Here is a 455826-nt window from a genome sequence, read left to right as displayed (position 1 = left end):
GGGCGCTCGGCGCGCATCGAGGTCGATGGCGTGGACATCGGTTTCATCGGCGAACTGCACCCGCGCTGGCGCCAAGCCTACGAACTGCCTCAAGCCCCGATCGTGTTCGAGCTGGATGCCGCCGCGGCCAAGCAAAGCGTCGTGCCGGTCTTCGGTGGGCTGCAGCGCCAGCAGTCCGTGTGGCGCGACATCGCAGTCATCGCCGGTGAACAGGTCACCCACGAAGCGCTGATCGACACCATCCGCGCGGCCGACACCACCCTCGTGCGCTCGGCCCGGCTCTTCGACGTCTACAAGCCGGCGCAACCGACGGCCGACCTCGGGGCCGACGAGCGCAGCCTGGCCGTGCGCCTGGAACTGCTGGACGACAGCACACCGCTCACCGACGAGCGCACCGAAGCCGTGGTCTCGAACGTGCTTGAAGCACTGAAGGTGCGCCTTGGTGTGCGCCTGCGTGGTTGAAACAAGACACTCACCGCCATGACATCACCCGAGCCAAAAAACGACGAGCAGGCGCCCGACGAGCGAGAACCGGCGACGCCCGTGCTCTTGCCCACGTTGGAGACGCCGACGCTGACCAAGGCCGAGTTGGCGGAGCTGCTGTTTGAGCGGCTGGGCCTCAACAAGCGCGAGTCGAAGGACATGGTCGAGGCCTTCTTCGACATCATCCATTCGACGCTGGTGGCGGGCGAAGACGTGAAGATGTCGGGTTTCGGCAACTTTCACATCCGCCGCAAGGCGCCGCGCCCGGGGCGCAACCCGCGCACGGGCGAATCCATCCCGATCAAGGCGCGCAACGTCGTCACATTTCACGCGAGCCACAAACTCAAGGGGGTTGTGCAAGGTGACATCCCCGCGGGAGACGACTTCGAGTAGAGTCTAGCTTTCTCTCCCCATCTCATTGATTTCAATGGAGAAAGCGCTTCCCGCCATTCCCGCCAAACGCTACTTCACCATTGGGGAAGTGAGCGATCTTTGCGGCGTGAAGCCTTACGTGCTGCGGTACTGGGAGCAGGAATTCACGCAGCTCAAGCCGATGAAGCGACGCGGCAACCGCCGCTACTACCAGCACCACGAGGTGCTGCTCATCCGGCGCATCCGCGAGCTGCTGTACGAACAAGGGTTCACGATCAGCGGGGCACGCAACCGCCTGTCCGAGCTGGTTCATTCGTCGCGCACCGAAAGCGCGGCCGATGGTCACGACACCCACGTCGAATCGCCGATTGACGACATGCCGGTCGAGCCCGTCGAGGTGGTGGTGCTGTCCGAGCCGTCGTCGCTGAGCGAAGAGGTTTCGCTCGGACAGATGAGGCAAGAACTTCTTTCTATTCGTGGTCTGCTGACTGTTTAAATCACAAGTTTCGATGCTATAGTTGCGGGCTTACGTCGGGGTGTAGCGCAGCCTGGTAGCGCACTTGCATGGGGTGCAAGGGGTCGCGAGTTCGAATCCCGCCACCCCGACCAAGAAAGACGAGGCCCAGCAGGTGAGTACCTGCTGGGCCTTTTGTCTTTCTGGACGTGTTGGGGAACACTCCCGGGAACACCTTAAAAAGGCGGCAAGATTGTTGGGGGTTGACACCGACTTGGTCGTACCGCCGCGCAATGGCAGGTCAGAGCTGGCGAGATACTTCTTCGCATGGCGGCTGTCCACTCCGCCAACGTTTCGAGCAAAACGGGCCTTCGTGGCCCGTTTTGCTTTTCTACCCCGTATCTACCAACGCGTGTCATGGAGCTTTTGTCCAACGCACTGACGGTCCTCCATTGAAGCCGTTGAAGTCCGTTTAGGCTGAGCCTTCGTTGACGTGCCGTGTAAGCACGCTGTAGCGCTTGCACCGGAAGTGCACCAGCGCCGTGGCCGGACACCCGCACGGCTTGCTCGACGCAGTCGTCGAAGGGCCGGGGCACCGTCATCAGCCGCATCTGTTCGTCTTGCAGCACATCGGCCACGGCGAGCCGAGGCCACTCGGGATGTGCGGTCTCAGCCCAACACGCCCGGCAGCTCTCGGCGAGCCACGCGTTCAGGCTGTCCAAGTCGGGCCAGCGTCGCTCGGCGGCTTCTCGATACACGTGGCAGCGGCGATCCTGCATGCTCTTCTCCACGATGCCCTTCTCCAGCTCGAGGCCGGCTTGCAGAACTTGGGCTCGAGCAGGTGGTGCGAGCACATGGCCTGGAAGCGCGCGTTGACCGCGCGGCTCTTGCCCACGCCAACCCTTGTCGACCGCGGTCTTCATGTTGTCGTACAGGCCGCGCCGCGGCACGCCGCCCAGCGCCTCGAACGCGCGGGCGCGCGCATCGAACAGCGTTCAAGGTTCTGCGCAGGGTAGGCCGTCTGCCAGAACCCGCGCGAAGCAGCGGGGGCGCACGGCCGAGCCGGGCAGCAGTTCTCACCACTGCTTGAGAGCTGGGCGGGCAGGGAAACTTCGCGCCGCTCTCTTCGGTGAGATACCTACAGCAGTTGCCCCGCCGCCCACGTGTACAGCGGTATGCCGATAAGTATGTTCAGGGGGAACGTGACGCCCAGCGACATGCCGATGTAGAGGGCCGGATTTGCCTCTGGGATCGCCTGGCGTATGACGGCAGGAACGGCAATGTAAGAAGCGCTGGCAGCCAACACCATCAGCAGCGCCGCGTCCCCAGCGGGCATTCGAGTCACCGAGGCCAGCGCGCCCGCAACCAAGGCATGCACGGGAGGCGCCAACAGCGCGTACGCGACCAAAGCGCGGGGCTTGCCTTTCAGTCCGCCCAGGTGACGCGCGGCTTGCAGGCCCATGTCGAGCAAGAAAAAGCAGAGCAGGCCCTTGAACAGATCGTTGACGAAGGGTTGCATCGCGGTCGAGCCCGCTTCGCCGGTGATGAGGCCGATGCACATTGCTCCTAGCAGCAACAACTGCGCGCCGTCAGTGAGCGCTTCGCGTAGGACATGGCCAAGAGGCGCCGCTTGCACGCCGGCCGAGGTGTGGCCCTCTTTGCGGCGTACCGCGTTCGCCATGACGACCGCGAACAGAATCGCGGGCGACTCCATCAGTGCCATGGCGGCAGCCATGTGACCGCCATGAGCAATGCCCTGGTTGTCCAGGTGCTGAACGGCGGTGATGAACGTGACAGCGCTCACTGACCCGTAGGTCGCCGCTACGGCGGCCGCGTCGAAACCGGAAAGCATCGGCCGCAGAACCACATAGCCGGCGATTGGGACGACGATCGCAAGCACGACGGCATTCGACAACCCAACCGCCACCTCTGCCGTGAAGCCGGTACGGGCGAGCGCAAAGCCGCCCTTGAGACCCAAAGCCATCAGCAGGTAGAGCGACAGGAACCGGGAAATCGCCGGAGGAATCTCGAGGTTCGACCGCGCCGCGCCTGCGAGCAGCCCGAAGACGAAGAAGAGGATGGCCGGGTCAAGAAGGCTGTGCATACGAACCGATGTAGCGGAGAAGCTTCAGGACTGCGTGGTTCTCGGCACAGGGAAGCCGAGCGGCTCCCTCCCTGCCGATGACCCCTTCTACGGCCCCTGGTGGGTGGAGTCGCTTGGCGAATCGAGTTTCAGCGGGCGCTCAAGAGTTGCCAGGTGCAATACCTGGAACAGGCTTGGCACCTGGCTGGGCCCGCGTCTTCCAGAGCGATACGACCACGCCACCAGCGATCAGCGCAGCGGTGACGCTCAGGCTGATGACGGCCGGGATCTTCCCGGTGATGTTGACGAGGAAGATCTTGCTGCCGATGAACATCAGCACCAGGGCCAACGCGTACTTCAGATACGCGAAGCGATGGATCATCGCGGCGAGCGCAAAGTACAGCGCGCGCAGGCCGAGGATGGCGAAGATGTTGCTCGTGTAGACGATGAACGTGTCGTCGGTGATCGCGAGAATCGCGGGCACTGAGTCCACTGCGAAGATGAGATCGGCGAACTCCACCATGCACAACGCGAGGAACAGCGGGGTCGCCCAGGCGACCTGCTTGCCGGTGGCCGGATCGGGTTCTCTTACGAAGAAGGCGTTGCCTCGCACCTGCGGCGTCACACGCATCACCTTGCGCAGCCACTTCAAGAGGACGTTGTGCTCAAGGTTCGGCTGGTGGTCGGCCATCCACAGCATCTTGATGCCCGTGAGCACGAGGAACGCGCCGAAGATGTAGAGAATCCAGGCAAACTGGCCGATGAGCGCAGCGCCCAGGCCGATCATGAGGGCGCGCAAGACGATGACGCCGAGGATGCCCCAGAACAGCACGCGATGCTGGTATTGCCGGGGGATCGAGAAGAAGGTGAAGATCATCGCGATGACGAACACGTTGTCCATCGAGAGCGTCTTCTCGATGATGTATCCGGTGAAGTACTCGATGCCTCTTTGAGATCCGAGGTGCCACCAGAGCCAGGCGCCGAAAATCGCCGCCACGGCGATGTAGCCGCTTGAAAGCCACAGGCTTTCCTTGACGCCGATCTCCCTGTCCGCCTTGTGCAACACGCCAAGGTCAAACGCGAGCAAGGTCACAACGATCGAGATGAAGGCCAACCATAGCCAGACGGCCTGCCCGAGAAAGTCGGCATGAAGGAAGTCGGTCACGTCAAATCCTGGTCAGTGAGAAAAGTGTGAGGGCCACGCCACTCATGGCGCCGCCGACGAGGGCGAGCAGGCGGATGTCCCGCTTGTCATTGCCGACGTGGTGCGTGGCGATGGCCGCAATGAGGCTGGCTCCTCCGATGCCACCGAACAAGATGGGCAAGGCGTGCTCGCTCATCGATTGCTCCTACGACCCGTCGACGAGGAGCGACTCGAAGCGGGCGCCAGCGAAAAGCTGTGGTGCGACACCGATGCCGGCCGCACCGGCAGTTGCAGCCTGAGCCAGTTGACAGCAGCCCTCCAGGCGCGCTGGACGGCACGCCGCAAGGCAGATCCCAAGCGCCGCTGGCGCTCCTCGACATACTCGACGTGCCCGTCTGCCATGTGCACCTCGACGCTGCAGTTGCGAGCCGCATGACGCTTCTCTGCTTGGGTGGACACGACCACGAGGACGGACGTGATGCGCTGCACGAACTCGGAGAAGGTCGTGCGCACCGTAGCGACCAGCGCGTGAGCCTGGGCGGGGCTGAGGCCTTCGCCTCGGACAACGACTTTCATACCGTTCCTTTCTGATCGAGTGGGGTGGGAGTGGGGAGGCGCCACAGCGAGCTTGCAAGTTGCAGCACCGCCTGTTCACCGTCGGACACATGGCTGTCGGCTTCGGCGACTTCGCAACAGATCTCATAGATCTCGGAGCGCATCTCGGGATTCGTGACGTCGTCGAGCACGCACTGGACGACAAGCGGGTGCAGACCGCCCGTCTGGTCCCATGCCGGTACGCCGAACTCATACAGGTCGCGGGCAAAGTCCTCGAGCACGGTCTGCATCGCCTCGTGGTCCAAGCCGAGGCGTTGGTACATCTCGAAGCGCGCGAGCGAACTGAGTTCGCCTCTGGAGACCGTGCCGTCGGCCAGGAGGGTCAGTGCGACCACGCGTGCGGCTGCTTGTGGCGAATTGGTGGGATAGCGGCGCATGGTTGCCCCTTCAGTCGAAGATTTCCGAGAGCCAGCTCTTGCGCCGCTCTCGCCGACCGGGGCTGCGGTGGTAGCCCGGGCTCTTGCCTCCAGCGAGAGGATCAAAACGGGCTTGGTCCGGATTGGCGGCCCTGTCGAGCAGCTTCTCCAGTTCGCCTCGGTCCAGCCAAACGCCGCGGCAATGGGGGCAGTAGTCGACCTCGACCTTTTGGCGCTGCGTCTGAACGAGACGGGTGGTGGCGCAGGTTGGGCAGTACATGAGTCGCTCCTTGTTGCTGGGTGCCACTTTACGAATCACATACGCTTCTGAATAATCGAAATTTCTGACAAATCATTCGAAAAAAAAGGATCGTTGTGAACTACAAGCACTTGCACTACTTCTGGACCGTTGTCCGTGCAGGCGGGGTGTTGCGGGCCAGTGAAGAGCTTCACCTCTCGCCGCAGACGCTCAGCGGTCAGATCAACCTGCTGGAGGAGCGCTTGGGCAGGCCTTTACTCAAGAAGGTGGGGCGCAACGTGGAACCCACGGAAACCGGGCGCATGGTGATGCAGTACGCCGACGAGATATTCACCTTGGGCCAGGAAATGGAAGATGCCCTGCGCGGTGGAAAAGAAGCGCCGCGTGCGCCGCTGCTGAAGGTCGGGTTCGTCGACTCGGTGCCCAAGCTGATCGCTTATCACGTGCTCGAGCCAGCACTTCGCCTGGAACCGACTCCGCGCTTGCAGTGTCCCGAGGGCAAGTTGCCCGCACTGATGGCCGACTTGGCCATGCGTCGGTTGGACTTGGTGATCTCCGACGTGCCGTTGCCCGGGAATCTGGGCATCAAGGCGTTCACGCATCTGCTGGGTGGCAGCGGGATCGCATTCTTCGCGTCTGAGAAGGCGCTTCAGAAGCACGGCACCAATGTGCGTCAGGTGCGTGCGAAGTTCCCGCAGTCGCTTCAGCGGCTGCCCATGCTTCTGCCGGCCACGGACTCCGCGCTGCGGCCGCGACTGAATGCTTGGCTGCGCCAGCATGGGGTCGCCCCGACCATCGTGGCTGAGTTCGAGGACACTGCGTTGATGAAGGCGTTCGGAAGAGAAGGCCTGGGCGTGTTCCCCGCACCGGCTGTGCTTGCCAAGGAGATCTCCCGCCAGTTCGAGGTGGAGCGACTCGGAGCGCCAGACGATTTGGTGGAGGAGTTCTATGCGATCTCTATTGAGCGTCGCATCTCCCACCCGGGTGTTGCAGCCATCACAGAAGCGGCACGCAGCGAGCTCTTTGCTGTGGCGTGATCTCTGGGCCTTTTGTCTTTGGATCTCGCTCGTCGTTGCGCAACGGTTGCCCAGTCGGCGCCGGCGCCGCCTTCGGGCCTGGGTTCCGCGCGAGCGGTGCGTGCCCGCATCAGGCATTCCGGGTGGCCACCCCTTCAAGCAAAACGCCGTCCCTCGGGACGGCGTTTTGCGTTGTGCAGCACCTCTGCTGGTGGAGGCCCGTCGGGCGTGGACGGTGCCGGCGAAGGTGCGTTGCTCAGCGGGTCGATCGATCAGCTTGCGCGCGACGCAGCAAGACCCCACCGAGCCCCAGCGCGAGCAAGGCCCAGGTCGTGGGTTCGGGCACGGCGGTGACGGGCGGAATGGCGCGGGTGTAGGTCAGGTTGTCCATCACGAAGCTGCCGTCGGCGATGCCGAAGCTGTAGATGTCGGCGGTGCTGCGCTGGATGCCGAGGAACTGGCCTTCGTTGTAGCCCGTCGCAGCGGTGTCGATGCTGTGGCTGTAGGTTTCGAGTGCGAGGCCGTCGAAGCCGTAGGCGATCAGCGTGAGGCTGTTGGCGCGGGTGCCCTGGAACTGGTTGAACAGCGCGCCGACCGAGGACACGGCGGTCTCGAAGTTGAAGGTCAGGGTGCCGCGCGGCGCGATGAAGTCGCTGGCGACGAACCGTGCACCCGCACCCCACGCGCCGTTGTTGCCGAGGTCGCGCTCGTAGGCGCCGATTTCGGCGAAAGGCGACGAAGTGAAGTTCACCACGTCACCGATCTCGGCCCCGACGTTCTCGGGCCCCACGGTGAGGAAGCCGTCGTAGTTGTCGAAGCTGATGACCTGTCGGCCGGTGCTGATGCCGGCGTCGTCGGTGATCAGGATGGCGTGTGCCGGCGCGTGCGCCAGCACGGCCGTCAGGGCCCAGGCGAGCAGTCCGGTCTTGCGGTTGTGCATGAAATTACCTCCCAGTGGCAGTGGGCGAGCCGGGCCCGCAGGCCGGCGTCGCCCCGGTGGATCAGCGTTGTAGCTTGCGGCGGCGGGTCATGCCGACGACGCCCAGGCCGGCGAGCATGAGCGCGACGGTGGTGGGCTCGGGCACGGGGGCCGTGTAGGTCAGGTTGTCGAGCACGAAGCTGCCGTCGGCAACGCCGAAGCCGTAGATGTCGGCCGTGCTGCGCTGGATGCCGAGGAAGCGGCCTTCGTTGTAGCCGTCCGCGGCGGTGTCCACGGCGAAGGTGTGCGTCTCGAGCGTGTTGCCGTCGATGTCGTAGGCGATCAGCGTCAGCGGCCCGAGCGTGCCGCTGCTGCGCTGGAACTGGTTCATGAACGCGCCCACGGCGGACACGCCGGTGGTGAACGAGAAGCCGAGTTCGCCGGCGTTGCCCGAGAACTCGCTGGCCACGAAGCGCTCGCCCACGCCCCAGAGGCCGTTCTGGCCGAGGTCGCGTTCGTAGGCGCCGAGTTCGGCGAAGGGGGTGGACGTGAAGATGACGGTGTCGCCGACTTCAGCACCGACGTTGACCGGGCCATAGGTCGAGAGGCCGTCGTAGCCGTCGAAGGTGATGACCTGGCGCGGGCCGCCGATGGCGTCTGCATCGGTGACGAGCGCGGCGTGCGCGGGCAACTGCGCCAGCACAGCGGCCAGCGCCGTCATGGCCATCCAGGACTTGCGTGGGAACATGGGGAATCTCCTGCGGTGTCGGGCCGCCTGCGTGAACAGGCGGCCACTGAAGTGGGGGCGGTGTGCGCTCAGCTGCCGATGACGCCGCCGTCGTCCTTGGTGATGACCACCACCGACGAACGCGGACGGCCCGCGGGCAGCGGCGTGACGCCGTCGGCCTGGGTCGCCCACTGGCTGGCGGGCCAGCGCGAGAAGGCTTCGGGGTTGGCCGCGGTCGAGTCTTCGCCCGGGTGCTGGATGCCGACGAACATCGTGCGGCCGTCCGGCGTCATGGTCACGCCGGTCACTTCGGCGTTGGGCGGCGCGGTCAGGAAGCGGCGGGCCTCGCGGGTGTTGGGGTCGGCGCAGACCATGCAGTTGGCACCGATGTGGACCCAGTCGCCCGCGGCGTTGCCGGCCTGGTCGGTCTGCACCCAGAGGCGGCCGAACGGGTCGAACCAAAGGCCATCGGGGGCCCCGAAATCGGCGCTGCCGTTGGGCACATCGACGATGTTGCCGACGTAGCGCTCGGCCGGCGACTTGGTGGTGGCGGTGTCGCCGCACTGCATGAACAGGTCCCACGTGAACGTGGTGGCGAGCACGCTGTCGCCGTCTTCTTGCCAGCGGATGATGTGGCCGTAGACGTTGTCGGCGCGCGGGTTGGCCGCGTCAACGGCCGGGCGGGCGCTGGCGGCGGTGGTCGAGCCGTCGGGGTTGTTCGACGAAGGCGTGGCCGACGAGCCGCGGCGGTTGTTGTTGGTGAGCGTGCAGTAGAGCTCGATCTTGCTGAAGCCGCCGATGCGCGGGCGCACGCCGGTCCATTCGGGGCGGTCCATCATCGTCGCGCCCACGGCGTCGGCGGCCATGCGGGTCTTGATGAGGATCTTGGCCTGCACCTCGGCGTCGTTCGCGCCGCTGAAGTTGGGGTTGTCGCGCAGCGCGACGCCGTTCAAACCCACGGTGCCGGGCAGCAGCGGCAGCCACGTGCCGGTGCTGTCGGCGTTGAAGCGGGCGACGTACAGCACGCCGGTGTCGAGCAGGTCGCGGTTGGCGGCGCGGTTGCTGGGGTTGTAGGCGCCGGCGCAGACGAACTTGTAGATGTACTCGTTGCGCTCGTCGTCGCCTTGGTAGAAGGCGATGCGGTTGGCGCTGTCCACCACGTACTGCGCGCTTTCGTGCTTGAAGCGGCCGAGCGCGGTGCGCTTGACCGGCACGCTGCGCGGGTCGTACGGGTCGATCTCGACCACCCAGCCGAAGAGATTGGCCTCGTTCGGGTTCACGCTCAGGTCGAAGCGCGGGTCCACGGTGTGCCAGCGGTAGCCGAAGCCCGATGCGGTGACGCCATAGCGGTTGAACAGCTTGCCGGCTTCACCCGACGGGGCGCTGGGCAGCGGGGCGGTCGCGCCGAAGTTGCCATTCCAGTTTTCTTCGCAGGTCAGGAAGGTGCCCCAGGGCGTGATGCCGTGGGCGCAGTTGTTGATGGTGCCCAGCGCCGTGCGGCCGCTGGTGGTGTTGCCGGTGGGCGTGCTGCCGCTGTCGGTGACGCTGTATTCATTGGCCTGCAGCAGCGGGTGGCCAGCGGCCGGGCCCGACACGCGCATCGGCGTGTTGGCGGTGATGCGGCGGCCGTAGGGTGAGCTCTTCATCACCGTCCAGTTGCCGTTGACGCGGCGGGCTTCGGCGATGGACACGCCGTGTGCGGCCTGCGACTTGCGGCACTTGGCGATCGAGTACCCCGAGGCGCCGACCTGGCCGTCCGGGAAAAGGATCTCTTCGTGCGTGTACTCGTTGTTGACGGCCAGCAGGCCACGGTCGGCCGAGGGCACGCCGCCGGCGCCGGTGAACGGGAAGAAGTGCATGCCGTCGTTGTGCTCGCCGAACTGGCGCAGCTGTTGGGCGGCGGTGTTGCTCGCGTCGGCGGCGAAGGGCACGCCGCCCGGCATGATGGGGTCGCCCCACGACACGAACGAACGCACCGTGTAGCCGGCGGGCACGCGCACGGCGTCGGCCACCGGCGCCAGGCTGGCGGGGATGCTCTCGAAGCCGATGCCGGGGAAGCCCGCGCTCGGCGGGATCGGCGCCGCCTGCACCGTGCCCACCAGGCCGGTCAGCGTCACGCCACCGGCGGCGGCCAGCGCGGCGGCGCCGGTCGAGCCCTTCACGAAGCGGCGGCGGCTCTCGTTGACCTGGTCGATGACGTCGTGGATCGACGGGTTGCCCGACGGGTTGAGCGTCTGGTCGTTCTTGGGGTGTCTGCTGCCCTTCATGCAAGGCTCCTGGCGAATGGCGGGGGATGGCGGGGTGGGTGTTCGTGCGGCAACCCGGGCAGGCCCGTGGGTGCATGCTCAATGTGCCCATCAAGAGCGACAGTTCCGTGATGCGCGGGGTGGGGTGATAGGCCGTTCGGCCTGAATCGCCGCCCTTTGCACGGCCGAATGAGCCGTTCGGCGCACGGCGGGCGTGGCAAAAAAAAGAGCGCGGCCGAAGCCGCACTCAAAGGTCGCAATGTGGTGAAGCGTCCGGCCTCGGGGCCGGCGTGTTCAGCCCGCGCGGCCGCTGCGGCGGCGTGCCGCGAAGCCCACGCCCACCAGGCCGGCCAGCATCAGCGCATAGGTGCCCGGCTCGGGCACTGCGGCGGTGATGGTGATCAGGTCGCCGGCGCGCAGGCCGTTGGTGTTGATCGTCCAGTCGACCTGGCTGCCCAGGCCCGTCGAGGCGCCGAGGGCCACGTCCAGGTACTCGGGGCTGCTGAAGCCGACGTAGGCGGTCTGGCCGCTCGCGTCGAGCGAGGTGCTGGCGGTGCCACCGAAGGTGCGCGTCACGCTGCCCAGCGAGCCGAAGCTCGTGCCGTTGAGGCTGAAGCTCAGCGCGTCGAGCCCGGTGCCGGTGTAGTTGCGGATCACCGCGTTGAAGGCGAGCGGGCCGGCCAGGTCGGCCGACGACAGCGCGAAGGTCATCGTGGTGCCGAGCAGGCTGCCCATGTCGAGGTCGAAGGACAGCAGGCCGTCGGTGCTGAAGTCGGTGACGAGGCTGCCCGGGGCGGCATCGACGTGGACCAGCGTGACCGCGCTCGCGGGGGCGACCAGCGCGGCGCACAGGGCGGCCGCGGCCAGCAGGGAGTGGTGGATCTTGCTCATGGCGGTCTTTCTCACAGGTTGCCGTTGGCCCAGGGGCCGGTGATCGCAAAGGTGACGCCGGGCGTCTGGATGTTCACGAAGAGGGTGCGGCCCGACGGGTCGAAGCAGGCGCCCGCGAATTCGTTGCCCATCGCGTTGCCGGTGCCGCCTTGCAGGTTCTTGCCCACAGCGGCGTACTGCGCGGCGGTGAAGTTCATGTTGTTCTTGGCGAACAGGTAGGGCTGGCCGTCGATGCCCAGGCCGAACATGCGCGAGCCGTTGCCGAGCGTGCCGTCGTTGCTGTTGCCGCCGTCTTCGCAGCACAGGATGCCGCCACGCGGGCTGACGGTGATGTTGTCCACGTTGTTGCCGGCCAGTTGGGTCTGGCTCACGTAGATGGCCTTGATGCGCTGGGTGGCGAGCGTCAGTTCCCACACGCAGCCTTCGGCGCCGGCGGCGGTGTCCACGACATAGATCTTGCCGGCGTGGTACCAGACGCCTTCGCCGCGCAGCATGCGGGCGCAGCCCTGGGCCCAGCCTTGCGCGAAGGGGCCGCTGACGTTGCGCGTGGTGCCCATGACGCTGGCGGTGGTGGGGTCGGCGTCGGGGTTGGTGAGCTCGACCCATTCGAGTTCGTACTCGTCGCCGAGGTAGGGCGCGCCGAAGCCGGTCTGGTTGGCTTCTTCGACCGTGGCGTAGCACGACGAGACGATGGCGCGGATGCGCGCGGCCTTGAGCACGCCGCCGTCGGCGTAGCTGTTGACGCCGCCGCTGGTGTTGTCGGGCTCGAAGCGGTACAGCAGCGACACGGGGTTCGCGTCTTCGGTCTCGTAGGCGAAGTTGGTTGTCGGGTCGATGGCCACGGCCTCGTGGCTGAAGCGACCCATCTCGACGATCGGCTGGGCCGTCGTCTCGCCCGGGTTCGGGCTCACCTCGAACACGTAGCCGTGCTTGCGGCCACCCACGCTGGTGCGGTTGCTGGTGGTCTCTTCGCAGGTCAGCCAGGTTTCCCAGGGCGTGACGCCGCCGGCGCAGTTGGTCAGCGTGCCGGCGAGGCCGGGGCGCACGTCCACCAGGTGGCCGTCGCGCACGGTGAGGATCGACACACCGCCCGAGGGCAGGTTGCCGGTGCCCGAGTGGTCGTACACCGGCGCGTTGAACAGGCGCAGGCTGGCCGGCGCCGTGGTGCCCAGCTCGTGGTTGCGGATCAGCGTGAGCTCGGTGCTGCGGCCGACGCGGCGCGAGCGCACCACGCCCATGCCGTCATGCCCGGCCGGGCTCAGGCGGCCGTCGGACATCATGTCGTCGCGCCAGCCCATCGAGCGGTAGCTGAAGCCCGGCGGCAGTTGCAGCAGCGACAGGCCGGTGGTGAGGTCGGCCACCGGGGCCACGGTGCCATAGGGGCTGGCGACCATGCTGCTGCGGCGTGCGCAGCCGGCCACCTGGGCCTGCGCCTGGTGCGCAGCCATCAGGCCGAAGGTGGTGACGAAAGGCGCGGCGGCCAGGCCGGCACCGGTCTTGAGAAGGCTGCGGCGCGAGGCTTTTGCCGTGGTGTCTGTCATGGATGTCTCCGAGGGAAGTCAGCCTGCGATGCTTGCCTGCGGGGGTGTCATGGTCATGGCGCGAAGCGGCGACCCTTGAGCCGTTTGGCCTGTGCGGCTCAGCGTTCGTGGGTTTTCACGGGGGCGTGCAGCGGTGCGGTGGATGCGAGGCCGAGGCCGCGGTACACCTGCCCGAGTTGCCGCGCGACCGTCGCCAGGCTGAAGCGCTCGCGCACGGCCTCGTGCGCTGCGAGGCCGGCGCGCTGCCGGGCCTGCGGGTCGGCCAACCAGGCGCTGATGGCCTTGGCCAGTTGCGCGGGCTGGCCCGGGGCCACCAGTTGGCCGGTCACGCCGTCTTCGACCAGATCGGGAATGCCGCCGATCGCGGTGGCCACCACGGGCCGCCCGTGGCTCATGGCTTCGAGGATGCTGACCGGCATGCCTTCCATGTAAGACGGCAGCACGAGCAGGGCGCATTGCGAGAGCAGCTCGTCCTTGCGCGCGCCGTGCACCCAGCCATGCAGGTGCACCCGCTCGCCGAGGCCGAGCGCGCAGGCCCGCGCACGCAGTTCGTCCGCCAGCCCGACGCCGGCGAAGTCGAGCGTCGCTTCCGGGTGTGTTTGGCTCACCTGGGCGAAAGCTTCCAGCAGGTCGAACACGCCTTTCTCGCGCAGCAGGTGGCCCATGAAGAGCACGCGCGGGGCTGCTGCAGCGGTGGCGGTCGCTGCGGCAGGGCCGGGTTCAGGCGCCGGGTTGACGATGCAGGCCACGGGTCGGCCGCTAAGATCGGACAGCCGGCGCGCCCAGCTCGGCGACAGTGCCACCACCGTGTGCGCGCGGCGCAGGCACAGGTCGATGGCCCTGCGCACGGGGCCGCTGGCGTCGCGGTGAAAGCCGATGAAGTTGCCGCCATGCACGTGCATGACCAGGGGGCGACCCGCCGCGAACGCCATCAGAAAGAGCGGCAGCTTGCGAACGAAGCTGGCGCTCGACGACACATGCACATGCAGCGCCGCGACCTGGCCGCTCACCAGCAGGGCCGCCAGGCGGGCACATGCCGCGAGCGCGAGGCCGGCCTTGTGCCAGCGCCCGGCAGACCGGTGCGTCGGGATGAACTCCACGCCCCATGCGTCGAGCAGGCCGGCGTCGCGCCAGGCGCTGAGCACCGCCGACACGCCGCCCTGCTGGCCAAAGTCGGTGCCCATCATCACGATGCGCCGGCGCGCGGCCATGGCGGGTTCGTTCACACCTTCTCAGCCCCGGCTGGCGAGCGCCCGGCCGCGCCAGCGGTCGGCCATGGCCAGGGCCAGCAGCCAGAAGAAGCCCATGTCGTCGATGAAGTAGCGGCGGAACATGCGCCGTGGCTCTTGCAGGAAGCGGTAGAACCACTCGAAGCCGCTGCGCTGCATCCAGACCGGGGCGCGCTTGGTGAGCCCGGCCATCACGTCGAAGGTGCCGCCCACGCCCATGGCGAAAGGCACCCGCATCTGCTGCTGGTAGCGCGCCAGGAATTCTTCTTTGCGCGGCGAGTTGATGGCCACGAAAAGGATGTGCGGCTGGGTCGCGGTGATCGCATCGACGACGCCTTGTTCTTCTTCGGGCGTCCAGTAGCCGTTGCGGTGGCCGGCGATCTGCAAGCCGGGGTGGCGCTGCCGGGCGCGGCTGACGACTTCGCTGACCACCTCTTCGCGTGCGCCCAGAAAGTAGATGCGCCAGCCCCGGGCCTCGGCGCGTTCGAGCAAGGCGAAGAACAGGTCCACGCCCGTGACGCGTTCCTTCAGCGGCGCGCCGAGCAGCCGCGAGGCCCAGACCACGGGCATGCCGTCGGCGTTGATGAGGTCGCAGCGCGAAATGATGCGGGCCAGGGCCGGGTCGCGCGCGGCCTTGACGACCTTGTCGGCATTGATGACCACGTGCTGGTGCGGGCGGCCGGTGGCGATGAGTTCACCGACGCGGTCGAGCGTCTCGTGCATGGACAGGTTATCGACCTCACAGCCGAGAATCGTCTGACGCATGGCTTTCCCCTGGGTGGTTGATGTCGATGCGGGTCACGAAGCTCGTGCTCCCGTGGATGGCGCCGCGCCACACGAGCGTTGGCGCGGGCACGCGAAGGCCGAATGAGGGCGAATGCCAGCCCAGCATCGAGTCGGCGTCGCCGTGGTGCAGCGTCCACGTGCCGGGCACCGGGCTGTCTTGCAGGCGCAGCCGCAGCGTCACGTCGCCGGCCCGCACGTGGGCGGCGTCGCCCTGAAGCACGACCTGGCAGGACGGATCGAAATGCCAGGCGATGGCGATGTCGTGGCGCCCGTTGCCCACCAGCGCGTCGGTCACGATGAAGTGGCGCGAGGCGCCGAGCCAGTCGATCCGGCGGCGGTGGATGAGGCCGTGCGGCAGGTCGAGGTAGCCGTCGTGCGAGGCGTCCAGGTGCCCGGCGCCGTCGAGACTGGCGAACGAGGCGACCTGGCAGCGCGCCTTGCGCAGCCACAGGAACGGACCGCCGTATTCCGACTGGTCGCAGCCATCGACGCAGACGGTGTTGTGGGCCAGCGTGCCGCGGAAGAAGCGCCGCCACGCCGGCTCGGTGTTGTAGACGCAGGTGCCGCGGTCCACCAGCACCGGCTGGCCCGCGACCGACAGGCGCAGCGACAACGCATCGGCATGCCCGTGCGCGGCGATGCCCAGGTAGCCCAGCGGGCCGGCATCCACCGTCATCAGCACTTCGTCGGCTTCGCCGAAGCGGCTGCCGAGCAGGTAGTAGCCACCGTCTGGAAACGCGTGCGGCAGCGCGGCGCGGGCCTCGGCACGTTGCGCGGCGCGGTACGGCGGCCACGCATCGGCGGGGCGTCCCAGCAGCCAGGCCGCGGTGTCGCTCGGGCGGTGGATCAGCGGGCGCAGCGCGGGGGCGATGTCCAGCGCGACGGCCAGGGTCAGCAGGCGGTCGAGCGCGTCGTCGTCGCGGAAGCCGAGTGCCAGCGCATGTGCGCCGTCGGCGTCGCCGTGGTGCGATGTGCGGTCGTGGCGGTCGCGCAAGGCCGCCGCGAAGCGGGCCATCGCGCCCATGCGCCGCAGCACCCGCTCATCGACCCCATGGCCCTGCGCGCGCTCGATGTGCACGAAGAGCGCCAGCAGCTCGAACACGAAGCCCTGGTACCAGGAGGCCTGCTCTGCGCCCGTGCCGTCGGCGTGCACCTGGCGCATCGCCTCGACGCACACCGCGCGGCGTGCGGCCACGCCCCAGCGCACGACCTCGGGCCACAAGGGCCACGTGGCCTGCGCCACGACCAGGCCGAGCAGCTCGCCCATCAGGTGGTTGTTGGCCGACGAGTAGCGCGACTTGTTCTGCCGGATGAAGCGTGCGTGCAGGTAGACGCTGGCGACCCAGCGCCTGCGCAGCGCCTCGGGCACCACGCCCCCGATGCGGTGCCCGTCGAGCAGTTGCCAGGTGATCGACCAGTTGATCAGGCGCAGCGCCACGTCGAGCGCCGAGGCCCAGGCCACGCCCTGGGGGAAGGGGCACTGGTCGAGCCAGCTGTCCAGGTGCCGCAGCGCAGCGGCCAGGTGGCGCTCGTCGCCTTTCAGGCGCCAGGCCTGGGCCAGGCGGACCAGGTGGCCGTGGCGGTGCAGCTCCATCGCATGGCGCACGTCGTCGGCCGGGCTGCGCGCTGCGCGCTGCCACTGGGGCGCGGCGCCCAGCTCAACGGGCTGGCCTTGCAGGTCTGTCAGCACGCCGAGCGCGAGCGCATCGGCCTCGCGCAGGTAGCGCTCGGCGTCCACCGCGGGCGTCGTCTCGGCGAGCCACGAGGCCGGGGGCTGCGAGCGCAGGCGCGGCTCGGGGGTCAGCGCGCCGACGCGGGCCAGCGTGCGGTCCGCGCAGTTGCCGAGGGCGGTGGCGGCGCGGTAGGGCAGTTCAAGCGTTTCCATGACTCGCAACCGGTTCCAGTACCAGCGGATCGATCCACGCGGCGGCGCCGCGGTGGGGCATGCGGGAGATGTCACGGTGCGCATGGCGGTGAACCGGGTCCGGTGAATCGGTGGTGCGGCATGCCGTGCCGCGTCGGTGGCCAGGCCGCGCCTGCGTCGGCGGTACACGCCGGGAAGTCCTCCGTCCCCATGGCTTTTCGTGTGGATGCACACGTTTGTTGTTGGAAGAAAAATGATCCGCCGGGGGGATGACAGTGCAGTTACTCGACTGCATCCGTTCGGACCATGGCACCCCGGCGCGGCGGGGTCGGTGGCGTTGGGCGGTGGCCATGAGCCGAACGGCTCATGGGTGGGCCGGCATCCCGCGAATGCGCGGTGCGGCGTCGAGCACGGCCACCCGTTTGACACGGATTCTTCATTGGCGCTCGATATGGTCGCGGCTTCTCCAATTGCTTGAATCGCCTCGCCATGTCTTCTTCATTGCGCTTTTCTGTCGCCCTGCTGGGTGTGGCCTTGCTGACTGCCTGTTCGGGTGCCGACAAGGAAAAGAAGACCGCGTCGCAGGTGGCCGTGAAGGTCAACGACGGCGAGCTGTCGGTGCACCAGGTGAACGGGCAGCTGCAGCGCATGCAGGGCGTGGCCCCCGAGCAGATCGACCAGGCACGCAAGCAGATCGTCGAAGGCCTGATCGACCAGAAGCTGCTGATGCAGCAGGCCATGGAGAAGAAGCTCGACCGCGACCCCGACGTGCTGGCGGCGATGGAAGAGAACCGCACGCAGATCCTCGCGCAGGCCTACCTGCAGAAGACGCTGACGGCGCAGGCGCGGCCCAGCGAAGAAGAGGTCAAGAAGTACTACGCCGAGAACCCGGCCCTGTTTGCCCAGCGCCGCGTTTACCGCCTGCAAGAGCTGGCGACCGACATCACGGCCGACCGCGTCGAAGAGTTGAAGACCTTCGTCAAGTCCACGAAGAACATGAACGACGTGGCCGCCTGGCTGCGCACGAACAAGTTCCAGGCGGCCGCCAACTCGGCCGTGCGTGGCGCCGAGCAGCTGCCGCTGGACCACGTGGCGCGCATCAGCACGCTGAAAGACGGTGAGATCGAAGTCTTCGCCAGCAATGGCAAGGCCACGGTGCTGCAGGTGCTGGCGTCTCAGGCGCAGCCGATCGACGAGGCCAAGGCCGCGCCGCTGATCGAGCAGTACCTGGGCACGCGCAAGCGCGACGAGCTGGCGCGCGCCGAACTCAAGCGCCTGCGCGACACGGCCAAGATCGAATACGTGGGCGAATTCGCCAAGCTGGCCGCGCTGAAGACCGGGCCCGCCGCGGCTGCAGACTCGGCCTCGGCCCCCGTGGCCGCCGCACCGGCCAACAGCAGTGGCTCGGGCCCCGACGCTGCGACACCCGCGCTGGACAAGGGCGTGGCGGGCCTGCGCTGAGCGCAGCGCAGGGGCACCCATGAAGAACCGATTGCTGCGTGCCTTGCACGCATGGCTGCTGCTGCTCTGCCTGGCGACCGGCTGGCCGGTGGGGGCCGCACAGCCGCAACTGCCGGTGGCCGGCAAGACCCTGACGCTCGGCGCCGGCGATCAACTGCGGATCAGCGTGTTCCAGAACGCCGAGCTGCAGCTGGAAACCCGCGTCGATGGCCAGGGCCGCATCACCTACCCCTTCCTCGGCGAGATGGCCGTGGGCGGTCGCACGACGGCTGAGGTCGAGCAGATGATCGCGCAGGGGCTCGAACAGAAGAACGTGCTGCGCCGCCCGCAGGTGAGCGTGTCGCTGATGAGCTTTCGCAGCCAGCAGGTGGCGGTGCTGGGGCACGTCAACCGCCCCGGGCAGTACGTGCTGGACATGGCCTACACCGTGAGCGGTGCCTTGGCGCAGGCCGGGGGCGTGGGCGCCGGGGGGGCCGAGACGGCGGTGCTCAGCCGCATCGAGAACGGCGCGGTGCGCAACATCGAGGTCGATCTGGTGCAGATGTTTCGCCCCGGCGCTTCGCGTGCCCAGGACGTGGCGGTGCAACCCGGCGACGTGCTCTTCGTGCATCGAGCGCCGGCCTTCTACATCTACGGCGAGGTGCAGCGCCCCGGCATGCAGCGGCTGGAGCGTGACATGACGGTGATGCAGGCGCTGTCGGCCAGCGGCGGGCTGACGCCGCGCGGCACCGAGCGCGGCGTGCGCATCACGCGCCGTGGCACCGACGGCGCGCTGGTCACGCTCGACGCCGAACTCGCGACGCGGCTCGAACCCGACGACGTGGTGCAGGTCCGCGCCAGCCTGTTTTGAGCAACCAAGGAAACCCGACGTGAACGTTCAACAGCTCATGCGGATCATGATCGCCCGCTGGTGGGTGGTCGTGCTGGTGTGCGGTGCGATGGTGTCTGCCACCGCGCTGGTCATGGCCCTGCTGCCGCGGCAGTACACCGCCAGCACGACGATGGTGATCGAGCCGCGCATGACCGATGTGCTCGGCGCCGCGAACGTCAACTCGCAAGTGGCGTCGATGACCTACATGGCCACGCAGGTCGATGTGCTGCAGAGCGAGCGCGTGGCGCGCGCCGTGGTGCGCACGCTCGGCATCGAGCGCAGCCCGCTCGCGCGCCAGCAGTGGCAAGAGGCGACCCAGGGCGTCGGCACGGTCGAAGACTATTTCGCGGGCCTGCTGACCAAGAACCTCGAAGTCAAGCCGGCCCGTGAAAGCTCGGTCGTCACCCTCAGCTTCACCGGCAGCGAGCCGCGCTTCGCGGCCCAGGTCGTCGATGCCTTCGCGACGGCCTACATCGCCACCAACCTCGAATTGCGCAACCAGCCGTCCAAGCTGTACGCGAGCTGGTTCGACGAACAGCTCAAGAGCCTGCGGGCCGACGCCGAGCAGGCGCAGGCCAAGGTATCGGCCTACCAGCAGCGCAACGGCATCGTCGCCAGCGACGAGCGGCTCGACATCGAAAGCGCGCGGCTGGCCGAGCTGTCGCAGCAGCTCTCGGTGGCGCAATCGCAGGCGGTGGACGCCCGCACGCGCTCGCAGGTCGGCCAGCCCGACGTGCGCAGCCTGCCCGAGATCGGATCGACCCCGGTCGTGCAGAACCTGCGCACCGAACTGCTGCGCGCCGAAACGCGCTTGCAGCAGGCCTCGGAACACATGGGCGCGGCCCACCCGACGCGTGAGCGGCTCGAAGCCGAGGTCGCCAGCCTGCGCGAGCGGCTCGATGCCGAGCTGCGCAACGCCAACGGCAGCGTCAACAGCATCTCGAACGGGCAGGAGCGGCGTGTGGCCGAGCTGCGCCGCGTGATGCTCGCGCAAAAAGAGCGTGTGCTCGAAATCAAGGCGCAGCGCGACGAGATGCACACGCTGATGCGTGAGGCCGAAAACGCGCAACGCGTGTTCGAGGTGGCGCTTCAGCGCCTGGCGCAGAACCGGCTCGAAAGCCAGAACACGCAGGCCAACGCCTATGTGCTGAACGCGGCCGCCGTGCCCGCCGTGCCGTCGAGCCCGAAGGTGCGTCGCAACATCCTGCTCAGTGCCATCGTCGGCCTGCTGCTGGGGCTGGGCGCTGCGTTGCTGGTCGAGCTGGTGGACCGCCGCATCCGTTCGGCGCAAGACCTCGAGGCCGGCCTGAAGCTGATGGTGCTGGGCTCGCTGCCGCGTTCGCGGCCACCCCGCACGAAGGCGCTGGGGTGGACGGCCGCCGAGCCTGTCACCGTGCAGGGGGCGTGATCACATGGCACGCAGTTTGAAGATCGCGCCGGCCGCCGGCGAAGAGCCGGTGGTGGCGATGCCCCGCGCGGGTGGCGAGGGGCACGAGGCCGATGCGATGTCCGTGGCCCAGGGGCACCGGCTGGGCAGCATCCTCGTGGAGCTGGGGCGCCTGGACAACCGGCACGTCGAGCACGTGCTGGCCCAGCAGTCGCAGGCCGCGCCGCGCCGCTTCGGCGAGGTGGCGGTGGCCCTCGGCCTCGTGGCGCGGGCCGACATCGACCTTGCGCTGGCGCACCAGTTCGACGTGGACTTCGTGCCCGCCATCGACGACGCCGCGGCTGAACTGGCGCCCCCCGGGCGCCCGCGCGACGCGCAGGGCGAGGTGCTGCGCGCGGTGCGCTCGCAACTGATGTTGCGCTGGTTCGGCGGCGAGCCCGAGCAGCGCACGCTGGCGGTCGTCAGCCACGGCGAAGGGGAAGGGCGGACCCACGTCTGCGCGAACCTCGGGGTGCTGCTGTCGCAGATGGACGAAGACACCCTCGTCATCGACGCCGACCTGCGCAAGCCCTCGATGCACAGCGTCTTCGGTGTCGAGAACCACACCGGCTTGAGCAGCTACCTCTCGCAGCAGGTGTCGCGCGCGCCCATCCGGGCGGTGCGGGGCAACCCGAGGCTGCACGTGCTACCGGCCGGACCGGTGCACGCCGACGGGGTGGCGCTGCTGGAGCGCCGGGCCTTCGGCCTGCTGCTGGGCAAGCTGGTGCAGCGCTATGCCTTCGTGCTGATCGACACGCCGCCCGCGGCGCAGTTCAGCGAAGCCATCACCGCCGCGGTGCGTGCCAGCGGCTGCCTGCTGGTGACGCGCCGCAACCGCACGCGCCTGGCGGATGTGCAGCGTCTCGCCGAGCAACTGGGTCGCCACAGCGTCGAAGTGCTGGGCGCGGTCATCAACGAGCGCTGAGGGGCTGAGCGTCTCAGCGCCGCGTTCAACCAGAAAGTCCATCCATGTCCGCAGTTCTCGATTCGGTGCCCGTGCAGGGCCCACCGCCGCGCCTCCAGGCCTGGATTCCGGTGGCGCTGGGGCTGGCGGCCCTCTTGGTGCCGACGTATGTGCGGTTGCACGACACCTTGTGGAACGACGAGGCCTACGAGCACGGCATCGTCGTCGTGGCGGTGTTCTGGTGGCTGGTGTGGCGCGCCAAGGACGCACTCGCGGCACTGCCCGCGGCACCGGCTGTCGCGGCGGGCAGCGCGAGCCTCGGCCTCGGGCTGTTTCTCTACTTCGTCGGCCGGGCGCAGAACCTGCCGCTGTTCGAGGTCAGCGGGCACATGCCCATCATCGCCGGGGCGCTGTTGCTGACCTGGGGCCCGGCGGCGGTGCGGCTGCTGTGGTTTCCGCTCTTCTTCCTGGTGTTCATGGTGCCGCTGCCGGGCTTCGTGATCGTCGCGCTCACGTCGAACCTGAAGCAGTACGTGTCGGTCGCGGCCGAGCTGATGCTCTATCACGCGGGCTACCCGATCGCGCGCGACGGCGTGGTCATCTCGATCGGCGTCTACCGCATGCTGGTGGCCGACGCGTGCTCGGGCCTGAACTCGATCTATTCGCTGGCGGCGCTGGGCCTGCTGTACATGCACCTGACCTTCAAGCCGGGCTGGGCACGCAACCTCGCGCTGCTGCTGGCCATCGTGCCCATCGCGATCGCGGCCAACATCGTGCGGGTGATGGTGCTGATCCTGCTGACCTACCACTTCGGCGACGACGTGGGGCAGGGCTTTCTGCACAACGCCTCGGGCGTGCTGCTGTTCGTCTTCGGGCTGGTCGCGCTGATCACGCTCGACTGGCTGTTGCTGCGCCTGTTCGGGCGCGGCGCTTCGGTCTCTACCCCATGAAAGAAACCTCCATGCTGCGCAAAGCCGTTCCGTGGGTCGCCGGGGCGGCGATGCTGGGCTGTGCCCTGCTGTCGCACTCGATGCGGCCGGTGGCGACGCCCGACCCGAGCTTCCAGCTCAATGGGCTGATCCCTTCGCAATTCGGTGACTGGCGCATCGACCCCGAGGTCGTGCCCATCGCCCCCACGCCCGACGTGCAGGCCAACCTCGACAAGATCTACGACCAGATCGTGTCGCGGGCCTACGTCAACCAGGCCGGCCAGCGCGTGATGCTGGTCATCGCCTATGGCGGCGACCAGTCGGACAGCCTCAAGGCGCACCGCCAGGAGGTCTGCTACGCGGCGCAGGGCTTCGCCATCCGCAACGTGCGCACCGATGCCTTGTCGTACCGCGGCACCAGCGTCGATCTCGTCCGCGTCCACGCGCAGAAGGGCCGCCGCTCGGAGCCCATCTCGTACTGGTTCACGATGGGCCAGCACGTGGCCACCGGCCGCGCCGAGCGCTTGGTGGCGCAGATCGGCTACGGGCTCACGGGCCGCATCCCCGACGGCATGCTGGTGCGGGTGTCGAGCGTGACGCCCGATGCGGCGTCGAGCTACGCGGTGCACGACGGCTTCGTCAAGTCGCTGCTCGAAGCGGTGTCGCCCGACGTGCGTGCGCGGCTCGCCGGGGTGAAGACCGCGGCAGCGTCTTGAGACGGCTGCGCGGCGGCGCAAACCTCAACGCCGGAACAGGTGCGCCCGGTAAAGGCGCCGGGCCTGCGGCGTCAGCAAGGCCAGCAGCGCATACACGGCGCTGAACACCAGCCCGTGCGCCAGGGCCCGCGTGGCGGCCGAGCCCTGCAGCGCCGCCGGCAAGGGCAGCGCACCCGCCAGCGCCGTGGCCACGGCTGCCAGCGCGGCCAGCCCCCCGAGTTCACGCCACGGTTGCAGGGCCGCCACCGGCAGGCCCGTGCACCGGGCGACGTGCGCCAGGTTGAGCGCGGTGCCCGTCCACAAGGCCAGCGCACTGCCGGCGGTCACCCCCGCGATGCCGGCGAGGCTGCCGCCCAGCCATGACGTGCCTGCGCTGAGCAGCAGCAGCGCCGCGTTCGAACGCAGCACGAAGCGGCCGTGGCCCAGCGACTGAACCACCGGCGTCAGTTCGAGCACGCAGGCGGCGAGTGCCACCGCGTACAGGCGCGCGGGCAGCGCGGCGTCGGCGAAAGCCGCCGTGTAGACCCACGCGATGGCATCGGGCGCCGCCAGCACGAAGGCCCCGACGAACGGAAACAGCAGCAGCGCCGCGCCCAGGTTGGCCTTGCTGTTGAGCGCCAGCGCGCTGCCCGGGTCGCCCTGCGCGACGAGCTGCGCCACCCGCGACACGCTGGCCTGGGTGAACGACTGCTTCAACGCGCCGATGACCGGCCCAACGGTCACCGCGATGGCGAAGGTCGCCACGCCGACGGGGTTGAACAGGGCCGCAGTGATCCAAATGTCGGTCTGGCTGCGCAGCACGAAGAGGCTGGAACCGATGCCGAAGCCCAGGCCGTGCTGCAGTTGCGAGCGGGCGAGGGCGAGGTTCACGCCGACCGCCGGGAAGAACCCGCTGCGGTGCACGTACACGGCAGCCACGGCCACGCGCAGGGCGGCCAGCGCGACCATCGCGAGGGCCAGCGCGGCCAGGTCGCGCGCCCACCACGCGGTGGCGCCCAGCAGCGCCATGCGCACCAGCGACTGCCCGGCGAAGAACAAGGCCTGCGTCTTCGGCCGCCCGGCCACCAGTGCGATGGTGTCGAAGGGCAGCGAGACCATCCACAGCGCGGCGAACAGCCCCAGCAACCATGGCGCCACCGCATGGCCGCGCGCCGGGTCTTGCAGGTGGTGGCCCAGGCTGCCCGCCAGCAGCGCGGCCAGCGCCCCGGCGGCCGCCAGGTAGGCGAACACGTTGCCGGCCAGCCGGCCCCGGTCTTCATGCCGGTGACGGGGCGCCACGTACAGCAGGTTGAGCGCCATGTTGAGCGACAGCACGGTCGCCGACGTTTGCGCCACCAGCCACAGCAGGCGGTAGCCGCCGAACTCGTCGGGGCTGAGCGAGCGCACCAGCAGCGCCGGCAGGGCGAGCTGCGTGGCGAACTCGGCCGCGTTCGCCAGGCCGAGCCACAACGTGGCGCGCCGGCTCACGCGGGGTGGCCTGCGGTGCGGCGGGCCGGTGGCGCATGTGCCGCCAGGTCGCCGACGATGCGAATGAACTTCTCGTTCATCGCGCGCGCGTCGAAACGCGACTGCACGGTGTGCAAGGCCCGCGCACCGAGGGCCGCGCGCAGGTCGGCGTCGTCGCACAGGCGGGCCAGCGCGCGGGCCAGTGCGGCCTCGTCGCCCTTGGGCGTGACGAAACCATCGACCCCGTCGGTGATCTGCTCGGCCACGGCGCCCGCGTCGGTGGCGACGACCGGTTGGCCCAGGGCCATGCTTTCGAGGATGGCGATGGAGAACGCCTCGTAGTCGGACACCAGGGCCATGGCATCGGCGGCCGCGATGCAGGGGATGACATCTTGCTGGTAGCCGGTGATGGTGACGCGGCGCTCAATGCCGAGTTGGGCCGCCTGCGCCTCGATGCGCGCGCGCTCGGGGCCGTCGCCGATCAGCAGCGCATGCACGTGGCGGCCTTCGCGGTTCAGCCGGGCGACGGCACCGAGCAGCAGGTCGTGCCGCTTTTCTGGCCGCAGCACGGCGCAGAGGCCGACCACGAAAGCGTCGTCAGGCAAGCCGAAGCGCTGCCGCGCGCCGCTTCGCACGGCGAGGCCGGCCGGCTGAAAGCGCGTGAGGTCCACCCCGGTGTGCACGCAGTGGTCGGGCCGTGCCTGGACGCCGCGCTGCCGCCAGTGCTGGCGCTGCAGTTCGCACACGTAGGCAATGGCCGCCGGCCGGCGCAGCAGGCGGGGGTAGAGCGCGCGCTTCACCGCGTTGTCGCCGTGAGGCAACTCGATGGTGTGCATGACCTGCAGGATCGGCGCGCGCAAGCCCCAGGGCGTCGCCGCCACGACGAAGGCCAGCGGGTACTGGTTGACGGTCAGCGTGACGTGCGGCGGGTCGGCGCGCACCAGACGGCGGAAGGCCCCCAGCGCGCGCGCATCGAAGGGCCCGCGGCGGTCGATCTCGATGGCCTCGGCGAGCACGCCGGGCGAGGCGGGTCGCGCGGGGCTCGGTGCCTTCGACAGCGCGACCAAGCGCACCGCGAAGCCATGCACCGAAAGCGCCTGGGCCAGCGCGATGGTGTGGCGCTCGGCGCCGCCGATGCCGAGCGAATTCAGCACCACGTCGACCCGTGTGTCGGTGGTCTTCATCGCGCGTTCTGCCCCGCGCTGGCCACATCGTGGAAGGCCTTGACGTACGGCGACAGCAGGCGCTCGTGCGCATAGTGCTGCCGCATGAAGGCGCCGCAGGCCTGCGCGGCCTGTGCCAGCCGCGCGGGCGTTTCGTGCAGCTGGCGAATGCCCTCGACCAGCGCGTCGAGCGAACCGACGTGAAGCCCCAGGCCATGCCGCGACACGAGCCCGTCGGGGTCGAAGAACGAGACCGACGGCACCTCGCGCGCCCAGGCTTGCAAGAAGGTGTTCGGAAAGCCTTCGATGAGCGAGGTGCTGACGAACAGGCGTGCGCGGTCGAAGAGCGCCAGCGTGTCGCGGTAGCCCTGGCGGCCATGCAGCGTCAGGTTCGGGATGCCCTGCGCCTGCGCGGCGAGGGCGCGATGCACGTGCATCTCTTTGTCCATGGCGCCGCCCACCAGGTGAAAGCGGTACTGCGGCAGGCGGCGTGCGGCTTCGGCAAACAGCTCGGGGCGTTTCAGCGCGCGAAGGTTGGCGACCCACAGCACGTCGATGTCGCGGCCGGGGTGGGGCAGGGGCGGCGAGGGCACCTGCAGCAGCATTGGCGCCAGTTGCGAGTCGATGCCGTAGTTCTGCTGCAGCAGGGTTTGCTGGGCTTCGGTCTGCGCCAGCACGGCATCGGCGCGTCGCAGGCCGTAGTGGTAGAGCCAGCGGTCGCGCGCGGTGGGCACCAGCAGGCGAGCCGGGTCGCAGTCGGTGTCTGACGCCACGCGAAACACGACGCGGCGACCGTGGCGCTGTGCGAACCAGCCTACCCACCCGACCAGCGCCCCCGCGCACGACACGTAGTACACGTCGGCGTCGGCACGGCGCAGCGCGGCGTGCAGGCCTGTCCAGCGTGGGTGCACGAAACGCACGACCGGCACGCCGGCCGAGGCCTTGAAGCCGGCGAAGACCCGCACGCCCGCGACCCGCTGGCCGTCGGTCTGGCCGAAGTCGCTGGTGACGAGGCTGACGTCGAAGCCCTGGGCCGCGAGCAGGGTGGACAGCAGGCTGTGCTGGACCTCCTCGCCCCCGATGTGGTGCTGCTCGAAGCCCGGCACCAGGGCCGGGTAGGCGTTGAGGTTCACGAAGCACAGCCGGGGGGCGGGCTTGAAGGGATCGGGGGCGTTCATGGGTGCGGTGCGCGCGGCGCGGCGACGGGCTCGGCATCGCTCGCCCGCTGCTGCAAGAACCTGCGGTACCCCAGGGCCGCGCCGATGCCGAACCACATGAACATCTGCGTCGTGGTGGGGGTGAAGCGGTCGTCGCTGATGCCCTGCGCGAAGAGCAGCGGAATGGTCACCGAGGCACCGGCGAAGAAGTGCTTGTAGAAGGGCGTGTGCGCGTCGTGGCTGGCCTGGCGCATCTGCCGCCAGGCCCAGAAGAAGAACGCCATCAGCGCCATGGCGCCGAGCAGGCCGAAGTCGAGCGCGAGGCCGAGGTAGGCGTTGTGCGGCTGCGCGACCGATATCTGCCCGCTGCGCGCGGGTGCCGACCACAGCATCGACATCAGCCCCCCGCCCACCAGCGGCGACTCGAAGACCACCGGGATCAGCTGCGGCCAGATGATGTCGGCGCGGCCGGCCGAGATGGCGCTGCGGTCACCGACCGCGACGCCGTGGCTGGCGCGCTCGACCACCGCCGAAGGCAGCAAGGCCACCACCAGGGCGGCCAGGGCGACCGCGGCGACGGCCGAGCGCGGGCTGTTGGCATTCAGCAGAAAGCTCACCAGGATCACCGTGAGCCCCAGCAGGCCGCCGCGCGAGAACGTCAGCATCACGCCGCAGACGAAGACCGCGCTGCAGGCCAGCAAGGCGATGCGGGCCAGGCCGGTGGCCCCGCGCATGCCGAACAGCGACAACGCGAGCGCGCAGTTGAGCATCAGGCCGATCTCGTTGGCGTGCATGCCTGACACCGACAGCACGCCCCGGGCGCTCGACGAGGCCAGCGCCGTCAGGCTCAAGCCCGACGTGGCGATCACGAACACTTCGAGCGCGCACATCACCAGGCCCGCGATCATGGCCGGCACGATGTAGATGTGGGCCTTGTCGGCGGCCCGGAACACCGTGCCCACCATCAGGCTGAAGAGCACCAGGATCATCGGCCGCATGTACACGTCGCGCAGGTAGCTCGGCACGCTGTCGAACGAGATCGCGCGGATGTCGTGGAAGTAGGCCGGGATCAGATGCATCGACATTGCCCCGTGCGCGGCTGCCAGGCCGATCGGCACCACGTAGAGCCACAGCATCGGCTTCGGCAGAAAGAGGCCTTGGAAAGGCCGGTGCTGCAGGCGCGCCCCGACCCAGGCCAGCAGCAGCGAGCCGACGGTGGCCAGCGTGATCAGGTTGACGGGGTTCAGGCCCGTGATGCCCATGACCTGGCGCGGCACGAGCACGGTCTGCGACAGCGGGAACAGCAGGCACATCCACCAGATGCCGAAGCGGTGCAGCATGAAGACGATCACCGACACGATCGCCAGCAGGCCGACCAGCAGGGCCAGTTCACCCGACAGCGCCGCCAGTGCGCCCAGCACCCCGGCGGTCCCGAGTGCCGCCGCGAGGACCGCCGCGACGGGCCACTGCCGCTGGACCATTGAAAGTGCTTGCACAAGCGCGCCGGCCGCGCGGGCCAGCCCCATGGAGAAGTTCAAGCGCGGCACTCTAGACAGGCTCTGTGGCAGACGCGTGAATCGCCGGTGGCCCCTGCGTGACGCGGCTGCCGGCGCGGGGCCGATGTCACTGCGCCGACATCGCCCGCACCTAGGCTCGGCGGGTTCCGCCCACGTCCGGCTCCGAGTCCCCCACCACCCCGCGTCCCCATGAAGCAAGTGACCCATACCCTCAAGGACGGCCGCATCGCCGTCGCCGATGTGCCCGTTCCGACGCTGCAGGACAAGTTCGTGCTCGTGCGCACCCGGGCCTCGGTCATCAGCGCCGGCACCGAGAAGACCAAGATCGACATGGGCAAGAAAGGCCTGCTGCAAAAGGCGCGGGCGCGGCCCGACCTGGTGCGGCAGGTCATCAAGAAGCTGCAGACCGAGGGCTTCGCCAAGACCTTCGGCACCGTGAACACGCGGCTCGGTGCGGCCAATGCGCTGGGCTACAGCTCGGCGGGCGTGGCGGTGGCCGTGGGCGGCCTGGTCGAAGGCCTTCGACCCGGCGACCGGGTGGCCTGCGGCGGCGTGGGCTACGCCAACCATGCCGAGTTCGCCGTGGTGCCGAAGAACCTGGTCGTCAAGGTGCCGGCCCATGTGTCCGACGAAGAGGCGGCGTTCACCACGCTGGCTTCGATCGCGCTGCAAGGCATCCGGCTGGCCGACCCGAAGCTCGGAGAGACGGTGCTGGTGCTGGGCCTCGGCCTGCTGGGCCAGTTGACGGTGCAGATGCTGCGGGCCAATGGCTGCCGTGTGCTCGCGATGGACCTCGACCCTTCGCTCGTGACGCTGGCGCAGCGCTGGGACGCCATCGGTGTGGACGCCTCGAACGCCGAGGTGGCCTGCCGCGAACTCACCGCCGGCCTGGGGGTGGACGCGGTGCTCGTCTGCGCCGGCACCTCGTCGAACCAGCCGATCGAGCTGTGCGGGCGCATCACCCGCGAAAAGGGCCGCGTGGTGGTGGTCGGCGCGGTGCGGATGGACATTCCCCGCGAGGACTACTTCAAGAAAGAGATCAGCGTCGTCATCTCGCGCTCGTACGGCCCCGGCCGCTACGACCCGGTGTACGAAGAGGGCGGCAACGACTACCCGGCGGGCTATGTGCGCTTCACCGAGCAGCGCAACATGCAGACGGTGATCGACCTGATGGCCGCAGGCCGCCTCGACGTGAAGGCGCTGATCACGCACCGCTTCGCGGTCGATGAGGCGGTGGCCGCGTATGCGCTGATCGAAGGCCGCAAGACCGAGCCTTACCTCGGCATCGTGCTGGGGTACGAGGCCCCCGTGGATGGGCCCGTGCCAGACGTCCCGAAGGCCCGCGCGCCGGGCCCGGCGCTCGACAAGGCGCGCATCGGCGTGTCTTTCGTCGGCGCCGGCAATTACGCGACGGCCAGCCTCTTGCCGCCTTTGCGTGAAGACGCGGCCGTCGAGCTTCGCCACCTGATGACGGCCAGCGGCCGCACGGCCGACAGCGTGGCGCGGCAGTTCGGCTTTCGCGCCTGCACGGCCACGCTCGATGGCGTGCTCGACGCCGACACCGACGCGGTCGTCATCGCCACGCGTCACGACACGCACGCCGACTATGTGTGCCGCGCGCTGAGGGCCAGCAAGCACGTGTTCGTCGAAAAGCCGCTTGCCTTGACGATGGACGAGCTGCGCGCGGTCGAGGCCGCCCTGGCGCAGGCCCCGTCGGCGCAACTGCTGGTCGGGTTCAACCGTCGTTTCGCGCCCTTGACGCAGCAGGTGCTCGCGCATTTCGAGCCCGTGCGCTCGCCGCGCGTGATCACGCTGCGTGTGAACGCGGGGTTCATCCCGCCGGGGCATTGGATTCAAGACCCGGCCAGCGGCGGCGGCCGCATGGTCGGCGAAGGCTGCCACTTCGTGGACCTGGCCTGCGTGCTGGCCGCGTCGGTGCCGGTCGAGGTGCACGCGGTGGGGGTGCAGAAGCCCGGCGTGGCGCCGCTGCTGAACGACAACCTGTGCCTGAGCCTGCAGTTCGCCAACGGCAGCGTGGCCAGCATCGTCTACACCGCCGACGGGTCCAAGGCCCAGTCGAAAGAGCGCGTCGAGGTGTTCGGGGGCGGCCGTTCGGCCGTCATCGACGACTGGCGCGTCGCCGAGCTGTTCGACGGGGACAGCGGGGCCCGCAGCATCAAGGCTTCGCAGGACAAGGGCCAGCGCAACATGCTGGCCGCCTGGGTGAACGCCATGCGCACCGGTCACGCCGCCGTGTCGCCGCACGAGCTGTTGATGGTGAGTGCCGCCACGATCGCGGCGGTCGAGTCGCTGACGGTGGGCATGGCCGTGCCCGTGGGGGCCGCCTCGTGGCGAGCGGCGACCGACGAGAGGGCCGATGAGCTTGCCGACCAGCCGCCGCTCGCCCCGGCCGCCTCAGCGCAAGGCCTGGCCGTAGATCGCCAGCAGCCGCTCGATGACCGCGTGGACGCTGCTGTCGTGGGCGACGCGCTCGCGTGCGGCCTGGGCGAGGCGCTGCCTGAGTTGCGCTGACTGCGCCAGCCGGGTCAGGCGGTCGGCGATGCCGGCCACGTCGCCCGGTTGCATCCACAGGCCGTGCACGCCGTCTTCCATGATGTCGGGCACACCGCCGACCGGTGTGGTCGCCACCGCCACGCCGTAGGCCATGGCTTCGAGCACCGACACCGGCATGCCCTCGGCGTACGAAGGCAGCACCAGCACGTCGGCCTGGCGCAGTTGCGCGTCTTTCTCGTCACCGCTGACCCAGCCGAGGAAGTCGATGTCGTCGCGCACGCCCAGGCGTTGGGCCTCGGCCAGGAAGCGCTCGACCTCGCCCTTGCCCCCCACCGCCAGCCGCCACCCCGGGCACGCGGCGCGAAACAGCACCCACGCCTGCAGCAGGTCGTAGACGCCCTTGAAGTCGTAGATCCAGCCAAGAAACAGCACGCGCCCGCCACCGCCGTGCGACGCGCGGCCTTCGGCCGGCGGCAGGGCCTCGGGCAGCACCACCGGGTTGCCCAGCACGGCCACGCGCGCGGCGGGTGCGAAGCTGCGCACCCAGTCGGCCCAGGTGCGGGTGAGCACGACGACCTGGTCGCTTCGCAGCAGCGTGTGGCGTATCCACCAGCGGCGCAGGCCGAGTCGGTCGTCGTCCACCCACTTCGCGAAACCGCTGCTGTGCAGGTGGAAGGCGGTCGGAACGCCCCGCGCGCGGGCCAGCGCCAGCAGCAGCGACTTGCGGCTGAAGCTGGCGCGCGACGACACATGCGCGTGCACCAGCGCCACGCGGCCCGAGGCCAGCGCCTGGCACAGGGTGCCGGTGGCGCGCACGAAGCGGCCCAGCTTGCGCAGGCTCGACCCGTCTTCATGCGTGGCGACGTGCACGAGCGGCAGGCGCTCGAAGAGGCCCCCGGCCCGGTAGGTCGCAATCACCGCCGCGATGCCGCCGCGCGTGCGCTGGTCGGTACCGAGCATCAGCACGAACTGCCGGTCGCGCAGCGGCGGTGCGGCGGGCGAGGGTGGGGCGCTGGGGGCCGGTGGCCGCCCGTCGCGCTCAGGGGCGACGGGCGGCGGGAAGCGGGCCGCGGTGTTCATCGTGGCGCCAAGGTAGCGGTCGATCGACAGGTGCTGCAGCAGCAGGCGCTGCTTGCCGCGCGGCGTCTTGGGGATGGCGTCCACCTGCTCGACGCGCACGCGGCAGCCGCCCTGCGTCTTGCGGGCCACGGCGGCCTCGATCTCGCGGCAGGTGGCCGCATCGAGCCGTTCGGTCGAGACCACGCGCAGCACCAGCTCGCCTGGTTCGTGCTGCTCGTACTGGATGCGCAGGCAGCGGCCCAGCGGCTCGAAGTGCGCCGCGCCGAGCGTGGTCACGGTCACCAGCCGGTGGTCGCGGCACACCACGAATTCCTGCAGCCGGCCGTCGATGCGGTCGAGCACCCGAAAGCCCGCCGCGCTCGGGTGGGGCGCGTCACCGACCACCGCATAGTCGCCGGTGCGGTAGCGCACGAAAGGCATCACGAGGTTGTCGAAGCCGGTGCCGACGATCTCGCCCGACTGGCCCGGTGTCGTCATCCGCCGCCCCTGCGCATCGACCACTTCGAGATGGCCGTACTGGGGCCAGAAGTGATAGCGGCCATCGCCGGGCAGGGTGTTGGCCAGCAGCACCCGTTCCGAGTGACCGTAGGTCACGACCACCGGGCAGGTGAAGAACGACTTGAAGGCCTGCAACTGCGCGTCGAAGACCGACTCCGACGTCAGCACCACGCAGCTCACCTGCGACAACAGCGCTTCGCGGCCCTGTTCGCGCAGCCACACCAGCAGCGGGTACAGCGCCGAAGGGAAGGCGTGGATGTAGCGCGGCCGCCAGCGTTTCAGCGCCGCCTCGTACTGCGGCATGAAGCGGGGTTCGAGGTGGTCGCTGCTGAGGATGAGCTGGCGCTTGATGGGCTCGTACATCCAGATGCGGCCCGTGTTGGCCGTGGGCACGGTGCGCCCGCGCAGCGCCAGCATCGTGCCGGGCCCTTCTGTGCCGAAGCGCCGGCCCATCGCTTCGAAGGCGGCCCATTCCTTGGCCCGGCTCACGCCCCGGTGCACATGAAAGGCCATCGGCACGTCGGTAGACCCGCCGGTGAACATCTGCAAGCGCTGCTCGGGCCCGTGGCGTGTGCTCAGAAAGGCCGCCGCGTCGCGCTTGATGTCTTCCTTGCGAACCAGCGGCAGCTCGCGCAGCACGCCTTCGGGGTCGTCTTCGAGCGAGCGCCGCAAGTGGCGCTGCGACGCGTAGGCGGGCACCGAGGCCAAGGCCGTGTCCAGCGTTTCGACGAGCCGCTGCCTCGCGTACACGGCCGCGGTGTCAGGCGCCTCGAAAGCCCGCAGGAAGCGGTCGAACGACGCGCCGTGGCGGTGGCGCATCGGGATGAGCGCATAGGCACGGCCGACCACCGTCTTCACCCATTGCGGCGACGCCTCGTAGCGCGATGACAGGGCGTGCAGTTGGTCGTCGATCGGCATACGTCGGGCAATGGAAGCGTGGCATTGCAAGGGTCGAGGGCGTCCGCCAGTCTGCGGCAGTTGTGTGACGCCTTGACGCAAGCCACGCAGTTTCGTCATGCGACCGACACGCTCGCTGCGTAAGGTCGCCCGTGTGGCGTCTTCGGGCGCTGCATGCCCCGCAGACCCCGAGGAACGACGTGATGAACAACGCGCGGCCCGCCTTCCGGCGGCGTGACGCCCTGCTGGCCTTCGCCGCGCTGGCGAGCGGCTGCGGCGGTGGCGGCGAACCCGAAGCCGTCACGCCGGCACCCGAACCGGCCCCACCGCCCGGCCCGGTGCCGCCACCGCCGGCCCCGACCCGTGCGTGGTACGTCGATCCCGAGTCGGGCGACGACGGCGCCACCGGCCGACAGCCCGACCAGGCGCGCCGCAGCCTGCCCAGCCTGTCGCCTGGCGACACCGTCTATCTGCGGCGCGGCACCACCTTGCGCATGCCCGGGGGCTACGACCCGCGCACCGCCGACGTGGGCTTCGATGCGTACACGCACCCGTCTGACCCGGCCGGCCTGCCGCGCCCCGTGTGGACGCTGACCGCCGCGATCACCTACGTGGTGTGGGCGCGCAATGCCGAGGGGCTGTCGTTTCGCAACATCCGCTTCGAGGTGCAGGCGGGCCAAACCGGCCGCCCCGCCTTTCGCTACACCGTGCAGGTGCCGACCGAGCGCGCGCTGGTGCTCGAAGACTGCGAGTTCGTCGGCGACGACGGCGCGTTCTTCGCCGACCTCACCAGCGGCTGCAAAGGCTTGACGGTGCGCCGCTGCAGCTTCAGCTGCGCGCGGGGCGAGAGCTACAGCGCGGGCCGCTCGGGCTGCGTGTTCATGATCGCCAGCGGCGCGCCAGCGCCCTTCGAAGTCACCGACATGCTGTGGGAAGACAACCGCATCACCAACCCGCAAGGCCGGGGCATGACGGTCTACTCGGGCACGCCGCCCGACGACAACCTCGCGCTCTTTTCCGGCCGCTTCGTGAACGCGACCTTCCGCCGCAACCGCTGGCACGACTGCGGCACCTCGGGCGTGTTCTTGACCTGCGGCTTTCACGACGCGGCGCGCATCGAAGGCGCCGAGCGCCACTACGGCTGGGACGGCATCCTGTTCGAAGACAACGTGGTCGAGAACAACGGCGGCTCGGGCATGTCGCTCGGTCCGAACGTGCAGGACACGCACCGCCCCACCGTCGTGCAGCGCAACCGCGTCGTCAACAACGGCCACCGCAACGGCACGACCGGCGGCATGCAGTTGAATGGATTGCGCGGCGCGCTGGTGCAAGACAACGTGTGCCGCGACAACTGGACCACCGGCGTGTTCGACGGGGTCAACCTGTTCATGGACATCTGGGACCAGACCAACGACGAACTCGCCACCCATGGCGCGGCGGGCTGCGTCGTGCGGCGCAACCACTGCACGGGGGCGCGGGGCGCGGGCGGGGCCAACTACGCCGAGTGGCTGGCCAGCCAGCGCGGGGTGGCCGACAGCTCGAACGCGCCCAGCTCGGGCATCCGCCTCTACTTCTCGCGCAACAACCACGTGTACGCGAACCTGCTCGAAGACAACGGATCGGGCATCGCCTGCGACAAGAGCGCCGACAACTGGATCTACAACAACACCGCCGTCGATTGCACGATGGCCTGGTACGACGGCGTGGGCTTCGGCACCCGGGGCAACCGCTTCTTCAACAACGTCAGCGCCCGCTGCGACTGGGATTTCTACGGCCTGGCCGTGGACCAGTGGATGCCGGCCACGCCCACCAGCACCGCGGTACTGCTTTCGGCCACCGCAGGCTCGGCCGTGACCTTCGCAGGTGCGGCCCAGTTCGCCCGCGTGTATTACGGCGACCCCGGTCGCAACTTCTTCATTCGTGAGCGTGTCGACCCCACCGCAGCACGTGGCCTCGCGGTGATCTCGGGCAAGCGCGACGACGGCACCGTGACCGCGCACGTGCTGCGCCCCTTCAGCGCGCAGCACTTCGCTGCGGGCGAGTTGCTGCTCGGGTCGATGGAGCCTTACCTGGCGCCCGGCGACACCGCGAACGCCCGCTTCGGCGCACGTTTCGGCTCGCTCAGAGAGATTCCGCCCGGCCGGGGCGACGTGCTGGCCGACCCCTTGCTCGACGCCCGCCACCGACCGGGCACCGGCTCGCCGCTGGTGGGCGCCGGGCTGCCTCTGCCCGAGGCCGCGTTCGGGCCACCCACCGACCACCTTGGCCGGCCCTGGGCCGCGCGGCCCACGCTCGGTGCGTTCGAGGTCGCATGAACCTCCGACCCGTCTTGTCTTTGACCCCTTCTCACGCGGTGGCGCCATGGTCTTGATTCGCATGCTTCGACGCGCACGGCGCGCTTTGCGGGGCGATCCCATCGAGCGCCTGCGCCGGCTGGGCATGGTCATCGGCAGCAACGTGAGCATCCAGCCCGGCGTCGTCATCGACGAAAGCCATGCGTGGCACATCACCATCGGCAATGACGTGACGCTCGCGCCGCGCGTCTACCTGCTGGCCCATGACGCCAGCACCAAGCGCGCGCTCGGCTACACCCGCGTGGGCAAGGTCAGCATCGGCGACCGCGTGTTCATCGGCGCCGGCAGCCTCGTGCTGCCCGGCGTGCGCATCGGCGACGACGTGGTGGTGGGGGCGGGCAGCGTGGTGGCGCGCGACGTCGAAGCCGGCATGGTGGTGGCCGGCAACCCGGCGCAGGTCGTCGGCGCCACACACGAGCTGCTCGCGAAGCGCCGTGCGCAACTGCAGCGCGGGCCGCGTTTCGGGGCGGCCTACACCGTCGCCGGGCAGGTGAGCGACGCACTCAAGCACGACATGAACGCGCAGATGCGCGAGCGCTACGGCTTCGTCGAATGACATGGCGCGGTGCGGGCAGCCGGTCGGACTACGCACGGGCCCCGCTTGTCATGCGGCTGCGATAGATCGGCGGGCCGCGGGTGCGCAACATGCGGCACGACATCCAACCCGACGTGAGTCGCACCCAGGAACCGCCATGCCTCGTCTCAAGCAACTTCTCACGGCGCTCGTGCTCTCGCTCGGCGCCATCGGCGCCAGCCAGGCGCAGACCACCGTCTCTCTGACCCCGGGCGAGTGGGTCGCTTTCGACGTGGACGCGCTGAGCGCCGCCTCGGGTGGCAACGAATGGATCGCTCTCGCGGACGGGGGCTCGTTGAGCTTCACGTTCACGCTCGATGCCCCCGCCTACCTGCGTGTCGTCGATGGTGGCTTTGCCGGCGACAGCTTCAGCGTGTCGCTCAACGGCAGCAGCTTTGCGACCAGCGCTGTGCTGCCGGGCGACGTGGCCACCAGCCCCAATCTCGGGCTCGACTTCGACGCCGCATGGGCCAGCGATGCCTTCAGCCGCGGTGCGTTCTACCTGTCGTCGCCGGGTTCGTACACGGTGACCGGCTCGCTGCTGCAGAGCGTCACGTTCGATGGCGAAGCGCTCAACGCCACCGTCGGCGCCGTGATGCTCGCGCCCGTGCCCGAGCCCTCGACCTACGCGCTGCTGCTGGCCGGCCTGGGCCTCGTCGCCGTGGCCGCGCGCCGTCGCGCCTGAACCCGCCCCCCTTTCTCGTTGCCCCGACCACGCCACGCCGGAGTCCGCATGAACCCCTCTTTGCGCCAGTTCACCCTCGCCGTCAGCGCCTTGCTGCTGGTGGCTGCCACCCCGCACGCCGACGCGCAGACCGCGCGCCCGCCCTTCAACGTCAAGATCATTGGCTTCAACGATTACCACGGCAACCTGCAGTCGCCGGGCACCTTCGGCGTCAACACCTCGGTGCCGGCCGCGCAGCGTCCGCCGGTGGGCGGGGCCGACTACCTGGCCGGCCACGTGGCCAAGCTCAAGTCGCAGAACCCGCTGAACGTGGTCGTGGGCGCGGGCGACTTCATCGGCGCCTCGCCGCTGGTGTCGGCGCTGTTCCATGACGAGCCCGCGGTCGAGACGCTCAACCGCATCGGCCTCGAATTCAACGCCGTCGGCAACCACGAATTCGACAAGGGCGCGGCCGAACTGCTGCGCCTGCAGAACGGCGGCTGCAAGACCGTCGAGGGCGCGCAAGACCCCAACACCTGCCGGGGCGCGCAGGTCGGCACACCGGTGCCTTTCGAAGGCGCGAAGTTCAAGTGGCTGTCGGCCAACGTGATCGCCACCGCGACGGGCAAGCCGCTGCTGCCGGCCTATGGCATCAAGACCTTCAACGGCGTGCGCGTGGCCTTCATCGGCATGACGCTGCGCGAGACGCCCACCATCGTCACCCCCAGCGGCGTGGCGGGGCTTGAATTCCGCGACGAGGCCGAGACCGTCAACGCCCTCGTGCCGCGCCTGCGCGCGCTGGGCGTCGAGGCCATCGTCGTGCTGGTGCACCAGGGCGGCTTCCAGACCGGCGCGCTGTCCGACATCAACGGCTGCGTGGGCAACCTCGCGGGCTCGCCCATCGCCAGCATCGTGAGCCGCCTCGACAACGCGGTGGACGTGGTCGTCAGCGGCCACACGCACGCGGCCTACAACTGCCAGCTGCCCAACGCGGCCGGCCGCCTCGTGCCGGTCAGCAGCAGCAGCGCCTTCGGCCGTGTGCTGACCGACATCGACGTGACCCTCAACCCCGCCACGCGCGACATCACGGCGGTCAACGTCGTGAACCGCCTGGTGGACCGCACCGATGCGAGCGTCACGCCCAACGCGCAGGTCGCCGGCATCGTCAATGGCTACAACGCGCTGGTCTCGCCGATTGCCAACACGGTGATCGGCAGCATCAGCACCGCCTTGCCCAACACCGCCATCGACAACGCCTGCAACATGCCCGCCGGTGACCTGATCGCCGACGCGCAGCTCGCGGCCACGGCGTCGGCACAGTTCGGCGGTGCGCAGATCGCCTTCATGAACCGCGGCGGCGTGCGCAACCCCGGCTTTACTTTCGCCAGCAGCGCGGCAGGCGAGGGCGATGGCAACGTCACCTACGGCGAAGCCTTCACCACCCAGCCCTTCGGCAACAGCCTGGTCACGATGACGCTGACCGCGCAGAACCTCAAGAACGTGCTCGAACAGCAGTTCGCCGGTTGCCTGGGCCAGTCGGCCACGGCCACGCGCATCATGGTGCCCTCGGCCGGCTTTCGCTACACCTGGGACGGCAGCGCTGCCTGCGGTGCACGCATCCGCAACGTGAGCCTGAGCACCTCGGCCGGCGTCGAGACCCTCGTCGATGCCAACGGCGTGTTGCCCGACCCGCTGAAGACCTACCGCGTCACCGTCAACAACTTCATGGCCACGGGCGGCGACGGCTACGGCGAGTTCACGCTCGGCACCCACCTGCTCGGTGGCGCGCAAGACATCGACGCCCTGGTGGCGCACATGGCGCAGTACCGCGCGCCGAACGCGCCCTACACCCCGGCCGCCACGCCGCGCCTGCAACGTGTGAATGCCCCGGCCGGTTCGACCGCCTGTCCGGGTGGGGCTGGCACCAACCCGTGAAGCGGCGCGCTTTCGTGCTGGCCGGGGCGGGCAGCGTGCTCGCCGCGCCCGTGCGTGCGCACGGGCCAAAGCACGCACCCGCGCGGGCCCTGCGGGCCGCTGAAGACCAGCGCTACCGCCGGCTCGTCGAGGCCGGAGAAGCGGCCTTGGGTGAAGGCCGTGCGGCCGACGCGGCCGAACTGTTCGAGCAGGCGGGCGGCATTCGCCACGAGGCCGAAGCCGAACTCGGCCTCACACGCGCCTGGATGCAGCAAGGCGAGTACCGCCGCGCGCTGGCCTTCGTCGCACATGCCGCAGGCGTGCACCGCGACTACCCGGCCGGCAGCGCCGTGTATGCGTGGCTGCTGCACGTCGGCGGTCAGACGGCCTTTGCCCAGCGCACGCTCGAAGCTGCCCTGCGGCTGAGCCCGGGCCACCCGGCGCTGCTGGCCTGCGCGCAGGCCCTCACGACGCCCGACCAGGCACTGCCCCCCGTGTTGATGACGGCCCCGGTGCGCCTGGCGCCGCCGGCCGTGGTGCGCGGCGGCACGGAACCGGGCACATCTGCCCGGGTGGTCGCGGCCGCGCTGCGGGTGAGCCGCACGCTGGCCATTGCCCCGCTCGCGGCCATTCCGCCCGGGGTGGCGGGCTTGTGGATTCGTGACGGCCGGGGCGAGAGCCATGCCGTGCGCATCGAGCGCCAAGACCGCGAGGCCGGGCTGGCGCTGCTGGCTTGCACGGCGACACCAGCCGCCGCCGTTGAGCCGGTGTGGCCGGCGCGCGAGGCTTTTCCGGGCAGCCCGGCGTTTGCGTTCGAGCACTGCGCCGGCCCCGACTGCAGCGCCCCGGCGTGGCCGACGCTGCGCCTGGGTTTTCTGGGCCGCTTCATCGACGGGCAGGGCCTGTCGCTGGGCCTGGCGATGGCCGGCGGCGGCCCGCTCGGTGCGCCGGTGCTCGATGCGCAGGGGCGCGTCATCGGGCTCGCGCTGCGCCGCGAGGGGCAGCCGATGCTGGTCGGCGTGACCGCCTTGCGCGTCTTCGCCGCTGGGGCGAGCTCGGGCCCTGCCGAGGCCCCACCCGCCGCGCCGCGCTTGCCGCAAGACGAACTCTACGAACGCGGCTGGGCGCTCACCGCGCAGTTGCTGGTGGCGACCTGACGGACTGCCGATGGGCCCGTGGCGTGAACTGCTGCGCGGCCGGGTTACGCAAACCCCGCTTGGCGGTGATGTGTGAATATCGTATAAACGATTTACACCATTGATGGAGGTCTGCCTTGACTCAACCGCTGCCGAAGAAACTCCCCTCGAAAGCGCTGGCAAGCGCCCCCGAAGCCGCCACGGCGCCGGGTCCGGTGAAGAAGTCTGCCCCGCCTGCCAAGAAGGCCGTGGCGCCCAAGAAGCCTGTGAAGGCGAAGTCGCCTCCCGTGGCGGCCCCGAAGGCGGTTGAGAAGAAAGCCGCTGAAAAGAAGGTGCCCGCCAAGAAGTCGGCGCCACCAGCCGCAGCGCCGGCGCCCGCGAAGGTCAAGCACAAGCTCGTGCGCGACAGCTTCACGATGCCCAAGCTCGACTTCGACCTGATCGCGGCGCTGAAAGAACGCGCCCTGGCCTTCAAGCGCCCCACGAAGAAGAGCGAACTGCTGCGTGCCGGCCTGCATGCGCTGGCGGCGTTGAGCGATGCACAGCTGGCCAAGGTGCTCAATGGGCTCGCACCGTTGAAGGCAGGTCGCCCCAAAAACGACGCCTGATGCGTTGATCCGACACGGGCGTGTGAGCCGTTCGGCCCGGGGTGGCCGAACGGACTACACCCGCCGCGAGTCCGTCACGCGCCTGTGCCGAGCGCTCGCTACAACGGGGCATGGGCTGCCCGGTGTGCTGTGCGCGGGGCAGCCGCCCGCGCGATGTGCGCCTTGACGGTCTTTGCCCATGCCTTTCTCGAAACTGTTGCGCAGGCTCGCTGCTGCGTTGTCCCTCGTTGCGCTGTCGGCTGCCCAGGCCTCGCCTTCGGGCGTGGTCATCAGCCAGGTCTATGGCGGCGGGGGCACGGCCTTCAACCGTGACTTTGTCGAGCTGTTCAACGCCGGTGCGGCACCGGTGTCGCTGGCCGGCTGGTCGGTGCAGTACGCGAGTGCCACAGGCACGGGCAACTTCTCGGGCAACAGCCCGGTGGTCTTGAGCGGCACGCTGCAGCCGGGCCAGTACCACCTCGTGGCACTCTCCAGTGCCACCGGCGGGGCCGCGCTGCCCACGCCCGATGCCTCGGCCACATCGCCCAACCTCAGCGGCACGGCCGGCAAGGTCGCGCTGGTGCGCAGCAGCACCGGCCTGGCCTGCAATGGCGGCTCGGCCGTGTGTTCGCCGGCCCAGTTGGCGCTGATCGAAGACCTGCTGGGTTATGGCAGCGCGAACTTCTTCGAGGGCGCGGCCGCGCCGGCGGCGACCAGCAGCCTCGCGGTGCTGCGTGGCTCGAACGGCTGCGCCGACACAGACCGCAACGGCGCCGACTTCGCCACCGCCACGCCCGCGCCGCGCAACTCGGCCACGCCGCTTGCGCCTTGCACGGGCGGCCAGGCCATCGTGCCGGTGTGCCCGGCCTCGGCGAACGTGGCGCTGGGGGCTTCGGTGTCGCTCGCGCTGTCGGCCAGCGATGCCGATGCGCTGGTGACGGCCGCGAGCTTCGTCTCGGGCCACGCCGCCGGCATGTCGCTCACGGGCTTTGCGGCCTCGGCCTCGACGGGGGCGCCGGCCTCGGTGAACCTCGACGTGGGCCCCGCAGTCGCGGCGGGCACGTACCCCGTCGTCGTGCGTTTCACCAACTCGACGGCCGACACCGCGCAGTGCACCGTCAACCTCACGGTGGGCGGTGGGGGCGGCGGCTTCACGCCGATCTTCTCGCTGCAGGGCAGCGGCGCGACCAGCCCCTTCGTGGGCCAGCCGGTGACCACGCGCGGTGTGGTCACCAAGCTCAACAACAACGGCTATTTCATGCAAGACGCGGCGGGCGACGGCAACCCGCTCACGTCGGACGGCCTCTTCGTCTTCACCAGCAGCGCGCCAACGGTGAGCGTCGGGCAGTTGGTCGAGGTGAGCGGCACGGTGGCCGAGTTCAACGTCGGCGCCGCAGGCAATGCGCTGACGGCGGCCCACACGGTGACCCAGTTGCTGCCCTCGGGCACGCCTTTGTTGCTGGGCAGCAGCAGCATCGCGCCGACCGTCATCACCCTGCCGGAGACCACGGCCGACGAGCTGGAGCACTACGAGGGCATGCTGGTCACGATCAACACGCCGCTCACGGTGTCGCAGAACTACTTCCAGGGCCGCTATGGGCAGGTCACGCTGTCGGCGCTGGGGCGACTGGTCAAGCCGACGCAGGTGCACCGCCCGGGCACGCCCGCGGCGCTGGCGCTGCAAGACCAGAACCAGCGCGCGAGCATCCTGCTCGACGATGGCAGCAGCACGCAGAACCCCAACCCCATTCCGTACATTGGGGCCGACAACACGCTGCGTGCCGGCGACACGCTGCCCGGCGTCACGGGCGTGATCGACTACGGCCTCGCGACCGCGTCGAACGAAGGCCTGGCCGACTGGCGCATCCACCCGACGGTGGCGCCGGCCATCACGCGCTCGCACCCGCGCTCTGCCACGCCGGCGGCGGTGGGCGGCAACCTGAAGGTGGCGAGCTTCAACGTGCTCAACTACTTCAGCACCTTCACCAACGGGCAGACGGCCAGCGGCCAGAGCGGGCAGGGCTGTGCGCCGTCGAACACGACCAGCGATTGCCGCGGCGCGGACAACCTCGCCGAGTTCCAGCGCCAGCAGGCCAAGATCGTGGCTGCGCTGCTCGCGCTCGATGCCGACGTGGTGGGGCTGATGGAGATCCAGAACAACGGCAACACCGCCGCGCAGCACCTGGTCGATGCGCTCAACGCGGTGGCCGGTGCGGGCACCTATGCCGTCACGCCGCTGCCGCCGACCACGGGCACCGACGCCATTCGCGTGGCGATGATCCACAAGCCGGCGCGCGTGGCGACGCAGGGTGCGGCGATGGCCGACGCCGATGCCATCCACAACCGCCCGCCGCTGGCGCAGACCTTCCGCCTGCTGCCGAACAACGAGCGCTTCAGCGTGGTGGTGAACCACTTCAAGAGCAAGGGCTGCGGCAGCGCGAGCGGGGCCGACGCCGACCAGGGAGACGGCCAGGGTTGCTACAACCACCGGCGCACGCTGCAGGCGCAGCGCCTGCTGGCCTTCATCGGCAGCGTGCAAGTCGCCTCGGGCGACGACGACGTGCTGGTGCTCGGTGACATCAACGCCTACGGGCAGGAAGACCCGGTGTTCACGCTCACGCAAGGCGGCCTGGTGGACCAGGGCCTGCGCTTCGAGAACCCGGCCTACTCGTACGTGTTCGACGGCGAGATCGGCACGCTCGACCATGCACTGGCCACGCCGTCGCTGTCGGCGCGCATCACGGGCAGCACGCACTGGCACATCAACGCCGACGAGCCCTCGGTGATCGACTACAACACCGAGTTCAAGCCGCAAGACCTGTACAGCGCCACACCCTATCGATCGTCTGACCACGACCCGGTGGTGGTGGGCATCCACCTCGCGCCGCCGCAGGCGCAGACGATCGGGTTTGCTGCTTTGCCCGACCGCGTGCTGGGCGACACGGGGTTGCTGCTGTCGGCGTCGTCGAGTTCGGGGCTGGTGGTCAGCTTCTCGTCGCTGACGCCGGCGGTGTGCACGGTCACTGGCAATGCCTTGCAACTGCTGGCCACGGGCACCTGCAGCATCGCGGCCGACCAGGCCGGCAATGCGCTGTACCTGCCCGCTGCGCAGGTGGTGCGGGGCTTCGTCGTGCGTCAGGCGCAGTCGATCAGCTTCGCGCCGCTGCCAACGCGCGATGTGTCGCAGGGCAGCCTGGTGCTGGCGGCCACGGCCTCGTCGGGCCTGCCGGTGAGCTATGCGTCGATCACGCCGGCGGTGTGCGCCGTTTCGGGTGCCACCGTGAACCTGCTCGCGGCCGGGCAGTGCAGCATCACCGCCAACCAGGCGGGCGATGGGCTGTGGGCCAGCGCGCTGGCGGTGACGCAAACCTTCACCGTCACCACCGCCGCCGGTGGGCCGGTCGATGGCGAAGTGCCGCTGCCGCTGTGGGCCCTGGCCTTGCTCGGGGCGGGGCTGGCGGGCGGTGTGCGGGCCGGGGCGCGCCGCCGGGCTTGAGCGGCGCTCGCCGATGCGGCGCCGCAGGCTGCGGCGCCGTATTTCGATCAGCGGATGGGTTGCTTCATGCGCATGACCCAGCCCGTGTGGATGGGCACGGGCTCGATCAGTGCCAGCTCGGCGAGCCGCAGCACCGATGGGGCCAGGTCGGCATCGGGAAAGCAGGTCTCGATCAGCGCGCCGAGCGGCGTGTAGCCATTGACCAGCAGCAGGAGCTGGGTGGCCTGTTCGTCGAGCCCACGTTGGGGTGCGAGCACCTCGCGCTGCCCTGCGACGGTGCGGCGAAGCACCACGTCGTCGTTCAGGAGGTCGGGGCGCAGTTCAGTGTCAACGGCTTCCATGGAGGCTCCTTGTCAGGTCAGGTTGCGAAACGCGGGGCCCCAGGCCCGTTGAACGCGATTCGCCAGGGTGGCCGCCGTGGCGCAGTGCCCCGGGACGGCCCGCACGACGTGCACGATCCATACCGTGGATCGGCGCAAGGTCATGCCCGCGAGCCCCGTCGCCAGGCCCCGAGGGCCGACGCGAGCAAGCCCAGCAGCGAGGCGATGGCCCAGCCGGGCAGGGGCACGTCGGCGGTGGCGTCGGGGTCGGGCAGGCTGCCTTCGGTCTGCACCGTGAGCCAGGCGATGAAACGCGGGTCGCTCAGCAGCATGCCGCCACCAACGGTGCCGAAGCGGTAGTCGATGGTGGTGCTGCCGGGCGCCGGGGCGACCAGGGTGCTCAGGCCCACGAGCCGGCGCCTGCCGTCGATGTCGGCATACACCGGGCTGCCCGAGTCGCCGCTGGCCAGACCCACCTCGACGGCGTTGCCGAGCGTCGGCCCACCCATGGCGCCGTTGCCCGTGGGGCCGTCGAAGTCGAGCAGGTAGAAGAGGCTGCTGCGGCCCGAGGCATCGACGGTGGTGCTGATCGAGTCGATCGTGTTGCGCCCGCTGCGCTTGACCTGTGCGCTGGCACCGACCGACGCGCCGGCGTTGCCGGGGCCCGAAGCGCCGTAGCCCACGAGGGTGATGTCCGTCGGCCCCGCGAGCGCGTGGCGGTGGATGGGCACGATGGCCACATCGGCGGGCACCGGGCTTTGCAGCGTCACCACGGCCAGATCGTCGTACGGAAAGCTCGCGCTCGGAAAGCGCTGCACCGACGCGGCACCGATGAGCACCGGCATGGCCTGCGTGTTCACCTGCACCGTGATGGCCGCCGACGCGGCGGTGCCCACCACGTGCGCAGCGGTCAGCACGTGTCGCGGCGCGATGACCACGCCCGAGAACGGTGAGCCGTTCACGCGAACCGAGACCGCCGAGGTCCACGCCGAATCGGGCGTGTTCGCATCGACGTGCGCGGCCGGGGTGTCGGGCGCCGCGCCGACCATCAGCGCCTGGATGGGCGGGGCCCAAGCCAGGCTGCAGGCGATGCACAGGGCGCGAAGGGCGAGCGGGTTCATCGCCTGATCATGCCGGCGTGGCCGCAGCGGGTGGCGCAGGCGGCGTGGGCAAGGCGAACCAGCGCTGCCACGCGAGGTAGAGCACGAACACCGCCGCCACCAGCAGCAAGGGCCACCACAGGCCGTGCGCGTCGCCGAACCAGTCGCGCTGCGTGCGGTGCAGGTCGAACAGGCTGATGAGCCGCAACTGGTTGAAGAGGTAGACGAGGCTGGTGCCCAGCGTCCAGCCGAGCAGGCGGCCGGCCCAGGTGAAGGGGCCCGCGGCCACGGCGGCGATCCACAGGCCCAGCACGTCGAGCCCTTCGCAGCCGGGCAGCACGTGCAGGCCACCGCCCGCGGCGACGATGCGCGCGCCCTGGGCGGACACCGGCTCGCCGGCCCACCCCAGCAGGTTGAGCAGGCCCACGGTGGCCGGCACGGTGAGGGTTTCGATGAACCAGCGCTCGAAGCCGTCGATGCTGCCCAGCAGCGCATACAGCGCCACGAAGACGAGGGCGAAGACGACGAGGCGCGCACGAGCGCTCATGACTGCCCCTCGCGCGTGCCGTGCCACGCGCGATCCCCCCGGGGGACGCGGGCCGGCTCGGGAACGGCCCGGCGCTCGGCCCGGCGCTCGGCCCGCAGAGAGATGGATGCAGCGTGTCTCATGCCGCGAGCCTAGGCGCTGCGGGTGAAGCGCCTGTGTCAAAGGTCAATCAAATGCGAATCGGGTGCTCGGTCGGGCCGCTCAATCGAGCCCGGCCCACGTGCCCGGCCCGATCACCGAGCGCAGCCAGTCACGGTAGGGCGCGAGCACCTGGCCCCCGCCCAGCGCGCCGAAGCGAAAGCGGTCGGCCGGATCGCTGGGGCCGGTGGTGGTCACGAAGGTGTTGATGCCGAACACCGCCAGGTGGCCGTCTTCCTGCACGAAGGCGGGGCTGCCCGAGTCGCCGCTGGCCAGCCCGGCTTCGACGTGGTTGGGCAGCGCGCCCGGGCCGCCGAAGGTGAAGAGGTAGATCAGCGCCGGCCCCGCGCCCTGGCCCGCGCGCAGCAGGCGGTCGATGCGGTTGGCGCCCACGCGGCGCAGCGCGGCGTTCGCGGCCACCGTCAGGCCCAGGTCGCCGCGCCCCGAGGCGCCGTGGCCCACCAGCTCGATGCGCAGCCCCTCGCGGGCCTCGGTGCGTGCCAGCGGCGCAAAGCGCACGCCGCTGGGCACGGGGTCGGCCAGTTCGATCACCGCGAGGTCGGCCGTGGCGCGCTGCTCGGGGCCGAGCTGGCCGTAGGCCGGGTGACGCACGATGCGGCGCAGGCCCAGCCGGTGCGTGAGGTCGCCACCGAGGTTGAGGTACAGGCGCAGGTCCGACGCGTCTTGCACCACGTGCGCGGCCGTGAGCGCGAAGCGCGGCGCGATGCACACGGCGCTGTAGACGCCACCCCGGCCCATGACGCTGGCCACGCAGGCGTGCGGCGAGTCGGCGCGGTTGGGGTCGAGCCTGCGCACGGGCGAGTCGGGCGCGCGCCCGGCCACCAGCGCCTGCGCCGGCCACGGGCCGAGCGGGGCCACGCCCAGCAGCAGCCGCGCGAGGGCCCGGCGCCGCTCAGAAGCTGTACTGCACGCCCAGGTCGATGGCTTCATGCGTGTACGGGCGGGTGATGCCGGTCGAGTCTTGCCGGCCGCGCTGCACGGCGGCGTTGACCTGCCAGCGCCAATCGGGCGACCAGGTGAACCCGACGCGCGAGGTGGTGATGCGGTCGCGCGCGTCGAACGCGAACTCGGGCGGCAGGCCCAGCAGGCCGCCGGCATGGTCGGTGCGACGCTGCGACCAGGTCCAGTCGAGCTGCACGAGCGGGGTCAGCGCGAGCTGTGCGCCGGCCGTGCGCCGCGTGCCGATGGCGAAGGGGCGCTGAAAGCTGTCGCTGGCGTTGAGGTCGCGCGCGAGTTCGAGGTGCAGGGTCAGTTCGCGGATGGCGTCCCACCACACGGCGGCACGCCCCACCGGGCCGTCGTAGCTGCGCTCGGGAGGGTGGTTGTTGCGCCGCCGGCCGTGGCCCAGGCGCAGGTCGGCGCGCGTGCGCCCGCCGGGGCGCAGCGCGAGGCCGAAATCGGCGTCGGTCTGTTCGTAGCCCGGGCTGTGGCCCGAGGTGACAAGCCGCTGCGGGTAGCGGTTGTCGCTGCGGCGCACGCGCAGCGACCACTCGTTGCCCACGCCCGTGCGCCAGGCGCCTTCGAGCGCGTGCACGCGAGCGTCGTAGTCGAGCGTGGCGCGTGCGGGCACGTCGTTGCGGCCGCGGTAACGCTCGGTGGTCCAGGTGATACGGCGGTCGGGGCGTGGCCGCCAGCTGGCCTGGGCGAGCGCGTGCCGCACGGTCAGCACGTTGCGACGGCTGCCGATCAGGTCGCGCAGCTCGCTCGCGTTCTGGTCTTCGTCGGCGGCGAGTGCGCCCGACCAGTCGTTGCCCAGTTCCCATTGCCAGCGCAGGCCCACGCGGTGGGTGCGGGTGTCGAACTCGCTGTAGCGCGAGAGGTGGGTGTCGCGCTGGCTGAGGCTGGCGCTCAGGCGTTGGCGGCTGGCGACCAAGGCGAGTTCGAGCGCCGCGACGGTCGAGGTGAGGGTGTCGCCGCGCGGCTCGCCGCTCGCGTCGGCACGAAGGCCCACGTCCACCGGGCGCACGCCTTCGGGCAGTCGAAAGACGTTGCTGTCGTGCTGCACCGTGGTGCCGAGCGTGCCGTGCACGCCGCGGTCGGGCGATGTCTGCGCGCCGGCCACCGTGCAGGCACTGGCCAGCAGCACCCAGGCGCAGGCCGCGGTGCGCGTCACCAGAAGCTCCAGGCCCGCTGGTGCACCGCCCACACGCCCAGGGCCAGGTTGGCCACCGCATGCGCGAGCACGGCATGCCAGATGCGCCCGGTTCGGCGGTACAGCTCACCGAACACCAGGCCGGCGATCAGGCCCGCGAGCCATTGGTCGTGCGCCAGCGCGAACACGCACGAGCTGGCCACCAAGGCGTACAGGCTGACCTGGCCCGGCGCGTGGGCAAGAAAGTCGCGGCGGTCGATCCAGCGCATCACGAGCGAGCGCCAGAACAGCTCTTCCATCACCGGCACGACAAGCACGGCGCCGGCCAGGCGCACGGCGATCAGCGGCCACACCAGGTCGCCGTCGGCGTCGAGCGGCACGAAGCCGGCCACCGGTTCACCGAGCCGCATCCACGGCTCGGTGAGGCTGATCCACAGCCCGAACACCGCCAGCCCCGCGAGCACCGCGATGGCAGCCGCACCCAAGGCGTGCCGCACGGCGCGCTCGCGCAACTCGCCATAGCGGTGCCACAGCAGCGCCAGCACCAGGGCCGTGGACCCGGCCTGCACGGCGTACAGCCAACGCATCGGGCCGCTGTCGTCGAGGGCGCCGCGCGCCGCCAGCAGGGCGATGAAGACCCCGAAGGGCAGGGCACGGACCAACACATCGGGCGGTATCGCAAAGCGGCTCATGGCAGGCAGGTGGGTGAGGGGATCGACAGGTCGCAGCGGCGCGGGCCGCGCGCCACGACAAGCGCCGCACGATAGGCGCGGGCATTGACGGTTTGATGTCGCGCCGGGCAGGTGCCGGGCGGTGCACTGCGTGCCGCGAGAGCGTGCGCGGCGCGACTCCCCCCGTTCGCGGGGTGCGCCAATCGGCGCAACCTGAATGTCGCGCCAACCCGCATGTGGGCGTGACCCGGGTAGTCCGATCGGACTGCACCCGGCCCGCCCTTTACACGGAACCGTGATAGCTGCGTCCCGACCCGCTCCGTAGTCTTGCCGACCAGTCATTGGGCATTTGTGTGCCCGCGAAGGGTGTGTTGCGTCACCGCTTTGACACGCGCCTGAACGCCCGTTTGCCCACGCCTTCGTCGATCCGTCCCTGTCTTCTCAACGCTTCGGAGTCCCCATGAAAAAAGTTCTCGGTGCGATCGGCCTGGCGGCCGCGCTCGTCTCGCCCTGCGCCAGCGCGCAGAGCTTCTTCGACGTCATCAACGTCACCGCCTCGGGCCGCACCAACGGCTCGTCGAACTTCGCCAACGGCGTCGGTTCGATGGACTACGTGGTCGGCCGCCTGCGCCTGAACATGGCGCCCGCGGCGCAGGCCTCGCTGACCTTCACCTACGAAAGCGCCGAGCGCGGTGCCGGGGTGCAGAACCTGTTCTATGGCCCGTCCGCCCAGTCGATGATCGGCACGGGCGCGGCCGTCAACACGCTGCTCACCACCACGGTCACCTCGGGCCTGCTCGACTTCAGCTTCCACACGCTTGGGGGCTCGACCGCTAACCGCAGCAACTACGCCTGGAACGCATCGCGCGTGGGCATCAGCCTCGACGACAGCGGCCGCTCGGGCCGTCTGCTGTTCGAAGACGGCTCGCTCGGCAGCGGCGGCATGGACTACGACGACATGGTCGTGCGCTTCCAGCTCAACGTGACGCCTGTGCCCGAGGCCAGTTCGCTCGTGATGCTGGGGGCCGGTGCCGGGGTGCTGCTGCTCGTGGGTCGCCGCCGTCGCGCCGCGCGTGCGAATGAAGCCCGGGTGTGACACCCGCGTGTCCGCCCGGCCGGGCCGAGCGCTGCGTGTGTGCACGGTGTCTCGCGCACTTCAAGAACCCGTCACATGCCCCTGCTAGCTTCTCGACCTCTCGCCATGAACGTCATGCCTATGCCTTGCGCCGAACTGCTGTGCTCCACCCGCATGCCCCGTGCGCGGTTCTCGTCGGAGTCGTCCGGGCGGCGTGCCATGCGTGGCATGTCGTGGTTGGGCTGCGGCTCACAGCGGGCCATCAGCCATGCGCGCTGATGCCGTGCTGACCGACGTGCTGCCCCGCCCGGTGCCTGTCGTGCCCACCACTTTGCCCGAGCCGCATCCCATCCTCGATGGCCTGGACCAGGAGGCGCTGATGTCGGTGATGGCCGACGCGGTGATGGTGCGCCGCCGCTACGAGTTCTTCATGTGGGCGCAGGTGCGCCTGCAGGCGGTGCTGCCGCACGACGTGCTGGTGTGCGGCCTGCCGCGCAACCAGAGCGCCCGCATGCTGTTCGACTACTACTTCAGCGTGCCCATGGACCCGGAAGCGCTGGCCCGGCTGTGCCACCCGCGCGATGGCGTCGCCAACGACCTGGTGGACCGCTGGATCGGCGATGGCTACGAGCCCCTGGTCATCTCGCGCGATGCGCCCGACGAGGCCATTTCGCGCCTGGGCGACGAACTGGGCGCGCTCGGCTTCGGCGACTGCCTGGTGCACGGCATTCCGAAGGCGCAGGCGGCCGCGTCGGCGCATTGCTTCTTCGCGTTCGTGTCGCTCAAGAAGATGGACGGGCCGCTGCTGCTGCCACGCGCCCAGTTGCTGGTGCCGCAGATCTTCAGCGCCTACAGCCGCGCCCAGACCCGCGAGCGCCCGGTGGCCGAAATCGAAAACCCCGACAACCCCGACGCGTCGATCACGCACCGCGAGGTCGAGATCCTGCGCTGGATCCGCGAAGGCAAGAGCAACCTCGAGATCGGAATGATCCTCAGCATCAGCCCGCTCACGGTGAAGAACCACGTGCAGAAGATCCTGCGCAAGCTCAACGCCACCAACCGCGCCCAGGCCGTCTCGAAGGCCATCACGATGAAGCTGCTGGGCTCGGCCAGCATGCGCGACGCCCCCGCCTACCCCTCGACCGGCACCAACGGTTGATGACCCCTTCGTTGCCTGCATTGACCGACACGACCATGTGCAAGACCCGTCTGCAACGCGCCGGCGCGCGCGGCTTCACCCTGCTCGAACTGCTGGTGGTGCTGGTCATCATCGGCCTGCTCGCCGGCCTGGTCGGCCCCAAGTTCTTTGGCCAGATCGGCAAGAGCGAAACCAAGATCGCCCGCGCGCAGATCGACTCGCTTGAAAAAGCCCTCGACCAGTACCGCGTGGACACGGGCCGCTACCCCTCGCCCACGCAGGGCCTCACGGCGCTGGTGGCCAAACCCGACGACGAAGGCCGCTGGGCCGGGCCCTACCTCAAGGGCAACGTGCCCAACGACCCCTGGGGCCAGCCCTACGTGTACCGAACGCCCGGCGCCAAGGGCGACTTCGACCTGCTCAGCTACGGCCGCGACGGCCAGCCGGGCGGCGACGGCGATGCGCAAGACGTGCTGATCGAGCGCTGAGGCCCCGCCCCATGCAATTCCGCATCGTCGGCCTCGACGCGTCGGCCATCGAACGCCAGTTGGTGCTCGATGCGCCCGACGCGGCCTCGGCACGCCGCGCCGCGCAACGCAACGGGCTGTCGGTGGTGCAGCTCGATGCGCTGCGCAGCGGCGCGGTCGCGCGACGGGGCGCAATGGGTTCGGGCCGTGCGAGCTTCGCGCTCGACCTCTTCTGCCAAGAGCTGCTGGCCATGGTGCAGGCCGGGGTGACCGTGCGCGAAGCCTTGCAGACGCTCGCCGACAAAGAGCGTTCAGGCAGCGGCCGCCCGGGCAGCCGAGGCGTGATTGCCGCCCTGGTGCGCGCCATCGAAGAAGGCCAGCCCCTGTCGGCGGCGCTGGCGGCGCAGCCTGAGGTCTTTCCGGTGCTGCTGACCGAGTCGATGCGTGCGGCCGAGCGCACCAGCGACTACGCCCCCGCGCTGACGCGCTTCGTGGCCTACCGGCGGCTTGCGCAGCAGATGCGCGGCAAGCTCGTGTCGGCGGCGATCTACCCGGTGATCCTGCTCGGCGTGAGCCTGGCGGTGCTGCTCTTCCTCATCGGTTATGTGGTGCCGCGCTTCGCCCAGGTCTTCGAAGACATGGGCGACAAGATGCCCACCGCCTCGCGCGTGCTGATGACCCTGGGCCAGGCCATCGCGGCCCACCCCTGGGCCCTGGTCGCGGGCGTGGCCGCGATGGCGGCGGCACTCGCCGTGGCCTGGCGCTCGGGCGCGGGCCGGCGCGTGGCGATGGGCCTGGCGCAGGCGATGCCGCGCGTGCGCCGCCTGCTTGAAACGGCCGAGATGGCGCGCCTGTACCGAACGCTCGCCTTGTTGCTCGCAGGCGGCATGCCGCTCGTGCAGTCGCTCGAACTCGCGGCCGGTGTGCTGCCCGCCGGCACCGCGCAGCGCCTGTCGGCCGCGCGCCGCCGCATCAGCGAAGGCCAGCCCTTTTCTGACAGCCTCGCCTCGCAAGGGCTCACCACGCTGGTGGCCGACCGCTTCTTTCGCGTGGGCGAACGCACCGGCCGCCTGGCCGAGATGATCGACCGTGCGGCCGAGTTCCACGAAGAAGAGGTGAGTCGTGCGGCCGACTGGTTCGGCCGCGTGATCGGCCCCGTGATGATGCTGGTGATGGGCCTGGTGATCGGCTTCGTGGTCGTGCTGATGTACATGCCGATCTTCCAGCTCACCGAGGTGATGCAGTGAAGCCCGAGACCATCGTGCCCGTGCCCTCGGTGGCCTACTTCGCCGCGCACTCGGCCACTGCGCGCGCGGCCGGCCAGTCGCTGGCGGCGATGGCCGCGCAGGCGCTCGGCCTGACCGCTGAGCAGGCCGTGGCCGCCTGCGCCCAGGCCACCGGCCTGCCCTGCTTCGACGGGGCGCGCCTGCACGGGCTAATGCCCGCCTTCGAACTGCTGGCCTTCGCCGAATGCGAGCGCCGCCACTTGGTGCTGGCCCGCGAACGCGACGTGCTGTGGCTGGTCATCGACGACCCCTTCGACCAGGCCCGCAGCGACTGGATCGAGCACCGCGTGCCGCAGGCCTTTCGCCTGGCGCTGGCGGCCCCGGGTGAGATTCACGCCTGGCTCAAGCGCCACGAGACCTCGCAGCGCGCCACCGACGGGGCGCTGTCGCGGGTCAGCGCGCAAGGCGAGGGTGAAGCGCCTGATGCCTCGGGCCATGCCGGCGTCCTGCAAGACCTGTCGCTCGGGGGCATCGCCGCCGAGTCGAGCCCGGTGGTGCGGCTCGTCAGCTCGATGCTCTTCGACGCGCTCAAGGCCAGCGCAAGCGACCTGCACCTCGAAGGCGACGTCGAGGGCATGGCGATCAAGGTGCGGGTCGATGGCGTGCTCGATGCCGCCGGCCGCATCGACGGCCGCAGCACGGCCGAGCAGGTGATCTCGCGCATCAAGGTGCTGGCCGAGCTGGACATCGCCGAGCGCCGCCTGCCGCAGGATGGCCGCTTCCAGGTGCGGGTCGAGGGGCGCGACATCGACCTGCGCGTGTCGATCATTCCGGCGGTGTATGGCGAAGACGCGGTGATCCGCATCCTCGACCGCCAGCGCCTGGCCGACGACATGCGCGGCCTGAGCTTCGAGACGCTGGGCTTCGACGAGCACACCATCGCGCGCCTGCGCGAACTGGCGCAACTGCCCTACGGCCTGCTGCTCGTCACCGGCCCCACCGGCAGCGGCAAGACCACCACGCTCTACGCGGCCCTCAGCGAAATCAACCACGGCGACGAGAAGATCGTCACCATCGAAGACCCGGTCGAGTACCAGCTGCACGGCATCGTGCAGATCCCGGTCAACGAAAAGCGCGGGCTGACTTTTTCGCGCGGGCTGCGCTCGGTGCTGCGCCACGACCCCGACAAGATCATGGTGGGCGAGATCCGCGACAGCGAAACCGGCCAGATCGCTGTGCAGGCCGCGCTCACGGGCCACCTCGTCTTCACCACCGTGCACGCCAACAGCGTGTTCGACGTCATCGGCCGCATGCTGCACATCGGGGTCGATCCGCACAACCTCACGGCCGCCTTGAACGCCGTGGTGGCGCAGCGACTGGTGCGCGTCAACTGCACGCACTGCCTGCACGAGGTCGAAGTCGATCTGGGCGGGCGCCCGCCGGCCGAGCGCGCGCGATTGCAGGGCCTGCGCCTGATGGCCGGGCGCGGCTGCGGCCACTGCCGAGGCACGGGCTACAAGGGCCGGCGCGCGGTGGCCGAGATCCTCGTGCTCGACGACACGCTGCGTGACCTGATCGCCACGCGCGCGCCGCTGGCGAGCGTCAAGGCCGCAGCGCGGCGTGGTGGCACGCGCTCCATCCGCGCGGCGGCGCTCGAACTGGTGGCGCGTGGGCAGACCACGCTCACCGAACTCGACCGCGTGACCTTCGCCGACCCCGAGCTGCCCGACGACCCCGCCGAGGCCCCACGCCATGCGCCGCGCTGATCCGCTGGTGATCGACGTGCAGGCCGAGACCCTGTCGTGGCGGCGCGGCGAGGCCGTGCGCTGCGTGCCGTATCAAGCCACGCAGGCGGCCGGGGCGCTGCACGAGCTGCTGCACGACGCCCCGGCGGCGGCCCGGGTCGAGTTGCGTGTCAGCGCCTGCCAGGCGCGGCTGTTCATGCTGCCGTGGGCCGAGCTGCTGTACTCTGAAGCGCGCTGGCAGTCGCTGGCCGAGAGCCGCTTCGACGAACTCTTCGGTGAGGCCCCCGGGCGCTGGGCGCTGCGTGTCGTGCCCGAGCGCCCCGGCCGCGCGCGGCTGGCGGTGGCCCTGCCGCACGCGCTGATCGCCGGTTTTGCCGAGGCGCTGGGCCCGCGCCCGCACCAGCTGCGCGTTGCCGCGCTGATGCGGCTCGACGCGCTGCGCCTGTCGCACCCGCGTTTCACCGGGGCGCTGGTGGACGAAGGCGAGCACCACGCCCTCATCGCACTCTTGGTGAACGGCCAGTTGCAGCGTGTGCGACTGCGCCGCGCCGCGCCGCGTGACGACGAGTTGCGCGCGCTGCTGGCCGTCGAGTGGGCCGCGCTCGGCCGCGACGAGGCCTTGCCGGCGCTGGCCTGGGGCGGGGTGGGCGAGGGCCGACCCGACCCGGCCCACCGCCGCGACTGGGCCGACGACGTGATCGGCCTGCACTGACCTCGCGAATGGACATCGCTGATTGAGACCGCTGACTGAGACCGCCCTCCCGACCATGGCCCCCCCGACTCACTACGCCCTCGATTTCGCTGCAGGCCGGCCGCTGCCTGCCGCGCGCGGCCGCGTGCTGGCGCTGGTGGCGTGCGCAGTCTTCGTCGTGGCGGCGAGCCTTGCGCACGACGCCTGGACCGATCGCAAGGCCCAGGCCGAGCGCGTCGCTCACCTGCTGGCCGCGCAGTCTCGCCGGGGGCAGGCCCCGATGCGGCCGGTGGCAGCGCCGGCCCCCGCCGAGCAGCGCCTGCGCGCCGAACTGGCCAAGGTGGCTGGTGACCTGCACAAGCCCTGGCCGCAACTGCTCGACGCGCTCGAAGCCGCCAGCGCCCCGAAGGTGCAGGTGCAGCAGGTGTCCGTCGATGCCGGCTTCGCGCGGGCGCAGGTGCAGGTCGAGGCGGCCTCGTTCGCCGAGGTGCTGGCCTATGTGCGAGCGCTCGACGGGGCCGGCTGGCCGGCACGCGGCGCGCAACTGCTGTCGCACGAATGGACGGGCACCGAAGCTCCGGCCACGACCGGCGCACCGCGCCGCCTGCGCGCACGCGTGGTGGTGGCCCTGGCCGCGCAGGGCGAGGTGCATCCGCCGGCGGCGCGCGACGCGCAACTCGCCTGCGCCGGCCCGGCCTGCGGCCGAACGGGGGCTGCGCCATGAACCGCCCGCCGACGCTGCGCCTGCGCGCCTGGGCCGGCTACCTGGCGGTGCGGCTCGGGCCCCTCGGTCTGCTGGGCGTGGCGCTGCTGTGCGCGGCCGTGCTGCTGGGCGCGTGGGCGGCCGTGCTGGCCGCGCAGACCGGCCGCTTGGCGGCGCAGGCCGAGCGCGTGCGCATGTCGCTCGCCCAGGCGTCGCAGCGGGTGGCGGCACCGCCGCCGGGAGCCGACGCCTTTCTCACCCAACTGCCCGAGGCCGGCGACGCACCGCAGTTCATCGAGACCCTGCACCGCGAGGCCTCGCGTGCCGGCGTGCAGATCGACCGGGCCGAGTACCGCAACCCGACGCTCGCGAGCGGGCGCGTGCGCCGCACCGAAGTCGTGGTGCCGGTGCAGGGCCGCTATGCCGAGGTGGCACGCTGGCTCAACGCGGTGCTGTACGAACACCCCTCGGCCGCGATCGACCAGATTCACCTGCAGCGCGACGCTGCCGGCGGCCTGCGCCTGCAAGCGCGCGTGGTGCTCAGCCACTACAGCCGGGGGGCGCGATGAGCGAGCCCGCCGTGCACGCGTCGTCGTCATCGCCGGCCTCGCGCCGGCTGCTGTGGGGGGTGCTCGCCGCCACGCTGGTGGCATCGGCCTGGGCCTTGGTGGACGACGAAGGCGACCCGCGCGACACCCCGGTTCATGCCGCACGCGCTGGTGCCCAGGCCCCGGGCGGGGTGGGTGCGAAGCGCGTCGCGCAGCGCCCGGCCGAGGCGTCACCGCCGCTCGATGCGCCCTTGCGCCTGCCCGAGCGCTCGCTGCAACTCGTCGCCCGGCGCGACCTCTTCGTGGCGATCGAAACGGCGCCGCCGCCCGCACCGGTTGCGGCCGCGACGACGCCGGCGCCCCCGCCACCCCCGCCCGTGTTGCCCTTCACCTTCGGGGGCCGCCTCATCACCGAGCAGGGGCCGTCGGTGCTGCTGCACGAAGGGCCGCAGACCCACGTGCTCGCCCTGGGCGGCACCTTGGGGTCGTTTCGTCTCGATGCCGACACCGGCCCGCGCATCGAGTTCGTCCACCTGCCCACCGGCGAGCGCGTCGCGCTCACCCCGTCGCCTTGACCTTGTCTGCCACGAGCCCGCCCCGATGAATCGCCTGATTGGTTGCAAAACGATGAACCTGCTTCGACGCGGCGGGCTGGTCCTGGTGGCCGTGTTGATGGCGGCCTGCGCTGGCGCACCCGAGTTGAAACGCGGGCGCGAACTGGCGGCGGCCGGCCGCGACGAAGAGGCCCTTCGGGTGATGGACGAAGGCCTGCGCCGCAGCCCCGACGACCGCGAACTGCGCGCCGCCCTCGTGCGGCAGCGCGAGCTGTCGCTGTCGCAGTGGCTGGCGGCGGCCGAGAGCGCATCGCAAGCGCGGCGGGGCGACGAGGCGAGGGCCCTCTACGAACGCGTGCTTCGGGTCGATGCCGACAACCGCCGCGCGCAGGCGGGCCTGCGCGCCCTCGACGCCCGCGTGGGGCTCGACGCGCGCGTGGCGCAGGCCGAGGCCCTGGCCGCGCAGGGCAAGCTGCCCGAGGCCGAAGCCGCCTTGCGCCAGGTGCTGGCCCAAGACGCCGGCCACGGCCCGGCGCGCAAGGCACTGGCCCGCTTGCGCGAGCGGCAGATGAGCGCGGAGGCCCTGCCGCCCACGCTGAAGGGCGCGCTCAACAACCCCATCACGCTCGAACTGCGCGACACCCCGCTGCGCAACGCTTTCGACGTGATCGCGCGCACAGCGCCCATCAACTTCGTGTTCGACCGCGACGTGCGCGCCGACGCCCGCGTGACGCTCACCGTGCGCAACAGCCCGGTGCACGACGTGATCCGCCTGCTGCTCTTGACCCAGCAGCTCGACCGCAAGGTGCTCAACGACAACTCGCTGCTGATCTACCCCGCCACGCAGGCCAAGCAGCGCGAGTACCAGGACCTCACCGCGCGCGTGTTCTTTCTCTCGAACGCCGACGCCAAGCAGGCGCAGGGCCTCTTGCGCACCCTCGTGAAGACGAAGGAGGTGCACATCGACGAGAAGCTCAACATGGTCGCCATCCGCGACACGCCCGACGCGGTGCGCCTGGCCGAGCGCCTGATCGAGTCGATCGACATCGCCGAGCCCGAGGTCATGCTCGAAGTCGAGATTCTCGAAATCAGCCGCAGCCGCGCGCTCGACCTGGGCATTCAGTTCCCCGATGAGATCCGTGTCGAGTCGAACCCGGCGGCGCTGGTGGGCGGGCGCATCAACGTGCGCGACCGGTCGCTCATCGGCACCATCGCCAACCCGGCGCTGCGCATCAACCTCTTTTCGCAAGACACCGACGTGAACCTGCTCGCCAACCCGCGCATCCGCACGCGCAACCGCGAGAAGGCCAAGATCCTGATCGGCGAGAAGCTGCCGGTCTTCACCAGCACCTCGGTGCAGGGCGCGGGCGTGTCCTCGTCGGTGTCGTACCTCGACGTGGGCCTGAAGCTCGAAGTCGAACCCAACGTCTACCTCGACGACGAGGTGGGCATCAAGGTCACGCTCGAAGTCAACTCGAACCTCGAACGCATCACCGAAGGCAATTCGAGCGCCTTCCGCCTGGGCACGCGCACCGCGCAGACCTCGCTGCGCCTGCGCGACGGCGAGACCCAGGTGCTCGCCGGCCTCATCAACGACAACGAGCGCGAGACGCTGGCCAAGCTGCCGGGGCTGGGCGATATCCCCGGCCTGGGCCGCGCCTTCGGCAACACCACGCGCAACCGCGACAAGAGCGAGATCGTGCTGCTCATCACCCCGCGCGTGCTGCGCAACATCACGCCACCCGATGCCTCGGCGCTGATGCTCGCGGCGGGCACCGAGGCAGCCGCCGGCGCGCCGCCGCTGGTGATTGCGCCCACCGCGGCGCGGGCTTTGTCGATGCCGCCGAGCGGCGCCGGTGCGCGCCCGGCGGCAGCCGCACCCGCGAATGGCCGACCGGTGCGCGCGGCCGATGCCGAGCCACCCGAGGTGCCGGCCGTGCCGGCGCAGTTTGCGGCCGAGTTGCGCGCGCCGGCCGAGGTGTCGCTCGGCAAAGACTTCGGCGTGAGCGTCGAGATCGGCGACGCCGGCCCCGCGCAGCAGGGCGAGGTGGTCTTGCAGTTCGACGCTTCGCAGATCGGCGGCGGCAGCGGCGGGCGCGTGTCGGTGCAGTTGCTGCCCAGCGGCACGCCAGGGGTGCTGGCCGGCAGCATCAGCCTGCGGGCCGTGGCCGCCGGCGCCGGCACGGCCAGCCTGCAGGTCGTCGGTGGCAGCGTGCGGCTGCCCGACGGGCAGCAGCGGCCCGTGAGCGGCGGGTCGGCGCAGCTGCGCATCGGCTTGTGAGCGTGGCGCATGTCGGCTCTTGCTTCACCCCGACCCCGTGCAGCGCGCGCACGCGGCTTCACGCTGCTCGAAATCAGCATCGCCTTGGCCGTGCTGGCCGTGCTGGTCAGCATGGCCGCCCCGGTGCTCAAGCTGCAGGCCCAGCGCGCCCAAGAAACCGAGCTGCGGCAGGCCCTGCGCGAGATTCGCAGCGCCATCGACGCTTACCACCGCGCCGCGAAAGAAGGCCGCGTCAAGCTGCCGGCCGATGCCTCGGGCTACCCGGCCGCGCTCGACCTGCTGGTCGAAGGTGTCACCGACGCGAGCAAGCCCGACGGCCGCAAGCTCCGGTTTCTGCGCCGCCTGCCGCGCGACCCGATGAACCCCGACGCGCAATTGCCGCCTCAAGAGACCTGGGGCCTGCGCAGCCACGACAGCCCGCCCGATGCGCCCGCGCCGGGTGAGGACGTGTTCGACGTGCATTCATTGTCCGAACGCACCGGCCTGAACGGCGTGCCTTACCGGGATTGGTGAGCATGATGGCCCCTCGTCCAACGCGTACATCGGCCGATCCCCCGAGGGGATGCGGTTCGGCTTGGGATCGGCCCGCCGCACTTCGTGCACCGGGTGGTCGGCGGTCGGGCTTCACCCTGATCGAGCTGCTGGTCGTGCTGGCGCTCGTGGGCCTGCTGCTGAGCATCGTCGCGCCGCGCACGGTGGACCACATCGAGCGGGCCCGCGAGACCACGCTCAAGGCCTCGCTCAAAGAGATGCGCCACGCGCTCGACCAGTTCGAGGCCGACAAGGGTCGTGCCGCGACCAGCCTCGACGAACTCATCACGCACCGCTACCTGCGCGAGCTGCCCATCGACCCCATCACCGACAAGCGCGACACCTGGGTCGCGCTGAGCCCGGTCGAAGCGCGGCCGAGCGAGGCGGCGGCCGCCAGCTCTGCCGACGCCCCCAGCGAAGGCGTGGCCGACGTGCGAAGCGGCGCCGAGGGCCTGGGCCGCGACGGAACGCCCTATGCCAGTTGGTGAGGCCCAGCGCGGCGTGGCCCTGCTGATCGTCATGGTGGCCGTGGCGTTGCTGGCGCTGGCCACCACCGTGCCCTTGCGGGTGCAGCAGACGCAGATGCAGCGCGAGCGCGAACGCGAGCTGCTGTTCATCGGCCGACAGTTCCGCGAGGCCATCGCGGCCTACCGCGCGGCCAGCCCAGGCGGGGTGCCGCAGTACCCCAGATCGCTCGACGAATTGCTGCTCGACAAGCGCTTTCCCATGCCGCGCCGCCACCTGCGCAAGCTCTATCGCGACCCGTTCACCGGCTCGGCGGACTGGACGCTCATCCGCGAGCAAGGCGCCATCGTCGGCATCGCGAGCCGCAGCGAGAAGGCCCCACTGCTGAAGTCCGGCTTCGGCGTCGGCGAAGACGGCTTCAGCGAAGCCTTGCAGGTGGCGCAATGGCACTTCATCGCGCGTGCCGATGGCACGGCTGGTGCGCGTTCGCCTGGCACGCCGTCGCCACCCGATCCGTCGCCGTCGCCCGCGCCTGAAACCCCGACGCGCCCGCCGGGTGATGCCGATGCCGACGCGCGGCGCCGCGCGCAATGCCTGGCGGCCTTCTCGCAGGCCTTGGGCCCGTGCTGGCGCCTGCCCTCGGCGGCCGAGCAGGCGCAGTGCCGCCAGCAGGCGCGCGCCGCCCTCGTGGGGTGCCAGCGTGGCTGAGCCTCTTCACCCGTCGCCTGTTGTTCGGCGCTGGCGAGCCGCAGCCTTGCGCACGCTGCTCGTCCTGGGGGCCTTGCTCGCGCTCGGCACCTGGGCGCAGGGCCCGCTGGTGCAACAACTCGCCCCGGCGTGGACGCACACCACCCCCTGGTTCGACGGCGACTTTCGCCTCGCGGCGGTCGATGTCGGCGAAGCGCGCGGCGAACGCAGCCTGCAGGCGAGCTTCGAGCTGGCGCGCTACATGGTGGTGGGCACCCGCGTGTACGACCCGGCCGGCGGCAACCGCGCCACGGCGACCATTCCGCTGGGCACGGTCTGGGCCACGGTGTGCCTCTTCGTGGCCGCGCTGGTGGCATGGCCGCTGCCAGGGCACGCGGGCGGTGTGGCGGTGTCAGCCGCCGTCGCGCGCCTGCTGCTGGGCGTGCCGCTGCTGGCCCTGCTGCTGGGCACGCTGGCCCCCATCGAGTGGCTGGGCCATGTGCGCGCGATGGTGCTGAGCGATGCCGGCCACGACGCCTGGAGCGCCCTGCACGCGAGCGCCCGGTTCCTGGCCGGTGGCGGGCGCGTGCTGCTGCCGGTGATGGCGGCGTCGCTGTGCTGTTTCGTGGCCGATGCGTGGGCCGCGCGGTTGCTGAATCGAGCGCCGCGCCAAACGGACTAGGGAGAAGTTCCCTCGCCGTAGTCCCATCGGCACATGGCGGCTGTTGTTTCGATCACGGCACGTCACAGACGCTCGAAATACTTCGCTTCCAGCACGCACAGGGTTGGCCCGGGCTCGTCACGCCGGCAAGCGGACCCCAGCGCGCCGCAGGTTTTTCCATCTGCAAGCCACACATACCAACCGAGACCCCAAGGGTCTTCAAGGAGAGATACACATGAAATTCCAACTGAAAGCCCTGGTAGTCGCCTCGATGGTGGCCGCTTCGGGTCTGGCTTCTGCGGCCATCGATCTGTCGGCCACCGGCGGTTCGCGCCCGACGAGCGAAATGGTGTTCGTGGCCTACGACGCGGCCAACAACATCACCTACTCGCGTGACCTGGGCACGATGATCAGCGAGTTCGATTTCGGCACCTACGGCACGCGCGTGGCTTCGGTCCTGACGGGCTGGGACACCTTCCTGGGCACCGCCGGTCTGGTGCTCGACAACGTGCGTTGGGGTCTCTTCGCCAACGACCAAGTCAGCCCCAGCGCCACCTACGTCTCGACCCCGGGTTCGGCTGGCAACAACCCGAGCGCCTCGCGCATGGGCGCGATCAACACGGCCATGGCCACGCTGATCAACGTCCACAATGCCAACGGCACGCACACCACCGAAGCCGATGGCTGGGCCGTCCTGACCTCGACGCAAGTGGGCGCGCAAGCCAGCGGCATGTACACGATCTTCAATGCCCAACAACTCGGCGGTGCCAACGCCACGCTGGCGCAGTCGCAGAACTTCCTGGGGTACACGAACGCGACGACGCTTAACTCGACCCGCACGACCTTCGGCAACACCCTGGGTGCCGGTCTCTTCTCGGTCAGCAACGGCAACCTGATGTACGCCACCGCCCCGATCCCCGAGCCGGGCACCTACGCGCTGATGCTCGCCGGCCTGCTGACGCTGGGCGCCGTGGCCCGCCGCCGCTCGTCGAAGTAATTCTTCCGGCGCCGACTGGCGCCGGTGGGTTCATGTCGCATGGGGTTCACCCATGCGACCGGGGCGGAGCTTTGCCTGGCCGTCCTGCGCTTCTGATTCGTCCTACGAGGAACACTCCATGAAGATCAAGTCTCTCGCCCTGGCTGTGGCGACCCTGTGCGCCGCAGGCGGCGTGTCGGCCCAAACGCTGACCATCACCGCTGGCGGCGCTTCGGCCACCCGTGCCACCATCACCAACGCCATGGTCTCGGCCGGCTGCGGTGGCTCGGGCATCACGGTGTACCAGCAGGGCACCAACGTGACCCGCATCACCTGCCCGATCAATGCGACGCTGGCGGCCAGCCTGCCCAGCACCTTCACCAACCTCGACTTCAGCTACGACAACACCACCGGTTCGTACCTGGGCGTCGGCCCCGTGTCGGGCAACGGACAGAACGTGCTGCGCCTCAACATCGGCGCCGGCACCACCTGCTCGGCCGGCACCACCGTCACCCTCGGTGGCAAGTCGGTGCTGAACCGCACTGGCTGCGGCACCGAAGCCTCGGGCGTGCGCCCCTTCATCGGCAACGCCGACGTCGAGCCCGACATGTTCACCGGCCCGCTGGCCGGTGCTGGCGTGGGTGCCTTCAACCCCGATGGCATCCAGAGCGTGACCGGCCAGTTCGGCATCGTCTTCGGCATCGCCACCTCGCTGCCGCTGTACCGCGCCCTGCAGGCCGAACAAGGCCTGACGCAGAACGACGACCCGGTCAACGCGCCGTCGCTGAGCACCAGCCAGGTCGTGTCGCTGACCAACTTCAATGGCGGCCCGGCCAACGCGAGCTGGGAAGTGCTGTTCCCGAACACCGCCGCCACCAACCCCAACGACACGCAGACCGTGCGCTTTGTGCGCCGCGTGGCCGGTTCGGGTTCGCACGCCACCTTCGCTTCGCAAATCCTCGCGACGAACTGCTCGCCCAAGGGCCTGATTCCGGCGGGCAACGACGACAGCACCGGCGGCCGCAATGACCCGGGTGCCTACCACGTGATGGAGTACGGCGCGACGGGCAACCAGCTCTCCGCCATCGACTCGGTGGCCCCGTTCCCGACCGTGACCGCCGCCCAAGGCAGCGCCAACTCGGTCGCCGCCAGCGGCCAAGCCAAGCCCGCGAACTACTACGCGATCGGCTATGCCAGCCTCGAAAACGCCCCGGCGGCTTCGGGCAACGGCAGCGGCTGGCGCTTCGTCAAGCTCGACGGCCAGTACCCCAGCAAGGCCAACGCCGCCAACGGTCGCTACAACTGGATGGCCGAGCAAGTGCTGACCCTGGCCAACCCGGCGGTGGGCCCGACGAACTTCGGCATGAACGCGGCCAGCCAAGCGGCTGCCCCTGCGTTCTTCAGCTTCCTGGCCTCGGCCACGGGTTCGGCCAACGTGATCAACAGCTTTGCAGTGCCCGCCCGCAACGGCGTGCTGGCTCTGCCTGGCGTGGCCGATCCGTCGGAAACCTTCTACCCGGATCACCGTACCCGCTTCCGCACCGTCGGCAACAGCTGCGTGCGCCCGTTCGCGGTGGAGTGATGACCCCCAGGGCGTTCGCGTGAACGCTCCGTTGAACGGGCTCTGCGCGGTCTGACCGCCAAGGCCTGTTCCCCCCCGCCCCGCATGCCCTTGGCATGCGGGGCTTCTCTCGTGTGTGCGCCGCGCAGCGTGGCCCCGGTTCAGGGGTGCGCGCGTCACTCGCGCATCACACCGGTGTCATGGCGGCTGCGTCCAATGCGCTCTTTTGCCCGGCGCGGTGTGGCGCCGTCGTGGCGCGAACGCTCGCGCTCTTCTTGTTCTTGCAGCCCGATCTTCTTCATGCCTTCGTCTCACCTGCGTGTCGGCGCCTCGCCGAATTTCTTTGTGCGCTCGACCCGCACCCCTGTGCGGCAGGCGGTGCTGGGGGCGCTCTGCCTGGCGATCTGGAGCGGGCCGAGCGGGGCACAAACCCCGGCGCAGGCCGCGCAGGCCGAGGCCGACCCGCGCTTTGACATCCTCGAATACGTGGTCGAGGGCAACACCGTGCTGCCCGTGCTCGAGATCGAGCGCGCCGTGCTGTCCCACCTGGGCGAAAAGCGCACGATCGGCGACGTCGAGAACGCGCGCAAGTCGCTCGAAGACGCCTACCAGCGCCTGGGTTACCAGACGGTCTTCGTCGATGTGCCCGAGCAGAAGGTCGATGGCGGCGTGGTGCGCCTGCGCGTGCTCGAAGGCCGCGTCGAGCGCCTGCGCATCACTGGCAACCGCTACTTCACGCAGGGCGAGATCCGCCAGCGCGTGAGCGACTTCGCCCCCGGCGCGGTGCCTGATTTCAACGCGGTGCAGGCCCAGCTGGGCGCACTCAACCGCACCGGCGACCGGCAGGTCACGCCCGTGCTGCGGCCGGGCCGCACGCCCGGCACGGTCGAGGTCGAGCTGCTGGTGAAAGACACGCTGCCCCTGCATGGCGAGGTCGAGCTGAACAACCGCAGCTCGGCCTTCACCAGCGAGTCGCGCCTGAGCGCGGGCCTGCGCTGGGACAACCTCTGGCAGCGCCAGCACAGCGCCGGCCTGTCGGTGCAGCTGTCGCCGCAAAAGACCGACGAGGTGCGCGTGCTGGTGGGCAACTACCTCTGGCGCATGGACGACCGCCCCGACGTGCTGGCGCTCTATGCCGTGAAGTCGGACTCGCGCGTGGCGCTGGTCGGGGCCTCGACCGTGATCGGCGAAGCCACGCTGGCTGGTGCGCGCTGGGTCAAGCCGCTGCCCCCCGGGGCCATGCAGGGCGCGGCCTTCCACAGCATCACCTTCGGGCTCGACTACAAGAACTTCGCGCAGACCGACATCGCGGTGGGCAGCGAAGACCAGCCCATCCAGGGCTCGATCGCCTATGCGCCGCTGTCGCTGGCGTATGGCGCGACGCTGGCCCAGCCCGGGCGCAGCACGCAGTTTTCGCTGACGGCCCTGACCGCGCCGCGCGGCATCTTCGGCAACCAGGACTCCGAGTTCCAGGGCCGACGCCAACTGGCGCGCGCCGGCTGGTCGGCACTCAAGTTCGATGTGACGCACGAGCGCGCCTTCGGGGCCCGCCTGGGCCTGTGGGGCCGCATCGACGGCCAATGGACCGCTTCACCGCTGATTGCCAACGAGCAGATGAGCGTGGGCGGTGCCGAGAGCGTGCGCGGCTACCGCGAGTCCGAGCTGTCGGGCGACCGCGGCGGGCGCGCCAGCCTCGAACTTCGCTGGTGGCCCTGGCGCCTGAGCGCCGAAGAGCTGCAACAGCGCGCGCTCGATGCCGCCAAGAGCGCGGCCGCGAATGCCGTGCCCACGGCGGCCCCGGGTTCGCCGCTGCCCGTGGCGCCGCTGCCATCGGCCGGCGCCGATTGGCGCGCGTCGTTGCAGTTCTATGGCCTGTTCGACCTGGGTGCGGTCGAGGTGGCGCAACCCGCCGGCCCGCAGTTCAGCCGCCGTTGGATCGGCGGCCTGGGCGCCGGCCTGCGCTTCACCCCCGCCGGCGGCTGGCGCGTGCAGCTCGAAGGCGCGCGCGCGCTCAACCCGGGCGCCACCGGCCTGGGCCAGTACATCACCGACAAGGGCGACTGGCGCTGGCATGCGCGCCTGGGCCTCGACTTCTGAGCAGCACCCGCGCCTGCACCCGTCACCTGATTCGCTTGCCGAGCCATCCACCCCGAGCCCGACCATGAAGACCTCCCGCGTGTTGCTGCTGCTTCGTCGTAACGCCCTTCGCAAGGCGCGCCTGTGCCACACCGCGCGCGCGGCCATCACCGCGATGGGGCCGAGGCGCGCAGGGCGCCGCACGCCGTACGAATGGTCGTTGCACGCCATCTCGCTGGCCTTGCTGGGCGTGGTGACCTGGCACGACGTGCTCGCCCAGGTGTCGCCCGCGCCGGCCGTGCCGGGCAACGCGGTGCCGGTCGCTTGTGGCGCCGCCGCCTGCGGTGCGAGCGACACCCCCGGCACGCGCGTGGTGACCCAGGGTGCGCAGGTGACCGTGACGCACGGAGCCACCAGCTCGCTGCTCAACTGGCAGAGCTTCAACGTCGGCGCCGACGCGACGGTGCGCTTCACGCACACCAACCCGGCGCAGGCCTTCACGTCGATCAACCGCATCCACGACAGCACGCTGTCCACCATCGACGGGCGCATCACCGCGCCGATGGGGCAGATCTACCTGATCAACCCGAACGGCCTCTTGTTCGGCAACAACGCGCGGGTCGATGTGGCGAGCCTGATCGCCTCCACCCTCGACCTCAACGAGGTGCGCGCGCAGCGCGGCCTGCTCAATGGCGACCCCAGCGCCGCGGCCTTCGCTGTCCAGCCGAATGACCCGCAGGCCCTGGCCGCGCGGGTGGACATCGCGCCGAACGCGGTCATCCAGGCCGGCAACGTGTACGTGTTTGCGCCGAACGTCGAGAACGCCGGGGCCATTCAGGTAAAGCCGGGCGGACAGGTGGTGCTGGGTGCGGGCCAGCGGGTCTTCCTCACCAGCTCGGACAGTGCCACCCTGCGTGGCCTGCTGGTCGAGGTGGGGCAGGGCGGCACCGTCACCAACAGCGGCCGCATCGAAACCCCACGCGGCAACACCACGCTGGTGGGCATGGCGGTCAACCAGTCGGGGTCGATCACCGCGACCTCGGCGCTGTACGACAACGGCTCGATCTACCTGCGCGCACGCGAGGTGGCCTCGGGCAGCGACTCGGGCGCCGCCCCCGTCGGGGGTGGGGCGGGCGGCTTCACGGCCACGCCCTTCGACGTCAAAGCCACCGGTGACGTGACCCTGCGCGCCGGCTCGACCACCCAGGTGCTGCTCGACGCCACCGACACCGCGACGGCGGCACTCAGCGACGCCGGGGCCAAGGCCGCGCGCTCGACCATCGTGGTGGACGGCCGCACCGTCGCCGTGGGCGCCGGCGACCCCGGCCGCGCCACGTTGCTGCGCGCCAAAGGCGGCGACATCACCCTCAGCGCGCGGGGCACAGGTGCGCAGATCGGGCGCTCGGGCGCGGTGCTCGCGGCCGAAGACGCTGGCGCGACGCTCACCGTGGCCGACAACGTCACCCTCGACGCCTCGGGCGAGCGCGATGTGCGGGTGGACGGCGCCCGCAACTACGTCTACATCGACCGCCTCACGTCCAACGACCTGCGCGACGCGCCGGGCCAGCGCGAAGGTTTCTTGCGCGGGCAGGGCGTGCACGTCAACGTGGCGCAAGACCATGCCTTCATCGACCTGAGCGCGCGGCGCGATGCCGTGGCCGGCACGCAGGCCGAACGCAATGCCACGGCGGGCACCATCGCGCTGCGCGCCGAAGGCCGCGTGGACGTGGCGCGCGGCGCCGTGCTCGACGTGTCGGGCGGCAGCACGCAGACCACCGCCGCCAGCGGCCGCACCTCGCAACTGCTCACGCGCGACGGCCGCGTCGTCGATGTGATGCAGGCCCGCGCCACCGACGAGTACGTGGGCTTCGCCGACCGCGTGACGGTGGCCGTGAGCGCGCCGCGCGAAGGCATCGACACCCGCACCACCTACGAAGCACCGCGCATCAGTGCGGTCGGGGGCTTCACCGAGGGCAAGGGCGCGGGCACGGTGGAAATCATCGCGCCCCGCGGAAGCCTGGCCGGTCGCATCGATGCCCACGTGACGCGCAGCGAGCGCCAGCGCACCGACGCAGGCCTGCTCGGCGGCACGCTGCGCATCGGCAGCACCGGGGCCGAGGCCCTGACCGGGGTGAACCGCATCCCGCTGAACCAGCAGGTCGAGATCGAGCGCGCCAGCGTCTTGTTCACCGACCACCCGGCCGCCGCCGCCGGCCAGGGGCAAGACCGCCAGATGGTCATCGACACCCGCATGCTGCGCGCAAGCGGTGTGCAACGCCTGAGCGTCACCAGCGACGGCAGCGTCAACGTGGCCGCCGGCTCGGCCATCGACGTGGGCGCGCGCGGCAGTCTCGCGATCAAGGCCAACGCGGTGGGCATCGATGCCGACCTCAGCGCCCGGGGCGGCCGCATCGACATCGGCGAGATCAACCACGAAGGCCGCCAGGCCCGCATTGGCGACATGCGCGTGGGGGCCGGGGTCACGCTCGACGTCAGCGGCACATTTGTCAACGACTTCGGCCATGCCCAGGCGGCGAGCCGCAACACGCCCATCGTGCTCGACGGGGGCGCGGTCAGCATCACCGGCCGCGATGTGGACGTGTCGCAGGTGGCGGCCATTCGCCTCGATGCCGGTGCGCATGTCAACGCCAGCGGCGTGGCCACCGGCGGGCGGGGGGGGCAGCTCACGCTCGGCGCTTCGCGTGCCGACGAGGTGGACCCGACGCAGGCCGACCCGGGCCGCCTGGCCCTGGGCGAGCGCTTCGCCTCGCGCGTGTCGGCCTTCGGCGTGACCCAAGGGGGCGGACTGTCGCTGAGCGCCCCGCGCATCACCCTGGGTGCCGAAAGCCGCGACACCGCCGTGCAGGTGGACACGCCCCTCTTCGGCCGCGGCTTCGAACGCTACAGCTTCGTTGCCGCAGACGGGCTCACGGTGCAGGGCGGCACGCGCATCGCGCCCCGGGTCGATCGCTGGGTGGCCGATGCCACGCTGCGCCGTGTGGCCGATGGTGCCCGCCTGGGTGATGCCCTGTTGCCACAAGCGCCCCTGCCGATGCAGGAGCGGCCGGTCGAGATGAACCTCACCGCTGGGCGTGCACTGGCCGACGTGGTGGTCGAAACCGGCGCGGTGCTCGACGCCGGGGCCGGGGGCCGGCTGACCATCGAAGCCGGCCGCGCGGGCTTGATCGACGGCACCCTGCGCGCTGCGGGGGGCTCGGTGACGGCCTCGCTCGCCCCCCGCAAGGCATCGTCTGGCAACTACCTCGATGCCTGGTCGCCCGAGTTCGCCGCCCAGCACGCGCTGCAACTCGGTAGCAACGCCCGCATCGACGTCAGCGGCGAAGCGCGCATCGTGGCCGACCTGAACGGCCGCCGCAGCGGCCAGGTGCTCGAAGGCGGCACCGTGCGGCTCGACGCGGCCGATGGCCACCTCGCGGTGGCAGCCGGCGCGCGTGTTCACGCCGACGGCGCACGCGGCGAGGTCGATCTGGTGCGCAACGGCCAACCCGTTCGCACCGAGGTGGCCTCGCGCGGCGGTGCCGTCAGTCTGCGCGCCATGCAGAGCCTGAACGTCAACGGGCAGCTGACGGCGCACGCGGGCGCTGCCGGTGTCGAGGGGGGGCGCCTGTCGGTGCGTCTCGATGCGCTGGACAAGAGCGGCCACGACGGCCACGTGACGGCGACCACGCCGTCCCCGGTGTTCGACGCTTCGTTCCGGCAAGAACGCGTGCTGCACATCGCCGAGGCCCGCGCACTGCCTGCCCTCGGCGCGGGCTTCTCTGCCGAGGCGCATGCCGGGCAGGGCCGCATCGGCACTGCGCTGGTCAACGACTCGGGCTTCGACACCGTGTGGCTCGCCAGTGCCCAGACGCTGGCGGTCGATGCTGCGGTGCCGGGGGCGCCGGCCACCGTGACGCTCACGCCCCGTGGCTCGCTGACGCTCGACGCGCAGGCCCTGCGCGTAGCGGCCGACACCACGCTCGACATCCGCACCGCCGGCACGGCGGTGCTGGGCTACCAGCAGAACGCGGCCACATTCGCGCCCACCCAGCAGGGCACCGCATCGGGCGGCAGCGGCCGCCTGGTGGTCGATGCGCGCCATGTCGATGTGGTGGGCCACAGCGTCTTGCAAGGCGTGGGCGATGCCCGCATCAACGCCCGCGACGACGTGCGCCTGCGCGGCAACGACGAAACGCAAAACCGCTACAACGGCTCGCTCAAGACCGGCGGTGACCTCACCGTCACCGCAGCGCAGCTCACGCCGGCCACGCAGACCGACTTCCGCCTCGAAGCCACGGGTGACGCGGGCCGCATCGCCATCGCCCCGGCCGCAGGCCGCACACCGCTCGAACCCTTGTCGGCGGCCGGCACGGTGAGCCTGCGCGCCGCCGAGATCGACATCACCGGCCGCATCAGCGCACCGCACGGCGGCATCGACCTCGACGCGACGCAGTCGCTGCGCGTGGGCCCGCAGGCCGTGCTGTCGGTGGCCGGCACGCAGGCTGTGCCCTACGGTGCGGTGTTCAACAACGGCGCGCAGTGGACCTACAGCGACAGCGCCTACGACCCCACGGCCAGCACCACCGAAGACCGCCGCATCGCCTCGGGCGAGGGCACGCGCGTCGAGGCCAAGCGCATCCGCCTGAACGGGCCCTCGGTCGATGTCGATCCGCAGGCGCGGCTCGACGTGCGCGGCGGGGGCGACCTGGTGGCGCAAGAGTTCACACCCGGCCCCGGCGGCTCGCGCGACGTGCGCCTCAACTGCGTGGGCGAGCCCTGCGATGGCAGCGGCGACGTGCGCAACACGCTCTTCGCGCTGATGCCCTCGCGCGGTGACCACGCCGCGCCTTTCGACCCGATGATCCAGCGCGACCTCACGCAGAACGCGGCCTTGGGTGGCTCGCAGCTCATGCGCGTCGGCCAGACCATCACCATCGCCGAAGGCAGCGGACTGCCCGCCGGCACCTACACGCTGATGCCGGCCCGCTATGCGGTGCTGCCCGGCGCCTATGCGGTGCAGGCCGTCGCTGGCACCGCCGACATGCAGCCCGGTGCGCGCGTGGCCGAAGCCGGTGGCACCACCGTCGTGGCCGCACGCCTGGGCATCGACGGGGCCGGCGCCAGCACCACACGCTGGAGCGGCTACCGCGTCTACAACGACCAGCAGTTCCGCAAGCTCGCCGAGCTGCGCGACCACTCGGCGAACGCCTACTTCCCGCTGGCCGCGTCGATTGCCGGTGAGCTGGCGCCTCGCACGCCGCTCGATGCGGGCGCGCTGTCGGTGTCGGCCAGCGAGTCGCTGCGCCTGTCCACCGGGTCGATCCAGGCGGGCGCTGCCACCGCGCGGGTTGATGGCGCGCCGCGCACCGGCCGCGGGGCCGAGGTCGCGCTGACCGCACCGCGTGTGACGGTCAACGACTTCCCGGCCGACTTGCAGACGCCCTCCACGCCCTCGGCCCACCTCACGCTCAGCGGCCAGGCGTTGACCCAGTTGAACGCCGAAACCCTGGTGCTCGGCGCCGCCGTGTCGCATGGCGATGGCAGCGCGGCACAGCGCGGCACGCTGACGCTCGGCGAGGTCGCCGGCTCGGTCACGCTGGCCGGCACGCAGGCCGTGCAGGCCGGCGAGGTGCTGCTGGCCGCGCGCGACGCGGTGCGCGTGCAGCGCGTCGCCTCGGTGGTCGGTGCGGCCTCACAAGCGCCGCGCAGCGATCGCATCGAGGCCACCGGCGACGGCGCCGCGCTGTTCGTCAGCCAGGCCGATGCGCTGCCTACCGTGGCCCGCAGCGGCCAGAGCGGCACGCAGGGTGAGCTGAGCGTGGCCGACGGCGTGCGCCTGTCGGGCCGCTCGGTGCGCTTCGACGCGAGCCGCACCCAGAGCTATTCGCCGAGCCTGCTGCTCAACGCGGCGAACGTGGGCCTGTCGGCCGCCAGCGTGCACCTCGGCGATGCGCCGCTCGACGCGACCGGCTTGCGCCTCGACAACGCGCTGCTCGCGCAACTGGCCCCCATCCAGCGCCTCTGGCTGACCAGCGGCGAGGCCTTCCACGTGCACGGTAACGCGCAGCTCGGCGGGGCGCAGATGCGCGGTCTCACGCTCGACGGCGACGGCCTGCGGGCCGCCACGGCCACCGCCTCGGCCACCCTCACCGCCGGTGACGTGACCCTGCGCCGCAGCGCCAGCACCCCGGCCCCGACCCTCACCGCCGACGCCGGCAGCGGCACGCTCACCGTGCGCGCGGTGGGCGGCGAAGGTGCGCACGGCACGGTCGAATTCGCCGGTGGCCGCTTTGCGATGCAAGGCTTCGCCCGCCAGCAGGTCACCGCCACCGGCCAGCCCGACAGCGGGGGCAGCGCCAGCCGCGCAGGCACCGGGCAGATCCGCTTCAGCGGCACCGGCAGCCTTCACGCGCAAGGCGACCTCACGATGTCGGCCGCCCGCATCGGCGCCGGTCGTGCCGCCCACCACAGCGTGGTGGCCGAAGGCGTTCTGCGCACCGAAGCCAGCTCGCCGGCATCGCCCGAAACCTCGGCCGAACTCGGCGCCACGCTCGCCCTGAGCGGCCGGCAGGTGCAGCACGGCGGGCGCATCGAGTTGCCCTCGGGCCGCGTCACGCTGCAGGCCACCGGCAGCGGTGCGCAAGACGACGTGACCCTGCTCGCCGGCTCGCGCCTCAGCGTGGCCGGCAGCACGCAGCAGTTCGCCAACCAGCGCGCCGACGCCTCGGCGGGCCAGGCCACGCTGAGCGCGGCCGCCGGCTCGGTGCGCACGCGCATGGGCAGCGAGATCGACCTCTCGGGCGCCGGCGCCGATGGTGACGCGGGCGCCCTCACGCTCGCCGCCGCGCAAGGCACGTTGCAACTCGACGGGCGCATCCGCACCGAGGTCAACACCGCGGCCGACAGCGTCGCGCTGCGCGCCGACATCAGCGCCGACGCCCGCACGCTGCCCGACCTGGGCACGCTGGCGCGCGCGCTCGACGGCGGCCCCGGCCTGCAGACGCTCGACGTGCGAGTGCGTGAAGGCGACGCCACGCTCTCGGCCGGCGACACGCTCAAGGCCAAGACGCTGCGCATCGCGGTCGATGGCGCACGCACCGAAACCCCGGCGGCGACCACCCGCGACGGCCACCTGCGCATCGCCGGCCGGCTCGACGCCAGCGGCGCACGCGGTGGCCGCATCGAGCTGCACGCGGCCGAAAGCGCCACGCTGACCAGCACCGCGCGGGTGGACGCGCATTCGAGCGCGGCCGGCCACGAAGGCGGCACGGTGCTCGTGTCTTCGCGCATTCGCACCGGCCTCACGAGCACCACCCCGCGCGATGCCATCCGCATCGAGCAGGGCGCCCAGGTCGATGTGAGCGGCTTGAACGGCGGCCCGGCCACCGGCTTGTCGAATGCCGAAGAAGCCGCACGTAACGCCGACTGGGGCGGCACCGTGACGCTGCGCGCACCACGGGTCGGCAACGACGTGGCGATCCGTGGCGTGGGCGCGGTGGGCGAGGCCTTGCCGGGCAGCTACCTCCAAGGCGCACGACAAGAGATCATCGAAGCCACCGTCGTGAGCGACCAGGGCAGCGCCAACGTCACGCTCAACCCGACGGCGACCACTGGCACGCTGGCCACCGAGCGCCAGGCGCTGCAAACCTACATGAGCACCGCCAACCGCACGGCCATGAGCACGCGGCTCGGGCGCAGCGGCGCGGCCCACGCAGCCACCTTCCAGCTGCGCCCGGGGCTCGAAGTGCGCACCACGGGCAACATCACCGTGAGCGGCGTGCTCGACTTCACCAGCCGCACCGGCAGCACCTACAACTGGCGCTACGGCGGCAGCACGCTCGACAGCAGCCAGCCCGGTGCGCTGACCCTGCGGGCTGGCGGCAACCTCACCGTCACCGGCGGCCTGCAAGACGGCTTCACGCTCACCGGCCAGCTCAGCACCGTCACCGGCCGCCTGCTGCCTTTCGAGCGCGCCGACAGCTGGCGCTACCAGCTCACCGGCGGGGCCGACCTGAGCGGTGCGTCGGCAGCGGCCGTGCGGCCCTTGTCCACGCTGACTGCGGCCAGCGGCAACGTGGTGTTCAATCAGCAGGGCTCGGCCGTGGCGCAGACGCGCACAGGCACCGGGCGCATCGATGTGGCGGCGGGGCGAGACATCCAGATGGTCGGCCCGACCTCGGGCAGCACCGGCGTGGGCGTGTCGGTGTTCACCGGGGGCACGTCCTCGATCCAAGGGCCGGTGTTCGCCAGCACGCGGGTGCGCAGCCTGAACCCGACGTTCACGCGACACGGGGGCGACGTGAGCTTCACCGCCGGCCAGGACATCACGGTGAACGCCATGCCGCGCCAGCTCGTGAACAACTGGCTCTGGCGCGTGGGCGAAACCGTCGAGGGGGGCTTCGACGACCCGGCAGCCGTGCCAACGGCGTGGTGGGTCAACGCCGCGACCTTCACCGAAGGCGTGGGCGCGCTGGGCGGAGGCGACATGAACGTCAAAGCGGGCCGCGACGTCACCAGCCTCAACGTGGCGGTGCCGAGCAATGCGTTCCTCGACCTCGGCGGTAACACAGGGCCGGCTCTGGTCGAGCGCAACCGGGGCGACGTCTCGGTGCTGGCCGGCGGCGTGGTGGCCGGTGGCCTGGTGTACGGACAGGCCGGAGAAATCAACCTGCGTGCCGCGGGTCTGGCGGCCCCCTCGGGCGCGAACGCGGGCGCCAACGTGGTGTTCGTCGCCCAGGGCAACAACGAAGCGCGTGTGCAGACGCTCGGCGATGCCGCCCTGTTTGGCGCGTTCAACCCGACCTGGGCCGCGACGCTGTCTCGCCTCGAAGGCGACAGCCCCGCGTTCTCGACCTACGGCGAGCGCAGTGCCTTCACGGTACGCAGCCTCAACGGCGACGTGTCGGTGGGCAAGATCTCGAACCTGCAAGACCGCACCGGCTCGGGCAACAACCAGAACGTGCTGCTCTCGGCGGGCAATGCCAACAGAACGCTCGCGTTCTCGATCCTGCCGTCGCATGCCGACCTCGTCAGCTTCGGCGGCGACGTGTCGGCCACCAAGAGCCGCCTGGCGCCGGCTGCCGACGGGCAACTGCGCTTGCTGGCGCACGGCAACGTCACGGGCGAAAAGATCGTGATGATGGACCTCGATCCGGGGCTCGACAGCGGCGGTCCGCAGACCTTGATCCCGAGCGCGTTCGCGCCGATTCCGCTGGCGACCTTGCAGACCCGCGCGGGTGCCGGCCAGCCGTACTCGGGCGAGAACCTCAGCGCCGTCAATCGGCACGAGGCGGTGAACGGCCGCGCGCTGCATGCGGACGACCGCGACCCCGTGGCCATCGTGGCGCGCACCGGCGACCTGCTTGGCTTGAGCATCGACGTGCCGAAGCCCATCGAGGTCATCGTGGCCGGCGACATCAAGGGGACGACGCTGATCAGCGCGCAAAACGTGTCCGACGCCAGCGTCTCGCGCATCCATGCCGGTGGGCGCATCGACGCGGCCGCGGTGCCTGAGGGCAGCCCCCTTGTGCAAATCAGCGGCCCCGGCGTTGCCGAGGTGCTGGCCGGCAGCGACATCGACCTCGCCAAGAGCGGCGGCATCGTCACCCGTGGCAACCTTTTCAACCCCGCCTTGCCCGAAGCCGGGGCCTCGCTGGTCGTGGCCGCCGGGGTGGGCAAGGGCGACGACGGCTTCGCCCGCCGGCCCGACTACGACGGCGTGCTGAACGGCTTCTTGCAGCGTGACGCCTTCGCATCGACCGGCGCGGCCTCGGCCGGGCTCAACGGCGCGGTGCTGGGCGAGTCGCAGTGGCTCAAGGTGCTGGCCGGGGGCGACACGGCCCACGTGCTCGACCGCGCCCGGCTGCGCGCGCTCATCCCGAGCGGTGTGCTAAGCGACGCGGCCCTCGACGCCCTGGTGGACCCGTCCGCGCCCAATCCCGAGGCACGTGCCGCGCAGGCCGCGCAACTGGTGTGGCACCAGGCGCTGCGCCAGCGCGCGGCCGGTGACGAGGGCGCGGCCGAGGCGGCCGGGGCCTGGGCCCAGGGCCTGGGCGAAGCCACGCGCATGCGTCTGGGGCTCGAACTCGCGCAACGTGTGCAGGCCGTCAGCAACCAGCGTTTCGTGGCCACGGCCAACACCGAGAGCTTCGCGCCGGGTTACGCGGTGATGCGCGACCTCTTCCCGACCCTGTCGTCCGACGCGCAGGCGGTACGCCACTTCGTGGCCCACAACCCGTTTGCGGCGGCCGACAACGCCGCCGCCTTGCGCCAGCAGGTGCTCGACGGCCTGCCGCCCGCGCTCGCCGAACTGCTGGCGCTGGGCATGGCCCAGCCGGCGCAAATCGACGACCCGGCCTCGGCCTTCAACCGGGGGCTGGCGGCGCTCGACGCGGCGACCCTGCGCGACGGCGGCACGCAACTGCTCGCCCAGACGCAGCGCGTCGCGGGCCAGGCGCTCGACGCGCTGCGTGCGCGCAAGCGGGTGGGCGAGGGCGTCGGCACGCCCTTCGCGGCCGGGCTCGATGCCCTGGCCCGTGCGTACGCCCCGGCCGGCCCCACGGGCCAGAACGGCATCTCGCTCACGCAGAGCCAGGTGCGCACCGAGCAGTCGGGCGACATGGCCTTGCTCGCGCCGCGCGGCGGTGTGCTGCTGGGCCTGACGGCGGCCACCGGCGCCGGCGGCAAGACCGACGACCAGCTGGGGCTCTTGAGCTTCGGCGGCGGCTCGATCGTTGGCATGGTGCGAGACAACTTCGACGTCAACAAGTCGCGTGTCTTCACCGTCGCCGGTGGCGACGTGCACCTGTGGGCCTCGCAAGGCAACGTCGATGCCGGCCGCGGCCCGCGCGACGCCGTCGTGGCCCCGCCGCCGCGCCTGAAGGTCGATCGCACGACGGGCGAGGTCTTGGTGGACGTGAGCGCGAGCGTGAGCGGCTCGGGCATCGGCGCGCTCAAGACGCGCCCCGACCAGCCGGCGAGCGACATCCGCCTGATCGCACCCAACGGCTACATCGATGCGGGCGAGGCAGGCATCCGGGCCGAGTCGGGCTCGGTGACGCTGGGCACGAACCTCGTGCTCAACGCCGGCAACATCAGCGCCGGCGGCAGCGTGGCCGGCGGTGCCGTGGCCGTGGCCCCGCCCGCACCGCTGCCGCAAGCAGCCACCAGTGCCGGCGGCGGCGAGAAGGCTGTCGAGAAGGCGCAGAAAGAGTTGACCGCCGACCAGAAGGAAGCCGAAGACCGCGCCAAGAAAGAACGCCGCAAACGCGTCACCGGTGAGTTCATCGGGTTCGGTGACGACTGACATCGGCATCGCCATCAGCAAGTCAGTGAGAAGGCCGCCTCGGGGGGGCTTCTCACTGGGCGGCGCCGTCTTTCAACGCAAAGACGCAAAGACGCAAAGAAACGACGCCAAGCACGCCCAGAAACGACTTGGCGACCTTTGCAATTCTTCTTTGCGCCTTTGCGATTGAAAGAACCGGCCGAGCGCACCACCCCCCAAACGCAAGGCGCTCGGCCCACCCGAGCCATAGACCGTTCGGACCAGGCACCGGACCGCGTCATGGCCTCGACACATCGGACTTCGACACTGCCGGGCTTTGCTGCCCTTCGCGGCATCTCCCTGGTCCCCATGCGCACGACGATGAAACGCCTTCTCGCCCTGTTGAGCCTCTTGCTCTTGCTGCCGGTCTCGGCCCACGCCTGGTGGAACGCCGACTGGAAGTTCCGAAAGAAGATCACGCTCGATGCGAACGCGCTCGTGGCCGACGCGGCGACGACCGCCGAAAACGTGCCGGTGGCCGTGCGCCTGCACACGGGCAACTTCCTGTTCACCGACGCCAAGCCCGATGGCAGCGACATCCGCTTCATCGCGGCTGACGACAAGACGCCGCTGAAGCACCACGTCGAGATGTTCGACGCCGCAAACCAGCTGGCGATCGTCTGGGTGCAGGTGCCTCGTGTGGTGTCGAAGGCGCCGAACGAGGCCTTCTGGCTGTACTCGGGCAACGAGAAGGTCGGCGCCGCCGAAGACGCCAAGGGCGTGTACAGCCCGGCCCAGCGCCTGCGGCTGAACTTCGGTGAGGCCGACGCCGCGTTCAAGGACGCGAGCCCCTACGCCAATGCCGTGGCCGCGCCCGGCGTCACGCGCAGCGAAGCCGGCCTCGCGGGCGGCTCGGCGGTGTTCACTGGCCAGCCCCTGAAGGTGGCGATGGGCGACGCGTCGCGCATTCAGCCGGTGGCGGGGGCGGGGCTTGCGTTCTCGGCCTGGGTCAAGCCGTCGGCGGCGGGTGCGGCGCAGTTGCTGCAGTGGGGCGCGCTGACGGTGGGGTTCAGCGATGCGCAGTTGTCGGCCCGGCTGGGCGGCATGCAGATCGCGGGACCGGCGCTCAAGGTGGGCGAGTGGCAGCACGTCGGCGTGTCGCTGTCGGACCGCCTCGTGCTCTTTGTCAACGGCCGCGAGGTCGCTGCGCAACCGGTCGAAATGCAGGCCTTCGCCGGTGAGTTGGTGATCGGCCAGGGCTTCAACGGCGAGCTCGACGTGGTCGAGTTGTCGGCCGAGCCGCGCAACGCGCTGTGGCACGAGCTGCAGACCGCGCAGGGCGAGCAGGGCCGCCTGGTGGTGTACGGCGAGCCCGAGCAGGGCGAGGCCGGCGAAGACCACGGTGGCTACATCACGGTGCTGATGAACAGCCTCACGCTCGACGCCAAGATCGTGATCGTGATCCTGGCGGTGATGTTCGTGGTCGCCCTCTGGGTGATGGTCGGCAAGGCGGTGCTGGTGTCGCGCCTGGACCGCAACAACGCGCGCTTCATCGACGCGTTCGAAGAGCAGCCCCATGTCTACCTCGACCCGCACAGCGAAGAGTCGAAACTGCTGCGCGAGGGCGACCCCGACAAGGACGGATCGCTCGCCCGCATGTACGCCACCGGCATGCGCGAGCTGGACCGCCGCGTCAACAACGGCCGGCAGATCACCTCGCTGTCGGCCGAGTCGGTGGCCGCCATCAAGGCCAGCATCGACTCGACGCTGATCCGCGAGAACCAGAAGCTCAACCGCCTGATGGTGCTGCTGACCATCGCGATCTCGGGCGGGCCCTTCCTCGGCCTCCTGGGGACGGTGGTGGGCGTGATGATCACCTTCGCGGCCATCGCGGCAGCGGGCGACGTGAACATCAACGCCATCGCCCCCGGCATCGCCGCGGCGCTGCTGGCCACGGTGGCGGGCCTGGGCGTCGCGATCCCGGCGCTGTTTGGCTACAACTACCTGCTCACGCGCATCAAGAACATCACGGCCGACATGCAGGCGTTCTCTGACGAGTTCATCACCCGCATGGCCGAGGCCCACAACCAGTGAGGGCACGGATGAACCTGCCGCGCGTGCCGACGCTGACCGGCTCGCTGCGGTTCGTTCGCGCCCTCTGAGGAACCGCGATGCAAGTCCAAGAAGACAAGGCCTACGACGACATCAACGTCACGCCGATGCTCGACCTGTCGTACGTGCTGTTGATCATCTTCATCATCATGACGACGGCCTCGGTGCAGGGCATCAAGGTCAACCTGCCCAAGGCCAGCAACACGCCGAGCCTGGCCAAGCCTCAGACGAAGGCGATCACCGTCACCGAGACGGGCCAGATCTTCCTCGACACCTACCCGGTGACCATGCCCGAGCTGGAGCAGCGCCTGCGTGACCTGAAGGCCGTGAGCCCGGACTTTCCGGTGGTCATCAAGGGCGATGCGCGGGTGCACTACGAGAAGGTGATCGATGTGCTCGACCTGATGGGCCGGCTGGAAATCACCCAGCTCGGCCTCGTCACGCAGCGCCTGGTGAAGTGACCCGCCATGGCGCGTGACCCCGTGAAGGCTCGCCGTGGCGGCCAGCCGTTGCCGCCCACGGTGCTGTGGGTGCTGGGCCTGGTGGCCCTGGCGCTCGCGCTGTGGGGGCTGGTGAAGTTCTTCTCGCTGAAGAACGAGGCCGAGCCGCAACGCAAGGTGCAGCAGATCGCCGTGCTGCGGCCGCCGCCGCCCCCGCCCCCGAAGCCGCCCGAGAAGCCCCCCGAGCCGCAGAAGATCAAGGAAGAGGTCAAGCTCGACGAGCCCAAGCCAGTGGACGAACCCAAGCCCGCCGAGCAGCCGCCCGAGCAGCCGCAATCGAACCCGCTGACCGGTGCACAGCCCGGCAACGGCCCGGGCGATGGCTTCGGCATGAGCGGCGGCGTCAACCGCGCGCCCACGCTCGGCGGCGGGGGCGGGGGGCTGTCGCAGACCCTGTTCGCCAACGGCGTGGCACGCCACATCGCGCAAGAGCTGGCCCGGCTCGGTGGCTTGCGCAGCATCGAGTACCGCGTGGACGTGCGCGTCTGGCTCTCGCGCGACGGCCGCATCGAGCGCAGCGAAATCACGCGCGGCAGCGGCGACCCCGACATCGACCGTCTGGTGGCAGAAGGGCTCACGCGCATCGGCGCGCTGAAGCAGCCTCCACCCGAGGGCATGGCGCAGCCGCTGCGCATCCGCGTCACCTCGGCCGACGCCTGAACTTCATCCGATCGACTCACCTTGCGGGCCGACGCCCGAGCAACCCCTGACCACCATGAGCAAGACCTCACACGGCACGCGCCTGCGCACCACCGCCCTCGCGCTGGCCCTCGCCACCGGCCTGCCCGCCCTCGCACAAGACGCGGTGCAGGACGCGCAGCAGATCCGCAACTCGCTGCTCACCCTCGTGCGCGCCCTGGTGGACCAGAACACCCTCACCGTCACCAAGGCGCGCGAGATGCTGCGCCAGGCCGGCATCGACCCCGCCTTGCTCGACGCGCCCGCGGCGGCGCCCGCACCGGCCCCGGCGGCCACCCCGGCGCCTGCGGTGGTGCGCGTGCCCTACGTGCCCGAGGCCGTGAAACGCGAGCTGCGTGAAGAGATCCGCCAAGAGGTGCTGGCCACCGCACGCGCCGAGCGCTGGGGCGTGCCCGAGGCCCTGCCGTCGTGGTTGTCGCGCTTCAGCTTCAGCGGCGACATCCGCCTGCGTTACCAGCTCGACGACTTCGCCGACGAGAACGGCGGCGCCGACCCGGTCAACGCGCCCAACAACGTGGACTTCTTCTACCAACTGCCGGTCAACGGCACCGGCAACCTGACCGAAGACCGCACCCGCCTGCGCTGGCGCGGCCGCCTGATGGTGAATGCGCGTGTGGCCGACGACGTGCAGGCCGGCATGCGCCTGGTCACCAACCGCGGCGGCGACGACAACGACCCCGCCTCCACCAACGCCGACGCGGGCCAGTTCAACCGCCGCTTCGGCACCGGCTTCGACCTGGCCTACCTGCAGTGGGCGGCAGGGCCCTACGGTGCCACCGGTGGCCGCATGGCCAACCCCTACCGCACGACCGACCTGCTGTGGTCGAACGACCTCACGATGGACGGCGCCGCCTTGCGCTACAGCCCGCAGCTCGGCTACGAGTGGTCGGCCTATGCGACGGTGGGTGTGCACCCGCTGCGCGAGGTCAACAACTCGCCACGCAAGCAGGCCCGCGACAGCTGGCTCGTCGGCATGCAGGCCGGTGGCGAGTGGCGTTCGGGCACGGGCTGGGCGGTGCGCGGCGGGCTGGGCCTGTTCGACTTCCGCCGCATCGAAGGCCGGCTCAACCCCGCCGACCCCGCCGGCAACACCCTCTACAACGACAGCCAGCCCCTGGTGCGAACGCGCGGCAACACGATGTTCAACGTCGCGGCCCAAAGCAGCCCGGGTGGCACCGAAGTCTTCGGCCTCGCGTCGAAGTTCCGCGTGCTCGACCTCAACCTCGGCGGCGAATACACCACGCCCGAGCTGTGGCGCTTCGGGGCCTCGGCCAACGTGCTCAACAACATCGGCTGGGACGCCGACGAGATGGCTGCCCGCGTGGGCGCAGCGGCGAGCACCTTGCCCGCCGCGCGCGACTGCGCCGCCGGCGCGGCGCGCCTGGCCTGCCGCCGCACGCAGGGCTACCGCGTCGAGTTCACGCTCGGGCGCGGCCCGACCGACGAGCAGGGCAGCTGGCTGCTCAACGCCGGCGTGCGTCAACTCGAACGCGACGCCGTGCCCGACGGCTTCACGCCCGGCGACTACCGCCTGGGCGGCACCGACGTGAAAGCGAGCTTCTTCGGCGGCAGCTTCACCGTGGCGCGCAACACGCAGGCCGGGCTGCGGCTGATCCAGGCCGAGAGCATCGACCTGCCGGTGCCGTTTCGGGTCAACACCTGGATGCTCGAACTCAATGCGCGCTTCTGAAGGGGCCGTGCGATGAAACGTCTTTTTCTCTCTCGTGCGTGCCTGGCGGCCGTGGCCTCGGCGGTGCTCTTGGCGGTGTCGGCGCCGGCGGCGGCGCAGTCCGACCGCGATCGCCAGCAGTTGATGCAGCTGCAGCAGCAACTGCAAAAGCTGCGGCAAGAGAACGCGCAACTGCAGCAGGGCAAGGCGCAAGAAATCGACAAGGTGCGCAGCGAAGCCTCGCGTGCCCAGCAAGAAGCCGCCAAGCTGCGCGCCGCCTCGGGCGGCAGTTCGCGCGAGGCCAAGCGCCTGGCCGCCGAGCTGGCCGAGGCCCGCGAGGCGCTGGCCAAGAGCCAGGCCGAAGGCGAGGCCTTGAAGGCCGAACTCGCCAAGTGCGACACCGCGCTGGCACAGGCCACGCAGCAGGTGGCCAACGACCGGCGCCTGGCCGAGACCGAGCGCCACACGCTCGCGCAGCGCCTGAAGCACAACACCCAGCGCGCCGAGCTGTGCGAAAGCAAGCACGCGGCCGCACTGACGGCGGGCGAAGACTTGCTCAAGCGCTACGAAGAACGGCAACTGCGCGCCTGCGAGCCCTTCACCGGGCTGTGGCGCGTGCGCGAAGAGGCGCGTATCCAGGCCTTGCGTGACCAGCTCTTCGAGGCGCGGCTCGAGGTGCTGCCCAGCGAGCCGACGGCGGCCGGCCCGAAGTGACCGGCGCGGCGCGCGGCGTCAGGGGCTGATCGCCATCAGCGCGCGATGCGCTGGTCGATCAGCGCCACCAGTTCGGCATAGCCCATCTGCTCGGCCCAGCGGCGCGGTGTGTAGCCCTGCGACAGCAGGTGCAGGTTGGTGCCCCGGTGGCGAATGATGGCCTCGGCCACGGCCGTGTGCTGCTCGAACAGCGCCACGAAGAGGGCCGAGCGCCCGTCGCGGTCCAGCCCGTTCGCATCGGCCCCGGCGGCCAGCAGGGCCTGGGCGATTGGCGTGAGGCCGCGCTCGGCGGCCGCGTGCAGCGGGGTCACGCCCATCGCGTCGGCCCGGGTCGGGTCGGCGCCGGCCTTCAACAGCATCTGCACCAGGTCGGACCGGCCCAGGCGCACCGCCGAGGCCAGCGGGGTCAGGCCCTGGCTGTCGGGCGCATCGACACGCGCGCCGGCGTCGATGAGGCGCTGGGCCCAGTCGGCCCGGCCGCGCACAACCGCGATGGAGAGCGGCGCGAGCCCGAGGTCACCGCGCGCGTTGGGGTTCACGCCGAGCGCCAGCAACTCGCGCAGCATGGCTTCGCTGTCGCCATAGGCGGCCATCACGAGCGCGTTGTTGCCGCTGGCGTCGCGCGCATGGGGCGAGGCGCCGAGCTTGAGCATCTCGCGCCACAGGCCGAGGTTGCCCTGGCGCGCGGCGGCCAGCGCCATCTCGTTCTCGGGAACAGGGGGTTCGTGCGGGGCGGCCTGCGCCGCATGCAGGCACAGGGCGAGCACCAGCGGCGAAACCGAGCGAAACGCAGACGGGCGAGTCATGGGTGAGTGTCAAAACGCCAAAACCCGCGAGTGGACCAGCGCGCCATGTCACTGCCGTGACGCCAGCGCGCGTTCCTACCGCCGCAACCAGAAGTCGCGCCACTGCCGTTGCTGGTGGGCCCGCACGAGGCCGCGCATCTCGCCCAGCCATTCGAGCGCGCGTGCGGTGGTCAACGCGAACAGCGCGCCGATGCCGCTGGCCACCACGTCGGCCACGCTGACCGCTCGGCCCGGGTTGAACTGCTGCGCAAATTCGTCGAGCGAGGCGAAGGCGATGCACGCGAGCAGCGCCCACACGCTGCGCCGCAGGCCCACGCCGGCCAGCAGCAGCCAGCACAGCACGAAGTGCAGGGCGGCGTGGGCGAGCTTGTCCCAGCCCGCACGCACCGCGCCCACGGCATAGGGCTGCGCGCCATGCCACAGCACGGCGGCCACGAGCGCGAGTGCCGCGACGCAGGCCGCCACGCGCAGCCCCAGCGGGGGGCGGCGCAGGCCCTGCACGGCCCGTGCGATGCCCGCTTGCCAGGCCGAGGAAGGTGACGGGTGGGGGGCGGGTCGGTGCGAAACGGGGGGGCTCATGCGCGAGAGGGTAGCGGGTCGATGTGTCACTCAGACCCATGGCCGGCGCGCTTTCGCGGCCGGCATGAGCCGTACGGATCATCGCTCGCCAGCCCTGCTTTCGATTCACGGGGTCGTCATACGCGACTTCTACAACCCCGCTCCATCAACGAGGAGACCGACGTGTCGAAGGGTGTGGAGTTGGGGCAGCGATTGCCCGCGCTGGTGGTCATGTTCAGCGCTGTGCTGGCTGCGTGTGGTGGGGGCGGTGGCGACGGTGTGAGCGCGCCGCCCCCGGTGAGCAATCCGGCGCCCCCGGCCCCGCCGGAGGTCACGCTGCGCTGGGTGTCGAGCGCGGCCCAGTACGACTTCAACGGCGATGCCGACCCGGGCGTGCAAAGCCTCGAGAGCCAGCTTGTTGTGGCCGACCCGGCGAACCCCGGCACGGCGCCCCGGCTCACGCCCGCCGAGCTGGACAGCTTCTCGGTGCGCATCTTCGGCGGCACCGTCAGTGCCAACGGCGCGACGGTGAGCCATGTGGCGCCGCGCCATGTGGTGTTCGACGCCCGCGTCGGTGCGGGCACCCATGCGCTGGCCCTGCACCAGCTGACGCTGGGCGCTGCGGGCAGCGCGGCCCCGGCGGTGCAACGCATCTCGAATGCGGCGCTGATCTGCCCCGGCACGCTGACCGCGCCGCGCTTCAACGTGATCGGCCAGGACCTGAGCGGCGACAACGCCCTCATCACCTACAACGCGCCCGACGCGACGGGCAGTTGCGCCGCAGGCGGCGAGCCGCGCCTGGTGGCGCTCGACATGACCAGCACGCAGGCCCCGATCGAGCTGCCCGCGCAGCCCGGCGAGCGGCTCACGGCCATCGCCGCGTTGCACGGCGCGAATGGCGCGATGGGCGAGGTGCTCGCCTGGCGCAATGGCCGCCTGCTCACGCTGTCGCGCCTGCTCGACACGGCCACCGTGCGCGAGGTGGGCGATGCCCCGGCCCCGCTGTCGGCCGGTGGCGGCCACGTCACGGCCACGGGCGTCTTCATTCGCTCGGACGACGGCCTGCGCCGCTACGACAAGGCCAGCCGCAGCCTGTCGGCGCTGCTGCTGGCCGGGCACGTGGGCATGGGCCTGCCACGCCTGAACGCGATGCACGACGAGCAAGACCTGTACATCACCACGGTCGATTCAGTCGGCCGCGTGGACCTGCACCGCGTGTCGGACCAGCGCGTGTCGAACACCCGCAAGGTCAACGACAGCCGGCCCATCGTGGGCTTCTGGGTGCTGCGCTCGCACGTGCTGTACGCCCAGCTCGACGATGCGGGCGACACCGTCTACACCGCCTACCGCAAGTCTGATGGCCAGCGCAGCCCGGTGCTCGCCGGCAAGACCATCGAGCTGACGAGCACCCTGCATGACCGACTGTTCCATTCGACGCCGACCGCCGCCGGCCGCGTGCTGGCGAGCAGCGAGGTGACCGGTGCCAACGAGCGCAGCGTGGGTGTGGCGCAGCTGATCGGCGGCTCGGTGGCGACCGAGGTGCCCGCGCATGCGCGTTCGCTGCGTGGCAACGGGGCCTTCGGTCACGCGCTGGTGGCCACGCGTGCGACCGGTGCGGTGGGGCTGGCCGGGGGGCGCTTGCGGTGGCTGAGCTTCGGCGCCGGCAGCGAAGACGTCGATGCCGGCAGCTTTCCCGCGTCGGCCAGCGTCGGTGAGCGTGTGGACGGGCCGGGCGTGCTGGGCAGCGCGGCGCTGGTCGGCGTGGCGCCCGACAGCGGCATCGGCGCGCCCGCGCTCTTCGTGGTGCGGCGTGCGGCGAACTCGCTCGCCGCCGTCACCCGCTGAGCCCACGGCCATGAGCGCACGCGATCTGACGGCCGGCGTTCTTCCGGCCAGTGACCCGGCTTCGGCCGGCCGCCTCGGGCCCATCCTCGGGGTGGTCGGGGCACGACCCAACTACATGAAGATGGCCCCGCTGCTGCACGCCCTGCAGGCGATGCCCGAGGCGCCGCCCAGCGTGCTGGTGCACACCGGCCAGCACTACGACCCGGCGATGAAAGACCGCCTGTTCGACGACCTGCAACTGCGCCAACCCGACGAGAACCTCGACGTGCGCTCGGGTTCGCACGCGGTGCAGACGGCCGAGGTCATGAAGCGCTTCGAGCCGCTGATCGACCGCCACGCGCCTTCGTGCGTGGTCGTCGTGGGCGACGTGAACTCGACGCTCGCGTGCACCCTGGTGGCCGTCAAGCGCGGCGTGCCCGTGGTGCACGTCGAGGCCGGGCTGCGCAGCTTCGACCGGGCCATGCCCGAAGAGATCAACCGCGTGCTGGTCGACCAGGTCGCCGACCTGCTGTACACGACCGAACGCGAGGCCCACGCCAACCTGGCGCGCGAGGGGGTGCCTGCCGAGCGTGTGGTGTTCGCGGGCAACCTGATGATCGACTCGCTGTTCGCCGCGCAGCCCCGCGCCGTGGTGCCGCAGGTCACGCTGATCGACGCCGGCATCGAGCCGCTGCCTTTGCTCAATGCAGGCTTTGCGTTGGCCACGCTGCACCGGCCGTCGAACGTCGATTCGCCCGAGGTGCTGGCCGAGCTGGTCGAGCTGCTGCGCTCGGTGGCCGAACGCATGGCGGTGCTGTGGCCCATGCACCCGCGTGCCCGCGCCAACCTCGAACGCTTCGGGCTGCTGCACCGCCTGAGCCACCCGCGCATCGTGAGCCTGCCGCCGCAGGGCTACCTGCAGATGGTGGGCCTGATGCAGCACGCGCACGTGGTGCTCACCGACTCGGGCGGCGTGCAAGAAGAAACCACCGCGCTCGGCGTGCCCTGCATCACCTTGCGCGACAGCACCGAGCGCCCCGTCACCGTCACCCACGGCACCAACCGCCTGATGCCGCGCGACGTGGTGGCGCTGCATGCCGCGCTCGACGACCTCTCGACCACCCCGCAGCCGCGCAAGCCGCTGCCCGAGGGCTGGGACGGCCACAGCGCGCAGCGCATCGCTGCGCACCTGGTCGCCTGGCTCCACCAAAAACACCGGCTCGCCGCGGCGGCCACAGGGGATACACCATGACCGCAAGCTTGTTCTCAGGCCGCCTCGCCTTCGACCCCGGCATGCTGGGCCTCGTGCCCGCCATGCGGGGCGGTGCCCTGCGCCTGGCCGACGCCCAGGGCGACGAACCCGAAGCCGCCACGCTGACCATCGCCGTGGTGGGGCTGGGCTACGTGGGCCTGCCCTTGGCGGTGGAGTTCGGCAAGCGCTACCCCACCATCGGTCTCGACCTGTGCGCGAAGAAGGTGCGGGCCTACAACCAGCACATCGACCCCACCGGCGAGGTGAGCACCCGTGACCTCAAGGCCGCGCACCGCCTGATGGCCACCACTGAGGCCAGTGCCTTGCGCGACGCCGACGTCGTGATCGTCGCCGTGCCCACGCCGGTGGACGACTCGCGTGCCCCCGATCTGTCGCCCCTGATCTCGGCCAGCACCGCCGTGGCCCGCAACCTCAAGCGCGGCGCCACCGTGGTGTTCGAGTCCACCGTCTACCCGGGCGCGACCGAAGAGGTCTGCATTCCGGTGATCGAGCAGCACTCGGGCCTGAATTGGAAGCAGGATTTCTTCGTCGGCTACTCGCCCGAGCGCATCAACCCGGGCGACCGCGAACACACGCTGACGACCATCGTGAAGGTGGTGTCGGGCGACACGCCCAAGACGCTCGACCTCGTGGCCCGGGTCTACGGCAGCATCGTCAAGGCCGGTGTGCACCGGGCGACCAGCATCAAGGTGGCCGAAGCCGCGAAGGTGATCGAGAACACCCAGCGCGACCTCAACATCGCGCTTGTCAACGAGCTGGCGCTGATCTTCCACCGCCTGGGCATCGACACGCACGAGGTGCTGCAGGCGGCCGGCACGAAGTGGAACTTCCTGCCCTTCCGGCCGGGCCTGGTGGGGGGGCACTGCATCGGTGTCGATCCGTACTACCTCACGCACAAGGCCGAGATGGTGGGCCACCACCCGCAGGTCATCCTGGCCGGTCGGCGCATCAACGACGGCATGGGCAAGTACGTGGCCGAGCAGACGGTCAAGTCGATGATCCAGGCCGGCCTCACGGTCAAGGGCTCGCGCGTGCTGGTGCTGGGCATGACCTTCAAGGAAAACTGCCCCGACCTGCGCAACTCGAAGGTCATCGACGTGATCCACGAACTGCGCAGCTACGGCATCAACGTGACCGTGCACGACCCGGTGGCCTCGCCCGAAGATGCCGCCCACGAATACGGCGTGCAGCTCATCGAGTGGGACGACCTGCCGCCCGCGGCCGCCGTCATCAGCGCCGTCGCGCACGACGCGCTGGTGGCCCGCTCGACCGACGAACTGCTCGGCAAGATGCTGCCCGGCGCGGTGTTCGCCGATGTGAAATGCACCGCCGATGCGGTGGCGCTGCGTGAGCGCGGCATCCACGTGTGGCGTCTGTGAGGGGCGGCGCGGCGCTCAATGACATCCGCGAGCGACTGCGCTCGGCGCCCCGCCGCTGGCTGGTGACCGGCTGTGCGGGCTTCATCGGCTCGCACTTGGTTGAAGCCTTGCTCGCCGCGGGCCAGCCGGTGACAGGGCTCGACAACTTTGCGACCGGCTCGCGGCGCAACCTCGACGAGGTGCTCACGCGCTTCGGCCCGGGCGCCGACTGGCGCTTCATCGAGGGCGACATCCGCGACCCCGCGGCCTGTGCCCATGCCTGCGCGCAGGCCGACGTGGTGCTGCACCAGGCCGCCCTCGGCTCGGTGCCGCGTTCGGTGGCCGACCCGCTGGCCACGCACGAGGTCAACGCCACCGGGTTTCTCAACCTGCTCGTCGCCGCGCGCGATGCGGGCGTGACACGCGTTGTCTACGCCGCGTCGAGTGCGGTCTATGGCGACGCGCCCAGCCTGCCGAAGGTCGAAGACACGATCGGGCGGCCACTGTCGCCTTACGCCGCCACCAAGCACCTCAACGAGCTGTACGCGCAGTCGTTTGCGCGCTGCTACGGCCTGCGCAGCATCGGCCTGCGCTACTTCAACGTGTTCGGCCCCCGGCAAGACCCGAATGGGCCGTATGCGGCCGTGATCCCGCGCTGGATCGACGCCTTGCTCCAGGGCGAGCCCTGCACGGTGCATGGCGACGGCAGCGCGTCGCGCGACTTCTGCTTCATCGACAACGTGGTGCAGGCCAACCTGCTGGCCGCGCTGGTCGAGCGCGACGACGCGCTCGACGAGGTCTACAACGTCGCGGTTGGCCAGCGCCACACGCTGCTGGAGCTGCACGCCGCGATGACCGAGGCCCTGCAGGCCCGCGTGGCCGGCTTCGTCGCCACCGCACCGCGGCTGGGTGAGCCCCGGCCCGGCGACATCGCGCACTCGCTGGCCGACATCGGCAAGGCCCGCCTGCGGCTCGGCTACGCGCCTTCGCACACCTTGCGGGAAGGCCTGGCCTGCACGCTCGACTGGCGCCTGCGCGCGCGAGGCCGAACGGACTAGGGCCCGGCCCGATCCGTCATCGGCAGGCCACCTCGGCCCGCGATGCTGCGCGTTCAAGAGCGAGGGGAGGGCGCATGGCCTGGACAGCGGGAACGGCAGCATCGCGCGCCGCGTGGGGTGGGTTCGTGGCGCTGCTCATGGGGGCACCGGCGCTGGCCGCACCGCCCACGGCGGCGCAGATCAACGAAGCGCGCATCGCCGGGCTGGCGTGGCTGGTCTCGCACCAGCGCAGCGATGGCGCTTGGGCGCTCGCCGGGCAGGCGTCGGTGCAGTCCACCAGTGCTGCGCTCGATGCGCTGGCCCACGCGGGAATTCGCCGGGGCTTTCCGTACATGTCGGCCCTGGGCCACCTGCAAAACACCGAGGCCGGCAGCGTGGATGCGCTGGCCCGCCAGATGGCCAGCCTGCATGCCGCCGGCGTGGGCACGGCGCCGCTGGGCACGCGCCTCGCGCAGGCCCAGAACGGCCAGCGTGGCTGGGGTGCCTACCCTGGGTACGGCAGCAGCCTGCCCGACACGCCGCTCGCGTTGAACGCGCAATTGCGCACCGGCACGGCCAATGCGTCCACCGTGCCCAGCACGCTGTGCAACGCGATCTTCGCGGGGCTGAAGCCGGACCACAGCTTCGCCTACACCGCCGGCCCGGCCCCGAGCGGCCAGGTGCTGCCCACGGCCTATGCCGCGATGGCCATCCACAGTGTGCGCACCACGCTCGGCTACAGCAGCCTCAGTTGCCCGACCTCGCACGTGCTGTCCACCCGCGTGAGCAACGCCCTCACGTGGATGCTCGCGCGGCAGCACGCCACCACCGGCGGCTTCGGCGACGACGGCACCGGCGACGTGCTCTCGACCGCCATCGCCTACCTTGCCTTGCGCCATGTGCAGCCCAGCACCTATGCGGCGCCGATGGGCGAAGCGCAGCGCTACCTGGTCGAGCAGCAAGGGGCCGACGGCAGTTGGGCCGGCGGTGACGCCTTCGCCACGGCGCTGGCCTTGCAGGCCTTGCCCGCGCTGGCCAACGGCGCGCTGGCCGACACCAACCGAAACGGCGTGCCCGACCTCGTCGAAGCCCGCCTCGGGCTCGACCCGAACGCCCCGCAGCGAGCCCTGGCCGATGGCAACGGCCAGGCCGAAGCCGGTGTGTCGATCGCGCAGCACCTGGCCAGCGGCGTGCAGTACGTGGCGCTCAGCGTGGACCTGCCCGGCCCCACGCCACCGCTGGCATCGGCCACCTGGCGACTCGACGAGGGCCACGTGCCCGATGGTCTGACGCTCGACCCCGTGACCGGCCGCCTCTCTGGCACGCCGCTGGTCGCCGGCACCTTCAACTTCAACTACACGGTGGCCGCCGGCGGCCAGCCCGACCACGTGGTGCTGGCGCAGGTCGAGATCGCGGCCGCTGCGGCGGCCCCCGAAGGCGAGGTGCCATTGCCGCCGTGGGCGCTGCTGGTTCTGGGTGCCGCGCTGATGAGCCGATTCTTCGTTCGGAGGTCGCAATGAGCGCCGCTTGGTTTCACCGCTTGCACCGTGTCGCGCTGGGCCTGGCGACCTTCTGCGCCCTGGCGCCTTCGCACGCGCAGAGCCCCCGGCCCGAGACCGCCCCGCTGGCCGATGAGGTGATCCAACGCCTGGTGCGCGAACGCATCACCGCGCCCGACCCGCTGCCCCAGCTGCTGCGCCAGCGCTTCGACGAAACCGACGAACTGCTGCGCGGCATGGCCCAGCGTTCGGGCGTGGGCCGATCGGCCACGGCGGCATCGCCCGCCGCATCCCGCATGCTGGTCGAAGGCCAGTTGCAGCAGATTCGACAACTGCGCCACGAAGCCCGCCAGCGGCTCGACGCGATGCGCCAGAAGCTCGCGGCGCATGCCGGCACCGACCGCCTGGCCGAATGGGATGCCCTCGTGCAGCGTGTCGAGACCCGCTTCGACAGCGTCGAGCAGGCCTTGCGCGGCGTGGCGCGGGCCGATGCCAGTGGCTTGGCCGCAGCGGCGGCACGTGCGCGCGCATCGCTGCACGAGGTGCATGGCGCCATCACCGTGCGCGACCGCCCCGACATGCCGGTGCCGCGCCCCAACTGGCGCAGCCAGAGCGCGCAGCCCGCCTCGGCGGCGCGCCGTGCCGCCGAGGCGCCGCAATACCTGGGTGGGGCCGGCAGCGGCGACACGCAGTTGGCCCTGCGCAGCAGTGCCGCGATGGCGCTCGCCGCGCCTCCCGAACTGCCTAGCGGCGTGGCCCAGTGCGGCACGCCCGCCGACATCGCTGCCGCCCTGGGCGAGACGCCGGATGTGCGCCTCACGCCCGAGATCCGCGCGCTCGCGCAACAGCTCGGTTATTCGCCGGCCAAGATCCTGCAGCACGTGCACCGGCACATCGCCTTCGAGCCCTACTACGGTTCGTTGAAAGGGGCGGTGGGCACGCTGGTGTCGGGCGCGGGCGGGGCCACCGACCAGGCCTCGTTGCTGATCGCCCTGCTGCGCGCGTCGAACATTCCGGCGCGCTACGTCAAGGGCCAGGCGCGCATGACCGACGTGGCGCCCGATGCCCTGGGCGGTCGCTTCGGCCGCTGGGTCGGCGCGAAGTCGTACGCCGGGGCCGCCGCGATGCTGAGCCAGGGGCAGAACCCCTCGGTCATCACCATCAACAATGCGGGCGGGCAGGCCACCGGCGTCTCGTTCACCCACGTGTGGGTCGAAGCCTGCGTGCCGTATGCGCACTACCGCGGCCTGCCGCACAACGATTCGGGGGCACGCTGGGTGCCGCTCGATGGCAGCGTGAAAGACGCGAGCTACCAGGCCGGCATCGCCATCGACGTGCCGTTCGACTACGCGGGCTTTCTGCAGCGCCGCACCGACCTGTTGCCGCATGAGCACTTCGCACGCCAGGTCGAGCAGGCCGTGCGCACGGCCAACGCCAACGCGTCGCTGGGCGACGTGCCCTACCAAGGTCGCATCAACGACCTGCGCATCGACGTGTTGCCCGTCAGCACCCCGTTCGACGTGGACGAATTTCTCGCGTGGGACGGCAGCACCAGTGCCTCGGTGGCCGAGCTGCCCGACAGCCACCGCCAAAAGCTCAACATCACCGCGGCCGATGGCGCCGGCGCACCACTGCTGAGTGCCACCTTGTCGTTGCCGCAGACGGCCCTGAGCCGCGTGACGCTGTCTTTCCGCGGCGCGACCCCGGCCGACCAGGCCACGCTCAGCGGCTGGCAGAACGACGGCTCGCTGGCGACGCCGCTGCCGTGCACGGTCAACGTGGTGCCGGTGCTGCGTGGCCAGGTGGCCGGTGTCGAAGGCAGCGAGGTCGCGGCAGGCCCGGCGACGTCGCCGCTCGCGCTGTGCAGCACCAACAACCAGCTCACCATGAGCGTGACGATGGCCGAGTTGGCCAACCCCACGCTCAACAGCGTCGCCTACGACAACATCCACGCGGCCAATTACCACGCGCTGCAGGCCTATGCCTTCCAGGCGTCCGACCGGTTGTTGACCGAGCGTGCCGCGGGCCTGCTGGCCAACGTGCGCGCCGTGGCCTCGCCGCACCAGAACCTCGATGCGACCGAGGGCGAGTTCCTGCACTTCGCGGGGCTCAAGTACATGCGGCAGATCTCGGACGCCTCGCGCCGCATCGGCCAGCTCGACGGCGGTTCGGGCGACGTGGGCAACCACCTGGGGCTCACCGGCACGCAGATGAAGGTGCTGTACCTCTTCGACGTGCCCTTCGCGGTGGCGCGCACCGGCTTTCTGATCGATGTGCCGGGCGGGCGCTCGCGCAGCGTCGATCTGGTCACCGGCGACCTGGTCTGGAAAACCTTCTTGTTGAGCGGCTACAGCAGTTCGGCCTACGAATACTTCGTTTGGCAGGAAAACGTGCGCATGGACGCGGTCTCGACCACCCGCGGCATGCAGTTCGCCAGCGAAGCCGGCATCCCGCTGCTGACCACCGACAGCGCCAACTGGGCCATGCAGAGCGCGACCATCGCGACCAATCCGGGCTGCTCGCTGTCGATGAGCAACCTGAACTACCCGCAGTGCTGGCTCGATTCGATCCGCGCCAACTACATCGACCAGGGCTTCACAGTCACGCTGCCACGTTCGCTGATCCACTACGGCGGCTGGCGCGGCAGCGTGTTCGTCGGCGCGCTCGACAACACGCAAAGCGGTACCGGCCAAGAGAGCGTGGCCGCCTTCATCATCAATGGCGGCTCGGGGGGCTACACGGTGCAAGACGGCGCCGCCCCGCTGAACACGCACGACGCGGGCGCAGGCAGCGGGTACGCCACACCCAACCCGGCCTTGCCGTACCCGGTCAACGGCGCCGGCCTGAACAACGGCTTCGACGCACGGCACACCGTGATCGACGGCGACGTGAACGTGGCGACAGGCAACGTCTTTCGCAGTGAACGCGACCTCGCGGTCAGCGGGCGCGGCAACCTGCCGTTCGTCTTCGAGCGTGCCTACAACTCGCGCGACCCGCAACCCGGTCCGCTGGGCTTCGGGTGGACGCACAGCTTCAACCAGTTCCTGAGCTTCAACGACGACAACGGCAACGGCGCCACCGATGCCGGCGACAGCGACGGCCTGACCTCCACGGTCGGCTGGACCGACGGCACCGGCGGCCAGAAGCTCTTCGCCGTGGCCGGCAACGCCACGGGCGTGCCCATCGGCAGCAGCTTCGTGCGCCAACCGGGCAGCTTCGCGACGATGACGCGCGAGCCCGACGGCAGCTACGTCGTGCGCGAGAAAGACGGCCTGCGCTACCGCTTCGAGACGGTCGGGGGTACGGCGGGCCAGCGCGCCCGGCTCAGTTCGATCCAAGACCGCAACGGCAACACCCTCACGCTCAACTACGGTCCGGCCTGCGCGCAGCGCCTGTGCAGCGTGAGCGATGGCGCTGCACGCAGCCTCACGTTCAGCTACGACGGAAACGGCCGCATCACCCAGCTCAGCGACTGGTCTGGCCGGCAGTTCCGCTATGGGTACGACGCGGCCAGCGGCGACCTGGTCTCGTTCTCGAACCCACGCGCCATCGCAGGCCTGCAGGCGCCGATGCGCTACGAGTACTTCAGCGCCGCCGACGGGGCCAACCTCGCGCACCGCCTCAAGGCCTACACGCTGCCGCGTGGCAATGGGCTGCGTTACGAGTACTACGCCACCGGGCGCCTGTTCCGCCGCATCGACGGCATGGGCCATGCGCGGGTCTACAGCTACAACGACTTCCGCCGCGAAACGGTGCAGGCCAATGAACGCGGCCATCAGCGGCAGTACTTCTTCGACCGCCACGGCAACACCGTGCAGGTGGTCGAAGAGAACGGGGCCTCGACGCGCTTCGACTACGACTACGACACCACCTCGCCCGAGGTGGTGCACAACCGCATCGCCAAGCACGACCCGATGGGGCTCACCACCACCTATCAGTTCGACTCGCAGGGCAACGTCACGCAGTTGCAGCATCCCTCGGGCGCGCTCGAACGCTATTCGCACTTCAATGCCTTCAACCAGCCGGGCAAGGTGCGCGACGGCAACGGCCACACGGCGGTGCTGAAGTACGACGCGCAGGGCAACCTGCTGCAAGAGATCCGCCTGAGCCGCGCCTTCTGCGCGGCCAACGACTGCAACGCGCTCGACCCGGCCGGCTTCGTGCCCACGGCCGCTTCGCAGGTCGCGGCCTGGCGCGTGATGGGCTACGACGCACGCGGCAACCTCGCGTCGCGCAAGCATGTGCGCGACTTCGCCGCGCAGATCGCCTCCAACACCGCGCTCAGCCCCAGCGGCCCGATCGTGTCGGTCGCGTACGACGCCAATGGGCTGCACCCGGTGTCGGTGTCGCGCACCGGCCGCAAGAACGCCGAGACCGTGCCCACCACGCAGACAGCCACCGTCAGCTACGACGCGCTCGGCCGGGTGCGCAGCGGCATCGACGGCGATTGGCAGCGCCGCGAGTTCGAGTACGACAGTGGCGACCGCGTCGTGCGCCGCACCGACAGGACCGGCCGCTGGCGCAGCGTGCGCCATGACGACAACGACAACGTAGTCGGCGAACGCCTCGACGTCGAGGGCGTGCTGGTCGACAGCGCCTCGTCGAGCTTCGACCTCAACGACCGCCGCCTCTCGCGCACCGACGCCGGCGGCCATGTCACCCGTTTCGCGTACGACGCGGCCGGCAACCTGGTCGAGGTGACCAACCCCGATCGCCAGACCTACGCCTACGAGTACGACGCCGGCCAGCACTGGCTGCGCGGCATCGACGCCGAGGGCCAGGCCATCGAGCGCACGGTCGATGTGCAGGGGCGCCCGCGCAGCATCACCAACGCCAATGGCAGCGTCGCCCGCTACGAGTACCACGGCGCGCCACGCGATGGCCGCCTCGCCAGCACCGTGGACCCGGTCGGCCGCCGCGCCGAGTTCGACTACGACCCGGTGGGCAACGTGGTGCGCGTCACCACGCGCGGCAGCGACGGCACCACCACCCGCGTGACCGACACCGCCTACGACGAACTGAACCGCCCTGTGCGCACGGTGGGCCCGCAGGTCGTCGACGCCACGCTCGGAAACATCCGGCCCGTGGTGCGCTACCGCTATGACGCGCTCGGACGCCTGACCGCACTCGAAGCCGGCCACACCACCGACCTGAGCGGCGCCAGCACGGCCGCCGACGTGGTGAGCGTGCAAAACGCCATGGCCTACGACGACTTCGGCCGCAAGGTGCGCGACGCCGACGGCTTGGACCGGGCCTGGCTCTACACCTACGACGAGCACAACAACCCCGTGCAGTCCACCGACCCGCGCGGGCAGACGAGTACCTACACCTGGGCCTACGGCCACCAGCTCGAACGCGTGCGCGACCACGATGGGAACGAGTACCGCTACACGCGCAATGCGTTGGGGCAGGTGACCCGCGCGCAATCGCCCGCCGTCACCTACGACTATGCCTACGACGCCGCCCACCGCCTGCGCAGCGTGCGCGACAGCCGTGCCGGCAAGACGCTCACCTATCAGCGTAGCCCCGGCGGCCTGCTCAACGCGGTGATCGACAGCGACGGCAACCGCACCGACTACGACTACGACGCACGCGGCCGACTCGCCGGCCTGTGGGCGCCCAACGGCGACTACGCGGCCTTCGCCTACGACGCCGGGGGCCGCCTGACCGAGCGCTGGCTCGCCACCGCCAACGGCGCGCTGCTCAGCAGCCGCTACGCCTACAACGCCGACAACACGCTCGCGTCGCTCACCCACCGCGACGGCGCCACCATCGCCAGCAGCCACACCTACGGCTACGACCCGATGGGCAACCGCGGCTCACACGCCGAGCGCATCGGCGCGACCACGGTCAGCCACACCTACACCCACGACGCCTTGAACCGCCTCGTGGCCGTGGACAACGGCACACCGGCGCAGTTGCAGACCTTCGGCTACGACCCGCTCGGCAACCGCACGGTGCGCCAGGTGGGCAGCGGCACGGCCTTGCACTACCTGCACGACGCGGCCAACCAACTGGTCGAGATCCGCTCGGGCAGCACCGCGGGGCCGCTGCTCGCCGCGCTGGGCCACGACGCGGCCGGCAACCTCGTCTCGCGCAGCGACACCGGCCTCGCGCTCGCTTACGACGCACTCAACCGCCTGGTGCAGGCGACGCTGGGCGCGCAGGTGTCGCAGTACCTGTACGACGACCAGGGCCGCCGTGTGGCCAAGACCGTGTCGGGCTCGGCCACGAACTACCTGCACGACGGCCTGCATGTGCTGGCCGAGTACGGCGCCGCGTGGGGCACGCCCGCCGCGCAGCACGTGCATGGCGACACCATCGACAGCACGCTGATCCGCATCCCGTCCAGCGGCGCCAGCCAGTATCTGCACCAGGACGGCCTGATGAGCGTCGTGGCGGTGACGCAGGGCAGCGGCACCGTCACCGGCTCGCAGCGGTTCGACGCCTGGGGCGAACGCATCGCCGCCAGTGGCAGCGTGTCGCCCTATGGCTTCACCGGCCGAGAGGCCGACGAGACCGGCCTCGTCTACCACCGAGCACGCTACTACGACCCGACGCTCGGCCGCTTCACCCAGCGTGACCCGATCGGCCTCAACGGCGGCCTGCACGCCTATGCCTACGTCGGTAACGCCCCGGTCGATGCCATCGACCCCAGCGGCAACTCGCCCATGCACGTGGGCGCGGCCATCGTCGGCGGTCTGGGGGGGCTGATCGTGCAAGCCGGCATCGACCTGGCCCGCGGCCAGATGAGCTCGCTCGGCGACTACGCCGGTGCGCTGGTCGGCGGCGCGGTCGGGGGGGCCGCTGCCGTGACCTGCGGCCCGATGTGCGCCGGCGCGGCGGCCGGTGCCGCCGGCAATGCCACCACGCAGGCCATCAACGCGCTGCTCAACGGCGACAGCGTCAGCGCTTCGAGCCTGGTGGTGGACACGGCCCTCGGCGCGGTCGGAGGCAAGGTGGCCGACGCCGCCGTGCCCTACGTCTTCAAGGAGTTCGTCTCGACCGGCACCAAGGGCGAGATCGGCGAGATGCTCACCCGCCTCGGCCTCATCGCCACCGGCAAGGACTTCATCGAGCAGGCGCCGAACGGCGCGGGCAAGTCCACCTTCGACTTCCAGCTCGAGGGCTTCCGCAACTTCATCGAATCGAAGTTCGGCACCGCCGACCTCTCGAAGATGCAACGCCTGGCGCGCGACATCGCGGGCACAGACCTCACCGTGCACCGCTGGGACTACGACACCATCTCGGGCATCATCTCCGCGATGTTCGGTGGCGGCATCTCAGACGGCAGCGGCGGCTACACGGTCGGCGGTTTGCCCGGGCGTTCGGTGGCGCCCGTGGCGCCGTATGCCGGCTCGCAGTCCTATTGAAGGCCGACCTGGTTTGAGCCGCGACACCCGACAGCGTTTCGAGCGGTGGTGCCAATCGGCGCCACCGCGCACCGCGAAACTCGCCGCGATGGTGCTCGCTCAACTGGTGCCCATGCTCGAACGCGAAGGCTTCGAATGGGCCCGTACCGTGGCCGAGTTCGGCGACATGGCCGATGGTCGGCCCGACACCATCCCGCTGCTGCGGCGCATCGGCCCTGAATGGCCCGCGCTGGTGATCGCCTTCAGCCAGCGCAAGGCCCCGTGGTTTCAGATGCATTTCGGCGTGCTGCCCGAGGTGTGTCGCCAGGGCACACCCACGGGCTGGGTGCAGATTCCCCGTTCACGCGCGAGGGTCTTCAGCGGGCCGTGTTTTTTTGCCGTCGTGGGGCGCGAGCGCGGTGCGCTCGACACGGCCTTCGGCGCTAAGGGCCTCCCCGGCTTGCTCGCACCCACGTGGCTCATGCAACGCGAAATCGAGCGAGCCATCGAAAGCCTGTCCGACGTTCGTCGCATCTGCCATGAAGGCTTGCCACGCGAGTGGTTGACCGCGCCGTTGGGGCGAGTCAGCGAGCACCTTCATCTGCTGGAGTCCGATCATTGGCGCGATGCCGCAGCTCACGCGACAAAAGTTCAGCGCTGAGGTTCGTCATCGGAAGACTCCGTCGGTGTTTCCCTCGGGGCGGGCGCGCCAGGTCGCAATTCCAGTTCCAAAGCCCGCCCTGCACCGCCACGACTTTCCGCGGTACCAGGGCATCCGAGGCATTCGGAATCGTTGGGGAACAGTTGCCGCAACGGGGCGTACGGCGCGGCAGATTTGACTGTCGTGTGCCCGAAAGCGTGGCTGCGACCCCGGCATTGCGTTTGCCCATGGATCGGCCGGTGGCTGAAACCGGCGGCTCTTGCACGGAGGTGGCCCATGCCCAAGGTAGCAACTGCGCCGGTGAATGCGACGCGAGGTTTGGAACTGCTGGCCCGCAGCGGCTATGCCGCGCGTGGCGTCGTCTACGCCATCGTTGCGTTCTTCGCGGTCCAGGCGGCAAGTGGAAGCGGGGCCAACGTCAGCACCAAGGGCGCGGTGGAGCAGATCCTGGGTGAGCCTTACGGTCGGGCCCTGATGTGGGCCGTGGTCGTCGGCCTCATCGGCTACGCCATGTGGCGGATGATCCAGGCCCTGGCGGACACCGACAACCACGGTTCAGATCTGAAGGGGCTGGTCATTCGCGCGGCGCTGGTCGCGAGTGGCATCACCCACGTCCTGCTGGCCTTCTTTGCGCTGAGCCTCGTCAGTGCCTGGGACGTGGCGGCAGGCGGCGACGACGGCGCGGGCCAGGACCTGTTGTCACGTGTGCTGGGGTTCGAGAATTCGAACCTGCTGATCTATGCGATTGCGCTCGTTCCGCTGGGTGTCGGCGTCGCCCACCTGGTGAAGGGGTGGCGGGCCGGCTTTGAGCGCTACTTCCAATGCCCCGAGCACGTGATGCGCTGGGTGCGCCCGATCTCGCAAGTCGGCCTGGCCGCGCGAGGCGTCGTATTCCTGGTGATGGCCGCCCTGCTGTTCTTGGGTGGCGCGCGACACGACCCGACCGAACCGCCTGGACTGAAGGAGGCGCTCGACGCGTTGCAAGGCCTGCCGTTCGGCAGCCTGCTGTTGTCGATCATCGGCCTGGGTCTCGCCGCCTTCGCGGTTTACAGCTTTGCCGAGGCGCGCTGGCGCCGCATCGACCTGCGCGACGTCAGCACCCCACGCCGGCGTTCGTATGCTCGTAGCGGGGTTGTCCGGCCGATGTAAGACCTTGGACCCGAGGGCGTTCAAACGCGAAACCAAGGGCCGGATGAGCCCGCCGTGTCGCCGGGCGACGCCGCAGTGCCCCGCCGACCCTCACGAGGCCGTCACGGCAGCAGCACCTGCACGTCGACGTCGCTGCCCGTGGGGTGCTGCGACTCGCCCGATGCCGCCTCCTCGGATGTGGCGGCTGCCGCTGGCCCCGGGGGGGCTGCGTGCTGTTGCTCGGCGCCCGCCAGGGCCGTGCGCAGGGCCTCGACGTCGAGCGCTCCGAAGGGGTTTGGGCCGCTGGGCAGCGGCGCGGCGGTGGGTCGGCTCGTGCGCGGCTTGCGACGCGCCTTGGGCGGGCAGGGCGGCAGCGCGATGCTTTGCCAGTTGTCCCAGCGCGCTTGGCGGTCTTCTGCGGCGGGGGGCGACAACTCTTCCATCACATCGCCCGTGGCGTCGGTGATCAGCACTTTGTGCGATGCGGTGTTCGAGGCGACCGCGCGGCCGAACTTGCGCATGCGATTGAGGTCGGTGTGCCACACGCGGCCTTCCTTGCGCAGGCGGCCGTTGCCATCGCGCGTGACTTCCACCACGCGGTAGATCGGGGTCGCGTCGAATGAAGGCGGCGGCGCCACGGCACGGCGCGCGGGGGCAGGCGAGGGCGCCGGCGCTGGTGCCGGGTTCGCGGCGCCTCCCTTGTCGGGGGATGCGTCGGATGCCGGCTCGCTCGAAGGCTGCGGGCTGGGGGTCAGGTCGTCCACCGTGATCCTTTTTTTTCTTGCGTGCACGCAGATGCGGCCAAGCACTTGCCGCCTGCACGCCTGGTGATCGGCCACCGACGCCAGAACTTGAGTCCAAAGGCGTGAAACCGTGCCGGGTTCGTGTCGCATCGAGAAAAGGACGCGCGGCTATCATTTGCCCCGTCGGCCAGCCATCTGGCCGATGCGTCTTCAGGGCGGGGCGAAACTCCCCACCGGCGGTAGGTTGCGCAAGCAACGAGCCCGCGAGCGCCTGGGTGCCGTCATGGCATGCAGGGTCAGCAGATCTGGTGCGATGCCAGGGCCGACGGTCACAGTCCGGATGAAAGAAGACAGGCATTCGTGCGCGAACACGTGCGTGCAGCTGTGGCTGCCGCGTGCGTGTTGTTCACGTGTGCCAGCGGTGCCATGGGCGCCGGCGTGCATGCGCCGGCGGCCGCGGCATCGGTGCGCCCTGAAACGTTTTTCGCCCACTTCACGCGAGGAGCGTTTCACATGTCAATCACTTCCCCTTCTCCTGTTTTTTCACCCACGGCATTGCCTCTTCACGAGGCGGGCGACGCGCCTGCGCGCATCGAAGCCGCCTTGCAGGCCCTGCGCGAGGGCCGCGCCGTCGTGCTGCTCGATGATGACGACCGAGAGAACGAGGCCGACCTCATCGTCGCGGCCGAAGCCCTGAGCGTGCCGACGATGGCGATGCTGATCCGCGAATGCAGCGGCATCGTGTGCCTGTGCCTGCCCGACGAGCGCGTGCGTGCGCTCGACCTGGCGCCGATGGTGTCGCGCAACGAAAGCCGCTACGGCACGGCCTTCACCGTGTCGATCGAGGCGCGCGAGGGCATCAGCACCGGCGTGAGCGCGGCCGACCGCGTGACGACCATTCGCGCGGCGATTGCCGACGACGCGCAGCCGTCCGACCTGGTGCGGCCGGGTCATGTGTTTCCGCTGCGGGCCACGCCGGGCGGCGTGCTGGTGCGACGCGGGCACACCGAGGGCGCGGTCGATCTGGCCACGCTGGCGGGCCTCAAGCCGGCCGCAGTGCTGTGCGAGCTGATGAACGCCGATGGCACGATGATGCGCGGCGCACAAGTCGTGCGCTTTGCTCACCGGTACGGCTTCCCGATGCTGACGATTGCCGAACTGGTGGACCACCGCCGCGCGGCGCAGACCGCCACCGCCTGATGCGGCGGGGCGCAGGGGCCAGCCGCAACCGGCCCCTGCGCTCGTCGCCGCATCACGTCATCGACAAAACCAGAACAAAGGCGCGCCCGTGAAGGCCTTCCTGCAAAAGACCGCGCGGGCCACGCCGGCCGAACTCTCGGCCGTGCTGTGGTCGTTCGTGTACTTCTTCTCGCTGCTCGCGGGCTACTACGTGCTGCGGCCCATCCGCGATGAGATGGGCCTGCAGCTCGGCCCCTCGGTGCTGCACGAGTTGTTCAGCGCGGTGTTCGTGTCGATGCTGGTGCTGGTGCCCATCTTCGGCGCCTTGAACCGACGCTTCGCGCGGCGCCAGTTGCTGCCGTGGCTGTATGCCTTCTTCGCCTGCAACCTGGTCGGTTTCTTCTGGGTGTTCGACGCGGCCGGCGTGCAAGGGCCCTGGGTGGCGCGGGCGTTCTTCGTGTGGGCGGCGGTCTACAACCTGTTCGTGATCTCGGTGTTCTGGAGCTTCATGGCCGACCTTTTCAGCACCGGCCAGGCCCAGCGCCTGTACGGCTTCATCTCGGCCGGTGGCACGCTGGGTGCGCTGACGGGGCCGCTGATCACCACGCTGCTGGTCGGCCCACTGGGGGCGCGGGGCCTGCTGCTGGTGTCGGCGGGTTTTCTCTGCGTGGCCATCGCGGCGATCGTCGCGCTGCGGCGGCAGGCTGGGCTCATCGCCCCCGTGCACGGGCGCGCCGCCGACGATGGCGAACACGCGCCGCTGTCGGGCAGCGTCTGGAGCGGCCTCGTCGATGTGCTGCGCTCGCCCTACCTGCTGGGCATCTGCCTCTTTCTGTTTTGCTACGCGCTGCTGTCCACGTTTCTCTACTTCCTGAGCGCTGAGATGGTGCCCAAAGTCGTCACCGACACCACCGAGCGCACGCGCCTGCTGGCGCAGATCGACCTGGCCGTGAACGTGCTGACGCTGCTGCTGCAGGTGCTGGCGTTTCGCGGCCTGATCACCCGCATGGGCACGCGCTTCACCCTGGCGGTGTTGCCGGCGCTGAGCATCGCGGGCTTTGCGGCGCTCGCCGCCTACCCGCTGGTGGCGGTGCTGGTGGTCTTCGGCGTGCTGCGGCGCGCCGGTGAATACGCGCTCAGCAAGCCGGCGCGCGAGACGCTCTTCAACGTGCTGCCGCCCGAGCAGAAGTACAAGGCCAAGAACGTGATCGACACCCTGGTGCACCGCACCGGCGACACGGCGTCGGCGTGGGTCTTCACCGGCCTGCGCACGGTGGGCCTCGACGGCGGGCAGATCGCGTGGCTGTCGGTGCCGGTGGCGGCGGGTTGGTTGGCGGTGGCGCTGGGCCTCGGTCGCCGGGCCGAACGGCTTCAGGCCGACAGCCCCTCGGCCGGCATCAACGCGCGCACCTGACGCCACGCGTCGGCGTCGTGCGCGGCGATCAGCCCGCGCGTGGCGTCGGCCGGGCGATAGGGCCGACCGTCGAAGTGCGCGACATGCCCACCGGCCTCCGTCACCAGCAAGGCGCCGGGGGCGTGGTCCCAGGGCAGCAGGCGCCACAGCAGCATGAACTGCCAGCGGTCCAGCACCAACGCCGGGTAGTCGCAGCCCGTCGCGCCGGTGCCGTCGATGAACACGGCGCGTTCGGCCGGCACGCCTTGCGCGAAGGGCACGCGCATCGGCGGCGGCATGTAGCGCCACTTCGCAATGCCGCGCGGCGGACCGGCGGGGCGTTCGGGCACCCGCAGGCGCGAGCCGTCGCCGCGCCATGCGCCGGCCCCGAGCTGCGCCTGGATCATGTCGCCGCGAAAGGGCGCATACAGCCACGCAGCCACGGTTTCACCGCCTTGCATCAGGCTCACGAGCATGGCGAAGTCGTGGCGGCCCTTGACGAAATTCGAGGTGCCGTCGAGCGGGTCGAGCAGCCAGACCGCGCCCTCGTCCATGTGATCGAGCAACTGCGGGTGGGCCGCGGCGGCCTCTTCGCCCACCACGCGCGAGCCGGGCAGCAGCGCGGCCAGTCGCGGCGTCAACCAGGCTTCGGCCTCGTGGTCGGCCACGGTCACCAGCTCGCCCGGGGCCTTCTCTTGAACATCACCCTTCGCCAGGGCGCGAAAGCGCGGCAGCACGCTTTCGGCGGCGGCCTCGCGCATCAATGCGGACACGGCGTCCATCGACGGCGTGCGAACCATTCGACTTCTCTCAGGCAGGTGGGTGAGATGCCAGTGTGGCACGCCCGTGCGTTCCGACGGGCGCACTCGGGTGTGTGTTGCGGCGCAGAATCGCGGTCTTTCTCGACCCCGCCGACCTCATGCCACGCATCGGGCTCATCTCTGACACGCACGGGCTGGTGCGCCCCGAGGCGCTCGACGTCTTGCGCGGCTGCGACCACGTCGTGCATGCGGGCGACGTGGTCGGCGACTTCGTGCTCGATGCGCTGCGCGAGGTCGAGACGCTGCACATCGGCGAGCTGGCGCTGCTCGTCCTGCACGACCTGGCCGACCTGCCCAAGCTCAAGGGCTCGCACCAGCCGCGCGTCGTGGTTTCGGGCCATTCGCACCGACCGCGCATCGAAGAGCGCGACGGCGTGCTCTACGTGAACCCCGGCAGCGCCGGGCCGCGTCGCTTCAACCTGCCGATCTCGATGGGCGAGTTGCTGATCGACGGCGGCGCGGTCAGGGCGCGCACCTACGACATCGTGTGAGGCGAGCCCTGCCGATCACCGCAGGCGTTGAACGAGCCAGGCCACTGCGGGGTCGTGCCATGCGGGCTGGTCGGGGGCGGCATGTGCTTCGACCAGCCGCTGCAAGGTGGCGGCCTGTGGGGTGATGGGGCCAAAGAACAGCGGCACCTCGCCACGCGCGATCAACACGGTCGGGAAGTTCTCGACCTCGATGGGCTCGATGCGCGCGGCTTCGTCTTCGACATCGATCCAGGCGAAGCGAACGCCGGGCATGCGACGAGCGGTGGCGTCGAACACCGCGCGGTAGTCGCGGCACACGCCGCACCACGCGGCGCACAGGCAGGTCACAGTGAGGGCGTTGCGGTCAAGGGCCAGCGTCATGCCGCGATGATCGCAGCGGTGCCATCGCATGATCGAACTGCACCGATGCCGCCTCTGCGCAATCCCTTGCTGCGCGAGCGGGATGCCGGCTTGACGCCTCGGTGCATTGCTGAGCACACTGAACGCCCGGTTTCGGTGCATTGGTGGGATCGGCGCTCACGCTGGTCCGCCTGCCGGAACGTCGCAACGGAGGAGACGCGCGTGGCCAGTGAACCCCGTGAGCCCGAAGCGGCATCGACCCGACAAGAGGAGTTGCGAACCTTCCTCTTCCTGACCGTCGTGCTCGCCCCCTTGCTGGCCGTGATGGTCGTCGGTGGCTGGGGCTTCCTCGTGTGGATGTACCAGCTCGTCACCGGGGACCTGCCCGGATGAGGACCGACCGCCTCGCCCCCAAGCTGGCCGACGTGCCCGGCGAAGTGCACATCGCCGGCGTGCTGGTGCAGGCCCGGCCCGACAAGCTGACCGGCGTCATCACCGCCATCGCGTCGCTGCCCATCGCCGAGATTCAACAGTTCGCGCCTGACGGGCGCATCGTCGTCGTGCTCGAAGCCCCGTCGGGCCGCGAGGTCGTGCGTGGCGTCGATGCGCTGCGCGACTTGCCCGGCGTCCTGAACGTGGCGCTGGTCTACCAGCACGCCGAGCCCGAAGCCGCCCTGCAACAGGAGATGCCATCGTGACCACCCGCCGCGAGTTCATCCGTAACAGCGCCGCCTCGGCCACGGCGGCTGCGGCCGGCCTGCCCGCCGTGGCCGATGCCGCCAACGTCGTTACCGACGCGACCAAGACGCAACTGCAATGGTCGAAGGCGCCGTGCCGCTTCTGCGGTGTGGGCTGCGGCGTCAACGTGGCCGTGAAAGAAGGCCGCGTGGTCGCCACGCACGGCGACATCAACGCCGAGGTCAACCGCGGCATCAACTGCGTCAAGGGCTACTTCCTCTCGAAAATCATGTACGGCGAAGACCGGCTGACCCAGCCGTTGTTGCGCCAGAAGAATGGCCAGTACGACAAGAACGGCGAGTTCGAGCCCGTGTCGTGGGACCGCGCCTTCGACGTGATGGCCGAACAGTTCAAGAAAGCCTTGCGCGACAAGGGGCCCACCTCGGTGGGCATGTTCGGCTCGGGCCAGTGGACGATCTGGGAAGGCTACGCCGCGGCCAAGCTCTTCAAGGCCGGCTTCCGCTCGAACAACATCGACCCCAACGCGCGCCACTGCATGGCCTCGGCCGTGGCGGGCTTCATGCGCACCTTCGGCATGGACGAGCCCATGGGCTGCTACGACGACATCGAAAAGGCCGATGCCTTCGTGCTGTGGGGCTCGAACATGGCCGAGATGCACCCGATCTTGTGGACGCGCCTGACCGACCGCAAGCTCTCGGCGCCGCACGTGAAGGTGGCCGTGCTGTCGGTGTACGAACACCGCTGCTACGACCTGGCCGACCTGGCGATGACCTTCAAGCCGCAGACCGACCTGGCCACCCTCAACTACATCGCCAACTACATCATCCGCAACAAGCGCGTGAACCGCGAGTTCATCGACAAGCACACGCGCTTCGTCGTCGGCAACGCCGACATCGGCTACGGCCTGCGCCCTGAGCACCCGCTGCAAAAGCGCGCCAAGAACGCGGGCGACGTGGGCGGCAGCCGGCCGGCCAGCTTCGAAGAGTTCGCCAAGTTCGTGAGCAGCTACGACGTCGATTCGGTGTCCAAGCTCACTGGCGTGCCCAAAGACCGGCTCGAACGCCTGGCCCAGATGTACGCCGACCCGAAGGTGAAGGTGACATCGTTCTTCACCATGGGCTTCAACCAGCACACGCGCGGCACCTGGTGCAGCAACCTGCTCTACAACATCCACCTGCTGACGGGCAAGATTTCAGAGCCGGGCAACAGCCCGTTTTCGCTGACCGGCCAGCCCTCGGCCTGCGGCACCGCGCGCGAGGTGGGTACGTTCTCGCACCGACTGCCCGCCGACATGGTGGTGACCAACCCCAAGCACCGCGCCGAGGCCGAGCGCATCTGGAAGCTGCCGCCGGGGACCATTCCCGACAAGCCGGGCTACCACGCGGTGCTGCAGAACCGCATGCTGAAAGACGGCAAGCTGAACGCGTACTGGGTGATGGTCAACAACAACATGCAGGCCGCGCCCAACATCCTGCAAGAGGCGCTGCCGGGCTACCGCAACCCGCAGAACTTCATCGTCGTGTCTGACGCGTACCCGACCGTCACCACCATGGCGGCCGACCTGATCTTGCCGACCGCGATGTGGGTCGAGAAAGAGGGCGCCTACGGCAACGCCGAGCGGCGCACGCAGTTCTGGCACCAGCTCGTCAAGGCGCCGGGACAGTCGCACTCGGACCTGTGGCAGCTGATGGAGTTTTCGAAGCGCTTCAAGATGGAAGAGGTGTGGCCCAAAGAGCTGCTCGACCAGAAGCCCGAATACCGTGGCAAGACGCTCTACCAGATGCTCTTTCGCAACGGCGCGGTCGATGCCTTCCCACTGCAGCAGCTCGACCCGGCCTACGACAACGAAGAGGCCAAGGCGAACGGCTTCTATGTGCAGAAGGGCCTGTTCGAAGAGTACGCACAGTTCGGGCGCGGCCATGGCCACGACCTGGCGCCGTTCGACACCTACCACCGCGAGCGCGGCTTGCGCTGGCCGGTGGTCAACGGCAAAGAAACGCTGTGGCGCTACCGCGAGGGCTACGACCCCTATGTCAAGAAAGGCGAGGGCGTGCGCTTCTACGGCCACCCCGACGGCAAGGCCGTCATCTACGCCTTGCCCTACGAGCCCGCGGCCGAAGAGCCCGACAAAGAGTTTCCGTTCTGGCTGTGCACGGGCCGCGTGCTCGAACACTGGCACTCGGGCTCGATGACGCGGCGCGTGCCCGAGCTGTACCGGGCCTTTCCGAACGCGGTGTGCTACCTGCACCCCGAAGACGCCAAGGCCCTCAACCTGCGGCGTGGCGACACCATCGAGATCGCCTCGCGGCGCGGCTCGATGCAGTCGCGTGTCGAAACGCGCGGGCGCAACAAACCGCCACGCGGCCTGGTGTTCGTGCCTTGGTTCGACGCCAGCCAGCTCATCAACAAGGTGACGCTCGACGCCACCTGCCCGATCTCGTTGCAGACCGACTTCAAGAAGTGCGCGGTCGCGCTGCGCAAGGTGTGAGTGCGTGTCCAACGAAGGGAGCCCGGATGAAGCCCACCCTCAGACTGCTGCTGGCCAGCGCGGCCTTGCTGGCCGCCCCCGTGATGGCGGTGGACACGACCGACCGCATGCGTGGCGCGCCGATCACCACGACGACCAAGCCGCCGCCGATGGCCAACACCGACAACAGCGACATCCGCCGCGCCCGCAACTACGCGATGCAGCCGCCGGTGGTGCCGCACAAGATCGACGGCTACCAGCTCGACAAGAACGCCAACCGCTGCATGTTCTGCCACTCGCGCTCGCGCACGCAAGAGAGCCAGGCCCCGATGATCAGCGTCACGCACTTCATGGACCGGGACGGCAACTTCCTGGCCGAGCTGTCGCCGCGCCGCTACTTCTGCCTGCAGTGCCACGTGCCGCAGGCCGAGGTGAAGCCCTTGATCGAGAACCGCTTCATCGACGTGGACACCTTGCTCTACGCCCCGGCCGCCAGTGCCGCCAACCGCAAGCGCTGAGGCCGTCGCACCATGAAGCTGCCTTCGCTCGTTCGACGCTACTGGGTGGTGCTGTGGCGACCCAGCGCCTACTTCAGCCTCGGCTTCCTGACCATCGTCGCCTTCGTGGCGGGGGTCTTGTTCTGGGGCGGCTTCAACACCGCGCTCGAAGCCACCAACACCGAGAAGTTTTGCATCGGCTGCCACGAGATGCGCGAGAACGTCTACGTCGAATTGCAGGGCACCATCCACTTCACCAACCGCAGCGGGGTGCGCGCCAAGTGCTCGGACTGCCACGTGCCGCACGAGTGGACCGACAAGATGGCGCGCAAGATGCAGGCCTCGAAAGAAGTCTGGGGCAAGATCTTCGGCACCATCGACACGCCCGAGAAGTTCGCCGCCATGCGCCGCACCCTGGCCGAACACGAGTGGAAGCGCATGAAGGCCAACGACTCGCTCGAATGCCGCAACTGCCACCAGTTCGAGTACATGGACTTCACGCGCCAGAGCAAGCGTGCCTCCGATGCACATTCGACCTTCCTGGCCTCGGGCGAAAAGACCTGCATCGACTGTCACAAGGGCATCGCCCACCGCCTGCCCGACATGTCGGGCGTGCAATGACCCCGGCTTGACCCACTCCGCGGCGCGGCCATCCGCGTTTTGCGCATAAGCATCGGCCGATTCCTTCGTTCTTGAGAGAGCCTGCGCTGCCTAGCATCCGGCGCATCGCTTCTCTCATCCCGAAGGAAATCTCAATGTCCCTGCGTGCCCTGCGCCGTGCCGCCACCACCACCGTGGTCGCTTCTGCCCTTGCCACCGGCGCCACCGCCTGGGCCAAGGACGTGACCCTGCTCAACGTCTCGTACGACCCGACGCGCGAGCTGTACACCGAATACAACGCCGCTTTCGCCAAGCACTGGAAGGCCAAGACTGGCGACAACGTCATCGTCAAGCAGTCCCACGGCGGCTCGGGCAAGCAGGCCCGCTCGGTGATCGATGGCATCGAGTCCGACGTGGTCACGCTCGCGCTGGCCTACGACATCGACGAGATCGCCAACAAGGCCAAGCTGCTGCCCCCCGACTGGCAAAAGCGCCTGAAGCACAACAGCTCGCCATACACCTCGACGTACATCTTCCTCGTGCGACAGGGCAACCCCAAGGGCATCAAAGACTGGGGCGACCTCGTCAAACCGGGCGTGAGCGTCATCACCGCCAACCCCAAGACCTCGGGCGGCGCGCGCTGGGGCTACCTCGCTGCCTATGGCTGGGCGCTCAAGCAGCCCGGGGGCAACGACGCCAAGGCCCGGGACTACATCACCAAGCTCTTCAACAACGTGCCGGTGCTCGACTCGGGCGCCCGGGGTTCGACGGTGACCTTCGCCGAGCGCAACATCGGTGACGTGCTGCTGGCCTGGGAGAACGAGGCCCACTTGGCCATCAAGGAATTCGGCGAAGGCAAGTTCGACATCGTCTATCCGCCGAGCAGCATCCTGGCCGAGCCGCCGGTGACCGTGGTGGACAAGGTGGTGGACAAGCGCGGCACCCGTGCCGTGGCCACCGCCTACCTCGACTACCTTTACTCGACCGAGGGCCAGGAGATCGCCGCGAAGAACTACTACCGCCCGACCGACCCCAAGGTCGCTGCCAAGTACGCCAAGAACTTCCCGAAGGTCAGCCTCTTCACCCTCGACGAGACCTTTGGCGGCTGGACCAAGGCACAGAAGACGCACTTCTCGGACGGTGGCGTGTTCGACCAGATCTACAGCCGCAAGTAGGCCCGGCAGAAGTCAGGCGACAGTGGCGTCCCAGGAGGTGCTCGTGCCCCGAGACGCCCTTAATCCACTTTGCGAATAAGCAAAATCGAAATCCATGGTTTTGCGATGAAGAGCGCCCGCCTACGATCGCCCTCCCTTCGTTCGTTTCCGAGCACGTCATGGCCCTCTCATCCCCCGCCCGCCTCTCACGCCGCCTCACCCTGAAGCAACTGGCCATCAGCGCGGCGCTGCTGTGCGTCGGCGCGCCGACCTGGGCGCAGACCACGTTGCTCAACGTGAGCTATGACGTCTCGCGCGAGTTCTACAAGGACTACAACGCCGCGTTCATCCGCCACTGGAAGGTGACCACCAAAGAAGACCTCGTGGTCAACCAGTCGCACGGCGGGTCGAGCAAGCAGGCGCGCTCGGTGATCGACGGCCTGCAGGCCGATGTGGTCACGATGAACCAGTCGAGCGATATCGACGCCATCGCCGAACGCGGCAAGCTGCTGCCGGCCGACTGGGCCAAGCGCCTGCCGAACAACAGCGCGCCCACCACCAGCACCACGATCATCCTCGTGCGCAAGGGCAACCCCAAGGGCATCAAGGACTGGGCCGACCTCGCCAAGCCCGGCGTCAGCGTGGTCATCCCCAACCCCAAGATCACCGGCAACGGCCGCTACACCTACGTGGCCGCCTGGGGCGCGGCCGTGAAGGGCGGCGCGACGCCCGCCAAGGCGCGTGAGCTGCTGCAGAAGATCTTCGCCAACGTGCCGGTGTTCGACGGCGGCGGCCGTGCGGCGACCACCACCTTCGCGCAACGCAACATCGGTGACGCGCTCGCCACCTTCGAGAGCGAGATCAACCTGATCAAGCAAGAGTTCGGCGACAACTTCGACGTGGTCTACCCGAAGTGGAGCATCCTGGCCGAGAACCCGGTCGCGGTGATCGACAAGGTGGCCGACAAGAAGGGCACCCGCCGCCAGGCCGAGGCCTACCTCAAGCACCTGTGGTCGGACGAAGCGCAAGAGATCGCCGCCAAGCACCAGATGCGCCCGCGCTCCGCGGCCATCCTCGCCAAGTACGCGAAAGACTTTCCGAAGGTCAACACCTTCACCATCGACGAAGCCTTCGGCGGCTGGAGCAAGGCCCAGAAAGAGCACTTCGACGACGGCGCCACCTACGACCAGATCCTCCTCGCCATCCAGAAGAAGTGACGCGACTGAAGCGTCCTTGACATCATGATCTTCTCGCGTGCCCTGCTGAAGCGGCACAGCGTGCTGCCGGGCTTCGATCTTGCGCTCGGCTTCACGCTGCTGTACCTGAGCTTCATCGTTCTCATCCCGCTGTCGGCGGCCTTTCTCAAGACCTTCACGATGACCTGGCCAGCCTTCTGGGACGCGGTCTCGTCGCCGCGCGTGATGGCCTCGTACCGGCTGACCTTTGGCGCCTCGTTCTTCGCGGCCGTGGTCAACGCCTTCTTCGGACTGATCGTCGCTTGGGTGCTGGTGCGCTACGAGTTCCCGTTCAAGCGTCTGGTCGATGCGCTGGTGGACCTGCCTTTCGCGCTGCCCACGGCCGTGGCCGGCATCGCGCTCACGGCGCTGTACTCGGCCAACGGCTGGATCGGCCAATGGCTCACGCCGCGCGACATCGCATTCACGTTCCGCGGCCACGAGCTCTTCACGGTGCACAGCCCCATCGACCTGAAGGTGTCGTTCACGCCCATCGGCGTGTTCGTCGCGCTCACCTTCATCGGCCTGCCCTTCGTCGTGCGCACGCTGCAGCCGGTGCTCGAAGACCTGCACAAAGAGCTCGAAGAAGCCGCCGCCACGCTGGGCGCAAGCCGCTGGCAGACCTTCACGCGGGTGATCTTCCCGATCCTCACGCCGGCTTTGCTGACGGGCTTCGCGCTCGCTTTCGCGCGCGCCTTGGGTGAGTACGGCTCGGTGATCTTCATCGCCGGCAACATGCCCATGGTCAGCGAGATCACACCGCTCTTGATCATCACCAAGCTCGAACAGTACGACTACACCGGCGCCACGGCGATCGCCGTCGTCATGCTCGTGGCGGCCTTCGTGATGCTGCTGGCCATCAACCTCTTGCAAGCCTGGACGCGCAAGCGCCAGGGCCGTTGACCATGACGACGACTGCTGCGACCCTGCCCACGTCGGCCGCATCGCCCGGCGCCGCCCCCCGAGCCCGCAAGAGCGCCTTGGCCGCCACGGCCGAGCCGACCTGGGTGCGGGTGCTGTTGATCGGCGTGGCGCTGACCTTCCTGACCTTGTTTCTCTTCGTGCCGCTGGTGTCGGTGTTCGTCGAGGCCTTCAAGAAGGGCGTCGATGTCTACCTCGCTGCGATCACCGAGCCCGATGCACTCTCGGCCATCAAGCTCACGCTGATCGCCGCGGCCATCTCGGTGCCACTCAACCTGGTGTTTGGCGTGGCGGCGGCTTGGTGCATCGCCAAGTTCGACTTCCGCGGCAAGAACGTGCTGCTCACGCTGATCGACCTGCCGTTCTCGGTGTCACCGGTGATCGCCGGCCTGATTTACGTGCTGATCTTCGGCCTGCAGGGCTGGTTCGGCGAATGGCTGCGCGACCACGACATCCAGGCCATCGTCGCGGCCTGGGGTGAAGGCTTGTCGTGGTCGTGGCTGGGCGCGCTGGTGGTGGGCTTCAGCGAATGGCTGCCCAACAACATCAAGGTGATCTTCGCGCTGCCGGGCATCGTGCTGGCCACGGTGTTCGTGACCTTCCCGTTCGTGGCGCGTGAGTTGATTCCGTTGATGCAGGCGCAGGGGCAAGAGCAGGAAGAAGCCGCCCGCGTGCTGGGTGCGTCGGGCTGGCAGATGTTCTGGCGCGTGACGCTGCCCAACGTGAAATGGGCGCTGCTGTACGGCGTGATCTTGTGCAACGCGCGGGCGATGGGCGAGTTCGGCGCGGTGTCGGTGGTCTCGGGCCACATCCGCGGCATGACCAACACCATGCCGCTGCACATCGAGATTCTTTACAACGAATACCAGTTCGCGGCCGCTTTCGCGGTGGCCTCGCTGCTCGCGGGCCTGGCGCTCGTGACGCTGGTGCTGAAGTACATCGTCGAGCGCCGCGTGCGCCGCGAGATCAAACAGGCCTCCGAAGGGGTTGAAGAATGAGCATTGAAATCCGCAACCTCAACAAGCGCTTCGGCAAGACCGTCGTTTGCGACAACCTGAACCTCGACATCCCATCGGGTGAGCTGGTCGCGCTGCTGGGCCCGTCGGGCTCGGGCAAGACCTCGCTGCTGCGCATCATCGCGGGGCTCGAATCGCCCGACTCAGGCTCGGTGCTCTTCCATGGCGAAGACGCCACCCACCACGACGTGCGCGACCGCAACGTGGGCTTCGTGTTCCAGCATTACGCGCTGTTCGGCCACATGAGCATCTTCGAGAACGTGGCCTTCGGCCTGCGCGTGCGCCCGCGCGCCACGCGGCCGAGCGACGCGAAGATCCGCGAGAAGGTGATGGAGCTGCTCAAGCTCGTGCAGCTCGACTGGATCGCCGACCGCTACCCGCACCAGCTCTCGGGTGGCCAGCGCCAGCGCATCGCGCTTGCCCGTGCGCTCGCCGTCGAGCCCAAGGTGCTGCTGCTCGACGAGCCCTTCGGCGCGCTCGACGCCAAGGTGCGTAAAGAGCTGCGCCGCTGGCTGCGCCGCCTGCATGACGAGGTGCATGTCACCAGCGTGTTCGTCACCCACGACCAGGACGAAGCGATGGAGGTCGCCGACCGCGTGGTGGTGATGAACCAGGGCCGCATCGAACAAGACGGCCCGCCCGACGAGGTGTACGACCGCCCGGCGACGCCGTTCGTGCTGCAGTTCCTCGGCGACGTGAACCTGTTCCACGGCCGCTTCGGCCACGCCCCCGGCGGCGCCGACGCGTCGGAGGTGAGCTACGTGCGCCCGCACGAACTCGAGATCGTCGAGACCGCGCAAGAAGGCGCACTGGCCGTCACGCTGTCGCAGGCGCTGACGGTCGGCCCGCAGACGCGCATCGAGTTCAAGCGGCCCGACGACGGCAGCTATGTCGATGTCGAGATGCCTCGCACCGAGTACACGGCGCTGCGCGACCGTCTGGGTCTGCAGACAGGCAGCCAGGTCTTTCTGCGCCCGCGCCGAGTGACGCGTTTCGTGGCGGGCGAGAAGCTCGCTTCCACCGAACTGGTGGACCCGGCCGCGATGATCTGACCGAGGCCTTCGTTGGGCCTCGGCCAGTTGCGCGCCGAGTTGCAGCGCCGCCTGGACGAGTCGCCGACCGACTGCCCTTTGCGCCCGCGCGCCTGAGCGGCGCCGGGGTGGCCCAGGTCAGTCGGCGAGCCGTTCGCCGGGTGCGCCGGCCAGGGCCTGCGTCACCACCTCGCGCGTCAGTGGCGACGCAAAGGTCTCGATGAAGTCGTAGGCGTAGCTGCGCAGAAACGCCCCGCGCCGCACCGCGAGCTTGGTGAGGTTGACCTCGAACAGGTGCCCGGCGTCGATGGCGCGCAGGTTGCGGTCGCGCTCGTCGTCGAAGGCGATCGAGGCCACGATGCCCACACCCAGGCCGAGTTCGACGTAGGTCTTCACCACGTCGGCGTCCATGGCGGTCAGCACGAGGTTGAACTCGATGCCGGCCTTGCTGAAGGCTTCGTCGATGTGCATGCGGCCGGTGTAGCCGGCGCCGTAGGTGATGACCGGAAACTGCGCCAAGCGCTCCAGGGTGAGCGATTCGCCATCGAGCAGGGCATGCCCGGGCGGCACGACGACGCTGTGCGTCCAGCGGTAGCAGGGCAGGGCGACGAGGTGGTCGTACTGGCTGAGCGCTTCGGTGGCGATGCCGATGTCGGCCTCGCCCGACAGCAGCATCTCGGCCACCTGCTTGGGCGAGCCCTGGTGCAGGTTGAGCGTGACCTCGGGGTAGCGCTGGCGAAAGTCGCGCACCGCACCGGGCAGCGCGTAGCGCGCCTGCGAGTGCGTGGCTGCGATCGACAGGCGGCCCGAGGCCTGCTGGCTGAACTCTTCACCGGCGCGGCGCAGGTTCTCCGCGTCGTGGAGCATCTTCTCGACGATGGGCACGATGACTTCGCCCACCTCGGTGAGGGCAGTCAGCCGCTTGCCGGCGCGCACGAACAGGTCCACGCCGAGTTCTTCTTCGAGCTCGCGGATCTGCCGGCTCACGCCAGGCTGCGAGGTGTGCAGCACGCGGGCCACCTCGGTGAGGTTGAATTTGCAGCGAACGGCTTCGCGCACGGAGCGCAGTTGTTGAAAGTTCATCGGGTCTCAGGTGGGCGGCGCGCAGGGGGCAGGCCCTTCATCACAGGGCGAGGATCGAAAGACGCGGAGTATTCCGAAGCACCTCTTCACCGCAAACGATGGATAGCGCCTTACCTTATTCGTTTTGCGAATGCTGCGGTACGCAGGTCATGGGCGCGCGTCAGCGGCCGGCATCGCCCGGCGGGTGCTCGGCGAACCACTCCGCAATGCCGGGCATCGCGGGCTCGAAAACCCCAGGCGTCGAGAAGTTGAGCACCCCGGCGCGCACCGCGCCGCGGTTTTCGAAGTCGTGTGTCAGGCCGCCCGGGATCAGCACGAAGCTGCCGCGAGGGGCGTCCACCCAGCGCTCGCCGACGAGGATGCTCATCGTGCCTTCGAGCACGTAGAACAGGTCGTCCTCGGGGTGGGCGTGCGCGCCGGGGCCTTGCGTGTGCGGCTCCAGCCACCATTCCGACACCGAGTACTTCGAGTCGGTCTCGGCCTCGTCGGCCTTGAAGACGGCGTGGATTCGGCCCATGGGGTAGGCGCGGCCGGCGCCCGGGGCAAGAACGACGGGGGGACGTTTCGGGAGGTCGGGCGTGTTCATGGTGGTGGACTTGCAGCGAGCAGCGAGCACAGGGCCAAAGGTGTACCACGCGCAGATTCACCACGCCCGGCCAGGGCGCGGGCGAGGACTCGCCGCCCAGCAAAGAAAACGGGGCCCGAAGGCCCCGTGGGGAGGCTGTTGCAAAGCCAGCTCAGTTCGACGCGGGAGCCATCGGCGCGGCCGGGGTGCTGGCCGCCGGGGCGGTGACCGCCGGCGGCGTCGCCCCATGCGGCGCGGCCACTGGTGCGCTGCCCATCGGCAGCAGCGGCACGATCAGCAGCGCCACGATGTTGATGATCTTGATGAGCGGGTTGACGGCGGGGCCGGCGGTGTCCTTGTAGGGGTCGCCGACCGTGTCGCCGGTGACGGCCGCCTTGTGCGCCTCGGACCCCTTGCCGCCGTGGTGGCCGTCTTCGATGTACTTCTTGGCGTTGTCCCAGGCGCCGCCGCCGGTGCACATGCTGATGGCCACGAACAGGCCGGTGACGATGGTGCCCATCAGCAACCCGCCCAAGGCGGCCGGCCCGAGCAGCAGGCCCACGAGGATGGGCACGACCACCGGCAGCAGGCTGGGGATGATCATCTCTTTGATGGCGGCGGTGGTGAGCATGTCCACCGCGCGGCCGTACTCGGGCTTGCCGCTGCCGTCCATGATCCCCTTGATGTCGCGGAACTGCCGGCGCACCTCTTCGACCACAGCCCCCGCGGCGCGGCCCACGGCCTCCATCGCCATCGCGCCGAAGAGGTAGGGGATCAGCCCGCCGATGAACAGGCCCACGATCACCATGTGGTTCGACAGGTCGAAGCTCACCGTCATGCCGCGCGCTTCGAGCGCGTGCGTGTAGTCGGCGAACAGCACCAGCGCGGCCAGCCCGGCCGAGCCGATCGCGTAGCCCTTGGTCACGGCCTTGGTGGTGTTGCCCACCGCGTCGAGCGGGTCGGTGATGTCGCGCACCGACGAGGGCAGCTCGGCCATCTCGGCAATGCCGCCGGCGTTGTCGGTGATGGGGCCGTAGGCGTCGAGTGCGACCACGATGCCGGCCATGCTCAGCATCGAGGTGGCCGCGATGGCGATGCCGTACAGGCCCGCCAGCCAGAAGGCGACCAGGATGGCGATGCACACGAAGAGCACCGGCCAGGCCGTCGAGCGCATCGACACGCCCAGCCCCGCAATGATGTTGGTGCCATGGCCGGTGGTCGAGGCCTGGGCCACGTGCTGCACCGGCTTGTAGTTGGTGCCGGTGTAGTACTCGGTGATCCACACCATCGCGGCGGTCAGCACCAGCCCCACGGCGCAGGCGCCGAACAGGCGCATCTGCGTGCCGGCGCCAAGCGCGTCGTCGGGCATCGCGTACTTGGTGATGAAGAAGAAGCCGACCAGCGAGATGACGCCCGCGACGACCAGGCCCTTGTACAGCGCGGGCATCACGTTCTTCATGCCCGGGGTGGCCTTCACGACCGAGCAGCCGATGATGGACGCGATGATCGAGAAGCCGCCCAGCACCAGCGGGTACACCACGGCGGCCATCGTGGCCGTGGGCACCACCAGCGCGCCGAGCGCCATGGTGGCGATCAGCGTGACGGCGTAGGTCTCGAACAGGTCGGCCGCCATGCCGGCGCAGTCGCCGACGTTGTCGCCCACGTTGTCGGCAATCACGGCCGGGTTGCGCGGGTCGTCTTCGGGGATGCCCGCTTCGACCTTGCCCACCAGGTCGGCACCCACGTCGGCGCCCTTGGTGAAGATGCCGCCGCCCAGCCGCGCGAAGATCGAGATGAGCGATGCGCCGAACGCAAAGCCCAGCAGCGGCTTGAGCGTGCCCGACAGGTTGGTGGTCGTGCTGCCGTTGCCGGTGAGCACCATGAAGAAGATCGCCACGCCCAAAAGGCCCAGGCCGACCACCAGCATGCCGGTGATCGCGCCGCCCTTGAAGGCCACCGCCAGTGCCGGGGCCATGCCCTGCGTGGCAGCCTGCGCGGTGCGCACGTTGGCCTTGACCGACACGTTCATGCCGATGAAGCCACACGCGCCCGAGAGCACCGCGCCGAGCACGAAGCCGCCAGCGGTGACGAGGTCGAGAAAGACGCCGATGAGCACCGCGAGCACCACGCCCACGATCCCGATGGTCTTGTATTGCCGCGCCAGGTAGGCCGCCGCGCCCTGCTGGATCGCCGCAGCGATCTCTTGCATGCGCGGGTTGCCCGCGTCCTGGCTGAGGATCCAGCTTCGTTGGACGAAGCCGTACAGAACTGCGGCCACGCCGCAGGCCAGCGCAAAGTACAGCGCCACTTGGATCGACATCGGGGGCTCTCCTTCCTCGTTCGTTGACAGGAACAAACAGCGTCGCAGGAGCAACGCTGAGCAAGTTCCAGCCAGGCGGGCACGCATGCGGCGCCTCTCGGGAAGGGACTTCTTCGGCGTTGCCTGAGCCCCGTCTCTATCGACCCACCCCTGCAAGCAGGGGGTGGACGGGTTGCGGACCAATGTACGGAAAGCCCCCTGCCAAAGCAATGCAGCAACCCCAGTGTTTTCCAGTGGTTGCACCGGGCTTGCACGCAAGGAAATCGCAAGATGCGCTGGCTAGAATCCGGGTTTTCCCGCGTCCGTCCATTCCTCGAACTTTTCTTGAGACAACCATGAGCCTTCACAACGTGACCCCTGGCGCCAAGGCGCCTGAACAGTTCAACGTGATCATCGAGATCCCGATGAATGCCGACCCGATCAAGTACGAGGTGGACAAGGACAGCGGCGCGCTCTTCGTGGATCGCTTCATGACCACCGCCATGCACTACCCGTGCAACTACGGCTACGTGCCGCAGACGCTGGCCGACGACGGCGACCCGGTCGATGTGCTCGTCATCACCCCCTTTGCCCTGACGCCGGGCGTGGTCGTGACCTGCCGCCCCATCGGCGTGCTGCAGATGGACGACGAAGCCGGTGGCGACGCCAAGCTGCTGGCCGTGCCCATCGACAAGATCCTGCCGATCTACTCGCACTGGCAAAAGCCCGAAGACATCAACCAGATGCGTTTGAAGGCCATCCAGCACTTCTTCGAGCACTACAAAGACCTCGAAGCCGGCAAGTGGGTCAAGGTCAAGGGTTGGGAAGGCCCCGAGGCCGCCAAGAAAGAAATCACCAACGGCCTCGCCGCCTACGCCAAGGCGCAGTCGAAGTGACCCGCACCGCGCCAGCGCTGCCACGCTGGCACGCGATGTGAATCAGGGAGCCCACGGGCTCCCTTTTTCATGGCCGCTCGCTTACCCTTCGCGGCTTTGACGCGATCCACCCAACGGGGACTCTTTTCATGCAAGGTGCAATCGACTGGAGCCAAGAGGTCCTGAACAGCGCCATCTGGCTGGGCAAGGCATTCGGCATCACCGTGGTCGTCTTCTTCGTCGTGATGGCGCTGCTGGCGCGCTTCACGGTCTGGGGGCGGCAGTTCTGGGCGCTGAACGGCGCCTACTTCTCGATCAAGCGCAGCTGGAAGCCGATGCTGGGCGTGGCGCTGATGCTGCTGATCACGCTGGGGGCGGTGCGCCTCAACGTCTTGTTCTCGCACTGGTACCGTGGCTTCTACAACGCGCTGCAGGCGCTGGACGCGCCGGGGTTCTGGTTCCACATGGGCCTGTTTGCGATGCTGGCCACCATCCACGTCGCGCGGGCGTTGTTCAACGCGTATGTGCGCAGCGCGTTCTCCATCCACTGGCGGGTGTGGGTCAACAACAAGCTGGTGGGCGAGTGGCTGGGCAACCGGGCCTACTACCTGGGCCGCTTTGCCGAACCGCCGGTGGACAACCCCGAGCAGCGGATCCAGCAGGACGTGACCGTGATGTCCACCAACACGCTGGCCCTGGCGCTCGGCCTGGTGAGCGCGGTGGTGTCGATGTACGAGTTCACCGGCATCCTCTGGGGCCTGTCGGCCCCCATGACCGTGGCCGGCACCGAGGTGCCGCGCGCGATGGTGTTTCTCGTCTATTTCTATGTGCTGACCGCCACCGTGTTTGCGGTGTGGATCGGTCGCCCATTGATTGCGCTGAACTTCATCAACGAGCGCGTCAATGCGACCTACCGCTACCTGCTCATCCGCGTGCGCGAATACGGCGAGAGCGTGGCCCTGTACCGGGGCGAAAAGGTCGAGCACCGCAACCTCGACACCGGCTACCGCGCCGTCATCGGCAATGCGTGGGACACGCTCTTTCGGACCCTCAAGCTCGATGGCTACAACCTGTCGATCAGCCAGGTCGCGGTGGTCTTCCCGTTCCTCATCCAGGCCCCGCGCCTGTTTGCCGGGCAGATCAAGCTGGGCGACGTGATGCAGACCGGCCAGGCCTTCGGCCAGGTGCAGGACGCGCTGTCGTTCTTCCGCGAGTCGTACGACCAGTTCGCCGGCTACCGCGCGATCCTCGAGCGCCTGAGTGGCTTTGAGCAAAACATCGCAGGCTCAGCGGCCCTGGCGCTGCCCGACGTGAAGCCCAACGCGAAGGCCGTGCTCTTGCGCAAGCTCACGGTCAGCCGCCCCGACGGGCAGGTGCTGGTGCGCGAGGTGGACCTTGAACTCGCCCCCGGCCAGTCGCTGCTGATCCGTGGGCCGTCGGGCTCGGGCAAGACGACCCTGCTGCGCACGCTGGCCGGCCTGTGGCCGTTCTCGGCGGGGCAGGCCGAACGGCCCATCGGCGACGCGAGCCTGTTCCTGTCGCAAAAGCCGTATTTGCCGCTGGGTACGCTGCGCGCGGCGCTGGCCTACCCGGCCGAGACGATCGACGACGCCACCGCACGCGATGTGCTGAACAAGGTGCAGCTCGGCCAGCTGGCCGACCAGCTCGACCTGGAGCAGGACTGGTCGCAAGTGCTCTCGGGCGGCGAGCAGCAGCGCCTGGCCTTCGGCCGTGCGCTGGTCAACAAGCCGGCGGTGGTCTTCCTCGACGAGGCGACCTCGGCCACCGACGGCGGCCTGGAGCACAGCCTGTACAGCCTGCTGCGCAGCGAGCTGCCTCAGGCGATGCTGGTGAGCGTGGGCCACCGCGAGGCGTTGCTGGCCTTCCACGACCGCACGCTGACGCTCGACCGTGCCGGAGGCTGGAAGCTGGAGCCCGTGCCGCGCGCGTGATTCAACCGGCGGGCTTGAACGGCGAGCGCTCGCGCAGCTCGTCGACGTAGGCCGACATGCCCTCGCCCTCGCGTTCCAGGAAGTCGGCCACCGCGTGGGCGAAGCGCGCGTCCGACAGCCAGTGGGCCGACCACGTCTGCACCGGCAGCAGCCCGCGCGCCATCTTGTGCTCGCCCTGCGCACCGCCTTCGAAGCGGCGGTAGCCGTGGGCGATGCACCAGTCGAGCGGCTGGTAATAGCAGGCGTCGAAGTGCAGGCAGTTCACGTGCTCGGTCGCGCCCCAGTAGCGGCCGAAGGCATGCCCGCGCGCCGGGTCGATGCCGATCAGCGACGCAGCGATGCGCCGGCCATCCTTCCACGCGATGAAGAGCAGCCAGTTCTCGGGCATGGCTGTGGCCATGCGCGCGAAGAAGTCGCGCGTGAGGTAGGGCGTCGAGTGGTGCGCCTGGTAGGTGAGGGTGTAGCAGCGGTAAAAGAAGTCCCAGTCGTCGTCGGTGATCGCTGGGCCTTCGAGGGCACTGAACGTGACGCCCGCGTCGAGCACGCGGCGGCGCTCTTGCTGGATCTTCTTGCGCTTCTCGCGTTGCAGGCCGGCCAGAAAGTCGGCGAAGTCGGCGTAGGGTTCGGGCCTGCGGTTGAGCCAATGAAACTGCACCGTGCTGCGCAACATCCAGCCGGCGGTCTGGGCGGCGGCCTGGTCGGCCTCGTCCAAGAACAACAGGTGCGCGGACGAGAGCTTCGCGCTGCGGGCGATCTGCGTCATCGCATCGAGCAAGGCCAGCCGCGCGGCGGCGTCGCGTGCCAGCAGGCGAGGGCCGGGCACCGGCGTGAAGGGCACGGCGCCGAGCAGCTTGGGGTAGTAGCGCAGGCCGTGGCGCTGGTAGGCGTCGGCCCAGGCCCAGTCGAACACGTACTCGCCGTACGAATGGCTCTTGAGGTACAGCGGGCAGGCCGCGACCAGCGCGTCATCGAGGGTGGCGACGAGGAACTGCGGCATCCAGCCCGTCTCGCCCGTGGCGCTGGCCGAGGCGTGCAGCGCCAGCAGGTATTCGTGGCGCATGAAGGGCGTGGCCGAGGGCTGCGCGTCGAGCAGGGCATTCCATGCCGCCGCATCGATCAAGCCCGGGTCGTCGAGAACCCGAATGACATAATTTTTCGCTGAGTCTTCTTTCACACGTCTATGCCATCGCAATCAAGGGTTCAGGGTGCACGGGTCACCGTCGCGCTCGCGCAGTTCAACGCCACGGTGGGCGACCTCGCCGGCAACGTGCGCCAGATCGTCACGCTGGCTCGCAAGGCCCACGAGCAAGGTGCACGCCTGGTGCTCACGCCCGAGCTGGGGCTGTGCGGCTATCCACCCGAAGACCTGCTGCTGCGCCCCGCCTTCATGCAGGCCTGCGCCGACGCGCTGGCCGATTGTGCGCAACAACTGGCCGACCTGCCGGGGCTGCACGTGGTGGTGGGCCACCCGCACCAGGCCGAGGGCCAGGGCGACATCCGGACGCGTTCGCACCGTGTGCACCAGCGCTACAACGCGGCCTCGGTGCTGACCGCCGGGCGCGTGGCGGCCACGTACTGCAAGCGCGAGCTGCCCAACTACCAGGTGTTCGACGAGCGGCGCTACTTCGTCTCGGGGCGCGACGCGGGCTTCGGCCCGGTGGTGTTCGAGGTCGAGGGCCTGGCCTTCGGCCTGGGCATCTGCGAAGACGCGTGGTTCGACGAGCCGGGGCGCAGCGCCAAGGCCGCCGGGGCGCAGGTGCTGTGCGTGCTGAACGCCTCGCCCTTTCACCTGGGCAAGCTGACCGAGCGAGAGGCGCGCATGGCCTCCCGTGCACTCGACCTGAACATGCCGGTGCTGTACGCACACCTGACCGGCGGGCAAGACGAGGTCGTCTTCGACGGCGCATCGTTCGCGGTCGATGCGCGCGGCACGGTGAAGGCGCGGGCGCCGATGTTTGCCGACGCGCTGGCGCTGGTCGAGGTGGGGGCCGACGGCCAGGTGCAGGGTGCGCTGGTCGATGAGCCGTCGATCGAAGCCCAGGCCTGGGGCGCGCTCGTCACCGGCGTGCGCGACTACATCGGCAAGAACGGCTTTCCCGGTGCGCTCATCGGCCTGAGCGGCGGCATCGACTCGGCCCTGGTGCTGGCGGTCGCGGTGGATGCGCTCGGTGCCGACAAGGTGCGCACGGTGATGATGCCGTCGCCCTACACGGCCGACATCAGCTGGATCGACGCCCGCGACATGGCCGAACGCCTGGGCGTGCGCTACGACGAGATCTCGATCGTGCCCGAGTTCGACGCCTTCAAGCAAAGCCTCGCCGGTGAGTTCAAGGGCCTGAAAGAAGACGCGACCGAAGAGAACATCCAGGCGCGCATCCGTGGCACCTTGCTGATGGCCTTGTCGAACAAGTTCGGCTCCATCGTGCTGACCACCGGCAACAAGAGCGAAATGGCCACGGGCTACTGCACGCTTTATGGCGACATGGCCGGTGGCTTCGCCGTCATCAAGGACGTGGCCAAGACCCTGGTCTACCGCCTGGCGACGTGGCGCAACGAACAAGCCCTGCGGCAGGGTGGGCAAGCGGTCATCCCCGAACGCATCATCACGCGGCCGCCGTCGGCGGAGTTGCGCCCCGACCAGAAAGACCAGGACAGCCTGCCGCCCTACGAGGTGCTCGACGCGATCCTGCAGCGCTACATGGAAGAGGACGAAAGCATCGAGCAACTGTTGGCCGATGGTTTTGCGCCGGCCGACGTCGAGCGCGTCACGCGCCTCATCAAGATCAACGAATACAAGCGCCGGCAGGCTCCGGTGGGCATCCGCATCACGCACCGGGCCTTCGGTCGGGATTGGCGTTATCCCATCACCTCGAAGTTTCGCGCCTAAGTAAACTAGCGCTCAGTTTTCCCCTCTGGAGCACCACGCCATGAAACAGATCACCGCGATCGTGAAACCCTTCAAGCTCGAAGAAGTGCGCGAGGCGCTTGCCGAAGTGGGCGTGACCGGCCTTACCGTCACCGAGGTCAAGGGCTTCGGCCGCCAGAAGGGCCACACCGAGCTGTACCGTGGCGCTGAATACGTGGTCGACTTTTTGCCCAAGGTGAAAGTCGAGGTGGTGGTCAAGGACGGCGACGTGGACCGCTGCATCGAAGCCATCGTCAAGGCCGCCAAGACCGGCAAGATCGGCGACGGCAAGATCTTCGTCACCCCGGTCGAGCAGGTCGTGCGCATCCGCACCGGCGAGACCGACGAAGCCGCGGTCTGACGCATCCCCCGCACACGAACAAAAGCCCGCTGCTGCGGGCTTTTTTCATGGCCGAGGCTCGGGGCTCACGCGGCCGCCAGCGGTCCGAAACGATGCCACAGGGCGGCCAGCCACAGGCTGCCGCACAGCACCAGCGACAGGAAGACGGCTGCGCTGGCCAGGTCTTTCGCGCGCTTCGAGAGGTCGTGCATTTCGAACGACACGCGGTCGATGGCGGCCTCGATGCCCGAGTTGAGTAGCTCGACGATCATCACCAGCAGCACCGAGCCGGCCAACAGGCCGACCTCGACCCAGCTTTGCCCGAGCCAGAAGGCTGCCGGGATCAGGACCACGGCGAGGCAGGTTTCCTGGCGGAAGGCGCTCTCGCCCTTGAACGCGGTGCGCAGGCCCTCGAACGAGTAGCCGGTGGCGCGGATGACCCGGCCAATGCCGGTGCGCCCTTTGAGTGGATTGGTCATGGGCGGCGATTGTGCCGCGTGCCCACCTGCGTTCAGTCGCGGGTGCCGGTGAGTGTGGGGCGGTGCGTCACCAGGCGCGTGCCGCAGAGCGCGTCGTGCCAGAACTGGCGTTGCGGGTGCAAGAGCGCCAGCAGCGCATACGCCACGATGCCCACGAGCACGGCGCCCAGCGACTCCCATCGGGTCCAGCCATTGAGCGCCGACAGTGCCGCAGCTGGCGCAAACCACGCGCAGGCCGCGATGAAGCGCAGTGCCGAACGCGCCACCGAAGGCGTCTGGCCATCTGCGGCCACGAGCTTGATGTGCCAGGTCTGCATGGGCAGTGTCTGGCCGCGCTTCGACCAGAACCACACGAAGTAGGCGCCGTAGAAGAAGAAGGTGTAGACGCGCAGCGCCGCCTCGCTTTGCAGGGGGTGCTGCTGGCCGCTCCAGGCCACGAACAGGGCGCCGAGGGCTCCGGGGATCAGGCCCAGCCCGAAAAGAATCAGCGCCTCGTAAACCAGGCAGGCCATGCGACGGCGCAGGCTGGGCGTATCGACGGCGCCCGCCGTTTGCAAGAGGACGGCGCTCATGGCTGCTTGGGTTTCTGCTGCGCGCCGGCGCCTTGCGGGCCGCGCTTGGGCAGCAAGGTGCTGTTGTCAACGAAGCCGGGCGTGGCGGCGATCTTGGGCTGCCCGGCCTGCTGGTGCACCGGCGGCGTCGGCTTCTTGGAAATGGGATTGGTGGTCGCACCCGGCCGCGCTTGCGTCACAGCCGGCGCCACCGGCTTCGGCCGTGCGCCGTCGGGCACGCCGGGCACGATGCTCGATTTGGTGGTCGGCCGATCGCCTGGGGACCGATTGGCGTCGCGTTTCTTGTCACGCGGGCTGCCGGGTTGCGAGCCTTTCTCGGCGAGTTCCTGGCGGCGGTCGGCGGGCAGGGCGTTGTAGGCCTCCCAGCGGGCCTTGCGTTCCTCGGGCGAAAGCTGCTGTGCGTCCTGGTAGTTCTGCCGGGCGCGGCCGCGCTCGGTGGGCGTCATGCGCGCCCAGGTGGTCATGCGTTCTTTGATGCGGGCCTGCTCGGCGGCGGGCAGGCGCGGAAAGCGGTCGGCGATCTCGATCCACTTCACCTTGCGGGCCGGCTCGAGTTGGTTCCAGTCACGGGCCAGGGGGCTCAGCACCGACTTTTGCGCCGGCGTGAGTGACACCCACGCGGGGCCCTCGCTGTTTGCGGTGACATTGGCTTGGGCCGAGGCAGGTGTGGGGGCGATGACCAGCGACCCGCCCAGCAGCAGGGCCGCGCAGATCAGGGCGCTGAGGGTGAGGCGTTCACGCGGCGATGCAAGGGCAGGGCGCACCGTCAGTCCCGAGGTGTCTTGAGGAATTCGAGAAAACCAGGATCGCCGTAGGCGTCGGGTGGCAGGTCGTCGGCGAGCAGGGAGACATCGATCTCGGCGGCCGCTGAAATTTGGTTCCGGTCGTGCCAGTGCTGAATGAACAGGAGGCCGGCGATCAGCGCGAGCAGCGGCAACAGCACGGCGAGCTTGGTCCAGCGCGGCGCGTCATCGGGCCCCCCCAGGGTGAGCGTGGTGCCGCCTCGTTCGGACCCGTTGACCTTGCCGGCCCGGGCAGGCGCCGCCTGTTTGACCCGGGCCCGCGCGAGCGCCTGCTCGCGTGCATGGCGCAGGCGCTCGGAGATGTCCGGTGACAACTGGTCCGACTGCTCGGTCAGGCCGGCGGTCAGGCGCAGCGCAAAGCGCGCCTGGATCGCATCCTGGCGCGCCGTGGTCGTCGTGTCGTTCTTGTTCATAGCGATATTCCCCTTGCCTTCAGGACCGACGCCAAAGCCTGCACCGCGCGTGAGCAGTGCGTCTTGACGCTGCCTTCCGAGCAACCCATGACGGCGGCGGTTTCGGCGACGTCGAGTTCCTCCCAGTAACGCAGCAAAAAGGCCTCGCGTTGACGCGTAGGCAACTGAGCGACCGCCGAATCGATCTGAAGCAGTATCTGCGCCCGCGAAAACGAATCTGCCGCGCTTTCCGTGGCAGATGACTCGGATTGGGCGGTCAGAGTTTCCAGCAAGTCGAAATCGCCGTCCTCGTCCGAGCCTTCGTAGTCGGAAAAGTTGCGAACGACGGCGTTTTTGACCTTTTGCCGCCTGAACCAGTCCATCGTCGCGTTGGACAGGATGCGGTGGAAGATCAGTGCCAGCTCGGCCACGGGCCGGTCAGCGTATTTCTCGGCCAGGCGGATCATCGTGTCCTGCACGATGTCCAGCGCTGCTTCGTCGTCCCGAACGGCATAGAACGCACGCTTGAAGGCGCGCTTCTCGACACTTTTCAGGAAGTCGGAAAGTTCTTTTTCAGAAGCCAAAACGAGGGGGCCGCGGTCGGCCGATCCAAAGCGGGCGGGATTATGGCACCCGGGCTCGTGCGGCACCGCCGCATTTCTTGGTTCATCCGCCGAGCGATGCCATAATCCCGCCTCTTTGCAAAACACAGTGGGTCTTTGCGAGGACGGCCGACCTGGCCCCCTCGTCATCAGATCGCCGCAGGTACCACATCCGCCTCACGAGGGCGCGAAGAGGTGCACCAATGGATTTTCGTTAGAGAAATTCACAAAGGTTCAATATGGACATGTCTGCCGCGGAAATCAAACGCGCCGCCACGGCGCAGCCGCAATCCCCCCAAGCCTCCGACGAGCCGAACGGCTCCGAGATCCTCGTCCGCTGCCTCCAGGCTGAGAACGTCAAGTTCCTCTGGGGCTATCCCGGCGGTGCGGTCTTGTATATCTACGACGCGCTCTACAAGCAAAACACCATCGAGCACGTGCTCGTGCGCCACGAGCAGGCGGCCGTTCACGCGGCCGACGGTTATGCGCGCGCCACGGGCGACGTGGGCGTCGCTCTCGTCACCTCGGGCCCGGGTGTCACGAATGCCATCACCGGTATCGCGACCGCCTACATGGACTCGATCCCGATGGTGATCATCACCGGCCAGGTGCCCACGCCCGCCATCGGCCTCGATGCCTTCCAAGAGTGCGACACGGTCGGCATCACGCGTCCCATCGTGAAGCACAACTTCCTCGTGAAGGACGTGAAGGACCTGGCGCTGACGCTCAAGAAAGCCTTCCACATCGCCCGCACCGGCCGTCCCGGCCCGGTCGTGGTCGACATCCCGAAGGACGTTTCGCTCAACCGCACCGCGTTCCACTACCCCGAGACGGTGGAGATGCGCTCGTACAACCCCGTCCGCAAGGGCCACGGCGGGCAGATCCGCAAGGCCGTGCAGTTGCTGCTGCAAGCCAAGCGGCCGTACATCTACACGGGCGGCGGTGTCATCCTCGGCAACGCGTCGGCCGAGTTGCGCGAACTCGCCAACCTGCTGGGCTACCCCGTCACGAACACGCTGATGGGCTTGGGCGCGTTCCCGTCGAGCGATCCGAAGTTCCTGGGCATGCTGGGCATGCACGGCACGTACGAAGCCAACATGACGATGCAGAACTGCGACGTTCTGATCGCCGTGGGTGCGCGCTTCGACGACCGCGTGATCGGCAACCCGAAGCACTTCGCCTCGGTCGAACGCAAGATCATCCACGTGGACATCGACCCCTCGTCGATCTCGAAGCGCGTGAAGGTCGACATCCCCATCGTGGGCGACGTGAAGGACGTGCTGCAGGAGCTGATCGCGCAGATCAAGGAAGCGCAAGCCAAGCCCGACGCCAACGCTCTGTCGGCCTGGTGGAGCCAGATCAACGAATGGCGCAAGCGCGAGTGCCTGGTCTACAAGAACAGCTCCGAGGTCATCAAGCCGCAGTACGTGGTCGAGAAGCTCTGGGAAATGACCAAGGGCACCGACACTTACATCACGTCGGACGTGGGCCAGCACCAGATGTGGGCCGCGCAGTACTACCGCTTCGACGAACCGCGCCGTTGGATCAACTCTGGCGGCCTCGGCACGATGGGCGTGGGCCTGCCTTACGCGATGGGCATCAAGCTCGCCAAGCCTGACGCGGACGTGTTCTGCATCACCGGTGAGGGCTCGATCCAGATGTGCATCCAGGAGCTCTCGACCTGCTTCCAGTACAAGACGCCGGTCAAGATCATCTCGCTCAACAACCGCTACCTGGGCATGGTGCGCCAGTGGCAGCAGCTCGATTACGGCGGGCGCTACTCGCACAGCTACATGGACGCGCTGCCCGACTTCGTGAAGCTCGCCGAGGCCTATGGCCACGTCGGCCTGAAGATCGAGAGCCCGGCCGACGTCGAGCCGGCGCTGCGCGAAGCGATGAAGCTCAAGGACCGCACCGTCTTCCTGGACGTGCGCACCGACCCGACCGAGAACGTCTGGCCGATGGTGCAGGCGGGCAAGGGCATTTCCGAAATGCTGCTGGGGTCCGAAGACCTGTGACGCGCTGAACGTGGCGACGAGGTGGCGCGTTACCGTGCGCCGCTCACCCGCCACGGAATGCCCCGAACTGCTTCGGCCCATTCACTTCACCTGATTGAGCAGTGCCGCCAAGGGCCGCCGGTTACCGCCGTCGGCCTGAAGAACGCGCTGAAACCACCATGAAACACATCATTGCCCTGTTGCTCGAGAACGAGCCTGGCGCACTCTCTCGCGTGGTCGCCTTGTTCTCGGCCCGCGGCTACAACATCGAAAGCCTCACGGTCGCCACGACCGAAGACTCGTCGCTTTCGCGCATGACCATCGTGACCAGCGGCAGCGACGACGTGATCGAGCAAATCACCAAGCACCTGAACCGCCTGATCGAAGTCGTGAAGGTCGTCGACCTGACCGAAGGCAGCTACACCGAACGTGAGCTCATGCTCATCAAGGTGCGTGCCGTCGGCAAAGAGCGCGAAGAGATGAAGCGCATGGCCGACATCTTCCGTGGCCGCATCATCGACGTGACCGAGAAGAGCTACACGATTGAACTCACCGGCGACAGCGGCAAGCTGGACGCCTTCCTCGAAGCCATCGACCGCGCGGCCATCCTCGAGACCGTCCGCACCGGCGCCAGCGGCATCGGCCGTGGCGAGCGCATCCTGCGCGTCTGACCGATCCATCCACGACGCGCAACCCTTGCGCGACCGGCGAGCCTGCTCGCTGCCCGACCGACCCCCCGACAGATTTTTTTGGAGAGAACGATGAAGGTTTACTACGACAAGGACGCTGACCTCAGCCTGATCAAGGGCAAGAACGTCACGATCATCGGCTACGGCTCGCAAGGCCACGCCCACGCGCAAAACCTGAACGACAGCGGCGTGAAGGTCACCGTCGGCCTGCGCCGTGGCGGCGCTTCGTGGAGCAAGGCCGAGAACGCCGGCCTGAAGGTCGCCGAGATCGCCGATGCCGTGAAGTCGGCCGACGTGGTCATGATCCTGCTGCCCGACGAGCAGATCGCCAGCGTCTACAGCAAGGAAGTCGAGCCCAACATCAAGCAAGGCGCTTCGCTGGTGTTCGCCCACGGCTTCAACGTGCACTACGGCCAGGTCGTGCCGCGTGCCGACCTCGACGTCTGGATGGTCGCCCCCAAGGCCCCGGGCCACACCGTGCGAGGCACCTACGCCCAAGGCGGCGGCGTGCCGCACCTGATCGCCGTGCATGCCGACAAGACCGGCAAGGCGCGTGACCTGGCCCTGAGCTACGCGGCGGCCAACGGCGGCGGCAAGGCCGGCATCATCGAAACCAACTTCCGCGAAGAAACCGAAACCGACCTGTTCGGCGAACAAGCCGTGCTGTGCGGCGGTGCCGTCGAGCTGATCAAGGCCGGTTTCGAGACGCTGACCGAAGCTGGTTACGCGCCCGAGATGGCCTACTTCGAGTGCCTGCACGAGCTGAAGCTGATCGTCGACCTGATCTATGAAGGCGGCATCGCCAACATGAACTACTCGATCTCGAACAACGCCGAGTACGGCGAGTACGTCACCGGCCCGAAGGTCGTGACCGAGGCGACGAAGAACGCGATGCGCCAGTGCTTGAAGGACATCCAGACCGGCGAATACGCCAAGAGCTTCATCCTCGAGAACAAGGCCGGTGCGCCGACGCTGCTGTCGCGCCGCCGCCTGACGGCCGAACACCCCATCGAGCAAGTCGGCGAACAGCTGCGCGCGATGATGCCGTGGATCAAGAAGAACCGCCTGGTCGACCAGTCGAAGAACTGATCGGCGCTTGCGCTGTCAAAGGGCCGCCGGGGCAACCTCGCGGCCTTTTTTTCGGCCGTTGTTTCTTGGAGGCGTCCGTCCTCTTTTCCGTGGCGCGATCCGGGCTGGTTCCAGCCGTTTTGCCCTCCACCCCTGCGCTATCCTCGCCCGATGAACGAACCCCAGCCCCTCGTGCCTGTTCCCATCGACGACCTGCCCGACGCCGATCTCGACGACGCGCCGCGCCGCCCGCGACGCAAGGGCATCTACATCCTGCCCAACCTCTTCACGTTGGCGGCGCTGTTCGGCGGTTTCTACGGCATCGTGATGGCGATGAACGGCCGCTTCGAGCAGGCGGCCATCGGCATCTTCTGCGCCATGGTGCTCGACAGCCTCGATGGCCGCGTCGCGCGCATGACCAACACGCAGAGCACCTTCGGCGAACAGATGGACAGCCTGTCCGACATGGTGTCTTTTGGTGCTGCGCCGGCGCTCATTGTTTACGAATGGGCTTTGCGCGGGCTCGACAAGCTCGGTTGGATTGCCGCCTTCGTGTACTGCGCCTGTGCCGCGCTGCGCCTTGCGCGCTTCAACACCAATCTCGCCGTGGTGGACAAGCGGTTCTTCCAGGGCCTGCCCAGCCCGGCGGCGGCGGCACTGGTGATGGGCTTCATCTGGCTGATGGACGACTACGGCTACCGGGGTCGGGCCGAAGGCCCCTGGCTCGAATGGACGGCGTTCGCTTTCACGCTCTACGCCGGCCTCACGATGGTCACGAACATTCCGTTCTACAGCTTCAAGGATGTGAGCTTCAAGCGCTCGGTGCCCTTCATCGTGATCGTGGCGATTGCGCTGGCGATTGCGTTGATCACCCTGCACCCGCCGCTCGTGCTGTTTGCGCTGTTCTGCTTCTATGGCCTGTCGGGCTATGGCGTCTACGTCTGGAAGCGCATGAAGGGTCGCCCCGTCAGCGTGATCGCCACATCGATGGATGAGCCGGATGAAGAGGGCCTTCATCGCTGATTGCGCTGAAACCTGCGTGCTATATTCGCCGCCATGTATTCCGCGTCCACGATCACGCTAGCGCTACTGGGAGACCCACGGGCTCGCTGATCGTTCACGTCTACGCGTTTGCGCATCATCCAACGGCCCGTATGCAACCTGCAGCGGGCCGTTTGATTTTGGAATGCAGGTTGCGAACATGTCTCTGACGGAGTCATCATCATGTCGAAGCAACCCATCCTGAAAACAAGCGTCGCACGCACCGATCGCCGGCCAACCCCGGCGCGGCGCGACCGAGGCAACGATGGAGACATGGCCGAGCTAGGTCGTCTGCCGCGGCGTCTTTGACCCGCCCTGACGCCACACGACCACGACCTCTGCCCACGAACACAGGAGCCCCACCATGACCGACAAGCTCATCATCTTCGACACCACCTTGCGCGACGGCGAACAGTCGCCCGGCGCCTCCATGACCCGCGACGAAAAGCTGCGCATCGCGCGCCAGCTCGAACGCCTGAAGGTGGACGTGATCGAAGCGGGGTTTGCGGCCTCGTCCAACGGCGACTTCGAAGCCGTCAAGGCCATCGCCAACGCGATCAAGGACAGCACCGTCTGCTCGCTGGCCCGCGCCAACGACCGCGACATCTCGCGGGCGGCCGAGGCCCTGGCCGGCGGCAACTCGACGCGTATCCACTTCTTTCTTGCCACCAGCGCGTTGCACATGGAGAAGAAGCTGCGCATGACGCCCGACCAGGTCTTCGAGCAGGCGAGGCTCTCGGCGCGCTTCGCCCGCAACCTGATGGCCGACATCGAGTTCTCGCCCGAAGACGGCTACCGCTCGGACCCGGACTTCCTGTGCCGCGTGCTCGAAGCCGTCATTGCCGAGGGCGTCACCACGATCAACATCCCCGACACCGTCGGGTATGCGATCCCGGAGCTGTACGGCGACTTCATCCGCAACCTGCGCGAGCGCATTCCCAACTCCGACAAGGCCATCTGGTCGGTGCATTGCCACAACGACCTGGGCATGGCGGTCGCCAACTCGCTCGCGGGTGTGAAGATCGGTGGCGCACGCCAGGTCGAATGCACGATCAATGGCCTGGGCGAGCGTGCTGGCAACTGCTCGCTCGAAGAGGTGGTGATGGCCGTGCGCACGCGGCGCGACTACTTCGGGCTCGACGTGGGCATCGACACGACGCAGATCGTGCCGGCTTCGCGCCTCGTGTCGCAGACCACCGGCTTCGTGGTGCAGCCGAACAAGGCCGTGGTGGGCGCGAACGCCTTCGCGCACGCGTCCGGCATTCACCAGGACGGCGTGCTCAAGGCGCGCGACACCTATGAAATCATGCGTGCCGAAGACGTGGGCTGGGCGGCCAACAAGATCGTGCTGGGCAAGCTTTCCGGGCGCAACGCCTTCAAGCAGCGTCTGCAAGAACTCGGCATCGAACTCGAATCGGAAGGCGAAATCAACGCCGCCTTCGCCAAGTTCAAAGAGCTGGCCGACCGCAAGAGCGACATCTTCGACGAGGACATCCTCGCGCTGGTGATGGACGAGTCGGTGACCACCGAGCAAGAGCACTACCGCCTGCTGTCGCTCGCGCAGCGCTCTGAAACGGGCGAACGCCCCCATGCCAAGGTGGCGTTTGCGGCCGGCAGCGAAGAGCTGCACGCCGAGAGCGACGGCAACGGCCCGGTGGACGCGAGTCTGAAGGCCATCGAGTCGCGTGTGCAAAGTGGCGCGGAAATGCTGCTCTATTCGGTGAATGCCATTACCACGGGAAGCACAGAATCTCAAGGTGAGGTCACCGTTCGTCTGCAACATGGCGGTCGGGTGGTCAACGGCGTGGGGGCCGACCCGGACATCGTGGTCGCCTCGGCCAAGGCCTACCTCTCTGCACTGAACAAACTGCACAGCAAAAACGAGCGCGTGGCGGCCCAGGGCTGACCACTGAAAACCCCGCTCTCAACCTGGCACCCAGGTTGAGAAAAGGCGCGTAAGTTTTTGATCTTGCGCGCCTTTTTTCTTTGACCTACACTCGGCCGCACCGAGAGTTAGGGGGTTGTTGTGTCGTTTCTGAGCCACGTGTCTTCCGTGTTGCGCCTCCCGTCGCTGCTCGCCCTTGTTGTGGCGCTGGCCTTGCCCATGGCCGCCGGCGCGGCTGTCAGCAAGCAAAAATCCGCCAAGAAGCGGCCCGTGGCCACCAGCACCGTTCGTGCCTCGAAGAAGGCGGTGAAGCCGACCAAGGCGCTGCGGGCCTTGTCCCCCTCGAAGTCGGTCGTGTCCAAGCGTGTGGTGGTTCAGCGCGGCGGCCGCCGCGTGGTGCTGCGCACACGTGCCCCCGTTCACATCGACCCGCCGCGTCCGTCTTTTGGCCAGGCCTTCGGCTTGCACGAAACGGTGGACCCGCTCGAACTGAAGTCGAGCGTGGCCCTGGTGATCGACCAAGACACCAACGAAGTGCTGTTCAGCAAGAACCCGCAAGCGGTGCTGCCCATTGCCTCGCTGACCAAGCTGATGACGGCGTTGGTCGTGACTGAAGCCCAACTGCCGCTGCACGAAATGCTGACGGTCAGCCAAGACGACGTGGACACCGAAAAGGGCAGCAGCTCGCGCCTGCAGGTGGGCACGCAACTCACCCGCGAAGAGATGCTGCACCTCGCGCTGATGTCGTCCGAAAACCGCGCCGCACACGCACTAGGCCGTCATTACCCGGGCGGCTTGCCGGCTTTCGCTGCGGCGATGAATCAAAAGGCCGTCGAGCTGGGCATGCGCGACACGCGTTTTGTCGAGCCGACCGGTCTGTCGAGCCGCAACCAATCCAGCGCGCGTGACCTGGCCACGCTGGTCAACGCGGCCTATGCGCACCGCATCATCCGCGAGCTGTCCACCTCGCACGAATACCAAGTGGCCGTCGGCCAGCGGCAGCTGCAGTACCGCAACACCAACGGCCTGGTGCGCAGCCCCGAGTGGGACATCGGCCTGCAGAAGACGGGCTACATCTCGGAAGCCGGCCGTTGTCTCGTGATGCAGGCCCGCATGGCCGGCCGCAAGCTGATCATGGTGTTTCTGGATTCGACGGGGCGCTACTCGCGGATCGGTGACGCCGAACGCGTGCGCCGCTGGCTGAACGAGACCATGGTGGTGCCTTCGGTCGTGCCGACCCAGGTGCACGGCGGCGAGCCCAAGGTCACGTCCTGACGCGGGCCCCCCGGCCCACAAAGCAAGAAGCCCGGCATTGCCGGGCTTCTTGCTTTGTGGCGGGGCGCGACAGCCTCAGCCGCGGTGCCCGAGTGCGGCCGAGATCTGCGCGGCCGTGGACTTGAGGCGGTCCATCCACGCTTCTTCGAGCCGGTCGGCCGGTGCCGAGATCGACAAGCCGGCCACCAGCTTGCCCTGGTCGTCGAGGATGCTGGCCGCCATGCAGCGCACGCCGAGTTCGAGCTCTTCGTCGTCGCGCGCGATGCCCGATTGGGCGACGCGGCCCAGCTCGCGTTCGAGTGCGGCGAGCTCGGTGATGCTGTTCTTGGTGTGGCCGGCCAGCCCGGTGCGCGTGGCGTAGGCGCGCACGCGCTGCGGGTCGTCTTGCGCGAGAAAGAGCTTGCCGACCGAGGTGAGGTGCAAGGGCGCGCGGCCCCCGACGGCCCGAACCACCTGCATGCCCGAGCGTTCGCTGTAGGTGCGTTCGATGTAGACGATCTCATCGCCCTGGCGCATGGACAGGTTCACCGGCTGGTGGGTGATCTTGTGCAGCTCGCGCATCGGGCCGAGTGCTGCGTCGCGCACGTCGAGCCGCGCCTTCACGAGGTTGCCCAGCTCCAGCAGCCGCATGCCGAGGCGGTAGCTGCCGGCCTCGGGGCGGTCCACGTAGCGGCCGAGCGTCAGGTCGTTGAGGATGCGGTGGGCGGTGGACGGGTGCAGCCCCGCCTGTTCGCTGATGAGCTTGAGCGAGACCGGGTCCTGGTGCGAGGCCAGCAGGTCGAGCAGCGCGAACATGCGTTCGAGCACCTGGATGGCGGGGGTCTGGCTCTCTTTGCTCTTCATGGGACCGGATTTTCACTGAGTTCCACCAATTTTTGTATGGCGAAAACAGTTGGCGCATCCCGGGATCGCCCTTTTCGGTCTGCCGGCGCGGCGGGCGGGACGCGTCGATCCGCGCCGTTCAGCCGGCGGTCAAGGCCTCGATGGCCGCCGTGCCCGCCCGCATCGCGCCTTCGAGCGTGGCCGGGTAGGGCCCTGCGACGTGGTCACCCGCCGCAGCCAGGCCCGGCGCGATGCGGATCGGCGGACGGTCCAGCCCCGGCGTGCACAGGAAGGTCGCCCGCTTTTCGGTGATGACCCGCAGCACCTCGGGTGGTGCGGCCAGGTGCGGGGCGAGTGCGGCGCGGGCCTGCCGCAGCGTGGCGAGGCCGACGGCCTCGGCGCCTTGCGCCGACCAAGCGGCCGCGCCGCTGACGACGAAGGCCAGCGTGTCGGCCGGCCCGCCCAGCGCCGACAGGTCGAACACGAACTGCGCGGGCGATTCGCCATCGGCCCGCAGCGCGAGCATCGGCAGGGGCAGCCGCGTGCCGGCACTGCGCACGTACACGGTGACGATGGGCTCGTAGCGAAACGCCTGGGCCCGCGACGACCATGCCGGCGCATGGGGCGCCGCCAGCCGAGCGGCTTCGCTGGCCGAGCAGGCGAGCACGACACCATCGGCCTCTTCGCCATCGACCTGCCAGCCGTGCGCGCTGCGGGTGATGGCGTTGACGCGGCGTGTGAGGTGCAGCGTCGCGCCCTGCGCGGCGAGCCACTGCGCCGCCGGCTGCGGCCACAGCGCGCTGAGCCGCACGCGCGGCAGCAGCAGGTCGGCCGAGCCGGGGCCCGAGAAGAGGGCGTCTTTCAGCACGCGCAAGAACACGCGTGCGCTGGCCTGCGGGGCTGGCGTGTTGAGCGCGGCCACGCACAGCGGGTCGAGCAGTTCGTCGCGCACGCGGCGTGGCATCTTGTTGATCAGCGATTCGACCGTCCGCGAGGCCTCGCAGCGAAAGCCGCGCAGCGCCCAGCCGGTGGCAGCGCTCAGCAGGCCGAGCTTGTCGCGCCACGACCAGCCCCGGCTGCCCAGCACCGCGCGGGCGAAGGCGGGCAGGGGCGCGCCGGGCGGCAACTGCAGCCCGCTGCCATCGGGGTAGACCACGCGCAGCGGCATGCGCAGCAGCAGTTCGTCGGGCTTCGCGCCCACGTGGCGCATCAAGGCGAGCGTGTGCGTGTAGGCGCCGATCAGGATGTGCTGGCCGTTGTCGAGCGCCAGGCCGTCGCCATTGACTTCGCGGGCCCGGCCGCCGAGCTGGGGTGCCATCTCGTAGAGGGTGACGCGGTGACCGCGGCGCACCGCTTCGACCGCGGCGGCCAGCCCCGCCCAGCCGCCGCCGACCACGGCGATGTACCTGGCGCCGCCGGCCATCAACGGCCCCGGACGTGCGTGCGCAGGGCGATCCAGAGCTTGCGCAGCGGCGTGAGCGACACGCGCTGGTGCAGCACCTGAAAGCCGCCGGCTTCGATTTCGCGCAGCAGCGTGCGGTAGATGTTGGCCATCATCAGCCCGGGCTTTTGCGCCTGGCGGTCGGCCTCGGGCAGCAGCGCGAAGGCCTCGTCGTAGAGCGCGTGGGCGCGTTCGGCCTGAAAGCGCATCAGCGCCGTGAAGCGGCTGCTGTAGCCGAAGGGCTTGGTGCGTTTGAGCAACTCGTGCGCTTTCACCTCGAACTGCTGCAACTCGGCCACCGGCAGGTAGATGCGGCCGCGCCGCGCGTCGTCGCCCACGTCGCGAATGATGTTGGTGAGCTGCATCGCCAGGCCGAGCTTGTGCGCGTACTTCAGCGTGTTGTCGTGCGTGGCGCCGAAGATGCTGGCCGCCACCTCGCCGACCACGCCGGCCACCAGGTGGCAGTAGCGCGCCAGGCCCGGGAAGTCGAGGTAGCGCGACTGGTCGAGGTCCATCTGGCAGCCGTCGATCACGGCGTACAGGTGCTCGGCGCGGATGTTGTACGTGGCCACGTGCGGGCGCAGCGCGCGCATCACCGGGTGGCTGGGGTCGCCGGCGAAGGCGCTGGCGACTTCTTTGCGCCACCACGCGAGCTTGTTGGCGGCTACGCTCGGGTCGAGCATGTCATCGACGATGTCGTCCACCTCGCGGCAGAAGGCATAGAAGGCCGTGATCGCCGCACGGCGCGGCGGCGGCAGAAACAGGAACGCGTAGTAGAAGCTCGAACCGCTTTTCGCGGCCTTGTCTTGCACGTATTGCTCAGGCGTCATGGGCGGGCCTCGTGCAGCGTGGCGGCGGGTGCGCGGCGCATGCGCAGCGCGCGCCAGGCCATCGGGGCGAGGTCGAAGGCGTTCAGGGTCGGGCGTTGGCCCAGCGTGGCGAAGCCGAGTCGTTCGATGCGGTCGAGGATGCGCAGCCCGCCTTGCACCACGAAGCGAAGTTCCCAGCCGGCGCGGCCGGGCAGGGCGTGGACGAGCGGCGCGCCGCTGCGCATCAGTTCGCGCGTCCAGCCGACCAGCTCGGCCACCAGGGCGCGCAGCGCGGGCGAGTCTTGCCCGGCGAGCACGGCCTCGGGCGCGACCCCGGCGCGGGCGCAATCGGCCAGCGGGATGTACAGCCGGCCCCGGCGCGTGTCCACGCTCAGGTCTTGCCAGAAGTTGGCCAGTTGCAGCGCGGTGCAGATGGCGTCGGACTGGCGCAGCGCGTCGCTGCCCGTCACGCCGTACAGGTGCAGCAGCAGGCGCCCCACCGGGTTGGCCGAGCGCCGGCAGTAGTCGAGCAGCTCGGCGCGGTCGGTGTAGCGGTGCTGGGTGAGGTCTTGCAGAAACGCGTCGAGCAGGTCGTCGAGCAAGGGCACGGGCAGGCGGTGCTTCGCCAGGCTGCGCTGCAGGGGGCCGAAGACGGCGGCCCAGCGTGGCGCGGGCGCTTGCCCGGCGGCCACCGCGTGCAGTTCGGCGCGGTAGGCCAGCAGGTCGGCCCGGCGCTCGTCGGGCGAGGCCTCGCCCTCGTCGGCCAGGTCGTCGGCCGTGCGCGCGAAGCCGTAGATGGCCGCGACCGCCGGCCGCAGCGCGGGCGGGCACAAGACCGAAGCGACAGGGAAGTTCTCGTAGTGATCGACGCTCATGCGGCGCGGCGAGGCTCAAGCGGACAAGGCGCGCATTGTCGCTGCATGCGCCGTGCGCGAATTTGCTGCTGCGACGCGCAAAAGTGGTTTGACAAGGCATTTGGGCGACGAATACATTACTGACCGGTCAGTCAGTTGTGCCCGGCGCCCGGTTGGCGCGTCGGATCGAAAACGCCCTTGCTCCGAGAGAGCCCCATGCGCACACCCTTCATCCTCGCCCTGGTTTGTGCGGCCGCCTTGGCCGCGTGCTCACGTTCTGAACCCGCGCCCGAGCCCGTCCGCGCGGTGCGCGCGATGACCATCGCGCCCGAATCGGCCGGTGGCCGCTACGAGTACGCCGGCGAGGTGCGGGCCCGCACCGAATCGCGCCTGGGGTTTCGGGTGGGCGGCAAGCTCGTGCGTCGTTCGGCGGACCTGGGCGATGCGGTCAAGGCGGGCCAGGTGCTGGCGCAACTCGACCCGCAAGACCTGAAGCTCGGGCAAGACGCCGCGCGCGCCAGCCTCGGGGCGGCCCAGGCCAACTTCGACCAAGTCGCCGCTGACTTCAAGCGCTTCAAAGAGCTGCGTGACCAGGGCTTCATCAGCTCGGCCGAACTCGAACGCCGCGAGACCGCGCTCAAGTCGGCGCAAGCCCAGCTCGACCAGGCGCGTGCCCAGGCCAGCGTGCAGGGCAACCAGGCGGGTTACTCGACCCTGGTGGCTGACGCGAGCGGCGTCATCACCGGCATCGATGCCGAGCCGGGCATGGTGGTCGCATCCGGCGCGCCCGTGCTGCGCCTCGCGCACGACGGCCCGCGTGACGTGGTGTTCGCTGTGCCCGAGGACAAGGTCGGCCTGATCAAGGCCATCGCCACGCAGCCTGATCGCTTCAAGGTGCGGCTGTGGGGACAAGACGGCGCCACGCTGCCCGCGACCATCCGCGAGATCGCCGCGGCGGCCGACCCGGTGACGCGCACCTTCCTCGTCAAGGCCGACATCGGCAACGGCAAGACGGCCGCGCAAGTGCGCCTTGGGCAGACGGCCACGGTGCTGGTCGAGGCGCCCACCACGCAGGGCGTGACCAAGCTGCCGCTTTCGGCGCTGAAGGAAGAGCAGGGCCAGACCGTGGTGTGGGTGCTCGACAAGGCCAGCATGACCGTGCAGCCGCAGCGCGTGGACATCGCCGGCGGGCATGGCAATGACGTGGTGCTGCGCTCGGGCCTCACCGCCGGCCAGGTCATCGTGACCGCGGGCGTGCACGTGCTCACGCCGGGGCAGAAGGTCAAGCTCTACGCCGAGCCGGGCGCCAAGCCCACGCTGGCCAGCAGCACGCCGGTGGCCGTCAAGTGAGCGAGGCCGCCATGAACACCGCTGCCACCCCCGCAGCGCGCGACGGGGCGCGCTTCAATATCTCGCGCTGGGCACTCGAACACCCGGCGCTCACCCGCTACCTGCTGGTCGTGCTGATGCTGCTGGGCGCGGTGGCGTACTTCCAGCTGGGGCAGGACGAAGACCCGCCGTTCACCTTCCGCGCGATGGCGATCCGTGCCTACTGGCCGGGTGCCACGGCGCAGCAGATGGCCGACCAGGTCACCGACAAGATCGAGAAGACGCTGCAAGAGGTGCCTTACGCCGACAAGATCCGCAGCTACTCGAAGCCGGGCGAGACGCTCATCCTCTTTCAGGTGAAGGACTCGTCGCCGCCGAAAGAGATGCAGCAGATCTGGTACACGGTGCGCAAGAAGATGGGCGACGTGCGCGGCACGCTGCCGGGCGGCGTGGTCGGGCCCTTCTTCAACGACGAGTTCGGCGACGTGTACGGCTCGATCTTCGCGTTGAGCAGCGACGGCTTCAGCTACGAAGAGCTGAAGAGCCACGCCGACCGCGTGCGCCAGCAACTGCTGAAGGTGAAAGACGTCAACAAGGTCGAGATCTTCGGCGCGCAGGACGAGAAGGTCTACATCCACGTGTCGCCCAAGCGGCTGGCGCAACTCGGGCTCGACTTCAACCAGGTGCTCGCGCAGATCGGCCAGCAGAACGCGGTCGAATCGGCTGGCGTGCTGCGCTCGCCGACCGACTTCGTGCAGGTGCGCGTGGGCGGGCAGTTCAACACGGTCGATGAGCTGGCGAACTTCCGCATCCGCGCGGGCGGCAACAGCTTCAAGCTGGGTGACATCGCCGAGGTGAAGCGCGCCTATGTGGACCCACCGCAGGTGAAGGTGCGCCACCAGGGGCAAGAGGTTCTGGCGCTGGGTATTTCGATGGCCAAGGGCGGCGACATCGTCGAGCTGGGCAAGTCGTTGCAGTCCGCGACCACGAAGATCCGCGCCGACCTGCCCGTGGGCATCGAGCTGAAGCAGTTCCAGAACCAGTCGAGCGTGGTGCAACGCTCGGTGGGCGAGTTCATCGCGGTGCTGATCGAGGCGGTGCTCATCGTGCTGGTCGTGAGCTTTGTGGCGCTTGGGCTGCACAAGAAACCAGGCGGTGGCCGCTTCAGCTACACGCTCGACTGGCGTCCGGGGGCGGTGGTGGGCATCACCATTCCGCTGGTGCTGGCGATCACCTTCGTCACCATGTACTACTGGGGCGTCGGGCTGCACAAGATCTCGCTCGGCTCGCTGATCATCGCGCTCGGCCTGCTGGTGGACGACGCGATCATCGCCGTCGAGATGATGGTGCGAAAGCTCGAAGAGGGCTACGACAAGGTGCGCGCCGCGACCTTCGCGTACGAAGCCACCGCGATGCCCATGCTGACCGGCACGCTCATCACGGCGGTGGGTTTCCTGCCCATCGGCCTAGCGAAGTCGTCGGTGGGTGAGTACACCTACGCGATCTTTGCCGTCACGGCGGCGGCGCTGGTCATCTCGTGGCTGGTGTCGGTCTACTTCGTGCCTTACCTCGGCACCTTGCTGCTCAAGACCAAGCCGCATGCCGACGACCAGCCGCACGAGCTGTTCGACACGCCGTTCTACTCGCGCTTTCGCCGGGTGGTCGATTGGTGCGTGCAGCACCGCTGGATCACCATCGCGCTGACCATCGGCACGCTGCTGCTCGGCCTGTTCGGCATGGGCAAGGTGCAGAACCAGTTCTTCCCCGATTCGAGCCGCCTCGAAGTGCTGGTGAACGTTTGGTTCCCCGAAGGCTCATCGTTCGAGGCCAATGAGGCGGTGACGAAGCGTGTCGAGGCACGGTTGATGCAGCTCGAAGGTGTGGACAACGTCACCACCTGGGTGGGCAGCGGTGTGCCGCGCTTTGCCCTGGTGCTCGACCAGATCTTTCCGCAGAGCAACGTCAGTGAGCTGATCGTCATGCCCAAGGACATGGCAGCCCGCGAACGCCTGCGGCACCAGTTGCCCGAGCTGATGGCGACCGAGTTTCCCGAGGTGCGGGCGCGCGCCAAGCTGCTGCCCAACGGGCCGCCGGTGCCGTACCCGGTGCAGTTCCGCGTCGTCGGCACCGACCCGGCCCAGGTGCGCCTGTATGCCGACGAGGTGAAGGCGCTGATGCGCAACAACCCCAACATGCGTGGCGTCAACGACAACTGGAACGAGTCGGTCAAGGTGCTGCGCCTCGAAGTGGACCAGGACAAGGCGCGTGCGCTGGGCGTGTCGAGTCAGTCCATCGCGCAGGCTTCGCGCATCAACACGCTGGGCAGCACGGTCGGCCAGTACCGAGACGGCGACAAGCTGATCGACATCGTGCTGCGCGTGCCCCCCAATGAGCAAGACGCCATCACCGATCTGGCCAACGCTTACGTGCCCACGGCCAGCGGCCGCAGCGTGCCGCTGTCTCAGGTGGCGCGCGCGAGCTTCAGCTGGGAGCCGGGCGTGCTGTGGCGCGAGGGCCGCGACTACGCCGCCACGGTGCAGGGCGACATCGTCGAGGGCCTGCAGGGGGCGACGGTCTCGGCACAGCTCAACCCGCTGTTCGACCCCATCCGCGCCAAGATGCCGCCGGGCTACCGCATCGACGTGGCCGGCGCGGTCGAAGAAAGCAGCAAGGGGCAGGGCTCGATCGCGGTGGGTCTGCCGATCGCGCTGTTCATCATGTTCACGCTGCTGATGCTGCAACTGCACAGCTTCAGCCGCTCGGTGCTGGCCTTCATCACCGGCATCTGGGGCATCGCCGGCGTGGCGGGGGCCTTGCTGCTGCTGAACCGGCCGTTCGGCTTCGTGGCGCTGCTGGGCGTGATCGCGCTGCTGGGGATGATCATCCGCAACTCGGTGATCCTGCTCGACCAGATCGAGCAGGACCGCGAGCGTGGCGTGCCGACCTGGACGGCGGTGGTCGAGGCGGCCGTGCGGCGCTGCCGCCCGATCATCCTGACGGCGGCGGCGGCGGTGCTGGCGATGATCCCGCTGTCGCGCAGCGTGTTCTGGGGGCCGATGGCCGTGGCCATCATGGGCGGCCTGATCGTCGCCACCGTGCTCACGCTGCTGGCGCTGCCGGCCATGTATGCCGCGTGGTTCCGCGTGAAGCGTCCGGAAGACGAAGCCGCCTCAGCCGAGGGAAAAACAGGGGGCGTGCCGGCTGGAAGCCTGGCGACTAGCGGCTAAAATCTTGGGTTTACCGGATCGCCCCAGGGGGAAGCTTCGGCTTCCCCTTGTCATTGCAGGTTGCCCGCGCGGGTGGCGAAATTGGTAGACGCACCAGGTTTAGGTCCTGACGCCAGCGATGGTGTGGGGGTTCGAGTCCCCCCCCGCGCACCAGCAACACAAAACCAGAGAGTCCAAAGAATCATGGCTGTCACTGTTGAAACCCTCGAGAAGCTCGAACGCCGCATCACGCTGACGCTCGCCGCCGACACCATCAAGAACGAAGTCGAGTCGCGTCTGAAGCGTCTGGCCCGCACCGTGAAGGCCGACGGCTTCCGCCCGGGCAAGGTGCCCATGAGCGTGGTGTCGCAGCGCTATGGCTACTCGGTGCACTACGAAGTCATGAACGACAAGGTCGGCCAGGCCTTCGAGCAAGCCACCAGCGAAGCCAAGCTGCGTGTCGCTGGCGCCCCCCGTATCACCGAAAAAGAAGGCGCCCCGGAAGGCCAGGTCGCTTTTGACGCGGTCTTCGAGGTCTACCCCGAGGTCAAGCTCGGCGACCTGAGCACCGCCGAAGTCGAACGTGTCTCGACCGAGGTGACCGAAGAGGCCATCGACAAGACGCTCGACATCCTGCGCAAGCAGCGCCGCACCTTCGCGCAGCGGCCTGCGGCCGAAGCCGCCGCCGATGGCGACCGCGTCACCATCGACTTCGAAGGCAAGATCGACGGCGTGCCCTTCGAGGGCGGCAAGGCCGAAGGCTTCCAGTTCGTCCTCGGTGAAGGCCAGATGCTCGAGGCCTTCGAGAAGGCCGTGCGCGGCATGAAGACCGGCGAGTCGAAGACTTTCCCGCTGCAGTTTCCGGCCGACTACCACGGCAAAGACGTGGCCGGCAAAGAAGCCGACTTCCTGGTCACGCTGAACAAGATCGAAGCGCAGAACCTGCCCGAAGTGAACGAATCCTTCGCCAAGGGCCTGGGCATTCCCGACGGCACGGTCGAAGCACTGCGCGCCGACATCAAGCGCAACCTCGAACGCGAAGTGAAGTTCCGCGTGCTGGCCCGCAACAAGTCGGCCGTGATGGATGCGCTGGTCAAGTCGGCCGAACTCGATGTGCCGCAGGCGCTGGTCGAGGGCGAATGCGATCGCATGATCGAAAACGCCCGTGCCGACCTGAAGAAGCGCGGCATCAAGGACGCCGACAAGGCACCGATCCCGCGCGAAATCTTCAAAGAGCAAGCCGAGCGCCGCGTGCGCCTGGGCCTGGTGGTCGGTGAACTGGTTCGCGCCAACAACCTGAATGCCAAGCCCGAGCAGCTGCAAGCCCACATCGAAGAGATGTCGCAGAGCTACGAAAAGCCGGCTGAGGTGATGCGCTGGTACCTGAGCGACCGTTCGCGCATGGCCGAAGTCGAAGGCGTGGTGATCGAAAACAACGTCACCGACTTCGTGCTGGGCAAAGCCAAGGTTGTGGACAAGGCCCTGCCGTTCGACGAGCTGATGGCGGGCTGATCTTCCCGGCGTCGAGCCCCTGAGGGGCGCTGGTCGTCAGGCCGGCGCCCTTTGTCCTTTTTGCGGGCCTGTTCGACGTTTTGACCCTCTCTTGAAGCGACATAATCAGTCGCCACATCTACCGTTCATCTTTCCAAGGACAACCTTCATGAGCGCGCTGGAAACACAAGGTCTGGGCTTGGTGCCCATGGTGATCGAACAGTCGGGTCGCGGCGAACGCGCCTACGACATCTACAGCCGGCTGCTGCGCGAGCGCGTCATCTTCCTGGTCGGCCCGGTCAACGACCAGTCGGCCAACCTGGTCGTGGCGCAGCTCCTGTTCCTGGAGAGCGAAAACCCCGACAAGGACATTTCGCTCTACATCAATTCGCCAGGCGGCTCGGTGAGCGCAGGCATGTCGATCTACGACACGATGCAGTTCATCAAGCCCGACGTGTCCACGCTGTGCATGGGCATCGCGGCCAGCATGGGCTCGTTCCTGCTGATGGCCGGCGCCAAGGGCAAGCGCTTCGCGCTGCCGAATTCGCGCGTGATGATCCACCAGCCCTCGGGCGGTGCACAGGGCCAGGCGACGGACATCGAAATCCACGCCCGCGAGATTCTCAAAACGCGCGAGCAGCTCAACCGCATCTACGCCGAGCGCACCGGGCAACCCATCGAGAAGATCCGCTCCGACATGGAACGTGACTTTTTCATGGACCCCGAAGAATCAAAGGCCTACGGCCTGATCGACCAGGTGATCCACAAGCGTAGCCTTCCGGAGACAAAGTGAGTCGCCAAATCGGCATCTGATACCCGCGTAACTGCGACCGAAACGGGGCCTTTCTTGCGGACAAGGCCCCGTTTTCTTTTGCTCTATCATTGTTCGCACCCCCTTTTCCACGCTCTGCGCAGCTGCACCCATGGCCGAAAAAAAAGGCTCCTCCAGCGAGAAAATTCTTTACTGCTCTTTCTGCGGAAAGAGCCAACACGAGGTGAAGAAACTCATCGCCGGGCCGTCGGTCTTCATCTGTGATGAATGCATCGAGCTCTGTAACGACATCATCCGTGACGAGGTGCCTGCTGAAGGCGCCGAAGCACGCGCGACGAAGTCAGATCTGCCGGTGCCGAGCGAGATCAAGTCGAGCCTCGACCAGTACGTGATCGGCCAGGACGCCGCCAAGCGCACGCTCTCGGTGGCGGTCTACAACCACTACAAGCGCCTGAAGCACATGGGCGGCTCGAAGGACGAGATCGAGCTGTCCAAGAGCAACATCCTTTTGATCGGCCCCACGGGCTCGGGCAAGACCCTGCTGGCGCAAACGCTGGCCCGTCTGCTGAACGTGCCCTTCGTGATCGCCGACGCCACCACGCTGACCGAAGCGGGTTACGTGGGCGAAGACGTCGAGAACATCATTCAGAAGCTGCTGCAGAACTGCAACTACGACGTGGACAAGGCCCAGCGCGGCATCGTCTACATCGACGAGATCGACAAGATCTCGCGCAAGGCCGACAACCCCTCGATCACGCGCGACGTGTCGGGCGAAGGCGTACAACAGGCTTTGTTGAAGCTGGTCGAAGGCACGATGGCCTCGGTGCCGCCGCAAGGTGGGCGTAAGCACCCGAACCAGGACTTCTTGCAGATCGACACGACGAACATCCTGTTCATCTGCGGCGGCGCGTTCGACGGCCTCGAGAAGGTCATCCAGAACCGGTCCGAGAAGTCGGGCATCGGCTTCGGGGCGACCGTTCACACGAAGACCGAACGCCGCGTGTCGGAAGTCTTCCGCGAGGTCGAACCCGAGGACCTGATCAAGTTCGGCCTGATCCCCGAACTGGTCGGTCGCCTGCCCGTGGTCGCCACGCTGGGCGAACTGACCGAAGACGCGCTGGTGCAAATCCTCACCGAGCCGAAGAACGCGCTGCTCAAGCAGTACCAGAAGCTGTTCTCGATGGATGGCGTCGAGCTTGAGGTGCGCTCGTCGGCCCTGCTGGCCATCGCCCGCAAGGCGCTGGCGCGCAAGACCGGCGCCCGTGGCTTGCGTTCCATCATGGAGCAGGCGCTGATCGACACCATGTTCGAATTGCCGACGCTGGACGGGGTCGTCAAGGTCGTGCTCGACGAGCACACCATCGAAGAAGACGCAAAGCCGTTGCTGGTTTACAAGGAACAGGCGAAAGCCAGCGCCTGAGGGAGCGAATCGTCACACCGAAAACCGGGAATCCTGATCACCGTTGGCGCTGTTCTTGAGAGCGCCCGCTTCTTGCAATTGACCCCTCAGGCCCGACATGGGTCTTGAGAAAGAGAGGTTCCAATGTCTGGACATCCCGTTTTGCCCGCCGAACCCCTGACCATGCCGCTGCTTCCGCTGCGGGACGTGGTGGTGTTCCCCCACATGGTGATCCCGCTCTTCGTGGGACGCCCCAAGTCCATCAAGGCCCTCGAAGCCGCGATGGAAGCCGGCCGCCAGATCATGCTGGTCGCGCAACGTGCCGCCGGCAAAGACGAACCCAAGCCCGACGACATGTTCGAGGTGGGTTGCGTCTCCAGCATTCTGCAAATGCTCAAGCTGCCCGACGGCACCGTGAAGGTGCTGGTCGAAGGCATCCAGCGCGCCAACACGCGCGCCATCCGTGACAACGGTGAGCACTTCGTCGCCGACGTGACGCCGGTGCCACCCGAGCTCGAGACCAAACCCGAAATCGAGGCGCTGCGCCGCGCCGTCACGCAGCAGTTCGACCAATACGTCAAGCTCAACAAGAAGATCCCGCCGGAGATCCTGACCTCCATCGCGGGCATCGACGACGCTGGCCGACTGGCCGACACGATTGCAGCGCATCTGCCGCTGAAGCTCGAAAACAAGCAGGCCGTGCTCGACCTCTTCGCGGTCGACAAGCGGCTGGAGAAGCTGCTCGAACAACTCGAACACGAGGTGGATATCCTCCAGGTCGAGAAGCGCATCCGTGGGCGCGTGAAGCGCCAGATGGAAAAGAGCCAGCGCGAGTACTACCTGAATGAGCAGGTCAAGGCCATCCAGAAGGAGCTCGGCGACGGCGAAGACGGCGCCGACATGGAAGAGCTCGAGAAGAAGATCATCGCGGCGAAGATGCCGAAGGATGCTCGCAAGAAGGTCGATGCCGAGCTGAAGAAGCTCAAGCTGATGTCGCCGATGTCGGCCGAAGCGACCGTGGTGCGCAACTACATCGACACACTGATCAACCTGCCCTGGACCAAGAAGACCAAGATCAAGCACGACCTCTCGCACGCCGAAGAGGTGCTGAACGAAGACCACTACGGTCTGGAGAAGGTCAAGGACCGCATCCTCGAATACCTCGCAGTGCAACAGCGCGTGGACAAGGTCAAGGCGCCGATCCTGTGCTTGGTCGGCCCTCCGGGGGTCGGCAAGACCTCGCTCGGCCAAAGCGTGGCGCGCGCGACCGGACGCAAGTTCGTTCGCATGGCCCTGGGCGGCATGCGTGATGAGGCCGAGATCCGCGGGCACCGCCGTACCTACATCGGCTCGATGCCGGGCAAGGTGCTGCAAAGCCTCAGCAAGGTCGGCACGCGCAACCCGCTCTTCCTGCTCGACGAGATCGACAAGCTGGGCATGGACTTCCGGGGCGATCCGTCGTCGGCACTGCTGGAAGTGCTCGACCCCGAGCAGAACCACACCTTCAGCGATCACTACGTCGAGGTCGATTTCGACCTCTCGGATGTGATGTTCATTGCCACGTCCAACTCGATGAACATTCCGCCGGCCTTGCTGGACCGGATGGAAGTCATTCGCCTCTCGGGCTACACCGAAGACGAGAAGGTCAACATCGCGCAGCGCTACCTCTTGCCCAAGCAGTGCAAGAACAACGGCGTGAAAGACGAGGAGATGGAAGTCACCGAGTCGGCTGTGCGCGGGATCATCCGCTACTACACGCGGGAAGCCGGGGTGCGCTCGCTCGAACGCGAGGTGTCGAAGATCTGCCGCAAGGTGGTCAAGGGCATCCAGCTCAAGCAGTACACCGAGAAAGTGGTCGTCACCGACGAGAACCTGAACGACTTCCTGGGCGTGCGCAAGTTCGACTACGGCCGCGCCGAAAAGCGCAACCAGGTCGGCCAGGTCGTGGGTCTCGCGTGGACGGAAGTGGGCGGCGATCTGCTGACGATCGAAGCCGCGGTGATGCCGGGCAAGGGCAACATCATCCGCACCGGCTCTTTGGGCGACGTGATGAAGGAATCCGTCGAAGCCGCACGTTCGGTGGTGCGCAGCCGCGCCGCGCGCCTGGGCATCAAAGACGAGCTCTTCGAAAAGCGCGACATCCACATCCACGTGCCCGATGGCGCAACGCCCAAGGATGGACCGAGCGCGGGTATCGCCATGACGACGGCCTTCGTGTCGGCATTGACCAACATCCCGGTGCGTGCTGACGTGGCGATGACGGGTGAGATCACCTTGCGGGGTGAGGTGACGGCCATCGGCGGCTTGAAGGAAAAGCTGCTCGCGGCTCACCGGGGCGGCATCAAGACGGTGTTGATCCCGGAAGAGAACGTAAAGGACCTTCAGGACATTCCCGAGAACGTCAAGAATCACCTCGAGATCGTGCCGGTGAAGTGGATCGACCAAGTGCTGGAGGTGGCTCTCGAAGCCGCGCCTCAGCCCCTGGCCGAGGAAGAGGTCGCGAAGGTCGACGCGAAGGCAGAGGCTCCCGCCGCGGCTGCTCCGGGCACCAACGAAGTCATCAAGCACTGAGAGAAAAAGTGAGCTGAAGGTCTTGCAAGACCTTCAGCTTTCGACATATACTGCGAGCTTCGGTTGATACAGCAAACGCAGCAGCGAATGTTGAATAAATCGAAGGTCACCAAGAGGTTTTCTCAAGGTGTATGCGGGAATAGCTCAGTTGGTAGAGCGCAACCTTGCCAAGGTTGAGGTCGCGAGTTCGAGCCTCGTTTCCCGCTCCAAATTCAGAAAAGGGAAGCTTCGTGCTTCCCTTTTTGCCAAGATGGCAAGCCACCGAGCAAAGGGTGGTTCAGCAAGCATTAAGGCGCGGTAGCAAAGCGGTTATGCACCGGATTGCAAATCCGTGTAGGTCGGTTCGACTCCGGCCCGCGCCTCCAAACACTGGCTCGTCTTGAGCTGCAAACGCCTCGGATCCTCCGGGGCGTTTTTGTTTGTGGCTTCGTTGCGCAGAACGCTCAGGGCGCGTCGGGCAGCACGATGTCGGTGGTACCCGGCCGCACCCAGCGCGCGTGCTCACGAGACGTGTCGATGCAACCGCCTTCTGCATATACGCCTTTGGGATCGCGCAGGCGCGCCATGCGCTCCAGCACGCGCGGCAGTTCTTCGGGGTCGTTGAGTGTTTGCGCGACGCGCGCTCGCACGATGCTTTCGTCCATCTGCCATTCGCCCTGCTCATCGCGGTAGGCCCCGTGACGCCAGTGGTAGATCTCGATGCACTTGGCGTTCATCGAGAAGGGCTTGCGGCGTTCCCAGAAGTTGGTGAAGAGGCCGTTGCCGAGGTAGAACACCCAGGAGCCTTCGTAGCCGGTCACGTCGGACGACGGTTCGTCGGGATTGCGAAACCAGGTGCGGTCGCCAGGCACGAAATAGCGCGGTGGCAGCGGTGCATCCATCGAGCCGTATTCGCGCAAGAAGACGTCGTGGAACAGCCCCGACATCACCGCCTTCGTCTCGCTCTGGCGTTGCAGGCGAGCCAGCAGGTCCGGATTGCAGCGCGCCGCTTCTTGGGCGATGCCGAGCAGGATGACGTACTCGGTGGCGCGGTAGCACGAGAACGAATACAGCGTTTCGTTTTCACCCGGCTGCGTGGCCTTCAGCAGCGAATCGACCAAGGACTGGCCGGGCAGGATGGTGAAGCCCTTGCCCTGCGCGTAGGTCCAGCAATCGGCCGGGCGCTCGGCTTCGGTGGTGTGAAAGTCGAGGATGGTCTTGCGCGCCGCCTGCACGATGTTGCGGCGCACGTAGATGCCGCTCAGCAGTTCGTCGGCGCTCGGGAAGGGAAACGCCAGCGGGCTGGCCAGGAGGGCAATCAGGATCTCGCGTTCGAGGTCTTCGGCGCGAGCCTCGGTGTCCAGGCCGAGCGTCTCGCACAGGCGCAGCGTGTCGTGTCCGGGAGTCCAGGCCACTTGGGTGTCTGCGTTCAGCACGACCGCCAGTACGCGGCGGCCGTCGGTGTCGTGTGTGTCGGCAATCTGCACGCGGTCTGACAGTCCGTGCAGCCGCAGCACGGTTTGCAGGCCGTGCCGTGCGGCGTCGCGCTGCGCATCGGTTTCGGCCCAGATGTGGATGCCGCCCTGCACACGGGGCAAGGCTGTGCCGCTGGCGTGGGTCATGAGGCTCCTCGGGCTCAAGAAGCCGCTACGGCACTCACGAGCCGGGCGACGAGGGGGGTGAACTCGACCAGCCGATCGGCCTGGTTCTGTTCGATCGATTGCAGGATGAGTTCGTTGACCGCGCCGACGACGCCCATGGCCATGGCCGGCGGCATGGGTTGCGAGTGGCCTGCGGCCGGCGCATTGACCACTTGCAGCAGGAAGTTGGCGAGTTCTTCGTTCACCTGGCGCCGCGCTCGCAGGCCTTCGGCGCCGAGGTTCAGCACTTCAATGAAGAGGGTGCTCAAGAGCACAGGGTTGCTCGCCAGCTTCGAGAGGTAGGCGTTGAGCGCCGCTTCGAGCTGCTCGTGCCAGTCGCGCGTGGGGTCGATGGCTTCGACCAGCACCGACAGCGCCTGCCGGCTGGCTGCCTGGTACAAGGCGATGAGGCAGGCGGACTTGCTGTCGAAGTGCTCGTAGAACGTGCGACGCGACACGCGCGCGTGCGCCGCCAGGTCGGCGATGGTGGTGTCTGCGAAGCCTTTGCGAGCCACCGTCTCGGCCATGGCTTCGAGCAGGCGCCGGCGATGGTCGGAGTTGCTCACCGGTGCTGCCGGCACGGGTGAGGGGGGCGGCGTGTCGAGGACAGCGGTCATGGTTGTCGGGTCATCATTCGGTACTTGACGGTACCTGCAGGGATGGGCACATTGCGATGGATTGTCGTGCCCGCGGCCGGGTGCTTATTCTGGGAGTATCAACATGACCGACCTCGTCGTGCGTCGCCTCTTGATCGACCTCAAGCCTGCCATCGAGCGGCACTGGGCGGCGGGTGATGCGTTTCGCACCGCGCTGTTCAATGCATTGTCCATGAGCTTCCCGGTGGGGGAGCAGTTCTTCATCGACTCCGTGCGTGACGGCGTCAAGCAATTGCCCCCTGACCAGCGCGAGCGTTTCGCCACGGAGGTGCAAGGCTTCGTGGGCCAGGAGGCAACGCACCGCCGCATCCATGCGCTGTTCAACGGTCACCTCGAACAACAGGGCTACATGAACGCGTGGGAGACCCGCATCACGCGGCGCATCAAGAAGCTCGACGGCGTGGATGTGCGACACCGTGTTGCCGTGACGGCCGCGACCGAGCACTTCACGGCGATCCTTGCCGAGTGGATGCTGGCGCACCCCGAGGCGCTCGAAGGCAGCGAGCCGCGCCTGCAGACGATGTGGATGTGGCACGCGGCCGAAGAGTCGGAGCACCGCAGCACCGCCTTCGATGTCTACCGCGCGCTCGGTGGCAACCACGCGTGGCGGGTGCGGTGGTTCCGTGGGGTGACGCTGTTCTTCCTGACCGACGTGCTGCGCCAAACGGTGCGCAACCTGTGGCACGACGGCACGCTGCTCAAGGTCTCGACTTGGCGCAGTGGCTGGTCGTACCTGTTCGGCAAGACCGGGCTGATTCGCGAAACCTATCGTCCATGGCGCAGCTACCTGTCGCCCGATTTCCATCCTTCGCAGCAGGACGACCGCCGCTCGGCGGACTGGTTGCGAGACAACGCGTCGCAGTTCAAGCCGGTGGTTCCCAGCGCCACGCCGGCACCCCAGGAAGCCGCGGCGTGACCTGACGTCCGGCGCGTCCGCGTCTTGCACCCGGGGCGGGTCTCGCTGTTGCCCATGCCAACAACTTCATGGGCGGGCCGGGTGTATCGTCCCTTCGCCTGAACTGAGTGGTCAGTCGGGGCGCAAGGAGAACGGGTCGATGAAGCGCAAGTTGGCGGTGAGTGGTTGGATTGCACTGGGTCTGCTCAGTGCTTGCGGGGGTGGAGGTGGCGGCGGGGGCGAGGCGCCGGCACCCGCGCCAACGGTGCTCTCCGGCACCATTGCCGTGGCCGAAACGGCCATGGTCGACTCTGACACCAACGACATCAACCAGACCGTGGCCACTGGCCGCAGCCCCAACAATGGCATCAACGCCGCGCAGCCGATCACCTCGCCGCTGCTGCTGGTGGGCACAGTCAACGTCGCAGGCGTCGGGCCCGAGGGGGTGACGCAGGCGTCGGGCGACCCGGGTGACTACTTCAGCGTGCGGCTGTCTGCCGGCCAGGTGGTTGAACTGGAATTCGCCGCCAGCCCCGCCACCAACGACCTCGACCTGTACGTGCTGTCGTCCACCGGCACGCAGCTCGGCGCGTCAGACAGCGCCGATTCGCGCTCCGAGTGCATCGAGGTCACGGCCGATGGCACCTACACCGTGCTGGTGTCGGCTGTCGCGGGTGCCTCGATCTACAACATGCGCATCGGCGCGCCTGGCACCGCGGGCAGCTGCGCGCAACGCACGACCTCGGCCCGTTTCGATCCACAAGAGCTGCTGGCGCGCCCGCGTGCCGACGCACGCAGCCTGGCGGTTGCGCTGCAGCAGCAGACGGGCATCGAGACCCGCGGCCCCGCCGATGGCCCGCAACTGCTGCGTTTCTCGAACGAAGCCCTGCAGCGGGTGATGCGCATGCGCAGCAGCCCGAGCGGGCAGGGCAGTGGCATCAGCAAGTCGTTGCCGACCGCCACGGCGACCGAGGACGGCACCCCGGCGCCCTTGCGCGCCTTGATGGCGGCCAAAGCGCTGCGCGCGACCGGCCACTACGCGTACGCCCACCCGAACTGGATCATGGAGCGCCATGCGCTCACCGGCACCTACCCGCCCGAAGACCGCAACTACCCCTACCAGCGCTGGCACTACGAGCAGATCAATCTGCCTGACGCCATGGCGCGCATCGACGCGCTGCCCAACAAGGCCACGCTCTTGCAGCAGCGCCCCGTGGTCGCGGTGATCGACGATGGCGTGATGCGCAACCACCCCGATTTCAGCGGGCAGCTGCTGGCCGGTTGCCGCTTCGTGCGCAGCGAGGGCGCCGCGCAGTGTGGGGGGCAGGCCATCAACAACGGCGACAACACCGCCACGGCCGACCAGTCGCCGGTGTTCCACGGCACGCACGTCGCCGGCACCATCGCGGCCGCGACGGACTTCGCGGGCACCAGCGATGTCAACCCGGACGGTGGCGCCGGCGTGGCACCGATGGCGCAGATCATTCCGCTGCGGGTGTTTCCGGCGGCGTCGGGCGGAGCGAGCAGCTTCGACATCATCCAGGCCATGCGCTATGCCGCGCGCTTGAGCAACGATTCAGGCGCGTTGCCGACCCGCCGTGCCGATGTCATCAACATGAGCCTGGGCAGTGACTCCGCCTGTGCGACGGGCTACCAGCAAGCGATCGCCGAGGTGCGGGCGGCCGGCACCCTGGTTGTCGTGTCGGCGGGCAACTCGGGCCGCAACGACCTGGGCCAGCGCGTGGCCGTCGGCGCGCCGGCCAATTGCCCGGGCGCCATTGCCGTCAGTGCCACCGACGCGCGAAGCCGGCTGACGTATTACTCGAACACCGGCGCGGCGCTCGACGTGGCTGCACCGGGCGGCGACCTCGGCCAGTCGGCCAGCGGCACCGGCTCGCCCGACGGCGTGTACAGCGACATCGGCACGTTCAACGGCTCGACCCGGGTGCCGTCGTTCGGCGCGATGATGGGCACGTCGATGGCGGCGCCGCATGTGTCGGGCGTGCTCGCGCTGATGCGCTTCGTCAACCCCAATCTCACGCCCGCGCGTGTGGACGAACTGCTCGCTGCCGGCGCTCTGACCGACGACCTCGGCAGCGCGGACTTCGACAACGACTTCGGCAACGGTCTCATCAACGCGCGCAAAGCGGTCGATGCTGCGTTGACCGACGCCGGCAACCCGCCCCCACCGCCGCCGGTGCGCATCGTCGCGTCGCCCTCGACGCTCGACTTCGGCAGCTTCCAGAGCGAGGGCAGTTTCGAGTTGACGGCCGCGGACACGACCGCCGAGACGGTGGTTTCGGTGGTGTCAAACAACGCGGCCGTGACCGTGACGCCCGCGCTGCAACCGAACGGCGGACTGGGCCGCTACACGGTCACCGTGAACCGCAGCGCCTTGTCGGGCACGGGCAGCTTCTTCCCACGCATCACGGTCACGCTGAGCCCGGCGCGCAGCATCGTCATCCAGTTGAGCGTCACCAAGCCTGCCGTCGGCAGTGGTGCCCGCGTGGGCAGCTACGGCCCGATGTACGTGCTGCTGCTCGACCCCGATGCGAACGACATCATCACCGTGCTCGCCGAGGCCGGGCCGGCCGGCTACACCTGGCGCTACAGCGGCTACACCGGCCGGCGGGTGTCGATCATCGCGGGCAGCGATCTCGACAACGACAACTACATCTGCCAACGCGGCGAAGCCTGCGGCGGCTACCCGGTGCTGTCGCCCTCGAACGACCTGCCGGTCATCGACATCAGCGGCAGCCGCAGCGATCTGAGCTTCCAGGTGGCGCCCTTGAGCGGCATGGGGACGCAGTCTGCGGGCGCGGCGAGGCCGCTCGGCTGGCGGCGCACGCCCTTGGCTGGAGGGCAGCAATGAAGGGCGCGGTGGCGACCGTCGTGCTGGCCGGCGTGGTGTTGGCCGCTGCCGGGTGTGCGTCGGCGGGGCGCCCTGGCGCGGTGTCGTCCGTGCAAGCGCGCACCGTGCAGTCGATCACCCAATGCCCGTTTCTCTCGCCGAACGAGGCAACGCAGTTCGACATCTTCGACGACGGCGCACAGTGGTCCACGCGGCTGCGGGGCAAACCCAGCGACGTGCTGCAGCGCGAGGTGCGCTGGGCCGACGAGCGGGTGCTGTTGTTTTCGATCGGCCGCCAGCCCACGCTGGGCATTGGCGTCGGGCCCATCTCGAACCGGTTGGAGGTGCGCGGCGGCACGCTCGACCTGCGTGTGAAGGTCACACGCCCCGGGCCCGACCAAATGGTGGGCCAGGCCTTGACCTGGCCCTGCGTGCTGGTTGTCGTGCCCCGCAAGGGCTGGGACACGGCCGTCGTCACCGACGAGCAGGGCACCAAGCTCGCCGACCCGGTGCTGGTGCGCTGAGCGCTGTCAGCGCACCGGGTGGCCAGCCCTCAGCTCAGCCTTCGTACTCGCTGACCGGCACGCAGCTGCAGAAGAGGTTGCGGTCGCCGTAGACGTTGTCCACGCGGCCGACTGGCGACCAGTACTTGGCCTGGCGCAGGCTCTTCACCGGGAAGGCCGCGTCTTCACGCGTGTAGGCGTGCGGCCAGTCGGCCTTCATCAGCGCGGCGGCCGTGTGCGGTGCGGCCTTCAGCGGGTTGTCTTCGCGCGGCCACTGGCCTTGCTCGACACGCGCGATCTCTTGGCGGATGGCGATCATCGCGTCGCAGAAGCGGTCGAGCTCTTTCAGCGGCTCGCTCTCGGTCGGCTCGACCATCAGCGTGCCCGCCACCGGGAAGCTCAGCGTCGGCGCATGGAAGCCGTAGTCGATCAGGCGCTTGGCCACGTCTTCGGCACTGATGCCCGACGAGTCTTTCAGCGGGCGCAGGTCGAGGATGCACTCGTGCGCCACGCCGCCACCCTTCACGCCAGCTATGTTGCCGCTGTAGTGGATGTCGTAGTGGTCGGCCAGCCGCGCGGCGATGTAGTTCGCGCTCAGGATGGCCGTCTCGGTGGCCTGCTTCAGGCCGTCGGCGCCCATCATGCGCACGTACATCCAGCTGATCGGCAACACGGCCGCGTTGCCCAGCGGCGCGGCGCTCACGGCGCCCACGTTGGTCTCGCTGCCGAGGCCGGCCGAGCGATGCGCGGGCAGGTAGGGCACGAGGTCTTCGACCACGCACACCGGGCCCACGCCCGGGCCGCCACCGCCGTGCGGAATGCAGAAGGTCTTGTGCAGGTTCAGGTGGCTCACGTCGCCGCCGAACTCGCCCGGTGCGGCCACGCCGACCAGCGCGTTCATGTTGGCGCCGTCTACATAGACCCGGCCGCCGTGCTGGTGGATCAGCGCGCAGAGTTCTTTCACGCGCGTCTCGAACACGCCGTAGGTGCTGGGGTAGGTGATCATCACGCAGGCCAGTTGGGCGCTGTGCTTTTCGCACTTGGCCTTCAGGTCGTCGAGATCGACGTTGCCATCGGCGTCGCACTTGGTCACCACCACCTGCATGCCCACCATCTGCGCGCTGGCCGGGTTGGTGCCGTGCGCCGACTCGGGAATCAGGCAGATGTTGCGGTGGCCCTCGCCGCGCGCTTCGTGGAAGGCCTTGATCGCCAGCAGCCCGGCGTATTCGCCCTGCGAGCCGGCGTTCGGTTGCAGGCTGATGCCGGCGTACCCCGTGGCCTGGCACAGCCACGCACGCAGCTGCTCGTCGAGTTCGTTGTAGCCAGTCAATTGGTCTTGCGGCGCGAAGGGGTGCACGTTCGCAAACTCGGGCCAGGTGATGGGGATCATCTCGCTGGTCGCGTTGAGCTTCATCGTGCAGGAGCCCAGCGGGATCATCGTGCGGTCGAGCGCGAGGTCCTTGTCGGACAGGCTGCGGATGTAGCGCAGCATCTCGGTCTCGGAATGGTGCGTGTTGAACACCGGGTGCGACAGGTAGGGCGTCTTGCGCGCCAGCCCGGCCGGAATCAAGGACGCAATGCCCGCTTCGAAGCGGCTCCACACCGCATCGGCCTGGGCCGGCTGGCCGCTCAGCACCGCCACGAGCGCGTTCACGTCGTCGCGCGTGCTGGTCTCGTCGAGCGTGATGCCCACCGTGCCGGCCGAGTCGCGCCGCAGGTTGAAGCCGGCCTTGCGTGCGGCTTGCATCACCGCGTCGGTCTTGGCGCCGGTCTCGACCTGCAGCGTGTCGAAGGCCTCGGCGTGCGTGAGCGTGAGGCCCGCGGCCTTCAGCGCGGCGGCCAGCACGGCGGTGTACGAGGCCACGCGCTGGGCTATGCGCTTCAAGCCCGCCGGGCCGTGGTATACGGCGTACATGCTCGCCACCACCGCCGGCAGCACCTGCGCCGTGCAGATGTTCGAGGTGGCCTTCTCGCGGCGGATGTGCTGCTCGCGCGTTTGCAGCGCGAGGCGGTAGGCCGGGTTGCCGTGCGCATCGACGCTGACGCCGACCAGGCGCCCCGGCATCGAGCGCTTGAACTCGTCTTTCGTCGCCATGTAGGCGGCGTGCGGGCCGCCGTTGCCCATGGGCATGCCGAAGCGCTGCGTGGTGCCGACCGCGATGTCAGCGCCCATCTCGCCCGGGGGCGTCAGCAGCGTCAGCGCCAGCAGGTCGGCCGCGACGATGGCGAGGCCACCGGCCGCATGCAGCGCGTCGATCACCGGCGTGAGGTCTTGCACCACGCCGTTGACGCCCGGGTACTGGAAGAGGGCGGCGAACGCCCCGGCCGTGGCCGCCGCGTTGGCCGGGCCGGTGACCACCGTGATGCCCAGCGGCTTGGCGCGCGTCTGCACCACTTCGAGCGTCTGCGGCAGCACGTCGTCGGCGACGAAGAAGGTGGTGCTCTTGCTCTTGCCCACGCGCATGGCGAGCGTCATGGCCTCGGCGGCCGAGGTGGCCTCGTCGAGCATCGACGAGCCGGCGATCGCCAGGCCAGTGAGGTCGCACACCATGGTCTGGAAGTTCACCAGCGCTTCCATGCGGCCCTGAGAAATCTCGGCCTGATACGGCGTGTAGGCCGTGTACCAGGCGGGGTTTTCGAGGATGTTGCGCAGGATGACGCCCGGCGTGATCGTGCCGTGGTACCCCTGGCCGATGAAGCTCTTGAGCAGCTGGTTCTTCGACGCGATGCCTTTCAGCTCGGCCAGCGCCTGCGCTTCGGTCAGCGGCGCGGGCAGTTGCATCGGCTGCGGCCGGGCGATGGCGCGCGGCACGATGGCGTCGATCAGCGCCCGGCGCGAGGCCGCGCCGATGACCGACAGCATGTGGGCCTCGTCGTCTTCCCAGATGCCGATGTGGCGGGCTACAAATTCGCTCGCGTTTTCGAGCGCGTCAAGGGGCTTCAGGGCAGACATCAGCATCGGGTTTCCAGCAGAACAAAAACGGTGCCTTCAGGCCCCCGCGGGCCGTTCGCACTGAGTTTGCCGACGCGCCGCGAGGGGCTTCGACAGGCTCAGCCCGAACGGGGCGGGTGGTGAGGCGGGCATTGCAAAAAGGGCGCGAAGAAAGAAGCTCAGGCGTTCTTCACGAGTTCGTCGTAGGCGGTCGCGTCCATCAGGCCGTCGAGTTCCGACGTGTCCGACAGCTTGACCTTGAAGAACCAGCCCTTGCCCAGCGGGTCGCTGTTGGCCAGGGCCGGGTCGGTGCGCAGTTCTTCGTTGACCTCGACCACCTCGCCCGTGACGGGCATGTAGATGTCGGCGGCGGCTTTCACCGACTCGACCACGCCGGCGACTTCGCCCTTGGTGAAGCTGCGGCCGACCTCGGGCAGGTCCACGAACACCACGTCGCCCAGCGCGTCTTGCGCATGCACGGTGATGCCCACGACGGCGGCCGCGGTGTTGTCGATGTTGATCCACTCGTGCTCGGCGGTGAACTTGATGCTCATGGGACGTCCTTGAATGAAAGGGAAAAGGGGCGGTGATGAATAACGACAGCGGTTGACGCGCGGCGAATGCCGCACGCGGCTCAACCGCGGTGGTAGCGGTGCGGCGTGAAGGGCATGCCGTTCACGCGCATGGGGTAGCGCTTGCCGCGCACCTCGGCATACACCTCGCCCGCCGGGTGGGCGTGGTTGCTGGCGAGGTAGGCCATGGCGATGGGCTGGTTGACCGTGGGCGACAGCGTGCCGCTGGTCACGTGGCCGAGCGGGTGGCCGGTCGCATCGACCAGCTTGGCCCCTTCGCGCACCGGGATGCGCTCCAGCCCCAGCAGGCCCACGCGCTTGTTGGTGGTGCCGTTGGTCAACTGGCGGTCGATGTACTCGGCGCCGGGGTATCCGCCGGCGCGTGCGCCACCGGCGCGGCGCACCTTCTGGATCGCCCAGGTGAGGCCGGCTTCGACCGGCGTGGTGTTGCTGTCGATGTCGTGGCCGTAGAGGCACAGGCCGGCTTCGAGCCGCAGCGTGTCGCGCGCGCCCAGGCCGGCGGGCTTGACCTCGGGTTGCTGCAGCAGCGCGCGGGCCAGGGCCTCGGCGTGCTCGGCAGGCACCGAGATCTCGAAGCCGTCTTCACCGGTGTAGCCCGAGCGGGTGACGAAGCAGTCGGCGCCTGCGAGCCTGAAGCTCGCGCCCGTCATAAACACGAGCCCCGCCACGCCTTCGTTCAGGCGAGCCAGCGCCTTCACGGCCTGCGGGCCCTGCAGCGCGAGCAAGGCACGCTCGGGCATCGGGATGACTTGGCAGCGGTGGCCGATGTGCGTGGTGAGGTGGGCGATGTCGGCTATCTTGCAGGCCGCGTTGACGATCACCAGCAGGTCGCTCTCGCGGCGCGTGATCATCAGGTCGTCGAGGATGCCGCCGCTCTTGTTGGTGAAGAACCCGTAGCGCTGCTTGCCCACGCCCAGGCCGAGCACATCGACCGGCACCAGCGATTCGAGCGCCTTGTCGGCCTCGGCCCCCACCAGGCGCAACTGGCCCATGTGGGACACGTCGAACAGCGTCGCCGCTTCGCGCGTGTGCTTGTGCTCGGCGATGATGCCGCCCGGGTAGTTGACCGGCATGTCGTAGCCGGCAAAGGGCACCATCTTTGCGCCCAGTTCGAGGTGGAGCGCGTGCAGGGGGGTCTTGAGCAGTTCAGGGGCAGCAGACATGGCGGGCTCCGAGGGCATTCGATCGGTCGGCACCCTGCCATTTCGGGTGGGGTGCCGTGATGTGCCCTCGATGTCCGCTTTACCTGAGAGATTGGCGGTGACTGCATGCAATCACCACTTGCCCCTTCGGTGGACCCACTCGGGGTGGGCCTCTCTCCAGCGAGGAACGCCCCTCACCGAGAGGCGCTTGCCAGTCCTTTTGCCTGAGCGTTCGAACGCGTTTTCGATGCGTCCTGCGCCTTCGGCGGCCCCTCGTGAATGGTCACTCGGAAGCTCTCTCCTGACGGCCGGCAGTGTAGCCCACGCGCCTGCTTCAGCGAAGCGTTTTCGAGGCTTCAGCGAGGCGTTTTCACGGGGCCGGGTCCCACAGCAAGGCCAGCGACAGCGAGGCCGCCAACACCGCATCGCGCAAGGGCTCGGGCGCCCCCGCACGCAGGTGCACCACCGGTGCCGTCGAGTCGGTCAGATCGACCGCCGCCAGCGTTTGACCCTGCTGAGCGAAGAGGTAACCGGTGGGCGTGCCCAGGGGCAGGGGCGAGCCCTGCACGCGGTGGCTGGCCCGCACCTGAAGCGTCACGCCACCGAGCGTGAACTCGCCTTCACGCGGCGCCGGGCCGGCCTGTGCACTGCTGCGCGCTTCGCGCAGAACGAGGCGGCCACCCAGGCTGCCTGCGCTGTAGTTGCAGACGTAGGCCAGCGGCTGGGTTTCGAAGCGAATCACGCCCATCTCGCTGCTCGTGCGGCGCATGTCGCAGCGGCCTTGCAGGGGGGGCGAATCGCTGGCCAAGGGCAGGGTGAAGCTGGCCATCGCGCCGTCTTTGGCCAGTGCGTCGCCGAAGAGCGACAGGCGCGTCGCGCTGCGCTTGAACTCGCCCTGCAGGCCCGCCACGCGGAAGCTGCCTTGCCGCGATCCGCCCAGGCCCTCGATGCGCAGCGGCGCGGTGGCCAGCCCCTCGGGCAGGGCCATGCGCGCCGGTTGCACGAGGCTGCAGCCCGCGAGGCCAGCCGCCATCCACGTGCCGAGTGAAAGCGCGACCATCGAAAAGGCGGCCCGAAGGCCGCCCAGGCTGCGTGCTTGACGCGGGTTCATCGCGCGCCGCTCACATGCCGCTGTAGTTGGGGCCGCCGCCGCCTTCGGGCGTGACCCACACGATGTTCTGCGTCGGGTCCTTGATGTCGCAGGTCTTGCAGTGCACGCAGTTCTGCGCATTGATCTGCAGGCGTTCCTTGCCGGCATTGGCTTCGTCGGGCACGAACTCGTACACGCCGGCCGGGCAGTAGCGGGCCTCGGGGCCGGCGTACTTGGCGAGGTTGATCTTCACCGGCACGCTCGCGTCCTTGAGCGTCAAGTGCGCGGGCTGGTGCTCTTCGTGGTTGGTGTTGCTGATGAAGACGCTGCTCAGGCGGTCGAAGGTCAGCTTGCCGTCGGGCTTGGGGTAGGCGATCTGCTTGCACTCGGCCGCGGGCTTGAGGTATGCATGGTCGGGCTTGTCGCGGTGCAGCGACCACGGCGGCGACTTGATGCCCACCCAGGGCAGCACCAGGTGCTCGACGCCGACCATGAAGCCGCCGAAGAGGTTGCCGTACTTGAACCAGCTCTTGAAGTTGCGCGAGCCGTTGAGTTCTTCGCGCAGCCAGCTCTTGTCGAAGGCGGCCGGGTACTCGGCCAGTTCGTCGTGCTGGCGGCCCGCCGTGACGGCGTTGAACAGCGCGTCGGCGCAGAGCATGCCGCTCTTGATGGCCGCGTGGCTGCCCTTGATGCGCGCGCCGTTCAGGTAGCCGGCGTCGCAGCCCACGAGCGCGCCACCCGGGAAGACCGTCTTGGGCAGGCTCATCAGGCCGCCGGTGGTGATGGCGCGGGCACCATAGCTGATGCGCTTGCCGCCTTCGAGGAAGGCCTTGATGCGCGGGTGGGTCTTCCAGCGCTGCATCTCTTCGAACGGGCTCAGCCAGGGGTTGCTGTAGTTCAGGCCGGTGACCAGGCCCAGCGTGACCTTGTTGTCTTCGAGGTGGTACATGAAGCCGCCACCGTAGGTGTCGTTCTCCATCGGCCAGCCGGCGGTATGGATCACGAGGCCGGCCTTGTGCTTGGCGGGGTCGATTTCCCACAGCTCTTTCACGCCGATGGCGTAGGCCTGCGGGTCTTTGCCGGCGTCGAGCTTGAACTTGGCGATCAGCTGCTTGCCGAGGTGACCGCGCGAGCCTTCGGCGAAGACCGTGTACTTGCCGTGCAGCTCCATGCCGAGCTGGAAGCTGTCGTTCGGCTGGCCGTCCTTGCCAATGCCGAGGTTGCCGGTGGCGATGCCCTTGACGCTGCCGTCGTCGTTGTAGAGCACTTCAGCGGCCGCAAAGCCCGGGAAGATCTCGACGCCGAGTTCTTCGGCCTGCTGGCCGAGCCAGCGCACCACGTTGCCGAGGCCGACGATGTAGTTGCCTTCGTTGTGGAAGCAGTTGGGGATGAGGAACTGCGGCGTGTTGAAGGCGCCGCCTTCGGTCAGCCACAGCAGCTGGTCACCCGTGACGGGCTGGTTCAGCGGCGCGCCCTTTTCCTTCCAGTCGGGGATCAGCTCGGTCAGTGCCTTCGGGTCCATGACCGCGCCGCTCAGCGTGTGCGCGCCGGGCTCGGAGCCCTTTTCAAGCACGACCACCGAAACTTCCTTGTTTTGTGCCGCCGCCAGTTGCTTGATGCGGATGGCGGTGGACAGCCCGGCCGGGCCACCGCCGACGACGACAACGTCGTACTCCATGGCTTCTCGTGGACCGTACTGGGCAAGGATTTCGGCGGGCGTCATGCGGGCTCCTTCAATGGACAAAATCACCGCGCATTCTATGTGGGCTCGGCATCGAATCGAACGACCGTGCCGCGCGTGTTGACCGGTCCTTCGTGCAAACACTGCGTGCTAGTCTTCCCGGCCACCCCAGCCTTTCAAGCCTCTCTCAAGGAACAACGATGAGCTACAGCATCGACCTCTCGGGCCGCGTGGCCCTCGTCACCGGTGCCTCCAGTGGCCTCGGCACCCAGTTCGCCCGCACGCTGTCGCAGGCCGGTGCCGCCGTGGTGCTGGCTGGCCGCCGCGTCGAACGCCTCAAGGACTTGCGTGCCGAGATCGAAGCGGCCGGCGGCGACGCCCACGTGGTGCGTCTCGACGTCACCGACCACGACAGCATCAAGGCGGCCGTCGCGCATGCCGAGACCGAGATGGGCACGATCGACATCCTCGTCAACAACTCGGGCGTGAGCACCACGCAGAAGCTCACCGACGTGACGCCCGAGGACTACGACTACGTGATGGACACCAACACCAAGGGCGCCTTCTTCGTCGCGCAAGAGGTGGGCAAGCGCATGCTGGCGCGGGCCAAGGGCGCGGCGCCGGGCACGTTTACGGGCGGGCGCATCGTCAACATCGCTTCGATGGCCGGGCTGCGCGCGCTGGGGCAGATCGGCGTGTACTGCATGAGCAAGGCGGCGGTGATCCACATGACCCGCGCAATGGCGCTCGAATGGGGCAAGTACGGCATCAACGTGAACGCGATCTGCCCCGGCTACATCGACACCGAGATCAACCACCACCACTGGAAGACCGAGAACGGCCAAAAGCTCATCAACATGCTGCCGCGCAAGCGCGTGGGCGCGCCGCAAGACCTCGACGCGGTGCTGATCATGTTGTGTGCCAACGAGAGTCACTTCGTCAACGGCGCGGTCATCCAGGCCGACGATGGCTTCTCGGTCTGAGCGTTCATTGCACGCCATGCATCCGATGACGCCGAAGCAGATGGTGCCCGCGCCCCGCGGGGCGGCGGGTCGGGGTTGACGGCCATGCGCGCGCTGTCGCCCCTCGAAGCCCGCGTGGCCTGCGTGCTGGTCGAGAAATCGCTCACCGTGCCCGACAGCTACCCGCTGTCGCTGAACTCGCTGGTCTCGGGCTGCAATCAGAAGACCGCCCGCGACCCGGTGATGAACGCGAGCGACGCGCAGGTGCAAGAGGCCGTCGATTCGCTCAAGGCGCTGCACCTGGTGTTCGAGTCGAGCGGCTCGCGCGTGAGCCGCTACGAGCACAACATCGGCCGCGTGATGGGGCTGCCGTCGCAGTCGGTGGCCTTGCTGGCCACGCTGGTCCTGCGTGGGCCGCAGACCGGCTCGGAGCTGCGCACCAACAGCGAACGGCTGCACCGCTTCGCTGACCTCTCGTCGGTCGAAGGCTTTCTCGACGAGCTGGCGAGCCGCGCCGAAGACAAAGGCGGCCCACTGGTCGTGAAGCTGCCCCGAGCACCCGGCATGCGCGAGGCGCGCTGGGTGCACCTGCTGTGCGGCGAGGTCGAGGTGCCGGTGGCCGGCCCGGTGCAAGACGAAGATGGCGTGTCGCTGGGCGAACTGGCCGCGCTGCGCGCGCAGCAACGAGCCATGCAAGACGAACTCGACCGCTTGCGCGCGCTGGTCGAGCACCTCTATGCCGAGCTCGGAGTCAATCGCGGCGCGTGAGTGGCGGGGCTTGAGCGCGGTCATGTGGGGTTTGCGCTCAGAGAGTGCTTTGTGAGAGTCGTGCCCGGTGCGTGCGATACATTCGCCGCACCGCGGTCAGCCAAGGCATGGGGGCGACTCTGGGCACACGAACCTGGAAGCATCGAAGGGGCGGGACATCGAGCCATCGCCAAGCGGTGGGGGCTTGGCTGTCATGGCTGGTCAGCGCCGTGGTGTCCGCCGTTTTCGATTCGGCGATGCGCCTGCGGCGCTCGCTGCGCGTACCACTGAGCCTGGCGATGGCTTGCGCGCTGCTGGCGGCCGCCGAGGCCCCGGCGGCGGGCCCCACAGGCACGCATGCCGAGCCCATCGCCCCGTCGCTGGTGCGGCTCACCCCTGAAGAGAAGGCGTGGATCGCCGCCCATCCCGTGGTGCGGCTGGCCATGTCGCCGGGGCTGCCGCCCTATTACGAGTTCGACGCCGGAGCGGCCGCTCCGCACGGCTTCGTGGTCGAGGTGATGGCGCTGGTGGCCGAGCGCACCGGTCTGCGCTTCGAGTACCAGCGCGCCCAGAGCTTCACGGCCGCCGTCCAGGCGGTGCGCCGGGGCGACGCCGAGGTGCTGCCCTTTGTGTCCGAAACCGTGGCTGCGTACGAGGGGCTGCGGCCGGTGCAGGCCATGATCCCGGCGCAACTGGTGCTGCTGGTGCGGCGCGACATCCCTGACATCTCGCCGGCGTCGAACTTCGGTGGCTACCGCGTGGCCGTGCAAGAGGGCTCGGCGGGCGACGTGCTGATGCGTTCGCGCTTTGCGCATGCGCGCGTGCAGCGCTATGCCGATGCCGAAGAAGCCCTGCGTGCCGTGGCCTCGGGTGAGGCCGACCTGCACATCGGCTACCGCCACGTGGCGGTGCATCACATCGAAAAATCGCTGCTGGCCAACGTGCAGGTGCGCAGCCGGCTGGGGCCGGGCGTCACCAGCCTGGGCCCGGCCGTGCGGCGCGACCTGCCGGTGCTGCAGGGCATCCTCGACAAGGCGCTGGCCAGCGTCACCCAACGTGAACGCGCGCGCCTCGCTCTGAGCTGGTTGCCGCCCGGCGCGCTGGCCGACGAAGCGCCGCGCGTCGTGGCGCTCACCGAAGGCGAACGCGCCTGGCTCGACACGCACGGGCACATCCGTGTGGGCTACGACGCGGCCTTCGCGCCGGTCACCTTCCAGACCGACCTGACGCAAATGCGCGGCCTGGGGGCCGATTTCATGCGGCTCTCGGCCGAGAAGGTGGGCCTGTCGATCGTGGCTGAAAGCGGTGGCAGCTTCGCCGAGGTCTACCAGCGCGGTCTGCAAGGAACGATCGACGTGCTCGTGGGTGCCGCGCGCACCAGCGAACGCCGCGCCGATTACGACTTCGTCGGCCCTTTCCTGCGCGTGCCCACGGGCATCGTCACGCGCAGCAGCGACGGGCTGCTGGTGACCAAGCTCGACGAGGCCGGGCGCGGCCGCCTGGCCTTGCTCGACGACCACTTCCTGATTCCCAAGTTGCGCGTGCGCTATCCGACGCTGGAGCTGCGCACCTATCCCACCCAATCGGCGGTGCTCGAAGCGGTGGCCCAAGGCGAGGCCGACATCGCCATCGGCAACCTCAAGGTGGTCAACCAACTCATCAACGACCGCTTCACCGGTCGCGTGCGGGTGACCGGCACCGTGCCCGACGCCGACAGCGAGCTGTATTTCGCCGTGCGCCGCGACCTGCCCGAGCTGAGCGTGCTGCTGCGCAAGGGTCTCGACGCCATCAGCGAAACCGAGGCCGCCGAGATCGAGCGCCGCTGGCTCACCATCGAGGTCAACCCCGGCTTCAGCCGCGACCAAGCCCTGCGTGCGGCGGCGCTGGTGCTGCTGGTCATCGCCGTGCTGCTGACCTACCTGTACCTGCTGCGGCGCGGCAACCGGCGGCTTCGGCAGGCGCGGCAGATCGAGCGTGAAGCGCGGCAACTCGCCGAAGAGACGACCACCTCGCGCGGACGCTTCATCGGCTACCTCACGCACGAGTTGCGCGGCACCATCGGCGCCATTGCCTCGGGTGCGGGCATGCTGAAGCAGGCCGACGTGCCCGCGCCCAGGCGCGAAGCGCTGGCCGATGCCATCCAGGCCTCGGCCCAGGGCTTTCTGGCCCTGCTCGAATCGACCCTGCAGTACGAGCAGCAGCTCGAACGGCCGATGGAACTGCACCCCGAGCCCGTGGACCTGGCGCAGTTGTGGCCCCAGATGCTCGCTCCCTTCGAGTTGAGCGCCCAGGGCAAGGGCCTGGCGCTGAGCCATGCGCTCGACGTCGCCCCCGGTGTGTCCGCCCAGGTGCAGGTGGACGCCCAACGCCTGCGCCAGGTGATCAACAACCTCGTGGGCAACGCGATCAAGTTCACTGCCCAGGGCGGCGTGCGTGTGCAGGCCGCCGTGTGCGCCAGCGGGGATGGCCGGCGCTTCGAGCTGACCGTGAGCGACAGCGGCCCCGGGCTCAGTGGCGACAACGTGCAGCGCCTTTTTCAACCCTATGCGCAGGGCTCGCTCGGGCAGCGCACGGGGCAGGGCGCCGGGTTGGGGTTGGCCATCACGCGGCAGATCGTCGAGGCCATGCAGGGGCAGATCACCGCCGGGCCGTCGCCCGAAGGCGGTGCCTCGTTCGCGGTCAGCCTGCCGCTGGCCTGAGGTGCGGCGCGCTCACACCGACAGCAGCTTGTGCACCAAGTCGGGCGTGGTGGCCGCGCCGTATTTGCGCATCAGCCGCGCGCGGTACACATCCACGGTGCGCGGGCTGATGCCCAGCCGCTTGCCGATCAATTTGCTGGTCAGTCCGTCGATTAAGAGCGCCGCGATCTCGCGTTCACGCGGGGTGAGATCGGCCTTCACCTGGCGGTGCGCCGACAGGTCGTCGAACGACCAGATGCCCGCCAGGTGCGGCTGCTTCGGGTCGAGCGCGCGGCCCGCCACGTGGCACCAGAACAACTCACCGCTCACGCGCTTCATCACGCGCTCGTCGGCATAGCCGCCACGTTGGTCGAGGCTGGCCACGATGCGCGCGCCGGTGCGCTCGAATTCGTCGTGCGTCGGGTACAACACCTCGAACGACTGGCCCACGAGTTGCTCACGTGTGGCCTGGAACATGTCGAGAAAGCGCTGGTTGCAATCGGTCATCAACCGGTTGCGCGACAGCACCAGGCCGACCGGCGCGAGGTCGAAGGCGGTGCGGTAGTCGAGTGTGGAAGAAGTCATGCGCAGGCCGGGTGGGCTGGCCTGCGGGGCGGGCCTTAGGCGATAGCGTGTAACACGTTCCAAAGCTTGGTCGGGACGGCTTCCCGTTCCCCCTCGATGCCGGCCATAGCCACCCAGTCGCGTGTCTCGGCGGGTGTCATCCCGAGGTGCAGCGCGATTCGTCCGGCAATCCCGGGGCTCAAGTTTCCGCGCTGACGCGCCGTTGCCAGGGACGTTGCCCCTAGCCCCAGTCGGAGGCTTAGTTGGCGCTCCGATTCGCCGGGGTAGTGCTCGCGCAGCTTGTCAAGCAGATCAAGGCTTTTTCGTGTCATTTCGCACACTCCTTACATTCGTGAACGCGTGATGTGTTTGAACGCGTGGCGTGGTGATGGTAACTTTCAGGTTGAACGTGTCGCGCGTTCATGCCCGGCGCCCGTTAGGGCTACTGCCAGAAGCTGCCGGGTTTTCGGGCCTGTGAGTCGCCCACCCCACCACTACCAAAGGAGCCGTTATGGCCTTCACCTCCATCGTTCAAATCCTGAAACTCAACGAGGCCCGCAGCGGCAATAAAAACGGTCGTGACTGGCAGATGCAAGACGCTGAATGCATCCTGCTCAACGATGACGGCAGCGTGTCCGAAGTCGGGGTGCTGATGATCCCGAAAGACCTGATGGGCAAGGTCCAGGCCGGCACCTACACCGCCTCGTTTGCCCTGCGCACTGACAAGTCCAAAGAAGGTGGTCGCCGCATCGGCGCGGTCCTCACCGGCTTGATCCCCTTGGCTCCGCGCGCTTCCTCCGGCAAGGCGGCTTGATCGTGGTTGCCTGCATGGACGTGATGAGCCCGGCCGATTGGGCGGTGCTTGTGATGGTCTGCGCGTCCATCGCGGGCGCGTCGGTCTTCGTCTTTTGGTACCTCTACGCCAAAGCATGATGCGCAACCTCCCCGCAATCCTCTTGGGCTTGGCCGTCCTCACCGGCTGCACCACCAGCGCCCGCATCTGGCACGGCTGTGACGGCAAGGTGTGGCGCGGCTGGGAGTCCGACCGCGTGTGCGCGTCTCTTGGCCGTAACGCTGGGGGTGGCTGGTGATGTACCTCCGCAACCGCTTCCGGCTCCTACAGCGCGTTCTATCGCGCTTCACGCGCCTCGACTGGGTCAAGCTCTTTCTGGTCGCCTGCGTCCTCGCGCTGTGGCTGTTCGCGCCGCACGCACACGCCCAATCCACCTGCCGCCACTACAACAATCCGGCGCTGTCCTTCGACTTCGAAGGCACGCAGGCCGAGATGTGTGAAGCCGCGCGCCTCGCCTATCAAGCGGCGTATCCAACCCTCGCGCCCATGACCGTCACAGCGTGCGAGTCGTATCAGGTGCAACTCACACGCACGTCGAACGGCGTCACCTACAACATGGCGGTGTACGACGTGGGCGAGTGCCAGACCGAGCCCCCGGCCGATGACCTTGTGCCCATCGATTGGGCCAACTCCACCCACCTACAGCAAGCCATGTTCGTGCTGACGCTGTGCGTCCTCGTCGTCATGGGCTACCGCGCAGGGGACAAGCTGTGATCGACCTTGTATCCATGACCTTGATCCTCGGCCTTGGCATGAGCGCGTGGGCCGTTGGGTTCGGCATCGGCAAGTCCGTTGCATGGGTTCGCGCCATCACCTCGGCGGCGGGATAGGCAGGGTGTGCGTGTGCTGCGCGGCGTTGCGCGCACACCCTGCCCATTCGGCAGAGCCCACAAGGGCAACCGTCGCCGGCCCGGTTGGTCGGTTTTCCAAAGGAGTGTTTCTCATGAACAAGCGTTTCAACGTTGCCCAGGTGGGCAAGCTCGCCAAGCGTGCCGCCCTCGGTGCGCTGGCTCTCACCGCCTCGGCCGGTGTCTTCGCGCAGCAAGCCGCGTTCACGGCGGCGATGACCGAGGCGACCACCGATGTCGAGTCCTACGGTGGTTCGTTGGTGGCGATCGCCGCCGTTGGCGTCGTCTTCATGATCGCCATCAAGTACGTGAAGAAGATTCGCGGCGCCGCCTAAGCGAGCGCATGCGGTTGCCCATCTGTGCACGGGTGGGCCTCCGTATGCGCTCCCTCTACCTTTTTTTCGTCGCGGCCCTGCTCGGCCTTTCGTCGTCTCTTGCGTTCGCGTACCCCGCGACGCCTACGACGGAGGCCGTTCCGTCTGGCGGGTTCTGGCAACGTGTCGGTGTGTCATGCGGTTCGTACCCTGGCACGGGTTATGTGCATGACACGAAGGAGGCCGCAGCGGCCACCATCACGCAAGCCATGGCGGATGCGGCCGCGCAGATGGGGAGGGGGTCTGGCTGGTGTGGCAATGCGTCGGTTACGGGTGTCATCGCGGGCCTGGAGGGCGACGCTGGTGTGTATAACCAGCGAATCAATATCTTTCAGAACGGTACGGCTCAAGGCCACACGTTCATTTCGGTTAACCGTGGCGGCACCGGTTGCCCTTCAGGGTGGTCACTCAGTGGTGCCAATTGCACCCGCACAACGTACTCATGCCCGAACGGTGGTTCCCTCACCGGCGCGACTTGCACTTGTTCCACGCCGGCAGAAGATACGGGCACGTCTTGTCAGTCGAACGCATGCACGCCGCTTGCTGGTGTGCTGACTGAGTTCAATCGCACGGTTTGCTGGTCTCGCACCAGTAGCCTTGACTCGGACTGCGCCATACAGGTTGGGATGCCGCAGGGTGAGCAGTGTGTTAGCGGGTGTTCGGTTTCGTTGGGCGCTCCTGTTCGTGGTTGGCACTCGCAGGTTCCTTCTTCTAACGGTCTTCATCGCGTCAGCATCGATTTTGCTGGGACGTATACGGGGGCTCAGTGCACTCTGTCGTCGGGTGATCCTGCGAACCCCAATGGCCCCCCCGCGCCCTGTCCCGGGCAGCAAGGCGAGGTGAACGGCCGGCCTGTGTGTTTTGGGTCTTCGCCTACTTCGCCGTTGCCGAGTTCGCGGCCCCCTCCAGGCTCGCCCCCCTCAACGCCCGGCAATCCACCGGCAGGGCCGCGTCTTGAGTCCGGGCCCGGCTCGGCACCGAACGGTCCAGGTGCTACGCCGACTTCCGGCGATGGTGGGCAGGCCGGGGGGCCCAGTGGTGCCGCAACGCCCGGCGGTGGGTCCGAGGGTAATGGTCAGGTTGATCCCAGGGCTGGTGCTGATGGTCGTGTGCCGTCTAGTGGCACGGGCGTGCCTGGGTCTTCTGGTTCGGGTACGGGCGACCAAACCATCGAAGTTGAGGTGGAGACCTGCGGCCTCCCAGGCAAGCCCGCGTGTCGCATGGATGAGACCGGCACCCCAAACGGTGACGGTGCCTACAACGGCGCGCAAACCGCCCTCGGTCAAACGCAAACCTCCGCCCTCGATGGCGTGACAGGTGCGTCAAGCGCATCAGGCAAAAACACCGGTTGGTCATTCAGCTTTGCGCTGCCGTCGCACTGCTCCCCGTTGCCGCTCGGCGCCCTGTCCCAGTGGGTCGAGCCCATCGACGTGTGTGAGTGGCAGGGAATGATTCACGACCTGATGTCGCTCGTGTGGCTCGGTGCAACCGTGTGGTGTTGTATCGGGATGGTCGGTCGTACTGTCGGAGGGGGTTCCTAAATGCCTTTGCTTGGTGTTCTGCTCGGTTCGCTGTTCAGCGGCCTAGCCACGTTTCTCGTTCAGTTCCTCACGCGCAAAGTTGCGATTGCCGCTGCGGCCGTTGCTGCGCTCGGTGCCGTGACCGTCGTACTCCTCACCGTCTTTAACGGCCTCGTGTCGCCCTTGGTCGGACAGTTGTTCTCCACCAGCTACGGCCAAGTAATCGGCCTCGCGTTCCCGCCCATCGCTGGTACATGCTTGGCGGCCATCTCGTCATGCTGGGCTGCGTGCACGCTCTACAAGTGGCAGGTTGCCGCTATCAAGATTTCAGCGAGCGCCTGATATGCCCGTCTACAGCGTCGAAGGCAAGCTAGGCACCGGCAAAACGAAGTTCTGCGTTTGGCGCGCCAAGCAAGCCCTGTTCGAAGGCCGTCGCGTTGCTTCAAACGTCGATCTGCACTTGCAGCACCTGCTGCCGCGCAAGTCGTGCACCTATGTGCGCATCCCCGACAAGCCCACAGCATTCGACCTCGACGCCATCGGCCACGGTAACCCCGACAGCTACAACGAAGAACGCAACGGCGTGCTGTTGCTCGATGAGCTCGGTACGTGGCTCAACTCCAGAAGCTTCCAAGACAAAGAGCGCGCGCCCTTGATTGACTGGCTGATTCACGCGCGCAAGAAGGGTTGGGACGTGTACTTGATCGTTCAAGACGCCGGCATGATCGACCGTCAAGTGCGCGAAGCCCTGATCGAATACCAGGTGCGTTGCATCCGCATGGATAAGGTCAAGCTGCCCGTCATTGGCTGGCTCCTCGCTGAGATTGGCGACGCCTTCGGCTGGAAGCGCCTCGGCTACCTGCCACGCATGCACATCGCGGTTGCACGCGTAGGCGAAGGTCAAAACGCAGTCGTCGCCGACCGTTGGATGTACCGTGGCGACGATCTTCACAAGGCCTACGACACGCGCCAAGTGTTCAGTGCCACCTATCCCCACGGTCCCTATTCAACGCTCCTCACGCGCCCGCCTGAGGCCGTCCCGGGCCTGTTCGCACGCATCGTCAAGCCGGCACCCAGGCCGCGTCCGGTGCTCAAGCCGAAGCTGCCCGAAGTCGCGGCGGTTATGCGCCTACCACCGGACAAGCGTGTCCAGTGGGTCAAGCGCCTCGGCGTCGTCTGAGTCGTCGTGCTCCGCTGCTTCTCGCGTGGCCCCGATGCAGGCGCGCCACGGTCGGTGGATAGCGTCGCCCTGAGCGCAACCAAGCCCGACCACGCGCCAGCCGGTCCCCTGGGCGGCGGCGGCGCCGCCGAGGCGCGCGTAAGCACTGCATCCGAAGCGTTTCACGTTGGCCCGCGCCGGTCCGTCCAGTCTCTGTTTCTTCGCGCCCGTTGCGGTCGCCTAGCGGTCGGCTGTCCGGCTGCGCAGCGGTCGGGCGGCCGGCCGCAGGCCGGCCTAGATTTATCAAGGGGACACATACCGTATGCATCCCGCCGAGGGGTTTAAGCGCGGCTTCCCTTGTTCGTTTTGAAGCTCGGCCGCAAGGCCAAAAAAGAAGCCCCGGCGTTCCTGGCAGGGAACCCGAGGCAGTGACGTCAGGCAAAGGCTAGGAGGCCCAACGTGGCAAGCACTGTACGTGTTTTAGACAAGTCCGGGTGGGATCAGGCGAAGCTCGCGGCGTATGAGGCAAAGCTCGAGCGCTGGAAGCAGCAGGCGGCCCGCCGTCGTGCCTGGGATGCTTCGCCAGCTGGGCAGGCATACCGTGATGCGTTCAATGCGCACCCGCTCGTCAACGTGCTGGATCAGGTCACCGAGGCGAGCTTGGCTGAGTCCATGCGGCCACGTTGGCGGTTCAAGTCCCGGGACTTCGGAAACGGTCACCGTGAGGCTGTGGTGACTCGGGAGTGCCCCGACCCTAAGAAGCGCTTGGAACAGTCCATCAAGCGTGATCTGCGGGCCTTGGCGTACCGTGATGATGAGCGGTCAGAGGAGAACATTGAGCGCGCTGTGAGGCGTGCGAAGCAAGAGGTGCGGCTGAAGTGCAAGGCCATGGCCGTTAACTCGCTTTGGACCCTGACCTTTAAGCAAAACGTGCGTGATCGTGAGCGGGCATTGAAGTGCTTCGATGCGTTCAGGCGCCGCGTGGTCGCCTTGCTCGGGGAATGGCGCTACGTCGCTGTGTTGGAGCGGCAAGACCGTGGTGCATGGCATATCCACCTTGCGACGTATGCGCTTCCAAAGCGCCTCACGGAAGACGGCGTGAAGGTCAAAAGCTGGGACGTGATGCGCGCCATCTGGCGCAGTGCTGCCGGCGAGTTCGGCGGCAACTTTGACGAGGCGAAGCGTATCGGGCGGTTCTCTGGCAACTCGAAGCCGATCAAGGGTGGTGGTGCCATCGCAAGTTATATCGCCGGCTACGTCGCGAAAGACATGCTCGCGTCAGAGCTCGGGAAGAAGCGCTACAGCGCGAGCAAGGGCATCGACATTCCCGAGGCATACGTGGCGCTGTTTGAGGATGAGACGGCCGACATGCACGGCTTGATTGAACTGGCGTTCGCTGCTGTCGGTGAGCGCGTCACGTCGACGTGGTTCCACGCCGAGCGGAATGTGTTCTACGTTGAGTCTGACGACACCAAAACAGGGCCGCACTAGCGGTGTTTTTCTGGCCACCGATCAGTGCCCCAGGGCCTACGGTCGAAGGCTCAATAACTCAGGGAGTGAACGTGCTGATTGGCTATGCGCGAGTGTCCACCACAGAGCAAGACACGGCGTTGCAGGTGGCGGCCATGCGGGGGCTTGGCGTGCCCCTCTACTTTGAGGATCAAGCGAGTGGTGTGAAGGCGCGGCCTGAACTCGAACGCGTGCTGTCTTTGCTCCAGGCCGGCGATACCTTGGTCGTTTACAAGGTCGATAGGTTGGCCCGAAGTCTGCTAGACCTCATGCGAATTGCGCAGCGCTTGGAGGCGGTTGGTGCTGCGTTGCGCAGCGTGACGGAGCCGATTGAGACCGGAACGCCTGCCGGTCGGATGATCTTTCAGCTACTGGGCGTGCTGTCAGAGTTTGAGCGTTCGGTGATGCGCGAGCGGTGCGAGGCTGGCCGTCGTGCTGCGGCTGCTCGAGGTGTAACTTTCGGCCGGCGTCGTCGGCTCTGTTACGTCACTCTGGCGAGGCTCCGTGCGGAGGGCCTGACGTTTGACAAGATAGCAGGGCAAATGGGCTGTTCACAGAGCGCTGTCGTGAAGGCGCTTACGCCTCCGAAACGCACCCTGGGTAAGTTTGTAGTCAATTCTACGTAACGACTACGTAAAGCATTAGGTAGTAGCCTTCGCGCCTGTTTGTTGTGATCGCCCCCATCACCCTTCCAGGAGACCCCGGATGAACAAGGTGTACCCGAGCGCTGCCGAGGCGCTCAAAGGCATCGTCGAAGACGGCCAGTTGCTGGCCGTCGGCGGCTTTGGCCTGTGCGGCATCCCCGAGGCCTTGATCGCCGCGCTGCGCGACAGCGGCAAGAGGCAGCTCACCGTGATCTCGAACAACGCGGGTGTCGATGGCTTCGGCCTCGGCATGCTGCTGGAGACGCGGCAGATCAAGAAGATGATCTCCAGCTACGTCGGCGAGAACAAGGAGTTCGAGCGCCAGTACCTCGCCGGTGAACTCGAACTCGAATTCACGCCGCAGGGCACGCTGGCCGAGAAGCTGCGTGCGGGCGGCGCGGGCATCCCGGCCTTCTACACACGCACCGGTGTGGGCACGCTGGTGGCTGAGGGCAAAGAGACACGCGTCTTCGACGGCCACACCTACGTGATGGAACGCTCGCTCGTGCCCGACGTGGCCCTGGTCAAGGCCTGGAAGGCCGACAAGAGCGGCAACCTGATCTTCCGGCGCACCGCGCGCAACTTCAACCCGGCCTGCGCGATGGCCGGCAAGATCACCGTGGCCGAGGTCGAAGAGATCGTCGAGACTGGCAGCTTCGACCCCGATGCCGTGCACCTGCCGGGCATCTACATCCAGCGCCTGGTGCTGAACGCCACGCCCGAGAAGCGCATCGAAAAGCGCACGGTCACGCCGACCGCCACCGCCACCGACAAGACGGGAGCCTGACCATGGCCTGGACCCACGACCAGATGGCTGCGCGCGCAGCCCAAGAGTTGCAAGACGGCTTCTACGTCAACCTCGGCATCGGCCTGCCCACGCTGGTGGCCAACTTCGTGCCGAGCGACATCGAGGTCTGGCTGCAAAGCGAAAACGGCATGCTGGGCATCGGCCCGTTTCCGACCGAAGACGCGGTCGATGCCGACCTCATCAACGCCGGCAAGCAGACGGTGACGACCATCCCCGGCTCGTCGATCTTCGGCTCGCACGACAGCTTCGCCATGATCCGAGGCGGCAAGATCAACCTGAGCATCCTCGGCGCCATGCAGGTCAGCGCGAAGGGCGACCTCGCCAACTGGATGATCCCCGGCAAGATGGTCAAGGGCATGGGCGGGGCGATGGACCTGGTCGCCGGCGTCAAGAGCGTGGTCGTGCTGATGGAGCACGTCGCCAAAAAGAAAGACGGCGGCATCGACCTGAAGATCCTGCCGCAGTGCACGTTGCCGCTCACGGGCGTGGGCGTGGTGGACCGCATCATCACCGACCTCGCGGTGATGGACGTCACACCCCACGGTCTGAAGATCGTCGAGATCGCCCCCGGCGTGACGCACGAAGAGCTGCAAGAAAAGACCGGCGTGCCGTTGCGCTGATCTGACTGATCTGTCGGTCGTGACGCCTTGCGCAATAGGGCGCGGGCGTCACGTGGGCACGCCGTCAGTTGCCGCCTTGGCCCGGCTTCGCCGGCTCAGCCAACGCCACACCAGCACGGCCACGCCCAAGCCCGCAATCGCGCAACCGATGATCGCAACTTGCAGTGCTGCGGCTCCGAAAAGCACAAACGTGCCCAGGGCGAGAAAGATGTCGAACAAGTTGGATGGCTTGTCTTGCACGCCCGAGAAGTGCGCCACCAAGACCACGCCCACGTAGAGCAAGAGTTGGAAGGTCGCAGCCCCGGCCAACGCGCCCGCTGTCAGGGCCAGCAGCAGTCGCATGCCCCACGCGGGCCATGACGGCCCAGTGAGCCACTGCCCGAGCCTTCTCGTGAGCAAGGGCTTGGGCTCTTCATTCATCTGCTGTTCGCGGGCCTGCCTTGCTTGAGGCTGCGGGCGGCCTCGGTGACGAGCGGCGGGCCCTTGTAGATGAAGCCGGTGTAGACCTGCACCAGGTCGGCGCCGGCTTTCACCTTGGCCTGCGCGTCGGCCCCGCTCATCACGCCGCCCACGCCGATGATCGGGTAGGCGCTGCCGAGCGCGGCACGCAGCTGGGCGATCACGCGGTTCGAGGCTTCGAACACGGGCTTGCCGCTCAGGCCGCCGGTCTCGTTGCCGTGCGGCAGGTGCTTCACGGCGTCGCGCCCGATGGTGGTGTTGGTGGCGATCACGCCGTCGATGCCGTTCTTTTTCAGCGTCGCGGCGATCACGCCGACCTGGGCCTCGTCGAGGTCGGGGGCGATCTTCACGAACATCGGCACCGTGCGGCCATGCTGCGTGGCGAGCTGCTGCTTGCGCGCTTGCAGCGCTGAGAGCAGCCCGTCGAGCGCTTCATCGCTTTGCAGTTCACGCAGGTTCTTGGTGTTGGGCGACGAGATGTTGACCGTCACGTAGTCGGCATGCAGGTACACGCCGTCGAGGCCGATCAGGTAGTCGTCCACCGCGCGCTCGATGGGCGTGGCGGCGTTCTTGCCGATGTTCAGACCCAGGATGCCGCCACTCTTGCGAAAGCGGCTGCGCTTGACGTTGGCGATGAAGGTGTCGAGTCCGTCGTTGTTGAAGCCCAGGCGGTTGATCAGCGCTTCGGCCTGCGGCAGCCGAAACATGCGCGGCTTCGGGTTGCCGGGTTGTGCCTTCGGTGTCACCGTGCCCACCTCGATGAAGCCGAAGCCCATCGCGCCCAGGCCGTCGATGCAGCGGCCGTTCTTGTCGAGCCCGGCGGCCAGGCCGATGCGGTTCGGAAAGCGCAGGCCTGCCACCGTGACCGGGTCGTCGATGCGGGTCTGCGCCACGGCGCAGATCAGGGGCGTGTGCTGGATGCGCGCCAGCGTGCCAAGCGTCAGCTCGTGGGCGTGTTCGGGGTCGAGCCCGAAGAGAAATGGTCGGGTGAGGGCGTAGGGAACGAGGGCCATGGACGGGCGCCGGCAAGGGCGTCTTCGATAATGGCGCGCATTGTCTCAAAGGCGTGGGTTTCCAAAGGGTTGCAGCAATGACGCAAGACGAACTGAAGAAGCTGGTGGGCGAGGCCGCGTTGGCCTACGTGGTGCCGGGCACGGTGGTGGGGGTGGGCACGGGCTCGACGGTGAACTGCTTCATCGATGCGCTGGCCGGCATGAAGGACCGCATCGCGGGCGCCGTGTCGAGCAGTGAGAAGAGCACCGAGCGTCTTCGCGCGCACGGCATCGCGGTGCTCGACAGCAACACGGTCGAGAGCATCCCGGTCTACATCGACGGCGCCGACGAAATCGACCATGGCGGCCACATGATCAAGGGCGGTGGTGCGGCGCTCACGCGCGAGAAGATCGTCGCCGACATCGCCGAGCGCTTCGTGTGCATCGCCGACGAATCGAAGCTCGTGAAGACGCTGGGTCAGTTCCCGTTGCCGGTCGAGGTCATCCCGATGGCGGCAGCGCAAATCACGCGGCGCCTGGCCGCGCTGGGCGGCAAGGCCACGCTGCGCGCAGGGGTGGTGACCGACAACGGCAACCACATCCTCGATGTGCGTGGCCTCTCGATCACCGACCCCGCCGCGATGGAGCGCGAGATCAACCAGTGGCCTGGTGTGGTCACCGTGGGCATCTTCGCGCGCAACAAGGCCAAGGTCTGTTTGCTCGGCACTTCGCAAGGCGTGAAGACACTCGAGTTCTGAGACTGAATTTGCGGGCAAACGGCCCGCGCGCATCGCGGTGAACGCTCAAAAAGCGTACGCTTCGGGCTCACACAAGCAATAACCACAAACCAACAGGAAGGACGGGCCCATGGCGAAACCCAACTATTCGTTCGAGAAGCGGCAACGAGAACTCGCGAAGAAGAAAAAGAAGGAAGAGAAAGCCAAAGAAAAGGCTGGCCGCAAGACGGGCAGCGGCCCGGACGACGGCTCGAACGAAGGGGACCAGGGCAACGAAACCTCGCCGGCCGAAGGAACTGCCACCGAGCAAGGCGGCGCGACGCCCTGAAGGCTCGCCTGGACGGCTCGCGTCACCCTGACGCTGAAGCCCGCCGCACCGCGCGGCTGATGAAGCGTCCCGGGTCCACCGCGTCGAGCAGTGTGACCTCCACCGGGCTCGGCGCCCCAGTGATTTGAGATGCCAGCACCTGGGCGCCCAGCGCGCACCAGGTGATACCGCGCGAGCCCAGCGCCCCCAGCACATACAACCCCGGTACGCGCGGCACGAGGCGCGCCTGGTCGGGGCGACGGCGCGCCTGCGCGACCGCGGTCGCGTCGGGCACGGCGCCGATCAGCGGCAGGCGGTCGTCGGTGGACCAGCGCCAGCCGATGCGCCCGTGCAGCGCATCGATCGGGATCGCGTCTTGGGCTCGCCCCGTCAGTCGGGTCAGCACGCTCAGGTTGTGACGGTGGTCGGCCTCGCGCAGCGTCGGGTCGTCGTCGCCGCTGTGGCTGGTGGCGCCAAACACCGCGAGGCCCTGCGCCGAGGGCAGCAGGTAGCCGCCGCCGGCGATGGGGATCTGCGGCAGCCCACCGGCGACGGCGGAAGCGGGCAGGGTGCTGATCTGCCCCCGGATGCGTTCGGTCAACCAGCCATGGCCGGCGGGCGTCAACCGCAGCGCGTCGTGCGCGTTGGCGAGGACCACCACCTCAGCCTCTGCCAACACGGCGCCGTGGGCATCGAGCACGCGCCAAGCAGTGCCGTGGCGCTCGAGAGCTGTCACCACGGCCTCGGGGCGAAGGTCGACCGCGCCACCGGCCCGGGCGAGCAGGCTGCGCGCCAGACCACCAGGCGCGACCCAGCCGCCGCCGGGGAAAAACCACGCCGGCAGGTCGAGCGCCGCGCCCGAGAGGCGCGAAGCCTCGGTGGCGCTCAGGGCCTGGACGTAGTCGGGCGGCAGGCCCAGTCGGTCGAGCAGCGCCTGCATCTGCGCGGTGGTCTGCGCCGACGCTTCGAGCCGCAGCAATCCCTGCAACTCACCAGCCACGCCGTGCCCCGCGATGGCTTCGCGGATGACCCGCTGGGCTTCGAACGAAGCAGCACGGTTGAAGCGCGCATGGGTGCCGTCGTGGGCGTTGACGATCCCGTGAAACAGCCCGGCCGGGTTGCCCGAGGTTTCCATCGCAGGCTGCGCGCGGCGGTCGATCACGGTGCTGCGCCAGCCTTGTTCGGCCAGCGCCCAGGCGGTCGCACACCCCGCAAGGCCGGCGCCGATGACCACCGCGTGGCGCGAAGCCGAAGCGGGTTCACCCGCCGGCCGGCCGAGCGTACGGCGCGGCACGAAGCGCGGCGCATAGCGCGCCTGGGTGATGTGGTACTTGCCGCCGACGCCCGGCGCAGCGGTCACCTCGAAGCCGGCGCTGGTGAGGCCGTCGCGCACCGAGCGCGCGGCGCTCCAGGTGGCGGCGGTTGCGCTCGACGCTGCCAGCCGCGCCATGGCCTTGTAGAGCCGGGGTTGCCACATCTGCGCGTTCTTGGCAGGCGCAAAACCGTCTAGAAAGAAGGCATCGACGCGAAGGTCGAGTTCGGGCAGCCACTCGGCCACATCCCCCAGCGCGAGCAGGAGTTGCACGCGCCCGTCCTCGAAGCTCAGGCGGTGCAGGTTGGGCGTCAGGGGAGGCCAGGCATTCACCAACTGATCGGCCAACTCGGGCAGGGCCGAGGCGCGGTGCACGCTGTGCAGGTCATCGCGCCGCAAGGGGTGACGCTCGATCGACACGAAGTGCAGCTGCTCGCAGCGCTGCGGGTCTTGCCGCCAGGCGTTCCAGCAGGCGAGGAAGTTGTTGCCCAGGCCGAAGCCGGTTTCGAGCACGACGAAGCGCTCGCGGCCCTGCCAACGGCCGGGCAGGGCGTTGCCGTCGAGGAACACGTGCTGCGCCTGCTGAAAGGCGCCGGCGGCCGGGTGGTAGCTGTCGCCGTAGAGCAGCGAGCACGGCACGCCATCGGCCGTGAAGTCGATCTGCGCGGGCGTCAGGGGCGCGAAGGGCATGGGCGCTGCAAAACAAAAGGGCACCGAAGTGCCCTTGAGGTGCGTGCGTCGAACCGGAGGTTCAGACGCGCTTGCGGTATTCGTGCGTGCGGGTGTCGATTTCGATCTTGTCGCCGGTTTCAACGAACAGCGGCACGGCGATTTCAAAGCCCGTGGCAAGCTTGGCAGGCTTCAGGACCTTGCCCGAGGTGTCGCCCTTGACGGCCGGCTCGGTGTAGACCACTTCGCGCACCAGGCTGGTCGGCAGTTCGACCGAAATGGCCTTGCCGTCGTAGAACACCACTTCGACGGGCATCGCGTCTTCGAGGTACTGGATGGCATCGCCCATGTTCTCGGCTTCGACCTCGAACTGGTTGTACTCGGCGTCCATGAAGGCGTACATCGGGTCGGCGAAGTAGGAGTAGGTGCACTCCTTCTTGTCGAGGATGATCTGGTCCATCTTGTCGTCGGCCTTGAAGACGACTTCGGTGCCCGAGTTGTTCAGCAGGCTCTTGAGCTTCATGCGCACGGTGGCGGCGTTGCGGCCACCGCGGCTGTATTCGGTCTTGAGCACGACCATCGGGTCTTTGCCCTGCATGATGACGTTGCCGGCGCGGATTTCCTGGGCGATCTTCATAGCGATTTCCGTTGACTAGCGTTGGGGATGGGCGCGCGCCGGAAGTCCTCTCCCAAGATTCCCCAGGACGCGCAAAGCCGGCGATTTTACTCTGCTTCGCCCCGCCTTTCGGTGACGAATCTCAGCAGTTGGCCGGTCAGGTCGTCCTGTCTTGCCAGATCGGCCCGCCAGCGCGCGGTGTGCCCTTGCCAGGCGACGAGGTCGGGCAGCGCCATTTCGGCAGCTGACGCCAAGCCATTGAATTTCAAGAAGAGGTGGCGCACGTCGTCGGCCAGGGCCGGCTCAGCCAGCCGCAGGTGATGGCTCAGAAAAGCGTCGAGCTTGGCCGCGTGCGCACCGTCGTCTTGCGGATAAATCTGCCAGACGAAGGGCCGGCCGGCCCATTGGGCCCGCACGAAGGAGTCTTCGCCGCGCACGAAGTTGAGATCGCTGCAGTGCAGCAAGGTGTCGAACTCGGCTTGAGGCAGCAGGCCGATGTGCTGGGCACGCAAGGCCTTGCGTTGCATGCGTGGGCCGAGCGCCTGTTGGGCCTGCTGCTGGGCCGCACTGCCGGCCAGCAGCAACAGCGTCGGCTCGGTCGCCAACGCGTCGACCAAGGCAGGCAAGGCGGAATTGGCGTAGCAGAAGACAGTGACCACGCGCTCGTGCGGCTGGGCGTTGATGCCTTGCATGGCCAGCCAGCGCGCGCGATCCGTCGCGTCCAGTCGCTCGACAAGCCCTGGCTCGCGGATCAACCCACCTGTGGCCGGCGTGAAGCCCGGGTAGAAAAACCATTTGCGCAGCCCGCTGCGCTGCGGCGAGAGCAGGCCGTGGCTGCGCTCGACGTACGGTTCGGCGCTGAGGTATTCGAGGTTGATCCACACCGGCGCTTGCGCAGCCTGGGCCATGCGCTCGATGAAGGCCGCAGGCAGTTCGCAGCCGAAGGCCTCGATGACGACATCGCCCACCTGCGACGCGCCCGCGGCTTCATGCCATGCACGCACGCTGACGCCGGCGGCGCCGTGCGGCGCCATCCAGGTCAGGGCCGAGGCGTCGTCCACCCACAGGCGCACGGCCTGGCCGCGCGCGCCCAGGTCGGCCGCGAGCCGCCAGCACACGCCGATGTCGCCGAAGTTGTCGATGACCCGGCAGAAGACGTCCCACACCAAGGCTTGCATGGCGGCGGATTATCGAAGCCCTGCAAAATCCGCCGGATGAACGAACCGCCCGTTCCCGACCTCGCCCAGGCCACCAGCGCCGACGCGCCGACCGATGCTGCCCGCGATCGCCTGCTGGCCGAAGTGGCGGCGCTGCCTGGACTGCCGGGTGTGTATCGCTACTTCGACGCCAGCGACGCGGTGCTCTACGTGGGCAAGGCGCGCGACCTGAGGAAGCGGGTGTCGAGCTACTTTCAGAAGAACCACGGCGGCACCCGCATCGGCCACATGGTCACCAAGATCGCGCGCATGGAGACGACGGTCGTGCGCTCAGAGGCCGAGGCGCTGCTGCTCGAAAACAACCTCATCAAGGCGCTGAACCCCCGCTACAACATCCTCTTCCGCGACGACAAGAGTTACCCGTACCTCAAGCTCGTCACGCACGAGTTTCCCCGCGTCGCGTACTACCGCGGTTCGGTGGACAAGCGGCACCGCTACTTCGGCCCGTACCCGAGCGCATGGGCGGTGAAAGAGTCGATCCAGCTGCTGCAAAAGGTGTTCAAGCTGCGCACCTGCGAAGACACGGTGTTCGCCAACCGCACGCGGCCGTGCCTGCTGTACCAGATCAAACGCTGCTCGGGCCCGTGCGTGAAGCTGATCGCGCCCGACGACTACGCACGCGATGTGCGCAACGCCGAGCGCTTTCTGCTGGGCGAGCAGCAAGAGGTGATGGACACGCTGCAGGCGCAGATGATGTCGCACGCCGAGGCCTTGCAGTTCGAGCAGGCGGCCGAGATCCGCAACCAGCTCGGTGCCTTGTCGAAGGTGCTGCACCAGCAGTCGGTCGAAGACAACACCGGCGCGCGCAGCACCGACACCGACATCCTCGCGGTCAAGGTGCAGGGCGGTCGCGCCTGCGTCAACCTGGCCATGGTGCGTGGCGGGCGTCACCTGGGCGACCGGCCGTACTTTCCGACCCACGTCGAAGACGCCACCGCGATGGGCGAGACGGAGGACGAGCGAACACCCGCGCCGATCGAGGTGCAGGTGCTCGAAGCTTTCATCGCGCAGCATTACCTGCAGAGCGCGGTGCCGCCGCTGTTGGTGGTGAATCACGCGGTGGACAAGTCGCTGGCCGAGGCGCTCACGCTGCACAGCGGCGTGAAGGTGAGCATCCAGCACCAGCCGCGCGAGCCTCGCCGCGCTTGGCTCGACATGTGCATTCAGGGCGCCGAGATCAAGCTCGCGCGGCTGCTGTCCGAAGAGGGCTCGCAGCAGGCGCGCACACGGGCGCTGGTCGATGCACTTGACCTGGCGGTCGAGAACCTCGATACCTTCCGCATCGAATGTTTCGACATCAGCCACACCGCAGGCGAAGCCACTCAGGCATCGTGTGTCGTGTTCGAGAACCACAAGATGCAGAACGCGCAGTACCGCCGCTACAACATCGAAGGCATCACCGGCGGTGACGACTACGCCGCGATGCGGCAGGTGCTGACGCGGCGCTACAGCAAGCTCGCGGCCGCGCACGAGCGCGGTGAAGGGCGGCTGCCCGACCTCGTGCTGGTCGATGGCGGCAAGGGCCAGGTGGCGATGGCGCGTGAGGTGTTCGATGAACTCGGGCTCGACCTGGGGCTGATCGTGGGTGTCGAAAAGGGCGAGGGCCGCAAGGTCGGGCTCGAAGAGCTGGTCTTCGCCGACGGCCGCGAGAAGGTCTACCTCGGGCAAGACTCGGCGGCGCTGATGCTGGTTGCGCAGATCCGTGACGAGGCGCACCGCTTCGCCATCACCGGCATGCGCGCGCGACGTGCCAGCGTGCGCACCGGCGGCAGTCAGCTCGAAGACATCCCCGGTGTCGGCCCGAAGAAGCGCGCGAAACTGCTGCAACGATTTGGGGGCGCGCGTGGCGTGAGCCATGCGAGCGTGGAAGACCTGGCGACTGTCGAAGGCATCTCCAGGGACTTGGCGGAGGAGATCTACCGTGCGTTGCATTGATGACATCCCAGGGCTCGAGGTCGGGAAGCGCCTCTTCAAGCGGTTCGCTGCACACCGGCTCATGCGCTGGGCGGCGTTCGTGGGCGTGACGGCCTTGACCACCGCGTGCGGCAGCGTGCCCGGCTCGCGCTCGCAGGCGTCGTCGCCGACGTCACCCGAGACGCGGTCTGCATCGACCGCTTCGCCCACGCCGTCATCGACCGCGCCGGCGCGCGGCGGCAATGCCAGCCTGCCGCCACCCGATCGGGTGCGAACCTGGGACGATGTGCGACTGCAGGCCGCCAAGCGCCTCGTCGCCGCGCACCCGAATGGCACCTACATGGGCAAGCCGCCCGATGTGCTGCTGGCCATCCCGGTGATCGAGACTGAGTTGAATGCCGACGGCAGCATCAAGCGCATCCAGGTGCTGCGCTACCCGGGCCAAGCCAAGGACACCACGCAGATCGCCATCGATGCGATCAAGCGCGCGGCGCCTTACGGCGATGTTTCGCGCTTGCCGAAGCCATGGAAGTTCGTCGAGGTCTTTCTCTTCAACGACGAGCGTCGCTTCAAGCCGCGCACGCTCGACAACTGAAGCGCGAGGCAGGGCGGCGTGCGCTTCGCCGGCGCGCGGGCTGAAGTTCGGCACAATGCCTCGCATGTTCTTCAATCTTCCGACCCTGCTCACATGGGCGCGCATCGTGGCCATCCCGCTGATCGTCGGGGTGTTCTACCTCGAATGGAGTGAGCCCGTTCGCAACCTCACCGCGACGGTGCTCTTCATCGTGGTCGCGCTGACCGACTGGGCCGATGGCTACCTCGCACGCAAGATGAACATGACGTCGTCGTTCGGGGCCTTCCTCGATCCGGTGGCCGATAAGTTTCTTGTGTGTGCCGCGCTGCTGGTGCTGGTGCACTTGAACCGACTGCATGCCTTGGTGGCCTTGGTCATCATCGGGCGCGAGATCGCCATCTCGGCTCTGCGTGAGTGGATGGCGCAGATCGGTGCGTCTCGCAGCGTTGCGGTGCACATGCTCGGCAAGGTGAAGACAACGGTTCAGATGGTGGCGATCCCGTTCCTGCTGTATCACGGGCAGCTCCTGGGCTTCATCGACACGCATCTTTGGGGCACGGTGTTGATCTACGCATCGGCTGTGTTGACCATCTGGTCGATGGTCTATTACCTGCAAAAAGCGTTGCCTGAGATCCGCGCAAAGGCGCGCTGAGCGTGGGCATCGGCATGGCGTTTCAACACCACGCAGCAGGGCCGTGGCGCAGTGCACGTTTGAGTTGTCAAGCGAGGAAGCACGGCCCGCGCGAGCCGATAGATACAGGGGATTACGCATAGAATCGCCCTTCCGCGCTTGACACTGGAAAGTCCTGCGGCTGTAATCTTTTTTGGGCCATGAAGCGCCATTCCTGCCGGCCTGCCCAACATCCAGATTCCTTGTGAGACACCTTTTAGAGGGGGTACCTTCGTGAACAAATCCGAACTGATCGAGCACATTGCCAAGCAGGCTGACATCTCCAAGGCTGCTGCCACGCGTGCGCTGGAAGCCCTGATCGGCGGTGTCAAGTCAACGCTCAAGAAGAACAACAGCGTGTCGCTGGTTGGTTTTGGTACGTTCAGCGTCAGCAAGCGCGCAGCGCGCTCGGGTCGCAACCCCCGCACCGGCGCCACCATCAAGATCAAGGCCGCCAAGGTGCCGAAGTTCCGCCCGGGCAAGGCCCTGAAAGACGCAGTCAACTGAGATCGTGGTTCGCGGGTGCTTAGCTCAGTTGGTAGAGCGGCGCCCTTACAAGGCGTAGGTCGGGGGTTCGAGCCCCTCAGCACCCACCAAGCGAAACGTCACTGAAGGCCGGCTAAACAAACGACGCCACCGGGTTGAGTTTCCAAAGCGTGCCAACGATCAAGCCAAAGGCGAACTCCGGTTCGCCTTTGTTGCGTTTGGAACATCCCACCCGCTGCGCTCATCAAGAGACAACCGGCATCCCGTTCGAGGTTCACCATGTTTGAATTCATCCGCACACACACGCGCCTGCTGGCGCTCGTGCTGTTCCCGCTGATCGCGCTGTCGTTCGTGTTCGTGCAGGGGTACGAGAGCTTCACCGACACCCGCGGCCGCGCTGTGGCCACCGTCGACGGCAACAACATCACCCAGGCCGAATGGGACGCCGCGCATCAGTCGCAGGTCGAGAACCTGCGCCGCCAGATCCCCGACCTCGACCCGAAGCTGTTCGACACACCCGCAGCGCGCAACCAGGCGCTCGAGGGCCTGGTCAGCGAGCGCGTGATCCTGGCTGCGGCGCGCCACGCGAACTTCACCGCGACCGACGAGCAGATCATCCGCGCATATCGCCAAGATCCGCGCATGGCGAGCTTTCGCAACCCCGATGGCAGCATCAACCAGGACGCCCTGAAGAACGTGCTTGCGGCGCAGAACATGACGATCGCGCAGTTCGAGCAAGAGCTCCGGCAAGACCTCGCCGGTCGCCAGGTGACCGGTGCTCTGACCCTGTCGACGGTGGCGCCTGCAGCAGCCGCATCGAGCGCCATCGGTGCGATGTACCAGCAGCGCGAAATCCAGGTGCAGCGCTTCGACGCCAAGAGCTACGAGGCGAAGGTCAACCCCACGCCCGCCGAGGTCGAGGCGTACTACAAGAACCCGGTCAACGCGAGCCAGTTCCAGTCGCAAGAGACGGCTGATGTCGAGTACGTGGTGCTCGACCTCGACACGCTCAAGAAGAGCAGCAAAGAGCTGCCTGCCGACGAACTGCGCTCGTACTACCAGCAGAACATCGCGCGCTACACCGCCCCCGAAGAGCGCCGGGCCAGCCACATCCTGATCAAGGCATCACCCAGCACGCCCGAGGCAGACCGCGCGAAGGCCAAAGAAAAGGCGGCGGCGCTTCTGGCTGAAGTGCGCAAGAACCCGTCGTCCTTCGCTGAGGTCGCGCGCAAGAATTCGCAAGATGAGGGCTCGGCACCCGCCGGCGGTGACCTCGACTTCTTCCGCAAGGGTGCGATGACGCCGCCGTTCGAGCAGGCCGCCTTTGCGCTCAAGGCCGGCGAAATCAGCGACATCGTCACCACCGACTTCGGCTTCCACATCATCCAGCTCAACGCTGTGCGAGGCGGCGAAGCCAAGCCTTTCGAGGCGGTGCGCGCGGAGATCGAAGACGAACTGCGTCGTCAGCAGGCGCAGAAACGCTATTCGGAAGCGGCGCTCGAATTCACCAACTTGGTGTACGAGCAGTCCGAGAGCCTTCAGCCGGCCGCCGACAAACTGGGTCTGCAGGTCCAAAAGGCCAGTGGCGTGACCCGCGCGATGCCGCCGGGGACCAATGGTCCGCTGGGTTCGACCAAGGTGTTGACGGCTCTGTTCTCTGACGACGTGCTGAAGAACAAGCGCAACACCGAAGCCATCGAATTCGGCCCGAACCAATTGGTGTCGGCCCGCGTCGTCAAGCACAACGCGGCAGCGCCGCTGCCCCTGGCGCAGGTGAGTGATCAGATCCGCAAGACCCTGGTCGCGCGGCAGGCAGCTGACCTGGCTCGCAAGGACGGTGAGGCGCGCCTGGCCCAACTGCGCAAGGAAACGGCCACGAGCCTCGGCGAGTCGAAGACGATCTCGCGCAGCCAGACGCACGATTTCTCGTCGAACCTGATCGACGCCGCGCTGAAGGCTGCCCCCAACGCGCTGCCGGCTTTCGTGGGCGTCGATCTTGGTGACGAGGGCTACGCGATTGCCAAGGTGGTCAAGGTGCTGGGCCCCGATCCTGCCGCCACCGAGGCGCAGCGTGCCCGCTCGCAGTACTCGCAAGCCTGGGTGCAAGCCGAGTCGATGGCGTTCAACAAGTCACTGCGCGACCGCTTCAAGGTGAAGATCAAGGCCGACGCTGTCGCGGAAGCTGACGCAAAGAACAAATAAGCGCTTTGCCTGCGCTATACTTGCGGGCTCTGCGGTGGCTGTAGCTCAGTTGGTAGAGTCCCAGATTGTGATTCTGGTCGTCGTGGGTTCGAGTCCCATCAGCCACCCCAAGTAATACCGAACGCCGACAAGCACTTCGCTTGTCGGCGTTTTCGTTTTGGGGCTGGCGAACGGCCGGGTCTCAGGGTGTGCTGGGTCCCATCGCATGTGCCCGCTGGGTCAGTGCAGCGTTGTGCCGACCGGGCGTTGCGGTCATCAGGCGGTGAGACAAGGCGCTGTTCCGCGCGCGCAGGAAAGCCGTGAGGCGCTGTGGGTAGTCGATTGCCACGGCCTTGCGCACCGAGTCTCGTGCGGACAGCAGCGCGCGCCACCGCTGCAACTTTGGCAGTTCTTCGCCGAAGCGGAAGCCCTCGATGGCGTCGAAGGCATCGAAGTAGCGGAAGACCGGGCCAAACACTGCATCGACGATACTGAAGTCGCCGTCAAACCAAGGCCCCTCGCCCAGCGCGGCTTCGAGTTGCCGCAACTGTGAGCGGATCTTTTCGGCGTGGGCGGCGAGTGCCTGCTCGTCTGGTGCGCCGTAGAAAGAGCCAATCGCGGCCAGCAGTTGGGAGCCGAACTCCATCCATCCGCGATGCCGGGCCCGCCGCACGGCGTCCACGGGATGCAAGCGCGGTGGCGCGGTCTCATCGAGGTACTCGCAGATCACGGCCGATTCGAAGATCGGCGTATCACCGACGAGCAGCACGGGTGTTTTGCCAAGAGGCGAGAGGCGAAGAAACCAATCCGGCTTTGCTCGCAGGTCGATGTCTCGGCGCTCGAATGCCAAGCCCTTCTCGGCGAGCACGATGGCGGCGCGTTGGACGTATGGGCACAAGGCGTGCGAGACGAGGGTGAGCGGCGGGTGTCTGTCGTTGGGGAGTGGGTCGGGTGTCATGGGGGCTCCGGGGTGGGGTCGCGGTCGGCGGGCCCTTCGGTCAGCGCCGAAGTGGTGGAGGGGCCGCTTCGGGGCACACTGTAGGATTGCGATCACGCATCTGGAATTGGCGCAGATGAAAACTCTGATTGCAAAACCGCAATACCGATTGAGTGCTGGTGACCTGGAGGTCGTGCTGGCCTTGGCCCGCGGCGGCACGCTCGCCGCAGCCGGGGGGCGCCTCGGGGTGGATGGCTCGACGGTGTTTCGCAGCCTGCAGCGCATCGAGCGGGGTTTGGGGCAGTCGCTGTTCGAGCGCGCACGCACGGGCTATACGGCCAACGAGCTGGGTTCGCAACTGGCCGCTCAGGCCGAAGAGATCGAAGCCGTGCTCGAGGCGGCCCGTTCGGCGGCCCAGGCCTCGCCGGCGCAGGTTGCCGGCTCGGTGCGCCTTACCACCACCGACACGGTGCTGCACGGCCTGGTCGCGCCGGCCCTGCTCAGCCTGAAGTCCACACACCCCTTGCTCGACTTCGATCTGCACACAGGCAACGAACTGGCGAGCCTCACGCGCCGTGATGCCGACATCGCGGTGCGCGCCACCAAGAGGCCGCCGCAGCACCTGGTAGGCAAGGCGCTGGGGCCGATCCGCGTTGCGGTGTATGCAGCCAGGCAACGCCCCGCGCTGCGATGGGAAGACGTGGAAGCCGGGCAGGCCGATTGGGTTGCGCCCGACGAGGCCCTGCCTGAGCACCCGTCGGTGGTGTGGCGGCGGCGGCACTTTCCGAAGCTGGTGCCACGCTGGCGCGTCAACAGCATTCAGTCGGTGCTGGAACTCGTGGCCTTGGGCATGGGCGTGGGCATCGCGCCCCTGTTCCTGGCGGAAGGGCGCCGCGACGTGGTGCGCTTGAGTGAGCCCATTGCCGAGTGCGAAACCGAGTTGTGGTTGCTGACGCACCCCGAGTCGCGCCACCTGCGTCGGGTGTCGGTCACGTACGCGCACCTCGCCCAGCAGCTTGTGCTGCCCTGATGGGCCGTGGCGCGTCAGCTCGACTTTTCGGACAGTTTCGGAATGACCACGCGGCAGCGAATGCCGTGGGGCTCTACTTCTTCCCAGCGCACCTCGCCTCCGAGCTGCTTGACGCGCTTGCGCACGCCACCCAGGCCCAGGCCGTGGGCCCATGACTTGGGGGCGTGGCCGTGGCCGTCGTCGGTCAGCGTGAGTTCGACGCGGTCATTGGCGAGCTGGATTTGCGCCGACACGCGAGAGGCGCCGGAATGCGCGATCGCGTTGCTCACCAGCTCGCGCATCACACGTGTCAGGGCGGACCATTGCACGACGCTCAGCGACACGTCTTCGTCGTAGGTGCAGTCCCAGCTGAAGCCGATCTGGGCGGCGGCCAGGCGCTGGGTGAGGTCGGTCTTCCACTCGGCGGCCGCGTGTGAGAGGCGATGCTGTGCTGCGGCGAGACCGCGCGTCAGCGTCTTCAGGTCTTGCAGCGTGTGGCGAAGGTACTCCTCCATCTCGGGCGTCTTCGCCTGGTACATCAATGTCAGCAGCCGGGCGCCGATGTCGTCGTGCAGGTCTTGTGCGAGCCGCAGGCGCTCTTCGCTGCGGCCCTGCTCGACGGCCTTGTCATACGCCACGGCGCGGCTCAACTGGTCGAGGATGCGTCCGGTGAGGCGCGCGTCGTCGTCTGTGAAGAGGCGCCGACCGCGCCGTGCGAAGCGCATCGCGATGGACTGAGAGGGCGGCCCACCGCGCCCTGAAAGATCAGGCACCGGCACGAACAGCGTGGCACCGGCTTCGGCCACCTGCGGGCGGCGCAATGATTGGTCGATGACGACGATCTCGATCGGCTCGAACAGCGTGTGCAGCAGTTGCTGCAGCAGCGCCGGCAGCCGGTCGGGGTCGGCCTCGACGGCGCGGGCGACGCGGTAGAGCTTCTCGAACATGCGCTCGGTGGTGAGCACGCTGCTGCCCATCAACTGGTCGAGCAGCCACTGGCGCGCGCCGGTGTAGACGGCGAGAGAAAGAAACAGCGCGAGCGTGAGTGAGGTGAACTGCCCGAGTGAAAACACCGCCACGAACAGCAGATCGAGCGAGGTGGCCACGGTGCTGATCGCGGCCAACAGTGAGAACTCGCGCATCACCTGCTGCGGCCGCGAGAGGAAGGGGATCAGCAGCAGCAGCGACGCGAAGAAGACGTACCAGATCATCGGCCCGACGGCCGCGAACTGCTGCTGCATGGCGGGTGCGCGGTCCACCGCCGCGAGGGCGAGCGTCAGCAGCACCCAGGTGGCGGTGACCATGAGGCTGAAGCGGCGCACGACGAGCGCGAACGGGTGCGGTGCCTGCCGGTACGACCAAGCGAGCAGGCCGATGCCGACGAGGCTGAAGACAGTGACGCTGGCTTGGATCCACCACCACAGCGGGCTCAACAGGCCGCTGTGGCAGGCTGCGATGAGCGCGGCGGCGACTGTCCAGCTGACGAGGGCAATGAAGGTGGCGCCACGCACGCGAGACGGGTGGAGGCAGGCCGAATGCACGGCCGCCGCGGCGGTGATGAAGTCGAGCGTCAGGCGCACCGGCATGTCCAGCCGGGGGAAGGGCAGCGGCAGACTCAGGTCGAGCGTCGATTCGACGGCGATGAAGACGAGGTTGCCCGTCTGGCACAAGGCCATCAGCGAGTAGAGAAAGCTGCTGGGCGAGGGCTCGGCCAGTGCGACCACCATCGCCAGCATGTAGAGCACGAGCGCCAGCGCGCAGAGCAGCCAGAAGAGCAGGCCCAGGCTGTCGAGCCCGCGCGGGAAGAGCGTGATCGGTACGCGTTCGCCGGTCGAGAACGCCAGCAGCACCTCGCTGCGCGACAGCGCGCGCGACAGCTCGTTGTGCATCGCCAGGTGCGAGGCGCGTTCACGGTCGTCGGTGATCCAGCGCGATGAACGGTGCAGGGCCAGCGCGTCGAGCGTCACCGAGCCGTCTTCGTTGCTGACGATGGCCACAAGCGTCTTGCCGATGTGTGGCTCGAGTTCGGGGTTGCGCGTCGAAGCCAGTTCGACGCGCCCATCGCCGGTGGCGGTCCATGTCGCGTTGATGCGCGGCGGCTCGGCGAGCCAGCGCGCCAGCATCAGCAGCGCGATGCACCCGGCCAGAGCGGCCATGACCAGCAAACGCATGCGCCAGCCCATCCACGGCACGCGCGAGCGGCCGGTGCGAAGGTCGCCCGCGAGCAGGTCCAACTCGATGCGCGAGTCAGGCGATGAGGTCGGCGCTTGGGTGGGGTCGTCGCTGGCGAGCGGGTCAGGCGAGCGGGAAGCCGCCGGGGCTGCAGCCGCTGAACGCGGGTTCATGGGGCGCGTGTCAGGCGTCGGCGGCCGCAGTCTGCGGCGTCAGACCAAGCCTTGCTTGCTGGCGAGCACGGCCGCTTCGGCGCGGCTCGACACGTTGAGCTTCTTGTAGATCGACTTGATGTGGTCGTTGACCGTGAACCACTTGATGCTCATGAGGTTCGCGATCTCTTTGATCGTGAAGCCCTTGCTCAGGTACGTCAGCACCTCGCTCTCGCGCGGGGTGAGCCGTTCGTGGTCCATCGGGGCCGCGGTCAGTGTGCGGCCGAGCGGCACCGGCCGGCTGCTCTGGAAGCCCGAGGGTGCGGGCGGCTCCATCGCCGTGCCCATACCGCCGGGGCCCTGGCGGAAGTGCGTGAGCAGGCGCCGTGCGATGGCGGGTGACAGGGGCGGCTGGCCGCGCACGATCTTCTGCAGTTCTTCGACGAGCACCTCGAAGCGGTCTTCCTTCAGCAGGTAGCCGTCGGCACCACATTGGAGCGCGGGGAAGAGGTGGTCGTCGTCGGAATAGAGCGTGGTGACGATCTTGGTGGCCGGGTAGCGCGCCATCTCGGTCAGCAGTTCGAGGCCGTTGCCGTCGGGCAACTCCAGGTCGATCAGCGCGAGCTTGAACGGGTCGGCGGGAAGTTCGCCGCGTGGGCGTTCGGACTGGCCGATGAGCCGGCGCGCGGCTTCAAGGTCACCGGCTTCGGTGATGAGGATGGTGTCGCTGAAACTCTCACGGACCACGCGGCACAGAAAGCTGCGGGCCACCGGGTTGTCTTCAACGATCAATACCTTGACTGCCATACCGACGCTGCCTCCGTTGCGCGGGGGTGGATCGTAGCGCAGCCAAGTGACCCCACTGCCAATTCGTGACGCGATTGGCAGGAATGCATCAATGCGGGTGACCGAAGTCACCCGCGTGTGCGTGGTCAGTCGTTGACGAGTACGAGCTTGCCGCGCACTTGCCGGCTGCCCATGCGCACGAAGGCTTCTTTGAGCGATCGCATCGGCAGGCGCTGGTCGATGACGGGTTTGATCTTGCCCTGCTTGTACCAAGTGGCCAGTTCGGCCAGTGCCTGGGTGTTGTTCTGCGGTTCGCGGCGTGCGAACTCGCCCCAGAACACGCCGACGATCGACGCACCCTTGAGCAGCGCGAGGTTCAGCGGCAGCGCGGGGATGCCGCCTTGCGCGAAGCCGATCACCAGGTAGCGGCCACGCCAGCCGATCGAGCGGAACACCGGCTCGGCGAGGTCGCCGCCCACCGGGTCATAGACCACGTCGGGACCCTTGCCATCGGTGAGCGCCTTGATCTCGTCGCGCAGGTTGCCGGTGCTGTAGTTGATGGTGAGGTCGGCGCCCAGCTCTTTGCACAGCGCGCACTTCTCGTCGGTCGATGCGGCGGCGATGACCTTCGCGCCTGCCGCCTTAGCGATCTGGATCGCGGCCGTGCCCACACCGCCCGCGGCGCCGAGCACCAGCACCGTTTCGCCGGGCTTCAGTTGCGCGCGGTCGATCAGCGCGTGGTGGGTTGTGCCATAGGTGCACAAGAAGGCGGCTGCGTCGTCGAAGCTGAAACCTTCGGGCAGCTTGACGAGGCTCGATGCCTTGTTGACCACGTGCGTGCCGAAGCCGCCACCGCCACCGAAGGCAGCGACCGAGTCGCCGACCTTCACGTTCGTCACGCCTTCGCCGACGGCTTCGACCACGCCGGCGTATTCAGAGCCAGGCACGAAGGGCAGCGGCGGCTTGAACTGGTACTTGTTCTGGACGATCAGCAGGTCGGGAAAGTTCAAGCTTGCCGCGCGGATCGCGATGCGCGCCTCGCCGGCCTTGGGCTCGGGCGTGGGCAGCTCCTTCCAGGTGAGGGCTTCGGGGCCAACGGGGTTCTCGCAGAGCCAGGCGTGCATGGTGTCTCCTCGGGGTGAGTTAAGGTCGTCTTCGATCATAAACAGGCCCTGTTCCACGGCCGGTCCCGGAGGTGACGGGTCCTACAATCGCGCGATGCGCATCTTGATTGCCAATGACGATGGGTACCTCGCGCCAGGCCTCGCGGCACTGGTCAAGGCATGCGAAGGGCTCGGCGAGATCGACGTCGTGGCCCCTGAGCAAAACGCCAGCGGCACCTCGAATTCGCTGACGCTGCACCGGCCGCTCTCGGCTTTTACCGCAGCCAACGGCTTTCGGTATTTCAACGGCACACCGTCCGACTGCGTGCACGTCGCGCTCACCGGCCTCTTGCCGCATCGGCCCGACCTCGTGCTCTCTGGCATCAACAACGGCGCCAACATGGGCGACGACACCCTGTACTCGGGCACGGTTGCGGCGGCGATGGAAGGCTTTCTGTCCGGCATCCCGTCGATCGCGTTCTCGCAGTCCGAGAAAGGCTGGACACATCTCGACGCCGCAGCCCGCACCGCGCGCGAAATCGTCGAGCAGGTGCTGCGCGAGCCGCCTGCGCCGGGGCCGTGGCTGCTGAACGTGAACATCCCCAACCGCGCCGATGCGAACTCGCTGCCGCGAGAGGTAACGCGGCTGGGCCGTCGCCATGCCAGCGAGCCCGTGATCCAGCAGACCAACCCGCGCGGCGAGCCCATCTACTGGATCGGTCCCGCTGGCGACGCACGCGAGGCCGGCGAGGGCACCGACTTCTATGCGGTGGCGCAGGGCCGTGTGTCCATCACGCCCTTGCAGATCGACCTGACCGACCACGCGCGCCTGCCGCATTGGCGGCAATGGGCGGCGAGGCAAGGTCGCGCATGAACGCGCCGTCGCAACCGCGGCGAAAGTTTCCGCTGCAACTCGATGGGCTGGTGAAGCCGGGCAAGACCCTGGTGAGCCCGCCGTCGGCCAAGCCGGCCGCGCCTATCTCCGCAGCACCCGCTGCCAAACCCCGCACCACGGCGGCGCCGGTGGCGCGCGAGGTGCTGCGTCCGCAGCGGCCCTTGCATCAGGCGGCCACCGATGCGCAACGCCTCGCCGCCCCCTCGGGCTTGGGACTCGATTCGGCCGACGTGCGCCAGCGCATGGTGCGCAAGCTGCAAGCCGAGGGCCTGCGTGACGCGGCCGTGGCGCAAGCCCTGGCGCAGGTGCCCCGGCACCTGTTCGTCGATACGGCCTTGGTCAACCAGGCCTACGAAGACACCAGTCTGCCCATCGGCCATGGTCAGACGATCTCGAAGCCTTCGGTTGTGGCGCGCATGATCGAACTCTTGATGGCCGGTGAGGCCGCCAAGGCCAGCGGCTCGCTCGGCCGCACGCTCGAAGTCGGCACGGGTTGTGGCTATCAAGCGGCCGTGTTGTCGCAATTGGCGACGCAGGTCTTGTCCATCGAACGCCTGCGCCCCCTGCACGACAAGGCGCGCGAGCTGCTCGCGCCGCTGCGGCTGATGAACATCCGGCTGGTGTATGGTGACGGGATGCGTGGGCACCCGCCCAACGCGCCCTACACCAGCATCATCGTCGCCGCAGGCGGCGAGGCCCTGCCGCAGGCATGGCTCGAGCAACTGGCTGTCGGTGGTCGCCTCGTTGCCCCCGTGCACGACGGCCCGCGCCAAGTGCTGGTGGTGGTCGATCGCACCGAGGCCGGATACGTCCGTTCGGCCCACGAATCGGTGCATTTCGTCCCTCTAAAATCAGGTCTCAATTGATGGCTTTTGCACCCATGACAAACACGCAGAGCGGGGCTCTGCATGCCCGCCGTCACCGCATGGAGGCTGCAGCAACCCTTGTGTTCGCAGCCCTCGCCATGGCGGGCTGCGCGTCGCCCACGGCATTGAACCCCGCGCCGGTCGAGGCGCGTACCTTGCCCACCCGTCCCACCGGCGTGGTCGCCCAAGTAGCGCAGCCCGCCGCGGCAGACTCGGGCTCTGCTTCTGCTGCACCGGCTGCGCCGCGCGCACCCACGCTGAACGCCGAACATGCGGGCAAGCCTGGGTACTACACGGTGAAGCCGGGCGACACGCTGATCCGCATCGGCCTCGAAACCGGTCAGAACTGGAAAGACCTGATGCGGTGGAACAACTACGAGAACCCGAACATTCTCGAAGTTGGCCAGGTGTTGCGCGTGGTGCCGCCGGGTGCAGACCCCAACGCGGTCACCACGCGGCCGGTCACGGCTTCGAAGGTTGAGGCCCGCCCCCTCGACGCGCCCAAGGGCAGCGCGCCAGTGGCCACCACGGGAGCGGCCGTGTCGCCGGCGGGCGCTGCTGCCGCATCGTCCACCCCGGCTGCGGCGGCTGCGGCCACCAGCGCTGCGGCGGCGGCCGCCGCGGCGGCTACGCCGACCTCTTCGCCCAACCCGGTGCGCGAGGGCGACGACGCCATCAACTGGTTGTGGCCGGCCAAGGGCTCAGTGGTGGCTCAGTTCGACGAGTCGCGCACCAAGGGCCTCACGATTGCCGGCAAGGCGGGCGACCCGGTGATGGCTGCCGCAGACGGTCAAGTGGTTTATGCCGGGTCGGGCTTGCGCGGTTATGGCAACCTCGTGATCCTCAAGCACAACAACACCTACCTGACGGCGTATGCGCACAACCAGAAGCTGCTCGTCAAAGAGGACCAGGCCGTGAAGCGCGGACAGAAGATCGCCGAGATGGGGTCGAGCGACGCGGAGCGCGTGCAACTGCACTTCGAGATCCGCCGGCAGGGCAAGCCGGTGGACCCGGCCAAGTTGCTGCCCGCGCGCTGAAGACCTGCATCGCGTCAACGTCACAACCCACGAGGCGGCACATGACGAAACGGCGCGATGCGATCAACGGGCATGCGCCGAAGCACGCGGCCGACGACGGCGAGGGTGATGAGCGCGAGAGGGGCGATGTGGCCGCCTCCATGGGCGATGCCGAGCCATCGCAACTGCCGCTCGATGGCCTGAGCAACCGCTCACGTGAACTGGCCGCCGGCGAAGGCGAGGTTGGGAACACGCTGCAGGCCTACCTGCGCGAGATTCGCCGAGCGCCGCTGCTGACCCCCGAAGAAGAATTCGACACCGCGCAGCGCGCCCGTGCGGGCGACTTCTCGGCCCGCCAGGCCATGATCGAACGCAACCTGCGCCTGGTGGTCAGCATCGCCAAGAACTACCTGGGCCGGGGCCTGCCGATGACCGACCTCATCGAAGAGGGCAACCTTGGGCTGATGCATGCCATCAGCAAGTTCGAGCCGGAGAGGGGCTTTCGTTTTTCGACCTATTCGTCGTGGTGGATTCGCCAGAGCATCGAGCGGGCCATCATGCACCAGGCCCGTCTGGTGCGGCTGCCCGTGCACGTGGTGCGCGAGCTCAACCAGGTGCTCAAGGCCAGGCGAGCCCTCGAAGCGGAACTGGCGCATGGCCTCGAAGGCGACAAGCCTGTGCGCGTTGAAGACATTGCCGACCGCCTGGGGCGCCCCATTCAAGAGGTCAGCGAGTTGTTGAAGTTCGCCGAGCAGCCGGCGTCGCTCGATGCGCCGCTCGACCGCGAGAACTCCGAGTCGCTGCTCGACACGGTGGCCGACGACGGCAACAGCGACCCGATGAGCACCACGCTCACGCACGAGATCGACCTCTTGCTGCAGCACGGGCTCGACGAGTTGAGCGAGCGCGAGCGCGAGGTGCTGTCGGGCCGGTATGGTCTGCATGACCGCGAACCCGAGACGCTGGAGGTGCTGGCAGGCCGCCTCAACCTCACGCGCGAGCGCATCCGCCAGATCCAGCAAGAAGCGCTGGTGAAGCTCAAGCGCCGCATGCTGCGCAGCGGGGTGGACCGCGACTCGATCTTCTGAGTCGGCAGCGGTCGGGTGGGGCAGGGCGGCGAGGCTACAGCCTCGATAATCCCGCCCCATGACACAACGAGATGAATGGCTGAAGGTCGAGTCGCTCGACCTGGAGGCGCAAGGCGTGGCGCACAGCGCCGAAGGCAAGGTGGTCTTCATCGACGGGGCTTTGCCCGGTGAAGAGGTGCAGGTCAGCGTCGGCCGCAAGAAGAACAACTGGGAGCAGGCGACGATGACCGCGCTGCGCCGCGAAAGCGCGCAGCGTGTCACCCCGCGCTGCAAACACTTTGGCGTGTGCGGCGGCTGCAAGATGCAGCACTTCCACGTCGGCGCGCAGGTGGCCACCAAGCAGCGCGCACTAGAAGACGCGCTGTGGCACCTGGGCAAGGTGAAGGCCGAGCGCATGCTGCGCCCCATCGAAGGGCCGGCCTGGGGCTACCGCTACCGCGCGCGTCTGTCGGTGCGCTTCGTGGCCAAGAAGGGCAAGGTGCTTGTGGGCTTTCACGAGCGCAAGTCGAGCTACGTGGCCGACATGGACAGCTGCGAGGTGCTGCCTCCGCACCTGAGCCGCATGCTTGTCCCGCTGCGTGAACTCGTGGGTGCCATGGACCAGCGTGACCGCCTGCCGCAGATCGAGGTCGCCATCGGCTCGCAGGTCACGGCGCTCGTGCTGCGTCACCTGGAAGCTTTGACCGACGCCGACCTGGCGCGGCTGCGTGCCTTCGCGGCCGAGCACGGCGTGCAATGGTGGCTGCAACCCAAGGGCCCCGACACGGTGCACCGGCTCGACACCGACGGCCCGGCGCTGTCGTACGAACTGCCCGAGTTCGGCGTCACGATGCCCTTCAAGCCGACCGACTTCACTCAGGTGAATCACCAAATCAACCAGGTGCTGGTGGGGCGCGCGTTGCGCCTGCTGGACGCCCGCAGCGACGAACGCGTGATCGACTGGTTTTGCGGCCTGGGCAACTTCACGTTGCCGATCGCCACGCAGGCGCGCGAGGTGCTGGGCATCGAGGGCAGCGAGGCGCTCGTTGCGCGTTCACGCGAGAACGCCGGGGTCAACGGGCTGGCTGAAAAGACCCAGTTCGAGGCTCGCAACCTATTCGAGCTTGCGCCGGTCGATCTGGCCAAGTACGGCGCCGCCGACAAATGGCTGGTGGACCCGCCGCGCGAAGGCGCGTTCGCGCTGGCCAAGGCGCTCGCCGACGTCGAGGCCGACCCGAGCCTCGCCCCGGGCTACCAACCGCCGCGCCGCATCGTCTATGTGAGCTGCAACCCCGCGACGCTGGCGCGCGACGCTGGGCTCCTCGTGCACCAAGCCGGGTACCGTTGCGTGGCTGCCGGGGCGGTCAACATGTTCCCCCACACCGCACACGTCGAGAGCATGGCGGTTTTCGAGCGCGATTGATGCGGGGTTGAGCGCAGAAGAAAGCGCAGCCGGCAATAGAAAACGGGGCCCGAGGGCCCCGTTGTCGTTCGTCCGTGGGACGTGAGTCGGTCTTCTACGCTCAGTCGCGTTCGCCGCCGAAGATGCCCAGCAGCGCCAGCAGCGACTGGAACACGTTGTACAGGCTCAGGTACACGCCCAGCGTCGCGGTGATGTAGTTGGTTTCGTAGCCGTCACGCACCGCCTTCAGATCGTGCAGGATGAAGGCCGAGAAGATGCCGATGGCGATCACCGACAGCGTGATCATCAAGGCGCTCGACTGGATGAAGAAGTTGGCGATGCCCGCCACCAGCAGCATGATGCAGCCGATGAAGAGCCACTTGCCCATCGAGCTGAGGTCGCGCTTGATGAAGGTCGAGAGCGAGGCCATGCCGAAGAAGATCACGCCGGTGCCGGCGAAGGCCGTCATGATCAGGTCGCTGCCGTTGCGCAGGCCGAGCACCGTGCCGATCAGGCGCGAGAGCATCAGGCCCATGAAGAACGTGAAGGCCAGCAGCACCGGCACACCGGCGGCCGAGTTCTTCAGCTTTTCGATGGCAAACATGAACCCGAATGCGCCCACCAGGAACACGATGAGGCCGATGCCCGGCGTCATGGCGCGCGCCAAACCGGTGCTCACGCCGATCCAGGCGCCCAATACGGTCGGCACCATCGACAGGGCCAGGAGCCAGTACGTGTTGCGCAGGACGCGATCACGCTGTTCGACAGCGCCCGAACCGGCATAACCAGCGTAGGCAGTTTGCAGGTTGTTGTTCATGAAACCTCCGAGTGGATGAATTGGCGTGGGCTCAGACCCACTGCGAGCAATTCTAGTTCCCGACTTGGCGACGGTGCTCGGTGGTGCCCCGATGAGCCCGGGCAGGGGGGCGGCCGGTCGCGTGAAAGGCGGAGGTCGCCGGGCAGGAGGCCTCAGGCCGCGAGTTGAAGCGGTGCGGAGGCGGCACCCGTCTGGCATTGACCACGTACACGGGCCGTTTCAAAAACGCTTCGAGCACATTCGCCGCAACGGCCGCAGCACGACGACACGCCGCTGTCGATCTGAAGGTCGTCGAAGCTTGCGCAACCGTTGTGGACGTGACGCTCGATGTCTCGGTCGGAGACGCGCCGGCAGACGCAGACAATCATTTGAACCACTCCCAGCCCGATCCATGGGCTGACGGAGCGGATCATAAATAAGAATGATTCGCAGTTCAAGTGTGGGCGCAAAGCCGCCCCGCGCCTGAGGGTATGGCGGCCGAAGCGGGTCAGGAGGCGATGTCACCCATCTGCGACTGCAGGTAGTTCTGTAGGCCCACCTTGTCCACGAGGTCGATTTGCGTTTCGAGGAAGTCGATGTGCTCCTCGGTGTCTTCGAGGATGTCTTGCAGCAAGTCACGCGAAACGTAATCGCGCACGGACTCGCAATAGGCAATGCCTTCCTTGATGGTGCCCTGCGCTCCGCGTTCCGACTGCAGATCGCAGGTCAGGACTTCGACCGTGTCTTCGCCCACCAGCAGCTTGCCGAGGTCTTGCAGGTTGGGCAGGCCGTCGAGCGTGAAGATGCGGTCCATCAGGCGGTCGGCATGCTTCATTTCGCCGATCGACTCGGCGTATTCCTTGGCGGCCAGCTTGTCGAGGCCCCAGTGCTTGAGCATGCGGTAGTGCAGGAAGTACTGGTTGATCGCGGTGAGCTCGTTCTTGAGCTGGGCGTTCAGGTGCTCGATGACTTTGGGGTCGCCTTTCATGGCTGCTTCTCCGCGAAGTTCAAAAGGCCGATTATGGAAGGCTGTTTCGGAATTGCCAGGCCCAGGCCGGATGCGGGTTCCGCGCGCTGACTTCCCATGCGTCGGCCTCCGGCTGCGGGTGCTGAAAGCAGAAAGTGTCTGCGCCTCGGCTACAATTCGAAGGTTTACCCGCAACCCCCGCCCCAGCGAAACCGCCTGCCTCAGCGTTGTCGGATCGCGGCGAAAACTCCACCAGTTTTCCAGTCCGGACTCGCGCTCACCGAGCGGAGCTGGGTGCGCCCCAACGGAGATTCGTGTGCCTTTGCCCCTGCTGCCAATTCAAGATCAGGCCCTACTCGCACTCGCAGACGGAACGATCTTTCATGGCGTGTCGATCGGGGCAGCCGGCCACACGGTCGGTGAGGTCGTTTTCAACACCTCGTTGACCGGCTACCAAGAGATCCTGACGGACCCGAGCTACAGCCGGCAGATCGTCACGCTGACTTACCCGCACATCGGCAACTACGGCGTCAACGAGGAAGACGTCGAAGCCTCGAAGGTCTATGCCGCCGGGCTCATCATTAAAGACCTGCCGCTGCTCGAATCCAACTTCCGCAGCACCATCACGCTGTCGGGCTACCTCAAGCGCGAAGGCACGGTGGCGCTGGCCAACATCGACACCCGCAAGCTCACGCGCATCCTGCGCAGCAAGGGCGCGCAGAACGGTTGCATCCTGACGCTCGCAGCCGGTGAGTCGATCACCCCGGCGCATGAGCAGAAGGCCATCGAACTGGCGAAGGCCGCGCCGAGCATGTCGGGGCTGGATCTCGCCAAGGTCGTCAGTCAGAAAGACACCACCGCCTGGACCGAAGGCGAATGGGCGCTCGGCACTGGCTACAGTCAACCCCACGACGCCAAGTTCCACGTCGTCGCCTTCGACTACGGCGTCAAGCGCAACATCTTGCGCATGCTGACGAGCCGCGGCTGCAAGGTCACGCTGGTGCCGGCGCAAACGCCCGCGAGCGAGGTGCTCAAGCACAAGCCCGACGGTATCTTCTTGAGCAATGGCCCCGGTGACCCCGAGCCGTGCGACTACGCGATCCAGTCCACCAAGGAGCTGATCGACGCCGGCATCCCGACCTTCGGCATCTGCCTGGGCCACCAGATCATGGCGCTGGCCTCGGGCGCGAAGACCTTCAAGATGAAGTTCGGCCACCACGGCGCGAACCACCCGGTCAAAGACCTCGACAACGGCCGCGTCAGCATCACGAGCCAGAACCACGGCTTCGCGGTGGACGAGAAGACGCTGCCCGCGAACCTGCGTCCCACGCACGTGAGCTTGTTCGACGGCACGCTGCAGGGCCTGGCCCGCACCGACAAACCCGCTTTCTGTTTCCAGGGCCACCCCGAGGCCTCCCCCGGACCGCATGACATTGGCTATCTGTTCGACCGTTTCACCGCGCTGATGGGCAACCAGGAGAAGAACAATGCCTAAGCGCACCGACATCAAGTCCATCCTCATCATCGGCGCCGGCCCGATCATCATTGGCCAGGCGTGTGAGTTCGACTACTCCGGCGCGCAAGCCTGCAAGGCGCTGCGTGAAGAGGGCTACAAGGTCATCCTCGTCAACAGCAACCCGGCGACGATCATGACCGACCCCGAGATGGCCGATGTGACCTACATCGAGCCCATCACGTGGCAAGTGGTCGAGAAGATCATCGCGAAAGAGCGCCCCGACGCCGTGCTGCCCACCATGGGCGGACAGACCGCGCTGAACTGCGCGCTCGACCTGCACAAGCACGGCGTGCTCGACAAGTACAAGGTCGAGATGATCGGCGCGAACGAGAAGGCCATCGAGAAGGCCGAAGACCGCCTGAAGTTCAAGGACGCGATGACCGGCATCGGCCTGGGCTCGGCGCGTTCGGGCATTGCGCATTCGATGGAAGAAGCGCTCGCGGTGCAGCGGCGCATCATGCAAGAGATCGGCGGCAACGGCTTCCCGATGGTGATCCGCCCGAGCTTCACGCTGGGCGGCACGGGCGGCGGCATCGCCTACAACCCCGAAGAGTTCGAAGAGATCTGCAAGCGCGGCCTCGACCTCTCGCCGACCAAAGAGCTGCTCATCGAAGAGAGCCTGATCGGCTGGAAAGAGTACGAGATGGAAGTCGTGCGCGACCACGCCGACAACTGCATCATCGTCTGCTCGATCGAGAACCTCGACCCGATGGGCATCCACACCGGCGACTCGATCACGGTCGCCCCGGCACAGACGCTCACCGACAAGGAATACCAGCTGCTGCGAAATGCGTCGATCGCGATCCTGCGCGAGATCGGCGTGGACACCGGCGGCTCGAACGTGCAGTTCTCGATCAACCCGAAGGACGGCCGCATGGTCGTCATCGAAATGAACCCGCGCGTGTCGCGCTCGTCGGCGCTGGCCTCGAAGGCCACGGGCTTCCCCATCGCCAAGGTCGCAGCGAAGCTGGCCGTGGGTTACACGCTCGACGAGCTGAAGAACGACATCACCGGCGGCGCGACCCCGGCTTCGTTCGAACCCAGCATCGACTACGTGGTGACGAAGATCCCGCGTTTCGCGTTCGAAAAATTCCCCGCGGCCGACTCGCACCTCACGACGCAGATGAAGTCGGTGGGTGAGGTGATGGCCATGGGCCGCACCTTCCAAGAGAGCTTCCAGAAGGCGCTGCGCGGCCTCGAGACCGGCATCGACGGCCTGAGCGAGCGCTCGACCGACCGCGACGAGATCATCGAAGAGATCGGCGAACCAGGCCCCGAGCGCATCCTCTACGTGGGCGACGCGTTCCGCCTCGGCATGACGCTGGAAGAGGTGTTCGAAGAGACCGCCATCGACCCATGGTTCCTCGCGCAGATCCAGCAGCTCATCCAGACCGAGCAGGCGCTGGCGGGCCGCACGCTGGAGAGCCTCTCGACCGCCGAGCTGCGCTACCTCAAGCAGAAGGGCTTCTCGGACCGCCGCCTCGCCAAGCTGCTGGGCAGCAACCAGCACGCGGTGCGTGAAGCGCGCTGGGCGCAGAACGTGCGCCCGGTCTACAAGCGCGTGGACACCTGCGCGGCCGAGTTCGCTACGCAGACGGCCTACATGTACTCGACGTACGACGAAGAGTGCGAGGCCGAGCCTACGACCAAGAAGAAGATCATGGTGCTGGGCGGCGGGCCGAACCGCATCGGCCAGGGCATCGAGTTCGACTACTGCTGCGTGCACGCGGCCCTTGCCATGCGCGAGGACGGGTACGAGACCATCATGGTCAACTGCAACCCGGAAACCGTGTCCACCGACTACGACACCTCGGACCGTCTGTACTTCGAGCCGGTGACGCTGGAAGACGTGCTCGAGATCGTCGCGAAGGAAAAGCCGGTCGGCGTGATCGTGCAGTACGGCGGGCAAACGCCGTTGAAGCTTGCGCTCGACCTGGAGCGCGCCGGCGTGCCCATCGTCGGCACCACGCCTGACAGCATCGACATCGCTGAAGACCGTGAGCGCTTCCAGAAGCTGCTGCACGAACTCGGCCTCAAGCAGCCGCCCAACCGCACCGCGCGCACCGAAGAGCAGGCGCTGCAACTCGCGCAAGAGATCGGCTACCCGCTGGTCGTGCGCCCGAGCTATGTGCTCGGTGGCCGCGCGATGGAAATCGTGCACGGTGACAAGGACCTCGAGCGCTACATGCGCGAGGCTGTGAAGGTCAGCGAGAAGTCGCCGGTGCTGCTCGACCGCTTCCTCGACGATGCGATCGAGGTCGATGTGGACTGCATCAGCGATGGCGACGAATGCATGATCGGCGGGATCATGGAGCACGTCGAACAGGCGGGCATCCACTCGGGTGACTCGGCCTGCTCGCTGCCGCCGTACTCGCTGCCCAAGTCGCTGCAAGACGAATTGCGCCGCCAGACGGTCGCGATGGCCAAGGCGCTGAAGGTCAAGGGCTTGATGAATGTGCAGTTCGCCATCCAGGGCGAAGGCGCGGACGCGATCGTCTACGTGCTCGAAGTGAACCCGCGTGCCTCGCGCACCGTGCCCTTCGTGTCAAAGGCGACCGGCCAGCCGCTGGCGAAGATCGCCGCGCGCTGCATGGTCGGCCAGAAGCTGTCGGCGCAGACCGACGGCAAGGGTGGCAAGCCGCGCGAAGTGATCCCGCCGTACTTCTCGGTCAAGGAAGCGGTGTTCCCTTTCAACAAGTTCCCGGGCGTGGACCCGATCCTCGGCCCCGAGATGCGTTCGACGGGCGAGGTGATGGGCGCGGGCCGCACCTTCGGCGAAGCGATGCTCAAGAGCCAGCTCGGCGCTGGCTCGCGCCTCCCGACCAAGGGCACCGTCTGCATCACCGTGAAAGACAACGACAAGGCGCGGGCCGTGGCGGTGGCGCGTGATCTGGTGGCGTTGGGCTTCCAGGTCATTGCGACCAAGGGCACGGCGGCAGCCATTGCCGCGGCCGGCGTGCCGGTCAAGCCTGTCAACAAGGTGAAGGACGGCCGCCCGCACATCGTGGACATGGTCAAGGCGGGTGAGATCCAACTCGTCTTCACGACCGTGGACGAGACGCGCACGGCGATTGCCGATTCACGACACATCCGGCAGGCGGCACTGGCCAATCGGGTGACCTACTACACGAGCATGGCGGGCTGCGAAGCGGCCGTCGAAGGCATGAAGCACCAGGACGATCTGGTGGTCATGTCGCTGCAAGAGCTGCACGCGGAACTGCACTAAACTTTCTTCGTCAGTTCTGCCGGCCGCCGCCGAGCCTCCTGCGAAGGAGAAGGCGGCGGTTCCGTTTCAGGGCCCGGGTTGCACGTGATGGTGACCCGGCCCATTCCGAGCGCGCCGTCGGCGCGTTTTCATTTTCTGTGTCCCAGGGATAGCCATGGCAACCATTCCCCTCACCAAGCGCGGTGCCGAGAAGTTGAAGGAAGAGCTGCATCGGCTCAAGACCGTCGAGCGGCATGCCGTCATCCAGGCGATTGCCGAGGCGCGCGCGCAGGGTGATCTGTCCGAGAACGCCGAGTACGAAGCGGCCAAGGACAAGCAGGGCTTCATCGAAGGCCGCATCCTCGAAGTAGAAGGCAAGCTGGCGGCCGCGCAGATCATCGACCCGACCACGCTCAATGCGGGCGGGCGCGTGGTGTTCGGTGCCACCGTCGATCTCGAAGAAGAAGAGACCGGCACCGCCGTCACCTATCAGATCGTCGGTGAAGACGAAGCCGACCTGAAAGAAGGCCGCATCTCGATCGGTTCGCCGATCGCGCGTGCGCTGATCGGCAAAGAAGCCGGCGCCGTGGCCGAGGTGCAAGCCCCGGGCGGCGTGAAGAGCTACGAGATCGTGGACGTGCGCTACATCTGATCGGCAGCGCACCGATGACCATCACCCGCGTTTGCGCACTGCTGGCCGCACTGTGGGCGGGCGTGCTGCTGGCCATCGGCGCACTCGCCGCTCCGGCTGCTTTTGCGGTGGCCACGCCCGACGTGGCGGGCCGCATCGCCGGGCGCCTGTTTAGGCAAGAAGCCTACGCGGCGCTGGTGGTGTCGATGCTGCTGTTCATCATGCTGCGCCGGGTGGCACGCGACCGCGCTGAACAAGGGCAGGGCTCGGTGCTGAGCCCCGAGATGTTGCTGACCCTGGCCGCGCTGTTCGTCACGGTGCTGGGCTACTTTGGCTTGCAGCCGATGATGCAGGCGGCGCGGGCGGGGCAGGGCAGTTTGTCGTTCGGTGCGCTGCATGGCCTGTCGGCCGCAGCGTTTGGACTCAAGGGCCTGCTGGTGCTGGCCCTTGCGTGGCGCTTGTCGCGCCCGGTCAGTCTGCCGCCGTCTTCTTGATGCTGGTCTGACGGCGCTTGGCGCGCTTGACTTCACCGCCGGCCGCGATGCGCTGGTTACCCAGCACCTGGATCTTCTTGATCTGCGGGCGGTTGTTGCCGCTCTTCGAGAACTTCAGGATCTTCACGATCTTCGGTCCCGGCTTGCGGTCGTCGCGTTCGGCCTTTTCTTTCGGCGCGATCGGCCGCCACAGCACCAGCAACTTGCCAATGTGCTGGATGGGCGCGGCGCCCAGTTCGTCTGCCAGCTTGGCGAAGATCGTTTCGCGCGTGGCGCGTTCGTCGGAGAAGACACGCACCTTGATGAGCCCGTGGGCGTTCAAGGCGGCATCGGTTTCTTTCATCACGGCGGCGGTGAGGCCGTCACCCCCTATCAGGACCACGGGGTCCAGGTGATGGGCTTCGGCGCGTTTTTCCTTGCGCTGGGCAGGGCTGAGTTCAATGGCAGGCATGTGGCTATTATCGACGGCCCCCGAGTTCATTCATGAAGATCAAGACAAAGAGCAAGAAGGTCAACAAAGCGTGGTTGTCTGATCACATCAACGACCCGTACGTCCGGCTGGCACAGAAAGAGGGTTATCGCGCTCGGGCCGCCTACAAGCTGAAGGAAATCGACGAAGAACTGCACCTCATCCGGCCGGGGCAGTTGGTGGTCGATCTGGGGGCGACTCCCGGGGCCTGGAGCCAGTACCTGCGCCGAAAGTTCGCGCCCAAAGAGGCGGGGTCCGGCGGGGCGGCGGTGGGGGCCCTCAACGGCACCATCATTGCGCTGGACCTGCTGCCTTTCGAGCCGATCGAAGGCGTGCATTTCATTCAGGGCGATTTTTGCGAAGACGCCGTGCTGGCCCAGTTGCAGGCCGTGCTGGCCGGCCGGCCGGTGGACGTGGTGGTGTCCGACATGGCGCCGAACCTGTCGGGCATCGAGATATCGGACGCGGCGCGCATCGCCCACTTGGTCGAACTCGCGGTCGATTTTTCGCAAACCCACCTCACGCCGAGTGGGGCTTTGGTCGCCAAGGTTTTTCACGGCAGCGGTTACAGCCAACTCGTCGAAACCTTCAAAAAGACCTTTCGTGTCGTCAAAGCAATCAAACCCAAGGCCTCGCGCGACCGGTCTTCTGAAACCTTTTTGGTCGGCATCGGTCTGAAGAGCCCGAAATGAGTGCGTGGGCTCGTGTTTGACGCCGCACAGAAACGCACAAATACCCGCGCGGAGCGGGCCCAGTTCTCGCATATTGCCAACACTTGACTGAACTAGAATGACCCTCAACTACCGTGGATGCCAGGCGCAATCGTGCGCCTGTGCGGAAGATTGGAAGAAGGAGCCGCGGTGAACAATCAATGGTTCTCCAAAGTCGCAGTTTGGTTGGTGATCGCCCTGGTGCTTTTCACCGTCTTCAAACAATTCGATAAAGGTGCGACGCAGGGGACGCCGATCGGCTACTCCGACTTCCTCGAAGAAGTCCGCAGCAAACGCATTCGCACGGTGACGCTGCAAGAGGGCCCCGCCGGCACGGAAATCGCAGCCGTCACGTCCGATGACAAGCGCCTGCGCACCACCGCCACGTACCTCGACCGCGGCTTGGTGGGCGACCTCATCGCCAACGGCGTCAAGTTCGACGTCAAGCCGCGCGAAGAGCCTTCGGTGCTGATGAGCATCCTGGTCTCGTGGGGCCCGATGCTGCTGCTGATCGGCGTGTGGATCTACTTCATGCGTCAGATGCAGGGCGGCGGCAAGGGCGGGGCGTTCAGCTTTGGCAAGTCCAAGGCCCGCATGCTTGACGAGGCCAACAACACCACCACTTTCTCTGACGTCGCGGGTTGCGACGAAGCCAAGGAAGAAGTGCGTGAACTGGTCGATTTCTTGAAAGACCCGCAGCGCTTCCAGAAACTGGGCGGCCGCATTCCCCGCGGTGTGCTGCTGGTCGGCCCTCCGGGGACCGGCAAGACGCTCTTGGCCAAGGCCATCGCGGGCGAGGCCAAGGTGCCGTTCTTCAGCATCTCGGGTTCTGACTTCGTTGAAATGTTCGTCGGCGTGGGCGCGGCCCGCGTGCGCGACATGTTCGAGCAGGCCAAGAAGAGCGCGCCCTGCATCATCTTCGTGGACGAAATCGACGCGGTCGGCCGCCATCGTGGCGCTGGCCTCGGAGGTGGCAACGACGAACGCGAGCAGACGCTGAACCAGATGCTCGTCGAGATGGACGGCTTCGAAACCAACCTCGGCGTGATCGTGATGGCGGCGACCAACCGGCCCGACATCCTCGACCCCGCGCTGCTGCGCCCGGGCCGCTTCGACCGCCAGGTCTACGTGACCTTGCCCGACGTGCGTGGCCGCGAGCAGATCCTCACCGTGCACATGCGCAAGGTGCCGGTGGGACAAGACGTGCGTGCCGACATCCTCGCGCGCGGCACGCCGGGCTTCTCGGGTGCCGATCTGGCCAACCTGGTCAACGAGGCTGCCCTCTTCGCCGCCCGCCGCAACGGGCGTGTGGTCGAGATGGTGGACTTCGAGAAGGCCAAGGACAAGATCATGATGGGCCCCGAGCGCAAGTCCATGGTCATGCCCGAGGAAGAGCGCCGCAACACGGCCTACCACGAGGCCGGTCACGCGCTGGTGGCGCGCCTGATGCCCAAGACCGACCCGGTGCACAAGGTGACGGTCATTCCGCGCGGCCGCGCGCTGGGCGTGACGATGCAATTGCCCGAAGGCGACCGCTACAGCATGGACAAGGAGCGCATGCTCTCGACCATCTCGGTGCTGTTCGGTGGCCGCATCGCCGAAGAAGTGTTCATGAACCAGATGACCACCGGCGCGAGCAACGACTTCGAACGTGCCACCCAGATCGCCCGCGACATGGTCACGCGCTACGGCATGACCGATGAACTGGGCCCGATGGTGTACGCCGAGAACGAAGGCGAAGTCTTCCTGGGCCGTTCGGTCACCAAGACGACCAACATGTCTGAAGAGACGATGCGCACGGTCGATTCGGTCATCCGCCGCATCATTGATGAGCAGTACGCGATTGCGCGCAAGCTCATCGAAGACAACCAGGACAAGATGCACGCGATGGCCAAGGCGCTGCTCGAATGGGAAACCATCGACGCCGACCAGATCGACGACATCATGAACGGTCGCCCGCCGCGTCCGCCGAAAGACTGGACGCCGAGCGGCAGCAAGCCGACCGGCCCCACGCCGCCGGTGAGCACCGACGGCGCACCTGCGGCGGTCTGACCGCAAGCGGCTGTCGCTGCACACACCAACGGGGCTTCGGCCCCGTTTCCTTTTTGAGTCTTCGATCTCGTGAGCTTCGCGACGCGCCCATGACGACCCCGCACTGGCAGACCCGCCGCTTTCGCATCGACCTGAGCCGTCCGCGCGTGATGGGCATCGTCAACACCACGCCCGATTCGTTCTCGGACGGGGGGCGTCACGCGGAGGCCAGCGCCGCGCTGGCCCACTGCGAGCGGCTGCTGAAAGAAGGGGCCGACATGCTCGACATCGGCGGCGAATCGAGCCGCCCCGGCGCGCTGGCCCTGCCGCTGGCGGAAGAACTGCGCCGCGTCGTGCCCGTGTTGCGCGAAGCGGTGCGCCTGGGCGTGCCGGTGTCCATCGACACCTACAAGCTCGAGGTGATGCGCGAGGCGCTGGCGCTGGGCGCCGACATCGTGAACGACATCAACGCGCTGCGTGCGCCGGGTGCCTTGGACCTGGTCGCGGCCGACCCGGCCTGCGGCGTGTGCCTGATGCACATGCGCGGGGAGCCGAAGTCGATGCAGTCCGACCCGGTCTACACCGACGTCGTGACCGAGGTGGCGGAGTTTCTGCAGGCGCGTGCCCAAGACGTGATCACGGCCGGCGTGGCGGCGGACCGCATCGTGCTCGACCCCGGCATCGGGTTCGGCAAGACGCCTGCCCACAACCTGGCGCTGCTGCAGCGCCAACGCGAGTTGCTGAAACTGGGTTTCCCCTTGCTGGCGGGGTGGTCGCGCAAGAGCACCTTGGGCACACTCACGGGTCGCCCGGTGGACGAGCGGCTCGTGGCCAGCGTGGCCGCCGCGCTGGCCGCAGTGCAACTGGGCGCCCGGGTCGTGCGGGTGCACGATGTGGCCGCCACGGTCGATGCGTTGCAGGTGTGGCAGGCCGCCGGGCTCGCCCCCTGAGGCCCCAGCCCCTGCGGCACAATCCGCCCGCCGCGCAGACGGCACACCCAAGGAACAACCATGAGCAGAACCTATTTCGGCACGGACGGCATCCGCGGAACCGTCGGGGAGGCGCCGATCACGCCCGATTTCATGCTGCGACTCGGCCACGCCGTGGGCCAGGTGCTCAAGCGCAGCGTGGCGCGCCCCACGGTGCTCATCGGCAAGGACACGCGCATCTCGGGTTACATGATCGAGTCGGCCCTCGAAGCCGGTTTCGCCTCGGCGGGTGTCGATGTGCTGCTTAGCGGCCCGGTGCCCACCCCGGCCGTCGCCTACCTCACGCGGGCGCTGCGGCTCGACCTGGGCGTCGTGATCAGCGCCTCGCACAACCCCTTCCACGACAACGGCATCAAGTTCTTCTCGGACATGGGCGAGAAGCTGCCCGACGACTGGGAGCGGCAGGTCGAAGCCGCACTCGAATTGGCGCCGCAGTGGGTCGATTCGGCGCGCCTGGGCAAGGCTCGCCGGCTGGACGATGCCCAGGGCCGCTATGTCGAGTTCTGCAAGAGCACCTTCGCCAACGACATGTCCCTCAAGGGCTTGAAGATCGTGATCGACGCGGCGCATGGGGCGGGCTACCAGGTGGCGCCGGCCGTCTTCCATGAACTGGGCGCCGAGGTGTCGTGCATCGCCTGCTTGCCCGATGGCCTGAACATCAACGACGGCTGCGGCGCCACGGCGCCGGCAGCGCTGGTCGCGGCGGTGAAAGAGCGCGGCGCCGACTACGGCATCGCCCTCGACGGCGACGCCGACCGGCTGCAACTGGTGGACCGCGCCGGGCGTCTCTACAACGGCGACGAACTGCTGTACGTGATGGTCGCCGACCGCTTGGCGCAAGGCCAGCGTGTGCCGGGTGCCGTCGGCACGCTGATGACCAACCTGGCGGTCGAGACGGCCTTGAAGGCGCGCGATGTCGAGTTCGTGCGCGCCAAGGTCGGCGACCGCTACGTGCTCGAAGAACTGGCCGCGCGCGGCTGGGTCTTGGGCGGCGAGGGCTCGGGCCACCTGCTGGCGCTCGACCGCCACACCACGGGTGACGGCATCGTCAGCGCGCTGCAGGTGCTGCAGGCGGTCAAGCGCAGTGGACAGACGCTGGCCGAACTGCTGGCGCCGGTGCAGCTTTGCCCGCAGGTGCTCGTCAACGTGCGCTTGAAGCCCGGGCAGGACTGGAAAGCTGCCCCCGGTCTCGCCGAGATGCAGGCGACGGTTCAGCGTGAACTGGGTGCCAACGGCCGCCTGCTGATCCGCCCCTCGGGCACCGAACCGCTGGTGCGCGTGATGGTCGAGGCGCGCGATGGCGAGCAGGCGCGGCAATGCGCCGAGCGGCTGGCGGACGTGTTCCGCGCGGCCTGAGCGCGTCAGCTCCCATGAAAAACGGCACCCTGAGGGGTGCCGTTTTCGCTGGTGCCGGCGCGCGACATGTCGAGCGCCGGCGGCGTCTTACTTCTTCGGCGGCATCAGCACGCGGTCGATGATGTGCACGACGCCGTTGGCGGCCGGCACGTCGGCCGTCGTCACGACGGCGTCTTCCACGGTGACGAAAGTACCGGCTTGCGACACGGCGAGCGTGCTCCCGCCGAGGGTCTTCACGTTGCCGTTCTTCACGTCGGCGGCCAGCGTCTTGCCGGCGATCACGTGATGCTGCAGCACGGCGCTGAGCGCGGCCTTGTCGTGGCCCAGCGCTTCGAGGCTCTTGGCGGGCACGGCCTTGAAGGCTTCGTCACTGGGTGCGAACACGGTGTAGGGGCCGGCGCCCTTGAGCGTCTCGTCGAGCCCGGCCTGCTTCACCAGACGGGTGAAGGTGCTGAGCTGGGCATTTGCGGCGGCAGATTCAGGGATCGCGGCCGGGCCGGTGGCGCACCCGGCCAGGGCGAGGGCAAGGGTGGCGATGGCGAGGCCAAGGCGTGTGTTCATCGAAAGACTCCGTGTGAAGGTTTTGACATCTCGCGCCCCGAGGGCGGGCGACCCACGCAGCGTAGAAGTCACGCATGACAACGCCGTGACCGATTCGTGACGCTGTCACGCGCCCTGTCACGCGGGGCGAAGCGCTCGTGCGCAGATGACAGTCGTGTCACGTCTTTGTCATGGAGCCCCCCTAGAGTGCCGGCATCCCCTGCTTTTGCACTCAGAAAGGTGACTTTCATGACTCTTCCGACGATCCGTCTGGCCCTGGTGGCTGCCTCGCTCGCGCTGACCACGGGTGCCGCCCTGGCGCAGGACGTCACCGGTGCCGGCGCGACCTTTCCGGCGCCGCTGTATGCCAAGTGGGCCGATGCCTACAACAAGGCCACGGGTGCCCGCATCAACTACCAGTCGGTGGGCTCGGGCGCCGGCCTGCGCCAGATTCGCGGCAAGACGGTCGATTTCGGTGCTTCGGACATGCCGCTCAAGGACGACGAACTCACCAAGGACGGCCTGGTGCAGTTCCCCACCGTCATCGGTGGCGTGGTGCCGGTGGTCAACATCAAGGGCGTGGCCCCGGGCCAGCTCAAGTTCACCGGCCAGTTGCTGGGTGACATCTACCTGGGCAAGGTGACCAAGTGGAGCGACCCGGCCATCGCCGCGCTCAACCCCGGCGTCGCGTTGCCGGATGCGGCCATCTCGGTGGTGCGCCGTGCCGACGGCTCGGGCACCAGCTTCATCTGGACGAACTACCTCTCGAAGGTCAACGCCGACTGGAAGGCGAAGGTCGGTGAAGGCACCGCCGTCAACTGGCCGACCGGTGCCGGTGGCAAGGGCAACGAAGGCGTGGCTGCGTTCGTGGGCCGCCTGCCCAACTCGATCGGCTACGTCGAGTACGCCTACGTGAAGCAGAACAAGATGACCTACGCCCAGGTGCGCAACAAGGACGGCCAGTTCGTCTCGCCCGACGAAGACAACTTCAAGGCCGCCGCCGCCGGCGCCGACTGGGCCAAGTCGTTCTACCAGGTGCTGACCGACCAGCCCGGCCGTGCGTCGTGGCCCATCACCGGTGCCACCTTCATCATGATGCACAAGGCGCAGGACAAGCCGGTGCAGGCCTCGAACAGCCTGAAGTTCTTCGAGTGGGCCTTCGGCAACGGCGACAAGATGGCGTCGGATCTCGAATACGTGCCGCTGCCCGACTCGGTGAAGAACCTGGTCCGCAAGCAGTGGGGCGACATCAAAGACGCCTCGGGCAAGCCCGTCGCCTTTAAGTAAGCACCGATCGCGCGTGACCCGGACCCCCGCCGCAGAGCGGTGGCCGGGCACCCCTGGCGAGCACCCGGTGGGAGGCCGAGGCGGTCGCCAGACACACAGTTGGGAGGGGCCGTGGCCGCTACATTACCCGCAACTCACTACCAAGACGACGAGATGCCGCGGTCAGATCCGATGGGGCGTCCACCGGTGGCGCGCCGCAGCGCCCCCTGGGCGGACAGGTTGTTTTCGATGCTGGCGCATGGCGCGGCGATCCTGACCCTGATGCTGCTGGCCGGCATCATCGTCTCGCTGGTCATCGGCGCCGCACCGTCGATCAGGGAATACGGGCTGAGCTTCCTGTGGCGCAGCGAGTGGGACCCGGTGCAAGACCGCTACGGCGGCCTCGTGATGATCTACGGCACCGTGATGACCTCGCTCATCGCCCTGGTCATCGCCGTGCCCGTGAGCTTCGGCATTGCGATTTTCCTCACCGAGCTGTCGCCCAACTGGCTGCGCCGGCCGCTGGGCATCGCGATCGAGCTGCTCGCCGCGGTGCCGTCCATCGTCTACGGCATGTGGGGGCTGCTGGTGTTCAGCCCGGTGCTGTCCACCTACGTGCAGCAGCCGCTGCAGCAACTGTTTGGCGACACACCCGTGCTGAGCCAGCTGGTGTCGGGCGCGCCGGTGGGCATCGGCATCCTGTCGGCGGGGATCATCCTCGCGATCATGGTCATTCCCTTCATCGCTTCGGTGATGCGTGACGTGTTCGAGGTGACGCCGCCCATGCTGCGCGAGTCGGCCTACGCGCTCGGCTCGACCACCTGGGAGGTGGTCTTCAAGGTGGTGCTTCCCTTCACCAAGACCGGCGTGATCGGCGGCATCATGCTCGGCCTCGGCCGTGCGCTCGGTGAAACGATGGCCGTCACCTTCGTGATCGGCAACTTCAACCAGCTGAGCAGCCTGTCGCTCTTCGAGGCGGCCAACAGCATCTCGTCGGCGCTGGCCAATGAGTTCGCCGAAGCCAACGAAGGCCTGCACCAGGCCTCGCTGATCTACCTGGGGCTGGTGCTGTTCTTCATCACCTTCGTGGTGCTGTCGCTGTCGCGCCTGCTGCTGGCCCGTCTGAAGAAGAACGAAGGGGGCCGCACATGAGCACAGGCTTCATTCAAATGGATGGCACGCGCCTGGCCAAGCACCGCCGGCGCAAGCTGGTCAACACGGTGGCGCTCGCGCTGTCGCTCGGGGCCATGGCCTTCGGCCTGTTCTGGCTGGCGTGGATCCTTTTCGAAACGCTGCGCCTGGGCATCGGCGGCCTGAACCTCGCCGTGTTCACCGAAATGACGCCGCCGCCGATGGCCGAAACCGGTGGCCTCGCCAATGCGATCTTCGGCTCGCTGGTGATGGTCGGCCTGGCCACCTTCGTGGGCACGCCGATCGGCATCTTGGCCGGCATCTACCTGGCCGAGTACGGGCAGAAGACGTGGCTGGGCGCGACCACGCGCTTCATCAACGACATCCTGCTGTCGGCGCCGTCCATCGTGATCGGCCTGTTCATCTACACGGTCGTGGTGGCGCGCTTCAAGTCGTTCTCGGCCATCGCGGGCATCCTGGCGCTGTCGCTGATCGTCATTCCGGTGGTCATCCGCACCACCGAGAACATGCTCGCCCTGGTGCCCAACGCGCTGCGTGAAGCGGCCTATGCGCTGGGCACGCCGAAGTGGCGGGTCATCATGACCGTGACGCTGAAGGCGGCCCGCGCCGGTGTGATCACCGGGGTGCTGCTGGCGCTGGCGCGCATTGCCGGCGAAACGGCACCGCTGCTCTTCACGGCCTTGTCGAACCAGTTCTGGACCTCGAACCTCGGCGAGCCGATGGCGAGCCTGCCGGTGACGATCTTCAAGTTCGCGATGAGTCCGTACGAGAACTGGCAGAAGCTGGCCTGGGCGGGGGTCTTCCTGATCACCGTGGGCGTGCTGGCGCTCAACATCCTGGCGCGGGTGTTCTTCCGCAACAAGAACTGAATTCAAGGTGCAACCCATGGACACCAAAGTCGATACCGCCGTGGCCGAACGCGTCAAAGTGGCCGTGCGCGATCTCAACTTCTATTACGGCGCCTTCCACGCGCTCAAGCACATCAACCTCGACATTCCCGAAAAGAAGGTCACCGCCTTCATCGGGCCCTCGGGCTGCGGCAAATCGACGCTCTTGCGCACCTTCAACCGCATGTTCGAGCTGTACCCCGAGCAGCATGCCGAGGGCGAGATCATGGTCGATGGCGAGAACATCCTCACGTCCAAGCACGACGTGTCGCTCATCCGCGCCAAGATCGGCATGGTGTTCCAGAAGCCGACGCCGTTTCCGATGTCGATCTACGACAACATCGCCTTCGGCGTTCGCCTGTTCGAGACGTTGCCGCGCGTCGAGATGGACGAGCGCGTCGAGTGGGCCCTGAAGAAGGCCGCGCTCTGGAACGAGGTGAAAGACAAGCTCAACCAGAGCGGCTCGGGCCTCTCGGGCGGCCAGCAGCAACGGCTGTGCATCGCGCGCGGCATTGCGATCAAGCCCGAGGTGCTGTTGCTCGACGAGCCGTGCTCGGCGCTCGACCCGATCTCGACCGGCAAGATCGAAGAGCTGATCCACGAGCTGAAGAACGACTACACGGTCGTCATCGTCACGCACAACATGCAGCAGGCCGCGCGCTGCTCTGACTACACGGCCTTCATGTACCTGGGCGACCTGATCGAGTTCGGGCCGACCTCGGAGCTGTTCATGAAGCCGAAGAAGAAAGACACCGAGGACTACATCACGGGCCGATTCGGCTGAAAGGGAGCGGTGACATGGACAAGCATCTTTCCACGCAGTTCGACTCCGAACTCAGCGGCATCTCGACCCGCGTGCTCGAAATGGGCGGCCTGGTCGAGTCGCAGGTCGCGCAGGCGGTCTACGCCCTCACGCACTTCAGCGGCGACATCGCGACCGACGTGCTGCGCAACGAAGAGCGCGTCAACTCGATGGAAGTCGAGATCGACCGCGACCTCTCGACCATCATTGCGCGGCGCCAGCCCACGGCACGCGACCTGCGCCTGCTGATCGCCATCAGCAAGACCATCGCCAACCTCGAACGCGTGGGCGACGAGGCGGCGCGCATCGCACGCACCGTGCAGCGCCTGATCAACACCGGCGTGTCGAGCCGCCTGCGCTTGCCGGTCAACGACCTGGCCTTCGAAGCCGAACTCGCGGTGGCCCAGCTGCGCAAGGCGCTCGACGCGTTCGCGCGGCTCGACACGGCCAAGGCCCTCGAAGTGCTGAAGCAAGACGACCAGATCGACCAGGAGTTCGACGGCCTGCTGCGCAAGCTCATCACCTACATGATGGAAGACCCGCGCACCATCTCGTCGAGCATCGACCTCGTGTTCGTGGCCAAGGCCATCGAGCGGGTGGGCGACCACGCGAAGAACCTGGCCGAAGCCATCATCTACATCGTCGTCGGGGCGGACGTGCGGCACAACCCGCTCGCCACCATCGAATCGATGATGAAGTGATGCCCGAAGGCCGGACGGTGAACGACGTGACAACTGCAATGCAGCGGGGCGAGCGCATGCCGGGTCGGCAGCGCGGCCCCTTCAACGAGGTGCAAACATGAGCCAAGTGCTGGTGGTCGAAGACGAAGCGGCGATTGCCGAGTTGATGTCCCTCAACCTGCGCCACGCGGGCTACGAAGTGGTGGTCGCGTCGAATGCCGACGAGGCCATCGCCCAGGTGGACAAGGTGCTGCCCGACCTGGTGGTGCTCGACTGGATGCTGCCCGGCCAATCGGGCCTGGCGCTCGCCAAGCGCTGGCGCTCGCAGGCCCGCACACGCGAGCTGCCGATCATCATGTTGACGGCCCGCGCCGAAGAGTCCGACAAGATCTCGGGGCTCGACGCCGGTGCGGACGACTACCTGACCAAGCCCTTCTCGACGCACGAGCTGATGGCGCGCATACGCGCCGTGCTGCGTCGCAAGGCGCCCGAGGCGCTCGACGCGGCGGTCGAGATCGGCGCGCTGCGCCTCGACCCCGCCACGCGTCGCGTCTCGCGCGACCAGCAAGAGGTGCGCATCGGGCCGACCGAATTCCGCCTGCTGCACTTCTTCATGACGCACCCCGAGCGCGTGCACAGCCGATCGCAACTGCTCGACCGCGTGTGGGGCGACCACGTGTTCATTGAAGAGCGCACGGTCGATGTGCACGTGAAGCGGCTGCGTGAAGCGCTGCAACCCATCCAGTGCGCGCACATGATCGAGACCGTGCGCGGTGCCGGCTACCGACTGACGCAACAGGTGCAAAGCCTGTCCGCGTAGCGGATTCCCGGGAGTGGCATGAACTGGTTGTTGCCTCGCCTGACGGCCGCGGCGTTTGCTGCGTTCGTCGGCGGCCTGTTGGGCTATTTCATCGGCGAGCCCGTGCGCGCGCCGGTCACGAGTGTGCTGATCGGTGCGTCGCTGGGCGTGGCGGTGATGTCGATCATCGACACCTTGCGCGCCTTGCGGTTGACACGATGGCTGAGCGGCGGGCAAGAGCAGAACGCCCCGCGCGACAGCGGCTTCTGGGGTGAGCTTGGCTACCGCGTCGAGCGGGCGATCCGACTGCGCGAGCAGGGCGTGACGAACGAGCGCACGCGGTTGGCGCAGTTTTTGTCGGCCATCGAGGCCTCGCCCAACGGCGTGCTGCTGCTCGACGCCGGCGACCAGATCGAATGGTGCAACTCGGTGGCCGCGGCGCACTTCGGGCTCGACCCCGAGCGCGACCGCCGCCAGCGCATGACCAACCTTGTGCGCTCGCCCGCTTTCGTCGCCTACCTGCAAGCGGGCGAGTTCGCGCAGCCGGTGCTGCTGACGCACATGCTCGGGGGTGCCACGCTGTCTGTGCAGGTGCGCGTGTACGGCGAGGGCATGAAGCTCGTGCTGTCGCAGGACATCAGCGAGCGCGAGCGGTCGGAGGGCATGCGCCGCGACTTCGTGGCCAATGTGTCGCACGAGATCCGCACGCCGCTCACGGTGCTGTCGGGCTTCATCGAGACCATGAACAACCTGCCGCTCACCGAGGTCGAGCGGCGCCGCGTGCTCACGCTGATGGGGCAGCAGACGCAACGCATGCAGACGCTGGTGGCCGACCTTTTGACGCTGGCCCAGCTCGAAGGCAGCCCGCGTCCGCCGAGCGACCGCTGGGTGTCGGTGGCCAAGCTGCTGTCACAGGCGCAGGCCGATGGCTCGGCGCTGTCGATGGCGCGTCACCAACTGGTGTTTGCGCCGGTCGATGAGGGCGTGCAGCTCGCCGGCACCGAGACCGAGCTGATGAGCGCCGTGGCCAACCTCGTGACCAACGCCGTGCGCTACACGCCCGAGGGCGGGCAGATCAGGGTCCAGTGGCGCGTGCGTGACGACGGCGCCGGTGTGATCACCGTGAGCGACACGGGCCTGGGCATCGCGCGCGAACACATCCCCCGGCTGACCGAACGTTTCTACCGCGTGGACGGCAGCCGTTCGCGCGACACGGGCGGCACAGGCCTGGGCCTGTCGATCGTCAAGCACGTGGTGCAACGCCACGGCGGCGAGCTCGACGTGCAAAGCGAGTTGGGCAAGGGGTCGAGCTTCAGCCTGGTGTTTCCTGCGGCGCGGGTGCGCCGCGGCGAGGCCGTGGCAGAGCTGGCCGGGGCTGCCGCGCCCGGCGATGCCGGCGAGGCCGCGTCGAACGGCGCTCAGTCGCGGCGGTAGATCGCCGTCACGTCCTGGCCATCGGTCGGGCGGCGCTCGCGTGCGACGAGCGTCCACGGCGTCGTGGCCACAGTGGTCTTCGCCTGCTGGCGCGACTCGGTCAGCAGCAGGTATTTGCAGGTCGTGTCGGTGGCGGGTGTGACCGCATCGACGTGGTAGCCGCCGAGGTGTTCGAGCGCCACCACCAACGGGCGCGGCATGCCGGGCGCGGCGATGCACGAATCGTTGGGCAGGTGCTGCGAGATGCGCGTGATCAGCGGGCGGTAGCTGCGTGCGTAGTCGAGCAGCGGCAGCCACAGCGTCATCAACAGCAGCCAGCACAGGGCCACACCGCTGGCGGGCAGCACGAGGCTCTTCCACAGCGGGTGGCGGTTGCGCCCGGTGCGCCACTGCACGAGCCACAGCCAGGCGGCCGTCGCCAGCACCGCAGCCACGAAGGCGATCAGCGAAAAGCTCGGCACGAAGCCCGGAGCCAGGCGCGTCACGTTCGCGGCCGGCTTGGCGGGCATGCCGGTCTGCATGGCGATGTAGACCACCCAGATCACCAGCGCGCTGATGGTGAAGAAGAACACCGAGAACCAGTCGATCGCCGACGAGGTGCTGCGCTTCAAGGTCGGCAACGCGAAGGCGGCAAGCACCGCCAGCGGTGGCAGGGCCAGCATCAAGGCGCGGTCCGACCCGCCCATCAACGCGCCCGCGACGATGCTCACCAGCGCGCAGCTCAAGGGCACCGAGATGTGCCGGTGCAGCCAATGCGAGCGCCAGCGGTAGAGCGTCCACAGCGCCAGCGGCCACACCGGCCACATGAACCACAGCCACTGCCGCAGCAGCCCGGTGACGAGGCCGTCGCGCAGCGAACTGGCCAGGCGCAGGCCCCAGGCATCCATCGCGGTCGCCACCAGGGCGGCGAGCACACCCGAGGCGATGATCCAGCCGCTGAACTGGCGGGCCGGCGCATAGCTCGATCGGCCGCACACGATGGCGCCGGTGATGGCCAGCGCCACCGCGATGCTCGGCGCACCGCTCGCGGCCAGCGCGGGCAGGGCGGCCAGCACCGCCACACGACTCTGCGTGGCGCGAAACGGCACCACCGCGAGTGCAAACATGAAGAGGGCGACGCTGGCAAGCTGTGCGAGTTCGGGTGTGGTCTCATGCCCCAACTGCAGCAGCCCCAGCGTGGCGATGACGGCGAGCAGCGCGCCATCGGCAATCGCGCGGGCGTAGTCGGTCGGGTTGGCCTCGCCGCCAAACGCGAAGGGCAGCGGCTGCGCAGCCTCGGTGCGCGCCAGGTGGTAGGTGCTGTACCAGGTCAGCAGCAGCACCAGACCCAGCAAGATCGCGAAGGGAATCCGCGCCGCCAGCGCCGGCCCCATCAACGGACCGAGCAGCTTGATGAACGCCGCCCCCAGCCAGTAGGGCAGCAGCGCGGCATCGGCCGGCAGGCCGCCGACGGTGGGTGCGAGCCAGCCCGTCTTGCCCTGCGCGATGCTGAACATGTAGCCGAAGGCCGTGACATCGGCCGAGCGCCAGGGCTCGCGGCCGAACAGGCCCGGCAGCAGGTAGGCCGCGCAGAACAGCCACAAAGCGACGCGGGGCAGCCGCTGCGCGGCGCGCTGGGTGACGAGGGCGGGGTTGGGTGTGTTCAAGGCGTGCGGTGAATGGCAGCGGCGATGATGCAACAAGCGATGGCTTGGCGGCGATTCAGGCCGCAGCAACAAAAAAGGCAGCCGGAGCTGCCTTTGTTGCTGCGTGGTCTTGCGACCACGAGGAGATCACTTCTTGAGGTGCGCAAACTTGTTGCGGAACTTCTCGACGCGGCCGCCCAGCGAGTCCACGCTCTTTTGCGTGCCGGTGTAGAAGGGGTGCGATTCGCTGGTGGTTTCGAGCTTGAACAGCGGCACTTCGCGGCCGTCGTCGAGCTTGATGGTTTCTTTGGTCTGAGCGCACGAGCGCGTCACGAACTTGAAACCGTTGGACAGATCCACGAAGCAGACGTCGCGGTAGTTGGGGTGAATGCCTTCTTTCATCGGGAACCTCGCAGGGTAAGTGCCGGGAGCCACGCCGAACCCTTCGGCGCACTTTCCGGAATGCGGAAAACCGCGAATTATATCTATATCTGTGGAATCAATGGACTGGGCGACTTTCATGGCCCGGCGGCAGGTCAGCGCGGCGCGCCACCTGCCTGGATGCGTGCGGCAGCGATCAGCCGCCGCGACGCATCATGTCGAAGAAGTCCAGGTTGGTCTTCGTCGACTTCATCTTGTCGAGGATGAACTCCATCGCCTCGATCTCGTCCATGTTGTAGAGCAGTTTGCGCAGGATCCACGTCTTCTGGAGGATCTCGGGCTTCAGCAGCAGTTCTTCGCGGCGCGTGCCCGACTTGTTCAACAGGATCGACGGGTACACCCGCTTCTCGGCCATGCGGCGGTCGAGGTGGATTTCCGAGTTGCCGGTGCCCTTGAACTCTTCGTAGATCACTTCGTCCATGCGGCTGCCGGTATCGACCAGCGCCGTGCCGATGATGGTCAGCGAGCCGCCTTCTTCGATGTTGCGTGCGGCGCCGAAGAAGCGCTTCGGGCGTTGCAGCGCGTTGGCATCGACACCGCCCGTGAGCACCTTGCCCGACGAGGGCAGCACGTTGTTGTACGCGCGGGCCAGGCGGGTGATCGAGTCCAGCAGGATCACCACGTCCTTCTTCAGTTCGACCAGGCGCTTGGCGCGCTCGATCACCATTTCGGCCACTTGGACGTGGCGCTGCGGCGGTTCGTCGAAGGTCGAGCTGATGACCTCGCCGCGCACGGTGCGCTGCATTTCGGTCACTTCTTCGGGTCGCTCATCGACCAGCAACACCATCAGCACGGCGTCGGGGTGGTTGGCCGTGATGGCGTGGGCGATGTGGGTCATCATCACCGTCTTGCCGCTCTTGGGCGGTGCGACCAGCAACGCGCGCTGGCCTTTGCCCAGCGGCGCGATCAGGTCGATGATGCGGCCGACGATGTTCTCTTCGCCCTTCATGTCTCGCTCTAGCCTGAACTGCTCTTTCGGGAAGAGCGGCGTCAGGTTCTCGAACATGATCTTGTGCTTGCTCTCCTCGGGCGTCACGTTGTTGACGCGATCGACCTTCACCAGCGCGAAGTAGCGTTCGCCGTCCTTCGGGACGCGCACTTCGCCTTCGACCATGTCGCCGGTGTGCAGGTTGAAGCGGCGGATCTGGCTCGGCGACAGGTAGATGTCGTCGGTGGACGCCATGTAGCTCGCATCCGGTGCTCGCAGGAAGCCGAAGCCATCGGGCAGCACTTCGAGCACGCCGTCGCCGAAGACCTGCTCGCCACCCTTGGCGCGCTTTTTCATGATCGCAAACATCAATTCCTGTTTGCGCATGCGGCCGGCGTTGTCGATCTCCAGCGCCTCGCCCATTTTCAGAAGCTCGGAGACGTGAAGCGCTTTCAGTTCGGACAGATGCATGGGCGAAGACCCTGGGGTGAAAGACCGCGTGTGGCCCGCGCATGGGGCTTGCGGCGTTGTGGCTGCTGCGGCGAGCCGGTTCAGGATGAACCGAAGCACGCGCCGTGCGGCCGGGGAAAACTCAAACGCTGGGGTAGGGGGCCGAACTCATGCGCCTCGAACGGGCATGGTGGCTTGGAAATTCAGGTGGGGCGAGAAGAAACCCGTTTGGTCGGAGCTTCTCGCGCCCACGATTGCGGCGAATTATAGATTGCCGTCGATGAAGGCCGTCAACTGGGCCTTCGACAATGCGCCGACTTTGGTGGCGGCGAGTTGGCCGTTCTTGAAAAGCATCAAGGTCGGGATGCCGCGAATGCCGAACTTGGCGGGCACGTCGCGGTTCTCATCGACGTTCATCTTCGCGATTTGCAGGCGGCCGTCGTAGTCCTTCGACACCTCGTCGAGGATGGGGGCGATCATCTTGCAGGGGCCGCACCACTCGGCCCAGTAATCGACCAGCACGGGCTTGCCCGCCTGGATCACGTCGGCCTCGAACGAGGCGTCGGTGGTGTGTTTGATCAAGTCGCTGCTCATGGGATTTGTCCTTGGCGTCAGCCACCCGCCGCGGGTGACAAGGCAAAATGATTTTGACATATCGGCCCTGTCGCGGCCGGGACGCCCGCCCCCTGCCACGCTATGGCTTCGATAGCCCAGATTTCCCTCGGCCCGCCTTTTGAATCGCCTGGTGCGCAAAGCCCCGATTGGCTGCGCTTGATGGCGTGCGCCGCCGACCATCTGGCTGCGCAAGGCGTGTCGGTGCGTGACGCTGTCGTGCTGGTGCCTCTGGTGCAACACCTCTCGCTGGCCCGTCGTGCGTGGATGCGCCTGGGCGGCTGGATGCCACGCATCGAAACACCGCAGACGCTCGCACAAGCCATCGCGCCTCGGCCGCGCGCAGACGAGGGACAGATCAGTTTCGACGTCGGCGTGGACCGCCTCGCCGCAGCCGCGTTGCTGCGCGCGCAAAGCTGGGCCCGCGACTGGTCACGCCTCGACCCACGGCGCTTCGACGAAGCGGTGGCTGCCGTTGTCACCACCACCCATGCGCTGGCACGCGCGTCTGCTGCCGTGCCACCGGACGCGCGCCCGGCACACTGGCAACACGCACGCAGCCTCGTGCCGCTCTTGGCAGGGCCGGGCGGCACCGAGCGTGCCTTGGCGCGTGTGGCCATCGAATGGGCTGCCGCCTCGCCCGTGCCAGCCACCGACGCGCTGTTTGCATGGCGGCCCTCGGCGTGGATCGCCGTTCGCCTGGGCGGCGCCGATGCACTCACCGAGGCCGTGCTGGCCGCCGCACCGCCCGGGGTGACATGCGCCAGCATCGACGCCGAGGTCGATGTGGACACCGCCATGGCGCAGGCCGCGAACGTGACCCTCGCAGCCTGCGATGGTTTCGAGCACGAAGCCCAATGCGCGGCCGCGCAGGTGCTCGACGACGTCGCCGCTGGCCGCGTGCCCGTGGCCCTGGTGGCCGAAGACCGGGTGCTCGTGCGCCGCGCGCGTGCGCTGCTCGAACGCCACGGCGTGCCCTTGCTCGATGAGACGGGCTGGAAGCTTTCCACCACACGCGCCGGGGCGCAGCTGATGGGTCTGCTTGGGGCGGTGCCTGCCCAGGCGCCGACCAACGCCTTGCTCGACTGGCTCAAGGCCACGCCGGCGGATTGGCCCGGCCTCGGTGACACCCGACGGCCCCGCGCCGAGATCGAAGCGCTGTGCCGGCGCAAGGCCTGGCGCCAACGCGCGGCGGTCGATGTGTCCGAGCTGAGCGAAGCCGCAGGCCGCGTCTGGACGCAGACCAGCGAAGCGCTCGCCGCCATGGCCACCACCCGCCGCCAGCCGCTGCGTGCATGGATGTCGGCGATGAAGCTCGCCCTCGAAACCACGGGCAGTTGGGCCGCCATGCTCGCGGACGAAGCCGGCCAGCAGGTGCTCGCCGCCTTGCACTGGACGGACGAAGCCTGGAACGCTGGCGCCGTCGCGCAAACGCCGATGACGCTGGACGAACTGGTGGCCTGGGTGGGCGCGGTGCTCGAAGAGGCCTCGTTCGTGCCGCCCGCGCCGCGCGAAGAGGCGCCGGTCGTCATCACGCCCTTGGCGCGCTTGCCGCTGCGGCCTTTCGCCTCGGTCGTCATGCCCGGGGCCGACGAGCGCCACCTTGGCGCACCCACCGCCATGCACCCCTTGTTGAGCGATGCCCAGGCCGTGGCGCTCGGCCTGCCCGGCATGCAGCAGCGGCACGACACCGAGGCCCTGCACTTCGCACACGCCCTCGGCGCGCCGCGCGTGAGCCTGTTTTACCGGCGGCTGGACGGCGGCGAGCCCCTCGCCGCCAGCCCGCTGATCGAGCGTCTGCGCCTGTGGCAGGGGCGGGCAGGGCGCACGCTCGCGGCGTGGCACGACCCGCGCCCGCGCCGCGTCGTGCCGCTGCTGCCGGCGCGCATGCCGGCGCCCTCGGCCGCCGCGCTGCTGCCCACGCAGATGTCGGCCAGCGCGTGCGAAGCGCTGCGGGCCTGTCCGTATCGCTTCTACGCCTTGCATGCGCTGGCGCTGCGTGAGCCGGACGAACTCGACGCCGAAGCCGCCAAGCGCGACTACGGCAACTGGCTGCATGCCGTGCTGCACGCTTTTCACACCACGCGCGAGGCGCCCGCCGCGGCCGAGGTCGAACTGAATCGCCTGCTCGCCATCGCCACCGAGCAGCAGGCGCTCGCCGGGCTCGACGACGCCGACTTCCTGCCCTTCGCGGCCAGCTTCCACCAGCTCGCAGGCCGCTACATCACGTGGTTACATGCGCGCGACGCTGACGGCGCGCGGTGGTGGCAAGGCGAAGAAGACCGCCGTGTGTCGCCGCCCGAGCTGCAGGGCCTCACGCTGCGCGGCCGCATCGACCGCGCCGACCAGGTCGCCCAAGGCAGTGCGCGCGGCGTCGAGCTGATCGACTACAAGACCGGCAACGCCGAGGCGCTGAAGCGCCAGGTCAAGCAGCCCTTCGAAGACACCCAGCTCGCGTTCTATGCGCTGTTGATGCGCGAGCAGACCGAGCTGCCGCTGTCGGCCAGCTACCTCGCGCTCGATGGCGGCAAGGGCATCGAGGCCATCGCCCACGCCGACGTCGAGGCCAGCGCCGAGGCCTTGCTGGCCGGGCTGGCCCACGACATGGCGCGCCTGCGGCAGGGCGCCGGCATGCCGGCCCTGGGCGAAGGCCGGGTGTGCGACTTCTGCGAAGCGCGCGGCCTGTGCCGCAAAGACCACTGGGCCACCGACGCGGATCCCTTGCCATGAGCCCCACGCCCGCCTACCAGGCCAACAAGGCGCCGGTGTCGCGCGAGCGCTTCTATGCGCTGGCCTGTGACCCGCAACGCAGCGTGGTCGTCGAGGCTTGCGCGGGCGCGGGCAAGACCTGGATGCTCGTCTCGCGCATCTTGCGGGCGCTGCTTGAAGGCGCGCAGCCGCAAGAGGTGCTGGCCATCACGTTCACCCGCAAGGCCGCCGGCGAGATGCGCGAGCGGCTCAACGACTGGCTGCGCGAGTTCGCTGCCCCGCATTGCACCGACGCCCAGCGCGCCAAAGAACTGGTGATGCGGGGCATGGACGCGACCCGTGCCCAGGCCCTGGCCCCGCAGCTCGCCACGCTGCACGAGCGCCTGCTCGGCACGGGCCGCGCGGTGCAGATCAGCACCTTCCACGCGTGGTTCTCGCAACTGCTGCGCGCCGCGCCCATCGAGTTGCTGGCCGAGCTGGGACTGCAGTCGGGCATGGCCTTGATCGAAGCGCTCGACGACCACCGCGGCGAGGTCTTCCGGCGCTTCCACGCCGCGCTGCTGCGCGATGCGCCCCGGGCCGACGACTACCGCGCGCTCATCCAGCGCCGGGGGCGTTCGCAGGTGCGCAAGTGGCTCGAAGCGGCGCTCGCCAAGCGAATCGAGCTGGAGCTGGCCGACGCCGCCGGCACGCTCGAAGACAGCGTGCCGCCGCCCAAGGGCGAGCCGGGCGCGTCGCCCTGTGCCGAGCTGCTGAGCGAGACCTGGTGCACCACGCTGCGCGAGTTGGCCATCGAACTCGCGCGCGGCGGCGTGAAGGCGCAAGACGCCGCCACCGGCCTCGTGATGGCGCTCGAAGCGGCCCAGGCCGAGGCGCGCTTCGACCACGCGTGGTCGGCGCTCTTCACCGCCACGGGCACGCCGCGCAAGCAGCTGGGCAAGGTGGCGGCGCTGGTCGAGGTGCAGACGCAGCTCGAAGCCATCTCTGAACGCGTGCGGCAGGCCGAGGCCCACGACGAGCACCTGCGCATGGTGCGCCTGGCGCGCGTGCTGCTGGCCGAGTTCGCCAACTACAAGCGCTCACGCGGCCTGGCCGACATGGCCGACCTCGAACGCTGCGCGCTGCACCTGCTGCGCGACGGCAGCCTGGCCGGCTGGGTGCAAGAGCGGCTCGACACGCGCATCCGCCACCTGCTGATCGACGAGTTTCAAGACACCAGCCCGCTGCAGTGGCATTCGCTGCATGCGTGGCTGTCGGCCTATGCCGGCGCGGGTGGCGGCTTGAGCGGCCAGCGCCCGCCGGGGCTCTTCATCGTCGGCGACCCCAAGCAGAGCATCTACCGCTTTCGGGGCGCCGAGCCACGGGTGTTCGAGGCCGCGCGCAGCTTCATCACCGAAGGGCTGGGCGGCGATGAACTCGCTTGCGACCACACCCGGCGCAACGCGCCTGAGGTGCTGGCGGCACTCAACCCCGTGTTCGAACAGGCCGTGCGACTGGGCGACTACCTGGCCTTTCGCACCCACACCACCGAGGTCGGGCCGGTCGATGGGGCCGGCGCCTTTGCCTTGCCGCCGGTGCTGCGCGAAGCGGCCGACAAAACCGGTGCCGAGCCCGCGCCCGCGTGGCGCGACACCCTCACCACCCCGCGCCACGAGCCCGAAGAGGTGCTGCGCCAGCGCGAGGCCGAACGCGTGGCGCATGCCATTCACGCGCTCATCGCCAAAGAGGGCATGCGCCCGGGCGACATCTTCGTGCTGTGCCGCAGCCGCGCGCCGCTGCGCCTGGCCGCGCAGGCCTTGCAGGCGCTGCACGTGCCCTTTGCGGCGTCTGAAGAGTTCGCGCTGATGGACCGCATCGAGGCGCGCGACCTCGTCGCCGTGCTCGACGCCTTGGCCTCACCGCAGCACGACCTGTCGCTCGCGCAGGCCTTGCGCTGCCCGCTGTTCGGTGCGGGCGACGAGGCCCTGATGGCGCTGGCCCGCCACGCGAAAGCCGGCGGCGGCTGGTGGGCGGCGCTCACCACGCAGGCCCACGACGACCACCCCGAGCTGCAACGTGCCGCCCGCCTGCTGCCCGCCTGGCGCGAGGCGGCCGATGCGCTGCCGCCGCACGACCTGCTCGACCGCATCGTCAGCGAGGGCGACTACCGCGCGCGCGTCGCCGCCACCGTGCCGCCCGAGCAACGCCTGGCCGCGCTCAACGCCATCGACGCGCTGCTGGCCCAGGCGCTGATGCTCGATGGCGCCCGCTACGCCACGCCCTACAACTTCGTGCGTGCGCTCAAGCGCCGTGCGATCACGGTGGCCGCGCCCACCCAGCCCGACGCCGTGCAGCTGCTCACCGTGCACGGCGCCAAGGGGCTCGAAGCCCGGGTCGTGTTCGTGATGGACGCCGAGCCCCAGCCCGCCAACGCCGACAGCGCCACGCTGCTGATCGACTGGCCGGTGACCGACGACGCGCCCCGGCGCTGTGCGTTCATCTATTCAGAGTCGCGCTGCCCGCCCGCGCTGGCCGACGCCATGGCGAGCGAAAAGACCGCCCGCGAGCGCGAAGAGCTCAACGGCCTGTACGTGGCCATGTCGCGCGCCCGCGAGCGGCTGGTGTTCAGCCGCACCCAGCCCACCCGCACGGCGGGGCGCAGCTGGTGGTCGCGCGTCGAGCCGGTCGCCACGCCGTGGGAACCGCTGGACGACACCCAGGCGCCCCACGACGGCCCGCCCCCCGTGGCCGAGATCGCCGTGCTGCCGCCCTGGCAGCACCCGGTGCGCGAGGCGCCGCCGGTGGGCGCGGCCGATGCGGGCGACGCCGCCTCGCGCCTGGGCGAGGCCGTGCACCGCGTGCTCGAGTGGGCCAGCGGTTCACCCGGCGCGGCCGACGTGGACCTCCTCGCGCTGGCCGCCGCCGCTGCGCGGGACTTCGCCGCCCCGGTGGCCGAGGTCACCCGCATCGCCGACAGCATCTGGCGCAGCCCCGAATGCCGGCGCTTTTTCACCGGGCCACAACTGCGCTGGGCCGGCAACGAGGTGCCGGTGGCCGATGGCGCCGAGCTGCTGCGCATCGACCGCCTGGTCGCGCTCGACGAAGACGGCCGCCGCGTCTGGTGGGTGCTCGACTACAAGATCGCGCTCAACCCGGGCGCCGAGGCGGCGTACCACGCCCAATTGGGGCGCTACCGCGAGGTGATCCAGCGCCTGCAGCCTGGTGAGGCCGTGCGCTGTGCGCTGATCAGCGGGGCAGGGCGCTTGATCGAAGTCACTTGACGCACCGCGCAGGGCACGTGAAAGCGAAGCGCCGCGTGAAATAAGCGGCATTTGGGGGGCTGATCCCGCTATTGCGGCGCAGCGGGCGGTCGTCCAATAGGGTGACGCTGCATCCCCTCGCAACCCGACGCACTTCGACGCACCTCGACGGCCCGCCCATGCTCGCCCAGGAAACGCCCGCCACCCCCAAGGCCGCTGCCCCCACGCGGTCGTTCGGCCGTTTCGAACTGCGCCGCCTGCTCGGCAAGAGCGATCGCAGCATGTGCTGGCTGGTGCACGACCCGCGCGCCGGCCAAGAACTGATGCTCACGCTGCCCCGCGTGCAGCCGGCCGACGCCGCCGAACTCGAAGCCTGGATCAATGAAGCCAAGCTCGGCGCCCGGCTCAACCACCCGAACCTCGCGCACGTCGTCGAAGTCGGCGTGCAAGACAACTGGCCCTTCGTCTCGGTGGACCGCGCCCTCGGCGTGACCCTCGCCGAGCACCTGGCCACCCATCGTGGGCAGGGCCCAGGCATCGTCGTGGGCTGGATGGTCCAGGCGCTGCAAGGCCTGGCCTTCGCCCACGAAGCCAACGTGGCGCACGGCGATCTGCAACTGCACCACCTCATCGTCAGCGAACAGGGCGTGGTGCGCGTGATGGGCCTGGCCATTGCCCGTGAGCCTGTCAAATCGAACGGCCCGGTCTCGAACGACCGCGCCATGCCGATGGACCCGGGCGCCCTGCGCGCCGCCCGCAACGCGGCCGAGCGCGACGTGCTCACCGCTGGCCTGCTGCTGCACCACCTGCTGGCGGGCGCCCCGGCGCTCGACGAACCCGACACTTCGCGCGCGATCGACCGCCTGCCGCCGGTGGGCCGCGAGATCGTGCGCCTGCCCTGGAGCACGCCGCAGCCCATTCCCGAGGCGCTGCGTGCGATCGCCAACCGAGGCACCGACCGCCAGGAGCGCCAGCGCTACCACAGCGCCCGCACGCTGCTGCGCGCGCTCACCGGCTGGCAAGAGGCCGAGGCCAGCGACAACGGCGGCGCGCTCGCCTTGATGCTCGACCGGCTGCACACCGTCGGCCACCTGCCGGCCAGCCCCGGCGTGGGGGCGCGTGTGGGGCGTCTGGCGATGAGCGATTCGCAGCGCACCGACGAGATCGCCGAACAGATCCTTGAAGACATGGCGCTCAGCTTCGAGCTGCTGCGCAACGTCAATTCGGCCCAGGTGCAGACCACGCAGATGGCTGGCAGCGGTCCGGTGCTGACCATCCGCCGTGCCGTGGCGCTGGTGGGCCTGAAAGGCGTGCGCAACGCGGCCGCTGCGCTGCGTGCCTGGCCCGGGCCTTTGAACGACGCGCAAGCCGCCAACCTCAAGAAACTGATGGACCGCGTGCGCCTGGCCGGCCACCTGGCGCAACTGCTGCGACCGGCGGGCTACGACGCCGAGGTCATCTACCTGATCGCCGCCATGCAGAACCTCGGCCGCCTGATGGTGCAGTACCACTTCCCGGACGAAGCCGAGCAAATCAACCAATTGATGCAGTCGCTGCCGCCCGAAGAGCCCGGCGAGCCCGAACAACCGGGCATGACCGAAGAGGCGGCCTCGTACGCGGTGCTGGGCATCGACATCGAGGCCATGGGCGCGGCCGTGGCCCGCCACTGGGGCCTGAACGACGAGGTGCTGCACATGATCCGGCGCATGCCGGTGGGCACGGCCGTGCGCCATGCCGACAGCGATGTCGATGCGCTGCGCGTGGCGGCCAGTGCCGCCAACGAAGCGGTCGACGTCGTCTCGCGCACGCCCCCCACGCGGGTGGCGGCCGCGTTGACCCACGTGGCCGCGCGCTACGCCCGCTCGCTTGAAATCACGGCGAAAGACCTGGGCGACGCTTTGCAGGGCGCTCGTCAACTGGCCCAGGGTCATTCACCGGCAGCCGCCTTGCGCGAGCCGCAAAAGAATGCCTCGCACGCAACGTCGGCCGAGCCCCGCAGCGGCTTTGCGGCGCTGATGGCATCGCGCCACCACTGAGTTTTCAAGGCTCTTTCCTATGCCCAGCGCAGCCGTCGCCAGCGAAACGCAGACCACCCTCGGCCGTTTCGAGCTGCGACGCATGCTCGGCCGCGGCGCGCAATCGACGGTGTGGCTGGGCTACGACCCGCGCCTCGAACGCGAGGTGGCCGTCAAGATCATGAAGCCGCAGGCCGATTCGGCCTCGGTCGCGCAGTGGCTGCAAGAAGCGCGCAGCGTGAGCCGCCTCACGCACCCGAACATCGTGCCGGTCTTCGAGGCCGACATGCTCGACGGCAAGCCCTGCCTCGTCTTCGAATACGTGCCCGGGCGCACGCTCTCGGAACACCTGCGCGCACGCGGCGCCTTGCCCGCACGCGAGGCGGTCGAGCTGATGCTGGGGGTGCTGGACGCCCTGGCCGCCGCGCACGAGGCTGGCGTCATCCACCGTGACCTGAAGCCGTCGAATGTGCTGGTCGATGGCGCGGGCCGCGCCCGGGTGATGGACTTCGGCATCGCCGCGCGCGTGAAAGACGCCGCCAACCACGCCGAGGTCGTCGGCACGCCGGGCTACATGTCGCCCGAGGCCACGCACGGTCTCGCGCCCACGCCGGCGATGGACATCTTCTCGGCCGGCCTCGTGCTGGCCGAAGCCCTCAGCGGCCAAGCGCTCATTCACGAAAAAGACCCATACCGCGCCATGTACCGCGCGGCCCACGAAGACCTGCAGCTGCCCGCCGACCTGGCCACCGAGGTGGACGACGCCTTGCGCGCCATCGTGCTGCGCTGTCTGTCGCGCGATGCGTCGAAGCGCCACCCCGATGCCGCGGCGCTGCGCGCCGAACTGATCGCGTGGATGTCGCCGGCCGGCGGTGCCGCCGCATCGGGCGGCGGCAGCGGCACGCTCGAATTCCTGCTGCGGCGCATGCGCCACAAGAGCGACTTTCCGGCGCTGTCGGACTCGGTCGCGCGCATCCAGAAGGTCGCCAACTCCGAGAACGAGAGCCTGGCCAGCCTGTCGGGCGAAATCCTGAAAGACGTGGCGCTCACCAACAAGCTGCTGCGCCTGGTCAACACGGCCAACTACTCGCACGCCGGGGGCGGGGCGATCAGCACGGTGTCGCGCGCGGTGGCGCTCATCGGCTTTGCCGGCATCCGCAACATGGCGCTCAGCCTTGTGCTGCTGGAGCACATGCACGACAAGGCGCACGCGAACATCCTGAAAGAAGAGTTCGTGCGCTCGTTGATGGCGGGCTCGCTGGCCAGCGAGCTGTGCCCATCGCCGCGCGAGGGCGAAGAAGCTTTCATCGGCGCGATGTTCCAGAACCTCGGGCGCCTGCTGACGGAGTTCTACTTTCCCGAAGAAGCGCGCGCCATTCGCAACCTCGTCAAGCCCGCCGGGCCCCGCACGCCAGCGGCTGCGCCGCCCGATGAAACGGCGGCGTCGATCACCGTGCTGGGCCTGAGCTTCGAAGAACTGGGCCTGGGCGTGGCCAAGGCCTGGGGCCTGCCCGAAGGGCTGCAGCGCTGCATGCGCAAGCCGGTGGGCGAGCCACCGGCCCGTGCCAGCGACAAGGCCGACCGCCTGCGCTGGGTGACGTTGGCGGCCAATGAAGTGACCGATGCGCTCTTGCGCGCCGATCCCGGAAAAACCAGTGCCGCTGTCGCCGAGGTGGCCGAGCGCTTTGCCAAGGTGCTGGGCGTGACGCCGCGCGAAGTGCAGGCCGCCGCCATCGGCGCCCAGCAGCGCCTGGCCAATCTGGCACAGGCCATGAACCTGCAGGTGCAGCCCGGCTCGCGCCTGCGTCGCCTGCTCGAACGCCCGGGCAACGGCACGGCGCAAGAGGCCGTCATCGACACGCTGTCGCCGCACGAACTGCAGGCCACGCTGCCGGCGTCGGCCCAGGCGATGCCGGTGGGGACAGCGCGCCCCGCCGCGCACGACCCGCAAGCCGCGGCGGCCATGCTCGCCGCAGGCATCCAGGACATCACCAACACGATGGTCGAGGACTTCAAGCTCAACGAGGTGTTGCGCATGATCCTCGAGACCATGCTGCGCGCACTGGGCTTCAGGCGCGTGATCTTCTGCCTGCGTGACCCCAAGACCGAAGCGCTCACCGGCCGCTTCGGCCTGGGTGAGGGGGCCGAGGCCCTGGCGCCGAAGATCCGCGTGCCGCTGAAGCCCGCACCCGGCACCGCGCCCGACCTCTTTGCAGCCGTGTGCATCAAAGGGGCCGACACGCTGATCTCCGACGCCACGGCGGCCACCATCGCGCCGCGGCTGCCCGCCTGGTACAAGCAATCGGTCAACGCACCGGCTTTTCTGCTGCTGCCGCTGCTGATGAAGGGCGCGCCCTTTGCTCTCATCTACGCCGACAAGGCCGAGCCCGGCGGCATCGAGCTGGGCGAGAAAGAACTGTCGCTCGTGCGCACCCTGCGCAACCAGGCCGTGATGGCCTTCCGTCAGTCCACCTGATCGTTCTCGACGACCCCATGCACGGCCCGGCCGCCGTGCGAAATGCATCGCGCAGGGCCCCACGGTGAGCGGCGCGAAATGCCCGTGCATCGATGGCGTCCGAGGGGGCTTTGCATCGTGTGCAGCGCTGGGCACGAATGTGCGCACTTGTGCCGTGATTGGCGTCACGCAAAGCGCACGTATCGAAGATCCCTGGGGTCTCACCCTGTTGTAAGCGCTTGTGCGGGGGCGCAGCATCCGCCCCATCGATGACGAGAACGCAGCAAGTGCTTGCGAACGTCGTCAAAAATGAACACGGAGCGCACCCATGACCGACTTTCGCCTGACCCGACGCGACGCGCTGCAAACGGCGGCGGCCGCGGGTGCCGCCCTCTCGCTGCCTGCGTCGTTCGCTCAAGAGTCGGGCGAGATCAAGATCGGCCAGAGCACCCACCTGAGCGGGCCGCTGGCGCCCTCGTTCGTGCCGGTGCTCAAGGGCCAGGCCCTGGCCTTCGACGAGCTCAACCGCAAGGGCGGCATCGGTGGCCGGCCGGTCAAGCTTGTGCTGCTCGACGACGCCTACGACCCCAAGAAATGCGTCGAGAACACCGCCAAGCTCATCGACGATGAAAAGGTGGTCGGCCTCTTCGGCTACGCGAGCACCGCCAACGTCGCGGCCGTGCTGCCCATGCTGGCCGAGAAGAAGGTGCCGCTGATCGGTGCCTACGGCGGCTCGCCGCTGCTGCGGGCTCGCCACCACCCGTACTTCTTCACCAACCTCGCCAGCTACAAGGACGAGGTGGTGCAGATGATCCGCAACCTCGTGGCCACGCAAAAGACATCCATCGGCCTCATCTACCAGAACCACCCGTTTGGCCAGCAGATGCTGCCGGTGGTGGAAGAAGTCGCCAAGGAGTTCGGCGCCACCGTGGTGGCCAAGCACTCGCTCGAAGTCAATGGCTCGGACGCGATGGCCGCCGTGCAGGCTGTCGGGCAGGGCAAGCCGCAGGCGGTGCTGTTGATGGCCTTCGGGCCCTCGACGGTGGCGGCGATCAAGGCGATCCGCACCTACATCGGCGTGCCGATCTATGCCGTCTCCATCGCCAACGCCAAGCAATTGGTCGCCGCCCTGGGCGAAGACGGGCGCGGCATGGCCTACACGCAGGTCATTCCGTACCCCTGGCGCCAGACCACCGCGCTCACGCGCGATTTCGGCGCGGTCATGGGCAAGCAAGACATCCCGATCGACTACGACCATTTCATCGGCTACCTCAACGCTCGCGTGCTGATCGAAGGGCTCAAGCGTGCGGCCGGCAAGGGCAAGAAGGGGCTCACGCCCGCAGCGCTCACGGCAGGCATGGAGTCGATCGGCAAGTTCGACCTTGGCGGCTACCCGCTGAACTTCGGGCCCACGCGGCACCACGGGTCGAATTTCGTCGAGATCACCATCGTCGGCCCGAACGGCCGCTACATGCGCTGAGGCGCAAACCGTCAAAGTCAAGAGATCAAGAGAGAGTGGAGTGGAGACAAGCCGCGACCTCGCACCTGCCCAGCGCCATCGTCACGCCCGTGACACGGTGGGCGGGTGCGTCGTTCACGAGCAACAACAAAGCCGATCCAAGCGAACCCTCATGGTCATGCACCAAGGCGTCGCAATAATCAAAGGCTGGTCTTATCCCGGTACCGAGGGCTTGAACCCAAGGCATTCCGGCTCGTTGTCGTCGCTTCGAAGGAAATAACCATGAGCTACAAACCGACCCGCAGACAAGCAATCCAGACCGTTGCGGCCGCCTCCGGCGCAGCGCTTGGCTTGCCGGCCTTCTCGCAAGACTCCAAGGAAATCAAGATCGGCCAGAGCACCCACCTCTCGGGACCGCTGGCAGCTTCTTTCACGCCCGTCATCAAGGGCCAGCAAATGGCCATCGACGAGATCAACCGCAAGGGTGGCGTGGCCGGCCGCCAGATCAAGCTGATCACCCTCGACGACGCTTACGACCCCAAGAAGTGCGTTGAGAACACCAACAAGCTCATCGACGACGAAAAGGTCACCGGCCTGTTCGGCTACGCGAGCACTGCCAACGTCGCGGCCGTGCTGCCGCTGCTGGCAGAAAAGAAGGTGCCGCTGATCGGTGCCTACGGGGGCTCGCCCTCGCTGCGCGTGCGCCAGCACCCGTACTTCTTCACCAACTTCGCCAGCTACAAGGACGAGGTCGTGCAGATCGTGCGCAACCTCGTGGCCACCCAGAAGACGCAACTCGGCGTCATCTACCAGAACCACGCTTTCGGCCAGCTGATGCAGCCGGTGGTGGAAGAGGTGGCCAAAGAGTTCGGCGCCACCATCGTCGGCAAGCACCAGCTCGAAGTGAATGGCTCCGACGCCGTGCCTGCTGCACAGGCGGTGGGTGCCTCCAAGCCGCAAGCGATGTTGCTGGTGGCCTTCGGTCCCTCGACCGTGGCAGCCATCAAGGCGATCCGCAACTACATCGGCGTGCCGGTGTACGCACTGTCCATCGCCAACGCCAAGGCCCTGGTCGCTGCGCTGGGCGACGACGGTCGCGGCATGGCTTACACGCAGATCATTCCCTACCCGTGGCGCCAGACGACGGCCCTCACGCGCGACTTCAACGCCGCCGCGTTCAAAGAGAAGGTGCCCGTCGACTACGACCACTTCTTCGGCTACGTCAACACGCGCGTGCTGATCGAAGGCCTGAAGCGCGCGGCCGGCAAAGGCGGCGTGACGCCGGCCTCGCTGACCTCGGGCATGGAAGCCATCGGCAAGTTCGACATGGGCGGCTTCCCGCTCAACTTCGGCCCGACGCGCCACCACGGCTCCAACTTCGTCGAGATCACCATCGTCGGCCCGGGCGGCCGCTACATGCGCTGAGCGACCGTTGACCGGCGTGGCCTCAGGCCGCGCCTTCGCCACACACCGATGCCCGGAGGTCCGCCTCCGGGCATTTTTGTTTGCACGGCCCACAGTTGGCTGGCCCACGGTGTCGGCCACGTCCTACGGCCGTGCGCGCCCCGCGCCGCTTCGTGCGGTCGAAGGCCTCGCCTACGGTTGAACAACCGGGAGCACACGGCTCCCGAGCGCAACCGGAGAGACCATGAGCACATCCATCGGAAACCCGCCGCAAGCCCGCGACGCCTACGACCGCCGCAAGGGCGCCAGCGAAGAGGCAGAGAAAGACTTCGCCGAAGCCGCCCACATCGACGGCACGGCAGACGCCAACAAGCAAAGCACTACCCGCAGCACCGAGGGCCAAACGCCGCGCCCGCGCCTGCCGCATGAGCACGACGAGTCGTCGGACAGCCATCGCGAGGAGCCGCGGCCGATCATCGAACGCGCACATGCCGACCTCGAAGCCGGCCGTGTGGACACCGACCGTGGCACGCCCATGAACGAGGCCTACAAGAAGCAGCAATCGACCACCGGCCCCAAGTACCGCTGAGGCCTGCATGCGGCCGTGGCCGACGCATCGCGTGGGAGATTTCTCACAGGTGAATCGGCTTCCGGCCGCTGGGTGCGACGGGCCTTCGTTCCTAGCATCCCGTTCATCAGAAGAACGAAGGAATGCAACGAATGAACCGCAAGCACCAAGCCGAGTACCTGGTCCTGCTCGGCCCCGAAACCGCACCCCGCGCACTGCTCTTCAACGGCGAGCACCGCTACCTGGCCGAGATGATCGACGCCGATGGCCTGATGATGGATGACCTTCTTCGCGCCAGCAGCAAGCTTGGCGAACCGCCCCGCGGCCTGGCCCTCGACAAGGTGCTGCCGGCCGCCGAACTGCGGCGCGGCGTGCGCTGCTTCGCGCTCGGCGCTGCCGTGCAATGAGCACCACCCCGGCGTTGGCCGCGTACGCGGCTGCCGCGCTCAGCTTCGCGGCGCTTGATGCGATCTGGCTCAAGCTCATCGCCGCGTCGTGGTACCGCGCCGGCATGGGCCACCTGATGGCCGAGAACTTCAATGTGACGGCCGCGGGGCTCTTCTACGGGCTCTTTCCCGCAGCGCTCGTGTTCTTCGCGGTGCAGCCCGCGGCAGAGTCGGGGGTCTGGCGAGCAGTGGCGCTGGGTGCGCTGCTGGGTCTCACGGCCTATGCAACCTACGACCTCACCAACCTCGCCACGCTGAAAGACTGGCCCATCGGCCTGTCAATGATGGACATGGCCTGGGGCAGCTTCGCCAGCGCGGTCGCGGCACTGGCCGGCCACATGGCCTGGAATGCGCTGTCACGCTGACCGCGACGAAACGCCGCTGCGTTTCGGATGTGTAGGGGAGGGTTGACGAGCCTTACCCTCGGCACTGGTCACAACAGTTAGGGCTGCTTCGTTCCCGACCTGACCCGGTTGGCCGTGCTTCCATGCGAGGAGGCCCGTCAGCGACGCATTCTAGGCGAGCCCCCGAAGCACTCTGACTTCAAGGGCTGCTTTGCATCAACGCAGTTGCAGCGAGTCGTCACCGAATTCGATGTTCAAGGGCTCGATCAGCAGGCGTTTCGGGCCTGCTTCGATCTGCCCGGCCACCCAGGCCTGGATGCCTTGCGCCTGCGCGACCTGTACCGTGCGTGCGGCGTCTTCGGACTTCACGAAGATGGCGAAACCGGCGCCCATGTTGAGCGTGCTGTACGCCTCTTGGTCGTCTTGCTTGGCGTGCTGCTGGATGAACTTCAGCACCGGCGTGACGGGCGGCACGGTGTGGATGCGGTAGGTGTGCGCCGCCGGGTGGCGCAGCAGCTTGCGCCAGCCGTGGCCGGTGATGTTGGCGCAGTAGTGCGGCGTGATGCCGGCTTTGTAGAGCGCTTCGGTCACGGGCGAATACAGCACCGTCGGGGCGAGCAGGGCGTCGCCGTAGGTGGTGCCGTCGGGCAGCGGGGTGAGGTAGCCGTCGGGGAGGCGTTCGACCAGCTTGCGCGCAAGGCTCAGGCCGTTGGCGTGGATGCCGCTCGACGCGAGCAACACGATGGCATCGCCGACGCCGAGCTTGTCGCCGACCGACAGGCGCTCTTTCGGGTTGATGAGGCCGGTGCAGCTGGCGGCGAGGTCGATGCGGCCTTCGGCCACGATGCCGGCCAGCGCCGGGGTTTCACCGCCGCCCCAGGCGACCTGGCAGGTGTCGCAGGCCCGCTTCCAGCCTTCGACCAGGGCCTGCGCGCGTTGCGCATCGCCGAACCAGTCGGACCCACCGGCGGCCCAGTAGGCTTGCACGACGAGCGGCGTGGCGCCCACGGTGATGAGGTCGTTGATCGCCATCGCGATGGTGTCTTGCGCGATGCCGGCGTAGTAGCTCTTGCCGGTCAACGCCTTCATCTCGTCGGCGACCAGGGCCTTCGAGCCGAGGCATTCGACGATGCTGGCGATGTAGAACGGGCCCACGTCCACCACATAGGCCGATTCGCCGCGCGAGGCCTCGACCTCTTGGAACCCGTGCGACGCGAGGTGCGCGCCGGTGGCCTTGGCGGCGCGTTGGGCGGCCACTTTCAGCGGGTCGATGAGGTCGTAGTTGACGCCGGCCTGTTCGTAGCTGAGCGTGTCTTGCGCGGTGGGGTTCGGGGGCGTGGCGGTCATCGTGGGTCGGGCCAGGAGGGGCTGCAGAGCGAGGGCGCGATTATCCGGCACCGCGTCGGTGGCGCGGGCCGCCCGCCTAGAATCGCCGGATGTCCTACCTCGTGCTGGCCCGCAAGTACCGATCGCGCGACTTCGAGGCCCTGGTGGGCCAAGAGCATGTCGTGCAAGCGCTGAGCAACGCGCTCACGCAGCAACGCCTGCACCATGCGTACCTCTTCACCGGCACGCGCGGCGTGGGCAAGACCTCGGTCTCGCGCATCCTCGCCAAGGCACTCAATTGCACCGGGGCCGACGGGCAGGGCGGCATCACCGCCAAACCCTGTGGCGTGTGCGACGCCTGCCGCGACATCGACTCGGGCCGTTTCGTCGATTACGTCGAGTTGGACGCAGCCTCGAACCGCGGCGTCGAAGAGATCTCGCAACTGCTCGACCAGGCCGTCTACAAGCCGGTGGTGGGCCGCTTCAAGGTCTACATGATCGACGAAGTGCACATGCTCTCGAACACCGCCTTCAACGCGATGTTGAAGACGCTGGAAGAGCCCCCCGAATACCTGAAATTCGTGCTGGCCACGACCGACCCGCAGAAGGTGCCGCCGACGGTGCTGTCGCGCTGCCTGCAGTTCAACCTGCGGCCGATGGCGCCGCAGACCGTGCAGACGCACCTGGCGGCCGTGCTCGCGGCCGAGCAGATCGAGGCCGAGCCCGGCGCGCTGCGCCTCTTGGCGCGCGCGGCACGCGGCTCGATGCGCGATGCGCTGTCGCTCACCGACCAGGCCATTGCCTTCGGCGCTGGCGTGCTGGGCGAAGCGGGCGTGCGCCAGATGCTGGGTGCGGTGGACCGCAGCCATGCCGTGCGCCTCATCGAGGCGCTGGCCGCGTCGAACGGCGCCGAGGTCGTGGCCACGGTGGACGGCCTGCGTGCGCTGGGCCTGTCGGCCACCGGCACGCTCGACGAACTGGCGACGCTGCTGCAGCAGATGGCCGTGGTGCAGGTCGTGCCCGACGCGCTGGACGCCGACGACCCCGACGCGCCCGCCGTGAGCCGCCTGGCCGGGGCGTTGGCGCCTGACGAAACCCAACTGCTCTACAGCATCGTGCTGCATGGCCGCGCCGAGCTGGGCCTGGCGCCCGACGAATACAGCGGACTCGTGATGGTGTTGCTGCGCATGCTGGCCTTCCGGCCGGGTGCGGCGGGGGCGTCGGCGGGGGGCCCCAGCCCGGCGGCCCGTGATGCGGCCCCGGCGACACGCCCCGTCGCATCGCCCGCGGCACGCGAACCGGCACGACCGGCGGCCGTGGCGCCTGCGCCGGCCGTGCGGGTGCCGGTGCGCCCACCGGTCGCGCCCGCGGCCCCATCGCAGGCCTCGTCACCGGCACCTGCTGCCGCACCGGTCCGTCCTGCGCCGTCTGCGTCGAGCAGCGAGCCGCCGCCCTGGCTCGACATTCCGCCCGACGACGACCTGTCGGCACCGGTGACGATGGAGGCCCGCGAACCCTCACCGCCGCCCTTCGTGCCCACGCCCGCGCCGGTGCTGCCGAATTTCGAGCCCACGCCTCTGGGCGACCGCTGGAACGAAGTCGTCACCGGCATGGTGACGGCCGGCAGCATCAGCGCCATGGTGCGCGAGCTGGCGATGCAGTCGCAGTGCGTGGCCCTCGATGAAGCCGCCTCGCCGCCGGTCTGGACGCTGCACGTCGAACGCGAAACCCTGCGCGGGCCGACGCAATGCGACAAGCTGCAGGCCGCCTTGGCCGACCTGCTGCAGCACCCGGTGCGCTTGGTGGTGGAGTCGGGCCCCGCGACCGACACCCCCGCGCAGCGCGCCATGGCCGAGCGCAACCGGCGCCAGGCCGAGGCTGAACAGATCATCCACAACGACCCGCTCGTGCAGAGCCTGATGCAGCAGTTCAAGACGGCGCGCATCGTGCCCGGGTCGGTCAAGCCCCATTGAATCAGGCATCGAAAGGAAGCCCACCATGATGAAGAACCAACTCGCCGGTCTGATGAAGCAGGCCCAGGCGATGCAAGACAACCTGAAGAAGGCCCAGGACGAACTGGCGACGGTCGAGGTCGAAGGCCAGTCGGGTGCCGGCCTCGTGAAGGTCACGATGACCTGCAAGCACGACGTCAAGCGCGTGGCCATCGACCCCAGCCTGCTGGCCGACGACAAGGACATGCTCGAAGACCTGGTGGCTGCCGCCTTCAACGACGCGGTGCGCCGTGCCGAAGCCGTGTCGCAAGAAAAGATGGGCAAGCTGACCGCCGGCATGCCGCTGCCGCCCGGAATGAAGTTCCCGTTCTGAGCATGCTGACGCCCCGGCTTGCGGCTGCGCCGCTTCTCCAGCCCCCGAGGGGGCTCGCACGCCTTGGGGCGGCGCGGTGGCGGGCGGGCGGTTCGCCGGGGTCGCAGCGCTGACATGGCCGAGCAGCAAGCGCTCGACGCGCTGATCGAAGCCTTGCGGCGCCTGCCCGGTGTGGGGCAGAAGTCGGCGCAGCGCATGGCCTTTCACCTGCTGCAGCACGACCGCGAAGGGGCCGGGCAGATCGCCTCGGCCTTGCAGGGTGCCGTGGGCCGCATCCGCCACTGCGACCGCTGCCACACCTTCACCGAAGCGCCTGTGTGCAGCACCTGCCTCGACCCGGCGCGTGATGCGCGCCTGCTGTGCGTGGTCGAGACCCCGGCCGACCAGGCCGCGCTCGAACGCACCGGCAGCTACCGCGGCCTGTACTTCGTGCTGATGGGCAAGCTGAGCCCGCTCGATGGCGTTGGCGCCAAGGACATCGGCCTGGCCGAGTTGATGCGCCGTGCTGCCGAAGAGGGCGTCGAAGAGGTCATCGTCGCGACCAACTTCACCGCCGAGGGCGAAGCCACGGCCCACGCGATCGGCGAGGCGCTCAAGGCGCGCGGCATCCGCGTGACGCGGCTGGCGCGCGGCGTGCCGATCGGCAGCGAACTCGAATACGTGGACCTGGGCACCATCGCCCACGCCCTGAGCGACCGGCGCTGAGCGGCCCCGGCCGGGCGCGGTGGCCTCAGCGCTTCTTGCGCGTGGGCTTGACGCTGCGCTTGGGCGCGGTCTTTGCGGCGCCCTTGGCGCTGGATTTCACCGCCGCCTGCTTGCGTCCGGGCTTCGCACTGGCCGCGACGACCTTCTTGCCCGGAGCCGACGCGCGCACGGCCGCGGCCTTGCCGCTTGCCTTGTTGGGCACGAACACGATCACGCGCTCGCCCGGCTTGAAGATGTAGCGCGTGGTGGTGCGGTTCCAGTCGGCCACCTGGGCAGCGCTCACGCGGTAGCGCTTGGCGATCGAGGCCACGGTGTCGCGCTTGCCGGCGCGCAGCGCCACGCGGCGCAGCGGCGGCGCATCGGGGGCCAGCAGCATGGCCGCGTTGTCGGCCACGTGCAGCGACACGTCTTTCAGCACGTGCTGGCTGCGCGGCACGAGCAGCGTCGAGCCCGACTTCACCAGCATGCGCGCGGGGATCTTGTTGATCTCGCGCAGGTGGTCTTCGCTCATGCCGACCTCTTGCGCGGCGGCCTTCGGCGGCATCGTGCGTGGCACGACCCAGGCCGTCCAGCTGGCGAGCGGGCCGCGGTGCTCTTGCACGTTGCGCACGAACTGGCTCGCGTTGTCGTAGGGCAGCAGCACCTGCGGCGTGCCGGCGGCCAGGATGACCGGCTTGTTCATCTGCGGGTTCAGGCGCATGAACTCTTCGTTCGTCACGCCGGCCAGCTTGACCGCGAGCGCCACGTCGATGTCGCGCTCGATGGGCACGCTCAGGAAGTACGGGTGGTTTTCGAGCGGCGGCAGCTTCAGGCTGAACGCGTCAGGCCGCGCGACGATGTTCTTCACCGCCTGCAGCTTGGGCACGTAGTACTGCGTTTCGGCCGGCATGCGCAGGCTCAGGTAGTCGGTCGGCAGGCCCGCGCGGCGGTTCTTCGCAATGGCGCGCTGCACGCTGCCTTCGCCCCAGTTGTAGGCGGCCAGCGCCAGGTGCCAGTCGCCGAACATGCCGTGCAGCTTCTGCAGGTAGTCGAGCGCGGCGCGGGTCGATTCGAGCACGCTGCGGCGGTCGTCGCGGAAGACGTTCTGCCGCAGGTCGAAATATTTGCCGGTGGCGGGCATGAACTGCCACATGCCCGAGGCCTTGGCCGACGACACGGCCTGCGGGTTGAACGCGCTTTCGATGAAGGGCAGCAGGGCCAGTTCGGTGGGCATGCCGCGGCGCTCGACTTCGTCGACGATGTGAAAGAGGTAGCGGCTGCCACGCTCGGTCATGCGCTGCACGTAGTCGGGCCGGCTTGCGTACCACTGCTCGCGGTTGCGCACGAGGTCGGTGTCGAGGTCGGGCATGGCAAAGCCCTGGCGCACCCGCTGCCACAGGTCGGCCATCTTCGTCGGCGCGTCGAGGTTGACGGGCTCTTCGGGCCGCAGCGGGTCCACGGGGGCCGACACGGCCGGCGCGTCGGCCACGGCCTGTGACACCGGTTGCGACGCGGCGTTGGCGGGCACGACCACCGCGGCGGCCTTGGGGGCCGAGGCCGCTGGTGCGGGCAGGGCCGGTGCGGCGGCGAAGGCCGCGTCTTCAGAGGCAGCGCTGGGCTGCTGGGGGGAGGTGAGCGAAGCGCAGGCGCCGAGCCACAGGCTCAGCGGGGCCAGCACGGCGACGAGCCGGCGGCGAACGGGGGTGAAGGTCATCGGAACGTGTTCTTCCATTCGCGCAGCGCGGTGAAAACCTCGACCGGCTCGCGGGTGTGGGCGCCATGCGAAAGGGCGGCCTGGGCCACCGCGGCTTCGTCGCAGCGCAAGAAGGGGTTGATGCGTCGCTCCAGCGCAAGGGTGCTGGGCAGCGTGGGCTGGCCGCGTTTGCGCAGGGCTTGGCAGTGGGTCATGTGGTCGGCAAGGTCGGTGTTGCCGGGCTCGACGGCCAGGCCGAAGCGCAGGTTCGACAGCGTGTACTCGTGGGTGCAGCACACGCGTGTGTCGCCAGGCAGCGCGTTCAGTCGTGACAGTGAATCGTGCATCTGCGCCGGCGTGCCTTCGAAGAGCCGGCCGCAGCCGCCTGAGAACAAGGTGTCGCCACAAAAAAGCAGCGGGGTTTCGCCCGCCGGTTGGGTGAGGTAGGCGATGTGCCCGGCGGTGTGGCCCGGCACGTCGATGACCTCGAAGCGCAGGCCAAGCAGTTCGACCGCATCACCGTCACCCAGCGGCACGAAAGGCAGGGGGATGCGTTCGCGTGCCGGCCCGAAGACTTGGCCCCGCGTGGCGTGCAAGCGGGACCGCAAGGCCTCGATGCCGCCCACGTGGTCGCCATGGTGGTGCGTCACTAGAATGCCCGCCAGGGTCAGCGAGTGGGCATCGAGTGCCTGTTCAACGGGCGCCGACTCCCCCGGATCGACGACGAGTGCCTGCCGGCCATCGTGAAGCATCCAGATGTAGTTGTCGGTGAAGGCAGGCAGCGCTAGCAGGTTCATGGATCAATCGGGCGGAATTATAGGTTTGGCACCCTGGCTGAAGACCCCGCCGGGCCAGTACCTGCTCGCTTGGGAACAGGCCCAGCTCGATCAGCGCGTGGCCGACATCTTCGGCTTTCATGCTTTGCAGCTCGGCCTGCCTGAACTCGACTCGTTGCGGGCCAACCGCATGCCGCATCGCTGGGTCGCCGGAGGGCCGGTGGAGTGTGCCGGCAACGGCGAGGTTCCGCCGATGGCCGCCTTGGGCGATGGTGCGGCGGGTGGTGAGGGTACCGCCGCGGCCGTCGTGCTGCGCTGCGACTTCGACGCCTTGCCCTTCGACAGCCAGAGCCTCGACCTCGTCGTGCTGCCGCATTCGCTCGAACTTGCCCGCGATCCGCACCTCACGCTGCGCGAGGTCGAACGCGTGCTGCGGCCCGAAGGCCGCGCGGTGATCATCGGCTTCAACCCTGGCAGCCTCTGGGGTTTGCGTCAGCGCCTGGGTCGCATGGCGCAGGCGCTCGGGCGGCGCACGCCACTTTTTCTTCCTGAAACGAACGGCTTCATCGGCTACTGGCGCTTGCGCGACTGGCTGCGCCTCTTGAGCTTCGAGGTCGAGGCCGGGCGCTTCGGTTGCTATGGCTTGCCCTTGCGCTCGCCGCGCGGGCTGTCGCGCTTTGCCTGGATGGAGTCGGCCGGCGAACGCTGGTGGCCGGTGTTCGGTGCGGTCTACCTCGTGGTGGCGGTCAAGCGCGTGCGCGGCATGCGCCTCGTGGGCCTGGTGCGGTCGCAGCGGCAGGCGGCCAAAGGGGCGGCCGCCGTGGTCAGCCACCGCAGCGGCCACAACCACACTTCTTCCACAAATTGACATGAGCATCGAGACCACTGAACGCCCCGCCATCCGCCGCCCGCACGTGGTGATCTACACCGACGGCGCGTGCAAGGGCAACCCCGGCCGTGGCGGCTGGGGGGCCTGGCTGCAAATGGGGGAACACGAGAAGGAACTGTTCGGCGGCGAACCGCTCACCACCAACAACCGAATGGAGCTGACGGCGGTGATCGAAGCGCTGGCGGTGCTGAAACGCAGCTGCGAGGTGACGATCTACACCGACAGTGAATACGTTCGCAAGGGCATCACCGAGTGGATCCACGGCTGGAAGACACGCGGCTGGAAGACCGCCGACAAGAAGCCCGTGAAGAACGCCGAGTTGTGGCAGCGGCTCGACGCCCTGCGCAACCTGCACACGGTGGACTGGCGGTGGGTGAAGGGCCATGCGGGCGATCCGGGCAATGAACGCGCGGACGCTCTGGCGAACCGCGGCGTGGGTGCCGCGAGCGCCTGAGCGCCGCACACAGGTGAGGCAAGCGCGGCCGCAAACGCCGCGCGCAACAGAGGTCGAGACTTGAAAAAGCTTCACACGCTGGTGGCGGTGATCGGCATTGCCTTGGCGGGTGGTGCGGCCTGGTGGTACCAGCACAAGGGGGCGGGCACCTCGCCGGCGTCGGTCGAAGGTGCGGCACCGGTCGGGTCGGCCTCGGCCGCGGTGCGCCCGGGCGGGGCCGGTGGGCCGGTGCCGGTCGAAGTGGGCCGCGTCGAGGCCATGAACATCGAAGACGACGCGCAGGCCGTGGGCTCGTTGCGTTCGCGCCAGGGCGTGATGCTGCGGCCCGAGGTCAGCGGGCGCATCAAGACGCTGGGCTTTCGTGACGGACAACGCGTGCGCCGTGGCCAGGTGCTGGTGCAACTCGACGACACCCTGCAGGCCGCGCAGCTCAAGCAGGCGCTGGCGCAGGCGAGCATTGCGCGCACCAACCTGCAACGCAACCGCGAGCTGCAGGCGCAGAACTTCGTGAGCCCGGCCGCCGTGGACCAGACCGCCGCCGCACTCGAAGTGGCCGAGGCCCAGGTCGCGCTGGCCAGGGTGCAGGCCGAACGCATGCGCATCGTCGCGCCCTTCGACGGGGTGGCGGGCATTCGCAACGTCAATGTGGGCGACTACGTGAAAGACGGCGCCGACCTCGTCAACATCGAAGACAACGGCGCGATGTGGGTGGACTTTCGTCTGGCCGAACGCTACGTCGCGCGCCTGTCGCCGGGCCAACTCGTCGAGGTGAGCCTCGACGCGATGCCGGGCAAGGCCTTCAAGGGCCAGGTGGACGCCATCGACGCGCTGCTCGACGCCAACGGCCGTTCGCTGCTGGTGCGCGCGCGAGTGCCCAACACCAGCGGCGAGTTGCGCTCGGGCATGTTCGCGCGGGCACGGGTGGTGTTCGAGGTGCGCAAGAACGCCCTCGTCGTGCCCGAAGAGGCGCTGGTGCCGCAGGGCGGCAAGCAGTACCTGATCAAACTGGTCGAGGGGCCGAAGGGCGGGAAGGTGTCGCAGCGGCTCGAAGCGCGCATCGGCATGCGCCTGCCGGGCAAGGTCGAGATTCTTGAAGGCCTGGTCGCGGGCGACCTCGTCGTGCGCGCCGGCCAGTCGCGTCTGATGAAACCCGAGCCGGTGCCGGTGCGCGTGGTGGACATCGAGCGCCCGGCGGCCAAGCCCGGGGCGAAACCCGATGGCAAGGGCGCCCCCGCCAAGCCCGCCAGCGGTCCCGCCGCGGGCTGATCGCGTCGCGCCGAACGAAAGGACCGCCCCATGCGCCTGTCCGAAACCTCGATCCGCCGCCCCGTCTTTGCGACGGTGATGTCGCTGCTGCTGGTGCTGATCGGCCTGGTCGCATTTCGTGGCCTGCAGGTGCGCGAGTACCCGCGCATCGACGAGCCGGTGGTCACCGTCAACACGCGGCTCATCGGCGCTTCGTCGGAGGTGATCGAGTCGCAGGTCACCAAGCCGCTCGAAGACTCGATCGCCGGCATCGACGGGGTGGACATCCTCACCTCGATCTCGCGTGCCGAGCAAAGCCAGATCACGGTGCGCTTCAAGCTCGCCAAGAACCCCGACGATGCCGCCGCCGACGTGCGCGACCGCGTCTCGCGCGTGCGCAGCCGCCTGCCCGAGGCGTCGGACGAGCCCGTCATCTCGAAGGTCGAGGCCGACGCCACGCCGACCATCTGGCTCGCCTTCACCAGCGAGGCGCTGACGCCGCTGCAGGTGACCGACATCGCCACGCGCATCGTCAAGCCGCGCTTGCAAACGGTGGTCGGCGTGGCCGACGTGCGCATCAACGGCGACCGCACGTTCTCGATGCGCATCTGGCTCGACCCGGACAAGCTCGCCTCGTACCGGTTGACCGTGCAGGACGTCGAAGACGCATTGCGCAAGCAGAACCTCGAAGTGCCGGCCGGCCGCATCGAAAGCCAGCAGCGCGAGTTCAGCGTCACCTCGCGCACCGACCTCAACACGGCCGAGCAGTTCGGCAACGTGGCCCTGCGCACGGCCAACGGCTACACCGTGCGCCTGCGCGACGTGGCGCGAATCGAGCAGGGCCCGGCGAGCGAGCGTTCGAGCGTGCGCCTGAACGGCGTGCCGTCGATCTCGCTCGGCATCATCCGCAACGCCACCGCGAACCCGCTCGAAGTCGCCGAAGGCGTGCGCCAGGTGCTGCCGCAGATCCGCGACGACCTGCCGCCCGGCGTGAACGTGCAGGTGGCCAACGACAACTCGGTGTTCATCGACCGCTCGATCCAGTCGGTCTACACGACCATCGCCGAGGCCGTGGTGCTGGTGGCGCTGGTGGTGTTCGTGTTCTTGCGGCACCTGCGCGCGTCGGTCATTCCGCTGGTGACGATTCCCGTCAGCCTGATCGGCGCCTTTGCCTTGATGGCGGTGGCCGGCTTCACCATCAACACGCTCACGCTGCTGGCCCTGGTGCTGGCCATCGGCCTGGTGGTGGACGACGCCATCGTGGTGCTCGAAAACATCTTCCGCCACATCGAAGAGGGGCTCGATCCCTTCCAGGCCGCACTCAAGGGGGCCAAGGAAATCGGCTTCGCGGTGGTTGCCATGACGCTCACGCTGGCGGCGGTGTTCGCGCCACTGGCCTTCGCGCCGGGGCGCACCGGGCGGCTGTTCACCGAGTTCGCCTTGACGCTCGCCGGCGCGGTGATCGTCTCGGGCTTCATCGCGCTGACGCTCACGCCGATGATGTGCAGCAAGCTGCTCAAGCACGACCCCAACCCCACGCGCTTCGACCGCTGGATGGAGGCGCGCCTGAACGGCCTGAGCGCGGGCTACGGCCGCGCGCTGCGCTTCACGCTCGCGCACCGCTGGATCGTGCTGGTCGTGATGGCCGCATCGGCCGCCGGCAGCTGGTGGCTGTTCAGCACCGCCAAGAGCGAACTCGCGCCGATGGAAGACCGCGGTGTGGTGTTCGCCAACATCAACGCGCCCGACGGGGCCACGCTCGACTACACCGCGCGCTACCTGCGCGCCATCGAAGGCATCGGCCGCGAGTACCCCGAGTTCGACCGCGTGTTCGTGGTGGCCGGCAACCCGACCGTGTCGCAAGGCATCGCCTTCATGCGCACCACCGACTGGAAAGACCGCGAGAAGACCACGCAAGAGCTTGCGCGCGAATTGCTGCCGCGCTTCCAGGGGCTGCCGGGTGTGCAGGCTTTTCCGATCACGCCGCCAAGCCTGGGGCAGGGCTTTCGCGAGCGTTCGATCAACTACGTGATCGTCTCGAACGACAGCTACGACCAGCTCGCGCAGGTGTCGCAGAAGTTTCTGGCCGAGATGGCCAAGAACCCCGGCTTCGTGCAGCCCGACAGCGACCTGCGCCTGAACAAGCCCGAGATCTTTCTCGAAGTGGACCGCGACCGCGCCGCCGACGCCGGCGTGAGCGTCGATCAGGTCGCCCGCACCGTCGAGACCATGCTCGGCGGTCGCGCGGTGACGCGCTACAAGCGCGACGCCGACCAGTACGACGTGCTGGTGCAGACCGAACTGAGCGGCCGCACCACGCCCGAAGACATCGACAAGCTCTTCGTGCGCGGCCGCAACGACACCATGCTGCCGCTGTCGTCGCTGATGAAGGTGCGCGAAACCGTGAGCCCGCGCGAGCTGAACCACTTCAACCAGCGCCGCTCGGTGACCATCACCGCCAACCTCGCGCCCAACTACGCGCTGGGTGAAGCGCTGGGGCAGATGGACAGCATCGCCCGCGAGGTGCTGCCCAGCGGTTATGCGACCGAGCTCAACGGCGTGTCGCGCGAGTTCCGCTCATCGAGCGGGGCGCTGGGGCTGGTGTTCGTGCTGGCGCTGCTGTTCATCTTTCTGGTGCTGGCGGCGCAATTCGAAAGCTTCATCGACCCCTTTGTGATCTTGCTGTCGGTGCCTTTGTCGATGGTCGGCGCGCTGGCCGCGCTCAAGTGGAGCGGCGGCACGCTCAACGTGTATTCGCAGATTGGGCTGATCACGCTGGTGGGACTGATCACCAAGCACGGCATCCTGATCGTCGAGTTCAGCAACCAGTTGCGCCAGCAAGGCAAGGGCACGGTCGAAGCCGCGCTCGAAGCGGCCACGCTGCGCCTGCGGCCCATCTTGATGACCACCGGCGCGATGGTGCTGGGCGCCGTGCCCCTGGCGCTGGCCAGCGGCGCCGGTGCCGAAAGCCGCCAGCAGATCGGCTGGGTCATCGTCGGCGGCATGACGCTGGGCACGCTGCTGACCATCTTCGTCGTGCCCACGGTCTACACGCTGCTGGCCCGCAAGCAGGCACCCGGGGCCATCGAGACGCCCGAGAGCGACGTGGCGACGGCGCACGGGTGAGGGCGGCGTGACCGCCTCGCCGGCTCTGGCCGTTGGTGCGCAAGGCTTTGCGCTGAGCTTCGGGCTGATCGCCGCCATCGGCGCGCAAAACGCGTTCGTGCTGCGCCAGGGGTTGCGCCGCGAGCACGTGGGCAGCGTGGTGCTGTTCTGCGCGGTGGTCGATGCTTTGCTCATCACGGCTGGGGTGCTGGGCATGGCCCAGGCCCTCGCCGACCGCCCGGGTCTCGCGCTGGTGCTGGCGGTGGCCGGTGCGGTGTTTCTGGCGGTGTACGGCGTGCGGGCGCTGAACCGGGCGCGTCACGCGCATCAACTGAAGGCCGCTGAAGGCAACGAAGGCTTCAGCCGCTGGGCGGCCCTCGCGCAGGCGGCGGCTTTCACGCTGCTGAACCCGCACGTGTACCTCGACACGGTGCTGCTGGTGGGCAGCATCGGCGCGCAGCAGCCGCCGGCGTTTCGGGCCTGGTTCGTGGCCGGCGCCAGTTCGGCCAGCGTTCTCTGGTTTGGGCTGCTGGGCTTTGGGGCGCGCTGGCTGGCGCCGTGGTTCGCGCGGCCCAGGGCGTGGCAGGTGCTCGACGTGTTGGTGGGGGTCACCATGCTGTTGCTGTCAGCCTTGCTGGTGCGCCACGCTTGGCTGGGCTTTTGAGCTCGTCATGTACACCAGACCCGAAGAACATCAGCTCACCGTGCTGAACCGGCCCGCGAACACCCACCACGCGGCACACCCGGCGCCGTGGCGCGTGGACGATGCGCCCGCGTCGTTCATCGAGCAGTCTTGCAGCGCGGCCTGAATCCAGGTGGGGCGCCGGGAGGCGAGGGCACGCGTGGCGCTCGCGTTTGATTCGTGTCAACGCATCGAGCGACCTGCTTGACCTTCCAATGATGGGAGGGTCGAAAGTGCATGCATCAACACCGAAAGGAGCTCCCGATGCTTGCCTACCGAATCGACAACATGACCTGCGGCCATTGCGTGAGCACCATCGCCCGAGCCGTGCGTGAAGTTGACCCTGGCGCGAAGCTGGACGTGGATCTCGTTCAGCATCTGCTTCGCATCGAGCCGAGCAGTGCAGACGCCGGCGAGTTCAACGAGGCCATCACCGAAGCCGGTTACACGCCGGTGCTGGTGCCGGTGGCACCGCGCGAAGCCCCGCCCACGGGCCGAGGCGCTTGCTGTGGCTGCCGCAGTGCAAGTGCTTGAGCTTCTGTGGACAAGCTTGAAGCTGCCAACCCGCACCGGAGCACGCCATGCCAACCTCCATCCCCGATCGCCCAGATGCCACCCGGCATGAACATCACCATGCCGGCGCATCGCCCTTGCCAGCCACCCATGTCATGCCCGATGGCACGGTGATGCCGGGCGCTGCTTGCGATCACGCGCACGACCACGCGGGGCGCGGGCACCACCCTGTGGAAGCTCGGCCAAACGGCCCCGTGAAGGGCGACCCGACCGAGGTGGAGTTCACCTGCCCCATGCACCCGCAGGTGCGGCAGATGGGGCCTGGCAATTGCCCGATCTGCGGCATGGCGCTGGAGCCGGTGCTGGCAACTGCAGACGCGGGCGAAAGCCAGGAACTGCGCGACATGACCCGGCGGCTGTGGATCGGCGCTGCGTTGACGTTGCCGGTCTTCGCGTTGGAGATGGGCGGCCACCTCGTCGACATCCACCACCTCATCGCCGCGCAGACCTCGAACTGGGTCCAACTGCTGCTGGGCACGCCCGTCGTGTGGTGGGCAGGCTGGCCGTTCTTTGCCAGGGCGTTGGCCTCGGTGAAGCACCGCAGCTTGAACATGTTCACGCTCATCGCGTTGGGCACCGGGGCGGCATGGCTGTACAGCATCGTCGCGACGCTGGCGCCGGGGGCGTTTCCACCTGCGCTGCGAGGCGAGGGCGGGGCTGTGGCGGTCTATTTCGAAGCTGCCGCCGTCATCACGGTGCTGGTTCTGCTGGGCCAGGTGCTCGAACTGCGGGCACGCGAAAAAACCTCGGGTGCCATCAAGGCCTTGCTCGGCCTCGCGCCCAAGAGCGCCCTGAAGGTGCGGGCCGATGGCGGCGACGAGGCCGTGCAGGTCGATGCCATCCAAGTGGGCGACCTGCTGCGGGTGCGGCCCGGCGAGAAGGTGCCTGTCGATGGTGTGCTGACCGAGGGCAAGGGCAATGTCGATGAATCGATGGTCACGGGTGAGCCGATGCCCGTCAGCAAGACCGTTGGCTCGAAGCTCACCGCCGGCACGATGAACCAGACCGGCGGCTTCGTGATGCGGGCCGAGAAGGTCGGCGCCGACACCTTGCTGTCCCAGATCGTCCACATGGTGGCCGCGGCCCAGCGCAGCCGCGCGCCCATCCAGCGCATGGCCGACCAGGTCGCAGGCTGGTTCGTGCCGGTGGTCATCGGGGTCGCGTTGCTGACCTTCCTGGCGTGGCTCGCCTGGGGCCCGTCGCCCGCGTTCAGCTACGCGCTGGTCACGGCTGTCGCGGTGCTGATCATCGCGTGTCCGTGTGCGCTGGGCTTGGCCACGCCGATGTCCATCATGGTCGGCGTGGGCAAGGGCGCGCAGCACGGGGTGCTGATCCGCGATGCCCAAGCGCTCGAGAAGATGGAAAAAGTGGACACCTTGGTGCTCGATAAGACCGGCACCTTGACCGAAGGCCGGCCCCGGGTCGTCCACATCGAGCCGGCCGAGGGCTTCAGCCCGCACGACGTGCTGCACAAGCTGGCCAGCGTCGAGCGCGCCAGCGAGCATCCCTTGGCGATGGCCATCGTGATGGACGCGCAAGAGCGCCAGCTGGCACTGTCGCCGGTGCTTGATTTCGATTCACCGGTGGGCAAGGGTGTCGTGGGCACGGTCGATGGCGTGGCCGTCGTGTCGGGCAGCGCGAAGTTCCTGGCTGAGCATGGCATCGACGTGCAATCGCTTGAATCCGTCGCCGAGGCCCAGCGCGCGAACGCCGCCACCGTGATCTTCGTCGGCCTGGGCGGCCAGTTGGCGGGCTTGGTCGCCATCGCCGACCCGATCAAGCGGACCACGCCCCAGGCGATCAATGCGCTCAAGGCAGCGGGCATCCGCATCGTGATGCTCACGGGCGATGGCCAGACAACCGCCGAGGCTGTGGGTCGCCAACTGGGCATCGACGAAGTCGTCGCCGAGGTCTTTCCTGAAGACAAGGTCGCGGTCGTCAAACGGCTGGCCAGCGAAGGGCGCTCGGTGGCCATGGCCGGCGACGGCGTGAATGACTCACCGGCCTTGGCGGCCGCGCTGGTCGGCATCGCCATGGGGACTGGGACGGATGTCGCCATGGAAAGCGCGGGCATCACGCTGCTCCAGGGCGACCTGATGGGCATCGTGCGGGCGAGAACGCTGTCGCGCGCCACCATGCGCAACATCCGCGAGAACCTGGTGCTGAGTTTTGCCTACAACGTGGCCGGCATCCCACTGGCGGCGGGCGTGCTCTATCCGTTCTTCGGCGTGCTGCTGTCGCCCGAGGTGGCGGCAGCCGCCATGGCGCTGTCGTCGGTCAGCGTCATCGGCAACGCGCTGCGGCTGCGGTCGCTCAAGGTCGAATGAGCGCGGCGCCGGTGGCCGCGCTCGAACGAGACGCCCAGCCGACAGACGGCGCGCCGCGGCCGTCGCACACTCGCGTCATCGCATTTCTGGAAGCCCGCCATGACCCGCCTGCCTGAACCCGCCCAGACCTTGCTCACGACCCTGGGCATCGAGGTGACCGAAGCCAGCGCGCAGCGCGTGGTGGCGACCATGCCGGTGGGGCCGGCGGTGCACCAGCCCTTCGGCATCTTGCATGGCGGGGCGTCGGTGGCGCTGGCCGAGACGGTGGCATCCATCGGCGGCTGGCACAACGTCGATCAGGCCAGCGAACGCGCCGTGGGGCTGGAGATCAACGCCAACCACCTGCGCGCCAAGCGCGACGGCGTGGTGACGGCGACGGCGACGCCCCTGCACATCGGCCGCCGCACGCAGGTGTGGAACATCCAGATCGTGGACGAAGACCAGCGCCTGGTGTGCACCTCGCGGTGCACGCTGTCGGTCATTCCGGCTGTTTGAGGGGGGTCGTTCGCGCCTCGATCGCGCGCAGTTCGTCGGCGGTGTTGGCGTTGGCGAAGGCTGAGGCGTCGTCGAAGCGCACCACCACATGCCGTTGCTTCAGCACCCAGGCCTCGACCTGGCGTTCGCCGCTCGCCAGGTGCTGCGCCAGGTCGTCGCGCAAGGCGGTCTTGACGAGGCAAAAGACGGGTTCGGCGCGCCAGCCATCGGCGCCGTCGGGCGAGGCGGCCATCGCCACGTCGGCCCCGGCTTGCGTGGCGGCGTCGGCCAGGCGCCGGGCCAGGTCGGCCGGGAAGGCCGGGGTGTCGCAGGCCGCCGTCAGCAGCCAGGGCGTCGGCGCCTGTTGCAGGCCGGTGAGCAGGCCGGCCAGCGGGCCGGGCTGCCCGGTGACCGTGTCGGGCCAGACCTCGGCGCCGAAGAACTCGTATTCGAGCAGGTTGCGGTTGGCGTTGATCGCCACGTGCCCCACCTGCGGCATCAAGCGGCGCAGCGCGTGCAGCACCAGCGGTTGTTCGTGCAGCAACTGCAGGCCCTTGTCCGCGCCGCCCATGCGCTGGCCGCGGCCACCGGCAAGCACGAGGCCGGTGATGTCGCTGGCGGCAATGGTCGAGGGCAGGGCGCTCATCAGCCGCCGATGTAGTGCATCTCGACGCGGCGTTCGCCCGAGGCGGGCTCGGCGACGCCCGAGCCGCGCAGCTCGGAGTAGCGGTCGCTGCGCTGCGACCAGATGTCGCCGATGGCCCCGGCGATCTGCGCGTCGTCGCAGCCCGTGCGCAGCAGGTGGCGCAGGTCGTGGCCCTGGCTGGCAAACAGGCACAGGAAGAGCTTGCCTTCGGTCGAGAGCCGCGCCCGGTTGCAGTCGCGGCAGAAGGCCTGCGTGACGCTCGAGATGACGCCGACCTCGCCCTGCCCGTCGGCATAGGCCCAGCGCTCGGCGGTTTCGCCCGGTGCGGTGGCGTCGAGCGGACGCAGCGGGTGCTCGGCGTTCAGCCGCGCGATCACGTCGGCCGAGGGCAGCACCTGGTCCATGCGCCAGCCGTTGGTGGCGCCGACGTCCATGAATTCGATGAAGCGCAGCACCAGGCCGCTGCCGCGGAAGTGCCGCGCCATGGGCACGATCTGGTCGTCGTTGACGCCGCGCTGCACGACCATGTTGACCTTGATCGGCGCGAGGCCCACGCGCTGCGCCTCGGCAATGCCTTCGAGCACGTCGGCCACCGGGAAGTCGGCGTCGTTCATGCGGCGAAACACCGCGTCGTCCATCGCGTCGAGGCTGACGGTCACGCGCTGCAGGCCGGCGTCTTTCAGGGCCTGCGCCTTGCGCGCGAGCACCGAGCCGTTGGTGGTGAGGGTCAGGTCGAGCGACTGGCCGTCGGGCGTGCGCAGCGCGGCCAGCATCTCGATGAGCGATTCGATGTTCTTGCGCAGCAGCGGCTCGCCGCCGGTCAGGCGCAGCTTGCGCACGCCGTGCGCGACGAAGAGCCGCGCCAGGCGGGTGATTTCTTCGAAGCTCAGCAACTCGCCGTGCGGCAGAAAGCGGTGGTGCTTGTCGAACACCTCTTTCGGCATGCAGTAGCCGCAGCGGAAGTTGCAGCGATCGGTGACCGAGATGCGCAGGTCGTGCAGCGGACGGTTCAAGGCGTCGAGGCGCAAGCCGGTGGGGGCCTCGGGCGCCGTGCGCACGGTGGGCACCAGTGCCGCTTGACGCGGATCGACGATCGGAATGACGCGCTCGGACATGCGACGGATTGTCCCACCGGCGAAGCGCACGCTAGCGTGCCGCACTGATGGGGATCAGGGGAAAGTATTCGAACCGGTCTGGGCTGTGGGCGCGCAGGAGATTCGGGCAGAGATGGCCCCATGGCGAACGGGACCGACAGATCGAGCCTCGGCCCGATCAACCCACCGCCGACTCAGCGCGAGGCGCGCGGCCCTTGCGGGCGGGGCGGGGGCGAGGCTTGCGACATGTCGATCACCCCGGGCGGAAACATCTGGTCGGTGAACGCGGTGGCCGGCAGCGACGACGCGCTGGTCGTGCCGGCCTGCGACACCCCGGGCGCACGCCGAGCGCCGGTGAAGCGCTTGGACCAGTAGTCGAAACGCATGTCTTCGATGCGCACCTTGCCGCCCGCACGCGGCGAGTGAATGAACTTGCCTTCGCCGACGTAGATGCCGACGTGCGAGAACGTGCGCCGCAGCGTGTTGAAGAACACCAGGTCGCCCGGCTTCAACTCGTCGCGCTTGACTTCGAGCAGGCCGGGCGCGTGCGCCTGTTCGTCGGCCCGGCGGGGCAGCACCAGGCCGATGCTGTTTTCGAAGATGTGGCGTGTGAAGCCGCTGCAGTCGAAGCCGCCTTCGGCCGAGGTGCCGCCGCGCTTGTAGGGCACGCCGAGAAAGTTCATGGCGGTGAGCACCATGTCGGAGGCGGCTTCGCGCACCTGCGCGCGCAGGCCGGTGTCGGACGGGGCGGTGGTGTCTGGTGCGGTCGAAGCGGGGGCTTCGATCAGCCCGCGTTCCATCAGCAAGCGGGTGACGGGGTCACCGTCGGGCTCGGCCCAGGCCCCGGTGGCGACGACCGCGCAGGCCAGGAGCACGGCACACGCACGGGGTCGAAGGGATGGGGGCCAACGCATGGGATCGCAGCATAGCGGCGGCGTAAACGGATCGTCAACCGAAAAACTGTTTCGGGACGGCCACTTAGCGTTACTTCTTCAAGGGTTGGCCTGCTATTTGTGCCTTGATGTTGACCTGCTGCAAGCTAGGCAGTCCGGCGCTATCGTCGGCCTCCCCCTCAGGAGCTGTCGATGTTCAAAGCGCTGTTTCTCGAAAAAACCGACGCCGGGTTCTCGGCCGCCGTGAAGTCGCTCGACGACTCGCAACTGCCGGCCGCGCAAGACGGCGACGTGCTGGTCGCGCCGGCCTGGTCCACCCTCAACTTCAAAGATGGCCTGGCGATCACCAACAAGGGCCCGGTCGTGCGTCAGTGGCCGCTGGTCGCCGGCATCGATGGCGCCGGCACGGTGCTCGAGAGCCGCCACCCCGACTGGAAGGCCGGCGACGCGTTCATCCTCAACGGCTGGGGCGTGGGCGAGTTGCACTGGGGCTGCCTGGCCGAACGCGCCCGGCTCAAGGGCGACTGGCTGGTGCGCCTGCCGGCCGGCCTGAGTGCCCGTCAGGCCATGTGCATCGGCACCGCCGGCTACACGGCCATGCTGTGCGTGATGGCGCTCGAGCGCCAGGGCGTGAAGCCCGGTGACGGCGACGTGCTCGTCACCGGCGCGACCGGCGGCGTGGGCAGCTTCGCCGTCGCGCTGCTGGCCAAACGCGGCTACCGCGTCACCGCCTCGACCGGCAAGGCGGCCGAGTCGGCCTACCTGCAGTCGCTGGGCGCGGTGAACATCATCGACCGCGCCGAACTCACCGCGCCCGGCAAGCCGCTGCAAAAAGAGCGCTGGGCGGCGGTGGTCGATGCGGTCGGCAGCCACACCCTCGTCAACGCCTGCGCGCAGACGCGCTACGGCGGCGTGGTTGCCGCCTGCGGGCTGGCGCAGGGTGGCGACTTCCCAGGCACGGTGATGCCGTTCATCCTGCGCGCCGTCACGCTGGCCGGGGTGGACAGCGTGAACGTGCCGCGCCCGATCCGCCAGCAGGCCTGGGACCGGCTGGCGCAAGACCTCGACCCCGCGCTGATCGACTCGGTGGTGACCGAGGTGCCGCTCGAAGGCGCCATCGCCGCCGCCGCTGATCTGATGGCCAGCAAGGTTCGTGGAAGGTTGGTGGTCAGAATCGCCTGACGAACTCCCGCCCCGTGGGAGGAGGAGAGATGCCGATGAGCCCGACCGGGATGTCGTACGCCGCCTTCCACCAGCGCTCGCTGCAATCGCGCGACGCTTTCTGGGCCGAACAGGCGGCCCTGATCGGTTGGCACCGGCCCTTCGAGCAGGTCTGCGACTACAGCAACCCGCCGTTCGCGCGCTGGTTCGTCGGGGGGCAGACCAACCTGTGCCACAACGCCATCGACCGGCACCTCGCCGCGCGCGGTGACCAGGCCGCGCTGATCCACGTCTCGACCGAGACCGACGAAGAACGCACGCTCACCTACCGAGAGCTGCACGCCGAGGTGCAGCGCATGGCGGCCATCCTGCTGGCGCTGGGCGTGACGCGCGGCGACCGCGTGCTGGTCTACATGCCGATGATTCCCGAGGCGGTGTTCGCCATGCTCGCCTGCGCGCGCGTCGGCGCCATTCACTCGGTGGTGTTCGGCGGCTTCGCCAGCGGCAGCCTCGCCAGCCGCATCGACGACGCCCGGCCGAAGGTGGTGGTCAGCGCCGATGCGGGCAGCCGCGCCGGCAAGGTCGTGCCCTACAAGCCGCTGCTCGACGAGGCCATCCAGCTCGCCGCCCACAAGCCCGACAAGGTGCTGCTCGTCAACCGCAACCTCGCCCCCATGTCGCACGTGGCCGGCCGCGACGAAGACTACGGCCCCTGGCGCGAACGCTGCCTGCACGCCGAGGTGGCCTGCGCCTGGGTCGAGGCGACCGACCCGAGCTACACGCTCTACACCAGCGGCACCACCGGCAAGCCCAAGGGCGTGCAGCGCGACACCGGCGGCTACGCGGTCGCGCTCGCGGCCAGCATGAAGCACATCTACCAGGGCCGCCCGGGCGAGACCTTCTTCTGCGCCAGCGACATCGGCTGGGTCGTCGGGCACAGCTACATCGTCTACGGGCCGCTGATCGCCGGCATGGCGACCATCGTCTACGAAGGGCTGCCGGTGCTCACGGGCCGATCGGCCGGCACGACCGACGGCCCCGATGCGGGCGTGTGGTGGCGCCTGGTCGAGAAGTACAAGGTCTCGGTGATGTTCAGTTCGCCCACGGCCATCCGCGTGCTCAAGAAACACGACCCCGCGCACCTGAAACGCCACGACCTGGGCAGCCTGAAGGCGCTGTTTCTCGCCGGTGAGCCGCTCGACGAACCCACCGCGAACTGGATTGCCGAGGGCCTGGGCAAACCCATCATCGACAACTACTGGCAGACCGAAACCGGCTGGCCCATCCTGACCCTGGCCAATGGCGTGCAGCCGCAGAAAAGCAAGTTCGGCAGCCCCGGCCTGCCCATGTACGGCTACGACGTGAAGCTGATCGACGAGCAGACAGGCGAAGAGCTGGTCGAGCCGCACCGCAAGGGCGTGGTCGTCATCGAAGGGCCGTTGCCGCCCGGTTGCATGCAGACCGTGTGGGGCGACGACGCCCGCTTCGTCAACACCTACTGGAAGAGCGTGCCCGGCCGGATGATCTACAGCACCTTCGACTGGGGCGTGCGCGACGAAGACGGCTACTACTTCATCCTCGGCCGCACCGACGACGTGATCAACGTCGCCGGCCACCGCCTGGGCACCCGCGAGATCGAAGAGTGCATCTCGGGCCACCCGGGCGTGGCCGAAGTGGCCGTGGTCGGCGTGGCCGACGCGGTGAAAGGGCAGGTCGCCATGGCCTTCGTCGTGCCCAAGAGCGCGGGCGTGAACGCCGCGACCTTCGAGGCCGAAGTGATGAAGACCGTCGATGCGCAACTCGGTGCCGTCGCCCGGCCGGCGCGGGTGTTCGTGGTGTCGGTGCTGCCCAAGACGCGCTCGGGCAAGCTGCTGCGCCGGGCCATCCAGGCCGTGTGCGAAAAGCGCGACGCCGGCGACCTGACCACCATCGAAGACCCGACGGCGCTGGAGCAGATCAAGGCGCTGGTGGCGGGCTGAAAGCCGTCGCGTCACCGACAAGGCGGCGGGCGCAGGTTTTCACCGCCAAAGCGCAAAGGGCGCCAAGACCACCAAGGACATGTTTCTTTGCGTCCTTGGCGTTCTTGGTGCCCTTCGCCGTGAAAAAGACCCCGAACGGTCAGCCGTGGCTCAAAGCACCTCGGACGCGAAATCCGCCAGGCGCGAACGCTCGCCGCGCGCCAGCGTCACGTGGCCCGAATGCGGCCAGCCCTTGAAGCGGTCCACCGCGTACGTGAGGCCCGAGCTGCCCTCGGTGAGGTAGGGCGTGTCGATCTGCGCCAGGTTGCCCAGGCACACGATCTTCGTGCCCGGCCCGGCGCGGGTGATCAGCGTCTTCATCTGCTTGGGCGTCAGGTTCTGCGCCTCGTCGATGATCACGAACTTGTTCAGGAAGGTGCGCCCGCGCATGAAGTTCAAGCTCTTGATCTTGATCTTGCTGCGCACCAGGTCGTTGGTGGCGGCGCGGCCCCATTCGCCGGCGGCACCGTCGCTCTTCGACAGCACTTCGAGGTTGTCGTCGAGTGCGCCCATCCACGGCGACATCTTTTCTTCTTCGGTGCCGGGCAGAAAGCCGATGTCTTCGCCCACCGGCACCGTCACGCGCGTGACGATGATCTCGGTGTAGCGCCGGTCGTCCATCACCTGGCTCAGGCCTGCGGCCAGCGTCATCAGCGTCTTGCCGGTGCCTGCGGTGCCGGTGAGGGTGATGAAGTCGCAGTCGGCGTCCATCAGCAGGTTCAACGCGAAGTTCTGTTCGCGGTTGCGCGCGGTCACGCCCCAGACGGCGTTCTTCTGGTGGGTGTACTCGCGCAGCGTGCGCAGCACGGCCGTCTTGCCGGTGATTTCGGTCACCTTGGCGTACAGCGGCGCGGCGCCCGGCGCTTCGAGGTAGACGAACTGGTTGATCAGCAGCTGCGGCACCATCGGCCCGCTGATGCGGTAGTAGGTCAGGCCGCCCTGGTTCCAGCTCTCCATTGTCTTGCCGTGCTCTTCCCAGAAGTCGGAAGGCAGGGTTTGCACGCCGGTGTAGAGCAGGTCGCCGTCGTCCAGCGTCTTGTCGTTGAAATAGTCTTCAGCGGCCAAGCCCAGCGCGCGGGCCTTGATGCGCATGTTGATGTCTTTCGACACCAGCACGACCTCGCGCTGCGGCTGCTGCTCGCGCAGCGCCTGCACCACGCCCAGGATCTGGTTGTCGGCCTTGCCTTGCGGCAGGCCGGCCGGCAGGTTGACGTTCAGCAGCGTGGTCTGGAAGAACAGCCGCCCACCCGCCTCGCGGTGGCCGGTGCTGTCGAGCGCCAGGCCGGCGGCCATGTCGCCACCGTTCTGCGTGAGGCTGGCGGCCAGCGCGTCGAGGTCGCGGCTCACCTGGCGTGCGTTACGGGCGACTTCGGACATGCCCTTCTTGTGATCGTCCAGCTCTTCGAGCGTGATCATCGGCAGGTACACGTCGTGTTCGTCGAAGCGGAACACGCTGGTCGGGTCGTGCATCAGCACGTTGGTGTCGAGCACGAAGAGCTTGGCGGGGCCGGTGCTCTTGGGCCTGCGCGGCTTGGGCTCGGGCGCGGCGCGCTTGGCGCTCACCGGGGCCGGCGGCGGCAGCACGGGGGCGGCTTCGCGCGGGGGCTCCAGGTAGTCGAGCACGGCCGGCGACGCCGGCTCGGCTGTTGAATGTTTCTGGTGACGTTTGCCCGGTTTGGGCGCGGCCTGCGATTCAAAGTCGGCGGGGGTCAGGAGGGTGGCTCGTTTGGCAGGCGGCTTGGGCAGTGGCATAGGGCTTTATGTGGGCTGAGGATGAGTCGAATGCAGCAAACAAGAAAGCAAGTCAGCAGGCAATTTCCGGGCCGTGAAAACAAAAAAGCCGCACAGACGACTGTGCGGCTTTTGGCAGGTTTCGCAGGATTCGGGCATCACATGCATGAATCCATTATGCACACACGTTTTGGCGTGCGGCGATGACACCTGTCGCGTGTCAGGCGGCCTTTTTCAGCGCTTTCACTTCTTTCAGCACTTCATCGACGTGGCCCGCAACCTTCAGGCCGCGCCATTCGCCGCGAAGAATGCCTTCGCCGTCGATCAAGAAGGTGCTGCGCTCGATGCCCTTGACCTTCTTGCCGTACATGATCTTGTTCTTGACGACACCGAACATGTGGCAGAGCTTTTCTTCGGTGTCGGCGATCAGTTCGAAGGGCAGTTCGAGGTTCTGCTTGAACTTGTCGTGCGACGCCATGTTGTCGCGCGAGACGCCGAACACGACGGCACCGGCCTTCAAGAAATCCTTGTGCTTGTCGCGGAACTGCATCGCTTCGGTGGTGCAGCCGGGGGTGTTGTCCTTGGGGTAGAAGTACAGAACAACGATCTGCCCAGCGAAGGCCGCCGGCGTGAACTTCACGCCACCGGTTGCGAGCGCTTCAAATTCCGGAAGGGGTTTATTGAGGGCTGGCGTCATGAAGGATCGAGAGGAGTTGCGCCCTGGCGGCGTAGCCGGCAATTATAAAGCAGCGGCCCAATTCGCTTGATGATGATCGAGCGCTGAAGGGCTTGTCTGCGCGAACTCAAGGCGTCGCCGCCTGCGCCGGCGAAAGCAGCAGCGCGGCGATCACCGAACGGCCCTCGCCGGCGAGGATGTTGTAGGTGCGGCAGGCGGCAGCCGTGTCCATGGTTTCGATGCCGATGCGCCGCTCGATCAGGGGGCGTATCAGCGCGCCGGATGGAAAGCGCAAGCGCTGGCCGCTGCCGAAGATGACGAGTTCGGGGCCGCGTTCGGCCAGTTGGGCAAAGTGCTCGGCGGTGAGCTGTTCGAACTGCTCGGTGCCCCAGTCACCGACCTCGCCCTTCCAGGGTACGAGGATGCTGCGCTGGTGGGCGATGCCGTTGACCGACACCGTGGTCGGCGTCACCGATGAAATGGCGTTGATGCCCTCGAAGCGGTCGGCGTGGAGTTTCAAGGCGGAAGGGGGCTGGAAAAGCGGATGGATGGGCCGGCCGGGCGGCGCGCGTATGGTTAAATTCTAGGCTTTGCGCAGAATCGCCCGACGGTTCATTTCCATGCGCAGCCTGCGGCCACGCAGGGCCAGATTTCCCTCGGAGACTCCGTTGAAACCCATCGCCAAGTCCAGCAAGCTTGCCAACGTCGCCTACGACATCCGTGGCCCCGTGCTGGACAAGGCCCGGCAGATGGAGGAAGAGGGCCAGAAGATCATCAAGCTGAACATCGGCAACGTGGCCGCGTTCGGGCTGGAACCGCCCGACGAGATCGTGCAGGACATGATCCGCAACCTGCCGCACGCGGCGGGCTACACCGACAGCAAGGGCCTGTTCGCGCCGCGCAAGGCGGTGGTGCACTACACGCAAGAAAAGAACATCCGCGGCGTGACCGTCGATGACGTGTACCTCGGCAATGGGGCGTCCGAGCTGATCGCGATGAGCATGAACGCGCTGCTCGACAACGGCGATGAGATCCTCATCCCGGCGCCCGACTACCCGCTGCACACCGCGGTCGTCGGCCTGTCGGGCGGGACGCCGGTGCACTACATCTGCGACGAGCAATCCGACTGGATGCCCGACATCGAGGACATCAAGAAGAAGATCACGCCCCGCACGAAGGGCATCGTGGTCATCAACCCGAACAACCCGACCGGCGCGCTGTACCCCGAGAGCCTGCTGCTGCAGATCGTCGAGATCGCGCGCCAGCACCAGTTGATCGTCTTCGCCGACGAGATCTACGACAAGACGCTGTACGACGGCAACGTGCACACGAGCATCGCTTCGCTCGCTGACGACGTGCTGTTCGTCACGTTCAACGGCCTGAGCAAGAACTACCGATCGTGCGGCTACCGCGCCGGCTGGATGGTGGTCTCAGGCGAGAAGAAGCACGCGAAGGACTACATCGAAGGCCTGAACATGCTGGCCTCGATGCGCCTGTGCGCCAACACGCCGGGGCAACTCGCCATCCAGACGGCGCTCGGCGGCTACCAGAGCATCAAAGACCTGGTCGCGCCGACCGGCCGGCTGTGCAAGCAGCGCGACCTCGCGCACAAGCTGCTGACCGAGATCCCGGGCGTCACCTGCGTCAAGCCGAAGGCGGCGCTGTACATGTTCCCGCGCCTCGACCCCAAGCTGTACCCCATCGCCGACGACCAGCAATTCGCCTACGAGCTGCTGGCCGAAGAGAAGGTGCTGATCGTGCAGGGCACCGGCTTCAACTGGACCCACCCGGACCATTTCCGCCTGGTGTTCCTGCCCAACTCCGACGACCTGAGCGAGGCCATCGGGCGCATTGCGCGCTTCCTCGACCAGTACCGCCGTCGCCATTCCAGCTGAGCCCCGACTCGGCGTCACTGAGCTTCTGTTCCAGATATGAAACCCATCCAAGTCGGCCTGCTCGGCATCGGCACCGTCGGTCGCGGCACCTTCGAAGTGCTGCAACGCAACCAGGAAGAGATTCGCCGGCGCGCGGGCCGCGGCATTCAGATCACGATGGTGGCCGACCTCGACACGGCGCGCGCCAAGGCGGTGGTGGGCGACGCCGCCGAGGTCGTGGCCGATGCGCGCCAGGTCATCGCCAACCCGGCCATCGACATCGTGGTCGAGTTGATCGGCGGCTACGGCATCGCCAAGCAATTGGTGATGGAAGCCATCGCCGCCGGCAAGCATGTGGTCACCGCCAACAAGGCGCTGCTGGCCGTGCACGGCACCGAAATCTTCGCGGCGGCGCACGCCAAGGGCGTGATCGTGGCCTTCGAGGCGGCGGTGGCAGGCGGCATTCCGATCATCAAGGCGCTGCGCGAAGGCCTGACCGCCAACCGCATCGAGTGGATCGCCGGGATCATCAACGGCACCACGAACTTCATCTTGTCCGAGATGCGCGACAAGGGGCTGGACTTCGGCGTCGTGCTGAAAGAGGCCCAGCGCCTGGGCTATGCCGAGGCCGACCCCACCTTCGACATCGAAGGCATCGACGCCGGCCACAAGGTCACGCTGATGAGCGCCATCGCCTTCGGTGTGCCGGTGCAGTTCGACAAGGCCTACGTCGAGGGCATCACCAAGCTGCAAGCGGCCGACATCACTTACGCCGAGCAACTGGGCTACCGCATCAAGCTGCTGGGCATCACCAAGCGGCGCGACGACGTCGGCGGCATCGAGCTGCGCGTGCACCCGACGCTGGTGCCGACCAAGCGCCTGATCGCCAACGTCGAAGGCGCGATGAACGCCGTCGTCGTGCACGGCGACGCGGTGGGCACGACGCTGTACTACGGCAAGGGCGCGGGCTCGGAGCCCACCGCCTCGGCCGTGGTCGCCGACCTGGTGGACATCACCCGCCTGCACACCGCCGACCCCGACCACCGCGTGCCGCACCTGGCCTTCCAGCCGGGCGAACTGGCCAACACGCCGATCCTCGGCCAAGAGCAGGTCGTGACCTCGTTCTACCTGCGCCTGCGCGTGGCCGACCAGACCGGCGTGCTGGCGCGCATCACCGGCATCCTGGCCGAGCGCAACATCTCGATCGACGCGCTGCTGCAGCGCGAGTCGGCCGAAGGCGAAGCGCAGACGGACGTGATCATCCTGACGCACGACACGGTCGAAGGCGACATGAACCAGGCCATCGCGCAGATGCAGGCACTGCCGACCGTGCTGGCGCCGATCGTGCGCATCCGCAAAGAAGAGCTGAGCTGACATGAAGTACATCAGCACCCGCGCCTCGGCGAACGGCGAGCGCGAACAGCGCGGCTTTTCCGAGATCCTGCTCGAAGGCCTGGCGCCGGACGGCGGGCTGTACCTGCCCACGCACTACCCCATCGTCGGTCGCGCAACGCTCGCCCAATGGCGCGGCCTGCCGTACCACGAGCTGGCGTTCGAGATCCTGTCGCTGTACATCGACGACATCCCGGCGGCCGACCTGCGCGAGCTCACGGCGCGCACGTACACCGAGCAGGTCTTCGGCACGAAAGAGATCGTGCCGCTGAAGACGCTGCAGCCCGGCCTGCACCTCGAAGCCCTGTCGAACGGCCCGACGCTGGCGTTCAAGGACATGGCGATGCAGTTGCTCGGCAACCTGTTCGAGTACGAACTGGCACGTCGCGGCGAGACGCTCAACATCCTGGGTGCGACCTCGGGCGACACGGGCAGCGCGGCCGAATACGCGATGCGGGGCAAGAAGGGCGTTAACGTCTTCATGCTGTCGCCGCGTGGCCGCATGAGCCCCTTCCAGCAGGCGCAGATGTTCAGCCTGCAAGACCCGAACATCCACAACATCGCCGTCGAAGGCGTGTTCGACGACTGCCAGGACATCGTCAAGGCCGTCTCGAACGACCTCGACTTCAAGCGCAAATACAAGATCGGCACGGTCAACTCGATCAACTGGGCGCGTTTGCTGGCCCAGGTTGTCTACTACTTCGCGGGCTACTTCCAGGCGACCGAATCGAACGACGAGCGCGTGAGCTTCGCCGTGCCCTCGGGCAACTTCGGCAACATTTGCGCCGGCCATGTGGCGCGCATGATGGGCTTGCCGATCAAGCGCCTGGTGCTGGCCACCAACGAGAACCGCGTGCTGGACGAGTTCTTCCGCACCGGCACCTACCGTGTGCGCAGCAGCGCCGAGACGTACGAAACGTCGAGCCCGTCGATGGACATCTCGAAGGCCTCGAACTTCGAGCGCTTCGTGTTCGACCTGCTCGGCCGCGACGGCGACCGCACGCGCGAGCTCTTCAAGACGCAGGTCGAGCAGCAGGGCTTCTTCCGCCTCGACGGGGCCGAGTTCGACCGCATCGGCAACTACGGCTTCCTCTCAGGCTGCAGCTCGCACGCCGACCGGCTGGCGACCATCCGCGACACCTTCGAGCGCCATGGCGTGATGATCGACACCCACACGGCCGACGGCCTGAAGGTGGCGCGCGAGTACATCGAGCCCAACGTGCCGATGATCGTGCTCGAAACCGCGCTGCCGGTGAAGTTTGCCGACACCATCCGGGAGGCCCTGGGCCGCGAGCCCGAGCGGCCCGCCGCGCTCGAAGGCATCGAGGCCTTGCCCAAGCGCTTCGAGGTGATGGCGGCGGATGCGGCGAAAGTGAAGGACTTCATCGCGGCACACGCCTGACGGGTTCGACCGCACCCATGAACGTCATCGGCTTCAGCGGCTTCTCGGGCTCGGGCAAGACCACGCTGATCGAGCAGCTCATCGTGCGCTTTCGCCGCGCTGGGGTGCGGGTGTCGGTGGTCAAGCATGCGCACCACGCCTTCGACATCGACAAAGAGGGCAAAGACTCGTGGCGGCACCGCAAGGCGGGGGCCTTCGAGGTGGTGATCGCCTCCGACCACCGCTTCGCCAAGATGCGCGACTACGAATGGCCCAAGCAGCACTCGGTGCACGAGTTGCTGGCCGAACTGAGCGACTGCGACTGGGCCTTCGTCGAAGGTTTCAAGCACGCCGACATCCCGAAGATCGCCGTCTGGCATGGCGATTCGCAGCAGCCCTCCACCCACGCTGGCGACCCGCTGGTGATCGCGCTGGCGACTGACGCCCCCGATCGCCTGCCCGAAGCGGCCCACGTGCCCGTGCTCGACCTCAACAACGTCGATGCCGTGGCCGGGTTTCTGCTTGCCAACGCGGCGCGCTGTCACTACACCCGTCCCTCATGCTGACCCTCGACGACGCGCTTTCGCGCCTGCTTTCGGCCGTGCATCCGCTCACGGCGCACGAAGAGGTCTCGACCTTCGACGCGCTGCACCGCGTGCTGGCCGCCGACGTGCGCTCGCTGGTCGATGTGCCCCCGCTCGACAACAGCGCGATGGACGGCTACGCGATGCGTTGCGCCGACGTGCCGGCCGCAGGCACCGAACTCGCCATCAGCCAGCGCGTGCCCGCTGGCGCCATGCCCCAGCCGCTGCAGGCCGGCACGGCCGCACGCATCTTCACCGGCGCGCCGGTGCCCGAAGGGGCCGATGCCGTCGTGATGCAGGAGAACTGCGAGGCGCTCGATGGCGAGCGTGTGCGCATCAACACCGTGCCGCAGCCCGCGCAGGCGATTCGCCGGCGCGGCGAAGACGTGGTGCGCGACAGCGTGGTGCTGGCCGCCGGCACGCGGCTGTCGCCGCAAGCACTGGGCTTGGCGGCTTCGGTCGGCGCGGCGCACCTGAACGTGGTGCGCCGGCCGAGGGTCGCGCTGTTTTCGACCGGCGACGAACTCGTGATGCCCGGTGAGCCGCTGCGCCCCGGGGCGATCTACAACTCCAACCGCTTCACGCTGCGGGCGCTGCTGCAGGCCATGGGCTGCCTGTGCACCGACCTCGGCATCGTGCCGGACCGGCTCGACGCCACGCGCGAGGCCTTGCGCCGCGCGGCCGAGGGGCACGACCTCATCGTCACCAGCGGTGGCGTGTCGGTCGGCGAAGAAGACCACCTCAAGCCCGCCGTCGAGGCCGAAGGCCGGCTCGACCTGTGGCAGATGGCCATCAAGCCCGGCAAGCCGCTGGCCTTTGGCGACGTCAAGCGCGTCGATGGGGCGCCCACCTGGTTCATCGGCCTGCCGGGCAACCCGGTGTCGAGCTTCGTCACCTTTCTGCTCGCCGTGCGGCCGGTGCTGATGCGCCTGCAAGGCATGGACGCCGCGCTGCCCCCTGGCACTCCGATGCGGGCCGATTTCGACTGGCCGCGAGCCGACAAGCGCCGCGAGTTCTTGCGCGTGAAGCGCAACGCCGATGGCGGGATCGACCTGTTCAAGAACCAGGGCTCGGGCGTGCTCACCTCGGCCGTGTGGGGCGACGGCCTGGTGGACAACCCCGCCGGCCAGACCATCGCGCGCGGCGACCTCGTGCGCTTCATCTCATTCAACGAGTGGTTCGCGTGATGAAGGTGCAGGTTCGCTATTTCGCCTCTTTGCGCGAGGCGCTGGGCAGCGGCGAGGCGGTCGAGGTCGCCGAGGGCGGCACGCTGGCCGCGCTGCGTGAACAGCTCATCGCACGCGGTGGCGCGCATGCCCAGGCGCTGGCACGTGGCCGGGCCGTGCGCACCGCGCTCAACCAGACCCTGTGCGACGAGGCCACGCCGCTGCAAGACGGCGCCGAGGTGGCGTTCTTTCCGCCGGTGACGGGCGGCTGATCCTTCCGGGCCGCTGCCACAATCGACCGCATGCCCGCGCCCCGCGTCACTGTCCAGACCGAAGACTTCGACCTCTCGACCGAGGTGTCGGCCCTGCGTGCGGCCGACCCGGGCGTCGGTGCCGTGGTCAGCTTCGTGGGCACCGTGCGCGACCGCAACGACGGCCAGGGTGTCAGCACGATGGAACTCGAGCACTACCCGGGCATGACCGAGAAGGCCATCGAGGGCATGGTCGATGCGGCAATGCAGCGCTTCGACATCCGCGCCGCGCGGGTCATCCACCGCGTGGGGGCGCTGCAGCCGCTGGACCAGATCGTGTTCGTGGCGGTGACGTCCGCCCACCGGGGCCAGGCCTTCCAGGCCTGCGAGTTCTTGATGGACTACCTGAAGACCCAGGCTCCGTTCTGGAAGAAAGAGCACACGCCCGAAGGCGCCCGCTGGGTCGATGCGCGCAGCACCGACGACGACGCGCTGGCCCGCTGGGGCATCGCCAGCCAGAACGCCGGCTGAGCGCCTGTTCACACGCACTGCCGCATGAGCTTCCCCTGGACCCAGGCCCTGGCTGTTGCCTCAGGGGCTGCCGTCGGTGCCTTGCTGCGCTGGGGCGCGGGGCTTTGGCTCAACACCCCGGGCAGCAGCCTGCCGCTGGGCACCTTGCTGGTCAACTGCGTGGGCGGGTTGCTGATCGGGGCGCTGATGGTGCACTTCATGCGCGAGCCCAACGAGTGGTGGCGGCTCTTGCTGGTCACCGGCTTTCTGGGTGGCCTGACCACCTTCTCGGCCTTCTCGGCCGAATCGCTCGCGCTGCTGCACCGCGGCCTGTGGCTGCAGGCGCTAGGGCACACGCTGGCCCACGTGCTGGGCGCGCTGGGCGGCGCGGCCCTGGGCTTCCGCCTGGCGCGGTGGGTCTGGCCGGTCTGACGGGTCGGCCTCTCGGGCCGGCTTGACCGAGATCAGACCGGGCCGCCATGCTCTGCCTTGAAATCGTCGTGCACGCCCCCTAATCCAGAGCCATCGGAGGACACCACCCCATGCGACTCGACAAACTCACCACCAAGTTCCAGGAAGCCCTGGCCGACGCCCACAGCCTGGCTGTCACCCGCGACAACCCCTACATCGAGCCCGCCCACGTGCTGAGCGCGATGCTGTCGCAGGCCGATGGCCCCAAGGCGCTGCTGCAGCGCGCGGGCGTCAACACCGGTGCGCTCGCGGCCGCGGTCGAGGCTGAGCTGAAGAAGCTGCCGCAGGTGCAGGGCGGCGAGCAGGCGCAGGCCAGCCGCGACCTGGGCACGCTGCTGCAGCATGCCGAGAAAGAGGCCACCAAGCGCGGCGACCAGTTCATCGCGAGCGAGATGTTCTTGCTCGCACTGGCCGACAGCAAGACCAACCTCGGCCCGGTGGTCAAAGAACACGGGCTCACGCGCAAGTCGCTCGAAGCTGCCATCGACGCCGTGCGCGGTGGCCAGAAGATGGACAGCGCCGACGCCGAAGGCCAGCGCGAGGCGCTGAAGAAGTACACGCTCGACCTGACCGAGCGCGCCCGCCAGGGCAAGCTCGACCCGGTGATCGGCCGCGACGACGAGATCCGCCGCGCCATCCAGGTGCTGCAACGCCGCAGCAAGAACAACCCGGTGTTGATCGGCGAGCCCGGCGTGGGCAAGACGGCCATCGTCGAAGGCCTGGCGCAGCGCATCGTCTCGGGCGAGGTGCCCGAGTCGCTGAAAGAAAAGCGCGTGCTGGTGCTCGACATGGCCGGCCTGCTCGCGGGTGCCAAGTACCGGGGCGAGTTCGAAGAACGCCTGAAGAGCGTGCTCAAGGAAGTGGCGCACGACGAGGGCCGCATCATTCTCTTCATCGACGAGTTGCACACGATGGTGGGCGCGGGCAAGGCCGAAGGCGCCATCGATGCCGGCAACATGCTCAAGCCGGCGCTGGCGCGCGGCGAGCTGCACTGCATCGGCGCGACCACGCTCGACGAGTACCGCAAGTACATCGAGAAAGACGCCGCGCTCGAACGGCGCTTCCAGAAGGTGCTGGTCGATGAGCCGACCGTCGAAGCGACGATCGCCATCCTGCGTGGCCTGCAAGAGAAGTACGAGGTGCACCACGGCGTCGAGATCACCGACCCGGCCATCGTGGCCGCGGCCGAGCTGAGCAACCGCTACATCACCGACCGCTTCCTGCCCGACAAGGCCATCGACCTGATCGACGAGGCCGCGGCCAAGATCAAGATCGAGATCGACTCCAAGCCCGAGGCGATGGACAAGCTCGACCGCCGGCTCATCCAGCTCAAGATCGAGCGCGAAGCCGTGCGCAAAGAGAAAGACGAAGCCTCGCAAAAGCGCATGGGCCTGCTCGAAGAAGAGATCGCCAAGCTGGGCCGCGAGTACACCGACCTCGAAGAAATCTGGAAGGCCGAGAAGGCCACCGCCCAGGGCTCGGCCCATGTGAAGGAAGAGATCGACCGCATCCGCTTCCAGATCGAAGAGCTCAAGCGCAAGGGTGATTTCAACAAGGTCGCCGAGCTGCAATACGGCAAGCTGCCCGAGTTGGAGAAGCGCCTCAAGGAAGCACAGGCCAAGGAGTCGGCCAAGGGGCAGGGCGGGGTGCCGCAGCTGCTGCGCACGATGGTCGGCGCAGAAGAGATCGCCGAGGTGGTGTCGCGGGCGACGGGCATCCCGGTGTCCAAGCTCATGCAGGGCGAGCGCGACAAGCTCTTGCAGATGGAAGGCAAGCTGCACGAGCGCGTGGTGGGGCAAGACGAGGCCATCACCGCGGTGGCCGACGCCATCCGCCGCTCGCGTGCGGGCCTCTCTGACCCGAACCGGCCGCTGGGCTCCTTCCTCTTCCTTGGCCCCACGGGCGTCGGCAAGACCGAGCTGTGCAAGGCGCTGGCGACCTTCTTGTTCGACAGTGCCGACCACATGATCCGCATCGACATGAGCGAGTTCATGGAGAAGCACTCGGTCAGCCGCCTGATCGGTGCGCCCCCGGGCTATGTGGGCTACGACGAAGGCGGCTACCTGACCGAAGCCGTGCGTCGCAAGCCGTACAGCGTGCTGCTGCTCGACGAGGTCGAGAAGGCGCACCCGGATGTCTTCAACGTGCTCTTGCAGGTGCTCGACGATGGGCGCCTGACCGACGGCCAGGGCCGCACCGTCGATTTCAAGAACACCGTGATCGTGATGACCAGCAACCTGGGCTCGCACCTCATCATGCAGATGGCGGGGCAGGACAGCGAGTTGATCCGCGAGGCGGTGTGGGGCGAGGTGAAACAGCACTTCCGCCCGGAGTTCTTGAACCGCATCGACGAGACGGTGGTGTTCCACGCGCTCGACATGCAGCACATCGAGGCCATCGCGAAGATCCAGCTCAAGGGCCTGGAGCAACGCCTCGAGAAGATGGAGATGAAGCTCGACGTGTCGCCCGCCGCGCTGGTCGAGCTGGCCAAGGTCGGCTTCGACCCGGTGTTCGGGGCGCGGCCACTCAAGCGGGCCATCCAGAGCCGCATCGAGAACCCGGTGGCCAAGCTGATCCTCGAAGGCAAGTTCGGGCCGAAGGATGTGATTCCGGTGGTGGTGCAGGACGGCGAGTTCGTCTTCCACCGCGTGGTGCACTGAGCCGCAGGCCCCGCCCGGGGCCTTCAACGACAGGGGGCGCATGTGGCGACGCATGCGCCCCGATTCTTTTGTCGGCCCCGGCACGCATTTCGTCGTGCGGTGCTGCCGTTCGTCGCAGGCCGCGTGTGCGGCGTGGGTGTGTTGGGCATGCTGGCGCCTTCGGATCGGACATGGCCGACATGACCGAATCAACAACACCTGCAAGGGAGTGACTTCATGACGACGATGGCGAACGCAGGCCCGCTCAAGACGGGCCCAGGCAAGGCGACGACGGGGCGCGTGTGGCGCGTGTGGGGGCAGGTGGCCGTGCTGGCTGCCGCGAGTGCCGGCGCGCAGGCCCAGGTGGGCCTTGCCGACCTGAAGTTCGGCGAGCTGCCGGTGACCATGGTCTACCCGACGGCCGAAGTGGGCAAGGCCGAGACGCGGGGCCCCTTCGAGCTGCGCGTGGCCGTCGATGCCGCCCCCCGGCCCGAGGCGCGGCGGCTGGTGGTGATGTCGCATGGCACCGGCGGCAGCCCCTTGGCCGACCACTTGCTCGCCAGCATGCTGGCACGGGCCGGCTTCGTGGTGGCCCAGCCCCTGCACCGCGGCGATAACTTCAACGACACCTCGCGCGCCGGCCCCGAAGCGTGGAAGACTCGCCCAGCCGAGGTGATGCAGGTCGTCGAGGGCCTGGCCCAGCACCCGCGCTGGGGGGCGCAACTGCGGTTCGACCGCTTCGGCGTGCATGGCATGTCGGCCGGTGGCATGACGGTGCTCACGCTCGCAGGCGGCGAGTGGCGCACGCTGAACCTGGTGCGCCATTGCCTCGACAACACCGACGCCGATGCCGGCGTCTGCTTCCAGGGCCTCACCACGTCCGAGGCCCAGGCCGCGCGCCGCGCGAGCTACGAACGCGCGCGGGACGTGCCCGTGGCGTACCTGCCCGGCGAGTTGACGGCCGTGCAGCGCGTGACGCGCGACCCGCGCCTCGCTTCGGTCACCGTGGCTGTGCCACTGGTGGCCGCGCTCAGCGCCGAGAGTCTGGCGACCATCCAGGTGCCCGTGGGGGTGGTGCCGGCCGGGCGCGACGGCATGCTGCTGCCGCGTTTCCATGCCGAGGCCCTGCTGGCCACCTGCAAGGCCTGCACGCGGCTGGCCGACGTGCCCAGCGCCGGCCACATGGACATGCTCTCGCCCTGGCCGGCCTCGGTGGCCCAGGCCGTCGGCGCGCGCCAGGCGCGCGGCGGTTACCCCAAGCCCGGCTTCGACCACGCCCAGCTCGTGGCCGCCTTCGAGCGCATCGTGGCCTTCCACAAAGAGCGCCTGCCGAATCCGTGACCGAAAGCCGGGGCAGGGGGGGCCGGCTCCTAGAATCGGTCGCTTCTTCGTCGATGCCGTCGTGCACGGTCGATCCATGTCCGCCACTGCCCCCGCCTCCCTCCCCGTGGTCATCGTCGGTGCCGGCCTTGCGGGCCTCACCGTGGCCCTGCACCTGGCGGCCGAGCGGCCCGTCGTCGTGCTGGCCAAGCGGGGCCTGAACGAAGCCGCGACTGCCTGGGCGCAGGGCGGCATCGTCGGCGTGCTGGGCACCGACGACAGCATCGAATCGCACGTGCGCGACACGCAAGACGCTGGCGCAGGCCTGGTGGACGAGCACGCCGCACGCTTCATCGCCGAGCGCAGCGCCGAGGCCATCGAATGGCTGGTCGAGCGCGGCGTGCCGTTCTCACCCGACCCGCAAGGCCCGCTCGGCCTGCACCTCACGCGCGAAGGCGGCCATGCGGTGCGACGCATCGCGCATGCGGCCGACGCCACCGGCAAGGCCATCCACGAGGTGCTGCTCGACGAGGTGGCGCGCCACCCGAACATCCGCCTGCTCGAACGCTGGATGGCGGTGGACCTCATCACCTCGCGCCACCTCAAGCGCGACGAGCAGCCGCGCTGCTACGGCGTCTACGCGCTCGACATCGAGAACCAGCGCGTCGAAACCTTGGCGGCCTCGGCCGTGGTGCTGGCCACCGGCGGGGCCGGCAAGGTGTACCGCTACACCACCAACCCCGAAACATCGACCGGCGACGGCATCGCGATGGCCTGGCGTGCGGGCTGCCGCGTGGGCAACATGGAGTTCATCCAGTTCCACCCGACCTGCCTGTACCACCCGCAGGAACGCAGCTTCCTGATCACCGAAGCGCTGCGAGGCGAGGGCGGTCGGCTCATCCTGCCGCCGGGCGGCCCGGGCGTGCCGGCCGGCAAGCGCTTCATGACCGACCACGACGAGCGCGGCGAACTTGCCCCGCGCGACATCGTGGCCCGCGCCATCGACTTCGAGATGAAGAAGCACGGCGTGGACTACGTTCTGCTCGACGCCACGCACCTGGGCGAAGCCTTCCTCAAAGAACACTTCCCGACCATCTACGCGCGTTGCCTGACGCTGGGCATTGACATCTCAAAGCAGCCCATCCCGGTCGTGCCGGCAGCGCACTACACCTGTGGCGGCGTCGTGACCGACCTGAACGGCCGCAGCGACCTGCCCGGGCTCTTCGCCGTTGGCGAGACCACCTACACCGGCCTGCACGGCGCCAACCGGCTGGCCAGCAACTCGCTGCTCGAATGCGTGGTGCTGGGCAAGACCTGCGCGCAAGACATCCTGACGCGTGACGCGGGTGACGCGCCCGTCGTGCCGGCCTGGGACGAAAGCCAGGTCGAGAACGCCGACGAGCAGGTCGTCATCTCGCACAACTGGGACGAGCTGCGCCTGCTGATGTGGAACTACGTGGGCATCGTGCGCACGACCAAGCGGCTGGAGCGCGCGTTGCACCGCATCGCGCTCTTGCGCAGCGAGATCGACGACTACTACGCCAACTTCCGCGTCACGCGCGACCTGCTGGAGCTGCGCAACCTGGTCGATTGCGCCGACCTCATCGTGCGCTCGGCGCTGATGCGGCAAGAGAGCCGCGGGCTGCACTACAGCCGCGACTTTCCGCAGACCTTGCCGGTGAGCTTCCCGACCATCCTGATGCGGCCGACCGGGCGCACGCGTCGGCAGCCGCAGCCCCTGGGGGCGGGGCCGACGGGGCTGTGGCGTTGACGGGGTCTGGGCTTCGGCCCGCGAGGGCAGCCCGGCCGCGTTGAGCCCGGCTTTCGTCCCGGCGCCGTCATGGGGGGCGAACGAAGGCCATTCCGCCTGTCACCCGTCCGCTCGCACCGGGGTATAGACGTCTTCGCTCTGTGGCTGCCAGAAGCGGGAGTTCGACGCGGCGCGTCCTTGCTAGCGCGCCTCGTCGTGCGCCGACTCGTCCTGCACCGGCACGGTCGAGTACTCCTTGAGCCGGTTGTAGAGCGTCTTCAGGCTCACCCCCAGCGTCGCGGCGGTTTTCTCTTTGTGGCGGCCGAAGTATTCGAGCGTGGCCAGCGTCACCTGACGTTCGATCTCCGACAGCGGCGTGCCCACGCGAATGGTCAGCACCGGTGCGCCGGTCATCGCGGGCAGCGGGGTCTCTTGCGTCGGCAGGCATTCGTCGACGATGACCGTGTCAGACGCCATCACGTAGGCGCGGTGCACGATGTTGCGCAGTTCGCGCACGTTGCCCGGCCAGCGGTAGGCCTGCAGGCGGGCCAGGGCCTCGGGGGCGAAGCGCTTGACCTGGCCTTCGCGGCGCGAGATCTCGCTCAGGAAGTGCTCGGCGATCAGCGGAACGTCTTCCGCGCGGTCGTGCAGCGGGGGCAGATGGATCGGGAAGACGTTCAGCCGGTACAGCAAGTCTTCGCGCAGCTTGCCCGAGTTGACGGCCGTCTGCGGCGCGCGGTTGGTGGCGGCGATGATGCGCACGTCGGTCTCTTGCACTTGCGAGGAGCCCACGCGCATGAAGGTGCCAGTCTCGAGCACGCGCAACAGCTTGACCTGCAGGTCGAGCGGCATCTCGGTGATTTCGTCGAGAAACAGCGTGCCGCCGGTGGCGCGTTCGAAGAAGCCGTGGTGCTGGCGGTCGGCGCCGGTGAAGCTGCCCTTCTCGTGTCCGAAGATTTCGCTTTCGATCAGGTGCGGCGAGATGGCGCCGCAGTTCACCGCCAGAAAGGGCTTGGAACGCCGGCGGCTCAGGTCGTGCACCGTGCGGGCGACGACTTCTTTGCCGCTGCCGCTCTCGCCGGTGATGAACACCGTCACCGCCGTGGCCGACACGCGCACGATCTGTTCGTAGATGCGGCGCATCGGGGCCGACTTGCCCCACAGTTGCCCGAAGTGACCTTCTTTTTCGAGGCCCTCTTGCAGGTCTTGCGCCTCGGCCCGCAGCGCCGAAGGCTTGGTGACCCGCGACAGGATGCCGTGCAACTGCTTCATGTTGATCGGCTTGACCAGGTAGTCGGCGGCCCCCAGGCGCAGGCCCTGGATCGAGGTTTCAAGGCTGGCGTGGCCCGTGATGAGCACGACCTCGGTGTTGGCCAGCGAGGCCTGGTCTTCGAACAACTGCATGCCGTTGCCGTCGGGCAGCATCAGGTCGAGCAGGACGATGTCCGGCTCTTGCAGTGCGAGTTGGCGGCGCGCCTCGCGCAAGGATCCGGCGGTGGCCACGGTGAAGCCTTCGGTCGCGATCAGCGCGGCCATCATTTCTGCCGAGTCGGCTTCGTCGTCCACTACCAAGGCATGGGGCATGCAGGCTCCTTATGGGGCTGGGCGGCAGGCGCGACAGATGCTTCGCGCGTGCACTAGGGGGAAGGCCGCCTTCTCGGTGAGGCGACATGCCGGTACGCTGCCGCACGTGGTGACGCGGCGAGGTTCCGGGCCGCGAATTATGGGCGAGTGCCCCTTGCCGAGGGCCCGAAGCCCGCAGTTCCCGAGGCGGGCGGCTGGTTTCCAGGCGCTGCACAAAAACCCTGCCAGGGGGCGGGCACACCGATTGCCAACAGCTCTTTCACCACGACCGGAGCCGAGGCGACCCGGTCCGTGCCGACATGCGCGAACACAACGAGGGGACCCACGTGTCAGCTATGCAAGAAATTCCGCTCCCGCTCGCCGCCGAGCCGGAGGCGCCGCGCAGACGCGTGCGCACGTCGTACTTTCCTCCGGCCTCGGCAACCGACTGGCTGCGCGTGCTCATCGCCTTGGGCATCGTGGTGCCAATCGTGTACTTCGCGGTGTTCGCCTGGGCCAGCCACCGCGCCGAGTGGGAGGCCGCACGTGAGCGTGTGGAAAGCCCCAACCGCATCGCCGCCGAGCATGGCTCGAAGGTCTTCGAGACCGCACAACTGCTCGCCGGGCGCATTCGCGACCTGATCGGCTCAGCCGCCTACCGGCCTTCGGACGAAGGTGCGATGCACCTGGCCCTGAAGAACATCGTGGCCGAAATTCCCCAGGTGCAGGGTGTTTGGGTGTGGAACGCGCGGGGCGAACCCGAGGCCAGCAGCCGTTATTACCCGAAGCCACAGGTATCGATTGCCGACCGCGAATACTTTCGGCGCCTGCGCTTGGGCGAGCGGGCGTTCATTTCGGAGTCCATCGAGGGCCGTGCGAGCGGTGCGCGCCTGTTCGCCTACAACGAGCGTCTCACCGGGCCCAGCGGCGAGTTCGCCGGGGTTATCACGGTCGGCCTGCATGTGGACTACTTCGAGACTTTCTACGCCCGTCTCGCTGCGAGCCAGCCGGGGCTGGCGATGAGCATCGTGCGTTCAGACGGTGTGGTGGTGTTGCGCAACCCGCCACTGCCGCCCAAGGTGCAGGTGACGGTGATGCCCGACTCGCCCTTGATGGACAACATGCGGCGCGGCGTGGCCGAAGGCGGCTTCCGGGGCCAGGGCCCGGTGGACGGTGCAGAGCGCCAGGTGGCCTTTCGTGCCCTGAGCCCCTACCCGCTGTACGTCGTGGCGAGCCTCGAGTCGGGGGCCGTGATGTCGGCCTGGCGCGAGCGGCTGCTGCGCACGGGGGCGTACGTTTTCCCGGTCGCGGCCGGATTGGTGGGCATCGCCTGGCTGGCCATGCGCAAATCGCGCGGTGAGGTGAGTGCCTTGGCCCGGTTGGCCGAAGAAGAGCGCCGCCGCGCGGCCGCCGAAGGGGCGCTGCGCCACTCGCAGCACCTCGAAGCCCTGGGCCGTCTGACGGGGGGCGTGGCGCACGACTTCAACAACCTGCTGATGGTGGTCAACAACCAGGCCTACATCCTGAAGAAAAAGCTCGCCGGCACGCCGGCCGAGGCGCACCTGCTCGCGCTCGAACGGGCCGTGAAGACGGGTGAGCGCCTGACCCGCCAATTGCTGGCCTTCGCGCGTCGCCAGCCGCTGCGGTTCGAGCGCGTCGAGTTGCAGCAGAAATTGCCCCAGATGGAGCAGATGCTCAAGCATTCGCTCGCGCCCGAGATCAAGCTCATCCTCAACGTCGATGGCGACACGCAGCCCATCAACGTCGATGGCAGCGAACTCGAGCTGGCCTTGCTCAACGTGGCAATCAACGCGCGTGACGCAATGCCCAAGGGGGGCGTGTTCACGGTTCTGGCACGCAACGCGACGCCCGAGGAAGCACCGCAGGCCGCTGTGCCCTGCGTGGTGATCGCCATGAGCGACACGGGCCATGGCATTCCGCGCCAGACGCTCGAACGCGTGTTCGAGCCCTTCTTCACGACCAAGGGTGTGGGCGGCGGGGCCGGCCTCGGACTCAGCCAGGTCGAGGGCTTCTGCGGGCAGTCGGGTGGCAGCGTGAAGATCGAGAGCACCGAGCAGGTGGGCACCACCGTGCGCATGTTCCTGCCGGCCGCGCAGGGCGAGCCGCAGCAAGACTTCGTGAGCGGCGACCCGCAGGTGCGAGCCAGCGGCTTCGGTGAAAACGTGCTGCTGGTCGAAGACAACGAAGAGGTGGCCCAGACGACGCTGGCCTTGATTCGCGCGCTGGGCTACCAGGGCCACCGCGTGTCGAATGCCAAAGAGGCCTTGCGCTTCCTGGGCGCGGGCAAGTCACTCGACGTGGTGCTGTCCGACGTGATGATGCCGGGCGCACTGTCGGGCATCGACCTCGCCAAGCTGATCAAGGAACGCCACCCGCGTTTGCCGGTGGTGTTGATGAGTGGCTACACGCAAGACCTCGCCGCGGCTGACAAGGCGGCCTTCCAGGTGCTTGCCAAACCGGTGTCGCCCGACACGCTCGGGGCGGCGCTGGCGACCGCCGTGCGGCCCCGGCACACGCCGCTGCCGGGCTAGGCCCTGGGCGCGCTGCTCAGTCGGCGCGGGCCACCGGTGCCGCGGGTGCGCTGGCAACCGGCTGGCCGGCCTGGTCCCACTCGGGCAGGCCGCCCCGGAACCAGTACACCTGCTTGAAGCCGGCGGCCACGGCCGTCTTGCTGGCCTTGTAAGACTTCCAGCATTCGGCGCCGTTGCAGGCAAAGATGGTCGGGCGGTTCTTGTCGAGCTTGGACAGGCCCGAAAAATCGTCGAGCTTGCTGTCGAAGGCCACGTCTTTGAGGCTCTTCTCGCCATAGGGCACGAAGATCGCGCCGGCCACGTGCTTGGCGTCGTATTCCTTCTTCGTGCGCGTGTCCACGAAGAGCGCGCCACTGCTGGTGAGCTTTTGCACGTCGCGCCAGCCCACCACCGTGGCACCCGGCAGGTAGGTCGGCGTGAACAGGCCCAGCTCGGCGACCGACTTGTAGTGCGGCAATTCGAACTGCGTCGCCAGCGGTGTGAGGCCGGCGACCGAGGTCGATTGCGTGAACCACTTGGCCATCTTCGTGCGCAGGTCGTTCGGCAGGGATTTCTTCACGACGACCGACAGGCCCCCCGGCACCGGGGTCGAGGTGCCCAGCGCACGGGCGACGCCGGGGTTGTCTTTCACCCAGTCGGCCCAGTCACTTTGGCGCACCACGGTGGCGTCGGCCAGGCCGAGGCTGACGGCGGTGAGGCCGGCCTGGGGGTAACGGCCGTAGTGCACCGAGCCCAGGTCCTTGAACGACAGGCCGTTCGCATTGAGCATGCCCCGCGCCATGTACGTGTAGAGCGAGTCTTGCTGCGGCAGGAAGAGCTTGCGTCCGCGCAGGCCGTCCATGCGTTCGAAATGCGTGCGCGCGATCAGCACGTACTGCTCGGGCTGGGCTGTCACCCCCAGCAACTCGTAGCCACGCTGCATGGCCGAAGCGGCCACCTGCGCCGGGGCGATGAACACGTCGTAACCTGAACTGCGGGTTGCACGCATCACATCGGCGAGGTCTTCGCTCATCGACACATCGATGGACTGACCCACCGCCTTGCCGAAGCCGGTCTTGAAGGCGGTGTGTGAAATGGTGGTCGCTTCCTTGCGCGAGGTGGGCTCGACGGCCACCACGGCGGTGAGCTGTTGTGACTGCGCCAGCAGGGGAATGCCGGCAAGCGCCATGGCCGCGAACACGCGGCCCATCGGGATGGAAAAGTCCCTGATCAAGCGAACAGTGCTCAAGATGTTCCTCCTCGATACCCCGGCGACGACTGCGCCGTGGTCGGAATATCGTCCGAAGTGCACTGCGGGCAAGCACTGATGTGCGACGGGATGTAAACGCAGTTGCAAGCCGCAAGTGCGCGAGCGCTGCGTCAACCGGGTTCGTGCACACCCACGATGGGCAGGATCTGGCTCAGCTCGATGGGTTTGACCAGGTGGTGGTCGAAGCCGGCGGTGCGCGCCTTTTCGCGATCGCGTTCCTGGCCCCAGCCGGTGATGGCGACCAGCACCAGGTGCTCGCGCTCGGTGCGCTCGCGCAGCAGCGAGGCCACCTCATAGCCGTTGTGTCCGGGCATGCCGATGTCGAGAAAGGCCACCTCGGGACGGTAATGGCCGGCCAGCCGCAGGGCTTCACGCCCATCGTGGGCGACGACCGTTTCGTGCCCCAGCGATTCGAGAATGTTGGCCAGGCTGGTGGCGAAGTCGATGTTGTCGTCGGCGACGAGGATGCGGCGCGGCAACTCGCTGCGCGGCAGGCTGCCCGGGTCGGGCGGGGGCGCTTCGGTGGTCTGGCTGCCAGCCAAGGGCAGGCGCACCTCGAAGCTGCTGCCTTGACCCAGGCCATCGCTGTGAACGGCGATGCGCCCGTCGTGCATCTCGATCAGCTGGCGGGCCAGCGACAGCCCGACGCCGAGTCCGGCCTTGCCGCGCTCGAGCGACTGGTTGACCTGCACGAACATCTGGAAGATGCGCGCCTGCATCTCGGGCGCGATGCCCATGCCGTTGTCGCTGATGCGCACCACGGCCTCTTTGCCGGTTTGCGTGAGCGACAGCTCGATGCGGCCGCCGATGTCGGTGTATTTCGACGCGTTGTTGAGCAGGTTGGCGAAGACCTGCGCCAGCCGTGTCGAATCGCCTTGCACGTGCACGGGGGCGTCAGGCAGGCGCAGCACGAGCTGGTGCTGTCGCGCCTCGATGCCGGGGCCGGCGATCTCGACGGCGCTGCGCAGGGCGGCAAGCAGGTCGAGCCGTTCCATGTGGAGCAGCAGCTTGCCGGTCGTGATGCGCGACACGTCGAGCAGGTCGTCGATCAGTCGCACCATCTGGCGCAGCTGCCTCGTCATGATGTCGAGCGCCTTGCCGCGCAGCGCGGGTTCGCCGTCGCCGATGCGCCGCAGGATCTCGACGGCATTGCCGATGGGCGCGAGCGGGTTGCGCAGCTCGTGGGCCAGCGTGGCGAGGAACTCGTCTTTCGCACGCGCGGCTTGCTTGAGCGCCTCTTCGGCCTTGCGGCGCTGGGCCATCTCATCGAAGAGCTGTTCGTTCGATTGCTCGAGCGCGTCGGTGCGCAGTTCGACCTCGGCCAGCATGTCGTTGAAGGCCTCGACCAGCACGCCGACCTCGTCGTTCGTCGTGCGCGGGGCGCGCAGCGAGAAGTCTCGCCGCTGCATCACCTCGCGCGCGACCTGCGTCACGTCGAGGATGGGCGTGGTGATCGTGCGCTGCAGCCGCGCGGTGACGAGCGCGGCCACGGCCATGCTGGCGAGCATCACACCGCAAAGAATCAGCAAGTAGGCGGGCAGGCGCTGGCGCAGGTCGTAGTCGGCGCGCAGGTACACGGTGCCCAGCAGTTCGCCGTCGCCGCTGGTGGCGCGCACGGGGTGGTACAGCTCCAGCCGGTCGCCGCTGAAGGCATGGCCGGGCTCGGCCGGGGCGACCGGCAGCATGCCGTCGGGCGCGGTCGGGCTCAGGTAGCTGGCAAACAGCCCGCGGTCGGCGCGAAACACGGCGGCCGCACCGATTTGCGGGCGCACCTGCAGCAGCGAGAGGTTCTCGTTGGCGGCCTTGGGGTCGTCAAAGGCGAGCGCCGGCGCGCTGGCGCGGGCGATCAGTTCGGCCTGCGTGGTGAGGTCTTCGACCCAGGCCTGGCGGTAGCTGCGCAATTCGTAGATCAGCAAGGCGGTGGCGCTCATCAGCAGCGCCATGCCCGTGATCACCAACACCACCAGCGTGACCTTGAAACGGATCGACCGGCGCAGCGCGCGCTGCATGCCCCTCATGGGCGCCCTCCGACCACGCGCTCGGCCACACCGAGCACGCGCGAGCTGACCTTGATCGACGCGCGTTCGGCCGCGTCGAGCGAGACCTCGAAGCGCACCCGTTGGCCGATCAGCAAGAAGTTGATGACGCCCCCCAACGCAAGCCCATCGGCCGCGTCAGTGACGAGCATGAGGCGCTGCGCCTTGGCGGCGTTGAAGACCGGGCTGCGTGCCAGGTCGACCTGCGGCCCGAGGTACAGCAGGTGCACGCCGGGCAGGGCCTCGACGCCGTCCACCCGCCGCCCTTGAACGCTGCGCTGGTTGACGCTGCGACCCGCCAGCACCGCACCCAGGTCTGCCAGCACGTCATCGGCGCCGTTGACGCCGATGACGATGGCGCTGTCGGGCTGCGCGAAGCTGCCGGCCGGCCAGTCGAGGTAGGCGAGAAACTTGTACAGAAAGGCCGCCTTCACGCTGCTGGCCGTGGGCGCGGCATCGTTCTGCGCATGGGCGGGCGCGACGCCCAGCACGCAGGCCATCGACAAGACCGCGAGCATCGCCCGGCGGATGGGCAAGGGCAGGGCGTTCACAGCGTCCAACGCAGTTGAAGCGCCGCCTCACGGCCGAACGCGACGCGACTGGCTTGCGGCCCCCACTCGGTGTGCTTGTCGTCGAGCAGGTTGCGCACAGCCAGGGCCAGTTCGAGCCGGGGGCTCATGCGGTACGTCCAGCGTGCGTCGAGTGCGGTGTAGGCCGGCACCTCAGGCGAGGGCCGTTTGCCGATGCGGCGCAGCGCGAGCCACACGCCATGGTGGTCGCTGGGTTCGTACGCGGCACTCAGCGTCAGGCGCTGGCGCGGGTCGTTGCCCGAAAGCGCCACGCTGCCGAAATCGGCTGCGGCCGGATCGACCGCGAGGCGCTTGCGCAGCCACGCGAAGCCGGCGTCCAACCGCAGGCGCTCGCTCGCCTGCCAGCTGCCCCAGGCCTCGACGCCGAGCGCATGGCCCTCGACATCGTTGCGAAAGGCCAGCCCAGCCGGCGTGAAGACGACGCTGCGCAGCCGGTCGAAGCGATGCGCAAACAAGGTGGCCGAGTAGCTGATCGACTCGCTCGCCTGGCCGCGATGGCCGACTTCGAGCACGCTGGCGACTTCGGACTGGAAAGCCTCGCCGCCGCCCACGAAGCCGGGTTGCGTGAACTCGCGGTCGATGCGCGAGGGCGCTCGCACCGCGCGCGACAAGGCTGCCCAGAAGAACGCGGCGTCGCTCGCACGCCAGCCCAGTCGCAGGTTCGGCAGAAATTCCCAACCGGTGTAAGGGTTGCGTTCGAGCGCGGCACCGGCGCCGAGCGCGGTGTCTGCGTCGAGGGTGACTTCATCTTGTGCAAAGAACCGGGCCCAGGTGAGCCCGCGGTCGGGCGGTGTGAAGACGATGGCGGCCGAGTTCTGCACGTCGTCGCGCGCATGGCGCAGACTCGCACCCGCCACCACGTCGTGCCCCGCGAGGGGCGCGAAGCGGTGCTGGCCGGCCAGATCGGCCAGGAAGAGTGTTTCGTCGAGGGCGCCGGGCTGCTTGCGTTCGCTGTGCTCCAGCACCGCCTGCACCAGCGATTGCCGGTCGGCGCCGTGGTCGCGCGTGAAGCGGCCGCGCAATTGGGTGCCGGACACGTGCCGCACCGAGCCGGCGCCCTGGTCGATGCGTGTGCTGTGGCTGTCGGCACTCAGGATCCAGCCGTCGGCCCCCTGGTAGCGGTCGAAGCGCAGGCCGGCCTGCGCACCGTGGGCTGAGTCGAGCACGGCGCTGCCGTCGCTCACGTGGCTGCTGTCGCTCACGTGGCTGCTGTCGCGCTCGAAGGCTCGCGCATGCGCGCGCCACTCGCTGTTGCCACTGCCGCTGCCGTGGCGCCAGGCCGCCTCGCGGCCGTCGGTGCCGGCTTGCACGGTCACTGCGGTGCCGGGGGTTTGCTGGGCCCGCTTGGTGATCACGTTGATCACGCCGTTGAAGGCGTTGCCGCCCCACAGCGTGGTGTGCGGGCCGCTGGCCACCTCGATGCGCTCGACGTTGTCGAGCATCAGGGGCTGCGCTTCCCAGAACACGCCCGAGAACAGCGGTGAATACAGCGTGCGCCCGTCGACCATCACCAGCAGCTTGTTCGACAGCACGTCGTTGAAGCCCCGCGCGCTGATGGCGTACTGGTTGGCGTCGGCGCGCGCCACGTCGAGGTTGGGCGCGAGCCGCAAGGCCTCGGGCAGGCTGGTGATGCCGGCGCGGCGGATGTCGCTCGCGGTGATGACGAACACCGCCCCCGGCGTGCGCGCCAGGCTCTCGCGCTTGCGCGACACCGAGGTGACGCGCACATCGACCAACTGTTCGAGCGACAGGTCGGCCAGGGCACCGGGTGTGTTGGCCTGCGCGGGCCAGGCTGCCAGCAGGCCCAGCCACAAGGGCAGGGCCCAGGCCACCGGGCGGCTGTGTCGGCGCGAGCGGCCCGTCTCGTTGCGCATGTGTGCCCTGAAAGATGAAGGGGGAGTGACCATCGCGCGGCGCAGTGTAGGGTCCGCCATGGCCTTCACCGTGTGGGCCGCCGCGTGCATGCGTATCTGAAGGTACGTCGCCTCGGGCGACGGCGAATGCCCGCACGGCGCAGTCGCCTATCCGGCCCACGGGGCGGGCGTGCGTGGGCACATCAACTGCCTGGAGCTGCCACCCCCTGCTCACAGGCGCACCCAATGCCCGATCAAGACACCCTCACTGAAGCCATCGGCTGGCTCAGCGCCACCCTGCTGCTGACCACCATCGTTCAGCAGGTCTACACCCAGTGGGCCAGCGGCAAGACGGCCGGCGTTTCGCCGTGGCTGTTCGCGGGGCAGACGCTCGCCTCGCTGGGTTTTTCGATCTACAGCGTGATGACGGGCAACCTCGTGTTCACTGTGGTCAACATCGCCTTGCTCGTGAGCGCGCTCGTGGGCCAGGGGCTATACATGCGCAACAGCCGGCGTGAGGCCCGGACGCGGTCGCACGCGGGGGCGAAAGCCGCGCGGGCCGGCTGAGCCGCTTGCCTTCAGCCGTGCTTGCGCCGCCGCTCGACGGCGGGCACCTTTAGCAACTGGCGGTACTTGGTGACCGTGCGGCGCGCCACCGTCAGGCCCTGGCGTGCGAGCAGGCGGGCAATCTCGGCGTCTGACAACGGGGCGGTGGGCTTTTCACCGTCGATCATGTCCTTGATGACCCCGCGGATCGCGGTGGCCGAACATGCGCCGCCGCTGGCCGTGGGCATGGCACGCGAGAAAAAGAACTTCAACTCGAACACGCCGGCCGGCGTGGCCATGTACTTGTTGTTCGTGACGCGCGAGACGGTGGACTCGTGCAGGCCCACCTCGTCGGCGATCTCTTTCAGGCCGAGCGGCTTCATCGCCAGCGGGCCGAACTCAAGGAAGTGGTGCTGCCGCTTCAAGATGGCCTCGGCCACGCTGAGGATGGTCGAGAACCGCTGCTCGACGTTTCGCACCGTCCAGCGGGCTTCCTGCAGGTGCGCGGCAAGCTCCGCGTGCTGCGATTCGCGGTGGCGCTGAAACAGCTCGGCATACACCTGGTTGAGCCGCACCTTGGGCACGATGGCCGGGTTGAGCACGGCTTTCCACTCGCCACGCACCTTGCGCACGATGACGTCCGGGGTCACGTACTGCACATCGGGCGAGCCGAAGCGCCAGCCGGGTCGTGGGTCGAGCCGGCGGATGCGCTCGACGGCTGCTTCGGTCTCGGTCACGCTGCACTTCAGGGCCTTGGCCAAGCCGCTGATGTCGTGTTGCGACAGTCGGTGCAGGTGCTCGGTGACGATGCGAAGCGGCAGCTCGCGTTCGTCTTCCGGCAAGGCGGCGAGCTGCAACTGCAGGCACTCGGCGACGCTGCGCGCGGCCACGCCGCAGGGGTCGAGCGACTGCACGAGCTTGAGCGCCGTGCTCATTTCGCAGGCTTCGACCTCCGGGTCCAGTTCGGTCAGCGTGGCCAGCTCGTCGAGCTCGCAGCGCAGGTAGCCGTCGTCGTCGAGTGATTCGATCAACGTGGCGCAGAGCACGCGGTCGCGCGGCGAGAGGTGGCGCACGTTGATCTGGCGATGCAGGTGCTCGCGCAGGTTCTCGTCGGCCGCGACCATTTCCATTGCGCTCATGTCGCCGTCGCCCGAGGCGGCGCGCTGGCCGTTGCCGCCCCCGAGCGTCGCCCAGCTCTCGCGCTCCCAGGCCGGTGACTCGCCTGGCGTGGGGGTGACGACTTCGATGCGGCCGAAGCTGTCGTCGGCATTCGCGGTGTCAGCGGCCTCGGACTGAGCGCCGTCGCCGGCGGGTTCGTCCACTTCGAGGAAGGGGTTCTTGCCCATCGCCGCCTGCACTTCTTGCGCGAAGTCGAGGGACGACAGTTGCAGCAGCCGCACCGCATGCTGCAGGCGGGGCGTGAGGGTCTGGTGTTGCCGGTGTTCGAGGCGGTTCGCCGGTGCGTTCATTGAATCGGGTCCAAGGCTGGGTGCGGGCGCGCCGGTTGCGGCGCGGGCCGTGAGCCCGCTTCTTTCGCAACCCCTGTGCCGGCCGTGTTGGCGACGGCTTCGGCACGCCGCCCGCGTGCTCGCCCTCGTCGCAAGTGCTTGTTTTTGCTGGGATCCGGCCGCTTGTCACCCGATCGGACCATGCCACCCAGCGTGCCGCCGCGGGGGCGCAACTTGCCGCTGGCCGGTCCGCTTTGCGGTAACAAATTCTGAGTCGCCAGCAGGGGAATGCAACTTTTACCGACGAAGCCGGCGCTGCTGGGTCTTCACGGCGCGTGGCGCGGGCACGTCGTTTGCCCGATCTCACCTATTAATGCTTTGCGAGACTGCCATGAAACCCCTGAGCCATGCCCAAGCCCTCGTGCTGAGCAACCCCGAGCGACCGGGTCGCGAACGCAGCGACCACGCAAACCTCGACCCCCGCCGGCGCGCCGTGCATCCGCGAAGCGACCAGACCCGCGACACACGGGTGGCGTCGCGCTCGCCGTCGCGCGGCGAGCGGCCCACCTGACTGCTGCGGGTGCGCAGCGCCGCCGCCGGGCATGCGGCCTGCCGAGCAGAAGCTCCCGGGCCAGGCCCGTCAACCGAAAGGACAAGACCATGACCATGAGCCATGACGACATCGTCGACACCTTGAACGACCTGATCGAAACCTGCAAGGACGGCCAGTTCGGCTTTCAAGCCTGCGCCGAACACGCAACCTCGGCCGAGCTGCGCAACCTCTTCACGCTGCGTTCGCGCGAGTGCGAACAGGCCGCGGCCGAGCTTGCGCCGCTGGTCCTGCAGTACGGCGGCAAGCCCGACCAGGGCGGCAGCGCCACCGGGGCCTTGCACCGGGGATGGGTCGCCGTGCGCGGCTCGCTGGTGGGCTACAGCGACCAGGCCATGCTCGAAGAGTGCGAGCGTGGCGAAGACGCGGCCTTGGCGCGCTACCGCAAGGCCTTGAAAGAGGACGTGCTGCCCGAGCCCGTGCGGGCGATCGTGGCCCGCCAGCAGTTGGGCGTGCAACGCAATCACGACCAGATCAAGCTGCTGCGCGACCGCTTGAAGGCCACCACCTGACTGCACCGGCCTCATTGATGACCCAGCGCGCGGCCTCTACAACAGGCCGCGCGCCTTCGCTCGTCCGTACGGGGCAAGCCGAGGCCACCGCAGCGCAGGCGGTGCCCGAAGGCCTGGTGTACGTCAGCGACGACGGCCCGGGCATCCGCCGCGTCAAGCGCGGGCAGGGCTTTGCCTACCGGCGACCCGATGGCCGCTGGATCACCGACGAAGCCGACTTGGCGCGCATCCGCCGGCTCGCCATTCCACCGGCGTACACCGACGTCTGGATCGCCCCGCAGCCCCACGCGCACCTGCAGGCCACCGGCCGCGATGCGCGCGGGCGCAAGCAGTACCGCTACCACCCGCAGTGGCGCGAGGCACGCGACGCTGGCAAGTTCGAACGCATGCTCGGCTTCGGCCGCGCGCTGCCCCGCATTCGCCGCCGCGTGGCGGACGACCTCGCTGCGGCCACTGGCGCCGTGCCTTCGCGCTTCGCCGTGCTGGCGGCCATCGTGCGCCTGCTCGACACCACGCTCGTGCGCGTCGGCAACGACGAGTACGCCCGCCAGAACGGCTCGTTCGGCCTGACCACGCTGCGCAACCGGCATGCCGAGGTGCAGGGTGGCGTGCTGCGCCTGCGTTTTCGCGGCAAAAGCGGCGTGCGCCACGAGGTTCGCCTCGACGACCCGCGCGTTGCGCGCATCGTGCGCCGCTGCCAGGCCCTGCCCGGGCAAGAACTCTTCCAGTACGAAGACGAGTCGGGCGACATGCGGGGCATCGGCTCGGCCGACGTCAACGAGTACCTGCGCGCCTGCAGTGGCATCGACGTCACCGCGAAAGACTTTCGCACCTGGCATGCCACCGTGCACGCACTCGCCCTGATGTGCGAACGCTGCCGCGCGGGCGAGGTCGGCGCTCGTGCGGTGAACGAGGTGCTCGGCGAGGTGTCGTGCCGCCTGGGCAACACGGTGGCGGTGTGCCGCAAGTCTTATGTGCATCCCGGGGTGCTCGATGGCGAGGCTCTGGCCCAGACGCTCGCCACGCACGACACGCTGCCGCGCGGCCATGCGCAGGCGCCGACTCGTGGCCTGGTGGCCGACGAGCGCCGCCTGCTGAAGTTTCTGGCGACGGCCGGCGGCACCCGCCCGCGGTCCGGGCGCCGCGGCAAGACGCCGCGCGAGTCGACCCGTCGCCTGTCTCGACCATCACCCCCACCCACCCACAGAGGAACCGCATGAAGACGATCGACCACAGCGCACTGGGAGAACTGCTCTCGCGCAAAGAAGACGCTGTGCTGCAGAACTGGTCTGCCCAGCAGGCGGCGCTCGGCGTGAGCCGCGGTGGCGTCGCCGAGGCGCGCCGCCTGTCGGCCGATCTGCTCGCCGCGCTGCGCCACGCCCTGCAGCAGGCGCCCGGCGGCGACATGCAGAGCGCGGCCTGGCAAGACCTCAAGCGCCTGCTGAGCGACCTGGCCACCGCGCGTGCGCGCCAGGGAGTGAACCCGAGCGAAACCGCGACCTTCGTGTTTTCGCTCAAGCAGGTGCTCTTCGCGCTGTTTCAAGAGGAGTACGCCACGCAGCCCGAACGCCTGGCGAGCGAGACCTGGGCCGCGACGCTGCTGCTCGACCGCCTGGGCCTCTACACGGTCGAGCTGCACCAGAAGAGCCGCGAGGAAATCATCGTGCGCCAGCAGCAGGAACTGCTGGAGCTGACGACCCCGGTCGTGCAGCTGTGGGAAAACATCATCGCGCTGCCGCTGATCGGCACGCTCGACAGCTCGCGCACGCAGGTCGTGATGGAAAACCTGCTGCAGAAGATCGTCGACACCGGTTCGTCCATCGCCATCATCGACATCACCGGCGTGCCCATGGTCGACACGCTGGTCGCGCAGCATCTGCTCAAGACCGTGGCCGCTGCACGCCTGATGGGGGCCGACTGCATCATCAGCGGCATTCGCCCGCAGATCGCGCAGACCATCGTTCACTTGGGGGTCGACCTGTCCGAGGTGACCACCAAGGCCTCGCTGGCCGATGCCTTCACCGTGGCGCTGGCCCGCTCGGGCGCGACGCTCAAGCCGGTCAGCCGCGTGGAGTGAGCACGGTGGAGCGCATCCCGATTCTCAAGATGGGGCGGTTCCTGCTGGTGACCATCCAGGTGGACATGCACGACCGCCTCGCGCTGAGCCTGCAGGACGACCTCACCGAGCGCATCGTGCGCGACCGGGCCAAGGGCGTGCTGATCGACATCTCGTCGCTCGACGTGGTCGATTCGTTCATCGGCCGCATGATCAGCAACATCGCCGCGATGTCGCGCGTGCTCGACGCGCGCACCGTGCTCGTGGGCATGCGCCCGGCGGTGGCGATCACGCTGGTCGAACTCGGCCTCACCCTCGACGGCGTTCAGACCGCCTTGAACGTGGAGCGCGGCATGGACCTGCTGCGCTCGCAGGCGTGAGAGGCACCGGTGCACCCAGACAGCAGCGACATCAGCGCCGAACTCAGCCGCACCATGGAGCTTCAAAACCAGGAGGACGTCGTGCGGCTGCGCCAATCCGTGCGCGACCTTGCGCTGGGCAGCGGCTTCAGCCTCGTCGAGCAGACCAAGCTCATCACCGCCGCCAGCGAACTGGCGCGCAACACGGTCATTCATGGCGGGGGCGGTATGGCCTCGCTGTACCAGATGCGCCGGCTGGGTCGCGCCGGCGTGCGCCTGGTCTTCGAGGACCAGGGCCCTGGCATCGCCGACATCGAGCTGGCCATGAAAGATGGCTTCACGACCGGCAACGGCCTGGGCCTGGGCCTGAGCGGGTCCAAGCGCCTGTGCGACGAATTCGAACTTCACACCCGAGCCGGAGAGGGCACGCGCGTGTCCATCACGCAATGGAAACGATGAACCCCGGCCTCGTGCCCACGCTGCGCATCGAGATCAGCGACACCACGCAGGTGGCCGCTGCACGGCGCTCGGCCATCGAGCGGGCGCGTGAACTCGGCTTCAACGAAGAAGACGTGGGCCGCGTGGCGCTCGTCACCACCGAGGCCGCCACCAACGTCATCAAGCATGGCGGCGGGGGCGAGGTGCTGGTCTCGGTGCGCGACTGGCCGGCGCCCGGCGTCGAGGTGATCGCCATCGACAAAGGTCCGGGTTTCGTCTACGGCACCGCCCTGGCCGACGGTTTCTCGACCGCCGGCACGCTGGGCCAGGGCCTTGGGGCGATGAAGCGCATGGCGACCGAGTTGCAGGTGCACTCGTCGGCCTCGCGCGGCAGCATCGTGCGCGCGCTGGTGTGCATGGCCAAGTGCAGCCCCGAACCCAACGAAGCGAATTTCGACTACGGCGTGATTGCGCTGCCGCACCCCGGTGAGTCGACCTGCGGCGATGCGTGGCATTGCCGCGTCGAAGGCGACGCAGTGCTGATGACCGTGATCGACGGCCTGGGCCACGGCAGCCTCGCGCATTCGGCGGCCTCGAATGCGGTCGAAGAGGCCGCACAGATGCCCGCGTCGCCCGAGCACCTGCTCGATCGCGCCCATGGCGCGCTGCGCAGCACGCGCGGTGCGGCGATGGCCGTCGCCCTGGCTGACTTGCGCGGTCGCCGCGTGCGCTTTGCGGGTGTCGGCAACGTGGCCGCCGTGCTGACCGGGCGCGGCGAGAGCCGCCACTTTCTGTCGATGGCCGGCATCCTCGGCCACAACATGCGCAAACCCCGCACGCACGAGCACGGGTGGGACGAAGGCATGGTCTTCGTCATGAACAGTGACGGCCTGTCCACGCAATGGAGTCTGAAGGACGAGCCCGAACTGTTCGACCAGCACCCGAGCGTGATTGCCGCCGCGCTCTACCGCGACCACCACCGGGGGCGCGACGACACCACCGTCTTCGTCGCACGCCTCGGTGGGCCTTACCACGATTGACCGCATGCACCCCCAAACCCTCATCTCTCTCGACCTGCGCGCCGAAGCCGATCTGGTGGCGGCGCGTCGCAGCGCGCGTGAAGTGGCCCAGGCGCTCGGCCTGGGCGCGCAAGACCAGAGCCGCGTGGCCACCACCGTGTCCGAGATCGCGCGCAACGCGCTGCGGCACGCGGGCGGCGGGCACTTGCGCTACGAACTGCTGCTGGGCGATCGCCCGACCCTGGCCATCTGCGTGCGCGACGAGGGCCCGGGCATCGCCGACGTGCGCGCCGTGCTGGCCGGTCGGGGCGCTGCGCGGCTCGGGCTCGGACTGGCCGGGGCCCACCGGCTGATGGACCACTGCGAGATCGACAGCACGCCCGGGCGCGGCACCACCGTGGTGTTGCACAAGCGCCTGGCGCATCCGGCCTCGCACTTCGGCGACAGCCAGGTCGAGACCATCGTCTCGCAGCTGTCGCGGCGCGATCCCGCCGCCCGCTGCGAGGAAGAGCTGCAGCAGCAGAACCGCGAACTCGTCGCCACGCTGGCCGCGCTGAACGAGCGTCAGGACGAACTGGCCCGCCTCGCGCGTGAACTCGAAGACACCAATCGGGGCGTCGTGGCGCTCTACGCCGAACTCGAAGACCAGGCCCAGCAACTGCGCCGCGCCGACGAGACCAAGTCGCGCTTCCTGTCGAACGTGAGCCATGAGTTCCGCACGCCGCTGAGTTCGATCCGCGCGCTGGCCAAGCTGATGCTGTCGGGGGTCGATGGTCCGCTGTCGGCCGAACACACCACGCAGCTCGGCTTCATCCTCAAGGCCGTGCAAGACCTGTCGGAGCTGGTCAACGATCTGCTCGACCTGGCCAAGATCGAAGCCGGCCACGTGAGCCTGAACTGCGCCGAGCTCTCGCTCGACGAACTGTTCGGCGCACTGCGCGGCACGCTGCGTCCCCTGCTGACGAGCCCCGACGTGGCGCTCAACTTCGACGCCGAGCCGGGCCTGCCGCCGCTGTGGACCGACGAGGCCAAGCTCACCCAGATCCTGCGCAACCTCGTTTCGAACGCGCTGAAGTTCACCGTCCAGGGCGAGGTGCGCGTGAGCTGCACCCGCGCGCCTGACGACCCCTCGCGCGTGCTCTTCTCGGTGCGCGACACCGGCATTGGCCTGGCCGACAAGCACCTCGAATGGATCTTCGAGGAGTTCTCGCAGGTCGAGCACGAGCTGCAGCGCCACCACAAGGGCACGGGGCTGGGGCTGCCGCTGTGCCGCAAGCTCGCACACCTGCTGCACGGCAGCCTGCGCGTCGAAAGCCGCCTGGGCGTGGGTTCGTGCTTCTGGCTCGAAATGCCGATGCGCCAGGGGCAGGGCGCCGGCGAGTCCAACGTGCCGGCGGCATGATCGACATGAAGTCCCTCACCGAACACCGTGCCCGGGTACTCAACGTCGACGACAACGACGGCGCACGCTATGTGAAGTCGCGCCTGCTGGCCCTGGCCGGCTACGAGGTGCTCGAAGCACGCAGCGGTACCGAGGCCCTGGCGCTCGCCCGCTCGCAAGCGCCCGAGCTCGTGCTGCTGGACGTGAAACTGCCTGACATCAATGGCTTGGAGGTGTGCCGCCAGATCAAGAGCGACGACGCGACGCGGCACATCCTCGTGCTGCAGACCTCGGCCTCGCTGGTGGACAGCGCACACCGCGTGAAGGCCCTCGACGCGGGGGCTGACAACTACCTGGTCGAACCCATCGACCCCGAAGAGCTCGTGGCCAACGTCAAGGCGCTGCTGCGCCTGCGCCGCGCCGAAGACGCCTACCGCCGCGCCAAGAGTGCGCTGGGCGAGAGCGAAGAGCGCTTCCACCAGCTGGCCGAAGCCATCACCGACGTGTTCTGGGTGCTCGACGTGCTGGCCGATCCGCCTCGTTTCCTGTATGTCAGCCCCGCGTATGCACAGAGCTGGAAGCGCGACACCGCCGAGCTGCTGCTCGACCCCGACGTGTGGTTCCAGCGCATGCACGCCGAAGACCAGGCGCGCATGCGCGCCCACTGGAATGCCCCCGTGGCCGGCTACGAGGACGAATACCGACGCGGCGAATGCTGGATCGCCGAGCGGGCCTTTCCGGTGCGCGACGCGCGCGGGCGCACCTACCGGCTGGCCGGCGTGTCGCAAGACATCACCGCGCGCAAGCGGGCGGAGCTGCTGCTGGTCGAGGCCGACCGCCACAAGAACGAGTTCCTGGCGATGCTGTCGCACGAGCTGCGCAACCCGCTGGCGCCGATCCGCAACGCGGTCGATGTGCTGGCCCACGGCGGCGACCTGCGTGACGACGTGCACCAGAAGGCCGTGCGCATCATCGCCCGCCAGGTCGAGCACCTGGCGCGCCTGGTGGACGACCTCTTCGACATCTCGCGCATCAGCCAGGGCAAGATCGCCCTCGACCTGCAACCGGTGCAACTCGACACCGTGATCGCCGCGGCCATCGAGACCTCGCGCCCGCTGATCGACGCCAAGCGCCACGTGGTGCGCGTGCACCTGCCCGAGCCGCCGGCCACGCTGCGGGCCGACGGCGTGCGGCTGGCGCAGGTGTTTGCCAACCTGCTCAACAACGCGGCCAAGTTCACGCCCGCGAACGGCAGCATCGCCATCGAAGGCGTGCTGCGCGGCGCGACGGTCGAGGTCGGCATCATCGACAACGGCATCGGCATTGCGCCCGATGTGCTGCCACGCGTGTTCGACCTGTTCGCGCAGGCCGACCAGACGCTCGACCGCTCGCAGGGCGGCCTGGGCATCGGCTTGTCGCTGGTGAAGACCATCGTTGCGCTGCACAGCGGTTCGGTGCGCGCGGAAAGCGGCGGGCCCGACCGGGGCAGCCGCTTCACGCTGACGCTGCCGGTCATCGAGCACGTCGAACCCTCCGCGGCGGACGAACCGTCGGCGGGCGCCCCGCGCGCGTTGCGCGTGCTGGTGGTGGACGACAACATCGACGCGGTCGAGACCATGGCCTTGCTGCTCGAATCGCAGGGGCACGAGGTGTTCACCGCCACCAATGGTCCGTCGGCCATCGACCGCGCGGCCAGCCTGCGACCGCAGGTGGTGCTGCTCGACATCGGCCTGCCGGGCATGAGTGGCTACGAGGTGGCACGTGCCTTGCGAAAGCGAGAGCAGCCGGGCGAGGCGCCGGTGGTGCTGGTCGCCATCAGCGGCTACGGCCGCGAGAGCGACCGTGCCAGCGCGCGCGAGGCCGGTTTCGATCACCACCTCGTGAAACCCGCTGATCCCGAGCGCATCTTCGAGATCATGGGGACGGTGTAAAAACGGCGGTCCCGCTCCGGACACCCTTCGGGGCCCGGCGTAGTCATTCCCAACGGCGCGTGCCTTGCCGCCTCCTTTACCGTGCGATTGCAGTCCTTCCGCTTTCTGTTGCGCTGGCCCACCGCCTCGCTGCGGGCGTATTTCATGGCCGTGATCGTCGTCGCCACCGTGCCCATCAGCGCGCTGGCGGCCTACCTGATTGCGCTGCAGATCCTCGATGGCCGCGCGCAGCTCGAAGCCACCTTGCAAAACACCGCGACCGGCTTTGCAGTGACGGTCGAGCGCGAGATCGTCTCGTCGATCGATGCGCTGTACATCCTGTCGTACAACGACCGGCTGCAGCAGGACGACACCGCGGGCTTTTTCGGGGCCTTGAGCGCTTTGCCCACCTTGCGCAGCACGTGGAACAGTGCCTACCTCGTCGACCTTGACGGGCACATGGTCTTCAACATGCCGCAAGCGCCCGGCCAGCCGCTCGGCCGCCTGCAAGACGTGGCGGCGCTCAAGCGCCTGAAAGAGACCCGCCGCCCGGTGCTCACCGACGTGATCCGCGGGGCCAATGGCGAGTTCACTACCGGCATCCTGGTACCGGTGGAGGTGAAGGGACAGCTGCGCTACGCGCTCGGCGCGTGGATCGACACCGCGAGCTGGCAGCGCCTGATGGCCAGCGCCACGGTGGGCCCGGGTGGCTTCGTCTCATTGTTCGACTCACGCTTTCGGCTCATCGCGCGCAGCCGGGAAGGTGAGCGCTTCGTGGGCCGTGAGATCCCGCGCGAAGCGCAGCGGCCCATGGTGGGACGCGGCCGGGGCATGCAAGAGGCCGATTCGCTGAACGGTGGTTCGAACTACGTCGCCTGGCAGATGATCGACACGGCCGGCTGGGGGGTGGCGGTGGGTGTGCCATCGGACCCGATCAACCGCGCCCATGCGCTGTCCTTTGCCACCGCCCTGGGGGCGGGCTTGCTCTCCCTGCTGTCGGGCTTGGCGCTCGCGTGGCTGGTGTCGCGCCGGGTGGCCTCGCCGCTGCATGCGATGGCCACGCAAGGGGCCGAGGCGCTGGCCACCCGCAGCGAGGTGCTCGAACTGGCCTGGCTGCAAGAAGCCCTGCACGTCGCGCATGCGCAGCGCGAAAGCGCACGCGAAAAGCTGCAAGCCAAGGCGGATGAATTCGAAGCCCTGTTCCACAGCAGCCCCATCGGGTTGGCGGTGGCACAAGACAGCGAGTGCCGCCAGGTGCTGCGCAACCCGGCGCTGCTGGCCATCTTTCATGCCGCACCCGACGGCGAACTGCCGCCGCACCGCACGTTGGTCGATGGCGAAGAGCTGCCGGTGCACGAGCAACCGCTGCGCCGTGCGGCGCGGGGCCACGTGGTGCGCGACGTCGAGCTCGAAATCGTTCACCAGGACGGCCGCCGCACCCGGCTGATCGCGCACGCCGTGCCGCTGTACGACGCGGCGGGCCTGCCCCGTGGGGCCATCGGTGCCTACACCGACATCTCTGAGCGCAAATGGGCGCAAGACGCGCTGATCCACACCGAGCGGCGCCTGCGCGAGAGCCAGCACTTGGTCGAGCTGGCGCAGGCGGCGGGCCACGTGGGGTTCTTCAACCACCAGTTCGCGGCCAACGCCGTCACCTGGACCTCGGGCCTCGCGCGCCTGTTCGGCATGGACCTGTGGGAATTCGAATCGGGCTGGGACGCCTGGCTCGAGCACATCGACGCCCAAGACCGCGACAACGTTCGTCGCGCCGTCGAGACCGCCCGCCGGCGCGGCCACGACCAGGCGACCTTCGAGTTTCGCGTGCACCACCGCGATGGGTCCGAGCGCTGGCTCTCGGGACGTGGCGTGCTGATCTACGACGGCGCGCAACACCCGCTGCACATGATCGGTGTGGTGGTGGATGTGACGCAGCAAAAGAACGTCGAGCGCGAACGCGCCGAGTTCGTTGCGCGCGAGCACATTGCCCGCGTCGAGGCCGAAACCGCCAACCGCGCGAAAGACGAGTTTCTGGCGATGTTGGGCCACGAACTGCGCAACCCGCTCGGTGCCATTTCGGCGGCCTCTGAAGTGCTCAACCGCGTGGCCTCTGAGCACGACGCGGCGGTGCGGGCGCGGCTGATCATCTCGCGCCAGACGCGCCACCTCGCGCGCCTGATGGACGACCTGCTCGACGTGGCCCGGGTGATCGCCGGCAAGATCACCCTCTCGCGCCACCCGCTCAACATGGCCCAGGCGGCGCAGCGCCTGGTGTCGACGCTCGAAGTCGCGGGCATGCTCAAGCAGCACAAGCTCACGCTGCAACTGCAGGACGTGTGGGTCAACGCCGACGGCACGCGGTTGGAGCAGATCGTCAACAACTTGCTCACCAACGCAATCAAGTACACGCCCGAGGGCGGCAGCGTGACGGTCAGCGTGAGGCCCGAGAACCATGAAGCCGTGCTCGAAGTGCGTGACACCGGCGTGGGCATGACGCCTGCGCTGCTGGCACACGTGTTCGACCTCTTCGTGCAGGGCGAACGCTCGCTCGACCGGCGGCAGGGCGGCCTGGGCATCGGCCTCACGCTGGTGCGGCGCCTGTCCGAGCTGCACGGCGGCACCGTCAGCGCCGCAAGCGACGGGCCGGGGCAGGGCAGCGTCTTCACCGTGCGGCTGCCGCGCGTCAAGGAAGTGGCCGAGGTGCCTGCACCCGCACCCAGTGCGGGCGCCGAGGAGCAGGCTCAGCGCCGTGTCGTGGTGGTCGAAGACAACGAAGATGCGAGCGAGGCGCTGCGTGCACTGCTCGAACTTGCCGGCCACGAGGTCTCGACCGTGCCCGACGGTGAAGCGGGCGTGAAAGAGGTGATGGCGGTGGGCCCCGACATCGCGCTCATCGACATCGGCCTGCCTTCACTCAACGGCTACGAAGTCGCGCAGCGCCTGCGGCAGGCCGGCCACACGGGCTGCCTGGTGGCGCTGTCGGGCTACGGGCAGCCGCAAGACGTGGCGCGCGCCATCGCCGCCGGCTTCAATGCGCACCTCGTGAAGCCGGTGGACCCGGAGGCGCTGCAGGCGCTCGTCAACGCGGCCTGAGCGCGGGGTCACCCCGGGTCATCGGCGGCTCACTTCTTCTTGGGCACCGCGAAGCGCACCGTCACGACCTTTTTGTCGGCGAGCGTGACGGTCGCCACGACCTTGGCCCCGGGCAGCAGCTGAATGCCCTTGGCTTCGAGCTTGTTGGCCCCGGCGGGCTTCAGTTCGGCCTCGCTCTTTGTGGCCCCGTTCAACACCGACAGCTTGCCGCTCGCGCCCTGTATCGGCAGCGGCTTGTCGTGGTCTTCGAGGTAGAGCGCCGCGCCGTCGGGCTGCGCGACCAACTCGAAGCCCAGGTCGCTCGCACTGCGGGCGATGCCGCCGTGCTTGGGTTCGGCCGATCCGTGCGCTTGAGCGATGGCCGTGGCAGCCAGCGAGCAAACGGCCACGGCCGCGATCAACAGTTTTTTCATGGGTTTCATCTTTCGGTGAAGGGCAGCGGACGACGCGTTGGAGGCGCCACCGCAGCGTTTGGTTCGCGTGGTCGGGTTGTTCACAAGGCTTCGTCGTCGGCCACTTCGAGCAGCCGCTCGGTGGGGCGCCGGCCGACGGCGGCGTACACCAACGGCGTGATCAGCGTGTCGAGCAGGGTCGAGCTGACCAGCCCGCCGAAGATGACCACCGCCACCGGGTGCAAGATTTCCTTGCCCGGCGCGTCGGCCGCCAGCAGCAGCGGCGTGAGCGCGAAGGCCGCGACCAGCGCCGTCATCAGCACCGGCGTCAGCCGCTCCAGCGAGCCGCGCACGATCATCGGCACACCGAAGGCCTCACCCTCGAACTTGCACAGATTCACGTAGTGGCTGATCTTGAGGATGCCGTTTCGCGTGGCGATGCCCGCGAGCGTGATGAAGCCCACCATCGAGGCGACCGACAGCTCCACGCCGGCCACCCACATCGCGATCACGCTGCCGATGAGTGCGAGCGGAATGTTCGCCATCACCACGCCGGCCAGTACCGCCGACTTGTAGCGTGAGTACAGCACCAGGAACATCAGCGCCAGCGACACCAGCGACAGGCCGGTGATCAACCGCGTGGCCTGCTCTTGCGCCTGGAACTGGCCTTCGAGGCTCACGAAGTACCCGCTGGGCAGACGCGTCTGGTCGAGCACACGGCGGATGTCGGCGACCACACGGCCCATGTCGCCGCCCTTGGTGTTGGCGTAGACGACGATTCGGCGGCGGCCGTTTTCGCGGCCGATCTGGTTCGGCCCGTCGCCTTCTTCAACGCTGGCGAAGGCCGACACCGGCACGCGGCCGGCCGGCGTGTCGATCACCAGGTTGGCCAGGTCTTGAGGGCGACGGCGTTCGTCGGGCAGGCGCAGCACCAGGTCGTGGCGGCGCGCGCCATCGACGATCTGCGCGACGTGCGCGCCATCGGTCAGCGTCTGCAAGGCCTGCACCGCCTGGCCGGGCGTGAGCCCCAGCTGGGCCGCCTGGCGGTGGTCGATCCGCAGCTTGATCTGCGGGATCAGCACCTGCTTCTCGACCGTGAGGTCCACCAGGCCCGGCACGCCGCTCAGGCCCTGGCGCAACTGCTCGGCCAAGCCGCGCAAGGTGTCCACGTCGTCGCCGTAGACCTTGACCGCAATCTGCGCGCGCACGCCAGACAGCAGGTGGTCGAGCCGGTGTGAGATCGGCTGGCCGATGGCCACCGCGCCCGGCAGCACCGCCAGCCGCGCGCGGATGTCGGCCATCACCGCTTCCTGGTGGCGGTCTGAGCGCTTCAGGTCCACCTCGATCTCGGTCGAGTGAACGCCTTCGGCATGCTCGTCCAACTCGGCGCGGCCGGTGCGGCGGCCGACCTGCACGACCTCGGGCACTTCGGCGATCAGGCGCTCGGCCACCTGCCCCATGCGGTTGGCCTCGGCCAGCGAGGTGCCGGGGTTGAACAGCAGCGACAGCACCAGCGAACCTTCGTTGAAGGGGGGCAGAAAGCTGCGCGGAAAGAAGGGCACCGTGGCCGCCGCGATCAACGCGGCGACAGCGGCCGAGCCGATCAGCCACCGCGCACGCGGAAACGACCACTGCAGCAGGCGTTCGTCGTGCCGCTTGAGCCAGGCCACGAGCGGGCTGTCGCCGTGGTCGAGCCGCTTCATGCGCGGCAGCAGCCAGGCCGCCAGCGCGGGCGTCACCGTCATCGAGACGAGCATCGACGCCAGGATCGACACGATGTACGCCACGCCCAGCGGCGCGAACAGCCGGCCTTCGATGCCCGGCAGCGCGAACAGCGGCACGAACACCAGCACGACGATGGCCGTGGCGTAGACGATGCCCGAGCGCACCTCGACGCTCGCGCGTCGCACCACTTCGAGCACCGGCAGCGGCGCATCGGCGGTGCGGTTCTGCTTGAGGCGGCGCACGATGTTCTCCACATCGACCACCGCGTCGTCCACCAGCTCGCCGATGGCAATCGCCAGGCCGCCCAGCGTCATCACGTTGATCGACTGGCCCATCAGCTTGAACACCAAAGCCGTGACCGCCAGCGACAGCGGAATGGCCACCAGCGAGATCAGCGTCGTGCGTGCCGACAGCAAAAAGGCGAACAGCACGATGGCGACCATGACCGCCCCGTCGCGCAGCGCCTCGGCCACGTTGCCGATCGAGGCGCTGATGAAGTCGGCCTGCCGAAACAGCACCTTCGGCGCGGCCAGGCCCGGCGGCAGGCCGGGGCCCAGCTCGGCCAGGGCGGTCTCGATCTGGCGCGTGAGCTTCACGGTGTCGGCATCGGGCTGCTTCTGCACGCTGACGATCACCGCCGGGCGGCCGGCATAGCCCGCGTCACCGCGCTTGAAGGCCGGCGCATGGCGCACTTGGGCGACCTGCTCCAGCAGCACCGGTCGCCCGTTGGCCCACGCGACCGCGACGCCCTGCAGGTCTTCGAGCCGGGTCGTGCGCGCCAGGTGGCGGATCAGGTACTCGCGGCTGTTGAGGTCGGTGAAGCCACCGCCTGCGTTGCTCGCAAAGCCCTTGAGCGCCGCCTCGACCTGGCTGAGCGACACGCCCAGCTGCGCCATGCGCACGGTGTCGGGCTCGACGCGCAGCTGCCGCACTTCGCCACCGATGGGAATGACCTGCGACACGCCGGCGATGCCCAGCAGGCGCGGGCGCAGCACGAAGTCGGCGTACTCGCGGGCCTGCATCGGCGTGGCAGGCGTGAGCTGGCCGTCGGCCGGTGCCGCGATCGGCAAGGCGATCAGCATGATCTCGCCCATGATCGACGAGACGGGCCCCATGATCGGCGTGACGCCTTCGGGCAATTGCTCGCGCACCAACGACAGCCGCTCGGCCACGAGCTGGCGGTTGCGGTACACGTCGGTGCCCCAGTCGAACTCGGCGTAGACGACCGACAGGCCGACCCCTGAGGTCGAGCGCACCCGTGTCACGCCGGGCATGCCGTTGAGCCCCGTCTCGATGGGGAAGGTGACGAGTTGCTCGACCTCTTCGGGCGCCATGCCGCCGGCTTCGGTGAGCACCGTGACCAGCGGTTTGTCCAGGCCGGGGAACACATCCACCGGCGTGCGGCTCGCGGTGAGTGCGCCATAGGCCATCAGCAGCAGCGCCACGGCCAGCACGAACAGGCGGTTCGCCAGGCTCGTGCGAACGATCCAATTGAACATCGTGCCCCCTCAGCGGATCTGGCTGACCAGCGCCGCGCCTTGCACGACCACCCGGTTGTCGGGCGAGAGCCCGCGCGTGACGACGACCTGGCTTGCGTCCAAGGGGCGCAGCTCTACCGGCTGCGGCACGAAGCGCTCGGCGCCGACCTTGATCCACACCACCGGCTCGTTGGACGCATTGCGCGCCACGGCCGAGGCCGGCAGCACGATGCCGGTCACCTTGTCTTTCAGGCGCGCGATCACCGTGACCGGCTGGCCGATCGCCAGCGGCGCGGCCCCGGGCTCGGCGCGCACGCGAAAGACCAGCGGCAGCACGCCATCGCGCAGCACACGCGCCGCGCCCACGAGGGTCAGCGTGTGGCCGGGCAGTGCCGCGTTGTCGATGCGCGTGGACAGGCCGGGGTCGGACGTGGTGGCCTCGACCACGACGCGGGCCGGGTCCACCACCTCGAAGAGCACCGTGCCGGCCTCGACCACCTGGCCGACCACCAGGTCCGCGCGCGCAATGACGCCCGACACCGGCGCAGTCAACGCCTCGCGCGAACGCAGGCTGGCCCCGATGCTGCGCTCGCGCGCGGCCAGGCCCTCCAGTTCGGCGCGGGCCGCGTCGATTTCCTTGCGCGGCGTCGTGCCTTCGAGCGATTCGAGCCGCCGCAGGCGCTGCTCGGCGATCTTGCGCGCGGCGCCCAATTCGGCGGCCTGCGCCTGCTGGTTGGCTTCGGCAAAGGGCTCGGCGTGGTGGCGCAGGTAGGCCAGCACCTGGCCGCGTTTCACCGCCTGACCGGCCAGCGGCAGGCCGCGGGGCCCGGCTTCGACGATGCCGCCATGGATGGCCTGCACGCGCCCACCGGCGTTCGGGTCCATGCCGACGCGGCCGTTCAGCTCGACCGTGGCGGCGGCTTCGGACTGCGGCGCCAGCAGCGTGCGGATGCCCATGCGGCGCTGGGCCAGCTTGGGCACGTTGACGCTGCCGTCGGGCAAGCGGGCCAGGCCCGAGGCGTTCAGGCCGGTCGTCGGCGCATCGAGGTGTTCTCCGTTGGGGCCGTGCGCCCCCGGGCCGGCTTGTGCAACGGCGAGCGACAGGCCCAGACCCAAGACCGCGGTGATGTGACGGGCGCTCATGCGGCGGCTCCTTGTCGTGTGCGGCGCAAGCGCCAGAAGGCGAACGCGGCCAGCAGCAGCGCGGCGAGCCCTCCCGCAGGCCAGACCCAAGGCGGCGTGTGGGCGTCGCCGGGCTCGGCGTGGCCCTCGGGCTCGACCCGCAGCTCGCCATCGAGTAAATCGCTCTCATTGCCGGCCTGCAGCGTGAAGACCAGCGCATGCTGACCCGGCTGCGCGAGCGCCTTCACGAAGGCTTCATCGGTCACCGCGTAGTCGCCGTGTTCGGCGTTGAACTTGGCGACGGCCTTCAGCGTGCCCGCTTCGACCTCGACGCTCGCGCCGAGCACCGGCTCGTTGGTGGCGTAGCGGTCGATCAGGATTGAGAGCTCGCCGTCGGCCAGCGTGGCCACCAGCTCGAAGTCGTCGGAATGAGCTTCCAGCTTGGGCGCGTGGGCCGAAAGGGTGTGGGTGTGGCCGGGCTCTTCGAGGTGCTCGCCGTTCGGGCCATGGGCGCCGGGCCCGCCGAGGGCCAGCCCGGTGCACAGGGCCGCCGCGAAGGCAAGCACCGGGCGCAGGGCGCGACGCCTGGCATGGGACAGGAAAGATCGTTTCATGGGGTGATTCCTTGGGCTTGGGCGAGACGCGCGCGGGCCAGACCGAGGGCGGCCTGGGCGCGGGCGACGTCAGCTTGCGCGGCAGACGCCGCAGACAGGCTGCGCAGCAATTCGGGCAGGCCCATGTCGCCGGCATCGAAGGCCTTCTTCACGAGCGCCGTGCGCTCGGCCACCAGGGCATGGCGCGCCTGGTCGGCGCGCCAGCGGGCTTCAGCCGCCAGCATGGCTTCTCGCGCCTGGGCTTGCTCGCTTTCGAGCCGGGACCGGGCCAGCGCCAACTGGCGCTCGGCCACCTTCAGCGCGCCCGAGGCCTGCGCATCGAGCGGCCTGTTGCGGGCCTCGCTGCCGAGGGGAATGCGCAGGCCGACGCCCACGCTGTTGCGCTGGGCTGCGCCGGTGTCGCCTTCCTGGCGGTAGCTCAGCAGCAGCTCAGGCGCGTCGCGCCGCGTCGCGCGCACCTCGTCGGCCTGCCGGCGGGCCTGCTCGAGGCTGCGTTCGGCGAAGAGCAATTCGGGCGAGCCCGCGCTGGCCACAGCAGGTTCGGCGAGTTGCGCGGCCCCGGGGCTTGGCAAGCCCGTCAGCAGCGACCAGCGGCGCTCCGCCTCGGCCAGCCGCTGGCGGGATTCAGCCGCTGCGGCGTCGGCGGCCAGCCTCTCGGCCTGCGCGGCCAGCGCGTCGGCCCGGGCCAGGTCGCCGGCGTGTACGCGCCGCGCCACATCGGCGGCCACCCGGTCGAGGTTGTCGCGGTGGGCCTGGGCCTGAACGTGTTCGGCCTGCGCCGCGATCACGGCCCACGCGGCCTCTCGCACCTGACCGGCGACCTGCCAGCGGGCGTGCTGGCGCTGGGCCTCGGCCAGATCGACGTCGGCCTGGGCCAGCGCCTGGCGCGCCCCGCGCTGCCCGGGTTGCCACAGGGGCAATGCGGCCGCGAGTTCGGTTTCGCGGTCGGTCGCCGAGCCGGGGGCCCAGCGGCCGTTGCGGTGTGAGATTTCCAGTGCGGGCGGCGCCGGCAGCCAGCCGGCGGCCACGTCGCGCGACGCGGCGGCGCGCTCGGCGCCGGCCTGGGCTTCGGCCTGGGCCTGGGCGCGCAGCCACGCAGCTTCGACCGCCGCCGCCAGCGCGGGCGGGGGCTCGGCCTGCGCGGCCGCGTCGAGCGCGCAGGCCACGAAGAACACCGCTGCGAACGGCGCAGCGGCACGAAATAAGAAACGCATTGCAGGGTTCCATGCAAGGCCGGCGGCACGACGACCGGCAAGCGGTCGCCATGCGCGGCGCGGCGACTCAGGACACGCCACGACCCGGCAGGGTCACGGCGGCTCAAGGGTCAGGCGGCGATGGAACGAGGGGGGCGCTTGAGCCCCTTCAGGTAGGGGTCGGGGGGCGGCGATTCGCTGGAGGTGCGCATCGCCTGGAACACCGGGGGCGCGACCGCCAGCGTCAGGCTGCTGACGATCAGCGCCGGACTGCAGATCCAGTCGCAGGCGTGCAGGTGCTGGGTGGGTTCGGTCGACTCGTCGGGGTGGTCGAGCTGGAACGAACCGTCGTCGTGGTGGTGGTGCGGTTGACCGATCAGGTGCGCCGCGACGTGGCCGTCGTCATCGAGCGCCACAGCCAGTGACTGCCCGACCGCGGCAAAGCCGTAGCAGGGCATCAAGAGGGCGAGGGCAAAGGCGACGAGCCAGCGGGGCATGGGGCGCAGTGTAGCGGCGCGGTCAGACCGCCACGGGGGCTGGCGCTATACCGCGGCGCGGTTTTGCAGTCGCGGCGCACTGCGCGGCGGTGCTGCCACGCGCGTGGGTTCCAATGGCGGTTTTCACTCGGCCGCGCCCCGCATGCTGCTCTGTCTCGACTTCGACGGTACGTACACCGAAGACCCGGCGTTCTGGAACGCCTGCATCGAACTTGCCACGCGCCACGGGCACGAGGTGATCTGCGCGACCATGCGCCATGAGCAGAGTGAGGGCGACGCCGTCAAGATCGCGCTCGCAGGCCGCGTGCAGGCGATCTACTTCACCGCCCGGCAGGCCAAGCAGCCCTACCTGGAGCAGCGCGGCGTCTTCCCCGACGTGTGGCTCGACGATTCGCCGCACTGGTTGCTGCACGACGCGCGCTAAACCCGCCTGCTGCGTTCAGGGGTTCGCGTCGGCCGCGGCCTCGGCGTCGCGCTCTTCGTCCGTCAGCTCTTCGTCCGCGAGGTCTTCGATGGCGAGATCGGCGTCGTCGTCGCCGAGCGTGTCGTGGATCGAGGTGATGCGGTCGGGCGAGATGTCGTCGGCCTCTCGCGCGTCTTCACCCGGCACGGCAGCGCCGCGTTCACCGGTGCCGCCCGAGTCCGAATCGCTGCGCAGCGAGGTGTTGGTCGCGCCGGTGGTGTCGGCGAAGAGGTCTTCCTGCACCGGCGATTCGAAGCCCACGCTGCCTTGGATGTCGCTGCCGCTGTCGGAGCTGTCGCTCGGGCCGAGTGCGCCGGTGTCGCGGCCGGCGGCCTGGGTGGCGGCGCGTTCACCGCCGAGGATGCTGCTGGTGGCCATGGGGTCTCCATTCAAGATGTCGATGCCGAGCTCTTGGCAAACGGAGTGCCTCGGCGTGCGCGGGTGGCGGTGCGCGTCAGGCGTGTTCGACGAAGGGCACCAGAAAGCAGCGCGAAGGCCCTTTGGCAAAGGCCACGGTCACGGTGTGGGCGTCGGCCGCGGTGACGGTGCCGGGGCCGTAGCGCGGCACGCGCACGGCGTGACCCGGGGCGAACACGGGGCGGGGCGATTCAGCTGGCGGTACGGCGATGGCGGGGGCCGGTTCGGCAGGGGCACTGCTCGCGGGTTGCTCACTCGCAAGCGCTGCCATGCGCCGACAGTTGTCGCAGGTGCCACAGCGCTCGAAGCCCTCGGCCTCTTCGAAGTGCTCGAGCAGCACCTTCCAGCGGCAATAGCCGGTCTGGCCATAGAAGATCATCTTGTCGAGCTGGCTGCGGTCGTGCTCTTTGCGGTCGCGGTACTCGGTGAGCAGGCGCTCGAAACCCTCGGCCGTGAGCGCGTCGTGCAAGAGGCGCAGCTCGCCGTGGCGCGTCTGCTGCACCACGTGCTGCTCGCGCAGCAGGCGCAGCGCTACCTGCAACTTGGTGCGTGGGCGGTCCAGTTCTTTCTGCAGGTGCTCGAGCGTCCACCCGCCGTCCGGGGGCTCGCGCAGCAGGGTGCGAAAGAGGCCCTCCATCTCTTCGAGGCCGGGGTACTTGCCGACCAGGAAGAACTGCTGCACAGCCTTGTCGCTGTGCAGGTAGAGCAGGGTGCATTCGGCGGTCTCGCCATTGCGGCCGGCGCGTCCCGACTCCTGGTAGTACGCGTCAAGCCCCGAGGGCATCTGGTAATGCACGAGGTGGCGGATGTCGGCTTTGTCGATGCCCAGGCCGAAGGCGTTGGTCGCCACCATGATCTGCGCCTGGTTGTTCATGAAGGCGTCCTGGTTGGCGCGCCGCTCGCTCGCCGACAGGCGCCCGTGGTAACGCGTGGCCGACATCCCGGCGGCCAGCAGCGCCTCGTGCACGGTCTCGACCGCCTTCACGGTGGCTGTGTAGACGAGCGTCGGTCCCGTGGCCGCGCGCACGAGCGCCAGTGTGCGTTCGAGTTTCTCGTCTTCACGGGTGACTTGCTCGACGCGGTAGTGCAGGTTGGGCCGGTACACGCCGGTGTTGACCACCGCCAGGTCTTGCAGGCCCAGCTGGCGCTGCACGTCATCGATGACGGCCTGCGTGGCCGTGGCGGTGAGCGCGAGCACGGTCGGGTGGCCGATGCGTGGCAGCAGCCCGCCGATCTCAAGAAACGCCGGGCGGAAGTCGTGGCCCCATTGCGAGATGCAATGCACCTCGTCGACCACCAGCAGGCTCACCGGCCGCGCAGCGAGTTGCTCGACGAAACTGCGGTCGCCCAGGCGCTCGGGCGTGGTGAAGAGGATCTTCGCGTCGCCCGACAAGGCCGCACGTTCGGACTCGGCCGTTTCAGCCGTGGTGAGCGCGCTGTGCAGCTGCACGGCCGCGATGCCCATCGCGCAGAGCTTGTCGCATTGGTCCTTCATCAAGGCGATCAGCGGCGAGACGACCAGCGTGCGCCCGGGAAGCAGCACCGCGGGCAATTGGTAGCACAGCGACTTGCCGGCACCCGTGGGCATGACCGCCAGCGTGGGGCGCCCCTGCATCACGCGGGTCATGACGGCCTCTTGCCCATCGCGCAGGCGTTCGAGGCCAAAGGTGTGGCGAAGCGTGCGCTGCAACAGCGCCCGCCAACCGCCGCGTGGCGCGCGCGCCGACGTGGGTGGTGTGGATCTCATGCCCGCACCAGGGGCAATCGGCGCGCCCGGCGAGGCGGCTCAGGGCCTCGTCAACCCTTGGCGTCGCGGGCGATGACGGTGACCTGCCCATCGCTTTCCATGTAGGCCGACTTCACTTTCGAGAGGTCTTCGATGCCTTTCTCGCGCAGCTTGGCCATCAACTCGTCGGTGGTCACCATTTCCTTGCGCAGGTTGTGGCGCAGCAGGCGGCCCTTCAAGACGAGCAGCAGCGGCGGCGGCTCGGCGAAGCGGCGCATGGCCTCGAAGCGGTAGCTCGCCCAGTCGAGCGCGTAGTTCCAGGCGACGATGGTGGCCACGAGGATGAAGCCTTCGCTGATGGTCTTGTAGTCGCCTGACAGCGCGTTCTGCGAGGCGTCGGCAATGATGACCAGCAACAGCACGTCGGCGATGCCGAGCGAGCCCACGTCGCGCCGCAGCAGAAAGCGAAAGATCACGAACAGGAACCAGTAGATCGCCGAGCCGCGCAGCACGATCTCCCACACGGGCATGTGCACGGCGAAAAGTTCGGCAACGTCACCCCAGGCCATGCACCAGGCTCTCGATGACGGCCGGGTCCACGGGCTTCACGAGGTGCAGGTCGAAGCCGGCTTCGACGCTTCGCATGCGGTCGCGCGCCTGGCCATAGCCGGTGAGCGCGGCGATCAGCATCTGCGGACCCCCGGGCATCTGGCGCAATTCACGCGCCACATCGAAGCCGCTCATGCCGGGCAGGCCCAGGTCGCACAGCACCACCTCGGGGTGAAAGCTGCGGGCGATGTCGAGGGCGGTGGGGCCGTCGGCGGCGGTGCGCGCGTCGTGGCCCGACATCGCCAGCAGCTGGGCGAGCGATTCGGTCGAGTCGGTGTTGTCGTCCACGAGCAGCACGCGGCGCGGTTTGGTGGGTTCGGTCATGGCGGCAGATTTTGCAGCAGGGGTGGGCGTGCAGGCGCGGCCCGCGCGTCGTGTCCGTGCTGCCACATTACCGCCCGGCGCTGGCCGCGTCGGGTCACCGCAGGGCTTTTTCGAGTTCGGCCTTGCTCATTGACGAACGACCCTTCACGCCGCGATCGCGCGCTTCGTTGTAGAGCTGCGTATAGGTGCGGCCACCTTCGCCCTGGTGCGAGCGCAGCCCGCCGCGCCGGCCCGACGAGATGTCGTCGGTGGACGAGCGGCTGGCCTCGCGCGCTTCGCCGTGGCGTGCGCGCTCTTTGTTGACGGTGCGAGCGGCGATCTCTTCGGCGAGCTTCTCGCCCTTGCCGCGCGATTCGAGGCTGTCCTTGATGTGTTCGTACTGGCGCTCGCGCTTGTCGCTCCATGAGTTGCGGGGCATGGCGTCCTCCTGTTCGGATGGTCTCGGGCACGCCCGGGTCAGGGCCGACGGTGGTACGTGACCGGTGGCACGATGGTCGCCATCGGGTGCGGCTGCGTCGGTGGCTCGCGCACGGGCACCGGGTGTTCGAGCGGGGTCGGGTCGTCGATCTCGGGCGGCTGGATGTCCGGGCCCGGCGGCGGCGGCGGTGGGGTCTGCGGCGGCAGCGGCTCGGGCGTGGGTGGCCCGGGGTGCGGTGTGTTCATGGCAGAAAGGGGGGAGCCCGGCGCGACCGAGGCGTGAGCACGGGGCCGGGTGGTGGGCTGGGGCCGAACGGCCGCGGTGGGTGGGCGGCCAAGCGGCCGCCCCATGGCATCAGAGCTTGTCGATGCTCTTCTTCACGCGCTCCTTGGCGTCGCCCAGGCTGGCCTGGGTCTTGCCGGCGGCCTGGTCGAGCCGACCTTCGGCCTTGAGCTTGTCGCTCGCCACGGCGCGGCCAACGACTTCCTTGGCCTTGCCCTTGGCCTGCTCTGCGCGGCCCTTGACTTGGTGCTTGTTCATCTGTGGCTCCTTGCTGGGTGGTGCGGGTCGGTTGTGACCCGTGGTCCTGAACCGGCAATCGGCGCGCCTGGGCTGACCAGCGCCGGTCAGGGGCTTTCGCCGAGCGAGACGTAGCGCTCGGCACGGGCGGCCTGGATCACGGCCGTCACGTCGTCCTTCATCGCATCGACCGGCGTGCGTTGCGCGAGCCACGCGTTGGGCTTGGCGAACCAGTTGGCCAGCGCCCAGCCATCCATCACCGGAGCGAGTTCGGTGGCGATCTGGCGCACGGTGTCGCGCAGGCTCATGTCGGCCAGCTGAAACTGGAACAAGGGCAGCCAGCGCTCGCCGCGCCACTCGAAACTCACGACCTCGCGCGTGGCGATCTGGCGCGCCAGCCGCGAGATGCTTTGCGCGGCGTCGGCCCGGCGGTGAAAGCTGATCAGCTCAGACACCTCGTCGCCCCGCAACAGTCCACCGGTGGCGCGAAAGGCGCGCAGCATGCCGACGAACCGGCGGTCGCGTTCAGCGCTGATGTCGGGCTCCACCGCGGTGGGGTGCACGTGCGGCGCCATCAGGCCCGGGTGGGGCGGCAGCGAAGGGGACGGAACGAACGGGGTGTGCATGGCGGCTCCTGAAGGCAGGGCGGTGGGGCCTCAGCCCCGTGCGATGTAGCGGTCGGTGCGGGCAGCCTGCAGCACCTCGGCCGCGTCGGTGTCGAGGGCAGCCAGGGGTGCGCGGTCTTGCAGCCAGCAGTTGGGCTCGACGAACCAGCGCGCCAGCTGCCAGTTGTCGAACACATCGCGCAGTTCGGCGTTCACGCGCTCGAACTCGGGCTTGAGCGACATGCCAGGCACGTCGAACTGGAACCAGGGCACCCACAGCTCGGAACGCCATTCGATGCTGATGACGCGGCGCTCGACGATCCATCGGGCCAGCAGGCTCAGGTCTTGCCCGCAGGCCACAAAACGTTCGGCCACCTCATCGCCCCGGCCGATGCCGCCCAGCGGCTTGCAGCCGCGCAGCAGCGCCACGAAGCCTCGGTCGGCGTCCAGCTCGTAGGCATGTTCGGCCGCCAGCGTGGGCAACTCGGGCCGCAGCGCCGTGGCGGGACGAAAGCGCAAGGGGGCGTGGCAAGGCGCAGCGGACAGGGTGCGATCGGGCGAGGTGGTTTGCATCGGCGTCTCCAGCAAGCCGCCGACAGGCGACGTTCAGACATTCAATGGCGTCACGATACGAATCGCCTGCCGCGCCATGCAGCGGGCAGGGCCGCAACGGCCTGTAGGACAACTCCCCGTGGCCGGTGATGGACCGCGATGACGCCTCGTCAATGCGGATGACGACAGTGGGCCCCTCCGGCGCCTAAAACCCCGGCAGGCTTGGCCATGTCGGCGCAAGCCTCACAGCGGGGGAAAAATGAGCAGCACCCATTTGCCGACCACCACCCTGGCGCTGCCTGAGCCGGCCGCGCGAGGCCGCAAGATCATCCCGCCGCTCTTGCTGACCGGCTTGGTACTGGGCGTCGTGACGCTGGTGTTCCTTGCGCAGCAGTACCAGATCGTTTTCTCGACCTCTCTGGTCTGGGGACTGGCCCTGTACGTGACGGGTGCGTTGATCGGCTTCCTGTTCGGGATACCGAAGGTCCCGGACCGCGAAGTGAACAACCCGCCCGCCGATGGGCCGCCCAGCAACGGCAATGGCGCCGCAAACGGCGCCAGTGAACCTCAGGGCCTGCAGCGAGCCGAAAGGGCGACGTCGAAACGTGCAACCGGCATCAACTCCAACCTTGTCGAGGTGTCCGACTGGTTGACGAAGATCATCGTCGGCGTCGGCTTGGTGGAGCTGAAGAATCTGCCGGACCACGGCGAGGCGCTGGCTAGCTTCATGGCGCGCAGCCTGCTGCCGCACACCGCCGTGCAAAAGCCGGCCGCCGACGCGGCCCTGGTCTCGGTGGCCGGCGCGGTCGCGCTCTTTTTCGGGGTGCTCGGGTTCATCACGGGCTACCTGATGACGCGCATCTTCCTGGCGATCATCATGAACGACGCAGACCGCAACGCTGAAGAAGCTTCGGGCTGGCGACTGCCGGCCGGCGAGGTCGTCAACACGCGAACGATGCTGGGCGGGCTGATGAGCGCGGTGACCGACCTGCAGGGCAAGGTGGTGCAGATGCTGGGTGGGTCTGCGGGCGCTGAAGGCCCCGCCAAACAGGCGACTGCCGTGGCGTCGCCGCCCGCCACAGCGGCGCCTGCACCGAACATCGCGCGGCCCGATGCCGTGCCTTCGCCCGTGGTTGTGGCGGCTGGGGTGCCGCCCCTTCAGGCAGGGGCGCCAGCGCCGGATGCGCGGGGCCAGGGCGGGCCGATCATCAGCCCCGCCGCATCGAACACAGTGCTGTGGGTGGATGACCGCCCGAGCCAGAACGCGCTGATCGTGGACCGGCTGCGGGCGGCGGGCATCCAGGTGCAGCAGGTGGTGTCCACCGCCGAGGCGGTCGATTGGCTCGCGCGCAAGGACTGCGAGGTGGTCATCACCGACATGCACCGGGGTGAGAAGGCGGGCGATGGCCTGCCTTCGGGTCTGCGTCTTCTTGGCGTGGTCCGCAGCATGTTCGACGACAGGACGCCGACGCGTCCCAAGCCGATGGTGGTGATGTACTGCTCACGCAGCAGCCTCGACAAGTACCACCGCCAGGCCTTGGACGGCGGTGCCGACGTGGCCACCAGTTCTGAGGTCGAGCTGCTGGCCGTGCTGGCGCGGCGCTTTCCGAGGCTGGCCTGAGAACGAAGCGACTGCCCGGGTCTCAGGCCCCACGCGGGAGCAAAAACTCGAAGACCGTGCCCTCGCTCGGGCTCGACCGGCCGACGATCGAGCCGCCATGGGCACTCAGGAACTGGTCGACCAGCGCCAGGCCGGCGGTCAGGCTCGACTGCGGCATCGTGCCTGGCGGGGCGACGCGGATGGGCTCGAAGAGTCGGGCCTGCGCCTCGTCGGACAGCACGGCCGGGGTGGCGATGCTCACCGCGATGCGGTCCTTGTGCAGGCCGTCCAGGCGGATGGTGATGGGCGCGCCGCCGCTGTGCTCGATGGCGGTGCCGATCAGGTTGCTGAAGACCTGCGTCAGCCGGTCCGAGTCGAACACGCCTTCGAGGCTGCCTTCACATTGAAGGTCCAGCCGCACGTCGGGCTGCGCGAGCTGGATGTCGGCGATGGCTGCATGGCACACCACCGACAGGTCTCCCGGCTTGGGGGCGATGCCCGGCGTGCGCTCGCGCACGCGCGAGAAGTTGAGCAGGTGGTCGATGGTGCGCGCCATGCGCGAGCTGCTCGACTTGATGCGCAGCCCCGCCTTTTGAATCGGCTCGTCGTGGCCGCGCCGGTGCACGATCTCGGCGCTGAGCGCGATGGCCATCAGCGGCGTGCGCAGGTCGTGCGTGAGCACGGCGGTCATCATCTCGTTGAGCCGGCGCAGGCGCTGGGTCTCGTCGATCTGCTCTTGCAAGCGCTGGCGCTGCACGTACAGGTCAACGAAGACGGACACCTTGCTGCCCAGCACGTGGGCCTCGACCGGCTTGTAGAGAAAGTCCACCGCGCCGGCCTCGTAGCCACGGAACGTGCGCTGCTGGTCTTGCGCGGCCGCCGTGAGAAAGAGGATGGGGATGTGCCGCGTGCGCACCGCGCCGCGCATCAATTCGGCCAGCGCGAAGCCGTCCATCTCGGGCATCTGCACGTCGAGCAGCGCGAGCGCCACGTCGTGGTTCAGCAACAGTTCGAGCGCTTCGGCACCCGACGAGGCCTTGAGCACGCGCACGCCGGGGCGCGCAAGCAGGGCCTCCATGGCGACCAGGTTCTGCGACATGTCATCGACGACCAGGAGGTTCACATCGGGCGGGCTGGTGTGCGGCATGGCGGTCTCGTCAAAAGGTAGGAAATTCTGGTCGTGAAAATTCTGAGGCCGCTCAGGCCCGAGCGAAACACTCGGCCATGGTGTTGAGCGACAGCACCGCATCGGCCCCTGCCCGTGCCAGCGCTGCGGCCGGCATGGTGGGTGAACTGGCGTGGGCCGGGTCTTGCACCCAGGCCATGCCGCCCTGGCGGCGCACGGCCACGAGGCCATCGCTGCCGTCGTCGCTGCCACCGGTCAGCACGACGCCCAGCAGCCTGGGACCATAGGCGAGCGCGGCCGACTCGAACAGTGGGTCGATGGCCGGGCGCGAGTGGCGCACCGGTTCGTCCAGCGACAAGGCGAGCGTGAGGCCCGGCTCGACCAGCAGGTGGTAATCGGGTGGGGCGATCACGACCGTGCCGCGTTCGATGGGCTGCTTGTCTTGCGCCTCGGTGACCGGCACGGCGCAGCGCGGGGCCAGCAGTTCGGCCAGGCCGCTCGGCCGCCCGGGCGGCAGGTGCAGCACCACCAGAAACGCGGCGCGCGCCGTCGCGGGCACGCGGGGCAGCAGGGTGAGCAGGGCCTCGACGCCGCCTGCTGAGGCGCCAATTACCACAGCGTCGACATCGGGAAAGGCAAGGGTGCTGGGCATGGCGGTGCTCACAGCCGGCGGTAGATGCGCTCGCGCTGGGCGATGGCCTCGAAGGCACGGGCGTGGGCGCCGAATTGCAGCGTCTCTTTGCTGCCCAGGCCCAGAAAGCCGCGGTGCACCAGCGCATCGCGGAAGAGCCCGATGGCGCGGTCTTGCAGTCCGGCGTTGAAGTAGATCAGCACGTTGCGGCACGACACGAAGTGCACCTCCGAAAACACGCTGTCGGTGGCGAGGCTGTGGTCGGCGAAGACGATCTGCTTCTTGAGCTGCCGGTCGAACAGTGCACCGCCGTAGGCGCTGACGAAGTGGTCCGACAGCGATCCCTTGCCGCCCGCCTCATGGTAATTGCGGCTGAACAGCGCCATGCGATCGAGCGGGTACACGCCGCCCTCGGCCTTGCGCAGCGCCTCGGGGTTGATGTCGGTCGCGTAGAGGATGCTGCGTTCGAGCAGGCCTTCTTCGGCCAACACGATGGCGAGCGACCAGACCTCTTCGCCGCTGCTGCAGCCGGCCACCCACAGCTTGACCGATGGGTAGGTGCGAAGCACCGGCACCACGTGCTCGCGCAAGGCCTTGAAGTAGGCCGGGTCGCGGAAGAACTCGCTCACCTGCACGGTGAAAAACTGCAGCATGCGCGCGAAGACCTCGGGCTCGCGCAGCACCCTGTCTTGCAGCTCGGCCAGGCGCTGGCAGCCGAACTGCGTCATCGCCTGGCGCATGCGCCGGCGCAGCGAGGTCACGGCGTAGTCGCGGAAGTCGTGCTGGTAGCGCAGGTACACCGCTTCCAGCATCAGCTTGACTTCGATGTCGAAGAGGGCGGTTTCTTCGTCCATGGGAGGGCGGGCAGGTGCACGCGGCGTGGTGAGCGCCTGTCGTGCGGACAAGGGCGCGCAGGTGTACCCGAGCCGCGCGCAGTGCGCTTCAGGCCGCGCCAATGCCCTTGACGAGCCCCGGCTTCTGCGTCACGGCGGGGTTCGCCTTGACGAAATCGAGCATGCGTTCGATGCAGCCCAGCGCCTGGCGGCGGGTGGTCTCTTCGACGGCGATCTCGCCGGTGCCGCGTTCGAGGCAGGCCACCACCCCTTGCAGCGCGTTCATCGCCATCCACGGGCAGTGTGCGCAGCTCTTGCAGGTGGCGCTGTTGCCGGCGGTGGGCGCTTCGATCAGCACCTTGCCGGGCGCCAGCTGGCGCATGCGGTGCAGGATGCCGTTGTCGGTGGCCACGATGTACGCCGGCGCGTTGCCCTCGATCACCGCGTTGAGCATCTGCGAGGTCGAGCCCACCACGTCGGCCTGCTCGACCACGCTCTTGGGCGACTCGGGGTGCACCAGCACCATCGCGCCGGGGTGCTGCTTCTTCAGCAGTTCAAGTTCGAGGCCGCGGAACTCGTCGTGCACGATGCAGGCGCCGTTCCACATCAGCATGTCGGCGCCGGTTTCTTCCTGGATGTAGCGGCCGAGGTGGCGGTCGGGCGCCCAGAGGATCTTTTCGCCCTGGTCTTTCAGGTGCTTGACGATGGCCAGCGCGCACGAACTGGTGACCATCCAGTCGGCGCGGGCCTTCACGGCGGCGCTGGTGTTGGCGTAGACGACGACCTTGCGGTCGGGGTGGGCGTCGCAGAACTTGGCGAAGTCGTCGGGCGGGCAGCCGAGGTCGAGCGAGCAGGTCGCGTCGAGGTCGGGCATCAGCACGCGCTTTTCGGGGCTCAAGATCTTGGCTGTCTCGCCCATGAAGCGCACGCCGGCGACGATGAGCGTCTGCGCGGCATGGTCGCGGCCGAAGCGGGCCATCTCGAGCGAGTCGGCGACGCAGCCGCCGGTTTCGAGCGCGAGGTCTTGCAAGTCGCCATCGACGTAGTAGTGGGCCACGAGCACGGCCTTGTGCTCTTCGAGCAAGGCCTTGGCGCGAGCCTTCATCTGGGTGCGGTCGGCGGGTGTCAGCGGCTCGGGCACCTTGGCCCAGGCGTGGGCGGTGCAGCTGGCGCCGCTGGCGTCTTGCCGGGTGTAGTCGAACAGCACTTGGCTCATGGCGAAATCAGGCGGACACCGGGAAGAGGCCGATGGTACCCGCGTGAGTTGTCGGCTGTTCGTGGGGGATCAAGCCCCGTACCGCGCCCCAGGGGCGTCAGGACGAGAGCTTCTGCTCGGCTTCCATCAGCTTGTAGCGGGCCAGCGCGAGGTTGCTGCGCTGCTTGTCGAGCAGCGCGAACAAGAACAGGCCGCGGTGGCGGGCGCAACTGCGCAGCACGTGGTGCCGGTCGCCGGCGCTGGTCATGACCTCGTCGACGTGCTCTGGCAGGCCCATGTCTTTTGCTGCGTGGCGGTGGGCCTTCAGCACCTGCGTGCTGGCGGCCGCGGCCAGGTCGAGCTGCAGGCCGGTGTCGTCGCGGGCCTGGCGGGCCAGCACCAAGCCGGTCGAGGCATCGACCACCGCGCAGCCCAGCACGCCATCGACCGAGGTCATGCCCACGAGGGCGCGTGCGGCCTGCTCGGGGTCGAGCGCAACCCGCTCGGGTGCGGCCCGGGTGGGCGTGGCCGTGGCGGCGCTCGCCACCGGCGAGGTGAGGTCGGCGACCTTGATCGAGCCGACCAGCCCATTGAGCGACTGCAGTGCCACGGGTGGGCCCCAGGTGGGCTCCATCTTCACGCGGTTCCACATGCTGAGCAGCGCGTTCCAGACCGCCGACGCGCTGGTGAGCGCCTCGTTGAGCACCTGCACCCGCAGGCGCGTCGGCCAGGGGGTGGTCTTGATCTTGTTGGCGATCCACACCGCGTTGGGCGGCAGCATGAAGAGCAGGGTGGGGCAGCGCCAGTTGGCGTCGTTCACCGCGCGGTGCACGGTGGTGAGCATGTCTTCGACGGCGTGCGGCGGCATGGCGCCCACGATCACGGCGGTCATGTTGCTGCGCTCCATCAGCGCCAGGGGCACCTGCGCATTGGCCGCGCCCGGCGCGCGCACGTCGGCGTGGTAGATGCGCAGCGGCTCTTCGTGGCGCCGCAGCAGCGTGGTGCGCTCGATCATCGCCAGCGTGCGCAACGTGCCCTGCTCGCGCAGGTGCAGGCGCTCGATGGGGCGGCCGCTGGCGTCCGACAAGGCCTTGACCACCGAGGCGGCCCACACGCCGGTCGGGTCGAACAGGGCGATCAGCTTGTTGGCGGTGTCAAGGTCGGCGCGCGTCGAGGCGAAGTGGTCGCGGATGGCCTGCGCGGGCGAGCCGGTGACCACCAGGTCGTGCAGGTGGCGATCGACCATCTGCCCATGGTCATTGACCTCGGTGGCCACGGATTCGAGGATGGCGGTGGCCGCGAAGCCCTGGTCGGCTTCTTCGGGCAGGTGCCCCGGGTCTTTGCGCCCGGCGGGGTTGGACCGCAGATCACCGAACAGCGAAGACAACATGGCTCTCTCCCGTCAAAGGGGCCTCGAAACGTAACAGGCAGTCTAGGCGCGGGCGCCCATGCCCGCACGGGGCGCTTTGCAACCATTCGTTGGCGTGGGGACATGCACGACGGCGCGGCCCTGGCGCCGGGCCTGCCTTTCAGTTGAAGAAGCGGCTCGGCGGTGCGCCCACCGAGCGTTTGACCATGGCCGTGAACGCGCTCGGGCTTGCATAGCCCAGCTCGGCGGCGATCACCCCGAGCGGCACCTTGCGCGCCGCCATGGCCAGCGCCTTGGCCAGCAGCACCTGCTGGCGCCACTGGAGGAAGGTCGTGCCCAGCTCGCTGCGAAAGAGCCGCGCCACGGTGCGCGGGCTGGCGCCCACGCCCTGGGCGCAGTCGTCGAGCGTGGCCCAGCGCGTGGGGTCGGCGAGCACCGCTTCGCACAGGGCGAGCAGGCGCTTGTCTTGCGGCAGGTCCACGCCCAGCGGCACGGGCTGGGCGCGGCGCAGCTCGTCGAGCACCAGCGCGCTGAGGTGGTGTTCGCGCGTGGGGTCGTCCGGCGGCGCGGCGAGTTGCGTGACCAGCTCGCGCATCAGGCTCGACACCTCGACCACGCGGCATTCGCGCCACGCCGCGGCCTCGCTCGCCTTCACCGGCCAGGGGCCGATGACGCGGCCGGCGTCCTGGTGCAGGTACAGCGTGCGCAGCTCGGCGTCTTCGACCACGTGCACGACGTGCTCGACCTCGGGCGGGATCCACACCGCGCGCGAGGGCGGCACGATGTAGGTGCCCTGGTCGGCCGTCACACGAACCACGCCGGTGACCGAAAACGCCAGTTGCCCCCAAGGGTGGTGGTGCGGATCGACCTGCGTGTGCGCCGCGAGGTGCCGCGTCTTCACGCGCACCGGGTGATCGCTGCTGGGCGCGTAGCGCTCGGGGTCGATGGGGGGCACGCTGCGCCGCGTGCGGCGAATTTCGGTCATGGCGAGATCTCGACAGAAGTTGACGGATTATCGTCACTGCGACGAGGGGCGCCGGCCTAAATTCGAGCCCCGATTCATTGCCCGAGTGCTGCATGACCACCGCTTCCGCCGTCCCCTTGCGGCAAGACGCCCAGACCATCGCCCTGATCGGCATGGCGCACGGCACCTCGCATTTCTTCCACATGCTGCTGCCGCCGCTGTTCCCGATGTTCATCCGGGACTTCGGCCTCAGCTACTCAGAACTCGGCCTGCTGGTCAGCACCTTCTTCGTCATCTCGGGCATCGGCCAGGTGTTGTCCGGCTTTCTGGTGGATCGGGTCGGTGCTCGGCCGGTTTTGTTCCTTGCGCTGTTGTGCTTCATCGGCGCAGCGCTGGCGACTGCAAATGCGCAGGGCTATGCCGATCTGATCGCAGCAGCGGCTTTGGCAGGGTTGGGCAACGCGCCGTTTCATCCGGTGGACTTCACTATCCTCAACAAGCGTGTCTCGCAACCACGCCTGGGACACGCCTTTTCGGTACATGGCATCAGCGGGAACCTGGGTTGGGCGGCGGCACCGGTGTTTCTGGTGGGGCTGACGGCGTTGACGGGTTCCTGGCGCATCGCCGTGAGCTGCGCAGCAGCTTGGGCTGCTCTGGTGCTGATGGTGCTGTGGTTCAACCGTGCCGCCATTGACGACCGCGCGGGACACTGGGCACACGAGACGAAAACCGGCGCGGTTGAGGCCTCGCGCGAGCATCCACTGGCCTTTCTGCTCCTGCCGTCTGTGTGGCTGTGCTTCTCGTTCTTCTTTTTCACTACCTGCGCGCTGTGCGCCATTCAGAGTTTTGCCAGTCCTGCGTTGCACCAGATTTACGGGTTGCCACTGTCGGGCACGGCGTTCGTCGTCACGGGCTACATGCTGTTCGGTGCCGCCGGCATGGTGGCTGGCGGATTTCTGGCCGCCAAAGCAGATCGGTTGGAGCGACTGATTGCGATCTACCTCAGTGGGGCGGCGGTGGTGCTGGCGCTGGTCGGCACCGGACTGCTCCCGGGTATGTTGGCCGCCATCGTGGCTGCGCTTGCCGGGTTCGGCACCGGGCTGGCTGGCCCCTCGCGCGACCTGCTCATCAAGCAGGCTGCACCGGCCGGTGCCACAGGACGTGTCTATGGCACCGTTTACGCGGCGCTGGATCTGGGCTTTGCGGTGTCGGCCAAATGGTTTGGCCACCTGCTTGACCTGGGGCAGGCCGACCGTGTGTTCTATGGCGCGGCTCTGGCGCTGATCTTGGGTGTGGCTTCGGCGGGTCTCGTGGGCCAGGGCGTTGCGACACGGAGGGCTGCGGGCCGTAAAGTGCCCGCATGAAACTCACCCCACGGCTGGCAGGGCATGCGCTCGTCGAAGCGCTCGTTGAACAAGGCATCACCACCGCCTTCGGCGTGCCTGGCGAGAGCTACCTCGCCGTGCTCGACGGCTTTCACCAGCACCGCGAGCGCATCCGCTTCGTCGCCTGCCGGCAAGAGGGCGGTGCGGCCTTCATGGCCGAGGCGCAGGGCAAGCTGACCGGCCGGCCGGGCATCTGCTTCGTCACGCGCGGGCCGGGCGCCACGAACGCCAGCATCGGCGTGCACACCGCCTTTCAAGACAGCACGCCGATGGTGTTGTTCGTCGGCCAGGTGGCGAGCGACCAGCGCGACCGCGAGGCGTTCCAAGAGATCGACTACCGGCAGATGTTCGGCCCCGGCACGCTGGGCCTGGCCAAGTGGGTGGCCGAGGTCGAAAGCGCCGACCGCCTGCCCGAATACGTCGCACGGGCCTTCCACACCGCGATGCAGGGCCGCCGCGGCCCGGTGGTGCTGGCCTTGCCCGAAGACATGCTGACCACGGCGACCTCGGCCCCGGTGCTGCCGCGCGTCGAACCTGCCCGCGCCTGGGCCGCACCGGGTGCGCTGCGCGACCTGCGGGCGATGCTGGTCGCGGCCGAACGGCCCTTCGTGATCGCCGGAGGCTCTGGCTGGACGGCTGCTTCGTGCGAGGCCTTGCAGCGCTTTGCCGAAAACTGGCAGCTGCCGGTCGGCTGCTCGTTCCGCGCGCAAGACACCTTCGACAACCGGCACCTCAACTACGCCGGTGACGTGGGCATCGGCATCAACCCCGCGCTCGACAAGCGCCTGGCCGACGCCGACCTCGTGATCGCCGTCGGCGCCCGCCTGGGCGAGATGACCACCGGCGGCTACACCCGCCTGGCCGTGCCCCGGCCGAAGCAGAAGCTCGTGCACATGCACGCCGGGGCCGAAGAGCTGGGCCGCGTCTACGCCGCCGACCTGCTGCTGCAATGCGCGATGGCCGACGCCGGCAAGGCGCTCGACACGCTGGCCGCACCCGCGACGGTGCGCTGGGGCGAGTGGACGGCCGCCGCGCATGCCGACTACGAGGCCAGCCTCGCATCACCCGCCATCGAGCCGCTCGACATGGCCGAGGTGATTCGCACCGTGCAGCGCCTCGCGCCGGCCGATGCGGTGTTCACCAACGGCGCCGGCAACTTCGCCGGCTGGCTGCACCGCTTCTGCCGCTACCCCGGCCTGCAGCACCACGGGCGCACGCAGCTCGCGCCGACCTCGGGTGCCATGGGCTACGGCGTGCCGGCGGCCGTGGCCGCGTCGCTGCTGTACCCCGAGCGCACGGTCATCAACGTGGCCGGCGACGGCGACTTTTTGATGACGGGGCAAGAGCTCGCCACCGCCACCGGCCATGGCGCCGGCCGGCTCATCAGCCTCGTGGTGGACAACGGCAGCTTCGGCACCATCCGCATGCACCAGGAGCGCGAGTACCCCGGCCGCGTGAGCGGCAGCGACCTGTTCAACCCCGACTTCGTGGCGCTGGCCCGGGCCTACGGCTGGCGCGCCGAAGGCATCGACACGACTGCCGCCTTCGAGCCCGCGTTCGCCGCCGCGCTCGCCAGCGGCCGGCCCACGCTGCTGCACCTGAAGCTCGACGTGGACGTGATCACGAGCCGCACGCGGCTCGCCGCCATCCGCGACGCAGCGCTCAAGCGCTGAAGACCGGCCCCTTGGCGGGATGGGCGGGCCCTCGGGGCGCACGCCAGAATCCGCCCACCTCCACGGATCGACCCGGCCGCATGCGCCTGCTTGCCCTCGCCGCCATCGGCCTTTACCAACGCTACGTCTCGCCCCACAAGGGCTTTTGCTGCGCGTACCGCCAGCACACCGGCGCGGCCAGTTGTTCGGCGCTGGGGTTCCGCGCGATTCGCCGGCATGGCGTGGTCGGCGGCTGGCAGGTGTTGCGCGAGCGGCTGTACCGCTGCGGCGTCGTGCACCGGCGCCACCGCGCGCCGGCACCCCGGGCGTTCAACCCCCAGCGCGGCGACTGCGACCTCGGCTGCGACCTGCCCGGCGACGGCTGCGACACCCCCGGCGGCAAGGGCCTCTTCTCGCGCGCCTGCGAATGGCTGAGCTGCTGCGATTGCGGCGGCGGTTGCGACTGGCCCGAGCGGCGCAAGCAGCGGCGCGCGCAAGAAAAGTACGTCTACATTCCGCCCTCGCGCCGCGGCCGGGACCATGGCCGGAATGCTTCGCGCCGACCTTGACGCGGCACTGCGAACCTACAAATCCAACTCGACAGGGAGATCACATGAAACGCTGGGCGCTCATCACGCTGTGCACGCTGGTGCTGGCCGCCGGGGCCGGCGGCTGCGGCAAGAAGCCCGAAGCCGAACCGGGGCCGGCCCCGCAAGCCGCGACCGAGGCCCGCAGCACCGAAGCCGCGCCCGCTGCGGCAGCGGCGGCCAGTGCGGTGCGCCGCCGCCAGCTTGCCTATGCGCACGACATCCACATGGACGTCGAAGAAGCCCAGGTCGGCAGCGTCTTCGAGGCGACCAAGTCCGCCTGCGAGCAAGCCTCCGCGCAGGGCTGCGAAGTCTTGTCGGCGCGCCTCTCGACTTCGGACGCGCCCTCGGCGCGACTGCAGCTGCGCGCCCCGGCCGCGGCCATCGCGCAGCTCAAGGCCGGCCTGAAGGCGCAGGGCGGCATCACCCTCGACATCACCACCGCCGAAGACCTGGCCGGGCCGATCAGCGACGGCAGCAAGAAGCTCGCGATGCTGAAGGACTACCGCAGCCAGCTCGAAGCGCTGCGCCCGCAGGCCGGGCGCGACATCGACACGCTGCTCAAGATCACCGCCGAGCTGGCCAAGGTGCAGGGCGAGCTGGAGGCCCTGGCCGGCCAGCAGGCGCACCTGCTCGAACGGGTGGCGACCGAGACGCTCGACCTGTCGATCCAGTCGCGCAGCCACCGTTCGTTCTGGCGCCCGGTCGGCCGTGCGCTGTCGGGCTTCAAGGACGACCTCGCCCAGAGCACCGCCGCCGCCGTGACCTTCGTGGCCTATGTGCTGCCGTGGTCGGTGCTGCTGGTCGGCGGGGTGTGGGCCGTGCGCGCTTTCACCCGGCGGCGCCGGCCCCGCCCCGTCGCGGCCCCGGCGGCCGACTGAGCCCGGCCATGCGCGAGACCACCCACACCCGCGAGGCCGGCGTTGGCGACCTCGACGCACTGGCGGCCCTGTTCGACGCCTACCGCCAGTTCTACGAACAGCCGGCCGACCTGCCGCGTGCGCGCCGCTTCATCGACGCGCGCCTGAGCCGGGGCGAGTCGGTCGTGCTGCTGGCCGAAAACGCGCAGGGCCGCGCGCTCGGCTTCTGCCAGATCTACCCCAGCTTCTGCTCGGTCGAGGCCGCGCCCATCGGCGTGCTGTACGACCTGTTCGTCGCGCCTGCCGGCCGCCGGCGCGGCGTGGGCCGGCAACTGCTGCTCGCCGCCGAGGCACTGGCCAGCGAGCGGGGCTTCAAACGGCTCGACCTGACCACCGCCCGGACCAACTTCGCAGCGCAGGCCCTGTACGAATCGCTCGGCTGGGTGCGCGACGAGGTGTTTCATGCCTACAACCGCCGCATCGAGGGGCCGCCGTGCTGATGAAGGTCGGCGAGCTGGCCCGGTACGCCGGGGTGACGGTGCGCGCGCTGCATCACTACGACGCCATCGGCCTGCTGGCCCCTTCGGGCCGGTCGGACGCGGGCTACCGCCTCTACAACGATGCCGACGTGGCGCGGCTCCACGCCATCCAGGCCCTGCGCCACGCGAACATGCCGCTGGACGAGATCGCCCGGGTGCTCGACGGCGCCTCGGGGGCCGAGGGCGTGGCGGCCATCGACCGGCACATCGGGGCCCTGGAGCGAGAAATCGAGCAGGCCCAGGAGCTGCGGCATCAGCTGGTTGCGATGCGCGACAAGCTGCTCATGGACGCCCGCGCACCCAAGCGCGAGACGCTGCTCGAAGCGCTGTCGCTGATGACCATCTACAGCCAGCACTTCAGCCGGGCCGAGTTGCAGAAGATCGGCACCGGCTGGGCCGAGGTCGAGTCGGACTGGCCGCCGCTGATCGAGGCTTTGGCGCGCGCGATGTCGAACGGCGTGCCGCCCGATGCGGTCGAGGTCGCGCCACTCACGCGCCAGTGGCTGGCGCTGATGAACCGCTGGATGGCGGGCGACGCCGGGCTGATCCAGCGCTGGGGCCAGATGTACGAGCAGGGCAAGGGGCCGGTGAGTAGCCTGGGGCCGTCGCGCGAGATGTCGCGCTATGTGGTTCAGGCCTTCGACGCCCAGGTGGCGATGCTCAGAAAGCACTTCTCGGACGAAGAGATCGCATATCTCGAAAGGGCGGACACGACCGCGCTGGCCGACCTGGGCCGCGAGGTGCAGCAACGGGCGCAGGCCGGCCTCGCGCCTTCGAGCCCGGCGGCGCTCGAACTGCTGGACCGCGTCGGCCGACTCGCGCACGCGTTCGCCGGCGGCAATCTCGACTTTCGACAACGCCTCGAACAGGCCCGGGCCAACGAGCCGCTCTTTGCCGCGATGGCCCCGGTGGGCCCGGTCGCGCAGGACTTCCTTCGGCGGGTGGCGGAGGCGCACGGTCCCGCCCGCGTGTGAGACCGGCTGACCGGTCGCTTGACCCTCACGCAGCGTGAGGGTTCAAAGTCGCGCCATGCATTCAACACCCCGACTCCACGCGCTCGACAACCTGCGCGCGCTCATGATGTGGCTCGGCATCGTGCTGCACGTCGTCATCCAGCACGTCACCGTCCCCTCGCCGATGCCCTGGCGCGACCCGCAGACGACACCCGTCGCCGACCTGTTGCTGGCGTTCATCCACGCCTTTCGCATGCCGGTGTTCTTCGTGCTGGCGGGCTTCTTCATGGCCTTGCTGGTGGCGCGGCGCGGCCCTGCGGCGACGCTCAGGCACCGCATGCGCCGGCTCGCGCTGCCCTTCGTCATCTTCTGGCCGCCGGTCTTTCTGGCAATGGGGATGCTCGCGCTGGCGTTCGTCCACCGGGTGACCCTCGGCACATGGGGCCTGGAGCCGGCGCTCTTCGTGCCCGTGCCGGGCGCGCCCATGGTCAGCACCGCGCACCTGTGGTTCTTGTACCTGTTGATCTGGTTTTCTCTGCTGACCTATGCCGCCGCGCGGTGGGCGCCGCGAATCCCCGAACGGGCGCGGGCCGTGGTGGCCGCCGCCTTCGGCCTGCTCGGGCAGCGCAACTGGGGCGTGCTGGTGCTCGCGCTGCCGCTGGTGCTGGCGGGTGTGTCGTACCGCGACGGTCTGCTGATGCAGCACGGTTCGTTTCTGCCGCCCTGGCAAGAGTGGCTGCACAACGGCGTCTTCTTCGTCTTCGGCTGGTACCTCTTCGGCCACCGCGAGCGGCTCTTTCGCCGCTTCATGGACCGCTGGGCCGTCTACGCGGTCGCCGGGCTCGCGGCGTTTCTTGCGACTGGCGCCGTGCTGGGCCTGCCGGCGGCGCACCCCTTGCGCCACCCGGCGCTGATCGCCTTCTGCTACGGCGTGGCCTCGTGGGCATGGAGCTTTGCGCTGATCGGCCTGTTTCTGCGGCACGCTCCGGCCCGCAACCGGGTGCTCGGCTACCTGGCCGACAGCTCGTACTGGGTCTACATCGTGCACATGATCGGCACGATCGGCATCGGCGCGCTGCTGGTCACGGCGCCGCTGCCGGCGCTGGGCAAGATCGCCATCAACATCGTGGCGACCTCGGCGCTCGGGCTGCTGAGCTACCAGCTGTTCGTGCGGCACACCTGGGTGGGGCGCTTGCTCAATGGCAGCGAAGCCGAGCGCCAGAAGTCGCTGGATTCCGCCCGCGCGCAGCCAGCCGATGCCGTTTCAGCGGCCCGGTGACAGCGCGGCTCAGCGCGTGCCCGCCACCCGCCAGACCACGTTGCCCACATCGTCGGCCACCAGCAACGCACCGCGCCGGTCGAGCGCCACCCCGACGGGGCGGCCGCGCGCCTGGCCCTCGGGCGTCAAGAAGCCCGTGAGCACGTCGAGCGGTTCGCCCGTGGGCTTGCCGTCGGCGAAGGGCACGAAGATCACCTGGTAGCCGCTGTGCGGTTTGCGGTTCCATGAGCCATGCTGGCCGATGAACATGCCGCTGGCGAAGCGGGCCGGCAGCGTGTTGCCGCCCGCCCACGCCAGCCCCAGCGAGGCGGTGTGCGCGCCGAGGGCGTAGTCGGGCACCACCGCCCGGGCGACGAGGTCGGGGCGCGGCGGCTGCACGCGTTCATCGACGTTGCGGCCGAAGTAGCTGTAGGGCCAGCCGTAGAAGGCGCCGTCTTGCACCGAGGTGAGGTAGTCGGGCACGAGGTCGCTGCCGATCTCGTCGCGCTCGTTGACGACCGTCCACAGCGTGGGCGCCTGTGTGCCGCTGGCGGGCGTCCACGCCATGCCGACCGGGTTGCGCAGGCCGGTGGCGAAGAGGCGCTTTTGGCCGGTGGCCGCATCGACTTCCCAGATGGCGGCGCGGCCTTCTTCGATGGCCAGGCCGTGTTCGGCCACGTTGCTGTTCGAGCCGACCGCCACGTAGAGCTTGCGGCCGTCGGCGCTGGCGATCAGGCCCTTGGTCCAGTGGTGGTTGATGCCGGCGGGCAGGTCGGTCACCTGGGTGGCCGGCGCGGTGATGCGCGTCGCGCCGGCCGCGTACGGAAACTTCACCAGCGCATCGGCATTGGCCACGTAGAAGTCGCTACCGACCAACGCCATGCCGAAGGGCGAGGCCAGCCCTTCGAGAAAGGGCGTGCGCAACTCGGCCCGGCCGTCGCCGTCGGCGTCGCGCAGCAGGGTGATGCGGTTGGCGCTGGGCACGGCGGCACCGGCGGCACCGAGCACCTTGCCGGCCACCCAGGCGCGCAGGCCGCCGCCCGCGGGGGCCGGCGGGCGGTTGGTTTCGGCGACCAGCACATCGCCGTTGGGCAGCACATACAACCAGCGCGGGTGGTCGAGCCCGTCGGCAAACGCAGTCACCGCCAGCCCCTCGGCCGCCTGGGGTTGGGCACCTGCCGCCCAGCCAATGGGCTTGGCGATGTTCACCGTGGGGATCAGCGTCTTGTTCGGCGGCGGCAGCTGCGGCGTGGGGCCGAAGCCGGCCGAGGACGGCAGCTTGGCCGTGTCGCCACAGGCCGCGAGCAGGCCCACGGTCAGCGCGGTGGCCAGCACGGCTCCCCGTGACGTGCCGCGTGGCGGGGGCGAGACGGATGTCGGTCGGGGCATGGGGCTTCTCCGGAGCGGGTGAGGTGGGGGCGGGCCGGCGCGGCCATGATGTCGGCCGCCACGATCAGGTCGTGGCGATTCTTTCGCAGCGGCGCGTGCCGCGTGGCCGAGCCGTCCGGAGACCCTTCGCTTCATGCCTGAGTTCATTGCTGTCGATCGTTGCTGCTGGCCCCGCATCACCTGGTGGGCCGCGTGTCTGGCGTCTGCGTCGGCTGCGGCCCAGACGCCAACCGTGACGCTGGCGCCCATCGTCGTCACCGGCTCGCGCGGCGAGGTGCAGGCCTTTCACGCGCCGCACGCGGTGTCGGTGGTCGATGCGGATGCGCTGCGTGCCGGCGGGCCGATGGTGAACCTGTCCGAATCGCTCGCGCGCGTACCCGGCCTCACGGTCAACAACCGGGGCAACTTCGCGCAAGACCTGCAGATCAGCTCGCGCGGCTTTGGCGCGCGGGCGAGCTTCGGGGTGCGCGGCCTGCGGCTCTACACCGACGGCATTCCGGCGACCATGCCCGACGGCTCGGGGCAGGTCAGCCATTTCGACATCGCCGGCGCGCAGCGCGTCGAGGTGCTGCGCGGGCCGTTCTCGGCGCTGTATGGCAATGCGTCGGGCGGCGTGATCGCGCTCTACACCGCGCCGGCCAAGAAGCAGCTGCAGTGGTCGCTCGACGCCGGCAGCCACGGCATGCGGCAGTTGCGCGGTCAACTCGCGCTGCCGCTCGAAGACGGCCACGAGCTGCAGGCCACGGTGAGCCGCTTTCGCACCGAAGGCCACCGCCCGCACAGCCACGCGCGGCGCGACCTCGCGCAACTGCGCTGGGGCTGGACCGGCGAGCGAGACCGCCTCGTCGTCATCGGCAACGCGCTCGACCAGCCCGCCGACGACCCGCTGGGCCTGACGCGCGCGCAGTACGCGGCCGACCCGCGCCAGACCACGTCGCAGGCGCACGACTTCGACACGCGCAAGCTCGCGCGGCAGCAGCAGCTCGGCGCGAACTGGGTGCGCCTGCACGAGGGCGTGCTGAAAGAGACCGCGCTCACGGCCTACCTCGGGCACCGCACGGTGACGCAGTGGCAGTCCATCCCGCCCGGCGTGCAGACCGCGAGCGCCAACCATGCGGGCGGGGTGATCGACTTCTCGCGCCTGTACGGCGGGCTCGATGCGCGCGCTACCTGGCGGCTCGCCCCTAGCGCGCGCTTGGTGGCCGGGGCCGCGCTCGAACAGCAGCGCGACGAGCGCCGGGGCTTCGAGAACTTCATCGGCGCCCAGCTCGGGGTGATCGGTGCATTGCGCCGCGACGAAGTCAACCGTGCGCAAACCGCCGACGTGTACGCGCAAGCCGAGGCCGACCTGACGCCGCACCTGTCGCTCAGCGCGGGCCTGCGCCACGGCCGGGTGCGCTTCGAGTCGAACGACGCCTACCTGTCGAACGGCGACGATTCGGGCCGCGCGGCGTGGTCGTCGAACACACCGGTGGCCAGCCTGCTGTGGCGCGCCAGCCCGCGTCTCAACGCCTACGTGAGCCTGGGGCGCGGCTTCGAGTCGCCCACGCTCAACGAGGTGGCCTACCGCAGCGACGGCCTTTCGGGCTTCAACGGCGAACTGCGCCCGCAGACCAGCCGGCAGGTCGAGGCTGGCCTCAAGTGGCGCGACGACACCGGCCACGCCTCGGCCGACCTCGCGGTCTTTCAGGCCGACACCGAAGACGAAATCGCCGTGCGCAGCAACACGGGTGGCCGATCGAGCTTCGCCAACGTCGGCCGCACGCGCCGGCAGGGCGCCGAGCTGGCACTGCAATGGCGACCGTTGCCCGTGCTGCGCACGCACGTCGCCTGGACCTGGCTCGATGCGCACTACCGCGACGGCTTTCTCACCTGCAGCGGCACGCCGTGCCTGGCGCCCACCACGCCCGTGACTGCCGGCAACCGCATCGCCGGCACCTCGCCGCGCAGCCTGTTCGCCGAGGTCGCGTGGCGGCTGCGCGAGAACCGCGAACTCGCGCTCGAATGGCGCGCGCAGGGCCGCGTGCCGGTCAACGACACCAACACCGACTTCACCGAGGGCCACGGCCTGCTCGCCCTGCGCGGCGAGGTGAACCTGGCGGCCAAGCCCGAACGGCTGGGGGCCGTCTCGCTCGTGGGGCGCATCGACAACCTGCTCGACAAGACGCACGCCGGCAGCGTGATCGTCAACGAGGGCAACGGCCGCTTCTTCGAGCCCGGCGCGCCGCGCAGCTGGTTCGTGGGGCTGCGGCTGAAGCTTTGATGTGCGTGGTCAGCCGCGCCGCAACAGCAAGACCACGCCCACCAGCACCACGCCCGCTGACAGCCATTCGAAGGGCGTCACCACCTCGCCCAGCACGGCCACGCCCAGCAGCAGGGCGATCACCGGGTTGACGAAGGTGTAGCTCGACGCCAGCGCCGAGCTGGTGCTCGACAGCAGCACCATGTAGGCGTTGAAGGCGATCAGCGAGCCGAAGACCACGAGGTAGATCCACGCCGCCACAGCCTCGGCGCGCGGCGGCCACGCCGGCTGCTCTTGTGTCAGCGCCGACAAGGCCAGCAGCACCAGGCCGCCGCAGAGCATTTCGCTCGCGAAGCCGACGGCGCCGGGCGCGAGCGGCAGCTTGCGCTGGCTCAGCACGCTGCCCACCGACCAGGTGGCGCACGCGATGGCGATGGCCGCCAGCCCCGCCGGCGAGGCCTGGAAGCCCTGGCCCTGCGTGAGCATCAGCACGCCCGCGAGGCCGACGCCGATGCCCCAGCGTTCCATGCGGCCGGGGCGCACGCCCCACAGCAAATCGAGCCCCGCGATCATCAGCGGCACCACCGCGATGAAGGCCACCACCAGACCCGAGCCCACGGTCTGCTCGGCATAGGCCGTGCCGCCCATGCCGCCGCCGAGCATCAGCGTGCCGACCACCAGCGCGTTGCGCCACTGCGTGCGCGAAGGCCAGGGCGCGCCGCGCCAGCGCATCCACGCCATCAACACCGCGCCCGCCGCGAGAAAGCGCGTGCCCATCTGGAAGAAGGGCGGAAAGCTCAGCAGCGCGAACTTGATGGCGAGGTAGGTCGAGCCCCACACCAACCAGGTCGCGGCCAGGCACAGCCACACCGTGGTGGACAGGCTTTGCGTGCGTGGGTGAGAGGCGGGCAGGGGGCTGGCAGACACGGCGACATCCTTTCTCGACGGCTTGCCATGCTAGAAAGCCGGTCGTTCGAGGTGAATGCGACGCTGAAGGAATCTGCCCACATTCGCCGTTGATTTCAACGTTTGCCGAGGGCTTTGCCTTGACTGCCGAACTCGATGCCCACGACACGCGCATCCTCGCCGAGCTGCAGGCCGATGCGCGCCTGACCATGGCCGAGCTGGGGCGCCGCGTGCACCTGAGCCAGCCGGCCGTCACCGAGCGCGTGCGCAAGCTCGAAGCGGCGGGTGTCATCACCGGCTACCGCGCCACGGTGAACCTGCAGAAGCTGGGCTACGGTATCCGCGCGATCATCCGCGTCGGCCGCGCAGAATATGCGCGTGTGGTCAAGCTGATCCAGCAGACGCCCGAGGTCGTCAACGCCCACAACGTGACCGGTGAAGACAGCTGGATGCTGGAGATCGCCGTGATCGACGTGGCGCATCTCGACGCCGTGGTCACCAAGTTCTGCCTGCTCACCGAGACCTCGACCGCCATCATCCTGAACGTGGCCCGCGAGCATCAACCCATGCTGCCCGCGCGCCGCGAAGACGTGAAACCCCCGATCAAGAAAGTAGGAACCGCATGACCACCCCAGACTTCGCCACCTGCGACCTCTGCGACGCGAACAAAGGCAGCACCGACGGCAGCTTTCGCGTGCTGCCGCCCGTGTTCAACAGCTACGGCGGGCGTGAGAAGTTCGCCGGCGAGGTGGTCACGGTCAAGTGCTTCGAAGACAACTCGTTCGTGAAGACCACGCTCGACTCGCCCGGCCACGGCCGCGTGCTGGTGGTCGATGGCGGCGGCTCGCTGCGCCGCGCGCTGGTCGGCGGCAACATCGGCGCCGCCGCGGCCAAGAACGGCTGGGCTGGCGTGGTGGTCAACGGCTGCGTGCGCGACAAGGCCGAACTGGCGGCCTGCGACGTGGGCATCCGCGCGCTGGCGCTGATGCCCTGGCCGACCGAGAAGCGCAACGAAGGCCAGAAAGACGTGCCGGTGCTGATCCAGGGCGTGTGGGTGCGCCCCGGTGACTGGCTCTACGCCGACGAAGACGGCATCGTCGTGATGGCCGCCAAGGCCTGACCGGCAGGCAGGGGCGCGGCGACCGCCGCGCCTGGGAGGCACGCGGCCCGCAGCGGTCGCGTGAAACACCAGAACAACAGAAGTCAGACTGGCATGAAGCAGCAGTTCAAGCTCGCCGTGAAGGTGAGCACCATCGTTCTCGCGCTGATCGGCGCCCTCATCGTTGGCGCATTGCTGGTGGGGCTGGGCCTGGAGTGGTACCGCAGCCCGGCGCGCCACGCCCCCGAGACCATCCAGCGCCTGCACGAGGTGTACGGCGGCACCGTGGTGCGAGACGGCGTCCTGCTGCGGCAGGTGAACAAGTCCGACGCCGGGGTCACGGCGAGCTACCTGTTCTTGCAACCGATGTTCGACCACACGGTGGACGAGAAGACCCGGCTCTTCGTCGTCGGCCTGCGCGAGGTGCGGCCTGAGCTGGTCGAGCAGTTCGAAAAGGGCGAGCTCGATGTGGCCAAGTTCGGCGCCAAGGAGTCGGTGGAGTCCTTCGTGAACGGCGACCTGGCGTTCGCCACCAACGCCGGCGTGATGCGCCACGAAAACCAGGGCTGGGTGTTGGGCCCGACGACCGGCGACTTCGTTCAGATGTCGGCTGACGCGACCGACCGGCCCGACTTCGAGGCGATCCAATGGAGCGCCAAGCAGCCCGGCATTGCCGTGCTGCACCCGAGCGAACGCACGTACTTCGTCGCGTTCGACAACAACTTCAAGCAGGTGCTGAGCCTGACCACGGCGCACGACGACCTCGACGACTGCCTGGCCGCCGAGAACGAGGCCCTGGCCTACCAGCAAGAGCGCGAACGCCTGCAGGCGGACCGGACCGAAGCGGCGGCGTCCTCTGCGTCGTCGGCGGCCAGCGCTGCCTCCGCCCGGGCCTCGGGCGCCCAGGCTGAAGCGGGTGACCAGGAAGACGGCAACCGAGAAAACGACATCCCCGACGAGGAGGCCTACAAGTAGCAGTTCGTGTGCGTGCGGATGAAAGCGGTGCTGAGCGTGTTGCCGTCCGAACACAAAGGCTTCAAGGATCTGAAGGTCACGGTCGAAGGCCGCGGCCAGAACGAGGGCGACTACCGCCGAGAGATCGTCCTGCGCTACCAACCCGGTGCGCGCGCCTACCGCCATCGCCTCCAGGACGGCAGTTGGGCTGTCGAGGATGATCTGTTCAACGCGATGGTGGCCGAGTAGCAGGCGTCGAAGAGACGCGGGGGCGGTGGCTGGCCGGGGCGGCCCGGTGGAGCGAGCGCCGGCGCGGCTTTCCGACACTGTGCAATCCGCCCGCCCGCGCCGCGCCTGGCGCCGAGCGAATGGCACCACGGGGCCATCGGCGCTAGACTCCGTCCATTCGCAACCGCGAAAAGTCACTCCGAGGCGAGTTGTTCATGTCCTCCCCCGCACGCAAGACCATCGAGCTGTCCGTCGGCCAGGGCGAAGCCCAGGTCACCCGTGGCAAGAAAGACGCGCGAGTGATCTCCACCCCCCGCGCCGACCTGTACCTGCTTCGCCTGGGCGACCGCAAGCCCAAGAAAGACGCGGTGCGCCCCGGTGAGATGGCCTCGACGATGCTGCCCAAGCTGGGCCGGGCGCTCAACAAGCCCGGCATCGACCGTGAGAAGATTTTCCGTGGGGCCTCGGGCCAGGTGGTCTACGCCTATTCGGCCCACCCGCAAGACCCGACCCTCTTCGTGCGCGAAGATGCGAGCGGCAACCGCACCGTCGGTCGCCTGGTGAACGGCCGCTTCCAGGCCGCCTGACCCGGCGTTGAGCACGCCGCCCCCGGGCCGCCAGCGCCCCCCGAGCCCCGAGCAGCTGCTGCGGGAAGTCACCGCGATTTCGGACCGCCCGGTCGCGGTGGTCGTCGCCGGCCACAACGGCTCGGGCAAATCGACCCTCTGGTACGACCGCATCTCGAAGCTGATGAAGATGCCGCTGGTCAATGCCGACCGGCTGATGCTTTCCATCCTGCCCTTCGCTGACCGCGAAACCCAAGAATTACCCACCTGGGCACAAGCGCTGCGTGACCACGACGAGCGCTGGCAACGCCTGTCGCAAGAGGGCGTTCAGCTCTTCCTCGGGCTGATCATGAACCAGGGCATTCCGTTCGCGTTCGAGACGGTGTTCTCGCACTACGTGAAGCGCCCCGACGGCAGCATCGACACCAAGATCGACCAGATCCGCCGCCTGCAGCGTGCGGGCTACTTCGTCGTTCTGCTCTTCGTGGGGCTCGAATCGGCCGAGATGTCGGTGCTGCGCGTGCAGACGCGGCGCAGCCAGGGCGGCCACGACGTGCCGTACGAGAAGCTGATCGACCGCTTTCCGCGCACGCAAAAGGCCATCGCGCTGGCCGCGCCCATCGCCAACATGACGCTGATGTTCGACAACAGCCGGGGCGCGAAAGAGGCCTTCACGCTGGTGCGGGTGCAGCGCCGGCGCACGGTGCTGTACGACTGCCGCGACCCCAGCTTCACGCAAGACAAGGCCTTGCTGCACGTGGCGATGCGCTGGCTGCCGAAGGTGGCGCCGCATGGCCGACGCTCGCGCCGGGCGCTGTCGAAGGTGCTGCCCAAGCCCGGCGGCGAACCTCAACCCTGAGCGCTGTCGCCTGAGCGGCGGTAGCCGCGCATGAAGGGGGTGGCCGAGGCGCCATGCAGCAGCACCGACAGCGCAATGGTCACCAGCACCGCGTCGGCGAGCGGCCGCATGTCGGACGCATTGCCGCTGTGCGAGATGGCGAACGCGAGGTAATACATCGAACCGATGCCGCGAATGCCGAACCACGCCGCCAGCCAGCGTTGTGTGGGCGTGAGGCCCAGGCCGAACGTCGTGATCCACACGGCGAGTGGCCGGGCAACGAACAGCAGGCCGCCCGCAACGAGCAGACTCGTCGCGTGAAAGGCTGTGTGGCTCAGCAGGCTGCCCACCACCAGCATCACCGCCAGCTCCGCGATGCGTTCCACGTCGAGGGTGAAGTCGAGCACCGTCTTGGCCATGTAGGTGCAGGTGGGTTCTTCGCGGCTGGGTGAGGCGAGGGCAGCTTCGGCCTGGTCGGCGCTGTCGCGGTATTCGACGTGCCGCATGGCCAAGCCCGCCGCGAACACCGCCAGAAAGCCGTACAGCTGCAGCTTCAGTGCGGCACCGTAGACGAGCCCGATCAGCCCCAGCGTGAGAAAGCTTTCCATGCCCAGGGCCTGATGGCGCTCGCGACGCAGGTGCACCACCGCACGGCTGAAGCCGAAGCCCAGGGCCCAGCCCAGCAAGAGGCCGCCGGTGACGGCCCAGAGCACGTCCACGCCCAGCCAGCGCAGGCCGCCATCGCCCAGTTCGTGCAGGCCCAGCAGTCCGAGCGCCAGCATCACGAAGGGAAACGCCGCGCCATCGTTCAACCCGCCTTCCCCAGTGAGGCTGAAGCGCAGGGCGTCGCGGTCACGCACGCTGCGCACCTGCACGTCCGAGGCGAGCACCGGGTCGGTCGGTGCGAGCACGGCCCCGAGCAGCAGGGCCATGCCGAGCGACCAGCCGAGCGCCAGGCCCAGCAGCGTCAGCAGCGCGATCGTCACCGCCATGGTGAGGGTGGCCAGCAGTACCGGGGCGCGCCACAGGCGGTCAGACAGCCGCACCCGCAGCCGAAGCCCCACCGCGAACAGCGACACCAGCACCGCCACCTCGGTGAGGATCTCGATCAGCGTTGTGTCTTCGCCGATGAGCGCGAGGTTGATGAGCCCGAAGACCTCGGGCCCCAGCAGGTAGCCCACCACGAGGTACAGCGCGGCGGCGTTGACCGGCAGCCGCTTGAGCAGCGTGTCGGTGACGCCGACCAGCACCAGCAAACCGCCGATCAACAGGCACCAGGTGGCAAACATCAGGGGGTGCCCGGTGCCTTGGCGCCGTCAGGCGGGGTGAAAGATTTCCAGCAGCCGGTCGAGCCCGCCCTCGTTGATGGCGACCATGGCTTTCTCACGCACCTTGGGCTTGGCGTGGTACGCCACGCTCAGGCCGGCGGCGCCCATCATCGGCAAATCGTTGGCCCCGTCGCCGACCGCAATGGCTTGAGAGGGAGCGCAGCCGGCGCGTTCGCAGGCGGCGAGCAACTGGCGCTTCTTTTCTTCGCCATCGACGATGTCGCCGACCACGTGGCCGGTCAGCAGGCCGTCTTCGATGCCGAGCACGTTCGAGCGCGCGACGTGCATGTTCAGGCGGCCACGCACCTGGTCGGCAAAGAAGGTGAAGCCGCCCGAGACGAGCAGGGTGCTCAGGCCGGCGGCGTGCAGGGCGTCGAGCAGCTCTTGCGCGCCGGGGTTCAGGCGCAGGCGACGGGTGTAGACCTCGTCGAGCGCAGCGGCCGGCACGCCCTTCAGCAGGGCCACGCGGCGGCGCAGGCTGTCCTTGAAGTCGGTGATCTCGCCGCGCATGGCCGCCTCGGTGATGGCGGCGACCTCGGCCTTCTTGCCGGCCGCATCGGCGATCTCGTCGATGCACTCGATGTTGATGAGCGTCGAGTCCATGTCGAACGCCGCGACCTTGAAGTTCGACAACGACAGCGGCGGCGTGAAGCCTTGGACGACGAGGCCCGGGGCGTGTTCGGTGGACATGCGGATCAAGGGAGCGAGAAGGAGGCGCGATTCTAGGGAAAGGCCTGCCCAAGCCGCGGACGCCCGATCTTCGCCCTTGCCGCGCGGTGGCTCGCGCAATCGATTGCGCAAGGCCGCGCGAGGGCGGTCGATCGGTTCACTCCTCGGCGTCGGCCCACATGCCGTTGACGTTCGCGAGCGTGCATTGCGCTGTGTAGGGCTCGCGCCGCTCTTCGCATTTCGCGAGGGCGCCGCGCACCGCTTCGCGCGGGCTGGACTTGCCCGACACCCAGCCCCAGGCGCCGCGGTCGGACGTGGCAAACGCCTTGTGGTTGGGTTCGCGGGCGTAGACGTCCGTGTACGCGTCGCGCGCTGCCTGCGAGCGCAGCAGTTGGCTGGCATTCGGTGGCAGGGCCTGGGTTTCGGACACTTCCTCCTCGTCGTCCATGCCGGCTTCGAGCTTGTTGACAAAGCCCTTGTACGAACTGAGCGCCACCCCCACCCCGATGAAGAACACCACACCCGCCACGATGGTGAGCAGCATGTTGCCGCGCCGCGGCTTGGGGCCGTAATCGTTCTCTTCGGCATTGCCGGGCCACAGCATCAACACCAGCCCGAACACGTTGCCGACGTAGGGCACCAACATGAGCAGCGACCACCAGCCTGTGCGGCCCACATCGTGCAGGCGCAGTGCCGACAGCCGGATGCTGAGCAGAAAAATGGCCACCAGGCCCAACGCCAGGGGGACGAACAGCAGCATGCTGCGCATGGCGGTCGCGGCCACCGCGAGCAGCGTCACCAGCACGAGCATGAGGCCCATGATGGCGATGCCCGCGTTGAAGTAGCTGGTGCGCCCCATGCGGCCTTCGAAGCTCATGCTGAGGATGGGCGGCGGATCGACCAGTTCGTCTGAGCCGACGAAGCCCCCCCGTTCGCGGGCGAGTTCGGCCTTCGGTGGCGCAAAGCGCCCGCTGCCACCCTGGCGCGCGGCCAGCCGTTCGGCCAGGGCGCGGTCGGACTCTTCTTTCTTCGCGGCGATGGCGCGCGCAATGTCGGACGTGCACGAGCGGCACAGCAGAAAGCGCTTGGGCTGCCGCTCGCCGCAGTTGGGGCAGGTGACTTCTTCTTCGAGCGGCGCCAGCGGGGGAATGCCGTCCGCCAGGCCGGGCGTGGCGGGGCTGAGAACCGGGGCCGAAATGGTTGGCGCCGCGACGGGGGCCGCGATCGGCGCAGGCGCGGGCACAGCCGCCACAACAGCAACCGGCACCGCGACGGGCTGAGGTGCCGGGACTGCGGCCGGCGCTGGTGGCGCTGCCGGCGGGTCGCCCAGCGGCATCAGTTCGGGCCAGTCGCTGATCGGCTCCATCACCACGCGCATGCCGATCTTGCGCAGCCGGGCGACGTAGCGTTCACCTTCCTGCTGTGCGATGGTGCGCTTGAGCACCGTGCGCTGGCCCGAGAACACGGCCGCGAGCCGCTCGCCGTCGAACTTGAACAGCTCGCCGAACGCCCGCTTGACCTCATCGAGCGTGTGCCCCTCGACCAACTCGCCCGCAAACACCAGACGCACCTGCGCTTGGCTCTCCATTCGACCCTCCATCCAGAGTTCCCTCGGTCCACTGCCTTTTATGTGGGGCGGGAGCATACGTGGCTCGCGGCCCGGTCGCGTCGGGCAAAACGAGACCTGTGTGGCAATCGGCGGCGCGGGTGGGGCCGCGCCCCCGCGGCCTGTCATGGCAATGTCACGTTTTGCCTCTACATTTCCACATATTTGGAAATACTGGTCGATGCACGTGCCCACACGTGTGCCCGACCTCCCGTTTCACATCTCTCACCTCAAAGCACCATGCGAGTAGGCATCAACGGAATGGGCCGCATCGGCCGCCTGGCGCTGCGCGCCGCCCTGGGCGCGGCCGAGCGCCCGAACGACGACCCCCGAGCCGGCAACCGGCTGAGCGTCGTCCACCTCAACGAGATCAAGGGCGGCGCAGCCGCCACCGCGCACCTGCTGGCCTTCGACAGCGTGCAGGGCCGCTGGCGCGAAGACATCGCGGCCGAAGGCGACAGCGCCGTGCGCATCGGCGCGCAAACGCTCTCGTTCTCGTCGCACGCCACGCCGGCCGAGGTGCCCTGGGGCGAACTGGGCGTGGACCTGGTGCTCGAATGCACAGGCAAGTTCCTGACCCCCGAGACGCTGCGAGGCCACCTCGACCGGGGCGCCAAGCGCGTGATCGTCGCGGCGCCGGTGAAGGTGGGCGACGTGCTCAACGTCGTCGTCGGCGTCAACCATGGCCTGTACGAACCCGCCCAGCACCGCATCGTGACGGCCGCGTCGTGCACGACCAACTGCCTCGCGCCGGTGGTGAAGGTGGTGCACGAGGCGATCGGCATCCGCCACGGGCAGATCACCACCATCCACGACCCGACCAACACCAACCTCGTGGTCGATGCGCCGCACAAAGACCTGCGCCGTGCCCGCAGCGCGATGCTGAGCCTGGCGCCCACCACGACCGGCAGCGCCACGGCCATCGCGCTCATCTACCCCGAGCTGGAAGGCAAGCTCAACGGCCACGCGGTGCGGGCGCCGGTGCTCAATGCCTCGCTGACCGACTGCGTGTTCGAACTGAAGCGCGAGACCACGGCCGACGAGGTGAACGGCTTGTTCGAGCAGGCGGCGAAGGGAGTGTTGGCGGGCATCCTCGGCTACGAGACGCGGCCGCTGGTCAGCGCCGATTACGCACGCGACACGCGCAGCAGCATCGTCGATGCGCTTTCGACGATGGTCACCGACGGCACGCTGCTGAAGGTCTACGCCTGGTACGACAACGAGATGGGCTACGCCTGCCGCATGGTGGACCTGGCCTGCCACATGCACGGGCAGGGTGTCTGAGATGAATGAGGGCGCATCGCAACCGGGCCGAGCGGTGGGCCGCCCCCAAGCCGACGGGCGAGGGGCGCGCCACTACGCCATCGTCACGACGGCCTACTGGGGCTTCACGCTCACCGACGGCGCCTTGCGCATGCTGGTGCTGCTGCACTTCTACCAACTCGGCTACTCGCCGTTCACGCTCGCCTTCCTGTTCTTGCTGTACGAGGCGGCGGGCGTGCTGGCCAACCTGATCGGCGGCTGGCTCGCCACGCGCTATGGCATCGCCCGCATGCTGGCCGTGGGGCTGGCCACGCAGATCACGGGTTTCTTGCTGCTCTCGGCCCTGTCGCCCACGTGGACGGCCGCGATGAGCGTGGCCTGGGTGGTGGGCGCCCAAGGCATCTGCGGCGTGGCCAAAGACCTGACCAAGACCGCCAGCAAATCGGCCATCAAACTGACCGCCGGCACGGCCTCGGGCCAGCTCTTCAAGTGGGTCGCTTTCTTCACCGGCAGCAAGAACGCGATGAAGGGCGTCGGCTTCTTCCTCGGTGGGCTGCTGCTGCAAGGGCTGGGCTTCCAGGCCTCGCTGTGGGTGATGGCAGGGCTGCTGGCGCTGGTGTTCGTCGGCGTGGTGGCCTTCGTGCCGCCGTTGATGGGCAAGAGCAAGGCGTCGAAGTCGGCCAAGGAACTGTTTGCCAAGAACCAGGGCATCAACCTGCTGGCCGCCGCCCGCGTGGCGCTGTTCGGCGCGCGCGACGTGTGGTTCGTGGTCGGCGTACCGGTGTTTCTGTACGCCTCGGGCTGGACCTTCACCATGGTCGGCGGCTTTCTGGCGCTGTGGACCATCGGCTACGGCGCGGTGCAGGCCCTGGCGCCGATGCTCGTGCGCCGCAGCGACGACGGCCTGAGCCACGAGGTGCCCGCCGCGCGCTGGTGGTCGGCAGGACTCGCGCTCGTGCCCATCGCGCTGGCAGGCCTGGTGATCGCACAGGTCGATCACCTCGAATGGGTCGTCGTCGCCGGGCTCGCGGTGTTCGGCTTCGCCTTCGCGGTCAACTCGTCGGTGCACTCGTACCTGGTGCTCGCCTACGCGGGCAGCGAAAAGGCGGCCGAAGACGTGGGCTTCTATTACGCGGCCAATGCGCTGGGCCGCTTCTTCGGCACGCTGATGTCGGGGCTGCTGTACCAGTGGGGCGGCCTGTCGTGGTCGCTGATCGGCTCGGCGCTGATGCTCGTCGCCTGCTGGCTGGTCACCCTCGCACTGCCGGTGCGCACGTCACAACCCCATCTCAAGGAGGCCAAGCCATGAACGAACCTGCGATGGACGAAAAAACGGCCGTCACCGCGATGGCCGCGCTGGCCCAGCCCGTGCGCCTGCGCATATTTCGCGTGCTGGTGGGCGCGGCCACCTCGGGCATGACGCCCAGCGGCCTGTCGGCCACGCTGGGCGTGCCCTCATCGACGCTGTCGTTCCACCTCAAAGAGTTGATGCACGCCGGCCTCGTGCTGCAAGAGCGCGACGGCCGCAACCTGATCTACCGACCCGAGATCGTGCACATGAACGCCCTGGTGGCCTACCTCACGGCACATTGCTGCCGCGGGCCCGACTGCACCACCGCCACGTCGGCGGCGACCGACTGCAACAGCTGCTGAAGCCGCGCACCTGATCTTGTCTTCGTGAGGTTTCCATGAGTGATCCGGCCTACCAGGTTCTCTTCATCTGCACCCACAACTCGGCGCGTTCGATCATGGCTGAGGCGCTGCTCAACCGACTGGGCGAAGGGCGCTTTCGTGCGCACTCGGCCGGCAGCCACCCCGCCGGCCGCGTGCAGCCCCAAGCCTTGCAGACGCTCGCGCGCTTGCACCTGCCCACCGAGGGTTACCGCAGCAAAGACTGGTCGGAATTCGCCCAGCCCGGCGCCCCGGCGATGGACTTCGTCTTCACCGTGTGCGACCAGGCCGCCGGCGAGGTGTGCCCCCTGTGGCCCGGCCAGCCAATGACGGCGCACTGGGGCGTGGCCGACCCGTCGGCGGCCACCGGCACGCCCGAGCAGGTCGCCCAGGCGTACTGGGATGCGGCCACGATCCTCAAGCGCCGCATCGAGCTGATGCTGGCTTTGCCGATGGCCACGCTCGATCGCATGTCGCTGCAACGCCGGCTCGACGACATCGGCGGGCGCTGAGCATGCTGGGCGTCTTCGAGCGCTACCTGTCGGTCTGGGTGGGCCTGGGCATCCTCGCCGGCGTGGGGCTCGGCCTCGTCGTGCCGGGCGCCTTTCAGGCCGTGGCGTCGATGGAGTTCGCGCACGTGAACCTGGTCGTCGCGGTGTTCATCTGGGTGATGATCTACCCGATGATGATCCAGATCGACTGGTCGGCCGTGAAGGGCGTCGGTCGGCGGCCCGGCGGCCTGGCGCTCACGCTGGTCGTCAACTGGCTCATCAAGCCGTTCACGATGGCCGCACTCGGCGTGCTGTTCTTCGAGCACGTGTTCGCGCCCTGGGTCGATGCGCAATCGGCCAGCGAATACATCGCCGGGCTCATCTTGCTGGGCGTGGCGCCGTGCACCGCGATGGTCTTCGTGTGGAGCCAGCTCGTGAAGGGCGACGCGAACTACACGCTGGTGCAGGTGTCGGTGAACGACCTGGTGATGGTGTTCGCCTTCGCGCCGATTGCGGCCCTGTTGCTCGGCGTGACCGACATCACCGTGCCCTGGCAGACATTGCTGCTCGCCACCGTGCTCTACGTGGTGCTGCCGCTGCTGGCCGGCATGGCCACGCGGCACCTGCTGCAGCGTCGATCACCGCAGGCCGTGGGCGCGTTCGTCGCGCGGCTCAAGTCGTGGTCCATCGCCGGGCTCATTGCGACGGTGGTGCTGCTGTTCGGCTTTCAGGCCGAGACGCTGGTCGCGCAGCCCCTGGTGATCGCGATGATCGCTGTGCCGTTGGTGCTGCAGAGCTACGGCATCTTTGCCATCGGCTGGGTGGGCGCCAAGTTGCTGCGCCTGCCGCACGAGATCGCCGGTCCGGCGTGCCTGATCGGCACGTCGAACTTCTTCGAACTGGCTGTGGCCGTGGCGATCTCGCTCTTCGGCTTGAACTCGGGTGCGGCGCTGGCCACGGTGGTCGGCGTCCTGGTCGAAGTGCCGGTGATGCTGTCGCTGGTGTGGCTGGTCAATCGCAGCGCGGCGGGGGTGGCCAGGCACGCGAGGTGAGGGAAGGGTGAGGCCACCCCCGCCCCTCAGGTTTCAAGCCACCGCCAGCGGCGCCCCCAACTGCTTCAGCACGTCACGAATCAAACGCGCCCGATCGGTCGGCTCGACTGCGTCGCGCTCGATGCGCAGCTTGTCGTTGCCGGCCAGCTTGATGTGCTTGTTCTTCTGCACCAGTTCGATGATGCGCATCGGGTCCACCGGCGGGTTGGGGCGGAAGTTGATGATCGTGAGCTTGGGCGCCGACTCGATCTTCTGCACGCCGTAAGGCTTGGCCAGCACGCGCAGGCGGTGCACGTCGAACAGCGTCTGCCCCTGCGGCGGCAGCTTGCCGAAGCGGTCGGTGATCTCCTCCAGCATCGCGTCGATCTGCTCGGGCTTGTCGGCCGTGGCCAGGCGCTTGTAGAGGCTCAGGCGCGTGTGCACGTCGCCGCAATAGTCGTTGGGCAGCAGCGCGGGCGCGTGCAGGTTGATCTCGGTCGTGGCCGCCAGCGGTGACAGCAGGTCGGGCTCGCGCCCGGCCTTCAGGGAGCGCACGGCCTCGCTGAGCATGTCGTTGTACAGCTGGAAGCCGACCTCCATCATGTTGCCGCTCTGGTTTTCGCCCAGCACCTCGCCAGCGCCGCGAATCTCGAGGTCGTGCATGGCGAGGTAGAAGCCGCTGCCCAGCTCTTCCATCGCCTGGATGGCATCGAGCCGCTGAGCGGCTTGCTTGGTCAAACCCTCGACATCGGGCACCAGCAGGTACGCATAGGCCTGGTGGTGCGAGCGGCCGACACGCCCACGCAACTGGTGCAACTGGGCGAGGCCGAACTTGTCGGCCCGGCTGATGACGATGGTGTTGGCGCTGGGCACGTCGATGCCGGTCTCGATGATGGTCGAGCACAGCAGCACGTTGTAGCGTTGGGCCACGAAGTCGCGCATCACGTGTTCGAGCTGGCGCTCGGGCATCTGGCCGTGGGCGACGGCGATGCGCGCCTCGGGCATCAGCTCTTGCAGCTTTTCGCGCCGGTTCTCGATGGTCTCGACCTCGTTGTGCAGGAAGTACACCTGCCCGCCGCGCTTCAACTCGCGCAACACGGCCTCGCGGATGGTGCCGGTCGTTTCGCTGCGCACAAAGGTCTTGATGGCCAGGCGGCGCTGCGGCGCGGTGGCGATGACGCTCAAGTCGCGCAGGCCTTCGAGCGCCATGCCCAGCGTGCGCGGAATGGGCGTGGCGGTGAGCGTGAGCACATCGACCTCGGCACGCAGCGCCTTCATGGCCTCTTTGTGGCGCACGCCGAAGCGGTGTTCTTCGTCGATGATCAAGAGCCCCAGGCGCTTGAACTTCACGCTGCCGCTGATGAGCTTGTGCGTGCCGACGACGATGTCGATGGTGCCGTCTTCGATGCCTTCCATCGCGGCCTTGATCTCTTTGGCCGAGCGAAAGCGCGACATCTCGGCCACCTTCACCGGCCAGCGGCCGAAGCGGTCAGAAATGTTCTGGTAGTGCTGCTCGGCCAGGAGCGTGGTGGGCGCGAGGATGGCCACCTGTTTGCCGCCCGTTACCGCGACGAAGGCGGCACGCAAGGCCACCTCGGTCTTGCCGAAGCCCACGTCGCCGCAGACCAGCCGGTCCATCGGCTTGGGCGAAATCATGTCTTGGATGACGGCGTGGATCGCGGCTTTCTGGTCGGGCGTTTCTTCGAAGCCGAAGCTCGCGGCGAAGGCCTCGTAGTCGTGCGGCGAGAAGCGGAAGGCATAGCCCTCGCGCGCGGCGCGGCGGGCGTACAGGTTCAGCAGCTCGGCGGCGGTGTCGCGCACCTGTTCGGCGGCGCGGCGCTTGGCCTTGTCCCACTGGCCGCTGCCCAGCTTGTGCAGCGGGGCTTCGTCGGCGCTGACGCCGGTGTAGCGGCTGATCAGGTGCAGCTGCGCAACCGGCACGTACAGCGTCGCCTTGTCGGCGTATTCGAGGTGCAAGAACTCGGATGGCCCGTCGCCCAGGTCGATGTTCATCAGGCCCACGTAGCGGCCGATGCCGTGGTTGCTGTGCACGACTGGGTCGCCGACCTTCAGCTCGGACAGGTCTTTGATCAGCGCGTTGACGTCACTGACCTGCTCTTGCTTGCGGCGGCGGCGCGCGGTGGGGCTGGTGGCGAAGAGTTCGGTTTCGGTGACGAACTGGATCGCCTTGTGCTCACCGGGCTCGTGCCAGAAGAAGCCCTCGGCCATCGGCGCCACGGCAATCGCGAAGCGCTCGTCGCCGGCTTCGAACTCGGCCAGGCTGGCCACGCTGGGTGGGTCGATGCGGTTGTCGCGCAGCAGTTCCAGCAGGCTTTCGCGGCGGCCGTCGCTCTCGGCGACGATCAGCACGCGGTGCGGCGTTTGCGTGACGTGCTCTTGCAGGCGGCGCAGCGGCTCGGGGGCACCGCGGTCCACGCTCAGGTCGGGCAGAGGGCGGGCCCACTCGACAGCCTCTTGCCCGCGCACGGCCAGCACGGGGTGCGCGCCGGCCAGCGTGAAGAAGTCGTCCGGCTTCAAGAACAGCTCTTCGGGCGGCAGGATCGGCCGCTCTTTGTCGTGCTGCAAGAAGCGATGGCGCTCGCGCGTGTCGGTCCAGAAGCGCTTCAGGGCTTCGTCGGTCTCGCCGTGCAAGACGACGGCCGCGCTGGTCGTGAAGTACTCGAACACCGTTGCCGTCTGGTCGAAGAACAGCGGCAGGTAGTACTCGATGCCGGCCGTGGCGATGCCGCTGCCGATGTCTTTGTAGATGCGCGACTTGGTCGGGTCGCCGTCGATCTTTTCGCGCCAGCGCGCGCGGAAGGCGGCCCGCGCGTCCTCGTCCATCGGAAACTCGCGCCCCGGCAGCAGGCGCACTTCGGGCACGGGGTACAGGCTGCGCTGCGAGTCGGGGTCGAAGGTGCGGATCGAATCGACCTCGTCGCCGAACAGGTCCACCCGGTAGGGCACCACCGAGCCCATCGGAAAGAGGTCGATCAGGCCGCCGCGCACCGCGTATTCACCGGGCGACACGACCTGGCTCACGTGCGTGTAGCCGGCCAGCGTGAGCTGGGCCTTGAGCGCGGCTTCGTTGAGCTGCGTCTTCTGCTTGAAGTGGAAGGTGTAGGCCGCCAGAAAGCTCGGCGGGGCCAGGCGGACGAGCGCGGTCGAGGCGGGCATCAGCACCACGTCCACCTCACCCTGCTGCACGCGCCACAGCGTCGCCAGCCGCTCAGAGATGAGGTCTTGGTGGGGAGAGAAGGTGTCGTAGGGCAGCGTTTCCCAGTCGGGGAAGACGGCGATGCGCAGGCCCGGCGCAAAGAAGGCCAGCTCGCCTTCGAGCCGCTGCGTGTCGGCCGGCTCGGCGGTGACGATGGCGGTCAGCCGCTTCTGCGCCGCTTGCGCCTGCGCGAACTTCGCCAGCAGCAGGGCGTCGGACGAGCCGACGGGGCGGGGCAGGGTGAACTTCTTTCCAGGCGCGAGAGCGGGAACTTGCATGAAGACGCGGACCCAAGTCGAGGTGCCAAAGCAAATCGCCCCGAAGGCAGATCCTGCGGGGCGATGAGAGGGCGCGATTATAGAATTCGCGACCCTTTTGCCGCCCGATGACGCACCCACATCCCCCGTCGCTGTACGCCCTTGTGCCCTGTGCTGGCGTCGGTGCGCGTTCGGGGGCGCCTGGGCCGAAGCAGTACGAAGCCCTGGCCGGGCAAAGCCTCGTCGCCCACACGCTGCGCGCGCTGTCGCAGGTGACGCGGCTGACGCAAACGCTCGTGGTGCTGGGCCCCGACGACCGCGCCTTCGAGCAGCACGCGCCCGGCTTTGCCGGCTGGGTGGCCCGCGTCGGTGGCGACACCCGCGCGGCCACCGTCACGAACGGGCTCGATGAACTGCGGCACCGAGGCGCACAAGACGACGACTGGGTGCTGGTGCACGACGCCGCGCGCTGCCTGCTGCGGCCCGAGTGGGTCGATGCACTGATCGACGTCTGCCTGTCCGACCCCGTGGGCGGCCTGCTGGCGCTGCCCGTGGCGGACACCCTGAAAGACGAGCGCGCAGGCCGCGTGACGGCCACCGTGCCGCGCCAGGGCAAATGGCAGGCGCAGACGCCGCAGATGTTTCGCCTCGGGCTGTTGCGCGACGCCTTGCAGCACGCCGGCGACCAGGTCACCGACGAAGCCAGCGCCATCGAAGCGCTGGGCCATGCGCCCCGCCTCGTGGCGGCGTCGATGGAAAACTTCAAGATCACCTACCCCGGCGACTTCGCGCTCGCCGAACGACTGCTGAGGACACGCTGATGAACATGCCGCGATTGGCGCCCAAGTGGCGCGTGGGCGAGGGCTGGGACACGCACGCGCTGGTCGAAGGTCGCAAGCTCATCCTCGGCGGGGTCGAGATCCCGCACACGCACGGCCTGCTGGGGCATTCGGATGCCGACGCGCTGTGCCACGCCATCACCGATGCCTTGCTCGGTGCGGCGGCGCTCGGAGACATTGGCAAGCATTTCCCCGACACCGACCCGCAGTTCCAGGGCGCCGACTCGCTGGCGCTGCTGGCTGAAACCGCGCGCCGCGTGCGCCTGGCCGGCTGGCAACTTGGCAACGTGGACAGCACGATCGTCGCTCAGTTGCCGAAGATGGCGCCGCACATACCGGCCATGCGCCAGCGCCTGGCCACGGCGATGGGCATTCCCGTCGACCAGGTCAACGTGAAGGCGAAGACCGCCGAAAACCTCGGACCGGTCGGCCGGCGGGAGTCGATCGAAGCGCGGGCCGTGTGCCTGTTGCTGAAGGCCTGAAGGGCCGAGAGCCTTTGAACGCAGTCGCGCCGTGTCGTTGTTCGCATTCCGCTCACCGCGCTCGATGCGTGGCGAAGCCAGAAGCGGCTACCCTCGCGGTCTGAACATTCGCAGGAAGCCGTCCGTCATGGCCGTTCATGTCGAAGGAACCCACCGCCACAAGGTCGATGGGCACACCTACAGCTACCGCGTGTCTTACACCGTCTACCCCGAAGGGCCGGATCACCGCGGCGCCATCACCATCCTCGGGTTCATCCGACGCGCCGGCAAGGAATGGCCGGTGTCCACCCGCATCCTCGACTCCGGTCCCGACCTGCAAGGCCGTGCGCCTTCGGTCGTGTGCCACGCCATCGACGCGCACATCGACGAGACCGCGTTCGACAAGGATTGAGTCGTGCCGCAGCGGTCGCTGCGGTGACCCTGCGACCCACCGAACACCCCTCAAAAGGCCCTGCATGCACGTGCAGGGCCTTTGTTGTTTTGGGGCGCACCAGACGGTGCGGCAGGGGGCCCGGAGGGGGATTGTTCCGGCCGCCTCGGGCCGGACCGGTCTGCGATGCAGAACCGATGAAACTGATGGCTACATTTTGTGAAGCCCTCTTTTGAGATTTGTCATTTTCTGTCGTTAGCATCGGCGGCGTTCAAGATTCGCGGTTGTCGAGCGTCCGCCACGCGGCAGATTTCTGCTTGACCACCATCCCCGCAAGGTTATTCCAGACTGATCGGTCTATCGGTGCTAGGCCGATGGTTATTCATTTGCGAAAATGAACATACTGACTGTTCTAGGCGAGTTTTCTGAATCACAGGCGTATAAGCCCGCATACGTTTTCCTGAAGGATGGGGAAAACGAACATTCCACGCTGAGCTTCGGGGCGCTCCGGGTCGCGGCGCTTCAGGTCGCGGCGCACCTTGAGGGCCGGTTCTCGGTAGGCGACAGGGTGTTGCTGGCCTTGCCCGACGGCATGGATTTCGTGGTCACGTTCCTCGGCTGCCTGTACGCCGGCCTGGTGCCGGTGCCGGTGAAACCTCCGCAGAACCGCGAGTCGTCACGCAAGGTGCTGGGCATCTTTTCAGACAGCGAAGCGGCCGCCATGGTGAGTGAGGGCGGGACGCTGCAAAAGCTCATGACCTTCTTCCCCGAAGACCCGGCAGTCCGCGGCATCTTTCACGTCGACGTGCAAGAGATCTCGGCGTGCATGGGCCAGGGCGAGCGGGCGGCAGAAGACACCTCGGCGTTGATCCGGCCCGAGACCCTGGCCTTCCTGCAGTACACCTCCGGCTCGACCGGGGCGCCCAAAGGGGTCATGGTGTCTCACGGCAACCTCATCGCCAACGAAGACATGATCCGCACGCGCTGGCGCGCCACCCGCGAGGACGTCTACGTCTCGTGGCTGCCGATGTTCCACGACATGGGGCTGATCGGCGCCGTGCTGCAGTCGCTGTTCATCGGCGCGACCTGCGTTCTGATGCCGCCGATGGCGTTCGTCCAGAAGCCTTCGCGGTGGATGGCGGCAGTTTCGAAGTACCGGGCGACGATCACCGGCGGACCAAACTTTGCTTTCCGATCCATTTGTTCTGACCGAATCACGAAAGATATCTCTGCGCTCGACATCTCGTCGCTAAGAATCACCTACTGCGGGTCCGAGCCAATTTCATCCGAGGTGGTGTCAAAGTTTGCCCGTGAGTATTCACGCTGTGGCTTCGACGCCCGGTCATTCAGTGCGTGCTATGGCATGGCAGAAACCACGTTGATGGTCTCGGCGGGCGGAATTGGCTCGGAACCCATATTCGCCCGAACGGCCACTCCGAATATCTCTCTCGAATCCCTCGATGCGATTCACGAGAAGGGGGGCGACCGCACCGTCATCAGCTGCGGCGAGTCGGTGCGGGGGCAGAAGCTGCGCATCGTCGATCCGACCCGTCTGCAGGGGTGTGCCGAGGGGCAGGTGGGTGAGGTCTGGGCCCACGGGCCGCACATCGCGCAGGGATACTGGCGCCAGCACGAAGCCACGCGCGCCACCTTCCAGGCCTGCATCGCGGGTGAAGGCCCCGAGCACTACCTGCGCACCGGCGACCTGGGCTTCATGTGGGGCGACCAGCTGTTCATCACCGGCCGCATCAAAGAGCTGATGATCTTCAATGGCAGCAACCACTACCCGCAAGACATCGAAGAGTCCGTCGCGGGGTGCCATCCGGCCATCGAAGGTGTGCGCACCGTGGCGTTCAGCCAGTGGGTCGGCGGCGCCGAGACGCTGACGATCGTCCAGGAAGTTGACCGCGAGTTCATGCGCCGCATGCCGCGGGAGCTGGCCGACGACATCGCCTCGGCCATCAAGTCGGTGATTTATGCGCAGCACGGCGTGCCGGTGCGCGACCTGGTGCTGGTGCGCCACGGGGCGATCCCGCGCACCACCAGCGGCAAGCTCTGCCGCGTGAGCTGCAAGCAGCAGGTGCTCTCCGGTGAGCTGGAGCCCTTGCCCCTGGTCGATGCCACGGCGGCCGCGGAGGCGATGGCATGAACACCACCGAGCAGGCCATGGGGTGGATCGAGCGCTTTCTCGTCGAGGCCGGCATCGCGTTGCCGGCCGGTGGCCTGAGCGCGCGCGACACCTTTCACGACCTCGGCGTCGATTCGACGCTGGGCATGGAGCTTGTCTTCGCGCTGGGCGAGCAGTTGGGGGTCGAGATCGACCCGACGCTCATCTTCGACGCGCGAACCATCGAAGGCTTTGCCGAGCGCGTGCAAGCCCTCGTCACCACCCCTTGACGAAGATGCCAGGAGCGCCGCGATGACGTCCTTTTCCACACCTTCCTCCACGTCGGTACAGCGCCGCATCGACATTGCGACCGACTTCAACCTGCTCGGGTACCCGAATGGCGGCTACCTCGCCCAGCTGGCGAGCGAGCAGATGGCTGGCGCCGTCGAGCACCCCGACCTGCTGACCTTGAACGCGAGCTTCCTCGGGCATCCGGCGTCGGGGCCGGCCGATGTGCACATCGAAGTGCTCGACGTGAAGAAGAGCATGTCGCGCGTGGCCTTGACGCTCGTGCAAGACAACGAGAAGAAGGCGTTCTACGTGGCGACCTTCAGCGAGTTCGCGCGCAGCACCGGGCTCACGCACAACTTCGGGCCCGAGGCGCAGCCGGTGCCCTTCGATGCCTGCGTGCCGAGGCACCAACTGGGCCTGCCGGCGATCCCCGGCCCGTTCTTCGAGCGCTTCGACATGCGCTTCAAACCCGGCATCCTGAGTCGGCCGGGCCCGACGCAGCCGGCTGAAATCGAGGGCTGGATCGCGCTCGCCGATGGCTCGGCGCCGCAGCTTTCGACGCTGGTGCTGTACGCCGACGCCTTCCCGCCGCCGATCTTCAACGCCGTCGATCCGAGCCAATGGGGTTCGGTGCCCACGGTGGATTACAGCGTCCACCTCAAGGCCCAGCCGGCCCCCGGGCACATCCACGGCCGTTTCTGGTCGCACCACCTCGTGTCGGGTTACCTCGAAATCGACGGTGAGTTGCGTGACAGCCAGGGGGCGCTGGTCGCCGTCTCGCGCCAGATCGCCAAGTTCCGCGGCCGCTGAGCCACCTTCCGACCGTCCACCGGCCGCGCGCCATGCGGGGCCGGGGCCACCTTTTTCGCTTGCTCCATGCCCCACTCCCGCAGTGACGTCGCAATCGTGGGTCTGGCCTGCCGTCTGCCGGGGGCGGACGACGCCCAGGCGTTCTGGCAACTGCTGCTCAGCGGTGACTGCGCCGTGCGCCAGACGCCCGCCGAGCGCTGGAGCAACGAGGCGCTGTACGCGCCGGCCGCCGGCACGCCCGGCAGGCTGAACAGCGCCGAGGGCGGTTTCATCGCCTCGCACGACCGCTACGACCACGCCTTCTTCGGCATCTCGAAGACCGAGGCCGAGGCGATGGACCCGCAACAACTGCTCGCGCTGCAGGTGGCCTGGCACGCACTCGAAGATGCCCGCCAGCGGCCCTCGGCCCTGGCCGGCCGCGCCATCGGCGTGTTCGTCGGCGCCACCTCGAACGACTTCGAGAACCTCGTGATGCGCCGACGCGAGCACATCGGCGCGTTCACGCCGACCGGCATCAACGGCAGCGTGATCTCGGCGCGCATCTCGTACGCGCTCGACTGGCGCGGCCCGTCGATGACGGTCAACACCGCCTGCTCGTCGTCGCTGGTGGCCGTGCACGAGGCCTGCCTCAACCTGCTGGCCGGGCATTGCGAGATGGCGCTGGCCGGTGGCGTGAACCTGATGCTGGCACCCGAGGCCACCATCGCCGTGTCGCAGGCCGGCATGATGGCCCCGGACGGCCGCTGCAAGACCTTCGACGACGCGGCCAACGGTTACGTGCGCGGCGAAGGCTGCGGCCTGGTCGTGCTGAAGCGGCTCGACGACGCGCTCGCGGCCGGCGATCGCATCCATGCCGTCATCCATGCCACTGCCGTCAACCAGGACGGCACGACCAACGGCCTCACCGCACCGAACCGCGAGTCGCAAGAGGCCCTGATCCGCCACGCGCTCGACCAGGCCGGCCGGCGTGCACAAGACATCGGCTGCGTCGAGACCCATGGCACCGGCACCAAGCTCGGCGACCCGATCGAGGTCAACGCGCTGAAGGCGACCTACGGCGGCAGCGCGGGCGACGCACCGTGCTACCTCGGGGCCGTCAAGGCGCAGATCGGCCACCTCGAACCCGCGGCCGGCATCGCCGGGCTGATCAAGGCGGTGCTGCAAATCCGCCACCGCACCATCGTCGCCCAGCCCGGCGTCAACCAGCAGAACAAGCTCATCAAGCTCGACCGCACGCGGCTGCGCATCCCCACGCAAGCGGTCGCGTGGGACGCGGCCGTGCCGCCGCTCGCGGGCGTCAGCGCCTTCAGCTACGGCGGCACCAATTGCCATGTGATCCTCGGGCCGGCCCCCGCCGCGGGCGGGGTGCGGCGCGCTTCGGCCGCGTGGCCGCTGGTGCTGCCCCTGTCGGCCCGCTCGCCGGCCTCGTTGCAGGCCTTGCTGGCCGCACATGCCGCCGGCCTGAACCCGCCCGGCGCCCCCGACCTCGCCGCGTGGTGCGCGACCACCGCCCTCGGGCGCGACGCCCACGCGCTGCGCAAGGCCATCGTCGCGGCCGACGCCGACCAACTGCGCCAGCGCCTCGCCGAGGCGCCGTCGTCGAGAGAGACGCCCCCGGCCGTGCGCAAGCGCAGCCCCGAACCGGTCTTCATGTTCTCGGGGCAGGGCTCGCAGCAACCGGGCATGGGGCGTGGGCTCTACGAACGTTTCGCCGTGTTTGCGCAGACGCTCGACAGCGTCGATGCCGCCTTCCGTTCGCGCCTCGGCGTCGGCGTGCGCGACCTGCTCTGGGGCGAACACAGCGCGCGGCTCGACCGCACCGACCACACCCAGCCCGCGCTCTATGCCCTGCAAGTGGCCCTGCTGCGCCTGTGGGCCAGCCTCGGCGTGCGGCCCCGCGCGGTGGTCGGCCACAGCATCGGCGAATACGCCGCAGCGCACGCTGCCGGCGTGTTCGGCTTCGAGCAAGGCCTCGAACTGGTCTTCGCGCGCGGCCGGCTGATGCAGGACCGCGCACCCGACGGCCACATGGTCGCCGTGCGAACCCCGGCCGACGCCCTCGACGCCTTGCTCGCCCCGCTGGGCGGCGCGGCGCACATCGCCGCACGCAACGGCCCGCAAGACCAGGTCGTCGCCGTGCGCACCGATGCGCTCCAAGCCCTGCTCGGTGTGCTGGCCGCGGCGGGCTTGCAGCACGTCAAGCTGAAGGGCTCGCGCGCCTTCCATTGCCCTGGCATGGCCGAGGCGGCCGACGAGTACCGGCAGGTGCTGGCCTCGCACACCTTCGCCGCGCCGCGCATCCCGCTGCTCGACAACGTCAGCGGCGGCGCCGAGCCCGGCCTGCCCATCGACGCCGACTACTGGGCGAGGCAGATCGTCGCGCCGGTGCGCTTTGCCGACGCCATGCACCACGCCTGCGTGGCGCGCGCCGAAGCCTTCGTCGAGATCGGTGCCGGCAGCACCCTGCTGGGCATGGCCTCGCGTGCCGCCGAACTGCGCGGACGCGTGCTGGTGCCGTCGATGCTGCCCGGTGAGACCGGCTCTCTCGGCCTTTGCCGCGCGGTGGGGGCGCTCTTCGAGGCCGGTGTCGATGTGGACTGGGCCGGGCTCTACCCCGACACGCCAGACACACCGGACACGCGTGAGTCGCTCGACATCGACCTGCCGCTGTACCCCTTCGACGCCCAGCCGGTGTTCGACGCCGGCCGCTACGCCCGCCCGGACCCGGCCGATGCCGACGGCGCACCGACGGCCTTGCGACACGCGCTCACGCTGGCCTGGGAACCCCTGGCCACCGCTTCACCCGGCCGGCCCGGCGAGGCCGCCACCTTGCTGTGCGTGCGCCGCCCAGGCCGCGCATCCGACGCGATGGCCGGCGCGGTCGTGGCCGCGGCCGGGGCGGGCGCACAGGCCCTGCCGGCCGAGGGCGCCGCCGCCACCGGGGCGGCACTGGCCCAGGCGCTGGCCGCGCAGGCCTCGCCGGTGGACGTGCTCGTCTTCCGCGACGCGCTGGCGGTGCGCACGGGCGACCTCGCCGAGTCGGCGGCGGCGTTGGCCTGGGCCTTCGTGCAGATGTTGCAAGAGACACTGCAAAAGACACTGCAAAAGACGCCGCAAGCCCTGCCCGAACAGCGCACCCGTTTGCGCGGCCTCACGGTGGTGCTGCCAGACGACGCGCCCGAGGCGCTCGATGCCGCGCTGCTCGGCGCCTTGAAGTCGGCGGCGCTCGAACTGCCGGGCGTTCACCTGAAGGCCGTGCGCGCCGCGGTCGGTGCCGATGCGCACGCCTTGATCCACCTGGCCCGGCTACCCCGCAGCGGCGAATACCGTCTCGATGCGAGCGGCCGAGTGCATGAGCCCGTGCTCGTGCGGCGCTTGCCCACGGCGACACCGGCGGCGGCCGCCCCGGCACCGGCCATCCGCGGCGACCGGGTCTACCTCGTCACCGGCGGCACGGGCAGCATCGGCCTGCATGTGGCGCGCGGCCTGGCACGGCGCGGCGCGAAGCACCTGGTGCTCGTCAGCCGGCGCGGCGGCGACGCCGCCGCCGTGCACCGGCGGTGCCCCGAACTGGCGGCCGCCGGGATCGACCTGCGCATCGAGCCCGCCGACGTGGCCCGAAGCGAAGAGGTGAGGGCGCTGCTCGCCCGCATCGCGCAAACCGGTGTGCCGCTGGGCGGCATCTTCCACGCGGCGGGGGTGTCGTCGGTGACACCGCACCCTCAACTCGACGAGGCCGCCATGGCCGGCGCGCTGGCGGTCAAGCTGCATGGCACCCAGTGGCTCGACGCGCTGAGCCACGACCTGCAACCCGAGTTCATCGTCGCGTTCTCGTCGATCTCGGGCCTGTGGGGGGCGGCAGGCCTCACCGCCTACGCAGCGGCCAACCGCTTCACCGATGCCTGGGCCGAAGCCGGGGCACCGGCCGGCACGCGCCGCCTGGCGATCGACTGGGGGCCCTGGCAAGACAGCGCGATGGTGAGCGCCGAAGACGCCGACGCGATGCGCCGCGTGGGCATCGAGACCCTGCCGCCCGACGAGGCGCTGGACGCGCTCTTCGCGCTGCTCGATGCGCGGGCCCAAGGCCGCGTGGTGGTTTGCGCGGCCGACTGGGCGCGCCTGAGCGAGCTGTACGCGGCCACGGGCCTGGGCGGCATCTTCCAGCGCCTGGCACCCGCGGCGGCCAGGGCGCATGCGGCGCCTTCGCCCTCGCCATCGACCGCCAAGCAAGGGTCGGCAGCGGGCATGGCGGCCCTGCGCGAAACGCTCGCCGGCCTGCTGAACCTCGCGCCGCACGACATCCCGCTCGACGAACCGCTGCATGCACTGGGCATCGATTCGCTGAAGGCCATCGAATTCAAGAAGGCGATGGAGTCGCGCACCGGCCGCGACATTCCCGCCACGGCGATCTTCGACCACCCGACCCTGCGCGAGCTCGCCCGCTTTCTTGCGCCGCAGGGCGACCCGCAAGTCGCCGGCATGACCACGGCCGACGCAGCGCGCCACCCCGCCGATGCGCAGCGCGACATCGCCATCGTCGGCCTGGCCTGCCGCCTGCCCGGCCACAGCGATTCGCCCGAGGCCTTCTGGCGGCTGCTGCTGTCGGGGCGCAACCCGGTGCAAGACGCCGCCGGCCGCTGGCATTCGCCGCTCTTCAACGACACGGACGCCGCCGCAGCCGCCGGCCGCTTCGGTGCGGCCTTCATCGACGGCATCGAGCGCTTCGACGCCCGGCTCTTCAACATCAGCCCGCTCGAAGCCCGGTCGATGGACCCGCAGCAGCGCCTGGCCCTCGAACTCGCCTGGCGCTGCTTCGAGCACGCCGGCCACCGCCCCGCCGACGTGCACGGGTTGCGCGTGGGCACCTTCGTCGGGGTCGCTGCCAACGAGTACCACCGCCTGTGCGACCTGCGCGCCGAGGGCCGCGAGTACCTGGCCACCGGCAACGCGCTGAACGTCATCGCTGGCCGCGTGGCCTACCACTTCGGCCTGCGCGGCCCGGCGGTGGCGGTGGACACGGCCTGCTCGTCGTCGCTCGTCGCGCTGCACCAGGCCATGGCCGCGCTGCGGTCCGGCGACTGCGATTTCGCGCTGGCCGGTGGCTTGAACGTGCTGCTCGCCGCCGACACCTTCGGCACGCTCGGCGAGGCCCGCATGCTGTCGCCCGCGTGGCGCTGCGCCACCTTCGACGCGGCGGCCGACGGGTATGTGCGGGGCGAGGGCGGGGCGATGTTCCTGCTGCGGCCCCTGGCCGACGCCTTGCGCGACGGCGACGAGGTGCTGGCCGTGCTCAAGGGCTCGGCCATCAACCAGGACGGCCGCAGCGCCAGCCTCACCGCGCCCCACGGCCCCTCGCAGGTGGACGTGATGCAGCGCGCCCTGCACGACGCGCGGCTCGCGCCCGCCGACATCGACTGGGTCGAGGCGCATGGCACCGGCACGCCGCTGGGCGACCCCATCGAGCTGCAGTCGATCGACACACTCTACGGCGACCCCGGCCGCACGCTGGTGGTCGGCGCCGTGAAGTCGAACGTCGGCCACCTCGAATCGGCCTCGGGGGCCGTGGGCTTGCTGAAGGTCGTGCTGTCGCTCCAGAACGAGCGGGTCGCCCCCAACCTGCACTTCAACACGCTCAACCCGCACGTCGCGCAACTGCGCTGCGGCGCGCTCGTGGTGCCCACCGAGCCCCGGCCCTGGCCGCGCACGCAGGGGGCACCACGCCGCGCCGCGATCAGCTCGTTCGGCTTCAGCGGCACCAACGCGCACCTGGTGGTCGAAGAGGCGCCGAGTGCCTCGGCACCACGCCCGGCCGCCGAGCCCTGGGCTTCGCCCTCGACCTGGGTCTTGCCCCTGAGCGCGCACACCGAGACCAGCCTCCACGCGCTGCATGCAGCACTGCGAGCCCTCGACCGCGACGAAGACCTGCTGCACGCTTGCCGGCAGGCGCAGTGGCTGCGCGAACCCATGCGCTGGCGCGCGGTGCTTGTGGCCGGTTCGGCCGACGAGTTGCGCCAGCGGCTGCACGCCGCGCTGAAGCCGGTGGACACCCGCAGCGGCCGCCGCCCACGCGCAGCGCTGCTCTTGAGCGGCCTCGACGCGCAGGCCAGCGAATCGCTGCGCCTGGCCGCCACGCAGCCCGCCGTGGCCGCGGCCTGGCAGGCCTGCCGCGAGGCGCAGCCGGTGCTCGCCGCCTCGGTGGGAGGGCGCGCCGACGGGCCATCGCGCCGCGCGCTGCAGTACGCCTGGGCGCGCCCATGGTTCGACGCCGGCCTGGCGCCCGACTGCATCGGCGGTGAAGACCCGCACGGGCTGCTGGCCTGCCTGAGTGGCGAGCTGCCCCTGGCCGCCTACCTCTCGGCCGCACCGCAAGCCGCGCAGGCGCCCGAGGCCACGCACGAAGCCGTGCACCGCTTCGCGGCGGGCGGCGGGCGCTACCTCTTCGGTGTGGGCTCGCCCACGGCCGACCTCGCCGGCCTGCCGCTCATCGACCTGCTGCAGGCCGCCGCGAACGAACGGCAATGGCTGGAGTTGCTGGCCGCGCTGTACGCCCAGGGCTTCGACGTGGACTGGCGCCGCGTCACCGGGGCCACCCGCCGGCCCACCCCCGAAGCGCTGCGCTACCCGATGGACAAGGTCACGCACTGGGCCGGCCCGGTGCTTCGGGCTCGCGGGGCCGCGTGGGCCGCTTCGCCCGTGCCCGCCGCCGGCACCGGCTCCACCGATCAGATCCTGGCCCTGCTGCAAGCACAGGCGCAGGCCATGCACGACCAACTGGCGATTCTGGAGAACCTTTGATGAACACCGTCACCGACCTGCCGCGTGCTGCGAGCGCTGTCGAATCGACCATCGTCGCGAACTTCTCGCGCATCCTCGGCCTGCCCGCCGACGAAGCGGTGCACCGCGACGACTCGTTGCTCGACCTGGGCGCCGACTCGCTGGCGCTCATGAAGTGCATCGACTTTCTGAAGGACCACTTCGGCATCAGCGTCTCGATCACGCAGGCCTACCAAGACTTCGCCACGCTGGGCGACATCGTCGATCACGTGCAGGCCGAGATGGCGCGCGCCCCGCGGGCCCCGGTTTCGGCGCCGGCCGTGGCGGCCGCCGTGCCTGCCACCGTCCGCCCGAGCCTGCCCCAGCCCCTGGCGCCTGCGGTGGCGCCGGTGATGCAGGCCCCCGCACTCGCGGCAGCCCCGGGCCAGGGGTCGGGCGAGTGGGTGCAGAGCCTGCTGCTGTCGCATGTGGCCCTGATGGACCGCCACCTGCAGCTGCTGGATCGCTTCTCGGCGGCCCCGGGTGCGCAGCCCATCGCCGCACCGGCGGCGCTGCCGGGCGCGTCGCCCCGCGCGGCGGCGGTTGTGCCGGCCGCCGTCGCGTCGCAGAGCGCCCCCGCACCGGCGCCCGCCGGCGACGACGAAGCCCCGGTCGATCGTTTCAACGTGTTCGCCTCGCGCGCGCGCCAGACGCGCGGGCTCACCGAGCAGCAGGCGCAATACCTCCAGGGCTTCATGGCCGCCTACAGCGCCAAGCACCGCCTGTCGAAAGAGATGACCCAGGCCGCGCGCCGGCGGCTGTCCGACAACCGTGCCTCGGCCGGCTTCAAGCCCCACACGAAAGAGGTGCTGTTTCCCATCCTCGCCGACCGTGCGCAAGGCGCGCACCTGTGGGACGTGGACGGCAACCGCTTCGTGGACATCACGATGGGCTTCGGCGTGCACCTGTTCGGCCACAACCCCGATTTCATCCGCGACCGCGTGATCGAGCAGGCCCAGGTGGGTTTTCCCATCGGGCCGCAGTCGCCGCTGGCCGGCCGCGTGAGCGAGATGATCTGCGAGATGACGGGGCACGAGCGCGTCGTGTTCTGCAACTCGGGCACCGAAGCCACCATGACGGCGTTGCGCATGGCCCGTGCCCACACGGGTCGTGCCAAGGTGGTGATCTTCCGCGAGTCGTACCACGGCACCTTCGACGGCTTTCTCGCCCGTCCCGATGGCAGCGACGCGCCGGTGCCGGTGTCCACCCCGGTGAGTTCGGGCGTGATCAGAAGCTCGGTGGACGACACCGTGGTGCTCGAATACGGCGAAGACAGCGCGCTGGCGCTGGTCGAGCAACTGGGTGACGAGCTGGCCGCCGTGGTGGTCGAGCCGGTGCAAAGCCGCCGCCCGTGGCTGCAGCCGCAAGACTTTCTGCGCAAGCTGCGCGACATCACGCGCGAGCGCGGCATCGTCTTCATCTGGGACGAGGTCATCACCGGCTTCCGCATGGGCAGCGGCGGCTCGCAGGCGCATTTCGGCATCCGCGCCGACCTGGCGACCTACGGCAAGATCGCTGGCGGCGGCCTGCCCATCGGCCTGGTGGCCGGCAACGCCCCGCTGCTGGACCTGATCGACGGCGGGCACTGGCAGTACGGCGACGACAGCGTGCCCACCTCGGACCAGATCTTCTTCGCCGGCACCTTCACCAAGCACCCGCTGGCCATGGCGGCAGCGGTGGCCACGCTCGAAAAGATCCACACCGAGGGCGAGGCGCTGTATGCCGAACTCGACGCCAAGACCGAGCGCCTGGTGCAGGCCAGCAACGCGATCTTCCGCGAGGCGGGGCTGGCCATACAGCTCGAACGCTTCGGTTCGCTGTTCCGCTACGTGTCGCGCAAGAACATGGACCTGTTCTTCACGCACCTGATGATGGAAGGCGTCTACATATGGGAGGGGCGCAACTGCTTCCTCAGCACCGCGCACACACAGCAAGACATCGACTTCATCCTGCGCGCCACGCGCAACGCGATTGCGCAGTTGCAGGGCGCCGGCTTCTTCGAGTCGAAGCCGGCCGTGCAGAGCGCCCCCGCCACGGCCTGGGAACAGCGGTTCTGCGCGCTGTGGACGCCCGAGCGCGCCCGTGCGCTGAACATCGGCGGCGGCGTGCTGCTGCGCGGCTTCGAGGCGGCGGCCGACCTGGAGTCACTCGAAGCGGCCGTGGTGTCGGCGCTCGCCGGCTGCGCCAGCCTGCATGCGCGCTACGACGAAGCGGCCGGGCTCTGGCGCGCGTCGGGTGAGCGCCTGCAGGTGCTGCGCTCGAGCATCACGCTCGACGCCAGCGACTCGGTGGACCTCTTCGTGCAACGCCAGGTCTCGGCCGACATGGCCACGCCCTTCCAGAAGACCGAGGGCGTGCAGTGCCGGGTGGCCGTGACGCGCATCGTCGGCGTGGGCGCCTTGCTGACGGTGATCGCCAACCATGCGGCCTGCGATGGTTACTCGTACGCCCTGGCCATCGACGCGATCTTCTCAAACCTGCGCCAGCCGGCCCATGCCCGGCGCGCGCTGACCACGCCCCTGGGGCTCGCCGCGGCGGCCGAGTCGGCCTACCGCAGTTCGGCCCGCTTCGAGCAGGACCGCGCCTACTGGCAACGCCGCTTCGACGAACGCAAGCACGCCAGCGCGGCGATGCAAGCCCTGCCGGCCGGCGGGGCGTCGAAGCGCCGCCAGTTCGACGTCGATGCCGCCTCGCTGATGCGGGTGGCCAAGTCACACAAGGTGACGCCCTTCGTCGCGCTGCTGGCCGGCTTCCACCAGGCGCTGCAAGACACGCAGGCACTGGCCACGCGTGGTGTGGTGGGGGTGCCGGTGGCCAACCGTGCCGTGCTCGACGAGGTGGCCCATGACCAGCCGCAGGTCGTGCAGGTGACCAACCTGCTGCCCGTGCTGCCGCGCGTGCCCCAGGCCCAGAGCGGGCAAGACGCCATGGCGTACTTCAAGGCGGTGGCCGAAGCGCTGCGCGAGGCGTCCGAGCACGGCGCGTTTCCGATCGGCCGCGAGGCGGGCGTGGGCCCGGTGCCGCCGGTGCTCTTGAGCGTCAACCTCGAACCGTCGAGCTTCGACCTGTCGAGCCACGGCGTCGAGGCCGAGGCCATCTTCGGCCTGCGCCCGGCCACCGAGTACCCGATCGAAATCAACATCGTGCGCCAGGGCGAGTCATACCGCGTGCTGTGCGACCACCAGGACCACGGCCTAGCCGGCGCCGACGTGGCCCATCTCCTGTCCAGTTTCGAATCCCTCATCACCACCTGGAGCCAACATGCATCCTGACACCCTGCAACGACCGAGCGTGAACCTGCGCTTCGTCTTCGTCATCGCCGCGATCTGCGCGGGCGTCTTCGCGTTCAACTATTCGCGCCACGGCTTTCACGAGGACAGCTTCCTCTGGACGATCCGCACGGTGGTGAAGATGGCCTTCACCTTCTTCGCGGCCTCGTACATCGCCAGCCCGCTGCACCAGTGGCGCCCGAACGCGTTCAGCGCCTTCCTGATGAAGCACCGCGCCACGACCGGCGTCGCCTTCGCGGTGTCGCAGCTCACGGCCGGGGCATGCGCCACGACGATCTGGATGAACTGGCCGCACCTCATCCATGCCATCTCGACGCCCGTCGAGCGCGTGCTGGGCGTGATGGTCTTCGTGTGGATCTTCGTGATGCTGGTGACTTCGAACCGCGCCTCGATCGACGCACTCGGCCGCAAGCTGTGGAGCGGCATCCACACCTACGGAATGATCGTGATCTGGATCGCCTACCTGCTCGACTACGGCCGCCGCATGGTCGAGTGGTCGCCGGTGTACGGCATCTTCGTCGGCACGCTGTTCGCCATCCTCATGCTGCGTGCACGCGTGCTGTTCACGCGTTCCGGTACCTCGGTCGCACCGGCCGGCCTGTGAGTTTCTGAAGGAGTTTGTCTGATGACTGCAACCGTTTCGCAAGACGCCCGCGCCCTGGCGCGCGCCGCCGTTCGCCAGAGCCTGCCCGCCGCCCAGTGGCAGGCCAACGAAGAGTTCACCCGCACGCTGCTGGCCGAGCTTCAGCAGCACCGCTTCGCGCAGCACCCGCTGATCGCCGAGATGAACGCGGGGCACGGCTCGCTCAAGTGGCTGCGCAACTTCTACCTCGACACGGTGCACGCGCTGTCGGGCCGATTCATCGACTACGTGCTGCAGGCAGCGGTCAACTGCAACCAGATCGAGCCGAGCGTGGGCCTGCGCGGCGTGGCCGCGGCGCGTTGTCTCATGCAGATCAACGCCATCGATGAACTCGGCTTCACGCCCGGCGCCGTGGAGGGCAACTTCATCGCCGACCCGGCGAAGGCCCACGTGGTGCAGCTCTACGACGTGATGGAGCAGATCGACCTGCCCGAGGCGGCCGTGCAGCGGCACCAGCCCTCGACCCGCTCGCAGCACGTGGCGTCCATCCTCGAGGTGAACCGCCACGACCACCTGCGACTGGCGCTGGTGCTCGCCGCGTTCGAATCGACGCTCAACCCCTGGACCGAGTGCTGGGCCGTGGCCACCAAGGCGGTGACCCGCGTCAACACCGACGAGGGCTACCACGCCATCCACGTCGAAGACGACGACGGCCACGCGGTGGACGACGACCACTCAGAAGACAGCTGGTACATCGTGCGCCAGGCCCTCACGCCCGCCCGCTACGCCGAAGCGCGCCATCTGGCGCTGCACCTGATGGACACCTGCGCCGCCTACGTGGACGAGCAACTGCAACTGCTGCGCGAGGCGCCGCGCCAGCCGGCCTGAGCCTCGCCCCGGCGGCGTGGCGCCGCCGACGCACCCCGGCAAGAAAAGACCAAGAAGCACCAGGAAGGAGCCAGGCCGACATGCCCGACAAGAGTCTCGACGTTCTCGCGCAGGTGGCGCGCTGGGCGCAAGAAAAGCCCGAGGCCATTGCCTGTGCCGACGCGCACCGGCCCTGGCGCTGGGTGGACTTCCACCGCGCTGTCGAAGAAGCCGCCCTGGGCCTGCGGGCCCAGGCGGCGCTGATCCCGGCGGAGCGGCCGGTGGTGGGGGTGCTCGCCCGCAACCACGCGGGCTTTGCCATCGCCACCTGCGCGGTGGCGGCCTCGGGTGCGGCGTTCGAGCTGTTTCCCGCAGACCTGCCCACCGGCGTGCTGCATGAGCTGATCCAGCGCAGCGGGGTGTCGCTGGTCATCGCCGACGCCGAGTTCCTGGCCCTGCAGCCTGGCAGCGTGGCGCGCCTGACCACGCTCGACGCCCTGCGCGTGGCCGGCAACCTGGCCATGGCTCCGCTGCCCGACTACGTGCCCGAAGCGGGCGTGTTCAGCGTCGTCTACAGCTCGGGCACGACGGGCATCCCCAAGGCCATCGTCCACCCGGCGAGCGGCCGCGCGGCGGTCAACCAGGCGGCGGCTGCGCTGGGCATCGGCACCTCGGCGGTCAACGTGGTCGCGTTGCCGATGTTCAACAACCTGTCGCTGATCACCTGGTTGCCCGCGCTGTGCAACGGCGGCTGCAACGTGATCCTGCCGCGTTTCGAGCCCAGCGCCTTCTGCGAGCTCGTGCAGTCGCGGCGCGCCACCCACGTGGTGATGAGCCCCGCGCAGTACCGCGAACTGCTGGCCTTCGCCGACCTGGGCCGCTTCGACCTGTCGAGCCTGCAACTGCACCTGTCGTCGAGCTCGCGCATGAGCGCGGCCGAGAAGGCGGCGGTCGTCGAACGCCTGCCCGGCCGCTTCTGCGAAATCTACGGCGTGACCGAAGGCGGTGTCGGCACCCTGCTCGACGGGGCCGACGTGGCCAAGCGGCACACGGTGGGCAAGCCCATGGCCATGTACGACATGAAGGTCATCGACGACGAAGGCCGCCCGCTGCCGACCGGGCAGACCGGCCGCATCGTCGGCCACAGCGCCTTCATGATGAGCGGCTACCGCGACCCGCGCCACCAGCCGGTGTACTGGCAGAACCCCGACGCCCCCGAGCGCCGCTACTTCGTGCCCGGCGACCTGGGCCACTTCGACGAAGACGGCTGCCTGGTGGTGCTCGACCGCGCCGAGGACACGCGCCTGCTCGGTGACGAGCGCCTGTACCCGAGCCGCATCGAGGCCGACCTGCTGGCACTGAGCGACTGCCGCGATCTGGCCGTCACGCTCGGCGGGCGACCGCCGCAGCTGAGTGCCGTCACCGTGCATTGGGTCGGCGACGACGCCTGCCAGGCGCGCCTCGAAAGCGCCCTGGCGAGCGGCCCGCATGCCCGCCTGCCGTCGGTGCGCCTGCGCCGCCGCGAGCGATTGCCGCGCAACGGCATGGGCAAGCTGCTGCGGCGCGAGCTCGACTAGGGCGAGGGCAGGGCGGCATGGGTGCCGCGTGCAACCTCGAAGAGACGCGCCGGACGTTCCATCCGGCACCCACGACGGGCCACGCCGACGGGCCCGCGAAGCGACAAGAAAGAGGAGACCATGCAGCAGACACGCCGCTCACCGTTTCTCGATCCGCAGGCGCGAACGCGCTACCTCGCGGTCACGGCTGCAACCTTCCTCACCTTCACGACCGGTGCCTGCCTGTCGTACCTGTCGAAGGTGCTCGCGACCGTCGGCTTCGACCCCGCCGAGACCGGGCTGTTGGTGGCCGCGGGCTCGATCCCGGTGGTGTTGTGCAGCCTGCTGGCCGGGCGCCTGCTGCTCTCGCTGCGGCCTCGCACCGTCGTGGCGCTCGGCATTGCGCTGCTCACGCTCGGCTATGGCTCACTGGCGTGGACCAGCACCGCCGGCGGGGTGGGGCCGGCCTTCGTGTCGCTGGCGGCCATGATCGGCGGCGTCGGGCTGTTCATGCCGGCGGCCTTCCTGATGGTGCGCTCGTGCCTGGTGCCCGAGCGCCTGATGCAGTTCGTCGGCATCTACGGCGCGATGCAGCTCATGCCCTCGATCTTCGGGCCGATGTGGGCGCAAGGCGTGCTTGAGCAGCACGGGCTGCGCGACTACTTCCTGATCACCTCGCTGCCGGCCGTGGCCGGCTTGTGCGTGCTCTTCATCGGGCGCGACAGCCAGGCGGCGCCCGTGGCGGCTCCGGCGGGCTCGCCGGCTGCCGGCGAGGGCTACGGCCGCCTGCTGGCCCAGCCCAAGGTGGCGTTGCCGTGCCTGGGCGGCATCGTCTCGGGCGGCGTGTTCGGTGCGGTGAACATCTTCGTCGTGCTGCTGCTGTCGGCCGCGCAGACGCCGATCCACCACTTCTTCGTGCCCTTCGTCCTGGCCTACCTCGTGACGCGTTTCTTCCTGCTGGGCCTGTTCAACCGGCTCGACAAGGCGGCGGTGGTGGGCTGCGGCGTCGGGCTGATGGCGCTGGGCGTGGCCGTGCTCTGGGCCTGGGGCGCGGGGCCGACGAATGCGCTCGCGGCGGCGCTGCTGTTCGGCGTGGGGTTCAGCATCACCTACCCCGTCTCGGTGGTGTGGATCTCTGAACTCTTTCCGCCCGAAGGCCGGGCCAAGCCCGTCGCGCTCTTCAACTCGGTCTACACCTTCGGCATGTACGCATCGCCGCTGGCCGCCGGTGCACTGCTGCGCGCCGGTGGCGAGAACGCGTTCTACGTCAGCGTCGTGAGCACCGGTCTGCTCGCCACGGCCGTGCTGGTGCTGTTCCGCGCGAAGGCTCGCGGGGCCTGACGAACCGGGCCCGCGGTTCATCCCTACGAATCCGACAACGACAAACAAGGAGTGTTGACATGGCAAGTCCGCAAAGCTTCAAGGGGCAGGTGGTGATCGTCACCGGCGCGTCCAGCGGCATCGGGCGCGAACTGGCGCTGCAACTCGCCGCGCAGTCGGCCCACCTGGTGCTCGTGGGCCGCGACGCCGCACAGCTGGAAGACACACGCAAGGCCTGCCGCCAGCGCGGTGCGGGCGAGGTGAGGGCGGTGATCGCCGACCTCGGCGGCGAACCGGACTGCCTTCGCGTCGTGCGCGAGACCACGCAGGCGCACGGCCGCATCGACGGGCTCTTCTGCGTGGCGGGTCAGGCCATGAAAGGCGCATTCGCCGAGGCCGACAACGCCACGGCGACCGTCGCGGCCATGCGCGTCAACTTCGATGGCCTGGTCTACCTGTGTCACCACGCGCTGCCATCGCTCGTGCGGCAGCAGGGCCGCATCGTCGTTGTGGCGGGGCTCGTGGGCCACGTGGGCGTGCCCGGCTACAGCGCCTATGCGGCGGCCAAGCACGCCGTCGTCGGCTTCAGCCGCAGCGTGCGGCGCGAACTGGCCGGGCAGGGCGTGTCGCTCACGCTGGCCAGCCCCGACACCGTGCGCACGGCGGTGCGCGAGCGCATGCGCGACGCCTCGGGCCGCCCCGCCGCAGGTGGCTACGAAGCCGCCGAAGCGCCGATGGCCGCCGCCGAATGCGCACGGCGCATCCTCGACGCGGCCCAGGCCCGCGCACCCGAAGTGCTGATGGGGCGCACCCGCCTGCTGCAGAGCCTGCAGGCGCTGGCCCCCGGCCTGCTCGACAAGCTGCTGCGCAAGGCCACACCGCCTGCCCCAGCCAAGGCCGACAAACCGGCGGGCGCCTCGGCGGCCTGATTCCCCATGAAGAACCAACGAAGGACGCTGCCATGAAGGCCGATGCCGCCAGCTTGTCGATTCCGATGATCCATCGGATGCAGCAACGCCACTTCCTCATCTTCGATGTGGTCCCGCACGTGCTCGTGCTTTCGCTGCCGCTGTACTGGAGCCACATCTACCACGGCCCTGCCGAGTGGGTGCTGTTCTTCTGCACCTGGCTTTTCACGAGCCTGGGCATCACGGCGGGCTTTCACCGCCTGCTGGCCCACCGCTCGTACAAGCCGCATCCGGCGCTGTTGCGCGTACTGGGCATCGCCGGCTCGATGGCGGCCCAGGGGGCGGTGACCTCGTGGGTGGCCATCCACCGCGTACACCACGAAAAGAGCGACGTCGAGGGCGACCTGCATTCGCCCAACCTGCACGGCTCCGGCTTCTGGAACGGCGTGCGCGGCATGTGGCACTCGCACTGGGGCTGGATGCGCCGCCACCCCTATCCGAACACGCTGCGCTACGCGCCCGACCTGCTGCGCGACCGCGTGCTCTCGCAGATCAACCGCCAGTACCACCTGTGGGTGGGCGTGGGCCTGGCCGTGCCCACGGCGATCGGCTTTGCGCTGCATGGTGACCTGCGCGGGGCTGTCTCGGGCTTTCTGTGGGGCGGCGTGTTTCGCATGGTGCTGCTGGGGCAGATCATCTGGTCGATCAACTCGTTCGCCCACAAGATCGGCTCGCGCCGCTACGACACGCGCGAGCACAGCCGCAACATGTGGTGGTTCAGCCTCATCAGCCTGGGCGAGTCCTGGCACAACAACCACCACCGCTTCGCCAATTCGCCGAACCTGGGCCTCGCGTGGTATCGCCCCGACCCCGGCTACTGGTTCATCCGCAGCATGAACCTGCTCGGGCTGGCGACCGACCTGCGCCTGCCCACGCCCGAGCAGCGGGCCCGCTTCGACGCGCTGCCCACAGACATCGCCTCACCGACACCGCAGCCGGCGGCGGGTGTGGCCGCGACCACCCCGAACCCGTCCTCCACCCCTGAAAGAGAGACCGCATGAAGACCCGAGACGAAATTGCCACCTGGTGCACCGACTTCATCGCCAACACCTTCGAGATTCCCCGCGCCGAGGTGCAGGGCGACGCCGACCTGCAATCCTTCGGCTTCGACTCGACGGCCCTGGTGAGCTTCGCGGTCGAGATCGAAGGCTTTCTCGGCTGCGAGGTGTCGCCCTCGGCCTTGTTCGAGCACCCGACCATCGACGGCCTGTCGGCCTACCTCGCCACTGTGCAGGGGGCACCGGCATGACGAACCCACCGCTCACCGCGCCGTGGCTCGCGTCGTACCCGGCCGGCGTTCCGACTTCGGTGCAGACAGACGCCTTCGGCTCGGTGGGTGAGATGCTCGAAGCGGCGTTCCGCGAGCATGCGGCGTCCACCGCCTACATCTGCCGCGAAGAGTCGCTGACCTTCGCCGAGGTGGACGCGCAGTCGCGTGCCGTGGCCGCGTGGCTGCAGGCGCATCACGTCGCCAAAGGCACGCGCGTGGCGGTGATGCTGCCCACGCTGCTGTGCTACCCGGTGCTGCTGTTCGGCATCTTGCGAAGCGGTGGCGTGGCCGTGTGCGTGAACCCGCAGTACACCGCCACCGAACTGAAGCACGTGCTCGACGATTCGGGTGCCGAAGTGCTGTTCATGCTGCGCGACCACGCCACGCTGTTCTCGCGCATGGGCGACGCCTGCGGCGTGCGCCAACTGGTGCTGGTGGGGCGCAACGGCGAGTCTCGGGTCGATTGCCCCGACGGCATCGGGCCGGTCTGTGACCTGGCCACCGTGCTCGAACAGGCCCGCGACCTCGCGCCGAGCCCGCTCCGCGTCGTCGCCGAAGACCTGGCGCTGCTTCAATACACCGGCGGCACGACCGGGGCATCGCGGGGCGCCGAGCTGACACACGCCAACCTGGTCACCAACGTCTTGCAGGCTCACGCATGGATCGCGCCCGCGCTGCGGCAGATCCCGCACGAGCCGCCCTATGTGTTCGGCTGCGTGCTGCCGCTCTTCCACATCTTCGGACTCACGGCCTGCTGCCTGCTGGGGGCGCACCTCGGTGCGGTCAACGTGCTGGTGAGCAACCCCATGGACATCCGCGGCACGGTGGCGCAACTCACGCCGCACCGCATCAACCTGCTGCCAGGCGTGAACACGCTCTACAGCGCCTTCATGGCCGACCCGAAGGTGCGTGAGATGGACTTCAGCGCGCTGCGCGTTTGCATCGCCGGCGGCATGAAGCTGCAGGCCGCGGTGGCCGACCGCTGGTTCACGATGACCGGCTGCCCCATCGTCGAGGCCTACGGCCTTTCGGAAACCTCGCCCCTGGTGAGCTGCAACCCGCTCGACGGGGCGGCCCGCAGTGGGTCGGTGGGCCTGCCGGTGCCGGGCACCGAAGTGGCCATCCTCGACGACGAAGGCCACCCGCTGCCGCTGGGCGAGGTGGGTGAGATCGCCGTGCGCGGGCCGCAGGTCATGTCCGGCTACTGGCGCAATGCGGCCGAGACCGCGCGCGTGTTCACCGCCGACAACTTCTTTCTCACCGGCGACATGGGCACGATGGACACGCAGGGCTACGTGCGCGTCGTTGAGCGCAAGAAAGACCTGGTGCTCGTGGGCGGCTTCAACGTGTACCCGACCGAAGTCGAGGCCGCCGCGCTGACCCACCCCCAGATCGCCGACTGCGCGTGTATCGGCGTGCCCGATGCCAACACCGGCGAGGCCGTCAAGCTGCTGGTCGTGCGCCGGGCCGACAGCGATCTCACCACCGCGCAGGTCCTCAGCCACTGCCGCACCCGGCTGGCCGGCTACAAGGTGCCGCGCCACGTGGCCTTCGTCGAGTCCATCCCGCGCACGCACGTCGGCAAGGTGTCACGCCTGCAACTGCGACAGATGGACGCAGCGGAAGCGCAGCCATGAACCCGCTGGCCGAACCCAAGGTGCGCGTGGGAGGCGAGGGCGGTTTCAGCGGCATCCCCGAAGCGCGGCTGTTCCTCACCGATCCACGCCTGCAAGCCGGATCGCGCAGGAACGCGAGCTGGGTGCTCGGGGGCTCGGCCTTCGCCACGCTGCTCGCGCTGGGCGAATGGGTGTTCGTCGGCGTGACCCCGGCAGCCCTTTTGGTCGCGCTGGGTTTCTATGTGCTGGGCATGGTCGGCATCGGCGTGGGTTTCCATCGCCTTTTTGCCCACCGGGCCTTCACCGCACCGACATGGCTTCGGGTGGGCCTGGCCATCGCCGGGTCGATGACGGCACAGGGCCCGGTGACCTACTGGGTCAGCAACCACCGCCGCCACCATGCGTTCACCGACCAGCCGAACGACGTGCACTCGCCCCACTACCGTGGGCGCGAGCGCCTGTCCGGTTGGGCGGGCTTCTGGCATGCGCAGTGGAGCTGGGTGTTCTCGCATGCGATCTCGAACCCGCTGGTGTTCGGCAAAGACCTGCTGCGCGACCGACCGATGCAGCGCGTGAGCCAGCTCTACATGCTGTGGCTGGTCGGCGGCATCGTGCTGCCCGGGCTCATCGCAGGCAGCATCGACGGCAGTTGAGGGTCAGCCGGGAATCATGTGATTTCACGCCAAAAGTGACCTAACCTGTTGTCCGCCGGGAGGAAAACGGAAATCCGCCCCACCCTCCGAACGGTCTCGTCTAGCCCTGTAGGAGTTGCGCCAAGAGAGGCGCGAGGACGAGTTCGGCGAGACGCCGTCGCCGGTCTACCGCGTAGTCGCCGAGCAAGTTGATGTGCCCCAGCCTGTAGGGGTTGAGCTGACCCAGCAGCTCGGGAGTTATCGGGAAGCCCTCGTCCCTCAGCTCCCGGATGACGCGCTCCATGTCGTGCACGGTGTAGAGCATCAGCATGTTCGCCACGAGGTTGGCGAACTTCATGACCTTCTGCTGCTCGTGTCGCAAGTTTTCGGCGATCACGCCACCGTTGCCGAAGAAGCTGAGCTTGAGGAAGCCGTTGAACTGCTCGGTCTTGTTCGTCTCCGCATTGATGAGCCGGCGAAGGTCGACATCGCCGATGTACTTGAGCAGGAAGATCGTTCGCATGACCTTGCCCAGTTCCTGAAACGCGAAATACAGCTTGTTTTTGCGACTGTGCGTGCCCAAGCGGCGCAGGATCGTCGAAGGCGTCAGCCGTCCCAGCTTGATGGACACACCGATCCTGAACATCTCAGGCAAGTGGGTCTCGATCAGCTTCCAGTCGATCGTGCCCTTGAAGATGCCGTCGATGTTCTGGAATTTCACCGACTTGGTAGGTCGGAAGAAGTCGAGGTTGTGAATGGCTTTGATACGCGGCATTAGTTGCACGCCGATGAGCTTGGACATCGCGAAAGCGGCGTAGCTCTGCTGGTGGGTGTCGCCGTGCAGCTTGGTAGGCCGGAACGCCGAGTCGTCGACGTTCAGGTGGTCAAAGATGAAAAGCCCCTCAAACGTGCCGCAGCTGATGAAGTGGCTGAACAGCGCGATGAAGCGGTCCGACACGCGGGTGTACTGGATGCCCCCATAGGCGCCGTAGCGGATGTGAAACTCGCTCATCAGATTGCGCTCATAGAGGTTGAACCGCGTGCCGTCGGCCGACGCATGCTCGCCGGTACCCCAGTAGCTCGGCAGCTCGAACTCGCTGAACTTGTCGATGACCTTGGCTGTCACCTTTTCCAGCAGGTCCTCGGTGACGTACTTGAGGTTAATCCAGGCCAACTGCTTGGCGCTGAGGCTGCGGATCGACCGCGACAGCTGGGCGGGCCCAAGATTGCAGCCATAGCAGAACAGCACCATCACGACCCGCACGCGCAGGTCCTCAAGGCGGCTCTCGGTACCGGCCAGTGGCTTGAACATCTTGTGCAGGTCGAGCCACTTCACGACAGCCATCAGCAAGTCAATGATGCCCACCGGCCGCAGGCGCTTGTCGAGTTCCTCTTTTAGCCGTGCAGCGTCGGGATGCGGGGCGATCTTCGGCGGTTTCTTCAGCGACAAGCGCCCGTCGACGATCTCGGCGTGGGTGTTCTCGGGCCAAGCCTTGTCGAGTTTCCAGGCCTCGGCCAGCATCTCGTTCTTTAGGGCCTCGCAGAAGGCGGCCGGATCGGTTTCCAGCTCAGTGACTTCCGCGTAGCGGGATAGTTCGAGCTCATACGTTTCGTCGTCTACCAGTTGCACGCGGTAGTCGTCGAACTGCTCGCCGAAACGCACGATCAAGTCGGCGGATTTCAACTCGTCGCGGATCAGCTGCAGGACCGCGATCTCAAAGAAGCGCCGGTTCAGCACGTCAGGCTTGCCAGCCTCAGCCGATTTCACAAAAACCAGCTTCTTCCACTGCTGCGACATCCACGCGAAGTCGCGCTTTTCTACCAGCTGCAACTCTTCCAACGTGACTCGTTCGGCTCGGCTCGGTTTGAGCTGGCGCAGCGCCGCAAGTAGCCGGTCGGTGACGCGGTCGTTGCTGCTGGACCGCGGGTCCGCGACCAGCAGGCAGTTCAGCAGTTGGGCACGCACGAACCTGTAGGGCTCTGCCATGAACGGCAGGTAGTTCTTGCCTGAATAGGCCAAGTGGTCAAGGCACTCCTTGATGACGACATTGGCATCCCAAGTCAGGGTGCTGTCGATGGCGTCCACACGCTGATCGGCCGTGCCGTCAATCATGTAGGCCTGAACGATGTTCAAAAGCAGCTCGACCAGGCTGTCGACCGTGTCCGCCCGCCCTTCCTGGTGGAGCAGTAGCTTGAGGCGCGCCAGGTTCTCCAGGCGGCCCAACATTTTGATGAACAGGAGCGCGGCGTCGTCGAGCGATTTGGCGTACTGCGACCGGATGAAGACCACGGCGAGCGCGTACCGCTTCTGGGGCTTCAACTCGGCCATCTCCGAAGCATCAAGCGCCCGCGCCATCAACTGGAACTGGCGCATCTTGGGAATCGGAATGTCGGGCTTCGGCAGTGTCTCGACGATCGCCTTGAGCATCTCGATGTGATGCAGGTAGATGCGGGTCTCCTTGTCGGTCGGCTTCTTCGGCTCGCGCTTGAGCGAATGCCAAGCGCTTGTTTTGGAGCCGGCCTCGACCTTCATCAGCTTGTCGATCTTCGCCTTGGTTTGGGCATCGAGCTGAGACGCAATGGCGTTGAAATACTGTTCGTTGGTCTTTTCCCGGGCGGCGATCGCAGCCCGCCTAAGGGTTTCGAATACCGGTAGTTCGTAGCGGTGCCGAACCAGCTCCTCCAACATCACATTGATGATGTCGGCCACAGAGTGTTGGATTTCGGCGGCTTCCTCGGCGACGTGCTTGAGCCAGGCGAAGCCGTCCTCTTGCAAGGGCCGGATGTCCAGGAACTCGCGGAGCCTTTGGATCTTGATCGCGCGGTTGCCTCCGAGCTCGAAGCGCCCCATTTCCTTTAGGCTGGGTGACCGCGCAAAGTTTAGGCACCGCGCAATGTGGTCACGGATCACCTGCGGCACATCGGGCAACCTCACGACCCGGCCCATCACCTGCATCATCTTCAGGTGGACCATCATCGCCGTCTGCGGTGCCGGACCTTTTACCAACGCCTGTATGAATGTCGTCTCCGCATCCGTCGGTGTGAAGTTGCGTTCAACTTCGGCCGTCGAGAGCTCGGGCCTGAAGTACGGATAGGCGGTTTCCTTGGCGGAGACGGTCATGCGACCGCCCCAAATACCGTGGCCCGGCGATCAGTTCCAGGTGCTGTCGGTTGCGGGCTCGTGCAGCGAAGCTTCGAGCAAGCATTCGCAGGAGAGAGCGACGCGATACAGCTCGTCAAGCAGTTCGAGCAGCGTGTCGTCCAGGTTGTCGCGGTCATGAAAAGGCACTTGGAGTTCGAATCTTTTGCCGTCGCGGTCGATCTGGCGCACACCGAACTTCGCGAGGTGCACCGCCTCGATCTGCTTCTGTGCGCGTTCCGCGCCGCGCCGCGACCCGCCGGGCTTGGTCAGGAGCAAGCGCAGGTGAACGGTGGCGACTTGCCGGTCCGCGGCCGGCACCGGCTCCTCGACAGGCGGTGCGGCCTGAGGCGCTGGAGGTGCTGGCGGCACGCTGGCAGCAAGGCCGCGCTCGAATTTCGCCTTCAAGGTGTCCTGCGACACGTCGACGTAGCGCAAGGCGGAGCTGACGTCTCGCCAGCCCACGTGCTCCATCAACTCCTTCAGGTCCCAGCCGTTGCCGCTGGCCCAGGTGGCGAAGCCGCGGCGCAGCGAGTGGCTGGAATAGCTGGCGGCTTCCTCCGCGCCGGCCTCGTGCAGGATTCGCCGCAGCAGCGGCAGTACGGCCTTGGTCAACATGTGCTCGTCGGATACATTGCCCCAGCGATCGATGGCTGGGAACACCGGGCCGGCTTTTCGGCCACTGAGTTCGATCCAGTCAACGTAGGCGTCCACTGGACACAGCCGTGACAGCGCCGGACAGTGGAACGCACGGTCCTCTCCCTCGTCGGTGGTCTTGGTCTTGCGCGGCCTGCACGTCAGCCCCTCGCCGCGCTTGGCTTGGACCTCGTCGACGCGCATGCTGCTCAGTTCGTCGGACCGGAAAGCACGCCAGAAACCCAGAAGGAGCAGCGCTCGGTCTCGGCTGCGGCGCAGCTGCTCGGCCTTGCGCCCGTGCTTGCGCGCCGACGCCTGCGCTTTGAGCAGCCACTCCGACACCTGCTCCAGCACGTCGAGCTGCAGCGGCCGGGCCCGCTTCTGCGGCACCGCGTGCTTGGCCCGAATACCGCGAAGCACCTTGTGCACCAGCGGCGACCGGGTCGGATCGGCAAAGCCGTTGTCGGCATGCCATCGCGAAAGCGCCGCCAGGTGCAGGCGCAGCGTGCTGATGCGGTAGACCTCGGCATGCTCGGCCAGATAGCGTGCCACCGTGTCGGCGGTGGACGGGAGCAGTCCCTTCCAGACCACCTCGAAGTTGCGCAGTGCCGCTGCATAGCTCTTGACCGTGTTGTCCCGGTCGGCCGCGAGAACGTACTGCTCAACGGTGGCGCTCATGGCCCAGCGCTCGCTTGCAACCGCGAGTTCGAACGCGTGGCCCCATGCCGGCGGCTAGCGGCGCGTTGCAGCGCAGACGCGGCATCCCATGCTGGCGGTCGGTCGTGCTTGGCAAGGGAATCCGGCGAAGCGAAGGACAGCAGCACGTCCATCAGGCCGCCACGGGTCTTGATGGTGCGCTGTGCTTGCCGCATGCCTGCGACTCAGGCGCCGGCGATTTTCCGGAACCTGCCACCGACCACGCGGCCGATCGTCTTCGTGCCGTCGAAAGCCTCCCGCACGATCTTCGTGGGGTCGCTTGGCAAGACCGAATAGGCATAGATGGCATAGCGACCGCCTTTGGGGTGCGTCCCAAAGATCGACTTTCTGCTCAGGCCTGGCTTGCTGAGGGCCTTGCCTGCTTTTTCGGCCAACGCCTGGGTCGACTCGCCTGGCCGCAATGCGCGCTTGGCGGCGGGGGCGACGGTCTTCTTGGCAACGGCGGTTGCAGCATTGGGAAGCGTGGATGCCATGGGTCGATTTTGCCACCGGACCCGTTCTCGGCAGCCCTTCGACCAAGCGCATCGAGGCAGGCCCCGCGCGGTGCCGAAACGCTGGGTCAACGGCCAGCGGGGGGAGCCGCTGGAACAGCCGACGGCCGGTGCTGGATCGGACTGAAGCACCCCTTTGAGGGGCCACCCTGGGGCGATGGCCGCAGAGCCGGCTGGAGCGAAGAATTCCTGCTTCTGACGGAGGTAGGAAATGAATGAATGGCTCAACGAAGCCACTCGACTGGCGCAGCAACGTGGCCCAGGGATGTCGCCCGAGCTGGCCCATGAGGTCGCCCACGATCTCTACAACGCTTGGCCCGAGAACACGCCGGCCGAGGCCGTGGCTTGGTTCTTCGCGCTGGAGTCGCCGGCCTGGAACGCGGAAGTTCGTGAGGCTGCCGCGTTTCTTGCGGTGTGACGGCGCGGATCGTGCCGCGCGCAACCGGTGGGGTTACTCCGGCCGCGGCCCGAACATGATGATGGCCATGCCGGCCAGGCACACGGCGACACCGACCCAATCGCTGGCCGTCGGTCGAACCTTGTCGACCACCATCAGCCAGACGATGGCAACGCCGATGTAGACCCCTCCGTAGGCCGCGTACACGCGACCGGCGGCCGTGGGATGCAGGGACAGCAGCCAGGCGAAGAGCGCCAAGCTGCCCGCCGCCGGCAGCAGCAGCCACACTGAGCGGCCTTCCTTCAGCCAGAGGTACGGCAGGTAGCAGCCCACGATCTCGGCGACCGCGGTGATCGCAAACAGCGCGAAGGTCTTCAGGATGTCCATCCGGAATTCTCGCGCGAAGCCTTGACCCTCAAGCTGCTTGAGGTCCTACCTTCTGGGTGTGGGCGTCGTGCCCACGCATCGAAGACATCACATGAAACCTTGGAAAGCAGCCGTGGGCGTCGGAGCGGCGTGTGCCGCATGTTGTGCGGTCCCGCTCTTGGGCGGCGTCGCGGCCCTCACGGCGGGCTCGACGGCTCTCGCCGCCGCAGGCTCGGCGCTTCTGGCTTGCGCTGACGAACTCCTGCCGTTGGCGGGCATCCTGCTGGCGCTGGCTGCGGCCGGGGGCGGATGGGTTTGGTGGCGTCGGCGATCCGCTCGCAAGGCTCAACAAAACGTCTGCGGCGGAGAATGCAATGCGAAATGAGACTGCCTCACCCATCGCATGCGCGCTGCCATCTGATGAGCTGCAACAGCGGCTGCTGCGGATCCAGCGTGTCACCGACCGAAGCCTGCTGAGCCATCGTCTCGAAGCGACCGTCCTTCGGCTGGAGTACCGAGCCGAGGCGCTCGATGAACTCGGGCAACTCGTCGCCCTGGAGCGAAGCTGCTGCGCCTTCCTGTCGTTCGACCTCCAGCCTTCTGCGACCTCGGTGTGGCTGACCATCTCAGCCAGTCCGAGCGCTGATGCGGACGCACAGTGGCTCTTTCAGCCGTTCCTGCCACGCGCCGTTGCGCCGAAGAAGGCCTGCGGCTGCGGTCCTGGGGCCTGCGGTTGACCTAGGATGGTGGCATGAGAGCTTCGAGCATTTCCATTGGCGTGGTCGCCAAGCGGACGGGTTGCACCGTTCCGACCATTCGGTATTACGAGGAAATCGGGTTGCTGCCGCCGGCGGTTCGGAGCGAGTCGGGCCAGCGCAACTATGGCGAAACAACGTTGCGCCGGCTCACGTTCATTCGGCGCTGCCGGGACTTCGGCTTCTCCATCGAGCAGGTTCGAGAGCTGGTCGGCCTGGTCGACCAGCCAGGCCGGCCTTGTGTCGAGGTTCGAGACATCGCGGCCGTTCATCTTGCCGAAGTGCGCCGGAAGCTGGCCGAACTCAAGGAACTGGAGTCCAGCCTCAACGCCTTCGTGGGCAGCTGCGACACCGCATGCGCCGGGGGAACCGCGCACGACTGCACCATCCTCGAGGACCTGTCGCTGCCAGCGGCTACCGCCCTGGAGCGACAACAGGCCGGCTGCTGCTCGGAATAGCGCAGCCGGCACCAGCCTCAGCTGCTGCGGGTTGCAGCGCGCCGTGTGGGTGTCTTTCCAGCCCGGGCGACCTCTTGCTCGACCTGGCTGATCAAGTCACCCCCTTCGATTCCGAGGGCAGCCGCCACCTTGAGCACGACGAACAGCGTGGGTTGGCTCTGACCACGCTCGATGCGGCCGAAATAGGAACGTTCGACGTTGGCCGTGTGGGCCAGTGATTCCTGGGAAACCCCAGCAGCCTGCCGAGCCTCGCGCACGATCGAGCCAAACGCAGCGGCCACGTCGGCGTCGAAGCTTCGAGCGCCGCGTGGTCGACCGGGTTGTGGCTTGGAAAGTCGCGAGGACATCCGCCGGAGGGTCCGGCATCCGTCCTATCGGCACCACGTTATAAATAACTCAGATCAATTGCCCGGCAACCCGCTGGGAAACTTGGTCGGAAGGGATCCTGCTGGCCCTGAATCCTCGGTCGGCGCTTGCAGCCTGCGGTCGAGCTCCGAGACGAAGGAAACGAAGTCGACTTCCAACGCGCGCAACCAGGCGCGCAATTCGATGAGGTCGAGCCGGCGGTCACCCCGCTCGACCTTGCTCACGATGGATTGGCGCTCGCCGAGCCGCTCGGCCAAGTCAGACTGCCGAAGGCGGACCGACTCCCGCGCCGCACGCAGTTGGTTCAGAAAAACGTCGTTTTGATGGGTGTAAAGCGACTTCAGCATGGTGTCGGATGTGACCCTAGCCGAAGTTATGCCGTATTCCCAATGGGAATATGACGCCTCGCTGCATCACCGGAATTGCGGCAATTGAGCTTGCGCGAGGCAAGATGACCGGTGTTTAAAAAACGCAGCAGCCCGGAGGCAGACGGTGTTCGTGACCAACCCCTCGTTCCAGTTTGATGCGCCGCCGGCACTGTCCTTGCCGGGTGGCCGCTACTACCGGGCTGTCGAGCTGACGGGACGCATGCCCTGGTTCCTGCTCACGCTGCGGGTCAACCACGAGGACTTGCCGTTTCTCCACACCGTGGCATGCCACTGGGAGAACGACCTGGCGGAGTTCCTACGCAGCCTTCCCACCGGTGACCTCGCGTCCCTCCAGTACGTCGAGCCCGATCCGGAAAGATTCGAGGACTGGCGGTTGCGGCAGATCAAGCGCGTGTGGGAGACCGAGAACACGGAGACCGGTGGGACCGCGCTTGTGTTCGAGGGCCCCGACTCTGAGCTGTTCATGGGGCCGTTTGGGGATCCATCCGTCACTCCAACAACCCGCTGCAAGGTGCTGGCACAGGTCCAGCCGCTCAAAGACGGCCCCCGCTGGAGGCCCGAGCAGAGATGAGCGACGCAGACGAACTTCGCCGGCGCAGCGTCGACGCAGTGCTGGCGAGTTGGGCGCTGAGCGGATTCGAGCCGGGAGCGGAGTACCGCGCGCTGCTTGAGGGCTACGGAGCGGGCGGATTGTCCTTGGCCAGGCTGCGGTCCCTGACGCGCAGGCAATCGTTCGGTCAACAGGAATTCTCGGCCGGCATCGCAATGCTCGAGAAGCACGTGCCGCTGTCGCCCATGATGGACATGCAGATCGCGGTTTCCGCGGCCGAGCTCGCCCCGTACCTTGGCCTGTCTCGAGAAGAAGATGTGCTGGAACGCGACCGTGCGGGTGAACTGGTTTCCGTGGCAAGCCGGGACTTGCCGCGGCGTCGGCTCTACCCGCTGTACCAGGTGCTGCCTGGCATCGTCGATGCGCCCTTGCAGAGCGTCCTGCGCCTGCTCAAGAACGCAGACCAGTTGGACCAAGCGAACTGGTTCCTCACCAGCGAGAACCCGGAACTCGGTCGGTTGACCCCCTTGGAAGTCCTGCTCGGCGTGCAGCAGGGCAAGCGGGAACTGCTGGAAGGTGCGACCGAGTTGCTGCAGGAGGACACCTCGACGCGGCTCAAAGCGGTTCTCACGGCGGGCCAGATCTACCTGGACATCGTCAACGGCTGGTGAGTGACACCGTCTGTGCTTGTCATTTACGAAGAGGTAACAATGGTGCTCGATTCCACGAGCGCCGCAATGAATCCAGCATCGCCCACCGGCGCCACATGCGTACTCGTCATTGACGACAACGTCGATTCCGCGGAGTCGTTGGCCACACTCTTGTCGATGGATGACTACGAGGTCATCGTCGCCTTCGACGGGCAAGCGGCCTTGGCTGTTGCAACGGAGCGTCAGCCCGCCATCGTCATCTCTGATGTCGGCATGCCCGGAATGTCTGGGTACGACCTTGCCACTGCCGTTCGTCGCATGCCGTGGGGGGCGAACGCGTTCCTGGTGGCTGTCACGGGATACGGGCAGGCACAAGATCGCGAGAAGGCTGAACAAGCCGGTTTCGATGTCCATCTCACCAAGCCGGTGGACCCTGCGCATCTCATCGACATCTTGAAGAGCCGAGTCGATCCTCTTCTCGACTCTCTTTGACCGTCGAGGCACCGTTGGCGCACTGCGGGCCGGAACAGATCGACAGATCACGCCGTTTCGCTCTTGACTTTGCCATGATGGGAAGGTTCATGATGCCAACGAGCTGAGTTCCGAGCCACGCTCGACATGCCGCGAGAACTTCCCATGACCGCACTCAACATTGGCGACGCCGCCAAAGCCGCCGGCGTCACGCCCAAGATGGTTCGGCACTACGAGGCGGTAGGCCTGTTGCCGGCGGTCAATCGCACCGATTCGGGCTACCGGAAGTACTCGCCCAGCGACGTGCATGTGCTGCGCTTCATCCGTCATTCGCGCGACCTGGGCTTTTCGCTCGACCAGATCCGCGAGCTGCTGGGCCTGTGGCAAGACCGCAGCCGCCCGAGTCGCCAGGTCAAGGCTCTGGCGCAAGCGCACATCGACGAATTGGACAAGAAGTTGCGCGAGATCCAGGCGATGAGGACCACGCTGCAGACGCTGGTGGGTTGCTGCCACGGCGATGAACGCCCCGACTGCCCCATCATCGAATCGTTGGCAGCGCAGGATGCCGCTTCTATGCCGGACACCCCAAGTTCCATCGCCCGTCTCGGGCTTCCACCCCACGCTTGACCTTGTCACTGTGGCAAGGTTTAGACTGCCTCCGCCCTCGAACAATCCCCGATGAAACCCCTGCGCTTCTGGTTGATCCTGCTGCTTGTCGCGCTGCTCCCGCTGCGCGGCGGGTTTGCGGCCGCCATGTTGTGCGGCCCTGCTGCAGGGACGTCGCCGGCGGTCGTTTCGGCTTCCCAACATGGCTCAGCGAATGACCATGCGGCACATGATCACGGCAGCCACGACCACGGCAGAAGTTCGGATCACTCACACCATGCGGCGTCCGACGTCGCACCTTCGGCGACAGGCGAAGCCGCTCACCACTCGAGCGCCGCGGCAACAGCTCACGACAGGTGCAACATGTGCTCGGCCTTTTGCTCTGCCGCGCCGCTGCTGACGGAGGTGCCGGCGCTCGTCGCGCCGGTCTCTTTCTCCACGGTCGCCTTCGAGGACTTCAGCGTCCAGGCACCGTCATTCATCTCGGGCGGTCCCGAGCGTCCTCCCCGAAGCATCTGACCCCTCGAGGCCTCTGCGTGAGGCCGGATGGGGCTCGTGCCTGCCGGCACGGGTGATCTGCCGATCCACACGAATCGGCGACCAGATGACTTCGAACCATGACTTCAACCTTCTTGCGGGCGGCACTGCCTTTGGCACTGTGCTGGCCCTTCGTGGCGGCAGCGCAAGCCAGCGCAAACACCCCCCGGTCGGACGCGCTGCGCTACGACTCTGCTTTTGCCGACTACAAACCCTACCGTGACCTCGAGGCGCGAACCTGGCGCGAGGTCAACGATCAGGTCCGATCCTCAGCGAGCGGCCTTTCGCATGGCGGCAACCACGGAGCCGTTGCCCCACCTGCTCCGGCGGCGGCGTCTGCGCCGGCGGGCGCACCGCACCCGCAACACCAGCACCACCAGGGAGGTGCTCGATGAAGAGCCTCACCGTCGTGGCCGCCGCGGTCGTGCTCACGGGTTGTGCCTCGTTTTCCGCTGACGGACGGTTCGGCCCCGTGGAAGAGCTGACCCGAGAACGCACGGGCCAATCCCCGAGCTACCCACGCACGCCCTCGGAAGCGGACAGTGCCCAGGCGCGCATCAAAGAACTGCTCGGCCAACCGCTGACCCCCGAAAGCGCGGTCGAGCTCGCTTTCTTGAACAACCGGGGACTGCAGGCCAGCTTTGCCGAGCTGGGCATCGCCGAGTCGGAGCTGGTTCGAGCCGGGCGACTGCGCAACCCGGTTTTCGCCTTCGGCCGCCTTCGCGAGGGAGGCGGCATTGTCGAGACCGAACGCTCGCTGATGATCGACTTGCTGGGTCTCTTGACGATGCCGGTCACGCGCCAGATGGAGCAGCGCCGCTTCGAGCAGGTGCAGCACCAGGCGGCCAGCGAAGCAGTACGCACCGCTGCCGAAGCGCGCCAGGCCTTCTACACGGCGGTTGCTGCTCACGAGCTGGTCCGCTACTACCAGCAGGTCAAGGAAGCCGCTGACGCCTCGAACGAGCTGGCCCGTCGCATGGTGCAGGCGGGCAACTTCAACAAGCTCGCCCAGATGCGCGAGCAGTCGTTCTACGCCGATGCCACGGCCGATCTCGCCCGGGCGCAGCACCGTGCGGTGGGCGAACGCGAGCGCCTCGTGCGAGCCCTGGGGCTGTCGGGCGACCAACTGGCCTTCCGACTGCCGGAGCGCCTGCCCGACCTGCCAGACGCGCCGACGACCCCGGCCGATGCCCAGCAGACCGCGATCGAGCGACGGCTCGACGTGCTGGCGGCTCGACGCTCCACCGAATCCACCGCGCGTTCACTGGGCCTGACCAAGGCCACCCGGATGATCAACGTGCTGGAACTGGGCTACCAGAACAAGAGCGTGACCGGCGAGCCGCGGGCCAATGGGTACGAGATCGAACTCGAACTGCCGCTCTTCGACTTCGGCTCGACTCGCCTGGCTCGCGCCGAGGCGGTGTACATGCAGTCCCTGCATCGCACCGCCCAGGTGGCAGTGAACGCCCAGTCGGAGGTGCGCGAGTCGTATTCGGCGTACCGGACGGCCCACGACCTGGCCAAGCACTACCGCGATGAGGTGGTGCCGCTGAAGAAGCGCATCTCCGAAGAGAACCTGCTTCGCTACAACGGGATGCTCATCGGCGTGTTCGAACTGCTGGCCGACTCGCGCGACCAGGTGCGAAGCGTCACTGCTTACGTCGAGGCGCTGCGGGACTTCTGGGTGGCCGAAACCCAGTTGAAGACCGCCATCACCGGCCAGTCACCCGGCAGCAGCACGCTGTCGGGAGGTCCCTCTGCTCCCGCCGCTGCCCCGGGCGGCGGCCACTGATCCGATCCATCATGTCCAACCGCAGAAATTTCATCCGCACCGCTGGCGCAGTGGCGCTGGGTGCCACCGCCGTCAGCCGGGTCGGTGCCGCCTCCTTGCCCGAAGCGGTGACCCAGACCTCGGCGACCATGCAGCCACCGGTCGCTCCGACGACCGGGCGTCCCTTCAACCCCGTGGCCACGCTCAACGGCTGGTCGCTGCCCTGGCGCATGAACAACGGCGTCAAGGAGTTCCACTTGGTGGCCGAGCCCGTGGTGCGCGAGTTCGCGCCCGGCATGAAGGCCAACCTGTGGGGCTACAACGGCTCCAGTCCCGGCCCGACCATCGAGGCAGTCGAAGGCGACCGCGTCCGCATCTTCGTCACCAACAAGCTGCCTGAGCACACGACCGTGCACTGGCACGGCGTGATGCTGCCCTCGGGCATGGACGGCGTGGGCGGCCTGACGCAGCCGCACATCGCGCCCGGCAAGACCTTCGTCTACGAGTTCACGCTGCTGCGCTCGGGCACCCACATGTACCACCCGCATGCGGACGAGATGACGCAGATGGCGATGGGCATGATGGGCATGTTCATCATCCACCCGAAGGACATCCGCCAGCAGAAGGTGGACCGCGACTTCGTGTTCCTGCTCGCGTCCTACGACATCGAGCCTGGCAGTGCGACGCCTCGCACCTCCGAGATGACGGACTTCAACCTGTGGACCTGGAACAGCCGGGTCTTCCCCGGCATCGATCCACTGGTCGCCCGCACGGGCGAGCGGGTGCGTGTGCGCGTGGGCAACCTCACGATGACCAACCACCCGATCCACATGCACGGGCCGCACTTCGTGGTCACTGGCACGGATGGGGGCTGGGTGCCGCCATCCGCGCGCTGGCCGGAGGTGACCACCGACGTGGCCGTGGGTCAGATGAGAGCCTTCGAGTTCGACGCGGTAGCGGGCGACTGGGCGATCCATTGCCACAAGTCGCACCACACCATGAATGCCATGGGCCACGGCCTGCCCAACATGATCGGCGTCGACCACCGCGGCGTGGCCGAGCGCATCACCAAGCTCATTCCCGACTACATGGTGATGGGGGAGCGCGGCATGGCCGACATGGGGTCGATGGAGATGCCGCTGCCCGACAACACACTGCCGATGATGACCGGCACCGGGCCCTACGGCCCGCTCGAGATGGGTGGCATGTTCAGCGTGGTCAAAGTGCGCGACGACGTCAAACCCGGCAACTACGCCGACCCGGGCTGGTACCGCCACCCGCAAGGCAGCGTGGCCTACGAGTTCACGGGCCAACTGCCCGAACCCACGCGTCCACAACCCACACGCGCGGACGCAGGAACCCTGCGCGTGCGCAAGCCCACCGGTGACCACTCCGGCCATTGAGCCGCAAGGAGAACGTTCATGAGATTTGAGATTCTTCCGCGGCTCTTGATCGGCATGCTCGGCCTTGCCGTCTCCAGCCTCGCAACCGCCCATGGCGACGGACACGAGGCCGCGCCTCGCACCTACGACGCCAAGCAGGTGGAAGGCACGCCGTTCGGGCGCCAGGGCGATCCGAAGAAGGTCCGCCGCACCGTGCGCATCGACATGAGCGACGCGATGCGGTTTGCGCCGAACCAGTTGAACGTCAAGCGCGGGGAAACCGTGCGCCTGGTGGCAAGCAACAAGGGGCAGGTGCTCCACGAAATGGTGCTCGGCACACCCGAGGCGCTCAAGAAGCACGCGGAGGCGATGCGGCGCTTCCCGGAGATGGAGCACGACGAGCCGTACATGGCGCACGTCAAGCCGGGCAAGTCCGGCGAGATCGTCTGGCAATTCACCCACGCGGGCACGTTCGAGTTCGCCTGCCTGATTCCGGGCCACTTCGAGGCCGGCATGGTGGGCAAGGTGGTCGTCAAGTGATGCGCAGTGTTCTCTGCACAGTGCCGGGCCAGCTGCCCGTGCGTGCGCGATCCTCAACCCAATCAGGAACCCACATGAAGATTTTCCAAACCGCCACCACCATCCTCGTCACCTGCCTTGCCGCGGGCGGTGCTTCAGCGCAGACGCCGACAGACAAGACGGACCACAGTGCCCATCACCCACCTGCGGCAGCGTCTGCTGCGGCGAGCACCGCGCTCACCGAAGGCGAGGTGCGCAAGGTCGACAAGGAGCAGGGAAAGATCACGCTGCGCCACGGCCCGATCGTCAACCTGGACATGGCACCGATGACGATGGTGTTCCGTGTAAAGGATCCGGCGGTGCTTGACCGCTTCAAGACCGGCGACAAGGTTCGCTTCGCCGTCGAACGCACCCAGGGCGCGATCGTCGTGACGCAGATCGAACCCGCCAAGTAGCCGAGCCTGGATCAGAGAGCCAACAGGAGATGTCGCACCGCATGTAGTTCGAACCGGCTTGCTGCAAGGGCTTCTGTGGACCGCGCGCACAACCCCAAAAAGCGCGGTGCGCGGGGCATGCCTGCGCAGGTCATGAGCGCCAAGCCGGCAGCGTGGCAGGTGCGAGAGTTGCCCTCGAGAGGGCGGTGCCGAGCGTTTTCGGTACCGCTTCATCGTCGTCAAGGAGAACACCATGAGCCACGAACACTACGCTTCCTGCATCGAGGCCTGCAACCAATGCGCCGCGACCTGCAACCACTGTGCGACCGCCTGCCTGCAGGAGGAGGACGCCAAGATGATGGCGCGATGCATCGCCCTCGACATCGACTGCGCGGCCCTCTGCCAGCTTGCCTCGGCCGCCATGGCCCGGGGCAGCGAGCACGCCCAGGCCATCTGCGCGCTGTGCGCCGAGATTTGCGACGCCTGCGGCGAGGAGTGCGGCAAGCGCCGGACCGACCACTGCCAAGCCTGTGCACAGGCCTGCCGTCGCTGTGCGGACGCGTGCCGCCGGATGTCGAGCGGCGCAAGCCAGGCACCTTCGGCAACCAGCGCGCACGCCCACTGAAACTCCGGCACGAAATGCTTGACCTTCCCACGATGGCAGGGTTCACAGTGAGCCCATCGCATAAGGAAAGGCGTCCACCGTGATTGCATTCGACGTTCAAGACATGACCTGTGGCCACTGCGTGAAGGCGGTCACCCAGGCCCTGCGCCAAGCAGACAAGCAGGCGACGGTGTCGATCAACCTCGACACGAAGCGTGTCCAGATCGGCTTGCCTGCGAGCGATGCGGCCACGCTCAAGGCCGCCATTGAGCAGGCGGGCTATCACCCGGTCGATGTGGCAGATGCATCGGTGAGCCGCGCCGAAAGAACGGGTGGCTGTTGCGGAAGCTGCCACTGAGGCGTTTGCTTGATGGCGGTCAATGGGCCTGCGGTGTTGTGAACTGAGGATGTGGAGATGCACACCATCTCTGCCTCACGTCGCATGCGACGCATCTTTAAGCACCGGCATGGCCATGGCGGCCATGACAAACGCACGGTCCACCGCGATGAGTGACCCATGGGGCGTCCAGCTGCGCTGAAAGCGGCCGAGCTGCTATCGCCCCTTGCCGCGCTGGGTGCGGCTTTGGCCGCCCAGGCCGTGCTCGCTTGAAAGGACTTCCATGAATCACCAGCACCACGCGCACACGGCGCACAGCGCGCCTCTCGCGCATTCGAAGCCCGCCGGCCCCGCGATGGCTGGCACCGTCGAGGCGGGTGCACCGCAGTACACGTGCCCCATGCACCCGGAGGTGCTTTCGGCCCAGCCCGGGCAGTGCCCCGAGTGCGGCATGAACCTGGTGCCGACCAGCAGCACCTCAGCGCCTGCCTGCTGCAGCGGGCATGGGCATCACCATGCGCCGAAGCCAAGGTCTTCGACGGCCGAGATTCCAGGGGTGCAGGAACACACCCATCCAACCGGCCAGGGGACCACCTACACCTGCCCGATGCACCCCGAGATCCGGCAGGACCACCCGGGGAATTGCCCCAAGTGCGGCATGACACTGGAGCCTCTGATTCCGGAGGCCTCGGCCGATGACGACAACCCCGAGTTGCGCGACTTCTCGCACCGCTTCTGGTGGACCTTGCCGCTGACGGTCGTCGTCACCGTGTTGGCGATGGCCGGGCATCGCCTCGGCTGGATGGACCCTGCACGGCAGAGCTGGCTCGAATTGGTGCTCTCGATGCCGATCGTCCTGTGGGCAGGGTGGCCGTTTTTCACGCGCTGCGCCCAGTCCTTTCGCAACCGCAGCCCCAACATGTGGACGTTGATCGGCATTGGCACGGGCGCGGCGTTCCTCTACAGCGTGGTGGCCACCGTAGCGCCCGACGTATTCCCGGCCAGCTTCGCCGCGCATGGGCGCATCGGGGTGTATTTCGAAGCGGCGGCAGTGATCATCTCGCTCACGCTGCTGGGGCAGATGCTGGAGCTGCGCGCCCGGTCGCAGACCTCGGCGGCGATCAGGTCGCTGCTCGGCCTCGCGCCGAAGACCGCTCGTCGCATCGAGGCCGACGGGTCGGAGTCGGATGTGCCACTGACCCATGTCCACGTCGGCGATCGCCTGCGCATCCGCCCCGGCGAGAAGGTGCCGGTGGACGGCGTGGTGCTGGAGGGATCCAGCGCCATCGACGAAGCCATGCTCACCGGGGAACCTGTCCCGGTGACGAAGCGCCCTGGCGACAAGGTGATCGGTGCCACGATCAACACCTCGGGCACGTTGGTGATGCAGTCGGAGAAGGTGGGCTCGCAGACCATGCTCTCGCAGATCGTGCAGATGGTGGCCCAGGCCCAGCGCTCCAAAGCGCCCATGCAGCGAATGGCCGACCACGTGGCGGGCTACTTCGTGCTCGCGGTGGTCGGCATTGCCTTGCTGTCGTTCTTTGCCTGGGGCTTCTTCGGCGGCGACCAGGGTTGGCAGTACGGACTGATCAACGCGGTCTCGGTGCTGATCATTGCCTGCCCGTGTGCGCTCGGCCTGGCCACGCCGATGTCGATCATGGTCGCGACCGGCCGCGCGGCTACGCAGGGCATCCTGTTCCGCGACGCTTCGGCGATCGAGAACTTCCGGCGGGTGGACACGATGATCGTGGACAAGACCGGCACGTTGACCGAGGGCAAGCCCGCCTTCGAACGTGCCGTGGCGGTCCAGGGCACCACCGACGATGAGGTGCTTCGGCTGGCCGCGAGCCTCGACCAGGGCAGCGAGCATCCGCTGGCGCAGGCGATCGTGGATGCGGCCAAGAGCAGCAAACTGCCTCTCGTCGAAGCAGTCGATTTCGAGTCCTCTACCGGCATCGGCGTGCGCGGCCAGGTCGAGGGGCAGCGACTGGTGCTCGGCAACACTGCCTTGATGGAGCAGGACGGCGTGGACGTCTCGGCGCTGCGCGACCAGGCGGAGGATCTGCGTCAGCGCGGGAGCAGCGTGATGTTCCTCGCCCGTGAGGGACAGGCAATGGGGCTGCTGGCGGTGTCCGACCCGGTCAAGGCCAGCACGCCCGAGGCGCTCCAGAGCCTGCACGATGCCGGCATTCGGGTGGTCATGGCCACAGGCGACGGACTCACCACAGCGCGTTCGGTGGCTCAGCGACTGGGCATCGACGAAGTGCACGGCGAAGTGAAACCGGCCGACAAGCTCGCCCTGGTGGAACGCCTTCAGCACGAAGGTCGCGTCGTGGGCATGGCTGGCGACGGCATCAACGATGCGCCGGCACTGGCCAAGGCCGATGTCGGCGTGGCGATGGGTACGGGCACCGACGTCGCGATGAACAGCGCCCCGGTGACATTGGTGAAAGGCGACCTGCGGGGTATCGCACGGGCACGGGAGATCTCCCAGAGCACGGTGGCCAACATGCGCCAGAACCTCGCGTTTGCGTTCGTCTACAACGCGCTGGGCGTGCCGCTGGCCGCGGGCGTGCTGTACCCATTCACGGGCTGGCTGCTGTCGCCCATGATCGCCGCGCTGGCGATGAGCCTGTCGTCGTTCAGCGTGGTGGCCAATTCGCTTCGGTTGCGGGCCCGAGACTAGGGAACTCCTCACGGAGTCGCCGAATCGATGGTTCCTCTCGTTCGTATCATTGCCACATGCGCCGCGTCCTGGTTCTCCTGATGATCTTCCTTCTGCCCCTGCGGGGCTGGGCGGGCGACGCCATGAGCCTGCAGATGGCGATGAAGGATTCGACGCCTGCGGCTGTCCATGCCATGCCCCCTGGCTGCCCGATGCACATGCAGGCTGCCGACGCGGCCCAGGAACCGGCCGGGGAACACATGCCAGGCGGGATGGAGAAGTGCGCATCGTGCCAGCTCTGCATTCCCATGGCCGCGCTGGCCGAAACGCCGACGAGCGTTTTGGCTCACGCGGTGCATGCCAAGCCTCTTACCGCCGGTGCCGAGTTCATCAGCGCGTCCGCGATGTTGGCGTTGAAACCGCCTATTTCCTGATCTCCACGCCCAAAGTGCGTCCGCCGATCGCTGCGGACACCTGAAATGTGGCTCACCGAGCCACTGCTGGAGATATCCATGAAAAAGCTACTTCTGGTCGCAGCTTTGCTGTGCGCCAATTCCGTCTGGGCCGCCACCGAATGGGTGGACGGCGAAATCGTCAAGCTCGACCCCGGGCGCTCCAAGATTGTCCTGAAGCACGCACCCATCAAGATGGTGAAGATGGCTGCCATGACGATGCCGTTCCGCGTCGAGGATGCGGCGCTGCTCGCGCCCCTCAAGGTGGGCCAGAACGTTCGCTTCGAGGTTCTCGAACAAGGCGGCGAACTGATCGTGCAACAGATCGAGGTGCGCCCATGAAGCGCCTGGTTGCCTCCATGGCGCTGGCCATCGCCAGCACCGCCGGTGCTGCGCCGATGGGCTTCAAGGACAGCGTGATGACCATGGCTGACATGGGGCCGAACTGGCGCGAAGCCTGGGTCAACTATGCCGTCACTGCGCGCGATGCCATCGGTGCCGGCGGGCTGTACATGCGCTCGGACGACGAAATGAAATCCCGCACCCTGGCCGAAGTGAACTACACCAGGCTCGTGAAACGCTGGAACCTCCCGGAGGCGCAGGCCAATGTTTGGTTCTTCGCCGGTGCCGGCTCGATCACCGGCAACGATTTCTCGGGGTCCAGATTCGCCGTCGCGCCCGGGCTGCAGGTGGACTACGAGACCACTCGCGTCTACCTCGCCGCCACCGGACGGCTCTACCGCGCCGAGGGCCTCAACCACGACTACGGATCGCTCCGCGCCGGCTTCTCCTTCTACGAGGTCGACTACGACGAGATCCAGCCCTGGCTCGTGCTCGAGGCCCGGCGCATGCGGGGCCTGTCGGAGAAGACCGAGATCACGCCCATGCTGCGCCTCATCCACAACCGCTACTTCGTCGAGTTCGGCGTCAACAACGCCAAGCAGGCTCGCGCGAACCTTATGTACACGTTCTGAAGGAAGACCATCATGAACAAGCTCTCTCAACTCATCGCGGCCGTGTTGCTCGCCGGCACCGCCACCTCCTCGTTTGCTGCCACCAGCATCAAGGCCACCGTCAACGGCATGGTCTGTGCGTTCTGCGCCCAGGGCATCGAAAAACGCCTTTCAGCCTTGCCCGCGACGCAGGCCGTCTTCGTTGACCTGAAGCAGAAGGTCGTGATCGTCGAGGTCAAGCCGGGACAGACGCTGGACGGCAAGCTCATCACCGCCGAGATCACTGATGCCGGCTACGACGTCACGAAGCTGGAGACGGTCGAGCAGTCGGTGGCCGACATCAAGGCCGGCCTGAAGGCGAAGAAATGAGCGCCGACGGCATCGCCGAAACCCGATCCAGCTTCTGGACCTCGATGCTGAGCCTGTTCGCCAGCTCCAGTACCTTGGTCTGCTGCGCGTTGCCAGCGCTGCTGGTGGCGCTGGGCGCGGGGGCGGCGCTCTCGTCGCTGGTCTCGGTGTTCCCGCAGGTCGTCTGGCTCAGCGAGCACAAGGTGGGCCTCTTCGTGTTCGCGGGGCTGGCCATGGCCGGCAGCGGCTGGCTGCAATGGCGCAACCGGACGGCCCCGTGTCCCACGGATCCGGCGCTGCGCGACGCCTGCCTGAGGACGCGTAAAACGTCCTGGCGGCTCTACGTCTTCAGCCTGCTGGTGTACGTCGTGGGCGGCTGGTTCGCTTTCGTGCAACCTTCGCTGTCGGGGGCGTTCGACGGCTGAGTGCAGTGCCATCCGGTGTCGATGTCGTTTCCAATCCAGAACGGCGCGACCCGGATGTTTCGCGGCAGCGAGCTATCGCTCGCTGCCGTTCAGTGTTCGAGGCGGCACAGGCAGTACGTGAACTGCTGCTCCGAGCCCCAGGGGGTCGTATGCTGATCGAGCCGGTTGTCCACGAGCCGGAAACGCGCCCCGAACTCCGCATACAGCTCTGATGCCGCATACCGCGCGACCGTCAGGCCGCTGCACTGCAACGGCCCCTGTGGCCCGAACGTGGCCACGATGGCAAAGCCGCCAGGCTTAAGGGCGTGCAGCACCGTAGGCGCGTCGCTGGGCCTCTTCGGTTAGGAAGTGGAACACCGCCCGGTCGTGCCAGACGTCGACCGAGCGGGGCTCGAACCGATGCGCCAGGGCATCGGCCGCAATCCACTGCACCGACCGCGCCTGCTCGCCCAGCCGATCCTGCGCTACCTCGAGCGCCTTGGTCGAGATGTCGAGGACCGAGATCGCGCTGTAGCCCGACGACAGCAGGTCGTCGACCAGCGTGGCTTCGCCGCCGCCCACATCGACGACAGAGGCGGACTTCGATACGCCGGTGCGTTCGATGTACGAGAGCGAGGTGCTCAGGTGCGGCGCGTACCAGCTAACGGCGTCGGGTGCCTTGGTCGTGTAGACGGATTCCCAGTGTTCTCTGCTCGGCATGTTCGGTGTTCAGCGGTTAGGAGAGAGACGTCAGTGCGTGCCGTGAACGTGCGCGTTCCCGCCCGTTTGCCCTTTGACGGTGCCGGTTCGGACAGCTCCCGAAGGATGCGGCACTCAGCTGCGGCCGTCGACTGCGTGCAGCGCTCGCGCAATTGCTGAAGCTGCTTCTCCAACGCTCGGAGTTCCTTGATGCGACGGGCCACATGCCCGATGTGTTCGTCGAGCAGCGCGTTGACGCCCGAGCAGTTGTCGTCGGGCGAATCCTTGAAGCGCAGCAGCACGCGCACCTCGTCCAGCGTCATGTCCAGCGCCCGGCAATGCCGGATGAAGCCCAGCCGCTCGACATGCTCGGGCCCGTAGACGCGGTAGTTCGACTCGGTGCGGGCAGCGACGGGCAGCAGTTCTTCGCGCTCGTAGAAGCGGATCGTCTCGACCGGGGTGCCGGTCGCCTGGGCCAATTCGCCGATTTTCATGGGGTCTCCGGAGGGCGCTTGACTCTACACCTGCTTCAGGGTTTCCAATGGCTTCATGGAATCTCGAACCAACACCGACACCTTGACCGAAAGCTGCTCGGCGCATGGCTGCGGCAGTTGCGCCGCGCCAGCCCCTGCCGTTGCCGCCATGCCAGTCACCTCTTCCGGCAGCAAGAGCGTGTTTCGGATCTCGAACATGGACTGTGCCAGCGAGGAAGCCGAGATCCGCCGCGCGCTGGAGCCGGTCGCCGGCATCCAGTCGTTGAGCTTCCAGCTGACCGCCCGCACCCTGACCATCGGCGCGCCGGCCGGTGTGCTGCCCCAGGCGGTCGAGGCGATCACCCGGGCCGGCTTCAAGCCCGAACCGCTGAACCGGCCCAAGGACGCTGGCCGAGAGGTCGCCGCCGACGTCGAGCACGCCGTCGGCACGGGCATCGCGCGCCTGCTGGCGGCGCTGGGCTTTGCCCTGGCGGCCGAGCTGGTCGAGTTCTTCGCCCCGGAAACGCGCCTCACCCAAGGCCTGGGCATGGTGCTGGCCGTGGTCGCCATCTGGCTCGCCGGCCTGGAGACGTACACCAAGGGCTTCGCCGCGGTCCGACGCGGCAAGCTGAACATCAACGCGCTGATGACGGTCGCGGTGACCGGAGCGTTCCTGATCGGGCAGTGGCCCGAAGCCGCGATGGTGATGGCGCTCTACGCAATCGCCGAGCTGATCGAGGCGCGGTCGGTCGATCGGGCACGCAACGCGATCCAGAGCCTGATGGCGCTGACGCCGGATGAAGCGCTCGTGCAGCAGCCAGGCGGCGGCTGGGCCACGGTGGCTGCGGCCGATGTGCCGCTCGAGGCCGTCGTGCGCGTCCGCCCGGGTGAACGCATCCCGCTGGACGGCCTGGTCGTGCGCGGTGCCAGCGCGGTCAACCAGGCACCGGTGACCGGCGAGAGCATCCCGGTCGAGAAGGACCTGGGCGACCCGGTCTTCGCCGGCACGATCAATGAGACCGCGGAACTGGAGTTCCGCGTCACCGCTGCCGCGTCGAACACGACGCTGGCGCGCATCATCCATGCCGTCGAGCAGGCGCAAGGCACGCGGGCTCAGACGCAGCGTTTCGTGGACCGCTTCGCCGCGGTCTACACGCCTGCCGTCTTCGCTCTGGCCCTCGCGGTGGCGGTGCTGACGCCCTGGGCGCTGGGTTGGACCTGGCTCGAGGCGCTCTACAAGGCGCTCGTGCTGCTGGTGATCGCGTGCCCTTGTGCGCTGGTGATCTCCACGCCAGTGACCGTCGTCAGCGCGTTGGCGGCCGCCGCCCGCCGCGGCATCCTGGTCAAGGGTGGTACCTACCTGGAAGACGCCCGTAAGCTGCGCGCGATCGCGCTGGACAAGACCGGCACCATCACCGCCGGCAAGCCGAAGCTCGTGGACCAGCAGGTACTCACGGGCGACCCCGCGCGCGCGCAGCAGCTCGCCGCCAGCCTGGCGGGTCGATCCGACCACCCGGTGTCCAAGGCGATCGCCGAGGGCCTGAACGCCCAGACCCTTGCCGTGGATGCCTTCCAGGCACTCGCCGGCCGGGGCGTCCAGGGTCGAGTCGAAGGCCAGACCTACGTGCTCGGCAACCACCGCCTGATCGAGGAACGCAAGCAGGGCAGCCCGGCGCTGGAAGCCGAACTCAAGCGGCACGAGGAACGCGGCCGCACGGTGACCCTGCTCGCCGGCGACGAGGGCGTGCTGGCTCTGTTTGCCGTGGCCGACACGATCAAGCCCACGTCCAAGGCGGCGGTCGCCGAGCTGCGCGCCCTGGGCGTCACGCCGGTGATGCTGACCGGCGACAACCAGGCCACCGCGCAGACCATTGCCCGCGAGGCCGGCATCGAGCAAGCCCGGGGCAACCTGCTGCCCGAGGACAAGCTCAAAGCCGTCGAGGAACTGCAGCGACAGTTCGGGCCCACGGCGATGACCGGGGACGGCATCAACGACGCGCCGGCGCTGGCCCAGTCCGACATCGGTGTGGCGATGGGCGGTGCCGGCACCGACACGGCAATGGAGGCAGCCGACGTGGTCGTCATGAACGACGACCTGCGCCGCATCCCCGAGCTGATCCGCCTGTCGAGAAAGACCCACGCGGTGCTCTGGCAGAACATCTCGTTCGCCCTTGGCGTCAAGGCGGTGTTTTTTGTGCTCGCCGTGTTCGGCTCGGCCACCATGTGGATGGCCGTTTTTGCCGACATGGGCGCGAGCCTGGTCGTGGTGGCCAACGGGCTGCGCCTGTTGAAGCCGAGCCGTTCGTCGTTTGAAGGAGCCTCGTCATGAGCCGTTTCGCAAGCCGGATCCGCCCGCACGTCGACCAGGAGCTGGCGGCCGCCCAGGCCGCACGCGGGCCCGACAGCGCCTTCCACCACCTTGAACGCGCCCACGTGCTCGGACAGGCCTCGACCGTCCACCACGTCCGGGTCCACGCCCGGATGCTGGTGTGGGGCCTGCGCCAGCGTCGGCCGCGCGAGGTGCTGGGCCAGCTGCTGCGCATCGTCGGCGCGGCAACCAAGACCGTGTTCTGGATCCCCGTCGGCAACACGGGCGGCGCGAACGTCAGCGCCTTCCGGCCGATGCCCATCCCGTCCGACCTGGCACAGCGGATCACCGCGGCACGTCAAGGCCAATGAGTTCACGGACACCCCGTCGATATACTGAATCCATGCGCCGCTGGCTGCTCGTCCTCCTCGTTGCCTTCTTGCCGTTCCAGTTCTCCTGGGCGGCCGTGGCCGCCTATTGCGGGCACGAGCAGGTGCCTGCCGAGGCACGTCACTTCGGGCACCACGAGCACGATCATCAGGATCGCCACGACACGAACCACGCCACGGCGGACGACCAGGACCAGCACGGCAAGAAGAACGCGCTGGACGTCGACCAGGACTGCGCGTTCTGCCACCTCGGCGGCTCGCCACTTCCGATCACCGCCGCGCTCACGGTCTCGGCCGGTTCCAGCCACTGGGAAGCGCGCACATCGAACCTTCCTCGCTCTCACATCCCCAGCGGCCTCGAACGCCCTGACAGGCAACCCGCCTGATCCGGCGAGCGCTGCTTCTTTCTCCCTTCCCTCAAAAGCCAAGACAAGCACGCCTCGCCGGACTGCCCCCCGTTGCCTGAACAACCACGGAGCGTTCGATGCGAGATGCACTGCTGCCATTGCTGGCGGCTCTTACCCTGTCCCTTTCCTGGGCGTCCGCTGCCTGGGCGCAGGTCGGTCCCACCGCGGCACCGCCTCCTGAGCCCACGTCCCCACAACCCGCGCCCGCGCTGACCCTGCCGCAAGCAGTGGCGCAGGCCCTGGCCCGTCACCCCGATCTGGCTGCCGGTCAAAGCGAGCTGCAAGCCGCCGAAGCGGCGCGTCAGCAAGCCGGCGTCTGGCCCAACCCTGTCCTCGACGCCGAGTTCGAAGACAACCGCCGCGAGACCCGCACGACCACCGTCATGCTGACCCAGCCGATCGAGCTGGGCGGCAAGCGCAGCGCTCGGCTCGAGGCTGCCGAGCGCGCGCAAGACCTGGCGCGCAGTCAGCTGGATATGCGGCGTGCCCAGCTGCGCGCCGAGGTCACGGCGGCGTTCGTTGCTGCGCTGACCGCGCAGGAGCGTGTCAGTGTGGCCGAGGCCTCGCTGCAACTGGCAGAACGGGCCACCGACGCTGCTTCACGCCGCGTGGCGGCGGGCAAGGTGTCGCCGCTCGAAGAAACGCGAGCCCAAGTCGCGCAGGCCAACGTGCGCGTCGAGCTGGCCCAGGCCCGCAGCGAGCATCGCGTCGCCTTGCTGACACTCGGCGCGCTGGTCGGCCGCACCGCGCTCATCGGACGTGTGGAAGGCACGGTGTCGCTGCCCGAAGTGCCTGGCGATCAAGCCGTGCTGGACCGCCTCTCGGGTGCTCCGGCGCTGCGCCAGGCCGCGCTCGAAGTCGACCGCCTGGGCGCGCTGGCCCGCCTCGAGCAGGCCAAACGCGTGCCAGACCTGGGCATCGGCATCGGGGCCAAGCGGTCCCAGGAGCTGGGTCGCACCCAGCCGATGCTGGTGCTGTCCGTGCCGCTTCCGCTGTTCGACCGCAACCGCGGTGCCGAGGTCGAAGCCCTGCGCCGGCAGGACAAGGCCCGCTACGAGGGCGAAGCCGCCGCGCTGCGGCTTCGCACCGAGGCTTTGCAGGCCCACGAGCACCTGAAGGCCGCCGTGGCCGAAGCGCAAGCGATGGAGCGCGACGTGCTGCCCGGCGCGCAGACCGCTTACGACGCGTCCACCAAGGGCTTCGAGCTGGGCAAGTTCGGCTTCCTGGACGTGCTCGACGCCCAGCGCACGCTGCTCGAAGCCCGCACCCGCCACCTGCGCGCCGTGGCTGAAGCCCACCGCGCCGCCGCCGAGATCGAGCGCCTGCTCGGTGACGGCCGCGCCGAACCCCAAGACATCACCGGAGCCGCACGATGACGCTCTCGAAGACATCCATCACCAAGAAGCAGTGGATCGCCATCGCGGTCCTGATCCTCGCCGGCCTGGTCGGCGGTGCCGTCATCCTGACGTCCGACCGCGCGAAGCCTGCCGACGAGCACGGCCACAGCGAAGGCCACGGCGAGAAGGAAGGCGACGACCACGGCCATGCACACGGCGAAGGCGAGTCGCATGACGAAGAAGTAGCCAAGGGCCCGCACGGCGGCCAGCTGCTCACCGAGGGCGATTTCGGCCTGGAAATCCAGCTCGCCGAAGAAAGCGGCAAGGCGCTGCTGCGCGCCTGGCCCTTTGAGAAGACCCAGCCACTGCCGCCTGCCAACACCCAGGTCACCGTCACGCTGACCCGACCCACGGGCGAGCAGCAGACGTTCAAGATGGCACCTGCCAAGGATGGCAGCCTGACCAGCGCCGAGCCGGTCGCCGAGCCCCATGTGTTCGACGCACAGATCGAGGTGCAGACGCCGAAGGAGCCGTACCTCTTCGCCTGGAGCCAGCAAGAGGGCCGCATCGCCCTGTCGGACGCCCAGCTCAAGACGGCCGGCGTGACCGTCGAGGCCGCCAGCGCGGCCCCGATCCGCTCGTCGCTGCAATTGCCCGGCGATATCCGCTTCAACGAGGACCGCACGGCGCACGTCGTGCCGCGCGTGGCCGGCGTCGTCGAATCGGTGGCCGCCACCCTGGGCCAGCGCGTGCGCAAGGGCCAGGTGCTGGCGGTGATCAGCAGTGCTGCCGTGTCCGACCAGCGGGCCGACCTGCAAGCCGCGCAGAAGCGCCTGCAACTGGCGAAGACGACCCACGAGCGTGAGAAGAAACTGTGGGAAGAAAAGATCTCGCCGTTGCAGGACGTGCAGGAAGCCGAGCGCGCGCTGCGCGAAGCCGAGATCGCCGTGGCCAACGCCCGGCAGAAGCTGGAGGCGATCGGCGCTGCCGCCGGCGGCGGGCTCAACCGCTACGAGCTGCGCGCGCCGTTCGACGGCACGCTGGTCGAGAAGCACGTCACCCTGGGCGAACTGGTCAAGGAGGACACCAACGTCTTCACCATCGCCGACCTCGCCACCGTCTGGGCCGAGGTCCAGGTGGCGGCGCAGGACATTGGGCAGGTCCGCGTGGGCGAGAAGGTCAACGTCCGCTCCACGGCCTCGCAAGAGACCGCCAGCGGCACCGTCGCCTACGTCGGCGCACTGCTGGGCGAGCAGACCCGCACCGCGAAGGCACGCATCACGCTGGCCAACCCCCAAGGGGCCTGGCGGCCTGGGCTTTTCGTGACGGTCGAACTCATCACGTCGGAAGCACCGGCGGCGGTCACCGTGTCGCGGGAGGCCATCCAGCAGGTGGACAACAAGCCGACGGTCTTCCTCAAGGTGCCGGGTGGCTTCGTGCCGCAGCCGGTCGAGCTGGGCCGAAGCGATGGCCAGCGCGTCGAGGTGAAGAGCGGCCTGAAGGCCGGCGCACAGCTCGCCGGTACTGGCAGCTTCGTCGTCAAGTCCGAAGCCGGCAAGGCCTCGGCCACCCACACGCACTGACGGAGCGGCCATGTTCGAACGCATCATCCGCTTCGCCATCGAGCAACGATGGCTGGTCATGCTCGCCGTGCTCGGCATAGCGGTCCTCGGCGTCTTCAGCTACCAGAAGCTGCCCATCGACGCCGTGCCCGACATCACCAACGTGCAGGTGCAAATCAACACCCAGGCACCGGGTTATTCGCCGCTGGAGACCGAGCAGCGCGTCACCTTCCCGATCGAGACCGTGATGGCCGGCCTTCCGGGCCTGCAGCAGACGCGGTCGCTCTCGCGCTACGGCTTGTCGCAGGTGACGGTGATCTTCCGCGACGGTACCGACATCTATTTCGCTCGGCAGCTCGTCAACGAGCGCATCCAGTCGGCGCGCGACCAACTGCCGGCCGGCATCGGTCCGGTCGTCGGTCCGGTCTCCACCGGACTGGGCGAGATCTTCCAGTGGACGGTCGAAGCCGAGCCCGGCGCGAAAAAGGCCGACGGCTCGCCGTACACCGCAGCCGACCTGCGCGAGATCCAGGACTGGATCGTCAAGCCGCAGCTGCGCAACGTGCCGGGCGTGACCGAGATCAACTCCATCGGCGGCTTCGAGAAGGAGTTCCAGGTCTCGCCGCAACCCGAGCGCCTGTCGGCCTTCGGGCTGACGCTGGCCGATGTGGTGACCGCCTTGGAGCGAAACAACGGCAGCGTCGGTGCCGGCTACATCGAGCGCCAGGGCGAGCAGTACCTGATCCGTGCACCCGGCCAGGTCGCGTCGATGGACGACATCCGCAACGTGATCCTCGGCAACGTGGGCGGCACGCCGGTGCGCATCCGCGACGTGGCCGCGGTCGAGATCGGGCGCGAGTTGCGTTCGGGCGCGGCCACCGACAACGGCCAGGAGGTGGTGCTCGGCACCGTCTTCATGCTGATCGGCGAGAACAGCCGCACAGTGTCGCAGGCGGTGGCGAAGAAGATGGTCGAGGTGAACCGCACGCTGCCGGCCGGCGTGCACGCGATCACTGTCTACGACCGCACGATCTTGGTGGACAAGGCCATCGCCACGGTCAAGAAGAACCTGCTGGAAGGCGCGGTGCTGGTGATCGCGGTGCTGTTCCTCTTCCTCGGCAACATCCGTGCGGCGCTCATCACGGCACTGGTGATTCCGCTGTCGATGCTGTTCACCTTCACCGGCATGGTGGGGCAGAAGGTCAGCGCCAACCTGATGAGTCTGGGTGCGCTGGACTTCGGGATCATCGTGGACGGTGCCGTCGTGATCGTCGAGAACTGCGTGCGGCGCTTGGCGCATGCGCAGGCCCACCACGGGCGACCCTTGACGCTTCGCGAGCGGTTGCACGAGGTGTTCGCCGCGTCGCAAGAGGCCCGCCGGCCGCTGCTGTACGGCCAGCTGATCATCATGATCGTCTACCTGCCGATCTTCGCGTTGGCCGGCGTCGAGGGGAAGATGTTTCACCCGATGGCGTTCACCGTGGTGATCGCATTGCTGGGCGCGATGATCCTCTCGGTCACCTTCGTGCCGGCGGCCGTGGCGCTGTTCATCGGCAAACGCGTCGCCGAGAAGGAGAACGCGCTGATGGGCGCGGCCAAGCGCGCCTATGCGCCGCTGCTGGACAAGGCGCTCGCTGCCCGGCCTGTGGTGGTCACCTTCGCGGTGGTCGCAGTGCTGCTGTCCGGGCTGCTGGCCACGCGCATGGGCAGTGAGTTCGTGCCCAGCCTGAACGAAGGGGACTTCGCGGTGCAGGCGCTGCGCATGCCGGGCACCAGCCTCACGCAGTCGGTGGCGATGCAGCAGCAGCTCGAGAGCACGCTGAAGGCCAAGTTCCCCGAGATCGAGCGCGTGTTCTCTCGCACCGGTACCGCCGAGATCGCGGCCGACCCGATGCCACCCAACATCTCCGACGCCTACGTGATGCTCAAGCCCACCGACCAGTGGCCGGAGCCGCGTCGAACGCGCGACGAGCTGCTGGCGGCCGTGCAGGCCGAGGTGGCGAAGCTGCCGGGCCAGAACTACGAGTTCTCGCAGCCGATCCAGCTGCGCTTCAACGAGCTGATCTCGGGCGTGCGGTCAGATGTCGCGGTCAAGGTCTTCGGCGACGACATGGATCAGCTCAATGCGACCGCCGAGCGCATCGCGGACGTGCTGCGCGGATTGCAAGGTGCCGCCGAAGTCAACGTCGAGCAGACGACCGGTCTGCCGATGCTGACGCTGGCGATCGACCGCCAGAAGGCGGCGCGCTACGGGCTCAACATCGGCGACATCCAGGACACGGTGGCCACCGCCATCGGCGGCAGGGAAGCCGGCACGATGTTCCAGGGCGACCGGCGCTTCGACATCGTCGTGCGCCTGCCGGAGAACCTGCGCTCCGACCTAGAGGCGATCAAGCGCCTGCCGATCGCTTTGCCGAAGTCCAACGGAGACCGCACCAGCTTCATCCCGCTGGCCGAGGTGGCCGAGCTGCAGCTCGCGCCCGGGCCCAACCAGGTCAGCCGCGAGGACGGCAAGCGCCGCGTCGTCGTCAGCGCCAACGTGCGCGGGCGTGACATCGGCTCGTTCGTTGCGGAAGCTCAGGCCGCGCTCGCGAAAGTCGAGGTGCCGGCCGGGTACTGGACCACCTGGGGCGGGCAGTTCGAGAACCTGCAATCGGCGGCCGAGCGCTTGAAGATCGTGGTGCCGGTGTCGCTCCTGCTGGTCTTCGCGCTGCTCTTCGCAATGTTCGGCAACGTGAAGGACGGGTTGCTGGTTTTCACTGGCATCCCGTTCGCCCTGACCGGTGGCGTGCTGGCACTGTGGCTGCGCGACATCCCGCTGTCGATCTCGGCGGCGGTCGGCTTCATCGCACTCTCAGGCGTGGCGGTACTGAACGGCCTGGTGATGCTGTCGTTCATCCGCAGCCTGCGCGAGCAGGGCCTGCCGCTCGACCAGGCGATCCGCGACGGCGCGCTGACCCGGCTGCGCCCGGTGCTGATGACCGCGCTGGTGGCGTCACTGGGCTTCGTTCCGATGGCCATCGCCACCGGCACCGGGGCCGAGGTGCAGCGCCCGCTGGCCACCGTGGTGATCGGCGGCATCTTGTCGTCCACCGCCTTGACGCTGCTGGTGCTGCCGGTGCTGTACCGGCTCATGCACCGGCGCGACGAAGACGACGAATTCGCTTCGGCACCCGACCCCGAGCCGCTTGCGCCGCACGGGTCGGGCCTTTCTCCCGCTCTAAAGGAGTCCTCATGAAGATTGATCAGATTTCACGGCGGCTTGGCAGCGGTGCTGGTGCCTCACGCCGGCGACTACTAGCCGCCATCGGTGTCGTGGCCCTCACGGGGTGCGGCGTCCTGGAGAAGCCACGCGGCAGCAATGCGCAGGGGCAGTACTGCTACCGGCCAGCCAAGCGCGGTATGACCACCTGCACGGCCGAGGCTGTCCCCTCAGAGCAGGTGGAGCAGGACATCAAGCGGTTCGAAGCCGATCCGCAGCGGCTCACCGTGTTCGTGGTGCGCCAGCGCTGGGCCGACACGCGCAACACCATCGACTTCCAGGTCGATGGCAGCCCGCCGATTTCGACCGTCCCTGAATCCTTCGTGCGCGTGCGCCTGTCGCCCGGTGAGCACCACCTGGCGCTTCGCTGGGACGACCAGGCCGCCTCGACGGTGGTGCGCGGCAAGGCAGGCGAGGTCCGGTTCGTCGAGATCGTCGGCAACGTCTGGGCCGGCGGCACCCACTACGGCTGGCGTGCCGACGACGAAGCCGAGGCGCGCCAGCGTGCCCTGAAGAGCCGCTTGATCGGCCTGGTCGATCGGTCCTGAGACCAGCCCCATGCTGGCCGTCGGCTACGCCGCCTTCGGCCTGCTGACCATGCTGATCTTCAACGCAGGGTTTTTCCTCAACGACCTGCACTACGTGCCAGGCATGTGGAGCGTCGTTGCGCTCGCACCAGTGGCCTGGTGGGGGATGGCGTGGCTCGGCAAGGGCTGAAATGCAGGTCGGCGATGGTGCAACGTCAACATGGGCGCGAACCAAGGCTTTTACTCCGCCGCATCATGGAATCTGTGCCGCATAAGCGCGAACATCCAACATCGGAACCGTGCCGAGTTCCTGCAGCCTGGCAAGCAACTCGAACAGAAACCGCGTTGCAGCACGAGGCCCCGGCTGCATGGCGTAGCCCTTGTCATCCCTGACATACATGCCGGCGTCGGCGATGCAGCCGACATCAAGCACGCCGTCACCTCGGTCCTGTTCCAAGTGCCCGGTCAACGTCTCTCCCAGAGGCGGCTTCCAGACGCAGCTCAAGGTGAGCAGCCCGGCCAGGATGTGACCTGGCTTCTTTGCCGGCCGCAGTCCATCGACGGTAGGGACCGGCACACTGGTGCGATGCAGGCATCGCACGCTTGCGGCCTTTTTCTGCGCATAGCCCACGGTATCGCTGGAGGCGTCTTGTTTCGCTTCGAACACCGCATAAACGCTTTCTGCAGGCACGAACAGCGCTTCCTTGAACTTGAAGACCAGCGGTGAGTACTGGCGGTCGTGCACCACAACGTCGATCTGGTCGCTGAAGCATCCCTTGCTGTCTACGACATGGGCCTTACTCACCACGTATCGGCTTGGCAGGTACTGGCGCAAAAGTTCGATCCAAACCGTTTCGCTCGCGTCGCCTTTGTCCGTGGGATGGTCCAGCGCGCGTCGGGCCGTGATGAGTTCGGCCTCGACTTGCCCATGCAAGTGCTCCAGCAGCGTCGGCAATGAAGGGTTGCTCATTTGACGATTTCTTCCCAGGTCTTGGCCTGCAGCGCGCTCTGCGCCGCCGTCTTGATGGCAGCCTTCTCGGCCGCCGTCAGGTCATCCGAGATGACGTTGTTGCCATTGGCCGGATCCACGAAACGACTGGTCGCAAAGCCGCCTGCGAGGTACTGCAGAGCTGTCCAGACACGAGAGGACAGGCCGCCCCCGTTGCTGTTGTTCAGCGCCTGGATCACAGCCAACTCCAGGTAGAACGACGGGAAATCAAGCCCCTTCTGCGCCCGCCAGAGCTTGAGGATGCGCGACTCCATCAGGCGGTTGTGGGCCAGAACGTGGTTGATGTGCGTCCGCACGTTGGTCTTCGTCCACGTGTCGGCCTTGCGCCGATACAGGCTGTGATCGAGCGTGAGGAAGGTCTGCTGTTTGCCGGGCACCAGGTCGACATCGGCACCACCGACCCTGACGCCGATCGAGACGTTTTGGCGCCTCGGCTCGTGGCCGGCCGCCCTGAGCGCGGTATAGAGGCTCTCGTAGATTTCCTTGAGCGGCTCACGGGTGTCCGGCGACAGCGAAACGAAGAGGTCGATGTCGGTCCCACTTCGGTTGGCCGTGCCTTTGGCGAAAGATCCGCTCGGGGTCACACCCTGCAGGTATGAGCCTGCCCACTGCTGAATGACTGGCGTCAGGGTGTCTTTCGCTCGCCAGACGGGTGAGCTCGACGAGGTGTCGACGTTCTCCCTCGCCAGAATTTCGAACAGGTAGTTGTCCGCCGTCATGGGGCAAACCTCACAGGCGCACCGACAGGTCAACGGCCGGAACGAGCGCCTCAAGCTTTACATGCGCGCGCAGGATGTCCTCGTACAGATAGAGATGGCGCGGCGCTTTGACGCTGATGATCAACGCGTACGGGATCAACTCGGCACCGGTCGTCGGAGCGCCGGCGTCGCGCGCGTTGTAGTGCACGTCGAAGACCGAGTCCTTGAGGCTGCTGCCTCGGAAAGTGTGAGAGGCATGGAGCACCGTCTCCCACTTGCCCAAGTCCGCCCGTTGCTCGGCCTCCGTGCGCCACTCGTTGGATGGGAAGAAGCTGTAGCTGGTGGCGTGCTTCGCCTTGCCCTTGCGCTTCTCGGCATGGGGCCTGAACGTGATCCCGAGGCCTGCCTTCGTGTATGCACTGGCATCTTGAGGATCGACCGGGCTCGCGAAGCAGAAAGTCGCCGTCAGCGTGACGTTGCCCTCGAGGGCCGTGCGAGGCAGCGGCACGGGCGCGCGCAGGAACTTGCCCGGCGTGAGGTCGCCCTGGTAGACGATGCGGGCGACACCGTCGCCACAGGTGATCAGCTGGCGCAGGTCCTCCGGGACCTTTCCCCAACCGATGGCCCCCGCGTCCTCGACATCATGGGGCTCGCAGCCATGGATCAGCAGCGCCTTGGTCGTGAGGGGCAGCACCTCGCTGCCCAGGATGGCACGGATGCCCACGGCCGAGCGCAGCGCCAAAGGTGCGGCGAAGCTCGTGCCCAACGTCGCATTCAGATTGCGACGAGCCCCGGGCGCGACGACGTGGAAGTACTCCTTGCCGGACCCGCCGAATGCCACCACGTCCGGTTTGCGTCGCCCGGGGCTGCGGCCGGGGCCGATGGCGCTGTAGTCGGCCCGCCGCCAAGCCGTACCGGTGTGGTCGACGGCACCCACTGAGAGCGCGTTCACGCAGTCCGCCGGAACCTGGATCCGGTTCAAGTTGGCCAACGCATCGGCCTTGCCGTTGTTGCCCACCGCCACGCTCAGCAGCGTGCGCCCGCCGCTCAGGATGCCGTCGATCACGGCCGTCCAGGCATGGACTTCGTGGTCTTCAACGCACAGGTCGGGGCCCATGCTCAGGTTGACGAACTCGTAGGAGCGCGACAACAGGATGGTTTCAACGTGCGTGAGCGTGCGATAGAGCTCGTACGGGTCCTCCTGGTCAGACTGCGCGTCGAGCACACGGTGATGGTCCACCAGCGAATACGGGCGAGGCGCCTGTCCACCGGGTTCGATCGCGCCAAACAGCAGCGCCGAGGTCACGCCGAGCCCGTGCTCTTCGTACTCGGTCACCGACTCGGAGAAGAGGTCGGCGAGGAAGTACTTGCGGACGAAGCGGCCCAGCACATGGTGGTCGGGCAGCCCGCCATCAAGAACGGCGACGCGGGGCTCGCGCGAGATGACGTCGCCCTCGGGCAAGTCGAACGAGACCGGCACCGGATTGCTCCGCATCATCGGTCGAGCCGCGCGCAACCGCGGCATGGGACGCACGACCCGCACGAGCGTGAACTTCGCCAAGTCACCCAACCCGTCCGGACTGCCTTCGACCGGCACGAACAGCAGGCGCCCCGCATCGAACCGGAACGACGGGTTCAACGAGAACCCGCAAGTCTGCGCATAGGCCGCAAAAACCGCGCGCAGCCGATCGGAGGTAGCACCGGCCGGCACGTGCAAGCCCACTTCAAAGACGTCCTCCTCGGTGCCACGCGGCGGGCGCAAACGATCGCCCGCCACCAGCGGCTCGAAGCTCTCGATCTGCGCGAACTCGGCCCCTTCCTGGGTGTCCTCAGAGAGCCCGGCGGCCAGCGTGTGAAACGCGCGCAAGGCAGCCCGCTTGCCAGCGACGAACAGTTGCGTGGTCTCGGACTCGTCCGGGGCCCCGGCAGTGGCCTTCTTGCGCGGCCGGATGCGTTCGGTACGGCTGCCGAGCGACTCGAGCCCGGCGGTTCGCAGCAGTTGGCGTGGGAAGTAGGACTTGGCCAGGTAAGCCGGATGCAGCGTGACCAGGGCCACCGCGATGTCACCGGGGCAGGCTGCGTTTGGCAGCGTTGCGAAGGCAGCGTTCGCGGCCTCGATCTGCGGCAGCAGCGCTTGCTTGGCCTCGGCGAGGGAGTAGGGATGCGCCTTCTCGCCCGGGTTCTTCTTGGGTGCCTCGATTGCGTAGGTAAGCAGCTCACCCCTGCCGATGATGTAGCGCGTTGCCATTTACTTCATCCCCCTTCCTCGCCGTGGCGACGGCCCGGCGTGTTTTCGAATCGTGTCGCGGGCGACCCCCGTCAGGCGGTTGATCTCCTGGTGGGAGTGCTTGCCTGAACGGGCCATCTGCAGCGCCAGTTCAAGTCGCTGCGCCTTGCTGAGGGCCTGGGCACCATCACCCACCACCTGGCCCACCAGCTCGGCCAGAGGGCGGTGGTGCAGGGCATGCGCTCGCCGCAGGCTCGCCACCGCGCGCTCGACATCCGACAAGGATTGCCCCTGAAGGCCGATCGCGAGCGTCATGACCCATTCCTCAAGGTCTTTGAGATCTGCCCCAAGAAAGCGTTGGATGGCCATTGCGGTCGTCGCCGCATCCGGAGCGCCGAAGGTCAGCACCGCGTCAAAACGACGCCACAGCGCCGGATCGACGAGTTCTGGATGGTTGGTTGCCGCGAGCAGCAGACCCGTGTCCGGCCACTGATCCACTTCCTGAAGGATCACCGTCACGAGCCGCTTGAGCTCGCCGATGTCCGACTCGTCGCTGCGTCGTTTGGCGATGGCATCGACCTCGTCAAGCAGGAGAACTGCCGAGTGAGCCTTCGCATGGTCCAACGCTGCGCGCAGGTTGCTCCCGGTCTTGCCCAACAGGCTGCTCATGACCGCGGTCAAGTCCAGCACCCAAAGCGGCTTGCCGAGCTGATAGGCGATCCATCGAGCCGACAATGTCTTGCCCAACCCAGGGGCACCGACCAGGATGGCCGAGCGAGTCGGCGCGATGCCTCGAGCCAGCAAGGCCTCGCGCTGTTGGCGCTCCTGCACGATCGCTTCAACCTGGTGAGCGAGCATGGCCGGTAGAAGCGGGGCCTCCATGCCGCCGAGGTCGTCAAAGACCTTGATCAGCGCGAGACGAGAGTCGGCATCTTCGGGCGAAGCGCTGTTGATCGAAGGGCCGCGCCGGAGCGCGCTTCCTCCGACAGCCCGCGTCTGCGAGGCCTTGAGGCTCTGATCGAGTTGGGCAGCCAGTTCCGGCAGCTGGTGGCGGTACTTCCTGACGAGACGCGCCAGCAGCAGGCGGAGGTCGTCATAGGACTGCGCAGACGCGAGCCTCGCCAAAGTGGCGAGATCGGCGCTAATTTCGTCAATTCTGTCTTCGACCGGGTTCATTGGAACTGTTTTCCTAGGGGCGCATCGCGTCCGTGAATTGACGAAGTTTATGGCGAAAATCTTTTGTGGGGAAGCGATTTCTCCAGAAGCTTCGATGGCACTCCGCCGCCGGGGCGACCTGGTTTGCACCGATGGCTGTGTATTTGTACAGCATCCCTGCTGTGTCGCGGTGCTGCGCTGCTGACGGCAGATGGCGGCAACCGACCGCGCCGTTCCAGTCTTCCCTCCAGCAAGGGGTATTCAAGGGTTTCGTGCGGCCTCAGGTCGCTCCCATGCTGCCTGGATCCGCCTCGGAGGGAATAATTCGATATTAAGAATTCTGAGAAATTCAATGTACGCCGCTTCTTGACCGTCGTATTGTGATACGTAATACTTGCGTTACGTAACACATACGAAATTGGTGGCAGACATGGCACGAGCAGGCGTGACGAAGTTCGATGTCCAACGCGCTCGACTGGCGTTGATGAAGGCTGGGAAACACCCCTCGATCGATTCCATCCGCATCGAGCTGGGCAACACTGGGTCGAAGGCGACCATCTTTCGGCATCTCAAGGAAATCGAGGCAGACGAAGGAGGCACGGGGGTTCCCCAAGGGACCGTCAGCGACGAGTTGCTGGCCTTCATCACCAGTCTGGCCGGGCGCTTGGAATTCGAGGCGCAGGAGCGCTTTGACGCTCTCAGGTCAGGCCATGCCGAAGAGGTGCGGGGCCTGAAAGAGCAGCTGGAGAAGGCTCGCACCGAAGCGCGCTCAGGCCGCACCGAGGCAGAGCGCAGCCAGGTGGAACTGTCGGCCGAGCGGACCGCGCGTCAAGGTGCTGAGGCTCAATTGGCCGCGCTGCGCCTGGAGCATGCCCAGGTGGGCGCGCAGCTCACCGCGCAGTTGGAGGCAGCCCAGGATCAGCTCAACGCGACCAAGGCTCAAGTTGCGTCGCTGGAGGAGAAGCACACCCACGCACGTGAAGCTCTGGAACACTTCCGCAACGCGTCCCGCGAGCAGCGCGACCGGGAAGCCCGTCAGCACGAACAGCAGCTGCAGTACCTGCAGCGCGAGGTGGCCAGCTCCGCAGAAGCGTTGACGGCTAAGCAGAGCGAGTTGCGTTCCGCGCTGAAGGAAAAGGCGGACGCTTTGGAACTCCTTGCCGCGGCCCGTGCAGAGCGGCGTCAGGTAGACGACCAACTTCGAGAGCTCAAGCATGCTGCCGAGCGCCTTGCTGTGCAGAACCAGCTCGTCGAGGACATGCGCGGCCAAGCCCAGCAGGCGGCGCAGCAGTACGAGACCCTGCGTGTGCGCGCCAGCGACCTTCAGCAGCGCAACGTGGAACTGGAGCGGCTATTGGCGAGTTCCAGTGCGACAGCCCAGACCCAGACGGACATGGTCAAGGAGCTGTTGGCGCGAATCGGCCAGCCGCTGCCGGATGGAAAAGCCAAGGCGAAGCCTGCGCCGGCTGGTTGAGAGCAGGTGCTGCATGCCGGCCCATGCTGGTCGGCAAGTTAGCCACAAAAGAATTTGCGAATTTCCTTACGCCCACAGTGACTTAAGCTCGTTTTGGCGTGAAATTACATGATTCCCGGCTGACCCTCCAGTTGGCGCGCTGCGTTCGACGGCATGCTGTGGGGCGGTGGGGTGCGCCTGTTCGCCGGCATCATGGCGTCGAGCCTCGTGAACTCGCTCGGGCACCTGCATGGCGCACGCGACTTCGACACGGCCGACCACAGCCGCAACATCGCGTGGCTGGCCCTGCCCACCCTCGGCGAGTCGTGGCACAACAACCACCACGCCTGGCCGGCGTCGGCCCGCTTCGGCATGCGTTGGTGGCAGATCGACCCGGGCTGGTGGTTGATCCGTGGACTCGAAGCCCTGGGCCTCATCACCGACGTGCGGCGCACGGCGCCCACGAAGAGCACGCCCCCCACGGCGACAGACCCGGCGCCCTGATCAGGCGCCTGGGGTTGCCCAGAGGTCGCACAAGAACCTGGGCACGTAAAGCTGCGGCTGCTTGTGAAAGAAGAAGTGGCCGCCAGGGTAGGTCTGAAGCCGGAAGCTCGAGCGCGTGTGCTCGCGCCACAAGGCCATCTCGTCCACGCTGCACAGCACATCCGCGTCTGGGGCGATCGCCGTGATGGGGCAGCCCAGAGGCGGCGCCGCGCGGTGCGGGTGCGAGCGATGCATCAGCAGGTCGGCCCGGATGATCGGCAGAAACAAGCGCATCAGATCGGGGTTGTCGAGCAGCATCTCATCCACCCCGCCAAACCTCTGCAGCGATTCGATCATCTCGGGTTCGCCGAGGTGATCGATCGGCGGCATGCGAAAAGGCAGTTGTGGTGCCATGCGCGCGGCGACGAAGAGGTGCGCAGGCCCCGGCAATTGCTCGGCCGCCAGCCAGCGGGCCATCTCAAACGCCCAGATCGCCCCCATGCTGTGCCCGAAGAACGCGAACGGTCGGCCATCCAGCCGTGCGCGCAGGACGTCTCCCAGCACCGGAATGAGCTGCGCGTCGGCGTTCGTCAGCGGCGCTTCACGCAAGCGAACGCCGCGCCCCGGCAACTGCACGCCGATGACCTCGATGTGCGGCGGCACCCACGGCACCCAGTTCATGAACGCACCCGCATTGCCACCCGCGTGATGGAAGCAATACAAGACGTGCTCGCGCGTCGCGCTGCCAGGGCGCCGCATCAGCCAAGGGGTCGAAGGGGACATGTTCTCGGATGGGGTCAATTCGTACCGCATGAGCGGCGCGAGGCAGTCGATGCAGCGGGCCAGGAAAAACAAAAGCCTTAGCGACTGACGCCGCTAAGGCTTTGCTTTTCACGCTGTTTTTGGCTCCCCGACCTGGGCTCGAACCAGGGACCTACGGATTAACAGGCGTCCGGGGGCATCACTTGGAACGTTGGATTCGACTTGAGCAGCACTGCCGCCACGCGGATCCCAAACTCCACTGGGTGCATTATTGCTGTGCAATTTTCCCGGGTCAAACATGGTGAAGCCTTAAAGCAACTCCGTCGCTTCGCTCAGCTCGGCGAGGTTGACGTGCACATAGCCCAGCGTCGTCGTGATGGACGTGTGACCAAGCAGTTGCTGGACCACTTTCAGGTTCTTGATCTTCGGGTTGTTGGCCAGCATGGTCGCGGTCGTGTGCCGCACGCGATGTGCGCTCAGTGTCGGCATCGACGCGGGAACGGCGGCAACAAGGCGCCTGAAGAAGTTCACCACGTTGTCGCGCTTCATTCGACCACCCACGAAGTTGGCCTGCCAAGCACTGAACAGGGGGAGACAGAAGACTTGCTCCCAGGGCATAGGGGCGCGTCGACGAGACGTCGTCGTCTCTCCGAGAAGAAGCCGCAGATGTGGCTCCAGCCTGCTCGAAATGGGCACGTCCCATTCGCGGCGCGTTTTGCTGGTTTCGGCCTTCAAGGTGATCTTCCGATTGGCGAGGTCGACATCGGCCCAGTTGAGGCCGACCAACTGGCTGATGCGCATGCCGGTGCAGTAGAGCGTTTCCAGCAGTGCAAGCCAGAACCACTGTGGAGGCAGTGCCTCGACCTCGCGCCCATAGCGGCCGACCTTGCGCGCAACCTTGAGGAAGTCGATGTACGCGGCGAATGAGTCGCGATCAATCGCCTTTGCCTTGCGCTGTATGACGGGCGCAGGGCCGACCAGCGTGACCGGATTGAGCTGGATCCAGCGCAAGCGCACGGCCAGATTGAACAGCGCGATGAGGTGGCGCCGGTCGGTGTTCCACGTGACCGGCGAATTGCGCTTCTCTTTGAGGGTGACGACCTTGAGGCGAGCAACGTGCTCTTCGGTGACCTCGTCGACAAGAACTTGACTCTCCGGCCGCCCCATCGAATACGCGAGGTTGCGCATCGAGAGTTCATACCGCGCGGCTGTGCACGGCTTGATCGATCGGAGTCGTTCGTATTTTTCGCAAAGCGCTGCCAGCGAGCGCTCAAGTGGCTCGGAGTATCCACATCCCATCCCTGAAATCCTGGAAACGCGAAGGTCTGAGCCTTCGTCCTGCGTTGGTCCGACGCGACACGGTGGTCGAGCCGGGGCGTGATGATTCCCACGACACTCCCTAATTCACAAATACTTTTTGTAAAAGCATGCTTGAAGGCGTAACAAAACCCCGCATCCCAGGGCCAGGGGCAATGCCACCAGAGCTGGCTGTGGTAGCGCGGGAAGGGCCAGCACGATCAGGTAGCCCGTGATCAACACGAAGCTCAGCCCGAGCTTGGCGCGGTGGTACAGGCTGGCCGACTCACGTGCGGCGTTGGCCTTGCGTTTGGCGCGACCGACCAGCCCATCGACCAGGCCAACGGCCAGCGCCAGAGCGACCAAAGGGAGCAGAGCCAGGTAGAAGGCCGTGCGCGTGGCGAAGATGTAGCTACCGAACACCACGTTGTCCCAGGTCGCACCCGCGATGTTGGTGGCGTGCTCCACGTACTGCCCGCCGGGATCGTCGGTGCGTCGAACTGCGGAGCCGCCCTCGAAGTGGCTGCGCGACTTCAGCGTCGGCGGGTTCATGAAGGCGCGAGCGATGCCCTTGAGGGCATCCACCACGCCGTCGTTGAGGTGGTCTCCCATCCACCGGGCGACTACCGCAGGCGAATACGGGCCCGGCGCCAGCTCGCCGATGGTGTCCAGATCCTGTCGCAGCATCTGCATCTGGTGGGCAGCAGGTGCCTCGGGCATCTCCTTGCGGGCCCACCAGGCCTGAACGGCCAAGCAGTACACCCACAGCCCCACGCCAATCACGCCGATCCAGAAACCCATCCGCAGGGGCCAAAGCCACTGGCGAACCAGCGGCTGGCGCTCGAAGTCCGCGTTAGTAGCCACCGCCGGTGCCCTCCACAGTCAATGAGTCGTCCGGTGTGCGGGCGATGTAGTCGGCATAGACCGCCTGCATGTGTCCCAGCATGGCGCCCCAGGTGGCCGGGATCGAGGCGTCTTCGTGAGGGAGGGGCAGGGGGATCCGCACCTTCTTCAGGTGCCCGCCTTCCAGGAGGCAGAAGGCCTGACCCTTGGGCAAGGCCATCAGCCAGGACGGATCCAGCATCGGCACCTTCTCGGCTGTCACGCGGTCCTCGTTCTTGCTGGAGAACTCCGAGAACTCGGCCGGGTCGTTGGTGTCGCTGGCCGAGCTGGAAAGCACCCGCGTCATCACGCGCACCTCTTCCAGCCGCTTGGTGATCTTCTCTGCCGTTTCCATGTTGATCACGCGCAGCATCACCAGGCTGTTGAGGTTGCCGCCGATCTGCTCGGCCTTGGCGGCACTGCCCACGCGTGTTTCGATGTCCTGGGCGGTCTGGCTGTAGCCGGTGATGTTCAGGCCGGCGCCGCCGCCCTTGTTGGCGCCCTGCACGAACTCGGGGCCAATCAGCTCGTTCAGCTCGTCGCCGTGGAAGCGCACTCGGCGCTGCCCCTCGGCGGTGGACATGCCGAACGTGGAGCCGTGCTTGTAGATGCGGCCGAAGACGCTGACCAGGTCGGCCAGCATCGATGCGCTCACCGCCTGCGCGGCGTCGGGAATCGTCAACGCGTCGAAGCCGCAATAGACGATGCCGCCCCGGTTGATAACGCTCATCCAGTCGAGCACCGGACGCGGGTCGTTCGTGTTGTCGTAGGTCGGCGAGATCAGCTCGCCGATCGAACCGGAGGTGAGCTTTTCCAGCAGGGGGTAGAGGCTGTTCACCAGCTTCTCGAAGTACGTGCGGTCGTTGGCCAACACGGAGGCCAACGCATCTGCCACAGGGTCCTGGTAGCCCTTCGCTTTGACGTGCTGCACCAGCAACAAGACTTCGAGGTCTCGAGCGTTCTTCTCGGCCTTGGCCACCAGGTCCTTCTGTTCCTTGGTGGGAAAGGGCGAGAACTCGGCTTCCCATCCGGGATGCTCACGATTGAGCCACTGTCGCAGGTAGCGGCCGGCCAGCTTGTCGACCGACACACCGTACTCGTAGATCTTCTTGAAATCCGGGCGCTCGCCGATGGCGGCCATCGCCCGAGCGATCACGTTGACATAGCGCCAGGCGAAGGCCTTGAAGGCGGCGCTCTGACCTTCCTCGGGCAGCGGGCCCGTCGCACGTCCGGCCACTTCGGTGATGGACTCGAAGTTGCCGATCGGGTTGTAGCGGGCGCTGATCTCGGCGAAGCCGAGGTGAAAGAGCAGGAACTCGTCGGCGCGGCCGGCGCGCACGGCCGCCGAGTACATGCCGAGCAGCAGATCGACGTCGCCCTTGGGGTCGAAGACGATGACCACGTCGCCGCGGGCGATGTCCTGCTCGATGAGGATCTGCGCCAGGCGCGTCTTGCCCACCCGCGTGGTGCCGTAGACCATCATGTGGTTGTTCAGCTCGGGAAGCGGCGTCCAGACCTCCTCCTCGTCGATTTCGACGCCATGCAGGCGCGGCTGGCCGCCGACCGGCGGCAGCGGCCGCACCGGGTTCCACCAAGCATCCTTGCCCACGAGCCGGCGCAGCCACTCGGCGCTGTGCCGGTTGCGCTCGACGGAGCGGGCCCACTTGTAAGCCCGGCTCGGCTGCAGCAGGTGCTCGTTCTCCGGCTGTCGCAGCAGGTGCATGCGCTGGGTGTGAATGGGGCGCCAGTCGAAGCCCTTACCGAGGAACACCGACGACTTCGACCAGGGAAGTTCGGTCGGCCGCAGCGCGTAGGGCTCAAGGCGGCGCACGGCACGACGGTGCAGCCGGATGCGCCTGGCTTGGTAGGTGCGCAGCCCGGCGAAGGTCATGAGGCCCATGCCGGCCAGCACCGCCTGCGAACTCGACAACAGGAAGAGCTCGGGCCGCGCGATGACGGCGCCGGCGCCGAGCACGGCCGCGGCCACGCTGGCCAGCTCGTAGGGCGGCCGGTACACGTTGAGGATGGGTGCGCTCATGGTTGTGCTTTCTGAGGCGGCTTCTTCGAGCCGGGCGGCAGGCTCAGTGCCTTGTTGCTCGCGGGGCGCTTGGCCTTCTGGATGCGGGCATTGACCCCGGGGACAGGGTTCCACAGCAGCTCAGGCTGTCGCAGCAGGTAGAAGCTCGCAACGCGCGACAAGGCGCCATCGGCCTTGGTGAACTGGTAGTAGTGCAGGTTCTCGTCGCCGTTTCGCAGCGTGAAGCCGCTCTTGGCCAACTCGTTCTGCAGCCGCTTGTAGGCGTTGTCGCCGTGCTCGGCGCGCAGCTCGGCGATCGGCCCCTCGCCGACCAGGCGGTGAACTTCCAGGAAGCGCCGGAAGATCTCGGGGCTCAGCAGCAGGGCGCCTTCGGCCACGAAGTGCACCATGGCCCCGTCCTCGTTGTAGCTGAGCTCGCCGGAGCCGACGGCGGTCGCCACCCAGCCAAGGAAAGCCTGGGCGGCGGGGCTCGGCATCTTGGGCGGTTTCGGATGGCCGTTGTTGCGCTCTCGAGGCCGCAAAGGGGCGGTCAAGGTGAGCGCGGGCGTGGTGGTGGCCACCGGCTGCGCTTCACGGAGATCTGCGGCCTCGTGCGCATCAAGAACTTCGTCGGTGCGCCGCACAGGCGGCGTCATGTCGGGATGGTCCGGGACGGCGGGCGCTGCTCCGACGCGCTCGGAAGCGCGCTGCTGTACTTCGGGGGTGGTCGCCTCCGCGAGTGCTGCATCTGGCGCAGGGCCCGCAGCTGGCGAAGTAACCGGCGGCTGGCTGACGGCTACTGGCGCAGCGACAGGCGCGTGACCGCTGGCTGGGGCGGCACTCGTTGCGGGACCTTGCGGCGCGCTGCTCGAGGCTGCCACTGGATCGGGTTTGATTGGCGCGGGCCGAGGCGCTGCAGGCGCATCCAAGGCGTCAAGGGGTGCCGCTGTCGCGATGGGAGGTGGCGCCCAGGTCGGTTCGATCCGAGGCGGAGCCGGCCGGGCAGCCGGTGCAAACGGCGCCACCAGGGCGGCAGGGGGCGTTGGAAGCGTCGTCGCAGGGGCCCCAACGGCTGTCGCGGGCAGCGGCTTCGAGACGGGCGCCGACGACGCTGCGCCAGCCGCCACGGGCTTCACGGCGCCGTTGAGCGGCTTCGGGTACTGGGCAGGATCTGCATAGAGCTTGTCCAGCGGGAAGCAGAGCACCGTGAAGGCGTCGGGCGGCGCCCAGCCGTCGCACTGCACCTGCACGCGCCAGATGGCGCCGCCATCGGGTGCGGTGCGCACGGCACCGTGCTCCTGCCAGGTGTCGAACAGCCGGTCGTTCTTGTCCTTGCCGGGGATGCCCTGCGCGCTCTCATGCTGCGCCAGGTACTCGCGCACCTCGTCGGCTAGGCGCGCGCAGACGAACCAGACGGCGCCGTCGTGAACCCAGCCGGCTGCGCCAGGTCGATTCAAAGGCAGCTGAGCGCCTTCGGCCAGCATGCGGCGCAAGGCCTCCATCAGCCGCTCGATGAGCGGGCGAACACGCGCGCTCGCAAACCGGGTGCGAGGGCCGTGCATCAGGTTGCGGCGCACCGAGTCACTGTCCGCTCGCTTGACGATCTGTCCCAGGATCCCGTCTTCGTCGTCCCCTGACAGGTACGAGTGCAGCTGCCCCAGGATGTCCCCCGAGCTCGAATCGCTGAGCCAGCGAAGCGTGCGGGAGGGAACCATGGTCTGCATCAGCAGGGCGCCCAGCTTGCTGTGCGCCTTGTAGTCACGCTCCGTGGCGTCCGTGAACGCCACGCTGTACCAGTGGGCGGAAAACGAGCGCATGGAGCCGGCCATCGGCGACCAGGTGCGCCCGCCCCGTGAGTCCTGCTGGAAGAGCGTCACCCGCACGTCGGTGACGGGTTTGCCCACGTCATGCAGCAGCGCGGCGAGCATCACGGCCACCGTCCAGCGGTGCTCGTCTCGCTTGCGCTCCTCGGTGCCTGCGCCCAAGGGGATCTCCATGCCGGCGCGGAAGGTCAGCGCCGCGTCGGCCACCTCGAGGGCGTGCGTCAGCAGCCCGCCAGGCTGGGCGTGGTGATGGGCCTCCGAGGCTGGCAGCATCTGGACGAACTCGCCGAACTGCTCCAGCACCGGCTGGCAGTCACGCTGCCAGTTGCCGGGCGAAAGCTTGGTGCGCCGCTCGATGGAGCGCACGAGCGTCTGGCATGAGGTCTGGGCGACGAGTTCGTCGAAGCCGCGCACCGGGATCTGGTTCGCGGGCCGCCGCTCGGGCGGCGCAACCGATGAGGCGGGGCGCAGCCCGCCGGACGAACCGTTGCGGGCCAGCCATTGCTGGGCTCGCCGCACGACGAGCATGCCGCTCAGGAAGACCATCGCGTAGAAGGCCAGGTCCCACCAGATCGAGGTCGCACCCATGAGAACTCCCTGCCTCAGCTGCCCGACTGGGCTTGCATCCAGGCCACGAGGCGATCGCTCATGCCGGGCGGAAGGTCGCCCCAGTAGGGCTGGGCATCGGGCCAGTCGCGCTTGAACTGCCGATACGGCTGCGTCAGCGGATCCCAGGCGATGCCAGTGCCCCGGTCCACTGCGTGGCGGCACAGCAGATCGCGGTCGCAAAGCGCCTGCGCCAACTGTTCGTCGGACGGCCGCGGTTCAGGCGGAACGCTTTGGACGGCCAGCAGCACCTCGCCGACCGGCCGGAAATCCGGCTCAAGGGATGCGACCAGCTCGAAATCGGCGGCCCAGCCTTGGATGGCCTGGCACAGAGTGAGCAGCGGTTGGTGCCAATGCGAAAGCTGGCGCAGCGCGAGCATCTCGCACAGATCGGGTTCGTCGACGGGCTCCGTGTACGGAAGGTCGCGACCGGGGGCAGGAGTCATGAGGGCCTGGGCAGGGGTGGGTGCGGAGAAGTCGGCCACCTGAGCGCGGACACCCCCGGTGGCCCTTTCGCCCCTCATCCGCAGCCGGCCGATGAATCGCGCGCGGAGCCTATGAAGAAGCGCCAAAAAAGGCACCAAAGAATCGTGAAGCGATAGAGTGAAGGTTAAATTTGACTTGCGCAGCCCTTTGTGCAAGCCCTTGGCGCTGGTGAATGCCGCCATGACGGAATTCACCAGCGCTGCCCTTATCTGGTGTGCCGTTCCCCGTTAGCGGTCACTCTTCACCCTTCAGCCCTTCGTCGCCCGCCAAGCGTCTTTAGCGCCGGCGGGCGACGGCCCTTTGGGTCGGCCCCTTACCCTTGTCGTATTGCGGGTATGAGCCGTTTACAACGCCGTTTCACCCCCGTGTTTGCGGGTGTGCTCGAAAAAGAGGCGGCGTCGTTTGTGAAGCCTTCGCGCGGGTCGTGTCTAAGTTGTTGATTTTATTGACGCGAAGGGCGGTTTTTTTGCGAGTTTTCTGCGCAAAACCTAACAGTATCTCAAGCTGGAAGCCTCAAAGTCAAATTTTTGCTTGCATCGATGCGTGAACGATTTCCGCTAGGTTTTTCTTGACGGCGATTTCAGAGTTCGGCCCGCCAGGTCACCTCCCTCCTGGCAAAGCTCCATGAGCCCCCTTGGGGCCCCGGGTTCGCCCGGGGCCCGTCTTTCTGGGACGAACAGGAAACAGGCCGGTGTACTCGCTATCGGAATTCGTCAAGGCATTGATCGCATCAATGCTCGCGCTGCTTGCTGGCGCGGACTTCGCGCACGCGACGCCGATGGGCGCGCGTCCGGCGTTCGATCATTGCTTCGAACTCCACGGCGCCACCTACGGCATCGAACCCGAGCTCCTGCGAGCCATCGCTCGCACCGAGAGTTCGATGCGACCGACGGCGATGAACCTCGGCCACGCGGCCAACACCGGCAGCGTGGACATCGGCCTCATGCAGATCAACAGCCGCTGGCTCCCCACGCTGGAGCGGCACGGCATCACCCGGGCGTCGCTGGCCGACGCCTGCACCAACATCGAAGTCGGCGCCTGGATCCTGTCGGACTTGATGCGCCGCAAGGGCAACAGCTGGGATGCGGTGGGCGCATGGAATGCGGCCTGCACCCAGTTGAAGGGCGAGGCGTGCAAGAAGGCACGGGCCAAGTTCGCCTGGAAGGTTCACCGCAACCTGCGACGTGAAGCCATCCAGCCGGCCTATGCCGCAGCCCCCCGAGTGCCGACGCTCGCACTCGTTCGCCTCTCCGACCTGTCCGAGACCGGGAGCCCCTGATGCCGTCCTCAACGCCGTCCCTCACCACGCGGGCGAGGCTGCGTTCGTTCGCCGCTCACGCCTTGCTGTTCACTGCCGCAGGCTTGGCCTCTTGCGCGCACGATCACCCAGCACCTGCTCCTGCCGCAGCACCTGCCCGCGTTCACATCCAGCCGCAGCTTGCCGGGAACTCGCAGCGCTTCGTCACCTGTACGCAGTGCGAGATGCCCACGCCCAAGACGATGGCGGTGCGCCCGATGGTGTCGCAGGCCTCGCTGCCTGCCGCGCTCGCCCTGCCAGTCAAACCCGTTGCCGCAGTGGAGACAGTGCCCATGCCGGCGCCAAAGCCGCGCGAACCGCTCAAGACCATCGTGAACTTCGAGTTCGCGAGCGACGAAATCACACCCCAGGCCCGCGAAGCCCTGCGCGCCCTCGCACCGGCCCTGGCCGAAGCCAAGCAGGTGCGCGTGACCGGCTACACGGACAGCGTCGGCCCGGTGGGGCCGAACCAGCGCCTGGCTGAAGGCCGTTCCCTTGCCGTGCTGCGCGAGCTGCGCAAGCACGCACCGGCCGGCCTCATCGACCTGAGCTCGAGCAGCAAGGCGCTGTGCTGCTACGTGGCAGACAACCAGCACGAGCGGGGCCGAGGCCAGAACCGGCGCGTGGAGGTGGACCTCGTATTCGCCGAGCCTGCCAGCACGGTCGAGGCCGGTGGCTTGAAGAAAGGCCGGTCATGAGCGAGCCGGTACATCTCGTCCGCGCCGAAGCCAGCGCACTTCCGCGGGTGACCTCGCTCGACGAGGAGGTGAGGGCGCTTCAGCCGCTGATCGCTCGCATGGCCTCGCCACTGCAGCAGCTCGACGCGGATGTGTACGCGACGCTCGCAACCGTCATCAAGGAAGAGCGCATCAAGCACGGCCGCGACACGACGGTGGCGCACATCTGGGCGCGCTACCAGAAGGGTCGGCTGACGGAGGACGGCGCTTTTGACCAGCGCCTGCTCGACCTGGCCGACCAGCTTGCACCCTACGCCGCACGCGGCGCCTGTGCCCACCACTTTGGGAGCCAGTCATGAGCGAGTGGCTCAAGAGCGCCGACGCGGCGCTGTGCCTGGACACGAGCGCACCGCGCTCGGTCGTTATCGGGATGGGCTCATTCGACGCCTTGAAGCTGATGCAGGGCATGCGTCTCGCGACCCCCCCACGACTTGACATGCGCTACCTCATCGAGGGCGCGATCGGAATGCTGTGCCATCAACCCGATGTGCACTTGCATGACGCCTGGATCGACGCATCGACCCAGGCATTGCTGGATCACGCGAGCGGCTGCAAGAGCGCCGCCGCGCGAGGTTCGATCAGGGAACAGGCAGGGTCTGAGTCCGAGCGCTCAGCCGGTGGGGATGGCAAGTCCATCCAGATCGGCGAAGCGTGCTTCGAGCTCTTGAAGACCAAACAGGGAACCACACGCGACCCGCGTCTCGGCATCCGTTACTTGGTCGATGGGGCGGTCGCCGTCCTCAGCGGCCAAGGCGCACGGGTGCAAGGGACGTGGATCTTCTTGGCCAGGCGCGCATTGGCGCACCACCTGTCCAGCCTGCAACTCGATTCCTCGGAGATCAAACCGTGACCACCCTGACCCTCAAGTCCGCCTCGCCCTTCAACTTCAAGCTGTCGGGCCTCTTCAAGAACAAGACCTTCCTGATGCTGGCCTTCGCGCTGGCCGTCTCGCTGCTGGCAATCCTGAGCGCCACGGCCGCCGGCACCACCGGCGTGGCGCTGCAAGGCGCCTACGACCAGCTCGACGACCTGGCCAACGGCTACGGCAAGCAAATCATGACCCTCATGGGCTTCGTGATCTGCGCCGTCGGCTACTTCGGCGCCAACAGCGCCTCGGCCATCTTCAAGTTCGTCGGCTACGCCATCTTCCTGGGCGCTGGCCTGGGCGCCGCCGTCACCCTCGTGGGTGCGGTGGTCTAAAGCACGAGCTGCAAGGAGGCGAAGCCATGGAAGACAACGACATGCTCATCCTGTCTCGGCTCACGGACCCCTGGAAGTTCCTGATGCTGGACATGGACATCGGCATGTTGGCACTCGGCCTGGGCTTCGCCACCTTGTCGATGGACCTGCACATCTTCGCCGTGGTCGGCATCCCTGCGGGTGTCGCCTACGGCATGCAGAAGCTGCGGCAAGACAAGCCGCGCGGCTTCGGCAATCACTGGCGCTACTGGTACCTGCCTGCGCAGGCGAGCCAGCTCAAGCGCACCCCTCCCAGCCACTGCGAACGCACGCTCGGCTGACGAGCACGAGGACACAGGCACCCCATGGAAACCACCGCACATCTGCGCGACATACAGGAGTTGCGTCGCGCCAACTCGCAAAGCCGCTGGACGTTGCTCATCGTCTCGCTGATCGCGTTGCTGCTGCTCTTCAAGCTCATGGGCAAGGAGCAAAGCGTGATCGTCGAGCCGCCGACCCGCGCCAAGGCGATCGGCATGACCGGCGACCGCATGGACGCGGCCTACCTGGAAGAGATGGGCCTCTTCATCGCCGACCAGATGCTCACCAACACCCCCGGCTCGGTGAACGTCTCACACGGTGTCGTCCTGCGCTGGACGCATCCCGAGCTGCATGGCGATCTGCAGCAGCGCATGACCGCCCACGCCAAGCGCTTGGCGGAGTCCAACGCGACCACCGCGTTCTGGCCGCAGCAAGTGGCACCCGACGCCGACAAGCAGCGCGTGATCCTGCTCGGTCAGCTCGAAACCTTCGTCAACGGCATGCGCACCAGCCGAGAGAACGTGGCCTACCGCGCCGACTTCCAGACCAAAGGTGGCCGCGTGATGTTGAAGGCCTGGGAGCAAGTCCCGACCGACGACCCGTGGCTTGTGAAGCAGATGCAGGCCGAAGAGCGCGCCGAGCAGAAGGGCAAGAAGAAGTAGGGCGCCCCTTCGTCCCGACACCTCGCCTGCACCCCTCGCCCACCCGCATCCAGAAAGGTCCGATGTGAACACCTTCCGTCTCGCCGCGCACCGGCTGCGCGGCCTCCTCGGCGCCGCCCTGGCGTCGCTTGCCCTGGCCGCACCGGCTTGGGCGCTCAAAGAAGTCTCCGTCCGCGAGTCCGACACCGTGGTCGTGCCCGTGTCGATCCGCGATCAGACGCGGATCAAGGTCAGCCACGGTCGCATCGTCGATGTGTTCGGCGACGTGTACGACGAAGCGCGCAACCCGACTGGGCGCATCACCGTCATCCAGGACGAGGACGGTGACCTGTTCGTCAAGCCGGTGATCCACCCGGGCGAGATGCCCACGCGGCCTGCCATGCAGCCGGGTCAGTCCGGCCAGGTGCTGGCCCTGGCGCAGGCGATCAAGCTCGACATCAAGAGCACGCAAGGCGCCTTCGGGCTGCTGCTCCAGCCCATCGACGGGCCGGGGAACACCGTCGATGTGCGCATCTTGGGTGGCAGCCCGCGTGCACAGGCCGAGGCGCCAAAGCTCAAGGGCGCGAGCCACGTCCGCAGCCTCAAGGCGTTCACGCTCGCGCTCGCGGCGCCCGGGTCGCCCGATGCGACCCAGGGCCTCACCCCTCGCGAGATCAACCGCGAAGTGGCGCTGTGGCAGGAGGCGAAGTTCATCCACCTGCGTCAGCACCGGGGCGCCGGCTTCATCGGCGACACCTACGAGCTCACCAACGTGAGCGGTCAGCGCATGGTGATCGATGAACGCGAGTTCTTCACCGACGGTGTTCTCGCTGTCTCCGCACGCAACCTCATCCTGCAGCCGGGCCAGAAGACCGCTGTGTGGATCGTGCGCTCCTCAAGCGCGGAGTGACCCTCATGGCAACCAAACTGCGCATCCCGGTTTACTCGGACCTGCCCCCGAAGAAGAAGCAGTGGGTCAACATGATCGGCGGGGGCCTGCTGGCCCTGACCGTGGTGATGATCGTCAGCGGCTTCATCGGCGATCCCAAGGGCGGTGGCGCTGGCTCTCCCCGCCGCGATGAACCGCCGCGACCGAAACCGCTGTCCTCGGTCCCGGGCCAGCAGCTCGATGCCAAGGACGTGTGGGTGGGCGGCGCCGCCAAGGACGTGGTGGGCATCCGCGAGGACGTCAAAGCGGCCGAAGCGAAGGCACGCGAGCGCGACGAGCGCCAGGACCGCGAGGTGGCTGACCTCAAGGCAAAGCTCGAAGCGCTGACCGCCGAGCGGGGCGCGCTTGAACGCGCCACCAAGGCCGCTGAGCGCGCTGAGCCTGCCGCGCGCTTCCCGACGGCCGCCGGCAGCCCGCCGCCCATGCCGCTGCCCCCGGTGGCCGGGCAGCCGACCGCCGCCAACACGCCAGCTCCGCTGGGCCAACAGCCTCGCACGGGCCGTCTGCCTCAGCCCGGTGGCCCGACGGATTACCCGCCCGGTCAACCCAACGGTGCAGCCGGCACGCCGGCGCCGCTGGCGGTCGCGCCGCGCGCGCCAGGGCCGGGCTTGATCCGGGTGGCCAACAAGGCCGCCGCTTCTGCGGAAGCACCGAGCGCCAAGCCCGCTGCCACTGGTCAGGCCGCCCCACGACACGTGGACAACTTCCTGCCGGTTTCCTACACCCGCGCCGTCTTGCTCGGCGGGGTGGCCGCGCCCACCGGCGGTCAGGCCCAGAGCAACCCGGTGCCCGTGCTGCTTCGTCTGCTCGACAAGGCCGTGCTGCCGAACCACTACCGCGCCGACATCAAGGACTGCCTGGTCGTGGCTGAAGCGCACGGCGACCACTCCTCGGAACGCGCCTACGTGCGCACGACGCTGTTGAGCTGCGTGATGAACGACGGCTCGGTGATCGAGGTGCCCATCAAGGGCGGTGTGTTCGGCGAAGACGGCATGAACGGCATTGCCGGCACGCTGGTGCAGAAGCAGGGCCAGATCCTGGCCAATGCCCTGATGGCCGGCATCGCCTCGGGCATTGGCTCCGGGCTCGCGCAATCCGCCCAGAGCATTGCCACGAGCCCGCTCGGCTCGGTCACCACCCCTTCCACGGACACCACGGCGATCCTCAAGCAGGGCGTCGGCACCGGCGTGGGCAAGGCGCTCGACCGCCTGTCGCAGTACTACATCTCGCTCGCCGAGAAGACCTTCCCGGTGATCGAAGTGCAGCCCGGCCGCAAGGTGGACGTGCTGATCCAGATGGGTGTTCCCTTCGACGCCTCGCCGGCCACGGCCAGCAAGACATCGACCGGCGCACCCAAGGCGGGCGGTGCGGGTGGGGCAGGGGACTTCGGGCTCCCGAACCCGCGCCAGCTGCTGCGCACGGCCCTCGAAAACGACGACGAGTGAGGCCTGCGATGAATCCGAACACCCAGACGGACCAGCCACTTTTCATCAACACCGATGCCGGCCGCAATGTGGTCACGATTGGCAGCACGCGTTCCGGCATGTCGATGCTCTTGCGCTACGTGAACGTGCGCAAGCTGACGCTCGGCCTCGGCTCGGGCGCGCTGACCCTCGGGCTCCTCGTCGGGGGCGCTGCGCGGGCCGACGCGAGCAGCGACATGGAGCAGCGCCTGCGTGGCATGTACCCCGCGCAGCGCTTCGACAGCGTGCGTCCTGCCGCCTTGCCTGGCTTCTACGAAGTGCAGATGGGCAAGAGCATGGCCTACGTCGATCCCACCGGGCGGTACTTCCTGTTCGGAGGGCTCTTCGACATGCAAACGCGCCGCGACCTCACCGCCGAGCGCCGCGCCGAGCTGGAGAAGATCGACCCGCGCTCGCTTCCCGCGAACCTCGCGATCACCTTCGGCAGCGGCGCCCGGCGCGTCAACGTCTTCTCCGACCCGAACTGCGGCTACTGCAAGCAGCTCGAGCGCACGCTGGTCGAGCTGACGGATGTCACCGTGCACGTCTACCCGGTGCCCATCCTCGGCGAGCCCTCGCGCGACCTGGTGGCTCGCATCTGGTGCTCGCCGGACCGGGCGCAGGCCTGGCGTGCCTGGATGACGCAAGGCCGTCGCCCGACCGCGTCGGCCGACTGCGGAGCGCCGCTCGATGCGCTCCAGGCCTTGGCTGAAAAGTCCGGCGTTCAAGGCACCCCCACGCTCGTGAGCGCCGACGGCCGCAAGGCGCCTGGCGCTTTGAGCCTCGTCGAGCTCCAGGCGTGGATCGGCCCGGCGCTTGTGTCGTCGCTCACGCGCTCGGGCAAGACCGCTGCGAGCGCCAGTCGCTGAGCCCCGCTTCAGCCGCCCGTACCGCCGTTTCTTCGCGACCCCTCATCTCTGGAATTCAAGTCATGAAGCTCCACCGACTCGCACTGCTGGGCGCGTGCGCCGCGCTCACCGCCTGTTCCAACCTCTCGGGGCTTGGCGGCACCGACAAGTTCACCTGTACCGCGCCCTCGGGGATTCCCTGCCGCTCAATTTCGGCGGTCGATCATGCGGTGCGGACAGGACAGCTCGACGCCGCGTCGCGAGAAGCGACCGGCCAGGTGGGCGCCGAGGCCGGCCCGGCCCGCAGTGCCTTCGGCGACGGTAGCGAAGGTACGAGCGTTCCCGGTCCCTCGGTGCGCCCGATGTCTCAGCCCACGCGGCCGCGCTTCGTGCCAGCTTCCGGTGCCGGCACCGAGGCGCTGGACGAATCGCTGGGCGCGATCCGCTCGGAGCCCACCGTCATCCGCATCTGGATCGCCCCGTACGAGGACGCCGACGGCGACCTCAACGAGGCGTCGCGCGTGTACCTGCAGATCGACGCCGGCCGCTGGCTCATCGACCACAACCGCGCGCGCATCCGACGCGAGTTCGCGCCCGCCGCCGCCCGCCCCGCGCGTGTCACGCAGGGGATCGCTGCTCCGACCGTGGCGGTGAGCCGCGACGCACCCCGTGAGGAGAAGTGATGCTGGCCGACATCTTCCGGGAGATTGCTTCCTCGCTCAAATCGGCCTTCGTGCCGCCGCGCACGGAGCACCAGATCGCCGACCAGGTTGACCTCGGCGATCTGGGCGCCCGCATGGCGAACTGGCTGCCGTACCGCAGCTACCGGCCGCACGACGAGGTGTTCGTCAACAAGGACTCGCTCGGCTTCGTGCTCGAAGCCTCGCCGCAGACGGGCGCCGACTCGTCGATCGTCGATCGTCTCAAGGGCATCTACACGCGGCTGCCGGCCGATGCCACGCTGCAGATCTCGCTCTTTGCTTCGCCCAATGTCGGGCCGAAGCTGCGTGAGTACGCCGAGCTGCGGCGGATCGACGTGGACTCCGCGCAGCGCTCGGCCGAGTGGGGCGGGCGTCCGGCGCGCAACAACAACGTCTTCCGGCAAATGGCGCGTCGCCGCTATGCGCACCTGCAGCGCGGCTCCAAGCGCCCCCTGATCGAAGGCACCGGCTTCCTGGTGCGCGACTACCGGCTCTTCATCTCGGTCACCGTGCCCGGTTCGATCGAGGACCTCGGGGCGGTGGACCACCTCATCGACGTGCGAGAAGGGTGCAAATCGACGCTGGACGCCGCCAAGTTCCCGAACCGCAGCATGACCGCCTCCGACCTCATCAGCGTCGTGGGCGAACTGCTCAATCCGGCCAAGCTGCGCGGCGGCTCCAAGCTCGAAGTCGAGTACGACCCGATGCTGCCGGTGGCCGACCAGTGTGTGGACCGCGACACCACCGGCGACTGGACGGACCCGACAAGGGTGCTGCTTGAGCGCGCCGGCGGCACCGACGACGAGAAGGTCGAGTTGCGCATGCTCAGCGTCCAGCGCGCGCCCAAACAGTTCGCGCTGTGGGGCATGGGCGGGCTGATCGGCGACCTGTACCAGGACACCCTGCAGGTGCCGTGTCCGTTCCTGATCACGATGGGCGTGCTGGTGCCCGACCAGAAGGCCATGACCTCCAAGGCGACGGTCGAGAAGGCTGCCGCCGAGCGCGACGCCACCGGCGACTTCGCCAAGTTCTCGCCGGCCATGGGCGAGAAGTCGCAGGAGTGGTCGCATGCCCTGAAGGCGCTCGCAGATGGCGGCAAGCTGGTGTGGAACTACCACCAGATCGTGCTCTTCGCGCGCAGCGGCGAAGGCCGGCGCTGCGAGGGCGCCATGCGCGATGTCTGGCGGGCCCGAGGCTTCGAGCTCGTGTCGGACACCTACATCCACCGCACCGCGCTGCTGCAGGCGCTGCCGATGTCGCTTAGCAAGCCTTTTGCGGCCGACCTGACCAAGTTCAAGCGCATGACCCTGCGCACGAGCGGCAACACCATCCACCTCGCGCCCCTCATCGCCGAGGCCAAGGGGACCGGCACGCCGACCATGGTCGGCATCGGCCGCCGGGGCCAGGTCACCTCGCTCGACTTCTACGACAACCGCGACGGCGGCAAGAACGTCTCCATCGTCGGCGACACCGGCAGCGGGAAGTCCACGCTGTTGCAGGAGATCGCCGCTTCCTACGCCTCCAAGAACGCGCTGGTGCGGGCGTTCGAGGCCGGCCGCAGCTTCGAGAAGATCACCAAGCGCGTGGGCGGCCAGTTCGTGGTGTTCGACAACACGGTCTACCTGAACGTCAACCCGTTCTCGATGGTCTCCGAGCCGCGCGAGGTGATGACCGAGGACGGGCCGGTGCTCTGCGGCGGCATCGACGACGACATCGCGATGCTCCAGCCGCTGCTGGCCAAGATGGCCTCGCCCCAGCAGCAGCTCGACCCGGCTGTCTACGCGACGCTCGCCACGGTCATCAAGGAGGAGTACACCAAGTACGGCCACGACACGACCGTCACGCACATCTGGGCCCGCTACCAGAAGGGCCGGCTGACCGAAGACCGCGCGGTTGACCAGCGCCTGCTCGACCTGGCCGACATGCTGGCCCCGTTCGCCAAGAACGGCGCCTACGCCAACTACTTCGAGGGGCGCTCGAACCTCGATTTCAGCAACTCGTTCCTCGTCTTTGAGCTGCAGGAGCTCTCGTCCAATCCGCACCTCAAGGGTGTGGTGCAGATGATCCTGATGTACCGCATCACCCAGGAGATGCTGGAGGAGCGCGAGCGCCAGAAGCTCTTCATCCTCGACGAGGCCAAGGAAACGTTGGTCGGCAATGGCGACGACGACGAAGCCATGGCCAAGTTCCTGGAAGCCCTGTACCTGCGGGTGCGCAAGTACAACGGCTGCGCCATCACCGCCAGCCAGGACGTGGCGCACTGGATGGCTTCGCGCTACGGCAAGTCGATCTGGAACCAGTCGGCCTTCATCCTGATGGGCCGCCAGTCGGACAACTCCATCGAGGCGATCCGCCAGGGCGAGGCCATCCGCATGGACGAGAACCTGCGCCGGCTCCTCGCCTCGCTCGGCGGCGGCGGCGGGCACTTCAAGGAGTGGTACGTGCACAGCCCCATCTTCAAGGGCGTTGTGCGCTCGGTGCTGAACCCGAGCACCTTGCTGCTGTTCTCGAACCGCGCCGAAGACAACGTGCCGCTCGACCGCTACCAGGCGCAAGGGCTCGACATCACACAGGCGATCGACCGCGTGTTGGCCGACCGGGGCATCGAGGAGGCCACATGAGCAGCGTCACCACGTTCACCCATGCGCTGCGCACGGGCCTGCGCTCCTGGCAGTGCGACCTCCAACACAGCCTGGCCGAGCTGCTGGGACAGCACCGGACCCTCCTGGGGTGTGTGGCAGGGCTGTGGAGCTTGCCACCCCTGCTGCTGATTGCAGTCCAGCCAGAACGCGCCGGCTCGCTCCTGGCGATGGCGGTCGCCGCGTGCATGGCTTCCTGGTTCGCGCTGGCCGTCGTTCTGGCTGCGGTCTCCCGACAGGCGCGGGCTGGCGGCGCCGAGCGCTGGACGGTCTACGTCAACGGCCGCGCCGAAGCGGCGCTGTCCACCGCGGAGCTGGTCGCGATGCAGCGCGAGGTGGCGCTCGACTTCCGGACGCACCTTTCGCTCTGGCTCGCCCTGTGGAAGTTCGTGGCCCGCGCCTGCATGGCGTTCCTGCGCTTGCTGGTCGCAGCCTGCGTGCTGGGTGTTCTTGCGGGCCTGCTGTTCCAGCCGGAGGCCGTGGCGATGCTGTTGCAGATGGTTCAGGCCGCGCCGGGGAACGCCGCGGCGATCGGCGCTCTCCAGCAGCTGGTCCAGGCGGGTTTGACGAGTGTGTTCCTGGTCTACGTGATGGTCCGCGCCGTCGCTTGGGTGTTCACGAATGACACGCACGGCTCGCCCGTCGAGTCCGTGTGGATGGCGTCCATCGCGCGCCAGGTGGGCGCGCGCACCAACGCGCACGTCGAGCTGGTCTCGGGCGACTCCTGGCTGGGGAGGCGTCTGGCATGAGCACCTGGCATTCGACCTTCATGCAGGCGGTCGTGGCCGTCGTCGTGGTCGCCTCGGGCCTGGCCGTCTACGACCGCACGGTGCGCGCACCGGCAACGCCGCGCCTCGCGGTGGTGGACGTGAACGCGCTCTACGCCGCGGCGACACGCAGCGCCACGCAAGGTGCGCTCGACCTGGTCGACAAGGCCAAGTCCTCCACCATCAAGCCGGAAGCGGCGGACGAAGCGCTCGGTCGCATCGAGAAAAGCGCGACCGAGTTCGGCCCGCGTCTGGGCAAGGCCTTGGACGGCCTGGCCGACGAGTGCCGCTGCACGGTCGTGGCCATGGCGGCGGTCTACGGCACCCAGAGCGGCATCCCGAACTACACCCAGTTGATGGCTGAACGCCTCGGTGTGGAGCTCGCCCAATGAGCAGCACCTCCATTGAGCTGCACGAACCAGCAGCCCAACCTGGCTGGTGGGCTCGCCTCGGACGGCGCGTCGGCGGGCGTGTGCGCGCGAAGTGGCCGCAACTGCGCCGCACGCTGCCGCGCGATCTCGCCATCCTCTTGCTGCTCTTCCTGATCACGCGCCAGGTCGGCGTGGCCTGGGTGATGACCGACAGCATCCACAAGAGCCTGGCCATCATCCTCAAGGGCTCGGTGCCCCGGCAAGGCGAACTCGCCGCGTTCGCCTACGCCGGCGACGTGGTGCCCAACTACTACGCCGAGGTGCCGTCCACCAAATGGGCGCAGAAGCTGGGCATGAACGTGCGCCTGGACGGCCCAGCCAAGGGCGACGGCTTCATCAAGTACCTCTGGGGCGTGCCCGGCGACCGCATCGAGGTGGTCGGCCGCAAGGTCTACCTGATCAACCGCAAGGGGCGCTTCTTCATGGGCGACGCCAAGGCCCAGTCGCGTCACGGTGCGCCGCTCACGCCCATCAAGTCGCAGACCATTCCCGAGGGCTTCGTCTACATGTGGTCGCCCCACATCGACGCGCTGGACTCGCGGTATTCGGTGGTCGGCCTGGTGCCGCGCCAAAACATCTTCGGCAAAGGGGTGGCGCTTTGGTGAGAGTCCCACTCGCAACCGTCGGCGTCGCTGCCGCCCTCGCCGTGGCTTCGGCCGCTGCCGTCGAGCTCGGCCGCGCCGGGCCCACGTACCCGATCGCCGAGCCGAGCATGCTCGACGACATCCAGGCCATCCTCAAGGAAAAGCAGGCCTCTGGCGAGCTCGCCCGCCTGCAGGCCGGCATGGTCGATCGTGCCAAGAAGATGATCGAGACGCCGACCCCGGTGGCCGGCCTCGCGCGTGCTGGCGTCCGCCGGCAGTTTCATCACGACCCGTCGATCCGTGTCGATGAGGCCCTGGTCGACCAGAACGGCCGCATCGTCGTGCCGGCCGGCACCGTGGTCAACCCGCTCGACTACGCGACCTTCAACCAGGTCTACGTCTTCTTCGACCAACGCGACGAGGCGCAGGTGAAGCACGTCGCGCAGCTGCTCAAGACAGAGATCCGCCAGGTCAAGCTGGTGCTCACCGGCGGCAACCCGATCAAGCTCATGGAGGCCTGGGACCGGCGGGTGTTTTTCGACCAACAGGGACTGCTCACCAAGCGCTTCGGCATCAAGGCCGTGCCGGCGATCGTGCGCCGCGACGGCGCGCTGCTGAGCATCGAGGAGGTGCCGCCGCTATGACGCTTCGCTCCTGCATTCGCTTCGTGGCTGGCATCGCCACCGCCTTGCTACTGGTCCAGGGCGCCTCGGCCCAGGTCGGTCGCGCCACCTGCACGGGCCGCTTCATCAACTGGGCCAGCGACGTGTGCTGGGACTGCATGTTCCCGATCGCGATCGGCCGCATCGCCACGACGATGGGGCAGGAGGACAACGACAGCAACCAGGCGAGTCCGTTGTGCATCTGCCCGAAGGCATCCGCTCCCTGGTTCCGCATCGGCCTGGCATTGGGCTACTGGGAGCCGGCTTTCACGACCGAGTTCGTGCGCACCCCGTTCTGCTTCCCGACGCTCGGCGGCTTCTTCATGTCCGGCTCGCAGCGCGCGGTCTGGGGCGCGCGTGACGGGCGAGGCGAGCACGACCAGGTCGCTCGCACCTCGATCTACCAGGCCCACAACTACGAGACGCCGCTGCTCTCGCTGTTGGGTCTCATCACCACTCAGTACTGCGTCCAGGACAGCGGCTACGACCTCGCGTACATGACCGAGTACGACCCGACGTGGGATGACGACGAGTCGGCGCTGCTGCTGGCGCCGGAGTCCGTGCTTTTCGCCAATCTGCTGACGATCGCGGCGTGCACGGCCGACTGCGTGGCTGCCAGCACGGGTTTCGGCATCCGCGAGATGTTCTGGTGCGGAGGCTGCAACGGCCACATGTACCCGATGAATGGCAAGGTCCAGGTGCACCAGGGCGGCGTCCAGGCCACGGCGCTGCTCACGCAGCGCTTCATGGCCAAGATGCACCGACAGTTCATCGCCTGGCAGACCTGGGGGCAGATGGCCGTGTGCTTCCCGCACTTCGCGCCCCTGATGGACAAGCAGGGCTACAAGACCCAGATCGTCTACCCCCGTGCGATGACCTCGGGCACCGATGGCACGGGGCCACGCCGCTGCTGCCAGCCCTTCGGCCGCACCACGCAGATCTACGGGACGGCTCGCGAGTTTCCCATCCGTGGCGAGGACTTCGCCTTCATGGTCTGGCGCAAGAGGAACTGCTGTGCGAGCGATTAAGGCGCTATCCCCAATTTGCCTTCGGGCGGCATGGACCGCTTCGATGGTGCTTGCCGCAGGCCTGTGCGCAGCGCAGGGCCGATTGAGCGCGTCAGAGCGCGACGCCGCACGCGCCAAAGAGAGCGAGGTACGCAGCCAGCTCCGCATGCCCACGGACCAGGAACTTCGCCAGGCCGCCGGCGGCATCCGGCTGCCCGCCGCCGCGACCGCGCCACAAGGCGTCGACGTGCGCGCCCTGGCCGAGAAGTACCAGCAGATCAAGCCCGGCGCGCAGGCGGTCGGGCAGGGCGCTCAAGCGCCGCTCGAGGGCCTGGTCGTCTTCGTGTCGCTCGGCATGCCCCGCGAGAGCCTGCGGCGCCTGATTGCCGACTCGCAGCGCTATGGCGCGACCCTGCTGCTGCGAGGCCTCAAGAACCGCTCGCTGACGGACACCGCCCAGGCCATCCACGAGCTGCAGGCCGATCTGGGCGAGAAGGGCGCCGCCTGGCGCATCGACCCACGGCTTTTCGAGCGCTTCAAGGTCCAGGCCGTCCCCGCCTACGTGCTGCTCGGCGCCGGATCGCAGGTGCCGGGCGGCTGCCAGGCCGACGACTGCATTGGCGATCTCAAGTTCGCCCGCATCGACGGCGACGTGTCCATCGACCACGCCTTGCGCAGCATCGCCTCCGGCGTTCCGGCGATGCGTGCACAGGTGGACGGCTTGCTGGATGGAGCGCGGCGATGAAGCGCTCGTTCCGATTCATCGTGGCCGTTGGCCTGGTGCTCTGCGCCTCGCTGGGAGGCGCGCAGCAACAGCAGTCCCAGCAACAGCAAACGCACGAGGCCGGCCAGGCGCTCGGCCGGCGCCTGGCTACCTCCGAAAACCAGCGCCTGCGCAGCGGCGAAACCGCCGCTACCCACACGCCCCGCTACAACGATGCGAGCGCCGAGCGCCAGCTCTACAACGGTGGCGGTGCCGGCTTGAACGATGCCCGGGCGGCACAGGAGGCGCGCTGCCGCCAGAACCCGCAGGACGCTTCCTGCGCGGGGGTGCGCTCGGCCACCGCCCAACGCACCTTGCCGGTCGTGGCACCCAGCAACCGCGCCCTCGTCGGCGAAGCCGCCGTGCGCAACCCGACCGCGGTGGTGGGTGACATCTCAAGCGCCTATGGGGCCTGCACGACGAGTACCCCACAGATCATCACGCCGGCGCAGTTCGAGACTCGCGCCTGCACGATGAGCACGGACGGATGGCGCACCGAGTCTTGCACCAAGACCTTGGATGTCGTTCCGCAAACGCGTCAGCGCTGCATGCCGGGCACCCCCCAGGGCCGCGCCACGGCCTCTCCTGCTGCACTGGGGGCCACGCTCACGGTCGAGAACATCTGCGACCCCTCGAACACAGACCAGCTTCGATTCCGGCTGTCCCTCAGCGTCCCGTGGATGGGCACCACCAGTGCAACCGAGGTGGTTCTGCCAGCGGACCGTCCGGTGCATGTCGCCGGCTCGGATCCCCCGCTCGTGTGGCCGCTGCGTGTATTCGAGTGGGAGGGCGCAGTCCTCCAGCTCAACGTCTATGCCACCGGCCCGGCGTGCTCTGCGGGGGACACCTGCAGCGTGACCTTCTACGCATCCAGCGGTTGGGACTGCTCGTGGTGCTCCCCCAACGAGACTTCGCCACCGCCATTCGTGATCGGGGCCCGGGCCTGCCCTCTTCCAAGCGACGTCCTGGGCCACCGGCTGATGATCGGCCGCAACTGCACCGACGTTTACAACTGTCAGTTCCAGCAGGGCACAGTGGACGAGTGCCTGCGACCGCACCTTGACTACTCGGGCGGGCCGATCATTGCCTACCCGGCAGCGGGCTACTCGGGCGACTGGTTCTTCTATACGAGCCTCGGTGCCAGCCAGCGCGTTTCGGGCGTGATGACTGGGCCCGTGGGTGCCGGCGCCAGCCTGGACGTTCTGACCTCCAGTTTTCCCCGGCCGGGACCGCCTGTCGTGGCATCGGAGACCTGGAACAACGGCTGCGAATCGTTCGAGCGCATGACGCCCAACATGCCGCCGGACGGTGTGGCATCGCCAGCGAGCCCGTTGGTGCCCGTTCTCTCCGAGCCCGGCGCAAGCCGGTGTGTCAAGACAGGGAGTGTGTGTGCCGACGGCCCGTCCACGCGCGTGATTGACGGCATCCCGGTCACCCGCGCCTGCTGGCGCTGGGTGAACACCTTCCAGTGCGCCACGGCGTCGGCCGACTCCACCTGCGGCGGCATGCAGGGGGCAGGGTGCGCACTCTCGGAAGAGTCGAACTGCACGCGGTTCGACGACCAGGGGCGCTGCCTCACCCTGGCCGCCACCTTCCAGTGCCAGACCGCCGAGCCCGTCTTCGGGCCGGTGACGAACTGCGCCGGGACGAACTTCTGCGCGGACGGTTCGTGCTGGGACACCACGTCTCAGCCCAACACCAGCATGGCGCTGGCCGTGAGCCAGCTGCAGGCACGGCTCGACGCCGGCGCCGACTTCGACCCCGAGAACATGCGGATCTTCACAGGGCGCTACGGCCAGTGCACGCACCGAGAGTTCGGCGCACGCGATTGCTGCAATGGCAGCCGCGACCTGGCGGAATGCCCCGAAGAAGACCAGGACCTTGTGCGCAGGCGTGACTCGGGCCTGTGCCACTACGTGGGCGACTACTGCTCCAGTCGGAACATCCTCGGATGCCGCACGCGGGTCTACGCCTACTGCTGCTTCAGCGGTGTGCTCGCCCGCGCCGTGCAACAGGGTGGCCACCCGCAGATCGGCAAGAGCTGGGGCGCCCCGCAAGGCCCCGATTGCAGCGGCTTCACGGTTGACCAGTTCACCAACCTCAACTGGGAGCTGATCGATCTGAGCGACTGGTACAGCCGCATCAACCCGGTGCCGCCCGACATGGGTGCCGTGCGTTCGCAGACCGGCGCACAGGGCAGCACCAGCTGCTACTACGGAGGCGGCCAATGCGGCAACTGATCTCCCGAACCCTTCTGGGACTGGCCCTCATCGTGGGCGCAGCGAGCGCCTGGGCACAGCCATCGCCTGTCTCGGCGGGGACGGCCGCCGACGCGCCCGACAAGCCGTTCTGGCGTGCCGCCCGCAAGGGCTGGTTCTGGTACGAGGATCCCGCCCCCGAGCAGCAAGCCAAACCACCGGTGCCGGCAGCGCCGCCGGCGCCAACCGGCATGGACAAGGACGTGGCCGACTTCAATGCGTTCAAGAAGCGCTTTGAAGACGCCATGCACGCGGCCGTCCAAAACCCAACGCCGGAAAACAGCGCCCGGTTCCTCGAGCTGCTGGCCGAGTCCCGCCGCAAGGCGCGCACCTTCAGCGACACCGTGCGCGTGGCCAAGGCCGAGAAGCCTTGGTTGAGCGCGAATGCAGACGGCGTGCGACCCACGACGCCGCAGTCGGCCGCCACCCACGACAAGCTCACGCGCGCGCAGCGGGTCAGCGCACTGCGGGCCCTGGGCACGACGCATGGGCTGTACTTCTTCTTCCGATCCGATTGCCCGTACTGCCACAACTTCGCCCCGCTCTTGAAGCAGTTCGAGATGGAGTACGGCATCACCGTCTTCGCCGTCAGTGTCGATGGCGGGCCGATCCCTCATTTCCCGAACGCGGTGCGTGACAACGGCCAGTTCCTGCAGATCCTGCTCGACGCCCAGATCCCCCAGGACAAGGTCCAGGTGCCGTTCACGGCCCTGGTCTCACCCCGCACGCGCGAGGTGATGCCGCTCGGCTTCGGCGTCATGACCGCCGACCAAGTCGCAGAAAACATCGAGCTGGCCATGCTGGTCAAGCGCCAGCGTGAGCAGGGCGGGTTCACCCCGCCAGGCCTGCATGCCCAGCAATGACGACATCCACTTTGAAGCACTGAGGCTGCCCATGAACCGCAAGCTCAAGTCACTCTTCGTGCGCGGCGTGATCGCGCTCACCTGCGGCGCCACGGCGCTGCCAGTGGCCTTCGCCAACATCAACCAGGAGATGAGCCGCTTCTTCAGCGAATCGTCGATGGCGACGGCGACGCGGCCTGGTGCGTACAAGGCGCAAGGCCTGAACGTTTACGCCGGCGGCGAACTGCAGGTGCGCAACCCGGTTCGAACCTATCAGCTGCTGAGCTGGAGCTTGCCCAGCATCAGCGCGGGCTGTGGCGGCATCGACGCCTACCTCGGTTCGTTCAGCCACATCAACGGGCCCGCTTTCCGCCAGATGCTGGAGCAGATCGGCGACGCCACGGTCGGCCTGCTCTTCAAGGCGGCGCTGGCCGCTATCAACCCGCTGATCGAGTCCAAGCTCGCCGAGCTGCAGGCGATCATCGGCAAGGAGGGCATCTTCAGCCGCAACAGCTGCCAGGCGGCGCAGGCGCTTGTGGGTGGGCTTTCGGGGATGACCGGCGTCAACGTGCAGAGCTCCTGCCAGATGATGGCGCGGCAGATCTACGACGACGACGACGCTGGGGCGGCACGTCGCTGTAGAACCGCAGCACCTGTCGTCAACCAGGATGCCCGCAACTCAGGCAACCGCGACCTGCAGGCGCTGGCCAAGCGCGACGTGAACCTGATGTGGGAGGCGCTGCGCAACACCTCCTACACCCGTGCCGAGAAGGAGATGTTCATGAACATCGCCGGCACGATCATCCTCTTCAACTCCCCGGAAAACGCCGACCCGCGTACGCCGCTGTACATCGATCCGTCGATCGAGTCGCTGAACATCTTCATGGAGGGGCATCAGCCCTCGACCGCGAGCCCCTGGAACGTCGTCATCCGCAACTGGTGGCGCTGCCAGTCCGACGAGTGCATGGCGCCGACCCAGGAAGAGATGGAGATCTTGCCCTTCAAGCGCCGCATCGAGGAGCAGCTCCAGAACATCGCGACCAAGCTGCGCAACCGCGAGCGGCTGGACGCGGCCGACCTCTCGCTCATCAACCGCACGTCGATTCCCGTCCACCGAATGCTCAACGTCGGCTACCAGGCGGGCCTGGGCACGGCCGAGGACATCCAGGGTCTCTACATCGAGAAATTCGCCGACGTGATCGCCCTCAACTACGCCCACGGCTTCCTCTCCAACGCGCTGCGCAACGCCAAGGTCTACCTCGCGGCGGCCGAGACCCTGGGGCCGGCCGAGTTCGAGAAGACCAAGGAAATCCGCGCCAACATCGACCGCATGCTGGACTCGCTGGACCAGGAGCAACGCACGCTCTTGCAGCGCAAGACCGATGTCGAGCGGATCGTGAGCACCATGGAGCGCTACGAGCGAGGCTTGCGCCAATCGCTGGCGGGCCCGCAGCGCACGATGCTCGACTTCGGCGCTCTGATGTCCGGCAAGGCCGGTCGCGGCTGAGCGTAGGACGTTTGGGACGCACAGGAGAACTCCATGCCCATCACCGTCTACGCGCACGGCAACACCGACGCCTTGCACGGCGTCTTCAACGGCATCGCCATGGTCATGGGCGGCACCGACTACGCCGACATGGTCAAGATCGCCGTGATCATCGGCTTCATGTCCGTGGGCGTGATGGCCATGGCGCCCAACGGCATGGCCCGAAGTTGGAACTGGTTCATCTCCGTCGCAGTGCTCAACGGGATACTGTTCGTGCCACGAACAGATGTCGTCATCGTCGACCGGCTCAACATCCAGCCCACCGTGGTCGTGGGCGGGGTGCCGTGGACCATCGGCCTCATCGGCGGCATCAAGAGCCAGATCGGGGTCACGATCACGCAGGCCTTCGACACGGCGTTCCAGACCATTCCGTCGTCCACGCTGGCGTTGCCGTCCGAGCTCTCGTACATGGACACGGGCGTGGTTTTCGGCTCGCGCCTGGTCAAGGCCTCGCGCGAGGCGAGCATCAACAACCCCAAGGGCAGCGCCGATGTCGTGAACTACATGCGCAGCTGCGTCTTCCCTGACCTTCAGTACAACAACCTGGCCGATCGCTTCCAGAAGTCCACCGACTTGCGCACGGTCATCGGCAACTCCAACCCGGCGCTCATCGTCGCCGTCCACGTCGGCAGTGACATCGCGACCGCCAACCTCCAGACGATGTCGTGCGAAGACGCCTACCCGATCGTGGAACGACGGATGGACGAGTGGGGCGACCAAAGCATTCGGTCGCTCGCCGCCAAGAGCTTCCCAGGCCGCGCCATCGGCGACGCGATCACCCAGACCGAGTCGTCCCTGACCTCCTACATGGGTCGCGCGCGACTCATGAGTGCTGCATCGACTGCGCGCGACGCGATGATCCAGAACATGCTGATCAACGCGGTCGCGGACGCCTCGGCGCTGCACGCGGCGTCGATCGACGACCCGGCCATGGTGATGCTCGGTGCCGCGCGTGCCCAGGCCGTCTCGCAGATGAACGCGAGCTACATCGTCCAGGGGCGGATCGCCGAGGAAGCCTTGCCGCTGCTGCGCAATGTGGTCGAGGCGATCATCTATGCGCTCTTCCCGATCGTGTGCCTCATCCTGATTGCCAGCGAAGGACAGGAGCTCAAGAAAGCGATCAAGGGCTATTTCATGGCCATGATCTGGGTGGAGATGTGGGCGCCGTGCTTCACGATCGTGAACTTCCTGCGGACCATCGCCGGCGCTGCCAACCTGGGCGCCGCCGGAACGATGTCCGGCGCGCAAGGGCTTTCGCTGGAAACGGCCGCGGCCGTGTTCGGGACCGCTGTCTCCGACCTGTCGGTGGCCTCGTGGATGGTGACATTCGTGCCGGTCATCGCCGGCGCGGCCGTCTTCGGCATGAACCAGCTGGTCTCGGCCATGGGCGGCGGCAAGCCTGGCTCGTCGGAGGCCAGCTCAGCCACCGCGCAGACCAGCAAGGGCAACATCGCCCTCGGCAACCTGAGCATGGGTCAGATGGCCGTGTCAGACCATGTGAGCGATCCGATGGTGCGGACGGTGGCGGGGATCGGGGGTACCCGGGCAATGAACATGCTGACGGGGCAACAGATATCAACCTTTGCCCAGTCGAGCAACCTCGTGGAGTTCTCCGACTCGGCCGGTTGGAGCAAGCAGATGGGCGAGCAGCGCTCAGAAGCGCTGCGGCGCGGTCGCACGGATTCGCTGGCTTGGACGCAGAGCGTGGACGCGGCCTTCAGCCAGCTCCAATCGCTCACTCGCTCGGGCTCGAAGGCAGTAGATCGATCCACCGCTCAGGAAGTCGGTCGCGTTGCAAGCGATGAGGCGTCGAAGCAGGATGTGTGGAACGAGGCAGAGCAAATCGCGAGGCGCTTTGGCATCCAGGACGTTTCCGCAGTTGCTGCGACGCTTAGCGCAGGCATCGATGGCAAGGCCGCTGGGAAAGGCAAGGGTGGCGCAGTTGGAGCCCTCGCTTCAATGATCGGCATCCAGGGAAGTTCTTCAGAGACTGAGCAACTCGGCTTGGCGGTGGAAAGGGCTACCACGAACCTCCAAAATCGCCAGACCGCCCGAAAGCAAGCGGTTGTTGATAATTTCCGCCGATCCGAGGGCTTCTCGACCCTGCAGCGTACGGACCGACAAGCGGCCGAAGGTATGGACGCGAGCCTGCGCGAGGCGCACGGCTTCCGGAACAGCGCCGCCGAGTCGCTGGACCACGCGCGCACGCTTGAGCTCAACGAGCGCAAGATTGCGGGCTTCGCCCAGCAGGGTGTCGCGAAGTGGGCGAATGAGATCGCCGCGTTCATGCGGGCCCATGGCGAGGACCCGCTGGCCGGTGTCGGCAGCACCGCGCGTCAGAAGGAGCTACTGCGTCAGTTCATCCTGCAGGGCGACCTGGCCGGACCAGGTGGAAGCTGGATGCCGGATCTGGGGCAGGGACCGAACGTTCCGCAAGAGCGTCTTGGCTTCAGTGCTTCTAGCCTTCGTGAGGACTTCGCCGGAATCCCCGTGAAGGACAACGAAGATGCCGTCAGAAGCACCCACACCGCCAACGCTGGGCGAGTCAGACAGGCTCAAGCAGCAGCTGGCGTTTCGCCTCGTCAGCAAGTGGCCGGCAAGCCGATCGAGGCCGAGGTCAAGAAGCAGCAAGGCGCCATTGCTACCGATACAAGCGCGGCTGAAGGAACGCTCAAAGACGGCTATCAGACGGGCGCCGATGCGCTGGCGACGCGTGGGTCCAAGGTGTCGCCAAAGCATGGGCTCGGAACCGGAGGAAATCCGGCTTACGAGGAGGCGCAGACTTACCGCAATGGTCCAGTGCGAATGACTGTGACCGTGATCGACGCGCCGGGTGGTTCGGCTCCCGCGCCGGCTCCTGCGCCCCGGCCCATGACGGAGGCCGAGCGGCAGGCTGCAATCAACTCAATCCCAAGGTGAGTTGGTGAGTTGCATCTCGTCAACGCGGCTCCAGGGCTCAGGTAGTCCACGACGCTCAGCTTCTTCGTTGGTCAGCGCGAAAGGTCGCTGTGCTTCCTCAGACGTGATTCCTGGCCACAGAGGAGTCGAGGCGGCGTTGAGATTGCCCAGCACGCTATTCGACTCGACATGCGCTGGCCCGAAACCATCTCGTACCGCCGACGACACCAGATCGCCCAGCAACTGGAACTGCATCGACACCCAACCGCTGACCTGTTGAAGCAAACCGTTCTGAATCATTTTTTCCTCCGCTTTTCCCCGAAATCCTACTCCTAACGCCATGAAAACGCTTTTGAGCTTCGCGCGCAGCTGCGGCCGCTGGATCCACGGCCGCTGGAAAGCCTGGCGCCAACGCGGTGCGCTGCAGGTGGATCTACTGCCCGCCGGCGCCCTCGACCAGTCGGTGGTGCTGCGTGCGGCACTCGCTGACCTCCTGCGGGACCGCCAGTCCGAGCGCCGCACGAGCATGGGCAGGGCAGCGCTTTACGCCGGCATGGTCGTGCTGCCCATCGTCTTCTGGGCCGGGCCCTCCGTGCGCCAGGCGGTCGTCGACTGGTTCTGGGAGCCCCAGGAGGTCGTGGCCGTCGTCAAGCTGACCGGCACCATGGCCGAGGGGACCAAGGCCTCGGCCCAGCGCCTGGTGCCGGCGCTGCGCAAGGCTTTCGCCTCTCAGAACGTGCAGGCCATCGTCCTGGAGATCGACAGCGGCGGGGGCTCGCCGCTCGAGGCCGAGCGCATCTACTCGGTGATCGAGGCCGAGCGCAAGCGAAACCCGAAGCCTGTTGTCGCTGTGATCAACAACGTCGGCGCCTCGGCGGCCTACATGGTCGCCATGCACTGTGACCAGATCTACGCCGGCAAGTACAGCCTGGTCGGCTCGATCGGCGCCGTGATCGACGCCTGGAATTTCAACCGCGCTCTCGGCCGTTTCGACGTCGCCCACACCGTCTACGCCTCGGGCGAACTCAAAGCCATGCTCAACCCCTGGGTGCCAAGCACCGGCGCCGCCGATCGCAAGGCGCAGGAGCTGGTGCAGGACATCGCCCGCGAGTTCGTCGGCGACCTGGTGGAGCGCCGTGGCGTCAAGCTGGCCAAGGGCGTCGATTTCGCGACCGGGGAGGTCTGGGGCGGGGCGCAAGCGAAGGCCCTCGGCCTGGTCGACGAGGTGGGCACGTTGGATGAGGTCCTGCGCGCCCGCTGGCCCAACGCCAAGGTCAAGACCGTCGGCTCGCCGGCGGCCGGCGGCATGCCCTTCGGCGAGGCGGTGAACGATTGGGTGCGCTCGCTCGTCGCCGAAGCCGTCGAGCCGCGCGTCGTCGTGCGCTGAGCCCCATCCACCAGGAGATCCCACGTGAAACTGAATCTCACCCCCATTCGCCAGCACCTGGCGGCCGTGGCGCTCTTGGCCGTCACCACGCTGGCCACGGCCCAGGACGACCGAACCCAGCTGATCCAGCGCATCGCCGTCGCCCAGGGGCTCTCGGAGATGATGGACCTGCAGCTCGCCGCCCAGGTCAACGAAACCCGCGGCCTGGTGCAGCGCCTCATCGACCAGGAGGTCGCCCAGGGCAGGGGATTGAACGCCCGGCAACAGCAGATCCTCGAGCGCTTCCTGTCCCGGGTGGACACGATGTTCTCGGGGAAGGCGATCGCAACGGAGTGGACCCGGCACTACGGGCGTGAACTCAGCCAGCAGGACCTGCAGGCGATCCTCGCGTACTACGAGTCGCCGGTAGGCCGCAAGGACGTGGCAGCGACCAAGGGCGCCATGGCCACCTTCTCGCAGTGGATCGCCCGAGAAACGACGACCCGCACGGCCAAGGCCGTTCGGCAGCTCACGGCCGAGCTGCAAGCGGCGCGTTCCTGACTGGCGCGCTGCCGGTATCCGCCATGGATTGCACCCACACGGCTTCGCACGACTTCGCCGATTCCCGCCTGAGCTGGATCGTCGAGGCCTTGAGCGTGGTCGCGCTGGCCCGCATCCAGGCGACTATCGAGGGAAAGGCGTTCGACGACGATCCCGACGCCCCGGAGGTTTCGGGGGCGATCGGCTTCGTCTACGCCGTGGCCCAGCTCGATGCGCGGTCGGGGCGGGCGCCGGCACGCTGGCCGTTCGGGCACGAACCCGCCCTGCATACGCACTACCTCGCCGCCTACGACAACCAAGTCGAGGTGCTGCTCTACGAGGTCGACCAAGTGGCCACGCCCAACGGGCACATGGTCTATTGCCCGCGGGGCTGCAACTCGCAGTGGACCACTGCGCGACACGAAACCTGCGGCGCGTGCGGTCAGGCCATGGCGGAGGGATTTGACCAGGCCTTCCACGAGAGCCTGGTGCGTGGCGGGCAACTCGTCTGAGCGCCCTGATGCCGGCAACCTTGCATTGCATCGAGGGTTCGAATTTCAACCACAGGAGAGGACGTATGAACCAAGAACGCTGGATCAAGGTGATGGTGGGCTTCGCGGCCGTGGGCGCGCTCTACGGGTGCGGTGGGGGTGGGGATTCGCCCGAACCGGCTGCTGCACCCGGCCCGGTGGCCGGGGCCCCGGTGACCCCGCCCGTTGCCCCGCCCCCCTCCGGCTCGCCGGCGCCCGCGCCAGGTACCCCCGCGCCGGCGCCCGCGCCGTCAACGCCTACTGCAAGCTGTCGCGCCAGCACGCTGAACGACGCTTGGATGAACAACCGGCTCGGCTGCTTCTCGGTCGGACAAACCGTCATCGTGAGCACGACGGTCATCAATGCGACCGGGCCCGCCGCGGACTACGCGTTCCTGGTCCGGCAGCGCATCCTGGACTCCAGCATCAACAACGTGCTCGGTGGCGACATCGGCCGGCACTTCTCGCGCTACGTCTGCGTGCGCAATCTGCCGGCGTCGGCGGCCAGCGGCGCGATCGCAGACCAACTGGCGCGCGACCTGCACGTCGCTGCCGGGCTGCGCACGCCGTCGCTCACACCCAGCGGCTACACCTCTTCACTCGAGGTTCGAGGCCTGAATTCCGTCGCTCAAGAGGCCTGTGATCCGACCAAGCATCCCGTGATCCTGGATTTCGGCACGCGCGCGGTCGAGAGCATCAACGTGGCCGCCTTGGCCACGCTGTCTGTGTACGACGCGCTGTGAAGAGCGAGCTGGCACGAGCGGTCACCGCGCTGCCGACCTGGCGGGTCGTGGCTTTGATGATGGCCAGCGTGGCCGGGGCTTTCTGCTGCGGCTACTTGATCCTGGCCGTCCTGCTCGGATGGCCGGGCGTTGCCTGGGGGATCGCCCTCTTCGCCGTCAGTGGCCTTCTCACCTCGCTGCTCAAGCCGAGTCGCGCCACGTCCGTCTAGGAGGAAGCATGCAGATCGCCCATTGCATCGGCTGCGGCTGCCACGACTACGCCGCTTGCCACGACGAAGTTGCCGGCGGCCCCTGCAGCTGGCTGGCGGTTGACTATGCGGCCCGGCTGGGCGTGTGCTCGGTGTGTCCGGAAGACCCGGTGCGCTGGAAGGCCGGCGACCGCGAGCCGGCCGTCCCCATCCAACCGGGCGACCATTGAGCGGGACTTGCAGCCACATGATGAATCTGCGTCGGTTTCACCAGGTGATGAGTGCCCTCGGCCATGTGCCGCTCGGGTTCCACAAGAACGCCCGAAGGGCCTTCACCGAGTTCATGCGCAAACGCCACTGCGTTAAAGGGCGCCACCTGCGTGATGGCAACTACTGCGCCTTCGAGTGCGGGACGCTGCTCAACGCCGCAGGCTGGCGGCGCTGGGCGGTCGAACTGAAAACGGGGGAGGTGCTGACCGTCGCGGCGATCGGCGCTACACACGCAGTGAACTTGGTGATCGACCAGGTGCTCGAGGACTCGGGGCGCGGACTGACGCCGGCCGACGCGGTGCGTGCAACGAGCGGCCAGATCGCAACCCCGGAAGAGGTTGAACACTCACAAAACTTGGCCAGGCGATGGACGGATAGGATGGCCAAGCAATCGCGCGGTCGGGCGGCATCGGGCTAGTCGCCTGGCCGACCGCGCCGAGTCAGTCTGATGCGGCGCTGAATGGAGCCGAGCGTCGCGCGGCCGCTGGTTCGACTTCTTCCGATGGCGCAATGGATGGCCTGGAGCGACTGTGTATACGTGCGTTTACACTGCGCGGTGCCGTTGATACAATCGTGTCAACGCACAGGAGATCGACCATGAGCACAACCGTCAGTCAAGTCAGCGCCTGGGGCAATGGTCTTGCGCTGCGCCTCACGAAGCCGATGGCCAAGACCGCAGGTGTCACGGAAGGGTCGCCGGTTCGCGTCACCGTCAAGCCCGGCCGCATCGTGATCGAAATCGAAACGGAGCCGACGTTGGATCAGATGCTTGCCGCCTTCGATCCTAAAAAGCACGGTGGCGAAGTGATGGGGGGGCGCGCGGTCGGCAAGGAGGCGTTTGCCAATGGCGACGCGTAAGTCTGCCCTGTGGGTGCCCGAGCGAGCCGAAATCATCTTCATTCAATACAACCCGTCCGTGGGTGAAGAGATGCCCGACGACCACCCGATGCTGGTGGTTTCGACCAAGGTCTTCGCGGAGCGCACGGGCATCGTCATGGGTTTTCCGATGACGCATTCCGAGCGTCATTCAGACAACCCTTTTGCGATTGCGGCGCCGGGCGCCAAGGGGGAGCCAGGCTACCTGCTGACTCACCAGCCGAAGTCGTTCGACTGGCGCGAACGCAATGCGCGGCCCCATCCCTGGGGTGCGGGCCACACCAAACTGCTCGCGTCAGCACTCAAGAGGTTTGACGCTGTTTTTGGTATCTGCGGCCATTGAGTTTGGCCGATGCAAGGGCAGGGTGAGATGAACGTCAACGAGATTCGGCCGTTTACGACTTACATGGGCCACGGTGGTTTGCAGCGGCGGGTGAAGTCGATCTCGATGGACGTCGCCGGTGGCCTCGGCGTGAGTTGGAAAGCGGTGAAGCCGCCTCGTGGCGCCAATGTGCCGACCGGGGGGAATTGCCCCATCGAAGACTTTGCAGACTGGGCGCTGACAGTCATCGACACCTTGTCGGACGACCTCAAGCACTACCTTCCCCGATAGCCTGGAGCACGCCGAAGCCAAATCCTTCGGAGCTCGGCGGTTGCGCGCTCGGAAGCCCTGGGGATCCGAGCGTGCTCGCCGAGCGGTTCGGTCACTTGATCATCGCGTCGTGCTTGTCGAGCCACGGCGTGCCGGCGATCTCCGGTTGCGCCTCGAGCAGGGCGATGTCGGCCCCGGTCGAGAGCTTGATCTGGCGCACCACGTCGAGCAGCGTCTTCTCGGTCCATTCCTCTGGTGTACCCACCATGGAGTTGGCCATGTCACGGCTGACCTGGAACAGACCGCCTTCCTGCTTAGTGAACACGGCGTACTGATCCAGGTGGTAGCCGCCCTTGTACTGCCACAAGCAGAGGGTGATCGTCAGCTGGTTGCTGCCTGTCACACGGCGCTCGGCTCTCGCCGTCCAGACCGCGCCATCGCACGTGGCCATCTTGAAGCCGATCGAGCCTGCGCCGCCGCCACCGAACAGAGCGCCGAGCTGAGTGCCCCGCAGCGGGTTCACGAGCTGGAAGCGGCCAGGCTTGTCGGGCGTCTCAGCCGACGACGGAATCGGCGTCGCTTCCTGCGCGTTGTTCACATTGCGGCCGAGCCCATTGCTCGCGGCCGTCGCGACCGCCTGACGCGGCACCTGCGTCTTGATGTTGTAGATGCGGTAGTACTCGACGGTCTTGGTCTTGGCGCTCAGATAGTTGTTCGTCGAGCCGCAGCCCGCAAGGGCAAGCGCGGCCGCGGCCAGGACGATGGCGGACTTCTTCATCGGTGGTTCTCTCCTGAATGACCCGTACTGGGTTCGTAGTGGTGGCAAAAGCGGTGGGCGCGCGCCGGCGCCCGATGGGAAAGCGTCAGGCCGATCCAGCGGCGTCGAACTTCATGATCTGGGCGACCGCGACACGCAGGAACTCATCCTCGGAGAGGGGTTCGGTGCCTGGTACGCCGATTCGGGCGGGAAGCAGTCCTGGCTTGACGCCCAGGATGGAGTCAGCGCTGGGAAGGGCGCCGATGGCGCCGTAGGTAGCCTCGGCGAAGCCAGGCTGGGTGTGGTCGTACGTGCTCTTCACGAACACGACGGCCGCGACGCGGGGCGGGGTGCGCCGCCGGTCAAGGATCGTGACGGCGTAGAGGTTGGGCAGCGCCTCCACCAGGCCGGGCTGGTGGGTGTGCGTGTAGTGGGTGATGTTGCCCTGTCCATCCGGGACGGCATGAAACACCACCACGGAGACTCCTCCCTGGTCAACCATCGTCTGGCCTCCTTTTGACCGTTCGCTTGCGCGGGCCGTGATCGGCCACTTGTCGCGGGCGCTATTTTGCCGTGCCGGCGACGGCCGCTCGCGTATCACGTCGGCTCCAGGCATCTGGGCGAAAAAAGCCGGGCACCTCCGTAGAAACTGAAGATTTATACGGCCACCTCGGTCCTATAACTGACGGGCTGCACATCGCAGCGGTCAACAGGAGAGGCAAATGTTGTTGAAGGGAGTGCGGCCAACTGCCGCTTTTTCTCAAGGTGAGCGATTCAGCAAGGGGGCGCGATGAGCTACGGCAAAGAATGGGCTTTGGCTCTGGAGCGCACCAGGAGCTTTGGGCTGGAGGTGCCGGCGTACGAACAGGTGCCGGCCGGTACACGACTGCTGACGGCGGAGCGTGCGCAAGAGTTTCCCTACGTCGTGCGAGACGGGCTGGGAGATCTCGACTTCCCGGATGTCGTGGCCCAGTGCCTGTCGATTCATTACCGGCTCGTGCCGGTGCTGGAAGACTGGCTCGGCTGTCGCGTGCTGTACACGATGGGCTGGATCGACACCGGCACCGAGAGGGGCCTGTTCAAGTTCGACGACGCGTTCATCGCGCACAAGCTTGAGAGTGGCCACAGGGGTGGAACCGTCAACATGCACGCGTGGCTGACGTTGCCGTCGATGGAAATCATCGACGTAGCGCTGGCCACCAGCATGGCCGTCATCCAAGGGTCGAAGCAAGGCCACGGAGCGGTGCTGGCCAAGCACCCTGATGAAATCAAAGGGCTCGCCTACAAGCCGATGCTCGTCGGCCCAGGCTTTCTGAGTCGCTCGGGCCTGTTTGTGGAGTTCGGGATCTTCTAGCCGCGCTGCCGCTGTTCAGCACGGCTGCTTTGGGCGCCGACTGAGCCATGCCAACACATAGACTGTGCGCCATGGCACTTCCTGACAACCTGAATACCATCACGGCCGCCGACATCCAAGCGCTGGTCGACACACGCGCCCAGGAAGGCGCGCACCTTGACTTCAAGCGCGACATTCCGGGGCGCGATGACGCGTCTCGAGGCGCTTTGGTGGGCGACGCGTCTGCCTTCGCGAACGCGTCAGGTGGCGACCTCGTCTACGGGATCGAGGAGGACGGCGAGGGAGGAGCCGCGCGCATTGCGCCATTGTCCGGAAACCCTGATGAAGAGGCTCGACGTATCGCAGATGTTTTGTTGCATGGGGTCGAGCCGCGCATGCCTGGAGTGCAGGCTCGTCCGGTGCAGGTGCCGGGCGGATTCGTTCTGGTGGTTCGTATTCCCCAGAGTTGGGCTGGCCCGCACCGCGCGAAGACGAATCAGCACTTCTACCTGCGAGAAGGCCTGCGCAGCCGAAAGCTGGATGTCCCTGAGATCCGCGGCCTGTTCCTTCGGTCTGAGGGGCAAGTTCAGCGAATCCGGGATTTCCGGACCAGTCGACTCGGCTTGCTCCTCAGTGGCGGGCAGCCGGCTCGACTTCACGACGGCGCCCTTGTCGTTGTCCACCTCATACCCACCGAAGCTGCCCTCGGCACGTTGCTGATCAATCCGGTGCCCTACGCCGACCACCGGCATCTCCCTGCTCTCGGTACGACAGTTCCCGGGGCGCGGATCAACTTGGACGGAGCCCTCGGTGTGCGCAACACAGACAACTCGGGGCGGACGCATGGCTACTCACAGATCTTTCGCAACGGCTTTTTTGAGACGGTTCAAGTCCTGACACCGTTTCCAGGACCGCAACCGGTGCTGCCATCCATCGCGTACGAACAAGAAATGATCCGTCTTGTAGACCGTTTCCGCGAGGAGCTGACAGTTCTTGGCGTGAACACGGCGATGACTTGTATGTGGTCGTTACTTCGCGCCAGTGAAGTCGCCCTGGGTCTGGACCGCCGCGTTTCAATGTTCCTAGACGAAGGTAGGGGTCGCTTCGACCGTGAGACGCTGGCGCTACCAGACGTTCTGCTGCCTGCTGATGTTCCGGCCGCAATAGCGCTGCGTCCTGTGTTTGATCTGGTCTGGCAATCCGCTGGGCTGCAGCGGTCGTTCAACTACAACGACGCTGGCGAATGGGTTGGGCGCTAGAGGCCGCGATACAGCAAATTCGTGAGGATCGAAGCCCCGCTGTATGCGTCACGTCCGAAATGGCCCGACTTGCCGGAGCCCGTGGTTCGGCATGCGAAAGTGCATCAACAGCAAAGTCATTGGTTCGCGATGACCTCCCGCCCCCAAGCACTCTCTGTGAGGTCCTTGTCGCTGACGACAACCGGGGACACGCTCGCGGGTTCGGTGCCTCGCCCAGGCAGGTGTCGAACAAGCCTAAACGGGAGCAGACCTGGTATGTCGCCGACCTAGCCGGCCACATCAGCCGAAATACGCAGCCGAGTGGATACGAATGGGCGATTGCCCGTCAACGGTCATTGGAGATCGGCGAACGAACTGCTCGTGAACTGCGAGTCGTGCTCACCCACCTCGACGACCGTGTAGCCATCACGGCCCTGCGCCTTGGTGCGGTACAGGGCGTCGTCCGCATGCCGCAGGATGAGTTCGGCACTGCTTGGGGTGCCGCCGCCGAGATAGGCAATGCCGATGCTTGTCGTGACCACCAGGTTGTGCGCTTCATAGCGCACCGCACCGCGCGCTGCTGCGTTGACCTTGTGGGCGATGACGTGGCATTCGCCGACTTCCTTCATTCCCTCTAGCACGACGACGAACTCGTCACCCGCAAGACGCGCGACTAAGTCGGTACTACGCACACTGGCGGCCAGGCGCTGTGCGAAGGTGACGAGCACGGCATCCCCCGCAGCATGGCCCAGGCTGTCGTTGATGCGCTTGAAGTGGTCGATGTCCAGAAACATCAGCGCCGTGCCGGTGCGCGCCCGGGCCGCACGCCCCAGTGCCTCCGGCAGTCGCTGCTCGAAACGGCGTCGGTTAGCCAGACCGGTAAGGGTGTCGGTCAGCGCCAGTTCTGCCATGCGGCGCTCGGCGTCGCGCAGTGCCGTGACATCGCTGGTGAGCGTGTAGACGCCGGCCGTGACGTCGGCGCTGGGGCAATCGGGAATGTAGGCGGTCTGCAGCACGCGCCGGATACCGAGCGCGTTGGACACCACCTCAAACTCCATGCGCTGGCCTTGCAGGGCACGCTCCAGCGGCACGCGCGTCTGCTCGTAGAGTTCATCGCCCACCACTTCGGCGAGCCGCTTGCCGATGGCGTCGCCGACGGCCACCCCTGTCCATTCTTCGAAGGTGCGGTTCAGGAAGCGCAAGCGGTGCTCGGCATCGATGTACGAAATCATCACCGGCAGGTTGTCTGTGATGGCGCGCAGCTGGCGCCGCGCGCGCTCTTGTTCAAGCTGCGCCGTCTTCAGGGGCGTGACGTCGAAGGTCATCACGTAAAAGCCAGCCACCTCGCCGTCAGGATCCGCCTCGGGAACAAGGTGGACTTGGAAGTGCGCCTCATGGCCGCGCTGGGGGGCCGAGCCCTCGAAGTAGGCCTTCTGGCCAGTCAGCACCTTTGGAAGGTGCGGTTCGTGCAGCGCGTAGTTTTGCTCGCCGATGGCCTCGCGCATGTGCAGGCCAATCTCTTCCCCCGGCGCCAGGTCGCGCAACCTTCGGCCGAGGCGGTTGGAGTAGCGGCAGCGCGCGTCACGGTCAAAATATCCGACCATGGCGGGCAAGCTCTCCAGAGCTTGATGCAAGCGGCTCTGGCTTTTCTTGAGGGCCTCTTGGGCGGCGACTCGTTCGCGGATGTCCCGGATAAAGGCATTCGCGACGAAGCCGTCCGGCGTCGCGATGGCCGAAACCGACAGTTCGACCGGAACCTCGTAGCCGTCCTTATGTAGGCCGGTGATCTCGACGCGGCGGTTCACGACATTGCCCTCGCCGGTATGCACGAATCCGGCATGTCCGCGTGCATGCGCTTCGCGGTGCTTCGGCGGGATGATCAGTTCGGCGAGCGGCCGGCCCAGGGCCTCCTGCCTCGTGTAGCCAAACATCATTTCGGCAGCGCGATTCCATTCGGTAATGCTTCCGCTGACGCCGATGGCCACGAAGGCGTCGTTGGCCTGGGCCAGGATGAGGCGCTGCGCTTCCTCGCTGCGAGCGAGCGCCGCCGTGCGCTGCTCTACCCGGCGCTCCAGTTCCTCGTTGGCCTTCAGCAGTTCGCATTCTTTTGTGGCCAGGTTGTCGAGCATGAGGTTGAAGGCGCCCGCCAGCCGACCCATCTCGTTGTCATCGTCGGCCCCGGCGCGCACGCCGCGCTCACCTCGGGTCACGGCCGCCGCCACCCGCATGAGGTCGTACAAGCGCCGCGTGGTGCTGCGTGCCATCCACATCGCGAGGCCAACCCCAAGCAGCACCGACACCAGGGCGAATCCGACGCCCTCCAGGGCGACCTTGCGCAGCTGCGCGTTCACGCCTTCCATGCCGGCGGCGAAGCGCACCCACCCTAGCACCTGGCCGCGCCACAGCACGGGGGAGGCGACATCCATCACTTCCCCGTCGTCGACAAGCACGCCGGGGGTGGGGTTTCCCGCTAGCATGCCTGCGGACACCGCGTCCGACATATAGCTGCCAACGAGGGCGGGGTCGTTGTGCCCGAGGACCTTGCCATTGGGGTCAACGATGACGACATGGCGCATTTCTGGGTAGGTCAGAAAGCCCTGCACGACTTCCTGCGTCGCAGCAAGATCCCTGCTGAGCAGGGCCCGGATACTTTGCAGCCCGATCCCCTGTGCGAGGCTCAAGCCGCGCTGCGCATGGCGCTCGTGCAGGAACTTCTGTTGCGTCTGTACCAAGTCGGCGACGAACAGCACCATCAGCACCGCATGCACGAGTGCCACGCCCAGGGCAAGCTGGACGCGAAAGGAGCGCAGGGCTCGTCGGAGGCGGCCGGCGCTCATGGCTTGTTCGCCGTGATCTTGCGCACGTCGCGCTCGAAATCACGCAAGAATTCGCGCACCACCGCATAGGAGTCGGCGTCTGCGGCCTCGAAGCCGGCCACTTCGAGGCGTCGCAAGACTTGGCGGCCGGCCTCGTCCTTGCCCAGGTTCAACAGTGCTTGGCGCAGATCCTGCGCCAGCGCGGGGTCGAGGTCGTCACGAACCATGATGGAATTGTTGACGAGCGAAGGAGTTTCCCACTTCACCGTCAGTTGCGCGGCGAGGGCCGGCTGATCAGCCTGGAAGCTGCGCCACGCCTGAGGCCACGTGGCGCCTGCGGCCGTCTCGCCAAGAGCGACGTTGAGGATCGAGCTTTCCTGGGTGCCGACATAGCGCACGTCCACGTTGCTCAAGCTCAGGCCCTGGTCGTGCAGCCAACGTTGGGGCAGCAACGTCGCGGCCAAGGCGGTTGGAGCGGGAAAGCTGATCGCCTGGCCGTTGAGATCCCTCGGGTGCCCAATGCGCCGATCCTTGCGTACCAAGATCAGCCCCCGGAAATCGACGTCATCGGCCACTTTGGCAATCACGCGGTAACCCCAGGGTTGAGCGACAACCGTTTGGTAGGGGTTGGGCAGGGCCAAATGCACGCTGCGCTGCTGCAGCTTGGTTTCGAAGGCCGCATAGCTGCTGGAAGCTTCCAGCTCGACCTTGATGTGCGGCAACCGTGCATTGAGTTGGTCAACCAGCGGCTGGTAGAGCGTCGCGAGCTTCTGCGGCCCGTGCAGGGGGTGCACCGCGAACACGATCGCCCGCGCGTCCGTCGCGGCAGGCCCCGTGGTGTAGGTCGGCTGGTAGCGCGGTTGCTCGTCGCTGCAGCCGACAAGACCTAATACGAAAGCGGATACCGCCGCGGCTTGTCGAACGCTTGTTAGGCTGAAGTGGCGAAGGAAATCGGAGGCCGAGGCGGTGGCTTTAGGCATGGCGAAGGGCATCCGGCGGGTTGAGACGGCGTATCAGCATAGCGGCGTCGGGAGGTGATTCAACCGTCTGCGCAGTGACTTGGCGCCAACGGTGCTCAGCTGTGCGACTCTTGCTCACGGGTGGACCGGATCAGGTTGCAGATCTCGCGCTCTGCCTCGGTCGCTGGCGCAAGGAACGGCTCCTCCCCCCCCCTCGGCATGACTGGCTTGGCACCGCGCCCGGCCGTCTCCTCGGGCAACGACTCCCACCAGAACAGATCGACAAACTCGCCGCCGATCAGCAGCTCGGCCCCGAACAGCTTGGTGTACTTGCGGTAGTCGGCCCAGTTCTTGGCGGAGTAGCACATCGAGCGAGGCGCATCGCATGCGCGGCAGCGAGGTCAGCAGATGGTACTGACGCGGGCGGCGGCGGGGGAGCGCTCATGAGCGCCTCGAGGTCGGCATGACCACCGATGCGCAGTAGCATCGTCTGAAAAGATCGTCGAGGTGTGTGCCGCAAGAAGCAGCTCTGAGCTAGGGCCTGTTAACACTAATTGCGCGAGATCGATCATGCTGAGAAAGTGCTGGCATGGAGATCACGAAGGCGCAATTTGCGCGGATTGAAGGATGCTTGCCACTGCAGCGTGGCAACGTCAGCTTGTCGAACCTGCAGGTGCTCAATGCGATCCTGTACGTGGCCGAGCATGGCTGCAAGTGGCGAGGGCTGCCCAAGCGCTTCGGCAACTGGCACACCATCTACACACGCATGAGCCGTTGGGCCAAGTCTGGCGTGCTCGAGCGTGCGTTCGAACAGCTGCAACGCGAGCAGATTGTGCAGATCAAGTTGGAGGCGGTGTCGCTGGACAGCACCAGCGTCAAGGTGCATCCGGACGGCACTGGTGCGCCCAAAAAAACGGTCCGCAAGCTATCGGCAAGTCCCGCGGTGGCTGGAACACCAAGATCCACCTCGTCGCGGCGGATGCACGCACAGCCGTGACCTTCTCGC

The 455826-nt window shown here is 68.0% G+C and carries 408 protein-coding genes, 6 tRNA genes, 1 other RNA gene, 2 pseudogenes and 3 riboswitches (2 of these 420 only partly in view); of the genes and pseudogenes, 277 read left to right on the top strand and 140 right to left on the bottom strand.

What is annotated here, in order from left to right; translation table 11 throughout:
• From pheT to AC1KAT_RS16015, 4 genes are all read left to right on the top strand, one after another.
• On the top strand, positions 1-462 hold the final stretch of the coding sequence (pheT, locus tag AC1KAT_RS16030; protein ID WP_480327694.1) for a phenylalanine--tRNA ligase subunit beta. It extends 1956 nt beyond the left edge of the window; the window shows 462 of its 2418 coding nt (coding positions 1957-2418); its start codon lies off the left edge, out of view; the stop codon is at positions 460-462.
• A gap of 18 nt (positions 463-480) precedes the next feature.
• On the top strand, positions 481-876 hold the full coding sequence (locus AC1KAT_RS16025; protein WP_480327692.1) for an integration host factor subunit alpha: 396 nt from the start codon (positions 481-483) through the stop codon (positions 874-876).
• A gap of 34 nt (positions 877-910) precedes the next feature.
• Positions 911-1351, top strand: coding sequence for a MerR family transcriptional regulator (locus AC1KAT_RS16020; protein ID WP_480327690.1), 441 nt, complete (start codon positions 911-913; stop codon positions 1349-1351).
• 36 nt (positions 1352-1387) lie between these two features.
• Positions 1388-1464 (top strand) — tRNA-Pro (locus AC1KAT_RS16015).
• A 350-nt stretch (positions 1465-1814) separates the two neighbouring features.
• On the opposite strand, the pseudogene AC1KAT_RS16010 reads toward AC1KAT_RS16015, so the two are convergent.
• The 7 genes and pseudogenes from AC1KAT_RS16010 to AC1KAT_RS15980 all read right to left on the bottom strand — a co-directional run.
• A pseudogene (locus tag AC1KAT_RS16010) lies at positions 1815-2354 on the bottom strand (IS21 family transposase); the annotation flags it as partial.
• Positions 2355-2447: 93 nt separating this feature from the next.
• A complete protein-coding gene (locus tag AC1KAT_RS16005) occupies positions 2448-3413 on the bottom strand; it encodes a sodium-dependent bicarbonate transport family permease (RefSeq protein WP_480327688.1) in 966 nt (321 codons plus the stop codon).
• Between the two features lie 139 nt (positions 3414-3552).
• Positions 3553-4557 (bottom strand): TerC family protein, encoded by a 1005-nt coding sequence (locus AC1KAT_RS16000; RefSeq protein ID WP_480327686.1) that lies wholly within the window; start codon positions 4555-4557, stop codon positions 3553-3555.
• Between the two features lies 1 nt (position 4558).
• Positions 4559-4732: a hypothetical protein gene (locus tag AC1KAT_RS15995; RefSeq protein WP_480327684.1), complete on the bottom strand. Its 174-nt coding sequence runs from the start codon at positions 4730-4732 to the stop codon at positions 4559-4561.
• Positions 4729-5112 (bottom strand): hypothetical protein, encoded by a 384-nt coding sequence (locus AC1KAT_RS15990; RefSeq protein ID WP_480327682.1) that lies wholly within the window; start codon positions 5110-5112, stop codon positions 4729-4731. The genes AC1KAT_RS15995 and AC1KAT_RS15990 overlap by 4 nt, the downstream gene beginning before the upstream one ends.
• Positions 5109-5528: a TerB family tellurite resistance protein gene (locus tag AC1KAT_RS15985; protein WP_480327680.1), complete on the bottom strand. Its 420-nt coding sequence runs from the start codon at positions 5526-5528 to the stop codon at positions 5109-5111. The genes AC1KAT_RS15990 and AC1KAT_RS15985 overlap by 4 nt, the downstream gene beginning before the upstream one ends.
• Positions 5529-5538: 10 nt before the next feature.
• Positions 5539-5787 carry a TFIIB-type zinc ribbon-containing protein gene (locus AC1KAT_RS15980; protein WP_480327678.1) on the bottom strand — a complete coding sequence of 83 codons (249 nt, stop codon included), beginning with the start codon at positions 5785-5787 and terminating at the stop codon, positions 5539-5541.
• 95 nt (positions 5788-5882) lie between these two features.
• On the opposite strand from AC1KAT_RS15980, the gene nhaR reads away from it, so the two are divergent.
• Positions 5883-6803 carry a transcriptional activator NhaR gene (gene nhaR / locus AC1KAT_RS15975; protein WP_480327676.1) on the top strand — a complete coding sequence of 307 codons (921 nt, stop codon included), beginning with the start codon at positions 5883-5885 and terminating at the stop codon, positions 6801-6803.
• A gap of 235 nt (positions 6804-7038) precedes the next feature.
• Here the strand turns inward: nhaR and AC1KAT_RS15970 are convergent, their stop codons facing one another.
• The 8 genes from AC1KAT_RS15970 to AC1KAT_RS15935 all read right to left on the bottom strand — a co-directional run bounded on the left by AC1KAT_RS15970 (position 7039) and on the right by AC1KAT_RS15935 (position 17006).
• Positions 7039-7722, bottom strand: coding sequence for a PEP-CTERM sorting domain-containing protein (locus tag AC1KAT_RS15970; RefSeq protein WP_480327674.1), 684 nt, complete (start codon positions 7720-7722; stop codon positions 7039-7041).
• A gap of 61 nt (positions 7723-7783) precedes the next feature.
• Positions 7784-8449 (bottom strand): PEP-CTERM sorting domain-containing protein, encoded by a 666-nt coding sequence (locus AC1KAT_RS15965; protein ID WP_480327672.1) that lies wholly within the window; start codon positions 8447-8449, stop codon positions 7784-7786.
• A 68-nt stretch (positions 8450-8517) separates the two neighbouring features.
• Entirely contained in the window at positions 8518-10695 is a 2178-nt protein-coding gene (locus tag AC1KAT_RS15960; protein WP_480327670.1) for a PhoX family protein, read from the bottom strand.
• 273 nt (positions 10696-10968) lie between these two features.
• Complete coding sequence (locus AC1KAT_RS15955) at positions 10969-11565, bottom strand: PEP-CTERM sorting domain-containing protein (protein ID WP_480327668.1); 597 nt, start codon at positions 11563-11565, stop codon at positions 10969-10971.
• An 11-nt stretch (positions 11566-11576) separates the two neighbouring features.
• Positions 11577-13106, bottom strand: a complete 1530-nt coding sequence (locus tag AC1KAT_RS15950; protein ID WP_480327666.1) for a PhoX family protein — start codon at positions 13104-13106, stop codon at positions 11577-11579.
• A gap of 98 nt (positions 13107-13204) precedes the next feature.
• Positions 13205-14332, bottom strand: a complete 1128-nt coding sequence (locus AC1KAT_RS15945) for a glycosyltransferase family 4 protein (protein WP_480327664.1) — start codon at positions 14330-14332, stop codon at positions 13205-13207.
• A gap of 6 nt (positions 14333-14338) precedes the next feature.
• Positions 14339-15100: a WecB/TagA/CpsF family glycosyltransferase gene (locus AC1KAT_RS15940; RefSeq protein WP_480327662.1), complete on the bottom strand. Its 762-nt coding sequence runs from the start codon at positions 15098-15100 to the stop codon at positions 14339-14341.
• On the bottom strand, positions 15075-17006 hold the full coding sequence (locus AC1KAT_RS15935) for a heparinase II/III domain-containing protein (protein WP_480327661.1): 1932 nt from the start codon (positions 17004-17006) through the stop codon (positions 15075-15077). Before AC1KAT_RS15935 ends, AC1KAT_RS15940 begins: the two co-directional genes overlap by 26 nt.
• A gap of 468 nt (positions 17007-17474) precedes the next feature.
• Here AC1KAT_RS15935 and AC1KAT_RS15930 point away from each other — a divergent pair, with 468 nt between their 5' ends.
• From AC1KAT_RS15930 to epsI, 6 genes are read left to right on the top strand one after another with little or no spacing between them, the layout of a single operon-like run.
• Complete coding sequence (locus AC1KAT_RS15930) at positions 17475-18446, top strand: EpsD family peptidyl-prolyl cis-trans isomerase (protein ID WP_480327659.1); 972 nt, start codon at positions 17475-17477, stop codon at positions 18444-18446.
• A gap of 19 nt (positions 18447-18465) precedes the next feature.
• Complete coding sequence (gene epsE / locus AC1KAT_RS15925) at positions 18466-19296, top strand: polysaccharide export protein EpsE (RefSeq protein WP_480327657.1); 831 nt, start codon at positions 18466-18468, stop codon at positions 19294-19296.
• 19 nt (positions 19297-19315) lie between these two features.
• Positions 19316-20725 (top strand): chain length determinant protein EpsF, encoded by a 1410-nt coding sequence (gene epsF, locus AC1KAT_RS15920; RefSeq protein WP_480327655.1) that lies wholly within the window; start codon positions 19316-19318, stop codon positions 20723-20725.
• Between the two features lie 4 nt (positions 20726-20729).
• Positions 20730-21668: a P-loop NTPase gene (locus AC1KAT_RS15915; RefSeq protein ID WP_480327653.1), complete on the top strand. Its 939-nt coding sequence runs from the start codon at positions 20730-20732 to the stop codon at positions 21666-21668.
• Between the two features lie 44 nt (positions 21669-21712).
• Positions 21713-22597 carry an exosortase B gene (xrtB, locus tag AC1KAT_RS15910; RefSeq protein ID WP_480327651.1) on the top strand — a complete coding sequence of 295 codons (885 nt, stop codon included), beginning with the start codon at positions 21713-21715 and terminating at the stop codon, positions 22595-22597.
• A gap of 11 nt (positions 22598-22608) precedes the next feature.
• Positions 22609-23292: an exosortase-associated protein EpsI, B-type gene (gene epsI, locus AC1KAT_RS15905; protein WP_480327649.1), complete on the top strand. Its 684-nt coding sequence runs from the start codon at positions 22609-22611 to the stop codon at positions 23290-23292.
• Positions 23293-23316: 24 nt separating this feature from the next.
• On the opposite strand, the gene AC1KAT_RS15900 is transcribed toward epsI, so the two are convergent.
• The 4 genes from AC1KAT_RS15900 to AC1KAT_RS15885 are packed head-to-tail and all read right to left on the bottom strand — an operon-like array spanning position 23317 to position 28596.
• Positions 23317-24759: a lipopolysaccharide biosynthesis protein gene (locus tag AC1KAT_RS15900; protein WP_480327647.1), complete on the bottom strand. Its 1443-nt coding sequence runs from the start codon at positions 24757-24759 to the stop codon at positions 23317-23319.
• The gene (locus AC1KAT_RS15895; RefSeq protein WP_480327645.1) at positions 24756-25922 is read right to left on the bottom strand and encodes a glycosyltransferase family 4 protein; all 1167 of its coding nucleotides are present in this window, start codon (positions 25920-25922) and stop codon (positions 24756-24758) included. Before AC1KAT_RS15895 ends, AC1KAT_RS15900 begins: the two co-directional genes overlap by 4 nt.
• Positions 25919-27079: a glycosyltransferase family 4 protein gene (locus AC1KAT_RS15890; RefSeq protein ID WP_480327643.1), complete on the bottom strand. Its 1161-nt coding sequence runs from the start codon at positions 27077-27079 to the stop codon at positions 25919-25921. Before AC1KAT_RS15890 ends, AC1KAT_RS15895 begins: the two co-directional genes overlap by 4 nt.
• Positions 27076-28596, bottom strand: a complete 1521-nt coding sequence (locus AC1KAT_RS15885; RefSeq protein ID WP_480327641.1) for an O-antigen ligase family protein — start codon at positions 28594-28596, stop codon at positions 27076-27078. Before AC1KAT_RS15885 ends, AC1KAT_RS15890 begins: the two co-directional genes overlap by 4 nt.
• A 168-nt stretch (positions 28597-28764) precedes the next feature.
• Here AC1KAT_RS15885 and AC1KAT_RS15880 point away from each other — a divergent pair, with 168 nt between their 5' ends.
• Positions 28765-31107 carry a bi-domain-containing oxidoreductase gene (locus AC1KAT_RS15880; RefSeq protein ID WP_480327639.1) on the top strand — a complete coding sequence of 781 codons (2343 nt, stop codon included), beginning with the start codon at positions 28765-28767 and terminating at the stop codon, positions 31105-31107.
• Here AC1KAT_RS15880 and AC1KAT_RS15875 read toward each other — a convergent pair.
• A complete protein-coding gene (locus AC1KAT_RS15875; protein ID WP_480327637.1) occupies positions 30991-33585 on the bottom strand; it encodes a glycosyltransferase in 2595 nt (864 codons plus the stop codon). The genes AC1KAT_RS15880 and AC1KAT_RS15875 overlap by 117 nt on opposite strands.
• 182 nt (positions 33586-33767) lie before the next feature.
• Between AC1KAT_RS15875 and AC1KAT_RS15870 the strand changes: the two genes are divergently transcribed.
• The 7 genes from AC1KAT_RS15870 (at position 33768) to AC1KAT_RS15840 (ending at position 44289) form a co-directional block, all read left to right on the top strand.
• A complete protein-coding gene (locus AC1KAT_RS15870; protein ID WP_480327635.1) occupies positions 33768-35879 on the top strand; it encodes a NosD domain-containing protein in 2112 nt (703 codons plus the stop codon).
• 46 nt (positions 35880-35925) lie between these two features.
• A complete protein-coding gene (locus AC1KAT_RS15865) occupies positions 35926-36474 on the top strand; it encodes an acyltransferase (RefSeq protein WP_480327633.1) in 549 nt (182 codons plus the stop codon).
• Positions 36475-36610: 136 nt separating this feature from the next.
• On the top strand, positions 36611-37177 hold the full coding sequence (locus AC1KAT_RS15860) for an FxDxF family PEP-CTERM protein (RefSeq protein WP_480327631.1): 567 nt from the start codon (positions 36611-36613) through the stop codon (positions 37175-37177).
• A gap of 48 nt (positions 37178-37225) precedes the next feature.
• Positions 37226-39091: a bifunctional metallophosphatase/5'-nucleotidase gene (locus AC1KAT_RS15855; RefSeq protein WP_480327629.1), complete on the top strand. Its 1866-nt coding sequence runs from the start codon at positions 37226-37228 to the stop codon at positions 39089-39091.
• A complete protein-coding gene (locus tag AC1KAT_RS15850; RefSeq protein WP_480327627.1) occupies positions 39088-40227 on the top strand; it encodes a tetratricopeptide repeat protein in 1140 nt (379 codons plus the stop codon). The genes AC1KAT_RS15855 and AC1KAT_RS15850 overlap by 4 nt, the downstream gene beginning before the upstream one ends.
• Before the next feature lie 116 nt (positions 40228-40343).
• Entirely contained in the window at positions 40344-40814 is a 471-nt protein-coding gene (locus AC1KAT_RS15845; RefSeq protein WP_480327625.1) for a hypothetical protein, read from the top strand.
• 178 nt (positions 40815-40992) lie between these two features.
• Positions 40993-44289 carry an ExeM/NucH family extracellular endonuclease gene (locus AC1KAT_RS15840; RefSeq protein ID WP_480327624.1) on the top strand — a complete coding sequence of 1099 codons (3297 nt, stop codon included), beginning with the start codon at positions 40993-40995 and terminating at the stop codon, positions 44287-44289.
• Positions 44290-44336: 47 nt separating this feature from the next.
• Here AC1KAT_RS15840 and AC1KAT_RS15835 read toward each other — a convergent pair whose 3' ends face one another.
• From AC1KAT_RS15835 to AC1KAT_RS15810, 6 genes are all read right to left on the bottom strand, one after another.
• Complete coding sequence (locus AC1KAT_RS15835) at positions 44337-44630, bottom strand: hypothetical protein (RefSeq protein ID WP_480327622.1); 294 nt, start codon at positions 44628-44630, stop codon at positions 44337-44339.
• Between the two features lie 140 nt (positions 44631-44770).
• On the bottom strand, positions 44771-45730 hold the full coding sequence (locus AC1KAT_RS15830; protein ID WP_480327620.1) for a trypsin-like peptidase domain-containing protein: 960 nt from the start codon (positions 45728-45730) through the stop codon (positions 44771-44773).
• Positions 45731-45737: 7 nt separating this feature from the next.
• Entirely contained in the window at positions 45738-46256 is a 519-nt protein-coding gene (locus AC1KAT_RS15825; protein WP_480327618.1) for an archaeosortase/exosortase family protein, read from the bottom strand.
• Between the two features lie 201 nt (positions 46257-46457).
• Positions 46458-47345 (bottom strand): trypsin-like serine peptidase, encoded by an 888-nt coding sequence (locus AC1KAT_RS15820; protein ID WP_480327616.1) that lies wholly within the window; start codon positions 47343-47345, stop codon positions 46458-46460.
• The gene (locus tag AC1KAT_RS15815; RefSeq protein ID WP_480327614.1) at positions 47308-48528 is read right to left on the bottom strand and encodes a porin family protein; all 1221 of its coding nucleotides are present in this window, start codon (positions 48526-48528) and stop codon (positions 47308-47310) included. The genes AC1KAT_RS15820 and AC1KAT_RS15815 overlap by 38 nt, the downstream gene beginning before the upstream one ends.
• Entirely contained in the window at positions 48525-49199 is a 675-nt protein-coding gene (locus AC1KAT_RS15810) for a CAAX prenyl protease-related protein (protein WP_480327612.1), read from the bottom strand. Before AC1KAT_RS15810 ends, AC1KAT_RS15815 begins: the two co-directional genes overlap by 4 nt.
• Before the next feature lie 439 nt (positions 49200-49638).
• Between AC1KAT_RS15810 and AC1KAT_RS15805 the strand changes: the two genes are divergently transcribed.
• The 17 genes and pseudogenes from AC1KAT_RS15805 (at position 49639) to AC1KAT_RS15725 (ending at position 64508) form a co-directional block, all read left to right on the top strand.
• Positions 49639-50274, top strand: coding sequence for a hypothetical protein (locus AC1KAT_RS15805; protein ID WP_480327610.1), 636 nt, complete (start codon positions 49639-49641; stop codon positions 50272-50274).
• Positions 50275-50521: 247 nt separating this feature from the next.
• The gene (epsA, locus tag AC1KAT_RS15800; RefSeq protein WP_480327608.1) at positions 50522-51412 is read left to right on the top strand and encodes an XrtB/PEP-CTERM-associated transcriptional regulator EpsA; all 891 of its coding nucleotides are present in this window, start codon (positions 50522-50524) and stop codon (positions 51410-51412) included.
• 35 nt (positions 51413-51447) lie between these two features.
• Positions 51448-51879: a type II secretion system major pseudopilin GspG gene (gspG, locus tag AC1KAT_RS15795; protein ID WP_480327606.1), complete on the top strand. Its 432-nt coding sequence runs from the start codon at positions 51448-51450 to the stop codon at positions 51877-51879.
• An 11-nt stretch (positions 51880-51890) separates the two neighbouring features.
• A pseudogene (locus AC1KAT_RS15790) lies at positions 51891-52460 on the top strand (type II secretion system F family protein); the annotation flags it as partial.
• 36 nt (positions 52461-52496) lie between these two features.
• Entirely contained in the window at positions 52497-53105 is a 609-nt protein-coding gene (locus tag AC1KAT_RS15785; RefSeq protein ID WP_480327793.1) for a type II secretion system F family protein, read from the top strand.
• Positions 53102-54850, top strand: a complete 1749-nt coding sequence (locus tag AC1KAT_RS15780; RefSeq protein ID WP_480327604.1) for a GspE/PulE family protein — start codon at positions 53102-53104, stop codon at positions 54848-54850. The genes AC1KAT_RS15785 and AC1KAT_RS15780 overlap by 4 nt, the downstream gene beginning before the upstream one ends.
• Positions 54837-55541: a hypothetical protein gene (locus AC1KAT_RS15775; RefSeq protein ID WP_480327602.1), complete on the top strand. Its 705-nt coding sequence runs from the start codon at positions 54837-54839 to the stop codon at positions 55539-55541. The genes AC1KAT_RS15780 and AC1KAT_RS15775 overlap by 14 nt, the downstream gene beginning before the upstream one ends.
• A 55-nt stretch (positions 55542-55596) precedes the next feature.
• On the top strand, positions 55597-56244 hold the full coding sequence (locus AC1KAT_RS15770; protein WP_480327600.1) for a hypothetical protein: 648 nt from the start codon (positions 55597-55599) through the stop codon (positions 56242-56244).
• Positions 56241-56792, top strand: coding sequence for a GspMb/PilO family protein (locus AC1KAT_RS15765; protein ID WP_480327598.1), 552 nt, complete (start codon positions 56241-56243; stop codon positions 56790-56792). Before AC1KAT_RS15770 ends, AC1KAT_RS15765 begins: the two co-directional genes overlap by 4 nt.
• Positions 56789-57346: a hypothetical protein gene (locus AC1KAT_RS15760; protein WP_480327596.1), complete on the top strand. Its 558-nt coding sequence runs from the start codon at positions 56789-56791 to the stop codon at positions 57344-57346. Before AC1KAT_RS15765 ends, AC1KAT_RS15760 begins: the two co-directional genes overlap by 4 nt.
• A gap of 52 nt (positions 57347-57398) precedes the next feature.
• On the top strand, positions 57399-59606 hold the full coding sequence (locus AC1KAT_RS15755) for a secretin N-terminal domain-containing protein (protein WP_480327594.1): 2208 nt from the start codon (positions 57399-57401) through the stop codon (positions 59604-59606).
• Positions 59607-59615: 9 nt separating this feature from the next.
• Positions 59616-60119, top strand: coding sequence for a type II secretion system protein (locus AC1KAT_RS15750; protein ID WP_480327592.1), 504 nt, complete (start codon positions 59616-59618; stop codon positions 60117-60119).
• 2 nt (positions 60120-60121) lie between these two features.
• Positions 60122-60625, top strand: coding sequence for a prepilin-type N-terminal cleavage/methylation domain-containing protein (locus tag AC1KAT_RS15745; RefSeq protein WP_480327590.1), 504 nt, complete (start codon positions 60122-60124; stop codon positions 60623-60625).
• A complete protein-coding gene (locus AC1KAT_RS15740; protein WP_480327588.1) occupies positions 60612-61310 on the top strand; it encodes a type II secretion system protein in 699 nt (232 codons plus the stop codon). The genes AC1KAT_RS15745 and AC1KAT_RS15740 overlap by 14 nt, the downstream gene beginning before the upstream one ends.
• A 46-nt stretch (positions 61311-61356) precedes the next feature.
• Positions 61357-61971: a hypothetical protein gene (locus AC1KAT_RS15735; RefSeq protein ID WP_480327587.1), complete on the top strand. Its 615-nt coding sequence runs from the start codon at positions 61357-61359 to the stop codon at positions 61969-61971.
• A 214-nt stretch (positions 61972-62185) separates the two neighbouring features.
• The gene (locus tag AC1KAT_RS15730) at positions 62186-62947 is read left to right on the top strand and encodes a PEP-CTERM sorting domain-containing protein (protein WP_480327585.1); all 762 of its coding nucleotides are present in this window, start codon (positions 62186-62188) and stop codon (positions 62945-62947) included.
• A gap of 118 nt (positions 62948-63065) precedes the next feature.
• A complete protein-coding gene (locus tag AC1KAT_RS15725; protein ID WP_480327583.1) occupies positions 63066-64508 on the top strand; it encodes a hypothetical protein in 1443 nt (480 codons plus the stop codon).
• A 155-nt stretch (positions 64509-64663) separates the two neighbouring features.
• On the opposite strand, the gene AC1KAT_RS15720 is transcribed toward AC1KAT_RS15725, so the two are convergent.
• Positions 64664-64789 (bottom strand): hypothetical protein, encoded by a 126-nt coding sequence (locus tag AC1KAT_RS15720; RefSeq protein ID WP_480327581.1) that lies wholly within the window; start codon positions 64787-64789, stop codon positions 64664-64666.
• On the opposite strand from AC1KAT_RS15720, the gene AC1KAT_RS15715 reads away from it, so the two are divergent.
• The 7 genes from AC1KAT_RS15715 (at position 64788) to AC1KAT_RS15685 (ending at position 83520) form a co-directional block, all read left to right on the top strand.
• Positions 64788-66584, top strand: a complete 1797-nt coding sequence (locus AC1KAT_RS15715; protein ID WP_480327579.1) for a ShlB/FhaC/HecB family hemolysin secretion/activation protein — start codon at positions 64788-64790, stop codon at positions 66582-66584. The genes AC1KAT_RS15720 and AC1KAT_RS15715 overlap by 2 nt on opposite strands.
• Before the next feature lie 64 nt (positions 66585-66648).
• A complete protein-coding gene (locus AC1KAT_RS15710) occupies positions 66649-77868 on the top strand; it encodes a filamentous haemagglutinin family protein (RefSeq protein ID WP_480327577.1) in 11220 nt (3739 codons plus the stop codon).
• 339 nt (positions 77869-78207) lie between these two features.
• Positions 78208-79920, top strand: a complete 1713-nt coding sequence (locus AC1KAT_RS15705) for a DUF2341 domain-containing protein (protein WP_480327575.1) — start codon at positions 78208-78210, stop codon at positions 79918-79920.
• Positions 79921-79997: 77 nt separating this feature from the next.
• A complete protein-coding gene (locus AC1KAT_RS15700) occupies positions 79998-80399 on the top strand; it encodes an ExbD/TolR family protein (protein ID WP_480327573.1) in 402 nt (133 codons plus the stop codon).
• Between the two features lie 6 nt (positions 80400-80405).
• Positions 80406-81098 carry an energy transducer TonB family protein gene (locus AC1KAT_RS15695; protein WP_480327571.1) on the top strand — a complete coding sequence of 231 codons (693 nt, stop codon included), beginning with the start codon at positions 80406-80408 and terminating at the stop codon, positions 81096-81098.
• Between the two features lie 55 nt (positions 81099-81153).
• Complete coding sequence (locus tag AC1KAT_RS15690) at positions 81154-82827, top strand: putative porin (RefSeq protein ID WP_480327569.1); 1674 nt, start codon at positions 81154-81156, stop codon at positions 82825-82827.
• A gap of 12 nt (positions 82828-82839) precedes the next feature.
• Entirely contained in the window at positions 82840-83520 is a 681-nt protein-coding gene (locus AC1KAT_RS15685; protein WP_480327567.1) for a hypothetical protein, read from the top strand.
• A 35-nt stretch (positions 83521-83555) separates the two neighbouring features.
• Here the strand turns inward: AC1KAT_RS15685 and AC1KAT_RS15680 are convergent, their stop codons facing one another.
• Both AC1KAT_RS15680 and AC1KAT_RS15675 read right to left on the bottom strand, forming a co-directional pair.
• Complete coding sequence (locus AC1KAT_RS15680; RefSeq protein ID WP_480327565.1) at positions 83556-84326, bottom strand: ankyrin repeat domain-containing protein; 771 nt, start codon at positions 84324-84326, stop codon at positions 83556-83558.
• A gap of 75 nt (positions 84327-84401) precedes the next feature.
• Positions 84402-84905 carry a VanZ family protein gene (locus AC1KAT_RS15675; RefSeq protein ID WP_480327563.1) on the bottom strand — a complete coding sequence of 168 codons (504 nt, stop codon included), beginning with the start codon at positions 84903-84905 and terminating at the stop codon, positions 84402-84404.
• Positions 84906-85067: 162 nt separating this feature from the next.
• Here AC1KAT_RS15675 and AC1KAT_RS15670 point away from each other — a divergent pair, with 162 nt between their 5' ends.
• The 8 genes from AC1KAT_RS15670 to AC1KAT_RS15635 all read left to right on the top strand — a co-directional run bounded on the left by AC1KAT_RS15670 (position 85068) and on the right by AC1KAT_RS15635 (position 101037).
• Positions 85068-86729 carry a hypothetical protein gene (locus tag AC1KAT_RS15670; RefSeq protein WP_480327561.1) on the top strand — a complete coding sequence of 554 codons (1662 nt, stop codon included), beginning with the start codon at positions 85068-85070 and terminating at the stop codon, positions 86727-86729.
• Positions 86730-86739: 10 nt separating this feature from the next.
• Positions 86740-87960 (top strand): non-hydrolyzing UDP-N-acetylglucosamine 2-epimerase, encoded by a 1221-nt coding sequence (gene wecB, locus AC1KAT_RS15665; RefSeq protein ID WP_480327559.1) that lies wholly within the window; start codon positions 86740-86742, stop codon positions 87958-87960.
• Positions 87957-89360: a nucleotide sugar dehydrogenase gene (locus AC1KAT_RS15660; RefSeq protein ID WP_480327558.1), complete on the top strand. Its 1404-nt coding sequence runs from the start codon at positions 87957-87959 to the stop codon at positions 89358-89360. The genes wecB and AC1KAT_RS15660 overlap by 4 nt, the downstream gene beginning before the upstream one ends.
• Positions 89348-90397 (top strand): SDR family oxidoreductase, encoded by a 1050-nt coding sequence (locus AC1KAT_RS15655; protein WP_480327556.1) that lies wholly within the window; start codon positions 89348-89350, stop codon positions 90395-90397. The genes AC1KAT_RS15660 and AC1KAT_RS15655 overlap by 13 nt, the downstream gene beginning before the upstream one ends.
• Before the next feature lie 74 nt (positions 90398-90471).
• Entirely contained in the window at positions 90472-91896 is a 1425-nt protein-coding gene (locus tag AC1KAT_RS15650) for a putative Ig domain-containing protein (protein ID WP_480327555.1), read from the top strand.
• Positions 91893-99248, top strand: a complete 7356-nt coding sequence (locus AC1KAT_RS15645; protein WP_480327553.1) for an RHS repeat-associated core domain-containing protein — start codon at positions 91893-91895, stop codon at positions 99246-99248. The genes AC1KAT_RS15650 and AC1KAT_RS15645 overlap by 4 nt, the downstream gene beginning before the upstream one ends.
• A gap of 148 nt (positions 99249-99396) precedes the next feature.
• Positions 99397-99888, top strand: coding sequence for a hypothetical protein (locus tag AC1KAT_RS15640; RefSeq protein WP_480327551.1), 492 nt, complete (start codon positions 99397-99399; stop codon positions 99886-99888).
• A 276-nt stretch (positions 99889-100164) separates the two neighbouring features.
• The gene (locus AC1KAT_RS15635) at positions 100165-101037 is read left to right on the top strand and encodes a DUF1206 domain-containing protein (RefSeq protein WP_480327549.1); all 873 of its coding nucleotides are present in this window, start codon (positions 100165-100167) and stop codon (positions 101035-101037) included.
• Between the two features lie 101 nt (positions 101038-101138).
• Here the strand turns inward: AC1KAT_RS15635 and AC1KAT_RS15630 are convergent, their stop codons facing one another.
• The gene (locus AC1KAT_RS15630) at positions 101139-101780 is read right to left on the bottom strand and encodes a hypothetical protein (protein WP_480327547.1); all 642 of its coding nucleotides are present in this window, start codon (positions 101778-101780) and stop codon (positions 101139-101141) included.
• Between the two features lie 181 nt (positions 101781-101961).
• A riboswitch (FMN riboswitch) is annotated at positions 101962-102115 on the top strand.
• A 157-nt stretch (positions 102116-102272) separates the two neighbouring features.
• Between AC1KAT_RS15630 and ribB the strand changes: the two genes are divergently transcribed.
• Positions 102273-102959, top strand: coding sequence for a 3,4-dihydroxy-2-butanone-4-phosphate synthase (ribB, locus tag AC1KAT_RS15625; RefSeq protein ID WP_480327545.1), 687 nt, complete (start codon positions 102273-102275; stop codon positions 102957-102959).
• Positions 102910-104352, top strand: a complete 1443-nt coding sequence (locus AC1KAT_RS15620) for an NTP/NDP exchange transporter (protein WP_480327543.1) — start codon at positions 102910-102912, stop codon at positions 104350-104352. The genes ribB and AC1KAT_RS15620 overlap by 50 nt, the downstream gene beginning before the upstream one ends.
• On the opposite strand, the gene AC1KAT_RS15615 is transcribed toward AC1KAT_RS15620, so the two are convergent.
• Positions 104310-105131 carry an inositol monophosphatase family protein gene (locus AC1KAT_RS15615; RefSeq protein ID WP_480327542.1) on the bottom strand — a complete coding sequence of 274 codons (822 nt, stop codon included), beginning with the start codon at positions 105129-105131 and terminating at the stop codon, positions 104310-104312. The two genes, AC1KAT_RS15620 and AC1KAT_RS15615, sit on opposite strands and share 43 nt — an antisense overlap.
• A gap of 119 nt (positions 105132-105250) precedes the next feature.
• On the opposite strand from AC1KAT_RS15615, the gene AC1KAT_RS15610 reads away from it, so the two are divergent.
• Positions 105251-105643 carry a metallophosphoesterase family protein gene (locus AC1KAT_RS15610; RefSeq protein WP_480327540.1) on the top strand — a complete coding sequence of 131 codons (393 nt, stop codon included), beginning with the start codon at positions 105251-105253 and terminating at the stop codon, positions 105641-105643.
• Between the two features lie 15 nt (positions 105644-105658).
• On the opposite strand, the gene AC1KAT_RS15605 is transcribed toward AC1KAT_RS15610, so the two are convergent.
• Positions 105659-106003 carry a thioredoxin domain-containing protein gene (locus AC1KAT_RS15605; RefSeq protein WP_480327539.1) on the bottom strand — a complete coding sequence of 115 codons (345 nt, stop codon included), beginning with the start codon at positions 106001-106003 and terminating at the stop codon, positions 105659-105661.
• A gap of 201 nt (positions 106004-106204) precedes the next feature.
• On the opposite strand from AC1KAT_RS15605, the gene AC1KAT_RS15600 reads away from it, so the two are divergent.
• The 10 genes from AC1KAT_RS15600 (at position 106205) to AC1KAT_RS15555 (ending at position 115623) form a co-directional block, all read left to right on the top strand.
• The gene (locus AC1KAT_RS15600; protein WP_480327538.1) at positions 106205-106375 is read left to right on the top strand and encodes a periplasmic nitrate reductase, NapE protein; all 171 of its coding nucleotides are present in this window, start codon (positions 106205-106207) and stop codon (positions 106373-106375) included.
• A complete protein-coding gene (locus tag AC1KAT_RS15595; RefSeq protein WP_480327536.1) occupies positions 106372-106680 on the top strand; it encodes a chaperone NapD in 309 nt (102 codons plus the stop codon). The genes AC1KAT_RS15600 and AC1KAT_RS15595 overlap by 4 nt, the downstream gene beginning before the upstream one ends.
• Positions 106674-109169: a periplasmic nitrate reductase subunit alpha gene (napA, locus tag AC1KAT_RS15590; RefSeq protein WP_480327791.1), complete on the top strand. Its 2496-nt coding sequence runs from the start codon at positions 106674-106676 to the stop codon at positions 109167-109169. Before AC1KAT_RS15595 ends, napA begins: the two co-directional genes overlap by 7 nt.
• A 26-nt stretch (positions 109170-109195) precedes the next feature.
• Positions 109196-109666 carry a nitrate reductase cytochrome c-type subunit gene (locus AC1KAT_RS15585; RefSeq protein ID WP_480327535.1) on the top strand — a complete coding sequence of 157 codons (471 nt, stop codon included), beginning with the start codon at positions 109196-109198 and terminating at the stop codon, positions 109664-109666.
• A gap of 12 nt (positions 109667-109678) precedes the next feature.
• A complete protein-coding gene (locus tag AC1KAT_RS15580) occupies positions 109679-110266 on the top strand; it encodes a cytochrome c3 family protein (protein ID WP_480327533.1) in 588 nt (195 codons plus the stop codon).
• 134 nt (positions 110267-110400) lie between these two features.
• Positions 110401-111420 carry a sulfate ABC transporter substrate-binding protein gene (locus AC1KAT_RS15575; protein ID WP_480327531.1) on the top strand — a complete coding sequence of 340 codons (1020 nt, stop codon included), beginning with the start codon at positions 110401-110403 and terminating at the stop codon, positions 111418-111420.
• Positions 111421-111578: 158 nt separating this feature from the next.
• The gene (locus AC1KAT_RS15570; RefSeq protein WP_480327530.1) at positions 111579-112616 is read left to right on the top strand and encodes a sulfate ABC transporter substrate-binding protein; all 1038 of its coding nucleotides are present in this window, start codon (positions 111579-111581) and stop codon (positions 112614-112616) included.
• 24 nt (positions 112617-112640) lie between these two features.
• Positions 112641-113537, top strand: coding sequence for a sulfate ABC transporter permease subunit CysT (cysT, locus tag AC1KAT_RS15565; RefSeq protein WP_480327528.1), 897 nt, complete (start codon positions 112641-112643; stop codon positions 113535-113537).
• Positions 113538-113539: 2 nt separating this feature from the next.
• A complete protein-coding gene (locus tag AC1KAT_RS15560; RefSeq protein WP_480327526.1) occupies positions 113540-114553 on the top strand; it encodes a sulfate ABC transporter permease in 1014 nt (337 codons plus the stop codon).
• A complete protein-coding gene (locus AC1KAT_RS15555; RefSeq protein ID WP_480327524.1) occupies positions 114550-115623 on the top strand; it encodes a sulfate/molybdate ABC transporter ATP-binding protein in 1074 nt (357 codons plus the stop codon). The genes AC1KAT_RS15560 and AC1KAT_RS15555 overlap by 4 nt, the downstream gene beginning before the upstream one ends.
• 117 nt (positions 115624-115740) lie before the next feature.
• Here the strand turns inward: AC1KAT_RS15555 and AC1KAT_RS15550 are convergent, their stop codons facing one another.
• From AC1KAT_RS15550 to AC1KAT_RS15540, 3 genes are all read right to left on the bottom strand, one after another.
• Complete coding sequence (locus AC1KAT_RS15550; RefSeq protein WP_480327522.1) at positions 115741-116685, bottom strand: CysB family HTH-type transcriptional regulator; 945 nt, start codon at positions 116683-116685, stop codon at positions 115741-115743.
• 160 nt (positions 116686-116845) lie between these two features.
• Positions 116846-117271 (bottom strand): cupin domain-containing protein, encoded by a 426-nt coding sequence (locus AC1KAT_RS15545; RefSeq protein WP_480327520.1) that lies wholly within the window; start codon positions 117269-117271, stop codon positions 116846-116848.
• A 151-nt stretch (positions 117272-117422) separates the two neighbouring features.
• Positions 117423-119570 (bottom strand): sodium-translocating pyrophosphatase, encoded by a 2148-nt coding sequence (locus AC1KAT_RS15540; protein WP_480327518.1) that lies wholly within the window; start codon positions 119568-119570, stop codon positions 117423-117425.
• 335 nt (positions 119571-119905) lie between these two features.
• On the opposite strand from AC1KAT_RS15540, the gene ppa reads away from it, so the two are divergent.
• Positions 119906-120445, top strand: a complete 540-nt coding sequence (gene ppa / locus AC1KAT_RS15535) for an inorganic diphosphatase (protein ID WP_480327516.1) — start codon at positions 119906-119908, stop codon at positions 120443-120445.
• A 128-nt stretch (positions 120446-120573) separates the two neighbouring features.
• On the top strand, positions 120574-122376 hold the full coding sequence (locus AC1KAT_RS15530) for an ABC transporter ATP-binding protein/permease (protein ID WP_480327514.1): 1803 nt from the start codon (positions 120574-120576) through the stop codon (positions 122374-122376).
• Between the two features lies 1 nt (position 122377).
• Here AC1KAT_RS15530 and AC1KAT_RS15525 read toward each other — a convergent pair whose 3' ends face one another.
• On the bottom strand, positions 122378-123493 hold the full coding sequence (locus AC1KAT_RS15525; RefSeq protein ID WP_480327789.1) for a GNAT family N-acetyltransferase: 1116 nt from the start codon (positions 123491-123493) through the stop codon (positions 122378-122380).
• 63 nt (positions 123494-123556) lie between these two features.
• Here AC1KAT_RS15525 and AC1KAT_RS15520 point away from each other — a divergent pair, with 63 nt between their 5' ends.
• Both AC1KAT_RS15520 and AC1KAT_RS15515 read left to right on the top strand, forming a co-directional pair.
• Positions 123557-125263 (top strand): NAD+ synthase, encoded by a 1707-nt coding sequence (locus AC1KAT_RS15520; RefSeq protein ID WP_480327512.1) that lies wholly within the window; start codon positions 123557-123559, stop codon positions 125261-125263.
• A gap of 40 nt (positions 125264-125303) precedes the next feature.
• Positions 125304-125642, top strand: coding sequence for a P-II family nitrogen regulator (locus AC1KAT_RS15515; RefSeq protein WP_480327510.1), 339 nt, complete (start codon positions 125304-125306; stop codon positions 125640-125642).
• 65 nt (positions 125643-125707) lie between these two features.
• Here the strand turns inward: AC1KAT_RS15515 and AC1KAT_RS15510 are convergent, their stop codons facing one another.
• Genes AC1KAT_RS15510 through AC1KAT_RS15490 form a run of 5 tightly spaced genes read right to left on the bottom strand, consistent with a single transcriptional unit; the run spans position 125708 to position 128451 of the window.
• Positions 125708-126100, bottom strand: coding sequence for a diacylglycerol kinase (locus AC1KAT_RS15510; protein ID WP_480327508.1), 393 nt, complete (start codon positions 126098-126100; stop codon positions 125708-125710).
• A gap of 32 nt (positions 126101-126132) precedes the next feature.
• On the bottom strand, positions 126133-126672 hold the full coding sequence (locus tag AC1KAT_RS15505; RefSeq protein WP_480327506.1) for an RDD family protein: 540 nt from the start codon (positions 126670-126672) through the stop codon (positions 126133-126135).
• The gene (locus AC1KAT_RS15500; protein WP_480327504.1) at positions 126669-127436 is read right to left on the bottom strand and encodes a DUF3106 domain-containing protein; all 768 of its coding nucleotides are present in this window, start codon (positions 127434-127436) and stop codon (positions 126669-126671) included. The genes AC1KAT_RS15505 and AC1KAT_RS15500 overlap by 4 nt, the downstream gene beginning before the upstream one ends.
• 2 nt (positions 127437-127438) lie before the next feature.
• A complete protein-coding gene (locus AC1KAT_RS15495; protein ID WP_480327502.1) occupies positions 127439-127888 on the bottom strand; it encodes a DUF3619 family protein in 450 nt (149 codons plus the stop codon).
• A complete protein-coding gene (locus AC1KAT_RS15490) occupies positions 127885-128451 on the bottom strand; it encodes an RNA polymerase sigma factor (RefSeq protein WP_480327787.1) in 567 nt (188 codons plus the stop codon). Before AC1KAT_RS15490 ends, AC1KAT_RS15495 begins: the two co-directional genes overlap by 4 nt.
• Positions 128452-128708: 257 nt before the next feature.
• Between AC1KAT_RS15490 and AC1KAT_RS15485 the strand changes: the two genes are divergently transcribed.
• The 6 genes from AC1KAT_RS15485 to pbpG all read left to right on the top strand — a co-directional run bounded on the left by AC1KAT_RS15485 (position 128709) and on the right by pbpG (position 136424).
• Positions 128709-130487 carry an acetolactate synthase 3 catalytic subunit gene (locus AC1KAT_RS15485; protein WP_480327500.1) on the top strand — a complete coding sequence of 593 codons (1779 nt, stop codon included), beginning with the start codon at positions 128709-128711 and terminating at the stop codon, positions 130485-130487.
• Positions 130488-130645: 158 nt separating this feature from the next.
• Positions 130646-131137 carry an acetolactate synthase small subunit gene (gene ilvN / locus AC1KAT_RS15480; protein WP_480327498.1) on the top strand — a complete coding sequence of 164 codons (492 nt, stop codon included), beginning with the start codon at positions 130646-130648 and terminating at the stop codon, positions 131135-131137.
• 90 nt (positions 131138-131227) lie between these two features.
• A complete protein-coding gene (gene ilvC, locus AC1KAT_RS15475; protein ID WP_480327496.1) occupies positions 131228-132244 on the top strand; it encodes a ketol-acid reductoisomerase in 1017 nt (338 codons plus the stop codon).
• A 150-nt stretch (positions 132245-132394) separates the two neighbouring features.
• The gene (pssA, locus tag AC1KAT_RS15470; RefSeq protein WP_480327495.1) at positions 132395-133246 is read left to right on the top strand and encodes a CDP-diacylglycerol--serine O-phosphatidyltransferase; all 852 of its coding nucleotides are present in this window, start codon (positions 132395-132397) and stop codon (positions 133244-133246) included.
• Between the two features lie 382 nt (positions 133247-133628).
• Entirely contained in the window at positions 133629-135170 is a 1542-nt protein-coding gene (locus tag AC1KAT_RS15465) for a 2-isopropylmalate synthase (protein ID WP_480327493.1), read from the top strand.
• 198 nt (positions 135171-135368) lie between these two features.
• Entirely contained in the window at positions 135369-136424 is a 1056-nt protein-coding gene (pbpG, locus tag AC1KAT_RS15460; protein WP_480327785.1) for a D-alanyl-D-alanine endopeptidase, read from the top strand.
• A 75-nt stretch (positions 136425-136499) separates the two neighbouring features.
• Here the strand turns inward: pbpG and AC1KAT_RS15455 are convergent, their stop codons facing one another.
• From AC1KAT_RS15455 to hpnC, 4 genes are all read right to left on the bottom strand, one after another.
• On the bottom strand, positions 136500-137267 hold the full coding sequence (locus tag AC1KAT_RS15455; protein WP_480327491.1) for an IclR family transcriptional regulator: 768 nt from the start codon (positions 137265-137267) through the stop codon (positions 136500-136502).
• Between the two features lie 118 nt (positions 137268-137385).
• On the bottom strand, positions 137386-138669 hold the full coding sequence (hpnE, locus tag AC1KAT_RS15450; protein ID WP_480327489.1) for a hydroxysqualene dehydroxylase HpnE: 1284 nt from the start codon (positions 138667-138669) through the stop codon (positions 137386-137388).
• Positions 138669-139517 carry a presqualene diphosphate synthase HpnD gene (gene hpnD / locus AC1KAT_RS15445; RefSeq protein WP_480327487.1) on the bottom strand — a complete coding sequence of 283 codons (849 nt, stop codon included), beginning with the start codon at positions 139515-139517 and terminating at the stop codon, positions 138669-138671. Before hpnD ends, hpnE begins: the two co-directional genes overlap by 1 nt.
• Positions 139514-140371 carry a squalene synthase HpnC gene (gene hpnC / locus AC1KAT_RS15440; protein WP_480327485.1) on the bottom strand — a complete coding sequence of 286 codons (858 nt, stop codon included), beginning with the start codon at positions 140369-140371 and terminating at the stop codon, positions 139514-139516. The genes hpnD and hpnC overlap by 4 nt, the downstream gene beginning before the upstream one ends.
• Positions 140372-140566: 195 nt before the next feature.
• On the opposite strand from hpnC, the gene AC1KAT_RS15435 reads away from it, so the two are divergent.
• From AC1KAT_RS15435 to AC1KAT_RS15395, 9 genes are all read left to right on the top strand, one after another.
• The gene (locus AC1KAT_RS15435; protein ID WP_480327483.1) at positions 140567-141700 is read left to right on the top strand and encodes an efflux RND transporter periplasmic adaptor subunit; all 1134 of its coding nucleotides are present in this window, start codon (positions 140567-140569) and stop codon (positions 141698-141700) included.
• Between the two features lie 11 nt (positions 141701-141711).
• The gene (locus tag AC1KAT_RS15430; protein WP_480327482.1) at positions 141712-144906 is read left to right on the top strand and encodes an efflux RND transporter permease subunit; all 3195 of its coding nucleotides are present in this window, start codon (positions 141712-141714) and stop codon (positions 144904-144906) included.
• Positions 144907-144972: 66 nt separating this feature from the next.
• A tRNA-Leu gene (locus AC1KAT_RS15425) sits at positions 144973-145059 on the top strand.
• Between the two features lie 30 nt (positions 145060-145089).
• Entirely contained in the window at positions 145090-146397 is a 1308-nt protein-coding gene (gene tig / locus AC1KAT_RS15420) for a trigger factor (RefSeq protein ID WP_480327480.1), read from the top strand.
• A gap of 148 nt (positions 146398-146545) precedes the next feature.
• A complete protein-coding gene (gene clpP / locus AC1KAT_RS15415; protein WP_480327478.1) occupies positions 146546-147169 on the top strand; it encodes an ATP-dependent Clp endopeptidase proteolytic subunit ClpP in 624 nt (207 codons plus the stop codon).
• Between the two features lie 130 nt (positions 147170-147299).
• Positions 147300-148568 carry an ATP-dependent Clp protease ATP-binding subunit ClpX gene (clpX, locus tag AC1KAT_RS15410; protein WP_480327476.1) on the top strand — a complete coding sequence of 423 codons (1269 nt, stop codon included), beginning with the start codon at positions 147300-147302 and terminating at the stop codon, positions 148566-148568.
• Between the two features lie 123 nt (positions 148569-148691).
• On the top strand, positions 148692-151118 hold the full coding sequence (gene lon, locus AC1KAT_RS15405; RefSeq protein ID WP_480327474.1) for an endopeptidase La: 2427 nt from the start codon (positions 148692-148694) through the stop codon (positions 151116-151118).
• 133 nt (positions 151119-151251) lie between these two features.
• Positions 151252-151327: transfer RNA gene (locus AC1KAT_RS15400), tRNA-Gly, on the top strand.
• Between the two features lie 82 nt (positions 151328-151409).
• Positions 151410-151483: transfer RNA gene (locus AC1KAT_RS15395), tRNA-Cys, on the top strand.
• A gap of 78 nt (positions 151484-151561) precedes the next feature.
• On the opposite strand, the gene AC1KAT_RS15390 is transcribed toward AC1KAT_RS15395, so the two are convergent.
• Together AC1KAT_RS15390 and AC1KAT_RS15385 are read right to left on the bottom strand one after the other, a co-directional pair.
• A complete protein-coding gene (locus AC1KAT_RS15390; protein ID WP_480327472.1) occupies positions 151562-152719 on the bottom strand; it encodes a hypothetical protein in 1158 nt (385 codons plus the stop codon).
• Between the two features lie 14 nt (positions 152720-152733).
• On the bottom strand, positions 152734-153354 hold the full coding sequence (locus tag AC1KAT_RS15385) for a TetR/AcrR family transcriptional regulator (protein WP_480327470.1): 621 nt from the start codon (positions 153352-153354) through the stop codon (positions 152734-152736).
• 103 nt (positions 153355-153457) lie between these two features.
• Here AC1KAT_RS15385 and AC1KAT_RS15380 point away from each other — a divergent pair, with 103 nt between their 5' ends.
• The 3 genes from AC1KAT_RS15380 (at position 153458) to AC1KAT_RS15370 (ending at position 157663) form a co-directional block, all read left to right on the top strand.
• Entirely contained in the window at positions 153458-154309 is an 852-nt protein-coding gene (locus AC1KAT_RS15380; protein ID WP_480327468.1) for a metal-dependent hydrolase, read from the top strand.
• A 280-nt stretch (positions 154310-154589) separates the two neighbouring features.
• Positions 154590-157160: a S8 family serine peptidase gene (locus AC1KAT_RS15375; RefSeq protein WP_480327466.1), complete on the top strand. Its 2571-nt coding sequence runs from the start codon at positions 154590-154592 to the stop codon at positions 157158-157160.
• Positions 157157-157663 carry a protease complex subunit PrcB family protein gene (locus AC1KAT_RS15370; protein WP_480327464.1) on the top strand — a complete coding sequence of 169 codons (507 nt, stop codon included), beginning with the start codon at positions 157157-157159 and terminating at the stop codon, positions 157661-157663. Before AC1KAT_RS15375 ends, AC1KAT_RS15370 begins: the two co-directional genes overlap by 4 nt.
• A 34-nt stretch (positions 157664-157697) precedes the next feature.
• Here the strand turns inward: AC1KAT_RS15370 and gcvP are convergent, their stop codons facing one another.
• From gcvP to AC1KAT_RS15345, 5 genes are all read right to left on the bottom strand, one after another.
• Positions 157698-160601 carry an aminomethyl-transferring glycine dehydrogenase gene (gene gcvP / locus AC1KAT_RS15365; RefSeq protein ID WP_480327462.1) on the bottom strand — a complete coding sequence of 968 codons (2904 nt, stop codon included), beginning with the start codon at positions 160599-160601 and terminating at the stop codon, positions 157698-157700.
• A 152-nt stretch (positions 160602-160753) separates the two neighbouring features.
• On the bottom strand, positions 160754-161128 hold the full coding sequence (gene gcvH / locus AC1KAT_RS15360) for a glycine cleavage system protein GcvH (protein WP_480327460.1): 375 nt from the start codon (positions 161126-161128) through the stop codon (positions 160754-160756).
• Positions 161129-161208: 80 nt separating this feature from the next.
• On the bottom strand, positions 161209-162330 hold the full coding sequence (gene gcvT, locus AC1KAT_RS15355; RefSeq protein WP_480327458.1) for a glycine cleavage system aminomethyltransferase GcvT: 1122 nt from the start codon (positions 162328-162330) through the stop codon (positions 161209-161211).
• 60 nt (positions 162331-162390) lie between these two features.
• Positions 162391-162500, bottom strand: a riboswitch (glycine riboswitch).
• Between the two features lie 11 nt (positions 162501-162511).
• Positions 162512-162623, bottom strand: a riboswitch (glycine riboswitch).
• Positions 162624-162679: 56 nt separating this feature from the next.
• Complete coding sequence (locus tag AC1KAT_RS15350; protein ID WP_480327456.1) at positions 162680-163420, bottom strand: hypothetical protein; 741 nt, start codon at positions 163418-163420, stop codon at positions 162680-162682.
• A 10-nt stretch (positions 163421-163430) separates the two neighbouring features.
• On the bottom strand, positions 163431-165122 hold the full coding sequence (locus tag AC1KAT_RS15345) for an electron transfer flavoprotein-ubiquinone oxidoreductase (RefSeq protein ID WP_480327454.1): 1692 nt from the start codon (positions 165120-165122) through the stop codon (positions 163431-163433).
• Between the two features lie 158 nt (positions 165123-165280).
• Between AC1KAT_RS15345 and AC1KAT_RS15340 the strand changes: the two genes are divergently transcribed.
• The 3 genes from AC1KAT_RS15340 to AC1KAT_RS15330 all read left to right on the top strand — a co-directional run bounded on the left by AC1KAT_RS15340 (position 165281) and on the right by AC1KAT_RS15330 (position 169488).
• Positions 165281-166063: an SDR family oxidoreductase gene (locus AC1KAT_RS15340; protein WP_480327452.1), complete on the top strand. Its 783-nt coding sequence runs from the start codon at positions 165281-165283 to the stop codon at positions 166061-166063.
• Between the two features lie 84 nt (positions 166064-166147).
• Positions 166148-166810, top strand: a complete 663-nt coding sequence (locus tag AC1KAT_RS15335; protein WP_480327450.1) for a YceH family protein — start codon at positions 166148-166150, stop codon at positions 166808-166810.
• Between the two features lie 209 nt (positions 166811-167019).
• Positions 167020-169488, top strand: a complete 2469-nt coding sequence (locus tag AC1KAT_RS15330; protein ID WP_480327448.1) for an ATP-binding protein — start codon at positions 167020-167022, stop codon at positions 169486-169488.
• A 12-nt stretch (positions 169489-169500) separates the two neighbouring features.
• On the opposite strand, the gene AC1KAT_RS15325 is transcribed toward AC1KAT_RS15330, so the two are convergent.
• A complete protein-coding gene (locus AC1KAT_RS15325; RefSeq protein WP_480327446.1) occupies positions 169501-170052 on the bottom strand; it encodes a helix-turn-helix transcriptional regulator in 552 nt (183 codons plus the stop codon).
• Between the two features lie 35 nt (positions 170053-170087).
• Entirely contained in the window at positions 170088-170363 is a 276-nt protein-coding gene (locus AC1KAT_RS15320) for a hypothetical protein (protein WP_480327444.1), read from the bottom strand.
• Between the two features lie 179 nt (positions 170364-170542).
• Here AC1KAT_RS15320 and AC1KAT_RS15315 point away from each other — a divergent pair, with 179 nt between their 5' ends.
• From AC1KAT_RS15315 to AC1KAT_RS15275, 9 genes are all read left to right on the top strand, one after another.
• Complete coding sequence (locus AC1KAT_RS15315; protein ID WP_480327442.1) at positions 170543-170845, top strand: hypothetical protein; 303 nt, start codon at positions 170543-170545, stop codon at positions 170843-170845.
• A 276-nt stretch (positions 170846-171121) separates the two neighbouring features.
• Positions 171122-171598: a hypothetical protein gene (locus AC1KAT_RS15310; protein ID WP_480327440.1), complete on the top strand. Its 477-nt coding sequence runs from the start codon at positions 171122-171124 to the stop codon at positions 171596-171598.
• A 229-nt stretch (positions 171599-171827) separates the two neighbouring features.
• Entirely contained in the window at positions 171828-172067 is a 240-nt protein-coding gene (locus tag AC1KAT_RS15305; RefSeq protein WP_480327438.1) for a hypothetical protein, read from the top strand.
• 1580 nt (positions 172068-173647) lie between these two features.
• Complete coding sequence (locus AC1KAT_RS15300) at positions 173648-173968, top strand: DUF5455 family protein (protein WP_480327436.1); 321 nt, start codon at positions 173648-173650, stop codon at positions 173966-173968.
• 1 nt (position 173969) lies between these two features.
• Positions 173970-174806: a zonular occludens toxin domain-containing protein gene (locus AC1KAT_RS15295; protein WP_480327434.1), complete on the top strand. Its 837-nt coding sequence runs from the start codon at positions 173970-173972 to the stop codon at positions 174804-174806.
• Between the two features lie 438 nt (positions 174807-175244).
• Complete coding sequence (locus tag AC1KAT_RS15290) at positions 175245-176276, top strand: rolling circle replication-associated protein (protein ID WP_480327432.1); 1032 nt, start codon at positions 175245-175247, stop codon at positions 176274-176276.
• 65 nt (positions 176277-176341) lie between these two features.
• Entirely contained in the window at positions 176342-176920 is a 579-nt protein-coding gene (locus AC1KAT_RS15285) for a recombinase family protein (protein ID WP_480327430.1), read from the top strand.
• 79 nt (positions 176921-176999) lie between these two features.
• Positions 177000-177725 (top strand): CoA transferase subunit A, encoded by a 726-nt coding sequence (locus AC1KAT_RS15280; RefSeq protein ID WP_480327428.1) that lies wholly within the window; start codon positions 177000-177002, stop codon positions 177723-177725.
• Between the two features lie 2 nt (positions 177726-177727).
• The gene (locus AC1KAT_RS15275; protein WP_480327426.1) at positions 177728-178366 is read left to right on the top strand and encodes a CoA transferase subunit B; all 639 of its coding nucleotides are present in this window, start codon (positions 177728-177730) and stop codon (positions 178364-178366) included.
• Between the two features lie 48 nt (positions 178367-178414).
• On the opposite strand, the gene AC1KAT_RS15270 is transcribed toward AC1KAT_RS15275, so the two are convergent.
• Together AC1KAT_RS15270 and AC1KAT_RS15265 are read right to left on the bottom strand one after the other, a co-directional pair.
• Positions 178415-178708: a hypothetical protein gene (locus AC1KAT_RS15270; protein ID WP_480327424.1), complete on the bottom strand. Its 294-nt coding sequence runs from the start codon at positions 178706-178708 to the stop codon at positions 178415-178417.
• Between the two features lie 74 nt (positions 178709-178782).
• Positions 178783-179838 carry a quinone-dependent dihydroorotate dehydrogenase gene (locus AC1KAT_RS15265; protein WP_480327422.1) on the bottom strand — a complete coding sequence of 352 codons (1056 nt, stop codon included), beginning with the start codon at positions 179836-179838 and terminating at the stop codon, positions 178783-178785.
• Positions 179839-179915: 77 nt separating this feature from the next.
• Between AC1KAT_RS15265 and rpiA the strand changes: the two genes are divergently transcribed.
• Positions 179916-180575, top strand: coding sequence for a ribose-5-phosphate isomerase RpiA (rpiA, locus tag AC1KAT_RS15260; RefSeq protein WP_480327420.1), 660 nt, complete (start codon positions 179916-179918; stop codon positions 180573-180575).
• Positions 180576-180684: 109 nt separating this feature from the next.
• Entirely contained in the window at positions 180685-180882 is a 198-nt protein-coding gene (locus tag AC1KAT_RS15255; RefSeq protein ID WP_480327418.1) for a hypothetical protein, read from the top strand.
• A gap of 22 nt (positions 180883-180904) precedes the next feature.
• Here AC1KAT_RS15255 and mnmC read toward each other — a convergent pair whose 3' ends face one another.
• The 3 genes from mnmC to earP form a co-directional block, all read right to left on the bottom strand.
• Positions 180905-182863, bottom strand: coding sequence for a bifunctional tRNA (5-methylaminomethyl-2-thiouridine)(34)-methyltransferase MnmC2/FAD-dependent 5-carboxymethylaminomethyl-2-thiouridine(34) oxidoreductase MnmC1 (gene mnmC, locus AC1KAT_RS15250; RefSeq protein ID WP_480327416.1), 1959 nt, complete (start codon positions 182861-182863; stop codon positions 180905-180907).
• Between the two features lie 61 nt (positions 182864-182924).
• On the bottom strand, positions 182925-183479 hold the full coding sequence (efp, locus tag AC1KAT_RS15245) for an elongation factor P (RefSeq protein WP_480327414.1): 555 nt from the start codon (positions 183477-183479) through the stop codon (positions 182925-182927).
• 86 nt (positions 183480-183565) lie between these two features.
• Entirely contained in the window at positions 183566-184636 is a 1071-nt protein-coding gene (earP, locus tag AC1KAT_RS15240) for an elongation factor P maturation arginine rhamnosyltransferase EarP (protein WP_480327412.1), read from the bottom strand.
• A gap of 36 nt (positions 184637-184672) precedes the next feature.
• Here earP and uvrC point away from each other — a divergent pair, with 36 nt between their 5' ends.
• The 7 genes from uvrC (at position 184673) to AC1KAT_RS15205 (ending at position 190631) form a co-directional block, all read left to right on the top strand.
• Positions 184673-186610, top strand: coding sequence for an excinuclease ABC subunit UvrC (gene uvrC, locus AC1KAT_RS15235; protein ID WP_480327410.1), 1938 nt, complete (start codon positions 184673-184675; stop codon positions 186608-186610).
• 61 nt (positions 186611-186671) lie between these two features.
• Positions 186672-187184: a hypothetical protein gene (locus AC1KAT_RS15230; RefSeq protein ID WP_480327408.1), complete on the top strand. Its 513-nt coding sequence runs from the start codon at positions 186672-186674 to the stop codon at positions 187182-187184.
• A gap of 64 nt (positions 187185-187248) precedes the next feature.
• On the top strand, positions 187249-187815 hold the full coding sequence (pgsA, locus tag AC1KAT_RS15225) for a CDP-diacylglycerol--glycerol-3-phosphate 3-phosphatidyltransferase (protein WP_480327783.1): 567 nt from the start codon (positions 187249-187251) through the stop codon (positions 187813-187815).
• Between the two features lie 252 nt (positions 187816-188067).
• The gene (locus AC1KAT_RS15220; protein ID WP_201813318.1) at positions 188068-188340 is read left to right on the top strand and encodes an HU family DNA-binding protein; all 273 of its coding nucleotides are present in this window, start codon (positions 188068-188070) and stop codon (positions 188338-188340) included.
• Positions 188341-188353: 13 nt separating this feature from the next.
• Positions 188354-188429, top strand: a tRNA-Val gene (locus AC1KAT_RS15215).
• 169 nt (positions 188430-188598) lie between these two features.
• On the top strand, positions 188599-190521 hold the full coding sequence (locus AC1KAT_RS15210; RefSeq protein WP_480327406.1) for a SurA N-terminal domain-containing protein: 1923 nt from the start codon (positions 188599-188601) through the stop codon (positions 190519-190521).
• 34 nt (positions 190522-190555) lie between these two features.
• Positions 190556-190631 (top strand) — tRNA-His (locus tag AC1KAT_RS15205).
• Between the two features lie 71 nt (positions 190632-190702).
• Here AC1KAT_RS15205 and AC1KAT_RS15200 read toward each other — a convergent pair.
• Positions 190703-191458, bottom strand: coding sequence for a glutathione S-transferase family protein (locus tag AC1KAT_RS15200; protein WP_480327404.1), 756 nt, complete (start codon positions 191456-191458; stop codon positions 190703-190705).
• A gap of 124 nt (positions 191459-191582) precedes the next feature.
• On the opposite strand from AC1KAT_RS15200, the gene AC1KAT_RS15195 reads away from it, so the two are divergent.
• Positions 191583-192467: a LysR family transcriptional regulator gene (locus AC1KAT_RS15195; protein WP_480327781.1), complete on the top strand. Its 885-nt coding sequence runs from the start codon at positions 191583-191585 to the stop codon at positions 192465-192467.
• Positions 192468-192481: 14 nt separating this feature from the next.
• On the opposite strand, the gene AC1KAT_RS15190 is transcribed toward AC1KAT_RS15195, so the two are convergent.
• From AC1KAT_RS15190 to AC1KAT_RS15180, 3 genes are all read right to left on the bottom strand, one after another.
• On the bottom strand, positions 192482-194791 hold the full coding sequence (locus AC1KAT_RS15190; protein ID WP_480327402.1) for a sensor histidine kinase: 2310 nt from the start codon (positions 194789-194791) through the stop codon (positions 192482-192484).
• Positions 194792-194830: 39 nt separating this feature from the next.
• A complete protein-coding gene (locus AC1KAT_RS15185; protein ID WP_480327400.1) occupies positions 194831-195577 on the bottom strand; it encodes a LuxR C-terminal-related transcriptional regulator in 747 nt (248 codons plus the stop codon).
• Between the two features lie 125 nt (positions 195578-195702).
• The gene (locus AC1KAT_RS15180; RefSeq protein ID WP_480327398.1) at positions 195703-196680 is read right to left on the bottom strand and encodes an NADPH:quinone oxidoreductase family protein; all 978 of its coding nucleotides are present in this window, start codon (positions 196678-196680) and stop codon (positions 195703-195705) included.
• 94 nt (positions 196681-196774) lie between these two features.
• On the opposite strand from AC1KAT_RS15180, the gene surE reads away from it, so the two are divergent.
• From surE to rlmD, 5 genes are read left to right on the top strand one after another with little or no spacing between them, the layout of a single operon-like run.
• A complete protein-coding gene (gene surE, locus AC1KAT_RS15175) occupies positions 196775-197533 on the top strand; it encodes a 5'/3'-nucleotidase SurE (protein ID WP_480327396.1) in 759 nt (252 codons plus the stop codon).
• On the top strand, positions 197530-198420 hold the full coding sequence (locus tag AC1KAT_RS15170) for a protein-L-isoaspartate(D-aspartate) O-methyltransferase (protein WP_480327394.1): 891 nt from the start codon (positions 197530-197532) through the stop codon (positions 198418-198420). Before surE ends, AC1KAT_RS15170 begins: the two co-directional genes overlap by 4 nt.
• A gap of 59 nt (positions 198421-198479) precedes the next feature.
• A complete protein-coding gene (locus AC1KAT_RS15165) occupies positions 198480-199457 on the top strand; it encodes a peptidoglycan DD-metalloendopeptidase family protein (protein WP_480327392.1) in 978 nt (325 codons plus the stop codon).
• Between the two features lie 41 nt (positions 199458-199498).
• Positions 199499-200524 (top strand): RNA polymerase sigma factor RpoS, encoded by a 1026-nt coding sequence (gene rpoS / locus AC1KAT_RS15160; RefSeq protein WP_480327390.1) that lies wholly within the window; start codon positions 199499-199501, stop codon positions 200522-200524.
• A 58-nt stretch (positions 200525-200582) separates the two neighbouring features.
• Positions 200583-201926, top strand: a complete 1344-nt coding sequence (gene rlmD / locus AC1KAT_RS15155; RefSeq protein ID WP_480327388.1) for a 23S rRNA (uracil(1939)-C(5))-methyltransferase RlmD — start codon at positions 200583-200585, stop codon at positions 201924-201926.
• Between the two features lie 100 nt (positions 201927-202026).
• Here rlmD and AC1KAT_RS15150 read toward each other — a convergent pair whose 3' ends face one another.
• From AC1KAT_RS15150 to bfr, 3 genes are all read right to left on the bottom strand, one after another.
• A complete protein-coding gene (locus tag AC1KAT_RS15150; RefSeq protein ID WP_480327386.1) occupies positions 202027-202722 on the bottom strand; it encodes a Bax inhibitor-1/YccA family protein in 696 nt (231 codons plus the stop codon).
• 152 nt (positions 202723-202874) lie between these two features.
• Positions 202875-203090 (bottom strand): (2Fe-2S)-binding protein, encoded by a 216-nt coding sequence (locus AC1KAT_RS15145; RefSeq protein ID WP_480327779.1) that lies wholly within the window; start codon positions 203088-203090, stop codon positions 202875-202877.
• Between the two features lie 119 nt (positions 203091-203209).
• On the bottom strand, positions 203210-203689 hold the full coding sequence (gene bfr, locus AC1KAT_RS15140) for a bacterioferritin (protein ID WP_480327384.1): 480 nt from the start codon (positions 203687-203689) through the stop codon (positions 203210-203212).
• A 307-nt stretch (positions 203690-203996) separates the two neighbouring features.
• Between bfr and carA the strand changes: the two genes are divergently transcribed.
• The 4 genes from carA (at position 203997) to AC1KAT_RS15120 (ending at position 209514) form a co-directional block, all read left to right on the top strand.
• On the top strand, positions 203997-205163 hold the full coding sequence (carA, locus tag AC1KAT_RS15135; protein ID WP_480327776.1) for a glutamine-hydrolyzing carbamoyl-phosphate synthase small subunit: 1167 nt from the start codon (positions 203997-203999) through the stop codon (positions 205161-205163).
• Positions 205156-208410 carry a carbamoyl-phosphate synthase large subunit gene (carB, locus tag AC1KAT_RS15130; RefSeq protein WP_480327382.1) on the top strand — a complete coding sequence of 1085 codons (3255 nt, stop codon included), beginning with the start codon at positions 205156-205158 and terminating at the stop codon, positions 208408-208410. Before carA ends, carB begins: the two co-directional genes overlap by 8 nt.
• A 154-nt stretch (positions 208411-208564) precedes the next feature.
• Positions 208565-209041 (top strand): transcription elongation factor GreA, encoded by a 477-nt coding sequence (gene greA / locus AC1KAT_RS15125; RefSeq protein ID WP_480327380.1) that lies wholly within the window; start codon positions 208565-208567, stop codon positions 209039-209041.
• 14 nt (positions 209042-209055) lie between these two features.
• Positions 209056-209514: a DUF4149 domain-containing protein gene (locus AC1KAT_RS15120; protein ID WP_480327378.1), complete on the top strand. Its 459-nt coding sequence runs from the start codon at positions 209056-209058 to the stop codon at positions 209512-209514.
• Here AC1KAT_RS15120 and AC1KAT_RS15115 read toward each other — a convergent pair.
• Positions 209492-209965: a YhbY family RNA-binding protein gene (locus tag AC1KAT_RS15115; RefSeq protein ID WP_480327376.1), complete on the bottom strand. Its 474-nt coding sequence runs from the start codon at positions 209963-209965 to the stop codon at positions 209492-209494. The genes AC1KAT_RS15120 and AC1KAT_RS15115 overlap by 23 nt on opposite strands.
• A 32-nt stretch (positions 209966-209997) precedes the next feature.
• Here AC1KAT_RS15115 and AC1KAT_RS15110 point away from each other — a divergent pair, with 32 nt between their 5' ends.
• The 4 genes from AC1KAT_RS15110 (at position 209998) to glmM (ending at position 215069) form a co-directional block, all read left to right on the top strand.
• Positions 209998-210675 carry an RlmE family RNA methyltransferase gene (locus tag AC1KAT_RS15110; protein WP_480327374.1) on the top strand — a complete coding sequence of 226 codons (678 nt, stop codon included), beginning with the start codon at positions 209998-210000 and terminating at the stop codon, positions 210673-210675.
• A gap of 168 nt (positions 210676-210843) precedes the next feature.
• Positions 210844-212745: an ATP-dependent zinc metalloprotease FtsH gene (gene ftsH / locus AC1KAT_RS15105; RefSeq protein ID WP_480327372.1), complete on the top strand. Its 1902-nt coding sequence runs from the start codon at positions 210844-210846 to the stop codon at positions 212743-212745.
• 89 nt (positions 212746-212834) lie between these two features.
• Positions 212835-213674, top strand: a complete 840-nt coding sequence (gene folP / locus AC1KAT_RS15100) for a dihydropteroate synthase (protein ID WP_480327370.1) — start codon at positions 212835-212837, stop codon at positions 213672-213674.
• A gap of 60 nt (positions 213675-213734) precedes the next feature.
• Positions 213735-215069 (top strand): phosphoglucosamine mutase, encoded by a 1335-nt coding sequence (glmM, locus tag AC1KAT_RS15095; protein WP_480327368.1) that lies wholly within the window; start codon positions 213735-213737, stop codon positions 215067-215069.
• A gap of 87 nt (positions 215070-215156) precedes the next feature.
• On the opposite strand, the gene AC1KAT_RS15090 is transcribed toward glmM, so the two are convergent.
• A complete protein-coding gene (locus tag AC1KAT_RS15090; protein ID WP_480327366.1) occupies positions 215157-215630 on the bottom strand; it encodes a fasciclin domain-containing protein in 474 nt (157 codons plus the stop codon).
• A 228-nt stretch (positions 215631-215858) separates the two neighbouring features.
• Here AC1KAT_RS15090 and pstS point away from each other — a divergent pair, with 228 nt between their 5' ends.
• From pstS to phoR, 7 genes are all read left to right on the top strand, one after another.
• Positions 215859-216896, top strand: coding sequence for a phosphate ABC transporter substrate-binding protein PstS (gene pstS / locus AC1KAT_RS15085; protein WP_480327364.1), 1038 nt, complete (start codon positions 215859-215861; stop codon positions 216894-216896).
• Positions 216897-217049: 153 nt separating this feature from the next.
• Entirely contained in the window at positions 217050-218027 is a 978-nt protein-coding gene (pstC, locus tag AC1KAT_RS15080) for a phosphate ABC transporter permease PstC (protein ID WP_480327362.1), read from the top strand.
• Positions 218024-218896 (top strand): phosphate ABC transporter permease PstA, encoded by an 873-nt coding sequence (gene pstA / locus AC1KAT_RS15075; protein WP_480327360.1) that lies wholly within the window; start codon positions 218024-218026, stop codon positions 218894-218896. The genes pstC and pstA overlap by 4 nt, the downstream gene beginning before the upstream one ends.
• 16 nt (positions 218897-218912) lie before the next feature.
• A complete protein-coding gene (gene pstB / locus AC1KAT_RS15070; RefSeq protein WP_480327358.1) occupies positions 218913-219698 on the top strand; it encodes a phosphate ABC transporter ATP-binding protein PstB in 786 nt (261 codons plus the stop codon).
• Positions 219699-219712: 14 nt separating this feature from the next.
• Entirely contained in the window at positions 219713-220417 is a 705-nt protein-coding gene (gene phoU, locus AC1KAT_RS15065; RefSeq protein WP_480327356.1) for a phosphate signaling complex protein PhoU, read from the top strand.
• 97 nt (positions 220418-220514) lie between these two features.
• Positions 220515-221216, top strand: coding sequence for a phosphate regulon transcriptional regulator PhoB (phoB, locus tag AC1KAT_RS15060; protein ID WP_480327354.1), 702 nt, complete (start codon positions 220515-220517; stop codon positions 221214-221216).
• A gap of 18 nt (positions 221217-221234) precedes the next feature.
• A complete protein-coding gene (phoR, locus tag AC1KAT_RS15055) occupies positions 221235-222629 on the top strand; it encodes a phosphate regulon sensor histidine kinase PhoR (protein WP_480327353.1) in 1395 nt (464 codons plus the stop codon).
• Here the strand turns inward: phoR and AC1KAT_RS15050 are convergent.
• From AC1KAT_RS15050 to trxA, 4 genes are all read right to left on the bottom strand, one after another.
• A complete protein-coding gene (locus AC1KAT_RS15050; RefSeq protein WP_480327351.1) occupies positions 222614-224275 on the bottom strand; it encodes an ArnT family glycosyltransferase in 1662 nt (553 codons plus the stop codon). The genes phoR and AC1KAT_RS15050 overlap by 16 nt on opposite strands.
• Before the next feature lie 126 nt (positions 224276-224401).
• Positions 224402-224656, bottom strand: coding sequence for a type B 50S ribosomal protein L31 (locus AC1KAT_RS15045; RefSeq protein ID WP_085751606.1), 255 nt, complete (start codon positions 224654-224656; stop codon positions 224402-224404).
• Between the two features lie 175 nt (positions 224657-224831).
• Positions 224832-226094 (bottom strand): transcription termination factor Rho, encoded by a 1263-nt coding sequence (gene rho, locus AC1KAT_RS15040; RefSeq protein WP_480327348.1) that lies wholly within the window; start codon positions 226092-226094, stop codon positions 224832-224834.
• 243 nt (positions 226095-226337) lie between these two features.
• A complete protein-coding gene (trxA, locus tag AC1KAT_RS15035; RefSeq protein WP_480327346.1) occupies positions 226338-226667 on the bottom strand; it encodes a thioredoxin TrxA in 330 nt (109 codons plus the stop codon).
• A 102-nt stretch (positions 226668-226769) separates the two neighbouring features.
• On the opposite strand from trxA, the gene AC1KAT_RS15030 reads away from it, so the two are divergent.
• The 9 genes from AC1KAT_RS15030 (at position 226770) to AC1KAT_RS14990 (ending at position 241345) form a co-directional block, all read left to right on the top strand.
• Positions 226770-229415 (top strand): PD-(D/E)XK nuclease family protein, encoded by a 2646-nt coding sequence (locus tag AC1KAT_RS15030; protein ID WP_480327344.1) that lies wholly within the window; start codon positions 226770-226772, stop codon positions 229413-229415.
• Positions 229412-232654 carry a UvrD-helicase domain-containing protein gene (locus tag AC1KAT_RS15025; protein WP_480327342.1) on the top strand — a complete coding sequence of 1081 codons (3243 nt, stop codon included), beginning with the start codon at positions 229412-229414 and terminating at the stop codon, positions 232652-232654. Before AC1KAT_RS15030 ends, AC1KAT_RS15025 begins: the two co-directional genes overlap by 4 nt.
• A gap of 158 nt (positions 232655-232812) precedes the next feature.
• Positions 232813-234669 carry an HDOD domain-containing protein gene (locus AC1KAT_RS15020; protein WP_480327340.1) on the top strand — a complete coding sequence of 619 codons (1857 nt, stop codon included), beginning with the start codon at positions 232813-232815 and terminating at the stop codon, positions 234667-234669.
• 19 nt (positions 234670-234688) lie between these two features.
• Positions 234689-237124, top strand: a complete 2436-nt coding sequence (locus AC1KAT_RS15015; protein WP_480327338.1) for a protein kinase domain-containing protein — start codon at positions 234689-234691, stop codon at positions 237122-237124.
• Positions 237125-237431: 307 nt separating this feature from the next.
• The gene (locus AC1KAT_RS15010) at positions 237432-238583 is read left to right on the top strand and encodes an ABC transporter substrate-binding protein (protein ID WP_480327336.1); all 1152 of its coding nucleotides are present in this window, start codon (positions 237432-237434) and stop codon (positions 238581-238583) included.
• 261 nt (positions 238584-238844) lie between these two features.
• Positions 238845-239987, top strand: a complete 1143-nt coding sequence (locus tag AC1KAT_RS15005; RefSeq protein ID WP_480327334.1) for an ABC transporter substrate-binding protein — start codon at positions 238845-238847, stop codon at positions 239985-239987.
• 223 nt (positions 239988-240210) lie between these two features.
• Positions 240211-240555, top strand: coding sequence for a hypothetical protein (locus AC1KAT_RS15000; RefSeq protein ID WP_480327332.1), 345 nt, complete (start codon positions 240211-240213; stop codon positions 240553-240555).
• A 131-nt stretch (positions 240556-240686) separates the two neighbouring features.
• Positions 240687-240941 (top strand): hypothetical protein, encoded by a 255-nt coding sequence (locus AC1KAT_RS14995; RefSeq protein WP_480327330.1) that lies wholly within the window; start codon positions 240687-240689, stop codon positions 240939-240941.
• On the top strand, positions 240938-241345 hold the full coding sequence (locus AC1KAT_RS14990) for a DUF2177 family protein (protein ID WP_480327328.1): 408 nt from the start codon (positions 240938-240940) through the stop codon (positions 241343-241345). The genes AC1KAT_RS14995 and AC1KAT_RS14990 overlap by 4 nt, the downstream gene beginning before the upstream one ends.
• Positions 241346-241386: 41 nt before the next feature.
• Here the strand turns inward: AC1KAT_RS14990 and ffs are convergent.
• Both ffs and AC1KAT_RS14980 read right to left on the bottom strand, forming a co-directional pair.
• Positions 241387-241484, bottom strand: an RNA gene (gene ffs / locus AC1KAT_RS14985) — signal recognition particle sRNA small type.
• A gap of 56 nt (positions 241485-241540) precedes the next feature.
• The gene (locus AC1KAT_RS14980; RefSeq protein WP_480327326.1) at positions 241541-242671 is read right to left on the bottom strand and encodes an AIR synthase-related protein; all 1131 of its coding nucleotides are present in this window, start codon (positions 242669-242671) and stop codon (positions 241541-241543) included.
• 89 nt (positions 242672-242760) lie between these two features.
• On the opposite strand from AC1KAT_RS14980, the gene dnaX reads away from it, so the two are divergent.
• The 3 genes from dnaX (at position 242761) to recR (ending at position 245680) form a co-directional block, all read left to right on the top strand.
• The gene (gene dnaX / locus AC1KAT_RS14975; protein ID WP_480327324.1) at positions 242761-244623 is read left to right on the top strand and encodes a DNA polymerase III subunit gamma/tau; all 1863 of its coding nucleotides are present in this window, start codon (positions 242761-242763) and stop codon (positions 244621-244623) included.
• A 25-nt stretch (positions 244624-244648) separates the two neighbouring features.
• Positions 244649-244975 (top strand): YbaB/EbfC family nucleoid-associated protein, encoded by a 327-nt coding sequence (locus tag AC1KAT_RS14970; protein WP_480327322.1) that lies wholly within the window; start codon positions 244649-244651, stop codon positions 244973-244975.
• Positions 244976-245089: 114 nt separating this feature from the next.
• Positions 245090-245680 carry a recombination mediator RecR gene (gene recR, locus AC1KAT_RS14965; RefSeq protein ID WP_480327320.1) on the top strand — a complete coding sequence of 197 codons (591 nt, stop codon included), beginning with the start codon at positions 245090-245092 and terminating at the stop codon, positions 245678-245680.
• Between the two features lie 25 nt (positions 245681-245705).
• On the opposite strand, the gene AC1KAT_RS14960 is transcribed toward recR, so the two are convergent.
• Both AC1KAT_RS14960 and gloB read right to left on the bottom strand, forming a co-directional pair.
• On the bottom strand, positions 245706-247373 hold the full coding sequence (locus AC1KAT_RS14960; protein ID WP_480327318.1) for a transglycosylase SLT domain-containing protein: 1668 nt from the start codon (positions 247371-247373) through the stop codon (positions 245706-245708).
• A complete protein-coding gene (gloB, locus tag AC1KAT_RS14955) occupies positions 247370-248149 on the bottom strand; it encodes a hydroxyacylglutathione hydrolase (protein WP_480327316.1) in 780 nt (259 codons plus the stop codon). The genes AC1KAT_RS14960 and gloB overlap by 4 nt, the downstream gene beginning before the upstream one ends.
• Between gloB and AC1KAT_RS14950 the strand changes: the two genes are divergently transcribed.
• The 9 genes from AC1KAT_RS14950 (at position 248148) to AC1KAT_RS14910 (ending at position 257898) form a co-directional block, all read left to right on the top strand.
• The gene (locus tag AC1KAT_RS14950) at positions 248148-248996 is read left to right on the top strand and encodes a class I SAM-dependent methyltransferase (RefSeq protein ID WP_480327314.1); all 849 of its coding nucleotides are present in this window, start codon (positions 248148-248150) and stop codon (positions 248994-248996) included. The genes gloB and AC1KAT_RS14950 overlap by 2 nt on opposite strands.
• Before the next feature lies 1 nt (position 248997).
• A complete protein-coding gene (gene rnhA / locus AC1KAT_RS14945) occupies positions 248998-249471 on the top strand; it encodes a ribonuclease HI (protein ID WP_480327312.1) in 474 nt (157 codons plus the stop codon).
• A gap of 60 nt (positions 249472-249531) precedes the next feature.
• Positions 249532-250737 (top strand): efflux RND transporter periplasmic adaptor subunit, encoded by a 1206-nt coding sequence (locus AC1KAT_RS14940; protein WP_480327310.1) that lies wholly within the window; start codon positions 249532-249534, stop codon positions 250735-250737.
• A gap of 30 nt (positions 250738-250767) precedes the next feature.
• Complete coding sequence (locus tag AC1KAT_RS14935) at positions 250768-253842, top strand: efflux RND transporter permease subunit (protein ID WP_480327308.1); 3075 nt, start codon at positions 250768-250770, stop codon at positions 253840-253842.
• Positions 253843-253849: 7 nt separating this feature from the next.
• The gene (locus AC1KAT_RS14930) at positions 253850-254485 is read left to right on the top strand and encodes a LysE/ArgO family amino acid transporter (RefSeq protein WP_480327306.1); all 636 of its coding nucleotides are present in this window, start codon (positions 253850-253852) and stop codon (positions 254483-254485) included.
• 7 nt (positions 254486-254492) lie between these two features.
• Entirely contained in the window at positions 254493-254630 is a 138-nt protein-coding gene (locus AC1KAT_RS14925; RefSeq protein WP_480327304.1) for a hypothetical protein, read from the top strand.
• A 137-nt stretch (positions 254631-254767) separates the two neighbouring features.
• Positions 254768-255037 (top strand): heavy-metal-associated domain-containing protein, encoded by a 270-nt coding sequence (locus AC1KAT_RS14920; RefSeq protein WP_480327303.1) that lies wholly within the window; start codon positions 254768-254770, stop codon positions 255035-255037.
• A 134-nt stretch (positions 255038-255171) separates the two neighbouring features.
• A complete protein-coding gene (locus tag AC1KAT_RS14915) occupies positions 255172-257403 on the top strand; it encodes a copper-transporting P-type ATPase (protein ID WP_480327774.1) in 2232 nt (743 codons plus the stop codon).
• A 99-nt stretch (positions 257404-257502) separates the two neighbouring features.
• Positions 257503-257898, top strand: coding sequence for a PaaI family thioesterase (locus AC1KAT_RS14910; RefSeq protein ID WP_480327301.1), 396 nt, complete (start codon positions 257503-257505; stop codon positions 257896-257898).
• On the opposite strand, the gene mobA is transcribed toward AC1KAT_RS14910, so the two are convergent.
• The 3 genes from mobA to AC1KAT_RS14895 form a co-directional block, all read right to left on the bottom strand.
• Entirely contained in the window at positions 257882-258523 is a 642-nt protein-coding gene (gene mobA / locus AC1KAT_RS14905; RefSeq protein WP_480327299.1) for a molybdenum cofactor guanylyltransferase MobA, read from the bottom strand. The genes AC1KAT_RS14910 and mobA overlap by 17 nt on opposite strands.
• Positions 258523-259638, bottom strand: coding sequence for a GTP 3',8-cyclase MoaA (gene moaA / locus AC1KAT_RS14900; protein WP_480327297.1), 1116 nt, complete (start codon positions 259636-259638; stop codon positions 258523-258525). Before moaA ends, mobA begins: the two co-directional genes overlap by 1 nt.
• Positions 259639-259811: 173 nt before the next feature.
• Positions 259812-260492 carry a C40 family peptidase gene (locus AC1KAT_RS14895; protein ID WP_480327295.1) on the bottom strand — a complete coding sequence of 227 codons (681 nt, stop codon included), beginning with the start codon at positions 260490-260492 and terminating at the stop codon, positions 259812-259814.
• A gap of 210 nt (positions 260493-260702) precedes the next feature.
• Here AC1KAT_RS14895 and acuI point away from each other — a divergent pair, with 210 nt between their 5' ends.
• Together acuI and AC1KAT_RS14885 are read left to right on the top strand one after the other, a co-directional pair.
• Entirely contained in the window at positions 260703-261692 is a 990-nt protein-coding gene (gene acuI, locus AC1KAT_RS14890; protein ID WP_480327293.1) for an acrylyl-CoA reductase (NADPH), read from the top strand.
• 35 nt (positions 261693-261727) lie between these two features.
• Positions 261728-263650: a propionate--CoA ligase gene (locus AC1KAT_RS14885; RefSeq protein ID WP_480327291.1), complete on the top strand. Its 1923-nt coding sequence runs from the start codon at positions 261728-261730 to the stop codon at positions 263648-263650.
• A gap of 150 nt (positions 263651-263800) precedes the next feature.
• Here the strand turns inward: AC1KAT_RS14885 and AC1KAT_RS14880 are convergent, their stop codons facing one another.
• The 3 genes from AC1KAT_RS14880 to AC1KAT_RS14870 all read right to left on the bottom strand — a co-directional run bounded on the left by AC1KAT_RS14880 (position 263801) and on the right by AC1KAT_RS14870 (position 266616).
• Positions 263801-265441 (bottom strand): PhoH family protein, encoded by a 1641-nt coding sequence (locus AC1KAT_RS14880; RefSeq protein WP_480327289.1) that lies wholly within the window; start codon positions 265439-265441, stop codon positions 263801-263803.
• Between the two features lie 199 nt (positions 265442-265640).
• Positions 265641-266117 (bottom strand): peroxiredoxin, encoded by a 477-nt coding sequence (locus AC1KAT_RS14875; protein WP_480327287.1) that lies wholly within the window; start codon positions 266115-266117, stop codon positions 265641-265643.
• A gap of 106 nt (positions 266118-266223) precedes the next feature.
• The gene (locus AC1KAT_RS14870) at positions 266224-266616 is read right to left on the bottom strand and encodes an Mth938-like domain-containing protein (RefSeq protein WP_480327285.1); all 393 of its coding nucleotides are present in this window, start codon (positions 266614-266616) and stop codon (positions 266224-266226) included.
• Positions 266617-266764: 148 nt separating this feature from the next.
• Between AC1KAT_RS14870 and AC1KAT_RS14865 the strand changes: the two genes are divergently transcribed.
• The 11 genes from AC1KAT_RS14865 (at position 266765) to nadB (ending at position 279455) form a co-directional block, all read left to right on the top strand.
• Complete coding sequence (locus tag AC1KAT_RS14865; RefSeq protein ID WP_480327283.1) at positions 266765-267991, top strand: pyridoxal phosphate-dependent aminotransferase; 1227 nt, start codon at positions 266765-266767, stop codon at positions 267989-267991.
• Positions 267992-268027: 36 nt separating this feature from the next.
• A complete protein-coding gene (locus AC1KAT_RS14860; RefSeq protein WP_480327281.1) occupies positions 268028-269344 on the top strand; it encodes a homoserine dehydrogenase in 1317 nt (438 codons plus the stop codon).
• Between the two features lies 1 nt (position 269345).
• The gene (gene thrC / locus AC1KAT_RS14855) at positions 269346-270764 is read left to right on the top strand and encodes a threonine synthase (RefSeq protein ID WP_480327279.1); all 1419 of its coding nucleotides are present in this window, start codon (positions 269346-269348) and stop codon (positions 270762-270764) included.
• Complete coding sequence (gene mobB, locus AC1KAT_RS14850; protein ID WP_480327772.1) at positions 270761-271309, top strand: molybdopterin-guanine dinucleotide biosynthesis protein B; 549 nt, start codon at positions 270761-270763, stop codon at positions 271307-271309. The genes thrC and mobB overlap by 4 nt, the downstream gene beginning before the upstream one ends.
• Positions 271303-272514, top strand: coding sequence for a molybdopterin molybdotransferase MoeA (locus AC1KAT_RS14845; RefSeq protein ID WP_480327277.1), 1212 nt, complete (start codon positions 271303-271305; stop codon positions 272512-272514). Before mobB ends, AC1KAT_RS14845 begins: the two co-directional genes overlap by 7 nt.
• Positions 272514-272765, top strand: a complete 252-nt coding sequence (gene moaD / locus AC1KAT_RS14840; RefSeq protein WP_480327275.1) for a molybdopterin converting factor subunit 1 — start codon at positions 272514-272516, stop codon at positions 272763-272765. The genes AC1KAT_RS14845 and moaD overlap by 1 nt, the downstream gene beginning before the upstream one ends.
• Before the next feature lie 30 nt (positions 272766-272795).
• Positions 272796-273275, top strand: coding sequence for a molybdopterin synthase catalytic subunit MoaE (moaE, locus tag AC1KAT_RS14835; protein ID WP_480327273.1), 480 nt, complete (start codon positions 272796-272798; stop codon positions 273273-273275).
• Positions 273276-273299: 24 nt separating this feature from the next.
• The gene (gene crcB / locus AC1KAT_RS14830; protein WP_480327271.1) at positions 273300-273686 is read left to right on the top strand and encodes a fluoride efflux transporter CrcB; all 387 of its coding nucleotides are present in this window, start codon (positions 273300-273302) and stop codon (positions 273684-273686) included.
• Between the two features lie 110 nt (positions 273687-273796).
• A complete protein-coding gene (clpB, locus tag AC1KAT_RS14825) occupies positions 273797-276385 on the top strand; it encodes an ATP-dependent chaperone ClpB (protein ID WP_480327269.1) in 2589 nt (862 codons plus the stop codon).
• Positions 276386-276601: 216 nt separating this feature from the next.
• Complete coding sequence (locus tag AC1KAT_RS14820) at positions 276602-277705, top strand: alpha/beta hydrolase family protein (RefSeq protein ID WP_480327267.1); 1104 nt, start codon at positions 276602-276604, stop codon at positions 277703-277705.
• Between the two features lie 76 nt (positions 277706-277781).
• On the top strand, positions 277782-279455 hold the full coding sequence (nadB, locus tag AC1KAT_RS14815; protein ID WP_480327265.1) for an L-aspartate oxidase: 1674 nt from the start codon (positions 277782-277784) through the stop codon (positions 279453-279455).
• 180 nt (positions 279456-279635) lie between these two features.
• On the opposite strand, the gene AC1KAT_RS14810 is transcribed toward nadB, so the two are convergent.
• A complete protein-coding gene (locus AC1KAT_RS14810; protein ID WP_480327263.1) occupies positions 279636-281018 on the bottom strand; it encodes a sigma-54-dependent transcriptional regulator in 1383 nt (460 codons plus the stop codon).
• A 335-nt stretch (positions 281019-281353) separates the two neighbouring features.
• On the opposite strand from AC1KAT_RS14810, the gene AC1KAT_RS14805 reads away from it, so the two are divergent.
• On the top strand, positions 281354-283549 hold the full coding sequence (locus AC1KAT_RS14805; RefSeq protein WP_480327261.1) for a hybrid sensor histidine kinase/response regulator: 2196 nt from the start codon (positions 281354-281356) through the stop codon (positions 283547-283549).
• 16 nt (positions 283550-283565) lie between these two features.
• Here the strand turns inward: AC1KAT_RS14805 and AC1KAT_RS14800 are convergent, their stop codons facing one another.
• The 4 genes from AC1KAT_RS14800 to AC1KAT_RS14785 all read right to left on the bottom strand — a co-directional run bounded on the left by AC1KAT_RS14800 (position 283566) and on the right by AC1KAT_RS14785 (position 289298).
• A complete protein-coding gene (locus AC1KAT_RS14800) occupies positions 283566-284777 on the bottom strand; it encodes a rhodanese-like domain-containing protein (protein WP_480327259.1) in 1212 nt (403 codons plus the stop codon).
• 131 nt (positions 284778-284908) lie between these two features.
• Positions 284909-286816 (bottom strand): sensor histidine kinase, YfiR-like protein-associated, encoded by a 1908-nt coding sequence (locus AC1KAT_RS14795; RefSeq protein ID WP_480327257.1) that lies wholly within the window; start codon positions 286814-286816, stop codon positions 284909-284911.
• The gene (locus AC1KAT_RS14790) at positions 286813-287385 is read right to left on the bottom strand and encodes a TOL_0243 family YfiR-like periplasmic protein (protein ID WP_480327255.1); all 573 of its coding nucleotides are present in this window, start codon (positions 287383-287385) and stop codon (positions 286813-286815) included. The genes AC1KAT_RS14795 and AC1KAT_RS14790 overlap by 4 nt, the downstream gene beginning before the upstream one ends.
• Positions 287382-289298 carry a TOL_0244 family TonB-dependent receptor gene (locus tag AC1KAT_RS14785; protein WP_480327253.1) on the bottom strand — a complete coding sequence of 639 codons (1917 nt, stop codon included), beginning with the start codon at positions 289296-289298 and terminating at the stop codon, positions 287382-287384. Before AC1KAT_RS14785 ends, AC1KAT_RS14790 begins: the two co-directional genes overlap by 4 nt.
• Positions 289299-289523: 225 nt before the next feature.
• Here AC1KAT_RS14785 and AC1KAT_RS14780 point away from each other — a divergent pair, with 225 nt between their 5' ends.
• A complete protein-coding gene (locus AC1KAT_RS14780; RefSeq protein ID WP_480327251.1) occupies positions 289524-289844 on the top strand; it encodes a hypothetical protein in 321 nt (106 codons plus the stop codon).
• Between the two features lie 11 nt (positions 289845-289855).
• On the opposite strand, the gene AC1KAT_RS14775 is transcribed toward AC1KAT_RS14780, so the two are convergent.
• Entirely contained in the window at positions 289856-291292 is a 1437-nt protein-coding gene (locus AC1KAT_RS14775) for an RNA polymerase factor sigma-54 (protein ID WP_480327249.1), read from the bottom strand.
• A gap of 370 nt (positions 291293-291662) precedes the next feature.
• Here AC1KAT_RS14775 and AC1KAT_RS14770 point away from each other — a divergent pair, with 370 nt between their 5' ends.
• The 10 genes from AC1KAT_RS14770 (at position 291663) to AC1KAT_RS14725 (ending at position 302646) form a co-directional block, all read left to right on the top strand.
• On the top strand, positions 291663-291842 hold the full coding sequence (locus AC1KAT_RS14770; protein WP_480327247.1) for a hypothetical protein: 180 nt from the start codon (positions 291663-291665) through the stop codon (positions 291840-291842).
• An 89-nt stretch (positions 291843-291931) separates the two neighbouring features.
• Positions 291932-292393, top strand: a complete 462-nt coding sequence (locus tag AC1KAT_RS14765; protein WP_480327245.1) for a ferritin-like domain-containing protein — start codon at positions 291932-291934, stop codon at positions 292391-292393.
• Between the two features lie 17 nt (positions 292394-292410).
• Complete coding sequence (locus AC1KAT_RS14760; RefSeq protein WP_480327243.1) at positions 292411-293613, top strand: DNA topoisomerase IB; 1203 nt, start codon at positions 292411-292413, stop codon at positions 293611-293613.
• Positions 293610-294470 (top strand): STAS domain-containing protein, encoded by an 861-nt coding sequence (locus AC1KAT_RS14755; RefSeq protein WP_480327241.1) that lies wholly within the window; start codon positions 293610-293612, stop codon positions 294468-294470. Before AC1KAT_RS14760 ends, AC1KAT_RS14755 begins: the two co-directional genes overlap by 4 nt.
• Before the next feature lie 5 nt (positions 294471-294475).
• Positions 294476-294829 (top strand): STAS domain-containing protein, encoded by a 354-nt coding sequence (locus AC1KAT_RS14750; protein ID WP_480327239.1) that lies wholly within the window; start codon positions 294476-294478, stop codon positions 294827-294829.
• A gap of 54 nt (positions 294830-294883) precedes the next feature.
• On the top strand, positions 294884-295267 hold the full coding sequence (locus AC1KAT_RS14745) for an anti-sigma regulatory factor (protein ID WP_480327770.1): 384 nt from the start codon (positions 294884-294886) through the stop codon (positions 295265-295267).
• The gene (locus tag AC1KAT_RS14740; RefSeq protein ID WP_480327237.1) at positions 295264-296286 is read left to right on the top strand and encodes an ATP-binding protein; all 1023 of its coding nucleotides are present in this window, start codon (positions 295264-295266) and stop codon (positions 296284-296286) included. The genes AC1KAT_RS14745 and AC1KAT_RS14740 overlap by 4 nt, the downstream gene beginning before the upstream one ends.
• 4 nt (positions 296287-296290) lie before the next feature.
• Positions 296291-297667, top strand: a complete 1377-nt coding sequence (locus tag AC1KAT_RS14735; RefSeq protein ID WP_480327235.1) for an ATP-binding protein — start codon at positions 296291-296293, stop codon at positions 297665-297667.
• Positions 297668-297672: 5 nt separating this feature from the next.
• The gene (locus AC1KAT_RS14730; RefSeq protein ID WP_480327233.1) at positions 297673-299577 is read left to right on the top strand and encodes a hybrid sensor histidine kinase/response regulator; all 1905 of its coding nucleotides are present in this window, start codon (positions 297673-297675) and stop codon (positions 299575-299577) included.
• Between the two features lie 81 nt (positions 299578-299658).
• A complete protein-coding gene (locus AC1KAT_RS14725; RefSeq protein ID WP_480327231.1) occupies positions 299659-302646 on the top strand; it encodes a hybrid sensor histidine kinase/response regulator in 2988 nt (995 codons plus the stop codon).
• Between the two features lie 29 nt (positions 302647-302675).
• On the opposite strand, the gene AC1KAT_RS14720 is transcribed toward AC1KAT_RS14725, so the two are convergent.
• From AC1KAT_RS14720 to AC1KAT_RS14695, 6 genes are all read right to left on the bottom strand, one after another.
• Entirely contained in the window at positions 302676-303059 is a 384-nt protein-coding gene (locus tag AC1KAT_RS14720; RefSeq protein WP_480327229.1) for a hypothetical protein, read from the bottom strand.
• An 80-nt stretch (positions 303060-303139) separates the two neighbouring features.
• Positions 303140-306262: an efflux RND transporter permease subunit gene (locus tag AC1KAT_RS14715; RefSeq protein ID WP_480327227.1), complete on the bottom strand. Its 3123-nt coding sequence runs from the start codon at positions 306260-306262 to the stop codon at positions 303140-303142.
• 9 nt (positions 306263-306271) lie between these two features.
• On the bottom strand, positions 306272-307384 hold the full coding sequence (locus tag AC1KAT_RS14710; RefSeq protein WP_480327225.1) for an efflux RND transporter periplasmic adaptor subunit: 1113 nt from the start codon (positions 307382-307384) through the stop codon (positions 306272-306274).
• Positions 307381-307977, bottom strand: a complete 597-nt coding sequence (locus AC1KAT_RS14705) for a hypothetical protein (protein ID WP_480327223.1) — start codon at positions 307975-307977, stop codon at positions 307381-307383. Before AC1KAT_RS14705 ends, AC1KAT_RS14710 begins: the two co-directional genes overlap by 4 nt.
• A complete protein-coding gene (locus tag AC1KAT_RS14700; protein ID WP_480327221.1) occupies positions 307974-309191 on the bottom strand; it encodes a TolC family protein in 1218 nt (405 codons plus the stop codon). The genes AC1KAT_RS14705 and AC1KAT_RS14700 overlap by 4 nt, the downstream gene beginning before the upstream one ends.
• A gap of 110 nt (positions 309192-309301) precedes the next feature.
• Positions 309302-309667 (bottom strand): hypothetical protein, encoded by a 366-nt coding sequence (locus AC1KAT_RS14695; protein ID WP_480327219.1) that lies wholly within the window; start codon positions 309665-309667, stop codon positions 309302-309304.
• Positions 309668-309809: 142 nt separating this feature from the next.
• Here AC1KAT_RS14695 and AC1KAT_RS14690 point away from each other — a divergent pair, with 142 nt between their 5' ends.
• Complete coding sequence (locus tag AC1KAT_RS14690; RefSeq protein ID WP_480327217.1) at positions 309810-310091, top strand: hypothetical protein; 282 nt, start codon at positions 309810-309812, stop codon at positions 310089-310091.
• Positions 310092-310106: 15 nt separating this feature from the next.
• Here the strand turns inward: AC1KAT_RS14690 and AC1KAT_RS14685 are convergent, their stop codons facing one another.
• The 9 genes from AC1KAT_RS14685 to AC1KAT_RS14645 form a co-directional block, all read right to left on the bottom strand.
• Positions 310107-310508 carry a hypothetical protein gene (locus AC1KAT_RS14685; RefSeq protein WP_480327215.1) on the bottom strand — a complete coding sequence of 134 codons (402 nt, stop codon included), beginning with the start codon at positions 310506-310508 and terminating at the stop codon, positions 310107-310109.
• 76 nt (positions 310509-310584) lie between these two features.
• Positions 310585-312294, bottom strand: coding sequence for a RecQ family ATP-dependent DNA helicase (locus tag AC1KAT_RS14680; RefSeq protein WP_480327213.1), 1710 nt, complete (start codon positions 312292-312294; stop codon positions 310585-310587).
• A 50-nt stretch (positions 312295-312344) separates the two neighbouring features.
• On the bottom strand, positions 312345-312842 hold the full coding sequence (locus tag AC1KAT_RS14675) for a DUF421 domain-containing protein (protein ID WP_480327211.1): 498 nt from the start codon (positions 312840-312842) through the stop codon (positions 312345-312347).
• Positions 312829-313206 carry a response regulator gene (locus AC1KAT_RS14670; RefSeq protein WP_480327209.1) on the bottom strand — a complete coding sequence of 126 codons (378 nt, stop codon included), beginning with the start codon at positions 313204-313206 and terminating at the stop codon, positions 312829-312831. Before AC1KAT_RS14670 ends, AC1KAT_RS14675 begins: the two co-directional genes overlap by 14 nt.
• A gap of 94 nt (positions 313207-313300) precedes the next feature.
• Positions 313301-313624, bottom strand: a complete 324-nt coding sequence (locus AC1KAT_RS14665) for a plasmid stabilization protein (protein WP_480327207.1) — start codon at positions 313622-313624, stop codon at positions 313301-313303.
• Positions 313625-313662: 38 nt separating this feature from the next.
• Positions 313663-313869 (bottom strand): hypothetical protein, encoded by a 207-nt coding sequence (locus tag AC1KAT_RS14660; RefSeq protein WP_480327205.1) that lies wholly within the window; start codon positions 313867-313869, stop codon positions 313663-313665.
• 109 nt (positions 313870-313978) lie between these two features.
• Entirely contained in the window at positions 313979-314164 is a 186-nt protein-coding gene (locus tag AC1KAT_RS14655; protein WP_480327203.1) for a CsbD family protein, read from the bottom strand.
• Positions 314165-314250: 86 nt separating this feature from the next.
• Positions 314251-314769: a hypothetical protein gene (locus AC1KAT_RS14650; RefSeq protein WP_480327201.1), complete on the bottom strand. Its 519-nt coding sequence runs from the start codon at positions 314767-314769 to the stop codon at positions 314251-314253.
• 30 nt (positions 314770-314799) lie between these two features.
• On the bottom strand, positions 314800-315321 hold the full coding sequence (locus AC1KAT_RS14645; RefSeq protein ID WP_480327199.1) for a hypothetical protein: 522 nt from the start codon (positions 315319-315321) through the stop codon (positions 314800-314802).
• Positions 315322-315640: 319 nt separating this feature from the next.
• Between AC1KAT_RS14645 and AC1KAT_RS14640 the strand changes: the two genes are divergently transcribed.
• Entirely contained in the window at positions 315641-316921 is a 1281-nt protein-coding gene (locus tag AC1KAT_RS14640; protein WP_480327197.1) for a hypothetical protein, read from the top strand.
• 22 nt (positions 316922-316943) lie between these two features.
• Here AC1KAT_RS14640 and AC1KAT_RS14635 read toward each other — a convergent pair whose 3' ends face one another.
• The 6 genes from AC1KAT_RS14635 to AC1KAT_RS14610 all read right to left on the bottom strand — a co-directional run bounded on the left by AC1KAT_RS14635 (position 316944) and on the right by AC1KAT_RS14610 (position 323039).
• The gene (locus tag AC1KAT_RS14635; protein ID WP_480327195.1) at positions 316944-318047 is read right to left on the bottom strand and encodes a hybrid sensor histidine kinase/response regulator; all 1104 of its coding nucleotides are present in this window, start codon (positions 318045-318047) and stop codon (positions 316944-316946) included.
• A 52-nt stretch (positions 318048-318099) separates the two neighbouring features.
• Positions 318100-318678 carry a chemotaxis protein CheB gene (locus AC1KAT_RS14630; protein WP_480327193.1) on the bottom strand — a complete coding sequence of 193 codons (579 nt, stop codon included), beginning with the start codon at positions 318676-318678 and terminating at the stop codon, positions 318100-318102.
• 8 nt (positions 318679-318686) lie between these two features.
• Complete coding sequence (locus AC1KAT_RS14625; RefSeq protein WP_480327191.1) at positions 318687-319511, bottom strand: CheR family methyltransferase; 825 nt, start codon at positions 319509-319511, stop codon at positions 318687-318689.
• An 88-nt stretch (positions 319512-319599) separates the two neighbouring features.
• The gene (gene nadA, locus AC1KAT_RS14620) at positions 319600-320706 is read right to left on the bottom strand and encodes a quinolinate synthase NadA (protein ID WP_480327189.1); all 1107 of its coding nucleotides are present in this window, start codon (positions 320704-320706) and stop codon (positions 319600-319602) included.
• 97 nt (positions 320707-320803) lie between these two features.
• Positions 320804-322075 (bottom strand): roadblock/LC7 domain-containing protein, encoded by a 1272-nt coding sequence (locus AC1KAT_RS14615; RefSeq protein ID WP_480327187.1) that lies wholly within the window; start codon positions 322073-322075, stop codon positions 320804-320806.
• A gap of 139 nt (positions 322076-322214) precedes the next feature.
• Entirely contained in the window at positions 322215-323039 is an 825-nt protein-coding gene (locus AC1KAT_RS14610; RefSeq protein WP_480327185.1) for an AraC family transcriptional regulator, read from the bottom strand.
• A gap of 92 nt (positions 323040-323131) precedes the next feature.
• Between AC1KAT_RS14610 and AC1KAT_RS14605 the strand changes: the two genes are divergently transcribed.
• The 7 genes from AC1KAT_RS14605 to AC1KAT_RS14575 all read left to right on the top strand — a co-directional run bounded on the left by AC1KAT_RS14605 (position 323132) and on the right by AC1KAT_RS14575 (position 330273).
• A complete protein-coding gene (locus AC1KAT_RS14605) occupies positions 323132-324382 on the top strand; it encodes an MFS transporter (RefSeq protein WP_480327183.1) in 1251 nt (416 codons plus the stop codon).
• The gene (locus AC1KAT_RS14600; RefSeq protein WP_480327180.1) at positions 324379-326076 is read left to right on the top strand and encodes a thiamine pyrophosphate-binding protein; all 1698 of its coding nucleotides are present in this window, start codon (positions 324379-324381) and stop codon (positions 326074-326076) included. The genes AC1KAT_RS14605 and AC1KAT_RS14600 overlap by 4 nt, the downstream gene beginning before the upstream one ends.
• A gap of 80 nt (positions 326077-326156) precedes the next feature.
• The gene (gene yidD / locus AC1KAT_RS14595) at positions 326157-326624 is read left to right on the top strand and encodes a membrane protein insertion efficiency factor YidD (protein WP_480327178.1); all 468 of its coding nucleotides are present in this window, start codon (positions 326157-326159) and stop codon (positions 326622-326624) included.
• A gap of 44 nt (positions 326625-326668) precedes the next feature.
• Positions 326669-327523 carry a DUF4349 domain-containing protein gene (locus AC1KAT_RS14590; RefSeq protein WP_480327176.1) on the top strand — a complete coding sequence of 285 codons (855 nt, stop codon included), beginning with the start codon at positions 326669-326671 and terminating at the stop codon, positions 327521-327523.
• A gap of 8 nt (positions 327524-327531) precedes the next feature.
• A complete protein-coding gene (locus tag AC1KAT_RS14585) occupies positions 327532-328002 on the top strand; it encodes an N-acetyltransferase family protein (RefSeq protein ID WP_480327174.1) in 471 nt (156 codons plus the stop codon).
• Complete coding sequence (locus tag AC1KAT_RS14580) at positions 328002-329015, top strand: MerR family transcriptional regulator (RefSeq protein ID WP_480327768.1); 1014 nt, start codon at positions 328002-328004, stop codon at positions 329013-329015. The genes AC1KAT_RS14585 and AC1KAT_RS14580 overlap by 1 nt, the downstream gene beginning before the upstream one ends.
• 55 nt (positions 329016-329070) lie before the next feature.
• Positions 329071-330273, top strand: a complete 1203-nt coding sequence (locus AC1KAT_RS14575) for an acyltransferase family protein (protein ID WP_480327172.1) — start codon at positions 329071-329073, stop codon at positions 330271-330273.
• Positions 330274-330282: 9 nt separating this feature from the next.
• Here the strand turns inward: AC1KAT_RS14575 and AC1KAT_RS14570 are convergent, their stop codons facing one another.
• On the bottom strand, positions 330283-331641 hold the full coding sequence (locus AC1KAT_RS14570) for a PQQ-dependent sugar dehydrogenase (RefSeq protein WP_480327170.1): 1359 nt from the start codon (positions 331639-331641) through the stop codon (positions 330283-330285).
• A gap of 232 nt (positions 331642-331873) precedes the next feature.
• Between AC1KAT_RS14570 and AC1KAT_RS14565 the strand changes: the two genes are divergently transcribed.
• On the top strand, positions 331874-333904 hold the full coding sequence (locus AC1KAT_RS14565) for a TonB-dependent receptor family protein (protein ID WP_480327168.1): 2031 nt from the start codon (positions 331874-331876) through the stop codon (positions 333902-333904).
• Positions 333905-333913: 9 nt separating this feature from the next.
• Here AC1KAT_RS14565 and yedA read toward each other — a convergent pair whose 3' ends face one another.
• Positions 333914-334810 carry a drug/metabolite exporter YedA gene (gene yedA, locus AC1KAT_RS14560; RefSeq protein ID WP_480327166.1) on the bottom strand — a complete coding sequence of 299 codons (897 nt, stop codon included), beginning with the start codon at positions 334808-334810 and terminating at the stop codon, positions 333914-333916.
• Positions 334811-334929: 119 nt separating this feature from the next.
• Here yedA and AC1KAT_RS14555 point away from each other — a divergent pair, with 119 nt between their 5' ends.
• From AC1KAT_RS14555 to AC1KAT_RS14530, 6 genes are all read left to right on the top strand, one after another.
• Positions 334930-335415: an Lrp/AsnC family transcriptional regulator gene (locus AC1KAT_RS14555; RefSeq protein WP_480327164.1), complete on the top strand. Its 486-nt coding sequence runs from the start codon at positions 334930-334932 to the stop codon at positions 335413-335415.
• Positions 335412-335909, top strand: a complete 498-nt coding sequence (gene rraA / locus AC1KAT_RS14550) for a ribonuclease E activity regulator RraA (RefSeq protein ID WP_480327162.1) — start codon at positions 335412-335414, stop codon at positions 335907-335909. The genes AC1KAT_RS14555 and rraA overlap by 4 nt, the downstream gene beginning before the upstream one ends.
• 93 nt (positions 335910-336002) lie before the next feature.
• A complete protein-coding gene (locus AC1KAT_RS14545; protein ID WP_480327160.1) occupies positions 336003-336863 on the top strand; it encodes a hypothetical protein in 861 nt (286 codons plus the stop codon).
• A gap of 18 nt (positions 336864-336881) precedes the next feature.
• Positions 336882-337091, top strand: coding sequence for a hypothetical protein (locus AC1KAT_RS14540; protein ID WP_480327158.1), 210 nt, complete (start codon positions 336882-336884; stop codon positions 337089-337091).
• A gap of 194 nt (positions 337092-337285) precedes the next feature.
• Positions 337286-337657 carry a hypothetical protein gene (locus AC1KAT_RS14535; protein ID WP_480327156.1) on the top strand — a complete coding sequence of 124 codons (372 nt, stop codon included), beginning with the start codon at positions 337286-337288 and terminating at the stop codon, positions 337655-337657.
• A 7-nt stretch (positions 337658-337664) separates the two neighbouring features.
• Positions 337665-338495: an ATPase gene (locus tag AC1KAT_RS14530; protein WP_480327154.1), complete on the top strand. Its 831-nt coding sequence runs from the start codon at positions 337665-337667 to the stop codon at positions 338493-338495.
• On the opposite strand, the gene AC1KAT_RS14525 is transcribed toward AC1KAT_RS14530, so the two are convergent.
• From AC1KAT_RS14525 to AC1KAT_RS14515, 3 genes are all read right to left on the bottom strand, one after another.
• Positions 338486-339763, bottom strand: coding sequence for a cation:proton antiporter (locus tag AC1KAT_RS14525; protein ID WP_480327152.1), 1278 nt, complete (start codon positions 339761-339763; stop codon positions 338486-338488). The two genes, AC1KAT_RS14530 and AC1KAT_RS14525, sit on opposite strands and share 10 nt — an antisense overlap.
• A 27-nt stretch (positions 339764-339790) precedes the next feature.
• Positions 339791-340492 (bottom strand): phosphoserine phosphatase SerB, encoded by a 702-nt coding sequence (serB, locus tag AC1KAT_RS14520; protein ID WP_480327150.1) that lies wholly within the window; start codon positions 340490-340492, stop codon positions 339791-339793.
• A gap of 136 nt (positions 340493-340628) precedes the next feature.
• Positions 340629-342059 (bottom strand): DUF805 domain-containing protein, encoded by a 1431-nt coding sequence (locus AC1KAT_RS14515; RefSeq protein WP_480327148.1) that lies wholly within the window; start codon positions 342057-342059, stop codon positions 340629-340631.
• Between the two features lie 258 nt (positions 342060-342317).
• Between AC1KAT_RS14515 and AC1KAT_RS14510 the strand changes: the two genes are divergently transcribed.
• Genes AC1KAT_RS14510 through arsB form a run of 5 tightly spaced genes read left to right on the top strand, consistent with a single transcriptional unit; the run spans position 342318 to position 346554 of the window.
• Entirely contained in the window at positions 342318-343361 is a 1044-nt protein-coding gene (locus AC1KAT_RS14510; RefSeq protein ID WP_480327146.1) for an ArsJ-associated glyceraldehyde-3-phosphate dehydrogenase, read from the top strand.
• Between the two features lie 34 nt (positions 343362-343395).
• On the top strand, positions 343396-344649 hold the full coding sequence (arsJ, locus tag AC1KAT_RS14505; RefSeq protein ID WP_480327144.1) for an organoarsenical effux MFS transporter ArsJ: 1254 nt from the start codon (positions 343396-343398) through the stop codon (positions 344647-344649).
• An 11-nt stretch (positions 344650-344660) separates the two neighbouring features.
• A complete protein-coding gene (locus AC1KAT_RS14500; protein ID WP_480327767.1) occupies positions 344661-344993 on the top strand; it encodes an ArsR/SmtB family transcription factor in 333 nt (110 codons plus the stop codon).
• Positions 344994-345028: 35 nt separating this feature from the next.
• Positions 345029-345523 carry an arsenate reductase ArsC gene (locus AC1KAT_RS14495; protein ID WP_480327142.1) on the top strand — a complete coding sequence of 165 codons (495 nt, stop codon included), beginning with the start codon at positions 345029-345031 and terminating at the stop codon, positions 345521-345523.
• Positions 345524-345528: 5 nt separating this feature from the next.
• Entirely contained in the window at positions 345529-346554 is a 1026-nt protein-coding gene (gene arsB / locus AC1KAT_RS14490; protein WP_480327765.1) for an ACR3 family arsenite efflux transporter, read from the top strand.
• Positions 346555-346587: 33 nt separating this feature from the next.
• Here arsB and mfd read toward each other — a convergent pair whose 3' ends face one another.
• Positions 346588-350028: a transcription-repair coupling factor gene (gene mfd, locus AC1KAT_RS14485; protein WP_480327140.1), complete on the bottom strand. Its 3441-nt coding sequence runs from the start codon at positions 350026-350028 to the stop codon at positions 346588-346590.
• A gap of 107 nt (positions 350029-350135) precedes the next feature.
• Between mfd and ispD the strand changes: the two genes are divergently transcribed.
• From ispD to AC1KAT_RS14400, 17 genes are all read left to right on the top strand, one after another.
• Positions 350136-350828, top strand: coding sequence for a 2-C-methyl-D-erythritol 4-phosphate cytidylyltransferase (gene ispD / locus AC1KAT_RS14480; protein ID WP_480327138.1), 693 nt, complete (start codon positions 350136-350138; stop codon positions 350826-350828).
• Entirely contained in the window at positions 350828-351328 is a 501-nt protein-coding gene (ispF, locus tag AC1KAT_RS14475; RefSeq protein WP_480327136.1) for a 2-C-methyl-D-erythritol 2,4-cyclodiphosphate synthase, read from the top strand. Before ispD ends, ispF begins: the two co-directional genes overlap by 1 nt.
• 127 nt (positions 351329-351455) lie before the next feature.
• The gene (locus tag AC1KAT_RS14470) at positions 351456-351719 is read left to right on the top strand and encodes a hypothetical protein (protein ID WP_480327134.1); all 264 of its coding nucleotides are present in this window, start codon (positions 351456-351458) and stop codon (positions 351717-351719) included.
• Between the two features lie 373 nt (positions 351720-352092).
• A complete protein-coding gene (locus tag AC1KAT_RS14465; protein WP_480327132.1) occupies positions 352093-353847 on the top strand; it encodes a fatty acyl-AMP ligase in 1755 nt (584 codons plus the stop codon).
• Entirely contained in the window at positions 353844-354095 is a 252-nt protein-coding gene (locus AC1KAT_RS14460; protein ID WP_480327130.1) for an acyl carrier protein, read from the top strand. Before AC1KAT_RS14465 ends, AC1KAT_RS14460 begins: the two co-directional genes overlap by 4 nt.
• Positions 354096-354117: 22 nt before the next feature.
• Positions 354118-354906, top strand: coding sequence for a thioesterase family protein (locus tag AC1KAT_RS14455; RefSeq protein WP_480327128.1), 789 nt, complete (start codon positions 354118-354120; stop codon positions 354904-354906).
• A 66-nt stretch (positions 354907-354972) separates the two neighbouring features.
• On the top strand, positions 354973-361701 hold the full coding sequence (locus AC1KAT_RS14450; RefSeq protein WP_480327126.1) for an SDR family NAD(P)-dependent oxidoreductase: 6729 nt from the start codon (positions 354973-354975) through the stop codon (positions 361699-361701).
• Positions 361701-364991 carry an aminotransferase class III-fold pyridoxal phosphate-dependent enzyme gene (locus AC1KAT_RS14445; RefSeq protein ID WP_480327124.1) on the top strand — a complete coding sequence of 1097 codons (3291 nt, stop codon included), beginning with the start codon at positions 361701-361703 and terminating at the stop codon, positions 364989-364991. Before AC1KAT_RS14450 ends, AC1KAT_RS14445 begins: the two co-directional genes overlap by 1 nt.
• On the top strand, positions 364981-365613 hold the full coding sequence (locus tag AC1KAT_RS14440; RefSeq protein WP_480327122.1) for a hypothetical protein: 633 nt from the start codon (positions 364981-364983) through the stop codon (positions 365611-365613). The genes AC1KAT_RS14445 and AC1KAT_RS14440 overlap by 11 nt, the downstream gene beginning before the upstream one ends.
• 21 nt (positions 365614-365634) lie before the next feature.
• Entirely contained in the window at positions 365635-366480 is an 846-nt protein-coding gene (locus AC1KAT_RS14435; protein ID WP_480327120.1) for a hypothetical protein, read from the top strand.
• An 80-nt stretch (positions 366481-366560) separates the two neighbouring features.
• Positions 366561-368036 (top strand): class I adenylate-forming enzyme family protein, encoded by a 1476-nt coding sequence (locus AC1KAT_RS14430; protein WP_480327118.1) that lies wholly within the window; start codon positions 366561-366563, stop codon positions 368034-368036.
• Positions 368037-368156: 120 nt separating this feature from the next.
• On the top strand, positions 368157-369356 hold the full coding sequence (locus AC1KAT_RS14425) for an MFS transporter (protein ID WP_480327116.1): 1200 nt from the start codon (positions 368157-368159) through the stop codon (positions 369354-369356).
• A gap of 59 nt (positions 369357-369415) precedes the next feature.
• On the top strand, positions 369416-370264 hold the full coding sequence (locus AC1KAT_RS14420; protein ID WP_480327114.1) for an SDR family oxidoreductase: 849 nt from the start codon (positions 369416-369418) through the stop codon (positions 370262-370264).
• Between the two features lie 32 nt (positions 370265-370296).
• On the top strand, positions 370297-371304 hold the full coding sequence (locus AC1KAT_RS14415; protein ID WP_480327112.1) for an acyl-CoA desaturase: 1008 nt from the start codon (positions 370297-370299) through the stop codon (positions 371302-371304).
• Positions 371301-371552, top strand: a complete 252-nt coding sequence (locus tag AC1KAT_RS14410; protein ID WP_480327110.1) for an acyl carrier protein — start codon at positions 371301-371303, stop codon at positions 371550-371552. The genes AC1KAT_RS14415 and AC1KAT_RS14410 overlap by 4 nt, the downstream gene beginning before the upstream one ends.
• Positions 371549-373210: an AMP-binding protein gene (locus AC1KAT_RS14405; protein WP_480327108.1), complete on the top strand. Its 1662-nt coding sequence runs from the start codon at positions 371549-371551 to the stop codon at positions 373208-373210. Before AC1KAT_RS14410 ends, AC1KAT_RS14405 begins: the two co-directional genes overlap by 4 nt.
• Positions 373207-373842 carry a fatty acid desaturase gene (locus AC1KAT_RS14400; protein ID WP_480327106.1) on the top strand — a complete coding sequence of 212 codons (636 nt, stop codon included), beginning with the start codon at positions 373207-373209 and terminating at the stop codon, positions 373840-373842. The genes AC1KAT_RS14405 and AC1KAT_RS14400 overlap by 4 nt, the downstream gene beginning before the upstream one ends.
• 100 nt (positions 373843-373942) lie before the next feature.
• Here AC1KAT_RS14400 and AC1KAT_RS14395 read toward each other — a convergent pair whose 3' ends face one another.
• The 3 genes from AC1KAT_RS14395 to AC1KAT_RS14385 all read right to left on the bottom strand — a co-directional run bounded on the left by AC1KAT_RS14395 (position 373943) and on the right by AC1KAT_RS14385 (position 378786).
• Complete coding sequence (locus AC1KAT_RS14395) at positions 373943-376942, bottom strand: Tn3 family transposase (protein ID WP_480327104.1); 3000 nt, start codon at positions 376940-376942, stop codon at positions 373943-373945.
• A 30-nt stretch (positions 376943-376972) separates the two neighbouring features.
• Positions 376973-378274: a tyrosine-type recombinase/integrase gene (locus tag AC1KAT_RS14390; protein WP_480327102.1), complete on the bottom strand. Its 1302-nt coding sequence runs from the start codon at positions 378272-378274 to the stop codon at positions 376973-376975.
• A gap of 203 nt (positions 378275-378477) precedes the next feature.
• The gene (locus AC1KAT_RS14385; RefSeq protein WP_480327100.1) at positions 378478-378786 is read right to left on the bottom strand and encodes a hypothetical protein; all 309 of its coding nucleotides are present in this window, start codon (positions 378784-378786) and stop codon (positions 378478-378480) included.
• 229 nt (positions 378787-379015) lie between these two features.
• Here AC1KAT_RS14385 and AC1KAT_RS14380 point away from each other — a divergent pair, with 229 nt between their 5' ends.
• Positions 379016-379222, top strand: a complete 207-nt coding sequence (locus AC1KAT_RS14380) for a hypothetical protein (protein WP_480327098.1) — start codon at positions 379016-379018, stop codon at positions 379220-379222.
• A gap of 33 nt (positions 379223-379255) precedes the next feature.
• Here AC1KAT_RS14380 and AC1KAT_RS14375 read toward each other — a convergent pair whose 3' ends face one another.
• A complete protein-coding gene (locus AC1KAT_RS14375) occupies positions 379256-379588 on the bottom strand; it encodes a YnfA family protein (protein ID WP_480327096.1) in 333 nt (110 codons plus the stop codon).
• 353 nt (positions 379589-379941) lie between these two features.
• Between AC1KAT_RS14375 and AC1KAT_RS14370 the strand changes: the two genes are divergently transcribed.
• Both AC1KAT_RS14370 and AC1KAT_RS14365 read left to right on the top strand, forming a co-directional pair.
• Positions 379942-380304: a hypothetical protein gene (locus AC1KAT_RS14370; RefSeq protein WP_480327094.1), complete on the top strand. Its 363-nt coding sequence runs from the start codon at positions 379942-379944 to the stop codon at positions 380302-380304.
• Positions 380305-380318: 14 nt separating this feature from the next.
• Entirely contained in the window at positions 380319-380780 is a 462-nt protein-coding gene (locus AC1KAT_RS14365; RefSeq protein WP_480327092.1) for a MerR family transcriptional regulator, read from the top strand.
• 17 nt (positions 380781-380797) lie between these two features.
• Here AC1KAT_RS14365 and AC1KAT_RS14360 read toward each other — a convergent pair whose 3' ends face one another.
• Together AC1KAT_RS14360 and AC1KAT_RS14355 are read right to left on the bottom strand one after the other, a co-directional pair.
• The gene (locus AC1KAT_RS14360) at positions 380798-381061 is read right to left on the bottom strand and encodes a helix-turn-helix domain-containing protein (protein ID WP_480327090.1); all 264 of its coding nucleotides are present in this window, start codon (positions 381059-381061) and stop codon (positions 380798-380800) included.
• 120 nt (positions 381062-381181) lie between these two features.
• The gene (locus AC1KAT_RS14355) at positions 381182-381493 is read right to left on the bottom strand and encodes a helix-turn-helix domain-containing protein (RefSeq protein ID WP_480327088.1); all 312 of its coding nucleotides are present in this window, start codon (positions 381491-381493) and stop codon (positions 381182-381184) included.
• 145 nt (positions 381494-381638) lie between these two features.
• On the opposite strand from AC1KAT_RS14355, the gene AC1KAT_RS14350 reads away from it, so the two are divergent.
• The 17 genes from AC1KAT_RS14350 (at position 381639) to AC1KAT_RS14270 (ending at position 394239) form a co-directional block, all read left to right on the top strand.
• Positions 381639-382106 (top strand): hypothetical protein, encoded by a 468-nt coding sequence (locus AC1KAT_RS14350; protein WP_480327086.1) that lies wholly within the window; start codon positions 381639-381641, stop codon positions 382104-382106.
• A complete protein-coding gene (locus tag AC1KAT_RS14345; protein ID WP_480327084.1) occupies positions 382103-382756 on the top strand; it encodes an antitoxin VbhA family protein in 654 nt (217 codons plus the stop codon). Before AC1KAT_RS14350 ends, AC1KAT_RS14345 begins: the two co-directional genes overlap by 4 nt.
• Positions 382757-382795: 39 nt before the next feature.
• Positions 382796-383227, top strand: coding sequence for a response regulator (locus AC1KAT_RS14340; RefSeq protein WP_480327082.1), 432 nt, complete (start codon positions 382796-382798; stop codon positions 383225-383227).
• 144 nt (positions 383228-383371) lie between these two features.
• Positions 383372-383833, top strand: coding sequence for a Cu(I)-responsive transcriptional regulator (cueR, locus tag AC1KAT_RS14335; RefSeq protein ID WP_480327080.1), 462 nt, complete (start codon positions 383372-383374; stop codon positions 383831-383833).
• A 51-nt stretch (positions 383834-383884) separates the two neighbouring features.
• On the top strand, positions 383885-384331 hold the full coding sequence (locus AC1KAT_RS14330) for a hypothetical protein (protein ID WP_480327078.1): 447 nt from the start codon (positions 383885-383887) through the stop codon (positions 384329-384331).
• Between the two features lie 409 nt (positions 384332-384740).
• Positions 384741-386141: a TolC family protein gene (locus AC1KAT_RS14325; protein ID WP_480327076.1), complete on the top strand. Its 1401-nt coding sequence runs from the start codon at positions 384741-384743 to the stop codon at positions 386139-386141.
• Between the two features lie 11 nt (positions 386142-386152).
• Entirely contained in the window at positions 386153-387523 is a 1371-nt protein-coding gene (locus AC1KAT_RS14320) for a multicopper oxidase family protein (protein WP_480327074.1), read from the top strand.
• 54 nt (positions 387524-387577) lie between these two features.
• A complete protein-coding gene (locus tag AC1KAT_RS14315; RefSeq protein WP_480327763.1) occupies positions 387578-388042 on the top strand; it encodes a cupredoxin domain-containing protein in 465 nt (154 codons plus the stop codon).
• Positions 388042-388476, top strand: coding sequence for a copper-binding protein (locus AC1KAT_RS14310; RefSeq protein ID WP_480327072.1), 435 nt, complete (start codon positions 388042-388044; stop codon positions 388474-388476). The genes AC1KAT_RS14315 and AC1KAT_RS14310 overlap by 1 nt, the downstream gene beginning before the upstream one ends.
• 232 nt (positions 388477-388708) lie before the next feature.
• Positions 388709-389080 carry a four-helix bundle copper-binding protein gene (locus tag AC1KAT_RS14305; RefSeq protein WP_480327070.1) on the top strand — a complete coding sequence of 124 codons (372 nt, stop codon included), beginning with the start codon at positions 388709-388711 and terminating at the stop codon, positions 389078-389080.
• 79 nt (positions 389081-389159) lie between these two features.
• Entirely contained in the window at positions 389160-389417 is a 258-nt protein-coding gene (locus tag AC1KAT_RS14300; protein ID WP_480327068.1) for a heavy-metal-associated domain-containing protein, read from the top strand.
• A gap of 379 nt (positions 389418-389796) precedes the next feature.
• Entirely contained in the window at positions 389797-392082 is a 2286-nt protein-coding gene (locus AC1KAT_RS14295; RefSeq protein ID WP_480327761.1) for a copper-transporting P-type ATPase, read from the top strand.
• 80 nt (positions 392083-392162) lie between these two features.
• On the top strand, positions 392163-392495 hold the full coding sequence (locus AC1KAT_RS14290) for a hypothetical protein (RefSeq protein ID WP_480327066.1): 333 nt from the start codon (positions 392163-392165) through the stop codon (positions 392493-392495).
• Positions 392496-392540: 45 nt separating this feature from the next.
• Positions 392541-392855, top strand: a complete 315-nt coding sequence (locus AC1KAT_RS14285; RefSeq protein WP_480327064.1) for a copper-binding protein — start codon at positions 392541-392543, stop codon at positions 392853-392855.
• Positions 392852-393487, top strand: a complete 636-nt coding sequence (locus AC1KAT_RS14280; RefSeq protein WP_480327062.1) for a hypothetical protein — start codon at positions 392852-392854, stop codon at positions 393485-393487. Before AC1KAT_RS14285 ends, AC1KAT_RS14280 begins: the two co-directional genes overlap by 4 nt.
• Before the next feature lie 12 nt (positions 393488-393499).
• Positions 393500-393835: a heavy-metal-associated domain-containing protein gene (locus tag AC1KAT_RS14275; protein ID WP_480327060.1), complete on the top strand. Its 336-nt coding sequence runs from the start codon at positions 393500-393502 to the stop codon at positions 393833-393835.
• Positions 393832-394239 (top strand): hypothetical protein, encoded by a 408-nt coding sequence (locus tag AC1KAT_RS14270; RefSeq protein ID WP_480327058.1) that lies wholly within the window; start codon positions 393832-393834, stop codon positions 394237-394239. Before AC1KAT_RS14275 ends, AC1KAT_RS14270 begins: the two co-directional genes overlap by 4 nt.
• Positions 394240-394328: 89 nt before the next feature.
• On the opposite strand, the gene AC1KAT_RS14265 is transcribed toward AC1KAT_RS14270, so the two are convergent.
• The 3 genes from AC1KAT_RS14265 to cadR are packed head-to-tail and all read right to left on the bottom strand — an operon-like array spanning position 394329 to position 395411.
• Positions 394329-394553, bottom strand: coding sequence for a hypothetical protein (locus AC1KAT_RS14265; protein ID WP_480327056.1), 225 nt, complete (start codon positions 394551-394553; stop codon positions 394329-394331).
• Positions 394537-394938: a class I SAM-dependent methyltransferase gene (locus AC1KAT_RS14260; RefSeq protein ID WP_480327054.1), complete on the bottom strand. Its 402-nt coding sequence runs from the start codon at positions 394936-394938 to the stop codon at positions 394537-394539. Before AC1KAT_RS14260 ends, AC1KAT_RS14265 begins: the two co-directional genes overlap by 17 nt.
• On the bottom strand, positions 394860-395411 hold the full coding sequence (gene cadR, locus AC1KAT_RS14255) for a Cd(II)/Pb(II)-responsive transcriptional regulator (protein ID WP_480327052.1): 552 nt from the start codon (positions 395409-395411) through the stop codon (positions 394860-394862). Before cadR ends, AC1KAT_RS14260 begins: the two co-directional genes overlap by 79 nt.
• 55 nt (positions 395412-395466) lie before the next feature.
• Here cadR and AC1KAT_RS14250 point away from each other — a divergent pair, with 55 nt between their 5' ends.
• From AC1KAT_RS14250 to AC1KAT_RS14215, 8 genes are all read left to right on the top strand, one after another.
• Positions 395467-397719, top strand: a complete 2253-nt coding sequence (locus AC1KAT_RS14250) for a heavy metal translocating P-type ATPase (RefSeq protein ID WP_480327050.1) — start codon at positions 395467-395469, stop codon at positions 397717-397719.
• The gene (locus tag AC1KAT_RS14245) at positions 397716-398069 is read left to right on the top strand and encodes a DUF3703 domain-containing protein (RefSeq protein WP_480327048.1); all 354 of its coding nucleotides are present in this window, start codon (positions 397716-397718) and stop codon (positions 398067-398069) included. Before AC1KAT_RS14250 ends, AC1KAT_RS14245 begins: the two co-directional genes overlap by 4 nt.
• Positions 398070-398101: 32 nt before the next feature.
• The gene (gene czcI, locus AC1KAT_RS14240; RefSeq protein ID WP_480327046.1) at positions 398102-398473 is read left to right on the top strand and encodes a cation efflux protein, CzcI family; all 372 of its coding nucleotides are present in this window, start codon (positions 398102-398104) and stop codon (positions 398471-398473) included.
• Between the two features lie 98 nt (positions 398474-398571).
• Positions 398572-399870: a TolC family protein gene (locus tag AC1KAT_RS14235; protein WP_480327044.1), complete on the top strand. Its 1299-nt coding sequence runs from the start codon at positions 398572-398574 to the stop codon at positions 399868-399870.
• Positions 399867-401414 carry an efflux RND transporter periplasmic adaptor subunit gene (locus AC1KAT_RS14230; protein ID WP_480327042.1) on the top strand — a complete coding sequence of 516 codons (1548 nt, stop codon included), beginning with the start codon at positions 399867-399869 and terminating at the stop codon, positions 401412-401414. The genes AC1KAT_RS14235 and AC1KAT_RS14230 overlap by 4 nt, the downstream gene beginning before the upstream one ends.
• A gap of 10 nt (positions 401415-401424) precedes the next feature.
• Positions 401425-404631, top strand: coding sequence for a CusA/CzcA family heavy metal efflux RND transporter (locus tag AC1KAT_RS14225; RefSeq protein ID WP_480327040.1), 3207 nt, complete (start codon positions 401425-401427; stop codon positions 404629-404631).
• Complete coding sequence (locus tag AC1KAT_RS14220) at positions 404628-405203, top strand: hypothetical protein (protein WP_480327038.1); 576 nt, start codon at positions 404628-404630, stop codon at positions 405201-405203. The genes AC1KAT_RS14225 and AC1KAT_RS14220 overlap by 4 nt, the downstream gene beginning before the upstream one ends.
• A gap of 10 nt (positions 405204-405213) precedes the next feature.
• Positions 405214-405372 carry a hypothetical protein gene (locus AC1KAT_RS14215; protein ID WP_480327036.1) on the top strand — a complete coding sequence of 53 codons (159 nt, stop codon included), beginning with the start codon at positions 405214-405216 and terminating at the stop codon, positions 405370-405372.
• 63 nt (positions 405373-405435) lie between these two features.
• Here the strand turns inward: AC1KAT_RS14215 and AC1KAT_RS14210 are convergent, their stop codons facing one another.
• From AC1KAT_RS14210 to AC1KAT_RS14195, 4 genes are read right to left on the bottom strand one after another with little or no spacing between them, the layout of a single operon-like run.
• Positions 405436-406152 (bottom strand): DUF6602 domain-containing protein, encoded by a 717-nt coding sequence (locus AC1KAT_RS14210; protein ID WP_480327034.1) that lies wholly within the window; start codon positions 406150-406152, stop codon positions 405436-405438.
• A complete protein-coding gene (locus AC1KAT_RS14205; RefSeq protein WP_480327032.1) occupies positions 406149-406910 on the bottom strand; it encodes a nucleotidyltransferase domain-containing protein in 762 nt (253 codons plus the stop codon). The genes AC1KAT_RS14210 and AC1KAT_RS14205 overlap by 4 nt, the downstream gene beginning before the upstream one ends.
• A 10-nt stretch (positions 406911-406920) precedes the next feature.
• Positions 406921-409137 (bottom strand): S8 family peptidase, encoded by a 2217-nt coding sequence (locus AC1KAT_RS14200; protein ID WP_480327030.1) that lies wholly within the window; start codon positions 409135-409137, stop codon positions 406921-406923.
• Positions 409138-410292 (bottom strand): AAA family ATPase, encoded by a 1155-nt coding sequence (locus AC1KAT_RS14195; protein WP_480327028.1) that lies wholly within the window; start codon positions 410290-410292, stop codon positions 409138-409140.
• 424 nt (positions 410293-410716) lie between these two features.
• On the opposite strand from AC1KAT_RS14195, the gene AC1KAT_RS14190 reads away from it, so the two are divergent.
• The gene (locus AC1KAT_RS14190; RefSeq protein WP_480327026.1) at positions 410717-411745 is read left to right on the top strand and encodes a DNA-binding protein; all 1029 of its coding nucleotides are present in this window, start codon (positions 410717-410719) and stop codon (positions 411743-411745) included.
• A gap of 153 nt (positions 411746-411898) precedes the next feature.
• Positions 411899-412228, top strand: a complete 330-nt coding sequence (locus AC1KAT_RS14185) for a fatty acid desaturase (protein ID WP_480327024.1) — start codon at positions 411899-411901, stop codon at positions 412226-412228.
• On the opposite strand, the gene AC1KAT_RS14180 is transcribed toward AC1KAT_RS14185, so the two are convergent.
• The 6 genes from AC1KAT_RS14180 to AC1KAT_RS14155 form a co-directional block, all read right to left on the bottom strand.
• A complete protein-coding gene (locus AC1KAT_RS14180) occupies positions 412229-412966 on the bottom strand; it encodes a thioesterase II family protein (RefSeq protein WP_480327759.1) in 738 nt (245 codons plus the stop codon).
• Between the two features lie 312 nt (positions 412967-413278).
• Complete coding sequence (locus AC1KAT_RS14175) at positions 413279-414157, bottom strand: tyrosine-type recombinase/integrase (RefSeq protein ID WP_480327022.1); 879 nt, start codon at positions 414155-414157, stop codon at positions 413279-413281.
• A 216-nt stretch (positions 414158-414373) separates the two neighbouring features.
• Complete coding sequence (locus AC1KAT_RS14170; RefSeq protein ID WP_480327020.1) at positions 414374-415066, bottom strand: IncC plasmid conjugative DNA transfer DtrJ family protein; 693 nt, start codon at positions 415064-415066, stop codon at positions 414374-414376.
• A gap of 52 nt (positions 415067-415118) precedes the next feature.
• Positions 415119-417185, bottom strand: a complete 2067-nt coding sequence (gene traD / locus AC1KAT_RS14165) for a type IV conjugative transfer system coupling protein TraD (RefSeq protein ID WP_480327018.1) — start codon at positions 417183-417185, stop codon at positions 415119-415121.
• Positions 417182-419575 carry a MobH family relaxase gene (gene mobH / locus AC1KAT_RS14160; RefSeq protein ID WP_480327016.1) on the bottom strand — a complete coding sequence of 798 codons (2394 nt, stop codon included), beginning with the start codon at positions 419573-419575 and terminating at the stop codon, positions 417182-417184. Before mobH ends, traD begins: the two co-directional genes overlap by 4 nt.
• A gap of 14 nt (positions 419576-419589) precedes the next feature.
• On the bottom strand, positions 419590-420273 hold the full coding sequence (locus AC1KAT_RS14155) for a hypothetical protein (protein ID WP_480327014.1): 684 nt from the start codon (positions 420271-420273) through the stop codon (positions 419590-419592).
• A 539-nt stretch (positions 420274-420812) separates the two neighbouring features.
• On the opposite strand from AC1KAT_RS14155, the gene AC1KAT_RS14150 reads away from it, so the two are divergent.
• The 22 genes from AC1KAT_RS14150 to AC1KAT_RS14045 all read left to right on the top strand — a co-directional run bounded on the left by AC1KAT_RS14150 (position 420813) and on the right by AC1KAT_RS14045 (position 442633).
• A complete protein-coding gene (locus AC1KAT_RS14150) occupies positions 420813-421358 on the top strand; it encodes a lytic transglycosylase domain-containing protein (protein WP_480327012.1) in 546 nt (181 codons plus the stop codon).
• A gap of 203 nt (positions 421359-421561) precedes the next feature.
• Positions 421562-422074, top strand: a complete 513-nt coding sequence (locus AC1KAT_RS14145; RefSeq protein WP_480327010.1) for an OmpA family protein — start codon at positions 421562-421564, stop codon at positions 422072-422074.
• On the top strand, positions 422071-422412 hold the full coding sequence (locus AC1KAT_RS14140) for a hypothetical protein (protein WP_480327008.1): 342 nt from the start codon (positions 422071-422073) through the stop codon (positions 422410-422412). Before AC1KAT_RS14145 ends, AC1KAT_RS14140 begins: the two co-directional genes overlap by 4 nt.
• Positions 422409-422963 carry a hypothetical protein gene (locus tag AC1KAT_RS14135; protein WP_480327006.1) on the top strand — a complete coding sequence of 185 codons (555 nt, stop codon included), beginning with the start codon at positions 422409-422411 and terminating at the stop codon, positions 422961-422963. Before AC1KAT_RS14140 ends, AC1KAT_RS14135 begins: the two co-directional genes overlap by 4 nt.
• Positions 422960-423313 carry a hypothetical protein gene (locus AC1KAT_RS14130; protein WP_480327004.1) on the top strand — a complete coding sequence of 118 codons (354 nt, stop codon included), beginning with the start codon at positions 422960-422962 and terminating at the stop codon, positions 423311-423313. The genes AC1KAT_RS14135 and AC1KAT_RS14130 overlap by 4 nt, the downstream gene beginning before the upstream one ends.
• Before the next feature lie 26 nt (positions 423314-423339).
• Positions 423340-423633 (top strand): type IV conjugative transfer system protein TraL, encoded by a 294-nt coding sequence (traL, locus tag AC1KAT_RS14125; protein WP_480327002.1) that lies wholly within the window; start codon positions 423340-423342, stop codon positions 423631-423633.
• A 24-nt stretch (positions 423634-423657) separates the two neighbouring features.
• Positions 423658-424275, top strand: a complete 618-nt coding sequence (gene traE / locus AC1KAT_RS14120) for a type IV conjugative transfer system protein TraE (protein WP_480327000.1) — start codon at positions 423658-423660, stop codon at positions 424273-424275.
• A 64-nt stretch (positions 424276-424339) separates the two neighbouring features.
• Positions 424340-425164, top strand: a complete 825-nt coding sequence (locus AC1KAT_RS14115; RefSeq protein ID WP_480326998.1) for a hypothetical protein — start codon at positions 424340-424342, stop codon at positions 425162-425164.
• Between the two features lie 5 nt (positions 425165-425169).
• On the top strand, positions 425170-426648 hold the full coding sequence (locus tag AC1KAT_RS14110; RefSeq protein ID WP_480326996.1) for a TraB/TrbI/VirB10 family type IV secretion system protein: 1479 nt from the start codon (positions 425170-425172) through the stop codon (positions 426646-426648).
• Positions 426649-426656: 8 nt separating this feature from the next.
• Entirely contained in the window at positions 426657-427535 is an 879-nt protein-coding gene (locus tag AC1KAT_RS14105) for a DsbC family protein (RefSeq protein ID WP_480326994.1), read from the top strand.
• Positions 427536-427597: 62 nt separating this feature from the next.
• The gene (gene traV, locus AC1KAT_RS14100; RefSeq protein WP_480326992.1) at positions 427598-428197 is read left to right on the top strand and encodes a type IV conjugative transfer system lipoprotein TraV; all 600 of its coding nucleotides are present in this window, start codon (positions 427598-427600) and stop codon (positions 428195-428197) included.
• The gene (gene traC, locus AC1KAT_RS14095; protein ID WP_480326990.1) at positions 428197-430836 is read left to right on the top strand and encodes a type IV secretion system protein TraC; all 2640 of its coding nucleotides are present in this window, start codon (positions 428197-428199) and stop codon (positions 430834-430836) included. Before traV ends, traC begins: the two co-directional genes overlap by 1 nt.
• Positions 430833-431603, top strand: a complete 771-nt coding sequence (locus AC1KAT_RS14090) for a hypothetical protein (protein ID WP_480326988.1) — start codon at positions 430833-430835, stop codon at positions 431601-431603. Before traC ends, AC1KAT_RS14090 begins: the two co-directional genes overlap by 4 nt.
• Positions 431600-432013: a hypothetical protein gene (locus AC1KAT_RS14085; protein WP_480326986.1), complete on the top strand. Its 414-nt coding sequence runs from the start codon at positions 431600-431602 to the stop codon at positions 432011-432013. Before AC1KAT_RS14090 ends, AC1KAT_RS14085 begins: the two co-directional genes overlap by 4 nt.
• The gene (locus AC1KAT_RS14080; RefSeq protein WP_480326984.1) at positions 432010-432657 is read left to right on the top strand and encodes a S26 family signal peptidase; all 648 of its coding nucleotides are present in this window, start codon (positions 432010-432012) and stop codon (positions 432655-432657) included. The genes AC1KAT_RS14085 and AC1KAT_RS14080 overlap by 4 nt, the downstream gene beginning before the upstream one ends.
• Positions 432561-433280 carry a type-F conjugative transfer system protein TraW gene (traW, locus tag AC1KAT_RS14075; RefSeq protein WP_480326981.1) on the top strand — a complete coding sequence of 240 codons (720 nt, stop codon included), beginning with the start codon at positions 432561-432563 and terminating at the stop codon, positions 433278-433280. Before AC1KAT_RS14080 ends, traW begins: the two co-directional genes overlap by 97 nt.
• Positions 433277-434326, top strand: a complete 1050-nt coding sequence (locus AC1KAT_RS14070; protein ID WP_480326979.1) for a TraU family protein — start codon at positions 433277-433279, stop codon at positions 434324-434326. Before traW ends, AC1KAT_RS14070 begins: the two co-directional genes overlap by 4 nt.
• Positions 434327-434369: 43 nt before the next feature.
• The gene (trbC, locus tag AC1KAT_RS14065) at positions 434370-435050 is read left to right on the top strand and encodes a type-F conjugative transfer system pilin assembly protein TrbC (protein ID WP_480326977.1); all 681 of its coding nucleotides are present in this window, start codon (positions 434370-434372) and stop codon (positions 435048-435050) included.
• Positions 435047-437308: a conjugal transfer protein TraN gene (gene traN, locus AC1KAT_RS14060; RefSeq protein WP_480326975.1), complete on the top strand. Its 2262-nt coding sequence runs from the start codon at positions 435047-435049 to the stop codon at positions 437306-437308. The genes trbC and traN overlap by 4 nt, the downstream gene beginning before the upstream one ends.
• Positions 437296-438189, top strand: coding sequence for a conjugal transfer protein TraF (locus AC1KAT_RS14055; RefSeq protein WP_480326973.1), 894 nt, complete (start codon positions 437296-437298; stop codon positions 438187-438189). Before traN ends, AC1KAT_RS14055 begins: the two co-directional genes overlap by 13 nt.
• Before the next feature lie 31 nt (positions 438190-438220).
• The gene (locus tag AC1KAT_RS14050) at positions 438221-439675 is read left to right on the top strand and encodes a conjugal transfer protein TraH (protein ID WP_480326971.1); all 1455 of its coding nucleotides are present in this window, start codon (positions 438221-438223) and stop codon (positions 439673-439675) included.
• A gap of 33 nt (positions 439676-439708) precedes the next feature.
• Positions 439709-442633, top strand: coding sequence for a conjugal transfer protein TraG N-terminal domain-containing protein (locus AC1KAT_RS14045; RefSeq protein ID WP_480326969.1), 2925 nt, complete (start codon positions 439709-439711; stop codon positions 442631-442633).
• Here the strand turns inward: AC1KAT_RS14045 and AC1KAT_RS14040 are convergent.
• The gene (locus AC1KAT_RS14040; RefSeq protein ID WP_480326967.1) at positions 442619-442912 is read right to left on the bottom strand and encodes a hypothetical protein; all 294 of its coding nucleotides are present in this window, start codon (positions 442910-442912) and stop codon (positions 442619-442621) included. The two genes, AC1KAT_RS14045 and AC1KAT_RS14040, sit on opposite strands and share 15 nt — an antisense overlap.
• Before the next feature lie 52 nt (positions 442913-442964).
• On the opposite strand from AC1KAT_RS14040, the gene AC1KAT_RS14035 reads away from it, so the two are divergent.
• From AC1KAT_RS14035 to AC1KAT_RS13990, 10 genes are all read left to right on the top strand, one after another.
• Entirely contained in the window at positions 442965-443999 is a 1035-nt protein-coding gene (locus tag AC1KAT_RS14035) for a S49 family peptidase (protein ID WP_480326965.1), read from the top strand.
• 24 nt (positions 444000-444023) lie between these two features.
• A complete protein-coding gene (locus AC1KAT_RS14030) occupies positions 444024-444539 on the top strand; it encodes a DUF2059 domain-containing protein (RefSeq protein ID WP_480326963.1) in 516 nt (171 codons plus the stop codon).
• A gap of 23 nt (positions 444540-444562) precedes the next feature.
• Positions 444563-445030 (top strand): hypothetical protein, encoded by a 468-nt coding sequence (locus AC1KAT_RS14025; protein ID WP_480326961.1) that lies wholly within the window; start codon positions 444563-444565, stop codon positions 445028-445030.
• Between the two features lie 317 nt (positions 445031-445347).
• Positions 445348-445791, top strand: coding sequence for a hypothetical protein (locus AC1KAT_RS14020; RefSeq protein ID WP_480326959.1), 444 nt, complete (start codon positions 445348-445350; stop codon positions 445789-445791).
• Positions 445788-446000, top strand: a complete 213-nt coding sequence (locus tag AC1KAT_RS14015; protein ID WP_480326957.1) for a hypothetical protein — start codon at positions 445788-445790, stop codon at positions 445998-446000. The genes AC1KAT_RS14020 and AC1KAT_RS14015 overlap by 4 nt, the downstream gene beginning before the upstream one ends.
• Before the next feature lie 8 nt (positions 446001-446008).
• Positions 446009-446209, top strand: a complete 201-nt coding sequence (locus AC1KAT_RS14010; protein ID WP_480326955.1) for a hypothetical protein — start codon at positions 446009-446011, stop codon at positions 446207-446209.
• A gap of 17 nt (positions 446210-446226) precedes the next feature.
• Positions 446227-446667: a hypothetical protein gene (locus AC1KAT_RS14005; protein ID WP_480326953.1), complete on the top strand. Its 441-nt coding sequence runs from the start codon at positions 446227-446229 to the stop codon at positions 446665-446667.
• A 179-nt stretch (positions 446668-446846) separates the two neighbouring features.
• A complete protein-coding gene (locus AC1KAT_RS14000) occupies positions 446847-447107 on the top strand; it encodes an AbrB/MazE/SpoVT family DNA-binding domain-containing protein (protein ID WP_480326951.1) in 261 nt (86 codons plus the stop codon).
• The gene (locus AC1KAT_RS13995; RefSeq protein ID WP_480326949.1) at positions 447094-447468 is read left to right on the top strand and encodes a type II toxin-antitoxin system PemK/MazF family toxin; all 375 of its coding nucleotides are present in this window, start codon (positions 447094-447096) and stop codon (positions 447466-447468) included. Before AC1KAT_RS14000 ends, AC1KAT_RS13995 begins: the two co-directional genes overlap by 14 nt.
• A 27-nt stretch (positions 447469-447495) precedes the next feature.
• The gene (locus AC1KAT_RS13990; RefSeq protein ID WP_480326947.1) at positions 447496-447738 is read left to right on the top strand and encodes a hypothetical protein; all 243 of its coding nucleotides are present in this window, start codon (positions 447496-447498) and stop codon (positions 447736-447738) included.
• A 91-nt stretch (positions 447739-447829) separates the two neighbouring features.
• On the opposite strand, the gene AC1KAT_RS13985 is transcribed toward AC1KAT_RS13990, so the two are convergent.
• Both AC1KAT_RS13985 and AC1KAT_RS13980 read right to left on the bottom strand, forming a co-directional pair.
• Positions 447830-448495, bottom strand: coding sequence for a hypothetical protein (locus AC1KAT_RS13985; protein WP_480326946.1), 666 nt, complete (start codon positions 448493-448495; stop codon positions 447830-447832).
• Between the two features lie 85 nt (positions 448496-448580).
• A complete protein-coding gene (locus AC1KAT_RS13980) occupies positions 448581-448976 on the bottom strand; it encodes a hypothetical protein (protein ID WP_480326944.1) in 396 nt (131 codons plus the stop codon).
• A 288-nt stretch (positions 448977-449264) separates the two neighbouring features.
• Between AC1KAT_RS13980 and AC1KAT_RS13975 the strand changes: the two genes are divergently transcribed.
• The gene (locus AC1KAT_RS13975; protein WP_480326942.1) at positions 449265-449828 is read left to right on the top strand and encodes a hypothetical protein; all 564 of its coding nucleotides are present in this window, start codon (positions 449265-449267) and stop codon (positions 449826-449828) included.
• Between the two features lie 71 nt (positions 449829-449899).
• Entirely contained in the window at positions 449900-451066 is a 1167-nt protein-coding gene (locus tag AC1KAT_RS13970) for an AlbA family DNA-binding domain-containing protein (protein ID WP_480326940.1), read from the top strand.
• A gap of 332 nt (positions 451067-451398) precedes the next feature.
• Here AC1KAT_RS13970 and AC1KAT_RS13965 read toward each other — a convergent pair whose 3' ends face one another.
• The 3 genes from AC1KAT_RS13965 to AC1KAT_RS13955 all read right to left on the bottom strand — a co-directional run bounded on the left by AC1KAT_RS13965 (position 451399) and on the right by AC1KAT_RS13955 (position 455188).
• The gene (locus AC1KAT_RS13965) at positions 451399-453882 is read right to left on the bottom strand and encodes a diguanylate cyclase domain-containing protein (protein ID WP_480326938.1); all 2484 of its coding nucleotides are present in this window, start codon (positions 453880-453882) and stop codon (positions 451399-451401) included.
• Positions 453879-454841: a phosphate/phosphite/phosphonate ABC transporter substrate-binding protein gene (locus tag AC1KAT_RS13960; RefSeq protein ID WP_480326935.1), complete on the bottom strand. Its 963-nt coding sequence runs from the start codon at positions 454839-454841 to the stop codon at positions 453879-453881. Before AC1KAT_RS13960 ends, AC1KAT_RS13965 begins: the two co-directional genes overlap by 4 nt.
• Positions 454842-454936: 95 nt before the next feature.
• Positions 454937-455188: a hypothetical protein gene (locus tag AC1KAT_RS13955; protein WP_480326933.1), complete on the bottom strand. Its 252-nt coding sequence runs from the start codon at positions 455186-455188 to the stop codon at positions 454937-454939.
• 221 nt (positions 455189-455409) lie between these two features.
• Here AC1KAT_RS13955 and AC1KAT_RS13950 point away from each other — a divergent pair.
• Positions 455410-455826 (top strand): IS5 family transposase gene (locus tag AC1KAT_RS13950; protein ID WP_480326931.1). Its coding sequence is split into 2 segments (ribosomal slippage): positions 455410-455725 and positions 455725-455826, totalling 759 coding nucleotides (it continues 341 nt past the right edge of the window); the frame shifts between segments, so codons are not numbered across the junction.

This window comes from Piscinibacter sp. PDB5-1, assembly GCF_056676035.1.
Note: the sequence above shows the minus strand (reverse complement) of the source record. Positions and strands in the feature narration are given on the sequence as shown.

Bases quoted from the DNA above. Each gene is read 5' to 3' on its own strand.
- AC1KAT_RS16025 (WP_480327692.1), top strand. From the start codon at position 481: ATGACATCACCCGAGCCAAAAAACGACGAGCAGGCGCCCGACGAGCGA.
- AC1KAT_RS16020 (WP_480327690.1), top strand. From the start codon at position 911: ATGGAGAAAGCGCTTCCCGCCATTCCCGCCAAACGCTACTTCACCATT.
- AC1KAT_RS16005 (WP_480327688.1), bottom strand. From the start codon at position 3,413: ATGCACAGCCTTCTTGACCCGGCCATCCTCTTCTTCGTCTTCGGGCTG.
- AC1KAT_RS15995 (WP_480327684.1), bottom strand. From the start codon at position 4,732: ATGAGCGAGCACGCCTTGCCCATCTTGTTCGGTGGCATCGGAGGAGCC.
- AC1KAT_RS15990 (WP_480327682.1), bottom strand. From the start codon at position 5,112: ATGAAAGTCGTTGTCCGAGGCGAAGGCCTCAGCCCCGCCCAGGCTCAC.
- AC1KAT_RS15985 (WP_480327680.1), bottom strand. From the start codon at position 5,528: ATGCGCCGCTATCCCACCAATTCGCCACAAGCAGCCGCACGCGTGGTC.
- AC1KAT_RS15980 (WP_480327678.1), bottom strand. From the start codon at position 5,787: ATGTACTGCCCAACCTGCGCCACCACCCGTCTCGTTCAGACGCAGCGC.
- AC1KAT_RS15970 (WP_480327674.1), bottom strand. From the start codon at position 7,722: ATGCACAACCGCAAGACCGGACTGCTCGCCTGGGCCCTGACGGCCGTG.
- AC1KAT_RS15965 (WP_480327672.1), bottom strand. From the start codon at position 8,449: ATGTTCCCACGCAAGTCCTGGATGGCCATGACGGCGCTGGCCGCTGTG.
- AC1KAT_RS15960 (WP_480327670.1), bottom strand. From the start codon at position 10,695: ATGAAGGGCAGCAGACACCCCAAGAACGACCAGACGCTCAACCCGTCG.
- AC1KAT_RS15955 (WP_480327668.1), bottom strand. From the start codon at position 11,565: ATGAGCAAGATCCACCACTCCCTGCTGGCCGCGGCCGCCCTGTGCGCC.
- AC1KAT_RS15950 (WP_480327666.1), bottom strand. From the start codon at position 13,106: ATGACAGACACCACGGCAAAAGCCTCGCGCCGCAGCCTTCTCAAGACC.
- AC1KAT_RS15940 (WP_480327662.1), bottom strand. From the start codon at position 15,100: ATGCGTCAGACGATTCTCGGCTGTGAGGTCGATAACCTGTCCATGCAC.
- AC1KAT_RS15935 (WP_480327661.1), bottom strand. From the start codon at position 17,006: ATGGAAACGCTTGAACTGCCCTACCGCGCCGCCACCGCCCTCGGCAAC.
- AC1KAT_RS15930 (WP_480327659.1), top strand. From the start codon at position 17,475: ATGTCTTCTTCATTGCGCTTTTCTGTCGCCCTGCTGGGTGTGGCCTTG.
- epsE (WP_480327657.1), top strand. From the start codon at position 18,466: ATGAAGAACCGATTGCTGCGTGCCTTGCACGCATGGCTGCTGCTGCTC.
- AC1KAT_RS15915 (WP_480327653.1), top strand. From the start codon at position 20,730: ATGGCACGCAGTTTGAAGATCGCGCCGGCCGCCGGCGAAGAGCCGGTG.
- xrtB (WP_480327651.1), top strand. From the start codon at position 21,713: ATGTCCGCAGTTCTCGATTCGGTGCCCGTGCAGGGCCCACCGCCGCGC.
- epsI (WP_480327649.1), top strand. From the start codon at position 22,609: ATGCTGCGCAAAGCCGTTCCGTGGGTCGCCGGGGCGGCGATGCTGGGC.
- AC1KAT_RS15895 (WP_480327645.1), bottom strand. From the start codon at position 25,922: ATGAAGACCACCGACACACGGGTCGACGTGGTGCTGAATTCGCTCGGC.
- AC1KAT_RS15890 (WP_480327643.1), bottom strand. From the start codon at position 27,079: ATGAACGCCCCCGATCCCTTCAAGCCCGCCCCCCGGCTGTGCTTCGTG.
- AC1KAT_RS15880 (WP_480327639.1), top strand. From the start codon at position 28,765: ATGAAGCAAGTGACCCATACCCTCAAGGACGGCCGCATCGCCGTCGCC.
- AC1KAT_RS15875 (WP_480327637.1), bottom strand. From the start codon at position 33,585: ATGCCGATCGACGACCAACTGCACGCCCTGTCATCGCGCTACGAGGCG.
- AC1KAT_RS15870 (WP_480327635.1), top strand. From the start codon at position 33,768: ATGAACAACGCGCGGCCCGCCTTCCGGCGGCGTGACGCCCTGCTGGCC.
- AC1KAT_RS15865 (WP_480327633.1), top strand. From the start codon at position 35,926: ATGGTCTTGATTCGCATGCTTCGACGCGCACGGCGCGCTTTGCGGGGC.
- AC1KAT_RS15860 (WP_480327631.1), top strand. From the start codon at position 36,611: ATGCCTCGTCTCAAGCAACTTCTCACGGCGCTCGTGCTCTCGCTCGGC.
- AC1KAT_RS15855 (WP_480327629.1), top strand. From the start codon at position 37,226: ATGAACCCCTCTTTGCGCCAGTTCACCCTCGCCGTCAGCGCCTTGCTG.
- AC1KAT_RS15840 (WP_480327624.1), top strand. From the start codon at position 40,993: ATGCCTTTCTCGAAACTGTTGCGCAGGCTCGCTGCTGCGTTGTCCCTC.
- AC1KAT_RS15835 (WP_480327622.1), bottom strand. From the start codon at position 44,630: ATGGAAGCCGTTGACACTGAACTGCGCCCCGACCTCCTGAACGACGAC.
- AC1KAT_RS15830 (WP_480327620.1), bottom strand. From the start codon at position 45,730: ATGAACCCGCTCGCCCTTCGCGCCCTGTGCATCGCCTGCAGCCTGGCT.
- AC1KAT_RS15825 (WP_480327618.1), bottom strand. From the start codon at position 46,256: ATGAGCGCTCGTGCGCGCCTCGTCGTCTTCGCCCTCGTCTTCGTGGCG.
- AC1KAT_RS15820 (WP_480327616.1), bottom strand. From the start codon at position 47,345: ATGAAGCCATCGACCTGGGCGTGCAGTACAGCTTCTGAGCGGCGCCGG.
- AC1KAT_RS15810 (WP_480327612.1), bottom strand. From the start codon at position 49,199: ATGAGCCGCTTTGCGATACCGCCCGATGTGTTGGTCCGTGCCCTGCCC.
- AC1KAT_RS15805 (WP_480327610.1), top strand. From the start codon at position 49,639: ATGAAAAAAGTTCTCGGTGCGATCGGCCTGGCGGCCGCGCTCGTCTCG.
- epsA (WP_480327608.1), top strand. From the start codon at position 50,522: ATGCGCGCTGATGCCGTGCTGACCGACGTGCTGCCCCGCCCGGTGCCT.
- gspG (WP_480327606.1), top strand. From the start codon at position 51,448: ATGTGCAAGACCCGTCTGCAACGCGCCGGCGCGCGCGGCTTCACCCTG.
- AC1KAT_RS15785 (WP_480327793.1), top strand. From the start codon at position 52,497: ATGGGCGACAAGATGCCCACCGCCTCGCGCGTGCTGATGACCCTGGGC.
- AC1KAT_RS15775 (WP_480327602.1), top strand. From the start codon at position 54,837: ATGCGCCGCGCTGATCCGCTGGTGATCGACGTGCAGGCCGAGACCCTG.
- AC1KAT_RS15770 (WP_480327600.1), top strand. From the start codon at position 55,597: ATGGCCCCCCCGACTCACTACGCCCTCGATTTCGCTGCAGGCCGGCCG.
- AC1KAT_RS15765 (WP_480327598.1), top strand. From the start codon at position 56,241: ATGAACCGCCCGCCGACGCTGCGCCTGCGCGCCTGGGCCGGCTACCTG.
- AC1KAT_RS15760 (WP_480327596.1), top strand. From the start codon at position 56,789: ATGAGCGAGCCCGCCGTGCACGCGTCGTCGTCATCGCCGGCCTCGCGC.
- AC1KAT_RS15755 (WP_480327594.1), top strand. From the start codon at position 57,399: ATGAACCTGCTTCGACGCGGCGGGCTGGTCCTGGTGGCCGTGTTGATG.
- AC1KAT_RS15750 (WP_480327592.1), top strand. From the start codon at position 59,616: ATGTCGGCTCTTGCTTCACCCCGACCCCGTGCAGCGCGCGCACGCGGC.
- AC1KAT_RS15745 (WP_480327590.1), top strand. From the start codon at position 60,122: ATGATGGCCCCTCGTCCAACGCGTACATCGGCCGATCCCCCGAGGGGA.
- AC1KAT_RS15740 (WP_480327588.1), top strand. From the start codon at position 60,612: ATGCCAGTTGGTGAGGCCCAGCGCGGCGTGGCCCTGCTGATCGTCATG.
- AC1KAT_RS15730 (WP_480327585.1), top strand. From the start codon at position 62,186: ATGAAATTCCAACTGAAAGCCCTGGTAGTCGCCTCGATGGTGGCCGCT.
- AC1KAT_RS15725 (WP_480327583.1), top strand. From the start codon at position 63,066: ATGAAGATCAAGTCTCTCGCCCTGGCTGTGGCGACCCTGTGCGCCGCA.
- AC1KAT_RS15715 (WP_480327579.1), top strand. From the start codon at position 64,788: ATGCCTTCGTCTCACCTGCGTGTCGGCGCCTCGCCGAATTTCTTTGTG.
- AC1KAT_RS15720 (WP_480327581.1), bottom strand. From the start codon at position 64,789: ATGAAGAAGATCGGGCTGCAAGAACAAGAAGAGCGCGAGCGTTCGCGC.
- AC1KAT_RS15710 (WP_480327577.1), top strand. From the start codon at position 66,649: ATGAAGACCTCCCGCGTGTTGCTGCTGCTTCGTCGTAACGCCCTTCGC.
- AC1KAT_RS15705 (WP_480327575.1), top strand. From the start codon at position 78,208: ATGAAACGCCTTCTCGCCCTGTTGAGCCTCTTGCTCTTGCTGCCGGTC.
- AC1KAT_RS15700 (WP_480327573.1), top strand. From the start codon at position 79,998: ATGCAAGTCCAAGAAGACAAGGCCTACGACGACATCAACGTCACGCCG.
- AC1KAT_RS15695 (WP_480327571.1), top strand. From the start codon at position 80,406: ATGGCGCGTGACCCCGTGAAGGCTCGCCGTGGCGGCCAGCCGTTGCCG.
- AC1KAT_RS15690 (WP_480327569.1), top strand. From the start codon at position 81,154: ATGAGCAAGACCTCACACGGCACGCGCCTGCGCACCACCGCCCTCGCG.
- AC1KAT_RS15685 (WP_480327567.1), top strand. From the start codon at position 82,840: ATGAAACGTCTTTTTCTCTCTCGTGCGTGCCTGGCGGCCGTGGCCTCG.
- AC1KAT_RS15680 (WP_480327565.1), bottom strand. From the start codon at position 84,326: ATGACTCGCCCGTCTGCGTTTCGCTCGGTTTCGCCGCTGGTGCTCGCC.
- AC1KAT_RS15675 (WP_480327563.1), bottom strand. From the start codon at position 84,905: ATGAGCCCCCCCGTTTCGCACCGACCCGCCCCCCACCCGTCACCTTCC.
- wecB (WP_480327559.1), top strand. From the start codon at position 86,740: ATGAGCGCACGCGATCTGACGGCCGGCGTTCTTCCGGCCAGTGACCCG.
- AC1KAT_RS15660 (WP_480327558.1), top strand. From the start codon at position 87,957: ATGACCGCAAGCTTGTTCTCAGGCCGCCTCGCCTTCGACCCCGGCATG.
- AC1KAT_RS15650 (WP_480327555.1), top strand. From the start codon at position 90,472: ATGGCCTGGACAGCGGGAACGGCAGCATCGCGCGCCGCGTGGGGTGGG.
- AC1KAT_RS15645 (WP_480327553.1), top strand. From the start codon at position 91,893: ATGAGCGCCGCTTGGTTTCACCGCTTGCACCGTGTCGCGCTGGGCCTG.
- AC1KAT_RS15635 (WP_480327549.1), top strand. From the start codon at position 100,165: ATGCCCAAGGTAGCAACTGCGCCGGTGAATGCGACGCGAGGTTTGGAA.
- ribB (WP_480327545.1), top strand. From the start codon at position 102,273: ATGTCAATCACTTCCCCTTCTCCTGTTTTTTCACCCACGGCATTGCCT.
- AC1KAT_RS15615 (WP_480327542.1), bottom strand. From the start codon at position 105,131: ATGGTTCGCACGCCGTCGATGGACGCCGTGTCCGCATTGATGCGCGAG.
- AC1KAT_RS15610 (WP_480327540.1), top strand. From the start codon at position 105,251: ATGCCACGCATCGGGCTCATCTCTGACACGCACGGGCTGGTGCGCCCC.
- AC1KAT_RS15605 (WP_480327539.1), bottom strand. From the start codon at position 106,003: ATGACGCTGGCCCTTGACCGCAACGCCCTCACTGTGACCTGCCTGTGC.
- AC1KAT_RS15595 (WP_480327536.1), top strand. From the start codon at position 106,372: ATGAGGACCGACCGCCTCGCCCCCAAGCTGGCCGACGTGCCCGGCGAA.
- AC1KAT_RS15585 (WP_480327535.1), top strand. From the start codon at position 109,196: ATGAAGCCCACCCTCAGACTGCTGCTGGCCAGCGCGGCCTTGCTGGCC.
- AC1KAT_RS15580 (WP_480327533.1), top strand. From the start codon at position 109,679: ATGAAGCTGCCTTCGCTCGTTCGACGCTACTGGGTGGTGCTGTGGCGA.
- AC1KAT_RS15575 (WP_480327531.1), top strand. From the start codon at position 110,401: ATGTCCCTGCGTGCCCTGCGCCGTGCCGCCACCACCACCGTGGTCGCT.
- AC1KAT_RS15570 (WP_480327530.1), top strand. From the start codon at position 111,579: ATGGCCCTCTCATCCCCCGCCCGCCTCTCACGCCGCCTCACCCTGAAG.
- cysT (WP_480327528.1), top strand. From the start codon at position 112,641: ATGATCTTCTCGCGTGCCCTGCTGAAGCGGCACAGCGTGCTGCCGGGC.
- AC1KAT_RS15560 (WP_480327526.1), top strand. From the start codon at position 113,540: ATGACGACGACTGCTGCGACCCTGCCCACGTCGGCCGCATCGCCCGGC.
- AC1KAT_RS15555 (WP_480327524.1), top strand. From the start codon at position 114,550: ATGAGCATTGAAATCCGCAACCTCAACAAGCGCTTCGGCAAGACCGTC.
- AC1KAT_RS15550 (WP_480327522.1), bottom strand. From the start codon at position 116,685: ATGAACTTTCAACAACTGCGCTCCGTGCGCGAAGCCGTTCGCTGCAAA.
- AC1KAT_RS15545 (WP_480327520.1), bottom strand. From the start codon at position 117,271: ATGAACACGCCCGACCTCCCGAAACGTCCCCCCGTCGTTCTTGCCCCG.
- AC1KAT_RS15540 (WP_480327518.1), bottom strand. From the start codon at position 119,570: ATGTCGATCCAAGTGGCGCTGTACTTTGCGCTGGCCTGCGGCGTGGCC.
- ppa (WP_480327516.1), top strand. From the start codon at position 119,906: ATGAGCCTTCACAACGTGACCCCTGGCGCCAAGGCGCCTGAACAGTTC.
- AC1KAT_RS15530 (WP_480327514.1), top strand. From the start codon at position 120,574: ATGCAAGGTGCAATCGACTGGAGCCAAGAGGTCCTGAACAGCGCCATC.
- AC1KAT_RS15520 (WP_480327512.1), top strand. From the start codon at position 123,557: ATGCCATCGCAATCAAGGGTTCAGGGTGCACGGGTCACCGTCGCGCTC.
- AC1KAT_RS15515 (WP_480327510.1), top strand. From the start codon at position 125,304: ATGAAACAGATCACCGCGATCGTGAAACCCTTCAAGCTCGAAGAAGTG.
- AC1KAT_RS15510 (WP_480327508.1), bottom strand. From the start codon at position 126,100: ATGACCAATCCACTCAAAGGGCGCACCGGCATTGGCCGGGTCATCCGC.
- AC1KAT_RS15505 (WP_480327506.1), bottom strand. From the start codon at position 126,672: ATGAGCGCCGTCCTCTTGCAAACGGCGGGCGCCGTCGATACGCCCAGC.
- AC1KAT_RS15495 (WP_480327502.1), bottom strand. From the start codon at position 127,888: ATGAACAAGAACGACACGACGACCACGGCGCGCCAGGATGCGATCCAG.
- AC1KAT_RS15485 (WP_480327500.1), top strand. From the start codon at position 128,709: ATGGACATGTCTGCCGCGGAAATCAAACGCGCCGCCACGGCGCAGCCG.
- ilvN (WP_480327498.1), top strand. From the start codon at position 130,646: ATGAAACACATCATTGCCCTGTTGCTCGAGAACGAGCCTGGCGCACTC.
- ilvC (WP_480327496.1), top strand. From the start codon at position 131,228: ATGAAGGTTTACTACGACAAGGACGCTGACCTCAGCCTGATCAAGGGC.
- pssA (WP_480327495.1), top strand. From the start codon at position 132,395: ATGAACGAACCCCAGCCCCTCGTGCCTGTTCCCATCGACGACCTGCCC.
- AC1KAT_RS15465 (WP_480327493.1), top strand. From the start codon at position 133,629: ATGACCGACAAGCTCATCATCTTCGACACCACCTTGCGCGACGGCGAA.
- pbpG (WP_480327785.1), top strand. From the start codon at position 135,369: ATGGCCGCCGGCGCGGCTGTCAGCAAGCAAAAATCCGCCAAGAAGCGG.
- AC1KAT_RS15455 (WP_480327491.1), bottom strand. From the start codon at position 137,267: ATGAAGAGCAAAGAGAGCCAGACCCCCGCCATCCAGGTGCTCGAACGC.
- hpnE (WP_480327489.1), bottom strand. From the start codon at position 138,669: ATGGCCGGCGGCGCCAGGTACATCGCCGTGGTCGGCGGCGGCTGGGCG.
- hpnD (WP_480327487.1), bottom strand. From the start codon at position 139,517: ATGACGCCTGAGCAATACGTGCAAGACAAGGCCGCGAAAAGCGGTTCG.
- hpnC (WP_480327485.1), bottom strand. From the start codon at position 140,371: ATGAGCGTCGATCACTACGAGAACTTCCCTGTCGCTTCGGTCTTGTGC.
- AC1KAT_RS15435 (WP_480327483.1), top strand. From the start codon at position 140,567: ATGCGCACACCCTTCATCCTCGCCCTGGTTTGTGCGGCCGCCTTGGCC.
- AC1KAT_RS15430 (WP_480327482.1), top strand. From the start codon at position 141,712: ATGAACACCGCTGCCACCCCCGCAGCGCGCGACGGGGCGCGCTTCAAT.
- tig (WP_480327480.1), top strand. From the start codon at position 145,090: ATGGCTGTCACTGTTGAAACCCTCGAGAAGCTCGAACGCCGCATCACG.
- clpP (WP_480327478.1), top strand. From the start codon at position 146,546: ATGAGCGCGCTGGAAACACAAGGTCTGGGCTTGGTGCCCATGGTGATC.
- clpX (WP_480327476.1), top strand. From the start codon at position 147,300: ATGGCCGAAAAAAAAGGCTCCTCCAGCGAGAAAATTCTTTACTGCTCT.
- lon (WP_480327474.1), top strand. From the start codon at position 148,692: ATGTCTGGACATCCCGTTTTGCCCGCCGAACCCCTGACCATGCCGCTG.
- AC1KAT_RS15390 (WP_480327472.1), bottom strand. From the start codon at position 152,719: ATGACCCACGCCAGCGGCACAGCCTTGCCCCGTGTGCAGGGCGGCATC.
- AC1KAT_RS15385 (WP_480327470.1), bottom strand. From the start codon at position 153,354: ATGACCGCTGTCCTCGACACGCCGCCCCCCTCACCCGTGCCGGCAGCA.
- AC1KAT_RS15380 (WP_480327468.1), top strand. From the start codon at position 153,458: ATGACCGACCTCGTCGTGCGTCGCCTCTTGATCGACCTCAAGCCTGCC.
- AC1KAT_RS15375 (WP_480327466.1), top strand. From the start codon at position 154,590: ATGGTCGACTCTGACACCAACGACATCAACCAGACCGTGGCCACTGGC.
- AC1KAT_RS15370 (WP_480327464.1), top strand. From the start codon at position 157,157: ATGAAGGGCGCGGTGGCGACCGTCGTGCTGGCCGGCGTGGTGTTGGCC.
- gcvP (WP_480327462.1), bottom strand. From the start codon at position 160,601: ATGCTGATGTCTGCCCTGAAGCCCCTTGACGCGCTCGAAAACGCGAGC.
- gcvH (WP_480327460.1), bottom strand. From the start codon at position 161,128: ATGAGCATCAAGTTCACCGCCGAGCACGAGTGGATCAACATCGACAAC.
- gcvT (WP_480327458.1), bottom strand. From the start codon at position 162,330: ATGTCTGCTGCCCCTGAACTGCTCAAGACCCCCCTGCACGCGCTCCAC.
- AC1KAT_RS15350 (WP_480327456.1), bottom strand. From the start codon at position 163,420: ATGAACCCGCGTCAAGCACGCAGCCTGGGCGGCCTTCGGGCCGCCTTT.
- AC1KAT_RS15345 (WP_480327454.1), bottom strand. From the start codon at position 165,122: ATGACGCCCGCCGAAATCCTTGCCCAGTACGGTCCACGAGAAGCCATG.
- AC1KAT_RS15340 (WP_480327452.1), top strand. From the start codon at position 165,281: ATGAGCTACAGCATCGACCTCTCGGGCCGCGTGGCCCTCGTCACCGGT.
- AC1KAT_RS15335 (WP_480327450.1), top strand. From the start codon at position 166,148: ATGCGCGCGCTGTCGCCCCTCGAAGCCCGCGTGGCCTGCGTGCTGGTC.
- AC1KAT_RS15325 (WP_480327446.1), bottom strand. From the start codon at position 170,052: ATGACTTCTTCCACACTCGACTACCGCACCGCCTTCGACCTCGCGCCG.
- AC1KAT_RS15320 (WP_480327444.1), bottom strand. From the start codon at position 170,363: ATGACACGAAAAAGCCTTGATCTGCTTGACAAGCTGCGCGAGCACTAC.
- AC1KAT_RS15315 (WP_480327442.1), top strand. From the start codon at position 170,543: ATGGCCTTCACCTCCATCGTTCAAATCCTGAAACTCAACGAGGCCCGC.
- AC1KAT_RS15310 (WP_480327440.1), top strand. From the start codon at position 171,122: ATGTACCTCCGCAACCGCTTCCGGCTCCTACAGCGCGTTCTATCGCGC.
- AC1KAT_RS15305 (WP_480327438.1), top strand. From the start codon at position 171,828: ATGAACAAGCGTTTCAACGTTGCCCAGGTGGGCAAGCTCGCCAAGCGT.
- AC1KAT_RS15300 (WP_480327436.1), top strand. From the start codon at position 173,648: ATGCCTTTGCTTGGTGTTCTGCTCGGTTCGCTGTTCAGCGGCCTAGCC.
- AC1KAT_RS15295 (WP_480327434.1), top strand. From the start codon at position 173,970: ATGCCCGTCTACAGCGTCGAAGGCAAGCTAGGCACCGGCAAAACGAAG.
- AC1KAT_RS15280 (WP_480327428.1), top strand. From the start codon at position 177,000: ATGAACAAGGTGTACCCGAGCGCTGCCGAGGCGCTCAAAGGCATCGTC.
- AC1KAT_RS15275 (WP_480327426.1), top strand. From the start codon at position 177,728: ATGGCCTGGACCCACGACCAGATGGCTGCGCGCGCAGCCCAAGAGTTG.
- AC1KAT_RS15270 (WP_480327424.1), bottom strand. From the start codon at position 178,708: ATGCGACTGCTGCTGGCCCTGACAGCGGGCGCGTTGGCCGGGGCTGCG.
- AC1KAT_RS15265 (WP_480327422.1), bottom strand. From the start codon at position 179,838: ATGGCCCTCGTTCCCTACGCCCTCACCCGACCATTTCTCTTCGGGCTC.
- rpiA (WP_480327420.1), top strand. From the start codon at position 179,916: ATGACGCAAGACGAACTGAAGAAGCTGGTGGGCGAGGCCGCGTTGGCC.
- AC1KAT_RS15255 (WP_480327418.1), top strand. From the start codon at position 180,685: ATGGCGAAACCCAACTATTCGTTCGAGAAGCGGCAACGAGAACTCGCG.
- mnmC (WP_480327416.1), bottom strand. From the start codon at position 182,863: ATGCCCTTCGCGCCCCTGACGCCCGCGCAGATCGACTTCACGGCCGAT.
- efp (WP_480327414.1), bottom strand. From the start codon at position 183,479: ATGAAGATCGCCCAGGAAATCCGCGCCGGCAACGTCATCATGCAGGGC.
- earP (WP_480327412.1), bottom strand. From the start codon at position 184,636: ATGCAAGCCTTGGTGTGGGACGTCTTCTGCCGGGTCATCGACAACTTC.
- uvrC (WP_480327410.1), top strand. From the start codon at position 184,673: ATGAACGAACCGCCCGTTCCCGACCTCGCCCAGGCCACCAGCGCCGAC.
- AC1KAT_RS15230 (WP_480327408.1), top strand. From the start codon at position 186,672: ATGCGCTGGGCGGCGTTCGTGGGCGTGACGGCCTTGACCACCGCGTGC.
- pgsA (WP_480327783.1), top strand. From the start codon at position 187,249: ATGTTCTTCAATCTTCCGACCCTGCTCACATGGGCGCGCATCGTGGCC.
- AC1KAT_RS15210 (WP_480327406.1), top strand. From the start codon at position 188,599: ATGTTTGAATTCATCCGCACACACACGCGCCTGCTGGCGCTCGTGCTG.
- AC1KAT_RS15200 (WP_480327404.1), bottom strand. From the start codon at position 191,458: ATGACACCCGACCCACTCCCCAACGACAGACACCCGCCGCTCACCCTC.
- AC1KAT_RS15190 (WP_480327402.1), bottom strand. From the start codon at position 194,791: ATGAACCCGCGTTCAGCGGCTGCAGCCCCGGCGGCTTCCCGCTCGCCT.
- AC1KAT_RS15185 (WP_480327400.1), bottom strand. From the start codon at position 195,577: ATGGCAGTCAAGGTATTGATCGTTGAAGACAACCCGGTGGCCCGCAGC.
- AC1KAT_RS15180 (WP_480327398.1), bottom strand. From the start codon at position 196,680: ATGCACGCCTGGCTCTGCGAGAACCCCGTTGGCCCCGAAGCCCTCACC.
- surE (WP_480327396.1), top strand. From the start codon at position 196,775: ATGCGCATCTTGATTGCCAATGACGATGGGTACCTCGCGCCAGGCCTC.
- AC1KAT_RS15170 (WP_480327394.1), top strand. From the start codon at position 197,530: ATGAACGCGCCGTCGCAACCGCGGCGAAAGTTTCCGCTGCAACTCGAT.
- AC1KAT_RS15165 (WP_480327392.1), top strand. From the start codon at position 198,480: ATGGAGGCTGCAGCAACCCTTGTGTTCGCAGCCCTCGCCATGGCGGGC.
- rpoS (WP_480327390.1), top strand. From the start codon at position 199,499: ATGACGAAACGGCGCGATGCGATCAACGGGCATGCGCCGAAGCACGCG.
- rlmD (WP_480327388.1), top strand. From the start codon at position 200,583: ATGACACAACGAGATGAATGGCTGAAGGTCGAGTCGCTCGACCTGGAG.
- AC1KAT_RS15150 (WP_480327386.1), bottom strand. From the start codon at position 202,722: ATGAACAACAACCTGCAAACTGCCTACGCTGGTTATGCCGGTTCGGGC.
- AC1KAT_RS15145 (WP_480327779.1), bottom strand. From the start codon at position 203,090: ATGATTGTCTGCGTCTGCCGGCGCGTCTCCGACCGAGACATCGAGCGT.
- bfr (WP_480327384.1), bottom strand. From the start codon at position 203,689: ATGAAAGGCGACCCCAAAGTCATCGAGCACCTGAACGCCCAGCTCAAG.
- carB (WP_480327382.1), top strand. From the start codon at position 205,156: ATGCCTAAGCGCACCGACATCAAGTCCATCCTCATCATCGGCGCCGGC.
- greA (WP_480327380.1), top strand. From the start codon at position 208,565: ATGGCAACCATTCCCCTCACCAAGCGCGGTGCCGAGAAGTTGAAGGAA.
- AC1KAT_RS15120 (WP_480327378.1), top strand. From the start codon at position 209,056: ATGACCATCACCCGCGTTTGCGCACTGCTGGCCGCACTGTGGGCGGGC.
- AC1KAT_RS15115 (WP_480327376.1), bottom strand. From the start codon at position 209,965: ATGCCTGCCATTGAACTCAGCCCTGCCCAGCGCAAGGAAAAACGCGCC.
- AC1KAT_RS15110 (WP_480327374.1), top strand. From the start codon at position 209,998: ATGAAGATCAAGACAAAGAGCAAGAAGGTCAACAAAGCGTGGTTGTCT.
- folP (WP_480327370.1), top strand. From the start codon at position 212,835: ATGACGACCCCGCACTGGCAGACCCGCCGCTTTCGCATCGACCTGAGC.
- glmM (WP_480327368.1), top strand. From the start codon at position 213,735: ATGAGCAGAACCTATTTCGGCACGGACGGCATCCGCGGAACCGTCGGG.
- AC1KAT_RS15090 (WP_480327366.1), bottom strand. From the start codon at position 215,630: ATGAACACACGCCTTGGCCTCGCCATCGCCACCCTTGCCCTCGCCCTG.
- pstS (WP_480327364.1), top strand. From the start codon at position 215,859: ATGACTCTTCCGACGATCCGTCTGGCCCTGGTGGCTGCCTCGCTCGCG.
- pstC (WP_480327362.1), top strand. From the start codon at position 217,050: ATGCCGCGGTCAGATCCGATGGGGCGTCCACCGGTGGCGCGCCGCAGC.
- pstA (WP_480327360.1), top strand. From the start codon at position 218,024: ATGAGCACAGGCTTCATTCAAATGGATGGCACGCGCCTGGCCAAGCAC.
- pstB (WP_480327358.1), top strand. From the start codon at position 218,913: ATGGACACCAAAGTCGATACCGCCGTGGCCGAACGCGTCAAAGTGGCC.
- phoU (WP_480327356.1), top strand. From the start codon at position 219,713: ATGGACAAGCATCTTTCCACGCAGTTCGACTCCGAACTCAGCGGCATC.
- phoB (WP_480327354.1), top strand. From the start codon at position 220,515: ATGAGCCAAGTGCTGGTGGTCGAAGACGAAGCGGCGATTGCCGAGTTG.
- phoR (WP_480327353.1), top strand. From the start codon at position 221,235: ATGAACTGGTTGTTGCCTCGCCTGACGGCCGCGGCGTTTGCTGCGTTC.
- AC1KAT_RS15045 (WP_085751606.1), bottom strand. From the start codon at position 224,656: ATGAAAGAAGGCATTCACCCCAACTACCGCGACGTCTGCTTCGTGGAT.
- rho (WP_480327348.1), bottom strand. From the start codon at position 226,094: ATGCATCTGTCCGAACTGAAAGCGCTTCACGTCTCCGAGCTTCTGAAA.
- trxA (WP_480327346.1), bottom strand. From the start codon at position 226,667: ATGAGCAGCGACTTGATCAAACACACCACCGACGCCTCGTTCGAGGCC.
- AC1KAT_RS15030 (WP_480327344.1), top strand. From the start codon at position 226,770: ATGGCTTCGATAGCCCAGATTTCCCTCGGCCCGCCTTTTGAATCGCCT.
- AC1KAT_RS15025 (WP_480327342.1), top strand. From the start codon at position 229,412: ATGAGCCCCACGCCCGCCTACCAGGCCAACAAGGCGCCGGTGTCGCGC.
- AC1KAT_RS15020 (WP_480327340.1), top strand. From the start codon at position 232,813: ATGCTCGCCCAGGAAACGCCCGCCACCCCCAAGGCCGCTGCCCCCACG.
- AC1KAT_RS15015 (WP_480327338.1), top strand. From the start codon at position 234,689: ATGCCCAGCGCAGCCGTCGCCAGCGAAACGCAGACCACCCTCGGCCGT.
- AC1KAT_RS15010 (WP_480327336.1), top strand. From the start codon at position 237,432: ATGACCGACTTTCGCCTGACCCGACGCGACGCGCTGCAAACGGCGGCG.
- AC1KAT_RS15005 (WP_480327334.1), top strand. From the start codon at position 238,845: ATGAGCTACAAACCGACCCGCAGACAAGCAATCCAGACCGTTGCGGCC.
- AC1KAT_RS15000 (WP_480327332.1), top strand. From the start codon at position 240,211: ATGAGCACATCCATCGGAAACCCGCCGCAAGCCCGCGACGCCTACGAC.
- AC1KAT_RS14995 (WP_480327330.1), top strand. From the start codon at position 240,687: ATGAACCGCAAGCACCAAGCCGAGTACCTGGTCCTGCTCGGCCCCGAA.
- AC1KAT_RS14990 (WP_480327328.1), top strand. From the start codon at position 240,938: ATGAGCACCACCCCGGCGTTGGCCGCGTACGCGGCTGCCGCGCTCAGC.
- AC1KAT_RS14980 (WP_480327326.1), bottom strand. From the start codon at position 242,671: ATGACCGCCACGCCCCCGAACCCCACCGCGCAAGACACGCTCAGCTAC.
- dnaX (WP_480327324.1), top strand. From the start codon at position 242,761: ATGTCCTACCTCGTGCTGGCCCGCAAGTACCGATCGCGCGACTTCGAG.
- AC1KAT_RS14970 (WP_480327322.1), top strand. From the start codon at position 244,649: ATGATGAAGAACCAACTCGCCGGTCTGATGAAGCAGGCCCAGGCGATG.
- recR (WP_480327320.1), top strand. From the start codon at position 245,090: ATGGCCGAGCAGCAAGCGCTCGACGCGCTGATCGAAGCCTTGCGGCGC.
- AC1KAT_RS14960 (WP_480327318.1), bottom strand. From the start codon at position 247,373: ATGACCTTCACCCCCGTTCGCCGCCGGCTCGTCGCCGTGCTGGCCCCG.
- AC1KAT_RS14950 (WP_480327314.1), top strand. From the start codon at position 248,148: ATGGATCAATCGGGCGGAATTATAGGTTTGGCACCCTGGCTGAAGACC.
- gloB (WP_480327316.1), bottom strand. From the start codon at position 248,149: ATGAACCTGCTAGCGCTGCCTGCCTTCACCGACAACTACATCTGGATG.
- rnhA (WP_480327312.1), top strand. From the start codon at position 248,998: ATGAGCATCGAGACCACTGAACGCCCCGCCATCCGCCGCCCGCACGTG.
- AC1KAT_RS14935 (WP_480327308.1), top strand. From the start codon at position 250,768: ATGCGCCTGTCCGAAACCTCGATCCGCCGCCCCGTCTTTGCGACGGTG.
- AC1KAT_RS14925 (WP_480327304.1), top strand. From the start codon at position 254,493: ATGTACACCAGACCCGAAGAACATCAGCTCACCGTGCTGAACCGGCCC.
- AC1KAT_RS14920 (WP_480327303.1), top strand. From the start codon at position 254,768: ATGCTTGCCTACCGAATCGACAACATGACCTGCGGCCATTGCGTGAGC.
- AC1KAT_RS14915 (WP_480327774.1), top strand. From the start codon at position 255,172: ATGCCCGATGGCACGGTGATGCCGGGCGCTGCTTGCGATCACGCGCAC.
- AC1KAT_RS14910 (WP_480327301.1), top strand. From the start codon at position 257,503: ATGACCCGCCTGCCTGAACCCGCCCAGACCTTGCTCACGACCCTGGGC.
- mobA (WP_480327299.1), bottom strand. From the start codon at position 258,523: ATGAGCGCCCTGCCCTCGACCATTGCCGCCAGCGACATCACCGGCCTC.
- moaA (WP_480327297.1), bottom strand. From the start codon at position 259,638: ATGTCCGAGCGCGTCATTCCGATCGTCGATCCGCGTCAAGCGGCACTG.
- acuI (WP_480327293.1), top strand. From the start codon at position 260,703: ATGTTCAAAGCGCTGTTTCTCGAAAAAACCGACGCCGGGTTCTCGGCC.
- AC1KAT_RS14885 (WP_480327291.1), top strand. From the start codon at position 261,728: ATGAGCCCGACCGGGATGTCGTACGCCGCCTTCCACCAGCGCTCGCTG.
- AC1KAT_RS14880 (WP_480327289.1), bottom strand. From the start codon at position 265,441: ATGCCACTGCCCAAGCCGCCTGCCAAACGAGCCACCCTCCTGACCCCC.
- AC1KAT_RS14875 (WP_480327287.1), bottom strand. From the start codon at position 266,117: ATGACGCCAGCCCTCAATAAACCCCTTCCGGAATTTGAAGCGCTCGCA.
- AC1KAT_RS14860 (WP_480327281.1), top strand. From the start codon at position 268,028: ATGAAACCCATCCAAGTCGGCCTGCTCGGCATCGGCACCGTCGGTCGC.
- thrC (WP_480327279.1), top strand. From the start codon at position 269,346: ATGAAGTACATCAGCACCCGCGCCTCGGCGAACGGCGAGCGCGAACAG.
- AC1KAT_RS14845 (WP_480327277.1), top strand. From the start codon at position 271,303: ATGCTGACCCTCGACGACGCGCTTTCGCGCCTGCTTTCGGCCGTGCAT.
- moaD (WP_480327275.1), top strand. From the start codon at position 272,514: ATGAAGGTGCAGGTTCGCTATTTCGCCTCTTTGCGCGAGGCGCTGGGC.
- moaE (WP_480327273.1), top strand. From the start codon at position 272,796: ATGCCCGCGCCCCGCGTCACTGTCCAGACCGAAGACTTCGACCTCTCG.
- crcB (WP_480327271.1), top strand. From the start codon at position 273,300: ATGAGCTTCCCCTGGACCCAGGCCCTGGCTGTTGCCTCAGGGGCTGCC.
- clpB (WP_480327269.1), top strand. From the start codon at position 273,797: ATGCGACTCGACAAACTCACCACCAAGTTCCAGGAAGCCCTGGCCGAC.
- AC1KAT_RS14820 (WP_480327267.1), top strand. From the start codon at position 276,602: ATGACGACGATGGCGAACGCAGGCCCGCTCAAGACGGGCCCAGGCAAG.
- nadB (WP_480327265.1), top strand. From the start codon at position 277,782: ATGTCCGCCACTGCCCCCGCCTCCCTCCCCGTGGTCATCGTCGGTGCC.
- AC1KAT_RS14810 (WP_480327263.1), bottom strand. From the start codon at position 281,018: ATGCCCCATGCCTTGGTAGTGGACGACGAAGCCGACTCGGCAGAAATG.
- AC1KAT_RS14805 (WP_480327261.1), top strand. From the start codon at position 281,354: ATGCAAGAAATTCCGCTCCCGCTCGCCGCCGAGCCGGAGGCGCCGCGC.
- AC1KAT_RS14795 (WP_480327257.1), bottom strand. From the start codon at position 286,816: ATGAGGGGCATGCAGCGCGCGCTGCGCCGGTCGATCCGTTTCAAGGTC.
- AC1KAT_RS14785 (WP_480327253.1), bottom strand. From the start codon at position 289,298: ATGCGCAACGAGACGGGCCGCTCGCGCCGACACAGCCGCCCGGTGGCC.
- AC1KAT_RS14780 (WP_480327251.1), top strand. From the start codon at position 289,524: ATGCCCGATCAAGACACCCTCACTGAAGCCATCGGCTGGCTCAGCGCC.
- AC1KAT_RS14775 (WP_480327249.1), bottom strand. From the start codon at position 291,292: ATGAACGCACCGGCGAACCGCCTCGAACACCGGCAACACCAGACCCTC.
- AC1KAT_RS14770 (WP_480327247.1), top strand. From the start codon at position 291,663: ATGAAACCCCTGAGCCATGCCCAAGCCCTCGTGCTGAGCAACCCCGAG.
- AC1KAT_RS14765 (WP_480327245.1), top strand. From the start codon at position 291,932: ATGACCATGAGCCATGACGACATCGTCGACACCTTGAACGACCTGATC.
- AC1KAT_RS14760 (WP_480327243.1), top strand. From the start codon at position 292,411: ATGACCCAGCGCGCGGCCTCTACAACAGGCCGCGCGCCTTCGCTCGTC.
- AC1KAT_RS14755 (WP_480327241.1), top strand. From the start codon at position 293,610: ATGAAGACGATCGACCACAGCGCACTGGGAGAACTGCTCTCGCGCAAA.
- AC1KAT_RS14745 (WP_480327770.1), top strand. From the start codon at position 294,884: ATGGAGCTTCAAAACCAGGAGGACGTCGTGCGGCTGCGCCAATCCGTG.
- AC1KAT_RS14740 (WP_480327237.1), top strand. From the start codon at position 295,264: ATGAACCCCGGCCTCGTGCCCACGCTGCGCATCGAGATCAGCGACACC.
- AC1KAT_RS14735 (WP_480327235.1), top strand. From the start codon at position 296,291: ATGCACCCCCAAACCCTCATCTCTCTCGACCTGCGCGCCGAAGCCGAT.
- AC1KAT_RS14730 (WP_480327233.1), top strand. From the start codon at position 297,673: ATGAAGTCCCTCACCGAACACCGTGCCCGGGTACTCAACGTCGACGAC.
- AC1KAT_RS14720 (WP_480327229.1), bottom strand. From the start codon at position 303,059: ATGAAAAAACTGTTGATCGCGGCCGTGGCCGTTTGCTCGCTGGCTGCC.
- AC1KAT_RS14715 (WP_480327227.1), bottom strand. From the start codon at position 306,262: ATGTTCAATTGGATCGTTCGCACGAGCCTGGCGAACCGCCTGTTCGTG.
- AC1KAT_RS14710 (WP_480327225.1), bottom strand. From the start codon at position 307,384: ATGAGCGCCCGTCACATCACCGCGGTCTTGGGTCTGGGCCTGTCGCTC.
- AC1KAT_RS14705 (WP_480327223.1), bottom strand. From the start codon at position 307,977: ATGAAACGATCTTTCCTGTCCCATGCCAGGCGTCGCGCCCTGCGCCCG.
- AC1KAT_RS14700 (WP_480327221.1), bottom strand. From the start codon at position 309,191: ATGCGTTTCTTATTTCGTGCCGCTGCGCCGTTCGCAGCGGTGTTCTTC.
- AC1KAT_RS14695 (WP_480327219.1), bottom strand. From the start codon at position 309,667: ATGCCCCGCTGGCTCGTCGCCTTTGCCCTCGCCCTCTTGATGCCCTGC.
- AC1KAT_RS14690 (WP_480327217.1), top strand. From the start codon at position 309,810: ATGCTGCTCTGTCTCGACTTCGACGGTACGTACACCGAAGACCCGGCG.
- AC1KAT_RS14685 (WP_480327215.1), bottom strand. From the start codon at position 310,508: ATGGCCACCAGCAGCATCCTCGGCGGTGAACGCGCCGCCACCCAGGCC.
- AC1KAT_RS14680 (WP_480327213.1), bottom strand. From the start codon at position 312,294: ATGAGATCCACACCACCCACGTCGGCGCGCGCGCCACGCGGCGGTTGG.
- AC1KAT_RS14675 (WP_480327211.1), bottom strand. From the start codon at position 312,842: ATGGCCTGGGGTGACGTTGCCGAACTTTTCGCCGTGCACATGCCCGTG.
- AC1KAT_RS14670 (WP_480327209.1), bottom strand. From the start codon at position 313,206: ATGACCGAACCCACCAAACCGCGCCGCGTGCTGCTCGTGGACGACAAC.
- AC1KAT_RS14665 (WP_480327207.1), bottom strand. From the start codon at position 313,624: ATGCCCCGCAACTCATGGAGCGACAAGCGCGAGCGCCAGTACGAACAC.
- AC1KAT_RS14660 (WP_480327205.1), bottom strand. From the start codon at position 313,869: ATGAACACACCGCACCCCGGGCCACCCACGCCCGAGCCGCTGCCGCCG.
- AC1KAT_RS14655 (WP_480327203.1), bottom strand. From the start codon at position 314,164: ATGAACAAGCACCAAGTCAAGGGCCGCGCAGAGCAGGCCAAGGGCAAG.
- AC1KAT_RS14650 (WP_480327201.1), bottom strand. From the start codon at position 314,769: ATGCACACCCCGTTCGTTCCGTCCCCTTCGCTGCCGCCCCACCCGGGC.
- AC1KAT_RS14645 (WP_480327199.1), bottom strand. From the start codon at position 315,321: ATGCAAACCACCTCGCCCGATCGCACCCTGTCCGCTGCGCCTTGCCAC.
- AC1KAT_RS14635 (WP_480327195.1), bottom strand. From the start codon at position 318,047: ATGCCGCACACCAGCCCGCCCGATGTGAACCTCCTGGTCGTCGATGAC.
- AC1KAT_RS14630 (WP_480327193.1), bottom strand. From the start codon at position 318,678: ATGCCCAGCACCCTTGCCTTTCCCGATGTCGACGCTGTGGTAATTGGC.
- AC1KAT_RS14625 (WP_480327191.1), bottom strand. From the start codon at position 319,511: ATGGACGAAGAAACCGCCCTCTTCGACATCGAAGTCAAGCTGATGCTG.
- nadA (WP_480327189.1), bottom strand. From the start codon at position 320,706: ATGAGCCAAGTGCTGTTCGACTACACCCGGCAAGACGCCAGCGGCGCC.
- AC1KAT_RS14615 (WP_480327187.1), bottom strand. From the start codon at position 322,075: ATGTTGTCTTCGCTGTTCGGTGATCTGCGGTCCAACCCCGCCGGGCGC.
- AC1KAT_RS14610 (WP_480327185.1), bottom strand. From the start codon at position 323,039: ATGACCGAAATTCGCCGCACGCGGCGCAGCGTGCCCCCCATCGACCCC.
- AC1KAT_RS14605 (WP_480327183.1), top strand. From the start codon at position 323,132: ATGACCACCGCTTCCGCCGTCCCCTTGCGGCAAGACGCCCAGACCATC.
- AC1KAT_RS14600 (WP_480327180.1), top strand. From the start codon at position 324,379: ATGAAACTCACCCCACGGCTGGCAGGGCATGCGCTCGTCGAAGCGCTC.
- yidD (WP_480327178.1), top strand. From the start codon at position 326,157: ATGCGCCTGCTTGCCCTCGCCGCCATCGGCCTTTACCAACGCTACGTC.
- AC1KAT_RS14590 (WP_480327176.1), top strand. From the start codon at position 326,669: ATGAAACGCTGGGCGCTCATCACGCTGTGCACGCTGGTGCTGGCCGCC.
- AC1KAT_RS14585 (WP_480327174.1), top strand. From the start codon at position 327,532: ATGCGCGAGACCACCCACACCCGCGAGGCCGGCGTTGGCGACCTCGAC.
- AC1KAT_RS14580 (WP_480327768.1), top strand. From the start codon at position 328,002: ATGAAGGTCGGCGAGCTGGCCCGGTACGCCGGGGTGACGGTGCGCGCG.
- AC1KAT_RS14575 (WP_480327172.1), top strand. From the start codon at position 329,071: ATGCATTCAACACCCCGACTCCACGCGCTCGACAACCTGCGCGCGCTC.
- AC1KAT_RS14570 (WP_480327170.1), bottom strand. From the start codon at position 331,641: ATGCCCCGACCGACATCCGTCTCGCCCCCGCCACGCGGCACGTCACGG.
- rraA (WP_480327162.1), top strand. From the start codon at position 335,412: ATGACCACCCCAGACTTCGCCACCTGCGACCTCTGCGACGCGAACAAA.
- AC1KAT_RS14545 (WP_480327160.1), top strand. From the start codon at position 336,003: ATGAAGCAGCAGTTCAAGCTCGCCGTGAAGGTGAGCACCATCGTTCTC.
- AC1KAT_RS14540 (WP_480327158.1), top strand. From the start codon at position 336,882: ATGAAAGCGGTGCTGAGCGTGTTGCCGTCCGAACACAAAGGCTTCAAG.
- AC1KAT_RS14535 (WP_480327156.1), top strand. From the start codon at position 337,286: ATGTCCTCCCCCGCACGCAAGACCATCGAGCTGTCCGTCGGCCAGGGC.
- AC1KAT_RS14525 (WP_480327152.1), bottom strand. From the start codon at position 339,763: ATGTTTGCCACCTGGTGCCTGTTGATCGGCGGTTTGCTGGTGCTGGTC.
- serB (WP_480327150.1), bottom strand. From the start codon at position 340,492: ATGTCCACCGAACACGCCCCGGGCCTCGTCGTCCAAGGCTTCACGCCG.
- AC1KAT_RS14515 (WP_480327148.1), bottom strand. From the start codon at position 342,059: ATGGAGAGCCAAGCGCAGGTGCGTCTGGTGTTTGCGGGCGAGTTGGTC.
- AC1KAT_RS14510 (WP_480327146.1), top strand. From the start codon at position 342,318: ATGCGAGTAGGCATCAACGGAATGGGCCGCATCGGCCGCCTGGCGCTG.
- AC1KAT_RS14500 (WP_480327767.1), top strand. From the start codon at position 344,661: ATGGACGAAAAAACGGCCGTCACCGCGATGGCCGCGCTGGCCCAGCCC.
- AC1KAT_RS14495 (WP_480327142.1), top strand. From the start codon at position 345,029: ATGAGTGATCCGGCCTACCAGGTTCTCTTCATCTGCACCCACAACTCG.
- mfd (WP_480327140.1), bottom strand. From the start codon at position 350,028: ATGCAAGTTCCCGCTCTCGCGCCTGGAAAGAAGTTCACCCTGCCCCGC.
- ispD (WP_480327138.1), top strand. From the start codon at position 350,136: ATGACGCACCCACATCCCCCGTCGCTGTACGCCCTTGTGCCCTGTGCT.
- ispF (WP_480327136.1), top strand. From the start codon at position 350,828: ATGAACATGCCGCGATTGGCGCCCAAGTGGCGCGTGGGCGAGGGCTGG.
- AC1KAT_RS14470 (WP_480327134.1), top strand. From the start codon at position 351,456: ATGGCCGTTCATGTCGAAGGAACCCACCGCCACAAGGTCGATGGGCAC.
- AC1KAT_RS14465 (WP_480327132.1), top strand. From the start codon at position 352,093: ATGAACATACTGACTGTTCTAGGCGAGTTTTCTGAATCACAGGCGTAT.
- AC1KAT_RS14460 (WP_480327130.1), top strand. From the start codon at position 353,844: ATGAACACCACCGAGCAGGCCATGGGGTGGATCGAGCGCTTTCTCGTC.
- AC1KAT_RS14455 (WP_480327128.1), top strand. From the start codon at position 354,118: ATGACGTCCTTTTCCACACCTTCCTCCACGTCGGTACAGCGCCGCATC.
- AC1KAT_RS14450 (WP_480327126.1), top strand. From the start codon at position 354,973: ATGCCCCACTCCCGCAGTGACGTCGCAATCGTGGGTCTGGCCTGCCGT.
- AC1KAT_RS14445 (WP_480327124.1), top strand. From the start codon at position 361,701: ATGAACACCGTCACCGACCTGCCGCGTGCTGCGAGCGCTGTCGAATCG.
- AC1KAT_RS14440 (WP_480327122.1), top strand. From the start codon at position 364,981: ATGCATCCTGACACCCTGCAACGACCGAGCGTGAACCTGCGCTTCGTC.
- AC1KAT_RS14435 (WP_480327120.1), top strand. From the start codon at position 365,635: ATGACTGCAACCGTTTCGCAAGACGCCCGCGCCCTGGCGCGCGCCGCC.
- AC1KAT_RS14430 (WP_480327118.1), top strand. From the start codon at position 366,561: ATGCCCGACAAGAGTCTCGACGTTCTCGCGCAGGTGGCGCGCTGGGCG.
- AC1KAT_RS14425 (WP_480327116.1), top strand. From the start codon at position 368,157: ATGCAGCAGACACGCCGCTCACCGTTTCTCGATCCGCAGGCGCGAACG.
- AC1KAT_RS14420 (WP_480327114.1), top strand. From the start codon at position 369,416: ATGGCAAGTCCGCAAAGCTTCAAGGGGCAGGTGGTGATCGTCACCGGC.
- AC1KAT_RS14415 (WP_480327112.1), top strand. From the start codon at position 370,297: ATGAAGGCCGATGCCGCCAGCTTGTCGATTCCGATGATCCATCGGATG.
- AC1KAT_RS14410 (WP_480327110.1), top strand. From the start codon at position 371,301: ATGAAGACCCGAGACGAAATTGCCACCTGGTGCACCGACTTCATCGCC.
- AC1KAT_RS14405 (WP_480327108.1), top strand. From the start codon at position 371,549: ATGACGAACCCACCGCTCACCGCGCCGTGGCTCGCGTCGTACCCGGCC.
- AC1KAT_RS14400 (WP_480327106.1), top strand. From the start codon at position 373,207: ATGAACCCGCTGGCCGAACCCAAGGTGCGCGTGGGAGGCGAGGGCGGT.
- AC1KAT_RS14395 (WP_480327104.1), bottom strand. From the start codon at position 376,942: ATGACCGTCTCCGCCAAGGAAACCGCCTATCCGTACTTCAGGCCCGAG.
- AC1KAT_RS14390 (WP_480327102.1), bottom strand. From the start codon at position 378,274: ATGAGCGCCACCGTTGAGCAGTACGTTCTCGCGGCCGACCGGGACAAC.
- AC1KAT_RS14385 (WP_480327100.1), bottom strand. From the start codon at position 378,786: ATGGCATCCACGCTTCCCAATGCTGCAACCGCCGTTGCCAAGAAGACC.
- AC1KAT_RS14380 (WP_480327098.1), top strand. From the start codon at position 379,016: ATGAATGAATGGCTCAACGAAGCCACTCGACTGGCGCAGCAACGTGGC.
- AC1KAT_RS14375 (WP_480327096.1), bottom strand. From the start codon at position 379,588: ATGGACATCCTGAAGACCTTCGCGCTGTTTGCGATCACCGCGGTCGCC.
- AC1KAT_RS14370 (WP_480327094.1), top strand. From the start codon at position 379,942: ATGCGAAATGAGACTGCCTCACCCATCGCATGCGCGCTGCCATCTGAT.
- AC1KAT_RS14365 (WP_480327092.1), top strand. From the start codon at position 380,319: ATGAGAGCTTCGAGCATTTCCATTGGCGTGGTCGCCAAGCGGACGGGT.
- AC1KAT_RS14355 (WP_480327088.1), bottom strand. From the start codon at position 381,493: ATGCTGAAGTCGCTTTACACCCATCAAAACGACGTTTTTCTGAACCAA.
- AC1KAT_RS14345 (WP_480327084.1), top strand. From the start codon at position 382,103: ATGAGCGACGCAGACGAACTTCGCCGGCGCAGCGTCGACGCAGTGCTG.
- AC1KAT_RS14340 (WP_480327082.1), top strand. From the start codon at position 382,796: ATGGTGCTCGATTCCACGAGCGCCGCAATGAATCCAGCATCGCCCACC.
- cueR (WP_480327080.1), top strand. From the start codon at position 383,372: ATGACCGCACTCAACATTGGCGACGCCGCCAAAGCCGCCGGCGTCACG.
- AC1KAT_RS14330 (WP_480327078.1), top strand. From the start codon at position 383,885: ATGAAACCCCTGCGCTTCTGGTTGATCCTGCTGCTTGTCGCGCTGCTC.
- AC1KAT_RS14325 (WP_480327076.1), top strand. From the start codon at position 384,741: ATGAAGAGCCTCACCGTCGTGGCCGCCGCGGTCGTGCTCACGGGTTGT.
- AC1KAT_RS14320 (WP_480327074.1), top strand. From the start codon at position 386,153: ATGTCCAACCGCAGAAATTTCATCCGCACCGCTGGCGCAGTGGCGCTG.
- AC1KAT_RS14315 (WP_480327763.1), top strand. From the start codon at position 387,578: ATGCTCGGCCTTGCCGTCTCCAGCCTCGCAACCGCCCATGGCGACGGA.
- AC1KAT_RS14310 (WP_480327072.1), top strand. From the start codon at position 388,042: ATGCGCAGTGTTCTCTGCACAGTGCCGGGCCAGCTGCCCGTGCGTGCG.
- AC1KAT_RS14305 (WP_480327070.1), top strand. From the start codon at position 388,709: ATGAGCCACGAACACTACGCTTCCTGCATCGAGGCCTGCAACCAATGC.
- AC1KAT_RS14295 (WP_480327761.1), top strand. From the start codon at position 389,797: ATGCACCCGGAGGTGCTTTCGGCCCAGCCCGGGCAGTGCCCCGAGTGC.
- AC1KAT_RS14290 (WP_480327066.1), top strand. From the start codon at position 392,163: ATGATCTTCCTTCTGCCCCTGCGGGGCTGGGCGGGCGACGCCATGAGC.
- AC1KAT_RS14285 (WP_480327064.1), top strand. From the start codon at position 392,541: ATGTGGCTCACCGAGCCACTGCTGGAGATATCCATGAAAAAGCTACTT.
- AC1KAT_RS14280 (WP_480327062.1), top strand. From the start codon at position 392,852: ATGAAGCGCCTGGTTGCCTCCATGGCGCTGGCCATCGCCAGCACCGCC.
- AC1KAT_RS14275 (WP_480327060.1), top strand. From the start codon at position 393,500: ATGAACAAGCTCTCTCAACTCATCGCGGCCGTGTTGCTCGCCGGCACC.
- AC1KAT_RS14270 (WP_480327058.1), top strand. From the start codon at position 393,832: ATGAGCGCCGACGGCATCGCCGAAACCCGATCCAGCTTCTGGACCTCG.
- AC1KAT_RS14260 (WP_480327054.1), bottom strand. From the start codon at position 394,938: ATGCCGAGCAGAGAACACTGGGAATCCGTCTACACGACCAAGGCACCC.
- cadR (WP_480327052.1), bottom strand. From the start codon at position 395,411: ATGAAAATCGGCGAATTGGCCCAGGCGACCGGCACCCCGGTCGAGACG.
- AC1KAT_RS14250 (WP_480327050.1), top strand. From the start codon at position 395,467: ATGGAATCTCGAACCAACACCGACACCTTGACCGAAAGCTGCTCGGCG.
- AC1KAT_RS14245 (WP_480327048.1), top strand. From the start codon at position 397,716: ATGAGCCGTTTCGCAAGCCGGATCCGCCCGCACGTCGACCAGGAGCTG.
- czcI (WP_480327046.1), top strand. From the start codon at position 398,102: ATGCGCCGCTGGCTGCTCGTCCTCCTCGTTGCCTTCTTGCCGTTCCAG.
- AC1KAT_RS14235 (WP_480327044.1), top strand. From the start codon at position 398,572: ATGCGAGATGCACTGCTGCCATTGCTGGCGGCTCTTACCCTGTCCCTT.
- AC1KAT_RS14230 (WP_480327042.1), top strand. From the start codon at position 399,867: ATGACGCTCTCGAAGACATCCATCACCAAGAAGCAGTGGATCGCCATC.
- AC1KAT_RS14225 (WP_480327040.1), top strand. From the start codon at position 401,425: ATGTTCGAACGCATCATCCGCTTCGCCATCGAGCAACGATGGCTGGTC.
- AC1KAT_RS14220 (WP_480327038.1), top strand. From the start codon at position 404,628: ATGAAGATTGATCAGATTTCACGGCGGCTTGGCAGCGGTGCTGGTGCC.
- AC1KAT_RS14215 (WP_480327036.1), top strand. From the start codon at position 405,214: ATGCTGGCCGTCGGCTACGCCGCCTTCGGCCTGCTGACCATGCTGATC.
- AC1KAT_RS14210 (WP_480327034.1), bottom strand. From the start codon at position 406,152: ATGAGCAACCCTTCATTGCCGACGCTGCTGGAGCACTTGCATGGGCAA.
- AC1KAT_RS14205 (WP_480327032.1), bottom strand. From the start codon at position 406,910: ATGACGGCGGACAACTACCTGTTCGAAATTCTGGCGAGGGAGAACGTC.
- AC1KAT_RS14200 (WP_480327030.1), bottom strand. From the start codon at position 409,137: ATGGCAACGCGCTACATCATCGGCAGGGGTGAGCTGCTTACCTACGCA.
- AC1KAT_RS14195 (WP_480327028.1), bottom strand. From the start codon at position 410,292: ATGAACCCGGTCGAAGACAGAATTGACGAAATTAGCGCCGATCTCGCC.
- AC1KAT_RS14185 (WP_480327024.1), top strand. From the start codon at position 411,899: ATGCTGTGGGGCGGTGGGGTGCGCCTGTTCGCCGGCATCATGGCGTCG.
- AC1KAT_RS14180 (WP_480327759.1), bottom strand. From the start codon at position 412,966: ATGCGGCGCCCTGGCAGCGCGACGCGCGAGCACGTCTTGTATTGCTTC.
- AC1KAT_RS14175 (WP_480327022.1), bottom strand. From the start codon at position 414,157: ATGCGCAACCTCGCGTATTCGATGGGGCGGCCGGAGAGTCAAGTTCTT.
- AC1KAT_RS14170 (WP_480327020.1), bottom strand. From the start codon at position 415,066: ATGGGTTTCTGGATCGGCGTGATTGGCGTGGGGCTGTGGGTGTACTGC.
- traD (WP_480327018.1), bottom strand. From the start codon at position 417,185: ATGAGCGCACCCATCCTCAACGTGTACCGGCCGCCCTACGAGCTGGCC.
- mobH (WP_480327016.1), bottom strand. From the start codon at position 419,575: ATGGGTGCGACCTCGATCTGGTGGGACCTGGCCTTCTACGCGATGGTC.
- AC1KAT_RS14150 (WP_480327012.1), top strand. From the start codon at position 420,813: ATGCTCGCGCTGCTTGCTGGCGCGGACTTCGCGCACGCGACGCCGATG.
- AC1KAT_RS14145 (WP_480327010.1), top strand. From the start codon at position 421,562: ATGCCCACGCCCAAGACGATGGCGGTGCGCCCGATGGTGTCGCAGGCC.
- AC1KAT_RS14140 (WP_480327008.1), top strand. From the start codon at position 422,071: ATGAGCGAGCCGGTACATCTCGTCCGCGCCGAAGCCAGCGCACTTCCG.
- AC1KAT_RS14135 (WP_480327006.1), top strand. From the start codon at position 422,409: ATGAGCGAGTGGCTCAAGAGCGCCGACGCGGCGCTGTGCCTGGACACG.
- traL (WP_480327002.1), top strand. From the start codon at position 423,340: ATGGAAGACAACGACATGCTCATCCTGTCTCGGCTCACGGACCCCTGG.
- traE (WP_480327000.1), top strand. From the start codon at position 423,658: ATGGAAACCACCGCACATCTGCGCGACATACAGGAGTTGCGTCGCGCC.
- AC1KAT_RS14110 (WP_480326996.1), top strand. From the start codon at position 425,170: ATGGCAACCAAACTGCGCATCCCGGTTTACTCGGACCTGCCCCCGAAG.
- AC1KAT_RS14105 (WP_480326994.1), top strand. From the start codon at position 426,657: ATGAATCCGAACACCCAGACGGACCAGCCACTTTTCATCAACACCGAT.
- traV (WP_480326992.1), top strand. From the start codon at position 427,598: ATGAAGCTCCACCGACTCGCACTGCTGGGCGCGTGCGCCGCGCTCACC.
- traC (WP_480326990.1), top strand. From the start codon at position 428,197: ATGCTGGCCGACATCTTCCGGGAGATTGCTTCCTCGCTCAAATCGGCC.
- AC1KAT_RS14090 (WP_480326988.1), top strand. From the start codon at position 430,833: ATGAGCAGCGTCACCACGTTCACCCATGCGCTGCGCACGGGCCTGCGC.
- AC1KAT_RS14085 (WP_480326986.1), top strand. From the start codon at position 431,600: ATGAGCACCTGGCATTCGACCTTCATGCAGGCGGTCGTGGCCGTCGTC.
- AC1KAT_RS14080 (WP_480326984.1), top strand. From the start codon at position 432,010: ATGAGCAGCACCTCCATTGAGCTGCACGAACCAGCAGCCCAACCTGGC.
- AC1KAT_RS14070 (WP_480326979.1), top strand. From the start codon at position 433,277: ATGACGCTTCGCTCCTGCATTCGCTTCGTGGCTGGCATCGCCACCGCC.
- trbC (WP_480326977.1), top strand. From the start codon at position 434,370: ATGGTGCTTGCCGCAGGCCTGTGCGCAGCGCAGGGCCGATTGAGCGCG.
- traN (WP_480326975.1), top strand. From the start codon at position 435,047: ATGAAGCGCTCGTTCCGATTCATCGTGGCCGTTGGCCTGGTGCTCTGC.
- AC1KAT_RS14055 (WP_480326973.1), top strand. From the start codon at position 437,296: ATGCGGCAACTGATCTCCCGAACCCTTCTGGGACTGGCCCTCATCGTG.
- AC1KAT_RS14050 (WP_480326971.1), top strand. From the start codon at position 438,221: ATGAACCGCAAGCTCAAGTCACTCTTCGTGCGCGGCGTGATCGCGCTC.
- AC1KAT_RS14045 (WP_480326969.1), top strand. From the start codon at position 439,709: ATGCCCATCACCGTCTACGCGCACGGCAACACCGACGCCTTGCACGGC.
- AC1KAT_RS14040 (WP_480326967.1), bottom strand. From the start codon at position 442,912: ATGATTCAGAACGGTTTGCTTCAACAGGTCAGCGGTTGGGTGTCGATG.
- AC1KAT_RS14025 (WP_480326961.1), top strand. From the start codon at position 444,563: ATGGATTGCACCCACACGGCTTCGCACGACTTCGCCGATTCCCGCCTG.
- AC1KAT_RS14020 (WP_480326959.1), top strand. From the start codon at position 445,348: ATGAACAACCGGCTCGGCTGCTTCTCGGTCGGACAAACCGTCATCGTG.
- AC1KAT_RS14010 (WP_480326955.1), top strand. From the start codon at position 446,009: ATGCAGATCGCCCATTGCATCGGCTGCGGCTGCCACGACTACGCCGCT.
- AC1KAT_RS14005 (WP_480326953.1), top strand. From the start codon at position 446,227: ATGATGAATCTGCGTCGGTTTCACCAGGTGATGAGTGCCCTCGGCCAT.
- AC1KAT_RS14000 (WP_480326951.1), top strand. From the start codon at position 446,847: ATGAGCACAACCGTCAGTCAAGTCAGCGCCTGGGGCAATGGTCTTGCG.
- AC1KAT_RS13995 (WP_480326949.1), top strand. From the start codon at position 447,094: ATGGCGACGCGTAAGTCTGCCCTGTGGGTGCCCGAGCGAGCCGAAATC.
- AC1KAT_RS13990 (WP_480326947.1), top strand. From the start codon at position 447,496: ATGAACGTCAACGAGATTCGGCCGTTTACGACTTACATGGGCCACGGT.
- AC1KAT_RS13985 (WP_480326946.1), bottom strand. From the start codon at position 448,495: ATGAAGAAGTCCGCCATCGTCCTGGCCGCGGCCGCGCTTGCCCTTGCG.
- AC1KAT_RS13980 (WP_480326944.1), bottom strand. From the start codon at position 448,976: ATGGTTGACCAGGGAGGAGTCTCCGTGGTGGTGTTTCATGCCGTCCCG.
- AC1KAT_RS13975 (WP_480326942.1), top strand. From the start codon at position 449,265: ATGAGCTACGGCAAAGAATGGGCTTTGGCTCTGGAGCGCACCAGGAGC.
- AC1KAT_RS13970 (WP_480326940.1), top strand. From the start codon at position 449,900: ATGGCACTTCCTGACAACCTGAATACCATCACGGCCGCCGACATCCAA.
- AC1KAT_RS13965 (WP_480326938.1), bottom strand. From the start codon at position 453,882: ATGAGCGCCGGCCGCCTCCGACGAGCCCTGCGCTCCTTTCGCGTCCAG.
- AC1KAT_RS13960 (WP_480326935.1), bottom strand. From the start codon at position 454,841: ATGCCTAAAGCCACCGCCTCGGCCTCCGATTTCCTTCGCCACTTCAGC.
- AC1KAT_RS13955 (WP_480326933.1), bottom strand. From the start codon at position 455,188: ATGTGCTACTCCGCCAAGAACTGGGCCGACTACCGCAAGTACACCAAG.